This window comes from Mycobacterium genavense ATCC 51234, from assembly GCF_000526915.1.
In the GTDB taxonomy this organism is placed as follows: Bacteria; Actinomycetota; Actinomycetes; order Mycobacteriales; family Mycobacteriaceae; genus Mycobacterium; species Mycobacterium genavense.
Window position 1 is genome coordinate 114,797 of sequence record NZ_JAGZ01000001.1, and the last position, 461,373, is coordinate 576,169.

344 protein-coding genes, 7 tRNA genes, 3 rRNA genes, 1 other RNA gene and 111 pseudogenes (1 of these 466 running past the window's edge) are annotated in these 461,373 nt (G+C 66.8%); 273 read left to right on the top strand and 193 right to left on the bottom strand.

Features of this window, described 5'->3' with window-relative positions; translation table 11 throughout:
• The 3 genes from T428_RS0100505 to T428_RS0100515 form a co-directional block, all read left to right on the top strand.
• Positions 1–231: the 3' portion of a glycosyltransferase gene (locus tag T428_RS0100505; RefSeq protein ID WP_025734949.1), read on the top strand. The gene continues 435 nt to the left of window position 1, outside the view; 231 of the gene's 666 nt are visible here — the last part of the coding sequence; its start codon lies off the left edge, out of view; it ends in the stop codon at positions 229–231.
• Between the two features lie 170 nt (positions 232–401).
• Positions 402–1,127, top strand: coding sequence for a DUF2510 domain-containing protein (locus T428_RS0100510; RefSeq protein WP_025734950.1), 726 nt, complete (start codon positions 402–404; stop codon positions 1,125–1,127).
• Positions 1,128–1,266: 139 nt separating this feature from the next.
• Positions 1,267–2,343, top strand: a complete 1,077-nt coding sequence (locus T428_RS0100515; RefSeq protein ID WP_025734951.1) for a cytochrome P450 — start codon at positions 1,267–1,269, stop codon at positions 2,341–2,343.
• A gap of 25 nt (positions 2,344–2,368) precedes the next feature.
• On the opposite strand, the gene T428_RS0100520 is transcribed toward T428_RS0100515, so the two are convergent.
• Entirely contained in the window at positions 2,369–2,728 is a 360-nt protein-coding gene (locus T428_RS0100520) for a DUF732 domain-containing protein (RefSeq protein ID WP_025734952.1), read from the bottom strand.
• 211 nt (positions 2,729–2,939) lie between these two features.
• The gene (locus T428_RS0100525; protein ID WP_025734953.1) at positions 2,940–3,143 is read right to left on the bottom strand and encodes a hypothetical protein; all 204 of its coding nucleotides are present in this window, start codon (positions 3,141–3,143) and stop codon (positions 2,940–2,942) included.
• Positions 3,144–3,449: 306 nt separating this feature from the next.
• Between T428_RS0100525 and T428_RS0100530 the strand changes: the two genes are divergently transcribed.
• Complete coding sequence (locus tag T428_RS0100530; protein WP_025734954.1) at positions 3,450–4,910, top strand: biotin carboxylase; 1,461 nt, start codon at positions 3,450–3,452, stop codon at positions 4,908–4,910.
• The gene (locus T428_RS0100535) at positions 4,907–6,085 is read left to right on the top strand and encodes a serine hydrolase domain-containing protein (RefSeq protein ID WP_025734955.1); all 1,179 of its coding nucleotides are present in this window, start codon (positions 4,907–4,909) and stop codon (positions 6,083–6,085) included. The genes T428_RS0100530 and T428_RS0100535 overlap by 4 nt, the downstream gene beginning before the upstream one ends.
• Positions 6,086–6,107: 22 nt before the next feature.
• Here the strand turns inward: T428_RS0100535 and T428_RS0100540 are convergent, their stop codons facing one another.
• A complete protein-coding gene (locus tag T428_RS0100540; RefSeq protein WP_025734956.1) occupies positions 6,108–6,659 on the bottom strand; it encodes a hypothetical protein in 552 nt (183 codons plus the stop codon).
• A 223-nt stretch (positions 6,660–6,882) separates the two neighbouring features.
• Between T428_RS0100540 and T428_RS0100545 the strand changes: the two genes are divergently transcribed.
• The 3 genes and pseudogenes from T428_RS0100545 (at position 6,883) to T428_RS35590 (ending at position 10,874) form a co-directional block, all read left to right on the top strand.
• Entirely contained in the window at positions 6,883–7,182 is a 300-nt protein-coding gene (locus T428_RS0100545) for a hypothetical protein (RefSeq protein WP_025734957.1), read from the top strand.
• Between the two features lie 74 nt (positions 7,183–7,256).
• Positions 7,257–8,017 (top strand): annotated as a pseudogene (locus tag T428_RS24640) (SDR family NAD(P)-dependent oxidoreductase).
• 581 nt (positions 8,018–8,598) lie between these two features.
• Positions 8,599–10,874, top strand: a pseudogene (locus T428_RS35590) (SpoIIE family protein phosphatase).
• 14 nt (positions 10,875–10,888) lie between these two features.
• On the opposite strand, the pseudogene T428_RS24650 reads toward T428_RS35590, so the two are convergent.
• Positions 10,889–11,550, bottom strand: a pseudogene (locus tag T428_RS24650) (biliverdin-producing heme oxygenase).
• A 173-nt stretch (positions 11,551–11,723) separates the two neighbouring features.
• Here T428_RS24650 and T428_RS24655 point away from each other — a divergent pair.
• From T428_RS24655 to T428_RS32485, 10 genes and pseudogenes are all read left to right on the top strand, one after another.
• A pseudogene (locus tag T428_RS24655) lies at positions 11,724–13,363 on the top strand (GMC family oxidoreductase).
• 160 nt (positions 13,364–13,523) lie between these two features.
• Positions 13,524–16,130, top strand: a pseudogene (locus T428_RS36275) (SpoIIE family protein phosphatase).
• A pseudogene (locus tag T428_RS24665) lies at positions 16,073–16,398 on the top strand (STAS domain-containing protein). Before T428_RS36275 ends, T428_RS24665 begins: the two co-directional pseudogenes overlap by 58 nt.
• A 229-nt stretch (positions 16,399–16,627) precedes the next feature.
• On the top strand, positions 16,628–17,338 hold the full coding sequence (locus T428_RS24670; protein WP_156942811.1) for an SDR family NAD(P)-dependent oxidoreductase: 711 nt from the start codon (positions 16,628–16,630) through the stop codon (positions 17,336–17,338).
• Positions 17,339–17,442: 104 nt separating this feature from the next.
• Positions 17,443–17,664, top strand: coding sequence for a hypothetical protein (locus T428_RS0100595; protein ID WP_025734958.1), 222 nt, complete (start codon positions 17,443–17,445; stop codon positions 17,662–17,664).
• A 156-nt stretch (positions 17,665–17,820) separates the two neighbouring features.
• On the top strand, positions 17,821–19,281 hold the full coding sequence (locus T428_RS24675; protein WP_036466764.1) for an MFS transporter: 1,461 nt from the start codon (positions 17,821–17,823) through the stop codon (positions 19,279–19,281).
• A 120-nt stretch (positions 19,282–19,401) separates the two neighbouring features.
• A pseudogene (locus T428_RS24680) lies at positions 19,402–21,001 on the top strand (tetratricopeptide repeat protein).
• A 21-nt stretch (positions 21,002–21,022) separates the two neighbouring features.
• The gene (locus tag T428_RS0100610) at positions 21,023–22,048 is read left to right on the top strand and encodes a (4Fe-4S)-binding protein (RefSeq protein ID WP_025734959.1); all 1,026 of its coding nucleotides are present in this window, start codon (positions 21,023–21,025) and stop codon (positions 22,046–22,048) included.
• Between the two features lie 420 nt (positions 22,049–22,468).
• Positions 22,469–23,233, top strand: coding sequence for a class I SAM-dependent methyltransferase (locus T428_RS0100615; protein ID WP_025734960.1), 765 nt, complete (start codon positions 22,469–22,471; stop codon positions 23,231–23,233).
• Positions 23,234–23,330: 97 nt separating this feature from the next.
• Positions 23,331–23,597: a hypothetical protein gene (locus T428_RS32485; RefSeq protein WP_156942812.1), complete on the top strand. Its 267-nt coding sequence runs from the start codon at positions 23,331–23,333 to the stop codon at positions 23,595–23,597.
• On the opposite strand, the gene T428_RS0100620 is transcribed toward T428_RS32485, so the two are convergent.
• The gene (locus T428_RS0100620) at positions 23,581–24,264 is read right to left on the bottom strand and encodes a cysteine peptidase family C39 domain-containing protein (protein ID WP_025734961.1); all 684 of its coding nucleotides are present in this window, start codon (positions 24,262–24,264) and stop codon (positions 23,581–23,583) included. The genes T428_RS32485 and T428_RS0100620 overlap by 17 nt on opposite strands.
• 207 nt (positions 24,265–24,471) lie before the next feature.
• On the bottom strand, positions 24,472–24,654 hold the full coding sequence (locus T428_RS32490) for a hypothetical protein (protein ID WP_156942813.1): 183 nt from the start codon (positions 24,652–24,654) through the stop codon (positions 24,472–24,474).
• Between the two features lie 37 nt (positions 24,655–24,691).
• Between T428_RS32490 and T428_RS24685 the strand changes: the two are divergent.
• The 3 genes and pseudogenes from T428_RS24685 (at position 24,692) to T428_RS0100635 (ending at position 27,869) form a co-directional block, all read left to right on the top strand.
• Positions 24,692–26,866: pseudogene (locus T428_RS24685) on the top strand (glutamine synthetase III family protein).
• Between the two features lie 142 nt (positions 26,867–27,008).
• Positions 27,009–27,461 carry a hypothetical protein gene (locus T428_RS24690; RefSeq protein WP_036466767.1) on the top strand — a complete coding sequence of 151 codons (453 nt, stop codon included), beginning with the start codon at positions 27,009–27,011 and terminating at the stop codon, positions 27,459–27,461.
• Positions 27,462–27,473: 12 nt separating this feature from the next.
• The gene (locus T428_RS0100635) at positions 27,474–27,869 is read left to right on the top strand and encodes a hypothetical protein (protein ID WP_025734963.1); all 396 of its coding nucleotides are present in this window, start codon (positions 27,474–27,476) and stop codon (positions 27,867–27,869) included.
• Between the two features lie 283 nt (positions 27,870–28,152).
• Here T428_RS0100635 and T428_RS24695 read toward each other — a convergent pair.
• The 3 genes and pseudogenes from T428_RS24695 to T428_RS24705 all read right to left on the bottom strand — a co-directional run.
• Positions 28,153–29,786: pseudogene (locus T428_RS24695) on the bottom strand (serine/threonine-protein kinase); the annotation flags it as partial.
• Positions 29,787–30,017: 231 nt separating this feature from the next.
• Positions 30,018–33,043 (bottom strand): annotated as a pseudogene (locus T428_RS24700) (MFS transporter).
• 173 nt (positions 33,044–33,216) lie between these two features.
• A complete protein-coding gene (locus tag T428_RS24705) occupies positions 33,217–34,275 on the bottom strand; it encodes an adenylate/guanylate cyclase domain-containing protein (RefSeq protein ID WP_245604678.1) in 1,059 nt (352 codons plus the stop codon).
• A gap of 658 nt (positions 34,276–34,933) precedes the next feature.
• On the opposite strand from T428_RS24705, the gene T428_RS0100660 reads away from it, so the two are divergent.
• A complete protein-coding gene (locus T428_RS0100660; protein ID WP_025734965.1) occupies positions 34,934–36,706 on the top strand; it encodes a patatin-like phospholipase family protein in 1,773 nt (590 codons plus the stop codon).
• Between the two features lie 16 nt (positions 36,707–36,722).
• Here T428_RS0100660 and T428_RS24710 read toward each other — a convergent pair.
• The 5 genes and pseudogenes from T428_RS24710 to T428_RS24715 form a co-directional block, all read right to left on the bottom strand.
• A pseudogene (locus T428_RS24710) lies at positions 36,723–38,487 on the bottom strand (serine/threonine protein kinase PknE).
• 130 nt (positions 38,488–38,617) lie between these two features.
• Positions 38,618–38,962 (bottom strand): hypothetical protein, encoded by a 345-nt coding sequence (locus T428_RS0100670; RefSeq protein ID WP_025734966.1) that lies wholly within the window; start codon positions 38,960–38,962, stop codon positions 38,618–38,620.
• 217 nt (positions 38,963–39,179) lie between these two features.
• A complete protein-coding gene (locus T428_RS0100680; protein WP_025734967.1) occupies positions 39,180–39,899 on the bottom strand; it encodes a pyrimidine reductase family protein in 720 nt (239 codons plus the stop codon).
• A gap of 35 nt (positions 39,900–39,934) precedes the next feature.
• The gene (locus tag T428_RS0100685; RefSeq protein WP_425411983.1) at positions 39,935–40,375 is read right to left on the bottom strand and encodes a flavin reductase family protein; all 441 of its coding nucleotides are present in this window, start codon (positions 40,373–40,375) and stop codon (positions 39,935–39,937) included.
• Positions 40,376–40,624: 249 nt separating this feature from the next.
• Positions 40,625–41,751: pseudogene (locus tag T428_RS24715) on the bottom strand (FAD-dependent oxidoreductase).
• A gap of 553 nt (positions 41,752–42,304) precedes the next feature.
• On the opposite strand from T428_RS24715, the gene T428_RS0100695 reads away from it, so the two are divergent.
• Entirely contained in the window at positions 42,305–43,156 is an 852-nt protein-coding gene (locus tag T428_RS0100695; protein WP_211243870.1) for a hypothetical protein, read from the top strand.
• An 8-nt stretch (positions 43,157–43,164) separates the two neighbouring features.
• Here T428_RS0100695 and car read toward each other — a convergent pair whose 3' ends face one another.
• From car to T428_RS24720, 3 genes and pseudogenes are all read right to left on the bottom strand, one after another.
• A complete protein-coding gene (gene car, locus T428_RS0100700; protein ID WP_025734970.1) occupies positions 43,165–46,713 on the bottom strand; it encodes a carboxylic acid reductase in 3,549 nt (1,182 codons plus the stop codon).
• Positions 46,714–46,808: 95 nt separating this feature from the next.
• Positions 46,809–47,876, bottom strand: a complete 1,068-nt coding sequence (locus tag T428_RS0100705) for an oxidoreductase (protein WP_342666140.1) — start codon at positions 47,874–47,876, stop codon at positions 46,809–46,811.
• 245 nt (positions 47,877–48,121) lie between these two features.
• A pseudogene (locus T428_RS24720) lies at positions 48,122–49,041 on the bottom strand (TIGR03619 family F420-dependent LLM class oxidoreductase).
• A gap of 209 nt (positions 49,042–49,250) precedes the next feature.
• Here T428_RS24720 and T428_RS0100715 point away from each other — a divergent pair.
• Positions 49,251–49,862 (top strand): PadR family transcriptional regulator, encoded by a 612-nt coding sequence (locus T428_RS0100715; RefSeq protein ID WP_084298611.1) that lies wholly within the window; start codon positions 49,251–49,253, stop codon positions 49,860–49,862.
• Here the strand turns inward: T428_RS0100715 and T428_RS24725 are convergent.
• The 4 genes and pseudogenes from T428_RS24725 to T428_RS0100735 all read right to left on the bottom strand — a co-directional run bounded on the left by T428_RS24725 (position 49,859) and on the right by T428_RS0100735 (position 55,136).
• The gene (locus T428_RS24725; RefSeq protein WP_025734973.1) at positions 49,859–51,754 is read right to left on the bottom strand and encodes a 3-ketosteroid-delta-1-dehydrogenase; all 1,896 of its coding nucleotides are present in this window, start codon (positions 51,752–51,754) and stop codon (positions 49,859–49,861) included. The two genes, T428_RS0100715 and T428_RS24725, sit on opposite strands and share 4 nt — an antisense overlap.
• Before the next feature lie 21 nt (positions 51,755–51,775).
• A pseudogene (locus T428_RS24730) lies at positions 51,776–53,033 on the bottom strand (FAD-dependent oxidoreductase); the annotation flags it as partial.
• Complete coding sequence (bphC, locus tag T428_RS0100730) at positions 53,033–53,941, bottom strand: biphenyl-2,3-diol 1,2-dioxygenase (RefSeq protein ID WP_025734974.1); 909 nt, start codon at positions 53,939–53,941, stop codon at positions 53,033–53,035. The gene bphC and the pseudogene T428_RS24730, both read right to left, overlap by 1 nt.
• A gap of 10 nt (positions 53,942–53,951) precedes the next feature.
• The gene (locus T428_RS0100735) at positions 53,952–55,136 is read right to left on the bottom strand and encodes an acyl-CoA dehydrogenase family protein (protein WP_025734975.1); all 1,185 of its coding nucleotides are present in this window, start codon (positions 55,134–55,136) and stop codon (positions 53,952–53,954) included.
• Between the two features lie 232 nt (positions 55,137–55,368).
• Between T428_RS0100735 and T428_RS0100740 the strand changes: the two genes are divergently transcribed.
• The 3 genes and pseudogenes from T428_RS0100740 (at position 55,369) to T428_RS0100750 (ending at position 58,747) form a co-directional block, all read left to right on the top strand.
• A complete protein-coding gene (locus T428_RS0100740) occupies positions 55,369–55,794 on the top strand; it encodes a TIGR03618 family F420-dependent PPOX class oxidoreductase (RefSeq protein WP_025734976.1) in 426 nt (141 codons plus the stop codon).
• Between the two features lie 51 nt (positions 55,795–55,845).
• Positions 55,846–58,080, top strand: a pseudogene (locus T428_RS24735) (molybdopterin-dependent oxidoreductase).
• 163 nt (positions 58,081–58,243) lie between these two features.
• Positions 58,244–58,747 (top strand): isoprenylcysteine carboxyl methyltransferase family protein, encoded by a 504-nt coding sequence (locus T428_RS0100750; RefSeq protein WP_025734977.1) that lies wholly within the window; start codon positions 58,244–58,246, stop codon positions 58,745–58,747.
• Positions 58,748–58,750: 3 nt separating this feature from the next.
• On the opposite strand, the pseudogene T428_RS24740 reads toward T428_RS0100750, so the two are convergent.
• Positions 58,751–59,595: pseudogene (locus T428_RS24740) on the bottom strand (SDR family NAD(P)-dependent oxidoreductase).
• Between the two features lie 177 nt (positions 59,596–59,772).
• Here T428_RS24740 and T428_RS0100760 point away from each other — a divergent pair.
• On the top strand, positions 59,773–60,783 hold the full coding sequence (locus T428_RS0100760) for an alpha/beta hydrolase (protein WP_025734978.1): 1,011 nt from the start codon (positions 59,773–59,775) through the stop codon (positions 60,781–60,783).
• 30 nt (positions 60,784–60,813) lie between these two features.
• On the opposite strand, the gene T428_RS0100765 is transcribed toward T428_RS0100760, so the two are convergent.
• On the bottom strand, positions 60,814–61,020 hold the full coding sequence (locus T428_RS0100765; protein ID WP_025734979.1) for a hypothetical protein: 207 nt from the start codon (positions 61,018–61,020) through the stop codon (positions 60,814–60,816).
• A 130-nt stretch (positions 61,021–61,150) separates the two neighbouring features.
• On the opposite strand from T428_RS0100765, the gene T428_RS0100770 reads away from it, so the two are divergent.
• Positions 61,151–63,841: an FHA domain-containing protein gene (locus T428_RS0100770; protein WP_245604681.1), complete on the top strand. Its 2,691-nt coding sequence runs from the start codon at positions 61,151–61,153 to the stop codon at positions 63,839–63,841.
• Positions 63,842–63,860: 19 nt separating this feature from the next.
• Here the strand turns inward: T428_RS0100770 and T428_RS33095 are convergent, their stop codons facing one another.
• The 3 genes from T428_RS33095 to T428_RS0100785 all read right to left on the bottom strand — a co-directional run bounded on the left by T428_RS33095 (position 63,861) and on the right by T428_RS0100785 (position 65,599).
• Positions 63,861–64,025, bottom strand: coding sequence for a hypothetical protein (locus tag T428_RS33095; protein WP_169733603.1), 165 nt, complete (start codon positions 64,023–64,025; stop codon positions 63,861–63,863).
• Between the two features lie 132 nt (positions 64,026–64,157).
• Positions 64,158–64,979, bottom strand: coding sequence for a hypothetical protein (locus tag T428_RS0100780; protein WP_025734981.1), 822 nt, complete (start codon positions 64,977–64,979; stop codon positions 64,158–64,160).
• Positions 64,976–65,599, bottom strand: coding sequence for a TetR/AcrR family transcriptional regulator (locus tag T428_RS0100785; RefSeq protein ID WP_025734982.1), 624 nt, complete (start codon positions 65,597–65,599; stop codon positions 64,976–64,978). The genes T428_RS0100780 and T428_RS0100785 overlap by 4 nt, the downstream gene beginning before the upstream one ends.
• Before the next feature lie 186 nt (positions 65,600–65,785).
• On the opposite strand from T428_RS0100785, the pseudogene T428_RS24745 reads away from it, so the two are divergent.
• The 9 genes and pseudogenes from T428_RS24745 (at position 65,786) to fadD1 (ending at position 73,872) form a co-directional block, all read left to right on the top strand.
• Positions 65,786–66,831, top strand: a pseudogene (locus tag T428_RS24745) (acyl-CoA dehydrogenase family protein).
• Positions 66,832–66,834: 3 nt separating this feature from the next.
• Entirely contained in the window at positions 66,835–67,965 is a 1,131-nt protein-coding gene (locus T428_RS0100795) for an acyl-CoA dehydrogenase family protein (protein ID WP_025734983.1), read from the top strand.
• Positions 67,958–68,458 (top strand): annotated as a pseudogene (locus T428_RS24750) (MaoC family dehydratase). The gene T428_RS0100795 and the pseudogene T428_RS24750 overlap by 8 nt, the downstream one beginning before the upstream one ends.
• 7 nt (positions 68,459–68,465) lie before the next feature.
• The gene (locus tag T428_RS0100805; protein ID WP_025734984.1) at positions 68,466–68,918 is read left to right on the top strand and encodes a hotdog family protein; all 453 of its coding nucleotides are present in this window, start codon (positions 68,466–68,468) and stop codon (positions 68,916–68,918) included.
• Positions 68,915–70,117 carry a thiolase family protein gene (locus T428_RS0100810; RefSeq protein WP_025734985.1) on the top strand — a complete coding sequence of 401 codons (1,203 nt, stop codon included), beginning with the start codon at positions 68,915–68,917 and terminating at the stop codon, positions 70,115–70,117. Before T428_RS0100805 ends, T428_RS0100810 begins: the two co-directional genes overlap by 4 nt.
• Before the next feature lie 4 nt (positions 70,118–70,121).
• A complete protein-coding gene (locus tag T428_RS0100815) occupies positions 70,122–70,526 on the top strand; it encodes a Zn-ribbon domain-containing OB-fold protein (RefSeq protein WP_025734986.1) in 405 nt (134 codons plus the stop codon).
• Positions 70,523–70,669 carry a hypothetical protein gene (locus tag T428_RS33395; protein ID WP_211243871.1) on the top strand — a complete coding sequence of 49 codons (147 nt, stop codon included), beginning with the start codon at positions 70,523–70,525 and terminating at the stop codon, positions 70,667–70,669. The genes T428_RS0100815 and T428_RS33395 overlap by 4 nt, the downstream gene beginning before the upstream one ends.
• Positions 70,666–72,260 (top strand): annotated as a pseudogene (locus T428_RS24755) (flavin-containing monooxygenase). Before T428_RS33395 ends, T428_RS24755 begins: the two are co-directional and overlap by 4 nt.
• A gap of 21 nt (positions 72,261–72,281) precedes the next feature.
• Positions 72,282–73,872: pseudogene (gene fadD1 / locus T428_RS24760) on the top strand (fatty-acid--CoA ligase FadD1).
• A gap of 2 nt (positions 73,873–73,874) precedes the next feature.
• Here fadD1 and T428_RS0100835 read toward each other — a convergent pair.
• From T428_RS0100835 to T428_RS24770, 3 genes are all read right to left on the bottom strand, one after another.
• Positions 73,875–74,726: a DMT family transporter gene (locus tag T428_RS0100835; protein ID WP_025734987.1), complete on the bottom strand. Its 852-nt coding sequence runs from the start codon at positions 74,724–74,726 to the stop codon at positions 73,875–73,877.
• Between the two features lie 47 nt (positions 74,727–74,773).
• Entirely contained in the window at positions 74,774–75,532 is a 759-nt protein-coding gene (locus tag T428_RS24765; protein ID WP_245604686.1) for an alpha/beta fold hydrolase, read from the bottom strand.
• A 281-nt stretch (positions 75,533–75,813) separates the two neighbouring features.
• Entirely contained in the window at positions 75,814–76,206 is a 393-nt protein-coding gene (locus T428_RS24770; protein ID WP_245604687.1) for a hypothetical protein, read from the bottom strand.
• 414 nt (positions 76,207–76,620) lie between these two features.
• Between T428_RS24770 and T428_RS32495 the strand changes: the two genes are divergently transcribed.
• The 4 genes and pseudogenes from T428_RS32495 (at position 76,621) to T428_RS24775 (ending at position 80,604) form a co-directional block, all read left to right on the top strand.
• Complete coding sequence (locus T428_RS32495) at positions 76,621–76,767, top strand: hypothetical protein (RefSeq protein WP_156942814.1); 147 nt, start codon at positions 76,621–76,623, stop codon at positions 76,765–76,767.
• Between the two features lie 191 nt (positions 76,768–76,958).
• Positions 76,959–78,581 (top strand): class I adenylate-forming enzyme family protein, encoded by a 1,623-nt coding sequence (locus T428_RS0100860; protein WP_025734988.1) that lies wholly within the window; start codon positions 76,959–76,961, stop codon positions 78,579–78,581.
• Entirely contained in the window at positions 78,568–79,341 is a 774-nt protein-coding gene (locus tag T428_RS0100865; RefSeq protein ID WP_025734989.1) for a class II aldolase/adducin family protein, read from the top strand. The genes T428_RS0100860 and T428_RS0100865 overlap by 14 nt, the downstream gene beginning before the upstream one ends.
• Before the next feature lie 51 nt (positions 79,342–79,392).
• Positions 79,393–80,604: pseudogene (locus tag T428_RS24775) on the top strand (amidohydrolase family protein).
• Positions 80,605–80,665: 61 nt separating this feature from the next.
• Here T428_RS24775 and T428_RS0100875 read toward each other — a convergent pair.
• Positions 80,666–81,028, bottom strand: coding sequence for a hypothetical protein (locus T428_RS0100875; RefSeq protein WP_025734990.1), 363 nt, complete (start codon positions 81,026–81,028; stop codon positions 80,666–80,668).
• A 213-nt stretch (positions 81,029–81,241) separates the two neighbouring features.
• Between T428_RS0100875 and T428_RS0100880 the strand changes: the two genes are divergently transcribed.
• Positions 81,242–82,066, top strand: a complete 825-nt coding sequence (locus tag T428_RS0100880; RefSeq protein WP_025734991.1) for a class I SAM-dependent methyltransferase — start codon at positions 81,242–81,244, stop codon at positions 82,064–82,066.
• A gap of 61 nt (positions 82,067–82,127) precedes the next feature.
• On the opposite strand, the pseudogene T428_RS24780 reads toward T428_RS0100880, so the two are convergent.
• Positions 82,128–83,146: pseudogene (locus T428_RS24780) on the bottom strand (nitronate monooxygenase).
• 94 nt (positions 83,147–83,240) lie between these two features.
• Here T428_RS24780 and T428_RS24785 point away from each other — a divergent pair.
• Positions 83,241–84,638, top strand: coding sequence for a sulfatase-like hydrolase/transferase (locus T428_RS24785; protein ID WP_425411970.1), 1,398 nt, complete (start codon positions 83,241–83,243; stop codon positions 84,636–84,638).
• A gap of 140 nt (positions 84,639–84,778) precedes the next feature.
• On the opposite strand, the gene T428_RS33400 is transcribed toward T428_RS24785, so the two are convergent.
• On the bottom strand, positions 84,779–84,970 hold the full coding sequence (locus tag T428_RS33400) for a hypothetical protein (protein WP_211243891.1): 192 nt from the start codon (positions 84,968–84,970) through the stop codon (positions 84,779–84,781).
• On the opposite strand from T428_RS33400, the pseudogene T428_RS24790 reads away from it, so the two are divergent.
• Positions 84,879–86,088, top strand: a pseudogene (locus T428_RS24790) (FAD-dependent oxidoreductase). The gene T428_RS33400 and the pseudogene T428_RS24790 overlap by 92 nt on opposite strands.
• 71 nt (positions 86,089–86,159) lie before the next feature.
• A pseudogene (locus tag T428_RS24795) lies at positions 86,160–87,096 on the top strand (Gfo/Idh/MocA family protein).
• A 9-nt stretch (positions 87,097–87,105) separates the two neighbouring features.
• Here the strand turns inward: T428_RS24795 and T428_RS24800 are convergent.
• A pseudogene (locus T428_RS24800) lies at positions 87,106–87,923 on the bottom strand (sugar phosphate isomerase/epimerase family protein).
• A complete protein-coding gene (locus tag T428_RS31515; protein ID WP_169733604.1) occupies positions 87,920–88,291 on the bottom strand; it encodes a hypothetical protein in 372 nt (123 codons plus the stop codon). The pseudogene T428_RS24800 and the gene T428_RS31515 overlap by 4 nt, the downstream one beginning before the upstream one ends.
• A 180-nt stretch (positions 88,292–88,471) precedes the next feature.
• Between T428_RS31515 and T428_RS0100915 the strand changes: the two genes are divergently transcribed.
• The 5 genes and pseudogenes from T428_RS0100915 to T428_RS35595 form a co-directional block, all read left to right on the top strand.
• Positions 88,472–89,179: a TetR/AcrR family transcriptional regulator gene (locus tag T428_RS0100915; RefSeq protein ID WP_036466993.1), complete on the top strand. Its 708-nt coding sequence runs from the start codon at positions 88,472–88,474 to the stop codon at positions 89,177–89,179.
• A gap of 286 nt (positions 89,180–89,465) precedes the next feature.
• Positions 89,466–90,596, top strand: a pseudogene (locus T428_RS24805) (cytochrome P450).
• A pseudogene (locus tag T428_RS24810) lies at positions 90,596–91,432 on the top strand (mycofactocin-coupled SDR family oxidoreductase). Before T428_RS24805 ends, T428_RS24810 begins: the two co-directional pseudogenes overlap by 1 nt.
• A 33-nt stretch (positions 91,433–91,465) precedes the next feature.
• Complete coding sequence (locus tag T428_RS0100930) at positions 91,466–92,434, top strand: enoyl-CoA hydratase/isomerase family protein (protein WP_025734994.1); 969 nt, start codon at positions 91,466–91,468, stop codon at positions 92,432–92,434.
• A 14-nt stretch (positions 92,435–92,448) separates the two neighbouring features.
• Positions 92,449–94,253 (top strand): annotated as a pseudogene (locus T428_RS35595) (CoA transferase); the annotation flags it as partial.
• A gap of 184 nt (positions 94,254–94,437) precedes the next feature.
• Here T428_RS35595 and T428_RS24825 read toward each other — a convergent pair.
• The 9 genes and pseudogenes from T428_RS24825 to T428_RS24840 form a co-directional block, all read right to left on the bottom strand.
• Positions 94,438–95,554: pseudogene (locus T428_RS24825) on the bottom strand (M24 family metallopeptidase).
• A pseudogene (locus T428_RS24830) lies at positions 95,544–96,777 on the bottom strand (M24 family metallopeptidase). The pseudogenes T428_RS24825 and T428_RS24830 overlap by 11 nt, the downstream one beginning before the upstream one ends.
• Positions 96,774–97,946 (bottom strand): annotated as a pseudogene (locus tag T428_RS24835) (amidohydrolase family protein). Before T428_RS24835 ends, T428_RS24830 begins: the two co-directional pseudogenes overlap by 4 nt.
• A 140-nt stretch (positions 97,947–98,086) precedes the next feature.
• A pseudogene (locus T428_RS33865) lies at positions 98,087–98,293 on the bottom strand (SDR family oxidoreductase); the annotation flags it as partial.
• A gap of 135 nt (positions 98,294–98,428) precedes the next feature.
• The gene (locus T428_RS0100960) at positions 98,429–99,376 is read right to left on the bottom strand and encodes an SDR family oxidoreductase (RefSeq protein ID WP_025734996.1); all 948 of its coding nucleotides are present in this window, start codon (positions 99,374–99,376) and stop codon (positions 98,429–98,431) included.
• The gene (locus T428_RS0100965) at positions 99,370–100,587 is read right to left on the bottom strand and encodes a cytochrome P450 (RefSeq protein WP_025734997.1); all 1,218 of its coding nucleotides are present in this window, start codon (positions 100,585–100,587) and stop codon (positions 99,370–99,372) included. The genes T428_RS0100960 and T428_RS0100965 overlap by 7 nt, the downstream gene beginning before the upstream one ends.
• Positions 100,584–101,291 carry a TetR/AcrR family transcriptional regulator gene (locus T428_RS0100970; RefSeq protein ID WP_025734998.1) on the bottom strand — a complete coding sequence of 236 codons (708 nt, stop codon included), beginning with the start codon at positions 101,289–101,291 and terminating at the stop codon, positions 100,584–100,586. The genes T428_RS0100965 and T428_RS0100970 overlap by 4 nt, the downstream gene beginning before the upstream one ends.
• A gap of 121 nt (positions 101,292–101,412) precedes the next feature.
• On the bottom strand, positions 101,413–102,027 hold the full coding sequence (locus tag T428_RS0100975; protein ID WP_036466776.1) for a hypothetical protein: 615 nt from the start codon (positions 102,025–102,027) through the stop codon (positions 101,413–101,415).
• Between the two features lie 107 nt (positions 102,028–102,134).
• A pseudogene (locus tag T428_RS24840) lies at positions 102,135–102,945 on the bottom strand (SigB/SigF/SigG family RNA polymerase sigma factor).
• A 475-nt stretch (positions 102,946–103,420) separates the two neighbouring features.
• Between T428_RS24840 and T428_RS24845 the strand changes: the two are divergent.
• From T428_RS24845 to T428_RS0101030, 10 genes and pseudogenes are all read left to right on the top strand, one after another.
• Positions 103,421–104,310: pseudogene (locus T428_RS24845) on the top strand (SDR family NAD(P)-dependent oxidoreductase).
• Between the two features lie 200 nt (positions 104,311–104,510).
• Positions 104,511–105,608, top strand: a pseudogene (locus T428_RS31520) (FAD-dependent oxidoreductase); the annotation flags it as partial.
• A 506-nt stretch (positions 105,609–106,114) separates the two neighbouring features.
• Positions 106,115–107,170 (top strand): M4 family metallopeptidase, encoded by a 1,056-nt coding sequence (locus T428_RS0100995; protein ID WP_025735001.1) that lies wholly within the window; start codon positions 106,115–106,117, stop codon positions 107,168–107,170.
• A gap of 50 nt (positions 107,171–107,220) precedes the next feature.
• A complete protein-coding gene (locus T428_RS0101000; protein ID WP_025735002.1) occupies positions 107,221–107,487 on the top strand; it encodes a protealysin inhibitor emfourin in 267 nt (88 codons plus the stop codon).
• Between the two features lie 239 nt (positions 107,488–107,726).
• Positions 107,727–108,656, top strand: coding sequence for a TPM domain-containing protein (locus tag T428_RS0101005; RefSeq protein ID WP_025735003.1), 930 nt, complete (start codon positions 107,727–107,729; stop codon positions 108,654–108,656).
• Between the two features lie 327 nt (positions 108,657–108,983).
• Positions 108,984–109,984, top strand: a pseudogene (locus tag T428_RS24855) (AAA family ATPase).
• A 17-nt stretch (positions 109,985–110,001) separates the two neighbouring features.
• Positions 110,002–110,868 (top strand): DUF58 domain-containing protein, encoded by an 867-nt coding sequence (locus tag T428_RS0101015; RefSeq protein WP_025735004.1) that lies wholly within the window; start codon positions 110,002–110,004, stop codon positions 110,866–110,868.
• A complete protein-coding gene (locus T428_RS0101020) occupies positions 110,858–111,331 on the top strand; it encodes a hypothetical protein (RefSeq protein WP_025735005.1) in 474 nt (157 codons plus the stop codon). The genes T428_RS0101015 and T428_RS0101020 overlap by 11 nt, the downstream gene beginning before the upstream one ends.
• Entirely contained in the window at positions 111,322–112,299 is a 978-nt protein-coding gene (locus T428_RS0101025; RefSeq protein WP_025735006.1) for a hypothetical protein, read from the top strand. Before T428_RS0101020 ends, T428_RS0101025 begins: the two co-directional genes overlap by 10 nt.
• Positions 112,296–113,174, top strand: a complete 879-nt coding sequence (locus T428_RS0101030) for a vWA domain-containing protein (protein WP_025735007.1) — start codon at positions 112,296–112,298, stop codon at positions 113,172–113,174. Before T428_RS0101025 ends, T428_RS0101030 begins: the two co-directional genes overlap by 4 nt.
• 400 nt (positions 113,175–113,574) lie before the next feature.
• Here T428_RS0101030 and T428_RS24860 read toward each other — a convergent pair whose 3' ends face one another.
• The gene (locus T428_RS24860) at positions 113,575–114,573 is read right to left on the bottom strand and encodes a LacI family DNA-binding transcriptional regulator (protein WP_051465085.1); all 999 of its coding nucleotides are present in this window, start codon (positions 114,571–114,573) and stop codon (positions 113,575–113,577) included.
• Between the two features lie 191 nt (positions 114,574–114,764).
• On the opposite strand from T428_RS24860, the gene T428_RS0101045 reads away from it, so the two are divergent.
• The 3 genes and pseudogenes from T428_RS0101045 (at position 114,765) to T428_RS24870 (ending at position 120,285) form a co-directional block, all read left to right on the top strand.
• Positions 114,765–115,658: a lytic transglycosylase domain-containing protein gene (locus T428_RS0101045; RefSeq protein WP_025735010.1), complete on the top strand. Its 894-nt coding sequence runs from the start codon at positions 114,765–114,767 to the stop codon at positions 115,656–115,658.
• 101 nt (positions 115,659–115,759) lie between these two features.
• Positions 115,760–119,957 (top strand): annotated as a pseudogene (locus tag T428_RS33870) (SpoIIE family protein phosphatase).
• Between the two features lie 52 nt (positions 119,958–120,009).
• A complete protein-coding gene (locus tag T428_RS24870) occupies positions 120,010–120,285 on the top strand; it encodes an STAS domain-containing protein (protein ID WP_051465086.1) in 276 nt (91 codons plus the stop codon).
• A gap of 14 nt (positions 120,286–120,299) precedes the next feature.
• Here the strand turns inward: T428_RS24870 and T428_RS0101075 are convergent, their stop codons facing one another.
• Positions 120,300–121,004 carry a Type 1 glutamine amidotransferase-like domain-containing protein gene (locus T428_RS0101075; RefSeq protein ID WP_025735015.1) on the bottom strand — a complete coding sequence of 235 codons (705 nt, stop codon included), beginning with the start codon at positions 121,002–121,004 and terminating at the stop codon, positions 120,300–120,302.
• A gap of 202 nt (positions 121,005–121,206) precedes the next feature.
• Here T428_RS0101075 and T428_RS0101080 point away from each other — a divergent pair, with 202 nt between their 5' ends.
• Positions 121,207–122,808 carry an MFS transporter gene (locus T428_RS0101080; protein ID WP_025735016.1) on the top strand — a complete coding sequence of 534 codons (1,602 nt, stop codon included), beginning with the start codon at positions 121,207–121,209 and terminating at the stop codon, positions 122,806–122,808.
• Positions 122,809–122,850: 42 nt separating this feature from the next.
• Here the strand turns inward: T428_RS0101080 and T428_RS0101085 are convergent, their stop codons facing one another.
• Positions 122,851–123,465, bottom strand: a complete 615-nt coding sequence (locus tag T428_RS0101085; protein ID WP_245604689.1) for a GNAT family N-acetyltransferase — start codon at positions 123,463–123,465, stop codon at positions 122,851–122,853.
• 175 nt (positions 123,466–123,640) lie between these two features.
• Here T428_RS0101085 and T428_RS33100 point away from each other — a divergent pair, with 175 nt between their 5' ends.
• Positions 123,641–123,898: a hypothetical protein gene (locus T428_RS33100; protein WP_025735018.1), complete on the top strand. Its 258-nt coding sequence runs from the start codon at positions 123,641–123,643 to the stop codon at positions 123,896–123,898.
• 322 nt (positions 123,899–124,220) lie between these two features.
• On the opposite strand, the pseudogene T428_RS24875 reads toward T428_RS33100, so the two are convergent.
• Both T428_RS24875 and T428_RS0101100 read right to left on the bottom strand, forming a co-directional pair.
• Positions 124,221–131,689: pseudogene (locus tag T428_RS24875) on the bottom strand (ATP-binding protein).
• Positions 131,690–131,827: 138 nt separating this feature from the next.
• Positions 131,828–132,520, bottom strand: coding sequence for a VldE C-terminal domain-containing protein (locus T428_RS0101100; protein WP_025735019.1), 693 nt, complete (start codon positions 132,518–132,520; stop codon positions 131,828–131,830).
• A gap of 107 nt (positions 132,521–132,627) precedes the next feature.
• Here T428_RS0101100 and T428_RS0101105 point away from each other — a divergent pair, with 107 nt between their 5' ends.
• Complete coding sequence (locus T428_RS0101105; RefSeq protein ID WP_025735020.1) at positions 132,628–133,551, top strand: class I SAM-dependent methyltransferase; 924 nt, start codon at positions 132,628–132,630, stop codon at positions 133,549–133,551.
• Here the strand turns inward: T428_RS0101105 and T428_RS24880 are convergent.
• The 4 genes and pseudogenes from T428_RS24880 to T428_RS33105 form a co-directional block, all read right to left on the bottom strand.
• Positions 133,527–134,811: pseudogene (locus tag T428_RS24880) on the bottom strand (glycosyltransferase). The gene T428_RS0101105 and the pseudogene T428_RS24880 overlap by 25 nt on opposite strands.
• A gap of 246 nt (positions 134,812–135,057) precedes the next feature.
• Positions 135,058–135,825: a class I SAM-dependent methyltransferase gene (locus T428_RS0101115; RefSeq protein ID WP_025735021.1), complete on the bottom strand. Its 768-nt coding sequence runs from the start codon at positions 135,823–135,825 to the stop codon at positions 135,058–135,060.
• Positions 135,826–135,859: 34 nt separating this feature from the next.
• Positions 135,860–136,282, bottom strand: a complete 423-nt coding sequence (locus T428_RS0101120; protein ID WP_025735022.1) for a hypothetical protein — start codon at positions 136,280–136,282, stop codon at positions 135,860–135,862.
• A gap of 77 nt (positions 136,283–136,359) precedes the next feature.
• The gene (locus tag T428_RS33105; RefSeq protein ID WP_169733599.1) at positions 136,360–136,608 is read right to left on the bottom strand and encodes a hypothetical protein; all 249 of its coding nucleotides are present in this window, start codon (positions 136,606–136,608) and stop codon (positions 136,360–136,362) included.
• A 305-nt stretch (positions 136,609–136,913) separates the two neighbouring features.
• Here T428_RS33105 and T428_RS24885 point away from each other — a divergent pair.
• Positions 136,914–137,547, top strand: a pseudogene (locus T428_RS24885) (class I SAM-dependent methyltransferase).
• 12 nt (positions 137,548–137,559) lie between these two features.
• Here the strand turns inward: T428_RS24885 and T428_RS24890 are convergent.
• Both T428_RS24890 and T428_RS24895 read right to left on the bottom strand, forming a co-directional pair.
• Positions 137,560–138,300: a histidine phosphatase family protein gene (locus T428_RS24890; RefSeq protein ID WP_245604691.1), complete on the bottom strand. Its 741-nt coding sequence runs from the start codon at positions 138,298–138,300 to the stop codon at positions 137,560–137,562.
• A 114-nt stretch (positions 138,301–138,414) separates the two neighbouring features.
• A pseudogene (locus tag T428_RS24895) lies at positions 138,415–139,021 on the bottom strand (chitin-binding protein).
• Positions 139,022–139,388: 367 nt separating this feature from the next.
• Here T428_RS24895 and T428_RS24900 point away from each other — a divergent pair.
• Both T428_RS24900 and T428_RS24905 read left to right on the top strand, forming a co-directional pair.
• Positions 139,389–140,174 (top strand): annotated as a pseudogene (locus tag T428_RS24900) (acyl-CoA thioesterase domain-containing protein).
• Positions 140,171–141,732: pseudogene (locus T428_RS24905) on the top strand (class I adenylate-forming enzyme family protein). Before T428_RS24900 ends, T428_RS24905 begins: the two co-directional pseudogenes overlap by 4 nt.
• 114 nt (positions 141,733–141,846) lie before the next feature.
• Here T428_RS24905 and T428_RS0101165 read toward each other — a convergent pair.
• Positions 141,847–142,467: a TIGR03085 family metal-binding protein gene (locus T428_RS0101165; protein ID WP_025735026.1), complete on the bottom strand. Its 621-nt coding sequence runs from the start codon at positions 142,465–142,467 to the stop codon at positions 141,847–141,849.
• Positions 142,468–142,538: 71 nt separating this feature from the next.
• Here T428_RS0101165 and htpG point away from each other — a divergent pair, with 71 nt between their 5' ends.
• Both htpG and T428_RS0101175 read left to right on the top strand, forming a co-directional pair.
• Positions 142,539–144,464, top strand: coding sequence for a molecular chaperone HtpG (htpG, locus tag T428_RS0101170; protein ID WP_025735027.1), 1,926 nt, complete (start codon positions 142,539–142,541; stop codon positions 144,462–144,464).
• A gap of 73 nt (positions 144,465–144,537) precedes the next feature.
• A complete protein-coding gene (locus T428_RS0101175) occupies positions 144,538–144,777 on the top strand; it encodes a hypothetical protein (protein ID WP_025735028.1) in 240 nt (79 codons plus the stop codon).
• Here the strand turns inward: T428_RS0101175 and T428_RS0101180 are convergent.
• A complete protein-coding gene (locus T428_RS0101180; RefSeq protein WP_025735029.1) occupies positions 144,774–146,543 on the bottom strand; it encodes a DUF3556 domain-containing protein in 1,770 nt (589 codons plus the stop codon). The genes T428_RS0101175 and T428_RS0101180 overlap by 4 nt on opposite strands.
• 354 nt (positions 146,544–146,897) lie before the next feature.
• Positions 146,898–147,520, bottom strand: a pseudogene (locus T428_RS24910) (GntR family transcriptional regulator).
• Positions 147,521–147,827: 307 nt separating this feature from the next.
• Between T428_RS24910 and T428_RS33420 the strand changes: the two are divergent.
• The 3 genes from T428_RS33420 (at position 147,828) to T428_RS33430 (ending at position 148,990) form a co-directional block, all read left to right on the top strand.
• Complete coding sequence (locus tag T428_RS33420) at positions 147,828–148,424, top strand: MFS transporter (RefSeq protein WP_211243875.1); 597 nt, start codon at positions 147,828–147,830, stop codon at positions 148,422–148,424.
• Positions 148,421–148,768 (top strand): hypothetical protein, encoded by a 348-nt coding sequence (locus T428_RS33425; RefSeq protein WP_211243876.1) that lies wholly within the window; start codon positions 148,421–148,423, stop codon positions 148,766–148,768. Before T428_RS33420 ends, T428_RS33425 begins: the two co-directional genes overlap by 4 nt.
• Before the next feature lie 81 nt (positions 148,769–148,849).
• Positions 148,850–148,990 (top strand): hypothetical protein, encoded by a 141-nt coding sequence (locus T428_RS33430; protein WP_211243877.1) that lies wholly within the window; start codon positions 148,850–148,852, stop codon positions 148,988–148,990.
• Between the two features lie 11 nt (positions 148,991–149,001).
• On the opposite strand, the gene T428_RS33875 is transcribed toward T428_RS33430, so the two are convergent.
• The 3 genes and pseudogenes from T428_RS33875 to T428_RS35600 all read right to left on the bottom strand — a co-directional run bounded on the left by T428_RS33875 (position 149,002) and on the right by T428_RS35600 (position 150,621).
• Positions 149,002–149,718, bottom strand: coding sequence for a GMC family oxidoreductase (locus T428_RS33875; protein WP_342666141.1), 717 nt, complete (start codon positions 149,716–149,718; stop codon positions 149,002–149,004).
• Between the two features lie 12 nt (positions 149,719–149,730).
• Positions 149,731–150,354, bottom strand: a pseudogene (locus tag T428_RS33880) (GMC family oxidoreductase); the annotation flags it as partial.
• Positions 150,355–150,366: 12 nt separating this feature from the next.
• Entirely contained in the window at positions 150,367–150,621 is a 255-nt protein-coding gene (locus T428_RS35600) for a lycopene cyclase family protein (RefSeq protein WP_211243879.1), read from the bottom strand.
• A 128-nt stretch (positions 150,622–150,749) separates the two neighbouring features.
• On the opposite strand from T428_RS35600, the gene T428_RS30850 reads away from it, so the two are divergent.
• On the top strand, positions 150,750–151,361 hold the full coding sequence (locus T428_RS30850) for a TetR/AcrR family transcriptional regulator (protein ID WP_025735032.1): 612 nt from the start codon (positions 150,750–150,752) through the stop codon (positions 151,359–151,361).
• 9 nt (positions 151,362–151,370) lie between these two features.
• Here the strand turns inward: T428_RS30850 and T428_RS0101215 are convergent, their stop codons facing one another.
• The 6 genes and pseudogenes from T428_RS0101215 to T428_RS35225 form a co-directional block, all read right to left on the bottom strand.
• The gene (locus T428_RS0101215; protein ID WP_025735033.1) at positions 151,371–152,225 is read right to left on the bottom strand and encodes a GNAT family N-acetyltransferase; all 855 of its coding nucleotides are present in this window, start codon (positions 152,223–152,225) and stop codon (positions 151,371–151,373) included.
• Positions 152,226–152,373: 148 nt separating this feature from the next.
• Entirely contained in the window at positions 152,374–152,694 is a 321-nt protein-coding gene (locus tag T428_RS33885; protein WP_245604692.1) for a hypothetical protein, read from the bottom strand.
• A 226-nt stretch (positions 152,695–152,920) separates the two neighbouring features.
• Positions 152,921–153,428, bottom strand: a pseudogene (locus T428_RS24935) (DUF2505 domain-containing protein).
• Positions 153,429–153,512: 84 nt separating this feature from the next.
• On the bottom strand, positions 153,513–154,271 hold the full coding sequence (locus tag T428_RS0101230; RefSeq protein ID WP_025735034.1) for a sensor domain-containing protein: 759 nt from the start codon (positions 154,269–154,271) through the stop codon (positions 153,513–153,515).
• 166 nt (positions 154,272–154,437) lie between these two features.
• Complete coding sequence (locus tag T428_RS35220; RefSeq protein ID WP_051465087.1) at positions 154,438–154,647, bottom strand: sensor domain-containing protein; 210 nt, start codon at positions 154,645–154,647, stop codon at positions 154,438–154,440.
• A gap of 1 nt (position 154,648) precedes the next feature.
• Positions 154,649–155,146 carry a sensor domain-containing protein gene (locus tag T428_RS35225; protein WP_051465088.1) on the bottom strand — a complete coding sequence of 166 codons (498 nt, stop codon included), beginning with the start codon at positions 155,144–155,146 and terminating at the stop codon, positions 154,649–154,651.
• A gap of 140 nt (positions 155,147–155,286) precedes the next feature.
• Here T428_RS35225 and T428_RS0101240 point away from each other — a divergent pair, with 140 nt between their 5' ends.
• Positions 155,287–155,658 carry a bleomycin resistance protein gene (locus T428_RS0101240; protein WP_025735035.1) on the top strand — a complete coding sequence of 124 codons (372 nt, stop codon included), beginning with the start codon at positions 155,287–155,289 and terminating at the stop codon, positions 155,656–155,658.
• A 9-nt stretch (positions 155,659–155,667) separates the two neighbouring features.
• Here T428_RS0101240 and T428_RS0101245 read toward each other — a convergent pair whose 3' ends face one another.
• Together T428_RS0101245 and T428_RS24945 are read right to left on the bottom strand one after the other, a co-directional pair.
• The gene (locus tag T428_RS0101245) at positions 155,668–156,057 is read right to left on the bottom strand and encodes a DoxX family protein (RefSeq protein ID WP_025735036.1); all 390 of its coding nucleotides are present in this window, start codon (positions 156,055–156,057) and stop codon (positions 155,668–155,670) included.
• Between the two features lie 41 nt (positions 156,058–156,098).
• Positions 156,099–157,230 (bottom strand): annotated as a pseudogene (locus tag T428_RS24945) (NDMA-dependent alcohol dehydrogenase).
• 146 nt (positions 157,231–157,376) lie between these two features.
• On the opposite strand from T428_RS24945, the pseudogene T428_RS24950 reads away from it, so the two are divergent.
• Positions 157,377–158,552, top strand: a pseudogene (locus T428_RS24950) (thiolase family protein).
• A 101-nt stretch (positions 158,553–158,653) separates the two neighbouring features.
• Here the strand turns inward: T428_RS24950 and T428_RS0101260 are convergent.
• Complete coding sequence (locus T428_RS0101260) at positions 158,654–159,211, bottom strand: hypothetical protein (RefSeq protein WP_025735037.1); 558 nt, start codon at positions 159,209–159,211, stop codon at positions 158,654–158,656.
• 188 nt (positions 159,212–159,399) lie between these two features.
• On the opposite strand from T428_RS0101260, the gene T428_RS0101265 reads away from it, so the two are divergent.
• Both T428_RS0101265 and T428_RS24955 read left to right on the top strand, forming a co-directional pair.
• Positions 159,400–160,128: a 3'(2'),5'-bisphosphate nucleotidase CysQ gene (locus T428_RS0101265; RefSeq protein ID WP_025735038.1), complete on the top strand. Its 729-nt coding sequence runs from the start codon at positions 159,400–159,402 to the stop codon at positions 160,126–160,128.
• 62 nt (positions 160,129–160,190) lie between these two features.
• Entirely contained in the window at positions 160,191–160,826 is a 636-nt protein-coding gene (locus tag T428_RS24955) for a DUF6226 family protein (protein ID WP_156942815.1), read from the top strand.
• A gap of 97 nt (positions 160,827–160,923) precedes the next feature.
• On the opposite strand, the pseudogene T428_RS33895 reads toward T428_RS24955, so the two are convergent.
• Both T428_RS33895 and T428_RS24960 read right to left on the bottom strand, forming a co-directional pair.
• Positions 160,924–161,277, bottom strand: a pseudogene (locus T428_RS33895) (hypothetical protein); the annotation flags it as partial.
• A pseudogene (locus T428_RS24960) lies at positions 161,253–162,195 on the bottom strand (SDR family oxidoreductase); the annotation flags it as partial. The pseudogenes T428_RS24960 and T428_RS33895, both read right to left, overlap by 25 nt.
• Positions 162,196–162,252: 57 nt before the next feature.
• Here T428_RS24960 and T428_RS0101285 point away from each other — a divergent pair.
• Complete coding sequence (locus T428_RS0101285; protein ID WP_025735040.1) at positions 162,253–162,981, top strand: SHOCT domain-containing protein; 729 nt, start codon at positions 162,253–162,255, stop codon at positions 162,979–162,981.
• Between the two features lie 100 nt (positions 162,982–163,081).
• Here T428_RS0101285 and T428_RS0101290 read toward each other — a convergent pair whose 3' ends face one another.
• Both T428_RS0101290 and T428_RS0101295 read right to left on the bottom strand, forming a co-directional pair.
• On the bottom strand, positions 163,082–163,705 hold the full coding sequence (locus T428_RS0101290) for an MBL fold metallo-hydrolase (protein WP_025735041.1): 624 nt from the start codon (positions 163,703–163,705) through the stop codon (positions 163,082–163,084).
• Positions 163,706–164,791 carry an S-(hydroxymethyl)mycothiol dehydrogenase gene (locus tag T428_RS0101295; protein WP_025735042.1) on the bottom strand — a complete coding sequence of 362 codons (1,086 nt, stop codon included), beginning with the start codon at positions 164,789–164,791 and terminating at the stop codon, positions 163,706–163,708. It abuts the gene before it with no gap.
• Positions 164,792–164,869: 78 nt separating this feature from the next.
• Here T428_RS0101295 and T428_RS0101300 point away from each other — a divergent pair, with 78 nt between their 5' ends.
• The 3 genes from T428_RS0101300 (at position 164,870) to T428_RS0101310 (ending at position 167,386) form a co-directional block, all read left to right on the top strand.
• Positions 164,870–165,928 (top strand): class I SAM-dependent methyltransferase, encoded by a 1,059-nt coding sequence (locus tag T428_RS0101300; RefSeq protein WP_025735043.1) that lies wholly within the window; start codon positions 164,870–164,872, stop codon positions 165,926–165,928.
• Positions 165,925–166,746, top strand: coding sequence for a serine hydrolase domain-containing protein (locus tag T428_RS0101305; protein WP_025735044.1), 822 nt, complete (start codon positions 165,925–165,927; stop codon positions 166,744–166,746). Before T428_RS0101300 ends, T428_RS0101305 begins: the two co-directional genes overlap by 4 nt.
• 127 nt (positions 166,747–166,873) lie before the next feature.
• Entirely contained in the window at positions 166,874–167,386 is a 513-nt protein-coding gene (locus tag T428_RS0101310) for a DUF3145 domain-containing protein (RefSeq protein WP_025735045.1), read from the top strand.
• Positions 167,387–167,390: 4 nt separating this feature from the next.
• Here T428_RS0101310 and T428_RS0101315 read toward each other — a convergent pair whose 3' ends face one another.
• From T428_RS0101315 to T428_RS0101325, 3 genes are read right to left on the bottom strand one after another with little or no spacing between them, the layout of a single operon-like run.
• On the bottom strand, positions 167,391–167,912 hold the full coding sequence (locus T428_RS0101315) for an Rv2253 family sensor-like surface protein (protein WP_025735046.1): 522 nt from the start codon (positions 167,910–167,912) through the stop codon (positions 167,391–167,393).
• 56 nt (positions 167,913–167,968) lie between these two features.
• The gene (locus tag T428_RS0101320; protein WP_025735047.1) at positions 167,969–168,877 is read right to left on the bottom strand and encodes a diacylglycerol kinase; all 909 of its coding nucleotides are present in this window, start codon (positions 168,875–168,877) and stop codon (positions 167,969–167,971) included.
• A complete protein-coding gene (locus tag T428_RS0101325) occupies positions 168,874–170,448 on the bottom strand; it encodes an FAD-binding oxidoreductase (RefSeq protein ID WP_025735048.1) in 1,575 nt (524 codons plus the stop codon). Before T428_RS0101325 ends, T428_RS0101320 begins: the two co-directional genes overlap by 4 nt.
• 56 nt (positions 170,449–170,504) lie before the next feature.
• Between T428_RS0101325 and T428_RS0101330 the strand changes: the two genes are divergently transcribed.
• Positions 170,505–171,074: a TetR/AcrR family transcriptional regulator gene (locus T428_RS0101330; RefSeq protein WP_025735049.1), complete on the top strand. Its 570-nt coding sequence runs from the start codon at positions 170,505–170,507 to the stop codon at positions 171,072–171,074.
• Complete coding sequence (locus tag T428_RS0101335; RefSeq protein ID WP_425411971.1) at positions 171,071–172,618, top strand: glycerol-3-phosphate dehydrogenase/oxidase; 1,548 nt, start codon at positions 171,071–171,073, stop codon at positions 172,616–172,618. Before T428_RS0101330 ends, T428_RS0101335 begins: the two co-directional genes overlap by 4 nt.
• 73 nt (positions 172,619–172,691) lie before the next feature.
• Here the strand turns inward: T428_RS0101335 and T428_RS0101340 are convergent, their stop codons facing one another.
• From T428_RS0101340 to aceE, 7 genes are all read right to left on the bottom strand, one after another.
• Positions 172,692–174,113, bottom strand: coding sequence for an acyl-CoA carboxylase subunit beta (locus T428_RS0101340; protein ID WP_025735051.1), 1,422 nt, complete (start codon positions 174,111–174,113; stop codon positions 172,692–172,694).
• Positions 174,114–174,161: 48 nt separating this feature from the next.
• A complete protein-coding gene (gene kasB, locus T428_RS0101345) occupies positions 174,162–175,415 on the bottom strand; it encodes a 3-oxoacyl-ACP synthase KasB (RefSeq protein WP_025735052.1) in 1,254 nt (417 codons plus the stop codon).
• Between the two features lie 27 nt (positions 175,416–175,442).
• Positions 175,443–176,693: a 3-oxoacyl-ACP synthase KasA gene (kasA, locus tag T428_RS0101350; RefSeq protein ID WP_025735053.1), complete on the bottom strand. Its 1,251-nt coding sequence runs from the start codon at positions 176,691–176,693 to the stop codon at positions 175,443–175,445.
• Entirely contained in the window at positions 176,690–177,034 is a 345-nt protein-coding gene (acpM, locus tag T428_RS0101355; protein ID WP_025735054.1) for a meromycolate extension acyl carrier protein AcpM, read from the bottom strand. Before acpM ends, kasA begins: the two co-directional genes overlap by 4 nt.
• A gap of 78 nt (positions 177,035–177,112) precedes the next feature.
• Positions 177,113–178,021: an ACP S-malonyltransferase gene (locus tag T428_RS0101360; protein WP_025735055.1), complete on the bottom strand. Its 909-nt coding sequence runs from the start codon at positions 178,019–178,021 to the stop codon at positions 177,113–177,115.
• Positions 178,022–178,161: 140 nt separating this feature from the next.
• Complete coding sequence (locus T428_RS0101365; RefSeq protein ID WP_025735056.1) at positions 178,162–179,487, bottom strand: PucR family transcriptional regulator; 1,326 nt, start codon at positions 179,485–179,487, stop codon at positions 178,162–178,164.
• 140 nt (positions 179,488–179,627) lie between these two features.
• Positions 179,628–182,417 carry a pyruvate dehydrogenase (acetyl-transferring), homodimeric type gene (gene aceE / locus T428_RS0101370; protein WP_025735057.1) on the bottom strand — a complete coding sequence of 930 codons (2,790 nt, stop codon included), beginning with the start codon at positions 182,415–182,417 and terminating at the stop codon, positions 179,628–179,630.
• A 162-nt stretch (positions 182,418–182,579) separates the two neighbouring features.
• Between aceE and T428_RS0101375 the strand changes: the two genes are divergently transcribed.
• The 7 genes from T428_RS0101375 (at position 182,580) to T428_RS24965 (ending at position 188,108) form a co-directional block, all read left to right on the top strand.
• Positions 182,580–183,170: a hypothetical protein gene (locus T428_RS0101375; protein WP_025735058.1), complete on the top strand. Its 591-nt coding sequence runs from the start codon at positions 182,580–182,582 to the stop codon at positions 183,168–183,170.
• Between the two features lie 84 nt (positions 183,171–183,254).
• Complete coding sequence (locus tag T428_RS0101380) at positions 183,255–183,677, top strand: DUF3052 domain-containing protein (protein WP_025735059.1); 423 nt, start codon at positions 183,255–183,257, stop codon at positions 183,675–183,677.
• The gene (locus T428_RS0101385) at positions 183,677–184,138 is read left to right on the top strand and encodes a peroxiredoxin (protein ID WP_025735060.1); all 462 of its coding nucleotides are present in this window, start codon (positions 183,677–183,679) and stop codon (positions 184,136–184,138) included. Before T428_RS0101380 ends, T428_RS0101385 begins: the two co-directional genes overlap by 1 nt.
• Before the next feature lie 48 nt (positions 184,139–184,186).
• Positions 184,187–184,261 (top strand) — tRNA-Val (locus T428_RS0101390).
• A gap of 383 nt (positions 184,262–184,644) precedes the next feature.
• Entirely contained in the window at positions 184,645–186,591 is a 1,947-nt protein-coding gene (locus T428_RS0101400; RefSeq protein ID WP_169733605.1) for an HAD-IIIC family phosphatase, read from the top strand.
• A 96-nt stretch (positions 186,592–186,687) separates the two neighbouring features.
• Complete coding sequence (locus T428_RS0101405) at positions 186,688–187,803, top strand: glycosyltransferase (RefSeq protein ID WP_025735062.1); 1,116 nt, start codon at positions 186,688–186,690, stop codon at positions 187,801–187,803.
• A gap of 68 nt (positions 187,804–187,871) precedes the next feature.
• On the top strand, positions 187,872–188,108 hold the full coding sequence (locus T428_RS24965) for a hypothetical protein (protein WP_025735063.1): 237 nt from the start codon (positions 187,872–187,874) through the stop codon (positions 188,106–188,108).
• 7 nt (positions 188,109–188,115) lie between these two features.
• On the opposite strand, the gene T428_RS0101415 is transcribed toward T428_RS24965, so the two are convergent.
• Positions 188,116–188,856: a maleylpyruvate isomerase N-terminal domain-containing protein gene (locus T428_RS0101415; protein WP_025735064.1), complete on the bottom strand. Its 741-nt coding sequence runs from the start codon at positions 188,854–188,856 to the stop codon at positions 188,116–188,118.
• Positions 188,857–188,941: 85 nt separating this feature from the next.
• On the opposite strand from T428_RS0101415, the pseudogene T428_RS24970 reads away from it, so the two are divergent.
• Positions 188,942–190,053, top strand: a pseudogene (locus T428_RS24970) (epoxide hydrolase family protein).
• Here T428_RS24970 and T428_RS0101425 read toward each other — a convergent pair.
• From T428_RS0101425 to T428_RS24975, 3 genes and pseudogenes are all read right to left on the bottom strand, one after another.
• Complete coding sequence (locus T428_RS0101425; RefSeq protein ID WP_025735065.1) at positions 190,050–190,451, bottom strand: VOC family protein; 402 nt, start codon at positions 190,449–190,451, stop codon at positions 190,050–190,052. The pseudogene T428_RS24970 and the gene T428_RS0101425 overlap by 4 nt on opposite strands.
• Positions 190,448–190,645: an SDR family oxidoreductase gene (locus tag T428_RS32505; RefSeq protein ID WP_156942840.1), complete on the bottom strand. Its 198-nt coding sequence runs from the start codon at positions 190,643–190,645 to the stop codon at positions 190,448–190,450. Before T428_RS32505 ends, T428_RS0101425 begins: the two co-directional genes overlap by 4 nt.
• A 175-nt stretch (positions 190,646–190,820) precedes the next feature.
• Positions 190,821–191,631 (bottom strand): annotated as a pseudogene (locus T428_RS24975) (oxygenase MpaB family protein).
• Between the two features lie 195 nt (positions 191,632–191,826).
• On the opposite strand from T428_RS24975, the gene T428_RS0101445 reads away from it, so the two are divergent.
• Positions 191,827–192,774: a cobalamin biosynthesis protein gene (locus tag T428_RS0101445; protein WP_025735067.1), complete on the top strand. Its 948-nt coding sequence runs from the start codon at positions 191,827–191,829 to the stop codon at positions 192,772–192,774.
• A 39-nt stretch (positions 192,775–192,813) separates the two neighbouring features.
• On the opposite strand, the gene T428_RS0101450 is transcribed toward T428_RS0101445, so the two are convergent.
• From T428_RS0101450 to T428_RS0101460, 3 genes are read right to left on the bottom strand one after another with little or no spacing between them, the layout of a single operon-like run.
• A complete protein-coding gene (locus tag T428_RS0101450; RefSeq protein WP_025735068.1) occupies positions 192,814–193,626 on the bottom strand; it encodes an SURF1 family cytochrome oxidase biogenesis protein in 813 nt (270 codons plus the stop codon).
• Entirely contained in the window at positions 193,626–194,114 is a 489-nt protein-coding gene (locus tag T428_RS0101455) for a low molecular weight protein-tyrosine-phosphatase (RefSeq protein WP_025735069.1), read from the bottom strand. The genes T428_RS0101450 and T428_RS0101455 overlap by 1 nt, the downstream gene beginning before the upstream one ends.
• Positions 194,107–194,778 (bottom strand): HAD-IA family hydrolase, encoded by a 672-nt coding sequence (locus T428_RS0101460; protein WP_025735070.1) that lies wholly within the window; start codon positions 194,776–194,778, stop codon positions 194,107–194,109. Before T428_RS0101460 ends, T428_RS0101455 begins: the two co-directional genes overlap by 8 nt.
• Positions 194,779–194,861: 83 nt before the next feature.
• Between T428_RS0101460 and cobC the strand changes: the two genes are divergently transcribed.
• Genes cobC through T428_RS0101485 form a run of 5 tightly spaced genes read left to right on the top strand, consistent with a single transcriptional unit; the run spans position 194,862 to position 199,468 of the window.
• Positions 194,862–195,887, top strand: coding sequence for an Rv2231c family histidinol phosphate aminotransferase CobC (cobC, locus tag T428_RS0101465; protein WP_025735071.1), 1,026 nt, complete (start codon positions 194,862–194,864; stop codon positions 195,885–195,887).
• Positions 195,884–197,023, top strand: a complete 1,140-nt coding sequence (locus tag T428_RS0101470; protein WP_025735072.1) for a Nif3-like dinuclear metal center hexameric protein — start codon at positions 195,884–195,886, stop codon at positions 197,021–197,023. Before cobC ends, T428_RS0101470 begins: the two co-directional genes overlap by 4 nt.
• The gene (locus T428_RS0101475; protein WP_025735073.1) at positions 197,020–197,757 is read left to right on the top strand and encodes a zinc ribbon domain-containing protein; all 738 of its coding nucleotides are present in this window, start codon (positions 197,020–197,022) and stop codon (positions 197,755–197,757) included. Before T428_RS0101470 ends, T428_RS0101475 begins: the two co-directional genes overlap by 4 nt.
• Positions 197,754–198,863 carry a bifunctional RNase H/acid phosphatase gene (locus T428_RS0101480; RefSeq protein ID WP_025735074.1) on the top strand — a complete coding sequence of 370 codons (1,110 nt, stop codon included), beginning with the start codon at positions 197,754–197,756 and terminating at the stop codon, positions 198,861–198,863. The genes T428_RS0101475 and T428_RS0101480 overlap by 4 nt, the downstream gene beginning before the upstream one ends.
• A 14-nt stretch (positions 198,864–198,877) precedes the next feature.
• Complete coding sequence (locus T428_RS0101485) at positions 198,878–199,468, top strand: TetR-like C-terminal domain-containing protein (RefSeq protein ID WP_051465089.1); 591 nt, start codon at positions 198,878–198,880, stop codon at positions 199,466–199,468.
• A gap of 134 nt (positions 199,469–199,602) precedes the next feature.
• Here the strand turns inward: T428_RS0101485 and T428_RS0101490 are convergent, their stop codons facing one another.
• Both T428_RS0101490 and T428_RS24980 read right to left on the bottom strand, forming a co-directional pair.
• Positions 199,603–199,797, bottom strand: coding sequence for a ferredoxin (locus tag T428_RS0101490; RefSeq protein ID WP_025735076.1), 195 nt, complete (start codon positions 199,795–199,797; stop codon positions 199,603–199,605).
• Positions 199,794–200,959 (bottom strand): annotated as a pseudogene (locus T428_RS24980) (cytochrome P450). The gene T428_RS0101490 and the pseudogene T428_RS24980 overlap by 4 nt, the downstream one beginning before the upstream one ends.
• Before the next feature lie 121 nt (positions 200,960–201,080).
• On the opposite strand from T428_RS24980, the gene rnpB reads away from it, so the two are divergent.
• An RNA gene (rnpB, locus tag T428_RS30900) (RNase P RNA component class A) lies at positions 201,081–201,490 on the top strand.
• Between the two features lie 75 nt (positions 201,491–201,565).
• Here the strand turns inward: rnpB and T428_RS0101500 are convergent.
• Together T428_RS0101500 and T428_RS0101505 are read right to left on the bottom strand one after the other, a co-directional pair.
• A complete protein-coding gene (locus tag T428_RS0101500) occupies positions 201,566–203,152 on the bottom strand; it encodes a CYTH and CHAD domain-containing protein (protein ID WP_036466788.1) in 1,587 nt (528 codons plus the stop codon).
• A 166-nt stretch (positions 203,153–203,318) separates the two neighbouring features.
• A complete protein-coding gene (locus T428_RS0101505) occupies positions 203,319–203,561 on the bottom strand; it encodes a hypothetical protein (protein WP_025735078.1) in 243 nt (80 codons plus the stop codon).
• A gap of 125 nt (positions 203,562–203,686) precedes the next feature.
• Here T428_RS0101505 and T428_RS0101510 point away from each other — a divergent pair, with 125 nt between their 5' ends.
• On the top strand, positions 203,687–204,037 hold the full coding sequence (locus T428_RS0101510) for a heme-binding protein (RefSeq protein ID WP_025735079.1): 351 nt from the start codon (positions 203,687–203,689) through the stop codon (positions 204,035–204,037).
• A 1-nt stretch (position 204,038) separates the two neighbouring features.
• On the opposite strand, the gene panB is transcribed toward T428_RS0101510, so the two are convergent.
• Entirely contained in the window at positions 204,039–204,878 is an 840-nt protein-coding gene (panB, locus tag T428_RS0101515; RefSeq protein ID WP_025735080.1) for a 3-methyl-2-oxobutanoate hydroxymethyltransferase, read from the bottom strand.
• 257 nt (positions 204,879–205,135) lie between these two features.
• Here panB and T428_RS0101520 point away from each other — a divergent pair, with 257 nt between their 5' ends.
• Positions 205,136–206,692 carry an alpha/beta hydrolase gene (locus T428_RS0101520; protein ID WP_025735081.1) on the top strand — a complete coding sequence of 519 codons (1,557 nt, stop codon included), beginning with the start codon at positions 205,136–205,138 and terminating at the stop codon, positions 206,690–206,692.
• 84 nt (positions 206,693–206,776) lie between these two features.
• Entirely contained in the window at positions 206,777–208,342 is a 1,566-nt protein-coding gene (locus tag T428_RS0101525; protein WP_025735082.1) for an alpha/beta hydrolase, read from the top strand.
• A 12-nt stretch (positions 208,343–208,354) separates the two neighbouring features.
• Here T428_RS0101525 and T428_RS0101530 read toward each other — a convergent pair whose 3' ends face one another.
• The gene (locus T428_RS0101530) at positions 208,355–208,552 is read right to left on the bottom strand and encodes a hypothetical protein (RefSeq protein WP_025735083.1); all 198 of its coding nucleotides are present in this window, start codon (positions 208,550–208,552) and stop codon (positions 208,355–208,357) included.
• Positions 208,553–208,800: 248 nt separating this feature from the next.
• Here T428_RS0101530 and glnA (T428_RS0101535) point away from each other — a divergent pair, with 248 nt between their 5' ends.
• From glnA (T428_RS0101535) to T428_RS24985, 4 genes and pseudogenes are all read left to right on the top strand, one after another.
• Positions 208,801–210,141 carry a type I glutamate--ammonia ligase gene (glnA, locus tag T428_RS0101535; RefSeq protein ID WP_025735084.1) on the top strand — a complete coding sequence of 447 codons (1,341 nt, stop codon included), beginning with the start codon at positions 208,801–208,803 and terminating at the stop codon, positions 210,139–210,141.
• 50 nt (positions 210,142–210,191) lie between these two features.
• Entirely contained in the window at positions 210,192–213,176 is a 2,985-nt protein-coding gene (locus T428_RS0101540) for a bifunctional [glutamine synthetase] adenylyltransferase/[glutamine synthetase]-adenylyl-L-tyrosine phosphorylase (RefSeq protein WP_025735085.1), read from the top strand.
• Complete coding sequence (locus T428_RS0101545; protein WP_025735086.1) at positions 213,173–213,844, top strand: PaaI family thioesterase; 672 nt, start codon at positions 213,173–213,175, stop codon at positions 213,842–213,844. The genes T428_RS0101540 and T428_RS0101545 overlap by 4 nt, the downstream gene beginning before the upstream one ends.
• Positions 213,814–214,674, top strand: a pseudogene (locus T428_RS24985) (TIGR03619 family F420-dependent LLM class oxidoreductase). Before T428_RS0101545 ends, T428_RS24985 begins: the two are co-directional and overlap by 31 nt.
• A 120-nt stretch (positions 214,675–214,794) precedes the next feature.
• Here the strand turns inward: T428_RS24985 and T428_RS30860 are convergent.
• The 4 genes from T428_RS30860 to T428_RS30870 all read right to left on the bottom strand — a co-directional run bounded on the left by T428_RS30860 (position 214,795) and on the right by T428_RS30870 (position 217,041).
• Positions 214,795–215,655 carry a class I SAM-dependent methyltransferase gene (locus T428_RS30860; RefSeq protein WP_025735087.1) on the bottom strand — a complete coding sequence of 287 codons (861 nt, stop codon included), beginning with the start codon at positions 215,653–215,655 and terminating at the stop codon, positions 214,795–214,797.
• A gap of 186 nt (positions 215,656–215,841) precedes the next feature.
• Positions 215,842–216,177, bottom strand: a complete 336-nt coding sequence (locus T428_RS35230; protein ID WP_084298580.1) for a hypothetical protein — start codon at positions 216,175–216,177, stop codon at positions 215,842–215,844.
• Positions 216,174–216,701, bottom strand: a complete 528-nt coding sequence (locus T428_RS30865) for an acyl-CoA dehydrogenase family protein (protein WP_051465091.1) — start codon at positions 216,699–216,701, stop codon at positions 216,174–216,176. Before T428_RS30865 ends, T428_RS35230 begins: the two co-directional genes overlap by 4 nt.
• 28 nt (positions 216,702–216,729) lie before the next feature.
• Positions 216,730–217,041: an acyl-CoA dehydrogenase family protein gene (locus T428_RS30870; RefSeq protein ID WP_051465092.1), complete on the bottom strand. Its 312-nt coding sequence runs from the start codon at positions 217,039–217,041 to the stop codon at positions 216,730–216,732.
• Positions 217,042–217,206: 165 nt separating this feature from the next.
• Between T428_RS30870 and T428_RS0101565 the strand changes: the two genes are divergently transcribed.
• The 3 genes from T428_RS0101565 to T428_RS33440 all read left to right on the top strand — a co-directional run bounded on the left by T428_RS0101565 (position 217,207) and on the right by T428_RS33440 (position 219,192).
• Positions 217,207–218,088 carry an AraC-like ligand-binding domain-containing protein gene (locus T428_RS0101565; RefSeq protein WP_025735088.1) on the top strand — a complete coding sequence of 294 codons (882 nt, stop codon included), beginning with the start codon at positions 217,207–217,209 and terminating at the stop codon, positions 218,086–218,088.
• 134 nt (positions 218,089–218,222) lie between these two features.
• Complete coding sequence (locus T428_RS35235; RefSeq protein ID WP_281173614.1) at positions 218,223–218,348, top strand: hypothetical protein; 126 nt, start codon at positions 218,223–218,225, stop codon at positions 218,346–218,348.
• 247 nt (positions 218,349–218,595) lie between these two features.
• On the top strand, positions 218,596–219,192 hold the full coding sequence (locus T428_RS33440) for a hypothetical protein (RefSeq protein WP_156942817.1): 597 nt from the start codon (positions 218,596–218,598) through the stop codon (positions 219,190–219,192).
• Between the two features lie 54 nt (positions 219,193–219,246).
• On the opposite strand, the gene glnA (T428_RS0101585) is transcribed toward T428_RS33440, so the two are convergent.
• Positions 219,247–220,683, bottom strand: coding sequence for a type I glutamate--ammonia ligase (glnA, locus tag T428_RS0101585; RefSeq protein ID WP_025735091.1), 1,437 nt, complete (start codon positions 220,681–220,683; stop codon positions 219,247–219,249).
• A gap of 217 nt (positions 220,684–220,900) precedes the next feature.
• Between glnA (T428_RS0101585) and T428_RS0101590 the strand changes: the two genes are divergently transcribed.
• Positions 220,901–221,317 carry an RDD family protein gene (locus tag T428_RS0101590; protein ID WP_025735092.1) on the top strand — a complete coding sequence of 139 codons (417 nt, stop codon included), beginning with the start codon at positions 220,901–220,903 and terminating at the stop codon, positions 221,315–221,317.
• Here T428_RS0101590 and T428_RS0101595 read toward each other — a convergent pair whose 3' ends face one another.
• From T428_RS0101595 to lipB, 3 genes are read right to left on the bottom strand one after another with little or no spacing between them, the layout of a single operon-like run.
• Complete coding sequence (locus tag T428_RS0101595; protein WP_025735093.1) at positions 221,318–222,070, bottom strand: DUF4191 domain-containing protein; 753 nt, start codon at positions 222,068–222,070, stop codon at positions 221,318–221,320. It lies immediately after the preceding gene.
• 32 nt (positions 222,071–222,102) lie between these two features.
• A complete protein-coding gene (lipA, locus tag T428_RS0101600; RefSeq protein ID WP_036467036.1) occupies positions 222,103–223,047 on the bottom strand; it encodes a lipoyl synthase in 945 nt (314 codons plus the stop codon).
• Between the two features lie 2 nt (positions 223,048–223,049).
• A complete protein-coding gene (gene lipB / locus T428_RS0101605; RefSeq protein ID WP_025735095.1) occupies positions 223,050–223,736 on the bottom strand; it encodes a lipoyl(octanoyl) transferase LipB in 687 nt (228 codons plus the stop codon).
• A 253-nt stretch (positions 223,737–223,989) separates the two neighbouring features.
• On the opposite strand from lipB, the pseudogene T428_RS25000 reads away from it, so the two are divergent.
• Positions 223,990–225,284, top strand: a pseudogene (locus T428_RS25000) (HNH endonuclease signature motif containing protein).
• A gap of 4 nt (positions 225,285–225,288) precedes the next feature.
• Here T428_RS25000 and T428_RS0101615 read toward each other — a convergent pair.
• Complete coding sequence (locus T428_RS0101615) at positions 225,289–226,200, bottom strand: TIGR01777 family oxidoreductase (protein WP_025735096.1); 912 nt, start codon at positions 226,198–226,200, stop codon at positions 225,289–225,291.
• A 15-nt stretch (positions 226,201–226,215) separates the two neighbouring features.
• Entirely contained in the window at positions 226,216–227,943 is a 1,728-nt protein-coding gene (gene sucB / locus T428_RS0101620; RefSeq protein WP_025735097.1) for a 2-oxoglutarate dehydrogenase, E2 component, dihydrolipoamide succinyltransferase, read from the bottom strand.
• A 199-nt stretch (positions 227,944–228,142) separates the two neighbouring features.
• Here sucB and T428_RS0101625 point away from each other — a divergent pair, with 199 nt between their 5' ends.
• Positions 228,143–229,900 carry an SDR family oxidoreductase gene (locus tag T428_RS0101625; protein WP_025735098.1) on the top strand — a complete coding sequence of 586 codons (1,758 nt, stop codon included), beginning with the start codon at positions 228,143–228,145 and terminating at the stop codon, positions 229,898–229,900.
• A gap of 5 nt (positions 229,901–229,905) precedes the next feature.
• Here the strand turns inward: T428_RS0101625 and T428_RS0101630 are convergent, their stop codons facing one another.
• On the bottom strand, positions 229,906–230,244 hold the full coding sequence (locus T428_RS0101630) for a hypothetical protein (protein WP_025735099.1): 339 nt from the start codon (positions 230,242–230,244) through the stop codon (positions 229,906–229,908).
• A 210-nt stretch (positions 230,245–230,454) separates the two neighbouring features.
• Between T428_RS0101630 and T428_RS0101635 the strand changes: the two genes are divergently transcribed.
• Both T428_RS0101635 and T428_RS25005 read left to right on the top strand, forming a co-directional pair.
• Positions 230,455–230,850, top strand: coding sequence for an SRPBCC family protein (locus T428_RS0101635; RefSeq protein WP_051465111.1), 396 nt, complete (start codon positions 230,455–230,457; stop codon positions 230,848–230,850).
• 69 nt (positions 230,851–230,919) lie between these two features.
• Positions 230,920–232,451, top strand: a pseudogene (locus T428_RS25005) (phytoene desaturase family protein).
• Here the strand turns inward: T428_RS25005 and T428_RS0101645 are convergent.
• Together T428_RS0101645 and T428_RS0101650 are read right to left on the bottom strand one after the other, a co-directional pair.
• Positions 232,448–233,995, bottom strand: a complete 1,548-nt coding sequence (locus T428_RS0101645) for a leucyl aminopeptidase (protein WP_025735101.1) — start codon at positions 233,993–233,995, stop codon at positions 232,448–232,450. The pseudogene T428_RS25005 and the gene T428_RS0101645 sit on opposite strands and share 4 nt — an antisense overlap.
• A 39-nt stretch (positions 233,996–234,034) precedes the next feature.
• Complete coding sequence (locus tag T428_RS0101650) at positions 234,035–235,129, bottom strand: adenylate/guanylate cyclase domain-containing protein (RefSeq protein ID WP_025735102.1); 1,095 nt, start codon at positions 235,127–235,129, stop codon at positions 234,035–234,037.
• Between the two features lie 31 nt (positions 235,130–235,160).
• Here T428_RS0101650 and gcvT point away from each other — a divergent pair, with 31 nt between their 5' ends.
• Both gcvT and T428_RS0101660 read left to right on the top strand, forming a co-directional pair.
• The gene (gene gcvT, locus T428_RS0101655) at positions 235,161–236,264 is read left to right on the top strand and encodes a glycine cleavage system aminomethyltransferase GcvT (RefSeq protein ID WP_025735103.1); all 1,104 of its coding nucleotides are present in this window, start codon (positions 235,161–235,163) and stop codon (positions 236,262–236,264) included.
• 55 nt (positions 236,265–236,319) lie between these two features.
• Positions 236,320–237,426 carry a branched-chain amino acid aminotransferase gene (locus T428_RS0101660; protein WP_025735104.1) on the top strand — a complete coding sequence of 369 codons (1,107 nt, stop codon included), beginning with the start codon at positions 236,320–236,322 and terminating at the stop codon, positions 237,424–237,426.
• Between the two features lie 59 nt (positions 237,427–237,485).
• Here the strand turns inward: T428_RS0101660 and T428_RS0101665 are convergent, their stop codons facing one another.
• From T428_RS0101665 to T428_RS0101680, 4 genes are read right to left on the bottom strand one after another with little or no spacing between them, the layout of a single operon-like run.
• On the bottom strand, positions 237,486–238,238 hold the full coding sequence (locus T428_RS0101665; RefSeq protein ID WP_025735105.1) for an adenosylcobinamide-GDP ribazoletransferase: 753 nt from the start codon (positions 238,236–238,238) through the stop codon (positions 237,486–237,488).
• Positions 238,235–239,299 (bottom strand): nicotinate-nucleotide--dimethylbenzimidazole phosphoribosyltransferase, encoded by a 1,065-nt coding sequence (gene cobT / locus T428_RS0101670; protein ID WP_025735106.1) that lies wholly within the window; start codon positions 239,297–239,299, stop codon positions 238,235–238,237. The genes T428_RS0101665 and cobT overlap by 4 nt, the downstream gene beginning before the upstream one ends.
• Positions 239,296–239,832 carry a bifunctional adenosylcobinamide kinase/adenosylcobinamide-phosphate guanylyltransferase gene (locus tag T428_RS0101675; RefSeq protein WP_025735107.1) on the bottom strand — a complete coding sequence of 179 codons (537 nt, stop codon included), beginning with the start codon at positions 239,830–239,832 and terminating at the stop codon, positions 239,296–239,298. The genes cobT and T428_RS0101675 overlap by 4 nt, the downstream gene beginning before the upstream one ends.
• A 27-nt stretch (positions 239,833–239,859) precedes the next feature.
• Positions 239,860–240,495, bottom strand: coding sequence for a DUF3043 domain-containing protein (locus T428_RS0101680; RefSeq protein WP_342666143.1), 636 nt, complete (start codon positions 240,493–240,495; stop codon positions 239,860–239,862).
• 243 nt (positions 240,496–240,738) lie between these two features.
• Between T428_RS0101680 and T428_RS0101685 the strand changes: the two genes are divergently transcribed.
• A complete protein-coding gene (locus tag T428_RS0101685; RefSeq protein WP_025735109.1) occupies positions 240,739–241,815 on the top strand; it encodes a glycerate kinase family protein in 1,077 nt (358 codons plus the stop codon).
• 70 nt (positions 241,816–241,885) lie between these two features.
• A complete protein-coding gene (locus tag T428_RS0101690) occupies positions 241,886–242,242 on the top strand; it encodes a HesB/IscA family protein (RefSeq protein ID WP_025735110.1) in 357 nt (118 codons plus the stop codon).
• Between the two features lie 10 nt (positions 242,243–242,252).
• Here the strand turns inward: T428_RS0101690 and T428_RS0101695 are convergent, their stop codons facing one another.
• A complete protein-coding gene (locus tag T428_RS0101695; RefSeq protein WP_025735111.1) occupies positions 242,253–242,918 on the bottom strand; it encodes an Rv0361 family membrane protein in 666 nt (221 codons plus the stop codon).
• Positions 242,919–243,099: 181 nt separating this feature from the next.
• Here T428_RS0101695 and T428_RS0101700 point away from each other — a divergent pair, with 181 nt between their 5' ends.
• On the top strand, positions 243,100–244,074 hold the full coding sequence (locus tag T428_RS0101700; RefSeq protein ID WP_025735112.1) for a carbohydrate kinase family protein: 975 nt from the start codon (positions 243,100–243,102) through the stop codon (positions 244,072–244,074).
• Between the two features lie 98 nt (positions 244,075–244,172).
• On the opposite strand, the gene asnB is transcribed toward T428_RS0101700, so the two are convergent.
• Positions 244,173–246,143, bottom strand: coding sequence for an asparagine synthase (glutamine-hydrolyzing) (gene asnB / locus T428_RS0101705; protein ID WP_025735113.1), 1,971 nt, complete (start codon positions 246,141–246,143; stop codon positions 244,173–244,175).
• A 155-nt stretch (positions 246,144–246,298) separates the two neighbouring features.
• Here asnB and ctaC point away from each other — a divergent pair, with 155 nt between their 5' ends.
• From ctaC to T428_RS0101725, 4 genes are all read left to right on the top strand, one after another.
• Positions 246,299–247,399 carry an aa3-type cytochrome oxidase subunit II gene (ctaC, locus tag T428_RS0101710; RefSeq protein ID WP_025735114.1) on the top strand — a complete coding sequence of 367 codons (1,101 nt, stop codon included), beginning with the start codon at positions 246,299–246,301 and terminating at the stop codon, positions 247,397–247,399.
• Between the two features lie 8 nt (positions 247,400–247,407).
• Positions 247,408–247,827, top strand: a complete 420-nt coding sequence (locus T428_RS0101715) for a cytochrome c oxidase subunit 4 (protein ID WP_025735115.1) — start codon at positions 247,408–247,410, stop codon at positions 247,825–247,827.
• 182 nt (positions 247,828–248,009) lie between these two features.
• Positions 248,010–248,990 carry an MmpS family transport accessory protein gene (locus tag T428_RS0101720; protein ID WP_025735116.1) on the top strand — a complete coding sequence of 327 codons (981 nt, stop codon included), beginning with the start codon at positions 248,010–248,012 and terminating at the stop codon, positions 248,988–248,990.
• Entirely contained in the window at positions 248,990–249,622 is a 633-nt protein-coding gene (locus T428_RS0101725; protein WP_025735117.1) for a DUF2561 family protein, read from the top strand. Before T428_RS0101720 ends, T428_RS0101725 begins: the two co-directional genes overlap by 1 nt.
• Positions 249,623–249,632: 10 nt before the next feature.
• Here the strand turns inward: T428_RS0101725 and T428_RS0101730 are convergent, their stop codons facing one another.
• Entirely contained in the window at positions 249,633–249,866 is a 234-nt protein-coding gene (locus T428_RS0101730; RefSeq protein WP_025735118.1) for a hypothetical protein, read from the bottom strand.
• A gap of 217 nt (positions 249,867–250,083) precedes the next feature.
• On the opposite strand from T428_RS0101730, the gene T428_RS0101735 reads away from it, so the two are divergent.
• A complete protein-coding gene (locus T428_RS0101735) occupies positions 250,084–250,527 on the top strand; it encodes a DUF5994 family protein (protein ID WP_025735119.1) in 444 nt (147 codons plus the stop codon).
• Here T428_RS0101735 and qcrB read toward each other — a convergent pair.
• The 4 genes from qcrB to ctaE are packed head-to-tail and all read right to left on the bottom strand — an operon-like array spanning position 250,524 to position 254,866.
• Complete coding sequence (gene qcrB, locus T428_RS0101740; RefSeq protein WP_025735120.1) at positions 250,524–252,170, bottom strand: cytochrome bc1 complex cytochrome b subunit; 1,647 nt, start codon at positions 252,168–252,170, stop codon at positions 250,524–250,526. The two genes, T428_RS0101735 and qcrB, sit on opposite strands and share 4 nt — an antisense overlap.
• Positions 252,167–253,345, bottom strand: coding sequence for a cytochrome bc1 complex Rieske iron-sulfur subunit (gene qcrA / locus T428_RS0101745; protein ID WP_025735121.1), 1,179 nt, complete (start codon positions 253,343–253,345; stop codon positions 252,167–252,169). The genes qcrB and qcrA overlap by 4 nt, the downstream gene beginning before the upstream one ends.
• Positions 253,342–254,214: a cytochrome bc1 complex diheme cytochrome c subunit gene (qcrC, locus tag T428_RS0101750; protein WP_025735122.1), complete on the bottom strand. Its 873-nt coding sequence runs from the start codon at positions 254,212–254,214 to the stop codon at positions 253,342–253,344. Before qcrC ends, qcrA begins: the two co-directional genes overlap by 4 nt.
• A 40-nt stretch (positions 254,215–254,254) precedes the next feature.
• Positions 254,255–254,866, bottom strand: coding sequence for an aa3-type cytochrome oxidase subunit III (gene ctaE, locus T428_RS0101755; protein ID WP_025735123.1), 612 nt, complete (start codon positions 254,864–254,866; stop codon positions 254,255–254,257).
• Positions 254,867–255,063: 197 nt separating this feature from the next.
• Here ctaE and trpD point away from each other — a divergent pair, with 197 nt between their 5' ends.
• Entirely contained in the window at positions 255,064–256,143 is a 1,080-nt protein-coding gene (gene trpD, locus T428_RS0101765) for an anthranilate phosphoribosyltransferase (protein WP_036466801.1), read from the top strand.
• Here the strand turns inward: trpD and T428_RS31545 are convergent.
• A pseudogene (locus T428_RS31545) lies at positions 256,081–257,925 on the bottom strand (DEDD exonuclease domain-containing protein); the annotation flags it as partial. The gene trpD and the pseudogene T428_RS31545 overlap by 63 nt on opposite strands.
• A 128-nt stretch (positions 257,926–258,053) precedes the next feature.
• On the opposite strand from T428_RS31545, the gene T428_RS0101775 reads away from it, so the two are divergent.
• The 4 genes and pseudogenes from T428_RS0101775 (at position 258,054) to pimB (ending at position 261,748) form a co-directional block, all read left to right on the top strand.
• Positions 258,054–258,308, top strand: a complete 255-nt coding sequence (locus tag T428_RS0101775) for a hypothetical protein (protein WP_025735126.1) — start codon at positions 258,054–258,056, stop codon at positions 258,306–258,308.
• A gap of 187 nt (positions 258,309–258,495) precedes the next feature.
• On the top strand, positions 258,496–259,650 hold the full coding sequence (gene ripC, locus T428_RS0101780; RefSeq protein WP_036466803.1) for a peptidoglycan hydrolase RipC: 1,155 nt from the start codon (positions 258,496–258,498) through the stop codon (positions 259,648–259,650).
• A gap of 84 nt (positions 259,651–259,734) precedes the next feature.
• Positions 259,735–260,546, top strand: a pseudogene (locus T428_RS25015) (hypothetical protein).
• 62 nt (positions 260,547–260,608) lie between these two features.
• The gene (pimB, locus tag T428_RS0101800) at positions 260,609–261,748 is read left to right on the top strand and encodes a GDP-mannose-dependent alpha-(1-6)-phosphatidylinositol monomannoside mannosyltransferase (RefSeq protein WP_025735130.1); all 1,140 of its coding nucleotides are present in this window, start codon (positions 260,609–260,611) and stop codon (positions 261,746–261,748) included.
• A gap of 13 nt (positions 261,749–261,761) precedes the next feature.
• Here pimB and T428_RS25020 read toward each other — a convergent pair.
• Positions 261,762–263,564 (bottom strand): annotated as a pseudogene (locus tag T428_RS25020) (AMP-dependent synthetase/ligase).
• Between the two features lie 149 nt (positions 263,565–263,713).
• On the opposite strand from T428_RS25020, the gene T428_RS0101810 reads away from it, so the two are divergent.
• The 5 genes from T428_RS0101810 to T428_RS0101830 all read left to right on the top strand — a co-directional run bounded on the left by T428_RS0101810 (position 263,714) and on the right by T428_RS0101830 (position 267,122).
• Positions 263,714–264,103 carry a hypothetical protein gene (locus tag T428_RS0101810; protein WP_025735131.1) on the top strand — a complete coding sequence of 130 codons (390 nt, stop codon included), beginning with the start codon at positions 263,714–263,716 and terminating at the stop codon, positions 264,101–264,103.
• Between the two features lie 103 nt (positions 264,104–264,206).
• A complete protein-coding gene (locus T428_RS0101815) occupies positions 264,207–264,644 on the top strand; it encodes an SRPBCC family protein (RefSeq protein ID WP_025735132.1) in 438 nt (145 codons plus the stop codon).
• Between the two features lie 4 nt (positions 264,645–264,648).
• On the top strand, positions 264,649–265,914 hold the full coding sequence (locus T428_RS0101820) for an ArsA family ATPase (RefSeq protein ID WP_084298583.1): 1,266 nt from the start codon (positions 264,649–264,651) through the stop codon (positions 265,912–265,914).
• A complete protein-coding gene (locus T428_RS0101825; RefSeq protein WP_025735134.1) occupies positions 265,911–266,297 on the top strand; it encodes a hypothetical protein in 387 nt (128 codons plus the stop codon). The genes T428_RS0101820 and T428_RS0101825 overlap by 4 nt, the downstream gene beginning before the upstream one ends.
• Positions 266,298–266,384: 87 nt before the next feature.
• Positions 266,385–267,122: a lysophospholipid acyltransferase family protein gene (locus T428_RS0101830; RefSeq protein ID WP_025735135.1), complete on the top strand. Its 738-nt coding sequence runs from the start codon at positions 266,385–266,387 to the stop codon at positions 267,120–267,122.
• An 18-nt stretch (positions 267,123–267,140) separates the two neighbouring features.
• Here the strand turns inward: T428_RS0101830 and T428_RS0101835 are convergent.
• Positions 267,141–268,434: pseudogene (locus T428_RS0101835) on the bottom strand (glycosyltransferase 87 family protein).
• Positions 268,435–268,548: 114 nt separating this feature from the next.
• Between T428_RS0101835 and T428_RS25025 the strand changes: the two are divergent.
• From T428_RS25025 to T428_RS0101855, 4 genes and pseudogenes are all read left to right on the top strand, one after another.
• Positions 268,549–269,393, top strand: a pseudogene (locus tag T428_RS25025) (hypothetical protein); the annotation flags it as partial.
• Positions 269,284–269,984 (top strand): annotated as a pseudogene (locus T428_RS25030) (proton-conducting transporter transmembrane domain-containing protein); the annotation flags it as partial. The pseudogenes T428_RS25025 and T428_RS25030, both read left to right, overlap by 110 nt.
• A gap of 47 nt (positions 269,985–270,031) precedes the next feature.
• Entirely contained in the window at positions 270,032–271,456 is a 1,425-nt protein-coding gene (locus T428_RS0101850) for a hydrogenase large subunit (RefSeq protein ID WP_051465093.1), read from the top strand.
• 139 nt (positions 271,457–271,595) lie between these two features.
• Positions 271,596–272,087, top strand: coding sequence for a beta-class carbonic anhydrase (locus T428_RS0101855; RefSeq protein WP_025735139.1), 492 nt, complete (start codon positions 271,596–271,598; stop codon positions 272,085–272,087).
• 132 nt (positions 272,088–272,219) lie between these two features.
• On the opposite strand, the gene T428_RS0101860 is transcribed toward T428_RS0101855, so the two are convergent.
• Positions 272,220–272,609, bottom strand: a complete 390-nt coding sequence (locus tag T428_RS0101860; protein WP_025735140.1) for a PaaI family thioesterase — start codon at positions 272,607–272,609, stop codon at positions 272,220–272,222.
• Between the two features lie 171 nt (positions 272,610–272,780).
• Here T428_RS0101860 and cysD point away from each other — a divergent pair.
• From cysD to T428_RS0101875, 3 genes and pseudogenes are all read left to right on the top strand, one after another.
• Positions 272,781–273,754 (top strand): annotated as a pseudogene (gene cysD / locus T428_RS0101865) (sulfate adenylyltransferase subunit CysD).
• Positions 273,754–275,607, top strand: a complete 1,854-nt coding sequence (gene cysC, locus T428_RS0101870) for an adenylyl-sulfate kinase (RefSeq protein WP_025735142.1) — start codon at positions 273,754–273,756, stop codon at positions 275,605–275,607. The pseudogene cysD and the gene cysC overlap by 1 nt, the downstream one beginning before the upstream one ends.
• A 44-nt stretch (positions 275,608–275,651) precedes the next feature.
• Positions 275,652–276,134 (top strand): Rrf2 family transcriptional regulator, encoded by a 483-nt coding sequence (locus T428_RS0101875; protein ID WP_025735143.1) that lies wholly within the window; start codon positions 275,652–275,654, stop codon positions 276,132–276,134.
• Positions 276,135–276,159: 25 nt separating this feature from the next.
• Here T428_RS0101875 and T428_RS25035 read toward each other — a convergent pair.
• Both T428_RS25035 and T428_RS25040 read right to left on the bottom strand, forming a co-directional pair.
• Positions 276,160–276,552, bottom strand: a pseudogene (locus T428_RS25035) (VOC family protein).
• 13 nt (positions 276,553–276,565) lie between these two features.
• A pseudogene (locus tag T428_RS25040) lies at positions 276,566–276,980 on the bottom strand (VOC family protein).
• A 69-nt stretch (positions 276,981–277,049) separates the two neighbouring features.
• Between T428_RS25040 and T428_RS0101890 the strand changes: the two are divergent.
• Positions 277,050–277,928 carry an LLM class flavin-dependent oxidoreductase gene (locus tag T428_RS0101890; protein WP_025735144.1) on the top strand — a complete coding sequence of 293 codons (879 nt, stop codon included), beginning with the start codon at positions 277,050–277,052 and terminating at the stop codon, positions 277,926–277,928.
• Here the strand turns inward: T428_RS0101890 and T428_RS25045 are convergent.
• Both T428_RS25045 and T428_RS25050 read right to left on the bottom strand, forming a co-directional pair.
• Positions 277,925–279,677 (bottom strand): annotated as a pseudogene (locus tag T428_RS25045) (NAD-binding protein). The gene T428_RS0101890 and the pseudogene T428_RS25045 overlap by 4 nt on opposite strands.
• A gap of 136 nt (positions 279,678–279,813) precedes the next feature.
• A pseudogene (locus T428_RS25050) lies at positions 279,814–280,185 on the bottom strand (nuclear transport factor 2 family protein).
• A 65-nt stretch (positions 280,186–280,250) separates the two neighbouring features.
• Here T428_RS25050 and T428_RS25055 point away from each other — a divergent pair.
• Positions 280,251–280,786: pseudogene (locus T428_RS25055) on the top strand (NUDIX domain-containing protein).
• Between the two features lie 30 nt (positions 280,787–280,816).
• Positions 280,817–281,161: a hypothetical protein gene (locus T428_RS0101910; RefSeq protein ID WP_025735145.1), complete on the top strand. Its 345-nt coding sequence runs from the start codon at positions 280,817–280,819 to the stop codon at positions 281,159–281,161.
• A gap of 15 nt (positions 281,162–281,176) precedes the next feature.
• Here the strand turns inward: T428_RS0101910 and T428_RS35240 are convergent, their stop codons facing one another.
• Positions 281,177–281,308 (bottom strand): DUF732 domain-containing protein, encoded by a 132-nt coding sequence (locus tag T428_RS35240; protein ID WP_281173628.1) that lies wholly within the window; start codon positions 281,306–281,308, stop codon positions 281,177–281,179.
• A gap of 559 nt (positions 281,309–281,867) precedes the next feature.
• On the opposite strand from T428_RS35240, the gene T428_RS0101920 reads away from it, so the two are divergent.
• Entirely contained in the window at positions 281,868–282,473 is a 606-nt protein-coding gene (locus tag T428_RS0101920; RefSeq protein ID WP_051465114.1) for a DUF1345 domain-containing protein, read from the top strand.
• Between the two features lie 51 nt (positions 282,474–282,524).
• Here the strand turns inward: T428_RS0101920 and T428_RS0101925 are convergent, their stop codons facing one another.
• Positions 282,525–282,959: a hypothetical protein gene (locus T428_RS0101925; protein WP_025735148.1), complete on the bottom strand. Its 435-nt coding sequence runs from the start codon at positions 282,957–282,959 to the stop codon at positions 282,525–282,527.
• 431 nt (positions 282,960–283,390) lie between these two features.
• On the opposite strand from T428_RS0101925, the gene T428_RS0101935 reads away from it, so the two are divergent.
• Positions 283,391–284,200: an SDR family NAD(P)-dependent oxidoreductase gene (locus tag T428_RS0101935; protein ID WP_025735149.1), complete on the top strand. Its 810-nt coding sequence runs from the start codon at positions 283,391–283,393 to the stop codon at positions 284,198–284,200.
• On the opposite strand, the gene T428_RS0101940 is transcribed toward T428_RS0101935, so the two are convergent.
• Positions 284,197–285,369, bottom strand: a complete 1,173-nt coding sequence (locus T428_RS0101940) for a Fic family protein (RefSeq protein ID WP_025735150.1) — start codon at positions 285,367–285,369, stop codon at positions 284,197–284,199. The genes T428_RS0101935 and T428_RS0101940 overlap by 4 nt on opposite strands.
• Positions 285,370–285,588: 219 nt before the next feature.
• Positions 285,589–285,661: transfer RNA gene (locus T428_RS0101945), tRNA-Arg, on the bottom strand.
• Positions 285,662–285,786: 125 nt separating this feature from the next.
• On the opposite strand from T428_RS0101945, the gene argS reads away from it, so the two are divergent.
• The 21 genes and pseudogenes from argS (at position 285,787) to T428_RS0102050 (ending at position 307,307) form a co-directional block, all read left to right on the top strand.
• Positions 285,787–287,439 (top strand): arginine--tRNA ligase, encoded by a 1,653-nt coding sequence (gene argS / locus T428_RS0101950; protein WP_025735151.1) that lies wholly within the window; start codon positions 285,787–285,789, stop codon positions 287,437–287,439.
• The gene (lysA, locus tag T428_RS0101955) at positions 287,436–288,854 is read left to right on the top strand and encodes a diaminopimelate decarboxylase (RefSeq protein ID WP_025735152.1); all 1,419 of its coding nucleotides are present in this window, start codon (positions 287,436–287,438) and stop codon (positions 288,852–288,854) included. Before argS ends, lysA begins: the two co-directional genes overlap by 4 nt.
• Positions 288,855–288,857: 3 nt before the next feature.
• Positions 288,858–290,183: a homoserine dehydrogenase gene (locus tag T428_RS0101960; protein WP_025735153.1), complete on the top strand. Its 1,326-nt coding sequence runs from the start codon at positions 288,858–288,860 to the stop codon at positions 290,181–290,183.
• Positions 290,180–291,262, top strand: coding sequence for a threonine synthase (gene thrC / locus T428_RS0101965; protein ID WP_025735154.1), 1,083 nt, complete (start codon positions 290,180–290,182; stop codon positions 291,260–291,262). Before T428_RS0101960 ends, thrC begins: the two co-directional genes overlap by 4 nt.
• Positions 291,259–292,203, top strand: coding sequence for a homoserine kinase (thrB, locus tag T428_RS0101970; RefSeq protein WP_025735155.1), 945 nt, complete (start codon positions 291,259–291,261; stop codon positions 292,201–292,203). Before thrC ends, thrB begins: the two co-directional genes overlap by 4 nt.
• A 267-nt stretch (positions 292,204–292,470) precedes the next feature.
• On the top strand, positions 292,471–294,324 hold the full coding sequence (rho, locus tag T428_RS0101975) for a transcription termination factor Rho (RefSeq protein ID WP_025735156.1): 1,854 nt from the start codon (positions 292,471–292,473) through the stop codon (positions 294,322–294,324).
• Between the two features lie 240 nt (positions 294,325–294,564).
• The gene (gene rpmE, locus T428_RS0101980; protein ID WP_025735157.1) at positions 294,565–294,804 is read left to right on the top strand and encodes a 50S ribosomal protein L31; all 240 of its coding nucleotides are present in this window, start codon (positions 294,565–294,567) and stop codon (positions 294,802–294,804) included.
• A gap of 78 nt (positions 294,805–294,882) precedes the next feature.
• Complete coding sequence (prfA, locus tag T428_RS0101985) at positions 294,883–295,956, top strand: peptide chain release factor 1 (protein WP_025735158.1); 1,074 nt, start codon at positions 294,883–294,885, stop codon at positions 295,954–295,956.
• Entirely contained in the window at positions 295,953–296,795 is an 843-nt protein-coding gene (gene prmC / locus T428_RS0101990) for a peptide chain release factor N(5)-glutamine methyltransferase (protein WP_025735159.1), read from the top strand. The genes prfA and prmC overlap by 4 nt, the downstream gene beginning before the upstream one ends.
• A complete protein-coding gene (locus tag T428_RS0101995; protein WP_025735160.1) occupies positions 296,792–297,445 on the top strand; it encodes an L-threonylcarbamoyladenylate synthase in 654 nt (217 codons plus the stop codon). The genes prmC and T428_RS0101995 overlap by 4 nt, the downstream gene beginning before the upstream one ends.
• Before the next feature lie 29 nt (positions 297,446–297,474).
• Positions 297,475–298,696 (top strand): annotated as a pseudogene (locus T428_RS25060) (glycosyltransferase family 4 protein).
• A 224-nt stretch (positions 298,697–298,920) separates the two neighbouring features.
• Positions 298,921–299,406 (top strand): ATP synthase subunit I, encoded by a 486-nt coding sequence (locus T428_RS0102005; RefSeq protein ID WP_025735161.1) that lies wholly within the window; start codon positions 298,921–298,923, stop codon positions 299,404–299,406.
• Entirely contained in the window at positions 299,399–300,169 is a 771-nt protein-coding gene (gene atpB / locus T428_RS0102010) for a F0F1 ATP synthase subunit A (protein ID WP_025735162.1), read from the top strand. Before T428_RS0102005 ends, atpB begins: the two co-directional genes overlap by 8 nt.
• Positions 300,170–300,242: 73 nt before the next feature.
• Positions 300,243–300,488: a F0F1 ATP synthase subunit C gene (locus T428_RS0102015; protein WP_156942843.1), complete on the top strand. Its 246-nt coding sequence runs from the start codon at positions 300,243–300,245 to the stop codon at positions 300,486–300,488.
• 9 nt (positions 300,489–300,497) lie between these two features.
• Positions 300,498–301,007, top strand: a complete 510-nt coding sequence (locus tag T428_RS0102020) for a F0F1 ATP synthase subunit B (RefSeq protein WP_025735164.1) — start codon at positions 300,498–300,500, stop codon at positions 301,005–301,007.
• 6 nt (positions 301,008–301,013) lie between these two features.
• Positions 301,014–302,354, top strand: coding sequence for a F0F1 ATP synthase subunit B/delta (locus tag T428_RS0102025; RefSeq protein ID WP_025735165.1), 1,341 nt, complete (start codon positions 301,014–301,016; stop codon positions 302,352–302,354).
• 52 nt (positions 302,355–302,406) lie between these two features.
• A complete protein-coding gene (gene atpA / locus T428_RS0102030; protein WP_025735166.1) occupies positions 302,407–304,062 on the top strand; it encodes a F0F1 ATP synthase subunit alpha in 1,656 nt (551 codons plus the stop codon).
• 6 nt (positions 304,063–304,068) lie between these two features.
• Positions 304,069–304,986 (top strand): F0F1 ATP synthase subunit gamma, encoded by a 918-nt coding sequence (locus tag T428_RS0102035; RefSeq protein ID WP_025735167.1) that lies wholly within the window; start codon positions 304,069–304,071, stop codon positions 304,984–304,986.
• A gap of 23 nt (positions 304,987–305,009) precedes the next feature.
• Positions 305,010–306,461 (top strand): F0F1 ATP synthase subunit beta, encoded by a 1,452-nt coding sequence (gene atpD, locus T428_RS0102040; RefSeq protein WP_025735168.1) that lies wholly within the window; start codon positions 305,010–305,012, stop codon positions 306,459–306,461.
• A gap of 30 nt (positions 306,462–306,491) precedes the next feature.
• Positions 306,492–306,857 carry a F0F1 ATP synthase subunit epsilon gene (locus tag T428_RS0102045; RefSeq protein WP_025735169.1) on the top strand — a complete coding sequence of 122 codons (366 nt, stop codon included), beginning with the start codon at positions 306,492–306,494 and terminating at the stop codon, positions 306,855–306,857.
• 6 nt (positions 306,858–306,863) lie between these two features.
• Positions 306,864–307,307, top strand: coding sequence for a DUF2550 domain-containing protein (locus T428_RS0102050; protein ID WP_084298584.1), 444 nt, complete (start codon positions 306,864–306,866; stop codon positions 307,305–307,307).
• A gap of 25 nt (positions 307,308–307,332) precedes the next feature.
• Here the strand turns inward: T428_RS0102050 and T428_RS0102055 are convergent, their stop codons facing one another.
• Complete coding sequence (locus T428_RS0102055) at positions 307,333–307,905, bottom strand: cob(I)yrinic acid a,c-diamide adenosyltransferase (RefSeq protein WP_025735171.1); 573 nt, start codon at positions 307,903–307,905, stop codon at positions 307,333–307,335.
• Between the two features lie 68 nt (positions 307,906–307,973).
• Here T428_RS0102055 and murA point away from each other — a divergent pair, with 68 nt between their 5' ends.
• From murA to rrf, 4 genes are all read left to right on the top strand, one after another.
• A complete protein-coding gene (gene murA, locus T428_RS0102060; protein WP_025735172.1) occupies positions 307,974–309,227 on the top strand; it encodes a UDP-N-acetylglucosamine 1-carboxyvinyltransferase in 1,254 nt (417 codons plus the stop codon).
• Positions 309,228–309,605: 378 nt separating this feature from the next.
• A 16S ribosomal RNA gene (locus T428_RS0102065) occupies positions 309,606–311,124 on the top strand.
• A gap of 284 nt (positions 311,125–311,408) precedes the next feature.
• Positions 311,409–314,494, top strand: a 23S ribosomal RNA gene (locus T428_RS0102070).
• A 91-nt stretch (positions 314,495–314,585) separates the two neighbouring features.
• Positions 314,586–314,698: ribosomal RNA gene (gene rrf / locus T428_RS0102075) — 5S ribosomal RNA — on the top strand.
• Together the 16S, 23S and 5S rRNA genes form the textbook arrangement of a ribosomal RNA operon.
• Before the next feature lie 116 nt (positions 314,699–314,814).
• Here rrf and T428_RS0102080 read toward each other — a convergent pair.
• Together T428_RS0102080 and T428_RS25065 are read right to left on the bottom strand one after the other, a co-directional pair.
• A complete protein-coding gene (locus T428_RS0102080) occupies positions 314,815–315,306 on the bottom strand; it encodes a methylated-DNA--[protein]-cysteine S-methyltransferase (RefSeq protein ID WP_025735173.1) in 492 nt (163 codons plus the stop codon).
• Positions 315,303–316,783 (bottom strand): annotated as a pseudogene (locus T428_RS25065) (AlkA N-terminal domain-containing protein). The gene T428_RS0102080 and the pseudogene T428_RS25065 overlap by 4 nt, the downstream one beginning before the upstream one ends.
• A gap of 103 nt (positions 316,784–316,886) precedes the next feature.
• On the opposite strand from T428_RS25065, the gene T428_RS0102090 reads away from it, so the two are divergent.
• Positions 316,887–317,363 (top strand): VOC family protein, encoded by a 477-nt coding sequence (locus T428_RS0102090; RefSeq protein ID WP_025735174.1) that lies wholly within the window; start codon positions 316,887–316,889, stop codon positions 317,361–317,363.
• A 318-nt stretch (positions 317,364–317,681) separates the two neighbouring features.
• Here the strand turns inward: T428_RS0102090 and T428_RS0102100 are convergent, their stop codons facing one another.
• The gene (locus T428_RS0102100; RefSeq protein ID WP_025735175.1) at positions 317,682–318,554 is read right to left on the bottom strand and encodes a LysR family transcriptional regulator; all 873 of its coding nucleotides are present in this window, start codon (positions 318,552–318,554) and stop codon (positions 317,682–317,684) included.
• A 90-nt stretch (positions 318,555–318,644) separates the two neighbouring features.
• Between T428_RS0102100 and T428_RS0102105 the strand changes: the two genes are divergently transcribed.
• The 3 genes from T428_RS0102105 (at position 318,645) to T428_RS35245 (ending at position 321,077) form a co-directional block, all read left to right on the top strand.
• Entirely contained in the window at positions 318,645–319,871 is a 1,227-nt protein-coding gene (locus T428_RS0102105; protein WP_025735176.1) for an MFS transporter, read from the top strand.
• Between the two features lie 137 nt (positions 319,872–320,008).
• On the top strand, positions 320,009–320,890 hold the full coding sequence (locus T428_RS25070; RefSeq protein ID WP_211243881.1) for an alpha/beta hydrolase: 882 nt from the start codon (positions 320,009–320,011) through the stop codon (positions 320,888–320,890).
• A complete protein-coding gene (locus T428_RS35245) occupies positions 320,793–321,077 on the top strand; it encodes an alpha/beta hydrolase fold domain-containing protein (protein ID WP_211243882.1) in 285 nt (94 codons plus the stop codon). Before T428_RS25070 ends, T428_RS35245 begins: the two co-directional genes overlap by 98 nt.
• Before the next feature lie 3 nt (positions 321,078–321,080).
• On the opposite strand, the gene T428_RS0102115 is transcribed toward T428_RS35245, so the two are convergent.
• Complete coding sequence (locus tag T428_RS0102115; protein WP_025735177.1) at positions 321,081–321,857, bottom strand: PIG-L deacetylase family protein; 777 nt, start codon at positions 321,855–321,857, stop codon at positions 321,081–321,083.
• 3 nt (positions 321,858–321,860) lie between these two features.
• Positions 321,861–323,475, bottom strand: a pseudogene (locus tag T428_RS25075) (adenylate/guanylate cyclase domain-containing protein).
• A gap of 45 nt (positions 323,476–323,520) precedes the next feature.
• Here T428_RS25075 and nucS point away from each other — a divergent pair.
• Together nucS and T428_RS0102130 are read left to right on the top strand one after the other, a co-directional pair.
• Positions 323,521–324,192: an endonuclease NucS gene (gene nucS / locus T428_RS0102125; RefSeq protein ID WP_036466813.1), complete on the top strand. Its 672-nt coding sequence runs from the start codon at positions 323,521–323,523 to the stop codon at positions 324,190–324,192.
• 23 nt (positions 324,193–324,215) lie between these two features.
• On the top strand, positions 324,216–324,524 hold the full coding sequence (locus tag T428_RS0102130) for a hypothetical protein (protein ID WP_025735179.1): 309 nt from the start codon (positions 324,216–324,218) through the stop codon (positions 324,522–324,524).
• A gap of 9 nt (positions 324,525–324,533) precedes the next feature.
• On the opposite strand, the gene mce is transcribed toward T428_RS0102130, so the two are convergent.
• The gene (gene mce, locus T428_RS0102135) at positions 324,534–325,001 is read right to left on the bottom strand and encodes a methylmalonyl-CoA epimerase (protein ID WP_084298585.1); all 468 of its coding nucleotides are present in this window, start codon (positions 324,999–325,001) and stop codon (positions 324,534–324,536) included.
• Between the two features lie 78 nt (positions 325,002–325,079).
• Here mce and T428_RS0102140 point away from each other — a divergent pair, with 78 nt between their 5' ends.
• Positions 325,080–326,261, top strand: coding sequence for an acetyl-CoA C-acetyltransferase (locus tag T428_RS0102140; protein WP_036466816.1), 1,182 nt, complete (start codon positions 325,080–325,082; stop codon positions 326,259–326,261).
• A 168-nt stretch (positions 326,262–326,429) separates the two neighbouring features.
• Positions 326,430–327,338: a thioredoxin family protein gene (locus T428_RS0102145; RefSeq protein WP_025735182.1), complete on the top strand. Its 909-nt coding sequence runs from the start codon at positions 326,430–326,432 to the stop codon at positions 327,336–327,338.
• A gap of 81 nt (positions 327,339–327,419) precedes the next feature.
• Here T428_RS0102145 and glgB read toward each other — a convergent pair whose 3' ends face one another.
• Positions 327,420–329,615 (bottom strand): 1,4-alpha-glucan branching protein GlgB, encoded by a 2,196-nt coding sequence (glgB, locus tag T428_RS0102150; RefSeq protein ID WP_025735183.1) that lies wholly within the window; start codon positions 329,613–329,615, stop codon positions 327,420–327,422.
• Positions 329,616–329,639: 24 nt separating this feature from the next.
• Positions 329,640–331,733, bottom strand: a complete 2,094-nt coding sequence (locus tag T428_RS0102155) for an alpha-1,4-glucan--maltose-1-phosphate maltosyltransferase (RefSeq protein ID WP_211243883.1) — start codon at positions 331,731–331,733, stop codon at positions 329,640–329,642.
• A gap of 232 nt (positions 331,734–331,965) precedes the next feature.
• On the opposite strand from T428_RS0102155, the gene glgP reads away from it, so the two are divergent.
• A complete protein-coding gene (gene glgP, locus T428_RS0102160; protein ID WP_025735185.1) occupies positions 331,966–334,593 on the top strand; it encodes an alpha-glucan family phosphorylase in 2,628 nt (875 codons plus the stop codon).
• Positions 334,594–334,600: 7 nt separating this feature from the next.
• Here glgP and T428_RS25080 read toward each other — a convergent pair.
• Positions 334,601–336,606 (bottom strand): annotated as a pseudogene (locus T428_RS25080) (ATP-dependent DNA helicase).
• Positions 336,607–336,633: 27 nt separating this feature from the next.
• Positions 336,634–338,016, bottom strand: coding sequence for a nicotinate phosphoribosyltransferase (locus tag T428_RS0102190; protein ID WP_425411972.1), 1,383 nt, complete (start codon positions 338,014–338,016; stop codon positions 336,634–336,636).
• On the opposite strand from T428_RS0102190, the gene clpS reads away from it, so the two are divergent.
• The 10 genes and pseudogenes from clpS to rph all read left to right on the top strand — a co-directional run bounded on the left by clpS (position 338,015) and on the right by rph (position 344,757).
• Entirely contained in the window at positions 338,015–338,320 is a 306-nt protein-coding gene (gene clpS / locus T428_RS0102195) for an ATP-dependent Clp protease adapter ClpS (protein ID WP_025735191.1), read from the top strand. The genes T428_RS0102190 and clpS overlap by 2 nt on opposite strands.
• Before the next feature lie 25 nt (positions 338,321–338,345).
• A complete protein-coding gene (aosR, locus tag T428_RS0102200) occupies positions 338,346–338,921 on the top strand; it encodes an oxidative stress transcriptional regulator AosR (RefSeq protein ID WP_025735192.1) in 576 nt (191 codons plus the stop codon).
• Entirely contained in the window at positions 338,918–339,946 is a 1,029-nt protein-coding gene (locus T428_RS0102205) for a P1 family peptidase (protein ID WP_025735193.1), read from the top strand. The genes aosR and T428_RS0102205 overlap by 4 nt, the downstream gene beginning before the upstream one ends.
• 7 nt (positions 339,947–339,953) lie before the next feature.
• Positions 339,954–340,373, top strand: a complete 420-nt coding sequence (locus T428_RS0102210; protein WP_156942844.1) for a M67 family metallopeptidase — start codon at positions 339,954–339,956, stop codon at positions 340,371–340,373.
• Positions 340,370–340,642, top strand: coding sequence for a MoaD/ThiS family protein (locus T428_RS0102215; protein WP_025735195.1), 273 nt, complete (start codon positions 340,370–340,372; stop codon positions 340,640–340,642). The genes T428_RS0102210 and T428_RS0102215 overlap by 4 nt, the downstream gene beginning before the upstream one ends.
• A gap of 9 nt (positions 340,643–340,651) precedes the next feature.
• Positions 340,652–341,612 (top strand): annotated as a pseudogene (locus T428_RS25085) (PLP-dependent cysteine synthase family protein).
• Positions 341,603–342,262: a rhomboid family intramembrane serine protease gene (locus T428_RS0102225; RefSeq protein WP_051465094.1), complete on the top strand. Its 660-nt coding sequence runs from the start codon at positions 341,603–341,605 to the stop codon at positions 342,260–342,262. The pseudogene T428_RS25085 and the gene T428_RS0102225 overlap by 10 nt, the downstream one beginning before the upstream one ends.
• A complete protein-coding gene (gene murI, locus T428_RS0102230; protein WP_025735197.1) occupies positions 342,259–343,074 on the top strand; it encodes a glutamate racemase in 816 nt (271 codons plus the stop codon). Before T428_RS0102225 ends, murI begins: the two co-directional genes overlap by 4 nt.
• 71 nt (positions 343,075–343,145) lie before the next feature.
• The gene (locus T428_RS0102235) at positions 343,146–343,931 is read left to right on the top strand and encodes a cyclic nucleotide-degrading phosphodiesterase (RefSeq protein WP_036466821.1); all 786 of its coding nucleotides are present in this window, start codon (positions 343,146–343,148) and stop codon (positions 343,929–343,931) included.
• A 46-nt stretch (positions 343,932–343,977) separates the two neighbouring features.
• A complete protein-coding gene (gene rph / locus T428_RS0102240; protein ID WP_025735199.1) occupies positions 343,978–344,757 on the top strand; it encodes a ribonuclease PH in 780 nt (259 codons plus the stop codon).
• Positions 344,758–344,809: 52 nt separating this feature from the next.
• Here the strand turns inward: rph and T428_RS0102245 are convergent, their stop codons facing one another.
• Positions 344,810–345,244, bottom strand: a complete 435-nt coding sequence (locus T428_RS0102245; RefSeq protein WP_025735200.1) for a nitroreductase family deazaflavin-dependent oxidoreductase — start codon at positions 345,242–345,244, stop codon at positions 344,810–344,812.
• A gap of 83 nt (positions 345,245–345,327) precedes the next feature.
• On the opposite strand from T428_RS0102245, the gene T428_RS0102250 reads away from it, so the two are divergent.
• Positions 345,328–345,948: a non-canonical purine NTP pyrophosphatase gene (locus T428_RS0102250; protein ID WP_036466824.1), complete on the top strand. Its 621-nt coding sequence runs from the start codon at positions 345,328–345,330 to the stop codon at positions 345,946–345,948.
• Positions 345,949–345,950: 2 nt separating this feature from the next.
• Here the strand turns inward: T428_RS0102250 and T428_RS0102255 are convergent, their stop codons facing one another.
• Positions 345,951–346,301 (bottom strand): DUF3817 domain-containing protein, encoded by a 351-nt coding sequence (locus tag T428_RS0102255; RefSeq protein WP_025735202.1) that lies wholly within the window; start codon positions 346,299–346,301, stop codon positions 345,951–345,953.
• Complete coding sequence (locus T428_RS0102260) at positions 346,298–346,690, bottom strand: hypothetical protein (protein ID WP_025735203.1); 393 nt, start codon at positions 346,688–346,690, stop codon at positions 346,298–346,300. Before T428_RS0102260 ends, T428_RS0102255 begins: the two co-directional genes overlap by 4 nt.
• A gap of 124 nt (positions 346,691–346,814) precedes the next feature.
• Between T428_RS0102260 and T428_RS0102265 the strand changes: the two are divergent.
• The 3 genes and pseudogenes from T428_RS0102265 to mbtN all read left to right on the top strand — a co-directional run.
• Positions 346,815–347,078 (top strand): annotated as a pseudogene (locus T428_RS0102265) (acyl carrier protein); the annotation flags it as partial.
• Positions 347,075–348,658, top strand: a pseudogene (gene mbtM / locus T428_RS0102275) (long-chain-fatty acid--ACP ligase MbtM). The pseudogenes T428_RS0102265 and mbtM, both read left to right, overlap by 4 nt.
• A 1-nt stretch (position 348,659) precedes the next feature.
• Positions 348,660–349,829 (top strand): mycobactin biosynthesis acyl-ACP dehydrogenase MbtN, encoded by a 1,170-nt coding sequence (mbtN, locus tag T428_RS0102280; RefSeq protein WP_025735206.1) that lies wholly within the window; start codon positions 348,660–348,662, stop codon positions 349,827–349,829.
• Here mbtN and T428_RS25090 read toward each other — a convergent pair.
• Positions 349,796–350,422 (bottom strand): annotated as a pseudogene (locus tag T428_RS25090) (GNAT family N-acetyltransferase). The gene mbtN and the pseudogene T428_RS25090 overlap by 34 nt on opposite strands.
• Before the next feature lie 166 nt (positions 350,423–350,588).
• Between T428_RS25090 and T428_RS0102290 the strand changes: the two are divergent.
• The 4 genes and pseudogenes from T428_RS0102290 (at position 350,589) to T428_RS25105 (ending at position 356,298) form a co-directional block, all read left to right on the top strand.
• Positions 350,589–350,672: transfer RNA gene (locus T428_RS0102290), tRNA-Leu, on the top strand.
• A 138-nt stretch (positions 350,673–350,810) separates the two neighbouring features.
• A pseudogene (locus T428_RS25095) lies at positions 350,811–353,406 on the top strand (ABC transporter ATP-binding protein/permease).
• Positions 353,403–355,141, top strand: a pseudogene (locus T428_RS25100) (ABC transporter ATP-binding protein). Before T428_RS25095 ends, T428_RS25100 begins: the two co-directional pseudogenes overlap by 4 nt.
• A gap of 80 nt (positions 355,142–355,221) precedes the next feature.
• Positions 355,222–356,298 (top strand): annotated as a pseudogene (locus T428_RS25105) (phosphotransferase).
• A 7-nt stretch (positions 356,299–356,305) separates the two neighbouring features.
• Here the strand turns inward: T428_RS25105 and T428_RS0102310 are convergent.
• The 3 genes and pseudogenes from T428_RS0102310 to T428_RS25110 all read right to left on the bottom strand — a co-directional run bounded on the left by T428_RS0102310 (position 356,306) and on the right by T428_RS25110 (position 360,397).
• Positions 356,306–358,156 carry a fatty acyl-AMP ligase gene (locus tag T428_RS0102310; protein ID WP_025735207.1) on the bottom strand — a complete coding sequence of 617 codons (1,851 nt, stop codon included), beginning with the start codon at positions 358,154–358,156 and terminating at the stop codon, positions 356,306–356,308.
• Positions 358,157–358,385: 229 nt separating this feature from the next.
• Positions 358,386–359,207 carry a mycofactocin-coupled SDR family oxidoreductase gene (locus T428_RS0102315; protein ID WP_025735208.1) on the bottom strand — a complete coding sequence of 274 codons (822 nt, stop codon included), beginning with the start codon at positions 359,205–359,207 and terminating at the stop codon, positions 358,386–358,388.
• Positions 359,207–360,397, bottom strand: a pseudogene (locus T428_RS25110) (acyl-CoA dehydrogenase family protein). Before T428_RS25110 ends, T428_RS0102315 begins: the two are co-directional and overlap by 1 nt.
• Positions 360,398–360,543: 146 nt before the next feature.
• Between T428_RS25110 and fabG the strand changes: the two are divergent.
• From fabG to T428_RS0102350, 6 genes and pseudogenes are all read left to right on the top strand, one after another.
• Entirely contained in the window at positions 360,544–361,284 is a 741-nt protein-coding gene (gene fabG, locus T428_RS0102325; protein ID WP_036467049.1) for a 3-oxoacyl-ACP reductase FabG, read from the top strand.
• Entirely contained in the window at positions 361,281–362,492 is a 1,212-nt protein-coding gene (locus tag T428_RS0102330; protein ID WP_025735210.1) for an acetyl-CoA C-acetyltransferase, read from the top strand. The genes fabG and T428_RS0102330 overlap by 4 nt, the downstream gene beginning before the upstream one ends.
• A gap of 1 nt (position 362,493) precedes the next feature.
• Positions 362,494–363,693, top strand: coding sequence for a CoA transferase (locus tag T428_RS0102335; RefSeq protein ID WP_036466827.1), 1,200 nt, complete (start codon positions 362,494–362,496; stop codon positions 363,691–363,693).
• Complete coding sequence (locus T428_RS0102340; protein ID WP_025735212.1) at positions 363,690–364,883, top strand: acyl-CoA dehydrogenase family protein; 1,194 nt, start codon at positions 363,690–363,692, stop codon at positions 364,881–364,883. The genes T428_RS0102335 and T428_RS0102340 overlap by 4 nt, the downstream gene beginning before the upstream one ends.
• Before the next feature lie 4 nt (positions 364,884–364,887).
• Positions 364,888–365,573: pseudogene (locus T428_RS25115) on the top strand (GntR family transcriptional regulator).
• 192 nt (positions 365,574–365,765) lie between these two features.
• Positions 365,766–366,128 (top strand): Rv1352/Rv1906c domain-containing protein, encoded by a 363-nt coding sequence (locus T428_RS0102350; protein WP_025735213.1) that lies wholly within the window; start codon positions 365,766–365,768, stop codon positions 366,126–366,128.
• Here T428_RS0102350 and T428_RS25120 read toward each other — a convergent pair.
• The 7 genes and pseudogenes from T428_RS25120 to T428_RS0102390 form a co-directional block, all read right to left on the bottom strand.
• Positions 366,125–367,639, bottom strand: a pseudogene (locus T428_RS25120) (class I adenylate-forming enzyme family protein). The gene T428_RS0102350 and the pseudogene T428_RS25120 overlap by 4 nt on opposite strands.
• Positions 367,632–367,997: an AMP-binding enzyme gene (locus T428_RS35900; protein WP_425411973.1), complete on the bottom strand. Its 366-nt coding sequence runs from the start codon at positions 367,995–367,997 to the stop codon at positions 367,632–367,634. The pseudogene T428_RS25120 and the gene T428_RS35900 overlap by 8 nt, the downstream one beginning before the upstream one ends.
• Before the next feature lie 112 nt (positions 367,998–368,109).
• Positions 368,110–369,191, bottom strand: a pseudogene (locus T428_RS35610) (class I adenylate-forming enzyme family protein); the annotation flags it as partial.
• Positions 369,181–370,655, bottom strand: a pseudogene (locus T428_RS25130) (AMP-binding protein). The pseudogenes T428_RS25130 and T428_RS35610, both read right to left, overlap by 11 nt.
• The gene (locus T428_RS0102380) at positions 370,655–371,458 is read right to left on the bottom strand and encodes an enoyl-CoA hydratase/isomerase family protein (protein WP_025735217.1); all 804 of its coding nucleotides are present in this window, start codon (positions 371,456–371,458) and stop codon (positions 370,655–370,657) included. The pseudogene T428_RS25130 and the gene T428_RS0102380 overlap by 1 nt, the downstream one beginning before the upstream one ends.
• Positions 371,449–372,262: pseudogene (locus tag T428_RS25135) on the bottom strand (enoyl-CoA hydratase/isomerase family protein). Before T428_RS25135 ends, T428_RS0102380 begins: the two are co-directional and overlap by 10 nt.
• Positions 372,263–372,300: 38 nt before the next feature.
• Entirely contained in the window at positions 372,301–373,122 is an 822-nt protein-coding gene (locus tag T428_RS0102390) for an enoyl-CoA hydratase/isomerase family protein (protein WP_025735218.1), read from the bottom strand.
• Positions 373,123–373,252: 130 nt separating this feature from the next.
• Here T428_RS0102390 and T428_RS0102395 point away from each other — a divergent pair, with 130 nt between their 5' ends.
• Complete coding sequence (locus T428_RS0102395; RefSeq protein WP_025735219.1) at positions 373,253–373,930, top strand: hotdog family protein; 678 nt, start codon at positions 373,253–373,255, stop codon at positions 373,928–373,930.
• A pseudogene (locus T428_RS25140) lies at positions 373,927–374,810 on the top strand (enoyl-CoA hydratase/isomerase family protein). Before T428_RS0102395 ends, T428_RS25140 begins: the two are co-directional and overlap by 4 nt.
• A gap of 15 nt (positions 374,811–374,825) precedes the next feature.
• On the opposite strand, the gene T428_RS0102405 reads toward T428_RS25140, so the two are convergent.
• On the bottom strand, positions 374,826–375,623 hold the full coding sequence (locus tag T428_RS0102405; protein ID WP_036466829.1) for a TetR/AcrR family transcriptional regulator: 798 nt from the start codon (positions 375,621–375,623) through the stop codon (positions 374,826–374,828).
• A 254-nt stretch (positions 375,624–375,877) separates the two neighbouring features.
• On the opposite strand from T428_RS0102405, the pseudogene T428_RS25145 reads away from it, so the two are divergent.
• Positions 375,878–376,543 (top strand): annotated as a pseudogene (locus tag T428_RS25145) (SDR family NAD(P)-dependent oxidoreductase); the annotation flags it as partial.
• 95 nt (positions 376,544–376,638) lie between these two features.
• On the opposite strand, the gene mbp1 reads toward T428_RS25145, so the two are convergent.
• Positions 376,639–376,857 carry a microaggregate-binding protein 1 gene (mbp1, locus tag T428_RS0102415; RefSeq protein ID WP_025735221.1) on the bottom strand — a complete coding sequence of 73 codons (219 nt, stop codon included), beginning with the start codon at positions 376,855–376,857 and terminating at the stop codon, positions 376,639–376,641.
• 295 nt (positions 376,858–377,152) lie between these two features.
• Positions 377,153–377,368, bottom strand: coding sequence for a hypothetical protein (locus T428_RS32515; protein WP_156942820.1), 216 nt, complete (start codon positions 377,366–377,368; stop codon positions 377,153–377,155).
• Between the two features lie 143 nt (positions 377,369–377,511).
• On the opposite strand from T428_RS32515, the gene T428_RS0102420 reads away from it, so the two are divergent.
• The 10 genes and pseudogenes from T428_RS0102420 to T428_RS0102465 all read left to right on the top strand — a co-directional run bounded on the left by T428_RS0102420 (position 377,512) and on the right by T428_RS0102465 (position 388,719).
• On the top strand, positions 377,512–378,381 hold the full coding sequence (locus tag T428_RS0102420) for an enoyl-CoA hydratase (protein WP_025735222.1): 870 nt from the start codon (positions 377,512–377,514) through the stop codon (positions 378,379–378,381).
• Positions 378,378–379,574 carry an amidohydrolase family protein gene (locus T428_RS0102425; protein ID WP_025735223.1) on the top strand — a complete coding sequence of 399 codons (1,197 nt, stop codon included), beginning with the start codon at positions 378,378–378,380 and terminating at the stop codon, positions 379,572–379,574. Before T428_RS0102420 ends, T428_RS0102425 begins: the two co-directional genes overlap by 4 nt.
• Positions 379,575–379,586: 12 nt before the next feature.
• Positions 379,587–381,234: pseudogene (locus tag T428_RS25150) on the top strand (acyl-CoA synthetase).
• Positions 381,231–382,062, top strand: a pseudogene (locus T428_RS25155) (amidohydrolase family protein). Before T428_RS25150 ends, T428_RS25155 begins: the two co-directional pseudogenes overlap by 4 nt.
• A gap of 2 nt (positions 382,063–382,064) precedes the next feature.
• On the top strand, positions 382,065–383,123 hold the full coding sequence (locus tag T428_RS0102440) for an acyl-CoA dehydrogenase family protein (RefSeq protein WP_025735224.1): 1,059 nt from the start codon (positions 382,065–382,067) through the stop codon (positions 383,121–383,123).
• 13 nt (positions 383,124–383,136) lie between these two features.
• A complete protein-coding gene (locus T428_RS0102445; protein ID WP_025735225.1) occupies positions 383,137–384,330 on the top strand; it encodes an acyl-CoA dehydrogenase family protein in 1,194 nt (397 codons plus the stop codon).
• 97 nt (positions 384,331–384,427) lie between these two features.
• Complete coding sequence (locus T428_RS0102450; RefSeq protein ID WP_025735226.1) at positions 384,428–384,697, top strand: metal-sensitive transcriptional regulator; 270 nt, start codon at positions 384,428–384,430, stop codon at positions 384,695–384,697.
• Between the two features lie 130 nt (positions 384,698–384,827).
• Positions 384,828–385,136, top strand: coding sequence for a cation transporting ATPase C-terminal domain-containing protein (locus tag T428_RS0102455; RefSeq protein WP_025735227.1), 309 nt, complete (start codon positions 384,828–384,830; stop codon positions 385,134–385,136).
• A gap of 380 nt (positions 385,137–385,516) precedes the next feature.
• Positions 385,517–385,948, top strand: coding sequence for an MmpS family transport accessory protein (locus T428_RS0102460; protein WP_025735228.1), 432 nt, complete (start codon positions 385,517–385,519; stop codon positions 385,946–385,948).
• Positions 385,945–388,719 carry an MMPL/RND family transporter gene (locus T428_RS0102465; RefSeq protein WP_025735229.1) on the top strand — a complete coding sequence of 925 codons (2,775 nt, stop codon included), beginning with the start codon at positions 385,945–385,947 and terminating at the stop codon, positions 388,717–388,719. Before T428_RS0102460 ends, T428_RS0102465 begins: the two co-directional genes overlap by 4 nt.
• Positions 388,720–389,291: 572 nt before the next feature.
• On the opposite strand, the gene T428_RS0102475 is transcribed toward T428_RS0102465, so the two are convergent.
• Positions 389,292–389,705 (bottom strand): DUF302 domain-containing protein, encoded by a 414-nt coding sequence (locus tag T428_RS0102475; RefSeq protein ID WP_025735231.1) that lies wholly within the window; start codon positions 389,703–389,705, stop codon positions 389,292–389,294.
• Positions 389,706–389,743: 38 nt separating this feature from the next.
• Here T428_RS0102475 and T428_RS31565 point away from each other — a divergent pair.
• Positions 389,744–389,968: pseudogene (locus T428_RS31565) on the top strand (TIGR03857 family LLM class F420-dependent oxidoreductase); the annotation flags it as partial.
• Between the two features lie 7 nt (positions 389,969–389,975).
• On the opposite strand, the gene T428_RS0102485 reads toward T428_RS31565, so the two are convergent.
• Together T428_RS0102485 and T428_RS0102490 are read right to left on the bottom strand one after the other, a co-directional pair.
• Positions 389,976–390,848 (bottom strand): isocitrate lyase/PEP mutase family protein, encoded by an 873-nt coding sequence (locus T428_RS0102485; protein WP_025735232.1) that lies wholly within the window; start codon positions 390,846–390,848, stop codon positions 389,976–389,978.
• A 197-nt stretch (positions 390,849–391,045) separates the two neighbouring features.
• Positions 391,046–392,542: an acyl-CoA carboxylase subunit beta gene (locus tag T428_RS0102490; protein WP_025735233.1), complete on the bottom strand. Its 1,497-nt coding sequence runs from the start codon at positions 392,540–392,542 to the stop codon at positions 391,046–391,048.
• Between the two features lie 86 nt (positions 392,543–392,628).
• Here T428_RS0102490 and T428_RS25160 point away from each other — a divergent pair.
• The 9 genes and pseudogenes from T428_RS25160 to T428_RS31570 all read left to right on the top strand — a co-directional run.
• Positions 392,629–393,664 (top strand): annotated as a pseudogene (locus T428_RS25160) (LLM class F420-dependent oxidoreductase).
• 11 nt (positions 393,665–393,675) lie between these two features.
• Entirely contained in the window at positions 393,676–394,896 is a 1,221-nt protein-coding gene (locus tag T428_RS0102500; protein ID WP_025735234.1) for a cytochrome P450, read from the top strand.
• A 246-nt stretch (positions 394,897–395,142) separates the two neighbouring features.
• A pseudogene (locus T428_RS25165) lies at positions 395,143–395,769 on the top strand (TetR/AcrR family transcriptional regulator).
• A gap of 12 nt (positions 395,770–395,781) precedes the next feature.
• Positions 395,782–396,456, top strand: a complete 675-nt coding sequence (locus tag T428_RS0102510) for a hypothetical protein (protein ID WP_025735235.1) — start codon at positions 395,782–395,784, stop codon at positions 396,454–396,456.
• 2 nt (positions 396,457–396,458) lie between these two features.
• Entirely contained in the window at positions 396,459–398,363 is a 1,905-nt protein-coding gene (locus T428_RS0102515; protein WP_025735236.1) for a YhgE/Pip domain-containing protein, read from the top strand.
• A 188-nt stretch (positions 398,364–398,551) separates the two neighbouring features.
• Positions 398,552–401,416, top strand: coding sequence for an SDR family NAD(P)-dependent oxidoreductase (locus tag T428_RS35905; protein WP_425411974.1), 2,865 nt, complete (start codon positions 398,552–398,554; stop codon positions 401,414–401,416).
• Between the two features lie 63 nt (positions 401,417–401,479).
• On the top strand, positions 401,480–402,382 hold the full coding sequence (locus tag T428_RS35910; protein WP_425411975.1) for an AMP-binding protein: 903 nt from the start codon (positions 401,480–401,482) through the stop codon (positions 402,380–402,382).
• Between the two features lie 176 nt (positions 402,383–402,558).
• Entirely contained in the window at positions 402,559–403,239 is a 681-nt protein-coding gene (locus T428_RS35915; RefSeq protein ID WP_036466835.1) for a phosphopantetheine-binding protein, read from the top strand.
• Positions 403,236–404,187 (top strand): annotated as a pseudogene (locus tag T428_RS31570) (condensation domain-containing protein); the annotation flags it as partial. The gene T428_RS35915 and the pseudogene T428_RS31570, both read left to right, overlap by 4 nt.
• Here T428_RS31570 and T428_RS0102545 read toward each other — a convergent pair.
• The gene (locus T428_RS0102545) at positions 404,147–405,334 is read right to left on the bottom strand and encodes a glycosyltransferase (protein ID WP_025735239.1); all 1,188 of its coding nucleotides are present in this window, start codon (positions 405,332–405,334) and stop codon (positions 404,147–404,149) included. The pseudogene T428_RS31570 and the gene T428_RS0102545 sit on opposite strands and share 41 nt — an antisense overlap.
• A 183-nt stretch (positions 405,335–405,517) precedes the next feature.
• Here T428_RS0102545 and T428_RS0102550 point away from each other — a divergent pair, with 183 nt between their 5' ends.
• Genes T428_RS0102550 through T428_RS30885 form a run of 3 tightly spaced genes read left to right on the top strand, consistent with a single transcriptional unit; the run spans position 405,518 to position 407,324 of the window.
• A complete protein-coding gene (locus T428_RS0102550; protein ID WP_025735240.1) occupies positions 405,518–406,201 on the top strand; it encodes a GAP family protein in 684 nt (227 codons plus the stop codon).
• Positions 406,202–406,235: 34 nt separating this feature from the next.
• Entirely contained in the window at positions 406,236–406,715 is a 480-nt protein-coding gene (locus tag T428_RS30880; protein ID WP_156942821.1) for a hypothetical protein, read from the top strand.
• Between the two features lie 12 nt (positions 406,716–406,727).
• A complete protein-coding gene (locus tag T428_RS30885; protein WP_051465096.1) occupies positions 406,728–407,324 on the top strand; it encodes a glycosyltransferase in 597 nt (198 codons plus the stop codon).
• Here T428_RS30885 and T428_RS25190 read toward each other — a convergent pair.
• Positions 407,321–408,355 (bottom strand): annotated as a pseudogene (locus T428_RS25190) (polysaccharide deacetylase family protein). The gene T428_RS30885 and the pseudogene T428_RS25190 overlap by 4 nt on opposite strands.
• Before the next feature lie 136 nt (positions 408,356–408,491).
• On the opposite strand from T428_RS25190, the gene T428_RS33120 reads away from it, so the two are divergent.
• The 4 genes from T428_RS33120 (at position 408,492) to T428_RS0102575 (ending at position 411,935) form a co-directional block, all read left to right on the top strand.
• Positions 408,492–408,824, top strand: a complete 333-nt coding sequence (locus tag T428_RS33120) for a DUF732 domain-containing protein (RefSeq protein ID WP_169733607.1) — start codon at positions 408,492–408,494, stop codon at positions 408,822–408,824.
• Between the two features lie 204 nt (positions 408,825–409,028).
• Positions 409,029–410,972 carry a serine/threonine-protein kinase PknD gene (locus tag T428_RS0102565; RefSeq protein WP_025735242.1) on the top strand — a complete coding sequence of 648 codons (1,944 nt, stop codon included), beginning with the start codon at positions 409,029–409,031 and terminating at the stop codon, positions 410,970–410,972.
• 69 nt (positions 410,973–411,041) lie between these two features.
• Positions 411,042–411,515 (top strand): GtrA family protein, encoded by a 474-nt coding sequence (locus T428_RS0102570; RefSeq protein WP_025735243.1) that lies wholly within the window; start codon positions 411,042–411,044, stop codon positions 411,513–411,515.
• A gap of 66 nt (positions 411,516–411,581) precedes the next feature.
• Positions 411,582–411,935 carry a VOC family protein gene (locus tag T428_RS0102575; protein WP_025735244.1) on the top strand — a complete coding sequence of 118 codons (354 nt, stop codon included), beginning with the start codon at positions 411,582–411,584 and terminating at the stop codon, positions 411,933–411,935.
• A 13-nt stretch (positions 411,936–411,948) separates the two neighbouring features.
• Here the strand turns inward: T428_RS0102575 and T428_RS0102580 are convergent, their stop codons facing one another.
• The 3 genes from T428_RS0102580 to T428_RS35250 form a co-directional block, all read right to left on the bottom strand.
• Positions 411,949–412,590, bottom strand: coding sequence for a phosphate signaling complex PhoU family protein (locus T428_RS0102580; protein ID WP_025735245.1), 642 nt, complete (start codon positions 412,588–412,590; stop codon positions 411,949–411,951).
• A gap of 5 nt (positions 412,591–412,595) precedes the next feature.
• Positions 412,596–412,904, bottom strand: a complete 309-nt coding sequence (locus T428_RS0102585; protein WP_025735246.1) for a DUF3349 domain-containing protein — start codon at positions 412,902–412,904, stop codon at positions 412,596–412,598.
• 722 nt (positions 412,905–413,626) lie between these two features.
• On the bottom strand, positions 413,627–413,761 hold the full coding sequence (locus T428_RS35250; RefSeq protein ID WP_281173617.1) for a hypothetical protein: 135 nt from the start codon (positions 413,759–413,761) through the stop codon (positions 413,627–413,629).
• A gap of 474 nt (positions 413,762–414,235) precedes the next feature.
• On the opposite strand from T428_RS35250, the gene T428_RS0102600 reads away from it, so the two are divergent.
• The 6 genes and pseudogenes from T428_RS0102600 to T428_RS31575 all read left to right on the top strand — a co-directional run bounded on the left by T428_RS0102600 (position 414,236) and on the right by T428_RS31575 (position 419,219).
• Complete coding sequence (locus tag T428_RS0102600; protein WP_245604703.1) at positions 414,236–414,562, top strand: WXG100 family type VII secretion target; 327 nt, start codon at positions 414,236–414,238, stop codon at positions 414,560–414,562.
• 12 nt (positions 414,563–414,574) lie between these two features.
• A pseudogene (locus T428_RS35615) lies at positions 414,575–415,082 on the top strand (hypothetical protein); the annotation flags it as partial.
• 383 nt (positions 415,083–415,465) lie between these two features.
• Entirely contained in the window at positions 415,466–416,254 is a 789-nt protein-coding gene (locus T428_RS0102610) for an alpha/beta hydrolase (protein ID WP_025735249.1), read from the top strand.
• A 116-nt stretch (positions 416,255–416,370) separates the two neighbouring features.
• The gene (locus T428_RS25195; RefSeq protein ID WP_245604708.1) at positions 416,371–416,859 is read left to right on the top strand and encodes a hypothetical protein; all 489 of its coding nucleotides are present in this window, start codon (positions 416,371–416,373) and stop codon (positions 416,857–416,859) included.
• Positions 416,860–417,919: 1,060 nt separating this feature from the next.
• The gene (locus T428_RS0102620) at positions 417,920–418,495 is read left to right on the top strand and encodes a hypothetical protein (protein WP_245604710.1); all 576 of its coding nucleotides are present in this window, start codon (positions 417,920–417,922) and stop codon (positions 418,493–418,495) included.
• A 1-nt stretch (position 418,496) separates the two neighbouring features.
• Positions 418,497–419,219: a nucleotidyl transferase AbiEii/AbiGii toxin family protein gene (locus tag T428_RS31575; RefSeq protein ID WP_245604712.1), complete on the top strand. Its 723-nt coding sequence runs from the start codon at positions 418,497–418,499 to the stop codon at positions 419,217–419,219.
• On the opposite strand, the gene T428_RS33925 is transcribed toward T428_RS31575, so the two are convergent.
• From T428_RS33925 to T428_RS0102645, 4 genes are all read right to left on the bottom strand, one after another.
• Positions 419,182–419,439: a hypothetical protein gene (locus tag T428_RS33925; protein ID WP_025735252.1), complete on the bottom strand. Its 258-nt coding sequence runs from the start codon at positions 419,437–419,439 to the stop codon at positions 419,182–419,184. The genes T428_RS31575 and T428_RS33925 overlap by 38 nt on opposite strands.
• A 444-nt stretch (positions 419,440–419,883) precedes the next feature.
• A tRNA-Val gene (locus T428_RS0102635) sits at positions 419,884–419,958 on the bottom strand.
• Between the two features lie 13 nt (positions 419,959–419,971).
• A tRNA-Cys gene (locus T428_RS0102640) sits at positions 419,972–420,045 on the bottom strand.
• A 28-nt stretch (positions 420,046–420,073) separates the two neighbouring features.
• Positions 420,074–420,146 (bottom strand) — tRNA-Gly (locus T428_RS0102645).
• Positions 420,147–420,326: 180 nt separating this feature from the next.
• Here T428_RS0102645 and T428_RS0102650 point away from each other — a divergent pair.
• The 8 genes and pseudogenes from T428_RS0102650 (at position 420,327) to T428_RS25210 (ending at position 427,604) form a co-directional block, all read left to right on the top strand.
• Positions 420,327–420,398 (top strand) — tRNA-Val (locus T428_RS0102650).
• A gap of 367 nt (positions 420,399–420,765) precedes the next feature.
• Positions 420,766–421,578 (top strand): MFS transporter, encoded by an 813-nt coding sequence (locus T428_RS0102655; protein ID WP_025735253.1) that lies wholly within the window; start codon positions 420,766–420,768, stop codon positions 421,576–421,578.
• Entirely contained in the window at positions 421,575–422,189 is a 615-nt protein-coding gene (locus T428_RS0102660) for a cyclic nucleotide-binding domain-containing protein (protein WP_025735254.1), read from the top strand. Before T428_RS0102655 ends, T428_RS0102660 begins: the two co-directional genes overlap by 4 nt.
• Positions 422,186–423,127, top strand: coding sequence for an ATP-grasp domain-containing protein (locus T428_RS0102665; RefSeq protein WP_025735255.1), 942 nt, complete (start codon positions 422,186–422,188; stop codon positions 423,125–423,127). The genes T428_RS0102660 and T428_RS0102665 overlap by 4 nt, the downstream gene beginning before the upstream one ends.
• The gene (locus T428_RS0102670; protein WP_025735256.1) at positions 423,097–423,450 is read left to right on the top strand and encodes a hypothetical protein; all 354 of its coding nucleotides are present in this window, start codon (positions 423,097–423,099) and stop codon (positions 423,448–423,450) included. Before T428_RS0102665 ends, T428_RS0102670 begins: the two co-directional genes overlap by 31 nt.
• A gap of 249 nt (positions 423,451–423,699) precedes the next feature.
• Positions 423,700–424,137: pseudogene (locus tag T428_RS25200) on the top strand (MmpS family transport accessory protein).
• Positions 424,134–426,986, top strand: a pseudogene (locus T428_RS25205) (MMPL/RND family transporter). The pseudogenes T428_RS25200 and T428_RS25205 overlap by 4 nt, the downstream one beginning before the upstream one ends.
• 5 nt (positions 426,987–426,991) lie before the next feature.
• Positions 426,992–427,604, top strand: a pseudogene (locus T428_RS25210) (TetR/AcrR family transcriptional regulator).
• 2 nt (positions 427,605–427,606) lie between these two features.
• Here the strand turns inward: T428_RS25210 and T428_RS33930 are convergent.
• Together T428_RS33930 and T428_RS32535 are read right to left on the bottom strand one after the other, a co-directional pair.
• Positions 427,607–427,738, bottom strand: coding sequence for a hypothetical protein (locus T428_RS33930; protein WP_281173618.1), 132 nt, complete (start codon positions 427,736–427,738; stop codon positions 427,607–427,609).
• A 600-nt stretch (positions 427,739–428,338) separates the two neighbouring features.
• Positions 428,339–428,515, bottom strand: a complete 177-nt coding sequence (locus T428_RS32535) for a hypothetical protein (protein ID WP_156942824.1) — start codon at positions 428,513–428,515, stop codon at positions 428,339–428,341.
• A 354-nt stretch (positions 428,516–428,869) separates the two neighbouring features.
• On the opposite strand from T428_RS32535, the gene T428_RS0102700 reads away from it, so the two are divergent.
• The 3 genes and pseudogenes from T428_RS0102700 to T428_RS31580 form a co-directional block, all read left to right on the top strand.
• On the top strand, positions 428,870–430,021 hold the full coding sequence (locus T428_RS0102700) for a PPE family protein (RefSeq protein ID WP_025735258.1): 1,152 nt from the start codon (positions 428,870–428,872) through the stop codon (positions 430,019–430,021).
• Between the two features lie 68 nt (positions 430,022–430,089).
• Positions 430,090–430,380: a hypothetical protein gene (locus tag T428_RS0102705; RefSeq protein ID WP_025735259.1), complete on the top strand. Its 291-nt coding sequence runs from the start codon at positions 430,090–430,092 to the stop codon at positions 430,378–430,380.
• Between the two features lie 105 nt (positions 430,381–430,485).
• Positions 430,486–431,286 (top strand): annotated as a pseudogene (locus T428_RS31580) (enoyl-CoA hydratase/isomerase family protein); the annotation flags it as partial.
• 9 nt (positions 431,287–431,295) lie between these two features.
• Here T428_RS31580 and T428_RS0102715 read toward each other — a convergent pair.
• From T428_RS0102715 to T428_RS35255, 3 genes and pseudogenes are all read right to left on the bottom strand, one after another.
• Entirely contained in the window at positions 431,296–432,096 is an 801-nt protein-coding gene (locus T428_RS0102715; RefSeq protein ID WP_025735261.1) for an MBL fold metallo-hydrolase, read from the bottom strand.
• Positions 432,097–432,220: 124 nt separating this feature from the next.
• Positions 432,221–433,761 (bottom strand): annotated as a pseudogene (locus T428_RS25215) (AMP-binding protein).
• Between the two features lie 345 nt (positions 433,762–434,106).
• The gene (locus tag T428_RS35255; RefSeq protein ID WP_342666139.1) at positions 434,107–434,919 is read right to left on the bottom strand and encodes a LysR family transcriptional regulator; all 813 of its coding nucleotides are present in this window, start codon (positions 434,917–434,919) and stop codon (positions 434,107–434,109) included.
• Positions 434,920–434,989: 70 nt separating this feature from the next.
• Here T428_RS35255 and T428_RS25225 point away from each other — a divergent pair.
• From T428_RS25225 to T428_RS25230, 3 genes and pseudogenes are all read left to right on the top strand, one after another.
• A pseudogene (locus T428_RS25225) lies at positions 434,990–435,779 on the top strand (SDR family NAD(P)-dependent oxidoreductase).
• 17 nt (positions 435,780–435,796) lie between these two features.
• The gene (locus T428_RS0102735) at positions 435,797–436,729 is read left to right on the top strand and encodes a catalase family peroxidase (RefSeq protein ID WP_025735262.1); all 933 of its coding nucleotides are present in this window, start codon (positions 435,797–435,799) and stop codon (positions 436,727–436,729) included.
• Positions 436,730–436,779: 50 nt separating this feature from the next.
• Positions 436,780–437,573 (top strand): annotated as a pseudogene (locus tag T428_RS25230) (sulfite exporter TauE/SafE family protein).
• Positions 437,574–437,576: 3 nt separating this feature from the next.
• Here the strand turns inward: T428_RS25230 and T428_RS25235 are convergent.
• Both T428_RS25235 and T428_RS0102750 read right to left on the bottom strand, forming a co-directional pair.
• Positions 437,577–438,670: pseudogene (locus tag T428_RS25235) on the bottom strand (glutamate--cysteine ligase 2).
• Positions 438,671–438,686: 16 nt separating this feature from the next.
• Positions 438,687–439,118 carry an anti-sigma factor antagonist gene (locus T428_RS0102750; RefSeq protein WP_025735263.1) on the bottom strand — a complete coding sequence of 144 codons (432 nt, stop codon included), beginning with the start codon at positions 439,116–439,118 and terminating at the stop codon, positions 438,687–438,689.
• Positions 439,119–439,268: 150 nt separating this feature from the next.
• Here T428_RS0102750 and T428_RS0102755 point away from each other — a divergent pair, with 150 nt between their 5' ends.
• On the top strand, positions 439,269–439,889 hold the full coding sequence (locus T428_RS0102755; RefSeq protein WP_025735264.1) for a TetR/AcrR family transcriptional regulator: 621 nt from the start codon (positions 439,269–439,271) through the stop codon (positions 439,887–439,889).
• Positions 439,890–439,902: 13 nt separating this feature from the next.
• Here the strand turns inward: T428_RS0102755 and T428_RS0102760 are convergent, their stop codons facing one another.
• The gene (locus T428_RS0102760) at positions 439,903–440,559 is read right to left on the bottom strand and encodes a DedA family protein (protein WP_025735265.1); all 657 of its coding nucleotides are present in this window, start codon (positions 440,557–440,559) and stop codon (positions 439,903–439,905) included.
• Complete coding sequence (locus tag T428_RS0102765; RefSeq protein WP_025735266.1) at positions 440,556–441,410, bottom strand: SGNH/GDSL hydrolase family protein; 855 nt, start codon at positions 441,408–441,410, stop codon at positions 440,556–440,558. The genes T428_RS0102760 and T428_RS0102765 overlap by 4 nt, the downstream gene beginning before the upstream one ends.
• 101 nt (positions 441,411–441,511) lie before the next feature.
• Between T428_RS0102765 and T428_RS25240 the strand changes: the two are divergent.
• From T428_RS25240 to T428_RS0102785, 4 genes and pseudogenes are all read left to right on the top strand, one after another.
• A pseudogene (locus T428_RS25240) lies at positions 441,512–443,144 on the top strand (acyl-CoA synthetase).
• Entirely contained in the window at positions 443,137–443,340 is a 204-nt protein-coding gene (locus tag T428_RS33940; RefSeq protein WP_245604713.1) for a hypothetical protein, read from the top strand. Before T428_RS25240 ends, T428_RS33940 begins: the two are co-directional and overlap by 8 nt.
• A gap of 451 nt (positions 443,341–443,791) precedes the next feature.
• Positions 443,792–444,169 carry a permease gene (locus T428_RS33945; RefSeq protein WP_245604714.1) on the top strand — a complete coding sequence of 126 codons (378 nt, stop codon included), beginning with the start codon at positions 443,792–443,794 and terminating at the stop codon, positions 444,167–444,169.
• Positions 444,170–444,224: 55 nt separating this feature from the next.
• Positions 444,225–445,028, top strand: coding sequence for an IclR family transcriptional regulator (locus tag T428_RS0102785; protein ID WP_036467067.1), 804 nt, complete (start codon positions 444,225–444,227; stop codon positions 445,026–445,028).
• Positions 445,029–445,037: 9 nt separating this feature from the next.
• Here T428_RS0102785 and T428_RS0102790 read toward each other — a convergent pair whose 3' ends face one another.
• From T428_RS0102790 to T428_RS25255, 6 genes and pseudogenes are all read right to left on the bottom strand, one after another.
• Positions 445,038–445,877 carry a polysaccharide deacetylase family protein gene (locus T428_RS0102790; protein ID WP_025735270.1) on the bottom strand — a complete coding sequence of 280 codons (840 nt, stop codon included), beginning with the start codon at positions 445,875–445,877 and terminating at the stop codon, positions 445,038–445,040.
• Between the two features lie 92 nt (positions 445,878–445,969).
• Positions 445,970–446,696: pseudogene (gene phtC, locus T428_RS25250) on the bottom strand (3,4-dihydroxyphthalate decarboxylase).
• Positions 446,693–447,487, bottom strand: a complete 795-nt coding sequence (hcaB, locus tag T428_RS0102800) for a 3-(cis-5,6-dihydroxycyclohexa-1,3-dien-1-yl)propanoate dehydrogenase (protein ID WP_036466842.1) — start codon at positions 447,485–447,487, stop codon at positions 446,693–446,695. Before hcaB ends, phtC begins: the two are co-directional and overlap by 4 nt.
• A 5-nt stretch (positions 447,488–447,492) precedes the next feature.
• A pseudogene (locus T428_RS32540) lies at positions 447,493–447,726 on the bottom strand (dihydrodiol dehydrogenase); the annotation flags it as partial.
• A gap of 20 nt (positions 447,727–447,746) precedes the next feature.
• Positions 447,747–448,274 carry a 3-phenylpropionate/cinnamic acid dioxygenase subunit beta gene (locus T428_RS0102805; protein WP_025735272.1) on the bottom strand — a complete coding sequence of 176 codons (528 nt, stop codon included), beginning with the start codon at positions 448,272–448,274 and terminating at the stop codon, positions 447,747–447,749.
• Positions 448,271–449,578 (bottom strand): annotated as a pseudogene (locus tag T428_RS25255) (Rieske 2Fe-2S domain-containing protein). The gene T428_RS0102805 and the pseudogene T428_RS25255 overlap by 4 nt, the downstream one beginning before the upstream one ends.
• Before the next feature lie 12 nt (positions 449,579–449,590).
• Between T428_RS25255 and T428_RS0102815 the strand changes: the two are divergent.
• Positions 449,591–450,508 (top strand): annotated as a pseudogene (locus T428_RS0102815) (MMPL family transporter); the annotation flags it as partial.
• Between the two features lie 85 nt (positions 450,509–450,593).
• Entirely contained in the window at positions 450,594–451,235 is a 642-nt protein-coding gene (locus T428_RS0102820; protein ID WP_025735274.1) for a methyltransferase domain-containing protein, read from the top strand.
• A 2-nt stretch (positions 451,236–451,237) separates the two neighbouring features.
• On the opposite strand, the gene T428_RS0102825 is transcribed toward T428_RS0102820, so the two are convergent.
• Positions 451,238–451,954, bottom strand: a complete 717-nt coding sequence (locus tag T428_RS0102825; protein WP_025735275.1) for an SIR2 family NAD-dependent protein deacylase — start codon at positions 451,952–451,954, stop codon at positions 451,238–451,240.
• Positions 451,955–451,992: 38 nt separating this feature from the next.
• Here T428_RS0102825 and T428_RS0102830 point away from each other — a divergent pair, with 38 nt between their 5' ends.
• On the top strand, positions 451,993–452,367 hold the full coding sequence (locus T428_RS0102830; RefSeq protein ID WP_025735276.1) for an Rv1152 family transcriptional regulator: 375 nt from the start codon (positions 451,993–451,995) through the stop codon (positions 452,365–452,367).
• A gap of 20 nt (positions 452,368–452,387) precedes the next feature.
• Here T428_RS0102830 and T428_RS0102835 read toward each other — a convergent pair whose 3' ends face one another.
• Positions 452,388–452,948 carry a DUF1697 domain-containing protein gene (locus tag T428_RS0102835; RefSeq protein WP_025735277.1) on the bottom strand — a complete coding sequence of 187 codons (561 nt, stop codon included), beginning with the start codon at positions 452,946–452,948 and terminating at the stop codon, positions 452,388–452,390.
• A 35-nt stretch (positions 452,949–452,983) separates the two neighbouring features.
• Here T428_RS0102835 and T428_RS25260 point away from each other — a divergent pair.
• Together T428_RS25260 and T428_RS0102845 are read left to right on the top strand one after the other, a co-directional pair.
• Positions 452,984–453,425: pseudogene (locus T428_RS25260) on the top strand (PPOX class F420-dependent oxidoreductase).
• A gap of 18 nt (positions 453,426–453,443) precedes the next feature.
• On the top strand, positions 453,444–453,641 hold the full coding sequence (locus tag T428_RS0102845) for a DUF5302 domain-containing protein (RefSeq protein WP_025735278.1): 198 nt from the start codon (positions 453,444–453,446) through the stop codon (positions 453,639–453,641).
• 35 nt (positions 453,642–453,676) lie between these two features.
• On the opposite strand, the pseudogene T428_RS25265 reads toward T428_RS0102845, so the two are convergent.
• Positions 453,677–454,261 (bottom strand): annotated as a pseudogene (locus T428_RS25265) (nuclear transport factor 2 family protein).
• Between the two features lie 25 nt (positions 454,262–454,286).
• Between T428_RS25265 and T428_RS25270 the strand changes: the two are divergent.
• Positions 454,287–454,865, top strand: a pseudogene (locus tag T428_RS25270) (HhH-GPD-type base excision DNA repair protein).
• 28 nt (positions 454,866–454,893) lie between these two features.
• Positions 454,894–455,040, top strand: coding sequence for a DUF1059 domain-containing protein (locus tag T428_RS31585; protein WP_084298592.1), 147 nt, complete (start codon positions 454,894–454,896; stop codon positions 455,038–455,040).
• Between the two features lie 111 nt (positions 455,041–455,151).
• Here the strand turns inward: T428_RS31585 and T428_RS0102865 are convergent, their stop codons facing one another.
• Together T428_RS0102865 and T428_RS0102870 are read right to left on the bottom strand one after the other, a co-directional pair.
• On the bottom strand, positions 455,152–456,141 hold the full coding sequence (locus T428_RS0102865; RefSeq protein ID WP_025735279.1) for an Rv1157c family protein: 990 nt from the start codon (positions 456,139–456,141) through the stop codon (positions 455,152–455,154).
• A gap of 32 nt (positions 456,142–456,173) precedes the next feature.
• Positions 456,174–456,857 carry a hypothetical protein gene (locus T428_RS0102870; protein WP_025735280.1) on the bottom strand — a complete coding sequence of 228 codons (684 nt, stop codon included), beginning with the start codon at positions 456,855–456,857 and terminating at the stop codon, positions 456,174–456,176.
• 88 nt (positions 456,858–456,945) lie between these two features.
• On the opposite strand from T428_RS0102870, the gene T428_RS0102875 reads away from it, so the two are divergent.
• Positions 456,946–458,295 carry a mannosyltransferase gene (locus tag T428_RS0102875; RefSeq protein WP_051465115.1) on the top strand — a complete coding sequence of 450 codons (1,350 nt, stop codon included), beginning with the start codon at positions 456,946–456,948 and terminating at the stop codon, positions 458,293–458,295.
• Here T428_RS0102875 and T428_RS0102880 read toward each other — a convergent pair.
• Positions 458,292–458,576: a 4a-hydroxytetrahydrobiopterin dehydratase gene (locus tag T428_RS0102880; protein ID WP_025735282.1), complete on the bottom strand. Its 285-nt coding sequence runs from the start codon at positions 458,574–458,576 to the stop codon at positions 458,292–458,294. The two genes, T428_RS0102875 and T428_RS0102880, sit on opposite strands and share 4 nt — an antisense overlap.
• Before the next feature lie 162 nt (positions 458,577–458,738).
• Between T428_RS0102880 and T428_RS0102885 the strand changes: the two genes are divergently transcribed.
• The 4 genes from T428_RS0102885 to T428_RS0102900 all read left to right on the top strand — a co-directional run bounded on the left by T428_RS0102885 (position 458,739) and on the right by T428_RS0102900 (position 461,371).
• On the top strand, positions 458,739–459,605 hold the full coding sequence (locus T428_RS0102885) for a cyclopropane mycolic acid synthase family methyltransferase (protein ID WP_025735283.1): 867 nt from the start codon (positions 458,739–458,741) through the stop codon (positions 459,603–459,605).
• A 123-nt stretch (positions 459,606–459,728) separates the two neighbouring features.
• Positions 459,729–459,926 carry a hypothetical protein gene (locus tag T428_RS32545; protein WP_156942826.1) on the top strand — a complete coding sequence of 66 codons (198 nt, stop codon included), beginning with the start codon at positions 459,729–459,731 and terminating at the stop codon, positions 459,924–459,926.
• Positions 459,927–460,038: 112 nt separating this feature from the next.
• Positions 460,039–460,971, top strand: a complete 933-nt coding sequence (locus T428_RS0102895; protein ID WP_025735285.1) for a TIGR03619 family F420-dependent LLM class oxidoreductase — start codon at positions 460,039–460,041, stop codon at positions 460,969–460,971.
• 7 nt (positions 460,972–460,978) lie between these two features.
• A complete protein-coding gene (locus T428_RS0102900; RefSeq protein ID WP_025735286.1) occupies positions 460,979–461,371 on the top strand; it encodes a (deoxy)nucleoside triphosphate pyrophosphohydrolase in 393 nt (130 codons plus the stop codon).
• Positions 461,372–461,373 lie beyond the last annotated feature (2 nt).

Sequence of the window (461,373 nt, forward strand, 5' to 3'; positions counted from 1 at the left end):
CGGCTGGTCGAAGTGGACGTGGTGGCGATGGGGTTCACCGCGATCCGGCGACGGGTGATCGAGCGGTGGGACCGGGAAGTGCCGATGTGGTCTCCGACGGCGCAGGTGCCGGGTCAGGACATCTATTCCTGTCATGAGGCGACGCGGCAGGGATTCACGGTTTGGCTGGATACGGGGATGCGGTGTGGGCATTTGACGGAGATGACGGTCAGCCGCGGCGCGGGTTGCTGAGTGCCGCTCGGAACCAAATTCGCTGTCGACGGAATCTTGACTCGGCTCAGACGTTGAACCTCAGGTGCCGTTCACCGCGAGGTTGCCAGCGTCGTTCGACGTCATGCATCGTAGTGAGGGGCTACCGTGGCGCGTAGCCCGAAAGGCACCGGCTCGACGAAGGTGCAGGGATGCTATCTGAACATCCGCCCCCGCCGCCGAAATCGGCGCCGGGATGGTACCCGGACCCCGCGGGGGTCGGTCACGGCTTGCAGCGGTACTTCGACGGCAGCAGTTGGACCAGCGAGTGGGCGTTTTCTGCCGAGCGGGCGGACTCCACCGACCGGCCGAAGCCGGGGCGGCCGCAGCTAGAGCGGCCGAAGAACGATGTTCGCGGAAACGCGACCGCCCTGGCCCTGGCGGCACTCACCGCGCTCGTCCTCGTCATCGTCGTGGGCAGAAGCTGGATTGTCGACAAGACAGAAGACAAGCAATCCGCACCGAGCAGTGCGATCGCGACCGGACCGTCGGCACCGATTGCGCCGCCCACGACGACCGGCCCCAAGAAGCCCGACGGAGTGAGCTTCGCGTCGGTTCCGGGACCGAACGGTGAAGTAATCAACGCCCGATTTGCCATCCGAGACAACTACACCGAGACGATGATCAAAGACGGTGCGCGGCACGACACCATCGACATTCTCAGGTACGCACGAGCGACCTACCCCGACGCCGCCGCGGTCAACGTTCAGGGCACGTTCCCGATGACCGACCCGTACGGTAACACCTCGACGCAAGTCGCCATCGACCTCACGTATTCGCGAGAAACGTTGAACAAGATCAATTTCGACGGCGTGAGCAAGAAAAGCATCTGGGAGATTCGCGATTCGGGATCCATTCTTCCGGCCTTCGAACCCTAGCCGAGCATTACCCAGTGCAGTAGAGCTTGACGGCGTACCGGGCGGCCGATCCTGCGGATAGAGTGGCGGGGAAGTTGCAGGTGGTGCGGTTGGTGCGAGCTTCGCGTCGGCCGCCGATCGGGAAAGTCGGTGGTGCGCGGTGACCGGGTCCGGCGGCGTGACCGTGCGGGAAGTCATGCGGTCCGACGAGGATGCGGCGGCGGCTTTTCGGGAGTGGCACGCAGCCGCCGAGCGAGCCGGTCAACGAGCGCTGCTCGGGCCCAACGGCGTGTACACGCTGTGGCACCGCGACGATGTGCTCGCCGGGCTCCGTGACGGCGAACTTTTCGCCAGCCGTCAGGGCGAAATGATGCCCGGCAACCCGCATTTCGGTCCGTACCACTCTGTCTTGGTCGAGCTGTTCAACCCGGGCAGCTCGCGGGAGATGTTGCAGTCCATCCGCGGACTCATCCAAGAAGGTATCGGCGCCGTAGCGAAACTGGATCGCTGCGACGGTGCGCGTGTGGCCGACATTCTCTGTTTCACCGCATCCGGGCCGGTGTGCGGCCTGCCGCCCTACGTGCCGATCGACGCGGTCACCCCGGAGTTGGTCGGGATGATCCGTCGGGCCCCGGTCGGCGGACCGGACGTGATCAGCCGCCTCGCCGACGAACCGCTCAGCAACGAAGAGGTCATGGGACTGATGGGGTCCGTGGTCCGCGGCTTCGTGTTCGCGTCATACCCCATCAAGGCCGGACTGGCGCTGTTGGCACGCAGGCCGATGCTGCAGCAGGAGCTACGCGAAAACCCAGGCTGGCTAGGGGATTTCATCGAAGAGCTGCTGCGCTTGGATGGCGGCGCAAAGACCGCTTCACGGCGCACCACCCGCGACGTGACGGTCGGCGGAACCACCCTCCCGGCCGGGTCCCCGGTCGAGTTGTGTGTCGGCATGGTGCACCGCGACGAGGCCGACGCCATGTCGGGCCACGACATGAAACTGAATGGTCCGCATCGGCATTGGAGCTTTGGGGGAGGACCACATCGGTGCCCGGCGTCGCATTTGGCCCGCGAGCTGCTGTTCGCCTTCTTCGAGGTGTGGCTAGCCGAGGTCTCGTTCTTCTGGTTCGACTTCAAAGGCGGCGATGTCCCCAAGGCGTGGCAACCCAAGCCCTTCGGCCCCTTGACGGGCTCGGTTTTCGACGGGTGGGTTCCGACCTGCGTGCCGCTGCGGTGGTGAATTCTGTTGGTGCGCAACACAAAAGCTACGGAATCAGGCCTTGATGGCTTGGGCAGTAGACGGTCACCGAGGCGGTGACGAACTTGACCGCCGTGCGGGTAACCCGATCGGGAACCAGACGCAAGTGCGGACTGCCCGAATACGTCGTGTTCGTCTCTTCGTCGACCGCCGACTGGAACGAGGCACCGTGGTCGAGTTCGCCGCAGATCTCGTGGGCGCGGTAGACGAGTCCGGGCACATTGTCGATGACGGGGATCTGTAACTGGGCCAGCAACGCCACAAACTGGTCCTCCTGCGCGTCGGCGCCGGCGGTGCCGGCGCACATGACGGCGAGCAGCGCCGAGGCGCCAACCAGAGCGCCGGCAAGCGTGAGGTGGGTGCGCACGGTAATTCTCGCTTCGTCGGTGTTACGGCTCGGCGTCTAATTTGATCGACACGAAGCGGTAACAATGGAGGCAACCAGCGCCTGCAATGATGAAAATAGTAACTGGCCGGAATCGTGACTCACCACTCGACTTTCGCGCGAACCCGCAGACTGGGGCGCGACGGTCGCGGAGCAGTATGACCGCATCCAACCGGAGCGAGATTGCGCGGTCTCACCCGGTGGCAGCCCGCACCCGGCGAATACCTGCGTGGTGCGCGGCGATCGTCGCTGTGCTTGGCGGCGCGAGCGTCGTCGGTGCCGCACCGGTGACGTCGGCCAGCGCGGGCGGCCCGATGCTGGCCGCAATGATCGGCCCGGCCCCGTTGGGCGACCTCACCCCCGATCCGCCGCCGGACATCCCGGCGCCGACGGTCAAGCCGCTCGAGCCCCCTGTTGCGTCACCGCCACCCCGCGCGCAGCGGCCGGCGACCCCGCCGCCGCAACAGCAGGGGCCCGCACCGCAACCACAGGGGCCCGCACCGCAACCACAGGGGCCCGCACCGCAACCACAGGGGCCCGCACCGCAACCGCAGGAACCTGCGGCGCCACCGCCGGCGCCCCCACCGGCGCCGTCGCCCCCGCCGCCGCGGCCACCGGGCGGCCATGTTCAGCTTTCGCCCTGAGTTCGACGACGAAGCAGGAAATCCTGCGCACATCCGTGGGTCGGGGCACACTTGTGGGCATGCCGCCAGAGCCACGTCGCAAGCTGAACGGAATCTCGGACGTGCGCGCGTTCTTCCACACGAACAAGGTGCCGCTGTTCTTTATCTCGCCGACCCCGTTCAACCTGCTGGGTGTTGACCGCTGGATACGAAACTTCTTCTACCTGACCTACTTTGACTCTTTCGAGGGCACCCACTCGCGCGTGTTCGTGCCCAGGCGACGCGACCGCCGTGATTTCGACTCGATGGACGAGGTGTGCAGCCACCTGCTGTCCGACCCCGAGACGCTCGAGTTCATCGCGGGCAAAGGCCCCGGTGGCAAGTGCTGCTTTGTGATGATGAACGAGGAAATCCAGGCCCTCGCCCGTTCGGCGGGCCTGGAGGTCATGCATCCGCCGATCGAGCTGCGCAATCGGCTGGGCTCCAAGATCGTCATGACGCGCCTGGCCGACGAGGCCGGCGTCCCGAGCGTGCCCAACAGGATCGGGCGGGCGGGCTCCTATGACGAACTGTTGGCGCTCGCCCAAGACGCCGGCTTGGGAGACGATCTCGTCATCTCGATCGCCTACGGCAATGCCGGCAGCGGGACGTTCTTCGTGCATGGTCAGCGCGACTGGGACCAGCACGCTGGCGACCTGGTGGGGCAGGACCTCAAAGTCATGAAGCGTATCCGCAACGTCGAGGTATGCCTCGAGGGCGCCGTCACCCGCCACGGCACCGTCGTCGGCCCCGCGATGACGAGCCTCGTCGGTTATTCGGAGCTGACGCCGAGCCGGGGTAGCTGGTGTGGCAACGACATTTGGCACGAGGTGCTGCCGCCCGCGCAGACGCATGCCGCGCGGGAAATGGTGACGAAGCTGGGCGACGTCATGCGACGCGAGGGTTACCTCGGCTACTTCGAGGTGGACCTGTTGCACGACCTCGACTCCGACGAGCTCTACCTCGGCGAGGTGAATCCGCGCCTGTCCGGTGCCAGCCCGATGACGAACTTGACCACCGAGGCCTACGCCGACATGCCGCTGTTTCTCTTTCACCTGCTCGAGTACATGGACGTGGACTACGAGCTGGACATCGACGAGATCAACGCGTGCTGGGAGCGGGGCTACGGCGAAGACGAGGTCTGGGGCCAGGTGATACTCACCGAAACCTCGCCGGACATCGAGATCTTCACCGCTACGCCGCGCACCGGGATATGGCGCATCGACGACGACGGCCGGGTCTCCTTTTCCCGGACCGCCAACGACTGGGCGACGCTGCTCGACGGCTCCGAGGCCTTCTACATGCGTGTCGCGGCGCCCGGCGACCTACGTTCCGAGGGCGCCCAACTCGGCGTGCTCGTCACCCGTTCGCACCTGCAGACGGACGACTATAAGCTCAGCGAGCGCTGCCAACGTTGGGTCAAGGGGATGAAGGCGAAGTTCACCTCGACGCCGCTGACGCCCGCCGCGCCCATCGTGTCGCGCCTCGTCGCACGAGCGTGAGCCCCCCGGCCGGTATCTCGCTGGACAACTGGCTGTCGCCGCCGTATGCGCATTGGTCGTTCCAGCACATCGAAGACTTCGTGCCGACCGCGGTGATCTCGCGCGGGGCCGGACCGGTCGCGGCGCTGCCCGCGGCCCGCGCCCCGATCGCCGAGATCCGGCTGACCAGCACCGAGGGGGCCGCCACCACCGTCGGTGCGGTGATGGCCGGCACCGCCACCGACGGGTGGGCCGTCGCCCAGCGCGGCTCGCTGGTGGCCGAGCAGTACCTCGACGGCATGGGCGCAGCGACCCGGCACCTGCTGTTCTCGGTGAGCAAGTCGCTGGTGGGCGCCGTGGTGGGCGCGCTGCACGCCGGAGGTGCGATCGAGCTTGACGCGCCGGTGACGAAATATGTTCCGGCCCTGGCCAATTGCGGCTACGCCGGTGCGACGGTGCGCCACCTGCTGGACATGCGCTCGGGTATTGCGTTCTCGGACAACTACCTTCACCCGACCGCGGAGATCCACGTCCTCGACCAGGCGATGGGATGGGCACCCACCAGCAGCCCGGACGTCCCGGCCACTCTGCGTGACTTCCTGCTGACCCTGCAGCAGAAGTCGCCGCACGGCGGCCCCTTCGAATACCGCTCGTGTGAAATCGACGTGCTCGGCTGGATCTGCGAGGCGGCCGGTGGCCGGCGGATGCCCGAGCTGATGTCGGAACTGTTGTGGAGCCGCATCGGTGCCCAATGCGATGCCACCATCGCCGTCGACGCGGCCGGCACCGGATTCTTCGACGGCGGCATCAACGCCTGCCTGACCGATATGATCCGGTTCGGATCGCTGTACCTGCATGACGGTGTTTCGCTGACCGGACAGCACGTGGTCCCGGCCGCCTGGATCGCCGACACGCTCGACGGCGGTCCGGACTCCCGTCAGGCGTTTGCCGCCAGTCCCGACGACACCCAGATGCCCGGCGGCATGTACCGTAACCAGGTGTGGTTTCCCTACCCGGGCAACAACGTCGTGCTATGTCAAGGCATGTGCGGCCAGATGATCTACGTTAACCGGGCAGCCGAGCTGGTCGCGGCCAAGCTATCCACCCAGCCGGACGCCGGGGACCCGCAGATGTTGTGGGACACGCTGCACGCGTTTGACGCGGTGGTACACGAACTGGGCGGAATCCATAGCTAGCGCAACCGAATAGCACGTCCGTTCATTGATTCGGCTGGTAGACCGTCGGCGGCCCGAAACCAGGACCGGTAAGGCAGCTGGGGCCGTTTTGCCTCGTGCAATCCAATACCTGACCCGGCGGTGGCGGTGACGTCGTCGTCGTTCCGGTCTTTGTGAAAGTGAAATCGAGGCCGGCCGCCCCGCCGGCACTGGGACATGAACCGTAAGCCGGGACGGTGGTCAGCGGATAGTTTGGCCACGACTCATCCGTGAGGACCACAGCCTGCCACCGGCCGTGGGCGACGTTCCCGCAACCGGTGTCGTACTCGCCCAACGGCTTTGGTCCTATCGCCACATACACGCCGCGGACGTCTTTTTGGGCGGAGCCCGACACGATGAGTTTCCCGTTCTTGAGCGGGCTGAACGTGAGCCCGCTATCCGGCAGTTTCGCCAAACTGGTGGTCGTCGGCGCCGGCAGCGGGGGCGTCACTGGTGGCGGCGTGTGGCGGCTGAGCAGATTGGGGACCGCGGCGATGATCGCCGCACCGACCCCGAAGACCCCCGTTATCTTGGCCACCAACACCGCGTCGCTCACGCGGTGCGGTTGTGATTACCGATACCTAGCATCGCCCTACCTCCAGCTGCAGAGCTTGTCGTGATTGCCAAAGGATTGTCACGCCAGCTCCCGCGGGCCGGCACGAGTAATCCACTACTCCATGTCCTCGACGATGAACGTCAAGTGACCCGGGCGTGACGGTTCGGCGTGACCTCTGGCGATTCGACGCGCTCGCGTGTGCGGTGCAGGCTATGAATCTACGGTGAGCAACCACCAGGTGAACCTGACCCAGCAGGAAAGCTCGTTGATCGGTGAGAGTCATCCCGAGGCCCTCACCCGCATGGACGAGAAGTCGCTGAAGGAATTGCAGAGCCGGCTTCGGCAAGCACGCGAAAAGAATTTCAGCCTGTTGCGTCGTCAGGGTGCGGCGCGGGTGGAGGCCGCAGCTGCCCGCGGCTCCGCCCAGCCGGCCAACGAAAAGCGCGGCGAAAAGGTGGAGATCTTCGACGAGGCGCTGGCCCGGGTGAGCGCGCGCCTTGCTGCCATCGGTGACGCGGAGTAGCCGCGGGCGGGGAAGACCGGCAGCGGCGTCGGCGTTGAACAGCGAGCACGCGATGCCGCCTTAGGAGATCCTCGATGGGACTGCTGGACCACAAGACCGCCGTCGTTACCGGTGCCAACTCGGGTATCGGCTTGGCCACCGCCGAGCGGTTCATCGCCGAAGGCGTCGACACGGTCTTCATCACTGGCCGGCGCCAAGCCGAACTCGACGCCGCGGCACAGCAATTGGGTTCTCGCGCCATCGCCGTGGCCGGCGACGTCGGAAAGCCCGATGATCTCGACCGGCTCTACGCTAGGGTCGCCGAGGCGGGCAAGGGCCTGGACATCGTCATGGCCAACGCCGGAGCCACCCGGGTTTCGCGGCTGGGTGAGATCACCAGCGACGACCTCGATGCCCTGTTGACCACCAACGTCAAGGGTGTGGTCTACACGGTTCAAAAAGCGCTGCCGCTGCTGAACGACAACGCCTCGATCATCCTACCGGATCCACCACCGCCGACCGCGGCCGTCCGGGGCTCAGTGTCTACGCCGCCAGCAAAGCGGCGGTCCGTTCGTTCGCCCGCACCTGGGCCAGCGAACTCGCCGACCGTAACATCCGGGTCAACGTCCTCGTCGCCGGATCCACCGCCACCCCGGGAAGCGACACACTGGCCGCCCAAACCAATCCCGACGCGTCGATCGCAGAGTTCCGCGCCGGCCGCGTCGCCACCATCCCGCTGGGCCGGTTCGCCGAGCCCGTCGAAATCGCCAATGCCGCAGTATTTTTGGCCAGCGACCTGTCCAGCTTCACCACCGGGTCGACGCTGACCGCCGACGGCGGATTCAACCAAGTCTGATCGCGCGGAAGGCGACGCCAGGAGCAACGTTCGAGGCTATTGATCGCGTTCAGTGTGCTTACGACCGCGGTCGGATTCGGTGAGTTCGGGCGCATTTTCACGGGTCGCCATTCCGCCCTCTCGGCCATGATCCGTCGGGCCAGGTCGTCCACCTTTGGGTTCGTTGTCGGGTGTGTCTGAATGCTTGGTCATCGCAACCTCCTCTGACGACCGGATTACCCCCTTCGCGCGATCCCCAAGACTGCTGATCGGCGTTCGTCGGCGCGTACCCTCGACATGTTCGAGAGTCAGAGGTGCGCGCTGCGACCCGGTGGTGCAGCCGACGATCTGGGCGGGGCCAATCGTGATCCGGCGGTGTTCGAAAGCCCGCGCGAATTCGATAGCAGTCGGGACAACGCCCGCGAACACGTCAGTTTCGACAGTGGCATTCCCCAGACATTCGGTATGCGGTAGCTGACCTTGGCGTCAATGGCGCTAACCTGGTCGAAGACGGTCGGACCGTCGCCCCCTTTTCCGGACTACGCGAAGGATGCTTTTCCGGGAGATTGCGTGCTCGGCCAGACCGTGAGCATCTCGCCCTCGTGACCGACGAGTCGCGGATTCCGCGGCTGGCAGCCGAAGGCCAGCAGATCGACGATCTCGTCCCGGTGGGCACACCCATCGACCTCGACAACTGCGCCCGCGATCCGATCCACATCCCGGGCAGCATTCAGCCGCGCGGCGTGCTCGCGGTGGTGCGTGAGCCCGCATTCGAGGTGCGCCAGGTCAGCGCCAATGTCGCCGATCTGCTCGGCTGCCCCGTCGACGCGGTCCTGGGTCAGCACCTGTCGGCCCTGATCGGCGACCAGCAGGCGGCCCGCATCGAACAGGTGGCTTCGAGTCTCGGCACGCTGCGTCAGCACAATTCGCTCGAGTTCATGATCGACGTGGCCGGCGAGCCGCGGGCGTTCGACGCGATCCTGCACCGTGAGCAGGACGGTGTGCTGTTGGTGGAGCTCGAGATCGCCTACGGCGAGCGGCCGTTCTCGTTCCCGAACACTTACCAGGCGGTGCGCGGGGCGGTCGAGGACTTGAACCGCGCCGCCACGCTGACCGAGTTGTACGCCACCGCCGCGCGTGCCGTGCGCGATCTGACCGGCTTCGACCGGGTGATGGTGTACCGCTACGACGAGGAGTACAACGGCGAGGTTGTCGCCGAATCCAAGCGCGACGACCTCAATTCCTTTCTGGGCCTTCACTATCCGTCCACCGACATCCCGGCGCAGGCGCGGGCCCTGTACGAGAAGAACTGGATTCGGCTCATTTCCGATGTCGACTATGCGCCGACACCGCTGGTGCCCAGCGTCGACCCGGAGACCGGCGCGCCGCTAAACCTCACCTACGCCACGCTGCGCAGCGTCTCGCCCATCCATGTCGAGTACCTGCAGAACATGGGCGTGCACGCATCGATGTCGATCTCGTTGCTGCGGGAGGGACGGCTGTGGGGGCTCATCGCCTGCCATCACTACGCCGGTCCGCATCTGCCGCCGTTCGGCACCAGGGCGGCCGCCGAATTCCTCGGCTCGACCCTGTCGCTGCGGCTCGTCGACCGGTTCGAGGACGAACGGCTGCACAAGCGCCTGGCGCGCAGGCGGTCCTGGGCAAGCTGACCGCCGCGACGCTCGACGACGCCGAGTCCCTCACCGCGGTACTGCTCGGGGCGCCCGACTTGCTCGACCTGGTGCCGGCCGAGGGCGTCGTCGTGAATATCCAGGGCGATCGCCGCACCCGTGGGTCGGTTCCGTCGCTGCAGGTGGTGGCCGCGGTCATCGACTGGGCGCGCGGCGCCGACGACGCGATCGCCAGCAGCGAATGCCTGTCCAGCGAGTTGCCCGCGCTCGAGCTGGACCCGCAGCAGGCCGCCGGCGCGCTGGTGATCAACCTGCCCGACGGGCAGTACGCCGTGTGGTTCCGGCGCGAGGTGCTGCGGTCGGTGGACTGGGGTGGCGACCCGTACAACAAGGCGATCGCTGTCGGTGAGGGCGACGACGTGCGGCTCAGCCCCCGCAAGTCGTTCGACCGGTGGCGCGAAATCGTCCACCAACGCAGCGAGCCGTGGACACAGAGCGAACGGGAGTCCGCCGCGGCGCTGCGACGCCACCTGGTGGAGTCGCTGTACCGCCGCACCCGGGGTGCACTGCGGATGGCCGAGATGGTGCAGCGCAGCCTGTTTCCCGAGTCGATCCCGGTGCTCGAAAACTGGCGGCTGTCAGCGTATTACGAGCCGGCCGCGGGCGGTAACGTCGGCGGCGACTGGTACGACGCATTCGAGCTGCGCGACGGACGGTTGATCCTGCTGATCGGCGACGTCGCCGGGCACGGCATCACGGCGGCCGGGACGATGGCGCAATTGCGAAACGCACTGCGCGCCCAGCTGTTCGCCGGGGCCACCCCGGCCGAGGCGCTACACCAGCTCAACGACTTCTGTGTGCACATGCTGCCCGGTGCGTTCGCCACGGTCATCGCCGTGCGGGTCGACCTCGTCGCGGGGCTGGTGGAGGCGGCGTGTGCCGGCCATCTGATCCCGTACCTGACGAACCCGACGGCCGTTTCCGCGCCGGTGGAGCTTTCGCCGCCGATCGGCATCCGTGGCGTGTCGTACACCCCGAGCGGGTTCACCGTCGAGCCCGGCCAGGGGCTGGTCATGTACTCCGACGGCCTGGTGGAGCGCCGCGGCGAGGTGATCGACGACGGGCTCGCCCGGCTGGCCGAAACCCTGGACCGCGCGGGTGATGCACCGGCGTCGAGGATCTGGACTGCGATGGACTCGGGGAATGTCGACGACGACGTCACGATCATCGCGCTCTGGCGGCCCTGACCCTGTCGCGTCGGCTACTGCCGATATGCCGGAAGGTTGTCCGATAGCTCGTCGAACACGGCCTGGTTGAGGCCGAACGCGACCTTGACCTCCTCGACTGCCCGGCGAACCGCGTCGGGGCCCAGCCCCAACGCATCGAGGCGAGCTCGATAGCGGTCTTTGAAAGGTTTGGCGCGTAGGGGGAATCGGACATCGCCAGCCCGGCGCCCCCGGGCGCAAACGTGCGGTTGAGGACCTTGCCGATGGCCTGCCCGCCGGAGAGGTCGCCGAGATAGCGGGTGTAGTGGTGGGCGACCAGCGCGCCGCCCCACGAGGCCGCAGCGATGCGTGCACGGTAAGCCTCCGCGGCGGGCGACTGTATCTCGTTGCTGCCGTGCGTGTTCCAATGCTTGAGGTCGGCTTCGATGGCCGGTAGCCGCTCCAGCAGCGGGTCGTACACCGCGGCCACCATGGGATCGTCGCGACGAGACCGGACGGCGTTCTCCAGGGCGGCATAGATGACACGCAGCCGAAGTAGGTAGTCGGCATACCCGCGATTGTTGACCCGTCCTGCGAGCAACTCCGTCACGAACGGCGACTGCTCTGCGCGGGCGTGTTCTTCGGCCGAGCCTTCCTTCATGGCGACGGAGAGCGGCCGGCTGGTCTGAGCCGGCTTCTCAACGTCTTGGGAAGTCATCGCCTCGGATGCTATCGAGGCCGCTGCCCGGGTGGGAGGCTGATCCTCCTAGCACGGCGTGATTTGATCGTGGCGACGGGCAGCTATCCGCTTAGCGAAACTTTCTGTCCAGCTAACGCGTTATGCCGGTCCGATTGTCGCGAGCCACGGCACCGGAGCGGTAGCCATGACTTATGAGTTCACCGTGCTTCCAGACAGGTTTTTCCGCAGCGGAATTCGCCCAGCGAGTCCGGCGCAACCAGCAAGCCCTAGGGGCTAAGATCAAGGCGCAATACGACTTCATCGTGTGCGGGTCCGGCTCTTTGGGATCAGTGGTGGCACGTCGGCTGGCCGAAAATCCCGAGGTGACCGTGCTGGTGCTCGAAGCCGGCGGCTCCGACGAGGCGCCCGAAACGACCAGGCCGGAGATGTGGCTGGCCAACCTGGGCAGCGAGCGCGACTGGAATTTCACCGCAGAACCCAGTTGCCACCTCAACGGGCGCGCGATCCCGTACTCCATGGGCAAGGTCCTGGGCGGGGGATCGAGCATCAGCGTCATGGTGTGGGCGCGCGGACACAAGAACGACTGGGACTATTTCGCCGCCGAAGCCAAGGACCAGCGGTGGAACTACGAATCGGTGCTCGCGATCTACCGGGCCATCGAGGACTGGCATGGCGTCCCAGATCCCGAACATCGCGGCACCGGAGGGCCCGTGCATGTCGAATCCGCCAGGGACCCAAGCCCACTCGCGAAGGCCGGCCTTGCGGCCGCCGATCTGCTCGGTATCCCGACCTTCGACAACCAAAACGGCAGTTTGATGGAAGGCGACGGCGGCGCCTCGATCGTGGATCTGCGCATCCGCGGTGGAGCCCGTCAATCGGTCTTTCGCTCTTACCTTTTCCCGTTGATGGATCGGCCCAATGTGACCGTCCTTAGCGGCGCGCTGGTGACGCGGGTGACCTTCGACACCCACGCCGGCGAGCGGGCCGCCAGCGGCGTGGAATTCGTCCACAACGGCAGCCTGCACCGCGTCGGGGCGGGATCCGAAGTGGTGCTGTCGTTGGGGGCTATCCACACCCCCAAGATGTTGATGCAATCCGGCATCGGCGACGGCACCGAGCTGCGGCGACATCGGATCAACGTCGTGCAGCATCTGCAGGGAGTCGGGCGAAACCTGCAGGACCACCCCGGGTTTGCGTGCGTCTGGGAATCCCGAGAACGGTCGCCGTGGCGCAACAGCGGCTGTGAGCTGACGGTATTTGCCAAGAGCGATCCGGACTTGGACACCCTCGACCTTCAGGCCTACCAACTCGAGTTTCCCTACTCGAGTCGAGGACACGCCGCGAAATACGGTCTGCCGGAGGCAGGTTGGGCGATGCTCGGTGCCGTGGTGCGCCCCAAGAACCGTGGACGTATCTGCCTGACGTGACCCGATCCGCTCGATCCGCTACAGATCCAGGCCAACCTGATGTCCCACCCCGACGACATGAAATCCGCGATGGCCTGCATGCGGCTGTGTCGCGAGATCGGAAATTAGCCCCGCTGCGCCGTTTCAGCAGGCGAGAAGTGATGCCGGGTGACATCAATGCCGTTGCATTCGAGTCGTTTATCCGCAACGAGGTCACCACGTACCACCACCAAACGGGCACCGCCAAGATGGGGACCGACAGTATGTCGGTGGTCGACAGTTCGTTGAAAGTCTATGGCGTACATAACCTTCGGGTCGCCGACGGATCCATCATGCCGCGTGTCACCACCGGCAACACGATGGCCCCGTGCGTCATCATCGGCGAGCGTGCCGGCCAGACCCTGCGCGACCACCACAGCCTCTGACACGGATCGCGCGCACTCGGGCGACCGCACGCACGATGAAATGCCGTTCGCCGAATCGGCCGGGCCGCCGCGCCCCTAGGTGACGCTTGCGCTACCCAAACGGCAAGGTGGCCGACCATGACCCACTAGCTTGGTGTCTATACCCACTAGCTTGGTGTCTATGGGTGAACCCGATGCCGCCGGGCGCGAGCCGATGAGCCGGGTGCGCGAGCAACTTGACGAGCTGCTGGCTGCTCGCGATCAGATGGCACAGCTGGTCCGGGTCATCGTCGAAATCGGTTCTGACCTGGACCTGGATGTGACGTTGCGTCGCATTGTCAGCGCGGCGATGGAATTGACCGGCGCCCGGTACGGGGCGCTGGGTATTCGCGGCTCCGATGGCGCCTTGGCATCGTTCGTGACCGGGGAACTCGACGACGCCACCGCGCGGCGGCTCGGCGATCTGCCGGTGGGTGACGGAATCCGAGTCGACGATTTGGCCGCCCACCCGCAGGCCGTCGCGGTCGCCGCCGGTGGCCCACCCATTCGGGCGTTACTCGCGATACCGATTACGGTTCGGGCGGCCGACTTCGGCACCCTTTACCTCGCCGACGATCGGCCGGAACGAGTGTTCACCGACAGCCACGAGAGCGAGGTGCGCGCCTTGGCCACGGCGGCGGCGGCCGCCATCGACAACGCGCGGCTCTTCGAGCGGGAACGCGAGTCGGCGCGGTGGACGAAGGCCAGTCGCGAGATCACCACCGCGCTGTTGTCCGGTGACCCACAGACGGGACCGCTGCAGCTCATCGTGAATCGGGCACTGGAGTTGGCCGACGCGGAGCAGGCCATTCTGCTGGTGCCCCGCGAGCCCGACCGGCCGCACGGCAAGGCCGACACGCTGGTCGTGGCGGCGACCGCGGGCCGATACGCCTCGCAGGTGATCGGTCGACAAGTACCGATGGACGGTTCCACCACGGGCGGCGTGGCGCGACGCGGCCTGCCGCTGATCACCGACTCCTTCCAATATCCGATCGAGGGCTTCACCGACGTCGGCGAACGCACCGCCATCGTGATCCCGCTGATCGCCGACGAGGCGGTGCTGGGCGTGATCGCCGTGGCACGCGACCCGCAGCTGCCGGCCTTCGACGTCGGTTACCTGGACCTGGTCAGCGATTTCGCGGGTCAAGCCGCAATCGCCTTGGCGCTGACGGCAGGGCGCGAACACGCGCTCAACCAGCAACTCGCCCAGGCCGACAGCGTGGATGAGGCGGTGCTGGCCGCCGCCGAGGAACTGCGTCGACTCTGGCGGGCCCGCCGCGTCCTGGCCGTCACGTTACCCACTCAGCGTTCCGCCGTCGAAACCACTTCCGACACACCGGAACTGGTCTCGGTCGGCGAGTCCGCGCAGTGGGCCGACCTTTCACCCGCGACCCGAGAACTGCTCGAGTCGTTACGCGAAGGCGGCCTGCTTACCCCCAACACGACCAGGCCGGGAACGGCGGCCATCGCCCTGCAGCATCCCGAGGGCGTGCTCGTCGTGTGGATCGATCTGTCCGAACGACGGCCCTTCACCCTCGAGGACCAAACCTTGCTCACCGTGTTGGCGGCCCGGCTCGGCCAGGGCCTGCAACGGGTTTATCAGGTCGACCAGCAGCGTGAGACCGCCCTGGCCCTGCAACATGCCATCCTGGGCCCGTCTGATCTGCCGCACGGTTTTGCGGTGCGCTACCAAGCGGCCGCCCGTCCGCTGCAAGTTGGGGGTGACTGGTACGACGTCGCCGACCTGGACGACGGGCGCATCGCGTTGCTGGTCGGCGACTGTGTCGGTCACGGCCTGGCCGCCGCCACCGTCATGGGGCAGGTGCGCAGCGCCTGCCGGGCATTGTTGTTCGACAATCCAGCCCGGCGGCCGCCCTCAAGGGCCTGGACCGCTTCGCCGCGAAGTTGCCCGGGGCGCTGTGCACCACCCCGCGGTCTACGCCGTGCTCAATCCCGACACGGGCGAGCTGGTGTATTCCAGCGTCGGAAACCCGCCGCCGATCGTCGTCCACGCCGACGGAACGACCCAGATGCTCGAGGACGGCCACACCATTGCGTTGGGAGTGCGCCTCCATCGCGACCGCCCCGAAGCCCGCGTCGTCATCCCGGCGCACTCGACACTGCTGCTCTACACCGATGGTTTGGTCGAACGCCGACGCAGGTCACTGGATGAGGGCATCGCCCGGGCCGTGAGCCTCGTCGCGGACGGGGTCGGTTCATCGCTGGAGGACCTGGCGGACCGGGTGATGTCCCGCGTCGCGCCAACCGGCGGCTATCAGGACGACGTCGCGCTGTTACTCTACCGCCATCCCGCTCCGCTGGAGCTGGAGTTTCCCGCGGACGCCAGCCACCTCGGCCCGGCCCGCACGGCCCTGCGTAACTGGTTGACCAGAGCGCGCGTGGGCCCCGAGCAGAGCATGAACGTGTTCATTGCCGCCGGCGAAGCTGTCGCCAACGCCATCGAGCACGGTCACCGCCACCGGCGTGCGGGCACCATTGCGCTGGACGCGACCGCGCTCGTCGACGAGGTGCAGTTGACCATCACCGACACCGGCTCCTGGCAACCGCCGCAGCCGGAGGCCAACCACATCGTGGTCGCGGCATCGCCCTGATGCGAGGACTCATGCACGACGTCACGATCAACCCCGACGTCGGCGGAACAACGGTGCAGCTATCGGTAAGGATCACCTGGTGGCCACCTCGCTCACCCTCGAGACCGTGCGCCGCGGCGACGGCAAACTCGCGCTGACCGCAACGGGTGAAATCGACCCGAGCAACATCGAGGCATTCGACCAGGCGCTCGCCACGGCCACGGCCGAGGCTGCGGGCAGCGCAACGGCGCTCATCGTCGACCTCAGCCAGGTGGAATATCGCGACAGCGCCGCCATCAATGCCCTCTTCGCGCGTGCCGACCAGATACACGTCATTGCCCACCCGCTGCTGATGCGCAGCTTCACCGCCAGCGTCTGACCGAATTGGCCACCGTCGAAGCCGCGCCGCCCGCAGCGCAAGATTGACGCGGTGCGATTTGCATTTAGGGTGTGAGATCCGTTGAGGTGCTTGAATTCTCGCCTTCAGCGTAACGGTCGTGTCGAGGCGCACCAGCCTGGTGTGACGTCGGCCGGGCCCCTGGTGGATGTGGCGGTGGGGGGAGTTGATTTACTAGTCGCATGCCGCGGCGCGGCGTGGGTGCGATCGCGGCTCGAGAGGACTGGTATGACAGCACTGCTAAACTAGGTCGCGTTGATGACCGGTGCGTCGTCGGGCCTGGGCGCCGAAACCGCCAAGCTGTTTTCCCGCCAGGGCGCAACGGTTTTCGGCATCGCCCGGGATACCGCACGCCTGGCCGAGGTGTTCGGCGACGTGCAGCATGGTTCCTACGCATCGGTGGACGTCGGCTCGGCGCAGGCCTGCAAAGACGCGGTCGAGCAGTGCGTCCGGCAGTTCGGCGGTCTCGACGTGCTGGTCAATATCGCCGGGAAGCACCAGATGCGCCGAACCGAGTTGATGACCGACGACGACTGGACACAAGATCTGGCCGTGAACCTGAACGGCCCGTTCTACCTGTGCCGCGCCGCCCTGTCGCAGCTGCTGCAGCGCGGCGGAAACATCGTCAACGTCGCCTCGATCGCCGGGGTCGAGGGCCAGGCCTACTCGGCCGGCTACTGCGCTGCCAGGCATGGGCTTGTCGGGCTGACCCGGGCGTTGGCGGTGGAGTACACCGCGGATCGGCTGCGCGTCAACGCGGTGTGTCCCGGCGGCATGCTCACCCCGCAGATCGAACAGTTCACCGCGCCAGAGGATCCCAACTACGACCTGATCCTGCGGTCGGCCTCACCGCGCGGCATGATGCAGCCGCTGGACGTCGCGAATGTGGTCGCGTTCCTGGCCAGCGACGCCGCATCGGCCATCCACGGCGCCGTATACCGGGTCGACAACGGAAAGGGTGCGGGCTAACAGCATCCCAACCACGCCCGCGGCCACTGCGGGAGGAAATAAGAGGAAATAAATTGTCGGCCTTTATACAGACGCTGGATAGGTCTGCCGGGTAGCGTGCCCGCATGTCTTTCACAGTGACCTGGGCAGACGGCACCGAAATCACGTACGGGGACGAACTTCATTTCGACACCGATGGCGCGGTGCTCAAGATCGGTCCTTCCACGGGCAAGTGGACGTGGTACTTCTCGTCCCACCAGTGGGCACGCATCGAGCATGACGATCCGAACACCTCGCTGCGGCCCGAGTTTCCCCCGGTGGTCGCCCACGCCCACCCGTCGACCTGAGAGCCGGACCGCCCCGCGCCATGGGCGCATACGCCGGGCTGGAGCGATCGGTGTGAACTGACCAGGCTGGTAGGGTCCGCCAGGACGCCAGGCTTTCCGCGGCATGCGACGCGCTGGCGGGGGGTAGTTTTCCTATCCACCCAGAACGGAGACGGCATGAGCTCAGGCGCGCAGACGAAAACGATCACGACGCATGTTCCGGCGCGGTTGGACCGCCTGCCGTGGTCGCGGTTTCACTGGCGCGTCGTGGTGGGGCTCGGCGGCGTGTGGATCCTCGACGGACTCGAGGTCACGATGGTCGGCAACGTCTCGGCCCGGCTCACCGAGAAGGGCAGCGGGATCGAGCTCAACCCCGCACAGATCGGGTACGCGGCGGCGATCTACATCACCGGGGCATGCCTGGGCGCGTTGTTCTTCGGTCACCTGACCGACCGGTTCGGACGCCGCAACCTGTTCATCCTGACCCTGGCGGTCTACCTCGTCTCCACCGTCGCGACCGCATTTGCCTTCGCGCCTTGGTATTTCTTCGTCACTCGTTTTTTCACCGGCGCCGGCATAGGTGGTGAATACGCGGCCGTCAATTCGGCGATCGACGAGTTGATTCCGGCGCGAGTGCGCGGCCGGGTGGATTTGATCATCAACGGCACCTACTGGCTAGGTTCGGCCGTCGGCGCCGCCGGGGCACTGGTCTTGCTGGACACCTCGAACTTCCCGGCGAACATCGGTTGGCGACTCGCCTTCGGCATCGGGGCCATTTTCGGCAACTTCGTCCTGGTGGTCCGGCGCAACGTTCCGGAAAGCCCGCGCTGGCTGTTCATTCACGGGCGTGACGAGGAAGCCGAGCAGGTCGTCGGCGAGATCGAGCAAGACGTGCAGCGAGAAACCGGACAACCGCTGCCCGAGCCGGAGGGCGAGCCGCTGAGAATTCGTCAGCGCCACGCGATTTCATTCGTGGAGATTGCCCGGGTGGCGTTTCGGCTGTACCCCAAACGCGCGGTCCTGGGGCTCGCGTTGTTCATCGGTCAGGCATTCCTGTACAACGGCGTGACGTTCAACCTGGGCACGCTGCTGAGCGGCTTTTACGGCGTCCCTTCCGGAAAAGTGCCAATCTTCTTCATCTTGTGGGCGCTGAGTAATTTCCTGGGCCCGCTCATTCTCGGGCGGCTGTTCGACACCATCGGCCGCAAACCGATGATCACCGCGACCTATCTCGGGTCGGCCGTGATCGCGGTCGTGCTCGGTGTGCTGTTCCTGGATCGGACCGGCGGTGTCTGGGCCTTCATCGTCGTGCTCGCGGTGGCGTTCTTCTTGGCCTCGGCCGGGGCGAGCGCGGCCTATTTGACGGTCAGCGAGATCTTCCCGATGGAGACCCGGGCGCTGGCGATAGCGTTCTTCTACGCGGTGGGTACCGCGATCGGCGGCATCACCGGTCCCGTGTTGTTCGGCGAGCTGATCAATTCGGGCGATAGCGGTCAGGTGCTGTGGTCGTTTTTGATCGGGGCGATCGTGATGGCCGTCGCGGGCCTGGTCGAGCTGTGGCTGGGCATCGCGGCGGAGCAACGCGCCCTCGAGGACCTGGCGCTGCCGCTGACGGTGGCCGCCGCGGTGAACGAATAGCAGCGGACCGGCCGCACCGGGGCTATCGTCGGCGGCGTGACGGTCCCGTGCGACGTCGAACCCTACTACAACCTGGACTCCTACCATCGGTCCGTCGACACGACCTCGGCTAAGGCCCAAATGTGGTTCGACCGCGGCATGGTGTGGGCCTATGCGTTCAACCATGAAGAGGCGGTGCGGTGCTTCGAGCGCGCGCTCGAAGCGGATCCGGGCCTGGCGATCGCGCGGTGGGGCATCGCGTACTCGGTCGGGCCGAACTACAACGAACTACAACAAGGCCTGGGACGCATTCGATCCCGTCGATCTGGCGGCGTCACTGGCCCGGGCTCGCGAGGAGCTCCACCTGGCCGTTGGCGGCCGTGCCACGGCCACCGAACGCGACCTGATCGACGCCCTGGCCGTCCGCTTTCCCGCCGTCGACATCGCCGACATGGCGGCGCTGGCCGACGGGAACGCGGCGTACGCGGACGCGATGTCGAGGTTGGCGTCGGCCTACCCGCACGACATGGACGTCGCGGCCTTGGCGGCGGATGCGCTGGTCAATGCGACGGCCTGGGCATTGTGGGACACCTGCACCGGCGAGCCGGCGCCGGAGCCGCGGGTGTTGGAGGCCAACCAGATTCTGCAGACCGCGCTGACGACCTCCGTTGGCCGTGCCCATCCGGGCATCCTGCACCTGTATCTGCACACGATGGAGCTGTCCGCCCACCCCGAGGAGGCACTGCCCGCGGCCGACCTGCTGCGCGGGCTGGCACCCGACGCCGGCCATTTCGAACACATGCCCACCCACATCGACGTGCTGTGGGGCGACTACCGCAACGCGGTGGTGTCGAACTTGGCGGCCGTGCGTGCGGATCGCAAGTTCCTCGAACGCCAAGGCGCACTGAACTTTTACTCGGCCTACCGCGCGCACGACCTCCACTTCGTCGTGTACGCGGCGATGTTCTCCGGGCAGTCGGCCGTCGCGCTGCGGTCCGCCGACGAGCTCGCCCAGCAGCTCACCCCGGAGGTGCTGTCGATCCAATCACCGCCGATGGCCGACTGGCTGGAGGCTTTCGTGCCGCTTCGGGTGCACGTGCTGATCCGCTTCGGCCGCTGGGACGAGCTCATCGCCGAGCCGCTGCCCGCCGACCAGGACTTGTACTGCACCACGGCGGCGACGGTGCATTACGGTCGCGGCATTGCCCATGCGGCGACCGGGCAGCTGCCGCAAGCAGAAGCCGCGCGGGAAGCGTTCGCCGCGGCCTACGCCCGCATTCCCGCGTCACGGTATCTGTTCAACAACACCAGCCGTGACATCCTAGCGGTTGCCGCCGCCATGCTCGACGGTGAAAGCGCTTACCGCCAAGGGCAATTCGACTCGGCATTCACGCACCTTCGCCGCGCGGTAGAACTCGACGACGCCCTCCCCTACGACGAACCGTAGGGCTGGATGCAGCCGACCCGCCACGCCTATGGCGCGTTGCTGCTCGAGCAGGGGCACGTGGAAGAAGCGGCGAAGGTGTACGCGGCCGATCTCGGTTTGGACCCGTCGGCGCGCCGGTGCTGCCAACACCCGGGCAACGTGTGGAGCCTGCACGGCTACCACGAGTGTTTGCGGCGGCTGGGCCGCACCGCGGAGGCAACGATCATCTCCCAGCAGCTGACCCTGGCGCGCGCCCACGCCGACGTTCCGATCACCGCGTCCTGTGCGTGCCGGCTCGACACCACCACCGGCTAGGTATTGTGTACTATATCTAGCATGGCCGAGAAACTTCCGGTTCGACTGGCGGAACACCCCACCGTGCGACGGGTGCGGTCACGCCGGACAAAGAAAGCCGAAGTGCTTGACGCGGATTGGCTGCGCGAGCTGTGCGTGGGCGCCGGCGTCGACGACGTGGCGTTCGCCAGCGTCGACAATCCCGATCGGGCCTCGGAGGTCGAGCACGTCCAGGCGGCGCTGCCGGGCACCAGGAGCTACATCTCACTGGTGGTCAAGATGAACCGCGACAACAGCCGCTCGACCGCGCGCAGCGTCGCCAAACAGGAGTTTCACCGCGGCGGCGAGCTGCTCAACGAGGCGGCCCACCGCATCGTACGCCGACTGCAGGACGCCGGCCACCGGGTGCTCAACCCGTCGGCGACCTTTCCGATGGAGATGGACAACTGCCCCGGCCAGATCTGGGTGGTGGCGCACAAACCCGTCGCCGTCGTGGCGGGCCTCGGCTTCATGGGCATCCACCGCAACGTGATTCACCCCAAATTCGGCAACTTCATCCTGCTGGGCACGATCCTGGTGGACACCCCGATCAGCAGCTACGGGGAGCCGCTGGACTACAGCCCGTGCCTGGAATGCAAGCTGTGCGTGGCGGCCTGCCTGGTCGGCGCGATCGGCAAGGACGGCAGCTTCGACTGGCTGGCGTGTTCGACGCACAACTACCGAGAGTTAATGGGCGGCTTCACCGATTGGGTGCAGACCGTCGCCGACAGTACCGACGCGGCCGATTTCCGTTCGCGGGTAACCGATTCGGAGAACGCTTCGATGTGGCAGAGCCTGTCGTTAAAGCCCAACTACAAGGCAGCCTATTGCCTGGCGGTGTGCCCGGCCGGCGAGGACGTGATCGAGCCCTACCTGGACAACCGCAAGAGCTTCATGGATCTGGTGCTAAAACCGTTGCAGGACAAGAAGGAAACCCTGTACGTGTTGCCGAACTCCACGGCCAAGGAGTGCGCGGAACGCCGCTTTCCGCACAAGCAGGTGAAGGTCGTCGACGGCGGACGGCGTTAGTCGCGATTTCTCGCGAAACTGCAACCAGCGACCGGTTTCCCGAGTAGCCGCGTCGGCAGTTACGGTCTCGCGGTCGGCCCGCGCTTCCGTAAGCGCGGGCGATCGGGGGAGTCCAGCCAACCGGGTGGCGGCCCTTTCGCGCTGGCGTAGTCCGTCGAGCTCGGCGCGCCGGGTTCGGGCGTCGACGACGGGCGGCAGGGCGTGACATGGGATCCATACCTTTGCTCTGGAAGTTGTGCACTCAACGGTCCGACCGGTGGCCCGGCAGAAATTCATCGGCAAGCGCAAGGATTGGTAAAAGCGCTGCTCACAGCTGAGAACTAGCTATGAATGTGGTTTTGCGACGCGCGTGCCCGGGTACCTATGTGCAAACTTTAGATGTCACGCGGGGGACCCTGGGTCCGGAAAGGCAACGCAAGCATGACTCAGGGATTGATCCCGAACGTCGACGACGCACACGTACGTTACGACTTGTCCGACGATTTTTGCCGTCTGTTCCTTGACCGGACCCAGACCTACAGCTGCGCGTACTTCGAGCGCGACGACATGACGCTGGAAGAGGCCCAAATCGCCAAGATCGATCTGGCGCTGGCGGCGCTGGATCTGCGGCCCGGCATGACACTGCTCGACATCGCCTGCGGCTGGGGCACCACGATGCGCCGCGCGATCGAGAAGTACGACGTCAACGTCGTCGGCCTGACGACGTCCTGCGATCAAGCCGCCCACGTGCAGAAGATGTTCGACGAGATGGACACCGAGCGCAGCAAGTGGGTGTTGCTGGGCGGCTGGGACGAGTTCACCGAGCCGGTCGACCGGATCGTGTCCATCGGGGCGTTCGAGCAGAGCCGGTTCGACCGCTACAACGACCTCTTCGAAATGGCCTACGCCGTCCTGCCCGACGACGGCGTCATGTTCTTGCACACCATCACCGGCCCGCCGTCGATCGATCCGGTGGAGCAGCACGCGACGGGTGCCGGTTTCACCCTGACGCTGCGCGAGCCGCTGCAACCGCACTACCTCAAGACCCTCGACCTGTGGGCCGCGGCGCTCGAGGCGCGCCGGGACGAGGCCATCCGGCTGCAGTCCGAAGAGGTCTACGAGCGGTACCTGCATTACCTGACCGGCCGGGCCAACGCCCTGCGCACCGGCCAAATCGATGTCAACCAGATCACTCTCGAGAAGTGATCGGCGCGGATTCGCGAGCAACGACACGGTCAACGAGACGATAACGATTCACTCACCACCCTGGCTTGGCGCCGGTGCCGATGGGAGGGTGGTGGCCGTGAGTGTTCGTGTCAATGAGCTGGTGCACGGTGCGCGCACGCAATGGATGGACAGACCACCACAACGGTGTGCACGTGGTCACTGGCTGTTGCCGGGACACATGATCGTGGCCACCATTCCGTGTTCCTGCGGCCGGCACGTCTGCTGGGAATGCGAGTGCGGTGCGGCCACCTATGGGCCCGAATTGGGCGAGTCGTGCAGCCTCGCCAACCGTCGGCGCGGATCTGCGGTCGTCGCGTCGGATGCGATCAAAACCCTGTCCTGAAACGGGTTTGGCTTCCCCTGGTCACCACCGCGGAGTTGTGGTTGGGCGCCCACGCCCGCTCGAAAACGGCGACGGGTATCTGCTCATCGCGGCCGGTGTCGATACCGCTGTCGTTGAGATGTACCACACCGGCCTTGGTGTCGACGCCGGTGACGACCACAAAGTGGTTGCCGACGCTCCGGTTGCCGGGGCGGTTCCAGATGGTCTCGGCGTTGACGAGGGCGATCACCTTGCGCTGGTCGGCCAGATTCTGTTGTAGGGCACCGAGATCGGTCTGGATGTTGTCGGCCCTGACCCAGTAGTGCCAGAGCAGCAGTGGCAGATCTCTGATGTCGGTGTTGCCGGGTGGCGTCCAGATCGGTTTGGAACCCGTTGCTCCCGGCATGTTTTCGGCGACGGCGGTGATCTGTCGTTCGGTGGGCTGGCGGCCGGTGAGCTCGCCGACGACGTCGGCGACCGCGATCTCGCCGCAGTCCGACGAGTGCTGGCGGCGCCAATAGGGGGCGGCGGCAGCCGGGTCGCCGTACATGCCCACCTCGTGGTCGGCGTCCGGCGCCGGCGGGCCCGGGGTGGCATGGGCCGCGGCTGCGCCGGCGAACGCCGATGTTGCGGCGGTGGCCCATAACAGGGCGGCCGCGGCGACCTTCGTCGTCAGGGTGCGGGCCATCGTCGTCCTTTTCTCGAGCCGCGGTGGCGGCGCGCAACGGTATTGTGAAAAGGGTTACTGGTCGCCCTCTCGGGAGCATTAAACGGTACGTCGGTCAGATTCGTGGACGAACACGCCGAAAAGTTGCGGCGCTGACACCGCGCTGCTGCGCTGGTGTCATCGAAGCCGCCGGGGTGTGTCGCCGGCCGGCATGGCGGACCGAGTGCTCTAATTGTCTTCAGGCGCACCGGAAATCATGCCGTGGTCGGCCGTTATGGCTGTTCGTGCTGCCGATCGCACCGAGTTCGCGGCGGCCGTCTCCTGTTTGAAACCGAGGAAGCGCACCGTTGACGCATGCGTAACAAGTTTGGCATCGAAGGTTTCTAGGGTGGGGCGGTCCACCTTCCGCACGCGAAGAACGTGGACCCCCTCAGCGATAGGAACTCCATTGAGCGGAAACGCGGTGCGCCTGCAGGCGATCAACAACGTAGAGGCATACGCCCCCCGGCCGTCAGTTTTGCGCCCGGTGAAACCCCCGGCGAGGTCTTCGGCTCCAACGTCTTCACCAAGGCCGAGATGCAGGCGCGGCTGCCCAAGTCGGTCTACAAGTCGGTGGTGGCCACAATCGAGAGGGGCGCAAAACTCGACCCGGCGGTAGCCGACACGGTCGCGGTGGCCGTGAAGGTTTGGGCGCTGGAAAAGGGCGCCACCCACTACGCGCACGTCTTCTACCCGATGACCGGACTGACCGCCGAGAAGCACGACAGCTTCCTCGAACCGATCTCCGACGGGCAGACACTCGCCGAGTTCGCGGGTAAGACGCTGATCCAGGGCGAGCCCGATGCCTCGAGCTTTCCCTCCGGCGGGTTGCGCAGCACCTTCGAGGCGCGCGGCTACACCGGCTGGGACGTGACCAGCCCGGCCTACGTCCTGGAGAACCCGAACGGCAACACGCTGTGCATCCCAACGGTTTTCGTTTCGATGACCGGCGAGGCACTGGACTACATGACGCCGCTGCTGCGCAGCCAGCAGGCCATGGGTATCCATGCCGAGCGGATCCTGACCCTGTTCGGGCACAAGGACCTGAACAAGGTGGTGTCCTTCTGCGGCCCGGAGCAGGAGTACTTCCTGGTCGACCGCCACTTCTTCTTGGCCCGCCCGGACCTGATCAACGCCGGTCGCACGGTGTTCGGCGCCAAGCCGCCGAAGGGCCAAGAGTTCGACGACCACTACTTCGGCGCGGTGCCCGAGCGCGTGCTGGGCTTCATGATGAACACCGAGCGAGAGCTGTTCAAGCTCGGTATCCCGGCCAAGACCCGGCACACGAGGTCGCGCCCGGACAATTCGAGGTGGCCCCGATGTTCGAGCGGGCCAACATCGCCTCCGACCATCAGCAGCTGCTGATGACGGTTTTCAAGACGATCGCCAAGAAGCACGGCATGGAGTGCTTGTTCCACGAGAAGCCGTTCGCCGGCGTCAACGGGTCGGGCAAGCACGTGAACTTCTCGGTCGGCAATTCCGAGCTGGGGTCGCTGCTGGTTCTGGGCGACACCCCGCACGAAAACGCCCAGTTCCTGGTGTTCTGCGCGGCGGCGATCCGCGCCGTGCACAAGTTCGCCGGGCTGTTGCGGGTCTCGGTCGCGTCGGCCACCAACGACCACCGGCTGGGTGCCAACGAGGCGCCGCCCGCGATCATCTCGATCTTCCTGGGCGAGCAGCTCGCCGACGTGTTCGAGCAGATCGCCAAGGGCGCGGCAACGTCGTCAAAGGGCAAGGGCACCATGATCATTGGTGTGGACACCCTGCCACCGCGGCCGACCGACGCCGGTGACCGCAACCGGACCAGCCCGTTCGCCTTCACCGGCAACCGATTCGAGTTCCGCGCACCCGGTTCCGGTCAGACGGTGGCGGTTCCGATGATCGTGCTCAACACGATCATGGCCGGCTCCTTCGACTACATCGCCACGATCCTCGAGCAGGCTGTCGCGGACGGGAAGACTTCGATCAGGCGGTGCAGAAGCTGCTCACCGAGATCATCACCGAGCACGGGGCGGTGGTGTTCAACGGGGACGGATACTCGGAGAACTGGCAGATCGAGGCGGCCGAGCGGGGCCTGCCGAACCTGAAGACCACCCTGGACGCCATCCCGGAGCTGATCAAACCGGACGCGGTCGAGTTGTTCGCGAAATACGGGGTGTTCAACGAACGCGAGCTGCGCAGCCGTTACGAGGTCCGCCTGGAGCAGTACGCGTTGACGATCGGGGTCGAGGCGAAGTTGGCGCTGGAGATCGGGACGACCGTCATCCTGCCCGCCGCAATTCGGTACCAGACCGAACTCGCGCAGAACGTCGAGACGATGAAGAAAGCCGGGATACAGCCCGACACGGCGGCGTTGGAAGCGGTCTCGGCCCCGCTGGCCGATCTGTCCGCGGCGCTGGCGACGTTGCAGGCGGCCCTGTCGGACCGCTCGGCGCAATCAGCCCTCGAGGAGGCGACGCACGCCCAGGAAGCGCTGTTGCCGGCGATGGAAGCGGTGCGCACCGCCACCGACACACTGGAAGGCGTTGTGGCCGACGACTTGTGGCCCCTGCCCACCTATCAGGAGATGCTTTACATCCTGTGAATCCGTCGTCGGGCGTGGGGGCCGTCCGCGCGAGCTTGATAATCCGCGGCTCCCACGCCCGGCGACTTCGGCTGCCCGCTGCACAGGCCGCACCTGACACGTTAAGTTCTGAAAGGAGAAAGTCACCCGGTCAGGGGAGAGTATGGGGCCATTTGACGACGGCCGGCGTCGTGCCGCCGAACTGGAGGCATACCAGGCGCTCTGGAACCTATGGCGCTCCTCGCGGCGAGCGAGCATCGAGAACTGGGAGTCGGCGTGCGAGATGCTGGAGAACTACTACACCGTCAGCAAAGCCCGCGAGAACGCCGAAACCTGCGCGATGCGGATCCACTACCTCGAGATCGCCGAACCGGTGCCGCGGCTGGCGGACTTTGTCCAGCCGCCGGGCTATGATCGGCCGTTCGATGCCGAGCGGCAGCTGGGGCATGCCCGCTACCAGTACCAGCTGGCCCGCCGCCGGCACCCGGTGCGCGAGCAACAACGTTTGAGAGAACTCGAGACCACCAAGGCGCTCTATGCGGCGGTGCAGGCCGCCGAAGCCCGTGCCAAGGCCGCCGAGCTGGCCCGCCGGCGCGAAAGGCAGCTCAGTTGCTAGCCCAAAGGTGTCGTGCTGGAAAGCGATATCTACAACATCGACGGAGTGGCCGCCCAGGTCGAGGCACAGAACGCGAAAATCGAGTTCGAAATTGCCGCGCTGACCGGTCTGCTGCGAGCGGGCTTGCGGCAGCTGCCCGACGCGTCGACGGCGGCGCCGGACCAGTTGGCCGCCCAGGTCGAATCCGTCCTGACGGCAATGCCGTTGCCGTGTGGCATCACCCCGAAGGCCACCGTCGAGTACGCGCCGGCGGCGCGCCAATTGGCGGTCGAATACCAACTGCCCACGGTGGCCGTCGTCCCGGCTGCCAAGGCGTACCGGTATATCAAGAGCCGCGAGACGGTGGTCGAGACGGCGCGACCGGCGGGGCAGGTAAAGCGTTGTACGCCACCACCATTGCCCAGCTGACTCTGCTATCGCTGGCGACCGTCTTCGCGCTCGACGACGAGGACCATGTCGAGGTGGTGACCTTCCACGGCGTCGTCGAAACACCGTATCCGAGCACCGGTCAACCGACCCGACCGTGTTTGATCAGGGTGCGGGTCGACGCGAAAACCTTCGCCGGGATCGACCTCGGCGGCGCCGATCCGTCCGTGTCCCTGAACCGTCTCTCGGCGCTGGTGTCGCCGAATCCGGCAGCGTATGTCCCGGTGCAGTCGGCCGGGTGATCAGCCGTAGGCGTCCCACCAGGTCCGTAGGCGTCCCACCAGGTGTGTAGGTCCTCGACGGTGGCGGGGTCGCCCGCGACGTCGCTGAGCATGAGCTTTTCGTCGTTGGTCCAGATCACGTCGGGGCGCCCATTGTAGGTGCCGCACGCGATCAAACCCGCCGTCTCGTTGGGGGTTTGGTCGTAGTGCCAGCTCACCGGCGAGGCGCCCTCCCCGGGGCAGTTCACCAGGCTGACGTTGGCGATGGCGTCGGTGAAGGACTTCTTGAGCCGGTCCGGGGTGGGAAACAGGCCGTAGGTGGCCTTGCTGGGGCCGCCGGGTTGAGTGTTCTGCCCGCACGATACCATCGCCACCGCGTTGGTCCAGATGCTGCCCGATTCGGGTGTGGCCGGCGTGCAGGTGCCGGCCAGGTAGCCCGGCGGTAGCAGGCTGATCAGCCGCGCCTGGTCCGGGTTGGGACCCGGGCTGGACGGCGCCGTGGTCTTCACGCCGCCCGCCCTGGGCGGTTGCTGCGGGGAGGCGGACGGTTTGAGCGACAGCCAGATGCCCACCGCTGCGATGGCGACGACGACAGCCGCGCCGGCCGCGACCAGGAGCGGCCAGCGACCGCGGTTGCCCGGTGTTGCCGGCCGATCCGATCCGGCGGGACTCCGCTGTTCGGCGGTTGGCGGCGCGCCGCTGTCCACGAGTGTCGGCGGCGGCGGTGGCGGGCTGTCCGGTTCGGTGGCGGGCCCGGCCGAGTCCAGCGGGTTGTATCGCGTGTGTGGTGCGGCAGCCGCCGCGTTCGGCGCGGCGTCCGGTGGCCTCACGGAGGTTTCGCTGCGGCGCAGGATGGTTGCGGCACGGTCGCGCTCCGGCCGGGACAGCGCATCGTGTGCGGCCTCCACCAGATCGCCGGCGGTGGCGTAGCGCTCGATCGGATTCTTGGCCATGCCGCCGGCGATCACGGCGTCGAAGCCTTGTCCACGCCCGAGCCGTGCGCGCTGGGGAGCGGGATCGGTTCCATCATGTGCGAAGTGACCAGCACGCCCGTGCTGTCTGCGGGATACGGCGGCGCCCCGGTCAGGCATTCGTACAGCACACACGCCAGCGCGTACACGTCGGCGCGGGGAGTCACCTCGTCACTCGAAAACCGTTCGGGTGCCATGTTTTTCCGGGTCCCCACCGCAGTGCCCAGCTGGGTGAGCTTCTCGTCGGTTTTCGCGCTGGCGATGCCGAAGTCGACGAGATAGGCGAAGTCGTTGCGGGTGATAAGAATGTTCTGCGGCTTGACGTCGCGGTGCGTCACCCCGGCGGTGTGCGCGGCATCCAGTGCGGCAGCGACCTGGAGGATGATGGCCACCGCGCGCGGCGGGGCCAACGGCCCCTCCTGCTCGAGCAGGGTGCCCAGGTCGATGCCCTCGATCAGGCGCATCTCCAGATAGAGTTGCCCGTCGATTTCGCCGTAGTCGTGGATGGGAACCACGTGGGGCTCCAGCAGCCGGTCGGTGATGCGGGCCTCGCGCTCCATCCGCTTGCGAAACACCGGGTCTTGGCTGTACGCGTGCGACATCAGCTTGAGCGCCACCGTCCACTGTTTGACCGTGTGTTCGGCTGCGTAGACCTCGCCCATGCCGCCGCGGCCCAGCAGCCGTTTGAGGTGGTAGGGGCCGAACATCGTCCCCAACCGCGAGCCCTGCGGCCCCGGTCATCGCTGACTCCTATTCACGGTCTGGCAACCACGACGGTCGAGCCCGACCACTGTCATCGCTCGAAAACTACAACATCGTGGGGACGCATGCGTGCTCGTGCTACCGGTCGCCGGCGCCGGTCGATGACTTTCAGCCAGCACCGGCGTGGGCGCTCCGCGAGACGTGTTCCGGCGCAGCATCTTCCGGTAAAGCCACGCTCAGCGGTGTGCGAGCGCGAGGATCTGGGGCAACGCCTCCCGGGCCGCGGCGCGGCCGGCCTCGCGGGCCTGGTCGATCTGATGGAACTCCAGCAGCCCGACGCCGCGGGTGCTGGGCCGGATCACGACGTCGGCTTGGGCCAGTGTCGCGGCGGCGGCCAGCCCGCTGCCCATCATCATCGTGCGTATCAGGGTTTCGCCGATCCCGGGAACTTTTGGGGGACCGTTGAATTCGGTGGTGGACACCGTCGCGTCGCCGCCGAATCCGACCGCGACCGCGATCAGCGGGCCCTCGGTACTCGACAGCGTCGAGACGGGAAGGTTGTCGAGCACCCCGCCGTCGACGTGCAGTGTGCCGCCATAGACGTAGGGCGGGAAGATACCCGGTAGCCGCAGCGAACACCCGACGGCGTCGGCAATCGGGTCCCGGCGATGCACGACGGTGCGCCGCCCCAGCAGATCGACGCTGACACAGCGGAACTCTTTGGGCAGTTCCTCGATCAACCGCTCGCCGTAGGCGCGACGCAACAGCGCGGGAATGCGCCGCCCACGGGTCAGCCCCTTCACCGGTACGGTGTAGTCCCGGATCGGGTTGGTGCGAATGAAGTATTCGTACACGTAAGCGTCGACGCCCGCCGCGTCCAGCCCGCTGGCCGCCAGCGCCGCGACGATCGCACCCATGCTGGTGCCGGCGAACCGGTCGACGACGACCCCGGCGGCTTCCAGCTCTTCGAGCACCCCGACAAGGCGCGCGGCCAGCGGCCGCAAATCGTCGGCCGAACCATCGGAGTGCAGCGTCAAAACCGAGCGCGGCGTGATCAGCTGTTCCCAGGCGCGTCGGTGCTCTCGGTCGGCGGGTGGCCCGGCCAGCACCAGGTCGGCGCCGGTGGCGCGCTCGGGCAGTGGATCGACGGGCGGCGCCGGTGTACCCGACACGAGCACGATCCGGTCCGCCACGCGCAGGCAGAAGTCCCGCCATTCGGCGTCGTCGACCGCCGCCTGCAACACCACCTTGTCCGCGGCCCGCTCGGCGCGCTCCAGCCCACCGCGGTCGACGCGGCCGGGCCGCACCGCGCGGACGTAACCCGACAGCAGGTGCACCAATTCGTGGGCCACCATCGTCACCGGCGCGTCGGTGTCGACGCCGACCACCGCGATGACCACGTCGCAGGAGGTCAGACTCGACGTCGCCGGCGGCGGTGACTGATGCAGGCGGGTGGCCAGCTCACGCACCAACGCACCGAGCACCCGGACATCGGCGATGCTGTCGAACTGGGACTTGGTCAGCCGGATCAGGGTGGAGTCGCGCACCGCGCGGATGGCCGCGGACCGGGGTGCGCCGGTGAGCAGTCCCAGCTCGCCGATCACCTCGCCGCGGCCCAGGTCGCGGATCGCGACGCCCTGTTGCACCGCCTGCAGGCGGCCGTGACACACCACGTACAGGGAGTCGGCGGCGTCGCCCTCGTGAAAGAGATACGAGCCGGCCGTGAGGTCTACCTCCTCGGCGCTGGCTGGCAGGTCGGCCAGAGCGTCGGCGTCCAGGCCGGGGAACAGCGGCAGGCTCTCCAGCAGATCTTCATCGCGGTGGTCGACCGCCAGCACCTGCTCGTGCCGCGCGACCGCCGTTGCGTGCGAACGCGGTTCGACTTTCGGTGGCGGCTTGGCAACAACGGGGGCAGTGGCGACCTGACCGGTGCGGCCCAGGAACAGCGCTCCGACGGCCACGGCCACAAAGCAGACCGCGGCCATCGCCCAGCCGCGGCGCAGCGCCTCGGCGGCCCCACCGCGCGCCGGTGTGCCGATCAGGACGACCAGCAGCACGATTCCGATGACGGCGCCGAGTTGGCGGCAGCTGCTGACCACCGCCGACGCGGTCGCGTAGCTGCCGCCCTTGGGCACCCGGGCCAGGGCGGCACTGCCCAGCAGCGGCAGGGTGGCGCCCACCCCGAGTCCCTGCAGCAGCTGCCCGGGCAGCCACTCGCGCACGAAGTTGGGATGCGTCCCGACGCGCTGCATGTACCAGAGGAGGCTGCCCAGATCAGGGCGCCGACGAAGACGATCGTGCGATGGCCGCGCCGGTCGGCGATCTTGCCCAGCACCGCCGCCACGACGGCGGCGACCAGTGCCGCGGGGGCGACCGCGAGGCCGGTCTCGAGCAGGTTGTATCCCCACGTAGTTCAGGAACAGCACGTGCGTGAGCAGGTAGCCGTAGAAGCCGGCACCCGCGGTGATCGTCAGGACGTTTCCCGCGACGAAGGACTGCACCCGCAGTAGGCGGGCTCGATCAGCGGTGCCGGATGGAATCGGGAGCTCAGCACGAAGCCGGCCAGGGCGACGGCCGCGGTCACGAACGACCCGATCGTGCCGGCACTGGACCAGCCCCAGTCCGGCCCCTTGATCAAACCGAGGGTCAACAGGCCGAGCGCGGCGGCGAGCAGCAGCGCCCCACGCAGGTCGGGCACGCGCCGCTGTCCGGGCGAGCGGCTCTCGACCAACTCGCGGCGAGCCACCACCACCGCGACGACGCCGAGCGGCACGTTCACCAAAAACGCCCAGCGCCAATCGGACACCTGCACGATCGCCCCGCCGATCGGCGGGCCCAGACCCGACGCAATCGCGGCCGCGGCGCCCCACAATCCCACCCCGTGCGCACGGTGCGCGACCTCGAAGCCTTCGACGACCAGAGCCAGGGAGGCCGGCACCAGCAGCGCCGCGCCGATGCCCTGCAGGACCCGGAACGCGACCAGTTGCTCGACGGTGGTGGCCAGCGCACAGAGCCACGACGCCGCCGTGAAAAGCACCACGCCCCAGATGAACATCCGTTTGCGACCGAGCAGATCGGCGAGCTTGCCCGCCGCGACCAGGAACGCCGCGAACACGATGTTGTACGCGTTGAGGACCCAGGACAGGCTGCCGATGGGATAGGTGGGGAAGGACTGCTGAATATTCGGGAATGCGACGTTGACGATCGTCGAGTCGAGGAAGGCGAGAAAGGCGCCGAACGCCGCCACCAGGAGCACGGCCATCGACGAGGGCTGGCGGCGCACGGTGAGCGGGCCCAGCGATTGACGCGTGGTCTTCGTATTACCGTTCGTGGCAGCCTTTTCCGTTGCCCTCTTGTCGGTGGCGCCGGATAGGCCCTGCGCACGGGATGTTCCGAGATCCATGATTGACCCCTGGGGTAAAGCCGGCGGGCGGCTCAGTCGACTTGTCGGATGGGCATTTCCGCGGTGGACTCGGCACTGCCACCCGAATCAGACCCGGTTCTCCCCGGTAACGTCGTCGAGTCGCCGGTCGGGTCGCGGCCGAGGACCGGAAATACGGTCTCTTTCCCGCTGCGCCCCTTGAGCTCGACTTCCTCGCCCTCACCCCACGCGAATTGTGACTCGACGGTGCGGCGTACCCCGCTGGTCACCATCACCGACGCGCGCCCTTGGCACCCGGCCAGGCCGGCCAGTCGGAACGCCACGTTGGTGGAGTCGCCGATCACCGCCTCGACCGATCTGGTCATCGCCGCCAGCGCGACCCGGCCGACGACCACGCCCCAGCCCATCCGGATGGGCGCGCCGTCCGGGCTGCGCAACGGCAGTCGTGGTCCGAGCTCGCCGACCAGCCGGTTGGCGGCGAGCGAGAAATCGATCGCCCGTTCGGCGGCATCCGGGAACCTGTTGGCCTCCCAGATCGCGAATATCGCATCGCCGGCGTAATGGTGCAGCGTGCCGTGATGGGCGTGCAACACGTCGCCCACCTCATGCCACAACGTGTGCAGGCTTTGCGCGATGACCTCTTCTTCGGTCACCTCGGAGATCGTCGAGTAATTGATGATGTCGCCGACCACCATCACCATGGCGGCCTGGCTGATTCGGGTCAGCCCCGGCGCCATCGCGGCGTTGACGGCGGTGAAGCGCTCCGAGCGGAAGGTGAATGCCGCATCGGCGATCCGGATCTCGTCACCGGGCTGGATCCGACGCGGAACCGCTCGCTCCAACCGCATGCCGTTGAGCAGGGTCCCGTTGGTGCTGGTGTGGATCACGAAAGCCTGATCCGCGACGGCATCCAACCGGATTTCGAGATGGGTCCGGGAGATTTCGGGATCGCGGATCACCAGTCTGCGTGACTCGCTGATCCGCGCGCATTCACGGCCGATGAACAACTGATCAACGATCGGCACCCGGTACTCGACGCCGCTGTCCTGCAAGACGAGATACGCCAGCGGCCTGCCAGGCTGCTGCCCTGGCAGCTCCATGAAGGAAGTCATGCTTGCCTCGCTGCTCGCCGTGTCAGACCGCCCAACTGAAAGTCGGTTAATGCCAATGCTCCTCCGCAGTGACGACGTCGCCGCGGTCTCATGGCACGCTGTCATGGGCCGGAGTATGGCGCCAGTCCGCCAATCGTCACCCATACGCTGCCTTTCCCGGTGAATAAGCTCGCCGCGATCCCGCTGACTCGCTGGTCCTTCGAGCTCAACGGCTGTCCTTCGTGCCGGCGATTGGTGACGCTGCGGACATTACCGGAAACCGCCCCGGCGGGTTCGGAAATCTTGAAATGGCCTACATGTGCGAAATCGGGGGTAAATGGCTGGTTAATCAACGATGCTTTCGTCCTCGCGCCATTCGTGATTTGCTCGGGGATCGCTTCGTGGCTGGGTTGGATTCTGTCCCAAGAGAATTCGGCTGCACAACGGGCACTGTAATATTGGCTGCCGAAAGCTTCGTTGAGTCCGTGGCGTTGACAGCGGCAAACGGGGGATTGGTTTCGCGTCTGAGAGCCGGCGGAATTTTCGAAAGGCACTTGGCCGGAAGATAAGCTCCTAACCGGCACCTCAACCCTTTTGGAGTGCCGGGGAGGAAGATCATGCGTTCACCCAACCCGTTTGCCGTCCCGCGCGCCATCCATCCGTCCGATCTCGTCGTTCCATGAGTACTCGGCGGGAGTGGCGAGTCGCCGATGCGCGAAAGGCGCTGCGGAATGTCCCGATCCTGGCCGACATCGACGCCAAGCAACTCAACGACTTGGCCAGCGCGGTGGATCGCCTGCATATCCCGGCCCATGAATGGCTGTTTCGACTGGGCGAGCCGTCGGACGCCATTTACGTAATCGACTCGGGACGATTCGCCGCCGTCGGCGCCGATGGACAGGTGATCCGCGAGATGGCGGCCGGCGACTCCGTCGGCGACCTCGGGGTGATTTCCGGCACCGAACGCTCGGCCGGTGTTCAAGCGCTGCGTGACGGCGTGGTCTGGCGGATTGCCGGCGAGATCTTCAGCGAGGTGCTCGCCAGCACCCCGCAGCTGCAGTTGGCGATGGTCAAGGCGATGGCGAGGATGCTGCGCGACTCGCGGTCGGCGAACATCTCTTCGGCGCCGCGGGTCATCGGTGTCGTCTCGACCGGCTACGCGCTCGCGGCACCGGTCGTCGACGCGATCGCGACCCGGCTGGGCGCGTTCGGTTCGATCGCCGTGGTCGCGCCGCCCGCCGAAAGAACCGCCGCGGTCACGGCGCACGCCGAACTCGTCGAGGCGTTCGCGGAAACCCTCGACCGGGCCGAGCGCAGCCACGATTGGGTGCTGGTGGTGGCCGACCGGGGATCGGGCGAGCTGTGGCGGCGATACGTTGTCGCGCAAAGCGATCGACTCGTGGTTCTGGTGGACCAAGCCCAGCCGCCGGCCGAGCTCGATCGGCTGGACACCGAAGGCCACGTGCACCTGATCACGCTGACCGAAGCCGATACCAGTTGGTGGGATCTGCTGGAGCCGGTCTCGCATCATCCCGGCGACACCGACGGAATCGCCGCCGTGGCCCGCAGAATCGCCGGCCGGTCCTTCGGGCTGGTGCTCGCGGGTGGCGGCGCGCGGGGGCTGGCACATTTCGGCGTTTACGAGGAGCTCACGCGGGCCGGCATCGTCATCGACCGCTTTGGCGGCACGAGTGCCGGCGCCATCGCCGCGGCGGCCTTCGCGCAGGGGATGACGGCCGACGAGGCGACGGACGCGGCGTACCGATTCGTCGGAAGCACCAGTCCACTCGGCGATTACACGGTCCCCGCGATCGCGCTGACCCGGGGAACGCGCATCGAGCGCTTGCTCGACGAGGTCTTCGGCAGCACGGTGATCGAGCATCTGCCGAAGGGTTTCTTCTCGGTCTCCGCGGACATGATCACCGGCGAGCAGATCGTGCATCGTCGGGGATCGCTGGCGCTCGCGGTCCGCGCGTCGATCTCGATCCCGGGCCTCATTCCGCCGGTGCAGCATGACCAGCGCCTGCTCATCGACGGCGGATTGTTGAACAACCTGCCGGCCGACGTGATGTGCGCCGACGGCGACGGCGAAGTCATCTGCGTCGATCTGCGACGAAAGTTCCTGCCGTCCAAGAATTTTGGATTGCTGCCTGCCATCGTTCAGCCGCCGGGGTTCGTCCGGCGGCTACTCACCGGAACCGATGTCGCGCTGCCGCCGCTGCAAGAGACCCTGCTGCGCACCGTCGACCTTGCGGCCTCCACCGGCAACCTGCACGAGCTGCCCCGGATCGCGGCCATCGTCGAGCCGGATATCTCGACGATCGGTCCGCTGGATTTCAAGAAGATCGATGCCGCGGTGGAAGCCGGACGGATCGCGACGCGGACTGTGCTGGAAGCGCATCCGCACCTGGTCGGGACGACTGCCGATCCTCAAGTCGCGAACATGATCTGACGGTCTGACGCGCGGACTATCCGAGCAGCTTGGTCAACCAGGTCGCGTCTTGGTAGTTGATGGACTTGTTGCCGTCCCAGACGAACGGTGTGCCAGAGGCATTCAACCCGGCCAGCGTCGTGTCGCCGGCATCGGCCTTGGCCTTGGCCGTCGCCAGGTCGTCACCCGCTTTGATGCAGTTGATCGCGTCGGCGTCGACGCCGACCGTCTTGGCCAGTTGCGCGAGCTCGCCGTCGGTTCGATCCTCGGGGGCGCCTTCGGCCGGCTGGAAGTTGTTGGCGAATATCCCCGAATAGAAGCTCATGTAGAGCTTCGGGTCGTTCTGGGCCGCGACACAGTACGTCGCCGCCACCGCGCGGGTCGAGTAGTTCTTGCTGTGCGATTTGTCGTCGAGGAAATTCAGCAGGTGGTAGCGCACGGCGAGTTTCTTGTTGTTGACCGCGGTTTCGATGTCGCCGGCATTCGACCGGATGAAGCTGCCGCAGGGTGGGCACATGGGTTCGTTGAAGATGTCGATGGTGGTCGGTGCCGCGGAGCTGCCCACCAAGACACCGTCGTCGAGGACGCGCAGCTCGACCGCGTCGGGCGCCGCGGACGGTTTCGGCGAGGACGAGCGCCAGGGCTGGGCGACCAGCAGCACCGCACTCACCAGCGCCACCACGACGAAAGCCGCGAGGCCGACCCACAGCCACGCGTTGCGTCCGCGCCGCGGTGCCGGCTGTGCCCAACCCGTCCCGACGCCGGACCCCTCGCCCCAGCCGGTGACGCCGGGCCAGCCCGCGCTCGGCGGAGCGGGCATCCCGGTTCCCGACGGAGGCCAGCCCGTGGGCTGGTTCGCCGTCGCAGGGGGAGTGGCCGCGAAACCGATGGGCGCCTGGCCCGCGAACACGGCCGGCAGTTCGGCAGCCTGGCTGCGTTGCAAGATGTCGGTCGCCCGGTCCCTGATCGGGCGTGGCCAGGGCGGCGTACGCGGCCGCCGACAGATCGCCGCAGGTGGCGTACCGGTCCAGCGGGTCCTTGGCCATGCCGCGCGCGATCACCTGGTCGAAGGCCGCCGGAATACCGGGCCGGGTGACGCTGGGCCGTGGGATCGGCTGGTGCAGGTGCGCGCTCATCACGCTGACCTGATCGCCCTTGTACGGCGGAGATCCGGTCAGGCACTCGTACAGGACGCAGGCCAGGGCATAGATGTCGGCGCGGTAAGTGACCTCGGTGTCGCTGAACCGTTCCGGAGCCATGTACTTGAAGGTGCCGACCGTGGTGCCGAACTGCGTGAGCTTCTCGTCGGAGGTGGCGCTGGCGATCCCGAAGTCGACCAGGTACGCGAAGTCGTCCTTACTGACCAGGATGTTCTCCGGTTTGACGTCGCGATGTGTGATACCGGCCGCGTGCGCGGCGTCGAGCGCAGCGCCAATCTGGCGCACGATTGCCACCGCGCGCGGCGGCGTCAGCGGTCCGTACCGGCTCAGGATCATGGCCGCGTCCAGGCCGTCGATCAAACGCATGTCCACGAAGAGCTGGCCGTCGATCTCGCCGTAGTCGTGAATCGGGACGACGTGGGGTTCCTGCAGCCGGCCCGCGGTGCGGGCCTCGCGTTGCATGCGGGTGCGGAACACCGGATCGCTGGACAGCGTCTGCGACATCAGCTTCAGGGCGACGACGCGCTCCCGGATCGTGTCCTCGGCCTCGTAGGCGTCGCCCATCCCGCCGCGACCCACCAGCCGTCGCAGCAGATAGGGCCCGAATTGCGAGCCCTCCCGCGAACCCGCGGTGTCACCCATCGCCTACTCCTCTGTGCTAGGCATAAGGCTAATAGTTTGGGGCAACCGGGGGCCCGGTGAACAGAAAGAATGCCAGCTAATTCCGCAATGCGCCCGACCGGGACGGAAAACGCGCGCGGCCGGCCGTCGGTCAGTGACATTCCTCGTCGCCGGCGTGGCGTTCGCCAAGGCCTTCTCGCGACAGCGCCCGGAGGAATCCATAGGCGTGCATCCCGGCGGTACCGGGATTGTTAACGATCCATTCGTTGATGTTTCCCAGCGCGGTGGCCAACTGGTCGCGTTTGATCCGCACCAAGTAGGTCTTTCGCTCGTCGTCGGGATCGTCGCTGGAGTTGGCCACCGCGACAGGGTTTTTGAACGCGTACGCGATGCCGTGCACCGCATCGTGGTTAAGGGCCCAGCGAAGTTCGTTGGGCCGCAGTCCGTTCACCGCGATGTTGCGGTAGCCGCCGTCGTCGTCGTCTGAATTGCTCACTTGGCCGATGGTCCTCTTCCGGAAGTGCGAGAAGATAGCCGGAGGTGGCCGCAACGTGATGTCGCACAGGCAATTCGACGACCGTTTGAACGTGTGTCACCGCACCGAAACCTGACGCCTACTCGGGATTTGCGTCGCCACATCAACCCACCGTGACACAGCACCGCGGACGGCGCCATCGCAGCAGATCCGCGCCGGAACCGCCAGGCAACCGTGATCAGCGGCGATACTTCAAGAACAGATAGTCGTCGCAGACCAGCGCGTGGTCGAGTCGCAACGCGGCCGGCAGCGCCAATCGCGATGGCTGTCGGCGATGACCCACCGGCTGGCAGGCGGCGAGCTTGGGGGCCAGCGTTACGCAGACCTCCACGACGACATCGGCGTCCACGAGTTCGTCGAACAGTGTCGGTCCACCCTCGCAGAGCACCCGGGACAGCCCGTGCGCGTGCAGCAGCGCAATCGCCTGGGTGACGTCGACGGTGTCCTCGCCGGCCACCAGCACCCCGCAGCGTTGATCGCCGCTGCGATCGTGAAGCGCCGCGGACTGCGCGCAGGTCACCAACAGCGGCGGCTGGCTCGGGTCGCTGACCAGCCGGGTCGGCAGTCGGCCGGTTTGGCTGACCACCGCGATCGGGGGCGGTTTGCTCTTCCCGGCGCGCTGCCGCTCGGCTTGCTGCGTCTCGCTAAGCTGCACCGGGCCGTAATTCTCCGCGCGTGCGGTGGCGGCGCCGACCAGTACGACGTCGGCGAATGTACGCAGGGTTTTCAGCAATTCCTGGTCGGTCCGACTCGACAGCGGCCCGGCGCGACCGCCGAATACGGCCGCACCGTCGGCGCTGTAGATCATGTTGGCGCGCACCCCGTCCGGGGGCTCGGCGTAGAACGACGCGAGCTCGGCGATGTCGCGGACCGTGCCGACGCGAGGGGAATCCCGCACCGGGTCCGACTGCTTGCGGTGTTGCTCGGACGCCGTCATGCCTCGTGGCCCGGGTCCAGCGAGCGGACATCGTCAAAGGACACCCATTGCTCCTCTTCGCTCGGCGGGTCGCCACTTAACGGTTCGAGCAGGTGCCCGACATGATCACCCAGGGAAACGCGATCGAGGATCCGGCCGACGAACCAGGCGGCCGCATCGTCGAGGATGGGTAACTGCGCCGGGCCGCGATGCCACCGGCAACGGTCGAATTTGTTGGTCTCGTCGCCGGTCTGGCTGCCGAACAGTTCGACGAGGTCGATGTGCTCGATATCGAACACATGTATTGCCAGATGCGTTGCGTCGGCGGCGATGCGGAAGGTGTGGTTTTGCGGGGACAGGCCCACCAAGAAACGCGGGGGACGGATGCTGGCCTGGCAGGCGAAGCCGACCAAGCAGCCCGCGGTGATGCCGTTGGATTGCGTGGTGACGACGAACATCGGGTAGTTGAGCAGCGCCACCAACTTTTCGAACGCACTGACTCCCGGCTCGCTCACCCGCTTTCTATTCCCATTCGGTGCGATTTGGAATCACATCTCCCATTCGGTGCGATTTGGAATCACATCGCGCCCAACGGCGGCCGACTGCGCGGTTCCGGCTGCTCAGCAGGGCCGAGACTCCCGGTTCTTGCGGCATTGCCGGTGAATCACCAGACTTTCACGCGCACAGACTTTCACGCGCACAGGCGATTAGCGCAGCGGGTCGTTTGCCCGCACCCCGCGATACATGCCCCAGCGGACCAGCCCCGGCATCACGATTCGTCGCACCGATCAGGCGGGCAGCCGGAATGCCTGGCCGGTGGGCAGGAAGACCTCCAGCCCATCGGCCTGGATCCCCACCAGTGAGCCCCAGCGTCGTCCCGGTGTGCGATAGGTGCGCAGCCGCCGGCCGTTGAATTCGGCACGGATGTTGTGCGCCACCAAGGAATCCCCGCGATTGCGCGCCGAACTGCGCAGCGGATCGCTGGCCGCGACGTCCCCGACGGCGAAAACCCCGCGATGGCCGGCACTTCCAGCTCGGGCGACACGCGGACGAAGCCGTGTTCGTCGAGCAGTTCGGGCGGTAACCAGCCGGTGTTGGGTCGGACCTGGCCGATCGCCCAGAGCACGGCGTCCGCGGTGGCCGGTGGTTGCCCGGTGCTCCAGCTGACGGGCTCACTGGTGATCTCCCGCCCGGCGCAGCCGTTGGCGAGCACCGCGCGGTGCCCGGGGTGCACGCCCACACCCAGCTCGACGAGCCGCGCCTGGATCCGCTTCCAGGCCCGGGGGTGGTAGCCGCGCAACGCGGCTTCGCCGGGGAAGTACAGGTCAATCCGTTTGTCCGGCCAGGTGGTTGCCATGTTCACCGCGCTGCTGACCGCCGCCGCGCCGCCACCGACGACGATCACCGAGTTGGCGCCGGCCAGTCGGTTGTGCGCGGCGTGCAGGTCGGCGCCGATCTCGGCGGCCGACTGCATGGTCGGTTGACGCCAGAACCCGTTCGTCACCCCGGTGCAGATCACCAGCGCGTCGAATTCCTCGGCGATCGTCGTGCCATCGCCGCGGTGGCCGAACACGGTGCGAGACGCCAGGTCCACGCCGGTCAAGGTGGCCTGGACCGTGCGCACGCGATCCAAACCGCGGAACCGGTCGAACGGAATCCAGTAGTCGCGCGCCCAATCGCCGGGGCGTGCGATCCGCACCCCGAGTTCCTGACCACTGACCAGCGCGGGCTTGGCCGAGATGCCGACGACGTCGGCGTGCCTGGCCAGCCGGATGGCGGTCAGCAACCCGACGTCTCCCAGCCCCGCAACCACGACGCGTTTGCGCGGCGCCACTACACCGAGCTCGTTTTCTGCTGCAAGGGTTTTCCGTGACCTGAGACGGACGCGGCCGGCGTTGGAATCCATGCGGGCCTCCTCGCCTGAACCGCCCGGCGGCCAGGGGATCGCCGCCCGGAATCGGCAAACTGTAACACGTTCTATTGGGCCCTTCGTGCGGAGCGGGCCGTGCGGGCGGTTGGGCGGTTGGGCGGTTGGGCGGTTGGGCGGTTGGGCGGAACCCCGGCGCCGCACGCGAATTGGCGGTCCACCGAGCCGATCGGCACCGCGTTCGACTCCCGGATCGCGGCGCCGGGCCGGCGTCGCGACCTTAACGTCTGCCACACCGGCGCCTGCCGGCATGGCCACTAGCATTAGCCAGCGGCCCGCCCGCCAGCCGGAGCGCGCAATGGTCACCGAACGCGTATCACCGCGGCAGAAAGGAACGGCTCACGATGACGACCCAAGCCGACGGCCATCGGCACAGCCCGCAACCGATCCCGCGCCGGCTGCTGCACCGGCGGTTGATCGGGACAACGCCTGAGTGACCCGAGAGCGGCTGGGGACTGAGATGGTACAGCTGCAGCAGACGACGCACCCCCGGCTGCGGGCCGTCGTGCGAATGATGGTGCGGGACTCGGCACCTCGGCCGGCGGCGGCCAGACGCGCGGCCAACGATTTGCGGCGAAGCCTGTGGCCGGCGGTCGCCGCGGAAATCCGCTGGGCATTCACTCCGCCGCGCACCTGGTTGATGGGTGTGGTGGCCAACCTGATCTTTGCCGTGGGGTGGTTGGTGGTGCAGCCGCTGACGCTAGGCCGCCACCAGGACTGGGTGGTGCTGGTCGGCACCTACTTCTCGTCGTGGATCCTCGCCGACGTCACCACCACGAACCTGCTCGGCGCGGATCACTATCGCGTGCTTGCGGCCGTCTCCGACTGCGTGCCGTTCTGGCGAGTGCTGGTGATCAAGAACTTGGCATTGCTCGTCATCGTCGGGTTGCCGACGTTGGTGACGGCGGTGGTGTTGACGTTGTGGCTGGAAACCCCGGCGCGCCTGGCCATCACGATCCCGACGGTCGCGGTGCCGATCGTGTCCTGGCTCGGGGTGGGCAACTTCTTCTCGGTGTTACACCCGGTCGGAGTCGCGCCGCTGACGCGGCGGTGGCGGCAACGTGGCGACCGCCGCCGCACCCGCGGCTGGATCATTGCGCTGACGCTGCCCTACGCGCTGTACTACTTCGCCGACCCGATGAACGGCGTAGAGCATCAGCTGCTGTGGACGCGGGTACCCGCGCTGATTTGGCCCGTGTTCGGCCGGGACACGAAAAGCTTTGTGCACCTGGGCATCGCGTTGACGGTGTGGGCCGCGGGGACACTCGCAGCGGTGTTCTGGGTGCGCAGACACGGATTGCGGATCCGGTGAGTGCGGCCTCAGCCGAGCAAGGCCAGCTGCCGCAAGTCGTCGGCGTACTTGTCGATCAACTCCGCCGAGATGTGCGGGATGTCCTTGTCCGGGCCGATCTCGTCCGCGCGTACCGCGGCACGGAACACCTCGGTGGGTGCACACGCGCCCCGGGTCGCCTTCTCCGGCCGGTGGAACGCGTGCAGCAGCGGCAGCACCGATTGTTGACGTTGCCGCTCGGGTAGACCCGTGAGTGCGGTCTGGAACCGGGCCAGCCACTCGTCGTAGTCGGGGATGCGCTGGATCTTGTTGCCGGCCCGAATCAGCCAGTCCACGAACACATCCAGCGAGACTCCGTCGTCGTACGGGTTCATCACGTCGAACGAGGTGTACCCCTTGCGGATTCGGGAGCCGATCGTGGTGATCGCCTCGGCGATGAAGTCGACCGGCAGGCCGTCGTAATGCGCACGGGCCCGGCTACCGACGCCGTCGTGTTCGTAAAACGAGTGTGGCGCGATGCCCGTCACCAGCAGGCTGAAGATCAACCGGGTGAACATGTCGGGCACGTTGAGCTGGCCGCGGTAGCGGGTGTGGGCGAGGATCATGTCGGATCGGAACACCGCGACTGGCAGGCCGCACAGATCGTTGGCTTCGCGCAGCAGCACCTCGCCGGCCCACTTGCTGTTCGCGTAGCCGTTCGCGTAGTCGCCGTTGAGCGGCCGGTCGGGGCTCACCCGCCGGATGTCGCCGTCTTCCTGGAACTGGCCGGGCGGCACCGTGCTCGCCACCGCGATCGTGGACAAGTAGGTCACCGGCTTGATCTGAGAGGTGATCGCCAGCCGGATGATCTCGGCGGTTCCCACGACATTGGGACCGAACAGCTGATCGTAGGGCAGCACATGGTTGACCAGTGCGGCCGGATGCACGATCAGGTCGACGGTCTCGGCCAGCCGGTGCCAGGTCGCGGGGCTCAGGCCCAGATTTTCCTCGCCGATATCGCCCGCCAGCACCTCGAGATGTGTGGCGGCAAGCTCGCGGAACCGGCTCAACAGCTCGGGATCGCCACTGTCGAACGCCTTCTCGAGGCGTGCCCGGGCCTCGTCAACGTCGCGGCCGCGCACGATCGTGACCAGTTTGCCGCCCCGCTCGGCGAGTCGGTCCAGCCATTCCAGCGTGAGGAAACGTCCCAGCCAGCCGTTCGCACCCGTCAGCAGCACGGTATGCGCCGCGCCGCCGGCGTGCGGCAAAGACGGTGCGGTGCACAATGTTTGGGCGTCGATGAACTTGTCCAGCGTCAGGTCGGCGGCGGCGATACAGGTTGCGCCGTGCCCGTGAACGGTGCTGAAACCGGGCCGGCGGATACCGGCACCGCGCTGGACATCGATGTACTCGGCGATCTTAGCGATGTTGTTGGCCGGGCTGGTGATCACGGCGACCGGGACCTCGACACCGAAGATGTCCTCCAGCAGCCGGGATAAGGTCAACGCGGACAACGAATCTCCGCCGAGGTCGGTGAAGTGCGACTCCGAGTCGGCGCCCGACGTGCCCAGCAGCGCGCGGCACGCCCCGGCCAGCGTCTCGACCGCCGGCCGGTCGGCCGCGGCTTCGCGCAGCACCCGAATCTCGTCGACCTGTGCGGCCGCGATTTCGCTGTACAGCCGCTCGAGCTGTTCGCCATAGCGTTCCTTGAGCCGGGGACGCAACTGCTTACCCAAACCGGAGAGCAACCCGTTCTCGTCGGTGAACGGCTTGGTTTCCAAGATGAAGTCGACGGGCAGCTCATAAGACTGCAACTGGGCTGCGGCCGCGGTCTGTCGAAGCGATTGGTGGATGGCCGTTTTCAGCGCCGGGCTGTTCCCGTATTCGGCCAGCGCTTCGGGGGTGGGCACGATGACGGCCAGCAGGTTGGACCGTTCGCTGTTTCCGTACACGAAGATCTGGCGCACCAGGGGTGCCCCGGCGTAGATGGACTCCAGGTTGGCCACGGCGACGAATTCGCCCTGCGCGAGCTTGAGGACGTTGTTGCGGCGGTCGACGTAGACCAGGTGGTCGGGTTCGATCTCGGCCATCACGTCGCCGGTCTTGTAGAAACCGTCTTCGTCGAAAACCTGTGCGGTGACTTCGGGACGCTTGTAATAGCCCGGCGTCATCGTGTCGGTCTTGACGAGCAATTCCCCACGCGGATAAGGCCGGTCGGTGAGGAAATAGCCGAGCTCGGGAACGTCGATCAGCTTGTAGTCGATAACCCGGTTCCGATTGACCACGTTGTCCCGGGTGAGCATGCCGGTCTCGGTCAAGCCGTAGCCATCCGTGATGTGCGCGTCCAGCATCGAGTCCAGGAACGCCTTCATCTCCGTGGCCAGTGGCGCGCTGCCCACGAAACCGCCGAGCACCCGACCACCGAGCACCTGCTCGCGCATCTCGGTGGCCGCATCGTGCTCGGCGGTCGCGGGATCTGCCCCCTCGGCGATCCCGCGGTCGACCGCGCCGCGGTAGTGCTGGTACAGCATCTCCACCACCCGCGGCACCATGGCGGCTTCAGTGGGCCGCACCAGCGCCCAGTCTTCGAACAGGGTGGACAGATCGGATTCGGGGACGAAGTAGCTGGTGCCTCCGCTGAGAAATGCCGATGCCAGCGGCAGCCGGCCGCCGAGATGATTCAGCGGCATGAAGTTCGCATTGATCACCGGCAGGCCGGGTGCCAGGAAACGCATCGTCGTCCAGACGGTGGTAACCGTGCGCTCGGTGTACATGGCGCCCTTGGGCGTTCCGGTGCTGCCGGAGGTGTACATGATCATCGCCAGGCGCTGGTCGTCGCCGTCTGCGCAGGCCGCAACGGCGGGCAATCGGCGGCCGCGCGCGACGACCTCGTCCACCGTGGTGACGGCCACCCGAGTGCCCGAGCCCTGCAAGCGCACCCGGGTCTGTTCGAAGTTCTCCCGCTGCTCGTCGACCTCGGCCCGGTAGTCGAACACCATCAGCTGACGCAGCGAGGTGCTGGTCAGCGCGGACTCCGCCGCCAGATCGAGGTATTCGGCGCTGACCGCGACGATCTTGGGTTCGCATTCCTCGATGATCGGGCGCAGCCGGGCCGGCGGAGCGTTGTGCTGCAGCGGCACCGTCACCAGGCCGAGATAGGCGCAGACCAGGTCAACGACCAGATAGTCGGCGCTGGAGAACCCGACGGTTGCCACGACATCGCCTGCGGTGACCGGGTTTTCGGGGTCGCTGCTCCAGGCGGTGGCGATGGCGCGCACCCGGTCCCACACGTCGCGGTAGCTGATGGTCTCGAACCGCGGCCGAAGTCGTAGCACGGTGCGGCCGTCGGCGTCAGTGACCAGTTCGCGAACGCGCTCGCCCAGCGCGGGACGATCGGCGTAGCCCTCGACCAGTCGCGCGAGAACCTCGGTCAGCCGCAGGCCGGGCGCGCAGGCCGCCTCGATGACCTCGGGAAGCGGCGCCGCCGCGCGGAATTGCGGGTCATTGTTGAACAATTCGGCCACCCGCCGGGCCGTCCGCTCGTCTCGGTTGTCGCCTGGCTCGGCCAAGTCGAGTTCGCGCAGCGATCCGCTCGTCATGGTGTGTGTCCTTTCGCCTTTACCTGTTCTTCGAAGCCGAACACCAGCCGGACGATGAGGGGGTCGTGCCCAGTGAGTGTGACCTTCGTTACCCGTCACATCGGTGGGTAGTCGGTATAGCCCAGCGCGCCACCGGTGTAGAGGAACTCGATGCGGGCCTTGTTGAGTTGTGCGCCGTAGGTCCACCGCCGCACCAGATCCGGATTGGCCAGATATGCGCCGTCGATGGTGACGGCGTCGGCCGTTCCGGACGTGACGACGTCGACGGCTCGCTCTCGGGTGGACGTCGTCTGGAACCTGCGGTTGAGCAGCAGGCGGTCCGGCCAGCGGCGGCGCAGCCAGGAGTAGATCGGCCGCTCGGGCGGGACCCGAGCGTGCAGATACGCCAACCCCAGATCGCGGGCGTTCTTGGCGAGAATCAGGTGCGCCTCAAAATCGGGTTCGTGAATGTCGTTCTCCGGATTGCCCGGAGAGATGCACAACCCCAGGCGGTCGGGGCCGATCGCGTCAGCGACCGCGTGGATCACCTCGGTGGGCAACCGCGCCCGGTCGTGTGCGGACCTGCCGTAGGAGTCACGCCGATAATTGGCGTCGTACGTCAGGAATTGACTCAACAAGTATCCGTCGGCGGCGTCGATCTCGACGCTGTCTTCCTCGGCCGCTCGTGCCCGACCCGCAGCATTCACGAATGCTGCCGTCACACAGCGTATTTCGTCTGCGGAGAGTTCGTGTGGAACTACGAAGGCTTTCTTGCCGGCGGCGGTGTGCACCGTGCCGGACGGCCGGATCTCCGACGGCGCCACGGGCCGTCGACCGTCCAGCAGGTCCGGATGTGAGATACGGCCAGAGTGCATGATTTGCACCACAATTCGGCCGCCGGTGGCGTGCACCGCCTCGGCGACCCGTGCCCATCCGGCTTGCTGTTCGTCGGTGTGCAGACCGGGTTGGTTGGGGTAGGCCCGGCCGCGCGCCGACGGGAAGGTGGGTTCGGTGATGATCAGACCCGAACTCGCCCGCTGCGCGTAGTACTCGGCCATCAACTGGGTGGGCACCCCGTCGTCGGCTGCGCGGGTGCGCGTCATCGGTGCCATCAGGATCCGGTTCGGTGCGTATAACGCGCCCAGCTGAATCGGGGCCAGCAAAGGATGATCGGGACACAACAACCGCGGCGGCAGCGCGCTTCCGGCGGGATGCGACGGATAGTGACGTCGCGGCCGACCAGCAACGGCGAATCTTCGAGCCACGGTTGTCCGCACCTTTCGTCCGGGAAATCGACCGTCACGACCCGAACCTGCGAACTTGCCGGTGAACGCGCGGACACCTCCATGGTGTCGATGCGCTACCGTCACCGCTAGGACACGTGTCCTCCCGCGTCGGAGGATTTGCCTCGCACGGGGCCCGGACCCAGCTAACGGACGTTCGGCTTGATCTCCTCGATCACCCACTGCGCGTAGTCGAGATATTCGTCGACGCCGCGCACCGCGGGAATGGGAACGGCGCTAACGGTCACGCCTTGCTCGGCGAACCAGTTCAGCCTGTCGATGATCTGCTCGGCGCTCATGCCCGGCCGGTCGCTGCTGCCGTCGCGGACGACATGTCCCTCGCCGACGCGATTGGTTCCCATGCCGTACATCACGTCGAACGGACGCCCGTCATAGGACGGCTGGGATTTGATGTAGTCCACCTTTTCGGCGATCTGCTCAGGCGGCGTCAGAAACGCCCACCACCCGCAGGCGTGCTTGGCCGCCCGGCGCAGCGCCGCGTCGGCATCACCGCCGATCCAGATTGGAAGGTGGAATTTCTGAACGGGTTCGGCTCGAATGCGATGTCGTCGAAGGAGACGTAGCGGCCCTCGAATTGCGGGGTGTCGCTGGTCCACAATTCGATGATCGCGGCGAGGTATTCGTCGGCGATACGGCCCCGCTCGTGAAGCGGCACCCGCAGAAGTTCGAATTCCCTTGCCAGCCAACCGACTCCGAAGGTCACCATCATCCGGCCCCCACTCATCCAGTCGGCCGTGGCCAACGCCTTGGCCAGGACGATCGGATGCTGCAGCGGCAAGACGGTGACACAGGAATTGACGGCGATGCGTTCGGTGGCGCCGGCGACATGGGCCTGGGCGACCGTCGAGTGCAGATAGTGCGGTCCGGACAAATCGACGTGGTCGGCGGGGATGACAAAGTGTTCGGGGAAGGCGATCATGTCGTAGCCCCAACGGTCCGCACACTTGGCCATCCGGGTCTGGTCGGGGCCGGTAACCTCCGGTGCCCACGGCTGCATCGTGGGCTTGAGCCGCAACATGTGCGGAAGGGGGAAGACGAATTTCACGTGCGAACTCCTTCTGCGATACCGCCGACAAGGCAATCAAAGCCCACCCGGCCGCCGTCGTCACTCAAAACCGCGACATCGCCGCGTCCCAGCCAGCGGTCAGTGTCACCCGCGGCGATGCAGCGGGTTGTTAACCTGGCGACGTGGCGCAGACCAGCGAAGAGCCGGTAAAGGGGTCGCTTGCGGCGACCAGCTGGGCGCTGCTGGGCATGCTGTCCTACGAAGAGGAAGTCTCCGGCTACGACCTGAAGAAGTGGATCGACTGGAGCGTCGACCTGTACTACTGGAGCCCGTCGTACAGCCAGATCTACACCGAGCTGAAGAAGCTGGAGGCTCTGGGCCTGGCGACGTCTCGCGTCGAGCACGACGAGAGCACCCGCAGCCGTCGGCTCTACGAGATCACCGAGGCCGGCATGGCCGCGGTCACCGAATGGGCCACCGACGCACCGGTCGACCCGCCGGTGCTCAAACACAGCGTGCTGATGCGGATGACGTTGGGGCATCTGAGCAACCCGGCCCGGCTCAAGGAGCTGCTGCAGGATTATGTGGCCTACACCGAGACGTGCCATCGCAAGGCGGTCGAGGACGCCGATGGAGCCGAAGCCGAACCCGCATGGGCGTACTCGGTGATCGCGTTGCGCTGGGCGGCCAAGTACTACGCCGCCGAGCGCGAGTTCGCCCTCGAGATGATGAAGGACATCGACGAGGCCGACCGCATCATGCAGACGGCGCCCAAGGGTAGTTCGGGCAAACCGCGAACCACGCCCGGCTACTGGCGCGAGGTGGAAAAGCAGGTCTCGGCCAAGCGCCAAGCCGACTAGTGGGCGCCGGCCGCGTCCCGCGCGGCGATGTAGCCGTACACCAGCCCCTGCGCGATCGTCGCACCCGCACCCGGATACGTCGTGCCGAACGCGTTGGCGGCGGTGTTGCCGATCGCGTAGAGGCCGTCGATCACCGCACCGTTCTCGCGCAGTACCCGGGCCCGGTGGTCGGCCCTCAGCCCGCCGCAGGTGCCCAGGTCGCTGAGCACCATCTTGACGGCGTAGAACGGCCCCTTGGTCAACGCGCGCAGGTTGGGATTGGGCGCGATCGTCGGGTCGCCGTAATACCGGTCGTACGCGCTGCGGCCCCGGCCGAAGTCGGGATCGACGCCGGCAGCGGCGTTTTGGTTGAAGCCGGTGATCGTCGCGGTGAAGTCCGCAACCGGAACCCCGATCCGCGCGCCGAGTTCGGCGAAGTCGTCGGCACGCACCACGATACCCGCGTCGTACCAGGCCCGTGGGATGCGCATACGCGGAAAGAGTTGGGCGCCAAAGACATAGCTGTTGCGGTATTGCTGGTCGAAGATGATCCACATCGATTCGACCGGGGTGCCGGAGCGCTCCAGCTCGAGCAGTCGCTGGCCGAAGGACATCAGTCGCTGGCCGAAGGACATGTAGTCCGACGACTCGTTGGCGAAGCGGCGGCCGTGCTGGTCGACGATGAGGCTGCCCGGCAGCGATCGTTCGGCCAGCATCACGGCTGGCGCCTCGTCGGGCAACGGCGCGACCGCGGGGAACCACCACGCCTGATCCATCAGATCGATGCCGCCGCCGAGTTCCTGTCCGGCGCGAATCCCGTCGCCGGTGTTGGCCGCCGCACCCAGACTAAGGTTGGCGCCCAACGACTCCGACTGGAATTTCCACCGCATGTCCATGCTGTGGTCGAAACCACCGGTGGCCAACACCACGCCGCGCCGCGCGGTGATCACCACCTTGCGTACGCCGTGCCGGACCACCGCGCCGCGGACCCGGTCACCGTCGTGGCGGAGGCGCAGCAGGGCCGTGTCGGTCCACACCGGGATACCGGCCCGCAACACACCCGCGAACAGGCCGGCCGTCAGGCCCTGACCGCCCGCGGCGTAACGCCGGCCCAGCAGCCGGCCACCCACTCCTTGCCCGATTCGCTTGGCGAATACCGGAATTCCCTTGCGCGGGACCCGCGCCACCAGATTCATCCAGCGGTAGTCGGCACCCGTGGTCGGCACCGGGACGCTGGCCTCCATCAAGCCCGGCTCCAGCCGGGTGCGGTAGGCGCCGAGCAGCGAGGTGTCGAACGGGTGGCACTCGCAGGTGCGTTTCGCCGCGCTGCCACCGGGTTCCTCCGGGTGGTAGTCGGAATAATCGCGCGCCCAGAAGAATCGCAGCGCAGTGGTCCGTCGCAGCATGTCGACCGTGCCGGGCACGTGCGTCAAGAATTCCGTCGAGCGCTGCCGGGGTGCCGAACCCGCCACCACCGAATCCAGATACGTCGGGATCATCACCTCCGGCGGCGGCGGATTGTGCTCCGGGTCGTTCCAGACGAACAACATGCCGTCCTGCTCCAGCGTCGTCCAGGTCGCCGTGCGGGCCAGCTTGGGTGGGCGCCGGGCGTAGGGCACCTGCTTGCATCGCCCGTCGTCGCCCCAGCGCCAGTCGTGGAACGGGCAGGCGATCTCGTCGCCCTTCACCTGGCCCTGGGAGAGGTCGCCGCCCATGTGCCGGCAATAACTGTCCAGGACGTTGATCTTGCCGTCCCCGCTTCGGAAGACGACGAGCTTCTGGCCGAACGCGTTGATCGCGTGCGGTTTGCCGTCCTCGAAGTCGCGGATCAGCCCCAGGCAATGCCAGCCGCGGGCGAATCGCGTCGGTGCGGCCTGGGCCTCGATGAGTCGGATTTCGTCGGTGTCCTGCATGGGCACGATTCAACGCCGCAAAACACCCGATCGGGGGTTGCCGATCGGCCTGATCCATTCCGGCTTCTTGTGCAGCAGCGGGTCCTCACCGCGCGCGGCGCCCTCGTTGTATGCGGCCACGGTCGCCTGCAGCGAGCCGGGCGCCAGGCCGATATCGCGTTCCAGGTCCGCAACGTCATCGGCCACCCAGGTCGACTGCCGCAGCATGAATTTGGGTGACCACGACGCCATCGCCTCCTCCTGGGCATCGTTGTCGATGATCAGGTAGGCGGTGTTGTCCTGGTGGTACAGCGTGAGGTGCCCGACGCGGCCCGGGTAGGTGTCCTCGGCGACGTACCGCTGGCCGCGGCCGTTGACCAGGATGCCGCGCACCAGCTGCTGGGGATCGATGAAGATCGCCACCTCGGTGGCGTCCATGCGGGCCAGGTCGGCGCCGAGCGCCTGCGCCATCCGGATCGCCTGCCCGTCGTGCTGCTCGATCGACGCGGCCGGACGGCCCGCGATCCGCGGCGCGAAGCGCGCCACCATCGAATCGTTGTAAGCGAAGCTTCCCGTCGCCAGCACCACGCCGGTGCGCGCCCGGATCGTCATCTCGGTGCCGTACTGGCGAGCGCGGATGCCCACCACTCGGCCGTCGGACTCGGTGATCAGACACCCCACCCGCACGTCGTAGAGCGCGCGAGCCCCTGCCGCGGTAGCGGTTTCGACGAGCGGCTTCATCAGCATGTAGCCGGCGCTGGCTTCGCCCTGCTTCTTGTTCTGCATCTGCGGGACGTGGCCGCGCGGGGCGGGGGTGGCGATCGTGTTGAACGGGTAGGAGTTTTCGCCGCCGCTGTACATCAGGCCCTGATCGCCCATCGGCTCCCAGCCGGGCTCGGAGAAGAACTCCGCCTTGAACGGGACGCCGCACCCGACCAGCCACTCGAAATGAGCGACGCTGCCGGCGCAGTAGTCGGCAATGCGCTCGGTATCGGCACCCGGTCCCATCGCGACGTTGAGGAACGCGGTCATGTTGTCGACGGAATCGTCGACACCGCAGGCCTTTTGCAGCGGCGTGCCGCCGCCGAGGTAGATGAATCCGCCGGCCATCGCCGCGGCCGCCGCCCCAGGACCCGGTGCGCTCCAGCACCAGGACGTCAACCCCGGACCGAGCCGCCTCGACCGCGGCCGCCGCACCCGCGACGCCGTAACCGGCGATCACGACGTCGGCCTCGTGATCCCACGCGGTGATCGACGACGCCGCGATCGGCGTCACGTCGGTGTCGGGTGTCTGGGACATCACAGCCGCATCGCCGCGGGCATCTCGCCGACCCACTGGTGGCCCCAGTAGCTGTCGGCGGTGATTTCCTCTGCCGTGTAATAGGTTTCGTCGACCCGCATGCCGTCGGTGCCGAATTCGATGTCCCAATCTCCCGGCGCCCGGACGTAGAAGGAGATCATCTTGTCGTTGGTGTGCCGGCCAAGCGTCGACGACAACTGGAAGCCCTCGGCGTTGACCCGGTCCAGCGCCTGGCCCACCGCGTCGAGGGTGTCGACCTCGACCATGATGTGCACCAGGCGTGGGTCGCGCATGTGCGCGGCCGGCACGATCGCCATGCTGTGATGGCGCTGGTTGATGCCGAGGAACCGAACCCGCACCGGGCCAAACTCTTTCGGCAACGGCACCCGGAACGCGCCGCGGGAGCGGAACCCCAGAATGTCGGTGTAGAAGTCGAACATGGCGTTGGGATCCATCGCGGGCACCACGACGTGGCCCATGCCTTGATCGCCGGTGACGAATCGGGCGCCGAACGGGGTGACGACCGGGCTGTGATCGAGCACGGCCCCGTGGAACACCTCGAGGGTGATACCGGCCGTGTCATCGAAGGTGATCACCTCTTCCACCCGGCGGGCCTCGGCCTCGTCGATCGATAGCTGCTTGAACGGCACCCCGGCCCCGTCAAGCGTCGCCTTGACCCGCTGCAGCGCCGGGTGGTCGCGTACCTCCCAGCCGACCGTGAGCACGCGATCGGTTTCACCCGGCACCACGATCAGCCGGGCCGCCCGCTCGTCCATCCTCAGGTACAGCGCCGACTCGTCCGGCCCGCTACCCTCGGCGAAACCCAGGACGCCGAACGCGAAGCGGCGCCAGCGGTCGATGTCTTTGGTCGAAATAGTAATGTAGCCAAGGCTTTTCAGATCGGTCACCAAACGCTCCTCAGATCAACGCCCGCAGCGGTCCTTCGGGCGGCTCTATGCCGAGTGAACTCAGCGCCGCCGCGTGGTAGGTCGTCCCGGGGACGTGGATGGCATGCATCTGGCCGACGTGCACGTCACGCCAATACCGCTGCAGCGGCTTGTCCATCCGCGCCGCATTGCCGCCCGACCGGGCGAAGATCTCGTCGACGGCCGACACCGCGCGCCACACCGCGCGCACTTGCGTGCGGCGTCCGGCCGCGCGATCGGCGAACGACACCTCCTTGCCGGCCGCGACCATGTCGTAGATGCGGTCGGCGTTGGCCAGCAGTTCCTGGCGGGCGGCGTTGATGTCGGCGGCCGCCTCGCCGATGGCGTGCATGACGTACGGGTCGGCCTTGATCGGGGTTCCGGTGGCGCCGACGCGTTCGCGTTGGTAGTCCAGGTACGTGGCGAGCGCGCCCTCGGCGATGCCGATGGTGGCCGCGGAGATGCCCAGCGGGAACATCGTCGACCACGGCATCAGATACAGCGGTTCGGTCATGCCGGCCTCGCGTTGGGCGGTGCCGTCCATCACCTTGGTCGCGTCCATCGTCCGGTAGCTCGGCACGAACGCGTCTTTGACGATGACGTCCTTGGAGCCGGTTCCGCGCAGCCCCACCACATTCCACGAGTCCTCGACGATCTCGTAGTCCTTGCGCGGCAGGATCATGTGCAGCATCTGCGGCGGCATGATCGGAACGCCTTTTTCGTCAGCACGCATGGCGCCCAGGATGATCCAGTCGCAATGGTCGGTGCCCGAACTGAACTGCCAGCGGCCGTTGAAGATGTACCCACCGTCGACCGGTTTCGCGATACCCTGCGGCGCGTACGGGGAGGCCATCCAGGTGTCGACGTCGTCGGCCCAGATTTCGGCGGCGACCTTCGGGTCCGCGTACGCCAATTGGTAGGGGTGCACGCCCACCACGCCGACGATCCAGCCGGCGGCCGGATCCAGCGCCGCGGTGGCCATCGTCGTCTCGGCGAACTCGCGGGGGTGGACCTCGAAGCCTTGGTACTGATTGGTCTGCAACAACCGGATCAGGCCGGCGTCCTTTATCAACTTGACGGTGTCGTCGGTAAGCCGGCCGATTTGCTCGGCTTCGGCGGCCTGGTCGCGCAATTGGTCGGCCATGGCCACCACCCGGTCGAGTACCCGGTCGCTCATATCGCTGTCCTTACGTGTGGGGGCTAAGTAATGGTCTACCGCAGTGCTCGCCCGTCCCAAAGGAAATCCCGATGAGCGAATTGACGCGAGGGCCGATACGGCGACGACGCATAGCCAACTTGTCAGATTCACGCATAGCCAACTTGTCAGATTCAAATGTCTCTCAAGGAATAGCGCCGGCGGTTACGCATTCGGCGGGAATGAAAATCGTCGCCAAGCGGTAGCACAACGCATGGAACTCAACGACGCCGCACGTATCCTGATCGGCACGGGGGCGGATGCCACCCTGGTCACCATCAATCCCGACGGAAGCTCGCAGGTCAGCCTGGTGTGGGTGGCCTTGCGGTCAACGCCGGACGGTGACGAGCTGGTCACCGCCCACCTCGCCGAACACAAGAAGGTTCGCAACGTGCGTCGGGATCCGCGGGTAGCGGTGACGATCGTGTCGCTCGACGGAGCGGGCCAGGGGATGCGACCCTACCTCGCGATCACCGGGACCGCCCGGATCGTGGAAGGCGGTGTCCCGGAGCTGCTGAAGCAACTGAACCCGGTCCTGGGCGATCCGAACATGGCGTTCCCGCCGGATGACGCGCCGCCTGGATATCTGACCCGCATCCGCATCGACAAGGTCGGCGGCATCGGGCCCTGGGTCGGCTGAGCCGCGTTTTTGCCACTTCCGCTACTCGGAGTATCGCAATACAGTGGGTGGATGAAACCCGGAGCTGACGGCAGACATATCCGGGCCTGTCCGCTGTGTGAAGCCATGTGCGGCTTGGAAATTCACGTCGAAGCGGGCAAGGTCACCGGCATTCGCGGCAACCGTGACGACGTGTGGAGCCGTGGCCATCTCTGCCCGAAGGGCGTGTCGCTGGGCGCGGTCCACCACGACCCGGACCGCGTCCGCAACCCGCTGATCAAGGTCGACGGCGAATGGCAGGAGGTCAGCTGGGACGCCGCCTTTCGGCGCTGCACCGAGTTGTTGACGCCGGTGATCGACAAGTACGGGATCGGCGCGGTCACCGCCTACACCGGCAACCCACTGGCGCACTCGTTTTCGCTGGCCCGCTATGCCGGCGTGTTGATGGGCATGTCGGGGTGCCGGTCACCTATTCGCCCGGCACGGTCGATCAATGGCCGAAGAACCTGTCGTCGCACCTGATGTACGGACTGTGGTGGAACTTTCCGGTGCCCGACATCGAGCGCACCGACCTGCTCGTCATCATGGGTGCCAATCCCGCGGCGTCGCAGGGATCACTGTTGGCCGCGCCCGACGTGATGGGCCTGATCGACGGAATTCGCGAACGCGGCAAGGTGATCGTGATCGACCCGGTGCGCACCCCGACGGCGGCCCGGGCCGACGAGTGGCTGCCGATCGTCCCGGGCACCGACGCGGCGTTGTTGCTGGCGGCCGCCCACACGCTGTTCGCCGAGGGCCTGGTGAACCCCGGCCCGCACGTCGACGGTGTCGACACCATGCGTGCAGTCACCGCGGACTGGCCGCCCGAGCGGGTCAGTGACGTCACCGGCATCGACGTCGACACCATCCGGCGGTTGGCGCGCGAATTGGCGGCAGTCGACAAATCGGTGGTATACGGCCGAATTGGCTTGTGCAATCAGGAGTTTGGCAGCCTGGCCAGCTGGATGGTCGACGTCATCAATATTTTGACCGGCCATTTCGACACGCCCGGCGGCGCGATGTTCCCCAGGCCGGCGGCCTGGTCGATCACCACGCAGCCGCTGCCCGGCCTGGAGGGCGGCGTCGCCGAATTCGGCAGCTGGCACACGCGGGTGCGCGGCGCCAAAGAGGTGCTGGGGCAGGCCCCGGTGTCGTGCATGACCGAAGAAATCGCGACACCGGGCGACGGGCAACTCAAGGCCCTGATCACGGTCGCCGGCAACCCGGTGCTGTCGACGCCCGGCGGTGACAAGCTCGACGAGGTGCTGCCGATGCTGGAGGCGATGATCTCGATCGACCTCTGGATCAACGAGACGACGCGGCATGCCGACGTGATCCTGCCCGGGCTGTCGCCGCTGGAACAGCCGCACCACGACGACCTCATCCTGCTGTTCGCGATCCACAGCATCGCGAACTACTCCGCGCCGGTATTCGACCCGGGTGATCGGCCGCACGAGTGGGAGATCCTGATCCGGCTGACCGGCCTGTGCACGGGTACACCGGCCGAAGATGTCGACGTCGTCGCGATCGACGACGGCTTCTTCGATTACCTGGCCTTCACGCGGGGCGTCGACGGCGCCGAGATCCGCAAGCTCTACGAGCACGGCGGCCCCGAGCGGATGCTGGACCTCACGTTGCGCACCGGACTGTTCGGGGATCAATACGGCAAGAATCCCGGCGGGCTCACATTGGACCTGCTCAAGCAGAATCCGAACGGCATCGACTTCGGACCCATGGTGCCGCAGCTCCCGGACATTCTGGGCACCCCGGACCGCAAGATCCGGCTGGCTCCGCAGTACCTGCTCGACGACCTGCCCCGGCTGGCCGCGCGCATGGAGCGGCCCGCGGAGCCGTTGGTCCTGGTCAGCCGGCGGCACCTGCGCTCGAACAACACCTGGCTGCACAACGTGCCGGCATTGATGAAGCGTAAGGACCGGTGCACGCTGCTGATCCATCCCGACGACGCGGCGCACTGCGGTGTGTCCGACAACGACGTCGTCACCGTCAAGTCCGAGGCCGGCGCAATCAAGGTGTCGGTAGAAATCACCGACGCGATCAAACCCGGTGTGGTGTCGATGCCGCATGGCTGGGGACATGGCAAGCCGGGCACGCGCATGTCGGTCGCCAACGGGTCACCGGGGGGTCAACACCAACGCGCTGTCCGTGCCGACGTTCATCGACGAACCGTCCGGTAACGGTGCACTTAACGGGATACCGGTGACGGTCCTGGAGGATCAAGCCCGGTTCGAACCCGCTGCGAGCCGCTGACGGACTCCAAAGCGTAATCGCGCCAACAGTTCTGCCGGGACTGAGATGTGGGCGTTTCGGCGTGTCCGCTGTGCGTTGGTTCACGCTCGCGGGGTTGCTGAACCGGAGAGGCCGGATCCTCGTGGCAACAGCAAGAACGCAACCGGAAGGGGGAGAAGCCATGGTGTACTACCTGGCGTTCATCGCGCTGATCGGCGTCGAGCGCCTGATCGGGCTCGTCGTCTCGCACCGAAACGCCCAATGGTCAATCGCCCACGGCGGCAAGGAATTCGGCCTCGACCACTATCCGGCGATGGTCAGCCTGCATGCGTTACTGCTGATTTCGTGTCCGGTGGAAGTTTGGGCCCTGGGACGACCGTTCGTGCCGTGGCTGGGATGGCCGATGCTCGCCGTCGTAGTGCTCAGCTGCATCGTCCGCTGGAGATGCGCGGCGGCGTTGGGCCGGCACTGGAATCCGCGGCTGATCGTGATCCCCGGTGCGCCGCCGGTGCGGCGCGGTCCGTATCGATGGGTACGTCACCCCGACTACATCCCGGTCGTCGCGGAGGTGGCGGCGCTGCCGCTGATCCATTCGGCCTGGCTGACGGCGATCGTGTTCACCATTGCCAACGCCTTGGTGCTCAACGTGCGAATTCGCCTGGAAAACGCGGCTTTGACCTACGTCTGAGCGTCACGGCGCGATCGGCCGGTTGGTCCACTCCCGGCCGGGCCGCCGCGACGAACGAAACCAGCCGCCCGCCGCAGCGGTGCCGCCGTCGGTCGGGATGGTGTGGCCCGTGACGAACGCCGACAGTCCGAGGCCAAAAACAGGATCACGCAGGCCTGGTCCTCGGGCAGTCCCATCCGTCCGGCCGGCACCCACTGCGGCCACTGTGCCTGCTCCTCGGGGGACAGCCACTGCGAGTAGGGCACCTGCAGCGATTCGGTGACGTCGGGTCCAATGCCGTTGACCCGCACCCCGTCTCGGCCCACCTGAACCGCGAGGCTGCGGGTGAAATGAATGATGGCCGCCTTGAACGCGGCGTAGACCGGATCTTCGGGGTAGCCCCGCAGCCCTTCCACGGAGGAGACGTTGACGATCGAGCCGCGACGTCGACCGACCATCGCCGGCAGGAACGCGTGGGTGACTAAGAAGACGTGGTGCAAGTTGATCCGGTAGAGCTCGTCCCACGACTGCGGGTGGGTGTCGACGAATCTGCCCGGGTGGCGCAACCAATGGCCGACGTTGTTGACCAGCACATCGATCCGGCCGAACCGGTCCAGCACGCTTTGCGCCAGCGCCGCAACCTGATCGGCGTCTCGCACGTCGGTGACGATCGGCAGCGCCTGTGCGCCCGACGCCGAGATCTGCTCGGCGGTCCGGTCCGCGAGGTCGGCTTCGATATCGGCGATCACGACCCGGGCGCCGTGTGCGGCGAACAGCTGCGCGGTCGCCGCGCCGATACCGCCGCCACCGCCGGTTACCACCGCGACCCGGTCGGCCAGCAGCCCGCCGGCCTGAGGTGCCTGTTCCATCCCCACATCTTCGGGCACTCGTCCAGACCGATCGGCATCCAGGCCACAACCCGAACGGCACGGGTACCCGCATTTTGGCCTCGGCAAACGGTGACGAACGCTGCATTTCACCCGGATTAGCTGGGGTTATTGCCATTTCCGGGAGGGTACCCCCGGAAAATTAGGAGTGGTCGATAAATGATTACCAGCCCGACTACGCGGCGTATTCACCATCGTCGCAGTGCGCAATCGATTGCCGTCTCGTTGGTAAACCGATTGATCGTGAAAAACGTGGTGCGAGCATGGGCGTTGCAGCCCGATCTGCACTGGCCGCTGGGGTATGTCGACGGCTTGGTGGGTTTGCTGCCCCATTTCCGGTCCGCCGTCAAGGTCGAACCGGTGCGCCTTGAGCACTGCAAAGCCGAATGGGTTCGCGCTCCCGGCGTGTCCGGCACCCGGGCCATTCTGTACCTGCACGGGGGAGCATTTCTCACGTGCGGTATCAATACGCACCGCGCGCTGGTGAGCCGCCTGTCGGAGGCGGCCGATGCCGGCGTGCTGATCGTCGACTACCGGAAACTGCCCTCGCACCAGATCGCGGACGCGATCGACGACGGCCTGTGCGGCCTGAGCTGGCTGCAGGACCGCGGATACGACCCCGATCGAATCGTAGTTGCCGGCGACTCGGCCGGCGGATATCTGGCGTTCATGACGACGCTGGCGGCGATCCGGACGCAGGTCGCGGCACCGGCCGGGATCGCGACCGTCTCGCCGTTCACGGATGCGAACCCGGTCCGAAAACTCAAGCACCGCAACGCACGCAAATGCTCGATGTTCACCGCCGGGGCGCTGTCGATCTTTTCGCGCTATCTCGGCGAAGTGCAGCTCCCCGACGGCCCGGGACGTTCGACGGGTCACGTTGTTTCACCCGTCGACGCCGATTTGTCGGCACTGCCGCCCGTGGCCATCCACGCCGGCGCCGACGAGTTGTTGCTTCCCGATGCCGAGCTGATGGCAGAACGGTTGGAAGCCAACGGAGTTCGCTGCGACTTGCACGTGTGGGACGGCCAGATTCACGACTTCCCGTTGGCGGCCGACGTTCTGCCTGAGGGCAGGCGGGCGATCCGGTACCTCGGCGATTTCATCAAGGAAGTCACCGCCGAGTCGCCGTGCCGCGGCCGCCGGCCGGCCACCGCCGTCGCCGGCTAGTGCGCGCACCATATCGATTGCGCGGCAGGGTTATTCGGGTTCGTCGAATTCCGGGTCGGTGACGACCGACTGTTGCTGCTCCTGCCAATCGGAATCCGTTGCCTCCAGGGGCACGTCGGCATCATCCAGCCAGTCCGGCGCGTCGTCGTCCGGCGCGGCCGGACCGGTTGCGCGTTGTTGTTCGACGGCGTCCGCGATGGGCACGTCGTCGGGGATTTCACCGGTGCTCTCGTGCATGCGCGGCCGACTACCCGCAATGGCGCGATCGAAAACCGATGGGGTGCTCGGGGAAATAAGGGCTGAAGAACGACACGGGCGTCGACCGGTATCGACGACAGGTGCCCGCTTTTGCCCCGACGCCGATACAGTGGGGCTCGTGAGCCGAGCAGCCCCACCTGTGCTGACTGTGCGGTACGAGGGATCCGAACGGACCTTTGCACCCGGCAACGATGTGGTCATCGGGCGTGACTTGCGGGCCGACGTCCGCGTCGCGCATCCGCTGATTTCCCGGATACACCTGGTGGTGCGCTTCGATCAGGGCCGGTGGATCGCCATCGACAACGGCAGCCTCAACGGTTTGTACGTCAACAATCGTCGAGTACCGGCCGTCGACATCCAGGATGGGCAGCGGGTCAACATCGGCAACCCGGACGGGCCGATGGTGACCTTCGAAGTCGGGCGTCACCAGGGTGTGGCAGGCACGCCGCCGCTGACCACGTCGATCCCGATCTCTACCGGGACGCACGATCCGCGGCTGGCACACGGACGCCCACCGACCGGCTCGATGTCGCAAGGCCTGCCCGGGCCCCCGCCGGCGAGCCCGTCGCGGCCGATGCCAACCTATCCTCCGCCCGCGCCGCATGCCGGTGCGCCATCCGGGCCGCTGCCGACAGCTCCGCCCGGCTCGTCCGGCCCGGTGCAGCAGCATCACCCGACCGGCACCCATCCGGCCGGCCCGTCCAGCGGGCCGATGTCGTCGCCGCACATCTACCGGCCACACCCCGGCCAGGCTCCCCCGGCCGCGCCGGTCGACCCACCCACCGCGCTGACGGGCCGCGTCGGCGGCGACGGCTCGAACCTCGCGACGTCGATGATGAAGATCCTGCGCCCGGGCAAGGCGGGCGCGGACGCCCCGGGCGCGATCAAGATCGGGCGGGCCAACGACAACGACATCGTCATTCCCGAGGTGCTGGCGTCGCGGCACCACGCGACCCTGATCCCGACGCCCAGCGGCACCGAGATTCACGACAACCGCAGCATCAACGGCACGTTCGTCAATGGTCAGCGTGTCGACTCCGCGTTGCTGAAGGACGGGGACGTCGTCACGATCGGAAACATCGACCTGGTGTTCGCCGGCGGTGCGCTGGCCCGCCGGGACGCCGACACCGCCGCACAGACCCGCCTCGGCGGTCTGGACGTGCGCGGGGTGACCTGGACGATCGAAAACAACAAGACGCTGCTCGACGACATCTCGTTGGGCGCCAGTCCCGGAACCCTCACCGCGGTGATCGGCCCGTCAGGCGCCGGCAAATCGACGTTCGCCCGCCTGGTGGCCGGCTACACCCACCCCAGCAACGGCACGGTCGCATTCGAGGGCCACAACGTCCACGCCGAATACGCCTCGCTGCGCAGCAGGATCGGGATGGTGCCGCAGGACGACGTGGTGCACAGTCAGCTCACCGTGGAGCAGGCGCTGGGCTACGCCGCCGAGCTGCGGCTGCCGCCCGACACCACGAAGGCCGACCGCGAACAGGTCGTCGCCCGGGTGCTCGAGGAGCTGGAGATGACCCAGCATCTGCACACCCGGGTTGACAAGCTGTCCGGCGGTCAGCGCAAGCGGGCCTCGATGGCACTGGAGCTGCTGACCGGGCCGTCGCTGCTGATTCTCGACGAGCCGACCTCGGGGCTGGACCCGGCGCTGGACCGGCAGGTCATGACGATGCTGCGGCAGTTGGCCGACGCCGGTCGCGTGGTACTGGTGGTCACCCACTCGCTGACCTACCTGGACGTGTGCGACCAGGTGCTGCTGCTGGCTCCCGGCGGCAAGACCGCGTTCTGCGGTCCACCCGCTCAAATCGGCCCGGCCATGGGAACCACCAACTGGGCCGACATCTTCAGTTCGGTCGCCGGCGATCCCGACGCGGCCAAGGCGAAATACCTGGCGCGGACCGGCCCACCGCCACCACCGCCGCCGGCGGAGAAACCGGCCGAGATCGGCGACCCGTCGCACACGAGTCTGCTGCGGCAGTTCTCCACGATCGCGCGGCGGCAGATCCGGCTGATCGTCTCCGACCGGGGCTATTTCGTCTTCCTCGCGCTGCTGCCGTTCATCATGGGTTTGCTGTCGATGTCGGTGCCGGGCACCGTCGGCTTCGGCATCCCGAACCCAATGGGCGACGCGCCCACCGAGCCGGGGCAGATCCTGGTGCTGCTCAATGTCGGAGCGGTGTTCATGGGGACCGCGTTGACGATCCGAGATCTGATCGGCGAGCGCGCCATCTTCCTGCGAGAGCAGGCCGTCGGCCTATCCACTTCGGCATACCTGTTGGCCAAGGTCTGTGTCTACACGGTGTTCGCGATCGTGCAGTCGGGCATCGGCACCGTTATCACGTTGCTGGGCAAGGGCGGACCGACGCAGGGCGCCGCGGCGCTTGGCAAGGCTCCGCTGGAGCTATTCGTCGATGTCGCGGTTACCACCGTGGCCTCGGCGATGCTCGGGCTGTTGCTGTCGTCGGTCGCGAAGTCCAACGACCAGATCATGCCCCTGCTGGTGGTTGCGGTGATGTCGCAGTTGGTGTTCTCCGGCGGCATGATCCCCGTGACCGGCCGCATCGGCCTCGACCAGATGTCCTGGGCCACACCGGCGCGATGGGGTTTCGCGGCGTCGGCGTCGACCATCGACCTGACCAAGCTGGAACCCGGCCCGCAGGTCCCCAAGGACGCACTCTGGTATCACAATGCCGGCACGTGGTGGTTCGACTTCGGCATGCTGATCGCAATCAGCGTTTTCTACCTGTGCTTCGTGCGCTGGAAGATTCGCCTCAAGGGTGGGCGCTGACCACCCGACGACAGGGGAGCTACGCCCCCTTGCGGACCGTCTGCTCGGACGCGGCGTGCATCCGATCGGACAGTCGAAGGAGATCGTGCTCCCCGATCCCGTGGGGCAGGGTGTACGCCAGCTGACGCAATTCAACGGCATAGTTGCGCAGCTCCTGCCGGAGGCGCGCCTCAACAGTCGGCATGAGTACTCCCGATCTTCGATCCGCCAATTTCAAGATCATCCCAGCCCGGCGCCGATTCCGCGATGGGGCAGACGGGAATTAACGGGAGTGTGACAGCCTATTTACAACAACTGGCATCTGGAGGACGGGCGATCAAGGGTGTGCGGCAACGAAGGTTTCGTTGCCGACGCCGGCGGCGAGTCCGTCGGCGTCGAAAAGTGCGGCCAGCCGGGCGTGCAATCTTTCCCGATCGGCGTGACGGCTGATCTCGGCGGTTTGGCGAGCGAATAGACGCCCGAAAGTCGGGTAAAGCCAACGCATTACGGCCCGCTCGGCGATGCTGCAGCGCGCCGCACAGTAGCCGACGTGGCCCAGCTCGTCGGTCAGGATTTCGGTGTAGAGGCGGTCGATCCGTGCCGCGACATCTGGTTCGTCGGCGAACAATTCGACGCCGACGCGGCGCAACTCGTCGAACATGATGCAGCTCGCCATTTCTGCCGCGCCCACGAACGGGAATCCGAATCGCTCGGGCAGAAACACTTCCATCTTCACGAATTGCCGCATCACGAACGGCGGCACCACTACCTGGAACGGCAGGCCGAAGATCTCGAGCACGTAAGCCAACAGCCGGGTATGATAGTGCTCCTCGAGCGCGAGGTAGATACGCTCGGGCGGCTCGTCGGCGCCGCCGATGCGCCCGAGGCGAAGGTCATCCACGCCGAACCGCTCCGCCTGGTTGAGTTTCGCGCTGGCCAGCAGGAACAGCATCTCGCGGGACAACCCCGCCTCGGGTCGGCGGCGACGCAGGTTCCGCAGGAACACATCTCGATCGATCTGCCGAGCGGAGCGCACCGGGTCGGCCTGTAACGACGTGAAGAACTCTTCACGGTTGGTCAGTCGACGGTGCAGCAGATCGGCGTCACCGTCCCGGTGCGCCAGGTAGGCCCGGTAGCCGTCGATACCTGTGGCGGTCATGTTGCCTCCATTCCTGCGACGATCGTCTTGACGTAGCGGTCCAGCAGCGCGGCACGCGTTTTCGGCGTTTCGCTGGTGGCCAGCAGGGCGAACAGGCCGGTCATGAAGATCACGCCGAGCTCGCCCGGGTCGGCGTCCCGCGCCACCCGTCCCGCGGCCTGTGCGTCTCGGATTGCGGCGATGACGAATTCGGCCAGCGGATGCTCGGCCGTCTCGTCTTCGATGGGGCGCGTCGCGGAGAAATGCAAGCCGAGCATGTCCCGGAAGACCACGGGGCCGAGGCGCTCTTCGGCGGCCAGCACTTGCCGCACCAGAAGGCTGAGCATCGCCAACAGGTCGCCGGCCCCGCTCATCTTGGGCGCCAGTTTGGCCACGATCTTGACTTCCTCGGCCCGTTCCAATTCGACGAGGATGTGCTCTTTGGTGGGGAAGTGGAAATAGAAGGTGCCTCGCGCGACACCCGTGGCCGTGGCAATGGCCGCGACGTCCGCCCCGGCTAGTCCGGCACGCCCGATCTCGGCCACCGCGGCGTCGAAAAGACGTGCGCGCGTTTGGAGTCGCTGCGCCTCCCGAGCGTTCACCGGCGGGGCAGTTTCGGAGGCCGACGTCGTCGACGGCATGCCGGGAAACGTATCCGCTTTCACTGGCATCTGTCAATGACAGGTGTCAGCCAAATGTGGGCAACGCCGTGCGCGGGGCGCGCCGGACGCCAGTGCGGCCGGCCTTGACGTCCGTGCGAAATCGCGGGCAACACTTCGCCGCGGCGTTAGGCTGACGCGGCGGACAGAAGGGTGAGGTGGGCCGGAATGGATTTCGAACTCGACGCCGGGCAACGCGCGTGGCTGGCCGAGGTTCGCGAATTCCTCTCCGAAAACGTCACCCTGGAGTTACGAGCGGAGCTCGCCGAGCGCGACCTCGAATTTCCCGACGGCGAGGTGACCCGGTTCCGCCGCAAGGTCGGCGAAAAGGGCTGGTTCGGGCTGAACTGGCCGCGTGAATACGGGGGGCTCGGCCTCGGCGCGGTGTATCAACACCTGCTGATGAGCGAGTTCGAATACTGGGGCGTGCCCAGACCCGACCTCACGGTCACCTCGGTGGCGCCGATGATCATGCGCCACGGCACCGAGCAGAACAAAACCGAGTGGCTCCCGCTGATCGCCCGGGGCGAAATGATCTGTGCCGTAGGCTATTCCGAGGCTGATGCCGGAACGGACCTGGCCAGCCTGCGCACCCGCGCGACGCGCGACGGCGATCATTGGGTGATCAACGGCAGCAAGATCTGGAACAGCGGGGCGCAGCGCGCCACCCACGAATGGTTGTGCGTGCGCACCGACCCGAACGGCGTGCGCCATCGCGGGATTTCGGTCATCATCGTGCCGATCGACACCCCGGGGATCCAGATACGGCCGCTGTACGCGTGGTCGGGCTACCGCACCAACGAGGTGCATTTCGAGGACGTACGCGTCCCGGTCACGAATCTGATCGGTGAGGTCAACCGCGGCTGGACCTACATCACCGGCGCGCTCGACCTGGAGCGCGGTGCGCTGACCAACGCCGGCGATCTGCGCCGCGCCGTGGACGAGTTGCGCGAACTCGCCCGCCGCCCCCGACGCGACGGCTCGGTGCCGTCCGGCGATCCGGCCCTTCGGCGTCGGCTGGCGCAGGCCGAAGCCGACGTCGAGGCGGCCCCGACGGGCTGCTGGCGCACCGCAGCGAAAGTGCGCCCTTGGCAGGCAAATTCGAGCGGCTGTACCGGTCCGCCCCGTTGATGCGCTTCGGTGGCGGCACTAACGAGGTGCTGCGCGACGTCATCGCCCAGCGCGGGCACGGAATGCCCTCCTATGGACGGTGACGCGTGAAGGCGATCCCCACCACGCAGCAGCGCGAGTTCGGTGCGTCGGTGCGTGCGTTGCTGGCCGCGGAGTGCCCGCCGAGTCTGGTCCGCGGGCTGGGTGAACCCGGCGCCGATCGCAGCACCCCGGCGCTGTGGACGGCATTGGCCGGCGCCGGCGTGTTCGGTCTCGCCGTTGCCGAGGAATACGGCGGCTCGGGCGGCTCGCTGGACGATCTGGCCGTCTTCTACACCTTCTACACCGAAGCCGGCCGCGCGCTGTGTCCGACGGCCGTGCACGGCACCATCGCCGCGGTGCTGGCGATCGACCAGCTCGGCTCCGCGGAGGTCAAGTCCGCGTGGCTGCCGCGGCTGGCGGCGGGGACCGTGCGCGGCACCACGGCGCTGTGGAATGCCCGTGACGCCGCGGATGTTTCGGATGTGCTGTACGCCCGTTCCGACGCGACCGGGTGGCGCCTGGACGGTGTCGCGGACTATGTCGCCGACGCCGACGTCGCCGACCTCATCGTGGTGTCGGCCGCTGCCGGCGAATACACGCTGGTCTTCGCCGTCGACACCCGCTCGTCCGGTCTGAGCCTGGAGCCACTTGCCATGGCGGGCGGGTACCGGGCGTTCGCGGTGCGGTTCGACGATGTGTCCGTCAGTGCCGATGCGCTGGTCGGCAGCGTCCCACCGGATCGGATCGCGTTGTTCCGCTTGGCGAATGCGGCCGTCGCCCTGGGGTCACTCGACCTGGTCGGGGTCGGTCAGGCGGTGCTGGACCGCACCGTCGGGTACACCGAGCTGCGCCACCAGTTCGGCCGCCCGATCGCCTCTTTTCAGGCGGCGCAGCATCTGGTCGCCAACATGCACATCGCCTTGTTCGCGGCCCGATTGACCGCGCATTCCGCCGTCTTCTGGATCGCCCGGGGACAGACGGCGAGGAGACAAACGGCCATCGCGCGCATGCATGCCGGCAGGGCGGCGCGGCTGGTCACGTTGGATGCCCATCAGTTGCATGGCGGGATGGGCTACGTGACCGATACAGATCTGCACCTGGGGACCGAACGGGCAAGGCTCGGTTCAACTCTCGGCGGTGACGCAGGCGTCGCCGCGGCCTGGCTGGAGGAAACCTTGGAGGAGATTCGTGACTGAGGACACCCTGATCGACGCCGAGTCGGCGTCGCGAGTGGGTACCGTTGCCGCGACCGCGACCGGCGAGCTGAACCGGCGCGACTGGCAGCGCTGGGCGGCGGCGGTCGGTGACCACAATCCGCTCTACTTCGATCCGGATTACGCCCGCGCCAACGGCTATCGCGACATCATCTGCCCGCCGCTGTATCTGCAGTACGCGGTGCTCGGCGTCGTGCATCTCGACTCGTTGCGGCCCGACGGTTCCTCGGGTGCGGTTTCGGGAAGCCTCGCGTTTCCGCGCGCGCCGACGCGGATGGCCGGCGGCGAGAGCTTCACCTTTCACCTGCCCACCTATCATCGCGACGAGATCGAAATGGTTCGCACCATCGAATAGATCGTCGAAAAACGGGGCCGCTCGGGAAGATTCGTTCTGGTCACCTGGCACACGGTGTACCGCAACCAGCATCGCGAGCTGGTCGCCGAGGCCGCGACGTCGACGATCGCCCGACCCTAGGAATGCCATGACCGATCAGATGTGCTACGACGACGTCGAGGTGGGCGAGCACATTCCCGCGCTGACCGTGACCACCGACGAGACCCAGCTGTTCTTTTTCAGTGCCGCCACCTACAACGGCCACCGCATTCATTACGACAAGGACTGGGCGCGGGACGTCGAAGGCTACGACAACGTGCTGGTGCACGGCCCGCTGCAGGCGGCGCTGCTGGCCCGTGCCCTGGGCGACTGGATCGGCGGCCGCGGTCGGCTGGTGTCGTTTTCGGTGCAGAACCGGGCGGCCGCGTTGCCCGGCGAGCCGCTGACCTTCGACGGAGTGGTCACCGCCAAGCGCCTGGCCGACGGCGCCGCACTGGTGGATCTCGACATCGCCGGGCGCCGCGGCGACACCGTGCTGATGCCCGGAACCGCGACGGTCGAGCTGCCCCGTCGAGAAACCATCTGCGGAACGTCGTCGTGACGGGATTGCGTGGCGAAGCGGCCATCGTCGGCTTCGCGGAGTTACCCGCCGAGCGCCGTTCGACCGGGCTGCCCTTGTTCACCCTCGACCAGTACGCGCTACTGGCCAAGCTGGCCGTGCAGGACGCCGGGGTCGATCCGGCGCGCATCAACGGCCTGATCACCCACGGTGTGGCCGAATCGGCGATGTTCGCCCCGGCCACCCTGTGCGAATACCTCGGCCTGGCACTGGATTTCGGTGAGCGCGTCGATCTGGGCGGGGCCACCTCGGCCGGAATGATCTGGCGGGCCGCCGCCGCGATCGAGCTCGGCATCTGCGACGCGGTGCTGGCCGTGGTGCCCGGTTCGCTCAACGTGCCGCAATCGGGACGGCGCCCCGCGCCAGAGCCGAATTGGTTTGGGCTGTCGTCGAATAACTATGGGTCACCGCAGGCCGAGTTCGAAATCCCGTACGGCAATCTCGGCCAGAACGCGTCGTACGCGCAGATCGCGCAGCGCTACGCCGCGGAATACGGTTACGACCCCGCCGCGGTCGCCAAGATCGCGGTCGACCAACGCACCAACGCGTGCGCGCATCCCGGCGCCGTTTTCCACGGCACCCCGATCACCATCGACGACGTTCTCGCCAGTTCCATGATCGCTGACCCGATCCACCTGCTCGAAACGGTGATGCGGGTGCACGGGGGAGTGGGCGTCCTGCTCGCCAACGCCGATATCGCCCGTCACGGCCGCCATCGCCCGGTGTGGATCAAGGGTTTCGGCGAGCGCATCGCGTTCAAGACCCCGACCTATGCCGAGGACCTGCTGCCCACTCCGATCGCGCGCGCCGCGGACAAGGCGTTCGCGATGTCCGGCCTGGACCGGTCCGATGTCGATATCGCCTCGATCTACGACTGCTACACGATCACGGTGCTGATGAGCCTGGAGGACGCCGGCTTTTGCGCCAAAGGCGAAGGCATGGCCTGGGTTACCGAACACGATCTGACCCACCGTGGTGACTTCCCGCTCAATACCGCCGGCGGTCAGTTGTCGTTCGGTCAAGCCGGAATGGCCGGCGGCATGCATCACGTCGTCGACGGTGCGGGACAGGTGATGGGTCGCGCCGACGCCGCCCAGGTACCGGACTGCCATACGGCGTTCGTCACCGGCAACGGCGGGATCATGAGCGAGCAGGTCGCGCTGATCATGCGGGGGGACTGACGCCGTGAGCACCGAAACCCGTCCGATTCCCGAACCCACCCCGGTCTCGCAGCCCTTCTGGGACGGCCTGGCCCAGCGCCGCATCATGGTGCAGTATTCGCCGTCGCTGCAGCGTTACGTGTTCTATCCACGCACCCTCGCACTCGACACGGACGACCTGCAGTGGCGCGAAATCGACGGCGCGGGAACGCTGTACACCTTCACCGTTACCCGCAGGCCGACCGCCCCGCCCTGGGCCGACGCGGTACCGCAGCTGCTCGCCGTGGTGCAGTGGGATGCCGGGCCGCGGATCAGCACCGAATTGGTCGACATCGACCCGAGCGACATCCGCGTCGGCATGCGGGTGGCGCCGGTGTTCTACGCTCTGCCCGAGGGCGGCATCACCTTACTGAGATACCGGCCCGCGTGACCTCAACGGTGAGGTCGGAGGTGCAGATGGACGATGTCGTGCAGGCGATGCTCGACCAGGTGAACGCCGGATTTCCGCGCGTCGCGACGATGACCGGTGCGCAGGCGCGCCCGGCCATGGACCCCGTGCGGGCCTCGGTATGACCGAGGTAAGCGACGGCGTCGTGATCGGCGCCGGATTCGCCGGGCTGTACGCCGTGCACCGAATCGCGACGTCGGGCCTGTCGGTGATCGCCATCGAGGTGCCGCCCCCGAGGTGGGCGGCACCTCGTACTGGAACCGCTATCCGGGAGCGCGCTGCGACGTCGAAAGTGTGGACTACTCCTACTCTTTCGACGAGGACCTGCAGAAGAGCTGGCAGTGGAGCGAACGCTTTGCCGCCCAGCCCGAGATCCTGGCCTACCTGAATCACGTCGCCGACCGCTTCGAGCTGCGCCGCCATTACCGCTTCGGTGTCGACGTAGTCGGTGCTGCCTTCGATCAAGGTCGCTGGCACGTCGACACCGCGACCGGACAGACGTATGCGGCACAGTTTCTGCTGTGCGCGACGGGCTGCTTGTCGGCGGTGGATCGGCCCAATATCGCAGGCGTGGACAGCTTTTCGGGCGAAGTGTATTTCACGGCGGCGTGGCCCCGGGAAGATCCCGATCTGCGCGACAAGCTGGTCGGCTTGATCGGGACGGGGTCATCCGGCATCCAGGTCGCGCCGATCGTCGCCGCCCAGGCCCGGCACCTCGTCGTGTTCCAGCGCTCCGCGAACTACACCATCCCAATGCTCAACCGGCCGTGGTCATCCGAGGAACAACACGAGATCCAGGAGCAGTATCCCGAGCGTCGCCGGGCATCGGCCTACGCGCCCGCCGGTACGCCGCACGGCACCTACCACAAGAACGCCGTGGACACCGAGCCCCGGGAGCGCGCCGACGCGCTGTGGAAGCGCTGGCGCGAAGGCGGCGTCCTGTTCGCCAAGACCTTCCCCGACCAGACCAGTGACCTGGCTGCCAACGACGTCGCCCGGCTGTTCGCCGAGGAGCGGATCCGGGAGATCGTCAGCGACCCGATCGTGGCAACCGATCTCATCCCCGTCGATCATCCGATCGGAACCAAACGCATCTGCACGGACAACGGGTACTACGCCACCTTCAACCGCGACAACGTGCAGCTGGTCAACTTGCGCCGCGAGCCCATCACAGAGATCACCGAGCACGGCATACGAACCACCGAGGCGCCCTACTCCTTGGACGTGCTGATCTTCGCCACCGGCTTCGACGCGATAACCGGAGTATTGACCCGCATCAATCCGATCGGGCCCGGGGAGCGCGATTGCGCGACATCTGGAGCGACGGCCCGGTGACGTTCCGGTCTGATGGTGCCGGGTCTGCCGAACCTGTTCATGATCAGCGGGCCGGGCAGTCCCTCGGTGCTGGCGAACATGGTGCTGCACGCCGAGGTGCAGGTCGACTGGGTCGTCGATCTGGTGCGAGCCGCGCGGCAACGGGGCGTCAGCGAGGTCGAGCCACGCCTGGACGCGGCGCGTGCCTGGACCGACGAGGTGGCCCGGGCCGCCGAGCGGACGCTGTTCCCCAGGGCGGCATCGTCGTGGTATCTGGGCGCCAACATCGACGGCAAGAAGCGCGTCTTCATGCCCTACATCGGCGGGTTCGGCACCTACCGACGCCACTGCGACGAGGTCGCCCAGCGCAATTACGCTGGGTTGGTGTTGACGACCCGATGACGTCGACGAGGAAGTGAGACGGTGCCGGAGACGGTTCAGCAGCTGCTGCGGCAGCGCAGGCACGACGACACCCCGGCGATCGCGCGCGGCGAGGCGACCTGGACCTGGCGCGAGCACGTCGCCGAAGCCGAGACCGAAGCTGCGGCGCTGATCGCGCTTGCCGACCCGGCCCGCCCGTTGCATTTGGGTGCCGCACTGGGTAATTCGCCGGAGATGCTGCGCGCCATGGCCGCCGCGGCGCTCGGCGGCTACGTGCTGTGCGGCCTGAACACGACCCGCCGCGGGCCGGCGTTGCTTGCCGACATCCGGCGGTCGGACTGCAAGATCTTGCTCGTCGGCGACGAGCACCTGTCCTTGTTGGAAGGCCTGGACCTCAACGGAATTCAGGTCCTCGAGGTGGGCACGACGTGCTACGCCGAAGCGCTCGCCGCTGCACCGCCGTTGACACTGCACCGCGAAGTCGTCGCCGCGGATACGTTCATGATGATCTTCACCTCCGGAACCAGCGGCAATCCCAAGGCCGTGCGGTTCGCGCACGGGATGGCGATCATGTGCGGTGCCAGTCTGATCTACCAATACGACGTCACAGCGGACGATGTCTGCTATCTGGCGATGCCGCTGTCTCATTCCAACGGCGTCGCCGCGGCTGGGCCGTCGCCGTCGGGAGCGGCGCGTTGATGGTACCCGCCAAGTTCTCGCCGTCGCGCTTCATCGACGACGTCCGGCGGTACGGCGTGACCTACCTGAACTATGTCGGGAAGCCACTGGCTCTGATCCTGTCCACCCCCGAACGTGCCGACGATGCCGACACCACGCTGCGCATCGCGTTCGGCAACGAGGCCACCGATCGCGATATCGTGGAATTCGCACGGCGTTTCGGGTGCCGGGTCGTCGACAGCTTCGGGTCCAGCGAGTTCGCGGTGATCGTGGTGCGCGAAGACGGCACACCGCCCGGCTCGATCGGTAAGCCCTATCCCGGAGTCAGCATCTACAACCCGGTGACGCTGCAGGAGTGCGCCGTCGCCCAGTTCGACGAACACGGCAAGCTGACCAACTTCGAAGATGCCGTCGGTGAACTCGTCAACACCACGGTGCCGGACCGTTCGTCGGCTACTACAACGACCCGGAGGCCACGGCCCACCGGATGCGTCACGGCATGTACTGGGCCGGCGATTTGGCCTGTCGCGACGCCGACGGCTTTATCTACCTCGCCGGCCGCACCGCCGACTGGATGCGGGTGGACGGCGAGAATCTCGCGGCGGCGCCGATCGAACGAATCCTGGAACGGCTGCCACAGGTCAGCCAGGTCGCGGTGTACGACGTGCCGGACGAGCGGGTGGGGGACCAAGTCATGGCCGCGCTGGTGCTTCGTCGCGGGATGGATTTGGCGCCAACCGATCTCGAGGAGTTTCTGGCCGCACAGCACGACCTGTCCCCGAAGGTGTGGCCGCGCTACGTGCGCATCAACGACGAGCTGTCGGCGACGGCCACCAACAAGATCCTCAAGCGTGAGTTGATCGCCGCCGGCATCAGCGCCCAGGGCGGCGTGCTGCTGACCCGAGAAGCTCGCGGCACGACGTATACCGTTGCCGCACAATTTGTTCCGGAATAGTCTCAGTCGGACTTCGCAGTAGTGGGTGCCTCGCCGAAGCGGGCCAGCACCAATGTGCCGGCCACCGACACGGCAAATCCCACGATCACCAGCCAGCCCCACCCGGGTCGCGCGGTGTCGCCGAGCCACAGCACGCCGACCAGTGCCGGCGCGATGGTTTCGCCGACGACCATGGCGGCCACGGTGGTGGTGACCGAGCCGCGTTGCAGTGCGGACGTGAACAACAGAAATCCCGCGGCGCCGCCCCCGGCCGCGGCGTACAGCGCCGGGTCGGTGTAGAACGCGGCTTTGGTCGGATCGATCTCGTCGAGCAGGCGCACCCCGATCTCGACGACACCGAATCCGCTTCCGGCGCCGAGACCCAGGGCGAGCGCGCGCTCCCGATCCGGCAGCCGACCGGCGACGGCTCCGAGGAGGAAGATGACGGCCACGGCCACGAGCAGCGGCCAGCCCAGTCCCGGTGGGCCATGGCGAAAGTGTCCGGGTCCGGCGGCACCGGCGAGTGCGGCCAGGCTCACGCAGACCACACCGACGGCGGCCCACTCGACCTTGGACAGCCGGGCCGAGAGCACCCACACCGACACGATGGCGGTGACCGCGATCGAGGCGGCCAGCGCCGCCGCAACGACGTAGATCGGCACCAGTCGCAGCGCCGCGACCTGCAGCAGGAAACCGAGGCCGTCGAGGCCGATGCCCGCCAGGTAGCGCCACTGGCGCAGCGCCCGTAGCAGCAGCATCGCGTCGACACCGGACTTGCCGCCGGATTCCACCGACCGCGTCGCGACGGCCTGCAGCACCGAGGCGGTGCCGTAGCACAGCGAACAGCCCAAAGCGAGCAGCAATCCGATCAGCACACGGTGACACTAGCCGAGCTGGCCCCCCCGACGGGGCTAGCCGCGCATCATGGCGAAACGATAGACCGCCTCGGCGACCTCTTGGGGCAGTCCTCTTGCAGAAAGTGTTTGGCGGGCAATTTGATTGGCTCTCGCAGACCGGCGGCGTTTTGGGCCGCGACGCCCCAACGCCGCCACGGCAGCATCTTGTCCCGCGCTCCCCACACGACCTGCACGGGGAACGGGCCGTTACGGACGACGTCGAGGTAGCGGCGCTCTTTCGCGGCGGTCAACTCGAAGCCGCGCATGATCTTCAAAAACGCCCGCCCGCGGTCGTCCCCGAACAGCAGCGGGAGCCAACACGCGATTTCCGCGGTCGGCACCCGGCGGCTCACCCCGACAAGTCGCATGATCGACAGGAATGCGCCCGGCACGCGCAACGCCGCCAGCCACGCTTCTCCGATGCCGCGGTGCGCAAACGGCTCCATCGGCCACGGCCGGTGAAACGACTCGACTTCGATGATGGTGTTCAGCAGCGTCATCGACAGCACCCGCTCGGGTACGGCGCCGGCCACCTCGAAGCCGATCGGCCCGCCGATGTCGTGCAGCACGAGGTGAAAGCGGTCGAGCCGCAATTCGTCGATCGCCGCCAGCAACCAGCGGCCCAGACCGGTCCAGGTGTAGTCGGCATCGGCGGGTCGTTCGGCCAGCCCCAGCCCGGGCAGGTCGATCGCAATGCCACGTAACCTGGTTCCGGCCAGCGCGGGTACGACTTTGCGATACAGGGGGTACGACTTTGCGATACAGGTACGCCGACGACGGAACACCGTGCACACACACCACGGCAGGCGCGTCGCCGGGACCGTCCGTCGAGGACGAATGACTTGATCCCGCCGGCGCTGAAGAAACGGCCCGACGACCGATACCGTTCCAGCAGTCGATTCGGCGTTGCGGTCCGCATGCCGAGTTGAACGTCACGCCGCGAGAAAAGCTTCCACCGCTATCCCGACGGAATTGCCTCGCCCGAAGGGCGGCACAGTGGCGCGAGGTAGTGCAGCACCAGGGCGGTGACGACGCCGTAGCCCAGATGCGGAATCAGGTCGCTGATCTAGTCGGCGAGACTCCAGGTGAGCGGATCGGTCACCCCGAGAACGGTCATCGGTCCGTTGGTGCCGATCAGGGCGATGGCCGACGCGACCAGTAGCCCAGGCCGCCAGCCCAGCGCGTATGCCACCCCGAGAATGACGCCCATCCCGATGCCGGCCGCATACCCGGTGAGCGCACCGAGGCCGGAGATTCGGTTGGCCAGCACGTCGCCGCTGCCGGGAACGGTGAGGCCGAACAACCTCGCCATCGCTTCGACGGTGCGTTCGGGTGTGCTGCTCGTCGCGCGGCCGCGCACCGCGATGTCGAGGTAGGTGATCACGTTCAGGGTGGTGGTGCCGGCGGCACCGCACAACACTCCCGGCCAAAGGCGTATTGCATGCGGTCCCGACCACACCCCGGCAATGATAGGCGAGCCATCCCGGCGTGGGCCGCGTCGCCGCCCTACCTATTCCGCGACCGGGAACCTAGAATTCGGTGCGTGCTTCATCGCACCGGCAAGACGATCGCCGCAGCGTACGGCGGCGTTGCCGTGCTCGCCTCGGCGATCGGCGGTGTCTGCGTCGCGCCGCAGACGTCCGCGGATCCGCCCCCGTCACCGGGACCCTGCTGCTGGGAGCGACTCATCGCAGCCGATGGGCCTGACCATCCAACCCGAAGGCGGCGGTAGCTGCATCATCGGTCTGAACTGCGGGCGTATCAACCCGACCCGGCCGCCACCGGCGACCAACCCGCCGCGTCTTCCAGCCGGCTGAGCGGGTCGTAGTTTGCCCGCACAATCGGGCGCGGTCTTCGGGTACACTGGGATGTCATGGGGATTGGTACGACGGTCGCCGCACTGGGCGGCGGTGTCACCGTGCTTGCCGTGGCGCTCGGCGGCATCGGCACGGCCGACGAGCCGCCGGGCGGCTCCACCGGTTCCGGCATCGAGCGTGGTTCCGGCCCCGCCGGGCAATAACGGCGGTGCCTTACGGGTCAAACCCGCCGGCGGTGGCGGCGTTGCATCCTCGGCCTGAACTGTGGGCCCATCAACCCACAGCGGCGGGCACCGAGGCTTGCGCACGGCCCGCATCAGGACGCGCCGACACCTCAGCACCCATAGCGTCAACCCGCCGACCGAATCCCGCGCGGTTTTCCTATCATTTGGTAATGAGCGCCGGTGAACTCGACACCGTGGGCTCGCCGGCTTTCACCGACGAGGACCCGGCCCGGTTTCGCGCGGCCGGATGGTGGTCCGACTCGACGTTGTCAGACGCGGTGCGGCGCAACGCCGAACGGTCACCGGACCGGCCCGCTTACACCGACCAGCCCGGTATCTCGCTGACCTGGCGCGAATTCGATGCTGTGGCAACCGCTTTGACGAGTCAGCTGGCGGGCCTCGGCATTGTGCGCGGTGATCGAGTCGCGGTGTGGCACGGCGATTCCGCCGCGATCCACGCGGCGTTCGTCGCGATCGAACGTTGTGGCGCCGTCGTCGTCGGCATCGGCGCCCGCGCCGATAACCGCGAGGTGAGCGCGCTGCTGCGCAACACCCGGCCGAAGCTCCTGATCACCGACCCCAAGCACGCCGATGACGCGGGGCGGGTCACGGCCGAATCGCCGGTGTCCCTGGCCGTCCTGGGTCAGCAGGCGGGCCTACCGCGCCTGGACAGCGACGTGCGGCCCGAGCCCGTCGCGGGTGAATCTCAACTCGGCCCGGACGACGTTTTCCTGATCAACTCCACGTCGGGGACCACGGGCCTGCCCAAGTGCGTCGTGCACACCCAGAACCGGTGGCATTACTTTCACCAGAAGGCGGTTGCCAATGGGCAGCTGGGCGCCGACGACGTGTTCTTGCCGGTCATCCCCACGCCCTTCGGCTTCCGAATATGGACCAGCCACACCACCCCGATCTATCTCGGCGCCGCTGCGGTGATCCTGGAGCGCTTCACCGCGCAGGCGGCGTGCGAAGCGATAGCCCGACACAAAGTCACCGTACTCTGTTGTGTCAGTTCACAATTGACGATGATCGTGGCCGACCGGGCAGCCCGCGACTACAACTTGAGTTCGCTGCGCGTCGTTTTCACCGGCGGCGAGGCGATACCGTACCGCCCCGCGGCCGAATTCGAACGGCTGACCGGCGCGAAGATCCTGCAATTCTACGGCTCGAATGAGACCGGCCTGCTGAGCGCGACGACGGTGTACGACCCGCTGGAGCGCCGGCTGCGCACCGGCGGCCGGATCGTTCCCGAAATGGCGGTCCGGCTCTTCGACGGGGATCGGGACGTCACCGCGACGGGGCGGGGCCAGCCGGCCTGCTGGGGCCCGGCGACCAGCCTCGGCTATCTCGGCGGTACCGACCACGACAAGCTGTTCACCCGCGATGGCTGGATGTTGATGGGCGACATCTGCGAGCTCGACGCCGACGGTTATCTGACCATCACCGGCCGGACATCCGACTTCATCCTGCGCGCCGGCAAGAATATCAGCGCAGCGCAGGTCGAGGATGCCGTGATGACGCATCCGGCGATCGCCCTGGCCGCGGCGGTGGCGATACCCGATCCGGTGTTCGGCGAAAAGGTCTGCCTCTACGCCGAACTCGCCGACTCCGCGACCCTGGACCTGCCCGCTCTGGTCGAGCACCTGCTGGCGCTGGGGGTTTCCAAGGAGCTGCTGCCCGAACGCCTGATCGTCGTCGACGAATTACCACGGTCGTCCGGTGGCAAGATCGCCAAAGGCGATCTCCGCCAAGACATTCGAGCAAGGTTGGAGGCCGACTATGAACCCGTCTAAGCCACGACCAGGTGGTCTGCAGGTATGGGCGCCGTCGGTGGTGCCCCCGATCGGGGTCGAGCTGTCCCACGAGCAGGCGCTGGCGGTGGCGTTCCGCCACCTGGCCGGCATCGGATTCGCCGAAAACATGGCCGGACACATCACCTGGCAGCGCGACGGACAAACCGACATGCTGGTCAATCCGTGGGGCCTGTGGTGGCAGGAGCTCACCGCATCGGATATCTGCTTGGTGGACAGCGAAGCTCGGGTTGTCCGCGGCCGGTGGGACGTCACCCCGGCGATCCACATTCACACCGAGCTGCACCGCGTCCGTGACGACGCCCGGGTGGTGATCCACAATCATCCGTATTACGTCTGCGTGCTCGCCGCGCTGGGCAGATTGCCGGCACTGGTGCATCAGACCGGCTCGCTGTTCCTCGACGACCTGTGCCTCGTCGCGGAATACGACGGTGAGATCGACAGCGCCGATCGCGGAGCCGATCTCGCGGCGCGCATCGGCGCTGCCAACCTCACGATTCTGGCCAACCACGGCGTGATCGCGACGGGTCGCAATCTGGCCGAGGCGGTGTACCGGGCGGCGTCGATCGAACGGGTCTGCAAGCTGGCCTACGACGTGATGCTCACCGGCACCGAGCCGGTCGCGATGAACTGGTCCGACATGGCCGGCATGCAGCGGTCGCTGATCGAGCGGGCCGCCGACGTGTACTGGGCGGGAGCGGCGCGCATGACGATCAAGGCGGATCCTGATGTGCTCACCTGAGCGCGCGGGAACCCGTCACCGCACAGTCGACGCAGAAGGGCATCGCCGCAGATGAAGTCGATCGACGAGCTGGCCTCCGATTTGAGTTTCACCACGGCCAAGACCGGCGCCGAACGATCGGTGACGTTTCTGCCGGACCCGCCGCGGGCGCCGCGCCGCTACACGGTGATCTCGGTCGACGATCACATCGTCTAACCCCCGGACACCTTCACCGGCCGGCTGCCACGAAAGTTCGCCGACCGCGCGCCGCGGGTCGTCGACACCGACAGCGGCGGGCAGACCTGGGTCTACGACAATCAGGAGCTGCCGAACGTCGGGTTCAACGCGGTGGTCGGTCGACCGGTGGCGGAATACGGCTTCGAACCCGTCCGATTCGACGAAATGCGCAGGGGCGCATGGGATATCCATGAACGCATCCGGGACATGGATCTCAACGGCATCTACGCGTCGCTGAACTTTCCCTCGTTCCTGCCGGGATTCGCCGGCCAGCGGCTGCAACAGGTGACGAAGGATCGCGATCTAGCGCTGGCCTCGGTCCGCGCCTGGAACGACTGGCATCTCGAGGTGTGGGCCGGGTCGTATCTCGACCGGATCATTCCCTGCCAGCTGCCCTGGCTGCTGGACCCCGAACTGGGTGCGGCGATGATCCGTGAGAACGCCGAGCGCGGTTTCCACGCCGTCACGTTCAGCGAGAACCCGGCGCTGCTCGGGTTGCCGAGCATCCACTCGGGACATTGGGATCCGCTCATGGCCGCGTGTGCCGAGACCGAAACGGTGGTGAACCTGCATATCGGGTCGTCGGGTTCGTCGCCGTCGACCACCGAGGACGCACCGCCGGATGTACAAGGCGTGCTGTTCTTCGCCTACGCGATTTCGGCGGCCGTCGACTGGTTGTACTCCGGATTGCCGAGCAGATTCCCCGATCTCAAGATCTGTTTATCGGAAGGCGGAATCGGTTGGGTGGCAGGCCTGCTCGACCGTCTCGACCACATGCTCAGCTATCACGCGATGTATGGCACGTGGCAGGCGCTGGGCGAGAAGCTCACCCCCGCAGAGATTTTCACCCGCAACTTCTGGTTCTCCGCGGTGGAGGACAAGTCTTCGTTCGTCCAGCGCGATCGAATCGGAATCGACAACATCATGCTCGAGGACGACTATCCACATTGCGACTCGACCTGGCCGCACACCCAAGAAACGATTTACGAGGAAATCGGCGATCTACCGCCGGACGCGATCCGCAAGTTCACCTGGGAGAACGCGTAGCGGTTGTACCAGCATCCGGTGCCCGCCGCGATACAGCGGGATCCCGAGGCGTTCTGAAGACTCACTTGCCGCTATGCGGGCAGGGGCAGTCACCGGAGTCGGCCTGGAGACGGGACTTGAACCGCCCCTCGGCCTCGGTCGGTGCCGTGTCGCGGTAGGACACCAACTCGCCGGTGTGGGCGGGCCGTGCCGTCGGCGGCGAGGGGGTCCACGCAGCCACCGCGACCGCCGACGACGGCACCGAACTGGCTTCCAGGCAAGACGGCGTCACCACCCAGTCCATGAACTGCCACACCGCGGCGACCAGGGTGATCAGGAGCAAGACCGTCGCGACCGCGTGGGCCACCAGGTAGTAGCAATATCCGGTGGAGGTCGGTGGTGACCCGTCGCCGGCAGCAACCATTTTGAACGTCACCTGTCGCATCGAGAGGCCCCTTTCTAAACCTAGCGGTGTCGGCCGCCACAACCGTTGCTCGATAATTCTTCGGAGCACAGCGTCCGTCGGATGGGTGCCCGAGTAGCTGAGCCGCCAGCGCCGACGTGACCTGCCCGTTTGGACGGCGGACAACTTCGGGGTGGCCATCGCGACCCTGGATGCGCTTCGCTGTCGGTAGTAGTTACCGCCGAACCAGGAGGGATAGTGACGGGCAAGGTTGATTTCAGTTCGGTCCGCTGGGGCTCAGTGGAGTGGACGAACCTCGTGACGCTGTACCTGCGTGCCCACGAAAGCCGCTCGGCGCATCCGATTCTGGGCGACCGCACCGCCACCGAGGCGGTCGACCGGATCGACTACGACTTCAAACGCATTCACCGGAGCTCATTTCCGGCGTCGAACCGGTATCTGGTCGCGTTGCGCGCAAAACAGTTCGACGGGTGGTGCGCCGACTTCCTTGCCCGCCACCCCGACGCTGTCGTCTTGCACCTGGGTTGTGGGCTCGACGGCCGTGCTTTCCGCCTCGACGTGCCGCCCGCGGTGTTGTGGTTCGACCTCGACCAGCCAAGCATTATCGAGCTTCGCCGCCGACTGTACGACGAGACCGAGCACTACCGGATGGTCGGCTCGTCGGTGACCGACCTGGATTGGATCGATCAGATACCCACCGGCCACCCGACCCTCGTCGTCGCCGAGGGCCTGCTGATGTATGTCGACGAGAGCGGGGTGCGCGAACTGTTCGCCCGCCTGCTGGACCGATTCGATTGCGGGGAGCTGCAATTCGACACCCTCGCGGCGTTGGCGCCGTTGCTGTCGAAGGTGCTCACCCGGGGCATCATCAAGTGGGGCATCGGCGACGCGCGCGAGATCGAAACCTGGAATCCGAGGCTGAGATTCGTCGAACAGACACCGGCGCTGGCCGGTTACGAAAAGATCGACAGCACCGTCGTCCGGTGGATATACCGATTCTTGCGGGCCTCGCCGTTCGGCCCCTACGACGTACTCAACCGCTTTACGTTCTCCCGCTAGGGCTTAGACACCGGTGTTTGATCTCGCGTATTGCCGATTTCCGGTCCGCATCGGCAACTGATCACAGAGCGGAGGCAAGCCGCCGCAGAATGTCCGCGGTGGGTTCGGCGGTGGCGTGCCGGTACCCGGTCCCCGCCCACAGGTGGACGTAGTCGGGCTTGCCCGCGGCCGCAGCGGCTTTGCGCAGCGGGCTGGTCAGGTGGTGAATCGCCGGATAGCCGAACGGTGCGTGGTCCTCGTGGTCGTCGATGAACGTGTTGCGCAATCCGCGGGCGGGGCGGCCGGTGAAGGCGTGCGTGAGCACCGTCTCGGTGCGCGCGGGATCGGTCAGCGCGGCCTGATGCGTCGCCGACGCGCCGCTTTCGGTGGCGCGCAGCAGCACGGTGCCGACGGCGGCCGCGGCCGCGCCCGCCCGGACGACGTCGGCCACCGCGTCGGGTGTGGCCAGCCCACCGGCGGCCAGCACCGGCAGCGGCACCGCCGCGGTGACCTGTTTGACCAGGTCCACGAGCGGAACCGGCTGCAATGGCCGCCGCGGCGAGAGGGTGCCGGAATGGCCGCCGGCGACGACGGCCTGCAGGGTCAGCATGTCGACGCCCGCCTGATGGGCCTGTGCCGCCTCGTCGGGCGTCGTCACCGATTGGACCACGACGGTACCGGCCCGTTGCAGGGCGGCGATCACGCTGCGCGGCGGGATGCCGAACGTGAACGACACCATCGGCACCGGGTCGTCGAGCAACAGCGCGATCTTCTCGTCGAACCGTCGGTGTCCTCGACGGGATCGGCAGGCAGGACGAGGCCGAACCGCTCGGCCTCCTGCTGGATGATTGCGGCGTACGCCCGGTAGCTGTCCGGATCGACCGGCAGCGGGTTGGGTGCAAACAGGTTGATGCCGAACGGGATTCCTGCGGCACGAACGACCTCGAGCTCGGCTTCGCCGGCCTCGACCGTCTTGTAGCCCGCGGCGAGCATGCCCAAGCCCCCGGCCGCGGCTGCGGCCGACACCATCGCCGGCGTGGTCGGGCCGCCCGACATCGGCGCGGCGACCAGCGGAATCGACATCTCGAACTGTGCCAACATCGGGCGCCCCCGGGGATCGGTGTATTCGGTGAATCGAGCCTAGCGAGTTCCCGAACGTTCCATTCGGGTGCCGGACCTGACAGGATGCTTGACCGTGAAGCGGCCTAACTTCTTGGTGATCCTGGCGGACGATCTCGGGTTCTCCGACATCGGCGCGTTCGGCAGCGAAATCGAGACACCCAACCTCGACCGGCTCGCGCACGCCGGTATCCGGCTCACCGATTTTCATTCCGCACCGGCCTGCTCGCCCACCCGGGCGATGCTGCTGACCGGACCCGACCACCACGTCGCCGGCATCGGCACGATGCTGGAGGTAGCGGCCCCCGGATTCCAAGGTGCGCCCGGTTACGAGGGTTACCTCAACGACCGGGTGGTGGCGCTGCCCGAGCTGTTGCGCGACGCGGGTTATCTCACGCTGATGTCGGGCAAATGGCATCTGGACCATACAATCGAAAGATCGCCGTGGGCAAGGGGATTCGAGCGCTCGTTCGCGCTACTGCCGGCCAGAGCCAGCCATTACGATGGCGCCGCGGGCCGCGGATTCTCGCCGGTCCCAACGCTTTACACCGAGGACGACCAGTTCGTCACGGTGGGCGAGGACTTCTACTCGTCGGACTTCTACACCGACACCTTGCTTCGCTACTTCCGCGACCGCGCCGCCGCCGACGACCGGCCGTTCTTCGCCTACCTGCCGTTCCAGGCGCCGCACTGGCCGCTGCAGGCGCCCGACGAATCCGTGGCCAAATACCGGGGCCGCTACGACGCGGGCCCGGATGCGTTGCGCGAGGAACGCTTGGCGGCGCTCAAGCGGCTCGGCCTGTGTGCGCCCGACGTCGAGCCGCATCCGGTCGTGGCCGACGGCGCTGTCGAATGGGCCGACATGACGGACGAGGAGCGCGCGATCTCGGCCCGCGCCATGGAGGTGTACGCCGGGATGGTGGACCGCATGGATTGGAACGTCGGTCGGGTCATCGACTACTTGGCCGAGACCGGCGAGCTGGACAACACCGTGGTGATGTTCATGTCCGACAACGGCGCTGAGGGGGCGATCGTCGAGGCGATGCCGCTGCGCGGTCCCCAGATCGTCGCGCGGATCGAAAAGAACTGCGACAACAGCCTGGAAAACCTCGGGCGGCCAACGTCGTCATCTGGTACGGGCCCCGCTGGGCACAAGCGGCCACGGCGCCATCGCGGTTGCACAAGGCGTTCACCACCGAAGGCGGGATCCGGGTGGTCGGCTTCGTCACCTGGCCGGGTTTTTGCGCCAGAACGCGATCGGTACGGCGTTCGCGACCGTCATGGACGTCACCCCCACGGTGCTGGAGCTGGCCGGCGTCGAACATCCCGGCACCCGCTACCGCGACCGGGATGTCGAACCGATGCTCGGCCGATCGCTGGTGCCGTACCTGTCCTGCGCCGCCGAGGCGGTGCACCCGGGCGAGACCGGCACCGGGTGGGAACTGTTCGGCCGCCGCGCGATTCGCCAGGGTGACTGGAAGGCGCTCTACCTGCCCCGCCCTATGGCCCCGGCGCCTGGCAGCTCTACGACCTGTCCCGCGACCGGGGCGAGATCCACGACCTCGCCGCCACCCACCCCGACAAGCTCGCCGAGCTGCTCGGGCTGTGGGATCGCTACGTCGAGGAGAACGGGGTACTCAGCGAACCGGTTTCGGTGTACGACGTGGACCCGGAACTGTTGGGCTGAGGCCGTCCTGCGGCGATCGGGGGAGTGATGACGGAGACGACGACCTGCGCGGTGATCGGCGGCGGACCGGCCGGAATGGTACTGGGGCTGCTGCTGGCCCGGGCGGGGGTCGAGGTCACGCTGCTGGAAAAGCACGGCGACTTTCTCCGCGACTTTCGCGGCGACACCGTGCATCCGACCACGTTGCGCTTGCTCGACGAGCTGGGTCTGTGGGAACGCTTCGCGGCTATACCACACAGCGAGGTGCGCAGCGCGCGGTTTGAATCCGACCCGGTCGGTGACGTATGTCGACTTCGGTCGGCTGCGTCAACCCCATCCCTTCGTCGCGATGGTGCCGCAGTGGGACCTGCTCAACCTGCTCGCCGATGCCGCGCAAGAGGAACCGACGTTCACGTTGCGGATGAACACGGAGGCGACCGACCTGATGCGCGAGGGCGGCAAGGTCACCGGGGTGCGCTATCGGGGCCCCGACGGGCCGGGCGAGCTGAGGGCGGAGTTGACCGTCGCATGCGATGGCCGCTGGTTGATGGCGCGCCGTGCGGCTGGTTTGCCGAGCCGTGAGTACCCGGTGAACTTCGACGTGTGGTGGTTCAGGCTGCCGCGCGACGGCGACCAGGAGTTCTCGTTCCTGCCGCGCGTCGGCCCGGGCAAGGCACTCGGGGTGATTCCGCGGGAGGGCTACAACCAGATCGCCTACCTCGGCGCCAAGGGCAGCGACGCGCAGCTGCGGGCGACGGGTATCGAAGCGTTTCGTCGCGACATCGGTGCGCTGCTGCCGGAGTCGGCCGGCGCGGTCGGGACGCTGCGGTCCATGGACGAGGTCAAACACCTCGATGTCCGGGTCGACCGGCTGCTGCGCTGGCACACCGACGGACTGCTGTGCATCGGCGACGCCGCGCACGCGATGTCCCCGCTGGGCGGTGTCGGCATCAACCTGGCGGTGCAGGACGCCGTGGCGGCCGCGACGATCCTGGCTGAGCCGCTGCGAGCGCACCGCGTCACCGATCGGGACCTGGCGGCCGTGCGGCGCCGCCGGCTGGTTCCGACCGCGGTCACCCAAGGCGTGCAACGGTGCTTGCAGCGTGGACTCGGGCCGCTGCTGCGCGGCGCCGACCCCACCCCGCCGGCGGCGTTGCTGGCAGTGCTGCGGCGACTGCCGTGGCTGTCCTTCGTGCCCGCCTACTTCATCGGTGTCGGGGTGCGACCCGAGCGCGCCCCGGCATTCGCCCGCCGCTAGCGTCGAGGTTTGTGTCTGGAAACGAAGCCCCACTGCGGATCGGCATCGTGGGTGCCGCGGCGATCGCGCCCATGGCGCTCGTCAAACCCGCCGAGGACAATCCCGAGGTCGTGGTCGCCGCGGTGGCCGCGCGAGGGGGCGCGGGCCCGCGCCTTCGCCGCCAAACACGGCATCGCCCGGGCGTACGACGACTACGCCACGCTGATTGCCGATCCGGACCTTGACGCGATCTACAACCCGCTGCCAAATGGGTTGCACGGCAAGTGGACCCGGGCCGCGCTCGCCGCCGGGAAACATGTGCTGTGCGAGAAGCCGTTCACTGCCAACGCCGCCGAAGCCCGCGAGATCGCCGACTTGGCCGCGAAGTCGGATCGAGTGGTGATGGAAGCCTTCCACTATCGCTACCATCCCCAGACCCTGCGGGTCGAGGAGATCATCGCCTCCGGAGAGCTGGGCAAGCTCCGGCACGTGGAAGCCGCGCTGTGCTTCCCGCTGCCGAAGTTCTCCGACATCCGGTACAACTACGCGCTGGCCGGTGGCGCGACGATGGATGCGGGCTGCTACACGGTTCACATGGTCCGACTGTTCGGCGGTGGCAAACCGGAAGTCGTTTCGGCACGGGCGAAGCTGCGTGATCCGCGGATCGATCGGGCGATGACGGCCGAGTTGCGGTTTGCCGGCGGACACACCGGCCGGGTGCGGTGCTCGATGTGGTCGCGGCGGCTGTTCGCTATCAGTGCCAGGGTGGTCGGTGAGCGCGGCCGGCTGCAGGTGCTCAACCCGGCGATGCCGCAGATGTTCCATCGGCTCTCGGTGCGGACCGCGGACGACAATCGAGTGGAAAGCTTTCCGCGCCGGGCCTCCTACGCCTACCAACTCGACGCGTTCGCCGCAGCGGTGCTGCGCGGGGAGCCGGTGAAGACCACTGCGCAGGACGCGATCGAGAACATGACCGTCATCGACGACATCTATCGCGCCGCGGGCCTGCCGCTTCGCGAACCCAGCTGAAAGTCGAGGCTACCGGTCGATTTCGGCCAACAGGCCGCGCGCCGTCTCGACGCACGGACGCACCCGATCGATCGGGCTGACCCCGGCCAGCGCCAACGACCGCCTGGGCACTTCAATTTCGAGCACGATGTCGTCGGGCAGCACGGACAGGATGTCGAGGAGCGGCAGTTCACCCTCGTTGGGAACCATGCGTTCGAACATGGCCTCCTCCAGGTAGTTTTCCAGCCGCGGGCGCAGCGTCGTGTCGTTGAGTTGGGCGTAGCCGATGTATGCGGGGTCGACGGCCGCGAGATCGGCCGCGCCGGACCCGGAACGGACCAGATGCATGGTGTGGATCAGCAATCGAAAGTCAGTCCGGCGCATGTATCTCGTGCGGCCAATGCGGTCGGCAGATCGCCCACCGTCAGCCCGGGCACCGGCTCGACGACGGTCTGCATGCCGCGCTCGGCGGCGAGCTCGGTCAGCGCGGCGAACCGGTCGAAGGTGCGGCCGAGATCGGGGTCGAGGCTGACGACGTTGATTCGGGGGACGCCGAGCGCGGCCAACACGTCGAGATCCGCACCGAATGACCCGGTTTCGGTGTCCAGCAGCACCAGAAACCCGTCGCCCAGCGAGGCGGCCACGCCACGGCGCCGCGTCGCGGCGAGCACGTCGGATCGCAGCGCCGGGTCGTCCTTGAGTGAAAACGGCGCATAGCCCAGCGGCACCAACGGCGCGCCCTGCACCACGGCGGAGATGTAGCGGCAGCCAAGGTCGGCGGCCAGGTCGACGAATTCGACTGGCGGAAGACCGAATCCGTTGAGAAAGCCGATCGCGAGCTCCGTCATGCCGGGCGTCCCGCCAATTGCGCCAGCTGGGCGGCGGCCGGCGCCGTTTGGGTCGTCAGCGCGATCTGCCCCGACGTGACCTGGTTTTCGATCATCGGCGCCTCCAGCACCAGATCGTCTCGCACGAACGCGATGTGGGCGTGCGGGAGATTCACCGCCGGGCATTTGTCGGGTGCGCTCGGCTGCGATTTCTGGACAGGCCGAACCGGCAGCGGCGCGATCCGTGGCGCCGGTGCCACGGATGGGGTCGTCGACGTCGCACTGCTCGACGGGGCGGGTGCGGTCGGGCGCTGGGTGGTATGGCAGCCGCAGCACAGCGCAACGAGCAGAACGGCACTGGTCAGCCGGGCGATCGTGGTAGCGGACATCAAACCCAAGCAAAGTAGGTCCACTGCCCGTTGTCGCCGATTCGGGCGGAATTCGCGTGAATCGTGATGACACCGTTGCCGCGGCGACGCGTGCTTTACGGACACTACGAACATAGAGTAAGGTCGTGCTGCACGTCAGCGGAAGTTCACTGTAGATCCTTGCCAGGAAAGCCTGTGTTCATGGCTCGACACCCGTCCTCGTCGGTGCAGCGGCGAAAGCCCAATCCGGCGGAGCGCCGGCGCGACCTGTGTGATGCGGCGATCGAGCTGCTGGCCGCCGACGGGGCCAAGGGATTGAGTCATCTCAAGGTGGACCGCAAGGCCGCCGTTCCCGACGGCACCACCTCGTTCTATTTCCGGACCCGCTCCGCGCTGTTGCGCGCGGTCGCCGAGCGACTGGCCGAGCTGGATCTGCAGCGGCTGCAATCCATCGCCGACAGCGCCGGCAGCACGGGCGACAACCCCACGCCGTCGCTGCTGTCGCAAGTGGTGATTCAGGCCGGCACCGAGCCGCAGTTGTCGTGGACCAAGGCCCACTACGAGCTGACGATGCAGGCCGCCCGAGACCCCGCGATGGCCGCGATTCTGCAGCAGGCCACGGACGCCTTCACGAAGCTGCACCGCGAGATCCTCGTGCAGCTGATGCCGCACAGGGCCGAATTGGAATCGGCGGTGGTCGAGGATCTGAGCAACGTCACGCTGACATTTATCAACGGGCTGCTGATGCGCGCGGCCCACGGCGACCGGATCGTCGATACGCCCGAACAACTCGACGCGATCCTGGCGGCCATCGCCACCGGCATCCTGAAGAGTCCGCACAAGGGCGGGCTCACCGAGACCGGCGACGGGCACCGGGCGCGCGGCCGCCGTGCCGCCGCTTCGGGCTGACCGTGGGCACGACCGGATCCGACGACGACGCGCCGGGCTTCGCGCTTTGGGTCTTGCCACAACACCCGCTATATAATTCTCTACGAGAATAGAGTAAGCCGACGTTCACGGGCGGTCGGTGAGCCCGCATCAGCCTTGCCCGTGCGTATGTCGAAGCAAACGCAATTAAGCGGAGTGTACAAATTGCCCGAATTGGATCCGGCCGCCGACCACTGTCGCGTCGGCATCCGGAAAGTGCAGCGGTAGGAGAGATTTCGACGTCGAGCTGATCGCCGACCCTTATCCGATGTTTGCGCGACTGCGTGAAGAGGCGCCGCTGTACTACAACTCGGAATACGACTTTACGCGTTGAGCCGATTCGCGGACGTGAACAAGGGAATTCTCGACCACGTCACCTTCAGTTCCGCGCGGGGCGTGATCATGGAACTGATCAAGGCCAACCTCGAGATCCCATCGGGCATGTTGATTTTCGAGGATCCGCCGATCCACGACGTGTACCGCAAGCTGTTGTCCCGCATGTTCACTCCCCGCAAGATCGCCGCGCTGGAGCCGATGATCCGTGACTTCTGTGCGCAATCGCTCGATCCGCTGGTGGGCTCGGGGCGGTTCGACTTCGTCACGGACCTGGGCGCGATCATGCCGATGAAGGTCATCAGCGCACTGCTCGGGATTCCCGAAGAAGATCATGGAGTACATCCGCGACCGCGGCAACGCCCAATTACGCACCGAACCCGGCAAGCCGATGAGCGCCGCCGAGCACGGCTTGTCGGTGGGCGAGCAGTTCGAGGCCTACATCGACTGGCGCGCCGAGAACCCGTCGGACGACATCATGACCGAGTTGCTCAACGTGGAGTTCGTCGACGAGACCGGGACGACCCGCCGGCTGAGGCGCGAGGAGATCCTGGTGTACCTCAACGTGGTCGCTGGAGCGGGCAACGAAACCACCACCCGACTGATCGGGTGGGCGGGCAAAGTTCTCGCGGAGCATCCCGACCAGCGCCGCGAACTCGTCGAGAACCCCGGTCTCATCCCGCAGGCCATCGAGGAGTTGCTGCGCTTCGAGCCGCCGGCGCCGCACATGGCCCGCTATGTGACGCGCGACGTCAGCTTCTACGACCAGACGGTACCGGAAGGCAGCGTGATGCTCATGCTGATCGGGTCCGCCTGCCGCGACGAGCGGCAGTTCGGTCCCGACGCCGGCGAATTCAACATTCATCGTCCGCCCCGGCCGCACCTCACGTTCAGCGTTGGCGCACACTTCTGCCTGGGGTCGGCGCTGGCCCGGCTGGAAGGCCGTGTCGCCCTTGAAGAAATCCTCAAGCGCTTCCCGGAGTGGGAGCTCGATCTGGCCAACGCCACCCTGAGCCCGACGTCGTCGGTGCGTGGTTGGGAAACCCTGCCCACAGTGGTGCCTTGATGACCAGCCGGGTCGAAGGCAAGGTCGCCTTCGTCACTGGTGCCGCTCGCGGCCAGGGCCGCAGCCACGCCGTGCGCCTGGCCGAAGAGGGTGCGGACATCATCGCGATCGACGTTTGTGGGCCGATCGACAACTTGGCCTATCCGCATTCGACACCCGAGGATCTCGCGGAGACCGCCGAGCTGGTCCAGAACTTCGACCGCCGCATCGTCACAGCGCACGTCGACGTCCGCGACTACGCGGGACTCAAAGCCGCCGTGGACGGCGCGGTGGCGCAACTCGGCCGACTCGACGTCATCGTCGCCAACGCCGGAATCGGCACCTTCGGCAACTAGCTGCACAAGATTCGCGAAGACGTCTGGCAGGACATGATCGACGTCAACCTGTCCGGCGTCTGGCACACCGTGAAAGCCGGTGTGCCGCATATGCTCGCCGGCGAACGCGGTGGTTCCGTCGTGCTGACCGGTTCCGTCGGCTCACACAAGGCGATGTCCTACACCGGCCACTACATCGCCGCCAAACACGGCGTGATCGGCCTGATGCGCGCCTTCGCCGTCGAGCTGGGTCAGTACCACATCCGCGTCAACTCGGTGCACCCCAGCCAGGTCAACACGCCGATGACGATGAACGAGTTGACTTTCAAGCTGTTTCGGCCGGATCTGGAAAACCCCGGGCCGGACGACTTCGCGCCGTTCTCGCAGATGACGCACACGCTGCCGGTGCCGTGGGTGGAAGCCCGCGACATCAGCAACGCCGTCCTGTTCCTCGCTTCTGACGAATCTCGTTATGTCACAGGTGTTTCGCTGCCCGTCGACGCGGGCGCGTTGCTCAAATAACCTCAATTAGGCACGAAGAAGTGGAGAAAGCTCATGCCTGAATTCGACTACGAAAAGCTCAAGAAAGAAGCCGAGCAGTACATCAAGTTCGAGAAGGACAAGAAGAACCGGATCGCCTACATCACCTTCGACCGTCTCGACGCGCAGAACGCCACCAGCCTGGGCATGCGGCAGAACTACGCCGACCTGATCCACAAGTGCAATGTTGACGACGAAGTCAAGGTCGTCGTGATCCGCGGTGAGGGACAGGATTTCGGTAGCGGCGGGGACCTGCCCGAGCAGCGCCCGATGCTGGAGAACCCCGGTTTGCCGCTGCACCACGAGCTCGCGATCAACGACGACGACGTCAAGTACCCCCCGGGCGGGTCGTACCGTTACCTGTCCACCGTCACCGACTTCTACGCCAAGGCCCGTGCCGGTAACCGTCCGCTGCAGGAGCTGCGCAAGATCAGCATCATCGAGGCCAAGGGCTACTGCTACGGCTGGCACTTCTACCAGGCCGGCGACGCCGACCTGGTGATCTCCAGTGACGACGCCCTGTTCGGGCACCCGGCGTTCCGGTACGTGGGCTGGGGGCCACGGCTGTGGTGGTGGGCCGAGACGATGGGCCTGCGCAAGTTCTCCGAAATGCTGTTCACCGGACGGCCTTTCAGCGCCAAGGAGATGTACGACTGCGGCTTCGTCAACAGTGTGGTGCCGCGCGAGAAGCTGGAAGAGGAGACCCTCAAGTACGCGCTGGCCTGCTCGCGGTCCCGTCCGACCGACACGGTCGCCGTGCAGAAGACCTTCCTCGAGCTGTACAAGCAGCACAAGGGCGAATACTTCGGCAGCCTGCTCACCGGCATGGTCGAGGGCATGCTGCCGATGATCAAAAACGACGCGGAAGAGGTCGACCTTACCGAGGGCACCTTCAGCAAGGGCCTGAACAACGTCGTGAAGGACAACGACATGAACTTCCCGCCCGAATGGCGTCTGAGCCGCTCCGGGCGCGCGAAGCCCTGACCGGCCGAGTTCGCATGTCGGCGCTGACGGGTTTGCGAATCGTCGAGCCGGCGGAGTCGGTCGCAGGGGAGTACTGCGGAAAACTGTTGGCCGACTTCGGCGCCGAGGTAATCAAGATCGAGGCGCCCGGGTGTGGCAGTTCCACCCGGGCGTTTTCTCCCGTCGTGGGTGATGCCGCGGGAGCCGACGGCAGCGTCGTGTTCGCCTACCTCAACACCAACAAGTACTCCGTCGTGCTAGATGCGAGCGACCCGCGGCTGCGCCGGCTGATCGGCACCGCCGACGCGGTGATCGACGACGGCGCCACCGGCTGGGCGGACGAGCACCCGGACGTGGTGTTCTGCTCGATCACCCCGTTCGGTCAGGATGCCGCCGCTGAGTACGCAAACGCGAAGAGCATCAACGTCTTCCATGCCAGCGGGTGGGGATACCACACTCCCAATCATCCGGACGCGACCAAGCCGCCGCTGCAGGGGCCGGGCCGGTTCATGGCGGACTACGAAGCCGGACTGGACGCCACACTGTGCGTGGCGGCCAGCCTGTTCGGGCGGCTGCACACCGGTCGGGGCGAGGTCATCGATATTTCTGAGCACGCCGTGCTGGTCTCTCGCGCCGATTGCATTCTGGGGCGGCTGATCACCGGGGAAGTGCCCGCCCTGGGCACTCGCGACGACTACGACCAGCAGGGCCCGGCGTTGTTATTCGCCTGCGCCGACGGTTTCGTCTACCTGTACATGACCAGCCGCGCGCACTGGCTCGGCGTCAAAGAGCTGATGGGCCCCCGGCTTGGCTCGACGACTTCGACGACGACTGGCTCGAGTTCTCGGTGACGGCGCAGAAGGTCACCGCGTTCCAGCAGGGCTTTGCGACGTGGGTCCGCGATCTGGGCAAGGAGCAGGCGGCCGACCAAGCGCAGAGCCTGGGCGTGCCGCTGGTTCCGGTCAACGACGCCGCAGACCTGCACGATTCGCCGCAGTACCGGCACCGCGGCTTCTTCCAAACCGTCCGACACCCGGTGCTGGGCGACGCCGCATACCCCACGGTGCCGTATCTGCTCGGGGAATTTCCGGCCGAAATCACCTCCGCTGCAACGACTTTCGTCCAGCACACCGCCGCCATCCTCGACGGGCTCGATTCGCCTCACACACCGCCCGTGGTGCGAGCGCCACAGCTCAAGGCGCCGAAGAACCCGCGCGGTGGGCCGCTGGAAGGGGTGCGAGTCGTCGAGCTCACCAAGGTCTGGGCAGGCCCGTACGCCGGCAAGCTGCTGGCCATGCTGGGCGCCGAGGTGATCAAGGTCGAGACGGCGGCGCTGCCCGAGGAGATGCGTGCCTACGGCGGTACCGACATCAACCATGCGCCGTTCTTCCTGAGCATCAATCCCGAGATCCTCAGCGTGGACCTCGATATCAAGTCCGCACCAGGCATGGCGCGGCTGCGCGAGCTGATCGTGCGCAGCGACATCGTCATCAACAACCTGCGCCCGGGCGCGATGGAACGGCAGGGCTTGGACTATCGCCAGCTCACCGAGATCAGGCCGGACATCATCTCGGTGTCGATCAAGATGTGGGGCAACGACGGGCCGCTGGGTCACCAGACCGGCTACGCGCCCTGCTTCGCCGCGCTGGCCGGACTCGCGCCGTTGGTCGGCTATCCTGGTGGGCCCCCGCTGGGAACCAGCATGCGGTACGGCGATTCCACGGTCGGTGCCGCGGCCGCCTATGCCGCCGTCGCCCCGCTGCACCGCGAGCTCACTGGCACAGGGCAATTCGTCGACGTCTCGGCCGTGGAAACTCTGTCCTCGATGATCGGGGACTGCCAGCGTCGATGGTATAGAAAGCCGCTGACAATGCCTCGCGATCCGTACTCACACTCCGAACTTATCGGCGACCACCGACAAAAACGGCCCACTTGTGACAGGTGAGACCAAAGTGCCGCAAGGGATTACGAGGTCGATTCTACCGGCGGATTGGCAGCATCTGCGCCGAGGAAGGCCGGGTCGCCTAGCGATCGCTCCACGACGGGCTGGTGGTCAGCACGTCGACGCCGTCCTCGGTGATGTGGACGGTGGCCCGGCGGAACACGGCGCCGAGACCCTGCTCCCACACGTAGCCCGTGCTCGCCAGCACCATGCCGGCGTCGAGCCGGTCGTCCTCGCCCGCGGCCACCAGCGTTTCGGACACCACCGGCGGGTCGAAGCCCAGCCCCAGACCGTGCCGCTATCGGCATCGGCGGTATCGGTTCACCGGCGGCCTGGTAGGCGGCAAGCAGGTCGCGGATCGACGCGCCCGGACGACAGGCGCTAACCATCTTGTCGTACAACGTATTCGAGCGTCCGAACAGCCCCCGCGCCTCGGCACCGTCGCCAACCGGCCAGGTTCGGCCCACCTCCGCGACATAGCCATTGGCCAGCGCCCCGGAGGCGAACGCGACGAGGTCACCCGGCCCGGCCTCGGCCGCGCCGCGATGCCACGGCCGTTGCCGCGAGGTCACCCACGCGGCGTCCTGGGTGGCCGGCGTGCTCACCCCGCCCGCCGCCATCGCCTCCATCATGGCCCCGGCCAGCGTCTGCTCCGAGACGCCCGGCGCCAATTCGGTTAGGGCCGTGGCGAGTCCGTGCTCGGCGATGCGCAGTGCGCTGCCCATCGCCGCGATCTCGTCGGGCGTCTTGATCCGCCGCGCGGCGCGCATCGCCGGTTCGGCGTCGACGAGTTCGGCATTCGGGAACGCGTCGGGCAGCAATGCGGCGAAAGTCGGTGTGATCGCATCGGTTCCGACGCGGCGCGCGGCCTCGGCGCCGTCGACCTTCTTGAGCAGGTCGATCAGCGTCATCGGGTTCCAGGCCAGCCCGTAGAGGTGGTCGTGGTCGATCTCCTCCGGGACCCCCTCATCGTCGGTGCTGTTGAGGTAGATGTCTCCGGTGGCGCGCACCAGCACGCACATCGGACCGAACGGCCGCGTCCTGGCGATCCAGAGCTGCGGCGCGCCAGTCACATAGCGAATGTTGGCTTGCCGGCCCAGCACCAGGATGTCCAGGCCGTGTTCGTCCATCTGGGCCAGCGCGCGTTCCCGCCGCCCGGATCGCAGTGCCCGGGCGTCGGGCAGAACCTCAGTCGCCATAAGGCGTATAGGGGTAGTCGGTAATCGGCGCGTAGCCGTCCTCGGTGATCACCACGATCTCCTCACTGCGATAACCTCCGGTTCCGTCCTCCCACATCACGGGTTCCAGCACCAGAACCATGCCGGGCGGAAAGACGAAGTTGTCGTCGAACTCCTCGCCGAGATCGGTTCCGATCATCGGCGCTTCGGCAGGGTAGGTGCCGATACCGTGGCCCAGATAGAAATGCGGCAGCCATGGTTTGCGCCCGCCGTTGGCGGCGATCGCCGCCCGCGCCAAATCTCCTGACGTAGCACCGGCATTCGTCACCGCGAGGACGGCGTCCAGGACCGTTCGCCATTGCCGGAACTGATCCTGCTGTTTAGCGGTGGGCTGCTGGCCGACGACCCAGGTTCGGCCGAAGTCGGAGCAGTATCCGTGGTAGGTGATGCTGATATCGGTCCACAGCACGTCGCCGGCGGCCAGTTGGCGCTCGGTCGGCAGCAGCGGCAGCGCCAGATCCCCGTGCGTCGTCCACACGCCCTCTGCCCGTGAGCTCGGCATCACCTGCCAGATGGCCTCCAGCATGTTGGTGGTGGCGCCCAGCTCGAACGCGCGACGCACGAACGTGGCCGACAAGTCGATCTGCCGCACACCGGGTTTCAGGGCCTGCTGCACGTCGACGATGGCCTCTTCGGTGATGCGGGCCGCCCTGCGCAGACAGGACAGCTCGTCGCGGGTCTTGACCAGTTGCGCGGCGCCGAGCACGATCGCGGCGTCCGTCGGCGGGCCCGCGGGGAACAGCTTGGGTGCCGCCCGGCGCATCGCCCCGGTGAGTTCGTCGACGGCGATACTCGCTCCAGGCGGGACCAGGCCGGCCAGCTGCCGCGCGAAATCCTCGACGCCGTGGTCGAATTCGAGGTAGGCGGGGCCCGTGCAGATGATCGTCGGGCACCGGTGCATCCGCCGAGGCTCCGCTGCGCAACGGCATGAACAGGTGCGGGTGCACATCATCGGCGAGCACCACCGCGACCGGGCGTTCCACGTGCGACAGGCCCGCGTCCAGCAGCGGCCAACTGGCCCCCGTCGCGTACCCGACGTAGCCGTTCATCAGCAGGATCAGCGCGTCGACGCCGTGTTCGGCCATCGCCGAACGCAACCGCGCCCCGACCTCGGTGCGCATCCGGGCCCGGTCCGGCTGGTCGGGGATTTCGAGGGCCGTGCCGCGGCCAGCAATAGCAGTCATTCCGAGATCCCGAGGAAATTCTTGATGTTGCCGCCGACCACCCGCACGGCATTCTCGGGGCCGACGGCGTCGACCACCGCGGCCAGTGACCGTTCCGAATAGCCGAAAGTGCTTTCGTTGTGCGGGTAGTCGGACGACCACATCACCTTGTCCATGCCGATCTCGTCGATCTGTTTCAGGCCCAGGTCGTCAACCATGAACGAGGCGCACATGTGCGTGTCCCAGTAGTACCGGATGTCGTGCTCGGGCTGGTGTGCCAGCATGTGCCGGTACGACGCCAGCACGTGCTCGGCGTCCTGTAGCGCCGTTGGCACCCAGGCTATTCCGCCCTCGAACCAGCCGATCCGAAGCCGCCGGTGCCGGTCCAGGATGCCGCCGAAGATGTACTTGGAGAACATCTCTCGAAACGAGTCGATGTTGACCATCATCGCCACCGCGACGCTGTTGACCTCGCTGGGGAATTTCGGCTGGCTCTCCCCGATGTGGTGGGTGACGGGCAGACCGGCCTCTTCGATCTCGTCCCAGACCGCGTTCATCGCGGTGCTGGAATAATCGTATGGGCTGACCGTCAGCGTCGTTGCCGGGGCTGATCGGCATCAGAAGCGTCTTGAGCCCCAGCGACTTTAGTTCGGCCAGCGTGCGGCGGGCGCCGCGCGGATCCCACCAGTTGATCAGACCCACGCCGTAACAATGGCCATCCGAGCGCTCCTGAACGCCGGCGATGTGCTCGTTGTAGACGCGAAAGATGCGCTCGCGAATGTCGTGGTCGGGGTGGTGGAACAGCGCCAGTACCGCGTTGGGGAAAGCCAGTTCCTTGTCGACGCCGTTTTCGGCGAGCTCACGAATCCTCGCCTCGACGTTGTTGGTGGCCGCACCGGCCAGATCGTCGTATTGCATCAGCACCGCGCTGAAATCGCTGACCACCATGGACTGGCCGGGCCGGCCCAGCAGGTACGCGCCGTCCTCGTACCAGATCCGCGGCGCCTGCTCCTTGAGGTCGTCCGGGAATTGCTCGTAGAAGATGTCTCGGCCACCGAGATGTGGTTGTCGGCGGAGAACACCTCGGTGTCGGGCGACAGGCCGGTGTCGAAGTCCGCGGCGCGACCGTGACGGTGCTTGGGCGCGCCGATCATTCCGTCGGGGTACAGGGTGTGGGCTGGGCTGGACATCATCGTCCCTTCGTTGCGTTCACCTGCTGAGCATGCCGATGTGTTCGAGGTCGGCGAGGTACTTTTCGATCAGTTGCTGCGAGACGTGCGGGGTTGCGCGACCGGAGTGTTCCACCGCGGACTGGAACTGCGCTGCCGTGCCGGGGGCCGATCGCGGCGATCGACTCGGCCAGGAAGTCGACCGGCAGGCCCTCGTAGTGCGGCTGGGCGTCGCCGCGCTGGTAGAACGACCGCGGGGCGACACCGGTGGCCACCAGGCTGAACAGCCGCCGGGTGAAGATGTCCGGCGCGTTGAGCTGTCCCGCGTAGCGGCTGTCGGCCAGGATAATGCCCGGCCGGAAGACCGCCGCGGCACCGAGGTGAGTGCAGGCGTAGCGCCGCTCGCGCCGGCGGGCCAAGCGTTCCCACTGGTCTTGCTGGGCGCCGGGATCCTTCACGTCAGAGCGGCCGACGAACGCCATGTTGCGCTGCCTTTCCTCAAGTCAGTCCGGATAGGTGACGCCGGTGAGCTCTTCGGAGAGCTGCCACACTCGCTTCATCTCGATCTCGCTGCGCGCGAGCCGGGGCACGCCGGCGAATGTGACGCCGCCGCCGACGGTTTCGTAGAAGCCACGCGGTCCGTAGTAGCGGCCGCCCTCGGCGTCCGGCGAAACCGAGGCGTAGAGCGTCGGTTTGATGCCCTCGTCGACGTCCAGCCACATGAACGGCAGCAGCCGCCAGGTCAGTCGGGTGAGCCGCGCCTGCAGGGTCGGTTTGTCCCGGCCGTACGAGGCGCCGCTGAGCAGGTTGGTCTTGCTCAGCCCCGGGTGCGCGGCGCTGGACATGACGCCCCAGCCATTTCGGATGCTGCGCCGGTTCAGCTCGATCGCGAACATTAGCTGCGCCAGCTTGGCGACGCCGTAGCTGACCATCGGCCGGTAGCCGTGCCGGGCGTTGGGGTCGTCGAAGGTCAGTTTCGGTTGGGTGGCGGCAATGCTGCTGACGGTCACGACACGGGCCTCAGGCGCCGCGCGCAGCAGCGGCAGCAGGTGCGCGGTGAGGGCGAAGTGGCCCAGGTGGTTGGCACCGAACTGCAACTCGAAGCCGTCGCTGGTTTCCTGGCGCTGCGGCGGCGTCATGACGCCGGCGTTGTTGATCAGGAGGTCGATCGGCCGGCCTTCGGCTCTCAATTCCTCGCCCAGTGCCGCAACGCTGTCCAGCGACGACAGGTTCAGCCGCTTGATGCTGAGTTTCGCGGCGGGCACCTCGCGGCGGATCTCGGCGACAGCGGCCTCGCCCTTGGCGTGGTTGCGGATCGCCATCACGACGTCGGCGTCGGCGGCCGCCAGGCGCTTGGCCAGACCGAATCCCAGACCGCTGTTGGCCCCGGTGACGACGGCGAGCTTGCCGGCCAGACCCGGCACGGACAGCGTCAGTTCCGGCTTCACCATGTCACGGGAAGCTCGTAGACACCGTAGGCCAACGTGTCGTGCTTGAACGGAAGCTCCTCGACCGGAACGGCCAGCCGCAGGGTCGGGACCCGGCGCAGCAGTGTGCGCAGCGTGATCTGCAGCTCCATGCGGGCCAGTTGCTGGCCCACGCACTGATGGCGGCCGTAGCCGAATCCGACGTGCGGGCCCTGGTCGCGGGTCAGGTCCAGCCGGTCGGGATTGGGGGATTGCCGCTCGTCCCAGTTCGCCGGCGCGACATCGAGAATGATGCCTTCGCCCGCGCGGATCGTCTCACCACCGACTTCGATGTCCTCGACGGCGACGCGGCGTTGACCGGTCTGGATGATGCTCAGATATTGCATCAGCTCCTCGACCGCGGTGGCGATCGCCTTCGGATCTTCGGTTTCGACCAGGAACTGCCGCTGATCGGGATGTTCCAGCAGGGCCGCGATGCTCAGACTGATCATGTTCGCGGTGGTCTCGTGGCCCGCGATCAACACGCCGACGGCCAGCTGGGTGGCTTCGCGGACGCTGATTTCTTCGGCGTTCACCCGCTCCGCCAGATCGGACACCAGGTCCTCCGACGGGCTTTCCATCTTGGCCCGGATCAGCTTGGCGAGGTATTTCGCCAACGACGCGGCGCCCTGGGCGGTGTCCTCTTCGGTCGCGTAGCGCCCGGTGCCGCGGTGGGCCTGCTCCTGGAAGAAATCCGCGTCTTCGTAAGGCACGCCCAGCATTTCGCTAATGACCAGCGTCGGGACCGGCAGCGCCAGCGTGCTCACGATGTCGCCGGGCTGCGGCCCGGCCAGCAGCGCGTCGATGCGCTCGTCGACGATTTTTTGTACCGCCGGGCGCAGCCCCTCGACACGCTTGAAGGTAAACGGCTTTGAAAGTATCCACCGGTAACGCGTATGCTCCTCGGCATCCGAGGTGAACACCGAACGGGGCCGCTTGTGCACCGTGGCGAGCATTCCCTCGTTCCAATGCGGATAGCCCGGCAACCGGTCGTCGACACTGGTGCGCGAATCGGTGAACAGCGACCGAATCGCGTCGTAACCGTGGATCAACCACGGCGTGCTGCCGTCCCAGATCCGCACCCGGCTCAGCTGCTTGGTTGCGTTGAGCGCCAACGACTCCGGAGGAGGGGCGAGCGGGCAGCCGGCGGCCCGCGTCAGAATGTCGGTGGCTGCATCGGCGGCGATGTCGGTCATCGTGCTCCTTCCTGGTCTCCGGGGGTCGGCTCGCCCGCCGCATTCACGTGAACCGGCGCGTGCCACAACCCGACGATCGCGTCGATCAATCCCTCGCCGGCGACTGGCCAAGCCGAACGCGTCCGCTGTCCGTGCTCGGCCAGTGCGCCTTCGTGCTCGGCGCAGGTGTGCATCAACAGGTTTCGGACCATGACGATGCGCTCGGATCGCACGCGCTTGGGCAGGTCGGGCAGGCATCGGTTGATGCCGTCGATGGTTTGCACCAGCCGCGGCGACATCAGGGCGTCCTTGGTGACGACGTGGTGATACGTCGGGTCCGCCATCGCCTGGGCGGCGAAGCGCGCGTACCAGCTCGGCGTGCCCAGGGCGGCCAGATGATCGGTGAGTGGGCGCACCAGGGCGCTCACCCAATCCCGCAGTTCGGTCGAATCGCCGATGTCGGCCAGCATCTGGGCACGGAGTTCCTCGATCGGTTCGCGATGCTTGCTTTCGATCGCGCGCAGCAACTCGGTCCGGGTGCCGAAGTGATAGCAAGCCGCGGCGTTGTTGCCCTGGCCGGCCGCTTCGCTGATCTGGCGGTTGGACACGGCATACATTCCGCGTTCGGCGAACAACCATTCGGCGGCCGACAGGATCGCTTCGCGCGTACCCACCGACCTGTCGGTACGTGCTGTCCGCTCGGCCTTCACCGCCTCAGTGAACACCGCCCCACGGATTAAATCAAGCCATTTATTTAATCCGTGGGGCGGTCGTCGCCGTTGCCGTCGACCATGCCCGACGGCAACGGAGGTGGCTTATCTCGAGGTAATGGGCGGCGACGCCGACTCAGCCGCCGAGCCCCTTCTTCACCGCAGCATCTTGCTTCTGGCCGATGTCGTTGATGAAGTCCGGCGGCGGCAGCGTGTCGGGCGGTCCGTCGAATTCCACCGCGACAAAGGCCTTGCCCTCGGTGAACAGCAGTACCGCGATGCCCTTGGAGCTGTCGGGCGAGTTACCGGATACCACCGCTCCGTCGGTGCCGATCTTGACGGCCTCGGTGTTCGGATGCTTGATCGCGCCGGCCTGCGCCGACTTCGCGGCGTTGAGCGCGTTTGTCGCGGCGCCGGGGTCTGGCAGCACCTGGATGGTGTCTTTGATGGTGTGGCTGTTGTCTTGGGTGTTGAACGTGATCGTGGCGCCGGGCTGTCCGTTCGGGTTGTTCGTCGGAGGCGTGCCCGTAAACGGCACCGGCGCGTCGATATCGGTCACCGGGATCAGCCAGCCGGTGTAGTCGACACCGGATGTCGAGGAGGTGGGCGCCACGGTGCTCGTACCGGTTGACGAGGTAGGCGAGCCCGATGTCGAAGGCGATGGCTTCTGGTTGCCGCCACAGCCTGCCACGGTCAACGTCAGCGCCGTTGCCGCAGCGACCCCGGCGACCACCCGTTGTGCAAGCCTCATCGCGTCGTGCTCCTTCCAGGCTGAATCCGGCGACGGGTGCGACTCCACCCCAAAACGCACAGTACAAGTGCGCGTGTCGCCGGAAGCGCCCGGCACCGATTTGCGGGCTATCCCAGCTGGTCACGCAGGGATGTCAAGGTATTCGCCAGGATGCGCGACACCTGCATCTGGGACACCCCGATTCGGTCCGCGATCTGGCTCTGGGTCATGGATTCAAAGAACCGCATGTGCAGGAGCTCGCGCTCACGCTCCGGGAGTTCGGCGATCAAGGAGCGCACCGCCTCGCGGTTTGGTGATGTGGTCGATCTGGGGATCGACGGCACCCACCGCATCCGCGACGAGGCGAGCGTAACCGGATCCGTCGGGGCCCACCGGTGCATCGAGCGACTCGAGTTGATAGGCGTCGCCGGCGACCTGGCATTCGACGATCTCGTCGTGCGAGACCCCCAGCTCCTCCGACAGTTCACGCGCGGTCGGGGCGCGCCCCAGTCGCTGGACCAAATCCGCTGTCGCCCGGCTGATTTGGACGTGGAGCTCACGCAGTCGCCGTGGCACCCGCATGCCCCAGCTGTAGTCGCGGAAACGGCGGCGAACCTCGCCCATCATGGTGGGAATCGCGAAGCCGATGAAACTGGGTCCTTTGTCGGGATCGAACCGGTTGATGGCGTTCATCAGTCCCAGGCGCGCGACTTGGGTGGAGTCGTCGAGACTCTCGCCGCGTCGTGCGAAGTGGCGAGCCACGTGGTCAGCCAGCGGTAGACACCGTCTCACGATGCATTCGCGCTGGCGGCGGTACTCACGCGATTCGGCCGGCAGCATGCTCAGAATCCGAAACATGTCGACGACGTCGTCGTAGGAATCATCGTTGTGCGTACTGGTCGATCGGGTGGGCCGGGGCGGAGCGAGGACGTCGGTCATCTACTCAACCGCCCGCTCACCATCGGCGGTTTGAAATCATCTGTGCACGAATGAGTTTGCATTCCGGCACTTCCTTTGAAGTTGTGTGCAGTGAGGTTTCGCAGGTGAATGCCCGCCGCCTCGCTACAACCGTCCGGTCGGACACGTATCGGTTGTTTGCACCGCACGCGGCGCCGAAGAGGAACCGGAAGATGTTGATAGCCGGAGCCTTAGCCCAGCAGCCGAGTGACTTGCTGACCGCTTTTAGCTAAACGGCGACGTGCCCAGAACGGACTCAATGGCTGATACTACGCCCTCTGGCCGGGAATCGCGCGCTGTATCTTCTTGCCTGCGGCTGAGCAACCTCCGCACGACCCGGACGAGCACCGTCAACCCGGAGATCACTGTCAACGCGTACTGTTCGGCAAATGTCGGTGAGCTGCGTCGCGGGGCGCATCTGGGAGCCTTGTCGGGAAGATGCCGCCGGGAGTTGGTGGTGAGCGGCCAGGGCTTATTGGCCGGGCGCGGTGCGGTGGTGTCGGGAGGAAGCCGCGGCATCGGCCGCGCGGTCGTCGAACTGCTGAGCGAACTCGGTGCCGCCGTTGTGCTCAACGGCCGGGACGGCGATGCCGTGGCGGACACCGTCGCGGCCATCACCGCATCCGGAGGGCGGGCCGTCGCGGTGGTCGGTCCCGCCGACGACGAGGCCGTCGCGGCCGCGCTCGTGGACGGCTGCCGCGACGCGTTCGGGCGATTGGACATCCTGATCAACTGCGCCGGAATAGCCGAACCGCCCGGCTCGTCGATCCTGGACATCACGCCCGCCGAGTTCGATGGGCTGATCAGCGCCCACGTCGGCACGGTGTTCCACACCTGCCGGGCCGCCGCGCGGGCAATGGTCGCGCAGGGCCACGGGACGATCGTCAATACCGGCTCGGTGGCGTTTCTGGGCGACTACGGCGGCACCGGCTACCCCGCGGGCAAGGGTGCCGTCAACGCCTTGACGATGGCCATCGCCGCGGAGCTCAAAGCCACGGGCGGGCGGGCCAACGTCGTGTGCCCCGGCGCGCGGACACGATTGTCGACCGGGCCGAGTACGAACGGCACATCGCGGATTTGCACTGCCGCGGATTGCTGGACGACGTGACCATGCACACCTCGCTGGATAGTGCCCCGCCTCGTTTTGTGGCCCCGCTCTACGCGTATCTCGCGAGTGACCAAGCGCGTGACGTCACCGGCCAGATCCTGGTTGCCGCAGGCGGATTCGTCGGGCGTCTCGATCGGCCGGTGCCGTCGGTGTTGGGTTATCGCGACCACCACGACTCCGAGCCGTGGTCGATCGAGGACCTGCACACGATGATTGGCGCGACGAAACCCCAACACTGATTTCCAGCCCCGTCGCCGTGAACCGATTCGCGCGTACTTACGTGTCCAGGGGAGTGACGAGCCGAAGCAAGATCGCCGACCACCCACTGGCAACACCACGCCGGATCAGCGGGCGAATGGAACGGCGTGATCGCGGCGGTGCCGGCAGTCATATCAGCCGTTTGCCGGCACAGCGGGCGCGGTCGGGCCGACCACTTCGGATCCTGGTGATCGGCGCGGGAGGGAGCGGCATTTCGGTTGCCCGCGGATTGCTGCGGGACGGACACGACGTCACGGTCTTCGACCAGCGGGCCGATACGCGGGCAGGCGGCGGCGCCATCACCATCTGGTCCAACGGCGAGACGGTCCTGCGCCAGCTGGGCGTCGACACGGACGGCGCAGGTCAACCGCTGTCCAGTGTCCGGTTGCTGACGTCGCAAGGTCACCGGGTCGCCACGGTGGACGTGGACGCGATGGTGCGGCGCCTCGGTGCGGCCGTTCGGATGATTCCACGCCGGGTGCTGCTGGAACGGCTGCTGGTGGACTTTCCGGCCGATCACATCCGCTGCAACGCGCGCGCGATCCGGGTCGTCACGATGCCCGATGGCGTGGCGGTTGGGTTCGAGGACGACAGCGTGGCCGAAGGCGACCTGCTGATCGGCGCCGATGCTCTGCATTCGGTGATCCGGGATGTGGTCGGCGCGCCGGCCGCCCAAGTGACCGGCTGGTGCAGCTGGCAGGGGCTGGTCAGCCTGCCCGAGATCGCGGACCGGAAAACCGCCTTCCTCGTCATCGGCTCCGCCGGAAACACGGGCCTGTGGCCGACCGGTGGCGCGAATGCCCAGTGGTGGTTCGACCTGCCGTGGTCCCACGATGTCATTCGGCCACAGCGCCCGATCGAAGCGATCCGGTCGACGTTCGCCGGCTGGTCCGATGCGGTCGATTTGGTGCTCGCGAAATTGACCGACGACGATCTGGCCCAGTCGCCCTACCCGCATTTCCGGCATCCGGTGCCCGCACCGCTCGACGCCGGACCGGTGACCCTGCTCGGCGATGCGGCGCACACGATGCCGCCCAGGTTCGCGCAGGGCACGAATCAGGCCCTGCTGGACACCATGGTGTTGTGCAAGGCGATTTCGGGTTTGGATGGCGGTAGCAGCCGGGCCGAGCTGTCGCGGGCGCTGCGCGCATACGAGAAGACCCGGCGACGTCAGGTGAGCGTGGTCTCCCGGGTGGCGTCGCTGCAAGTCTCCCACCGCGAGTCCGTGTTGCGACCGGCCGCGTACAACAGCGAGGCCCGCAAGGCGGGCGGCATGACGAGATGCTGCGGTTCTTGCTCGACACCCCAGGTGTGTAAGGCACGCAACGGCGGCCACGGGCTGTCAGTAGCGACGGGTATTCCGAGGGCCTCCGGCAGACTCAACACGAGCGCGTTGACGATGCCGTACAAAGGCCGGGAGCAAAAGGTAGTCGAGCCGGGCCGGACAAGGGTGCGGGAGTTCACGATGAAACCTTGCGCTGCATCAGCTTATCTTGCATCACGCTCACCCGGCTCGTTAGCCGAATCGAGTAGCCGACTACTCGTGACCAATCACGGTGGTGAATCCAATACTTGGCTCGCCTTGACTCGGCTGGGTCGGGCGTTGCACCCAACAGAAGGAGGTGGCTGCGAGCCAACTAGTCGATCCAGTCGTGCGGTAAGCACCGCTCGACCACTAGAACAACCACGTCACTCGTCGGTTGCGTATTCCGCTGCGCACCAGCGTGGTAACGCCCCTTGGTCCGCGCGAAGGACAGAATCAATTGGAGTGTAAGGAGTTTCATCATGTGTGTTCGTCATAAGTGCCACATCGTTCCGCCGAGCGTGCTGTCGAAGCTTGCTGACGATGAGTCGGTACCGGCAGACACCCGCCAGGCGATGCGGGAAAGCGTTGTGCTAGAGGATGCTTGGCGAAGGCTGCGCAGTGCGCAGACCGACGCCGTGCAAATGGGTTTGCATGCAAGGGGAATGACCAGTAATCGGTTTGCCGGTGTCCTCGCGCCCACACCGTCAGTGCTGGTCAACGATTGCAAGAACACCACATCGCTACCCGGTGCGCCGATCCTGACGCCGGAGACCAGCCAGGATGCCACCGCCGTACGCACATTCGAGGAAACAACCGCCGTCGCGAAGTTCTACAAGCAATGCTTCGGGCGCAACTCCGTCGACGATGCGGGCATGACGCTGATTTCGTCGATCCACTACGGCGTGCGCTACATGAACGCCTTCTGGAATGGCTCCCAGATGGCGTATGGAGACGGCGACGGGAAGATTTTTCTCGACTTCACCAAATCCAATGACGTGATCGGTCATGAGCTGACGCACGGCGTCACGCAATACACCGCCGGTTTTGACTACACCGACGAACCCGGGGCGCTCAACGAAAGTATCTCCGACGTGTTCGGCTCGATGTTCCGCCAGTGGGAAAAGAAGCAATCGGTCGACAAGGCCGACTGGCTGATCGGCGCCGACATCATCGGTCCCGCGGCGAAGGCCAAAGGGTATACGTGCCTGCGCAATATGGCCGACCCCGGCGATGCGCACTGCCTCTCGCCGCAACCGGACAACTATCGCAACTACATCCCCGGCGGAGACCCGCACGACAACAGCGGTATCCCCAATCACGCGTTCTACCTCGCCGCGACCGCTATCGGCGGCCGGTCCTGGCAGAAGGCGGGGAAGGTCTGGTTCAAGGCTTTGACCAGCCCGAGCGCCAATCACGCGACGAACATGAAAGAGTTCGCCGACCTGACCCGCGTCGCGGCCAAATCGTTGTTCCCCGCCGACACCGCCGTATACAGTGCAGTGGATGACGCGTGGACCCAAGTCGGCATCGCGTAAAGCGGATTCCATCGGTGGGCCCCCATTGGATCCGAACGATTGAGGCAGTTATGCAGGACCGCTACATCATTGAACGACGTGGCGGCTGCGCCGGCCTGAAGGCTCATGCCATCGTCGACGCTGACGCTCTCGATCCGCATGATCGCGCCGCCCTGGAGGAAATCGTCAGTAGCGATGAGCCACTGGCGAGGGACCCCGGTGCCGACCGCTTTACCTATGTCGTCACCCGCGAAACCGAGGACGGGCGCACGACGCGTGAGATTCCGGAAAGCGTGATGCCTCCCGCGGTCACCAGTTTGGTTACCACAACCATCTGACTGCGGGCCGCGACCTTGCGGCGAAGTGTCTGTGCCACCACTACTATCGCGGCAGCCTCGGGCAGCCGGGCACCGACGGCGGCATTCCAGACGGGGCGCACATTCTGGATGCGGATCCTGCCCGGGTGAACACCTGCAGCGGGGCGCTCATCCGCTTGTGGAACGGCAGGATCGGCTGTCGGGAGTGAAGAGACGGGCATGATCTCGGCTATCGGTCGGCGGCGGGCTAGATTACCCGTATGCGGATCGTTCGCCCGGTCGGTGCATTGCTGACGATTCTGGTAGCGGGCCTGCTGCTGGCAACGCCCGCCGGCGCACAACCGCCGACCAAGCTCACCGACCACATCACCGACAACACGCGGGTGTTGTCCGATTCCGATCGGGCGACGATCAGCTCGGCGATGGACCGGCTCTATCGGGATCAGCACGTCCAACTGTGGGTGGTCTACGTCGACAACTTCTCCAGGTACAAACCGGAGAATTGGGCCGACAAGACCCGCACGGCCAGCGGGATGGACGACCACGACGCGCTGCTGGCCGTGGCCACCAACACCAAGGCGTACGCGTTCTCGGTGCCGGGAAAGGTGCCGGGCCTCACCGCTGCCGACTTGAACAGCCTGCGCAGCAACAAGATTGCACCGGCCGTGGGCGCCAAAGACTGGAGCGGTGCGGCGCTCGCGGCGGCCACCGGGTTGGACCAATCGGCGCCGGTGCAAGCGCCCAATGCGCCGCCGGCCTCGGCAAACCGGACCTGGCTGTGGATCGCGATCGGCGTCATCGTCGTCGTGGTCGTCGTCGTGGTGGTGCTGCTCGTCTATCGCGCCCGCCGGCGCCGGCCCGGCACTCAGCCGATTGACCATCGCGACGGGCAGCGCGTGGAATCGCTGGGGCAGGCATTGCCCATCGCGGATGCCCGGATTCGCCAAATCTCCGGCTACATCGCCAAGCACCGCCAGAGCATCGGCGCCGAGGCCCAAACGCGATTCGAGGAGGCGAAACGGCAGTTGGCGGCCGCGCGCGACAAGGCCGCCGACAACGAGGCCGAAGCGCTTGCCCATGCCAACGGGGCGTCGACGCTAGCCGCCGAGGCGCAATCGCTGGCCAATGCCGACGTGCTGGCCGCACACCGCGCGCCGCGGCGCCGAGGCAGCACATCCAGCGCTAAGTGAGCTCGGCACTTACAACGGAGCGGCGATCCCCGGGCCCCAACCCGCAGATCGAGATTCGTCAGCCCCGACCGGTTCGCCACGCCTGCAACGGATCTCGACCGCACCTATCCGCCGGCCGGTGCGCCACACCGTCAAAGCCGTTGCCCGCCAAGCCGACAGCGCGCAACGACAGCTGACGGCTCATCATCCTGATGGCCAGCTGATTCAAGCCCGCTGGAACCGGTGACGTATCGGATCACTGCGGCATCGCAGCACTCGTCCCGGCCTGATGCACGTGCGAAATCGCGGACGTGTGGAAGCTCGGTGTCGGGGTATCCCAGCGTGCGTATGAGTACAGCACGGACACAGCCGGATCAGCGAGAACTCGATGACGTGCGGGGGATCGTCGACGCCATCTCGGCGGCATTCACAACCAAGATCGTCGGGCAGCGCGACCTGCGGGAGTCGCTGCTGATCGGCCTGCTGACCGGTGGGCACATCCTGTTGGAAAGCGTGCCAGGTCTGGCCAAGACCACCGCCGCCAAGGTGCTCGCCGAGTCGATCCACGGCCGCTTCCACCGCATTCAATGCACGCCTGACCTGCTGCCCAGCGACATCATCGGTACGCAGATAGACGACTCGGCCACCAACTCGTTTGTCACGCGACTCGGACCGGTGCACGCCAATATCCTGCTGCTCGACGAGATCAATCGGTCCAGTGCGAAGACCCAGAGCGCGATGCTCGAGGCGATGGAGGAGCGACAGACCACGATCGGCGGAGAGGAACATCTGATCGCGGATCCGTTTCTTGTCATCGCCACCCAGAATCCCGTGGACCAGGAAGGCACCTATCCGCTGTCGGAAGCCCAGACCGACCGCTTCCTGCTCAAGGAGATCGTGCGCTACCCCTCCCCTGAGGAGGAGGTGGAGGTGATGTCGCGATCGATCCCGGCATCTACGACAAGGAGCACCGCAGCCCGCCGGTGGTCAGCCTCGAAGACGTGTTGCGCCTGCAGCAGGTGGTGCGCCACGTCCATATGGATCGTGCGCTGATGCTTTATGCCAGCCAACTCGTCGGCGCGACCCGCCACCCCGCGCGGGCGTTGCCCAAGCAGATCGCGAGGCTGGTCGAGTACGGTGCCAGCCCACGTGCGACGATCGCGTTCTGCAAGGCGGCCCGGGCCCAGGCGGTGTTGTCCGGGCGCTCGCATGTGCTGCCCGAGGACATCGCGAAGCTCGCCCACCGAGTGCTGCGGCACCGGCTCATCCTCGGATTCGAAGCGGCGAGTGCCGACATCACTGCCGAGGTCGTGATCGACGCCGTGCTGCGGGCCGTCCGGGTCCCCTGAGGTGCCGGACGGTCGTCGTGGGTAAGCACCTGAACCGGGCGAAGGCCCATTTCGGCACCGACACCCGCGGACTACTCGAAGGTCGCCGCTACGCGCTTTTGCACACGCGCAGTATGGAATTCGACGACTTACGCCCGTATATTCCGGGTGACGACGTGCGCGATATCGACTGGAAGGCGTCCGCGCGGTCCGGCAGCGTGCTGATCAAACGGTTCGTCTCCGAAAAGCACCACAAGATCCTGCTCGTCGCGGACACCGGTCGCAACATGTCGGCGTTAGCCCCGAGCGGGGAGTGCAAACGCGACGTCGCCGCGCACATCATGGGTGCGGTGGGGTTGATCGGCCTGCGGTGCTCCGATCAGATCGGCATCGTTTACGGTGACCGACGCGGCTCGGTGAACGTTCCTGTGCAGCGGGGCGAGACGCACGTCGAGGGACTGCTGCACCGGTGGTATCAGCACACCATGACCGATCCGGGGGCCAGCTATGTCACCGCCCAACTTGATTACGTCGCAACCCATTACCGACACACCATGCTGGTCATCGTGGTCTCCGACGAGCCCGAGATCGACGAGCGGCTCGGCGAGGTCCTCGCCAAAATGAGCGGGCCGCACGACATCATGTGGGCGATGGTGTCGGACATGCCCCCGGTCGGCTACGACAACACCGACGGGTACGATGTCGCCACCGGTCGCTTCGTCCTGAACGGCGCCGACCTCGGCCCTCCAGTCGTCGCCGCATATCGTCGAGCCGAGCAGGCTCGCGGCGCCCGCCTCGATGCGTTTTTGACCAGGCACGCGATACCCCACGCAACTATCGCCGCCAGCAACGACATCCGGCGCGAACTTGTCCGGCTGACCGAGGTGGCCGCTCGTGCCGGATGACCTGCTACACCATGTGTTTGGCCCGCAGCCGTACTCGGCTTGGTGGCTGGTGTGGGCCAATCTGCTGGTTGTCGCCGTCCTCGCTTGGTATGCAGGCATTTTCGTGTGGACGCTGCCTTCGCGCCGGTTGCGGCGTATCCCTGTGGCGCGGCACGCGCACGCCCGGCTCATCCGCAACCGATTCGCCCGCAGCGTGCAGCGCATCGCCGACGAGCACACCGCGGGACGGACTTCGGCTACGGCCGCATGTGCTGCGATCAGCCGGACGGTACGCAGCTTCCTGCATCAGGTGACCGGCGAACCTGCCCAGTACCTGCATGTCGGCGCGATGGCCGAAGGGGATCTGGCCGCAGCCGCGCCCCTGCTGACTCGACTCGGTGACGCGCAGTTCAACGCCGAGACCAGGGTCGACGTCGGCGACCTGAGCACCTCGGCGCAGGAGTTGATCCGCTCATGGCCCTGAACTGGTGGCCGGTAGCGGTCATCGGATGGGGTTGCCTCCTAGCGGCTTTCGCGTTGGCAGCGTTGCTGCCCATGACCGCGGCCCGCAGGCGGCTACGGCCGTTGGCCAACACCGCCCGGCTGACCCGGTTGCCCGAATACGCAAAAGTGGCTCGGCTCCGTTCCCTGTCGACGATCGTGACACTCGTGGTACTGACGCTCATGTTCGGCGCTGCCAGCTGGGCCGGGGCCCGTTCGATCAAGGCCGACAACGATTTCGACGTCGCTCACCCCGAGGACATCATGCTGTGTGTCGGGCAGCCGGCGACGGATGCGGCGACGGCCGAACTGCTCGACCATTTCGCGCGACAAGCCATGACCTCAGCCAAAACCCAAGAGATCGGCCTGACATCGGTCAACCGCCGCCTACTGCCGTTGACACGCGACCATCAATACGCGGCGGGACTGCTCAGCGGATACGTCGGCCGCCACGAGACGCAGTTGACGTCGTTCGCCCCTGCGGTGACCTACACGGATTACGCCACCAACGTGAACGATGTTCTTGCGCTGTGTCTCTCAGGGCTCCCCGTTGACCGGCAATACAGCTCGCACCGGCGCTCGGTGATTTATCTCGGCCCGTCGGACCTGCGCGCGCCCCGGGAGTCGCCTGTCTCACTGTTCACCGACAACTCTGTGCGTGAGCTGGCCGAGCACACCGGGGTTCAAGTCAACGTAGTCGACACGGCCCCGTCACCCGCGAGCCCCGCGCTGGTAGCGCTGACCGAACAGACCGGAGGCCGATACCTCGCCCCGGGCCCGGGGTCGATTACCGATGCGCTCACCGAGATCCGGGCGCACCCGCCACCGGCGCGACTGCCCGACAGCACCGTCGAGACCGCATCCTTCCAGGATGCGCCGGCGGTACCGTTGCTGATCGGCTTGCTGTCGGCGGCCGTGCTGTCGGTCACGTTATTGGTATTGCGCCGATGACGTTTCAGCCCGTGCTGCCCTGGGCGATCCTGGCCGTCATCGCAGGAGCGCTTGCTTTGGCGCGTGCGGTGGTGCTGTGGCGGGTGGTGTCGTCGGCGGGGAGTCGCCGTGCCGTGTCGCGATGGAGTGGCGTGACCCTGGCGGTGCTGTTGCCGATTACGGCGACCAGTCTGCCGGCACTTCGCGCCGACGAAAACCAGCGGGGCACAACGGCTGCCTCGGGTGAGAACCTCAACGTGTTCCTGGTCGTGGACCGGTCGACGGATGAGCCTCAGCTCGTGCGGATGCGCGACGACATCGCCAAATTGACGAAGCGGTACTCGTCGGCTCGGTACGCACTCGTCGGGTTCGGCTCCAAGGCCTCGCTGGATTGGCCGCTGTCCGAAGACGTCTGGAGTCTGCGTCCGACCATTGCGGCGCTCGGATCCGTCCAGGACCATGCGGACGTCAACACCGCCGCGGCGAATAACGTGTTGCGATACCAGCTGATGCAGGCGGCGCAGGAGTATCCGGGCTCCCGAAACGTAGTGCTGTACTTCGGCTCCGGTGCGCCCGGCTCGCACATCCCGCAGGGTGACTTCGATCTGGCCCGGGAATCCGTGGCCGCAGGAGCCGTGGTGGGCTATGGCGGCGCGATCAACGAGCCCGAATCGCGGCAGATCGCCGGCCAACTCGGTCTGCCGTACGTACGCCGCGAACCCTCACAGCCATTCCAGCCCGATCTGCCCGACACACCGCACAATGCCGAGGCCAAGCGGATCGAGCTGTACTGGTTGCCCGCATTGTTCGCGGCGGGACTGTTGTTGGCCGAAATCTATTTCTCCGCACGCGAGTTCCGACGCAGCCGTATCGCGCGACGGGACTTGACATGGTGACACGCACACCGGTCCGGTGCCGGCTGCGACGGCGGCTTCTGCTCTACTCGGCGCCGTTGGCCGTCGTCGCACTGTTGGTCGCTGTCAAGGCGATATCGCTTGTTGTGGCGGGCGATTCGGCGGCATCCGCGTTCGCGCGCGAAGACGCGGACGCGGTGCGGGCCGACGCGGCAATCCTGGGCGTGGCAAACGTGGTGGAACCGGCAGAGGCCTCGTTCGCCGCGGGCGCCGCCGCCGTGCTCGACGGTCGGCTCGACGACGCCGACATCCATTTTTCGGCTGCCCTTGCCCGCACCGATGCCGCCGGTTCTTGCTCGGTACGGGTCAACCTCGAACTGGTCCGCGAAACCCAAGGTGATCGGGCCGCGGCGGCGGGGGATAGGGCACGCGCGCATGAACGTTACGCGGATGCTCTGGCCGTCGTCGACGCCGCACTGCGCGACTGCTTTTCGGGCAACAACGATTCGGACCCGCAGCGGCGGACCATCCGGCAGGACACGGCGCGCCGGTTGGCGACCAAGCTCAACGCCCCTGTGCCCGAGGCGCCGCCCACACCGCCACCACCCCCGGCGGCGCCACCCCCACCGCCGCCACCGGTCGCGATCGACACACCCATGACCGCGAGATCGTCGGGACAATGCAGGCCGGCGCGCCGGATCCCGTCGAGCACCACGAAGGCCATCTCGTCGCTCTGGGCGCAGACCGCGGTGACGCCGGCGGCGTGCAGTTCGCGGACGGCCGCGGCGCTGTCGTCCGGCGTGAATGCCCGCACGACGACGTCGGGCAGGCCGTGCCGGTGCGCGGCGCGGCGGACGCCGTCGATCCAGTAGTCGCCAAGCGCCCGCCACCGCCGATCGCCGGAGTACGCAAACCCCAGATTGCGATGCCCCCGCGCGACGAGATGGTCGACGCGCAGCTGCCCGACCGAATACTGCGGGTCGCCGAGCCCCGGCAGGGTGTGGACGCAGATGTGGGGGATGGCCGCATCCTTGACGGCACCGGAAGCCTTGCGGCCCAAGGGAAACAGGCTGGTCACCGCGATCGGCTGGAGGTGGTTGATGGCGTCGGCGACGGCGTCGTCATGCTCGGTCTCGAAGAGCTGAACCTGCACGATGCCGTGGCGGGTCAACTCGGTGGTCATGTGCGTGCCGACCTGCATCGGCATCTCACCATCGGCGAGCTGCGGCACGATGTACAAGACCACGCCGCTTTTCCCGCGGGCGAGATTGCGGGCGGCAAGGTTGGGCCGATACCCCAATTCCGCGGCGGCGGTGTGCACTGCGGCACGTGTTTGTGCCGAGATGGTGCGCCCGACAGAGTTGTTCAGCACGTAGCTGACCGTCGCCGTCGAGACGTTCGCCAGGCGCGCGACGTCGGCCTTGGTGGGCCTGCCCTTCACGCTCAGATCGACCTCCCGGCACCGCCGTCACTATTTGACGACTCAGATTACGTCGCTCGGGCACGAGCAACCGGGCGAACACCTGCGACGGAGCGCCCATCTGCTTGCCCGGCCTGAACAATGATTGAAGTCCAGTCGTCCGATCCGAAAGACTCGCTGCGGGGCAAACAGCCGCAGGAGTCAAGGACGCGATGAAGCGTAAACATGGGCCACTCGCCGTCGCGATGGTCGTGCTCACGGTCGTCGGCTGCCCCCAGTCCACGGCCTCGCCCGTCCCGACGACCTTCGCCGAAGCGCCCGGTGTGCCTCGCGGTGTGCAGCCTCAGCTGGCCTCCGACCCCGCCCAGCTGGCCAACGATCTGGTCGCCGACGAACTCGCGCTGCGCGACCCATCGACGCCGGATGCAGCGCTGGCGGCCGCGGCGCGCCGCGAACAAGCGGCCTACCGGGCCGTCGGTCGGCATCCGGAGTGGGATACGACCATCCGACCGCTGATCCCGGCCTCCCTGGTCGATGTCCACGACCGCAATGTCGACGCCCGTCGACAGCTTCAGGCGATGGCGCACGTGCGGGACACGGTGCCGGCCTGGCGCATCGACCCGCCGGCCCCGGCCGACGAGCTGATCGGCTACTACCACGCGGCGGAGGCGGAGTCCGGCGTCGGCTGGAACTACCTGGCCGCGATCAAACTGGTCGAGACCCGCTTCGGCAGCATCAACGGGGTGAGCACCGCCGGCGCGCTGGGCCCCATGCAGTTCCTGCCGTCGACGTTCGCGTCCTACGGCCAAGGCGGCGACATCGCTTCGCCCCACGACAGCATCATGGCGGCCGGGCGCATGCTGGCCGCCGACGGCTTTGCCACCGACCGCGACCGGGCTATCTACAGCTACAACCACGCACACCAATACGTCCAGGCGGTCGACGATTACGCCGAGTTGATCGGCGCCGATCCCGCCGCGTTTGCCACGTTCTACCGCTGGGACGTCTACTACGTCACGACCGCCGGCGACGTGTTGCTGCCCATCGGCTATGCCGCATCGGCACCGATCCCCGTCGCCGATTACCTGGCGGGCCACCCGCAATAGCGGGTGCAAACCGGATAGTCGATTTATCGAATCCGCCCGCCCGAGCAAACGTCACAATTGTGGGCTATCCAGCGAAAAGCCTGGCGACGAAGCCCAGGGTGATGGTTCTCTTGAGGGACCCGCTAGGGGCAGCGACAGAGGGTCTGAGCACATTTCGGAAGGGATGGGCAGTGGTTTTCCGGGCAGACCAGGAGATCGCTCTTGACCTGGCAGCCGTCGACTGGGCGGCCACCCCGCTCGGGCCGGTGGAGGACTGGCCACAAAGCCTCCGTACGGCTGTCGACATCCTGCTGTCGTCGCGGTTTTCGATGTGGATGGCATGGGGCCCCGAGCTGACGTTCTTCTGCAATGCCGCCTACCGCCGAGACACCCTGGGCCGCAAGTACCCCTGGGCGCTGGGCCGCCCGGCCAGCGAGGTGTGGGCCGAGATCTGGGCTGACATCGGTCCGCGGATCGCGAGCGTGTTGGAGACCGGGGAGCCCACCTGGGACGAGGGTTTGCTGCTGATCATCGAGCGGTCGGGATACCCCGAGGAGTCGTATCACACCTTCTCCTACAGTGCGCTGCGCGACGACGACGCCAGCATCGTCGGGATGCTGTGCGTGGTCCGCGAAGACACCGATCGAGTGATCGCCCCGCGCCGCATGGCAACGCTGCGCGACCTGGGTTCGGACCTCAGCGTCGTACGCACCGAGCGCCAGATGCTCGACCACGCCGCCCGGCAACTCGCGAACAATCCGTACGACCTGCCCTTTACGGCGACCTATCTGTTCGGCCAGCGCGGTGACGCGTTGCTGGCCGGGGTCAGCGGAATCGAGCCCGGGCATCCCGCGGCGCCCCAGATATTGCCTGCCGGGGGCCGTTCCGACTGGCCCACCGAGATATTGGCGCAGGGCGTGACCCAGCTGATCGACCTGGACAGCGAAGCGCACGATCTGCCGACCGGCGCCTGGCCGGCGCCGCCCACGCAGGCCCTCGTGGTGCCGCTGCTGCAGCAGGGCGGGGAACCGGTGGGATTCCTGGTGGCGGGGCTGAACCGGTACCGCCAGCTCGACGACGGCTACCGCGGCTTCGTCGAGCTGGTCGCGGGCTACATCGTCGCGGGCGTGGGCAGCGCGCGCAGCTATCGAGCTCAGCAGCAGCGGGCCGAGGAGCTGGCTGATCTGGACCGGACGAAGACGGCGTTCTTCTCGAACGTCGCCCCACGAATTCCGCACTCCGCTCACCTTGATCCTCGGACCCGTCGACGAGTTGCGCGGCCGGGCCGGGCTGGACGAGCAGGCCCGCCGAGAGCTGGAACTCGTCCGTCGCAACGGCTTGCGGTTGGCGAAGCTGGTCAATACGTTGCTGGACTTTTCGCGTATCGAGGAGGGACGCATGCGCGCCCGATTCGAGCCCGTCGAATTGTCTCCCGTCACAGCCGATTTGGCCAGCGTGTTCCGCTCGGCGATCGAGCGGGCCGGCGTCGCGTTCACGGTGGACTGCCCGCCGCTCGACGAACCTGTCTATCTGGATCATGAGATGTGGGAGAAGGTGATCCTCAACCTGCTCTCCAACGCGTTGAAGTTCACCTTCGACGGCACCATCCGGATCGCGGTGAGCCGCGACGACACCGATGCCGTCGTCACGGTGTCCGACACCGGCGTCGGCGTACCCGCCGCCGAAATCTCGCGCCTGTTCGAGCGTTTCCACCGCATCGAAAACGCACGCGCGCGTTCCACCGGGGGCAGCGGAATCGGGCTGGCTCTGGTCAAAGAGCTCGTCGGGCTGCACGGCGGCACCATCGTGGTCGACAGCCAGGAGGGCGTCGGGACCTGCTTCACCATCCGTCTGCCGTTTGGCTCGGCCCATCTGCCGGCCGATGAAGTCTCGGCGCCGCCGGCGGCACGCGCGACGACCGGCGTGATCGCCGCACCCTACGTCCAGGAGGCGTTGCGCTGGCTGCCCGGCGATCCCGGCCTCACGCCATCCGACGCGAGCAGCACGGCGATGATGACCGCCGCCGCCCCGGCCGGCACGGACGGCGAACGGACACGCGTGCTGGTCGCCGACGACAACGCCGACATGCGCGAATACCTGACCAGCCTGCTGCAGACGTCTGGCTACCAGGTCACGGCCGTCACCGACGGGCAGCAGGCGCTCGAGGCCATCCACGCGCAGAGCTCCGACCTGGTGATCAGCGACGTCATGATGCCCGGCCTGGATGGTCTGCAACTGCTCGCCGCGCTGCGCGGAGATCCCTGCACCGCGGCGTTGCCGGTGCTGTTGCTGTCGGCCCGTGCGGGGCAGGAAGCCTCCATCGAAGGTTTGCTGGCCGGTGCCGACGACTACCTCGTCAAGCCGTTCGCCGCCGCCGAACTGCTGGCCCGGATACGCGCCAACGTCGAACTGTGACGGCTGCGCAGCCACCACACCCGGTGGCGCACCGCGCTGGTGGATTCGCTGCAGGAAGGTTTTTCGTCTGCGACGAATACGGTGCGGTGATCGAGATCAACTCCGCATTCACCGAGATCCTGGGCTACGGTCCCGAACAGCTGCCCTATGTGCCGCCCCATCCGTGGTGGCCCGCCGCCGAAACCGCTCCCGAAGCCCGCCGGCAAGTCGAGGGTGTCTTCGAGCAACTGCTGAACGAAACCCAGGGCGCCATTTCCACTCCGGCGGTCCACCGGGACGGGCACCAGCTGTGGGTCGCGGCCAACTTCAACCATGTGGACGACCCGGACACCGGACGAAAAATCATGGTTGGCACTCTGCGCGACATCACCACCGAGCACTACATCGTGCAGAGCCAGCTTACCCTGTCTGCGCTGAATCAGCAATTGGCACAAGCAGATACACTTGACGACACCCTGCGGGGTGCGGTCGGAGAACTTCGGCAGACGTGGAATGCGCGTCGTGTTCTGGCCGCGACGTTCGTCCGCGACGCTTCGCCGGACCGCGCACCGGCACTGTTATGTGCCGGCGAGCCCTGTGCTTGGGACGAAGTGCCGCAACGTCATCGGCTGCTGATCGAGTCGCTGCGCGATTCCGACGTACTCACCACCGCGGCCGGAGAGGCTGGCACGGCAGGCATCTCGCTGCAGCATCCCCGCGGAGTGTTGGTCGTATGGATCGACTTGGCGGAGCATCGCCCGTTTACCGCGGAGGACCACAATCTGCTGAAGGTGCTGGGCGGGCGACTCAGTCAAGGCCTGCACCGCGTCTACCAATTGGACGAGCAACGCGAAACTGCCCTGGCGTTACAGCACGCGATGCTCGGCCCGGCGTCTCTGCCGGAAGGCTTTGCGGTCCGGTACCACCCGGCCAGCCAACCGCTGCAGGTTGGCGGCGACTGGTACGACGTGGTCGATCTCGAAGACGGGCGCGTCGCGTTGATAGTCGGCGACTGCGTCGGCCACGGCTTGGCCGCCGCGACGGTGATGGGTCAACTCCGCAGCGCGTGCCGCGCGCTGCTGCTCGAGAGACTCGGTCCCGGCGCCGTCCTGACCGGGTTGGACCGCTTCGCCGCGCGGCTGGCCCGGTGCCCGCTGCACCACCGCGTTCTGCGCGGTGCTCACCCTCGACACGGGGGAGCTGGTGTACTCGAATGCGGGCCAACCGCCGCCGATCATGGTGCACGCCAACGGAAATGCCGAGCAACTCGATGGTGAACACGGACTACCGCTGGCGCTGCGGTCGGACTGGACTCGACCCGAAGTGTGCGTCACGATGCCGCCGCGGTCGACGCTGTTGCTGTACACCGATGGCCTGGTAGAACGCCGCGGGCACTCGATCGACGAAGGCATCGCCACCGCGACCGCTTTGATTCAGGACGGCCGATCCCAGTCGCTCGACGAGGTGGCCGACCATCTCATGGTCCGGCTCGAGCCGGCGGGCGGCTATCTGGATGACGTGGCCATGCTGCTCTACCGGCAGCCCGCTTCGCTGTCGATGAACTTCGCCGCCGATCTCGATCACCTGGCCCCGAGCCGTAATGCGTTGCGCGGCTGGCTGGCCCGGGCAGGCGTCGAACCGGATCAAATCGCCTACCTGCTCACCGCCGTCGGAGAAGCCGTCGCCAACGCAATCGAACACGGCTACCGCGATGAACCCGGGGGCACGGTATCGGTACACGCGACCGCACTCGTCGACGCCCTGCATGTGACCGTCGTCGACGGCGGCACCTGGAAGCCCCCGCGCAACGACCCCGCGGCCAACCGGGGCCGCGGCATCAACCTGATGCGAGGTCTGTTGGAGGACATGACAATTCGCTCCACGGAAACTGGTACCACAGTTCACTTGTACGCGAGGATCGCCTGATGCGCGCCGCGCTCACGCTGAGCACCGACCACGGCCCGGACGGGAACCCCGGGTGACCACGACGGGGGAGATCGATCTCAGTAACGTCGACCAGCTCGTCAAGGCACTCAACGCGGCAAGTGCGGGAACCCGCCAGCCGATCACCATCGATCTCAGCACGGTCAAGTACCTGGATAGCGCCGGAATCAACGCGCTTTTCGACCATGCCGACATCCCCGACGGGCTGCATATCATCGTCCACCGCTTGCTGATTCGGGTCCTCGGAATAAGCGGCCTGGATAAGGTCGCGATTCTCGAAGCTGCGCCTGCGAACGGGAGCAGCTCCTAAAACTTTTGTCGGACTTAGCTTTCCACGCGCAACAGCGAGTGCGTGACATGTGAGCCCTGGAACCGGAATTGGTACGCCGCGCGCCGCAGCGCCTCGATGCCCCCATCCGGGTGGACGATGACTCCGCTCCCGGACGGGATCCCGAGCCCGGTGGCCGCTCCTTGCAGCGATCGAACCGTGCGCGATAGCCGCGCCCAGTTGGCACGCTCGTCGTGCGTGTCGACGATCGCGGGGACGAGCTTGAACACCTCGAGCAACCCGGTCGCGCCGGATGGGGGTGTCTCGTCGATGCCGTATTGCCCGAGCTGGACCGCGCCGGCCGAAATGCCCACCAGGATCGCCCCGTCGGTGTAGCGGCTGAGGATCGCGTCCTTCATCCCGGTGTTCTCGAACGTGGTCCAGCCCAACCGCACATCGCCGCCGGCGAGGACGATCAACTGGCTGCCTTGAAGGAACGCGCGTTCCTCAGGGCCGAACGACGAATCGATCATGCGACGGCTGGTGATGCCGATGGTGTCCATCGCCGCCTCGAAGATCTCGTAGAACTCCGGGCGGTCCCCGTTGGAGGCGCCGATGTAGGCCGCGCTGAGACGCGCGTCGCGCGGCAGGCCGTCGAGCGCCGCCGCCAGCAACGGCCGGTTCCGGTGCTTCCAGAACAGCAGCTGGCTGTCGGCCAGCAAATACAGCGGCCGGCGTGGTTTCCGGTCCGCGTCGGACATGCGAATCACCCTATCGGCGAGGTGCACGGCCGCCGTATCGACGATGGTTGGAGTAGGTATCCGCGTCGAGAAGCCGGAGCGTGGGTGTCATAAACTTCTAATCCGTGAACAACGCGAAACCCGTTGCCCGCCACGTCAGAGAGCGCCAGTCAGCTTCGTCGGGGGGCACTGCCGAGTAGAGGGGCTGCCGATTATCGACTGCGTGGTGATTCAGAGCCAGGAGCGTAAACCGTCGACGTGGGCGCCGTTGCGCAATCGCGTATACCGCGGCCTGTTTATCGCTCAGTTCATCTCCAACATCGGAACGTGGATGCAGGCGGTGGCGGCGCAGTGGTTCTTGGTGGAAAAGCACAGCCCGGACGTCATCGTGGCGTTGGTGCAGACGGCAAGCCTAGGGCCGACGCTGCTGTTGGGGTTGTTCGCCGGTGTACTCGCCGACCTGTTCGACCGGCGTCGCCTTTTGATATTCCTGCAGACATATGCCGTGCTCGTGGCGCTGGCCCTGGCTTTGCTGACCAACCTCGGTCGCCTCACGCCGACCGGACTGTTGATGTTCACGTTGGCCATCGGGTTCGCGTCGGCGTTGACCGGACCGGCCTGGCAGGCGATTCAACCCGAGGTCGTCCCGCGTGAGCAGATTCCGGCGGTTTCGGTCTTGGGCAGCGTCTCGGCGAACTCCACCCGAGCGATTGGGCCGGCGATCGGCGGCATCGTGGTGGCCTGGCTTGGCCCCGCGGCAGTCTTCGCGATCAACGCGGTGTCGTTCTCGGCGATCATCATTGCTTTGCGGCTATGGAATCGGCCGAAGCAGATCGTGCCGATCGAGCGCGAACGCATCGGCCAAGCCATCCTCACCGGACTGCAATACATCGAGAACAGTCCGATTTTTCGCAGGATTCTGTTGCGCACAGCGCTTTTCCTCTTCCCCGCCTCGGCCATCCTGGCCCTGTTGCCGGTGGCCGCCGCGCATACCTGGCATCTGGGAGCCGGCGGCTACGGTGTGGCGCTGGGCGGCATCGGATTTGGCGCCATCCTCGGGGTGGTCGCTGCAGAGCCGTTGCACGCACGAGCGTCGGACAACATGCTGCTGGCGATCTCTGCCGCGGCCTACGGTCTGGTACCGGTGGCGGTCGTCTGGTTCCCGTTCGCGGCCGCGCTCCCGTTCTTGGTGTTGTCGGGGATGGCCTGGCTCATCACGTTGACGACCTTGAACGCCGCAGCGCAGTTGTCGCTGCCGCGATGGGTGCGGGCCCGCGGACTGTCCGTGTATCTGTTGGTCTCTACCGGATCTCAGGCGCTCGGCGCCTATCTCTGGGGCACCCTTGCCACCCGGTGGAACCTTGACGTCGCGATGTTGTGGTCGGCGGCGGTGCTCGGCGTTGTTGCCCTCAGCGTCGCCGTGCTTCCGCTGTTACCGAGCACCGGGACGGAGAGTGTCGAGGTTTCCAGTGCCTGGCCGACGCCGACGCTCGTGTTCGAACCGTGCCCTCAAGACGGACCGGTGCTGGTGGCCGTGCGCTACCAGGTGCCGCCGGAGAATCTCGATGATTTCGTCGAGGCGATGCGCGATGTCAGGCAGTCACGGCTGCGAACCGGTGGCCACAGCTGGCGGCTTTATCACAGCGTCGAGGAGCCCAACTCGTTCCTCGAGCGGTTCACCGTCGCGTCGTGGAGCGAATTCGAGCGTCAGCGCACCGAGCGCTGGGTGGACGTCGATCATGACGGCGTCACGAAAGCAGTCAGCTACACCGTCGACAACACCCGGCGGCACGAGTACTACGTCGCGTTGCGTACGCGCAAGTGACAGCCGCGCGATGCCGCTGCGACACAACGTAATCGGTGTGCGCTAGCCGAGCGGACTCGGTGGTGCCTCGCGGTCGGCGGTGCCCAGGTCGAGTTGCATCCACGCGACGTCGTGCCAGCGGTCGTTCTTGAAATACACACGCGGCCAGGCGCCGACGTCCTCGAACCCGAACGAGCGGTGGAACGCGTTGCTGGCGTCGTTGGGTTGGGTGATGCCAGCGAAGATGCGTCGGTAGCCGCGCTCGGCCAGCCGGTGCAGCACTTCCGCATAAAGTCGGCGCCCCCAACCGGCGCGGCGACGGTCGTTGCTGATGTAGATGCCCGTCTCGGCGGACCACTTGAAGGAGGGCAGGCTGATCAATGCGTGCCCGTAGGCGAACCCGATGACCTGATCCTCATGTTCGAGAACCAGCCATTCATGGGCCTTTTGGGCGTTGGCGATGCGCGCGGCCATTTCGTCAGGGCTCGGTACCTCGAGTTCCCAACTGATTTCCGTGTTCTCGACATACGGACGGTAGATCGCAACGCAGGCCGCCGCGTCCTGAGGCGAGGCCAAGCGCACGGTGTCACTGATCGCTTGCATGTCAGCAGTCTTCCAGTCACCCGGTTTGCCTGCGCATCGCGGGTCCGGATTTCCCGGCCCGCCGTCGCCGCACACGACTTGCCGTCAGGGAACAGCCACCGGGTTACAGGTACGGCCTAATGACATGTACGTGCGACAGCCAGGCTCATCGAGACTCAAAACCTTGACAGGCCAAGCGCAGTACAATACTGCACGCCCCACGATTAGCAACGATAATCGAAGGGACGCACAGGAAAACGCTTGGGATTTAGTGGCCGCCGCCGGCACCGCCGCCACGGCCACCACCGGCACCGCCACCGCGGCCGCCGCCAGCGCCACCACCGCGGCCGCCGCCAGCGCCACCACCGCGGCCGCCGCCAGCGCCACCACCGCGGCCGCCGCCAGCGCCACCACCGTGGCCGATGAACATTGTCCCGATGCTGTTCTTGATCATGTCCCATACCCTATCGCGAATCCGGCATGGTGCCAATACGATTCACCGCACGCATCGGCCCCCGCCGCCAGGTGAACGGACACCAGAATTTCGTTTAACAACGGAGGACGCGGGTCGTTGACCCCTCCCACCGGTTCGCGTTGCTCAAGCCCGATGAACGAGCGTTCGCGGGACGGCAGTTCGCGAGGCTGCGAGCCGCATCGGAAGAGTTGAGGCCGACATCGGGCGATCGGGCGTGGTTTGCTGTCATGCTCTGGGGCATGGCGGCTACCCCTCGAACGTCTACGCGCGAGATGGCGACGTCAACCTTGCGTACCGGGTTGTCGACGGCTCGGGGCCCGATTTGCTGTTCGTGCCCACGCCCCGATCTGCTGGGTGTGGGCGGACGGTGCCGGACCTAACGTTGCAGTTCGTCAAACCGTGCGACGCCGCGTCGAGATCTGCTTCGTCAAAGAACTCGTAGCGATCAATCAGGTCGCCGTCGACCATAAAGACGTCGGTCATGCGCCATTCGGCGTAGAAGCCATCTTGTGAGGCCGACTAGGCGACGTGCGTGACGACCGCTCCGCGGTTGCTCAACCGATGAACCGCCTCGATGTAGAGATAGACGCTGCCCGCCGATGCGCCCAGCGAGGCGCGCAGGTATTCCATCAGATCGCCCGGCGCCAGCATTGCCCCGAGGCGGTGATCGACGTCTTCGAAGGTTGGTGTCGTCGTGGGCAATTCGCCTCGATTCAGCACATCGAAGACCCGCACGATGGCTGACCATGTACGCGACTCGGCGGCCGCCTCGCCTACGAGGTAACGGGAATCAAGCTCGGCGAAGGCAGCATCGATGTCCTCGAGGTCGAAGACCACAACTGCCGCGGTTCGACCTGCTGCGTCGACCCGAAGGACACGAAATACGTCGACCCGGAATGCTTCAGGTCGCTGAGCCCCATCGGACATGCGGACGCGCGTCAGCGCCAGATACTCGCCGCGGGTAGCTACGACGGTGGCGGTCGAGTCCTTGAAACCGGCTTCCGCGCTGGTTCGCAAATCGTCGATAGCGGCAGCTCGACCGTGCTGTACTCCGGCGTTGACACCACGGCGACGATCGTCGACGCAAATGTCCTCGGCGGGGATCTCACCCATCGAGCTCCAGTCGCGTGCCGCGTAGTGAGTCTGAAAGTGCTCGACCAATGAGCTGGCCCGGCTTGCCGAATCCTGCGGTCGACGTGTCGTTGGGTGCAGTTCTTCGAAGCGTGCGAGCGCGGCGTTGAGATCGCCTTCCTCGAACATCTCGGCCCGGTTGAGCAGGTGCCCCTCGACCGTGAAGATGTCGATCAACCGCCACTCGGCATCGAAACCCTCACGCGATGTAGCTTTCGCCACGTGATTGACGACCGCCCCGACGTCGGTCAACCGATGAACGGTCTCGATGTAGAGGTGGGTCCGCTCTGCCTCGTCTAGCGCTGTGCGCAGGTATGCCTTGAGGTCGCCGGGCGACACCCGCGCAGCGCGGCGACGGTCGATGTCCTCAAAATTCGCTGTTGTCGCGGGGAGCTCATTGCGGTTGAGGGCGTCATATGCCTGCGTGATGACCGACCAGGTGTCGGCGTGGTTCGCTGCTTCGCCTGCGAGGTAACGCTTTTCGAGCTCCTAAAAGGCTGCGTCGATGTCCTCGACGTCGAATGCTACGCTCGCGGCACACTGGCCGTCCGCGTTGGATTCCACAACGATCAAAATTTCGACAACGAAGGCCTCGAGCGCGTGATCGCGCGCCAAATAGCGGAGATGGCTGAGGGCGAGGCGTTCACCCCGGACTGCAAGTACGGTCGGCGATATGTGTGTGATGCCAGCGTTGACTTGCGCTTGCGCGCTGACGATCTCGGCATCACGGCCGTAGATGCCGCCGCCTACCAGATGACGACGATCGTCCGTGTAGTAGTCGTCGGCCAGAACTTCGGTCACTCCTGGCCAATCGCGGCCGACGACTCGCTCCAGGTAGCGCGTACACGCTTGGCTGGCCGCATTTTCCAGCCGCCGCCCCTGTCGGTGCAGTTCGTCGAACCGCGCGAGCGCGGCGTCCAGGTCGGCCTCGTCGAAAACCTCGCAGCGGTTGACCTTGTCACCGGCGACCATCAAAAGGGCAAGCCCGCGCCACTCGGCATCGAAGCCCTGTCGCGAAGTCTCCCACGCCGAGTAGGTGACCAATGCTGCCTGGCGGTTTAGCCGATGCACTTCCTCGACGTGGATGTTGATGTCTTGATTGACATCCCATCCGCCGCCGATGTAAGCGGTCAGGTCTCCTGGCCCGAACGCTGTCTCCCGTCGATGGTCGATGTACGGCGGCAGCTCATGCCGATTCAGTGCGGCGTAGCTAGCCGCAACGACCGACCAGATGTTCGCGTAAGCGCTGGCTTCGCCCGCGAGGTAACGCTTATCCAGGTCTGCGATGGCGGCGTCAGTATCGGCGGGATCGAAAGAGATGATTCCGACGATGCGGCCGTCGGCGTTTATTTCGCCGATGCCGAGGACCTCGGTGGCGAACGCCGCGGCTCCGTGGTCGCGGTACGCGAAGCGCATATGCATGAGGCCAAGCGTTTCTCCGCGGGTCGCGATGAGGGTCGGCATCATCTCGGTGAGCCCCAGGTCGGCGATCGCCCGCATGTCTGCGATCTGGGCTTCGGGACCGAGTCGGATTCCCGAGCCCACCACCGCACGGCGATCTTCACTGGAAACGTCGTGGGCCAGTATCTCGGTCATCGTATCCCAGTCGCGTGCGGCCCACTGGGCCAGGAAACGCCCGGTCACTTGACTCGCCTTGTTTTCCAGCCGCCTTAACGGTCTGGTGAGCTCGTCGAACCGCGCGAGCGCGGCGTCCAGGTCGGCCTCGTCAAAGAGCTCGAAATGGTTGATCAAGTCGCCCGTTAGCGTGGACACGATGACGTCTTGGAACTCGGCGTCGAAGCCGTCGCGCGAGGTCACATACACCGTATGGGTGATGACCGTGCCGAACTCATTCAGCCGGTGCACGACCATCGGGTGGATGTTGGTCCGCTGGCTTTGATCGATTGCGGCACGGAGGTATTGGAGGAATTCACCGGGCGCGAACGCGGCTGCTCGGCGGTGATCGATCGTCACGGCGTCGGGTGCCATCGGGGGGAGTTCGTGCCGGCTCAGCGCGGCGTAGTTGTCAATTGTTGTCGACCATGTCTGTGCATAAGGCGCCGCCTCTCCGGCGAGATAGCGGGATTCGAGTTCGGCGAAGGCGGCGTCGAAGTCTTCGACGTCGTAGGTGACGACGGTCGCGATTCGGTCGTCGGCGTCGATCTCGACCACGTTGAGGGCATTGTTTTGCGCCGAGCCGGGGTCGTTGCCGGACGCGCGAGTTCGGGCCAGGACAAGCCGGTCCCCGCGAACCGCGATGGCGTACACCATCGAGATCGTGAAGCCGACGTCGGCGGCCGCCCGCAGGTCTCTGACCACGACAGCACGGCTATGTTGAGTCTCGGCGCTTACGACTCGCCGATGATCGATGCCCACGTAATCGTTGGCCACGGTTTCGGCCATCGCGTCCCAGTCGCGAGCTGCCATGTGTGACCAAACGTGCCGGAATACACGCGCTGCGGAGTTGTCCAGTCTCGGTGCTTGTGGTCGCTTTTGCTCGAAACGGGTATGTGCCGCTTCGAGTTCCGTCATCGCGGCGTCGATGTCTTCGAGGTCGAACCATACCTGCAGCGCGACTCGACCCTCTTCATCGATGGCGAATAGCTGGAGAAATTCGTCGTGGGGCGCTCCAGGAGTCGCGTCGGCAGTGCCCACAATCAATCGAACGAGCGCCACCCGTTCTCCTCGTACGGCGATTAGCACATGGTCGATCCGCATGGCGCCCGTCTCGAAATCGCGCCTCGCCGAACGTCGCACCACGTCCGATGGGAGCGTAAGGCCCACGATCTTCCGGTGACTCTCGACCGAGGCCCCGGGTGCGAACAGCAGCTCGAGCTCGTCCCAGGCCTCGTTGCGAAAAGCAGCCATCACGCGTTCGCCCACCCGTACGCATTCAGTATCGAACTCGACACTCGGAGTTTCGGGTGCGGACGTGGCCGTCGGAAGTTCACGTGCGCCAAGAATTTCGCGCGCCCGTTCCGCCAGTGCCGCGGCGCCTTTCCGCTCGTACAAACTAACCGCCTGCTCGGCGGCGGATCGCGCCCCGGAAGCATCGCCGGCAGCATCCAAAACCGTTGCGAGCGTCAGGCATGCGTCACCGTGGTCAACCAGGGCGTCAGTGCGTTCGGCCAAAGCCACGGCCGCCTCCGCAACCTGCCGAGCCGCGGCGTGGTCACCGCCGCGGGCCAGCAGGTGTGCCCGCAGCGTGCGCCATCCCATCGACGCCTTCAAGGCGTGCCCCGCCAGACGCTCGCTCTCGGAGCACAATTCGTCTGCCTCGGCATCTCGGCCGAGCGCAAGGCAGGCGCGGCCCAGCAGTGCCGCGGTCTCGGCGGTGTCGGCATCGAGACCCATCCGACGAAAGCCGTTGTAGGCCTTGCGCAGATGCTCTTCGGCCGCCGTAGGGTCGTCGACGATGAGTTCGACGATGCCGGCGAACTGTTCGACCTCCAGCCGTGCGTGCCGCAAGCCGAGCTCGGTGACGGTGCGACGGGCCGAGTCGATCATCCGTCGCGCCGCGGTGGCGCGTCCACGATAGGCCTCCAGCACGGCCTGGCAACGCGTCGACGTGGCTTCGACCGCGGGGGAGTCCGTCGTGATGCGCAGCAGCCGCACCACGTCAAGACACCGACCGCCCGCCCGCGGAACCGGGTTGGGCCCCCACAACGCCGCAAGTGGCGCGCCCGCCAAAACCGCGTTCACGCGGCGATGTTCACGCGCCCGTCGCGCCGCGGTCAGCGCGTCGTCCAACGCGATTTCGCAGTCGGCTATCCGCCCAAGGCGGGCCAGACACCCGGCCCGCACGGTGTGCGCCTTGGCTTCTCCAGCGGCATCGTCCAGTTGGACCAGCTTCGCGGCGGCCGCGCTCAACGCTACCTCCGCCTCATCCAACCGTTCGGGGTGAATCAACATCGCGAGTTGACCGTCGAAGCACGTCGACCATGCGGCCAGACGCGCCGAAGCGACTGTCGTAGCTTGCAATTGGGAGACCGCACCCGCCGCCGAAGTCACGTCGCCCGCGGCCAGCAGCGCCTCGCAGCGCGCGATCAGCAGTTCGGCCGTTTGCTCGTCGCGGTCCGGCAGCTCGTCGTCGAGCTCCTCGAGCGAGTGCAGGGCGTGGCGGTATAGGTCGGCCGCTACTTCGTAAGCGAGTCGCGCCATCGCCTGGTCCGCGGCGCGGCGGCAATAGAACACTGCCTTGGCGGCATTTCCCACCCAAGCGCATTCGTAGTAGTGGTGCGCCAGCTCGGCCAGCAGTTCGTCGTCGGCACCGGGCAGCGTCTCCAGTGCCGCGGCGATGCGCTGGTGCAGTCGCATGCGCCGCACCGACGCCAACTCCGCCAGCAGCGATTGGCGGACGATCGCGTGGTTGGACCGGTAGTTGCCGCCGGGCTCTTCGATGACGATGCCGGCCTGGCAAGCCTCGTCGAACGCGTCGACCAGGTCGCTGCCGACCACGCTCTCGAGCAGTTCCAATGCGAACCGGCTCCCAACCACCGCGGCCGCGGCGAGCGCCTTGTTCGTCTCGGCACGGAGCCGAGAAATCCTGCAACTCAACGCTTCTCGAACGCCCTGCGGTAGTGTGCTCTGATCCCACACGCCGCTACTCTCGTCGACGTGGCGCAGAGACTCGATAAGGAAGAACGGGTTGCCGCCGGTGACCGAGGCCAGCGCGTGAGCGAGCTCCTCGTCGTCGTAGCCGGCCTCGGCGACATAGGCGGTCACGTCGTCCTCGTCAAGCCCGCTGAGGTTCAAGCGATTTGCCGTGCCGTCGCGGTGCAGGTCGGCGAGCATCGCGGCCAGCGAATGGGAACGGTCGAGGTCGGTGCTGCGATAGGTTCCGACGATCTGCACACGAGCGTGGTCGCCGAAACGCAGCAGGTGCCGCAACAGCAGCAGCGTCGGCTTGGCCGCCCAGTGCAGGTCGTCGAGTATCAGCAGCACCGGCGCACTCCTGGAGGCGATCTCCAACAGCGCGACCACGGCATCGAAAAGTGCGTAGCGCTCGGTCTCGGGGTCGGGGTGAGCGCGGGGAGCGAGATCGGGTAGGACATCGGTCAGCCCGGGCACGAGCGGCAACAATGCTTCGACGCCGCGCAGCCCCCGCACCCGGTCGGCGCCCATGCACGGCACCAGCAAGCGCAGCGCTTCCGCGAACGGCTGATAGGGCGCGCCGAGGTCCTCGTCGCAGCGGCCGTACAACACGACGGCTCCTTGTGCATGGGCCTGCTGCTTCCATTCACCGGCCAGCCGTGTCTTGCCGACGCCCGGTTCGCCGGCGATCAGTACCGTGGGGGCACCACCGGCAAGCGCGGTCTGCCACACCGCCAGCAGCCGTTCGAGTTCATGGCCGCGCCCGACGAACGGGCCCGGTCCGACCAGCACCGCGGGCAGGGCGGGACGCTGCATCGGCTGCTCGGCGGTCTGCGGTTGGGGCGGAACCGGGGCGGTGTCCAATCGCAGCTCGAAAACATGCTCGGGCCGGGCGAGGTTCTTCAGCTGACGCATCCTCAGGTCGTCGAGCATGACATCGTCGGCCAGCGAGTCGATGACGAGCTCGGCGGTCGCGCCGGAGCACAGGATCCGGCCACCCTCGGCGAGCGACCGCAGCCGCGCGACCCGGTTGACCGCCCGGCCGAAGTAGTCGCCGTCGCGCAGCTCGACCTCGCCGGTGTGCAGTGCCATCCGGACTCGGATGGGCTCCCGCAACGCCCACGGCTCGTGAGTGATCGCGTCCTGCAACTCAATTGCCGAGGCCGCGGCCGCAGATGGCCGCTCGAAGACCGAGAAGGTCGCATCGCCCTCGCCGCGGGTTTTGACCAGCCGCCCGGCGCGGGAGGTGACAACCTGCTCGACCAGTTCGTCGTGACGTGCGAGGGCGATCGCCATGGCATCGGCGTCGGCCTCCCAGGCGGCGGTCGACCTCTCGATGTCGGTGAGCAAGAAGGTTACCGCACGGGTGACCGACGGAAGGCTCTGTGCCGCAGCAACATCCAACGACGCATCCTGAGCGACGATCGCGGCCTCGAGCCGCCGCAGCTCCGGCCCGAGATCGACCCCCAGCTCGTCGGCGAGTAGCGAACGCACCCGTCGATACGCCCCGAGTGCCTCGCCCTGCCGGCCGGCCCGGTACAGGGCGAGCATCAGCTGGCCCCATCGCCGTTCCCGCAGCGGCCCCTCGGCGACCGCCGCCTCCAGGTCGCCGATGACTTCCGCGGCGCGGCCGCTGGCCAGCAGCACGTCCGCCCGATCCTCCAGCGCGGCGTGGCTTTCGATCCAGCGTGTCTTCTCGGACAGCCCCCGTGGGCCGTCGGGCAGTTCGGGTGCGCCGCGCAACAGGACGAGCGCCTCCTCCAAATACGCCACCGCTTGGCCGGTGTCGCCGACGACCGCCGCGTCACGCCCGGCCTTGGCCGCTGACTTGTAGCGCGGCGCGTCCACGTCGGCGCCGTCGAGCCGCCAGCCCGCTGCCTCGGTGAGCACGACGCCGTCGCCCAGCACGCGGCGCAGCGCGGAGATGTGGGTCTGCAGCGCCTTGGCGGCGGTGCGCGGCGGGTCGTCACCCCACAGCAACTTGACCAGCGCGTCGGCGGGGACGACCGAACCGTCGTGCAACCCGAGCATGGTGAGGATGGCGCGCGGCTTGGCGCCCGGAATGGCGACGGGCGTACCGTCCTGTCGGACCTGGAGAGGTCCCAAAACCCCCAGTTCCACCGGCAAAAGCGTACTCACGTCTGCCATCGTCGGTGGCCGAATTCAATACCGGGTCAAGATCGAGTATTGAATTCCGGGTCAAGATCGAGTAAAGGTGCCGCCCGCAAACTCGCGGGCATTCGGTGACCGGCTGAGGTCCTACTCCGGCGGCGCAGGGGTCATCGAGGCGATGTAGTAGACCTCGTTGCCCTTGGGATAGCCGCCGCCGGTGGTGATGTGGACGTGGTCGTAGTGGTTGGCGGTTTCGTTCCCGAGGTCGGCCGTCCAGGCTCCCGAGTTTGGACCGGGGTAGATCTTCTGCCGCCAGATCACATGGTTGATGCCCCAGCGCTTCGCATTCGCCAGCGCATACCCGGCGATCTGGTTGCCGAGCTCGATGCCTTCCGTGCTGCCGTGGTTCGGAATCATCACGTCGATCGCCAACCCGTTGGGATGCCACGGCAGGGGGTCTTGCCGATACCCGTAGATGGTCTTGATCTGTGGAAACAGCACGCTGATGACACGAGCCGCCCAGATGGTCTTGACCTGCAACCGGTCCTCCGACGCGATGCCGGCGGGCAGCGGGAACTGGAAGCCCTGCGCCCCGGTGGGTGCGGTCGCGGCCAGCGCCGCCAACGATTCGGCTTCCGCGGGAGTGGCGACGTGTGGTCCCAGTCCGGTCGCCGGGTCCTTCGGGGGCGCGGCCGCGGCCACCGTCGGGCTTGCGGTGGGGGGCTCGACGTAGCTCGTGGTCTTGGTGCCCTGGGCGTAGATCATGCCGGCAGAAACGATGAGCGAGGCCGCGATCGCCATCCAGCGGCTTCTGCCGATGGCCAACACGTTCCTGCTCATCCAGAGCACTTTAGTGTCGCCTGCGACGCGTGTGGCGAACTTCGTCGTTTATGGTGGAGGCTATCGAAGTTCTGCTCTCGCGGACCGGTTTCAGGACGGGGGTAACGGTGTCATCGGATGGCGCAGCGCGTACCAAAGGAGACAGCTGGGACTTGGCCTCCAGCGTGGGGGCGACGGCGACCATGGTGGCGACATCTCGGGCGCTGGCGTCACGCGAACCCGATCCGCTGCTCGACGATCGGTTCGCCGAGCCGTTGGTCCGTGCGGTGGGCCACCCTTTCTTCACCCGGATGCTCGACGGTGATATTCCCCTCGACGACGCCGATGCGCCCCTGACAGCGCGACAGCGCTGCGAGCAGATGACCGTGCGCACAAGGTTTTTCGACAACTTCTTCCTCGCGGCGACCGCGAGTGGGATCCGTCAGGCGGTCATCTTGGCGGCCGGGCTCGACGCCCGCGCCTACCGGTTGCCGTGGCCGGCGGGCACGGTGGTTTTCGAGGTGGACCAGCCCGAGGTAATCGTGTTCAAGGGCACTACGTTGGCTCAGATCGGCGCCGAACCGACCGCCGAACGTCGAGCCGTCGGCGTCGACTTACGCGATGACTGGCCTACCGCCCTGCGCGACAACTTCTTTGACAGCGCGGCGCCGACGGCGTGGATCGCCGAGGGTCTGCTGCCGTATCTGCCGCCGGATGCCCAGGATCGGCTGCTGGACAACATCACCGCGCTGAGCGCCCCGGGCAGCCGACTGGCCACCGAAAACATCACCGACATGCGGGTATTCACCGACGAACGCGTGCGAGCCCTGCGTAGCGGTTGGCAAAAGCACGGGCTCGATTTCGACGTAGCCGATCTGGTGTGGGTCGGTGAGCGGCGTCAAGCCGGCGAGCATCTGGCGGCTACCGGTTGGACGGTGACGCAGTACGCCACCGAAGACCTGTACGACGAACACGGGTTCACGCCGCCGGATCACGAACTGCTGGCCGAGTTTCGGCGCACCATCAGCTACCTGAGCGCAGAACTGGGCTGATCGCCGAGCGTTTCGGGCAGGCCCTCGAGGAGATCGGCGGCGCCGGCCACGCTCGCGTCGGGTTTGCTCATCCGAGTGGCGAATTCGCGGGCGCGAGCCACGCATTCCGGCGTGAGGATCCGACGCAGATGGGCGACCAGTGACGCGCGGGTGGTGTTCGCAAACCGCCGGGCGGCACCGACCTTCAGTCGGGTGATCTGCGCTCCCCAGATGGTCTGGACGAGGTCCACCGAGAGGACCAGCGTGGGCACTCCGGCCCGCAGGCCCGCGGCCGTGGTGCCGGTGCCGCCGTGATGCACCACCGCGCGGCAGGCGGGAAAGATTGCGGCGTAGTTGACTTCGCCGACCACCTTGACGTTGTCGAAATGTGGCACCTCGCCGAAGTCGCTCCAGCCGGAGCACACCAACGCCCGCTCACCGAGTTGCGCGCATGCGGCGCTGATCATTTCGACCGTGCCCGCGGGAGACTCGACGCGCATGCTGCCGAAGCCGAAGCAGATCGGCGGCGTTCCCGCCGCAATCCACGACGCGACTTCCTCGTCGGCGCCCGTCGTCTTTTCCAGTGTCAGCGCGCCGACGAACGGGCGCTGTCTCTTCCATTTCGCCCATTCGGCAGTCAAGCCGGGGAAGCACGCCTCGTCGTAGGCCTGAATTTCCAGCGAGCCGCGGTCGGCGATGCGTCGCGAGGCGGGCCGAGTTGCTTTGGGCAAGCCCAGTTCCCGGCGCTGCGCATCCTCAAGATGTTTGGTCATCCGCCATGTCAACCAGTTGGACACCCTCATGGCCGAGCGGGCCAATGGCGCAGGCACGACCGGGACGAGTTGGCCGTTGGCGCGGATCGGGACGTAGTGCAGGGTGGCCAGCGGCATGTCGTAATACTCGGCAACGTTGGCCGCGGTCTCCATGAAGCTTTCGCCGGTGAAAAGGACGTCGGCCCCGTCCGCCAGCGGCGTCAGCGTCTCGCTCATCTGCACCCAGCTCCGGATTACCGAGTCGCGAAGGTCGCGCCACATCCCGATCAGCGACGGGATTTCCACGCGTTGTGGAAGGCAGAGGACCAGAAGTCGCGATAGGTATCCGGCCATTCGCGCGTGTCGAGCCCATATGCGACCGCACTGACGCCGGAAGCTTCGGCAAAGCCCACCAGATCGGGCGAGACGGCCATCTGCACGTAATGGCCGCGGCGCAGCAGTTCACGGCCGCAGCGACTGACGGCTCGATGTCCCCCCGAGTTCCATAAATTGCGAGTACAAATCTCATTGCGGATCCCGGATCTTCAGTTGTCGCGCGCCTGGTCCGGCCTCAGGGGGCATCGGCGAAGTGGTGCGGGCCCAGCCTAGCGTGCCGAGGCGCCGATGCGAGCAAAGTCTGGATGCATACAGTTGCGTACGTTTCGAGACCAGCAGTCTGCTCATTGGCCACTTCAACACCATGCGGAAGGGAAGACGTGTTTCTCTACAGCGCTAGTGCATGCGCTATGACGTGGCCGAACAGTCACGTCCCGCATCACTGGTCACCGCGGGAAACCCGGTCGGCGCGCCAGCACCAGGCGCGCATCGGGATATCGATCAGGTCGGCGCCGGGAAAGCGTGCCTGCATGGCCGCGCGCGCTTGGTCGAGCGTGCGGGCGCGGTCTTCCGGCGAGGCGATGATGGCCCGGCTGTAGGTTGCCAGCATCGCCACGGCGTTTTCGAGCGTCATCGTCCGCACGAACCGGAAGATCTGCCGCTCGATGTTGTGGAAGATCTGCGGTTCGGGCAAGTCGAAGTGCAACCGTTGCCGGAATCGGTCGACCGACTGGACCTCCTCGAGGTCTTGGCCGGGCAGCCGGCCGAGGTCACGCACCCAGTCCACCTCTCGGTCGCGGCTGGTCCAGATCAGGCCGAAGCGGCCGCCGTCGCGCAGCACCCGACCGATCTCCGGAACGGCCCGTTCGTGATCCATCCAGTGCCACGCCGACGAAACGAAGACCCCGTCCGCGGTGGCGTCCGCGAGCGGTATCGACTCACCGCGCCCCTCGAGCGCCCGCACTCCCGGGGATCGCTCGGTCAGCACCTTGCGCATTCGCTCATCGGGCTCTACCGCGATGACCTGAGCTGCTCGGTCCACCAGGGTGCGGCTGATCAGTCCGGTTCCCGCGCCGACGTCGACGGCCACCCGACCACCGGGCGGCACCAGCCAATCCACCGCCTGCTGCGGGGCCTGCGGTCGCAGGCCGTCGTAGTCCTCGGCGATCGATCCGAAGGACATTGCGCGTTCTTGGCGATGGGTCACTCTGCCACGCTAGAGCGCTTACCTGTGTCTGAACTTAGGGATTCCCATGCGCTGCAAGCGTTTCGTGCAATCGGCTGACGGATCCCCACAGGTAGAACTCGGGCAGGCCCCGTTGTAGGCCCGAGCGGCAGATTCCTACTCCCGTCACCGGCGACTCATCGCCGAGGTGCGCGGCCTGGACGGCCCGAGCCGCGCCGAACAGTTCCTCGGCTGAGAAGCAGGAGCCGTTGACGGCCTCGACTCGCCGTCCCGGCTTGGTGTCGCCAGCAGGCCCGAAGGGTGACAGATAAATAGCGGGAGCGCTGAGCGTCGATCCGCCCTTCGTCAGTCGCCCGGCCGGACCAGATGACCATGCGATTGCCGCGTCTTGCAGCGGCGCGAACGGCAAGTCCGGTCGGTGAATGGTCTGCTCGTCGGCCGACAGCGGTTCGGCACGAAGCCGCGTCGCCTTTTCCACCAGCGTGGCGACGGTGGTGACGTAGTAGGCGATGCGCTTGCGCCGGACGGTTGCGAGGTCCGCCAGGCCCCAGCTGTTCAGATGCGGCCCCAGACGTCGTACATGACGACATCGCCGTCGTACAGCAGAACTCGGTGGGGCCGGTCGTCGTGGGGGAACCGGAACACGGTCCCGAGCTCGATCTTGGACGCGTCCATGCGCCGCAGCGTAGCCGTCGCCGTGCGACGTGACTCGACGCCGACCAATCCGGACCGCGAACGGTTCGGCTGGTCCACAATGATGTTGCCGGTCGGTGGCCGGATGCTTTCGGGGAGGAGAACCGACACGAGCAAGACGACTACAGCGCTGACCCGCCCGCCATTGCTACGGCGTTGCGCGGTCGGCGTGTTCGCTCTCGTGTTGGCGGGGTTGCCGACGACGTGGATCGCCGCGCCCGCCGTCAGCCGGGCCGAGCCGTATTGTGCCCCCGGCTGGGCCTGGAGCGTCGAGCTGAACCAATGCGTGTTCGTGCTTCCGGCCGCCAATGGACCGGGCGGCCCCGGTGGACCGGGAGGTCCAGGCGGGCCGGGTGGGCCAGGTGGGCCCGGGGCCCCGGTGGACCCGGATTGCCGGGCCACCACTAACAAGTCGTATGACCACGCCGCAACGCCGGGGGTTCAACAACGCCATCACCGGGTTGTGGAGTTTCCTTGCCCCCGTCTACGACCAGCCCGCGTTGCAGCGGTGGGTCTACCGCCCGCCGCACGACGAGGTCATCGCGCGGCTGCGTGCCCATCAATCGCGCAAGATCGCTGACATTGCTTGTGGGACAGGCCTTCTCAGTGACCGCATCGAGCGCGAACTACACCCCGAGGCGATCTACGGGGTCGACATGTCCGCCGGCATGCTCGCCCAGGCGCGGGCCAGATCCGAGCGGGTGCAATGGATACGCGGCCAGGCCGAACAGCTGCCCTTTGACGACGGGTGCCTCGACGGTCGTGACGACTTCGGCATTCCATTTCTTCGACCAGCCGGCCGCGCTGCGGGAGTTCCATCGGGTACTGGCGCCGGGTGGGCTGGCGGCGGTCTCCGCGTTGAGTACGCGACAAACGCTGCTGCATCTGCCGTCGACGAACAGATGGAAACCTCAGCACAACGCCTCGCCCGCCGAGGTGCGGTCGATCTTCGAGGGTGCCGGGTTCACCGTCACCGATCAGCACCGGATCCCGCGGGCGTTCTGGACCCGATTCGTATCCGACGTGATAACCGTCGGCGTCAAGAGCTAAGCGCCGGATCGATCAGCACGGCGGGGGATCGGCATCCCATTCGGTCATCGTCCAGCCGTCGGACGGATTCCCGGTCACCACCACATGGCCCACATTGGTCAGCGACTTGGTCTTCAGCAACGACGGGTCCGCGTTGCGCGCGTTCATCAGCACCCAGAACATGATCGCGGCGCTGTGCGAGAACGCGACCGGGTACTGCTCGCCGCTGTCGTAGATGCGTTGGACGGCTTCGGTGAATCGCGCGTTGAACTCGTTGCCGTCCACCGAGCCGGGGATGCGTGCGGTGCGGTCGCCCTGTATCCAGCGCGCCGGTGCGGCGAAGTAGGTCTGGGGGATGTCGGCCTCGGGGTGTCCTCGAACTTGCCGGCCTCGATCTCCCGCAGCCCGGGCAGCACCGTGACGGGTTCGCCGAGCACCTGCGACGTCGGCGCCGCCGTCTCCTGGGTGCGGATCATGGTTCGACGCGTAGACGCCGTCGTAGTGGTTCGGCGCCAGCTGCGGGGCCACGACGGCCGCCTGGCAGAAGCCGCGGGGTGAAAGTTCGGGACCGGGAACCGAGGTGTCGATCAATCCCGAGGCGTTGGCCGCCGACTGTGCATGTCGCACCAGCGTCAGCGTGATGGTGCGGTTTCCGGCGGCCCGGGCCGGCGCCCAGTTCGACGCCAACGCCGCGACGAGGACGACGACGAAACTTCGTATGGCCACCGTGATTTCACGCGTCCGTCGACGTCGACGGTCATCCGCAGTTTTCACGCGAGCAGTGTAAGACGTTCCGTACGGCTGCGCCGGGCGAACCCTGAGTGCCACGCACGACGCCCGCCTCGCCGAGTGGCGAAACGGGCGTCGCGGTGGGGCTGTGGTCAGCTGTTACAGCGGGATCCAGACTCCGAAGAACCAGAAGCCCCACTGGTTGAAACCGGGATCCCACACGGGGGTCTCCTGGTAGCCCCAGTAGTTGATCGGGCCGTAGTTCCACGGGCCCCCCGGCGGCGGAAGCGGTCGATCCCACGCCGGCTGGGGCGGTTCGCCCGGTCCCCAAGGGGCAGGGCCGTTGCCCCACGGTGTGTTGTTGAAGTAGCCGCGGTGCGGATCGCCGTGCCAAGGACCGCCGGGTCCGCCCGGGCCACCCGGCCCGCCGGGGCCGCCAGGTCCGCCCGGCCCGTTGAACCCGGGACCACCCGGGTGTCCGGGTCCGCCCGGCCCACCCGGGTCCGCCAGGACCGTGTTCGCCGGGGCCACTGGGACCACCGGGACCATCGGGACCACCCGGTCCACCCGGTCCACCCGGGCCGGGGCCACCGGGGCCGCCGGGATCGTTTGGCCCCGTCGGCGCGTGGACACCGCCAGGTCCCGGAGCGCCATGGCCGCCCGGGCCTGCGGGAGCGGCGTTGGCCAAACCGGCACCCACGCCCAGCGCTGCCGCGCTGAAGGTGCCGGCCAGCGTGCCCGCCGCATTCAATTGCTTGAGTCTCATATTATTTCCCCCACTCGTTCATTAGTGGATTTGTCGAATGCTGACCCCCAACTCATCCAACACTAGATAGCCTAGCTATGAGTCGGCTGTGCCTTCTCCCTGCAAAGCCTTTGGCCGCTCTCTCGTGATTCGGTCGGCAAGCGGGCCGAACCATGGATGAGAAAGTCAATGCTGCTGTGCGAGTGTGGTTTTAACACAAACACTGACCGCATAACGGATGACCTGGAAGTCGAACTGTAATATCTACTGTTGCTTACCTCAGAGGAGGAATTTCGATGAAAGCCCTGTTCGCGCGGAGCTTCATGTGGTGACCGAGCCCGATATCGTGCCCGACAACGTCGACTTCAGGACGCCGAGACCCTACTTCATGCGCGACGGAAGTCATTACGTGCCAACGGCAATAGCGCGCGGTGGGTGGGGCCCGTCCATGAGCGGACACGTCGGCGGCGGCATCCTGGCCGCGGCCCTCGAAGGCGAGGTCGACGACCCAGAGCTGCAACCCGCGCGGCTGACGGTCGACCTGCCCGCACCGGCCGCGCTGGAGCCGTTCGAGGTGCACACCACGGTGCAGCACAAACGCCGGCGATTGCGGCTGGTCGAGGCCCTTCTGGTGCAGCGTGGCGAACCGGTCGCGCGGGCCAGCGCGCTATTTTTGCGGCGCGGCTCGCAGCCCGACGGCAAGGTGTGGTCGCAACCCCTTCAGATGCCGCGGCTGCCCACCGAGCACGACGGTGACAAGCCGACGCTGTTCCTGCGGACCTACGGCTGAGGCGGTGAGCTGCAGAACCCCGATCCCGACTGGGACACGACCGGACCGAAGTACACGTGGCTGCACGAGACGCGTTCCTTGATCGACGACGAGCCTCTCTCGCCGTTCACCCGCGCCGCGCTGTGTGCCGACGTCACCGCGGCGATCGCGAACTGGGGCACTAAGGCGCTGGAGTTCATCAACGTCGACTACACGCTCACCTTGAGCCGGCTGCCCGAAGGACCCCATATCGGGCTGGCCGCACTGACTCACTACAGCGACGACGGGGTGGCCAACGGGTCGGCCGTCGTCGTGGACCACCGTGGTCCAGTCGGCAGCGCGGTGGCGGTATCCATCGCGCACTCCGGATTTCGACCACCCTCGGACTTGCCGCCCGCCGGATGACGACCGGAAACGACGTCACCTCTTGGACGTTGATCGCCGAGGCGGCCCACCGCCAGCCGAATCGGCGGCTGTTCGCCGACGACCATGGCCGCAGCCTGAGCGCGCGAGAGCTTCGCGATGCCGCATGCGCGACGGCGGCCGCGTTCGCCGAACGCGGGATCGGTGCGGGAACCGTGGTGTCCTGGCAGCTGCCGACCACACTCGAGACCGTGGTCGTCATGGCGGCGCTGGCCCGACTCGGCGCGGTGCATAACCCGATCATCCCAATCCTGCGGGAGCGGGAGCTCGCCTTCATCACCGGGCAGCTGTCGACCGAATTCCTTGTGGTGCCCGACGTTTGGCGAGGATTCGATCACGGCGCGCTGGCCCGGTCGTTGGCCTCGGCGAGGGGCTTGCAGGTCATCACCGTCGACCTGGCGACACCGCCGCGGGCCGGTGAGCTACGGCTGCCGCGCGCGGATGCCCGATGCGCTGGCGGCGGCGGCCGGCGGCGACAACCAGTGGATCTACTACTCGTCGGGAACTACCGCTGCCCCCAAGGGGATTCGTCACACCGACAGCACGGTGATCGCCGGCTCGCGTGGAATGGTCGCGGCGATGGGTATCACCGCCGACGACGTGGACCCGATCGCCTTTCCCATCGCCCATATCGGCGGAGCCGCGATGATCGCCGCCGCGCTGATGACCGGCATGCGCCTGGCGCTGTTCGAGGTATTCGACCCGGTCGCGACCCCGCGGGCCATCGCGGCACACAATCCGACCTTTCTGGGCACGGCCACACCGTTCTTCGCCGCTTTCCTGGAAGCGCAACGGGCCACGGTGATCGGCCCCTCTTCGGTGCACTGCGGGGTTGCATCGCCGGCGGTGCGCCGATCACCGCCGAACTGGGACGACAGGTTCGCGAAACCTTCGGGGTGCCCGGCATCGCGAACGCGTGGGGGATGACCGAGTTTCCGGTCGCGACCTCACCGTCGCTCGACGCCGCGCCCGAGGTGCTCGACTACACCGTCGGCACACCGGTTCCGGGGGTCAGCGTCCGCGTGGTCGACGGCCGCGAGAACGAGTTTCCCGTCGGTCGGGAAGGAGAGCTACGGCTGAAGGGACCGCAATGCTTCCTCGGCTACGCGGACGCGAGTCTCGACGCCGCTGCGTTCGACGAGGACGGCTGGCTCCGCACCGGGGATCTGGGGCTGATCGACGCCGACGGCAACGTCCGGGTCACCGGCAGGATCAAGGACGCGATCATTCGCAACGCGGAGAACATCTCGGCCCTCGAGATCGAAACGTGCTCGCCACCCATCCCGCCGTCGCCGATGTTGCCGTCATCGGAGTGCCCGACCACAGCGCGGGGGAGCGGGTGTGCGCCGTCGTGGTACCCGCCTCGGCCGACGGCGTGTCATTGGAATCCCTGGTGCGGCACTGTCATTCGCTGGGCCTGAGCCGCTACAAACATCCCGAACACCTCGTCATCGTCGACACCTTGCCGCGCAACCAATTCGGCAAAGTCATCAAAAAGGAGCTGCGCGAGGCCGTCGGCACCAAAAATGCTGGCCGGTAACGGTTTACCAACGCGATACCGCATGCGCTATCGCGTTTGAAAACCGTGTGACCCGAAGCTTCGCGGTGCTGATGTGGCCCGTGTGACAGCCGAGCCGGATGGTGCGACGGTGGCCTACAAACCCTTGGGCGCGTCGCGGACGGCCTGCACGGCCGACGGGTCGCCGTCGAACTCCACGCGGGCCGCTCGCCCGACCGAGAACAGTAGCAGCTCTTCGAGTGTACCCGTCACCGTGACCGCCGGGCCGCTGCTCGCGATCAGCACCGTCTTGCCCTCCGGCAGTCGGAGTGCGACCCGGCCGGGAACCTTCCCAAGCGTCATCCGGGCCATCAGCGGAAGCGTGCGGCGCAGGCTCTTCGCCAGGGCCGGCTCCAGCACGCGCGGCGCCCAGTCCGGCTGCGCGCGACGCACGTCCTCGTGATGGATGAACATCTCGCCGACGTTGGCCACCGGGTCGAGCAGCTTGAGCGGTGAGTACAGGGGCGGACCGGACGCGACCTTGTCCAGCAGCGTCTCCCACTCCGTCTGCTCAGCCACCGCGTTTTGCACCTTGGCGGTGTGGCCGGCGAAGAACGGGATGAGAATGCCGGGCGCGGCATCCGCGCGATATTCGCGAATCACGAGGTGGGCGGCCAGATCTCGGGTGGTCCAGCCGTCGCACAGGGTGGGCGCGTCCGGCCCGACGGTGCGCATGGTGTCGACGAGGGCGGCACGTTCGCGTTGAGCAACAGACACCAGATGTCCCTTCATCGGTGGGGCTGACCTGTTCAGGGTAGAGCCCGAGCGCAACGGTAGATTTGAATGCCATGAATGCCGGTGTTGAACAATTGGAATTCCAGGCCGAGGCCCGCCAACTCCTCGACCTGATGGTCCATTCGGTCTACTCCAACAAGGACTCGTTTCTGCGGGAGTTGATCTCGAATGCCTCCGACGCGCTGGACAAGCTTCGGCTGGAAGCGTTCCGGAACAAGGACCTGAATGTCGACACATCCGACCTCCACATCGAGATCGACGTCGACAAGGGCGCGCGCGCCCTGACCATCCGCGACAACGGCATCGGCATGACCCGCGACGAGGTCATCGGCCTGATCGGCACGCTCGCCAAATCGGGTACCGCCGAACTGCGCCAGCAGCTTCGGGAGGCCAAGAACGAGGCCGCGTCGGAGGAACTGATCGGCCAGTTCGGTATCGGCTTCTACTCGTCGTTCATGGTGGCCGACAAGGTCGAGTTGCTGACGCGCAAGGCCGGCGAGAGCCAAGCCACCCGGTGGGAGTCGACGGGCGAGGGCACCTACACGATCGAATCGGTCGAAGACGCCCCGCAGGGAACCGCCGTCACCCTGCACCTCAAACCGGAGGACGCCGAGGACGAGCTGCACGATTACACCTCGGAGTGGAAGCTCCGCAGCCTGGTCAAGCAGTACTCCGACTTCATCGCGTGGCCCATCCGGATGCAGGTCGAGAAACGGACGCCCGCCACCGAAGAGGGCGGCGAGGAAACCGTCACGCTCGAAACCGAGACATTGAACTCGATGAAGGCGCTGTGGACCCGGCCCAAGGACGAAGTCTCCGACGAGGAGTACAAGGAGTTCTACAAGCACATCGCCCACGCCTGGGACGACCCGCTCGAGGTCATCGTGATGAAGGCCGAGGGCACTTTCGAATACCAGGCGCTGCTTTTCATCCCGTCGCACGCCCCGTTCGACCTGTTCACCCGCGACGCCCACGTCGGGGTCCAGCTGTACGTCAAGCGGGTGTTCATCATGGGCGACTGCGACCAGCTCATGCCGGAGTACCTGCGGTTCGTCAAGGGCGTGGTCGACGCACAAGACCTGTCGCTCAACGTTTCTCGCGAAATCCTGCAGCAGGACCGGCAGATCAACGCGATCCGTCGGCGGCTGACCAAGAAGGTGCTGTCCACGATCAAGGACCTGCAGTCCGAGCGGCCCGAGGACTACCGCACCTTCTGGACCCAGTTCGGTCGGGTTCTCAAAGAGGGCCTGCTGTCCGATGTCGACAACCAGGACACCCTGCTGCAAATCTCCTCGTTCGCGTCGACGCACAGCGAGGAGGACGCCACCACTCTCGCCGAATACGTCGAGCGCATGAAAGAGGGGCAAGAGCAGATCTTCCACGCCACCGGCGAAACTCGGCAGCAAATCCTGAAGTCGCCGCATCTGGAGGCCTTCAAGGCCAAAGGCTACGAGGTTCTGATCCTCACCGACCCGGTCGACGAGGTCTGGGTCGGCACCGTGACGGAGTTCGACGGGAAACCGCTGCAATCGGTGGCCAAGGGCGAAGTGGACCTCGACTCCGACGAGGAATCCAGCGACGCCGAGCGCGAGGAGCGGGAGAAAGAATTTGCCGACCTACTGGCTTGGTTGAAGGAGACGTTGACCGACCACGTCAAGGAGGTCCGGCTGTCGACTCGCCTGACCGAATCGCCGGCCTGCCTGATCACCGACGCTTTTGGGATCAGTCCGGCGCTGGCACGCATCTATCAGGCCTCCGGGCAGAACATCCCCATCGGGAAGCGGATTCTGGAACTCAACCCGGAGCATCCGCTGATCACCGGGTTGCGCCAAGCCCACCAGGAGCGGCCCGACGATCCCACCGTCGCCGAGACCGCGGCATTGTTGTACGGAACGGCGCTGCTGGCCGAGGGCGGTGCGCTTGAGGACCCGGCCAGATTCGCCGAATTGCTGGCGAAGCAGTTGACTCGCACGCTGTAATCAGGCAAAACGGGCCCCTTCGGTCGAAAATAGCGGGCGATTGAAACTTGACCGAAGGGGATAATTACTTCGCATGACCGCCTTTCGAGTTATCGACCCGCATGGCGAGATAGTCGGGGCGAAGAATTTCGACAGCGCAGAAGCCGCATACGCGTGGTTCATGGACACCGTCGCGGACAGTTCCGAGCTGGGCTGGCGCATGGAAGTTGACGACGGCGGCGCCTGGGCGCATTTCGACGACATCGGTGGGTTCACCGCACCGGCCAGCCGTCGCCGCCGCAACGGTCGGATGCAGACACCCAGGTGCAGCTAGTCGGCCGTGGATAGCCGCTTGGCGTCGTCTCCGCGGGTCAGATGGATGGGAAACTCGTCGCCGGGCTCGGGCCACGGCTGACGCGTCAGCATGTCCGCCACGGTGACGTAACCCTCCTCGATCACGCCGGCCTTGGCGTCGGCGATGCGATACCACTGCCGTTGGGTCTGAATGGGTTGGCCCTCCAGGATGACCACCCGGACATCGCCCTCGTCGAACCGACAGCGCCGCTGCAAGGCCTCCAGCAGTTGCTCGTTGTGCAGGTGGCCCTCGCCGAAGTTCCAGCCGACCAGGGGGCCGGCCACGATCTCGCCCTCGCGCATGCGGTAGTCGGCTTCGTCGTCGATGGCGCGAGGCAGCAGCCCATTGAGCGCGCGGCCGTGCGTGTGCATCGACCGAAACGCGCCGGCCTTGTCGATGGTGATCTCGGCGGTCGCGGCGTCGTAGAGCTTGGTCAGTTGTTTGGCAGTCAGCGCAGAGTTTTTGGTGACGTTGGCTTCGATCTTCTCCTCGCCACCCGCACGGAAGCACCACACGCTGGTCGCCCAGTTACCGGCGTAGTAGCGCATCGCGGGTAGGAACGAAAACTGCTGAGGGAACAGGTTTCCCAGGATCGGCACGATGGCCAACGCGACGACGAGGATCGCCAGCAGCAGCGGTGACTGCAGGTCGGTCACGTGAATCGAGCCGTAGTGGCCGAACAAATAGAACAGCGAGAAGATCAAGAAGACGTTCCACTCCAACGGAACTCCCATCGGGAGGTTGGAAATGATGTTGAGGTGGAAGATCACCATGAAGCCGATCAGGAACCAGGCCCAGCGGTGGCCGTCCGCGAAGAAGACCAGCACCAAGGGCACCAGGAACTCCGCCGTGGTGCCGCCGACGTGCGCCATGATCTTCGGCACCCACGACGGACGTAGGTCGTTGACCGGGTCGCGGTAGAGCCGGTGTTTGACCCAGTTGAACAGTTTGCTCCGCAACAGCGGATGGTTGCTGGTCATCACCGCCACGACGTACGGGAAATGATGGTTGGGCTTGGAGGTCGCCGCGCCCCACCACAGCGCGAGCATGACGATTTTGAAGCCGGCTATTTGATCGGTGAAGCCAAAGAAGAACACGAACAGGGTCAGCCAGTAATGCTCGCCGCGCGCCGCCAGGAACACCGTCTTGTCGCGCAGGCCCAGCAGCGCCAGGGCGACGATCATCGGCACCACCACCCTCGGATCGAGCAGGCCGACGTCGCCGGCCGCGGTGACCGGGCCGCCGCGACCGGGCGACAGCAGCGCCCAGATGCCCGAGGCCAGCACGATCGCGTAGAGGGCGACGTCGACGAGCGAGCGGCTATCGCCACGGGTGAACGGAACCACCCGCGGCCACGGGGGTAGACGAATCGTGTTGGGCCGCAACCAAAACAGACAACCGCCTATCGGCGGCCAGAACCTGGCCGTGAGCGGGCCGAACCCGCAGCCCAGGCCAAGGACCTCGAACAGCAGCGTGAAGACGACGAGCTTCTGGTACACGATCGGTTGCGTCCACCACTGTTGGATGTGGCCCAGGCCGCCCAGACCCGGGGTCGACGCGATGACGGCGGCGGCCCCACCGGCGTAGGCCGCCATCTTCAGCACATACAGCAGGTAGATCGCCGACGGGGTGCCGAAGCCGTGCTCCACCCAATGCCGGGTCACCACTTGCATGCGTGTGGACCGGGGCAGCGTGGGCCAGGTGTCGTGGTCGACATCTGGAAGGTCCGGCGTGATGAATCCCACGATGGCCTCGTTCCGCGTTGAACCTGGTAGGCGATGACTCAATGTAGCGCAACAGATCTGCGGCCGGAATTACCTACGGGCCGACGATACGGACGCGCCCGGCCACTGCACGCGGGCTTGTGGCCGGCTGCGTGCGGGATATCGCCTCGGCGTTCTCGCCGCGGCATAGTTGAGGGCGTGCTCGGCGACGGTACTCGCGCGAAAATGCATGCAAATATCCCCAATTGGGATGCGCGCGCGCCATCCACGTCAACAGCGACTTCTGGTTCGCGCCGTCCGTTTCGGCGCGGGAGACCAGCGGTCCGTCAAAAGCTCTGTCTCCTACGCGATTCGGCATAGCTGCCGGCGTTGCGATCAATCCGGGTTCGCGGACTCGGAGAGGAAGCGGTAGAGCAGCTCTCCGGTGTCGAGGAGATGCTGGGTGACCAGCGACTGGGCGGTGTCGACATCGCCCTGGCGGACGGCCTTGAGCAGCACGGCGTGTTCGCGGTTGGAGGCGCGCTTGTACGCGGGCAAGCCGAACTTGAGCCGAAGATAACGCTCACCCCGGACATGCAGCATGTCGATCATCTCGAATAGCTGCGCTCGCCGGCAGGCACATACAGGCTCAAATGGAACGCCTGGTTGCGCGCGACGTAGAGCGACGGATCCTTCTCGGCCGATGCCGCCTTGCAGAGTGCGGCCGCATTCCGCAACGAAGCCGGCGTGTGAGCGGGTATGGCCAGTCCGATCGCCAGGCTTTCCAGCGCGGCGCGGATCTCGTATATCTCCCGCGCTTCCTGTGCCGACAGCGGCGCAACGGTGGCGCCCTTGTTGATCTCGGCCTTCACCCAGCCTTCGCTTTCGAGTTGGCGCAAGGCTTCCCGGACGGGGATCGCGCTGACCGAGAAGTGCCGCGCGATCGCGTCCTGGCGCAACGGCGTGCCCGGGGCCAGGCTGCCGTCGACGATCGCGGCACGCAACGCGTTGGCGATCATCCGCGACGTACTGCCCCGCTCCGCTCACGCGAGCGAAGCCGGCAACGCTGCCGCCGGTCTGGCTAGGAGGGAATGAGTCATAGCGTCGGACATCACATATTATATATAAGTCGGACATCACATATTATATATAATTCGGTACTCGCGTTAACGCACAATCTCGCGAGCCAATTCCATTTCAGCCCGGGGGCACGCTATGAGTTCAACGACAGAACAGCGCACGGTGCCGACACGCCATCGGACGCCACTGGATCGCTCCCAAATTCTCGGCTTTTGGGGGGCATGGACCGGTTGGACGCTCGATGGCATGGATTCGTTCATCTATGCTGCTGGTGCTCACGCCGGCGCTGCCCGAACTGTTGCCGCGGTCGGGCATGTCCGCGACGCCGGCCAACGTCGGTGTCGTGGGATCGATCCTGTTCGCCCTGTTCCTGGTGGGCTGGGGGCTTTCCTTTATCTGGGGCCCGATCGCCGACCAGTTCGGGCGGACGAAGGTGCTGGCCGCGACGATCTTCACATTCGCGACGTCTGGGAGCTCGCCACCTTCCGCTTCATCGCGGGGGTCGGCATCGGCGGCGAGTGGGCCCTGGCTGGAACCTACGTGGCCGAGGCATGGCCCGAGGATCGACGCAAGATGGGTGCGGGTTATCTGCAGACCGGCTACTACGCCGGCTTCTTCTTGGCCGCGGCGCTCAACTACGCCATCGGCGTCCATTTCGGTTGGCGCGCAATGTTTCTGACCGGGGCCGTGCCCATCGTGGTCGCGATACTGTTCTTGACGCGGGTGAAGGAGACCGACAGGTGGCAGCGGGCCGACTCGGGCGGCTCCGTTCGCGTGAACCCGTTGCGCGAATCCTGGGCGTGCGGTACCGGCGCCGAACCTGGGTGGCCTGCGCGTTGTTGACGATCGCGATCGTGGGCTTGTGGGCGGGCGCGGTGTACGAGCCGACGGCCGTGATTCAGCTGGCGCAGCACGCGGGGATGGGCAAAGGCGACGCCACCAGAACCGCATCGTGGGCAACGGGCTTGTTGTCGATCGAAACGATCCTGGGTTGTATTGCGCTGCCGGCGATCGCCGAGCGCATCGGACGCAGGAAGACGGCCGCGATCTATTTCGCGGGAATGGCGGTCGCGATCACCGGCAGCTTCGGCTGGGCGTTCTATCTGCCTGACGGCCTTGCACCGTTTATCGCGTGGCTGTTCGTGCTGGGCTTCTTCGGCGCCAACTTCGCGCTATTCAGTCTGTGACTGCCCGAACAGTTCGAGACACGGGTCCGCGCAACGGCGTTCGCGTTCTGCACATCGTTCGGCCGCTTCGTTGGCGCGGGCGTGAACTTCATGCTCGGCGCGGCGGTGCTGCACACCCATACCCTCGACTTACCCGTTGCCCTGACGGCGATCGTTTTCGTGATCGGGCTGTTCATCATTCCATTGGCGCCCGAGACACACGGCGAGATGCTGCCGCAGTAGGGAAGTCGTCGTCAGCAACGAGTATCGGATTTGGGGTGCCGGGAATTCTTGATCAGGTCGGCGCCTTTTTCAGCGATCATGACCGTTGCCGCATTGGTGTTGCCGCTGATGATTGCGGGCATCACCGACGCGTCAACGACCCGAAGCCCGTCGATACCACGAACTTTGAGGTCGGGATCGACGACGGCTCGTTCGTCGACACCCATCGCGCAGGTGCCGACCGGGTGGTATTCGGTCTGCGACCACTTTCTCGCGTGAACGGCCAAACCGGCCTGGTCCGGGTTCGCCTCGGTGGGCAGGTTCAGTTCTTTGAGGAACTTGCGCAACGAGGGCTGCTGTGCGATCTCGATCGCTGCGCTGAGGCCGGCGATGACGTCGTGCACGTCGGCCGGGTCGGAGAAGTAGGCCGGGTGGATGCGAGGAGGCGCCAGTGGATCGGCAGAGCCCAGCCAGAGCCGGCCCCGGCTCCGGGGGCGGGGCACCGCGGCGTTCATGGTGAAGTTGGGCAGTGGCGGGGCGAAGTGCCCATGGTCGACGAATGACGTTGGCCCACCGATGAATTGAACATTCGGGATGCCGTCACCGATGGTGGAGAGAAACCCGCCCACCTCGGCGCCGTTGGATGCGAACGGACCACCGTGCCGGCTTTGCCAGAGCGCAAAATTTTCCGGGCTGGCCAGCTCCAGCAGGTCGGTCGAGCCCTGAGTCGCCCAGACGATCGGGGTCATCGTGTGATCGTGCAGATTTCCCCCGACGCCCGGCAGGTCCGAAACGACATCGATGCCCAGTGCGCGCAGCGGCCCGGACGGACCGATGCCCGACAGCAGCAACAGTTGCGGGGAGTTGATTGTCCCGCCGGCCAGAATCACCTCGGATCCGGCATGCGCGGCGACTTCCGTGCCATCGTGCACGTAGGCCACCCCGGTGGCGCGGGTGCCGTCCAGCAGGATCCGGGTCGCCTGGGCGTTGACTCGCACGGTGAGGTTGGGTCGATCCAGCGCCGGTCTCAGATAGCCGTCGGCGCCCGACCATCGCCGGCCCTCGTGGCAGCTGACTTGGTAAGCGCCAGAACCGATCTGGGCGGCGCCGCTGAAGTCGTCGGTGTTCGCCAAGCCCCATTCACCGGCCGCGCTGACCCAGTTGTGCGACAGCTCGTGGGTGAACATCCGGTCCTCGACGTGCAGGGGGCCGCTCTGCCCATGCAGCGATTCGCCAAGGCGGCTGTTGTTCTCGGCTTTGACGAAGTAGGGCAGCACGCTGTCGTAATCCCAACCAAGGCAGCCGCGTTCGCTCCACCCGTCGAAGTCGGAGCGGTCGCCGCGGATGTAGACCATCAGGTTGATCGACGACGAACCACCCAGCGTCTTGCCGCGCGGCTAGGTCATCGATCCCTGGTAATTCGTCTGCGGTTCGAGGCGATAATCCCAGTCGACCTCGGTTCCGAACAGGGAACTGAAGATCGCCGGGACCCGAATGGCGTCCGCGGTGTCCTCGGGGCCCGCCTCGAGCAAGAGCACTTGAACCGACGGGTCTTCGGACAGCCGATTGGCCAGCACGCAACCCGCGCTGCCGGCACCGACGATGACGTAGTCAAACGAATTATCGGGCGGAGCTTGCCGTGAAGAGGTCATGCGCCGAACGTACCGTTATCTGGAGGCAAGTGCAATCAGATGGTGACTGCCCTCACGTTGCATGGAGGAAAGAGCGCGGGTTGACCTACGCTTTGCATCATGGGACGCGTGCCATCAGAAGGCTTTGAATGAGGGATTACGACGGCAAGACCGCGGCGGAACGGGTCGCCGAGCGCCGCGCTCGATTGGTCGATGCGGGCATCGAGCTGTTTGGCGAGCATGGTTATGCCAGCACCTCAATCCGCGCGGTGCTGCGACAGGCCGAACTGCGCGATCGTTACTTCGGCGAGAGCTTTGCCGATCTGGACGCGCTGCTGGCGGCCGCCTACGACCAACTCATCGACGAGGAAGTCAGGGCTGCCCGCGTCGCGATCGCCGCCACCGCCGGAGGCTCCGAAGGTGCGCGCGCGATGATCGATGCAATCAGCCGCGGGCTGGACGGCAACCCCGGCCACGCGCGCATCAAGCTTCGCGAAGTGTTCTCCGGGGGGCCGACGGTTGCGGGGCAACGCCAAGAAGGACTGCGCAAGCTGGCCCAGCTCGTCGCCGACTTGTTGCCGGCGGTGGACGGCGTCGATGACCGAACGCGACTGTTGCTCGGCGTCGGGGTGGTAGCCGCCGCCGACGCCTACCTGCTCGCTTGGCTGGATGGGGAATTGGACGTCACGCGCGAAGAGGTGGTCGACCTGGTGACCCAGGTGTTCGACTCGGTGGCGGCCGGAATGACGGTCAGCACTTAGGGTTAGCCGTCAATAGCCAATCGACGCCAAGAAGGATCCGCGGGGCTCCTGGTAGTACCCCAGCGACATCATGTTCAGCATGTAGACGATGCGCAAGCCGCGGTCGAAACACCACCGCAGCAGGTCGGCGTTGCGCAACGGAACAAGGAATCCATTCCAGGAGAACTCGTCCGCGGCGGCGATCAACGCCATCAGGTCTTCGTTGCTCACGGCAACCGAGTGGCCGGTGAACCCGACATCGGTGGTATATCCGGTGATCTGGCCGTCGCGTTCGACGACCTTGGCGGACCCGTGTGCGATCGCATCGCGCAGCTCGCCGCTCCGGTCGTGGCCGTGCACCTGCAAACAGAGCTTGTCGCAGTCGGCCAAGTCCGCTTCGTGGGCCGCGCGCACGTCAAATCCGCTGATCTGCATCGACAATGGCTTGCCCTGAATCACCGCCAGCGGTTCGCGGGTCTGAAACCCGAGCTTGGTGTAGAGGCTCATCGAACGGTTGTGATACGTGACCTGCACGAGTCGTACACCCAGCGCCTGCCGCTCGGCGCTTCGGTCCAGCGCGGCCTGCATCAAGGCGCGACCGACGCGGCTGTCCTGAACGTCGGTGGCCACGCTGACCGGGCCCACCGCGAAGATCGCCGACCGTTCGTCGAGAAAATTGCTGCCCACGACCCGGCCATCGGAGTCGGCGACGACGCTGAAGTATCCGAGGTGCGCCTGCAACGTGTTGACGAGATCGTGAGCATGTTGCACCGAGGGGAAATCGGACGGAAAGTTGTGCCGGGCGGCGATCGCGTTGAAGGCTTTGTAGCAGATCCGCGCGCACTCGTCGGTGTCCGCCTGCGTCATGGTGCGTATGCGGGTCATCTGGTGTTCCTTCGTCCGTCGCCTGCACTAACGACGAAGCCTACCTAGTTGACCGGCGGCTAAACACCCTGCGGCTGAAAGGCTTACGCTTCCACGAAGGAGCCGCTGTCTTTCACTGGATGCGAAACCGAAAGGGGGAGCATCATGTTCAACCGCCGATCACGAAGCAGCGACCACCGCTGGTGACGAGCAGGACCTCTTGCACCGCGGACTTGTCGATCGTCGGGAACTCGAAACGGTGCGCTTGTTGGCCTGCCTCGATCGCGGCATCTTGGAACTCGGTGGTGCCGTCCTTCTTGCGGACCACCGCCGTGACCTTGTCGGGCTTCGACAGATTCTGCGGCTCATGGAAGTACCAGACTTCGATCCCGGCCCCGGCCGAATTGGCTTGCCAGCCATCGGAGAGTAGCACGCCGGGTTGCCCTCGGCGTCCGGCGGCGGCGGTGTGCAGATCGACAATCCGATGCATTCCAGCGGTGCGCTAGTCGTCCCCGCCGGTACGACGCTCGTGGTCGGAGAAGCGGCCGTGCTGTAATTCGCCGGCGGTTTCGCCGAACCCGATGTGGTCGGGCCCGCTGCCTGGTGCGAGCCGCACGCCGCGACGGCGATGCCCAGCGCCATTATTGGTGCGGCGTACCGGCTACGAAGCATCGTTTTGGGCTTCCGGTTTGGGAATCGGCGCTGGTTGCCAAGCGCTAAGGGTGTTCGGCGATCCAGCTGGTGGTGAAGCGCTGCACCGCCGGGATGCTCTCGGACAAACCCGCGCCGAGAGTCTTCTCCAGCTTGCCGCCCACCAACGGGATTTTGACGTGCACCTTGATCGCGAATCGCAACTGCGTGCCGTCGCCGGAGGGCTCCATCCGCGCCTCCGCCCGGGCGCCGCCGACCCCGGGTGAGGTCGAGACGTTGACCTGTCCAAGGACGTGGCCGTCTCCGTTCGGTTTCCATGTCTCCTCATGCACGAGTTTCAGCTCGCCGGGCGCGAATTTGGCAACCGGGCCGGGTAACAGCTGGCGACCCACGTGCTGAGTTACCCGCACCGTCAGCCTGCCGTCGGGGTCGACATTCAGCGAACCCAGCGTGGTGGTCGCCGGCGTCCCCCAGCGCGATGCGCGCCAGCCAATATTCCTCCCGACTGAACGCCGAATAAATCTGTTCGACGCTGGCAGTCGATTCGGTCGAGACGTCGAAATTACGCGGCATAGCAACCCATTCTTACCAAAGTCGCGGGCGTCGTCTCGGGCTTGCCCGATTCGCCTGAACGCCAAGGGAGCCGGCATGAGAGTGCTACTGCTTGTCGACCTTGCCGGCGATCTGTTTGGCGACGCTGATGCCCGCGTCCGCCGGATCCTTGCGGCAGGCCTCGGTGTCGATCACAACGTTGTTGCGTACCGTCAGAGCCCGTTGGCAGGTCTGGGAAATGGTGTCGCTGCCCTTGCCCAGGGTCACGCTCACGACGGTGCTCAGTATCCCGTTCGCGTTGGAAACCGGTCCCGTCTTCCACTGAATGTCCGGGCCGTCCGGCTCGCCGCTGGGAACGGTCTCCTGGTGGTTCACGCAGGCCGGCCATCGCTGGGCCGACGTGTTGAAGAAAGCGTTGGTCTGGTCGGCGGAGGGAAATAACACCACAAACTGGGTCACGTCGGGGTTGGGATCATTCGAACTCGGGGGAATGGGCGCAAGGTCGCGCTCACCGTGCATTGCGGTGTTGCCGCTGCCGGTGTAAATGGGTGTCAGCGCCTCGCCGGTGATGTAGACACAATCGCCGGGGAACTTGTAATTTTTGGGAAACACCTCGGCGCTTATGTCCTCTTGCAGCGCGTCGAACGTCTTGTCGACCTTCGAACCCGTGACACCCAGCACGCTGTCGACATCGCCCGGCGTGAGCAGCAGGCTCGGCAGTGCCGCCTGCGCCAGCGGTGGCTTGGACGATGTCGTGGTGGTCGTGGTCGACGACGAAGCGGTGCCGCTCCCGTTGCTGCCGCCGCAGGCAGCGACCAGTATTCCGGTAGTGGCGACGGCTACGGCGACTGCAAATTGGCGCATCGTTTCGTGCCTTCCTGCTCGAGGCGGCTCGACAGCGTTTCGCGCATCCTGCGCGTGGGCTATTGAGAGGTTGTTTGCGGATGGAGCATACGACAGCGGCGAGGGTCCCGGGGCGTTTGCGAGAAGCCCAGCGAGAGCTGCCGAATTCGTGCGGACGGCGCGACGCCTACTGTTTGCCGACTTTGCCGGCGATCCGATTGGTGACGTCGACGCCCACGTCACCGGGGTTCGGCCGGCAGCCGACGACATCGATCGCGACGTTGTTGCGTACGGTCAGCACCCGCTGACAGGTCTTGACGATGTTCTCGCCGTTCCTGGTGAGGCTGACGGAAACGGGAGCGCTCAGAATTCCGTTGGCATTCGAAACCGGTTTCACCTTACCATTGGAAGCCCGGAGACTTCGGGCCGTCGGGAACCGTGCCTTCGCGGTTGGCGCAGGCAGGCCAGCGCTGGGCGGAGGTGTCGAAGAAGGAACTCGCCTGCTGGGCGGACGAAAACATCACCACATATTGGTTGACGTCAGGCCTGGAATCACTTGACTTCGACCCTCCGCGCGCCGGCGGTGCGGAAATCCGCTCGCCGTATGCCGAGGTGCTCCCGCTGTTCGCGTATACCGGCGCGAGGGCAGGACCGGTGGCGTACAGCCATTCTTCCGGGAATCTGAAGCCGCTGGGGCCGGCTCCGGCGGTTTGGTCTTCTTGCATCGAGTCGGACAGTTTGTCGATCCTCGAGCCGGTGATTCCCAGGATGGTGTCGACTTCGGCCGGGCCGAGCATGAGATCCTGCAGCGCGCCGGCGCGAGCGCCTGTTTTGTGGAAGTCGAGGACGGTGGCCTTGACAATGTGGTGCCGGTGCCGCCGCCGTTGCTGTCGCATGCCGCCATCACCAGCGCGGGAGCCGCGACCGCGACGAAGGCTGGTAGCTGACTCATCGTTGAGCGCCTTCCTGCTGGAGTCGCCTCGGGTGGAGCATACGACAGCATTCGTCCGGTACCGGGCAACTGACAGACTGTGGTGTGCCCGAAAGCGATTTCGCCTGGGTCGCCCCGATCATCCCCGTCAGAGATCTCGACGTCGCGTTGGATCGCTATCGCCGACTGGGGTTCGATGCCCGTGGCTACGAAGGACCCGAGCGGTACGGCTTTGTCGACCGCGGCTCGGTGTCGATGCATATCAGCGAGTGGGCCGAACACGATCCGCTGCGCACCGCGGCCAGCGTGTACCTCTATATCAGCGACGCCGACGCCCTCTACGCGGAATGGGCGGCGCTGCAAGATCTCGATGGCCGCTTGCTGCAACCAATCGATACACCTTACGGCTTAAGGGAATTCGCCTACGTCGATCCCGACGGCACCGTGCATCGCGTGGGTTCGCCGCTGCAGCGTTGACGTCGCGGGCTAGCTGTTGCGCATGATCTTCAACGCCGTGGTGATCATCGGAAGCTGCAGCGGCAGCCGGGCGAAGGCGGCGAGGCGCATCGGCCACGGCTTGTTCCACCACAACCGGCACATGTTGACGTTGGCGGGGAAGACCCCGATGAACAACAGGATGGCCGCCAGCGCGGCGAACCGCCGGGTGTGCCGCGGTACCAGCAAGGCGCCGGTGGCTATCTCCGCGACGCCCGACGCGTAGGTGTAGAAGCGCGGGTCGCCCGGCAGTTCGACCGGGACGATCGTGTTGAACGGCTTGGGAGCGAGGAAGTGCACGGTGCCGATACCCATCAGCATTGCCGCGATTCGGTATGCGGCGGTCTGGGCGTCACGCTGGGCTGCGGGGGTGGTGGTCATGGAGTCATTGTGTCGTGTGCGCCGATGCGAGCTTGACCGGGTTAGGCGCGGTCGGCGTCGGTGAACCGGATCACGCCCGCGGATGTTGCGGTCCTCGAGCATGTCGCGATAGCCGTCGTTGATCTCTTCGAGGCGGTATTCGCGGGTCACCATGTCGTCGAAGTTGATCTGACCGAGCTGGTAGAGCTCGAGGATCGCCGGGATGTCGTGTTGCGGGTTGCCTCCGCCGAAAATGCTGCCCTGCAAGCTTTTCTGCAGCAGCGATAGTCCCGCGAGGTTGAGGGTCACGTCGGTGTCCAGCACGCCGCTCATCGCGGTCAGGCAGCAGACTCCGCCCTTGGCGGTCAGGCCCATCCAGGATTCGACCTCGCTGCCCTCGGTGCGGCCGACGGTGACGATGACCTTGTGGCACATGAAGCCGCGGGTGACCTCGGCGATGCGGCCGAAGGCGTCGGCGACATCGGTGAAAGTCGCGGTGGCGCCGCACTTCAACGCCTGCTCGCGCTTCCACTCGAACGGATCGACGGCGAATATCCTTCGGGCCCCGGCGATTCGGGCGCCCTGCACGGCGGCAACGCCCACGCCGCCGATCCCGATCACCGCGACGTCTTCGCCGGGTTTGACCGCCGCGCTGCGCACCGCGGCGCCAAAGCCGGTGGTCACCCCACAGCCCACCAGGCAAGCGACTTCGAACGGGATCGACGGGTCGACCTTGACCACCGAGGTGTGATGCACGACGACATAGGGCGCGAAGGTGCCCAGCAGCGACATCGGCAGCACGTTGTGTCCCTTCGCTGTGACGCGAAGGGATTCGTCGGACACCGACTGGCCCGACAGTAGGCCCATCCCGAGGTCGCACAGGTTGCGCAGCCCGGTCTGGCACGGCTTGCATGTCCCGCAGGACGGAATGAACGACATCACCACGTGATCGCCGACGGCCAGATTCTCGACGCCCTCGCCGATCTCGGTGATGATCCCGGCGCCCTCGTGTCCGCCCAGCACCGGGAAGCTCGGGATGGGGAAGTCACCGGTCAACAAGTGTTGGTCGGAATGGCACAGGCCGGCCGTCTCCAGCTGGACGGTCACCTCACCGCGGCGCGGTTCGCCGATCTCGATCTCGTCGATCGACCACGGCTCGTTCAATTTCCAGAGCAGCGCACCTTTGGTCTTCAACGGTTGGCCTCCGTGTTTACCCGAAACGCTTAATTGTTAGCGCCGTCACAGACCCCGGCGTACCGAATTTAGACCATTACTATTGCCTATACAGTATTTGATACGATTCGCGTCGTCTGACCGCCCACCCCAGCGAGGTTGAGAATATGGGTACACCCGTCATCGTCGGAGCTGTCCGGACGGCCATCGGCCGCTCGTTCAAGGGGACGCTGGTCAACACGCCGCCGGAGACCCTGATCACCGCGGTGCTCCCGGAGGCGGTCCGCCGGTCCGGCGTCGACCCCTCGGACATCGATGACATCATCTTTGCCGAATCACATTACGGCGGTGGCGATTTGGCCCGTTACGCCGCCACCGCCACCGGTCTCGAGCACATCCCCAGCCAGTCGGTCAACCGGCACTGCGCGGGCAGCCTGACCGCCATCGGCAACGCGTCGGCCCAGATCGGCTCGGGTATGGAGCGGGTGCTGATCGCCGGCGGTGTGCAGTCGCTGTCGATGACGCCGCTGACGAACTGGCGCATCCCCGGGCCCGAGCTGCAGTTCGAGGAGCGGTGGATGCCGCCGACGCACGTCGAGACGCCGGATGCCCCCGCCAAGGACATGTCGATCACGGTGGGCTGAAACACCGCGCAGACCGTCGGCATCACCCGCGAGGAGATGGACGCCTGGGCGGCCCGCTCGCATCAGCGTGCCGTCGCGGCCCAGGACGCCGGCAAGTTCGCCGACGAGATCCTGCCGCTGAAGATCACCCAATTCGACGGCTCGGTCACCGAGTTCGCCGTCGACGAGCACCCGCGGCGCGACACCACCGTCGAGAAGCTCGCCGGCCTGAAGGTGTTGCACCCGGTGATCGAGGGCTTCTCGATCACCGCCGGCAACAGCAGCGGCACCAACGACGCCGCGGCGGCCGTCGCGCTGGTCGACAGCGACTACGCCAGGGCCAACAAGCTCAACGTGATGGGCACCGTCAAGGCCTGGGCCGCCGTGGGCGTGCCAGCCCGGGATTGCGGCCTGGGCGCGGTCAAGGTGATCGGAAAGGTGTTGCAGCGGGCCGGTTTGTCGCCGTCGGACGTGGCGCTGTGGGAGATCAACGAGGCGTTTGCGTCGGTGCCGATCGCGGCCTGCCGCGAGTACGGTCTGGGCGAGGAGAAGGTGAACTTCTCCGGTAGCGGCTGCAGCCTCGGCCACCCCATCGCCGCCTCGGGTGCGCGCATGGTCACCACGCTCGTCTACGAGCTGGCCCGCCGCGGTGGCGGCATCGGTGTCGCCGCGATGTGCGCCGGCGGTGGCCAGGGCGGCGCCGTCGTCGTCGAGGTCTAAGCGAGTTTCACTGCGCCGAACGTGTTCTGGTGGCTCGCCGAACGTGTTCTGGTGGCGGGATTTTGCCGAATTCTCCTCCATGAGAGCACGTTCGGCGGGTTCTAATTGCAGAACGTGTAGCCGATGAATTCGGTCTCGCGGGTGTCGCTGGGCGAGTAGTTGACGTAGTGCACCGCGGGCATCCCCTTGTACTGGGTGTCGATGCGCTGCGCGTTGGGCGGCGGGACACCTTGGGGGAAGGCCAGGATCATGTCGCTGAAGATCTTGAGGCCGACCACGCAGATGGCGTCCGCGCGCGGCTTCTGCGCATTCCACGCATGCACCACGACCGGTACCGTGACTTGGGTGCCTGTCGCGCAATTCGGATCGCACAGCTTGAAAACGGCGGTGCCGGTCCCGTCTGCGCCCTGCGGCCCCCACTCACTCCACGACATGTCTTGCAGCGCAACGGCAACGCTCGCGCAACCGAGGATATTGAGAGTCTTCGGGCGTGCGGTGGGCTGGACCGAAAGGTTGTAGCAACCCGGAATGGCGTAGCTGTCCGGGGGCGGTGGTTGGCTGGTGGACTGCGCCGCCGTGCTGTTATGGCCATGGCCCAGCTTCATTACGGCGGTGATCAGCACACCTACCAGCAGAAGGGCCACGGCGATGCCGATCACCGCTAGCCGCCCCCGTGGAATGTGCCGCAACCCGCCCGAGGGGGGGACGTTGGCGCTCACGTTCTCCAGGTTATGTCAGATGTCCGTGTCGGGGTGCCGGCCGCGTGAAGGATCTGGGCGTGGTAAATTTGGTCAACGCTACCAACATAGCGAAGTATTGAGTCTTCCGTGACGCGTTAGGAGTAACGATGAACGACCACGCCCTGGCGGCACGCCTGGCCACCGAAGCGGGGCAGCTGCTGCTCGGGGTGCGGCAGGAATTCGCCGACGCGGACGCGAGCGAGCGGAAAGCCGCGGGGGACAAGCGATCCCACGACTTTCTGATGCAAGCGCTCGGTGCCGAGCGCCCCCGGGACGCGGTGCTGTCCGAGGAGGGCGCCGACGACCCGGTGCGGTTGCGCTCGGAGCGGGTGTGGATCGTCGACCCGCTGGACGGCACGCGGGAATTCTCCGAGCTCGGGCGCGATGACTGGGCGGTGCATGTCGCGCTGTGGCAGGCCGGCGAGCTGGTCGCGGGTGCCGTGACGTTGCCGGCCCAGGGTGTCACGCTGGCGACTCCGGAGGTTGCCGCTCCTGCCGCCGCGCCGGCCACCCCGCGCATCGTGGTCTCGCGCACCCGGCCGCCGGCCATCGCGTTGGCGGTTCGCGACGCGCTGGACGGCACACTGGTGGAAATGGGTTCCGCCGGAGCCAAAGTCGCGTCCATCGTGCAGGGTTTGTCGGACGTCTACGTCCACGCCGGCGGACAGTTCGAGTGGGACTCGGCGGCTCCCGTGGCGGTGGCCCGCGCGGCTGGATTGCACACCTCCCGCATCGACGGGTCGGCGCTGCTCTACAACCAGGCCGATCCGAAGTTGCCGGACGTGGTGGTGTGCCGCCCCGAGCTTGCGCACGCGGTGCTCGCCGCCACCGGCTGACGCCGGATCGATCGGTGGCGCACGAGGAATTCGCTTGCGGCCCGCGTCGGCACCGTGCGACCGTGACAGCCAGCCATGGTCGAGTACATCCGCCCGCCCTGCAGATCCCGGACTTTCGCGACGAGTCCGGCACGGTCATTCGGTACGGCTCACGTTGGACGGGGTCGCCGCCCGACGATGCGTACTCGCGGGTGAGCAACCCGGCGCGGTTCGCGCCGCTGTGGAATATCGCCGAAGCCTTGATCGAGCACCTCCAAACGGCGTACCGGGTTGATATTGCGTCGCTCACCGAGTCGACACCGGGCACCACGAAGCTGATCGCCGTGACGTCACAACGGGCTGATGCGGCGCGACTGCTGTTCCGGTTCACCGACTTTCCCGGCGTCGAGATAGCTGCCGGCGTCGGCTACCGGGCCGCGTTCCCGTCCTGCGGGTGCGACGCCTGCGACGAGACCTGCGAGGGCGTGGCCGAGGCCATGGAGGTGCTGGTGTTTGCCGTGGCCGGTGGGCGGTTCACTGAGCACATCACGGCCGGTCCGACCGGCAAAGCCTCGATGCGATTCCGGGTCGAAAGTACCTCTGGGGCAGTCCAATCCGGTGCGATCCCTGATTGGGAGCCGGCACCCGCCGTGCGTGCCGACGCGGCGCGCTTGGCCCGGCTGCCGGGTGGTGTCTGGCAGCCCTGGGCGACCCGCTGACTATTGCGCGTCCGACCCAATACAGCACGGCACGCAATTGCGCTGTGGGCCCGGCATCGACGAAGTTCGTTGGTGTCAATGGATCTGGCCAATAGGGCTATTGCTGCCGGTTTCGCCTGCGGCGCCGACGGCCTTTCGCTTCTTCGATCCACTCCTTTTCGATCCGACCGATCTGCAGCGAAAGCTGCATCAGCGTCGGATTGTCGCAGTGGACTTCGTGAGCGGTGCGGAATTCGGCCGCTTCGCCGGTAGTAGGCAAATGCGGCCGCAATCCTTCGAACCACTCGTCGCCGACGACGTTGGGCGGCTCGTCGACGCGTGGTCCGCAGGACCACTGCCGGTAGGCATCGCGCGCGCCGGCCAACCCGCTGCGCCACTGTTGGATGGCTTCGCAGCGCTGCGAATGTATTTGGGTGCGTTGGTTGCCGGGTAGCTGACGCCGGTGAGCTGCTCGGAAATCTCCCACAGCCGCCGGCAGTCGTCGTCGTTGCGGGCCCGCGCGGGGGTGCGGGCCACTTTCACGCCGCCGCCGGCGAGTTCCATGAAGCCACGCGGACCGTAGAACTCGCCGCCCTCGGCCTGCGGCGTGGCCGCCGCGTACAGGGCGGGCAGGATGCCCTCGTCGATCTCCTGCCACAGGAACGGCGTGAAACGCCACGACGCCTTATACACGCGCTCCATCAGCGCCGGCTTTTCCCGACCGTGCGACGGCCCGCTGATTTGCAGATTCGTCTTGGTCAGGCCGGGGTGGGCGGCGTTAGAGACGATGCCCCAGCCGGCGGCGCGGCTGCGCCTGTCCAGCTCGCGAACGAACATCAGCACGGCGAGCTTCGACTGCCCGTAGGCCGACATCGGCGCGTAGGACTTTTCGAACTGTAGGTCGTCGAAGTGGATCTTGCCGCTTTGGCTGGCCCAGGCTGCTCAGCGACACGACGCGGGCCCGCTGCGCGGCGCGCAACAGCGGCAGCACATGCCCGGTCAGTGCGAAGTGCCCGAGATGGTTACTGCCGAACTGCAATTCGAAGCCGTCGGCGGTGGTGTCGCGTTCCGGTGGCGTCATCACCCCCGCGTTGTTGATCAGAATGTCGATCGGGCGGCCCTCGGCGTTGAGCTGCTCACCCAGCGCGGCGACCGAGGCCAGCGACGACAGGTCGAGGGATTTGATGGTCAGCTTCGCGTCGGGCACGCTGCGGCGGATCTCCCCGATCGCCGCCTCGCCCTTGGCCTGATTGCGGATCGCCATGACCACATCGGCGCCGGCCGCGGCGAGCCGTCGGGCCAGCCCGAAGCCCAGCTTGCTGTTGGCTCCGGTGATGACGACCAGCTTCCCGGACAGGTCTGGCGCGGCTGCGACGAGATCGTTGGACATGGCTATCAGTGGGCTCTTTCGGTGGCCCCGGGTCACTAGCGGTGACACACTCCGGGGATGTGGAGCAGACTGCCCGCCAGGATGTCCTTTGCCTCAGCCGTCGTCGTGACGATCATGTCGCTGGTAGGCATCGTCGTCGCCATCGTGCTCAACGTGTTTTTCTTGGACGACTACGACGCGTACGGCGAAATTCCGATCCCGGGATCGGCCAGCCTGCGGCTGCCCAAGGGCGAAGTCACCGTCAGTTTGCACACCGTCGTGATCGGCAGCCCCAACGGCGGCTTGCCGGTGCCGCCGCTTGGCATCACGATCAACCCGCCGGATGGCGTGGCGCAGCCGTCGATGACCGAAAGTATCGGCAGCACAACCATCGTCGACAATGACGCACACGTGCGGGTGTGGGTGGCGCAGATCCCCGCCGACGGTATCTACAACATCACCACCGACGGCCAGGTCAACGGATACATTCAGCCCCGGCTGGCCTTCGGCCACTCCAGCTCGTACGGATTCCTGATCTGGCTGTTCGTCGGCACATTCGTCACGGGCCTGGCCGCCTCGATCGTGGCCTGGCGGTGGTTGCGGGGCACGCGGCGCAAGGCGGCCGCGGCCTACTTGCAGGGCGCCACACCGGTTATCAGTGTCGCGACACCTCAGCAGCCCTCCGAGCCCACCGACGAGGTCGTGCGCCTGGAGAGGCTGAAAACGCTGGCGGCGCTGCGGGATTCGGGGGCCTTGAGCGAGGAGGAGTTCCAGGCCGAAAAGCGGCGGATCCTCGACGGGCACTAGCTTTGGTTGTCGCGAGCGTAAGCGGCTGCGAATTTCGTGGCCGGGTTTCGCAGTGTGTATACGCTCGCGGTGTTTGCGCTCGCCGTATTGCGCTCGCGGCTCAGTGGCCGCGGGCCACCCACTCCTCGTAGTGCACGATCTCGTCGCCGATGGTGGTGCTGTCGCCGTGGCCGGTGTGTACCACGGTCTCGCCGGGCAGCGTGCCGAGTCGCTCCGAGATCGACTGCAGAATCGTCGGGAAGTCGGAGTAGGAACGCCCGGTCGCGCCGGGACCGCCGGAAAACAGGGTGTCGCCACTGAATACGACGCCCAGGTCGTGCACGTACCAACACACCGAGCCGGGGGAGTGACCGGGGGTGTGCAGGGCGGTGATCTCTGTACCGGCGATCGTCAACTTATGTCCGTTTGATATCGTGCGAAAGTCCTTGTCCGGGTGCGTCATTCGCCACAACATCTCGTCGGCGGGATGCAGCAGGATGGGCGCGTCGAGGGTCTCGCCGAGTTCGGGTGCCACCGTGACGTGGTCGTTGTGGCCGTGCGTGCAGATCACCGCCACCACGTGGCGGCCCTCCACCGCCTCGACGATCGGCGCCGCCTCGTGAGCGGCGTCGAAAACCACGACATTGGAGTTGTCGCCGAGCAGCCAGATGTTGTTGTCGACTTCCCAACTGCCGCCGTCGAGTTCGAACGTTCCGTGGGTGACGACCCGATCGATGTCGACCATCTACAACATCACCACCGAACGCAGTACCTTGCCGGCGTGCATCTTGTCGAACGCCTCCTCGATATCGGTCAGCCTGATGCGTTCGGAGACGAACTTCTCCAGCGGGAGCCGGCCCTGCAGATACAGGTCGATCAAGGTGGGGAAGTCGCGTTCGGGCAGGCAGTCGCCGTACCACGACGACTTCAACGATCCACCGCGGGAAAAGAAGTCGACCAGCGGCATCTCCAGCGTCATGTCCGGTGTCGGCACGCCCACCAACACTACGGTGCCGGCCAGGTCGCGGGCGTAGAAGGCCTGCTTCCAGGTCTCGGGCCGGCCGACCGCGTCGATGATCACGTCGACGCCGAACCCGCCGGTGAGGTCCTGGATCGTTTTGGTGACGTCGAATTCGCGGGCGTTGACGGTGTGGGTGGCGCCGAACTTGCGCGCCCAGTCCAGCTTGGTGTTGTCGGTGTCCACGGCGATGATGGTCTTCGCGCCGACCAGCGCGGCCCCGGCGATCGCGGCGTCGCCCACCCCGCCGCAGCCGATCACCGCCACGGTGTCGTCCCGGGTGACCGCGCCGGTGTTGATCGCGGCGCCGATCCCGGCCATCACACCGCAACCCAGCAGACCCGCGACCGCGGGGTCGGCCTCGGGATTGACCTTGGTGCACTGCCCGGCGGCCACCAACGTCTTGTCGGCGAACGCCCCGATGCCCAGCGCGGGCGTCAACTCGGTGCCGTCGGTCAACGTCATCTTCTGGGTGGCGTTGAACGTGTCGAAGCACAGCTGAGGCTTGCCCCGCTTACAGGCCCGGCACTGCCCGCACACCGCGCGCCAGTTCAGGATCACGAAGTCGCCCGGCGCCACCGACGTCACACCCGGCCCGACGGCCTCGACCGTGCCCGCGGCCTCGTGGCCGAGCAGGAACGGATACTCGTCGTTGATGCCGCCCTCCCGGTAAGTCAGGTCGGTGTGGCACACCCCGCAAGCGATGACATCGACGAGGGCCTCGCCGGGCCCGGGGCCCGGGACGACGACGTCCACCAACTCCACGGGCTGCCCCTTCTTGCGTGAAATCACTCCTCGCACTGTCTGACTCATGGGCTACAACCTACTGTTCGCCGCCATACATCTCCCGTCGGGCTGTCCAGCCGTGAACCGGGTGTAGCGTCCGTGAGCGTGACGGCTGTGGAGAATGTCGAAGAATTCGCCGGACGCGTGGTCTCGGCGATCGACGATGCGAGCCTGGTGATCCTGCTGAGTATCGGACACCAGACGGGACTGCTGGACACGATGGCCAACGTCGGGCCGGTCACCAGCGCGCAGCTCGCCGACGCGGCGGGTCTCAACGAGCGCTACGTCCGGGAGTGGTTGGGCGGTATGACAACCGGGCGCGTCGTCGACTACGACGCCGACACCGGAACGTACTCGCTACCCGCCCACCGTGCCGCGGTACTCACCCGTGCCGCCGGCCCGGACAACCTGGCCGTGGTGGCGATGTTCCTGCCGCACCTGGGCGAGGTGGAGCAGAAAATCGTCGGCTGCTTCCGCGAGGGAGGCGGGCTGCCGTACAGCGAGTTCCCGCGCTTCCACGCGCTGATGGCCGAGCAAAGCGCGATGGTGTTCGACGTCGCGCTCGTCGACGTAGTGCTGCCGTTGGTCGACGGCCTACCGGATCGCTTGCGCTCGGGTGCCGACGTCGCCGATTTCGGGTGCGGCAGCGGCCACGCGATCAACGTGATGGCCCAAGCGTTTCCGGCGAGCCGGTTCACCGGTATCGACTTCTCGGACGAGGCGATCGCGACCGGCGTCGCCGAGGCGGCTCGCCTGGGGCTGACCAATGCGACTTTCGAGAGCCACGACCTGACCGAGCTGGACAAGACGGACACCTACGACGTGATCACGGTGTTCGACGCGATCCACGATCAGGCGCAGCCGGCGCGGGTGCTGGAGAACATCTATCGCGCGCTGCGACCCGGTGGCGTGTTCTTGATGGCCGACATCAAGGCCTCCAGCCGGCTCGAGGAGAACGTCGACGTCCCGTTGAGCACCTACCTCTACACCGTGTCGCTGATGCACTGCATGACGGTGTCGCTGGCCCTCGGCGGTGCCGGGCTGGGCACGGCCTGGGGCACGCAGTTGGCCGTGTCGATGCTCGGCGACGCCGGTTTCGCCGACGTGCGGGTGGCCGAGATCGAGTCGGACCCGATCAACAACTACTACATCGCGACGAAGTGACGGCCCTCGATGCCCTCGACGATTGGCCGGTGTCGGCCGCTGCCGCCGCGGTGATTGGGCCCGCCGGGGTGCTGGCCACCCACGGCGACACCGAGCGGGTGTTCACGCTGGCGTCGGTCACCAAGCCGCTGGTGGCGCGCGCCGTGCAGGTCGCGATCGAGGAGGGCGTCGTCGAACTGGACACCCTGGCCGGTCCGCCGGGCTCGACGGTTCGCCATCTGCTGGCGCACGCGTCGGGTTTGGCGATGCTGGACGGACGGGTGCTGGCCAAGCCGGTCACCCGGCGGGTGTATTCCAACTACGGCTTCGCGGTGCTGGCCGAGACCGTCGAGCGCGCGTCGGGCATCGACTTCAGCCGCTACCTCGCCGAGGCGGTGTGCGAGCCGCTGCACATGGTCGCTACCCGGCTGGCCGGCGGCGCGGCGGAGGCTGGATACGGGGCGACCTCGACGGTCGCCGACCTGGCGGCGTTCGCCGGTGACCTGCTGCGTCCGTCGACCGTGTCGGCGGCGATGCATGCCGAGGCGACGACCGTGCAGTTTCCCGGCCTGAACGGCGTGTTGCCCGGCTACGGCGTGCAGCGGCCCAACGATTGGGGCCTGGGTTTCGAGATCAGGGACTCCAAGACGCCGCATTGGACGGGCGCCCGCAACTCGCCGCGCACCTACGGCCATTTCGGCCAGGCAGGCGGTTTCATCTGGGCAGATCCCGACGCGGAGCTGGTGCTGGTGGCCCTGACCGACCGCGCTTTCGGCGACTGGGCGGTGGACTTGTGGCCGGCCGTCGCTGACGCGGTGCTAGCCCAATACATCAAATAAGCATCGAGCACTAGCGCAACACGGGTATCACAGGGCACAATAGACACGCACGAGACAAAAATATCTGCTTGTCGGTCCGCCAGGTCGTTGGGGAAGACGTCCCTCGTCGAACCGAAGGAGCAGGTAGATGCGTGCGTCGAACCAATTTGCCGACGTGACGGCTGGTGTGGTGTACGTCCACGCCTCGCCCGCGGCGGTATGCCCGCATGTCGAGTGGGCGCTGTCGTCGACCCTGCAGTCCAAGGCCAACTTGGTGTGGACACCGCAGCCGGCGATGCCCGGACAGCTGCGCGCTGTCACAAACTGGGTCGGCCCGGTGGGTACCGGCGCCCGGTTGGCCAACGCGCTGCGGTCCTGGACGGTGCTGCGGTTCGAGGTCACCGAGGACCCCAGCCCCGGGGTCGACGGCCACCGCTTCTGCCACACCCCGCAGCTGGGGTTGTGGAGCGGGGCGATGAGCGCCAACGGCGACGTCATGGTCGGGGAGATGCGGCTGCGCGCGATGATGGCGCAGGGCGCCGACACCCTGGCCGCCGAGCTGGACTCGGTGCTGGGAACCGCGTGGGACGAGGCGCTCGAGGTCTACCGCGATGGCGGCGACGCCGGCGAGGTGACCTGGCTCAGCCGGGGCGTCGGCTAAACCATCAAACGGTAGGCGGGACGGTCGGCGGGTTTGCCGGCGCGGCCGACACCTGCATGTCGACGTTGCCCTGACACGCACCGCTTTTGATGTCGGTGTGATAGACCCCGGTCAGCACGCCATTCGGCCCGGGCGTGTAGGCCGTGATCGATTTCGCCGGATCGGATTCGATGGTGCCGTCGGGCAACAGGCAGTCCCATTGCCAGGTCATCTCGCGCACCCACTGCGACCCGTTCCAGGTGAATTCGATGGTGCGGGGCATCGAGTCGTTCTTGGGCGGCGGCGGGTCGTTCACCGTGGCGGTGCAGACGCCCGCCGCGCACTTCGAAGTGATCGAGACGCTGGCCCGGTGGGCGAATTCGGGTTGGCGGGCTGCCATGTTGGTGCCCACCTTCGCGTTGGCCGACAACGTCAGGATGTATTGCCCGTTCCACAGTGGATCGGCCGCCTGAGCGGAGGCCGTCAATAGCGAACCACCGACCGCGGCGGTCGCGGCGACCAGCGCCGTTGTGCGACGTCCCGACATCGTTCCTCCCAGGGCAGCCCATATCTGCCCAGATATCGCGTTTGTCGCACCGTTTGTTACACGTCCGGGCGCAGGATCTGCAGCGCGCCAGGCACCGCGGAGAGTTCCGCGGGCAGCGGGCACGCGAAGTCGCCGTCGGCGTAGACGTTGATGCCGCGGCATTCGATGTGAATCGTCTTGGCGCGCGCGGTGCTCACCTCGTCGAGGTCGACGTGCGTGCCCTTGAGCACGGTCGGGAACAGCCGGACGAATTTCGTCCGGGAAGCGGTGTGCACCATTGTGATGTCCAGCAGACCGTCGGTGTAATCGGCGTTCGGACAGATCAACAGCCCGCCGCCGTAGCTGCGGGTGTTACCGACGGCCACCATGGTGTAATCGGCGTCGATCTCCTTGCTGCCGTTGAGCACCAAGCGGAACGGCAGCATCCGCAGTTGCGTGAGTTCGGCGAGCATGGCGAGGTAGTACCGCAGCCGCCCGTGCGGCCAGCTCATCCGATTGGCACGATCGGTCACCAGGGAGTCGAATCCGGCGGCGGCCACCGTGCCGAACCACTTGTCGCGGCCGTTGGCATCGCGGATGCGGCCCAGGTCGATCGTCTGCGTCCAGCCGTCGACGACGATGTCCGCGGCCGCCTCGGGATCCCTGGTGGGGATACCGAATTCGCGCGCATGGTCGTTGCCGGTGCCCGCCGGGATGATGCCCAGCGGAATGTCGGTGCCCGCCAACACTTGTAGCGCGTTGGAGATGACGCCGTCCCCGCCGGTGGCCACCAGCGTGTCGGTGCCGCGTTCGACGGCCGCTTTCGCGAGATGCTGGGCGTCTTCGGCGTTGTCGCCGATGATCTCGTTGACTTCGACACCGCGGGCGTGCAACCGGGCGATGGCGGCCTGTGCCGCCTGCACCGCGGTGCCGTGACCCGACAGCGGATTGGTCAGCGCGGTGACCTTGCCGATCTCGCGTCTCACGGAATCAGCTTGCCGGGATTGAGGATTCCCGCGGGATCCAGGGTGGCCTTGACCGCCCGCAACACCTGCACCCCTAGGTCGCCCACCTCGTCGCGCATCCAGGGCCGGTGATCGGCGCCGACCGCGTGGTGATGGGTGATGGTGCCGCCGGTGGCGATGATCGCATCCGACGCGGCCTTCTTGGCGGCCTGCCACTGCTCGATCGGATTGCCCCGCTGCCCGGCGACGACGGTGAAGTACAACGATGCGCCGGTGGGGTACACGTGCGAAATGTGGCACATCACCAGCGCCGGCGTGCCGGTTTCGGCCAACGCTGTCGTCAACGCCTCGGTGACGGCGGCCTTGAGCGCCGCGATGTTAAACCAGTCGGTGGCGGTCTCCAGCGTCTCGCACAGCGCGCCCGCGGCCAGCAGCGAGTCGCGCAGATACGGCGCGCCGAACCGGCCGCGCTCCCAGGCCTGCGCCGGTTCCTCACCCAGAGACGTGCCGCCTTTTGCGCTGAGCAACTCACGGGTTTCGGCGTGCCGGCTCTCCACGTGCTCCTTGGTGCCCTCGAAGACGGTGATACCGAGGCAGCCGCCGGTGATCTGGTTCTCCCCGATCGCCTCGGTGGCCAGGTTGACTCCGGTTTCGGCCTCGTCGGACAGCCGAATCACGGTGGGGCCGGTGGCATTCTGGGTGACCGCCCTTAGCGCCGCCGCCCCGGTCGCGAAGTCGGGGAACGACCAGGCTTCGTAACGAACGGCCTCCGGTGTCGGGTGCACTCGCAGCCGCACCCGCGTGATCACCCCGAAGGTGCCCTCCGACCCGATCAGCAGCTGACGCAGGTCGGGGCCGGCGGCCGACTCCGGTCCGCGGCCCAGGTCCAGCGTTCCGGCCGGGGTGATCATCCGCAGCCCGCGCACCATGTCGTCGAACCGGCCGTAGCCGGCCGAATCCTGGCCCGACGAGCGGGTCGCGGCAAAGCCACCGATCGTGGCGTATTGGAAGCTCTGCGGGAAGTGCCCGAGCGAAAAGCCTTGCGCGCCAAGCAAGCGTTCGGCCTCCGGACCCGTCAGACCCGCCCCCAGGACGGCCTGCCCGGACACCTCGTCGAGTTCGAGGAGTTGGTCCAAGCGACGCAGATCCAGCGAGACGACGGCGTTGAAGTCGCCGCGAATGGGGTCCAGGCCGCCGACCACGCTGGTGCCGCCGCCGAACGGGACCACCGCGATGCCGTGATCGGAGCAGTAGCGCAGTATTTTCGCGACGGCGTCTTCGTCGCCGGGCAGCAGGATGGCGTCGGGTGCGTCTTGGGCTTTGAGTTTTCGCTTCAGCAGGTCGAGGGTGGACTTGCCGCCGGCGTGCAGCAGCCGATCGCGGTCGTCGGTGCGGCAATATTGTGCGCCGACGATCCCGGCGAGCGCGTCTTTGTCCTGTGGTGTCAGCACCGACGGGCGCAGCTGCACCTGCTCGGGGGTGAGTTCGACGTGATCCGAATCTTGCAGTCCTACAGCCTGTTTCAGCAGCGACCGGATGCCGTCTGAGAGCGGCTTGGCGCTGGCGGGATCTCCCCAGGCGTTCCATTTCATCGGCGGCAGGAGTTGCTCGGTCCCAGGATCAGGCGTCATGCGTTACAGTATTACACATGCTGTCAATTAGTAATGCAGGTTTGGATGTGGCCGACCGGATTCTGGCGGCGGCGGCCAGCTGTGTCGTCGATTTCGGGGTGGACCGGGTAACCCTCGCCGAGATCGCCCGGCGCGCGGGCGTGAGCCGGCCGACGGTGTACCGCCGCTGGCCCGACACGCCGTCGATCGTCTCGGCGCTGCTGACTCAACGGATCACCGGCGTGATGCACGAGGCGCCGCTGCTGGGTGAAGATCGCGAATCGCTTGTCCGTCAAATCGTTTCGGTGGCCAACCTATTGCGTCGCGATGAGCTGATCATGTCGGTGATGCACTCGCACCTGGCGGTGATCTACATCACCGAACGCCTCGGCGAAAGCCAGCAGATGCTGATCGACGCGCTGGCCGACCGGTTGCGGGCCGCCCAACGCCACGGCAGCGTGCGGGCGGACGATCCGCTGCAGATGGCCACGATGGTGTTGCTGATCGCGCAGTCGACCATCCAGTCCGAGCGGATCGTGCGCCCGATTCTCGATGCCGATGCGCTGGCCACCGAACTCGCCCACTCGCTGAACGGATACCTGTCGTGACGGCTTTGAACGCCGCTTTGAACGCTGTGCGGCGCACCGCCGACCTCAACGCGCTGGCCGACGGCGTACCGCTGGACGTGTTGGTGATCGGCGGCGGTATCACCGGGGCCGGGATCGCGTTGGACGCCGCGTCGCGCGGGCTGCGGGTGGCCTTGGTGGACAAGCACGATCTGGTGTTCGGCACCAGCCGCTGGAGCTCCAAACTGGTCCATGGCGGGCTGCGCTACCTGGCGACCGGCAACGTGGGAATCGCGCGCCGCAGCGCCATCGAACGCGGAATCTTGATGTCGCGCAACGCCCCTCATCTCGTGCACGCGATGCCGCAATTGGTTCCGCTGCTGCCGTCGATGAGTTCTGGCAAGCGCGCGCTGGTGCGTGCCGGATTCCTCGCCGGGGACGCGCTGCGGGTGCTGGCCGGAACGCCGTCGTCGACGCTGCCGCGGTCGCGTCGGGTGGGGGTCGATCGGGTGGTCGAGATGGCGCCCACGGTGCGCCGCGACGGCCTCGACGGCGGACTGCTGGCCTACGACGGGCAATTGATCGACGACGCCCGCCTGGTCACCGCGGTCGCCCGCACCGCGGCCCAGCACGGCGCCCGGATCCTGACCTACGTCGCGGCCTCCGAGGCCACCGGCACCTCGGCGCGGTTGACCGATCAGCGCACGGGGCAGTCGTTCGACGTGTCGGCTGCCGCGGTGATCAACGCGACCGGGGTGTGGGCGGGGGAGATCGACGGCTCACTGCGGTTGCGGCCCAGCCGCGGCACGCACCTGGTCTTCGACGCCAGCACGTTCGGGAATCCGACTGCGGCGCTGACGATTCCGATTCCCGGCGAGCTCAATCGTTTCGTGTTCGCCATGCCCGAACAGTTGGGCCGGGTCTACCTCGGGCTCACCGACGAAGCAGCGCCCGGTCCGATTCCCGATGTGCCGGAGCCGTCGTCGGGCGAGGTGGAGTTCCTGCTCGACACCGTGAACACCGCGCTGGGGACCGCGCTGCTGGCCACCGATGTGATCGGCGCCTACGCCGGACTACGGCCGTTGATCGACACCGGGGAGGGCCGTACCGCCGACGTGTCGCGCGAGCACGCCGTCGTCGAATCGCCGTCCGGGGTCATCAGCGTGATCGGCGGCAAGCTGACCGAATACCGTTTCATGGCTCAAGACGTCCTGGACCGCGCCGTGCGCCTGCGGCGGCTACCGGCCGCGGGTTGCCGGACTCGCAACCTGCCGCTGATCGGGGCGCCGTCCAACCCCGGCCCGGTCGCGGGCTCGCCGTCCCGGCTGCAGCCCTCCCTGGTAGCACGCTACGGCGCGGAGGCGGCCAACGTGATCGCGGTTGCCACTTGCGAGCGCCCGACCGAGCCGGTTGCCGAGAGGATCGACGTGACCCGCGCGGAGTTCGAATACGCGGTCACCCATGAATGCGCCCTGGACGTCGACGACATCCTCGATCGCCGGACCCGGATCGGCCTGGTGCCGCGCGATCGCGAGCGGGTGGAGGCCGTGGCGGCTGAGTTCGTGGTCGGTCATTCGCGAGCGTAAGTGTATTGCGAACTCCGGCTGCGATTTTCGCAGCCTGCTTACGCTCGTGGCGAAGGAATTAGCGGCGAAGGAATTACAGCGGGATGTTCTTGTGGCGACCGCGACGGGCGGGCGCCTCGGCCAGCGCCTCGCAGAGCTTGCTGCGGGTGTGCGCCGGGTCGATCTTCTCGTCGACCACGCCGATCTCGATGGCGCTGTCCACGCCGCCGGCGATCCGCTCGTGCTCGGCCGCCAACTCGTCGTGCAACGCTTCGCGCTCGTGGTCGGGCGCGGCGGCCAGCTTGCGCTTGTGCAGAATGCCGACCGCGGCCTTGGCGCCCATCACGGCGACCTCGGCGTCCGGCCAGGCGTACACCTTGGTCGCGTTCAGCGACCGGGAGTTCATCGCAATGTAGGCCCCGCCGTAGGTCTTTCGGGTGACCAGCGTGACCCGCGGAACGGTGGCCTCACCGAACGCGTGCAGCAGTTTGGCGCCGCGGCGCACCACGCCGCCCCACTCCTGGTCCACACCGGGCAGGTAACCCGGCACGTCGACGATGACAATCAGCGGAATCCCGAACGCGTCGCACAGCCGCACGAAACGCGCTGCCTTCTCGGCGCTTTCGGAGTTCAGGCAGCCACCCAGCCGCAGCGGGTTGTTGGCCAGCACGCCGACGGTGCGGCCGGACAGCCGGCCCAGCCCGACCACCATCGACGGCGCCCAGTTCGCCTGGAACTCGTCGAACGGGGTGTCGGTGTCCAGGATCGCGGTCACGATCGGGTGCACGTCGTAGGCCCGCCGCGCCGATTCCGGCAGCAGCGCGTGGATGTCGGTGTCACCGGCCTCGGCCTTGGTGCGGTCGAAATGCCCTTGCTGGCAGAACAATCCGACCAGGCGGCGACCACGCTCGTAAGCGTCGAGCTCGTCCTCGGCGACGATGTGGCACACGCCGGACTTCTTGTGGTGAGTTTCCGGACCGCCCAGCGAGCACATGTCCACGTCCTCACCGGTGACACTGCGCACCACGTCCGGCCCGGTGACGAACACCCGGCTTTCCGGCGCCATCACGATGACGTCGGTCAGCGCCGGCCCGTAGGCCGCGCCGCCGGCGGCGAAGCCGACGACCACCGAGACCTGCGGGATGTAGCCCGACGCCCGAATCATCGCCTCGAACACCAGGCCCACCGCGTGCAGCGCCTTGACACCCTCGGCCAACCGGGCACCGCCGGAGTGCCAGATGCCCACGATCGGGCTCTGCTCTTCGATCGCGGTGTCGTAGGCGTTGACGATGTGCTGGCACCCTTCGATGCCCATCGCGCCGCCCATGACGGTTCCGTCCGTGCAGAACGCGATGGTGCGCACACCGTTGACGGTGCCCGCCGCGGCCAGCACACCAGAGCGGTCACGCTCGTGCAGCAACTCGACGCTGCCGTCGTCGAAGAAGTTGCTCAGACGCAGCAACGGATCGCGGGGGTCGAGTGACTCGCCGACCGCCTCGGGGGCCATGAGTGTCATCGCAGATCTCCTGTTTCCGGTGAGCTCGGGGTTCGATACCGTTGGGTGCTAATACCGTCCAAAGGTGATCGCCACGTTGTGACCGCCGAATCCGAACGAGTTGTTGATCGCGAACCGGTAGTTGCCCGGCCGCGGTTTACCCGCCACCACGTCCAAATCGATTTCTGGATCGAGGTTTTCCAAATTCAGTGTCGGCGGGATGACCTGCTCTCGCAACGCGAGGACCGTCAAGATCGATTCCAGTGCGCCGACCGCGCCGACCGAGTGGCCGAGAGCGGATTTGGGCGCGTAGACCGCCGGCTTGTTGCTACCGAGGGCCTTGTTGATGGCCTTGCTCTCGGCCAGGTCGCCGACCTGGGTGCCGGTGGCGTGGGCGTTGACGTGGTCGATTTCGTTGGGGGTGATGCCCGCGAGCTGGATCGCCCGCGTCATCGCGTGGCCGGCACGTTCCCCGTTGGGGTCCGGCGCCACCATGTGGAAGCCGTCGGAGGTGACGCTGGCGCCCATGATCCGGGCCAGGATGTTCGCGCCGCGAGCCTTGGCGTGCTCCTCGGTCTCGATGACCATCAACGCGCCGGCCTCGCCGAACACGAACCCGTCGCGGTCCCTGTCGAAGGGACGGCAGGCGCCGGTGGGGTCGTCGTTGTTGGTCGACATCACGATGCGCATTGCGGCGAACGCCGCGATCGGCACCGCCTCGATCTGGGTCTCGACGCCTCCGCAGATCGCAATGTCGGCCTCACCGAGCACGATCTGCTGCCAGGCCCGGGCGATCGCCTCGCAGCCGGACGCGCACGCCGAAACCGGTGTCATCACACCGGCCTTGGCGTGCCGCTCCAAACCGATCGCCGCGGCCGCACCGTTGGGCATGTACTTCTGCACACCCAACGGGGAGACGGCCTTCATGCCACGAGCGCGCATGTCGTCGTAGCTGAAGACCATCTCTTCCGACGAACCCATTCCGGTGCCGACAGACACCGCCAGGCGGTTGGTGTCGACTTCGGGTGAACCGGTGTTCTCCCACACCCGGCGGCCCAAGATGGTGGACATCCGCTGCAGGTAGCCGGTGCGGCGCAGCTCAACACGAGTGAGTTGGTCGTCGAACGACTCCACGAGATGCCCGCCGATGCGGACCGGAAGGTCGAACTCCTCAACGAACGGGTCGGTGAGGGTGCGGATTCCACTCTGGCCGTCTAGCAACAACTTCCAAGTGTCTTCCACATCGGATGCGAGGGCGGTCGTCGCGGCGATGCCGGTGACGACCACATTGGGGAAGGCTTTCCCCGTAACCAGCTCTGTCATGGGTGTGGCGAATATTCCTCTCGTGCTTCAGTAACGCCCGAAGGTGAGGGCCACGTTGTGGCCGCCGAACCCGAACGAGTTGTTGATCGCGTGACGGAAATCGCCGGTGCGCGGTTCGCCCGCGACGATGTCCAACGAGATTTCGGGATCGGGTGTTTCGTAGTTGAGGGTCGGCGGGATGATGCCATCCCGCAGGGTCAGTACCGTGAGCACCGATTCGAGCGCCCCGACCGCGCCGATCGAGTGGCCCAGCGCCGACTTCGGCGCGTACACGGCGGCCCGTTCGCATCCGGCGACCCGGATGGCATTGGCCTCGGCGGTGTCGCCGATCGGCGTCGCCGTCCCGTGTGCGTTCACGTGGTCGATGTCCTTGGCGGACACGCCCGCCAGCTCCAGCGACCGGGTCATCGCGCGACCGGCGCGCACGCCGTCCGCCGCGGGCGCCACCATGTGGAACGCGTCCGAGGTGATACCGGCACCCATCAACCGGGCCAACGGCTTGGCGCCGCGGGCCTTGGCGTGCTCTTCGGTCTCGATCAGCATCAGGGCGCCGGCCTCGCCGAACACGAAGCCGTCGCGGTCCTTGTCGAACGGCCGCGACGCACGCTCGGGCTCGTCGTTGCGAGTCGACATGGCCCGCATCATCGAGAACGCCGCGATGGGCAGCGCCTCGATCGGGCCCTCGACACCGCCGCAGACGGCGACCTCGGCGTCCCCCATGACGATCTGGCGCCACGCGTGAGCGATTGCCTCGGAGCCCGACGAACACGCCGACACGGGGGTGATGACCCCGGCACGGGCCCCGAGCTCCAGACCGACTACGGCGGCGGCGCCGTTGGGCATGATCATCTGAACGGCGAGCGGCGACACCTTGCGGGGGCCGCCCTCGTTCATCAGGTCATAGCTCTCGACGATCCGCTCGGCGCCACCCAGGCCGGTGCCGACGACGACGCTGAACCGGTCCGGATCGAGCTCCGGGTTGCCGGCCGACTCCCACAGCTGGCCGCTCAGATATTTGGCCAGGCGCTGGACGTACGACATGCGCCGCAGGTCCAACCGCCCCATGTGGTTGTCGATCGGCTCCTTGAGGTGCCCCCCGATTTTGACGGGCAGATCCCATTTGTCGACGAATTCGTCTTCGAGGACACGGATGCCGCTCTCGCCGGCCAGCAAGCCCTTCCACGTGCTCTCGATGTCCGGCGCGATCGACGTCGTCGCCGCGACAGCGGTTACCACAACACTGGGGTAACCGCCGTTAGCAGTGGAAGGCCTGGTCACTTGTCCGCTTCCGCCCTTGCCTGGACGTTGGCGACGGTCTCGGGGTGCTCCGACTCCAGCTTGGCCCGCAGCGCCTCGGCGGCCTCGGGGTTCTCTTCCTCGAGCTTCTGGATGTAGGAGACGACGTCACCGACGGTGCGCAGACCGGCCAGGTCCTCGTCCGGGATCTTCACGCCGTACTTGTCCTCGGTCTGAACGGCGATCTCGACCATCGACAGCGAGTCGATGTCCAGGTCGTCGACGAACGACTTCTCCGGGGTGACCTCTGAGGGCTCAATGCCGGTGACCTCTTCGATGATCTCGGCGATACCGGCGATGATTTCTTCCTGCGAAACGGCCACAGTCTTTTCCCTTCGTAATGTGTTGTGTTGCAATCGGTTTGATGTGCTCTTATGCGGTTGTACCTGGCCGCGCCGGCATCAGATGTCGGCTAGCGCGTCCAGGTCTGCGGGCGTCTTGACGGCACGTACCGTCACCCCCCGAAGCTCACGCTTGGCGATGCCGGCGAGGGTGCCCGCGGGCGGGAATTCCACAATCGCTTCGACATCGTGCTCGGCCAGCGTCGCCGTGCACAGGTCCCACCGCACCGGCTGGATCAACTGAGCGACCAGCGTTTCCATCGCCACCGCCGCCGAAGCGACCGGCTTTCCGTCACGGTTGGACAGCAGCGTCGCAGTCGGCTCGGCGGTCGCGATGGCGGCCGCCGCGGCGGCGTAGCCCTCCGTAGCGGACGCCATGTACTTGGTGTGGAACGCTCCGGCGACACCCAGAGCCCGCACCCGGGCCTTGGCCGGCGGGTCTTCGGCGAGCTTCTCCAGCGCGGTCAGCGGGCCGGCCGCGACGATCTGCCCGGCGGCGTTGCGGTTCGCGGGGAACAGGTCCAGCTGCTCGAGGCGGGCCAGGACTTCGGCCTCGTCCCCGCCCAGCACGGCGGACATGCCGGTCGGCTCGGCGGCACACGCCTTGGCCATCTCGGCGCCACGGGTGGCGGCCAGGGCGACGGCGTCATCGGCGGCCATCACACCGGCGATTGCGTAGGCCGCGATCTCGCCGACCGAGTGACCGGCCACGATGAAGTCCTTGCCGCTGAGCAGCCCGCGCCTGGTCAGCTCCTGGTGGGCGAGCAGGGTGGCCGCGACGACCAGGGGCTGAGTGACCGACGTATCGGTGATCTCTTCGGTGGATGCGGTGGTGCCCAGTCGCACCAGGTCCAGGCCGCTGGCCTTCGACCACAGAGTCAGCTGCTCTGTCGCCCCCGGCAATTCCAGCCACGGCGAGAGCATTCCCTCTGTCTGCGAGCCCTGTCCGGGCGCGAGTAATGCAATCACGTGTCTAAGAGAACACTGTGGAAACGGTTTTGGCGGGTGTAACAGATTATGAACCTGGTCTTAGGTTTTTGTAGAGACCAAACAAAACCGCTCCACAAGCAACGTATTCGATATCGTGCCGCGATCTGTTGCCTGGATCACTATCGCACCGATGACGCCGCAGAACTCCCTCTGACCGGCAGCGGAACCGCCGTTACCGCGCTGTTACCAACACTAGAGGGGTTGGTGGGGTAGTTGAGTTGGCCGACCGTCGCCGCCACTCGCAACACGTACGCGTCGCGCGGTTGGGTGGGATCGCGCCCGGTGAAGTCGGTGATGCGCTTGAGCCGGTAGCGCACGGTGTTTGGATGAACGAACAACTTGCGCGCGCAGGCCTCGATCGCGCCGCCGCAATATAAGTAAGTGTCAAGAGTTTCTATAAGAGTCGGTCCGGCGTCGGCCAGGGGTCCCATCACGTCGGTGTGCAGCGCCACGATGGCCGAGGCGTCGCCCATCAGGGCCCGCTCCGGCAACAGCTCCCGGGCGTGCACGGGCCGGGGGGCGCCGGCCCAGCCGCGGACGGCGTTCATGCCGGAGATGGCCTCGCTGGCGCTGTGGTAGGCCGCGGTCAGCATCGCGGCGGTGGGCCCGATGACCACGGGGCCGTCGGCGAATGCACTCAACAGATCGCCCAAAAACTTGTCGGTCGGCGACAAGTGACCCGACACGATGGCCACCAGCCAGGTGCCGTGCACGTCGGTGAGGGCCGCGCGCCCGTGCCGAGCGGCCGTGTCGCGGACGATCTGGCTGGCTCGCCCAGTGACGACCTCGCCGTTGGTGCTGTCGCGGCTGGGCGCCGGGGTGCCGACGACGACCGTCGCCGGAGCGGTGGTGTCCCAGTTCAGCGCCGCCGCCCGGGACAACAGCTCGGGGCCGGTGTCGCCGCGCACCACCGCGTCGACGACGCTGGCCTCCATCCGGCTGTCCCAACTGCCCCGCGCCTCGGCGGCGTCGGCGTAGGCCGAGGCGAAGCTGAACGCCAGGCCGCGGCTGTATTTCAGGATGCCGACCGTCAGCGCGGTCAGCTGCTCTTCGGAGCGGGCCAGCAGCGGCACGACCTCCTCGAAGAACTCCATGGTCACCCGGACCATGTCCACGCTGTGGCGCAACGCGATGCGGCGGGTGAGCTCCTGGGGGACCAGCTCGAAGGCCTGCGCGGTGTAGCTGACGTTACTGTGCGGGTCCTGCATCCACTCAACGAAGTTGACGACGGCCGTCTGCACCACCAGCGCCACGCTGGCCCGCTGGGAGGCTTCCAGCTCGGCGAAGAACGGCAATCGCTCGCCCATGGCGGTCACGGCCTCGGTCGCCAGCCGCCCGGAGTACTGCTTGAGCCGTCGCAGCACGGAGTCCGGGACCGTGTTCAGGGTCTCCAGCGGCGACCTCGGGTGCTTGGCGAACGGGCCGGCGAACGGGTTGTCGGTCATCCCTAAAAGCTACGCCCGATTTCTGGAAGTTTCCGCCAAAGGCCCGGCGGGTTGTGGCGGTTTCGACGGCGAGCGCGGCTGGTTGCGCGCTCGGCGTCCACCGCGCGGCTGGCCGCGCGCTCGGCGGGTTGTCGGGGCCGTTATGCGACGTCGGAATAGGACGTCTGCTTCGGAGCGGCCTGCACGTCGTCGATGCGGTACTGCCGGGCGGCCGCGACCGGCACCGAGGGGTCGATCTCGCCATCGCGGGCCAGCGCCTCGAGCACCGCCACCACCTGAGACTCCGCGTCGGTGTTGAAGTACCGCCGCGCGGCGGGCCGGGTGTCGGAGAAGCCGAACCCGTCGGTGCCCAGCGTGACGAAGGTGTTCGGCACCCACGGCCGGATCTGCTCGGGCACGGCGCGCGTCCAGTCCGACACGGCGATCACCGGACCGGCGGCCCCTTCGAGCGCCTTCGTGATGTACGGAACGCCGGTCGGCTTGTCGGGATGGCGCAGCTGAGCCTGCTGGATCGCGAGCCCGTCGCGGTTGAGCTCACCCCAGCTGGTCACCGACCACACGTCGGCGTCCACATCCCATTCGGCGGCCAGCATCTCGGCGGCCTTCACCGCCGACGGCATCGCGACCCCGGAGGCCAGGATCTGTGCGGTGTTGGTGCGCCGCTCGCTGGCCGCCTGGTAGCGGTAGATCCCGCGCAGCACGCCCTCGGGATCCAGGTTGTGCGGCTCCGGCGGCTGCGCATACGGCTCGTTGTAGATGGTGATGTAGAAGTAGATGTTTTCCGGGTTCGGGCCGAACATCCGCGCCAGCCCGCTCTCGACAATGTAGGCGATCTCGTAGGCGAACGCCGGGTCGTAGGAGACCACCGCCGGGTTGGTGGCGGCCAACAGCAGCGAATGACCGTCGGCGTGCTGCAAGCCCTCACCGGTCAAGGCGGTGCGCCCCGCGGTGGCCCCCAGCACAAACCCGCGCGCCATCTGGTCGGCCGCGGCCCACAGGCCGTCGCCGGTGCGCTGGAAGCCGAACATCGAATAGAAGATGTACAGCGGGATCATCGGCTCGTTGTGCGTCGCGTACGACGTGCCGGCCGCGGTGAACGACGCCGCCGAGCCGGCCTCGTTGATGCCCTCGTGCAGGATCTGGCCGACTTCACTTTCCTTGTACGCCAACATCAATTCGGCGTCTACGGCCGTGTACAGCTGGCCGAGCCGGTTGTAGATCTTCAGCGACGGGAACCACGAGTCCATGCCGAACGTGCGGGCCTCGTCGGGAATGATCGGCACGATGCGTGGGCCAATTTCCTTGTCCCGCAACACTTCTTTGAAGGTACGCACCAACGCCATCGTGGTGGCGACTTCCTGGGTGCCCGAACCTTTCTTCAGCGCCTTGTAGGTGTCGCTGTCGGGGAGCTTGAGCGCCTTGGTTTTCGTCCGGCGTTCGGGCAGGAAGCCGCCCAGCTGGCGACGCCGGTCCAGCATGTAGCGGATCTCGGGGGCGTCGGGTCCGGGGTGGTAATACGGCGGCAGGTACGGGTCTTCCTCGAGCTGGGCGTCGCTGATCGGAATTCGGATGGCGTCGCGGAAGTACTTAAGGTCTTCTATCGCAAGCTTTTTCATCTGGTGCGTGGCGTTGCGGCCCTGGAAGTGCGCGCCCAGCGAGTAACCCTTGATGGTCTTGGCCAGGATCACCGTCGGCTGTCCCTTGTGGTCTACGGCCGCGCGGTAGGCGGCGTAGACCTTGCGGTAGTCGTGGCCGCCGCGCTTGAGGTTCCAGATCTCCGAATCGGTCATGTGCTCCACAAGCGCCTTAGTGCGCGGGTCGCGGCCGAAGAAGTGGTCGCGCACGTAGGCGCCGTCGTTGGCCTTGTAGGTCTGGTAGTCGCCGTCGGGTGTGGTGTTCATCAGGTTCACCAGCGCGCCGTCGCGGTCGGCGTGCAGCAGCGCGTCCCACTCGCGGCCCCAGACCACCTTGATGACGTTCCAGCCGGCGCCGCGGAAGAACGACTCCAGCTCCTGGATGATCTTGCCGTTACCGCGCACCGGGCCGTCGAGACGTTGCAGGTTGCAGTTGATGACGAAGGTCAGGTTGTCCAGCGCCTCGTTGGCGGCCACCTGGATCAGGCCGCGGCTCTCCGGCTCGTCCATCTCGCCGTCGCCCAAAAACGCCCACACGTGCTGATCCGAGGTGTCCTTGATGCCGCGGTCGTGCAGGTAGTGGTTGAAGCGGGCCTGGTAGATGGCGTTCATCGGGCCGAGGCCCATCGACACCGTCGGGAACTCCCAGAAGTCGGGCATCAACCGCGGGTGCGGGTAGGACGGCAGGCCGCCGCCGGGGTGGCTGTGCTCCTGCCGGAAGCCGTCGAGCCGGTCGGCGCTCAGCCGCCCCTCCAGGAAAGCCCGCGCGTAGATCCCCGGGGACGCGTGGCCCTGGATGAACACCTGGTCGCCCCCGCCGGGGTGCGCCTTGCCGCGGAAGAAGTGGTTGAAGCCGACCTCGTAGAGCGCCGCCGACGAGGCGTACGTCGAAATGTGGCCCCCCACGCCGATTCCCGGACGCTGGGCGCGGTGCACCATGATCGCGGCGTTCCAGCGGATCCAGGCCCGGAAGCGACGCTCGACGTCCTCGTCGCCAGGAAACCACGGCTCCAGCTCGGTCGGGATCGTGTTGACGTAGTCGGTCGACGTCAGCGCCGGCAGCGACACCCGCTGGTCGCCCGCGCGTTCCAGCAACCGCAACATCAGGTAGCGGGCCCGCGCCGGACCCGAGCGCTCCAGCAGCTCGTCGAAGGACTCCAGCCACTCCGAGGTTTCCTCGGGGTCGATGTCGGGCAGATAGGACGCGACACCGTCCCGGATCACCCGGACGCGATCGGGTTCGCTTCCGTTGCTTGGGGTTTTGGCCAAATCGTGGCGCGCGAACTCGGTCGTCAACGCACTACTCCTGTTGTCGGCGGTACCTGCATGCGTGTTCGACTTCCTATCGTGCCGTACCGACGCCTCGGGCGGGTAGCCGCAATCGGATCGCCGGCGAACGACACGAAACATCAGTGCGTTGACGGCGTCGGCAATCGGCACCCGGTAACGTCACAAACTGTGCTCACCGGATGGAAAGTCGTCCCGCGCCCGCGTGGGGGAGAGTTCCCCAAGCGCGGCGCGCTGGCGCTCGGCTGCGTGGCCACCGTGCTGATGGGCATCGTGGGCTGTACCACCGTGACCAACGGCACCGCAACCCCCGACACGAAGGTGGCGCCGGCCTACCGGCAGTCGGTGTCGTCGTCGGTGTCCGCCTCGATCGCAACGTCCAGCATCCGGGAGTCGCAGCGGCAGCAATCGTTGACCACCAAGGCGGTGCGCGGCTCGTGCGACACGCTGGCCACCACCAGCAAGGAAGCCATCGACAAGGTCAATGCCTATGTCGGGGCGTTCAACGGCGGCCGTGGCACCGGCCCGTTCGAGGGCCCGGCCATCGACGCGCTCAACAACAGCGCCTCGACGGTGAGCAACAACTTCAGCGATGCGTTGTCGCCGCAGCTGAAGGACGCGTTCAACGCGTATATCGACGCGGCGCGCGGCGTGGCGAACGCGATCGGCACCCATGCGGGGACCGGCGAATTCAACCGTCGGGTCGACCAGCTCAACGACACCAAGACCAAGGCGCTGAAATTGTGCCTGGCGTCCTTCTGAGGCGGAGTGTGAACCAGGTTCTGGCTGTGCGACGATAATCTCCAATCGCATGGCGCGCAGGGTGTGTTGTTAGGAGGTCCCACGGTGGTCGCGGTGGATGACGCCTCGAACTACGCTCGCAAGCTGGGCGTCCAACGAGATCAGGTTGTCCAGGAGTTCGGCTGGGACGAGGACACCGATGACGACATCCGCGCGGCAGTCGAGGAAGCCTGCGGCTCCGAGCTGCTCGACGAGGACACCGACGAGGTGGTCGACGTCGTACTGCTCTGGTGGCGAGACGGCGACGGCGACCTGGTGGACACCCTGATGGACGCGATCAGCCCGCTGGCCGAGGACGGCGTGATCTGGGTGCTGACGCCCAAGACCGGCAAGCCCGGCCATGTGCTGCCCGCCGAGATCGCCGAGGCGGCGCCGACCGCCGGCCTGATGCCGACCTCGTCAGTCAACCTGGGCGACTGGAGCGCCAGCCGGCTGGTGCAACCGAAGTCGCGCGCCGGGAAGCGGTAATGCTGCCGGTCGGGACGACCGCCCCCGATTTCACCCTGCGCGACCAGAACCAACAGCGCGTCACCCTGAGCGGCTATCGCGGCGATAAGAACGTGCTGCTGGTGTTCTTCCCGTTGGCGTTCACCAAGATCTGCCAGGGCGAGCTGAATGAGCTGCGGGATCACCTGCCCGACTTCGACAACGACCACAGTGTGGCACTGACGATCTCGGTGGGGCCCCCGCCGACGCACAAGGTCTGGGCCGCCGAGAGCGGGTTCACGTTTCCGGTGCTGTCGGACTTCTGGCCGCACGGCGAGGTCAGTCAGGCATACGGCGTGTTCAACGACCACGCCGGCTATCCCAACCGCGGCACCTTCGTCGTCGACCGGACCGGGATCATCCGGTTTGCCGAGATGAAAGAGCCCGGCGAGGCCCGCGATCAGCGACTGTGGACCGAGGCGCTGGAGGCTTTGCGGGGCTGAGAGTTTGAGCTCCCGGTGCGCGGGCGTGTAGCCTGCGGCGGGCATAGAGGGCGCGTAGCTCAGTGGTAGAGCTCTGGTTTTACACACCAGCGGTCGGCGGTTCGATACCGTCCGCGCCCACCAATGTCGTTGCAGGTCAACGGCATGGTTCCGCATGGTAACTTCATCCGGATCCCGGATTCCGCCACGCAACTGAACCGTCGCACGATGTTCTTTCAGTCGCGGTACGGCGAGAGTTCCACATCGAATTCCATACTTGTCTAGACTTCGGCACTCATCGGCTCGGCGGTCCCTATGCTTTAAATGTGCCGAACGCGCACTGCGGAGGAGGGTGTGCTCCGAGCCAAAACGACAGCGGAGGCTGTATGCAGGAAGACCGGTTTTACACGGACCCCGTCATCGATACCGATCGAGGCGCCGATCCGGGTCGAGCGGGTGGACGCTTCTCTCGGTCCGGCAGGGACCAGGGGCTCCCCGGTCTGAGTGCACTCCGCCGACGTTGGATCTTGCATCTCTTTCATCAGAGACACCGAATCCCGGACACGCCGCGCGGACGCCGCTTCCACGAATTCATCGCCCGCCAGGCTGACGCCCTCCTCGCCGCCGATATGCCAGATGCGGGACCGGCAGTCGAACGAATCGGGATTTCGAGCTACCTGTTCCCAACCGAGTTGCAAGTCACCGATGCGCCGCTTAAGAAAATGCTGCTGGTCGGCTCCTGCCTGAGCGAGGAATACTGGAACCGTTTCCGCGAGATCGATCCCGATCTCAAGGTGCACTACATTCCGTTGAACAATTTCCAGGAGTTGGCGCCGCTGGAGGCCGCACAACTCGATGGTTGCCAGCTGCAGTACATCCAAATCTCGTTGCGCGAGGTGCTGACCGACCGCATCGTGCGCATCTTCGATATCGATCAGGCGCAAGGTTTCGACGAGATCCTCGGCGACTCACGTGCCATCTTGGCCGCGATGCTCGATGCCGCAATGGCTTACAACGTGCAGCACGGGCTACTGACGTTGGTCGCCAATTTCTTTGTGCCCCAAGGCCATGCAGCGCCCAGTCTTGCCGGCCTCGGCGGCGAAGCCGACCTAACGACGCTGATCACCGAATTGAACCGTGAGCTCGCACACCTGGTGCGCAGCAAGTACAAGAACGCTTATGTGGCGGACGTGAACAGCCTTGCTAACTCGTACGGCAAACGCAACTTTCTCGATGACATTGTCTATTTCTACAGCCACGGCTCCGTACTCGGCAGCCACACGGCGCTCAACGAGGAGTGGGCGCAGCACGATAACTGGCCTGTCTGGTCGGCACCGGACCGTGCGCGGGCCGAGCCGGTGCCCGACCCCACAGAGCTGTATCAGGTGCAATCGAAGCCCTTTTTTCAATTGGTACTCGACCAAATCCGCTATCTGCATCGCGTCGCGCAGCAAGTCGACCAGGTGAAGATCGTCATCTTCGACCTCGATAACACCTTGTGGCGCGGGCAGATCGCCGAGCACTACGAAACCGGGCGCCAGTGGCCCGACCTACACAACTGGCCGGTCGGCATGTGGGAGACCGTGCATTACCTGCGGCGGCGGGGCATCGTCGTATCGGTGTGTTCGAAAAACGACGAGTACGTGGTGCGCGATCGATGGTCACGCGCGGTCAGCCTGCCGTGGCTCACCCTAGACGACTTTGTAGCGCCGAAGATCAACTGGGAGTCCAAATCCGACAACGTGCGGGCTATCCTGTCCGAGTTGCACCTGACCGCGAAAAGCGCGCTTTTCGTCGACGACAATCCGGTTGAGCGCAGCGAAGTGCTGAATCGTGTGCCGGGCATCCGCGTGATCGGCGGCAACCCGTTCGTTACGCGCCGAATTCTGTTGTGGGCCGCCGAAACCCAACGCAGCCTCATGACTGAAGAAGCGATGAACCGTGAGACCTCCTATCGTGGCATCGTGGCGAGCAATGCGGAGATGGCTTCGATGGATCGCGAGTCGTTCCTGAAAGGTCTGCAAATCCGCAGCCAACTCGATCACATCACTGAAATTGATTCGCCCCTGCTTCCACGTGTGCTGGAGCTGGCGAATAAAACCACCCAATTCAACACGACCGGCCTAAAGTGGACGTTGGCGGAAATCACCACATTCATCGAGAAGAAGGGCGCGGTGTTCGCCCTGAGCGTGCAGGACAAGTTTGCTGATTACGGCCTCGTCGGCGCGGTCTTCGTCAGCGACAGTGTGGTACGCCAGTTCGTGATGAGCTGCCGCGTGCTCGGCAAGGATGTCGAAGTTAACGCACTTAGGCAGATCCTGCAACTCGTGCGTGAGCAAGATGGAGGGACATCCATCTTGGGCATCGTGACGCCGACCGAGGTCAATGGGCCGTGCCAGGATATATTCCTACGCTCGGGTTTCGAGCCTACGGAACGGGCTGACACCTTCGCAATCATGAAAGACACGCTCTAGGGAGCAAGTGTCGCTTATCGAGTGGTACAAGACGGGAAGCCCGGCGAAGTCAACGCGGTTATGACCTCCGAACACTGGCCGTTCTAGGCTCCGTTGGTGAAATTCGTCCTGGCCGGTTATGGCACTCGCGGCGATGTCGAGCCGTTCGCCGCGATCGCCCGCGAGCTGCGGGGCCGGGGGCACGACGTGTGCCTGGCGGTGCCGCCCTGGATGCTCGGCTTCGTCGCATTGGCGGGACTGGCCGCGGTTCCGTTCGGCACGAATCCGACGCCGCTGAACGGACCGGACGACGTCGCGCGCCGCGTCACCCAGATCCTGACCGACTGGAGCACGGGCTTCAAAACGCTGGCGGACGGGGCCGACCTGCTGGTGACGGGCAAGGGCGAGCAACGGGTGGCCGCCAATGTCGCGGAGTACTACGGAATCCCGCATGCCGCATTGCACTTCTTCCCGGGCGACCCCGCGGTCCCGGGTGGCGTGATCGGGGCGCTGACGCGGCAGGCCGAGCAGGCTCAACGTCACGATCTGGGCTTGCCGGATGTCGCCGCTCCCGCACGAGAACCGTTGGAGATCCAGGCATATGAGGAGTTCTGCTTTCCCGGCCTGGCCGCCCAATGGGCGGGTCAGGGGAAGCGACGGCCGTTCGTCGGGGCGCTGACGCTGGAGTTGCCGACCGACGCCGACGCCGAGGTCTTGTCGTGGATTGCCGCGGGAACACCACCGATCTATTTCGGTTTCGGCGGCGCGATGACACTGCCCGATCCCGCCGAGACGCTCGCCATGATCACCGCGGCCTGCGCGCGATTGGGGGAGCGGGCGTTGGTCAGTGGCTTAGCCGGCGCCACGTCCGACCGGGTGAAGCTGGTGAGCGCGGTCAGTCACGCGGCGGTCTTCCCGGCCTGTCGCGCGGTCGTGCACCACGGCGGCGCCGGAACCACGGCCGCCGGCCTGCGCGCCGGGATCCCGGCATTGATCCTGTGGCACGCGGCCGACGACCAACCGGTGTGGGCGGCGGCGATCACCCGGCTAGGAGTCGGCTTCGGCCGCGAATTCCGTTCCACCACAACGGATTCGCTGGCCGCGAGGCTGCGCGCGATTCTGCAGCCGGACCGCGTCGCGCGGGCTTGCGAGCTGGCCACCAAGATGACCCGACCCGCCGAAAGCGTCGCCAGGGCAGCCGATCTCCTCGAAGGGGCCGGTCGCGGCGGATAGTTGGCATTCGGCTGAACGCGAGGCGAACCATTGTCGCCAATGACCGGGGTGTGGCATTGTCTGGGGGCGTGAGCGAGCAACCCGGTGTCGAGAGCGCCAGTGCGGGCCAGGCGGCACCGGCCGTCGGGCCGTTATCGGCGGCGAATCAACCGGCAACCAAGGCCGATTTGTATGCCGCGGTTGATGCCCTGCGCGCCGACATGCGTGAGCTGATGAACGAGGTCCGCAAGCTGATCCAGGAAGCGGATCGTCGGGTGACGGACGCCGAGCGTGGCGAGGGCGCCGACCTCGACGACGCCTGGTGACGCCCGTTCACTCGTGAAGGTCAGCGGCCGGCGGCCGCACCGCGCCCCTGTGGAAGATCGGCAGCAGCGCGTCGGCGTCCCCGTCCCAGGGCAGGGCTGCCAGCTGACGGTGGCTGCGCCGTCCGCCGAAGGCACGTAGCGCCTCGAAATCGGTGAGTTCAACCGCGATTCGGCTGGGCGCTTTGGCGGGGTCGCCGAGCTGGGTGGTTCCCGTCGTCGGGGTGGTCAATTGCAGGTAGGGATGCGCATTGCGCCGGATGGTCCGGTCGACCATCGTCGTCACGAATCCGGCGGCCACGGCGAACGCCGGATCCGCTGTCCGATAACCGGGTTCGCCGAGCGCGCCGCGGATGTCGTGTTCATGCGTCAGGGCGTCGAAAACCGACTGGGCGTCAACAAGTTTCGGGCTGTCCGCCAAGTATGCGGCAACCGCCTCGGTGGCCGTCGCCCACAGATCGAGGACCTCGTCGACGCTGTGATCGGCCAGACGGTTGAGCTGGGCCTGCGTCCATTCGTCGGTGCCCGTGTTGTCGAGATTGACCGCGACGATGTCCTGGGCGGCGCCGGCCAGGTGACACACCGTCTGGCGAATCGACCAGTCGGGGCAGGCCGGCACGCCGTGCTCACACACGCCGGCGCGGCCCCGGAGCAGGGCATCGACGCGGCGCTGCACCGTGCGGTATGCCGCCGCGGCCTCGGCGAGAGAGCGCAGATGGCGCCGCGCGCCGGTGGCGATCGCTTCCGTCATGGCGGACAAGCTACCAAATATTAAGAGAACAGTAAGAGCGACGGGCGGCTGTCGGGCGGTTCTCCCACGGCGGCAGTATGAATGCGTGAAGCCGTTTCGAATCGACGTGTCCGACGACGTACTCGACGATCTGCGGTCGCGCCTGGCGCGCACCCGATGGCCGGAAGCCGAATGTGTGGACGACTGGAGTCAGGCATTCCGCTGGCCTACACCCGCGAACTGGCCGAGTACTGGGCCAGCGACTACGACTGGCGGTCTCGCGAGGCCGCGCTCAACCGCTTCGACCAATTCGTCACCGACATCGACGGACTGGACATTCATTTCATTCACCAGCGCTCCCCGCACGCCGACGCGTTCCCGCTGGTGATTACGCACGGCTGGCCGGGCTCAATTGTGGAATTCCACAAGGTGATTGAGCCGCTGACCAATCCGGCATCCGGGCGTGCCGAGGACGCCTTCCACGTCGTGTGTCCGTCGCTGCCCGGATACGGCTTCTCCGGCAAGCCCACCCGCACCGGGTGGGGCGTGGAGAAAACCGCGGCGGCCTGGGAGGACCTGATGCTGCGCCTCGGCTACCACCGCTACGGCGCGCAGGGAGGGGACTGGGGTGCGGCGGTCACCACGCAGATCGGCCGAAACGGCGGCCACTGCGCGGGGATTCACCTGAACATGCCGATCGGTCGTCCGGGCAACCTCGACAACCCGACCGAGGAGGAGAAGGCGGCCCTGGCCGCGCTGGCCAACCACCGCAAGTGGGGCACCGGCTACTCCAAGCAGCAGTCCACTCGGCCGCAGACTCTCGGCTACGGCCTGGCCGACTCGCCTGTCGGACAACTGGCGTGGATCGTCGAAAAGTTCTGGGACTGGGCCGATTGCGACGGTCACCCGGAGAACGCGGTCAGCCGAGACGAGCTACTCGACAACGTGATGGTGTACTGGGTGACCAACACCGCCGCGTCGTCGGCTCGCCTGTACTGGGAGAGCTTCAGCGTCTGGGGCGGGGGAGGTCGCGTCGAATTGCCCACCGGCGTAGCCGCTTTCCCGGGTGAACTGCTGAAGTCACCGCGGACGTGGTGCGAGCCGAACTACAACATCACGCACTGGACCGATATGCCGCGCGGCGGTCACTTCGCCGCGTTCGAACAACCCAAGTTGTTCGTCGACGACGTCCGCGCGTTCTTCGCGACGGTGCGCTAGGACGCCGACAGGGCGAAGAACTCCAGCGCAATGCCGTCGGGGTCGCGGAAGCTCAGGCCTGACCCGTAGTCGGCATCGACGATGCCGCCGTGCGCGATGCCCAGCTCGTTCAGCCGGGTGACCCAAGTCTGCAGTTCGGCGCGGTTGGGGCAGCCGAAGGCGACATGGTCCAGGCCGACGCGGTGCTCGCTGAAGTCCTCGTCGGGGACGCCGCGATCGTGCTGGTGGATGCCGAATAAGGTACCGTCGTTCAGCAGCCACACCTGATGCCGGTAGCCGGCCTCGGCGTCGTGGTCGTCGGCGAGCGGGTCGCTGCCGAAAAGGCGGCTGTACCACGGCCCGCTGACTGCGACATCGCGCACCGTGACCGCAACGTGGTTGATTGCTGGAAAGGTCATGACTCGACTCTACGGCCGAGCATCGGGCCACTGGCCGAGTAGTCGCCGTCGACGGCCAATGCGGCGCCGGTGACGAACGACGCCGCGTCGCTGGCGAGAAACAGTAAGGCGGCGGCTAATTCGGTGGGCTCGCCCCAGCGAGCCATCGGCGTCGGCAGATAACTGCCGCGGCACTTCGGCGCGGTGGCGACCATGTGGTGGACGTCGGCGCCGTTCGTGACGTCCACATGCACCGGCACCGAGGCGCTCGGAGATGTCGTTCTCGCACCCGCTGATGTCGGCGCACACGACGCGGGCTCCTTCGTCGGCGAATCGGTTGGCCGCCGCCCACCCGATACCGATGGCGACCTTGCCTGCAAGACGGCCCATCTAGACGATCCGCCAGCCGCGACGCGCTCGGAAACGCATGTCCCACAAGTACATTCGGTACCAGATGATCCAGGTGCGGTGCGGAATGAACAGATCGGCCAGCCGCAGCGCGGACAGCAACCGCTCGAACCGCGCTGCTGACGCTGCGACCAGTCCAGCTGCATCATCGCCCGAAACTCCGGGGCCAGGAACCCCGTCGTCGCGAACAAATTGAGCGGACCGGCCAGCGCGTTGAGCGGCCAGGGCAGAAACGCCAGCGCGGCCACGCCGTGCATATGCTCGCGCACCGGCGGATCGATGCGGAGCTCGTCGAGCGAACGCTTCCAGTACTCGTCGAACGCGACGAGGTCCGGCGGCCACATGCGCTCGGGCACCTGCAGCATCGTACCGAGCCGCTTGGCGTCGCGATAGACGGCTTCGGCGCTGACCTCGTCGAGTGGGCCATGCAGGAACTCGTGCTGGTCGACGAAGTAGCGGTACAGGCAGGCGGCCACCCACAGCTGCAATTTGGGGTCGAAGGCGTTGTAGGACACCGGGCTCGATAACGTGGACCGCACCTGGCGGTGTGCGACGTCGACGGCATTGTGGATCAGCTCCCGGTCGGGCTCGGTCCTGATGGTGGCCGCCGCGAGATACGTGCCGGTGGTGCGGGCTCGCTTGAACGCATGCTGGTAGACGTTGCCGCTGTCCACCGGGCTCTCCAGCACGCCGTAGCCGACGCCCGCAACGCCAGCTGCATGATCACGTTCGCGGCGGGCAGCAGCGGCGCTGCCGCGTTGAGCAGGTCGGCGACCCGGGTCACGGGCTTCATACAGGCGAGTAGACCACGTCGGCGCCCCGGGCGTTAGTACCCGCCGAAAGTGGGCACGTTGGCACTCATGGACCTGGATACGTCGTCGCTGCTGTGGTGGGTGCTGGCCGCGATTGCCGTCGTGGCCGCGCTGCTGATCGTCGTGTCGATCGCCTAGCAAGCAGGCCCGAGCCGGGCATGTGAGACGCTGCCGAGGTGGTTGCGACGCGGATCCAGATCGCCGGTGTGCTGCTCGGCTGCCTGGCCGACCTCGCGCTGAGCGACCCGAAGCGAGGCCATCCCGTCGCGGCGTTCGGCCGAGCCGCCGCCAAGCTCGAGCAGGTCACCTACCGCGACGCGAAAATCGCCGGCGGGCTGCACGTGAGCCTTGCGGTCGGCACGGTGGGGCTGCTCGGCACGGCCGTGCAGCAGGCCGCCGCACGTCGCAACCCGCTGCTGACGATCGCCGCCACCGCCACGGCCACCTGGGTCGCGCTGGGCGGAACGTCGTTGGCGCGCACCGGCCTGGAGATGGCGCGGCTGCTCGACCGCGACGACATCGAGGCCGCGCGCCGGCTGCTGCCGTCGCTGTGTGGACGCGATCCGGCCCGGCTGGACGGCTCCGAGCTGACCCGCGCCGCCCTGGAATCCGTCGCGGAGAACACCTCTGACGCGCAGGTGGCACCGCTGCTGTGGGCGGCCGCGGGTGGAGTGCCGGGCGTGCTGGTGTACCGCGCAATCAACACGCTGGACGCGATGATCGGCCACCGGTCGCCCCGCTACATCCGATTCGGTTGGGCCGCAGCGCGATTGGACGACGTGGCGAACTACGTCGCGGCCCGGGTGACCGCGGCGTTGATGGTGGTGTGCGCACCGCTGGTCGGCGGATCGCTGTCGGGCGCGGCCGGGGCCTGGCACCGCGACGCAACCCGTCATCCCAGTCCCAACGCCGGGGTGGTCGAGGCGGCGTTCGCCGGGGCGCTGGGGGTGCGGCTGGGCGGACCCACGCAGTATCGGCACGAGCTGCAGATCCGCCCCACCCTCGGCGACGGGCGAGCGCCCGCTGTGGCCGATCTGCGTCGCGCGGTGGCGCTGTCGCGGATCGTGCAGCTGGGCGCCGCCGTATTGCTGGCCGCACTGTCGGGTGTGTCGTGGTGGCTTTGAGTTTGCGGGTGGGGCGGCGTGCGCGCACACCCAATGGCCTTAGCGGCGGCGCCCGTAGCGGTCGGCGAGTTTCTCCTCGACTGTCATCGGAGTCTGGGGGGCCTTCGCCTGCTTTTCCTGGCGCCGGACCCGGATCTCCGAGTACGCGAAATAGCCCAGCCCGATCGGGGCCAGGACGCCGAACGAAATCCACTGGATGCCGTAGGACAGGAACGGCCCGGCGTCCAGATGCGGCACGCCGATCACGCCGAGCCCGCCGGGCTGGTTTTCGACCAGTTGCAGGTAGGACTTGGCCAGCGGCACCTTGGTCAGCACCGAGACCTGGTCGGTGTTGATCGAATACACCTGCTGCACACCGTCTCTGGAGAACGGCTCCTTGTTCTGGACCGCCGGCTCGGAGTCTCGCAGCCACGCCGTGATGGTCACGGTTTCTTGCGGCGGGCGGGGGATCGGCGGGACGTGCGAGCCGGGCAGCGGGCGCACGTAGCCGCGGTCTACGAGCACCGTCGGTCCGTCGTCGACGACGAACGGGATCAGCACCTCGAAGGCCTGATCCGCGTCGACCACCCGCAACCGGGCCAGCACCTGGACGTCGGGCAGGTAGTGCCCGGTTGCGATCACCCTGCGCCACTGCGCATTCGGTGCCGACGAATCCTGCTGCGGCAACAAGGTTTTCAACGACACCGGTGGGGTGTTCAGCGAGTTCTCGATCTGATGGTTCTCCCGTGACGTGCGGGAGTTCTTGCCCAGCTGCCACGGTGCGAGCACCATGAAACACAGGTAGGTGAAGGCGATGACCACCAGGATCAGCGCTATCCAGCCTGGCCGCAGCAAAAATCCCAGCCGACGCATCAACCGTGCCCGTTTTTCGCCAGTTGCTCGTCGACCCAGTCGTGCAGGCCGGGCAGCGCCGCCTCGATGCCGGCCAACACCTCTTCGAAGTCGGCGTGGTCGCCGTAGTAGAGATCCTCGACGTCGAGGGCATGAGCTCCCGAGCGTGGGTCGAACGAGCGCAGCATCCTGATCCGGTCGGCGTCCACACCGAGTTGCTGCAGCATCCGAAAATGGTTGCGGCCCAACGTTACCAACAGATCGGCGCCCAGGTGGTCGTCGTCGAGCTGCGCGGCGGTGTGGTCGGTGGAATAGCCGTGGGCGCGCAGCACCTTGGCCGCGCGCTCGTCGGCGCCGCTGCCGACGTGCCAGTTGCCGGTGCCCGCACTGGTCACCCGCACCGCGTCGCCCAGACCGCGCCGCCGCAGCTGGTCGGCGAACATTTTCTCGGCCATCGGTGAGCGGCAGATGTTGCCGCTGCAGACGAAGGTCACATGCAACTCAGACACCCAGGGCCCTCCGCAGTTCGGAGATCGTCGCGGCATGCGTCACGCCGGTGACGGCGTAACCGTCGGCGAAGTCGGCCTTGCCGTAGCCCCAGCCGACGACAACGGTGTCGATGCCGTGCGCGGCGGCCCCGTCGACGTCGTGGCTGCGGTCGCCGACCATCAACACCCGCTCGGGCAGCGGTTGTAGCTGGGCCAGCGCGTGCGCCAGCACTTCCTCCTTGCTGCGGCGAGTGCCGTCGGGGCAGGCGCCGGCGATGACCTCGAAGTGGTGGTCGAGCGCGAAGTGGGCCAGGACGCGGCGCGCCGTCGGCTCCAGCTTGGACGTGGCCACGGCCAGCCGCACGCCGGCGGCCCGCAGGTCGGCCAACAGCGGCTCGATCCCGTCGAACAGGCTGTTGTTGGACCAGCCGCGCTCGCCGTATTCGGCCCGGAACGCCGCGAACGCCGCGTCGGCGCGCTCGCCGAGCATCAGCTGGAACGTTTCGTCCATCGGCGGGCCGACGATCCGCGCCGCCAGATCGCCCTCGGGCACCGGTTCGCCGACGTGTTCGAGGGCGTGGGTGAAGCTGGCGAGGATCCCCGCCGCGGAATCGGTCAGCGTGCCGTCGAGATCGAAGATCACCAGCTGGGGGGCCAGCCCGTCGGCCGAAACTGCTCCTGTCACCTCACCATTGTCGTCGATGGCAGGTAGTGCGGTGTGACGGTGTTCCTGCCGGGCTCCCAGGACGGCGCACTAGTGTTTCACGGATGGCGAGTCCGGAATCGATGGCGCGTTACCACGGTGACCAGGCCGCCGCGCCGGGAATGCTCGACTTCGCGGTCAACGTCCGGCATGCGCAGCCACCGCAATGGCTGATCGAGCGGCTGGCCGCGCGGCTGCCGGACCTGGCGCGCTATCCCGGCGTCGAGGACCTGCGCCGCGCTCAAGACGCGGTCGCGCGGCGGCACGGCCGGGCGCGCGAGGAGGTGCTGCCGCTGGCCGGGGCCGCCGAAGGGTTCGCGCTGCTGCCCAGCCTGCGCTCGGCGCGGGCGGCGCTGCTGGCGCCGTCGTTCACCGAGCCGGCCATCGCGCTGAGCGCGGCCGGAGTGCCGGTGCACCACGTCGTCGTCGGTCCGCCGTTCGGTTTGGATCACGTGGACGTGCCCGCGGACGCCGACCTCGTCGTGGTGGGCAATCCGACCAACCCCACCTCGGTGCTGCACCGGCGCGAGCAGCTGCTCGCACTGCGTCGGCCCGGACGGATCCTGGTGATCGACGAGGCGTTCGCGGATTCGGTTCCCGGCGAACCGGAGTCGCTGGCCGCCGACTCGCTGCCCGACGTGCTGGTTCTGCGCAGCCTGACCAAGACGTGGGCGCTGGCCGGGCTGCGAGTGGGCTATGCACTGGGCGCGCCAGAGGTGCTGGTGCGGTTGACCGCTCACCGTGCGCACTGGCCGGTGGGCGCGCTGCAACTCGAGGCCATCACCGCCTGCAGCGGCGCCGACGCGGTTGCCGACGCGGTGCGGCTGGCACAGTTGCGGGCCGAGATGGTGGCCGGTCTGAGCTCGATAGGTGCCGAGGTGGTCGACGGCGTGGCCCCGTTCGTGCTGTTTCGCCTTCCACATGCCGACGAGACACGAAACAGGCTGCACGACAAGGGGATTGCTGTGCGCCGCGGTGACACGTTCGTCGGCCTGGACGGCAGTTATCTGCGGGCCGCGGTGCGCCCCGAGTGGCCGCTGCTGGTCCAGGCGATCTCGGAAACCATGCCCGTCAGCGGGAGGCAGCGGTGAGCGCACGGCTATCCGACGTGATCGAGGTCCTGGACCAGGCCTACCCGCCGCGGCTGGCCCAACCCTGGGATTCGGTGGGCCTGGTGTGCGGTGACCCCAACGACCTGCTCGATTCGGTCACGATCGCCGTCGACGCCACCCCGGCGGTGGTCGACGACGTGCCCGAGGCCGGGCTGCTGCTGGCTCACCACCCGCTGCTGTTGCGCGGCGTCGACACCGTCGCCGCCAGCACGCCGAAGGGCGCCTTGGTGCATCGGCTGATCCGAAGTGGGCGTTCGCTGTTCACCGCGCACACCAATGCCGACTCGGCGTCGCCCGGCGTCTCCGACGCGCTGGCGGATGCTCTTGGCCTTACCGTCGAAGCGGCACTCGAACCGCAGTCGGAGCCAGCCGATCTCGACAAGTGGGTGATCTATGTGCCGCGAGCGAACGCGGAAGCGGTGCAGGAAGCGGTGTTCGAGGCCGGCGCCGGCCATATCGGGGACTACTCGCACTGCAGCTGGAGCGTCAGCGGCATCGGCCAGTTCCTGCCCCACGACGGCGCCACGCCCGCGGTCGGCACCGTCGGCACCGTCGAACGGGTGGACGAAGACCGGTTCGAGGTCGTCGCACCCGCGCGGGCCCGGCCGGCGGTGCTGGCGGCGATGCGCGCCGCCCACCCGTACGAAGAGCCGGCCTTCGACATCTTCGCCCTGGTGCCCGCGCCCGGCGATGCCGGATTGGGCCGCGTCGGTACGCTGGCGCAACCGGAATCGTTGCGCGCCTTCGTCTCCCGCGTCGGCGCCGCGCTGCCGCAGACGTCCTGGGGGGTGCGGGCGTCCGGCGACCCCGACAAAGTCGTCTCCCGGGTCGCGGTGTGCGGCGGCGCCGGCGACTCGCTGCTGAGCATCGTCGCGCGCGCCGACGTGCAGGCCTACGTGACCGCCGACCTGCGCCACCACCCGGCCGACGAGCATCGCCGGGCCTCGGACGTGGCGCTGATCGACGTCGCGCACTGGGCCAGCGAATTCCCTTGGTGCACACAAGCTGCCGAGGTGCTGCGATCCCGGTTCGGTGCGGACCTGCCGGTGCACGTGTCCACCACCCGCACCGACCCTTGGAACATCGGCCACGAATCATGTGGAGACCAATCATGAAAGCCGAAGTAGCACAGCAGCGTTCGCTCTTGGAGTTGTCCGAGCTGGACGCGGAGCTGGCCCGCATCGCGCACCGGGCCACTCGACTGCCACAGCGCGAGGCCATCGAGCGGATGCGAGCCGAGCACGACGCGGCCAATGACCGGCTGGGCGCACTGCGAATCGAGTTGGAGGATCTCGACACTCAGGTATCGCGGTACGAGTCGGAGATCGCGGCGGTGCGCCAGCGTGAGGATCGCGACCGGTCGTTGCTCGAGTCGGGGGCCACCGATGCCAAGCAGCTGGCGGATCTGCAGCACGAACTGGAAACCCTGATCCGCCGGCAGACCAGCCTGGAAGATTCGCTGCTGGAAGTCATGGAACGCCGCGAGGAGCTAGCCGCCCAGCTGACCGCCGAGCAGGACGCGATAGCCACGCTGCGGTCCGAGCTGGCGGGCGCCCAGCAAGACCTCGATGCCGCCCTGGCCGAAATCGACGAGACCCGGCAGGCGCATGCGGCGCAGCGCGACCGGCTGGCCGCGTCCCTGGACCCCGATCTGTCCGCCCTCTACGAGCGGCGGCGCGCCGGGGGAGGACCGGGCGCCGGGCCCCTGCTGGGACATCGGTGCGGCGCGTGCCGGATCGAGATCGACCGGGGAGAGCTGGCCCGCATCTCGGCGGCGGCCGACGACGACGTGGTGTGCTGCCCCGAATGCGGAGCGATCCTGTTGCGCGTCAAGGGGACCGGGCAGTGAAGGTCGTTATCGAAGCCGACGGGGGATCGCGCGGCAATCCCGGACCGGCCAGCTACGGCGCGGTGGTGCACACCGAGGACCGCGCGACTGTGCTGGCCGAAAACAAGCAGGTTATCGGCCGGGCCACCAACAACGTCGCCGAATACTGCGGCCTGATAGCCGGTTTGGAAGACGCCGTGAAACTCGGCGCCAGCGAGGCCGACGTGTTCATGGATTCCAAGTTGGTGGTGGAGCAGATGTCGGGGCGGTGGAAAGTCAAGCACCCCGACCTGATCGAGTTGCACGCCCGGGCTCGAGAATTGGCGGTGCGCTTCGACCGGATCAGCTACACGTGGGTACCGCGCGAACGCAACAAACATGCCGATCGGCTGGCCAACGAGGCGATGGACGCCGCGGCCGCAGTCGACGCCTCGACGGTCGACGAGCCTGCGAAGGATCCCGTCAAATCCGCTGCGCCGCAACCCTCGTCGCCACCCGGCTGGACCGGTGCGCGCGGCGCCCCGACCAGGCTGCTGTTGCTGCGCCACGGGCAGACCGCATTGTCGGTGCAGCGCCGCTATCCCGGCCGGGGCAATCCGGAACTGACCGAGTTAGGGCGTCGGCAGGCCCAGGCGGCGGCGCGGTACCTGGCCGAACGTGGCGGCATCGCCGCGGTGATCTCCTCGCCGTTGCAACGGGCCTACGACACCGCGGCGGTGGCGGCCAAGGCACTGGGCCTGGACGTGACCGTCGACGACGACCTGATCGAGACCGACTTCGGCGGCTGGGAGGGGCTAACGTTCGCAGAGGCCGCCGAACGCGATCCGGAACTACATAGCCGCTGGCTGCGCGACACCAGCACGGAACCGCCGGGCGGGGAGAGTTTCGATGCCGCACTCGAGCGGGTGTGCCAGGCGCGGGAACGCATCGTCGCCGCCCATCAAGGCGCAACGGTGTTGGTCGTTTCGCACGTCACGCCGATCAAGATGTTGTTGCGCCTCGCGCTGGATGCCGGGCCCGGCATCCTGTACAGATTGCACCTTGACCTGGCATCCTTGAGCATCGCGGAGTTCTATTCGGATGGGGCATCTTCGGTGCGACTCGTGAATCAGACCGGCTATCTCTAGCCGCTAGGAGCAGCATGTCGCTGGATCAACGACCCGGGGCAGCACCGGGCGAAGTTCCCGCAGCTATTCGGGCGCAGGTGATGCCGGCGGTGCTCGACGAGTTGGCCTGCTGGGGTGTGGAACGTTTCAGCGTCGAGGCCCTGGCCGAGCGTCATCGCATCGACACCGAGATGATTTACCGCCACTGGGGCAACCGTCAGCGGCTGATCGTCGATGCGGCGCTGGCCGACCTCGAGACCTGGGGCGACGTGCCGAACACCGGCTCGTTGCACGGGGATTTGGAAGCGTTGGCCCTGGGCGTCGCCAAGCGCATCAACGACGAGGTGGGCCGTGCGTTCTTGCGGGCGCTGGTGATGGGGCCTCGTGGACGCCACGACGAAGAGACCCGAATGATGTTCTGGCGGGCCCGTTTCGCGATTGTGCGCCAGATCGTCGACCGGACCAAGGACCGCGGTGAACTACGCGACGGCATCACCACGGTGGCTGCCACTCAGATTCTGTTGGCGCCGATCAATATTCGCGCGCTGTATTCGGATGCGCCGATCGACGACGAGTACTGCCTGGCCATTGCCGACATGGCCTACCACGCAATTGCCTGCGAATAGGCGCTGCTCCATGACGGCCTGCCCTGCGCCGAACGTGCTCTGGTGGAGGGATTTTGGCGATTTTCTCGCCACCAGAGCACGTTCGGCGAAAAGGGGGGCCTCGGCGAAAATGGGAGCGTCGGCGCAGGGGGGCGTCAGCGCAACAACGTGATCGCGTGCTCGGGGCAGTTCTTCTCCCCGATCGCGGCCTGCTCTTCGAGCTCACCGGAGACGTCCTCGACGAGCACCACACAGTGGCCGACGTCGTCGGCGTCGAAGACCTCGGGCGCCAGGCTGTAGCAGCGCCCGTGGCCGGTGCACAGGTCGGCGTCGACCGCCACGCGAGTCATGAGACTGCGAAGATCAGCGGCAGCGATTCCACTGATCTGAGCGCCGCCGTATAGGTCAGTTGGGTGCCGGGCTTGATCTCGTAATCCGGTATGCGCCGATGGAATTCGCGCAACGCCACCCGCAGCTCCATCCGCGCCAGATGCGATCCCAGGAAACGATGCGGGCCGCCACCGAACGCGCGGTGCCGGTTGGGGTTGCGGGTGAAATCCACCACTTCGGGGTCAGGAAACTCGGCGGGGTCGGTGTTGGCCGCGCCGAGCAACGGGCTGACCCGCTCGCCTTTGCTGATCGGGCATCCGCCCACCTCGACGTCTTGCATCGCGACCCGGGCGACACCGGGAACCGGTGTCTCTTAACGCAACAACTCTTCGACCGCGTGCGGCAGCACAGCGGGCTGCTCGACGAGTTGACGACGGTGCTCGGGGTGACGCGCCAGATAGACGAAGAAGCAATCCAGCGAGTCGGTGACGGTGTCCAGGCCGGCGATCAGGAACAGGAAGCAGATGTCGAGCAGCTCCTCGCGCGACAACGTTCGGCCCTCGGCGGTCAGGTTGGCCGCGATCATCGCGGACAGCACGTCGTCGCGTGGGTTGGCGATGTGGTCGTCGATGGCCCGCTCGAAGTAGTCGTAGATCTGTTGTGCCACCGGGGCCGAACTTTCGTGCCGGTGGTTGAAACCGGCGTCGCCTTCGGGGCGGATCACGGCGTCTTTCCATGGTCGAGGTCTGCCAGTGGCAGGCCGAGCAGTTGCAGGAAGACGGTGCACGGCAGCGGAACCGCGAACTCGGCGTGGAAGTCGCATTCGCCCCGCCCGGCGAAGCGATCGATCATCTCGTTCACCAGCTCGGTGACGCGCGGTTCGCGGCGGGCCATCTCCCGCGGGGTGAACAGCGGGTCGAGGACGCGCCGATATTTCGCATGCTCGGGAGGATCGATTTGCAGCGGAATCAGCGGCCGGATGTTGCCGAGGTTGACCGCATCCATGTTCGACGAGAACAGCTCAGTGTGCTTGAGCGCCATCTCGATGTCGGCGAGACGGCTGAGCACCACCGCCTGGTCCGACCGGAACACCGGGCTCGATTCGCGCAGCGCCTTGTACATGGGCTGCGGCTCCGCGATTCCCATCATCGTCTGATCGAAGAACCCTTGGGCTTCTGTCATGCGGTCAGCGTGCACCAACTTCTTATTTAAGCAATGATGCTAACAATTGGGCAATAGCGTGCGGGCGCGTGCTCGGGGCGCTGGCCAGGAGGTTGACCAGCGAGTACCGTGTTCGTGCGGACGAGTTGGCCGGGCGGCCGCGGCTCGCGCTCGTAGAGCGACGGGTCGAGGAAAGTCCGGACTTCACAGAGCAGGGTGATTGCCAACAGCAATCCGAGGCGACTCGCGGGAAAGTGCCACAGAAAACAGACCGCCACCCTCGCGGTGGTAAGGGTGAAACGGTGCGGTAAGAGCGCACCAGCATCCCGGGTGACCGGGGTGGCTCGGCAAACCCCACCCGAAGCAAGGTCAAGAAGGCCGCACCGAAAGGTGCGGCCGCGCAGGCGATTGAGGGTTGCTCGCCCGAGTCTGCGGGTAGGCCGCTTGAGGCCCCCGGCGACGGTGTGTCCAGATGGATGGTCGCCGCCCCACCGCCGTTGCTTACGCGGCGGCGGTGGGGAACAGAATCCGGCTTACAGGCCAACTCGCCCGCCCTCAGCGCGAAACTGTAACTGGCAACCCATCGCCCGAGAGGCGGCGTCGCCAGTTACAGCCTCGCGCCGTAGGTCAGCGTGCCTTTTTCACCGACTTGTCGAGCTTGCGCAGCGCCTCGTCGAGTTGCTGACGGCAGCTCTCGGCCAGGTCGGCCTCCTGCTGGTAAAGCAGGCCGTAGGTGAAGGTGTCTTCGCCCGCCGCGTACGCGGCGTCGGCCTGCTGAATCAGATGCTCGCGGCTGACGACGCTGTCCTGGTGATCGCCGAGCAGCGACTGGATGGCCTTGGCCTGCTTGGAGACGTCCTCCGCGCCGGTGGCCGCCGCGGTGTAGCGAAGTCGCTTGGCGCGCTTACGAATTACGTGCAGCGCCTCGTCGCGATCGTGCTCCTCGTCGCGATCGTGCTCCTCGTCGTCATGATCCTCGGCGTCGGCCGACGGCTCGGGGTGCTCCTCCTGGGCGGCATGGGCGGCTTCGTCGACTTGGGCCGCGGCCTTGGCGGCCTTGCGTACCTTCTTGTAGGCGGCGTCGATGGTGACCGGCGGCGGCTGCTCGCCGGTTGCGGTGACCGGGCTTTCGGCCACGATCGAATCGAGCGCGTCGAGCAGCCGGAAGTAGCGCAGCGAGCGCATCGCGATCAACGACCGTCGCAACCCGGACTGGTAGCGGCGTTTGGCGCCCTCAACCAGGCGTTCGCGCACCGGTCCACGGACCAGCTCGGGCGACAGCCGGTCCAGCTCTTGCTCGTAGCGCTGCGCGAGCACCTCGGCGTCGCGCGCCACGCCCAAGATGCCGGCGAGCTCGCGCAGTTCGTCGAGCACCCAGGCGTGGGTGTCGTCGGACATTCCCGCTTGGGCATCTTTGAGCAGGCTGCGGATTTTGCGGGTGGTGACCCGCATCTGGTGCACCGAGTCGTAGACGTCGGCGCGCACCGCGCGGTCCCACACCAGCAGCTCGTCGATCTGCTCGGCGATCGCCCGCTGGACCGGATCTTCGGGTGGCTGGGCGCCGTTGGTCGGTTCCGTCGTCCCGAGCACCCGCGCCAGCTTGGAGGCGTGGTTCGCGGGTTGCCCGCCGGCGTCCAGCAACCGGTTGCTCAACCGACTCAGCAGCTCGGTGTCGGCCTCCCCGCGGGATTCGTCGAGCTCGAGTTCCCATTCGCGCCACTCCTGCACGACGGGTTTCGAGTCGGGGTGGTCGGTTGCATTCTCCGCCCACGCGCGGACGTGGTCGTTGCTGAACTCGGCGAAGGGCGCGCCCTCGATGCTGAACAGCACCTGGCCTTCCCGCTGGGTCGTGATCCGGGCAACGGGTTTGAGCGGCCGGTCGCGCACGATCGCCAGCACCACGTCCAGCAATTCACTGGGCATGGTGTCGTCGTTCGTGGAGCCCAGGGGCGTTCGAATCTCGGTACGGGTATCGGGCCCGGCCGGCAGCTTCAGGTGCCAGCCGGCGTCGTGGCCGCCGGTGCGGCGGCGCAGCGTGATATTGTTGCGGGCGAGGTCCTGCGACGGTGTGTCGAAGTACGTCGCGTCCAGCGATTGCGTCGGCAATTTCTCCACCCGACCCACCGTCGCGATGCCTTCGAACGACGGTGTGACCGTGGAATCGGGGACGTCGAACTTGCGCTCCACCTCCAGATGGCGCGAGGGCTCAGGCATTTCTCTTCGGCTCCGTAGGGGGCGCGCCGACGCGGCATGGCATGGTCGTCGACGCTCGTGACTGGCTACCCCTAGCGTGCCACACCACGCTTGCAGCGCCGGCAGCGATCTTTGCTGCGGCGTGTCCGCCACCGCTGGCCTGGGAGAACAAATTTCGCGGGATCGGCTACGGGGGTGGGGGAGGCGGCGGGGTGTCCTCCGGCATCGGCGCGTAATCCGCCGGCGGCGGCACGTAGCGCTGAATGGCGTCGGCGACGTTGGCGCAACCGCTGACCGACACCCGTCGCCCGGTGCCGACGCAGACGGTGGCCTCGGCTTGCCCGGCAGAGTTCGTCGTGACCACGATTCCGGGAATTGAGATGATCGCCAGCACTGCCAGCAGTGCCCCGATCCAGCGGCGTCGATTCATTGCGCAAGCATATCGACCCCCGCGGTCGTCGCGGCGGGATTTTGCTTGTTTTCCACATGAATGGATTTGGTCCACTTATGGTTTGCCTGCGGGTAAGTATCGGATAGCTGATGGAGGAGCTACCAATGGTGTTTTTCGCTCTCGCCACTTCGCGCGCCGTCGCTGCCGGCGCCATCGGCGGCGCAATGCTTTTCGCGTCCGCCGGCGCGGCTCAGGCGGACCCCGAGCCGGCGCCACCGAACTGCACGGCCGCCGATCTCGCCCAGGTTTCGTCGGGTGTCGCCGCCGCGACGTCGGTGTACCTGTTCAGCCATCCGGACGTCAACGCCTACTTCACCGGCCTAAAAGGCCAGCCGCGCAGCGAAATTGGCGATCAGATCAAGCAGTACATGGACGCCAACCCGCAGGCGCACGCTGATCTCGAGGCAATTCGGCAGCCGTTGGCCGATTTCAGGGCCCGCTGCGGAATGCAGTAGCTCAGAAACAGTGTTCGTCGGCGGGGAAAACTCCGCCGGCCACTTCTTCGGCGTATTGGGTAGCGGCCCGGCGCAATTCGTCGCCGACGTTGGCGAATCGCTTGACGAATCGCGCCGACTTGCCGCTGCTCATTCCGGCCATGTCCTGCCAGACCAACACCTGCGCGTCGCAGTTGGGCCCGGCGCCGATCCCGACGGTCGGGATGGTCAGCTTGCCGGTGATCTGGGTGGCCAGTTCGGCGGGCACCATTTCCATGACGACGGCGAACGCGCCGGCTTCGGCGACGGCGATCGCGTCGTGCACGGTCTGTTCCGCGGCGTCGCCGCGGCCCTGAACCTTGAAGCCGCCCAGGCTGTTCACGCTCTGCGGGGTAAAGCCGATGTGGCCCATCACCGGGGTGCCGGCCGCGGTCAGGCAGGCGATCTGGTCGGCGACCCGCTCGCCGCCCTCCAGCTTGACGGCGTGCGCGCCGCCTTCCTTCATGAACCGGGTGGCCGCGGCCAGCGCCGCGGTGGGCCCGGCCTCGTAGCTGCCGAACGGCAGGTCGGCGACGACGAGCGCGTGCGGTGCCCCCCGTACCACCCCGCGAACCAGCGGGATCAGCTCGTCGACGGAGACCGGCACCGTGGTGTCGTAGCCGTACACGACGTTGGCGGCCGAGTCGCCGACCAGCAACACCGGGATGCCGGCGTCGTCGAACACGCGGGCGGTCGAATAGTCGTAGGCCGTGAGCATGGCCCACTTGTGGCCTTCGGCCTTCATCTTCTGCAGGTGATGGGTGCGGACTTTGGTTCGGGGCGCTTTCGACGCGTCTGCACCGTAAACGTTCTGATCAGACATCATTGTCCCTAAATGGTGGTCGGGTCGATCCTCGTGGCCGCATGCGGTCCCCGGGTTCGTCTGACTTGCGCCATTCTGCCATCTCTGCTGCACAGTTGGAACGTCGTGCCGGTGTGAGACGCGCCATGGTCGGCTTCGTCGGGTGTGCGCCGATGGCGGCACTGACGCACACCGAAGCCGCGACCGCACAGGCAACGGCTTCGACTGGCGGTGGCGCTCACGAAAGTCTCAGGTTGTCTCTGGCAGCATGTGTTGACATGAGTCTGACTCGCCGCGACAGGTTCGCGCGCATGCTTGTGGCGTCGACAGCGATCGCTGCCGCGGCGATGGTGTTGGGCGGCTGCGTGCGCGTCGTCGCCGGAAAACCGTTGCTGGCGGGCCCCAAATTGGGCCAGCCGGTGGAATGGACACCGTGCCGGGTCGCCAATGGATCGGTCAAACTTCCCGCCGGCGCCATGTGCGGCAAGCTGGCCGTGCCCGTCGACTACGACCACCCCGGCGGTGACGTCGCCACGCTGGCGATGATTCGCTTCCCCGCGACGGGTGACAAGCTCGGCTCGCTGGTGATCAACCCGGGTGGGCCCGGCGAATCCGGCATCGAAGCCGCACTCGGCGTCGTGCAGACCCTGCCCAAGCGGGTCCGCGAGCGGTTCGACCTGGTCGGGTTCGACCCGCGCGGGGTGGGGTCGTCGCGGCCGGCGATCTGGTGTAACTCCGATGCCGACAACGACCGGCTGCGCACCGAGCCGAACGTCGACTATACCCCGGCCGGCGTCGCGCACATGGAAGACGAGACCAAACAGTTCATCGGCCGCTGCGTGGACAAGATGGGCAAGGACTTTCTGGCCAACGTCGGGACCGTCAACGTTGCCAAGGATCTGGACGCGATCCGTGCGGCCCTCGGCGACGACAAGCTGACCTACCTGGGCTACTCGTACGGCACCCGGATCGGCGCGGCCTACGCCGAAGCCTTCCCGCACAACGTGCGGGCGATGATCCTCGACGGCGCGGTCGACCCCAACGCCGACCCGATCGAGGCGGACCTGCGCCAGGCCAAGGGATTTCAGGACGCGTTCAACAATTACGCCGCCGACTGCGCCAAGCAGCCCAACTGCCCGCTGGGCACCGACCCGACCAAGGCCGTCGAGGTCTACCACAGCCTGATCGATCCGATGGTCGACCCGAACAATCCAATGGTCGGCAGGCCGGTCCCCACCAAGGACCCGCGCGGGCTGAGCTACAGCGACGCCGTCGTGGGCACCATCATGGCGCTCTATTCGCCGACGCTGTGGCACCACCTCACCGACGGCCTGCGGGAGCTGACCGACAACCACGGCGACACGCTGCTGGCCCTGGCCGATATGTACATGCGCCGTGACCAGAAGGGGCACTACTCCAACGCCACCGACGCGCGGGTCGCGATCAACTGTGTCGACCAGCCGCCAGTTACCGACCGCGCCAAGGTAATTGACGAAGATCGCCGCTCCCGCGAGATCGCCCCGTTCATGAGCTACGGCAAGTTCACCGGCGACGCGCCGCTGGGCACCTGCGCGTTCTGGCCGGTGCCGCCCACCAGCAAGCCGCATTCGGTCTCGGCGCCCGGTCTGGCCCCGACCGTCGTGGTGTCGACGACGCACGATCCCGCGACGCCGTACAAGGCCGGCGTCGATCTGGCCAACCAGCTGCGCGGCTCGCTGCTCACCTTCGACGGCACCCAGCACACCGTCGTCTTCCAGGGCGACAGCTGCGTCGACGACTACGTGACGGCGTATCTGATCGGCGGCACCACGCCGCCTAACGGCGCCGAGTGCTAGTGGCCGCCGATCGCTGATCGGCCGCGGCGACGAGACCAAGGCGTGACCGATTCGCGCCGTCACAGGTACCCGAGGCTGCGACGATTGACAGCCATGTCGCGCCTGAGATCGCTGAGCTCGGCGCTGCTGTCGTTAGGCCTCTTGGTTGCCGCGCAACCGGCACTGCCCACCGCCGGAGCAACTCCGACTCCGGAACCGGGTGCCGGTCAGACCCCGAAGCCGGCGCCGCCGGCCATGGCGACGCCGCCGAGCTGGGGCACCTGCAGCCAAATGCTCCCCGACAGCAGCGACCTCCCCACCGCCCAGTGCACCACCGTGTCGGTCCCGGTTGACTACCACAATCCCGCTGGGGCCCAAGCGAAGTTGGCGGTGATCAGGGTGCCGGCAACCGGCCAGCGGATCGGGTCGCTGTTGATCAATCCGGGCGGACCCGGCGGCTCGGCCGTCGACATGGTCGCCGGGTTGGCGCCTGATCTGCAGAACACCGACATCAGCCGCCACTTCGATCTGGTCGGATTCGATCCGCGCGGGGTAGGCCACTCCACGCCGTCACTACGCTGCCGCACCGACGCCGAGTTCGACGCCTATCGGACCGAACCGATGGTCGATTACAGCCCGGCGGGGGTGGCGCACATCGAGCAGATCTATCGGCAGCTGGCGTCCGAATGCGTGAGCCGGATGGGCAAAGACTTCTTGGCCAACATCGGCACCGCGTCGGTCGCGCGCGACATGGACATGGTGCGTCAGGCACTCGGTGAGCAGCAGATCAACTACCTCGGCTTCAGCTACGGCACCGAGTTGGGCACCACCTACCTGGAGCATTTCGCCGACCACGTGCGCACGATGGTGCTCGACGGCGCGATCGACCCGACCGTCGACCCGATTCAGGAAAACATCAGTCAGACCGCCGGATTCCAAACGGCTTTCAACGACTACGCCGCGGACTGTGCGCGCTCGCCGGCCTGCCCGCTGGGCACCGACCCCACCCAGTTCGTCAACCGCTACCACGCGCTGATTGACCCGCTGGTCACCAAGCCGGGCCGCACCTCGGACCCGCGCGGCCTGAGCTACGCCGACGCGACCACCGGCACGATCAACGCCCTATACACCCCGCAGCATTGGAAATACCTGACCAGCGGTCTGCTCGGGCTGCAGCGCGGCACCGATGCGGGCGACCTGCTGCTGCTCGCCGACGACTATCAGGGCCGCGACAAGCAAGGGCATTACGACAACGACCAGGATGCGTTCAACGCCGTCCGCTGTGTCGACGCGCCGGCGCCCACGGATCCGACCACCTGGATATCCGCCGATCGACAGATCCGCCAGGCCGCGCCGTTTTTGAGCTACGGGCAATTCACCGGCGACGCGCCCCGCGATCTGTGCGCGCTGTGGCCGGTGCCGGCGACGTCGGCGCCGCACACCGCCCCGGCGATGCCGGCCGACAAGGTCGTCGTCGTCTCCACCACGCACGACCCGGCAACGCCGTATCAGGCGGGCGTGAGCCTGGCCCGGCAGCTAGGCGCCCCGTTGGTCACCTACGACGGCACCCAGCACACCGCGGTGTTCGGCGGCAACCAGTGCGTGGACGGCACGATCATGCGCTATTTCATGACGGGCACACCGCCGCCGGCGTTGGTCTGCCGGCCCTGAGCCACCCGCGTCTTACCGGGTCAACGCGTCCTGCAGGCCCTGATTGATCCGGTCCTCGGTCGTCTGACCGGGGTCCGGCGGCGGGGCCTGGCAGGTACAGCTGAGGTCGTTGAACACCGGATCGGCCAGCACGGGTGCGGCTTGGCTCACGGCCTGTCCCCGCGCGACGCCCGCACCGATAGTTCCGACGGCCAGAAGTTTGGTGAACACGATCGATACCTCCTGCTAAAACACTCGCAATAGGTAACCAGTTTAGCGGGTTGCATATTTCGGGCCGGGAACGGCGGTGGTGCGAGTCCGTTGCGATTGGGCGCGGGGCGACACGCCAGGCGTCTCGCAACGGTGAGGGTTGCCGGGGCGCCGTGCGGAGCCGTTTGTGCTGGTGGCTGTAACAGCGGTGCCGAGCACTAAGCACCCGTGTAACACAGAATTAACAGCAATTGCCTACTGTTCGTTGTATGGATCGACAGAAGGAATTCGTTCTCCGCACGCTGGAGGAACGCGACATTCGCTTCGTCCGGCTGTGGTTCACGGACGTGCTCGGTTACCTGAAGTCGGTCGCCATCGCCCCGGCCGAACTCGAGGGCGCTTTCGAAGAAGGCATCGGGTTCGACGGATCTTCGATCGAGGGCTTTTCGCGCGTCTCGGAATCCGACACCGTGGCCAACCCCGACCCGTCGACCTTCCAGGTGCTGCCCTGGGCCTCGCCCAGCGGCCACCACCATTCCGCGCGGATGTTCTGCGACATCACCATGCCGGACGGGTCGCCGTCGTGGGCCGATCCGCGGCATGTGCTGCGCCGCCAGCTGCAGAAGGCCAACGACCTCGGCTTCTCCTGCTACGTGCACCCCGAGATCGAATTCTTCTTGCTGAAGCCCGGCCCCAACGACGGCACGCCGCCGGTGCCCGTCGACAACGCCGGCTACTTCGACCAGGCGATCCACGACTCGGCGTCCAACTTCCGCCGGCACGCCATCGAGGCCCTCGAATTCATGGGCATCTCAGTGGAGTTCAGCCACCACGAGGGCGCACCCGGCCAGCAGGAGATCGACCTGCGTTTCGCCGACGCGCTGTCCATGGCCGACAACGTGATGACGTTCCGTTACGTCATCAAAGAAGTCGCGATCGAAAACGGGGCGCGGGCGTCGTTCATGCCCAAGCCATTCGGCGAACACCCCGGCTCGGCGATGCACACCCACATGAGCCTGTTCGAGGGCGACGTCAACGCCTTCCACAGCCCGGACGACCCGCTGCAGCTTTCCGACGTGGGCAAGTCGTTCATCGCCGGGATCCTCGAGCACGCCTCGGAGATCAGCGCGGTCACCAACCAATGGGTCAACTCCTACAAGCGCCTGGTGCACGGCGGCGAGGCGCCGACCGCGGCGTCGTGGGGTGCGGCCAACCGGTCCGCCCTGGTGCGGGTGCCGATGTACACCCCGCACAAGACGTCGTCGCGGCGCATCGAAGTTCGCAGCCCCGACTCCGCGTGCAACCCGTATCTGGCGTTCGCCGTGCTGCTGGCCGCCGGGCTGCGCGGGGTCGAGAAGGGCTACGTGCTGGGCCCGCAGGCCGAGGACAACGTCTGGGATCTCACTCCCGAAGAGCGCCGCACGATGGGTTACCGCGAGCTGCCCACCAGCCTCGACAGCGCGCTGCACGCCATGGAGGCCTCCGAGCTCGTCGCGGAAACGTTGGGGGAGCACGTCTTTGACTTCTTCCTGCGCAACAAGCGCACGGAGTGGGCGAATTACCGCAGCCATGTCACGCCCTACGAGCTGAGCACCTACCTGTCGCTGTAGCTCACAGCGGCTGCCGGCTGGTCTGAGAGATCGGCGGCTTGCGCTACCGTTTGGTCGTGACCAAACCCACTACCGAGCGTCCCCGGCTGCCCAGCGTCGGCCGGCTCGGTTTGGTCGATCCGCGCGCGGTTGACCTTCTGGCGCAACTGGGCTGGACGGCCCACGACGACAAGGCGCACGTCGACCTGCTGTGGGCGTTGTCGCGGGCACCCGACCCCGACGCCGCGCTGCGGGCGCTCGTGCGGCTCGCGGAGAACCCGGACACCGGGTGGACTGAGCTGAACGCCGCGCTGCTGCGCGAACGCCCGCTGCGGGGGCGACTGTTCTCGGTGCTGGGTTCGTCGCTGGCCCTGGGCGACCACCTGGTCGCCAACCCGCGGTCGTGGAAGCTGCTGCGGAGCAAGGTGAAACTGCCGACTCGCGACGAGCTGCACGACGCGTTCATCGGCTGCGTCGAAGACGCGTTGGCCGTGCCGAATTCGGTGGTGCCCCGGCTGTCCGCCTTGTATCGCGACCACCTGCTGGTGCTGGCGGCGCTGGACCTGGCCGCGACGGTCGAGGACGAACCGGTGCTGCCGATTCCGTTGGTGGGCGCGCAGCTGGCCGACACCGCCGACGCGGTGCTGGCGGCCTCGCTGCGGGCTGCGGAGGCGACCGTGTGCGGCGACCGGACGCAGCCCCGGCTGGCGGTCATCGCGATGGGCAAATGCGGTGCCCGCGAGTTGAACTACGTCAGCGACGTCGACATCATCTTCGTCGCCGAGCAGGCCGACTCGCTGTCCACTCGGGTGGCCACCGAGATGATGCGGGTGGCGTCGACGGCATGCTTTCAGGTCGATGCCGGGCTGCGTCCGGAAGGCCGCAGCGGTGAGCTGGTCCGCACGGTCGAATCCCACGTCGCCTATTACAAGCGCTGGGCGAAAACCTGGGAGTTCCAGGCGCTGCTGAAGGCCCGCGCCGCCGTCGGCGATGGGGAACTCGGCAAGCGCTATCTCGACGAGCTGATGCCGATGGTCTGGATCGCCTGTGAGCGTGAGGACTTCGTGGTCGAAGTGCAGGCGATGCGCCGGCGGGTGGAGCAGCTGGTGCCGTCGGAGGTGCGCGCCCGCGAGCTCAAGCTGGGCAGCGGCGGGCTGCGCGATGTCGAGTTCGCCGTGCAGCTGCTGCAGTTGGTGCACGGTCGCAGCGACGAGTCCCTGCACGTGGCGTCGACGGTCGATGCGCTGGCGGCGTTGGGCGAGGGCGGTTATGTCGGCCGCGAGGACGCCGCGAACCTGACCGCCTCGTACGAGTTTCTGCGGTTGCTCGAGCACCGGCTGCAGCTGCAGCGGCTCAAGCGCACACATCTGCTGCCGGAGGCCGACGACGAGGAGGCGGTGCGCTGGCTGGCCCGCGCGGCCCACATTCGTCCGGATGGCCGACACGATGCGGCCGGGGTACTGCGTGAGGAGCTCAAGCACCAGAACGTGCGGGTATCCCAGCTGCACGCCAAGCTCTTCTACCAGCCGCTGCTGGAATCGATCGGGCCGCGGGGCCTAGAGATCTCGCACGGCATGACGTCGGAGGCCGCCGAGCGCCAGCTGGCCGCGCTGGGCTACGAGGGGCCGCAGACCGCGCTGAAACACATGTCCGCGTTGGTCAATCAGAGCGGTCGTCGCGGGCGAGTGCAGTCGGTGCTGCTGCCCAGGCTGCTGAACTGGATGTCGTACACGCCGGATCCCGACGCCGGGCTGCTGGCTTACCGGCGGCTGTCGGAGGCGCTGGCGTCGGAGACGTGGTACCTGTCCACACTGCGCGACAAGCCCGCGGTGGCCAGGCGGCTGATGAACGTGCTGGGGACTTCCGCCTATGTGCCCGACCTATTGATGCGCGCGCCCAGGGTGATTCAGGACTACGCCGACGGGCCGGGCGGACCCAAGTTGCTGGAGACCGAGCCCGCCGCGGTGGCCCGCGCCCTGATCGCCTCGATGGCCCGCCACCAGGACCCGGTGCGGGCCATCGCCGCCGCCCGCACGCTGCGCCGCCGGGAGCTGGCCCGCATCGGCTCGGCCGACCTGCTCGGCATGCTCGAGGTCCGCGAGGTGTGCGAGGCGCTCACGTCGGTGTGGGTGGCTGTGCTGCAGGCGGCGCTGGACGCGCTGATCCGGGTCAACCTGCCCGAGGACGGCCACCCGCCCGCGACCATTTCCGTGATCGGGATGGGCCGGTTGGGCGGAGCCGAACTCGGCTACGGCTCCGACGCCGACGTGATGTTCGTCTGCGAACCGGCCAGCGGCGTCGAGGATTCCGTGGCGGTCAAATGGGCGACGTCGATCGCCGAGCAGCTGCGCACCCTGCTCGGAACGCCCAGCGTCGACCCGCCCCTGGAGGTCGACGCCAACCTGCGACCCGAGGGCCGCAGCGGCGCGCTGGTCCGCACCCTGGACTCCTACACCGCCTACTACGATCAGTGGGCTCAGCCGTGGGAGATTCAGGCGCTGTTGCGGGCACACGCGGTGGCCGGCGACGAGGATTTGGGCCAGCGCTTCCTGCTGATGGCCGACAAGACGCGCTATCCACCCGACGGTGTGTCCGCCGAGGCGGTGCACGAGATCCGCCGGATCAAGGCCCGCATCGAATCCGAGCGTTTGCCGTGCGGCGCCGACCCCAAGACGCACACCAAGCTGGGCCGCGGGGGACTGGCCGACATCGAGTGGACGGTCCAGTTGCTGCAACTGCAGCACGCGCACGAGATCCCGGCGCTGCACAACACCTCGACGCTGGAATCGCTCGACGTGATCGCCGAGACCGGGCTGGTGCCCGCCGACGAGGTGGAGCTGCTGCGCCAGGCCTGGTTGACCGCCACCCGGGCGCGCAACGCGCTGGTGTTGGTGCGGGGCAAGCCGACCGACCAGTTACCGGGGCCCGGACGTCAACTCAATGCCGTCGCGGTCGCGGCCGGCTGGCACAACGATGATGGAAGTGAGTTCTTGGACAACTATTTGCGGGTGACGAGACGGGCGAAAGCGGTGGTGCGCAAGGTGTTCGGGAGTTGAGCATGGAGGCCGGCGCATTCGACGCGATGTTCGAGGTGCTCAGCACCGCGGAGGCAGATCGGGTGACGAACCGCTACGCGCCGTTGGCCGACGCGGTTCGCGAACTCATCGACGCCACCATCCGGACCGAGGCCGACGACGACGTCGTCGACAACGCGTGCAACGAGATTCGTGCCGTCACCCAGCAGCTGCGCCGGCGGACCAGGCCGGTCGGGGTGAGCTTTCGCGTCGACGGCCGTTCACTGCCGTTGGGCAACGCCGTGGTCGGTCTGTGCAACCCGATCGCCCCACCGCTCGTGGTCCAACACGACGGCGAAGTGCGCTGCCACAGCGAGTTCGTGTTGGGATGCGCCTGCGAGGGGCCGCCCGGACTGGTGCACGGCGGCGTCAGCGCACTGGTGCACGACCACCTGCTCGGCGAGGCGGCCAGCGACGGATTGTCCAAGGCGCGCTTCACCGGAACCATCAGCGTCAAGTGCCTGAGCGGCACCCCGCTGGGCCCACTCCGTTGCGACGCGTGGATCGACTGCGCCAAGGGCGTGAAAGTTTTTGCCAAGGGCACTATTTCGGATGCTGAAGGCGTGACCGTGGAGGCCGATGGCGTCTTCATCGAACCGGCATGGGCGCGCGACGGGCAATTAAGTTCTACATCAGCAGCGCATTCCTGAACACCCGGGAGATCATCGAGATCGCCAAGGCTGCCGACGAACTCGGCTACGACGGCATCGGCATCCCCGATCATGTGGTGAACCTGGAGACCCTGGAAACGCCGTACCCGTACACCAGAGACGGCCAGCGCCGCTGGCAGCCGTTCAGCGACTGGCTCGACCCGTGGGTGCTTTCCGGCGCGCTGGCTCAGGTCACCAGCCGGCTGCGATTCGTTACCACGGTCTACATTCCGGCGATGCGCAATCCGTATTCGGCGGCCAAAGCCATTGGCACCGCAGCGGTTTTGGCGTCGGGACGCATCGAACTCGGTATCGGAGTCGGCTGGTGCCGCGAGGAATTCGCGTTGATGGGCGAACAATTCGATGCCCGGGGCAAGCGCACCGACGAAATGATTCGGTTGATGCGGGAGCTGTGGTCGCCTGGCTGGAGCGAGTTCGACGGCGAGTTCTATAAGACGCCTCGATTAGAGATGCGGCCGACTCCGCCGCCGATCCCGGTCTACGTCGGCGGGCTCAGCGACGCCGCCTTGCGCCGCGCCGCGCGCAACGACGGCTGGATCGGTGATCTGATCAAGACCGACCGTGCCATCGAAGCGGTGGGCAAGATCCGCGAGCTGCGCGCTTAAAATGGTTTGACCATGGACGATTTCACAATTCTGACGCCGTTGACCGACGCCTTCACCACCGCCGACTATCAACGCGTCGCCGACGCCGGTATCACCGGCATCATCACGATGCCGTGGATGTTCTACTCGGGACCCGACGCGTCGCTCGACGACAAGATCGACGGCATGCAGCGCTTCCGCAAGGATCTCACGCTCGGCAGCTAGCTAGGTGAGTCACGTGGGCCATAACAGTCTGTCCTGCCCTGTAGGCGATTTGCTTCTGGGTCCCGGCTGCCGAGCCGAATTCGGTTGTCGACTGCGGGGCGATCGGCGGGGCGAGTCCATTCATCTTGTGGCAGAAGCGGATTCAACGGCCGCGCTCAGCGGATGCGCGGGTCGACGACCCCAGCCGCCGACCACCGTCGGCAACGTGAACACCGCGTTGGTGGATCGCAGGGCGGGGTCGAGGCGCTGCTCGAGGGTGTCGACGTCGAGTTCGTCGGCGGTGACAACACCCGAAGCCAGTATGGTGCCCTCGATTGTGCGCACCAGCTCAATGAGGCGCCCAAGTGCATGTCGATCCTCGGGTGGGAAATAGGCTTGAATTCCCATCGATCCGACAGCTTCGAGGTCCAGCTGCCGAAATAACAGTGGGAAGCGCATTCCGATGAATGGATCTACCTCGGCGTAGCGGAAACCGGCCTCCAGCCAATGAATTACCTGCGAGAACAGGGGGACTTCGGGAAGAGAGCGACAGTTGCCGGCATCGAAGTCGACGGCCACGAGCACGCCTCCCGGCCTCAGGTTGCACACCTGATGTGCCAGCACATCGCCAGCATCAGGAAGATGCGTCAGCAATAGTCGGCAGACCACGGCGTCGAATGGCTCCTCGGTGGTGAAGGTTCGTGCGTCGCCCCGGCGGAAGACCACATTGGTGGGGCCCATCTTGGCGCGCCGCCCTTCGGCGACGGCGATCTGCGCGGGGTCTTGCTCAAGGCCGACGACGAATCCGTCGGGTCCAACCATCTCGGCCAGTTGAAACGACACATCGCCGGGACCCGAGCCGAGATCGAGCGCTCGCATGCCCCGTCGGATTCCTCCACGCTGCAGTACGAGAGCGGTCGATTCGGCTAGGTTTGCAGCTTGAGCCTTTAGCCGGTTGATCTCGTTATCATCTTTTCCCAGAACGTATTTGAACTGATTCACATTGCTTCCTAGAACGTATTTGATTGACCCACACTGCTCGGCGCCCGCAGAGCGTCAGTCGCGAGGCAGAGTCTCTCCTTGTGGTGGCGTTCTCTTCGATGGTGCGCGTCGCATCACCGCCCTTGTCGGTCATCTGAACCGAAGCGGCTGAGGCGCGCGTTTGAAACAGAAACTCGGCTAAGCGATTTAAAGGGGGATCACCATCGGTTCATCGCTGCCCAGGAGCACCCGGCCGTATACCTCGGCGCTGATCGAATGATTGGCAACGGCATGGCTGCTCGCCATTTCACTGTCGCGCCATATCCGTAGCAGCGGACTGGACTCGGCAAGCGCGGAACTGCCTGCGACCGCGATCAATTCACGAATTGCTTCACGCGCCTCGACGATCCCGCATGTCAGCTCATCCGCGTGCGCGCGCGCTCCAGCAACGAAGGGCGGACAAGCGCGCGGCCCGCACGGTCCATCTCCTGGGCAACGGTCAGCACCAGCGCTTCGGCCGTGTCGATGGATGACGCCGCTCACGCAACAGCGAGATGCACGGTCGGCACTTTCGACTGCCGGGTGTACGTGGTTGCGCTGACCCCACGGCGGGCTGCGTTGTCGATCACCAGTTCCAGTGCAGCCCGGGCCAACCCGAGTTGCGGTCCGGCGAGATCACTCAACGCTCCCAGCATCATCGGCACATGGAACGGGGCCTCATCCGAAAATGGGGTATCGATCTCCCCGTCCTGAACCGCGTCAAGGGAGATCGTCCGGTGGGCCGGCACGGTGACTCCACCGGTCACCACCGTGTTCGACGCGGTACCCCGCATGCCCATTACGTGCCAAGTGTCTTCGATCTCGACTTGGCCGCGCGGGACCAGCGCCACGACCGCCGACGGTTGCCCGTCGGGACCGTCGAGACGGGCACCTAGGAGCACCCAGTCGGCGTGCTCGACGCCTGAGCAGTACGGCCAGCGGCCGCTGATGCGGTACCCGTCGTCGACGATCTCCGCGGTGCCCGATGGTGGAACGGCGACCGCGACTGTGGTGTCAGCGCCGTGCACCCAAACATCGCGCTGGCCTGCTCATTCATCATCCCAACGAACCCGGGGCCCCCGTGAGCAGGGCGACGATCCAGCTTGTGGATCCGCAGCCGCGAGCCAGTTCGCTGACTACTCGGATTTTGGTCGCGAATCCGGCTTCGTGCCCACCCCAGCGGCGCGGCGCGGTCAGGCGAAACAGACCGGCGTTCCTAACCGCGGCGACGTTCTCCTCCGGGATTCGGCGCTCCCGGTCGGTTCGGGCGGCGTTTTCGCGCAGCAGTGAAACCAGGTTCCTGGCGCGGGCTACGAGGTCCGCATCGACGTCGATAGTCGGATCGGTCGTTTCTTTGAGCGTGGTCATTGGCACTCCTTCGTCAATTTCGGCCGCTGAAATCCAGATTGATCAACGCCGATTGCCGGATGTGATGCCCTGAGTGCCAACGCCCGGTCACTTCGTGCCAATTACCTGCCTGCGCCGATGCAGTGGTGGGGAATCGCCCCGGCCTTACGCGTTGTTAAACAGCTTATGCAGGTCAAGCCGCCAACCTTCGCCAGCTACCGCGAAGTGATCAGCCGCACACTCGTTCCCCTCGCCGCCACTCAGCTAGGTGATGGCACGTTCTGGGCGGAGCTCGATGGGGTGGGTTGCGGTGAACTGCGGATTACGACTGTCAGGTCGACTGCACAGCGCGTCCGCCGGACCTCGGCGCTGATCGACGACGCCACCGCCGGGTACGCGATGGCGACGATCCACGTCGCCGGTGAGTGCCGCGTTGAGCAAGACGGGCGATCGGCACGGCTCACGCCCGGCGCGATCGTTTTCTGTGACAGCACGCGTCCGTTCGACTTCTCCTTCGCTGGCCCGTTCGAGCAGGTGGTCGTTCAGGTGCCGCTCGACGCGGTACCGGAACGAGCACTGAGGCGAGCCAGTGGCCTGCCGTTGGGAGGAGAGGATGGGCGTGCGGCGGCGGTGGGTGCGTTCTCCCGTGCGCTCCCTGGAGCGGACAATTCTGCCTTGGCGACGCACGCGCGCGGCCTAATCAGTTCGACCGTCTCCATCGCGGCGGGCGCCGAGACCGCGCCCGCCGAACTCGATCGCGAGCGCGTTTTGCACCATCTACGCGGAGCCTTTCGCGACTCCTCCCTGGACGCGGACGCGGTGGCGCGCGGCTGCCACCTGTCCCGGCGCACGCTGTTTCGTCTGTTTCGTGACACTCCTCAGTCGCTGGCCGACGAACTGCGGGAGATCCGGGTGGCCGAAGCGCAACGTCTGCTGCGCGCCCATCCCGGTCGTCCCGTCGCCGACATCGCCGCGGCATCGGGATTTCGCGGAGAGACGCAGCTGCGCCGAGCGTTCCGCGCCGTGGCCGGTACCACGCCCGGGCGTTACCGACACGAGATGAACTGAGTCAAAGTCTTTGTGCGGAGCCTTATTTCGGATACAGAAAGGGCGCCCGCGTGGGATCTTCCGTGCAGCGCTTCCGCAAGGATCTCGCGCTCGAAAGCTAGACGGCGAGTGCGGCCGCGGCCATACTCGAACGCATGCCCTTCACGGTGGTGTTCAGCAACGGCGAACCGCGCGACTACGGCGCATTCGACAAATACGAAGTCACCGACGCGGGCGTGCTGGTGGTCGACATGCATCGCGAGGACGTCAAGCGGCACTAGATCGCTCCGGGCAGTTGGCTGGAACTCGTCGACATGGCCGACGGACAGCAGCCCGGGGCGTCGCGCGGCATCCTGGGTGTCAGACCCACGCGTTGAGCGTGCCCGGGGAGGTGCTACCTGGCGCCCGCGGACACGAAATCCGGGCTAACGAAGGATTACCAGCGGCGGAAGATTCGGCGATGTCGCTGTCCGGTTTTGTTGTGCGAGCTACGTTTTCGCGCAACAACCCGACGGCGGAGGACGGTAGATGAGTCACGTGTCGCGCGGCCGCCCGGCCGGGCTCGGGCTGGCGGTCGGCTCCATCGTCGCCGCGGCGATCATGGTGGCGGCAGATCCCGTCGCCACGGCCGACCCGACGAAGAACCCGACCCCCGCCCCGGCGCCGGCGTCGACGGGAAAGCAGCCGCCGCCCGCGGCCGGGGCCACGCCGGCACCGGTGCCCGCCGAACCGGCTCCGACGCAAAAGAGCGGCGACATCAGCCAGCAGGCGACCCAGCAGCAGGCGACGACGCAGCCATCACAACCGGCGGGACAACCGCAACAGCAGCAGGTGACCCAGCAGCAGGCGCCGCCGGCGACCCAGACTCCGAAAGGCGCGCCGCCGGCCGAGGCGGTCGAGGCCTCACCCCAACCCGCGGCACCGGCGCGCCAGGCCCCCGATGGTTCCGGTCCGTTTCAGGGCCAAGGTCCCGGTCAGGGCAACGGTCCGTTTCAGGGCAATGGCCCGATTCAAGGCAATGCCCCCGGCGACGGTCCCGGCCCCGGCGTTGGCCCGGGCGGCGCTGGACGCGGCCCCGGTGGTGGCGGTATCGGCCCGGGCCGTCGAGGAGGACCCGGCCGCTGAAAACGAAACCACCCGCGCGGGGATCCGCACGGGTGGTGTTCGTCTCGCGCGTGGTTACACGTCGTAGTACAGCGCGAACTCGTAGGGGTGCGGCCGGACCTGGACCGGCAGGATCTCGTTCTCGCGCTTGAAGCTGATCCACGTCTCGATCAGGTCGGGCGTGAAAACGCCTCCCTCAGTGAGGTATTCGTGGTCGGCTTCCAGCCGGTCGATCACCGCGGACAGCTGGGTGGGTGCCTGCGGAATGTTGGCGGCCTCTTCCGGCGGCAGCTCGTAGAGGTCCTTGTCGACCGGCGCCTGCGGCTCGATCTTGTTCTTGATGCCGTCCAGGCCGGCCATCAGCATGGCCGAGAACGCCAGGTACGGGTTGCCCGACGAGTCGGGGCAACGGAACTCCAGCCGCTTGGCGTTCGGGTTGCTGCCGGTGATCGGGATACGCACACACGCCGACCGGTTGCGCTGGCTGTAGACCAGGTTGATCGGCGCCTCGAAGCCGGGCACCAGCCGCTTGTAGGAGTTCACCGTCGGGTTGGTGAACGCCAGCAGCGACGGCGCGTGGTGCAGCAGGCCGCCAATGTAGTGCCGCGCGGTGTCCGACAGGCCGGCGTAGCCGGTCTCGTCGTACATCAACGGGCTGCCGTCCTTCCACAGCGACTGGTGGGTGTGCATGCCGGAGCCGTTGTCCCCGAACAGCGGCTTGGGCATGAACGTGACCGTCTTGCCGGCCTGCCAGGCGGTGTTCTTGACGATGTACTTGTACAGCTGCATGTCGTCGGCCGCGTGCAGCAGCGTGTTGAACTTGTAGTTGATCTCGGCCTGACCACCGGTGCCCACCTCGTGGTGGCCCTTCTCCAGGCTGAAGCCCGCTTTGATCAGGTTGCTCAGCATCTTGTCGCGCAGGTCGACGTAGTGGTCGACCGGGGCGACCGGGAAGTACCCACCCTTCGGGCGGACCTTGTAGCCGCGGTTGGGGGTGCCGTCGTTCTCGGTCGGCTCGCCGGTGTTCCACCAACCCGAGATCGCGTCGACTTCGTAGAACGAGCCGTTGGTGCGCGAGTCGAAGCTGACCGAGTCGAAGATGTAGAATTCGGCCTCGGCGCCGAAGTACGCGGTGTCGGCGACGCCGGTGCTGATCAGATAGTTCTCGGCCTTGCGGGCGATGTTTCGCGGGTCGCGCGAGTACGGCTCCAGGGTGAACGGGTCGTGCACGAAGAAGTTCAGGTTCAGCGTCTTGGCCTCGCGGAACAGGTCGATCTGCGCGGTGGCCGGGTCGGGCAGGAGCAACATGTCCGATTCGTGGATCGACTGGAATCCGCGAATTGACGAGCCGTCGAAGGCCAAACCGTCTTCGAAAACGCTCTCGTCGAAAAACGAAACCGGAATCGTGAAGTGCTGCATGATGCCGGGCAGGTCACAAAACCGGACGTCGACAAACTCGACGTTCTCGTCCTTGGCGAGCTTGAAGACGTCGTCGGGCGTCTTTTCCGTCACTGATTGCTCCTTTGCTTGATAATCCGCGGCCTGAAGCTATGAAGATGATGTTGCCCGCCCGTCAACCCAATGTTGCGCGGAGGTTACGTGACCACGCGTCCCACAAATCTCAAGGGGTGCAAACGGCGGGTTCTATTGTGAGGCCCATGGACCGCAAAAGCGTATCTGGTCGGCCGCGCCGATGCAGCAGCCTGTCCCGGGCCTGCACCGGGGCAAGTTGATGGCGGAGTCGCGCCCGGCCTACCCGGGCGAGACGCTCGGCCTGCCGAAAAGCGGGTCGGGGTCCCTGGCGTCGATGGGGCGGCGCCTGGCGGCGTTGATGGTCGACTGGCTGATTGCCTACGGTCTGGCGGCGCTGGCCATGGCGTTCGGCATGTTCTCCGAGCGGATGCTCTCGACGGCGGTGCTGCTGATCTGGTTTCTGCTCGGCGTGGTCGCAGTGCGGCTGTACGGATTCACCCCCGGACAGCTGGCGCTAGGTCTGCAGGTGGTCGCGCTGGACGGACGGCTGGGGCTGGGCCGCGTGGTGGTCCACGGGCTGCTGGTTGCCCTGGTGGTTCCGGCGCTGTTCACCGACTGGGACGGACGCGGCATTCAAGACCGGGTGACCAACACGGCCGTCGTCCGGCGTTGATCACTTGCGGCGCACGGTGCGCTGCACGCCACGCATCTTGCCGGCGCCCGGCAGCGGCCCCTTCGGCATCACGGCCGCACCGGCGCGCGATCCCAGCGCGGCCAACCGGGACTCCAGGGCGTCCATCTGCTTGACGCTGACGTTGGCCGGCAGCTTCGTCAGGTAGCGCTCCAGCTTGGACAGCGGAACCTCGCCCTCGCCGTTGCCGACGACGATGTCGTAGATCGGTATCTCGCCGACCAATCGTGCGGTGCGCTTCTTCTCTTGGGCGAGAAGCGGTTTGACGCGGCCCGTCGCCCCCTCGCCGACGAAGATGACACCCGGCCGGCCGATAACCCGGTGCACCGCGTCGAAGTGGCCGGTTGCCGCCACACCCGGGGTGACCCGCCACTTGCCGCGCAGGTTGTCCAGCACCCAGGCCGCCGCACCGGTCTGCCCCTCGGCCTGGCGGTAGATCGATTTCTGTGCCCGGCGACCGAAAATGATTAACGCCACCAGCGCGCCCAGCATCACGCCGAGCGGGATCAGCGTGATCATGGCGAACCCGCCGACCAGCACGCCCACCGTCACCGAGACGGCCACGATCGCGACGAAGGCGCCGATCATGTAGGGAAGCAGGCGCTTGTCCTGCTTGCGCTGAACGTTGAACGCCTGCCACAGCTGGCTGCGGCGCTCCTTGGCCGCGGCCTTGCGCTCGGCGGCCGCCGCCGCCCGGGCAGCCTTGTTCTCGGCGGTGGTACGGGGTTTAGCCATAATCACCAAGGATACGAGGCGGCGGCCGCGAGTTACCCCAGGGCGTCCGAGGCGCGGCTGCGTATGGCCTGCTGGTAGAGGCGGCCGGCGCGGTAGGACGAGCGCACCAGCGGCCCGGCCAGCACGCCGGCGAAGCCCAGCCCCTCGGCGTAGTGCGCGAACTCGTCGAACTCCTCGGGTGTGACCCAGCGCTGTACCGGGTGATGCCGGGGTGATGGGCGCAGGTACTGGGTGATGGTGACGATGTCGCAGCCGGCGTCGTGCAGGTCGGCCAGCGCGACGCGCACCTCGTCGGGGGTCTCGCCCAGGCCCAGGATCAGGTTGCTCTTGGTGACCAGCCCGGCCTGCCGCGCGGCGGCGAGCACGTCCAGGCTGCGCTGGTAGGTGAAGGCGGGACGGATCCGCTTGAAGATGCGGGGGACCGTTTCGACGTTGTGCGCCAACACTTCTGGGCGCGACGCGAAGACTTCGGCCAGGCGCTCGGGCGCGCCGTTGAAGTCGGGGACCAGCAACTCGACGCCGGTCGATGCGTTGAGTTCCTTGATGGCGCGCACGGTTTGGGCGTACAGCCACCCCCCGCCGTCGGGCAGGTCATCGCGGGCCACACCGGTGACGGTGGCATAGCGCAGCCCCATCGCCTGCACGCTTTGGGCGACACGGCGGGGCTCGTCGCGGTCCAGCTCGGCGGGCTTGCCGGTGTCGATCTGGCAGAAGTCACACCGGCGGGTGCACTGATCGCCGCCGATCAAAAAGGTGGCTTCGCGGTCCTCCCAACATTCGAAGATGTTGGGGCAGCCGGATTCTTCGCACACGGTGTGCAAACCCTCGCGCTTGACCAGGCTTTTGAGTTCGGTGTACTCCGGTCCCATCCGGGCCCGGGTCTTGATCCACGGTGGCTTGCGCTCGATCGGGGTCTGCGCATTGCGCACTTCCAGCCGCAGCAGCTTGCGGCCTTCCGGAACTGCGAACTCTTGCAAAGTCACTTGGCCGATGCTACGCCGGCGACGTCGTGCGCCCCCACCGGCAAGACCCCGTCGAGCGCGTCGCACACGGCCGCTGCGACCGCTTCGCGGACGTCGTCGACGGTGACGGTGCGCCCGAGTTCGGCCGACAATGACGTCACCCCAGCGTCGGCGATGCCACAGGGCACGATGGCCCCGAACGCGCCCAGGTCGCAGTCGCAGTTGAGCGCGAACCCGTGCAGGGCGGTCGCCCGCGAGATCCGCACACCGATCGCCGCGATCTTGCGCGCCGACCGGCCGGGCAGCCACACCCCGGAGCGGCCGTCCACCCGACCCGCGTCCAGGCCCAGATCGCGACACACCTTGATCAGCGATTCCTCAAGGCGCCGAACATAATTCACCACGTCGAGGGGTTCGGCCAGGCCGATGACCGGGTAGCCGACCAACTGCCCCGGCCCGTGCCAGGTGATCTTGCCGCCGCGGTCGGTGTCGACGACGGGCGTGCCGTCCACCGGTCGCTCATGCGGCTCGGTGCGCCGGCCGGCGGTGTAGACCGCGGGGTGCTCGAGCAGCAGCAGGGTGTCGGGGCCGCCGGCGACCCGGGTGTCGGCCAGGTCACGCTGCAGCTGCCAGGCGGTGCGGTATTCGACCGTCCCCAGTTGGCGGACGTCGATCGCGGTGGCCTGCGACCGGATGGAGATCATGGTCGCGAGGTTACTCGGGTGCTGTCTGGCGGCCCAATTGACCGGATGGGGAAGCTGCTGGCATGCGCCGTCGGGCGAGAACTCGCCACCAGCGCACACCGTAAAATCCCTTGTGTCACTTTGGTTTCAGTGGTTTCTCGGCGGGGTTTTTGTCGGTGGGTCGGTCTAGCGTCGCGAGTATGAGTTCGGGGTGCTTGCGGATGGCGAAACCGCGACGAAAACCTTCGACGCGTTGGACGCCGACATCGACGCCATGCTCGGGCTGGATACGCAGATGCTGTGCAATCGCGAGCGTTTGGCGCTGCTGGCACGCTACGAGCGCGCGCGACGGCGCCTATCCGCCGGCGAACATTGCCTGATCAACCAACTGCAACAGGAAGCGACCCCGCAAGAGCTGGGCGGCAAACTCTCCCATGCGATTGCCGACTGGGCTCAGATCAGTCGCGCCGAGGCCGGGCGCCGGGTCCGCGAGGCTGCCGATCTGGGTGAGCGGCGTGCGCTGACCGGCGAGCCGGTGGCACCGGTGTTGGCCGCGACCGCCGCGGCGCAGCGCGACGGGCAGTTGGGCCGCGAGCATGTCGCGGTGATCCGCCACTTCTACCACCAATTGCCCGGCTGGATCGACCAACCCACCCGCGACCGGGCCGAAGCCGATTTGGCGCGGCTGGCCACCCGGTACCGCCCGGACCAACTCGGCGGATTCGCCGACCGCCTGGCCGACTGCCTGAACCCCGACGGCAACTACACCGACGACGACCGCGCCCGCCGCCGCGGGGTGACCCTGGGCAAGCAGCAGGCCGACGGCATGTCCGCCATCAACGGCTGGGTGACGCCCGAGCTGCGGGCGTCCTTGGAGGCCGTGCTGGCCAAACTGGCCGCCCCCGGCATGTGCAACCCGAACGACGAGACCCCGTGCGTGGACGGTACGCCCAGCCAACGCGCCATCGACCACGATCCCCGCAGCGCCGCCCAACGCAACCACGACGCGCTCAACGCCGCCATGCGTGGCTTGTTGGCCTCCGGCAAGTTGGGCCAGCACAATGGGCTGCCGGCGACGATCATCGCGTCCACCACGTTGGCGGAGTTGGAAGCCGCCGCCGGCAGCGGTATTACCGGCGGCGGCAGTCGGCTACCGATCAGCGACGTATCCGTCTGGCGCGTCATGCCCATCACTACCTGGCAGTGTTCGACAACGCCAAACCGGTGGCGCTGTATCACACCAAACGGCTCGCGTCGCCCGGTCAGTGGATTGTGTTGTACGCGTTGGGCCGTGGCTGCAGCGCACCCGGCTGCGACGTCGGCGGCTACTACTGCGAGGTGCACCACATCACCGACTACGCCATCTGCCACGTAACCGACATCAACGACCTGACCTTCGGCTGCGGCCCGCATCACCGGCTGCTGCAACCCCGCGGCTGGAGCACCCGAAAACGCAAAGATGGTGCCACCGAATGGATCCCCCCGCCCCATCTCGACCGCGGCCAACCCCGCACCAACACGTTCCACCATCCGGAGAGGCTGCTACACGACGAAGACGACGACGCGTGAGGTGCTAGTCGTGCTCGCGCCGGGCGGTGGCGTAGGCGAGCGCTTCGCCAATTGTGTTGTGGTGGAACTGAAATCCCGCACGCTCTAGCGCGGACGGGATGGCGCGCTGACCGGTCAGCAGCCCCTCGTCGGCAAATTCGCCGAGCGCGGCCCGCACCGCAAAGGCTGGCAGCATCATCGGGGTAGGGCGGTTGACCGCGCTGCCGAAGGCGGTGGTGAACTCGGCGTTGGTGACGGGCGCGGGCCCGGTCAGGTTCACCGGGCCGGACAGCGACGGGTGCGCGATCGCGAACAGCAGGGCCCGCACCTCGTCTTCGAGGCTGATCCACGACATGTACTGACGGCCGCTGCCCAGCCGGGCGCCCAGCCCCAGCGAGAACAGTGGGCGCATCCGGCGCAACGCACCACCGGCCGCGGCCAGCACCAGGCCGGTGCGGGCCAGCACCACCCGGGCGCCGCCGTATTGAGCCGGCAGCGTCGCGGCCTCCCAGTCCTGGCACAGCCGGGCCAGGAAACCTGTTCCCGCGCGGTCATTTTCGTCGACGACGCGGTCCTTGGTGTTGCCGTAGTAGCCGACGGCGCTGGCGTTGATCAGGGTTTCGACGCCGGCGTCGGCGACCGCGGTGGCCAGCACCTCGGTCGGCGTGATGCGGCTGTCGCGCAGGCTCTGCTTGAACGCGCCCGACCACCGGCGCCGACCGACGTTGACCCCGCACAGGTTGACGACCGCGTCGACCTCGGCGAGCGTGTCGGGATCGAAGTCACCGCTCTCCGGATTCCAGTGCAGCTCATCGGGATTCGCCGGTGTGCGGCGCACGATCCGCAGTACCCGATGGTCGGCTGCGCGCAGGGCCGCGGCCAAGGCGGAGCCGATCAGGCCCGAAGAACCCGCAATCGCCACGACGGGCTTGGCCAATGCGCTACAGCCTCCCTACAGCCCCAGGTCGGCCTCGAACGCTCCCTCTTCAAGCCGGTGCTTGATCGTGGTGAGGAATCGTCCGGCGTCGGCCCCGTCGATCAGCCGGTGGTCGTAGGTCAGCGGCAGGTAGCAGATCGAGCGCACCCCGATCGATTCGTTATCGCTGTCGTCGACCACCACCCGCGGGCGCTTGACGATCGCCCCGGTGCCCAGCATGGCCGCCTGCGGCGGGACCAGGATCGGCGTGTCGAACAACGCGCCCTGGCTGCCGATGTTGGTGATGGTGAAGGTGCCGCCGGACAACTCGTCCGGTTTCAGGTTGCCGGTCCGGGCGCGCTCGGCGATGTCGGCGATCGCGCGGGCCAGTCCGGCTAGCGACAGGTCGCCGGCGTTGTGCACCACGGGGGAGAGCAGGCCCTGCTCGGTGTCGACGGCGAAACCGAGGTGCTCGGCGTCGTAGTAGGTGATCTCCTTGGAGTTCTCGTTGTAGCTGGCGTTGATGTTGGGGTGAATCTTCAGCGCGTCGATCACCGCCTGGGCGATGAACGGCAGATAGGTCAGATTCACGCCCTCACGCTCGGCGAACGACGTCTTGGCCCTGGCACGCAGCCCCACGATCTTGGTCATGTCGACCTCGTGGGTCTGGGTGAGCTGCGCGGTGGCCTGCAACGATTCGCGGGTCTTCTTGGCGGTGATCTGGCGGATCCGGTTGGCCTTCTGCGTGGTGCCGCGCAGATGGGCCAGCGCGGGTGCCGGCATCGGCGCTTTGGCCGCCGGGGCTTCCGCGGCGGGGGCCTGCTGTGCTTTCTTCTTCTCCTCGGCGGCGGCCAGTACGTCCTGCTTGCGGATGCGGCCACCGACACCGGTGCCCTTGACCGTTGCCAGGTCGATGTTGTTTTCGCTGGCCAGCTTCCGCACCAGCGGGGTCACGTACGGGCTGCCGTCACCCTGGGCCTCGGCGACCGGCTGGGCGGCCTTCGGAGCCGGCGCCGGGGCGGGCGGGGCCTCCGGTGCGGGCGGGGCCTCCGGTGCGGGCTTGGGGGCCGGTGGGGCCTCGGCCTTGGGCTCCGGCTTGGGGGCCGGCGGTGGCGGGGCGGCCGCGGCGGCGCCGGTGCCGATCCGGGCCAACTCGCCGCCGACCGGAACCGTGGCGTCCTCGTCGGCGGTGATGCTGACCAACACTCCGGCCACCGGTGACGGGATCTCGGTGTCCACCTTGTCGGTGGACACCTCCACCAGCGCTTCGTCCACCTGGACCGAATCGCCGACCTTCTTCAGCCAGCGCGTCACGGTGCCCTCGGTGACCGACTCGCCCAGCTCGGGCATCAGCACCGGGGTTGCGCTGCCGTCGTTGGAACTCGGGGCGGCGGGTTCGGGTTGACGCTCGGGCTCCGATTGCGGCGCGGGCTCGGGTTCCGGCTCGGCTTGCGGCGCGGGTGCGGCCGCCGGTTGGCTGGGCGCTTCGGCGGGTGCTGCCGAGGCGCCGTTCCTCGAGTCTTCTGAGGCGTCGCCGATCACGGCCAGCTCGCCGCCGACCTCGACGGTGTCGTCCTCCTGGGCGACGATCTTGGTGAGCACGCCCGCGGCGGGCGACGGGATTTCGGTGTCGACCTTGTCGGTGGACACCTCGACGAGCGGTTCGTCGAGCTCGACCGTGTCGCCTTCCTGCTTGAGCCAGCGGGTGACCGTCCCCTCGGTGACGCTCTCACCGAGTGCCGGCATCTGGACGGAGAAGGCCATCTCTATTGACTCCTCGATTGCTCGTGGGTCGGTGCAGGTCAACATCTGACTTACCACACCGCGGTGTACTGCAAGTTGACGTCGAAACTATCCTGTCATTGCCCCGGCGTCGGCACACAACCAGGGCTGACCCGTTCGCTACGGTGGACCGAATCGCCAGGGGGCGGCCATCGTCAGATCGCGGGGAGGCGGAATTTCGATGCCGGCAAGACAGCAGTTCGTCGACAGCGCGGACGGCGTCCGCATCGCGGTCTACGAAGAAGGCAATCCCGACGGACCCACGGTCGTCCTGGTGCACGGCTGGCCCGATTCGCACGTGCTGTGGGACGGCGTCGTGCCGCTGCTGGCCAAGCGGTTCCGGATCGTCCGCTACGACAACCGCGGTGTCGGGCTGACGGGGACGCCCAAGAAGGTCTCGTCGTACACGATGGCCCACTTCGCCGACGACTTCGCGGCGGTGACGAGTGAACTGAGCCCCGGCCGGCCGGTGCACGTGCTGGCCCACGACTGGGGTTCGGTGGGTGTCTGGGAGTACCTGAAACGGCCCGGTGCCGGTGACCGGGTCGCCTCGTTCACGTCGGTGTCCGGCCCGAGCCACGAGCAACTGGTCGAATACATCTTCAGCGGTCTGCGCCAACCGTGGCGGCCGCGCCGGTTTGCCCGCTCGATCAGTCAGGCGTTGCGGCTGACCTACATGTTGCTGTTCTCGATCCCGCTGCTGGCGCCGCTGTCGATCCGGGCGGCCTTCTCGGTACGCGCGCTGCGGCGCATGGTCGTCGACAACATTCCCGATGAGCAGATCCATCACTCCGCCACCTTCGCCGCGGACGCGGCCAGCTCGGTTAAAACCTATCCCGCCAACTACTTTCGTTCGTTCTCGGTACGCGGCCAGCCCATCCATGTAGTCGACTTGCCGGTGCAGCTGATCGTCAACACCCGCGACAAATACGTCCGGCCATACGGCTACGACGAGACCGCGCGGTGGGTGCCGCGGCTGTGGCGGCGCGACATCAGGGCCGGGCATTTCTCGCCGATGTCGCACCCGCAGGTGATGGCGGCCGCGGTCGCTGAGTTCGTCGACCTGACCGAGGGCAAGGCGTGGAGTCGCGCGCTGCTGCGCGCGCAGGTGGGCCGGCCCCGCGGCAGCTTCGGCGACACGCTGGTATCGGTGACCGGCGCCGGCAGTGGGATCGGGCGCGCGACGGCCTACGCCTTCGCGCGAGAGGGCGCCGAGCTGGTCGTCAGCGACATCGACGAAGCCGCCGCGAAGGAGACCGCGGCCGCGATCGCCGCAGGCGGCGGCGTCGCGCACGCCTACGTGCTCGACGTGTCGGACGCCGACGCGGTCGAGGCGTTCGCCGAGCGGGTCTGCTCCGAACACGGCGTGCCCGACGTCGTGGTCAACAACGCCGGTATCGGGCAGGCCGGCCGGTTCTTGGACACCCCCGCCGAACAGTTCGACCGGGTGCTCGACGTCAACCTCGGCGGTGTGGTGAACGGCAGTCGGGCGTTCGGCCGGCGGCTGGTGCAGCGCGGCACCGGCGGGCACATCGTCAACGTGTCGTCGATGGCCGCCTACGCGCCGCTACAGTCGCTGAACGCCTACTGCACCTCCAAGGCGGCGACCTACATGTTCTCCGACTGCCTGCGCGCCGAGCTCGACGCCGCCGACGTCGGGCTGACCACCATCTGCCCCGGTCTCATCGACACCAACATCGTCAACACCACCCGATTCGACGCCCCCGCGGGCAAGCACGTCGACGGCCGGCGGGGTCAGCTGCGCAAGATGTTCGCGCTGCGCCGGTACGGGCCCGACAAGGTTGCCGACGCGATCTTGTCGTCCGTGCGGAAGAACCAGGCGATCCGCCCGGTGACGCCGGAAGCCTATGCGCTGTACGGAGTTTCGCGGCTGATGCCGCAGGCGCTGCGCAGTACGGCGCGGTTGCGGGTGATCTGAGCCGATCAGGCCGCGGGTGCGCGCTGGCGGCCTACCAACAACGCGCCGGCGACCCCGAGCAGCCCGATGACCGCCAATGGGATGGTCCAGGCGCGACGGCTGTCCAGCTCCGATTCGCAGCGCGCCACATAGTCGGTGTGCGGCACGACTTGGTTGAGCACCGGGATGCCGGCCACGCCCTTGTCGTTGGCGTTGCGCGCCGCGGTGAGATCCGCGACGACCGCGTTGCCGCATCCGAGAGAACCACCGTTGCCGTCGGCCACCGACACCGGTACCAACAGCCCGATCACGCCGGCCAGTAAAAGCACGGCGGCCACAGCCAGGATCAACCGACGCACCGTCATCATTTGCCTCCCGTTCGAGTACTGATCGGTGGGGAGGTTATCCATTGGAAGGGGTGGTTAAACGGCACCGTTACGGTTGCTGCGCTTGGACTGTCGCCGCCGGGGTATCCGCAGCCAAGACCGATGCGAAGGGACCTGCACATGACGTCAAAGGAACAAATGGCCACCAGCCGGGAGATACGCGCGTCCCGCTAGCGGGTGTGGGACGCGATGGCCAACGGATGGACCTACACCCAATGGGTGGTAGGCAACAGCCGCACCCGCACCGTCGATTCCCACTGGCCGCAGCCTGGCTCCGCGATCCGGCACTCGGTCGGCGTGTGGCCGTTGGTGATCAACGACAAAACCGTCGTCGAAAGCTGCACTCCGGGCGAGGAACTCGTGCTGCGGGCACACGTGGGCCCGCTCGGTGCCGCCCGGATTACGTTGCGGCTCACCGATACCGACGAGGGATGCCGGGTCGACATGATCGAGGTGCCCGCGGCGGGTCCGATGAAGATCATCCCCGATCGGCTGGTGCTGGCCGCCGTCTACCCACGCAACCGCGAGTGCCTGTTGCGGCTGGCGGCTTTGGCCGAACGCCTCGAGTCGAGCCAGGTCGACTAGCCGGTGGCAGCGGAGACGGCGGACGCGGTCGTCATCGGAGCCGGGCACCATGGCCTGGTCGCCGCGTCGATGCTGGCCGACGCCGGCTGGGACGTGCTGGTGCTGGAGGCTCAACCCGAGCCGGGCGGCGCGGTTCGCAGCGCCGAGCTGACGCCGGGCTACATCACCGATCTGTTCAGCTCCTTCTACCCGATGACGGTGGCCTCTCCGGCCATGCGGTCGCTGCGGCTCGAGGACCACGGCCTGCGCTGGTCGCGTGCCCCGGCGGTGGTCGGCCACCCACGCGACGGCGCCGACGACGACCCGCCCGTCGTCTACCCCGATCCCGCCCGGATGGCAGCCGAACTCGCGCGGCGACACCCCGCCGACGGCGAGAACTGGTGGCGCGTCGTGGAATTGTGGGACAAGGTCAAGACGCCGCTGCTGGACGCGATGCTGGCGCCGCTCCCACCGGTACGTCCGCTGCTGGGACTGCTGCGCAAGCTCGGTACGCCGGAGGCCGTCCGGGTGGCGCGGCTGCTGGTGGCGCCGGCCAACGCCCTAGCGAGCGAGCTGTTCGACGGCGATGCGGCGCGAACGTTGTTGTTGGGCAACGCAATGCACGCCGATGTTCCACCCGACGCGCCGATCAGCGGCGCGATGGGTTTTCTGATGACGATGCTGGCCCAGGATCACGGCTGGCCGGTTCCGGTGGGCGGTTCCGGTCAATTGACGGCGGCGCTGGTCGCCCGGGCACGCGCGGCCGGAGCGCGATCGAGTGCAATCAGAACGTTTCTCGCGTCCACGTGTGGGCCGGGCGGGCCGTCGGCGTGAGCACCGCGGCCGGGCGGACCGTGCACGCGCGTCGCGCGGTGGTGGCCGACGTGACCGCACCGCGACTGTTCTGCGACATGCTGCCCGCCGACGCGGTTCCGGCCGCGCTGCGTCGCGATCTTGCGCACTACAGCTGGGACCCGCCGGTGGTGAAGGTCAACTATGCGCTGGCAGCCCCGATCCCGTGGCGGGCCAACATTCTGGGTTCGGTCGGCACTGTCCACCTGGGTGCCGACGGGGACGGCCTGATCCGCTGGATGGCCGACCTGAATACCCGCGTGGTGCCTGAACATCCATTCATACTGTTGGGCCAGACCACCACGGCGGATCCCAGCAGATCACCGGCGGGCACCGAAAGTGCTTGGGCCTATACGCATTTGCCGCGGAATGTGGCTGACGACGCTTCGGCGGAGCGGTTGGCGGCAACCGTGGACCGGGTCATCGAAGAGCATGCGCCGGGCTTCGGCTCGGCAGTGATCGACCGGTTCGTGCAACGTCCGTCCGACTTGGAAGCCAGCGATGCCAACTTGCACCTCGGGGCGCTCAACGGCGGAACAGCGCAGTTGCACCAGATGCTGATCTTTCGGCCCGCCGCCGGAATGGGCCGGGCCGAAACACCGATCGAGGGGCTTTATCTGGGCAGCGCGTCGGCGACACCGGGCGGGTCGGTGCACGGCGCCTGCGGACGCAACGCGGCCCGCGCCGCGCTTGCGGGCCACGGGGTGACCGGTTGGCCGCGCCGGCAGCTGCGCCGCGGCGTGTTCTCGCTGATGACGGGTAAGCGCTAACCGTTCTCGCAGATGTCTTCCAGCACCGCGAACATCGTCCGGGTCGGCACACCGGTGGAGCCCTTCGGCGAGTACCCCCACGGGCTGCCGGTGTTGAACGCCGGCCCGGCCACGTCGATGTGTGCCCAGCTCACGCCGTCGGCGACGAACTCGCGCAGAAACACCCCCGCCACCAACATGCCGGCGAAGCGTTGCCCGCTGATGTTGGACAGGTCGGCGACCGTGGATTTCAGGTCCTCCTTGAGCTCGTCGGGCAACGGCATCGGCCAGCCGTTTTCGCCCACCTGCTGGGAGATCGCCGCGACCCGGTCGCGGAACTCGTCGCTGCCCATCACCCCGGGGATGCGCGCGCCCAGCGCGACCGTCTGCGCACCCGTCAGGGTGGATGTCTCGATCAGATAGTCCGGCTTGTCCTCGCATGCCCGCACGATGGCGTCGGCGAGGATGAGCCGGCCCTCGGCGTCGGTGTTTTGCACCTCGACCGTGATGCCGCCGTACTGGGTGAGCACGTCGCCCGGGCGTTGTGCGGTCGCTGACGGCATGTTCTCGGCCATCGGCACGGTCGCGATCACGTCGATCGGTAGCTCGAGCCGTGCCGCCAGCGTGACGGTCGCGATCACCGCGGCGGCTCCACCCATGTCCGAGGTCATGTGATGCATTGCGGCGGCGGGCTTGATCGAGATGCCGCCGGTGTCGAACGTGACGCCCTTGCCGACCAAGGCCACCCGTTTTGCCTGCTTCGGCTTCTTGGCCAGCTTCGAACCGCGGTGGATCAGCCGCACCAGCCGCGGCGGACGCGACGAGCCCTGGCCGACACCGACGATGCCGCCGTAGCCTTCCTTTTGCAGCGCCTTGTCGTCGAGGACCTCTACTTCGAGGCCCACCGACTCGCCCAAAGCCTTTGCGCGCTTGGCGAATTCGGCGGGGAACAGATGATTCGGCGGGGTGTTGACGAAGTCGCGCGCGGTGGCTACCGCGGTCGCGACGGCCGCACCGTGCGCGACTTGCTTCTTGGGGTCTTTGGCGGTAGCGAGCATCGTGATCTTGCGCAGCCCTTGGTCTTTGGGCGCGGTCTTGTCGCTGCGGAATTCGGTGAACCGGTAGCTGCCCAGGATCAGTCCCTCGACGGCGGCAGCGGCAATGCCCTCGCCGGGGAGCTCGGCCAGCGTGGTGATCACCGATTCGGCCTTGCCCAGCGAGCGTGCGGCCACCCCGGCGGCGCGCCGGACGGTCTCGGCCGGCCATTCGGACTGCGGCTTGCCCAGGCCGACGGTGAGCACGCTGGCCACCGGAAGCGACGACACCACCAGCCGGTGGACCTGCTCGCTGCCCCCGGTGGCGTCCAGCGCCTGCAGGCCGGCGAGGATCTCGGCGACGGCTTCCTCGGACAGGAAGGGTTCGACGGCCACGACGGTGGCGCCCGGCCGGTCCTCGTCGCCGGTCGAGACGACCGGCACGATCAAAACCGACGAACCCGCGCCGCGTTTCGACAGCGACGAGGCGACAGTGACAGCAGGAGCCTGGTATCCCGGTTCAATACTCACGCGCAATAACCCTAGTCACCGGGGTGGGGCGTGGGTCGGCTACGTCCCGGTGTGCAGGTCGAACGCGGTGACCGGGGCGTCAAAACCCTTGAGCGTCAACGGGGGTTGCGCGACGGCGGGGCAATCGGGCAACGCCTCATGCAGCTCGGCTGAGGCCAGGATCTGTTCTGGCGCCGCGGCGGCGACGAGCCGGGCGGCCAGGTTGACCGGGTTGCCGAAGTAGTCGCCGTTGATAGCCACGACCGTGCCGAAGGCGAGGCCGGCGCGGACCTGCAGACCCTCCTCGCGCGCCTTGGGGTGTTCGACGAGATGAACCGCCGCGGCCAGCAGGCGCTCGGGCGCCGAACTGACCCACATCACCTCGTCGCGGATGAACTTCACCACCCGGCCGCCGTCGGCGTGCACGACGTCGGACACGGTGCCGGCGAACTCGTTGAGCAGATGCGACAACTCCGCGGGCGTCAGCGCCTGCGTCAAGGCGGTGAAGCCGGACAGGTCCGCGAATCCCACGCCGCACACCACCGACGCCGAGGTGTCGCGCGACACGCCCTCGAAATGGGTCCGGGCGCTGATCAGGTGATGGCGGTGCACGACGTCGATCAACGCCCCGAGCCGGGGGACGAACTCGGCGACCGAGCGGTAGGCCTGCGCGGTGGCGAGCTCGTCATGGGTGTGGGTCATCTGGATGTCGGGCGTCCCGGCACGGATCATCGTCGACTCGGCCTCCGCGAGCCGGGCCATCGCCGCGCCCAGCACTCGCAGCAGGCCGAAGGCGCCGTCCTGGCCGACCACCGCCCGGACCGCGAGCCAGGTCGCCAGGGCGTCGACGTCGGCCTGGCTCAGCACCGGGACATCGGGACTGGCGGCGGTCAGGCCGAGCAGGGCCCCCGTGCGGGCGACCTCTTCGGCGGCGATGCCGAGCTGCTCGGCCGCCGTCGCAAACGTGTAGACCGGGCGTCCCGACCACGACAGGACGTCACCGGCCAGGTCGAACAGCCGGCCGTGCCGCTCGGCTTCCACCATCTCGTCGACCGTGAACCCGAGCTCGTGCAGGTACTTGATCAGGTCGGCCCGGTCGCGCGGGTTGGCGATTCCGGCGGCCTGAAGCTCATCGAAATCGAGCGAATCGACCACCCATCGAAGTCTGCCACTAGGGTGGGTCGTCGTGAGCGACGCGCCGGAGCCGATCAAGGGACCACTGGAAGATCGTCATCGTCAGCTGGGGGCTAGTTTTGCCGAATTCGGCGGCTGGCTGATGCCGGTGTCGTATGCGGGCACCGTCAGCGAGCACAACGCGACGCGAAACGCCGTGGGCCTGTTCGACGTCAGCCACCTGGGCAAGGCGTTGGTTCGGGGCCCGGGGGCCGCGCGGTTCGTCAACTCCGCGCTGACCAACGACCTCGGCCGGATCCAACCGGGCAAGGCGCAATACACGTTGTGCTGCACCGAATCCGGTGGCGTCATCGACGACCTGATCGCCTACTACGTCGACGACGACGAGATCTTCCTGATGCCCAATGCCGCCAACACCGCCGCGGTGGTCGAGGTGCTGCAGGCCGCCGCCGGAGCCGGCCTGACGATCACCAACGAGCATCGCTCGTATGCGGTGCTGGCGGTGCAGGGACCGCGATCGTCCGACGTGCTTGCCGAGCTGGGGCTGCCGACCGACATGGATTACATGGCCTACGCCGACGCCTCGTTCTCGGGAGTGCCGGTGCGGGTCTACCGGACCGGGTACACCGGCGAGCACGGCTACGAACTGCTGCCGCCCTGGGACAGCGCCGGTGTGGTGTTCGACGCGCTGGTGACGGCGGTGTCCAACGCGGGCGGCGAGCCGGCCGGCCTGGGCGCCCGCGACACCCTGCGCACCGAGATGGGCTACCCGTTGCACGGGCACGAGCTGTCGCTGGACATCTCGCCGCTGCAGGCCCGCTGCGGCTGGGCGATCGGCTGGAAGAAGGACGCGTTCTTCGGCCGCGACGCGCTGCTGGCCGAGAAGGCGGCGGGACCGCGGCGGCTGCTGCGGGGCCTGCGGATGCTGGGCCGGGGGGTGCTGCGGCCCGGGCTGACGGTGCTCGCCGGGGAAAAGCCGGTGGGCGCCACCACATCCGGCACGTTCTCGCCGACGCTGCAGGCCGGGATCGCGCTGGCCCTGATCGACACCGCCGCCGGGATCGAAGACGGCCAGCGAGTCACCGTCGACGTGCGCGGCCGCGCCGCCGAGTGCGAAGTGGTGCGCCCGCCGTTCGTCGAGCTGAAAACGCGCTAGCCACCGCCGCTTCACGCGGGAAAAACCCATTGGTACGCGCATATACAATCGGCGCATGACGAGCGGCCTTCTCGAGTTCACCGTTGCACGCGCGTCCAATCCCGCCAGCGCCGCCCAACGTGACTCCATACTGGCCGACCCCGGATTCGGGAAGTTCTTCACCGACCACATGGTGTCCGTCGACTACGACGAGGGCCAGGGCTGGCACAACGCCCGGGTCATCCCGTACGGCCCGATCCAGCTGGACCCGTCGGCGATCGTGCTGCACTACGCCCAGGAGGTGTTCGAGGGCCTCAAGGCATACCGCTGGGCCGATGGTTCGGTCGTGTCATTTCGCCCGGACGCCAACGCCGCCCGGATGCGCGCGTCGGCCCGGCGGATCGCGATCCCCGAGCTGCCCGACGAGCTTTTCGTCGAATCCCTGCGCCAGCTTGTCGCGGTCGACAACGCATGGGTGCCCAGGGCCGGCGGCGAAGAGGCGCTGTATCTGCGGCCGTTCATCTTCGCGACCGAGCCCGGGCTGGGCGTCCGGCCGGCCAAGCACTACCGCTACCTGCTGATCGGTTCGCCGGCCGGCGCGTATTTCCGCAACGGCATCAACCCCGTCGACGTCTGGGTGTCGACGGATTACGTGCGGGCGTGCCCGGGCGGTACCGGCGCGGCCAAGTTCGGCGGCAACTACGCCGCGTCGCTGGTGGCGCAGGCCGAAGCTGCGGATAACGGTTGCGACCAAGTGGTTTGGCTCGATGCCGTCGAGCGCCGGTTCATCGAAGAGATGGGCGGCATGAACCTGTTCTTCGTGCTGGGCAGCGGCGGCACCTCCCGGCTGGTCACCCCGGAGCTGTCCGGCTCGCTGCTGCCGGGCATCACGCGGGACTCCTTGCTGCAGTTGGCGCTTGACGCCGGATTCTCGGTCGAAGAGCGCAAAATCGATATCGACGAGTGGCAGAAGAAGGCGGCCGCGGGGGAGATCACCGAGGTATTCGCTTGCGGCACAGCGGCCGTCATCACGCCGGTCGGGCGGGTGAAGTACGCCGATACCCAGTTCACCATCGCCGACGGTCAGCCGGGTGAAGTGACGATGGCCCTGCGCGACACGCTGACCCGCATTCAGCGGGGGACTTTCGCCGACACCCACGGCTGGATGACGCGCCTCGGCTAGCTGGCCCGAGCGTGCAGCTGGCCGCGCGCTCGGCCGTCGCTGTCGGCCATTGCGGTCGGCTAGCAGCGGGCCAGCGCCGCGAGCGTGACGGCGCTAACCGTCGTGGTCAGTTCGATTGCGGCGCCCAGCACGTCGCCGTTGACGCCGCCGAAGCGGCGCACGCAATGGCGCACCAGCACCGCGCCGCCGCACAACGCCAACATCACCGCCGACGGCCCCTGCCACGGTCGCGGGCCCGCCATCAGCGAAACCCCAAGCAGCACCACGACCCAACCGGCGACGACCAGCAGCGGCTGGGTGCCCGCGACGTGCACGCCCAGGGCGCTGCCGTCGGCCGCGGGCACTGAGCGACGGCAGGCCAGCACAACGCTTACCCGGCCTGCGACCACCGCCACGAGGATCGCGAGAAACCCGTGCGGCCCCGTCGACCCGAGTGCGGAAAATGCCGAGCCCTGCAACACGATTACCAGCACGACGGCAGCGACACCGAACGGCCCCGTCGACCCGTCGCGCATCACCGCCAGGGCGCGCTCCGGCGGCCCGTAGCAGCCCAGGCCGTCAGCCATATCGGCGACGCCGTCGATGTGCAGCCCGCGGGTCGCCAGCAAAAGTGCTGCCACCGCAAGCATTCCCGGTAGTGGGCTGGCCGCCCCGAAAGCCACGCAGCCGCCCCAGGTGATGCCCGCGGCCAGCACTCCCAAGGCGGCCCCGACCACCGGCAGCGCGGTCATGGCGCCGCGGCCCATCGGGCCGGAAGCCGGTGCGGGCAAGACCGTTCCGAACGCGAAAGCCGTTGCCAGCGAACGAATCACGTGGACGATACTGTTTCGCCGGGCCGGTCGGAGATGCCGGCCTCGGTGAACGTCGCCATCGACGTCAGCGTGGCCACCGCGGCGCGCAGCACCGGCAGCGCCAGCGCCGCGCCGCTGCCTTCGCCCAGCCGCATCCCCAGGTCCAGGATCGGGTCCAGGTCGAGCGCGGTCAGGGCCAGCGCATGCCCCGGTTCGGTGGACCGATGGCCGGCCTGCCACCACTGTCGCGCGTCCGGCGCCAACCGTTCGGCGACCAGGGCGGCGGCCGTCACCGCCATGCCGTCGAGCAGCAGCGGGGTGCGTCGCACCGCGGCTTGTGCGCAAAAGCCGGCCATCGCGGCCAGATCCGCTCCGCCGCAGGAGCGCAGCAGCGCGACGGGGTCCGGCAGCACCGGCTTCGACCGGAACAACGCGTCGCGGACCGCGGCCGTCTTGCGGGCCCAGCCGGCATCGTCGACGCCGGACCCGAAGCCGACCACCGCGACCGGTTCGGCGTTGGTCAGCGCCGCAACCAGCACCGCCGCCGCGGTGGTGTTCCCGATGCCCATGTCGCCGGCGATCAGCAGGTCGGCACCGGCGTCGACCTCTTCGTCGGCGATGCGCTGGCCCGCCGCGATCGCGGCGGCGGTCTCCTCGTCGGTCAACGCGTCCCGCACGGCGATATCGCCGCTGGACCGTCGCACCTTGTGGGCGCCGATCTGCTCCGAGAGCGGCTCGGCGTCCACGGCGAGGTCGGCGACGCGCACGGTCGCGTCGGCGATCGCGGCCAGCGTGTTGATCGCCGCGCCGCCGGCGTCGATGTTGGCGACCATCTGGGCGGTCACCTCCGGTGGGTACGCCGACACCCCGGAGCGGGTGACGCCGTGGTCGCCGGCGAACACCACCACCCGGGCACGCTCGAATTGTCTTGGCGGGCAATGGCCTTGGCAGGACGCGATCCAGACGGACAGGTCCTCGAGGCGGCCCAGGGCGCCGCGCGGCTTGGTCAGGGTGTCCTGGCGCTTGCGGGCAGCGGCCGCGGCGTCGGCGTCGGGCGGAGAGATCGGCGCGAATGCCATCATGCCTCGGACGGTTTGATCGAAAGCGGTTGACCGGCGACCACCAGCACCACGCGCTCGCACAGGGCCGCGACGCGCTGGTTGAGGGCGCCGAGTTCGTCGGCGAACCGGCGCCCCGATGCGGTGGCCGGCACCACGGTCAACCCGACCTCGGGACTGACCAGCACCAGCGTGGCCTCGAACGCACCGACCGCGCCGAGCATTTCCTCGACGGGGGCGGCCACCGACCCGGTCTCCCAGGCCCGGTGGCGATCCAGGGTGCCGGTCAGCCAGCCGCCGAGGTCGTCGACGAGGGTCGGGGTGTCCGGTGACCGCAACAATTCGGTTGTGACGCAACGGGTTTCGACCATCGCCCAGTGCGCGGGCCGACGAGCGCGGTGTTTGGCGATCCGCTGTGCCCAGTCCTCGTCGGCCTGGTCGCAGCACCCGGAAGCCAGGTAGCGGACCTGCTGCCCGGGTGGCACCGACGCGGCGATGGCCTGCTCGGCCCACTCGGACTTGCCCGACCTGATCCCGCCGAGCACGAGGGTGCGCACTGGGGTCAGCAGGCTTTCCGGCAACGGCTATGCGACATTGCTGCCGCGCTCGACTTGGGGCCGGGGCGCCCGCATCCGACGCATCTGCGAAGCCCGGCCGGCGGCGTAAAGGCCTAACTTCCACCGGCTTTCGGTGTTGCTCGGGAACTTCGCGTCGACCAGCCTGCTGACCTTGCGACCCAGGATCAGGCCGTCGATGCCCATGATCAAGGTGATCACCAGCATCGCCGGCGAGATGTAGACCTGCAGCTGCGGAGCGCCGAACATGATGAACAGCAGCGCCAGTGTCGCGGGCATGAACAGGCCGAGCACGTTGCGTCGGGCATCCACCACGTCGCGCACATACCGGCGGATCGGACCCTGGTCGCGCGGCAGCAGGTACGCCTCTTCGCCCGCCATCATGCGTTCGCGGCGATCTGTCATCCGGGCCCGGCTGGCGGTGCGCTCGGCCTTGCGCTCCTCGCGGCTGAGCTTGGGTCCGGCCAGCGATTTGCGGCGAGCCCGCGCCTCGGCGGCGGTCTTGGGAGCCGGGGCGACAGGGCCCTTCTTGGCATTTCGCCGGGCGGCTTCGCGCTTGGGAGTGGGCCTGCCCTTGGGGCCGGTCCTGGCCGACCCGCGAGACGCAGTGTCAACGACGGTGTCGGGCTCGGCGGGCGCCACCAGATCGCCTTCGCCGACCTCCGCTTGGGTTTTCCTACGGCCCAACAACTTCACAACCGCCAGGTTACTTCGCGGCCGGCCCCGTTTGATGAATGGGCCCGTCAGGCATCGCGATAGCTCTGCGGCCACGCGACAATTGGACCTACCCTTAACGGTGATGAACGGCTACGGGTGATGAATGACGGCTCGATGGCCTCGGATGATGTTGCCAATGGCGTTTCTCCGGGTCGTTTGCAATTGCCGGCTATGCGGGTGTTGGTGGCCCCGGATTGCTACGGCGACAGTCTTTCGGCGCTGGAGGCTGCCGCCGCCATCGCGACCGGCTGGACCCGGTCGCGCCCGGGCGACCAGTTCATCGTCGCCCCGCAGTCCGACGGCGGTCCGGGTTTCATCGAGGTGCTGGCCAATCGGATAGGGCAGAAGCGGCACATCGAGGTGATCGGGCCGCTGGACGCCACGGTGGATGCCGAGTGGGTGTGGGATCCGGAGACGGCGACCGCCTACCTGGAGATCGCCCAGGCGTGCGGTCTGGCCCTGCTAGGGCGGCCGGTCGACCCGGAGACCGCGCTGACGGCACACAGCAGGGGAGTCGGACAGCTGATCGCCGAGGCGCTTCGGGTCGGAGCCAAGCGGATCGTGGTGGGCCTGGGCGGCAGCGCGTGCACCGACGGCGGCCAAGGCATGATCGCCGAGCTGGGCGGCCTGGGAGTCGCTCGGCACCAACTGGCCGACGTCGAGCTGATCGCCGCCTCGGACACCGAGTATCCGCTGGTGGGGCCCTGGGGCGCGGCCCGCGTGTTCGGCCCGCAGAAAGGCGCCGAAACCGCCACGGTCGCGGCGCTGGAAGTCCGCCTCGAGGCGTGGGCGCTGCACCTGGAGGCCGTGGCCGGGCGCGACGTCAGCTCCGAGCCGGGGGCCGGGGCAGCCGGCGGTATCGGCGCGGGCCTGCTGGCGCTCGGCGGCCGCTGCGAGTCCGGTGCCGCGATCATCGCCGAGCACACCCATCTGGCCGACGACCTCGATATCGCCGAACTGATCGTCACCGGCGAAGGCAAGTTCGACGAACAGTCGCTGCACGGGAAGGTGGTCGGCTCGCTGGCGGCGGCCGCCGGCCCGCTGGGAATTCCGGTGATCGTGCTGGCCGGACAGGTCGGACTGGACAAATCCGCGGTGCGAACGGCGGGCATCATGTCCGCGCTGTCGATCGCCGAATACGCGGGCTCGGTCGGCTTGGCGCTGGCCGACGCGGCAAACCAGCTGATGGGATTAGCGTCACAGGTGGCGGCGCGACTCGGGAATAGCGGTCCTGCGAGGTACCGTTGAGGCATTGGGTTTTACCCGAGTGGTTCGGGTGCCCGGGCACCTACCCAACAACAGGCATGTAGGAGACACAATGACAGTGCAGAACGAGTCGACCGCCAAGACCCATGGCGTAATCCTGACCGAGGCCGCCGCCACCAAGGCGAAGTCCCTGCTGGACCAGGAGGGACGCGACGACCTGGCGCTGCGTATCGCAGTCCAGCCGGGCGGATGCGCCGGCCTGCGCTACAACCTGTTCTTCGACGACCGTTCGCTGGACGGCGACCTGACCGCCGACTTCGGCGGTGTGACGCTGACGGTGGACCGGATGAGCGCCCCGTACGTGGAAGGCGCGTCGATCGACTTCGTCGACACCATCGAGAAGCAGGGCTTCACCATCGACAATCCGAACGCCACGGGTTCTTGCGCCTGCGGGGACTCCTTCAACTGAGCCGGACGGGCTAGTACGAGCCCCCGGTACGCAGCACATACGAGCACACCAGCACGTCGCCGCGCTGGAACAACAGCTGCGCGACACCCTGAACCTGACCGCGCATCGGGCCGCCGGCGGCAGGCGACACCTGCATCGTGAACAGCGCCTGAGCCTGGTACTGCGACAGGTACACGATCTTGTCGACCGAGGTCACTTGCACCCGCGAGAACTGCTTGCGGAACGCGTCGCTGCTCAGCTTGGCCAGCGCCTGGTCCGAGCGGCGGTCATGGACGCCGTCGTACAGGCCGCATAGCGCGTTGCGGGCGATCTCGTCGGTGTTGCGGTCCTGCAGTGCGTCCAGGTAGCCCTGAATCGCCGTCTTGGCCGATGCCTCGGAGAAGGCGGCCCCGGTGTTGGCGCCGTTGGTGCGGACGCCGTAGACGATCGCCGCCGTCATCGCCGCGACCAGCGCAACCGCCGCCAGCACCCCGATGACCAGCCGTCGCGTGGAGCGCCGCTTCGGATAGCCCGGTGGCGGCGGGCCGGGGTAGGGGCCCAGCGGCGGCTCGTTGGGCGGGCCGGCCGGAAACGGGGTCTCGCCGACCGGACGGTCGCGCGGAAAGTCGACCGGCTCGGTGTAGGGCACGGGTCCGTCGCCGCCGACAGCGTGATTCGGCGATTGCGGACCGCCCATTGTCGTTCTCCTAGCTGGTAGACACCGACCACGAGCGGGTACCGCCCGAGTATTCGGTCCCGGCGACTTGAGTGAGTTCCCTAGGGAGGCTAGCGCACACCCGTTCCCCGACTGCGGACACAACGGCGGTCGAAACGCGTGGGTAGGCTGGACGCGCTTACCGATGAAGGGTGGAATTTTCGTGACGATCGCGGTGACCGGTTCGATAGCGACCGACAATCTGATGCGTTTCCCCGGCCGGTTCTCCGAGCATCTGCTGGCCGAGCATCTGCAGAAGGTATCGCTCAGCTTCCTGGTCGACGACTTGGTGATCCATCGTGGCGGCGTGGCGGGCAACATCGCCTTCGCCATCGGGGTGCTCGGCGGTGACGTTGCTCTGGTCGGCGCGGCGGGCGACGACTTCGGCGAGTACCGCGAATGGCTGGAGCGCCACGGTGTCAACTGCGAGAACGTGCTGATCTCCAAGACCGCCCACACCGCGCGGTTCACCTGCACCACCGACGAGGACATGGCCCAGATCGCGTCGTTCTACCCGGGTGCGATGTCGGAGGCCCGCAACATCAAGCTCGCCGACGTCGTCGCGTCGGTGGGCAAGCCGGATCTGGTGATCATCGGGGCCAACGACCCCGACGCGATGGTGGTGCACACCGAGGAGTGCCGCAAGCTCGGACTGGACTTCGCGGCCGATCCGTCCCAGCAGCTGCCGCGGCTGTCCGGGGAAGAGATCGACAGGTTGATCGACGGCGCCGCCTACCTGTTCACCAACGACTACGAATGGGAGCTATTGCTCAACAAGACCGGCTGGTCGGAGAACGACGTGCTGGGCAAGGTCGGTCTGCGGGTGACCACGCTGGGCGCCAAGGGCGTCGACATCGTCGACAAGGACGGCACCACCACACACGTCGGCGTGGTGCCGGAGAACAGCCAGACCGACCCCACCGGCGTCGGCGACGCGTTCCGGGCCGGCTTCCTGACCGGGCGCACCGCGGGGCTGAGCCTCGAGCGCTCGGCGCAGCTGGGCTCGCTGGTGGCCGTGCTGGTGCTCGAGTCGACCGGCACCCAGGAGTGGACGTGGGATCACGAGGTCGCCAAGACGCGGCTGGCGGGCGCTTACGGCGACGGCGCGGCCGCCGAGATCGCCGCGGTGCTGGCCTAAGCCGCTCGGGCCGGGCGTTCAGGGTGAACGCACGGCTTTGGTCGTGCGTTGAGGGCGGCCAGGATTCACACTGAACGCGCGGCCCGCCGGCCCGCGGGCTAGAGCTGCACCGGGTAGACCGGCTCGCTGATCCGGGGCACCACACTGTGCTCGACGAAGATCGCGTGCCAGAGCATGAAGATCAGCACCGTCCAAAGCCGGCGGCTGTGATCGCTGACGCCGTTGCGGTGTTCGTCGAGCATGCGGCGCACGGCGGCGGTGTCGACCAAATGACCGGCCTGCGAAGCGTCCACCGTCGCGTAGGCCCACTCCAGCAGTTCGCCGGCGCGCAGCCAATGCCGGATCGGCACCGGGAACCCCAGCTTGGGCCGGTGCAGCACGTGGGCGGGGACGATGGGTTCCAGCGCCCGGCGCAGCGCGTACTTCGTCGTCGTGCGGGTGATCTTCGCCTCGACGGGTAACCGGGACGCGACGGCGAACACCTCGGGGTCCAGAAACGGCACCCGAAGCTCCAGCGAGTTGGCCATCGTCATCTTGTCGGCCTTGACCAGAATGTCGCCGCGCAGCCAGGTGAACAGGTCGACATGCTGCATGCGCGCCACCGGATCCCAGCCCGCCGATTCGGTGTACACCGGGGCCGTCACGTCGGTGTGCGTCCACTCCGCGCGGAACCCGGGCAACACGTCGCGCAGCTGCGCGTCGGAGAAGTTGCGGGCATTGCCGTAGTAGCGCTCCTCGAGCGTCAGCGAACCGCGATGCAGCAGGCTCTTGCCGCGCATGCCGTCGGGCAGCGACTTGGAGACCCGGCCCATAAAACGCCGCAGTGGCCGCGGCAGATAGTCAAAAGGCTTCAGCGCCAACGGTTCTCGATAGATCGTGTAGCCGCCGAACAGCTCGTCGGCACCCTCGCCGGAGAGCACCACCTTGACGTGCTTGCGGGCCTCGCGGGCGACGAAGAACAGCGGGACCAGTGCCGGGTCGGCGACCGGTTCGTCGAGGTACCAGACGATCTCAGGCAGGGCGGCGACGAACTCGCCCGCGCTGACCACCTTGGCGATGTGGCGCGCCCCGATCACCTCGGCCGAGGCCACCGCGACGTCGATCTCGGAGAATCCCTCGCGCTCGAAGCCGGTGGTGAACGTGATCAGCCGGGGGTTGTGCCGGATGGCCAGCGCCGCGATCGCGGTGGAGTCGATGCCGCCGGACAGGAACGCCCCAACCGTGACGTCGGCGCGCATGTGCTTGGCCACCGAATCCTCGAGCACCGCGGTGATCTCGTCGTAGCGGGCCTGCGCGGTGTCGCGGGTCAACGGCACCGCGGCGAAGCGCGGCGCGAAGTAGCGGGTGACCCGCGGCGCTGACCCGGGCCGGATCCGGGCGTAGCAGCCCGATTCGAGTCGGCGCACGCCGCGGTGCAGCGTCTCGGGCTCCGGCACGTACTGCAGCCCGGTGTAGTGCTGGACGGCTCGGCTGTCGATCGCGGTGTCGAATCCCACCAGCTCGACCAGATCCAGCAGACATTTCTTCTCGCTGGCCACCGCGGTGCCGCCGGCGCCGGTCGCCATGAACAGCGGCTTGATGCCGAAAGGGTCACGGGCGCAGAACAATTCGCGCGTGACGGTGTCCCAGAGGGCGAACGCGAACATGCCGCGCAGCCGGGTCAACACCTCGGTACCCCAGTGGTGGTAGCCGGCGACGATCGCCTCGCCGTCCCCGTCGGTGGTGAACGCGGCCCCGTGCCGGGCGGTGAGCTCGTCGCGCAGCTCGAGGTAGTTGTAGATCTCGCCGTTGAACACCAGCACGTAGCGGTCGGGCGCGTCGGGCGGCCCCCAGCGCAGCGGCTGATGTGAATGCTCGATATCGATGATCGACAGCCGGTTGAAGCTGAACACGACCGACCCGTCGGCGCCCAGATCCGTCCAGGTGCCCGGCTCGTCGGGGCCGCGGTGGCGCATCAGATGCGACGAGCGGGCCACGGCGCTGTCGGTCCGTGCCGCGGCGGCCGCGTGATCGGAGCCGCTCGCAGCCGGGCCGGCCGGGTCCGCGACGAACGCCAGCAGTCCACACACGGCCACCAAGTATGCCATACTTCGGCGATCGTTGGGGGCGCCGCACCGGGCCGGTCGCGCCGACGCGGCGGCCGACGGGCCGGGGTTTTGGTCGCCGCGCCGAGCGGCGTGGTCTACGCTACGTAGTATTCGACGTTCGAGCAGGAGGCGCCAACGTGACACCCGGCGGGCAATTCCGTTCGCAGCGTTTGTCGCAGGGCATATTTCAGCGCCGTTCGCCAGACGCACCCAGGGGTCTTTCCTGTCGACTTCGACCACTGGCGCTGGCCGCGACGCTGGGTGTGCTGGCACTGACCCTCAGCGGATGCAGCTGGCAGACGGTGTTCGGGCTGGGCTGGCCCGAGGGCATCACCCCGCAGGCCCACCTCAACCGGGAGCTGTGGATCGGCGCGGTGATCGCTTCGCTGGTCGTCGGTGCCACCGTGTGGGGCCTGATCTTCTGGTCGTCGGCGTTCCACCGCAAGAGGGTGTCGGACACCGAGCTGCCCCGCCAGTTCGGCTACAACATGCCGCTCGAGCTGGTGCTGACGGTGACGCCGTTCCTGATCATCTCGGTGCTGTTCTACTTCACCGTCGTGGTGCAGGAGAAGATGCTGCATCTGGACAAGAACCCCGAAGTTGTGATCGACGTCACGGCGTTCCAGTGGAACTGGAAGTTCGGCTATCAGAGCGTCAACTTCAAGGACGGCACGCTCAGCTACGACGGTGCCGACGAGGCCCGCAAAAAGGCGATGGTCTCCAAGCCGGAGGGCAAGGACGAGCACGGCGAGGAGCGCGTCGGGCCGGTGCACGGGATCAACCTCGAAGACCGGACCTATCTGGGCTTCGACAAGGTCGAAACCCTGGGAACGCCTTCCGAGATTCCGGTGCTGGTGCTTCCGGCCGGCAAGCGCATCGAATTCGTTTTGAATTCGGCCGACGTGATCCATACCTTCTGGGTGCCGGAGTTCCTGTTCAAGCGCGACGTGATACCGCATCCCAAGGAAAACAACTCCGTCAACGTCTTCCAGGTCGAAGAGATCCAGAAGACCGGCGCTTTCGTGGGTCACTGCGCCGAGTTCTGCGGCACCTATCACTCGATGATGAACTTCGAGGTCCGGGTCGTCGAGCCCAATGACTTCAAGGCCTATCTGCAGCAACGGATCGACGGAAAGACGAATGCCCAAGCGTTGCAGGCGATCGCCCAGTCACCGGTAGCGGTGACCACCCACCCGTTCGACACCCGCCGCGGTGAACTGACCCAACCAATAGGTTAGGACACGCAATGCATATCGAAGCGAGGCTGTTCGAGTTCATCGCCGCGTTCTTCGTCGTCACCGCGGTGCTCTACGGGGTGCTGACCGCGATGTTCGCCACCGGTGGTGAAGAGTGGGCGGGCACCACCGCGCTGGCGCTGACCGGCGGCCTGGCATTGATCACGGCCACCTTCTTCCGGTTCGTGGCTCGCCGCCTCGACACCCGGCCCGAGGACTACGAGGGCGCCGAAATCAGCGACGGTGCAGGAGAATTGGGATTCTTCGCCCCGCGTAGCTGGTGGCCGCTGTTGCTTGCGCTGTCCGGCTCGGTCGCCGCGGTGGGCATCGCGCTGTGGCTGCCGTGGCTGATCGTTGCCGGCGTCGCGTTCATCCTTGCCTCGGCGGCCGGATTGGTCTTCGAGTACTACGTAGGCCCAGAGAAGCACTGATTTGCATCTCAAAGGTAACAATCCGGGCATCAGTTGAGCTGTCGCCCGTTCGCCAAGACTTCTTTGCGCTACTCGGTTCGGTAGGGTTTTCGCAGGCACATGAGAATCTCCCGATCGCGCGCGACACGAGGTACCCCTGAAGCCCCGTGCGCAGGTGAGGCAGTTGGATAGGGCAGGCAGACATGAGCGGGCCGAAACACCCGGGATGGGAACCCGACGAATCCGATTCCGCCAGGGTGGTCGACGACGAACCGCATTCCGGTAGCGAGCCCGGCGATGAATTCGACGACCACGACCAGGCCTTACACGCCGAACCGTTCGGCGACAGCGACGCAATACCGGCGGCAGAGACCGGTCAGACGGACGCGTATTCGCGCGCGTACTCCGCTCCCGAGTCCGAGCATTTCATCAGCGGCTCCTATCTGCCGGCCGACCTGAGGCTTTACGACTACGAGAACTACGACGACGCATCCGACGACGACGACCACGGCACGCCCCGCTGGCCGTGGGTGGTCGGGGTGGCGGCCATCGTGGCCGCGATCGCGCTGGTGGTCTCGGTGTCGCTGCTGTTCGCCCGCACCGACACCAGCCAACTCGCCAACCCGGGCACCAGCACCTCGACGACGCAGCCGATGCAGGACGAAATCACCACGACCAAACCGCCGCCCCCACCTCCGCCGCCGCCACCTCCGCCGCCACCGCCCCCGACAGCTACGGAGACCCAGACTGTGACGGTGACGCCGCCGCCACCTCCGCCGCCGCCACCTCCCGCGCCGTCCACCACACCCGCGCCGGCCACCACACCCGCGCCGGCCACCACACCCTCGCCGGCCACCACGTCGGCCACCGCCGCCCTGCCTCCAGCGCCCCCGCCGCCGACGACGCCGGCCGGTCCGCGACAGGTCACCTATTCGGTGACGGGGACCAAGGCGCCGGGCGACATCATCTCGGTGACCTACGTCGACGCCTCCGGCCGCTCCCGCACCCAGCACAACGTGTACATCCCGTGGTCCATGACGGTCACGCCGATCTCGCAATCCGACGTCGGCTCGGTGCAGGCGTCCAGCCTGTTCCGGGTCAGCCGGCTCAACTGCTCGATCACCACCAGCGACGGCACGGTGCTGTCGGCGAACAACGCCGACCAGCCCCAGACGAGTTGCTGATGGTCAGCAGATACTCCGCGTATCGACGCGGGTCCGACACCGTTCCGCCGGATGTCATCGATCGACTTCTGCTGGGCACCTGCGCCGCGATCTGGCTGCTGTTGCTGGGCGTCAGCGTGGCCGCTGCCGTCGCGCTGGCCGAGCTGGGCGGCGGTCTGCACAGCGCGGCCCGGAACACCCACGGCACGCCGTGGGTGTTGTACACGGTGATCGTCGTGTCCGCCCTGATCATCGCCGGGGCCATCCCGGTGCTGTTGCGGGCGCGGCGGCTGACCAAGACCGAACCGCCGATCGTCCGGTCGACCGCCCTACAGGGCCGCCCGCCGCTCCGGCAGTCCACCACCCGCACCGTCGTCGAGCGAGTGCGCCCGCAGCATGCCCAGAAAACCGGCGATACCGGGGAGTGGTCCGGCGAGGCCGTGGACCGAATCTTCTTGCGCGGCATCGTCGTTTTGACCGGCACGATGGGTATCGCGCTGATTGCCGTCGCCGCCGCGACCTATTCGATGGCCATCACGCAGGACGGTCTGTCGTGGACCGGTTACGGGCTGGCCGCGGCCGTCACCGCGGCGATGCCGGTGATCGAGTGGCTCTATGTCCGGCAGCTACTCCGCGAAACCGCCGCAACCTAGCCGGTCGGTGTCACGACGCCTTGGTGTACCTGCGGACCAACTCGTCCTCCCGGAACGTGCTGGTGTGCTGCTGACCTCCGTCGTCGCGGCAGAAGAACGTCCACTGCCGTGGACCCGTGTGCGGTGAGCCGATCATCTTGACCGTATAGCGAAGAGTGGTGGGACGAATCGTGCCGATGACGTCACCCACTCGAATCTGCGACGGGTGAATCTCGGGTGCGTCGTTCCAGTCTTGAATCGCCATCAGATAGCCATCCCCATTTCTGGGCCGCTTCACACTAGTCACGTTCGGTCTCCGCCTACCTGTGGCGTAGCGTCAAGCGTGAGTTGGCCTCGTTGTCAGCGGTGGTATACCGCGTCGCGCCCCGCTCCGCCGCCCCCAACCGAGGGGGGCGATGTCGATGCGAAGGGATTGCCCGTGAATTGTATAACCCCGGCGGCGCGAGCCGGCGACATCGGTGATGAGCCGTCCGTTCGGCGGTCGGGGTCGGGCCAAACCCGTCCGGTTATCGGTGGCTCGTCAGCTTGGCCGCGTCATCGACGGCGCGTGGTGGCCCCGCGCCGACCGCATCAGCAACGAACTGCCCGACCTGGTCGCCATTCTGACTCCCATGCTGGGCGACATCACGTCGATCAACGTCAATTGGCAACCTCTGCAACGGCCACCCGACTTCAACTGGCCGGGATGGGACCAGAAGCGCCACCACGTGATGACCATCGGAGGCGGAGACCGTCGGGTCAACCTGCTGATCATTCCGTACGCGACCTACAGCGCGCTGGCGCTGATGGTGCTGGGCCGCGCCGCCGAGCTGCCAGTCAGTGCCGCCGACCGGGACAAGCCCGCCTACGTTACCGCGGAGTCGATTTTGCGCGCCGCCCAACAGCAACGCGCCAGCTGTAGCTAGTGCTCGCCGTTCGGGAACCCGTTGGTCTCCTGGCGTTCCCGCAGCGCGGTCAGCGCACGCTGCTCGGAGGCATGGGCCGCCTCGCGCAGCGCCGCATCCTCGGCCGGCGGGTCGGCGAACAAGAAGCTGCCGCTGCCCGGCGTACCGGCCGAACCCAGCTTGTTCATCTTGTTGGGTATCGGCGCCCCCTGGTACTCCAGCGGGATCGGGTGGCCGTGCTCGTCGACCGGGCCGAGCGGCTGGTGCAGCTCGATGTAAGCACCGTGCGGCAGCCGCTTGATGATGCCGGTCTCGACGCCGTGCTCGAGCAGCGCGCGGTCGCTGCGCTGCAGCCCGATGCACCAGCGGTAGCTGATGAAGAACACCAGCGGCGGCAGGACCACCATGCCGATGCGCCCGATCCAGGTCGTCGCGTTTAACGAGATGTGGAACGTGAACGCGATGATGTCGTTCATCGCGCACAGCGTCAGCAGCATGTAGAAGGCGATCGCCATCGCGCCGATCGAGGTGCGCACCGGCACATCGCGCGGCCGCTGCAGCAGGTTGTGATGCGCCTTGTCGCCGCTGAATCGCTTCTCCAGGAACGGATAGACGATCAGCAGGATGAACACCGCACCCATGATCAGCGCGACCCAGACCACCGCGGGGATGGTGTAGTGCCCGATGTAGAACTCCCACGGCGGCCAGATACGCGCCAGGCCTTCCGTCCACATCATGTAGAAGTCGGGCTGCGAGCCGGCCGACACCTGAGATGGCTTGTAGGGCCCCAAGTTCCAGATCGGGTTGATCTGTAGCAGGCCGCCCATCAGGCCGAGCACACCGACGATGGCGGCGAAGAACGCGCCGGACTTGACCGCGAACACCGGCATGACGCGCACACCGACGACGTTGTGCTCGGTGCGTCCCGGGCCGGGGAACTGGGTGTGCTTCTGGAACCACACCATGGCCAGGTGCAGCCCGATCAGCGCCAGGATGATGCCCGGGATCAACAGGATGTGCAGCGCGTACATCCGGGGGATCAGGATGGTGCCCGGGAAGTCCCCGCCGAAAAGTGCCCAGTGCAACCAGGTTCCGATCACCGGCATGCCCAGCGTGATCGACGACAGCGCGGCCCGCAGACCGATACCGGAGAGCAGGTCGTCGGGCAGCGAGTAGCCGAAGTAGCCCTCGAACATGGACAGGATCAGCAGCAGCGAGCCGATCACCCAGTTCGCCTCGCGGGGCCGGCGGAACGCGCCGGTGAAGAAGATACGCGCCAGGTGCACCATGATCGACGCGGAGAACATCAGCGCGGCCCAGTGGTGGATCTGGCGGACGAACAGGCCGCCGCGCACCTCGAAGGAGATGTCGAGCGCGGACTGGTAGGCCCGCGACATCTCGACGCCGCGCAGCGGCTGGTACACGCCGTTGTAGGTGACGTCGACCATCGACGGGTCGAAGAACAATGTCAGGTACACGCCGGTGATCAGCAGCACGAAGAAGCTGTACATCGCGATCTCGCCGAGCAGGAACGACCAGTGCGTTGGGAAGACCTTGTTGAGCTGCCGGCGCACCGCGGCCGACGGGTGATAACGGGTGTCGATGTCCTCGCCCTGGCGGGCCAGCACATCACCGATCTTCGGGGGACTCAGTCTCGGCCTCATGTTGTCGTCCTCTCCCAGAACGCGGGACCGACGGGCTCGATGAAGTCACCGTTGGCAACCAGATACCCGTTTGAGTCGATGGTGATCGGCAGTTGCGCCAGCGCGCGGGCCGCCGGTCCGAAGATCGGCTTGGCGAAATGCAGGGCGTCGAACTGCGATTGGTGGCAGGGGCACAGGATTCGGTAGGACTGCTGCTCGTACAGCGATGACGGGCAGCCCAGGTGCGAGCAGACCTTGGTGAAGGCGAAGAACTCGCCGAAGTTGAAGCTCTCCTGCTTCTGGCGCTTGACCACCCGCGGCATGTCGGAGGGCCGAATGCGGATGAGCATCACGGGATTACGCACGCCCAGCTTGATGGCAACCAGCTTCTCGTGCGATTCCACCGTGGTGCCGTCGCCGTCGGACTCCCGCCACGGGAACACGGTCTCCATGCCGCCGGCGTCGATGTCTTCGGGCCGCATCTTGACGAACGGCGCGCCGTCGGTGGCGCCGGTGGCGCGCGCCAAATAGATCGTCTCGCCGTGGTAGCGCGGGGTCCAGCCCGACGTCCACAGCACGGCCTTCATGCCGTCGGCGGTGGGCACGACCGGCTTCCACGGGTTCTTGATCAGCCCGCCGGCAAACGCCACCAGGGTGCCGAGGCCGAACGCGCCCAGGCCCAGGCCGAACGACGCCCCGATCAGCTTGCGGCGCCCGATCGTCGACGTCTGATACGCGTCGGTCAGGTTCGCGACGACCGTCTTGCGGTCCAGCTCGCGGGAGGCGCCGTCGTGACGCTCCTGGATCGAAATTTCTTCCGGGATAAAGCGTTTCTGGAACAAGATCGCGCCGACGGCGATCGACAGGATGGACATCCCGAAGGTGAAGCCGTACAGCGGCGTGGTCAGCGAGTAGACGAAGCTGCCGGCCTGTCCGTTGCCCTTGTACTGCCACGGCCAGAACAAGAAGATCAGCAGCAGCGCCAGCCCGAAGCCGCCGCCCAGCAAAAGCCACAGGGCCACGCCGCGCTCGGCGCGCTTTTCGGCCCTGGTGCCCTCGACCGGCCAGCGCGGCTCCTTGAAGACGGTCTCGACGCCGTCGATCTTGCCGCCCAGCTCCAGCAGTTCCTGGTTGGACATCGCGGCCAATGCGGCCTGGTCCGGTTCTTTACCGACTCCTGTGCTTTCCGAGCTCATGCTCGCGCCCCAATCCACAGTGCCAACGCGATAGCGGCGACCATCCCGATGATCCACGCCGCCATGCCCTCCGGCGCGGGTCCGAAGCCGCCCAGGCCGTAGCCGCCCGGCGACCGCTCCTCGGTGACGCTCTTGACGTAGCCGATGATGTCCTTCTTGGCCTCGAAGGACAGTTGACGGTCGGCGAACTTCGGCATGTTCTGCGGGCCGGTCAGCATCGCGGTCAGGATCTGCTGCTCGTTGGCCTCACCGAGGTCGGGCGCGAACTTGCCCGACGACAGCGCGCCGCCCTTACCCGTGAAGTTGTGGCAGGAGGCGCAGTTGAGGCGGAACAGGTCCCCGCCGCGGCCCAGGTCGTCGCCGCGCAGCGAGTGCATGGCAATGCTGCCGTCGGGGTTGCGCACCACGGTCGGGCCGCCACCGTTGGCCTGGACGTACGCCCCGAGCGCGTCGATCTGCGCCTCGTCGAAAATCGGTTCCTTGCGCGGGGCCTGCGCCTCGCCGCGCATGGCCGGCATGCGGCCGCTGGACACCTGAAAGTAGACGGCGGCCTCGCCGACGCCGATCAGGCTGGGCCCGTGATCCGGCACGCCCTGCAGGTTGGCGCCGTGGCAGGACACGCACGAGGTGTCGAACAGCTGCTTGCCGTTGCGCAGCAGCGCCGAGCTCGACTCGTCGGCGACGGCGACCTGCGGAGTCGGGGTGAGCACGGCGGCCAGCCCACCGGAGACGGTCAGCGCGATCATCAGCAGCAGGCCGCCGGACAGCTGACGGCGCAGCCGCCGCCTGCTCTGCTCTTTTCCGGCCTTTTTCCCAAGCTGGCTCTGCGGCTTGCGGCCGCGGGATCGGGTGAATCCCAGTTTCCTCAACCGAGCACTCCTGTTCATTCCTCTTTGAAAGCGCCGGCCTTCAGCGGATGAAATAGATCACGGTGAACAGCGCGATCCACACGATGTCGACGAAATGCCAGTAGTAGGAGACGACGATGCTGGCCGTCGCCTGGGCGGGCGTGAACTTGCTCATCCCGGTGCGCACCAACAGGAATATGAAGGCGATCAGCCCGCCGGTGACGTGCAGGCCGTGGAAACCAGTGGCCAGATAGAACACGCTGCCGTAGGCGCTGCCGTGGATGGTCGTCCCGTGGGTGCCCAGGTGGAAGTACTCGTAGGCCTGCCCGAGGACGAAGAACAGTCCCATCAGGAAGGTGACCACGTACCAGCGGCGCAGGCCGAAGACGTCGCCGCGCTCGGCGGCGAACACCCCCATCTGGCAGGTGAACGACGACGCGATCAACACCAAAGTCACCGGTACGGCTTGGTACAGATTCAGCTCGGTCGGCGGCGGTGGCCAGCTCCCGCCGGCCTGCGCCCGCGCCGTGAAATAGAACGCGAACAGGCCAGCAAAGAACATAAGCTCGCTCGACAGCCACACTATGGTGCCGACACTGACCATGTTGGGCCGATTCAGCGAATGAACTCGCGACGTGATCGCGGTCCCCGAGGTCCCTACAGCACTCGTCACATCCGCAAGTATGACGCTTTGTAGTTGTTGAACTCTACCCGGGGCGGAAATTCGCCCCGCGCGTCATTTTTGCGGAACTTTTCCGGGTTCGGAAACGACGCCGGGAACGACGGCCGCAGCGACGGTTGGGTGTCGGTTGCGCGGCGTGGGACCATCGGCGCGTGGCTCTGTCATCTGAGGCTCCAGGCGGTCCAGGGATGCCCCGGGCGTTTTCCGCAACCGCTCCCGGGGCCGCGCCGAGCTGGCCGCAGTTGCTGGGCCGGCTGACCGACGGGCAGAACCTGGCCCGCGGCCAGGCCGCCTGGGCGATGGACCAGATCATGACGGGCAACGCGCGCCCGGCCCAGATCGCCGCCTTCGCGGTCGCGATGAAGATGAAGGTTCCCACCGCGGCCGAGGTCAGTGAGCTGGCCGACGTGATGCTCAGCCACGCGCACCGCATCCCCGCCGAGGCGGTCCGCGGCGACGCCGTCGACATCGTCGGCACCGGCGGCGACGGCGTCAACACCGTCAACCTGTCCACGATGGCCGCGATCGTGGTCGCGGCCGCGGGGGTGCCGGTGGTCAAACACGGCAACCGGGCGGCGTCCTCGCTGTCCGGCGGTGCCGACACGCTCGAGGCCCTCGGGGTGCGCATCGACCTGGGGCCCGACCAGGTCGCGCGCAGCCTGGCCGAAGTGGGGATCGGGTTCTGCTTTGCCCCGGCGTTCCATCCGTCCTACCGGCACGCCTCGGCGGTGCGCCGCGAGATCGGTATCCCGACGGTCTTCAATCTGCTTGGGCCGCTTACCAATCCGGCGTTGCCACGGGCCGGTCTGATCGGGTGCGCGTTCGCCAACCTCGCCGAGGTGATGGCCGGGGTGTTCGCCGCGCGGCAGGCCAGCGTGCTGGTGGTGCACGGCGACGACGGCCTGGACGAACTGACCACGACGACCACCAGCACCATTTGGCGCGTGCAGGCCGGCACGGTGGACAAGCTGACGTTCGATCCCGCGGGGTTCGGATTCGCCCGCGCCGAGCTGGACCAACTGCTGGGCGGCGACGCCTACGCCAACGCCGAGGAGGTGCGCGCCGTGCTGGGCGGGGTCAAGGGGGCGGTCCGTGACGCCGTCGTGCTCAACGCTGCCGGCGCGATCGTCGCGCACGCGGGCCTATCCAGCCGCGCTGAATGGCTGCCGGCGTGGGAGGACGGGCTGGAGCGGGCCAGTGCGGCCATCGACTCCGGGGCCGCCGAACAGCTGCTCGCGCGTTGGGTGCGGTTCAGCCAGCAGGCCTGAGTCCGGCCCGCGCACCGGATCCTGTTGCCACGCCAGCCGCGCCGAGCACGCCGTTGCCGCCCACCCCGCCCAGGGGCCGGCCGAGCGCAGCGGTGAGGCCCAGCCGATGTCATCGGCGACTCGCACGATGCGCACCCCCGGGGCGGCCAGCCACCGCGCGATCAGTGCGGTCTCCTCGACCAGCGCACCGCCCAGCGGCGCATCGGCCGTCAAAATCGTTTGTGCGCCAGCGTGAATCGCGTCGATGACCGGCATCGGCGGCACCCCGCGCTGGGCCGTTCCGGCCGCGGCGAGCTGGCCGTAGCGGATGACGGCGAGGTGATAGCCCCCGTCGCCATCCGAGGCCGCGGCGATCAGCTCGGGCAGCGCGGCCAGTGCCCGCAGCCGCTGGCCCCGCCACAGCACCTCGACGGCGGTGGCGGTGCGGTCGCGCAATCGCGCCGCGCTCTCGAAGTGGCGATGCTCGGCCAGTGCCGTGACCTGACCGACGGCGGCGGCCAGGGTGCTGTTGTCCGCGCCGTCGATCAGTGCCGCGGCGCGCCGCGTCGCCTCGGCGTATTGCGCGGCGGTCAGGTCGCGGGTGGCGGGGCAGGGGGACACCACGACCTCGGGGCAGGCCGGCCCGTGCCGGGCGCAACGGCCGAGTCGCGTTGTGCAGGTGCGGATTCCGGTGAACCGCGCCAGCAGCCGCGCGGTGTCGGCTGCGTCGGCGCGGGACCGAAACGGCTCGATGGCGCGGTCGCGTCGCGGGGCCCGCACCACCGACAAACGCGGGAATGCCTCGTCGCTCAGCACCACACCACCACCGGTGCGGGAACTTCGAGCGGCGGTTGTACGGCGGCGCGTGCGCGGCCAGCATCCGCAACTCGCGCACGCCGGCTCCAGCGCGTGCGCGCACTCGACGTGGTCGACCGCGGCGGCCAGCGCGACCATCTTCTTCATCCGGCCGCGCGGGTCCGCGCCGGTGAAGTACTGGCTGACCCGGCGGCGCAGGTCGACGGCGGTGCCGACGTAGAGCACCTCGCCCGCCGGCCCGCGGAACAGGTACACCCCGGGTCGGCGCGGCAGCTGCGCGGCGAGCACCCGCTTGCGGCGCTGGGTCGGGCTCACGCCCGGCAGATACGAGCGCAGGTCGGAGTAGGTGTGCACGCCCTGGTTGCCCACCCGCTCGATCAGCGCGTGCAGCACGTCGACGGTCGCGCGGGCGTCGTCCAGCGCCCGGTGGCTGGGCTGGGCGGCGACCGCGATCAGCCGCGCCAACGCGGACAACGCCACGCTGGGCGCCTCCTCCCGGCTCAGCACCCGGCGCGCCAGCCGCACCGTGCACAGCACTTGCGTTCTGGGCCAACGGATTTCGCAGCGTTCGGCGGCCGCGCGCAGAAACCCGGCGTCGAACCCCGCGTTGTGGGCGACCAGCACCGCCCCGCTGTCCAAGCCGGCGAACTCCAAAAACATCGGCAGCACCGCGTCGATGGTCGGGGCGTCGCACACCATCGCCGTCGTGATCCCGGTCAGCCGCACGACCTGCGGCGGGATGCTGCGCTGCGGGTCCACCAGGGTGCCGAATTCGCCGAGCACGACGCCGCCGCGGACCTTGACCGCCCCGATCTCGGTGATGGCGTCGGCGGTCGCACCGTCTTTTCCGCGTCCGCCGGTCGTCTCCAGGTCCACCACCACGAAGGTGGTCTCTCGCAGCGAGAGGTCGTCGGCGGGCGCCCAGGGGGAGTCCCCACCGGCTGCCAGGTCGGCGAAACTCAGCTGAGTCCCACCCGTCACACGCATGGGCGTGACGTTAAGCGTCGGGGCCGACACCGGTGGGGCAAGCGCGCCGAAAGGTGTCGGTGCCCGCGGTTAGCGTTCGGGTCAGGACGAGTTGAGTTTTGACAGGCCGGATGAGAGGACCGATTCCGATGGCCCACAGCAGCGGAACCCACAGCAAAGGCGGCACCGCGTCAGGACCGGGTGAACCGGTGGTGATCGACTGCGACGACTGCGCGGCGCGCGGCCCGGGATGCCGGGATTGCGTGGTCAGCGTGCTACTCGGGGTACCGGAAACTTTGTTGCAGGACGAGCGGGCCGCGCTCGAAGTGCTGGCGGAGGTCGGGTTGGCGCCGCGGCTGCGGCTGGTGCCGATTCATCGAAACCGCGGGTCGGGCGTCGCCTAATGGCCCCGAGTGCCAAAACCCCTGGATGCCCCGCGCGGCCCGTCTCGTTACACAATACTTATGACAGAAATCTTTCCATTTTCTTAACGATCTGGTTTGGACAAACGCAGATATCGTTTCGTAACCTGTTTGAGACCTAAACCCAGCTCGACCTCGACCGTCGATGGCAGTTTAAGGAAGCAATACTTTGAGTTTCGGCTCCGCGCATTCGATCTCGCGTGTCATCACGCGGTCAGTCATCGGGACGCTGGCAGGGCTTACGGTCTTATCGGGTGTGGGTGCGGCGCAGGTGGCGGCCGATCCAGCCGACGACGCCCTGGCAAAGCTCACCGAGCTGTCCCGGCAGGCCGAGCGGACCACCGAGGCCATGCACAGTGCGCAGCTCGACCTCAACCAGAAGCTCGCCGCCCAGCGGGCCGCCGGCAAGAAGCACTCGGACGACCAGGCCGCGGTGGACGCGGCGCGGGCCCGGCTGGCCACCTTCCAGAACGCCGTTAACAAACTCGCCGCCGCCACCTACATGGGTGGCCGCGTCGACGGCATGGAGGCGATGCTGACCGCGCAATCGCCGCAGGGGCTGATCGACAAGATGGCCGTGCAGCGCGTGATGGCGACCCAAATGTCAGCGCAGATGGCAAGTTTCCGCGCCGCGGGTGAGCAGGCCGCCAAGGCCGAGCAGGCTTCGGCCCGCTCCGCCGCCGAAGCCAAGAGCGCGGCCGAGCAGGCCGCCGCGGTCCGGGCCAGCCTGCAGTCCAAGCAGAGCCAACTGCAGGTTCAGATCGCCGTCGTGAAATCTCAGTACGTGTCCCTGTCGCCGCGGCAGCGCACCGCGCTGGCCGACCCCGGGCCGATACCCGCGGCGGCTCCGGCCCCCGGTGCGCCGGCGCCCGACGCGTTGCCGCCCGGCGCGTTGCCGCCGGGTGAGGCTCCGCAGCCGGCCGGAATGTTCCCCGGAATGCCCGGCATGGCTCCCGGTGGTCCCGGCGGCATCGGTGGCGACCGCGCCAACGTGGTGCAGGCGGCGCTGACCCAGGTCGGAACGCCGTACTCGTGGGGCGGTGCGGCCCCTGGCGGATTCGACTGCTCCGGTCTGGTGATGTGGGCCTTCCAGCAGGCTGGCATCTCGTTGCCGCACTCCAGCCAGGCGCAGGCCAACGGCGGTCAACCGGTCGCGCTGTCGGACCTGCAGCCCGGTGACGTGGTGACCTTCTACTCCGATGCGTCGCACAGTGGCATCTACGTCGGCGACGGCATGGTGGTCCACTCCTCGACCTATGGCGTGCCGGTGCGGGTGGTGCCGATGAATGCCGCCGGCCCGATTCACGACGCTCGCCGTTACTGACCCCTCTCGCGGCACCGGCGTTACCGTCGGCATCGCCGGTGGCTTCCGGTCCTGCTGGCCTGGGTCTTCGTCGTCGAGATCGCGGTGGCGGCGGCCGTGCCGTCGGACGCGCGCGACGGCCGGACAAGACCCGCACAACTCGTCGCCCGCTCACAGTCGCCCGGTCGCCGCGCGGGCACCCCTGATCGTCGGCGACCGCCAGGTCCGCCTGATCGGCCCGGGCGGACCGGCCGCCGACCGCCTGCTGGCCCATATCGCGTCGGAGATGCGCACCGCGATCGAAAAGGTGGAGGCGTTCTGGGGCGTCGACTGGTCGCGCGACATCTCGGTGGTGATCGCCGGCTCCGACGCCGAGTTTCGGGCCGCCGCTGGCGGCGGCCCGCCGTCGCAGTGGGCGGACATCGCCGCGATCACCGTCGCCGATCGCATCGATCCCGCGCACCGGGTGGTCGTCGGCCAGCGGATGGTGTTCGCGCCGGGCGCGGCGAACATGAGCGACAACGCTTTGCGAATTGTGTTGGCACACCAGCTTTTTCACTATGCGGCGCGCCGACACCGCGCTCGACGCGCCGCAGTGGCTGACCGAGGGCACCGCCGATTTCATAGCCCGGCCCGCCACCGGGGTCCCGGTCGAGGCGAGCTCGCAACCTGTCTCGCTGCCCTCGGACATCGACCTCGACACGCCCGGGCCGCAGCGCTCGGTGGCCTACGACCGCGCCTGGTGATTCGCCCGCTTCGTCGCCGCTACCTTCGGGGCGCCGAAATTGCGCGCCTACTATCTGGCGGTGTGCGGCGTCGCGCGCGTCGAGCCGTTCACTGCCGCGCACGACGTCCTCGACATCGACCCGGTCGGTCTGCTCGGGCGCCGGCAGCAATGGATGGGCGGCGGGGGTTGATCGCCTGACCCCTTTTCACACCGCTTGCCGGCCTGCATCGCCGTCAGGCTAGCCTGACGCAAGTGAGCCGGGTCCTGCTGGTAACCAACGACTTTCCGCCACGGCGTGGCGGCATCCAGTCCTACCTGCGCGAGTTCGTCGACCGGCTGGTGAACACCGGGTCGCACGCGGTGCTGGTGTACGCACCGCAATGGAAGGGCGCCGACGTCTTCGACGCGGAGGCGGCCGGTTATCGAGTGGTGCGCCATCCGGGCACCCTGATGCTGCCGGGGCCGGCCGTCGATGCCCGGATGCGCCGGCTGATCGGCGACCACGGCATCGACACCGTGTGGTTCGGCGCGGCCGCACCCCTGGCGCTGCTGGCGGGGCGGGCGCGGCGGGCCGGCGCGAAACGGGTGCTGGCCAGCACGCACGGCCACGAGGTGGGCTGGTCGATGCTTCCGGTGGCGCGGTCGGTGCTGCGGCGCATCGGCAACGACACCGACGTGGTGACGTTCGTCAGCCGCTACACGCGGTCGCGGTTCGCGACGGCCTTCGGGCCCGCGGCATCGCTGGAATACCTGCCGTCGGGGGTCGACACCGACCGATTCCGGCCCGACCCGGCCGGCCGCGCGGAGCTGCGCGGGCGCTACCGGCTGGGGCAGCGGCCCACCGTCGTGTGCCTGTCAAGGCTGGTGCCGCGCAAGGGCCAGGACATGCTGATCAAGGCGTTGCCGTCGATCCGGAGCCGTGTCGACGGCGCCGCGCTGGTGATCGTCGGCAGCGGCCCGTACCTCGACCCGCTGCGCAAGCTGGCCGCCGACTGCGGCGTGGCCGACCACGTGACGTTCACCGGCGCGGTGCCGTCGGCGGAATTGCCCGCCCACTACGCGCTGGCCGACGTGTTCGCGATGCCGTGCCACACCCGCGGCGCGGGCATGGACATCGAGGGCCTGGGCATCGTGTTTTTGGAGGCTTCGGCGACCGGAGTGCCGGTGATCGCCGGGGATTCGGGCGGAGCCCCGGAAGCCGTGCAGCACAACAAGACTGGACTCGTCGTCGACGGAAACTCGGTGCAACAGATCGGCGACGCCGTCACCGAGTTGCTGGCCGACCCGGCCCGGGCCGCCGCGCTGGGCGCGGCGGGACGCGCGTGGGTGACCTCGCAATGGCGCTGGGACACACTGGCCGCCCGGCTGGCCGAGCTGCTGACACCGGCGTGAGCCGCCCGGGACGTCATTCCTTCTGGTAGAGCGCTTCGATATCGGAGGCGAACTTCTCGGCCACCACGTTGCGCTTGAGCTTCATCGTCGGGGTCAGCTCGCCGGTGTCCTCGGTGAAGTCGACCGGAAGAATGCGGAACTTGCGGATCGACTCGGCATGCGACACCGACAGGTTAGCCTGCTTGACCGCGGCGTCGATCTCGGCGACCAGATCGGGATCGGTGGCCAGATCGCCCACCGACGGGCCCTCGGCCTTGCTGTTGCGTTCCTTCCAGCCGGCGAAGGCCTCGGGGTCGATCGTAATCAGTGCGCCGACAAAGGGTTTGGCGTCGCCGACCACCATCGCCTGGCTGATCAACGGGTGCGCGCGCAGCTGGTCCTCCAGCACGGCGGGGGGCGACGTTCTTGCCGCCCGCGGTGACGATGATCTCCTTCTTACGTCCGGTGATCTTGAGGAAGCCGTCCTCGTCGAGCGCGCCGAGATCGCCGGTCTTGAACCAGCCGTCGGCGAACGCCTCGGCGGTGGCCTGTTCGTTGCGCCAGTAGCCGCTGAACACCACGCCGCCGCGCACCAACAGCTCCCCGTCGTCGGCGATGCGCATGCTGTTGCCCGGCAACAACGTTCCGACGGTCCCGATCTTGACCGGCCGACCTGGTTGACCGTGATGGCCGAGGTGGTCTCGGTCAGGCCGTAACCCTCGTGGATGGTCAGGCCGACCCCGCGGTAGAAGTGGCCGAGCCGCGCGCCCAGCGGTGCGCCGCCGGACACCGACGAGTGGCAGTCGCCGCCCAGCGCCGCGCGCAGCTTGTGGTAGACCAGCCGGTCGAACAGCGCGTGCTTGGCGCGCAGCAGCAGCCCGGGCCCGCCCTCGTCGTGGGCCTCGCTCCAGTCGACGGCGGTTTGCACGGCCCGCGCGAAGATCGCTCCCTTGCCGTCGTTGGCGGCGTTTTGCTCGGCCGTGTTGTAGACCTTCTCGAACACCCGCGGCACCGACACCACGACCGTCGGCTTGAACACCGCGAACATCGGCAGCAGGTTCTTGATGTCGCTGGTGATGCCGACGGTCACCTTGTTGGCGAACGCCGACAGCGTCAGCGCGCGGGCCAACACGTGGGCCAGCGGCAAAAAGATCAGCAGCCGCTGCCCCTTGTTCAGCTGGGTCGGCAGGCACTCCTTGGCACCCCGCGTCTCGTAGAGCAGGTTGGAGTGCGTCAGCTGACACCCTTTGGGACGTCCGGTGGTTCCCGACGTGTAGATCAGCGTCGCGGGGTCGTCCGACCGCAGCGCGGCCAGCCGGGCGGTCAGCTGCTCGGGATCGACCGACGCGCCCTCCTCGACGAGCTGGTCGAGCGCCTTGGGGCCCGCACCGTCGATGTGCAGCACCCGGCGCAGCGCCGGGAGTTCGCCGGTGAGCTCGGTGACCGTCGCGGCGTGTGCGTCGGTTTCGGCGAACGCCACGACGGCTTCGGAATCCTGCAGCACCCAGCGCACCTGCTCGGCCGACGAGGTCTCGTAGACTGGGACGGTGACGGCGCCGATGGACAGGATGGCCAGGTCTAGGATCGCCCACTCGTAGCGGGTGGCCGAGAAGATCGACACCCGGTCGCCGGCCTGCACGCCCAGCGAGATCAGGCCCAGCGCGGCCGCGCGAATCTGCTGGGCCGCCTCGGCGCACGTGACGTCGGTCCACACCCCGTCGACCTGCCGTCGGTAGATGACAAAACTCGGGTCGTCGCGCTCGTGCTCGAAGACCATGGTCGCGATGTTTTCGTGCTCCCCGACAGAGAAGCGGGCGGGAACGCTGTACTCACGCACGGTTTTGACCTCGATTGTCTGGTGACCGGTGGCCGGGTTGCTGTTGCCCAGCCTAATCGCGGCATTCGCGCAGCAACCAAGCGGTCGGTTGGGCGGATTGGCGTCGACTCGGCGCCAATCCGCCCATATAGATGTGTGAAGCTGACACGATGCACAGCATCCAGATCGCCGACCAGACGTATGTTGCCGCCGATGGCGCACTGGTCGGCGCCGCGATCGGCGATCGGTCGAACTGGCAACGGTGGTGGCCGGATCTGCGGCTGAAGGTCGTCGAGGACCGGGCCGAAAAGGGCATCCGCTGGGCGGTCACCGGGGCGCTGACCGGCACCATGGAGGTGTGGCTGGAGCCCTCGCTGGACGGAGTGGTGCTGCACTACTTCCTGCACGCCGAGCCCACCGGGGTGGCCGCCTACCAGCTGGCCAAACTGAACCTGGCCAAAATGACACACCGCCGCCGGGCGGCGGGCAAGAAAATGGCTTTCGAGGTCAAGACGACCTTGGAACGATCACGACCCGTCGGTGCTTCTCCGGTAGTTTGATTCCGGTCAACGTTCGCCCGGGGAGTACCGTTTTGGTCCGAAGGCGGGTACTACCGGAGATGATCGGGGTGAACCCCCATGCGGGAGAGAAGGTAGCGGCCACGTGGCGGAAAAGACGACCCACACGATTCACATCGAGGCAGATCCCGGCACGGTGCTGCAGGTGATCGCCGACATCGACTCCTACCCGGACTGGATCTCGGAGTACAAGGAAGCCGAAGTGCAGGAGCGCGGCGCCGACGGCTACCCGAAGACCGTGCGATTCGTGATGGACGCCGGGGTCATCAAGGACACCATGGTGATGTCCTACCAGTGGCCGGCCGACCACAAGTCGCTGAGCTGGACCCTGGTATCCAGCTCGCTGCTGCGGTCACTCGAGGGCTCATATCGGTTGGCGCCCAAGGGTTCTGGGACCGATGTCACCTACGAACTCTCGGTCGATCTAGCTATCCCGATGATCGGGTTGCTCAAGCGCAAGGCCGAGCGCCGGCTGACCGACACCGCATTGAAGGATCTCAAGAAACGAGTCGAGGCTGAGTGAGTCCGTGTCACCCACCCCTCCTTTCTTCAGGGCCAAGATCAGCCTCTTCGTCGGGAAGGGCGGGGTAGGAAAATCCACCCTCGCCGCTGCCACCGCGGTCTGTGACGCGATCGAGGGGCAGCGCGTGCTGGTGGTGTCCACCGACCAGGCGCACTCGCTGGGCGACGTGCTCGGCATTCCCGTGCCGCCCAGCGGTCGCGGCGAGCCGGTTCGGGTGCTGGCCGACGAGACCGCCGAGACGGGCGGTGGCTGGCTCGACGCGATGGCACTGGACACCCTGGCACTGCTCGAGGCCCGCTGGCACGAGGTGGTCACCGCGCTGGATCGGCGGTTCCCCGATTTGGAGCTGAGCAGCATTGCGCCCGAAGAACTTTCGGCGTTGCCGGGCGTTCAGGAAGTGCTCGGACTGCACGCCGTCGGCGAGCTCGCGGCGTCGCGACAATGGGATCGCGTCGTCGTCGACTGCGCCTCGACCGCCGACGCGTTGCGCATGCTCACCCTGCCCGCCACGTTCGGGCTCTATGTCGAGCGCGCCTGGCCACGCCACCGCCGGCTGTCCATCACCGCCGACGACGCCCGCTCCGCTGCGGTGGTCGAGCTGATCGAACGCATCAGCTCCAGCGTCGAGCGGCTCAGCGCGCTGCTCACCGACGGGGATCGCGTCAGCGCGCACCTGGTGCTGACGCCCGAGCGGGTGGTGGCCGCCGAGGCGGTCCGCACGCTGGGCTCGCTGTCGCTGATGGGGGTCCGCGTCGAGGAGCTGATCGTCAATCAGGTTCTGGTCGAAGACGAGTCCTACGAGTACCGCAACCTGCCCGAGCACCCGGCCTTCTACTGGTATGGCGAACGCATCAGTGAGCAGCGCGCGGTGCTCGAGGAGCTCGACGCCACGATCGGCGACGTCGCGCTGGTCATGACGCCGCACTTGGCCGGGGAACCGATTGGCCCCAAAGCGCTGGGCGGATTGCTCGACAGCGCCCGACTTCGACGTGGAGCGGCCCCACCAGGTCCATTGCGTCCTATTGTGGATCTCGAATCGGGGTCGGGACTTGGGTCGATCTACCGGATGCGGCTAACGTTGCCCCAGCTCGACCCCGGAACGCTGTCGCTGGGCCGGGTGGACGACGACCTGATCATCAGCGCCGGCGGGTTGCGGCGCCGGGTTCGGTTGGCGTCCGTACTACGACGGTGCACGGTGCAAGACGCGCATCTGCGGGGCGGTGAGCTGACCGTACGTTTTCGACCAGATCCGGAGGTGTGGCCTAAGTGAGTCAGGCACACCCCGACATCGGTCCGGAACTGCGCAAGCTCGCCGAGGCGATCCTCGACGGGATCGACCCCGCCGTGCGTCTGCCCGCCGCGATGACGGCGGGCAACGGGGTCGGGACCGGCAAGTGTCAGCAGGTCTGGTGCCCGGTGTGCGCGCTGGCCGCGCTGGCGACCGGCGACCAGCACCCGCTGCTGACCGTGATCGCGGACCACAGCATCGCGCTGCTGGAGGTGATCCGCGCGATCGTCGACGACATCGACCGGTCCGCGCCATCGCCTCCCGACAGGCCGCCCGGCGGCGGCGCACCGGCCGAGGACGCCCCCGCGGGCGGGGCCGAGGTGCGGACGCGATACCAGCCCATCCCGGTCACGATCGAAGAGTGATCCACAGGGTTTGGAAGTGGTCCGCTGGATCGCGGATGGGTACAGTTGGCGCAGAACATCAACGGGTTTCGGGCGAGAGGGAGGGCCATGTGGTACTGGCTATTCAAGTACATCCTCCTGGGCCCGCTGTTGCAGTTGCTTGGCCGCCCGAAAGTTGAAGGCCTGCAACATGTTCCGACTCACGGCCCGGCGATCCTGGCCAGTAACCACCTCGCGGTGATGGACAGCTTCTATCTGCCGCTGGTGGTGCGGCGGCGCATCACCTTCCTGGCGAAGTCCGAATATTTCACCGGCACCGGGATCAAGGGCTGGTTCAGCCGGTGGTTCTTCACCGCGGTCGGGCAGGTGCCGATCGACCGCAGCAATGCCGATACCGCTCAGGCCGCCCTGGACACCGCGCAGCGGGTGCTGGGCGCGGGCAAGTTGCTGGGCATGTACCCGGAGGGCACCCGCTCGCCCGACGGCAGGCTGTACAAGGGCAAGACGGGCCTGGCCCGGCTGGCGCTGCAGACCGGCGTGCCGGTGATTCCGGTCGCGATGATCGGCACCGACGTCGTCAACCCGCCGGGCACCACGATGCTGCGCTTCGGCAAGGTGACGGTCCGATTCGGCAAGCCGATGGACTTCTCCCGATTCGACGGCCTGGCCGGCAACCGGTTCATCGAGCGGGCCGTCGCCGACGAGGTCATCTACGAGCTGATGGGGCTGTCCGGTCAGGAGTACGTCGACGTCTACGCTGCGACGATCAAGAACCGCGGCAAGGGCTCGAACGGTCAGGGGGCGGACGACGACGCCGCGCGGATCCCCGAGACCGCGGCCGGCTGACCGACTAAGTCGCGACGTTCACGTCCGTGACGAGCTGACGTCCGGCCTCGGAGTCGCTGCGCACCTGCGCATCCCGAGCGCTGACCCGGGCGGTGACGGTGGGTCCGGCCGCGATGATCACCGCCAGCGCCCACCACACGTAGGACATCCCGAGCAGCTGACGCCACCAGTTGGCAGTCTCCTCGTGGTGCTTGGGCATCAGCTCGAGCGGCTCCCACACCATCAGTCCCACGCCGGCGGCGGTCAGCACGCCCAGCGCGATGTTCCGGCGTCGCCAACCCAGGACCGCGGTCACCAGCAGCGCCGGAAGCGCCCACACCCAGTGGTGTGACCACGACACCGGCGACACCATCAACCCGAACAGGGCCACGCAGATGACCGCCAGCGTCGTCTCGCCGGCCGCCAACACCCGTCGCATCGCCCAGACGGTCAGCGCGAGCACCGCCAGGCACAGGCCCGCCCACAGCAGGAAACGCAGCTGCTCGGGAAGCCCGATCCGGGCCAGCGCGCCCGCGATGTTCTGGTCGGTGTTCAGCGCCGCGGAGCCGATCCGATCGGTGTGGTGCACGGTGTGCGTCCAGTACTCCCACGAGTCGCTCCAGGCCAGGACGAACCCGACCAGCGTTGCCGCGGCGAACGACGTCACGGCCGTGAGCGCGGTGCGGAAGTCGCGACGCACCAGGAAATACAGCAGGAACACCGCGGGGGTGAGCTTGAGCGCCATACCCAACCCCAGCAGCAGCCCGCGGGGCCACGGCGTGCGGCGCGGCACGCAGTCGGCGATCACCAGCGTCATCAGCACGACGTTGATCTGGCCGAAGGCGAAGTTCGAGGCGATGGGCTCCAGCCAAATCGAGGCCTGCGCCACCACGACCACCGCCAGCCACCACCGGCGCAGCCAGGCCGGTCCGGGGACCAGCGACGAGGTGCTCCACACGTCGAGTCGGGTCAGCACGATCACCGTCGAGACGATCAGCAGCACCAGGGTCAGCGCGGTGATCGCGACGCTGGCCGCCGGCATGTGCAGCCAGGCAAACGGGCTGAACACGATCGCGGCCAGCGGGGGATAGGTGAACGGCAGATTCAGGCCGATGGGTGTGTGGAACAACACGTCGCCGCGATACAGCGGACGGCCGTCCAGCCACGTCTGGCCGCCCATCTGATAGATGTCGATATCGATTCGGTACGGGATGTGCGCAAAAAGGCCCCAGGCTGTGTAGCCCAGCGCCGCGGCGGCCAGCAGCCACAACAGACACCACAACAACGCCCGCCCCGGTCGGCTGCCCACGATGGGTGCCTGCGAATTACTCATGTTGCACAACAGCGTAATCGGTGCCGCACGCCGTCAGGTCGCGCAGCGCGGCTCCCGCGTCGCGGGGACGGCCGGGCGTAGGTTGCAAAGGTGTTCGACTGGTTCCTACACAGAGTGGCCCACTGGTTCTCCCACGACATCGTCCACGGCGGCCGGCTGCCGTTGCTGTGCTGCCTGGTCGCCTTCATCCTGACCTTCTTCGTCACCCGAACTTTCGTCCGCTTCATCCGGCACCGCGTCGAGCGCGGCCTGCCCGCCCGGTGGTGGCAGCCGCGCAACGTCCACATCGGGGGAGTGCACATCCACCACGTGACGTTCGGCGTGGTGCTGGTGATGATCTCCGGGCTGACGTTGGTGACGCTGTCGGACAACGGCCAAGAAGCCGAAAACACGGTGTCGGCAATCGTTTCGGCATCGGTGCGGCACTGGTGCTCGACGAGTACGCACTGATCCTGCATCTGTCGGACGTGTACTGGGAAGAGGACGGCCGCAGTTCGGTGGAAGCCGTCTTCGCCGCGGTGGCGGTGGCCGGATTGCTGATCATGGGCCTGCACCCGCTGATGTTTCTGTTCCCGGTCGCCCGTGACACGGCGTCGTCGGCCTGGCACGTCGCGGTGGTCGGCGCGCTGGTGATGACGCTGCCGCTGGCGATGGGCGTTGTGCTCAAGGGCAAGGTGTGGACCGGCCTGCTCGGCATGTTCATCGTGGTGCTGCTGGTCATCGGGGCGATTCGGCTGTCCCGACCGCATGCCCCGTGGGCCCGCTGGCGATACACCACCGCGCCGGACAAGATGCGGCGCGCATTGCAGCGGGAACGCAGATGGCGTCGGCCCGTCGTGCAGGCCAAACTTCTCGGTGCTGATCCGACTGCGGCCGATCATCGACGCCGCCACCGGCCCCACCTTCCTGCGCGGCGGGCTGCTGGTGGTCGGGTTGATGACGCTGCTGATCGCCGCCCTGATGCTGACCATCACCGGTGACATCAAGCGGATGCTGGCGTACTCCTCGATGGAGAACATGGGCCTGATTGCGATTGCCGCGGCCGCCGGCACCACATTGGCGATCTCCGCGCTACTGCTGCATGTGCTTGCCCACGGGATCGCGAAGACGGTGTTGTTCCTTGCGGGTGCCACCTGCAGGCCGCGGACGACTCCACCGCGATCGCGGATATCACCGGCGTGCTGCGCCGGTCGCGGCTGGTCGGCCTGTCATTCGCCACCGGCTCGATCGTCCTGCTCGGCTTGCCTCCTTTCGCGATGTTCGCCAGTGAGCTGGCGATCGCGCGGTCGCTGGCCCGTGCGCGGTTGGTCTGGGTGTTGGGCGTCGCGATGCTGCTGATCGCGATCGCCTTCACCGCGCTGGTCTGCAACTCCGGGCGAGTACTGCTCAGCGCACCCGCAGCGGGCGCGCCGTCGCTTGTCGTGCCCGCCACGGCTGCAATGGTTTTGATCATCGGCATCGCCGTCTGCGCAGCCCTAGGCGTCACGGCCGGCCCGCTCGCTCACCTGTTCGCCGTCGCCGCCAGCAGCAACGTGGGAGCCCCGCGGTGAGACGAACTTGGTTGCGACACAGGGTATCCCAGCTTGAGCTGACCGAGATGGCCGAACAGCTCCTGGGCGATTCGTTTCGACCGGCGCTGGTCGCCGCGCACGACGACACCGACAGCCTGCGGGTGGTTTACCTTTTTCTGGCCGGCTGTCCGGACCGCCGTGTAGAGCTCGAATACGTTGTGCCCGTGGATAACCCGAGCATCCAATCCTTGGCCTACATATCGTTTCCGGCAAGCCGATTCGAGCGCGAGATGGCCGACTTGTACGGAATCCACCCGGTCGGCCACCCCAAACCGCGCCGCCTGGTGCGGCACGCGCACTGGCCCGACTGGCATCCGATGCGTGTCGACGCGGGGCCCGCGCCCGAATTCGCGGACACCGGCGCATTCCCCTTCCTCAACGTCGAAGGCCCCGGGGTCTACGAGATCCCGGTCGGCCCCATCCACGCGGGCCTGATCGAACCCGGCCACTTTCGCTTCTCCGTGGCCGGCGAAACCGTCGTGCGGCTGAAGGCCCGGCTGTGGTTCGTGCACCGCGGCATCGAGAGACTGTTTCACGGCCAGTCCGCCGCGGGGGCAATCGATCTCGCCGAACGGATCAGCGGCGACACGTCGGCCGCCCACGCCCTGGCCCATAGCCTTGCCATCGAAGACGCGCTCGGCATCGAGCTGCCCGACGAGGTGCATCGGCTACGGGCGCTGATCGTCGAGCTCGAGCGACTGTACAACCACGCGGCCGATCTGGGCGCCCCGGCCAACGACATCGGCTACGGCATCGCCAACGCGCATGCCCTGCGCATCCGGGAACGACTGTTGCGGCTCAACGCCACGGTCACCGGCCACCGGCTGCTGCGCGGAGCCATCCACCCGGGCGCAGTGGTGCTGCAAAAACTTCCCGACACCGAGGAGATTCGACGGCTCGGCGCCGAGGTGGCTGAGCTCGCCGCGCTGACGCTGAGCAACACGGTCGCCTACGACCGCTTCGCCGGCACCGCGACGCTGCGCTGCGAGGACGCCGCCGCCCTGGGCTGCTTGGGTTACGTCGCCCGCGCCAGTGGCCTGCGTACCGATGCCCGGGTCGAGCACCCCACCGTCGAACTGCCCGTTGCCCAGATCTGCGTGCCGGACGGCGACGTCCTCGCCCGTTACACCGTGCGGCGCGACGAGTTCGCGGCCTCGGTTGCCCTCGCCTGTCACATCGTCGAATCACACAGCGGCCCAATCGAATACAGGGTCAGCGCCGACTCGGTGGGTACGGTGGGCAGCGGTGTCGGCATCGTCGAAGGTTGGCGCGGCACCATCGTGCACCGCGTCGAAGTCGACGCGGACGATCGCATCACCCGCGCCAAAATCGTCGACCCCTCCTGGTTCAACTGGCCCGCGCTGCCGGTGGCGATGGCCGACACGGTCGTCCCGGACTTCCCGCTGGCCCACAAGAGCTTCAACCAGTCGTACGCGGGCAACGACCTGTAGCCCGGCCACACCCGGGGCCGTCGCTTGCCGGATTTAAGACCCCGCAGAGCAAAATTAGAGGGGGCGGGAACCGAAAGCGATACACTGCGGCACCGACTGTGTAGCAATTCCATGCCGCGCTGCCGCGAGGAGGCCTGCCGTGACGGTTACCGATGACTACCTGGCCCACAACGCCGGATACGCCAGCACGTTCAACGGGCCACTGCCCATGCCGCCGAGCAAACACGTCGCGGTCGTCGCGTGTATGGATGCCCGGCTCGACGTCTACCGCATCCTGGGCCTGAACGAGGGCGAGGCCCACGTCATCCGCAACGCCGGCGGCGTCGTCACCGACGACGTGATTCGCTCGTTGGCCATCAGCCAGCGGCTGCTGGGGACTCGGGAGATCATCCTGATCCACCACACCGACTGCGGGATGCTCACCTTCACCGACGACGACTTCAAGCGCGCCATCCAGGAAGAGACGGGCGTCAAGCCGCCGTGGGCGGCCGAGGCCTTCCCGGATCCCGCCGAAGACGTCCGGCAGTCGTTGCGCCGCATCGAAAACAACCCGTTTGTCACCAAACAGGTGTCGCTGCGGGGCTTCGTCTTCGACGTCGCCACCGGCAAGCTCGACGAGGTAACCCTCTAGCGCCTCCGTTGGCCCGGACGGGCCGCGGGTCACCCGGCGTGTGCCCGCCTCACAGCGACAACGAAATTCCGCGCTCCGCGCCAGCGGCCTGGTTGTCGCTCGGAGGCGGGCACATCGTGACATCCTCCGGCGTCAGCCGACCTTGTAGGTCGCGAGGGCCTTGGCGATCAGCTGGCCCTCCGGGTCGACGATCTCGGCCTCGCAGTTGGTCAGTGACCGGCCGCGCCGCAGCACCCGGCCCACCCCGATCACGTCGGTGGCCCGGGCCGGCGCCATGAAGTCCAGGGCCATCGACACGGTCACGCCGCGGAATTGCGGCGGGGCTTCCCTGCCGCACCATGCCGCGGCCATCACGGTCAGATCGGCCAGGGTGGCGATGGCGTCGCCGTGCACCATGTCGCCGAGCGTGACGTTGGACGGATCCCACGGCAGCCGCAGCCGCACCTCGTCGTCGGTGAGCTGGTCTGCGACGATGCCCAGCTTGGTGACGAACGGTGATTGAGGCAGAAACTGCGCGATCACGTCGCGCCCGCTGGGGGGGCGGAGGAGGTGGTCATTCGTCCATGCTGCCGCACCGATCGGTCGTGGTGGAAGGTCTGGTGCGAGGTGCCCGGTACTCGGCCCGCCCCCACGTCGCCCGTTTGTTGACACGGCCGGGGCCGGCTGGTTCTATAAACCTCAATGACCGTAAACATGGTCCGTTCGACCAAGTTTATCCGGATAAGTGGTTCGGACAGGAAGCGATGACCGTGACGGCGGGCCCCGCGGCGGGCCAGTACGAATTGAGCCATCTGCGCTCGTTGGAGGCGGAGGCCATCCACATCATCCGCGAGGTCGCCGCGGAGTTCGAGCGCCCGGTGCTGCTGTTCTCCGGCGGCAAGGACTCGATCGTGATGCTCTACCTGGCGCTCAAGGCGTTTCGCCCCGGGCGGCTGCCGTTCCCGGTCATGCATGTCGACACCGGTCACAACTTCGACGAGGTGATCTCGACTCGCGACGAACTCGTCGAGGAGTTCGGGGTGCGCCTGGTGGTGGCGTCGGTGCAAGAAGACATCGACGCCGGCCGGGTCGTCGAGACCATCCCGTCGCGCAATCCGATTCAGACGGTGACGCTGCTGCGCGCCATCCGGGAGAACAAGTTCGACGCCGCGTTCGGCGGGGCGCGGCGCGACGAGGAGAAGGCGCGCGCCAAGGAGCGGGTGTTCAGCTTTCGCGACGAATTCGGCCAGTGGGACCCCAAGGCCCAGCGGCCCGAGCTGTGGAACCTCTACAACGGGCGGCACCACAAGGGTGAGCACATCCGGGTCTTCCCGCTGTCGAACTGGACCGAGTTCGACATCTGGTCCTACATCGGTGCCGAGAAGGTCAAGTTGCCCCCGATCTATTACGCCCACCGGCGCAAGGTTTTCGAGCGCGACGGGATGCTGCTGGCCGTACACCGCCACATGCAGCCGCGCCCCGACGAGCAGGTGGTGGAGAAGACGGTGCGGTTCCGCACGGTCGGCGATGTCACCTGCACCGGGTGCGTCGAATCGGAGGCCGCCACGGTGTCGGAGGTCATCGCCGAGACCGCGGTCTCCCGGCTGACCGAGCGCGGGGCCACCCGGGCCGACGATCGCATCTCGGAGGCTGGAATGGAAGACCGGAAGAGGCAGGGTTACTTCTGATGGCTGCCCCAACCACGTTGCTGCGCATCGCAACTGCCGGTTCGGTCGACGACGGCAAGTCCACCCTGATCGGCCGGCTGCTGTACGACTCCAAGGCCGTGATGGAAGACCAGTGGGCCGCGGTCGAGAAGACGTCGAAGGAACGCGGTCACGACTACACCGATCTGGCACTGGTCACCGACGGCCTGCGGGCCGAGCGGGAGCAAGGCATCACGATCGACGTCGCGTACCGCTACTTCGCCACGCCCAGGCGGAAATTCATCATCGCCGACACCCCGGGCCACATTCAGTACACCCGCAACATGGTGACCGGGGCGTCCACCGCGCAGCTGGTGATCGTGCTCGTCGACGTCCGCCAGGGGCTGCTCGAGCAATCCCGCCGGCACGCCTTTTTGGCGTCGCTGCTGGGCATCCAGCACATCGTGCTCGCCGTCAACAAGATGGACCTGATCGACTGGGACCGCGCCAAGTTCGACGCGATCAAAGACGAATTCCACGCCTTCGCAGCACGTTTGGACGTGCAGGATGTGGCCACCATCCCGATTTCGGCTCTGCACGGCGACAACGTCGTCACCAAATCGAATCAGACGCCCTGGTACGAGGGTCCGGCGCTGCTCTCACACCTCGAGGAGGTGTACATCGCCGGTGACCGCATTCTGGTCGACGTGCGGTTCCCGGTGCAGTACGTGATCCGACCGCAGACCCACGAACACCATGACCACCGCGGCTACGCCGGAACGGTGGCCAGCGGCGTGATGCGCCCGGGCGACGAGGTGGTGGTCTTGCCGATCGGCAAGACCAGCCGGATCACCGCCATCGAAGGCCCGAATGGCCCGATAGAAGAAGCGTTTCCGCCGATGGCCGTCTCGGTGAACCTGGCCGACGATATCGACATCTCGCGGGGCGACATGCTCGCCCGCGCCAACAACCAGCCCCGGGTCACCCAGGAATTCGACGCGACCGTGTGCTGGATGGCCGACGGCGCTTCCCTCGAGCCGGGCCGCGACTACGTCATCAAACACACCACTCGCACCACCCGGGCCCGGGTCACCGCGCTGGACTACCGGCTCGACGTCAACACCCTGCATCGGGACAAGAGCGCTACGGCCTTGAAGCTCAACGAACTTGGCCGTATCTCGCTGCGCGCGCAGGTGCCGTTGCTGCTCGACGAGTACACCCGCAACGCCAGCACGGGATCGTTCATCCTAATCGACCCGCACACCAACGGCACGGTCGCGGCGGGTATGGTGTTGCGCGACGTCACGGCGCAGAAGGCAAGCCCGAACACCGTGCGGCACGAATCGCTGGTCACCGCCAAAGACCGGGCGGCTCGCGGCCGGACCGTCTGGCTCACCGGCCTGTCGGGTGCGGGCAAGTCATCGGTGGCGATGCTGGTCGAGCAGAAGCTGCTCGAAAAGGGAACGCCCGCTTATGTTCTCGACGGCGACAACCTGCGCCACGGCCTGAATGCCGACCTGGGCTTTTCGATGGCCGACCGGGCGGAGAACCTGCGCCGGCTGGCCCACGTCGCGACATTGCTGGCCAATTCGGGCCAGACCGTGCTGGTGCCCGCGATCAGCCCGCTGGCCGAGCACCGCGAGATGGCTCGGAAAGTGCACGCCGACGCCGGGTTTGAGTTCTTCGAGGTGTTCTGCGATACCCCGCTCGCGCAGTGTGAGGCCCGTGATCCCAAGGGGCTGTACGCCAAAGCCCGGGCCGGTGAAATCACGCATTTCACCGGTATCGACAGTCCGTACCAGCGGCCGAAGAATCCCGATCTGCGGCTGGTCCCGAACTGTTCGCTCGAGGAGATGGCGCAGCGTGTCATCGACATGCTGGAGTTGGGCGCCTAGGCGCACAGGTTCGACCTGCCGCACGGGATGGCACAATCCTCAAGGTGCGGATGTCAGCCAAGGCGGAGTACGCGGTGCGGGCGATGATCCAGCTCGCCACCGTGGAAAGCGGCACGCTGGTCAAGACCGACGACTTGGCCCAGGCGCAGGGCATACCGCCGCAGTTTCTCGTCGACATCCTGACCAACCTGCGCACCGACCGCTTGGTGCGCAGCCACCGCGGCCGCGACGGGGGCTACGAGCTGGCCCGCCCGGGTAGCGAGATCAGCATCGCCGACGTGCTGCGTTGCATCGACGGGCCGCTGGCCAGCGTCCGTGACATCGGCCTTGGTGACCTGCCGTACTCCGGGCCGACGGCACCGTTGGCCGACGTCTGGCGTGCGTTGCGCGCCAGCATGCGATCGGTGCTGGAGGAGACCAGCCTGGCCGACGTGGCGTCCGGCACCCTGCCCAAGCACGTCGCCAAGCTCGCCGACGACTATCGGGGCCAGGAGAGCCGGCGGCACGGCGCCGGGCGTAGCGATTAGACCGGGCCCGACCCGTACGGCGCGATTAGACCGGGCCCGACCCGTACGGCCGAGTCAGGATCTCCATGGCGTGTCCGGACGGATCCAGGAAGTAGACCCCGCGCCGGCCGTCGCGGCGGTTGATCTCGCCCGGCCGCTGGCGGCCGGGATCGGCCCAGTGCTGCAGGTCGCGCGAGGTGATCTTGCCGTAGATGGTGTCGAGCTCCGGCTCGGAGACCAGGAACGCTTAGTGCTGGCGGTAGATCTCCTCGCCCTGCGGCGCGTCGGCGTAATCGAGGGTGGCGACGTGCTCGAGCGCGACGGCCATGAAGTGGCCGAACGGTTTCGGGGCGGGCAGGTCGAAGAGCTCGGCGAGAAATTCCGCGGACTCGCGCTTGTCGCGGGCGGCGACGATGGTGTGGTTGAAACTGATGGACATGATTCTTTCCTGCTTACTTGGACGTTGTCAGCTCCAAGGCGATATTGTCGGGGTCGCGGAATTCCAGAATATAGTACGGCCCGATGTCTTTGATCCGCTCGTGCTCGATCCCGATGTCATCGAGATGTGCTGCGGCAGCGTCTAATTCGTCCAAGCTGGCGAGCCGGAACTCGATGTGGTCCAGGCCGCAGCGGTCTTCGTGAAAGCGGTCCGAGGCGACCGGGCGCAGCCCGAGCAGGGTACCGCCGAGGTCGTAGACGACCCCGCCGAACAAAAAGGAGAACTGGTCGCGGGTCGCCTCGTCGGCATTCTCGGGCACTTCCAGCAACACCGGCCAGTCGAACACGCTCTCGTAGAACTGGCCGCGATCGCTCGATATCGGTGACGGTCAGGCGGACATGTGCGATGGACGTACTGGCTAAGGGCACTCACCCCATGCTGCCACTTCGGGGACCACATGTAGAGGGCATGCCACAATCGCCGTCGTGCGGATAGCAATGACGATGCCGGTGATGGAGCCGGATCTGGATGCGACGGTCCTCGAGACCTGGGCGCGCGCGATCGACGAGGGCCCGTTCTCGTCGCTGTGCTGGGGCGAGCGCATCGCATTCGAAAACCCGGACAACCTGACCCTGCTCGGCGCGCTCGCGGCGTGGACGAAACGGGTGCGGCTGATGACGACGGTGATCGTGCCGCAGCTGCACGATCCGACGATGCTGGCGAAAGGTCTCGCGACCGGCGAAATGCTGTCCGGTGGGCGGTTGACCGTGGGCATCGGTGTGGGCGGCAGGCAGGAGGACTACCACGCGGTCGGCGCCGACCCGGCGACGCAGACCAGGCGCGACATGGCCGCGCGGGTCGCGGTGATGAAGCGGGTGTGGGTCGGCGAAAAGCTCACCGAGTCGGTGCTGCCGGTCGGGCCCGCGCCGGTGCAGCCCGGCGGTCCGCCGCTGCTCGTCGGCAGCATCGGGCCGAAGACCATCCGCAGCGCCGCGGCCTGGGCCGACGGGTTGGCCGGCACCACCCTGGACCTCGACGTCGACAAGCAAAACGAGCTTTTCGACGTCGCACGGGAGGCATGGGCAGGGGCCGGCAAGCCCAAACCCCATCTGGCGACCTCGTTCTGGTTCGCCTTCGGCACACCGGAGCAGTCGCGCGCCCAGGTGCATCGGCACCTGCGCCGCTACATGAACTGGATCCCGGCGGAGTACGTCGACGCGATGGCGCCGACGACCGGCTGGGCCGGCAGCGAGGACGAGTTGGCCGCGGTGCTGCGCAAGTTCGCCGACATCGGCACCGACGAGGTGCAGCTGATTCCGACCAGTTCGGACGTCGACCAGGTGCGCCGCGCCGCCGACGTGGCCGGGCGGCTTTAGGCCGGGCGGCGCTCGCGGCCGACGTCCGGCTGCTGTGGCGGCCGCCCCTTGCGCAGCGTGGCCAGCAACTCGCGATACGGGCCGACGAGCTAGACGGTGTCGCCGCCGCGCAGCCGCGCGTCGCGGCGGGGGCGGCGCTGCACGGGCGCGTCCTCCCGGGTGATCACGATGACCCGGGTTTGGGTGGACAGCTCGAACATCCGCAGCACGTCGAGCTCGCTGCCCGGCGCCACGTGCATGCCGCCGACCATGAAGTAGCGCTGCCCGACCGAAAACGTCCCCAGCACATGTAGGCCCATCGCGGCGCCGATGAACCACGGGGCGGCCAGTTCGACCGTCGAACGAACGGTGTCGAACCCGAACCGGTCGGTGACCGCGCTGCCCAGCACATGGTCGTAGATGCGCAGCACGATCGGAACGTCGGGCCTGACGACCTGCGGCATCACCCGCGGGCCCAGCATCTCGCGCAGCACGATCCCGGTCTCGATGTTGACCATGTCGTCGTGCCTGAGCACCGTCACGGCACGCGCGTGTTCGACGTGGGCCGCCTCCAGCGTCTGCGGCAGCGTCGCGTCCCCGAAGATCACCGGAATGCCCAGCTCGGCTGCGGTCGACAAATAGCGGTTGTTTTCGTCGATCTCGATGACCACGACCTCGTATCCGGCTGCGGTCAGATCGGCGGCGACTCGGCTGCCGAACGAGCCCAGCCCAACGATGACGTGATTGCGCAGCTGGCGTGCCCGGCGGCGTCCGGCGCTGAAGGCGAAGCGTCGCGAGATCAACAGGTCGGCGATGAATGCGACCAGGACGGCGGTGGTGATCAGTCCGCCGAACATCAGCCCGATGCCGAACAGTCGCAGCCAGGTGGGTTGGGACAGGAAGCTGAAGTCGCCATAGCCGACGGTCGCGATCGTCTCGGTGCTGAAGTACAACGCGTCGACCCAGGTCATTTTCGCGTGCGGCTGGTAGCTGTAGCGCAACAGCACCGTCGAGCCGATCAGCACGGTCAACACCGCGGCTATCGCGCGCAAGAACATCGGGTTGGCGTCGCTGCCCACAGCCCGCGTACGGCTTCGATGGCCCGCGTACGGCTTCGATGGCGCGCCGCACCCAGCGGGTACGTACTCGTGCCGCGCTGGGTGCCCGGACCCTGATGCCCTGCGCCGCCAACTCTTCGGACGTGCCGATCATGGCCGTCCAGTCACCGGTACGCACCTGCACGTCGCGGGCCGGGCAGATTTCGACAAAGCCGGGCGTGGGGGAGTTCTTGCCGTGGATCACCGCCACCGGCGCCAGATCCCCGTAGATCTCACGCAACGTCCCGTCGTAGGGCGCCTCCGCGCCGGACACCAGCAATTTGATGCCGGCGACCTCGAACGGGTGCGCGGTGTGCGCCAGGGCCGCTTCGACGACCGAGGGCGCCGCCAATTCAGCGACGTCGAGGATCGCGCCGGGGCCGTTGTCGGCGGCAACCGCTTCGCGCAGCACATCGTTGGCCAGCCGGGCCACCACGCGCACGTTCGGGTCGGCTTTCCTTGCCAGCAAAGCGATTTCGAGATTTATCGCGTCGTCGTTTCCCGCGCAGACAACGGCCGCTGCATGATCGATCCCGGCCTGGGCGAGGTCCTCCTTGGTGTCGGCGACAGTGTCGTCGACGAGCTTGACGATCCGCGCGCCCGCGTTCTGAAGCTCCTCGGCGATCGTCATCGCCAGCGCGTTGTCACCGCTGACGATGATGTGGCCCCGCATACTCACCCCGCCTCCCGGAACGTCACATTGCTATGACTATCGGCCACTGTGCCGATTTCTGCCAGCGCAACATCGGGAAGGTCAAGGGCCGCCGGCGCGCCAGGCCCGTATCTGCCTCGGCCATAACGGCTTTGCGCTACAGGACGCGAACGTCCGACGGACCCCAAAACGCCCGCATCGACGTGATCTTGCCGTCGTCGTCGAACGTCATCAACGAGATCGGCGAGATCTAGGTGCGAGTGTCGCCGGCGTTGAGCGTCAGGTGCCAGAAGAACGCCGCCTCGTTACCGCCGATGCGTCTCTCGGCGAGTTCGGTGTCCTTCTTGGCATCTTGGAATGCCGCGTAGAACTCGCGGACCGCATCCCGGCCGCGCCGCACCTCGGATCCGACCGGATCCTCGATGGTGGCGTCGGCGGAGTACAGGTTGACGATCTCGTCGGTGGCGCCGCTGGCGACGTGGGTCAGATAGCTGTTGACGATCTCGGTGATGACGTCTTGGGAAGGCATGGCTTCGAACGCTACCTGCTCGCCATCACGGTCGTGGCGGGTTGGTCCCATTCATACTGGGCTGCGTGCCATTCATCGAACGTCTCGCGTCGCGCGAGATCTACCGGAATCCGTGGCTGATCTTCCGGGAGGACGACATTCGCCGCCCGGACGGCAGCCCCGGCATCTATGCCGTGGTGGACAAGCCGACCTATGCGCTGGTGCTGCCCTACGACGGCGAGCGATTCCGGCTCGTCGAACAGTTCCGCTACCCGGTGGGCGCGCGGCGCTGGGAGTTTCCGCAAGGCACCGCGCCCGATCTGGCAGACACCCCGCCCGCGGAGCTGGCTGCCCGCGAGTTGCGCGAGGAAACCGGGTTGAGCGCGACCTCGTTCGAGGCGCTCGGCCTGCTCGATGTCGCACCCGGCTGACCAGTCAGCGCGGCTGGGTGTTCTTGGCCACCGGCATCTCCGAGGGCGAATCAAACCGCGAGCACGAGGAGCAGGACATGCACAGTGCGTGGTTCTCCCGCGAGGACGTCGAGGAGATGATGCGCTCGGGAGTGATCGCGGACTCGCAGTCCGTCGCGGCCTACGGGCTGTTCCTGCTACGCGGGCGATGAGTTTGCGGGCCGGCCCCGGTCACCATCGTCATGACGATCAATCTCGACGGGTACGAAGCGCCGACGATCGAGTGGGCCCGGGTAAAAACGGTGCTGGACGGTCAGCTGATACAGGCGCCGGGCGCCGGTGGTCCGCAGCGCCACACGGCGTGGCTCACGACGATCAATCCCGACGGCAGCGAATTAGCCTCCGTCGCAGAGGCTTTCGTTCAGTCCGGATGGCCCGCCCGGGTCATCGGCGACGCGCTCACCACCGAGTACAGTGCGCCGTCGGCGGGGCCGCCGCCCCGGCCGGTCGATCGTGCCCGGCCGTCGGCGGTGTTCGCGCTGGGCACATCGGAACCGTTCGGCGCCACGAAGTTTCGCCTGGACTAGGCCAATGACGGCGCCTTATGGGCAGTAGTTGGATTCGGCGGCGCTGACGACGCCCGTCGCGTCACTGAGGCTGATCCCCGGGTTCTTGCTCTGCACCACCTGGGCCAGCTGGTCGGGGGTCTCGCCGGCGCTGCGGTCCGCGCAGATGAGGTGCCCGCTGGATCAGTCCGTCCTTGTCCCCGGTGAGGCCGATCTTGTGGATCTGGGCGAGGTAAGCGTCATCGTCGGCGCGGCGACCCCGGTGCTCACAGTCAATGCGGCGGCAACGGCAATAGCGGGGACGCTCAGTGCGCAGAGTGTGCGAGCAGAAAACATGTCGGCTCCTTTTGAGGTCGGTCAAGTGCGACGCCCTATTATGCTGTTCGCGACGCGTGAGTGCATAGCGATTGAATGAAGCGGGCAAAGACCTGAGCGTGCGCCGTCGCCGGGCCGAAGCGCCCGAGATCCCGCTGTACCTACCGCAACCCCGCTCCAGCGGGGTCGGCTCGGCGAGCGCTGGGCAAAATAGTTTCCCAAAATAAGCGCGCAGGCGGAAAATGGCCAGGCCCGGGCACGAAATGGTGTGCTTTTCCCACACGCACGAAATAGTGACCCGCTGCAATCATGTCTTTTTCGGAGTTTCTCCCGAGTGTTGTTATCCGATGATGGTTAGGGTCGGAATGTGACGTCCCTGGTGAAGTTGTTCCGCGACACCGTCGCGGTTCGGATGGCAGTTGTCGTGGTGCTCGGAGTTGTCGTCGACATCATGGTGGGGCACGCCGCCGGTTCGCGGTACGCGCTGGTCGGTTGGATCACCGCGGCAGGAGTGTATGTGGTGTGGACGCAGCCGATCCTGCGCGGAATGGATGCCGACCAAACCCGGATCTGGGCAACGCGCGAGGACCCGACTCGGTGGGCCGCCGACGCGATCATCCTGACCGCGAGCGTCGCGAGCCTGGGCGGGGTCGGATATGTGGTGGCCGCCGGATCGCGCTCCGGCGCCGAGGTTCTGCAAGCCGCCATCGTCGGCGTCCTCAGCGTCGCGGCGTCCTGGTTCGCCGTGCACACGTTGTACACCGTGCACTACGCGCGGCTCTACTATTCCGGCGAACCCGGCGGCATCGACTTCCACGACCCGGAGCCACCGCGGTTTCAGGACTTCGTGTACGTCGCCTTCACCGTGGGGATGACGTACCAGGTGTCGGACACCGAGATCAACCTGACGTCGATCAGGGCCACGGTGTTGCGACAAGCGTTGGTGTCCTACCTGCTGGGCGCGGTGGTTCTCGCGGTCACGATCAACCTGATCGCGGGGCTGGGCGCCAAGGTCTGACCTGCGTCTTAGTGCCAAAAGTGTTGGGCTAGAACAATTGTGGAGCAGGCCCTAGCCGATCTTGGTGAGGGTGAAGGCGTCGTGCGGGTCGGTGAGGCCGCACGGCGCCGCGCTGTCCAAGAAGACCGCAACACCGGTGAGGGTCAGCGGGTCCCAGGACTGGTGGACATGGACCGGGTGCAGGCTGGAGTCGTTGGCGCAGATCGCGGCTTCCGGGATCGTGCGCGTCACGGTGTACTGGCCGTCGATCAGCGGGGCGTTGAAGCCTTGACCGGGACCGGTGCTCACGTGGGCGACGCAGACCTGCTTGCACGTGGTGTTGATCGTCCACGTTCCGATGTCGCCGTCTTCGTCCGCGTAGTGGTAAACGCCGTTCATCTTCGTGTCGTCGGCGGCCGCCGGTGGTTCGGCAGAAGCGAGGGGTGCCGGCGATGCAGCCAGGCCAGCAAAGAATGTGGTAGCCGCGATCAGTGTGTGGGCCTTCATGTTTTCCGCCCTCAAATCTTGGTTTTACCCGCCGCGCGAGACATCTGACGCGAACGTATCAGCAAACTAATCGAGAGATTCCAGTCACTCTTGAACGCATATCGAATTGAAAGACAAATGGGTCGGCGGGACCGAACAGTTCTTGAAATCGACATGCATCCGGGTCCGCTCACCCGCCGACCTCAGGCGGTCAACCCGGCCGCGGCCTCGGGAAAGATGCAGTGGCTCAACGCGGTTCCCGCGATGGCACCCTCCGTGCATCGTTAAGGCCGCGGCCATCCGGCGTGCGCTTCGAAGCCCGGCTCCACATCGGGCGGCCGCCCGGATGGCTGAGTCTCGAGCAGGCTCGCGATGGCGCCCACCGCGGCGCCACATTACAAAACTAGTACGGACTGTAAATGCCGACGTGGGATTGTCCTATATTCGGGTCCATGGCACTCGATCCCTCCAGCGTCCTGCTCACCGACCGCGTCGCGGTCGTCACCGGTGGGGGTGCGGGTATCGGCCGCGGCATCGCGGCGGGCCTGACGGCATTCGGTGCACGGGTCGCGATCTGGGAACGCAACCCCGACACCTGCGCGGCCGCCGCCGACGAAATCGGCGCTCTCGGAATTCCGGTCGATGTCCGCGACAGCGCCGCCGTGGACGCCGCGCTGGCGCAGACCGCAGAAGAGCTCGGGCCGGTGTCGATCCTGGTCAACAATGCCGGCGGCGTCTTCTGGTCGGGGATCCTCGATACCACTGAGAACGGCTGGGACGCGCTGTACAGGTCGAACCTGCGCCACGTGTACCTGTGCACGCAGCGAGTGGCCCGCCACCTCGTCGAGCAGAAGCTGCCCGGCAGCATCATCAGCGTCACCTCGATCGAGGGGGTCCGTGCCGCTCCCGGCTACGCGACCTACGCGGCGGCCAAGGCGGGCGTCATCAACTACACCAAGACCGCCGCGCTCGAACTTGCCCCGCACGGCATCCGGGTCAATGCGCTGGCCTCCGACATCACGTGGACCGAAGGCCTCGAGCAGATGGCGCCGCCGGGGTCACGGGATCGGACGGGCTTCACGGTGCCGATGGGACGCGCGGGTGACGTCGACGAAATGGCCGGCGCGGCAGTGTTTCTCGCCTCCGACATGTCCAGCTACATCACCGGCCAGACGATTCACGTGGACGGTGGCACGCATGCGGCCAGCGGCTGGTATCACCATCCGGAGACCGGGGCCTACGCGCTGGGGCCAACGAATTAGCCTCGCCGTCCGGCCCGGTCGGCGAACGTGTCGAGCGCGGCGAGCACTTCGGGAGAACGCCATATGCGATTGCGGGGTCCGCTGGTCGTCTCGACGAGGATTCCCGCCTGGGTGAGCGGTCTCAAGTAGCGGTGCGCGTTGCTGGACTCGATGCCCAGTACCCGCACCAGCAGTGCGGCGTTGACGACCGGGCGACGGGTCAGCAAATCGGCGACCTTCCACACCGCCGAGTCGGATCGGGCCTTGATTATGTCGTTCCAGCTTTCCCTGATACCGCGAATGTCGGCGACCAGCTGGCGCCCGTTAGTGATAGCTAAGACGCTGGCATGCGAGAACTGCTCAACGATCGGTGCGGCGTCACCGTTGCGATAGGCGGTCAGCGCGGCGAAGTATGCGTTCGTGTCGGCCAGTAGCCCGGCCGAGAGCGGCGCCGTCACCCGCTGGCTGAGGCCCTTGTTGCGCAGCATGGCTTGCACCAACGCGCGGCCCGTGCGTCCGTTCCCTTCGGTGAAGGGGTGAATTGTCTCGAATTGTGCATGGGCCACCGCGATCTGGGGCAACACGGGAACGTCGTCGCGGTGCGCGAAGGTGATGAGGTCGTTGATCGCGTCGGGGACCAGTTCGTGGCGCGGGCCGACGAATGCCGCGCCGATGGGGGAGGAGCCGCCGCCGATCCACACCGGCTCGGTACGGAATTCGCCTGGCGTATGGCGTGTTTCGTTGGCCATCAACGCGCGGTGCATCGCCAAGATGGCGTCGGCGTCAACGCTGTCGGCCAAGCTGACCGCTGCTCGCATGGCGGCGGTGTTGGCGACGATCATCTCGGCGTTGCGCTTGGACTTGCCGGTGGACAACTCCGCCTCGGCGATACTGCGGGCCGACGCGGTCAGGTTCTCGATCTGTGAGCTGGCGGCGGACTCTGACCGCACCAGCACGGAGGCAAACGGTGCGATCTCGCCGCCGAGTTCGGCGTCGAAGCGGGTGATCTCGTTGCCGGCGGATTCGGCTGCTGCGAACACCGACGGCGGAAGGTCGAGGGTCAGGTCGGCAATGCTGGCCGGCACAGCGGGGTGGTAGGTGCCGTGCTTCGGCAACGCCGAGCCGGCGTACCGCGCCCCCTGCGGTTCCCAACGAACGTCCTCGTAGGTCACGGGCCTAAGTGAAGTCATGACTCTAGAGTAGCTTCACTTAACTACAAAACTGAAGTCAACTGGGCTGACGTTATTTCAGCTAGCCCGCCACACTGCCCCAGCATGGCCTCATTTAGCTCACTAAGTGAAGTTAAAGGGGATGGTTGGCTTCGCTACGGGGTGGACACGACACGGCGCGGGGCCAGGCGCAAGCGGGGGTTAGATGGCAAGACTGCGTTTTACCCGGTGAGACTTGGGTGCCCCCGGCAGGATTCGAACCTGCGGCCTTCTGCTCCGGAGGCAGACGCTCTATCCCCTGAGCTACGGGGGCGCACGATATCGATAGTGCGCCAATGGGCTTGAAACTATCCGGGACAGACTAACGCATCCGGGTGGCCGGTCTGACAAAGCAATGGATTCGGGGCGTAGGCGCGCCAACCAATAGGATGGACGCTCGTGACCCCCGCTGACCTGGCTGAGCTGCTCAAAGTCACCGCATCCGCAGTGCTGGCCGAGCATGGCCTCGACGTGTCGGTGCTGCCTGCGGCGGTCACCGTGGAGCGGCCGCGCAATCCCGAGCACGGCGATTACGCGAGCAACCTGGCGATGCAGCTGGGCAAGAAGGTCGGCACCAACCCGCGTGAGCTGGCCGGATGGCTCGCCGACGCGTTGGCCGCGGCCGACGGCATCTCCTCGGCGGAGGTTGCCGGTCCCGGCTTCATCAACCTGCGCCTCGAGCCGTCGGCGCAAGCCAAGGTCGTCACCAACGTCATCGACGCCGGCGACCGCTACGGCTACTCCGACACGCTGTCCGGCACCAAGATCAACCTGGAATTCGTCTCGGCCAACCCCACCGGCCCGATCCACATCGGCGGCACGCGCTGGGCCGCCGTCGGCGACGCGCTGGGCCGGCTGCTCACGACGCAGGGCGCCGACGTGGTCCGCGAGTACTACTTCAACGACCACGGCGCGCAGATCGACCGGTTCGCCAACTCCTTAATCGCCGCGGCCAAGGGCGAACCCACCCCGCAGGACGGCTACGCCGGCACCTACATCAACGACATCGCCGCGCAGGTCTTGGCGAAGGTGCCCGACGCGCTGAGCCTGCCGGACACCGAGATGCACGAGACGTTTCGCGAGATCGGCGTCGACCTGATGTTCGCCCACATCAAGGAGACGCTGCACGAGTTCGGCACCGACTTCGACGTGTACAGCCACGAAGACTCGATGCACACCAGCGGGCGGGTCGAGGAGGCCCTCACCCGCCTGCGCGCGTCCGGCAACATCTACGAAAAGGATGGCGCAACCTGGTTGCGCAGCAGTGCTTTTGGTGACGACAAGGACCGCGTCGTGATCAAAAGCGATGGCAAACCCGCCTACATCGCCGGAGACATCGCGTACTACCTGGACAAGCGGCAACGCGGCTTCGACTTGTGCATCTACATGCTCGGCGCCGACCACCACGGCTACATCGCGAGGCTCAAGGCCGCGGCGGCCGCCTTCGGCGACGACCCCGCGACCGTCGAGGTGTTGATCGGGCAGATGGTCAACCTGGTCCGCGACGGCCAGCCGGTGCGGATGAGCAAGCGCGCCGGCACCGTGATCACGCTCGACGACCTCGTCGACACGCTCGGCGTCGACGCCGCGCGCTACAGCCTGATCCGCTCGTCGGTGGACACCGCGATCGACATCGATCTGGCGTTGTGGTCCTCGGCGTCGAATGAAAACCCGGTCTATTACGTGCAATACGCGCATGCCCGGCTCTGTGCGCTGGCCCGCAACGCCGCCGAGCTCGGCCTGATCCCCGATACCGGGCACCTCGAATTGCTCAGCCACAACAAGGAGGGCGCGCTGCTGCCCACCATCGGCGAGTTCCCGCGGGTGCTCGACACCGCCGCGTCGCTGCGCGAACCACACCGGATCTGCCGTTATCTGGAAGACCTTGCCGGTGACTACCACCGGTTCTACGACTCGTGCCGGGTATTACCCCAGGGCGACGAACAACCCACGGACCTGCACATCGCCCGACTGGCGCTGTGTCAGGCCACCCGCCAGGTCATCGCCAACGGACTGGCCATACTCGGCGTCAGCGCCCCGGAGAGAATGTGAACGTCCATCCCGCCGGTCCTCGGCACGCCGAAGAAATCCGTCACACCGACAGCCCGCCGCGGCCGCAGTCCCCGGAGGAGCTGCTGGGCCTGGCGCCGAATGTGTGGCCGCTCAACATGGTTCGCAACGAGGCCGGCGTGGCCGCCATCGCCGGGATCCCGGTGACCGACCTGGCCCACGAGTACGGAACTCCGCTGTTCGTCGTCGACGAGGACGACTTCCGGTCCCGGTGTCGTGAGATCGCGGCGGCGTTCGGCGGTGGCGCCAATGTGCACTACGCCGCAAAAGCGTTCCTGTGCACCGAAATAGCGCGCTGGATCGACGAAGAGGGCCTCTGCCTCGACGTGTGCACCGGCGGCGAACTCGCCGTGGCGCTGCACGCCAACTTCCCGCCGGGGCGGATCACCCTGCACGGCAACAACAAATTGATTGCGGAGTTGACGACCGCGGTCAAGTCCGGGGTCGGCCATATCGTCGTGGACTCGATGACCGAGATCGAGCGCCTGGAAACGATCGCGGGCGAGGCCGGCGTCGTCCAGGACGTCTTCGTGCGGCTCACCGTCGGCGTCGAGGCGCACACCCACGAGTTCATCTCCACCGCGCATGAAGACCAGAAGTTCGGCCTGTCGGTCGCCGGCGGCGCGGCGATGGCGGCGGTGGAACGGGTATTCGCGACCGACCACCTGCGCCTGGTCGGGTTGCACAGCCACATCGGCTCGCAGATCTTCGACGTCGCCGGCTTCGAACTGGCCGCCCGCCGCGTCCTCGGCCTGCTGCAGGAGATCGTCGTCAAGTTCGGGGTGGAGAAGACCGCGCAGATCTCCACCGTGGATCTCGGTGGCGGCCTTGGTATCTCGTACCTGGCATCCGACGACCCGCCGCCGATGGCCGAACTGGCGGCCAAGCTGAGCACGATCATCGGCAATGAGTCCGCGGCGGTGGGTCTGCCCGCGCCCCGGCTGGTGGTGGAGCCGGGACGGGCCATCGCCGGACCGGGCACCATCACGCTCTACGAGGTCGGCACCGTCAAGGACGTCGAGGTCAGCACCAAGGCGATCCGGCGCTACGTCAGCGTCGACGGCGGCATGAGCGACAACATCCGCACCGCGCTCTACGACGCGCAATACGACGCCCGACTGGTGTCGAGGGTCAGCGACGCGGCGGCAGCGCTGGCGCGCATCGTCGGAAAGCACTGCGAGAGCGGCGATATCGTCGTCCGCGACACCTGGGTGCCCGGCGACCTGCGACCGGGTGACCTGCTGGGGGTCGCCGCGACCGGTGCCTACTGCTATTCGCTGTCGAGTCGTTACAACATGATTTGCCGACCCGCGGTCGTGGCGGTGCGCGACGGACGGGCCCGCCCGATCCTGCGCCGGGAGACGGTCGACGATCTGCTGAGTTTGGAAGTGAGGTGAACTGTGTCCGGTAATGGAAAGCCAGTCGGCGTGGCGGTGCTCGGGTACGGCAATGTCGGCAGCGAGGTCGTCCGCATCATCGAACAGAGCGCGGACGATCTGGCGGCCCGGGTCGGCGCGCCTCTTGCATTGCGCGGCATCGGTGTTCGTCGCGTCGCAGCCGATCGCGGTGTCCCGGTCGAGTTGCTCACCGACAACATCGAAGAGCTGGTGTCGCGGGAAGACGTCGACATCGTCGTCGAATTGATGGGGCCGGTCGAGCCGGCGCGCAAGGCGATCCTGGCCGCGCTCGAGAACGGTAAGTCCGTCGTCACGGCCAACAAGGCGTTGTTGGCCACGTCGACCGGCGAATTGGCGCAGGCAGCCGAAAACGCGCATGTCGACTTGTATTTCGAGGCGGCGGTCGCGGGTGCGATTCCGGTCATCCGCCCGCTCACCCAGTCGCTGGCCGGCGACACGGTTATCCGGGTGGCCGGCATCGTCAACGGCACCACCAACTACATCCTTTCCGCGATGGACAGCACCGGCACGGACTACGACAGCGCCCTGGCCGACGCGAGCGCGCTGGGTTACGCCGAGGCCGACCCCACCGCCGACGTGGAGGGCTACGACGCCGCGGCCAAGGCCGCGATCCTGGCATCCATCGCCTTCCACACCCGGGTAACCGCCGACGACGTCTATCGCGAGGGCATCACCAAGATCACCCCGGCCGACTTCGCGTCCGCGCACGCGTTGGGCTGCACCATCAAGCTGCTGTCCATCTGCGAACGCCTCACGACCGACGATGGCCAGCAACGGGTCTCGGCCCGCGTCTACCCGGCGCTGGTGCCCCTGGAGCATCCGCTGGCCACCGTCAACGGAGCGTTCAACGCCGTGGTGGTGGAGGCCGAGGCGGCGGGCCGGCTGATGTTCTACGGCCAGGGCGCCGGCGGCGCGCCCACCGCGTCGGCGGTCACCGGCGACCTGGTGATGGCCGCCCGCAACCGGGTACTGGGCAGCCGTGGGCCGAAAGAATCCAAATACGCCCAATTGCCGGTCGCGCCAATGGGTTTCATTTCTACCCGCTACTACGTCAGCATGAATGTTGCGGACAAGCCCGGTGTGTTGTCGTCGGTGGCGGCCGAATTCGCCAAGCGCGAGGTCAGCATCGCCGAGGTGCGGCAGGAAGGCGTCGCGGACGAGGGCGGACGACGGGTCGGCGCCCGCGTCGTGGTGGTCACGCACCGCGCCACCGATGCGGCACTGTCCGAAACCGTGGATGCGCTGGCCGATTTGGACGTCGTGCAGAGTGTGGCAAGCGTGCTGAGATTGGAAGGAACCAGCATATGAGCGCGCCGCGTACCGCGGTCCACCAACCCTGGCCGGGGTTGATCGCCGCCTACCGCGACCGGTTACCGGTCGGCGCCGACTGGACGCCGATCACCCTGCTCGAAGGCGGCACGCCGCTGATCTCGGCGACCCGGCTCTCGGAGAAGACCGGCTGCACGGTCCACCTGAAGGTCGAGGGCCTCAACCCCACCGGCTCCTTCAAGGACCGGGGCATGACGATGGCGGTCACCGACGCGGTGGCCCGCGGGCAGCAGGCCGTGTTGTGCGCGTCCACCGGAAACACCTCGGCGTCGGCGGCGGCCTACGCGGCGCGCGCCGGCATCACCTGCGCGGTGCTGATCCCGCAGGGCAAGATCGCGATGGGCAAACTCGCGCAAGCGGTCATGCACGGCGTCAAGATCATCCAGATCGACGGTAACTTCGACGACTGTCTGGAGTTGGCCCGCAAGATGACGGCCGATTTCCCGACGATCTCGTTGGTCAACTCGGTCAACCCGGTGCGTATCGAGGGCCAAAAGACGGCGGCGTTCGAAATCGTGGACGCGCTGGGCACCGCCCCGGACGTCCACTCGCTGCCCGTCGGCAACGCCGGCAACATCACCGCGTACTGGAAGGGCTACACCGAGTACCACCAGGACGGCGTGTTCGAGAAGTTGCCCCGCATGCTGGGCACCCAGGCGGCCGGCGCCGCGCCCCTGGTGCACGGCAAACCCGTCAAAGACCCCGAGACGATCGCCACCGCGATCCGCATCGGTTCGCCGGCGTCGTGGACGGCGGCCGTTGCGGCCCAAGAGCAATCCAATGGGCGCTTCCTGGCCGCGACCGACGAGGAGATCCTGGCGGCCTACCATCTGGTGGCCGAATCCGAAGGCGTGTTCGTCGAGCCGGCGTCGGCGGCCAGCATCGCGGGTCTGCTCAAGTCCGTCGAAGACGGCTGGGTCCCCCGCGGATCGACGGTGGTGTGCACGGTGACCGGCAACGGACTCAAGGATCCGGACACGGCGCTGAGGGATATGCCGAGCGTGTCGCCGCTGCCGGTGGATCCTGTACTCGTGTTAGAGAAGCTCGGGCTGGCGTGACCCAGAAGCTGCCCGCCGGGCTGGTGGCCAGCGCCGCGGTGTCGGCGTCCAGCGCCAACCTCGGCCCGGGTTTCGACAGCCTCGGTCTCGCGCTGAGTCTCTACGACGAGATCATCCTGGAGACAACCGATTCCGGCTTGGTTGTGCAGGTCGAAGGGGAGGGCGCGGGCCAGGTGCCGCTGGGCCCCGAGCATCTGGTGGTGCGCGCCATCGAGCGCGGGTTGCAGGCCGCCGGTGTCCGGGCCCCCGGCATGGTGGTGCGCTGCCGCAACGCCATCCCGCATTCCCGCGGCCTGGGCTCGTCCGCGGCAGCCGTGGTCAGCGGACTGGCTGCCGTCAATGGTCTTGTCGCACAGATGGATTCGACCCCATTTAGCGATGCCCAGTTGATCCAGCTGGCCGCGGAGTTCGAGGGCCACCCGGACAACGCCGCGGCGGCGGTGCTGGGCGGTGCCGTGGTTTCGTGGACCGAGCAAGGCGGCGAAGCGCCCGTGTACTCCGCCATCCCGCTGGCACTGCACCCCGATATCCGGCTGTTCTGTGCGATCCCGGAGCAGCGCTCGTCGACCGCCGAGACGCGGGTGCTGCTGCCCGCCCAGGTCAGCCACGAGGACGCCCGCTTCAACGTCAGCCGCGCCGCATTGCTGGTGGTCGCGCTGACCGAACGCCCGGATCTGCTGATGGCGGCCACCGAGGACCTGCTTCATCAACCGCAACGGGCCCCCGCGATGCCCGCGTCGGCGGAATATCTGCGGCTGCTGCGGCGTCTTAATGTGTCGGCGACGCTGTCGGGGGCGGGTCCGTCGGTTATCGCATTGACCACCGAGTCGGAGTTGCCGTCCGAGGCGCTGGACTGCGGCGTTGCGAACGGATTTACCATCTCAGAGATGACGGCCGGCGAACGGGTTCGGTGGAGCCCGGGCGTCACCGTCGCCGGTTAATCCACAAGCTCACCGGAGGGTTTGCTTGCTTCGAGCACAGATGCGGGCTATCCTCGGCATCGTCCAGCAATCGCAGTCATCTGCATCTGCATACACACTGCCTTGCCGCTGGTACAACACCAATTCTTCTCGTGAACGAGGTTCGCCGTTTTCTCCGCCATCCCAGGCGATCACCGTTGCAGAGTCGATGATTGGGCGCACTCGGCAATTTGGCTGAATGCAACGAACCCTCGTATGACGTGATCAGCGAGGGAAGAAAGGAAATCCGTGACTGATACGGACCTGTTCACGGCTGACGAAAGCACCGACAGCAATCAGTTGTCGAACGCCGTGACCACAGACACTCCGGACGTCAAAACCAACGTCTCGGCCGGCTCCCTGTCCACCATGGTGCTGCCCGAGTTGCGTGCGCTGGCCAGTCAGGCCGGCGTCAAGGGGACGTCGGGGATGCGTAAGAACGAACTCATTGCCGCGATCAAGGAAATCAGGGGACAGGCCAACGGCACCTCCGCCGTCGCCACCCCGTCCGAGGACACCGGCAAGTCCGAACAGGACAAGAACCAAGAGAAAACGGCCGCCGAAGAGCCGACTACCCAAGGGGAACAGCCGGATTCGGCGAACGAGAGCCCACGCCGGGAACGGCGCGGCGCCTCCCGCGAAGCGGGGTCGGTCACCCGCACCGCCGACGAGACCGACGGTGAGGGCTCGGAGAGCCGCAACGGCACCGGCCCACGCGACGGCGACAAGCGCGACCGGCGCGACGGGGGACAGAAGGAGTCCAAGACCGAGGACCGCGGATCGGATGCGGGCGACCAGAACGCCGATCAAGGCTCGGGTGGCCAGCAAGGCCGCGGCGGCTCGAACCAGCAGGACAACGACGGCGAGGGCCGCGGCGGCCGCCGGTTCCGCGACCGCCGGCGTCGCGGTGAGCGCTCCGGTGACGGCGGGGGCGAGGCCGAGCTGCGCGAAGACGACGTCGTCCAGCCGGTAGCCGGCATCCTTGACGTCCTCGACAATTACGCCTTCGTGCGCACGTCCGGCTACCTGGCCGGCCCGCACGACGTCTACGTCTCCATGAATATGGTGCGCAAGAACGGCCTGCGCCGCGGTGACGCGGTCACCGGCGCGGTGCGGGTGCCCAAGGAGGGCGAGCAGCCCAACCAGCGACAGAAGTTCAACCCGCTGGTCCGCCTGGACAGCGTCAACGGCGGACCCGTCGAAGACGCCAAGAAGCGGCCCGACTTCACCAAGCTCACGCCGCTGTACCCCAACCGGCGGCTGCGGCTGGAAACCACCCCCGACCGGCTGACCACGCGGGTCATCGACCTGATCATGCCGATCGGCAAGGGCCAGCGTGCCCTGATCGTGTCGCCGCCCAAGGCCGGTAAGACCACGATCCTGCAGGACATCGCCAACGCGATCACCAAGAACAACCCGGAATGCCACCTGATGGTGGTGCTCGTCGACGAGCGCCCGGAAGAGGTCACCGACATGCAGCGCTCGGTCAAGGGTGAGGTCATCGCCTCGACCTTCGACCGGCCGCCGTCAGACCACACGTCCGTCGCCGAGCTGGCGATCGAACGCGCCAAGCGGCTCGTCGAGCAGGGCCAAGACGTCGTGGTGCTGCTCGACTCGATCACCCGCCTGGGCCGCGCGTACAACAACGCGTCGCCCGCGTCGGGCCGGATCCTGTCCGGTGGTGTCGACTCCACCGCGCTGTACCCGCCGAAACGCTTCCTCGGCGCGGCGCGCAACATCGAGGAAGGCGGATCGCTGACCATCATCGCCACGGCGATGGTCGAGACCGGGTCCACCGGTGACACGGTCATCTTCGAGGAGTTCAAGGGCACCGGTAACGCCGAGCTCAAGTTGGATCGCAAGATCTCCGAGCGGCGGGTCTTCCCGGCGGTCGATGTCAACCCGTCCGGTACTCGCAAGGACGAGCTGCTGCTCTCACCCGACGAGTTCGCCATCGTGCACAAGCTGCGCCGGGTGCTGTCGGGTCTGGATTCCCACCAGGCCATCGACCTGCTGATGAGCCAGCTGCGCAAGACCAAGACCAACTACGAATTCCTGGTCCAGGTGTCCAAGACGACGCCGGGCAGCATGGACAACGACTAGCGCTGTGCGCCGCCGCTGAACCGCGACATTTGAACCACGCACCCGACACGCCGCCGTGGCTTGAGACGGCGAGGCCGGCCGCCGGGAATGTGCGGGAGCATCTCGGTGTTTGGGCAGAAGGGAGTTGACCTGGCATAATCGAGCGTCGACTGCCCGGAGCCCCCGGTGAGGCTCCGAGTTCACGCCCGACGGCCGGATCCCTGCGGGGGACCAGGGCGACAACGACCGAAGAGGGACATCATGAAAGCTGACATTCATCCCGCCTACGCGGAGACCACCGTGCTCTGCGGTTGCGGCAACACGTTCACCACGCGCAGCACCAAAGAAGGCGGTCACATCACCGTCGAGGTTTGCTCGCAGTGCCACCCGTTCTACACGGGTAAGCAGAAGATCCTGGACAGCGGTGGCCGCGTGGCGCGCTTCGAGAAGCGCTACGGAAAGCGCAAGGCCGGAGCCGACAAGGAATCGGCCGACAAATAGCTGCCTTACCGACGCCCGAACTGTGCACGCAACCGCGCAGGCCGGGCGTCGGTTCGCGTTTGCGGGAGGAGGTGTGTGATGACGCAGCCGGTACAGACGATTGACGTGCTGCTCGCCGAGCACGCCGAACTGGAGCGGCGACTGGCCGACCCCGAGCTGCACGGCAATCCCGACGAGGCGCGCAAGGCCGGCCGCCGATTCGCCCGCCTGGCCCCGATCGTGGCCACGCATCGCAAGTTGGAGTCGGCGCGCGACGATTTGGAGACCGCCCGCGAACTGGCCGCCGACGACGATTCATTCGCCGACGAGGTCGTCGAACTCGAAGCACGGGTGGCCGAACTGGACACCCAGCTCACCGACATGCTGGCGCCGCGCGATCCGCACGACGCCGACGACGTCGTGCTCGAGGTCAAATCCGGTGAAGGCGGCGAGGAATCGGCATTGTTCGCCGCCGATCTGGCCAGGATGTACATCCGCTACGCCGAGCGGCACGGCTGGACGGTCACGGTGCTGGACGAAACCACCTCCGACCTCGGCGGGTACAAGGATGCGTCGCTGACGATCGCGAGCAAGGGCGACTCGGCCGACGGGGTGTGGTCACGCCTGAAGTTCGAGGGCGGGGTACACCGCGTGCAACGCGTGCCGGTGACGGAATCCCAAGGCCGCGTGCATACTTCGGCGGCCGGCGTGCTGGTCTATCCCGAACCCGAGGAAGTCGGCGAGGTGCAGATCGACGAGTCGGATCTGCGCATCGACGTCTACCGCTCGTCCGGCAAGGGCGGCCAGGGCGTCAACACCACCGACTCGGCGGTGCGCATCACCCACCTGCCCACCGGAATCGTCGTCACCTGCCAAAACGAGCGATCGCAGTTGCAGAACAAGATCCGGGCGATGCAGGTGCTGGCCGCCCGACTGCAGGCGCTCGCCGAGGAGCAGGCGCAGGCCGACGCGTCGGCGGACCGGGCCAGCCAGATCCGCACCGTGGATCGCAGTGAGCGCATTCGCACCTACAACTTCCCGGAGAACCGGATCACCGATCATCGGATCGGTTTCAAGTCACACAATCTCGACCAGGTTCTCGACGGTGACTTGGATGCGCTGTTCGACGCATTGAGCGCCGCCGAAAAACAGGCCCGGCTGCAACAGGCATGACCGTCCTGCGGCGCGCAATCGACTCTGCTGCGGCGATGCTGGCCGAAGCCGGAATCGATTCTGCGCGTTGGGATGCCGAGGAGTTGGCCGCGCACGTCGCGGGTGCCGAGCGCGGGCGGCTAACCCTGATCGAGTCGATCGACGACGAATTCCTGACGCGCTACCACGATGTCGTCGCCGCCCGCTCGCGACGCGTGCCGTTGCAGCATCTCACCGGGACCGCGGCATTCGGCCCGGTTGTGCTGCAGGTCGGCCCCGGCGTCTTCATCCCGCGGCCGGAGACCGAGGCCATCCTCGAGTGGGCCACCGCACAACGCCTCGCTTCAAAGCCGGTGATCGTCGATTTGTGCACCGGCTCCGGCGCTTTGGCGGTCGCGCTGTCCCGGCATCGACCCGCCGCGCGGGTGATCGCCATCGACGACACGGAGGTGGCCCTGGACTACGCGCGCCGCAACGTCGAGGGCACCGCGGTGGAGCTGGTTCGCGCCGACGTCACCGCGGCAGGCCTGCTTCCCGAGCTGGACGGACGAGTCGACCTGCTGGTCGCCAATCCGCCCTACGTGCCCGACGGTGTCAAGCTGGATCCCGAAGTCGCCCAGCATGATCCGCCGCACGCGGTGTTCGGCGGCCTGGACGGGATGGCGGTGATCGACGCGGTGGTGGACGTCGCCGGACGCTGGCTGCGCCCCGGCGGCCTGATTGCCGTCGAGCACGACGACACCACGTCGTCGCTCACCGTCGAATTGATCGATCGCACCGGGCTTTTCGACGACATCCGGGTGCGGCGAGATCTCACCGGCCGGCCGAGGTTCGTGACCGCCATGAGGAGCGCCGAGTGACTGAGGTGTTCAATTGCGCTGAACCCGAACAGCGTTCGGTCGGCATCAGCTCGGCCATAGGGGCGCTCAAGGGTGGCCGGCTGGTGGTGATGCCGACCGACACCGTGTACGGCATCGGCGCCGACGCCTTCGACAACTCCGCGGTGACCGCACTGCTGGCGGCCAAGGGGCGCGGACGCGATACGCCGGTCGGCGTGCTGGTCGGGTCCTGGCACACCATCGAGGGCCTGGTCTACACGATGCCCGACGGGGCCCGCGAACTGATTCGGGCGTTCTGGCCCGGCGCACTGAGTTTGGTTGTGGCGCAAGCGCCGTCGTTGCAGTGGGATCTGGGCGATGCCCGCGGCACCGTGATGCTGCGGATGCCACTGCACCCGGTCGCGATCGAGCTGTTACGCGAGGTCGGGCCGATGGCGGTGTCCAGCGCCAACGTCTCCGGGCGCCCACCGGCGGTCACCGCCGCCGAGGCCCGCGACCAGCTCGGCGATCTCGTCGACGTCTATCTCGACGCGGGACCCGCCGAACAGCAGGCCGCCTCGACCATCGTCGACCTCACCGGAGATACACCGCGGCTGCTGCGGTCCGGACCGGTCAGTGTCGAGCGAATCGCGGAAGTGCTTGGAATGGAACCGGAACGGTTGATCGCCTAGCGGCGCATCGGTGACGAAGTCTCAGGAAGGTGGCGTACGGTCTCGTGGTGTCCAGCGATCTCGTCAACCTCGCCGCTGGTTTGCACGCCCTGGCCGATCGCGGTGCCGGGGTTCCGCTGCGTGAGCTGGCATTGGTCGGACTGACCGCCGCGATCATCACCTACTTCGTGACCGGACCGGTGCGGGTGCTGGCCACCCGGTTGGGGGCCGTCGCCTATCCGCGGGAACGCGATGTGCACGTCACGCCGACCCCGCGCATGGGCGGGCTGGCGATGTTCGTCGGTGTGGCATCCGCGGTGTTCCTGGCTTCCCAGCTGCCCGCGCTGACCCGCGGGTTCGTCTATTCCACCGGCATGCCCGCGGTCATGGTGGCCGGCGCGGTGATCATGGGCATCGGGCTCATCGACGACCGCTGGGGTCTGGATGCCCTGACGAAATTCGCCGGCCAGATCACCGCGGCCAGCGTGCTGGTCACGATGGGCGTTGCCTGGAGCGTGCTGTACATCCCGTTCGGGGGCGTCGGCACCATCGTGCTGGACCAGGCCTCGTCGATCCTGCTGACGCTGGCGCTGACCGTGTCGATTGTCAACGCGATGAACTTCGTCGACGGGCTCGACGGTCTGGCGGCCGGGCTCGGACTCATCACCGCGCTGGCGATCTGCATCTTCTCGGTCGGCCTGCTCCGCGACCACGGCGGCGACGTGCTGTTCTACCCGCCCGCCGTCATCTCCGTCGTGCTGGCCGGCGCCTGCCTGGGCTTCCTGCCACACAACTTCCACAAGGCCAAGATCTTCATGGGCGACTCCGGCTCGATGCTGATCGGCCTCATGCTCGCGGCCGCGTCCACCACCGCGGCGGGCCCGATCTCGCAAAACGCTTACGGCGCCCGCGATGTGTTTGCCCTGCTGTCGCCGTTCCTGCTGGTGGTAGCGGTGATGTTCGTGCCGATGCTCGACCTGCTGCTGGCCATCGTGCGGCGCACCCGGGCCGGTCGCAGCGCCTTCAGCCCCGACAAAATGCATCTACACCACCGGTTGCTGCAGATCGGCCATTCGCATCGTCGGGTGGTGCTGCTCATCTATCTATGGGTCGGCATTGTCGCGTTCGGCGCCGCCAGCACCATCTTTTTCAACCCGCGCGACACCGGCGCGGTGATGCTCGGTGCCATCGTGGTTGCCGGCGTAGCGACGGCGATCCCGCGTGTTGCGCCGCCGCGAGGACTACGACGACGAGCACTACGACGGGCAGTAGTAGCAGCACCGGCCTTATGGTACGGTGCTGGTAGAACCCCAAAAAGAATCTTGAGGGTTGCCGGCCAGTCGGCCCGCCGGATCGTTTTCCGCTGGCGCCGATCGACGACCGACTAAGGGAGCTACCCCTTGAGAGAATCCACTGTGACGTGCGATACGCTCGGCGGGCTACCGATCAGTCGGTCGGAAGTTTTCCGCTCCACCAGTCCGGATTGAGGTGCTGCAGTGACGACACCAGCGCAGGACGCGCCGTTGGTGTTTCCCTCTGTTGCATTCAATCCATTCCGGCTGCTGGTGGTCTGCGGCGCGATCACCTTGGTGGCGGTAGCTGCCGCCTATTTCTGCGGTCACCTGATGGTCGGGGTGTTCTTCGGCGTCGGATTGCTGCTGGGTTTGCTCAACGCGCTTCTGGTGCGCCGCTCGGTGGCATCGATAACCGCGAAAGAACATCCGATAACCGCGAAAGAACATCCGATGAAAAGCACGATGGCGCTGAACTCGGCGACACGGCTGGCGATCATCACCGTCATCAGCTTGGTCATTGCTTACATTTTCCGGCCCGCCGGTCTGGGCGTGGTGTTCGGCTTGGCCCTGTTCCAGGTGGTGTTGGTGCTCTCGACCGCGCTGCCGGTGTGGAAGAAGCTGCGCGCCGGCGACTGGGCCGAGTCGGCCTCCGAAGGTACCGAAAGAGGGAACACCAGCGATGAGTGAGACGAGGTTGTTGGCCGAGAGCGCAATCGAGGTCGGCGAGCACAGCCACGCCACCTGGCTCGGGATGACCGTCAACACCGACACCATCCTGTCGACCGCCATTGCGGCGCTGATCATGATCGCGCTGGCCTTCTTCCTGCGCGCGAAGATCACCTCGACCGGCGTTCCCAGCGGCGTGCAGCTGTTCTGGGAGGTCATCACCGTCCAGATGCGCGATCAGATCGAGAGCGCGGTGGGGATGCGCATCGCGCCGTTCGTCTTGCCGCTGGCGGTCACCATCTTCATCTTCATCCTGATCTCCAACTGGCTGTCGGTGCTGCCGTTGCAGTACACCGACAAGTCCGGGCACACCACCGAATTGCTCAGCTCGGCGGCCGCGGACATCAATTACGTTCTGGCCCTGGCCCTTTTCGTCTTCGTCTGCTACCACGTCGCCGGTATCTGGCGCCGCGGCATCGTCGGCCACCCGCTGGCGGTGCTCAAGGGTCACGTGGCGTTCCTCGCGCCGATCAACCTCGTCGAGGAACTCGCCAAGCCGATCTCGTTGTCGCTGCGACTTTTCGGCAACATCTTCGCCGGCGGCATCCTGGTCGCGCTGATCGCGCTCTTCCCGCCCTACATCATGTGGGCGCCGAACGCGATCTGGAAATCCTTCGACCTGTTCGTCGGTGCGATCCAGGCGTTCATCTTCTCGATCCTGACCATCCTGTACTTCAGCCAAGCCATGGAGATCGAGGATCACCATGACCGAGAACACCCTTGATCTGCCCTGAGCCACAAACCATTACAGAAAGCCTGGTAGACCCCTACCAGTTACAAGGAGGATAAGAATGGCCCTGGACCCCCAAGTCGCTGCCGCTGCTCTCATCGGCGGTGGAATCATCATGGGCGGCGGCGCAATCGGTGCCGGTATCGGTGACGGTATCGCCGGTAACGCGCTGGTTACCGGAATCGCCCGTCAACCGGAGGCGCAAGGCCGGTTGTTCACGCCGTTCTTCATCACCGTCGGTCTGGTTGAGGCGGCGTACTTCATCAACCTGGCCTTCATGGCGCTGTTCGTGTTCGCCACTCCCGTCGGCTAGTTCGCAGTGATGGGTGACGCGAGCCGTAACGTTCTGGCGTCCAGCCAGTTAGCAGCCGAGGAGGGCAATAACTTCCTCGTCCCCAACGGCACTTTCTTCTTCGTGCTGGCGATCTTCTTGATCGTGCTGGCCGTCATCGGCACGTTCGTCGTGCCGCCGGTCATGAAGGTGTTGCGCGAACGCGACGCAATGGTCGCCAAGACCGCCACCGACAACAAGAAGGCGAACGAGCAGTTCGAAGCAGCCCAAGCGGATTACGACGAGGCCATGCGGGAAGCCCGCGTTCAAGCGTCGTCCTACCGGGACCACGCCCGGGCCGAGGGTCGTAAGGTCATCGAGGACGCGCGCGCCCGCGCCGAGCAGCAGGTCGCATCGACCGTGCAGACGGCCGCCGAGCAATTGAAGCGGGAAAGAGACGCCGTGGAACTGGATTTGCGTGCCAACGTGGCTGCCATGTCGGCGACGTTGGCCAGCCGCATCCTCGGTGTCGACGTCACAACCACTGCCGCGACAAGGTAATCATCAATGTCGACGTTTATTGGGCAGCTGATCGGCTTCGCCGCCATCGTGTTCCTGGTGGTGTGTTATGTCGTGCCGCCGGCGCGCAAATTGATGACCGCTCGCCAGAACACGGTGCGCCAGCAGCTGGAGGAATCGGCGAAGGCCGCCGACCGCCTGGCCGATTCGACTACCGCGCATAGCAAGGCCGTCGAATCCGCGAAGGCCGAAGCCGAACGCGTCGTCGAAGAGGCCAAGTCCGACGCGGAGCGCATCACCGAGCAGTTGCGCGCTCAGGCCGAAGTCGAAGCGGCGCGCATCACCGGGCAGGGATCGCGGCAGGTCGAATTGCTGCGGACCCAGCTGAGTCGCCAGCTCCGCCTGGAACTTGGTCACGAATCCGTGCGTCAGGCACGGGAATTGGTGCGCAACTACGTCGCCGACGCCGACCAGCAAGCGTCAACCGTGGACCGATTCCTGGACGAGCTGGACGAAATAGCGCCGTCATCGGCCGACGTTCAGTATCCGCTGCTGGCCAAGCTGCGCTCGTCGAGCCGGGAAGCGCTGGCCAACCTGTCGGACCGATTCACGGCGATCGCCAAGGATTTGGACAACAACGCGCTGTCCAAGCTGTCGGGCGAACTGGTATCGGTGGGTCAACTGCTGAGCCGGGAAGCCGTCGTCACGCGCTATCTCACCGTGCCTGCAGAAGACGCGTCGCCGCGCGTTCGGCTGATGGAGCGGCTGGTGTCCGGCAAGGTCGGCGACGCCACGCTCGAGGTGCTGCGTGCGGCGGTCTCGGAGCGTTGGTCGGCCAACGCCGATCTGGGCGATGCGATCGAGCACGTGTCACGACAGGCGCTGCTGGAGATCGCCGAGCGCGAGGGACAGGTCGACGAGGTCGAAGACCAGCTCTTCCGCTTTTCGCGGGTCCTGGATGCCCAGCCGCGATTGGCGATCTTGCTGGGCGACTACGTCGTTCCGGCCGAGCAGCGAGTCACGTTGCTGCGCAACGTACTTGACAGTTCGAGCGCTCGGGTCAACCCGATCGTGCTGGCACTGTTGACCCAGACGATCGAGCTGCTGAGCGGTCAGTCGGCCGAAGAGGCCATCGGCTTCCTGGCGGAAGTGGCGGCGGCTCGCCGCGGCGAAGTCATCGCCCAAGTCAGTGCGGCGGCCGAGCTCAGCGACGCCCAGCGGGCCCGCCTCACCGAGGTGCTCGGTCGCATCTACGGTCACCCGGTGACGGTGCACCTGCAGATCGAGCCGGAACTGCTCGGTGGATTGCTGATCTCTGTGGCCGACGAGGTGATCGACGGGACGCTCTCGTCTCGCCTGGCCGCGGCCGAGGCACAAGTGCTCGACTGAACCCCAACCAAAACCTCGCGAACGACAGAACCAAGTAGGAAGACGAAAAGCCATGGCCGAGTTGACAATCTCCGCTGATGACATCCAGAGCGCAATCGAGGAGTACGTAGGCTCCTTTACTTCCGACACCTCTCGCGAAGAGGTCGGCACCGTCGTCGACGCCGGAGACGGGATCGCGCACGTCGACGGTCTGCCGTCGGTCATGACCCAGGAACTGCTCGAGTTCTCCGGCGGGGTGCTTGGCGTCGCGCTCAACCTCGACGAGCACAGCGTCGGTGCGGTCATCCTGGGTGACTTCGAGAAGATCGAAGAAGGCCAACAGGTCAAGCGGACCGGCGAGGTCCTCTCGGTGCCCGTCGGCGACGCGTTCTTGGGCCGCGTGGTCAACCCGCTGGGCGAGCCGATCGACGGCCAAGGCGACATCGAGACCGACGTCCGCCGGGCGCTGGAAATCCAGGCGCCGTCGGTGGTTCAGCGCCAAAGCGTCAGCGAGCCGCTGCAGACCGGCATCAAGGCCATCGACGCGATGACCCCGATCGGTCGGGGCCAGCGCCAGTTGATCATCGGTGACCGCAAGACCGGCAAGACCGCCGTCTGCGTCGACACGATCCTCAACCAGCGGCAGAACTGGGAGAGCGGCGACGAGAAGAAGCAGGTGCGCTGCGTCTACGTGGCCATCGGCCAGAAGGGCACCACCATTGCCTCGGTGCGCCGCGCCTTGGAGGAGGGCGGCGCGATGGACTACACCACCATCGTCGCGGCGCCGGCGTCCGACGCCGCCGGGTTCAAATGGCTTGCGCCGTACACCGGTTCGGCGATCGCCCAGCACTGGATGTACGACGGCAAGCACGTGCTGATCGTCTTCGACGACCTGAGCAAGCAGGCCGAGGCGTACCGCGCCATCTCGCTGCTGCTCCGTCGCCCGCCCGGCCGCGAGGCCTACCCGGGTGACGTGTTCTACCTGCACTCGCGGCTGCTGGAGCGCTGTGCCAAGCTCTCCGATGAGCTCGGTGGCGGTTCGATGACCGGCCTGCCGATCATCGAGACCAAGGCCAACGACATCTCGGCTTACATCCCCACCAACGTCATCTCGATCACCGACGGACAGTGCTTCCTGGAGTCCGACCTGTTCAACCAGGGCGTGCGGCCGGCCATCAACGTCGGTGTCTCGGTGTCCCGAGTCGGTGGTGCCGCGCAGATCAAGGCTATGAAAGAGGTAGCAGGAAGTCTCCGCTTGGACCTCTCGCAGTACCGCGAGTTGGAAGCGTTCGCCGCGTTCGCCTCGGACCTGGACGCCACCTCCAAGGCGCAGCTGGATCGCGGCGCCCGGCTGGTCGAGCTGCTCAAGCAGCCGCAGTACCAGCCGATGCCCGTTGAGGAGCAAGTGGTTTCGATCTTCCTGGGCACCGGCGGTCACCTGGACTCGGTACCCGTCGAGGACGTCAGCCGGTTCGAGACCGAGTTGCTCGACCACATGCGGGCGTCGGAGGACAGCACCCTGGCCGCAATCCGGGACAGCGGAAAGCTTTCCGAAGAGGTCGAGAAGCAGCTCGAGGAAATCATCAAGAAGTTCAAGAAGGGCTTCTTCGCCGCCACCGGTGGCGGCTCGGTGGTGCCGGACGAACACGTCGCGGCCCTCGACGAGGAGGACCTGGCCAAGGAATCGGTGAAGGTCAACAAGCCCGCGCCGGAAGAGAAGAAGAAGTAATACTCGATGGCTGCCACACTTCGCGAGTTGCGCGGACGGATTCGGTCCGCCGGTGCGATCAAGAAGATCACCAAGGCCCAGGAGCTGATCGCGACGTCGCGTATCGGCAAGGCCCAGAGCCGGCTTCAGGCTGCCCGCCCGTATACGGAAGAGATCACCAACATGCTGACCACGCTGTCCAGCGAGGCGGCGCTGGATCACCCGTTGCTAGTCGAGCGGCCCGAACCGAAACGGGCCGGCGTGCTGGTGGTCTCCTCGGACCGAGGTCTGTGTGGCGCCTACAACTCCAGCGTGTTCCGCCGCGCCGAGGAGCTGTTCTCGCTGCTGCGGGAAGAAGGCAAAACGCCGGTGCTCTACGTGGTCGGTCGTAAGGCGTTGGGCTACTACACTTTCCGAAACTGGAACATCACTGAATCCTGGACCGGCTTCTCCGAGCAACCCGCGGTCGAGAAGGCCGCCGAGATCGCCTCCACGCTGGTGGACGCTTTCATCCCGGGCAGCGACGGCGCCGACGAGGAATCGGACAACGGGGCCGTCGACGAATTGCACATCGTCTACACTGAATTCAAGTCGATGTTGTCGCAGGCCACGGTGGCTCACCGGATGGCTCCGATGGTGGTCGAGTACGCCGACGAGCCGGAGCCACTGCATACCCTGTACTCGTTCGAGCCGGACGCGACGACATTGTTCGACGCCCTGTTGCCGCGCTATGTGACCACTCGCGTTTACACCGCGTTGCTGGAATCGGCGGCGTCGGAGCTGGCGTCGCGCCAGCGGGCCATGAAGTCGGCGACCGACAACGCCGACGACCTCATCAAGGCGCTGACGCTCATGGCGAACCGCGAGCGGCAGGCCCAGATCACCCAGGAGATCAGCGAAATCGTCGGCGGCGCAAACGCGCTCGCCGACGCCCGAGCCCGATAGCACCACGAGGAAGCGAAGAAGAAATGACTGCGACTGCCGAAAAGAGCAAGAAGTCGACAAGCGCCGACACCAGCGGACGCGTGGTACGGATCACGGGACCGGTCGTCGACGTCGAATTCCCGCGTGGCTCCGTGCCGGAGCTGTTCAACGCGCTGCACGCCGATATCACTTTCGAAGAGCTGAAGAAGACGCTCACCCTCGAGGTCGCCCAGCACCTGGGCGACAACCTGGTCCGCACCATCTCGCTGCAGCCCACCGACGGTCTGGTGCGCGGCGTCGAGGTCATCGACACCGGCGCGTCGATCTCGGTGCCGGTCGGCCAGGAAGTCAAGGGCCACGTCTTCGACGCGCTGGGTCGCTGCATGGACGAGCCCGGATACGGAGAAGACTTCGAGCACTGGTCGATTCACCGCAAGTCGCCGCCGTTCGAAGAACTCGAGCCGCGGACCGAGATGCTCGAGACCGGCCTCAAGGTCGTCGACCTGCTGACCCCGTATGTGCGTGGTGGCAAGATCGCGCTGTTCGGCGGTGCCGGCGTGGGCAAGACGGTGCTCATCCAGGAGATGATCAACCGGATTGCCCGCAACTTCGGTGGTACGTCGGTGTTCGCCGGTGTGGGGGAGCGCACCCGCGAGGGCAACGACCTCTGGGTCGAGCTACAGGAAGCCAACGTGCTCAAGGACACCGCGCTGGTTTACGGTCAGATGGACGAGCCGCCCGGGACCCGTATGCGAGTGGCGTTGTCCGCGTTGACGATGGCGGAGTGGTTCCGCGACGAGGCGGGCCAGGACGTGCTGCTGTTCATCGACAACATCTTCCGATTCACCCAGGCGGGTTCGGAGGTGTCGACGCTGCTCGGCCGGATGCCGTCCGCGGTGGGCTACCAGCCCACGCTGGCCGACGAAATGGGTGAACTGCAGGAGCGCATCACTTCGACGCGTGGTAAGTCGATTACGTCCATGCAGGCGGTGTACGTGCCCGCCGACGACTACACAGACCCCGCGCCGGCGACGACGTTCGCCCACCTCGACGCCACCACCGAGCTGTCGCGGTCGGTGTTCTCCAAGGGCATCTTCCCGGCGGTGGACCCGCTGGCGTCGAGCTCGACGATCCTCGACCCCGGTGTCGTCGGTGACGAGCACTACCGGGTGGCGCAGGAAGTCATCCGAATCCTGCAGCGGTACAAGGATCTTCAGGACATCATCGCCATTCTCGGTATCGACGAGCTGTCGGAAGAGGACAAGCAGTTGGTCAACCGGGCCCGGCGTATCGAGCGGTTCCTGTCGCAGAACATGATGGCGGCCGAGCAGTTCACCGGTCAGCCGGGCTCGACGGTGCCGCTGAAGGAGACCATCGAGTCGTTCGACCGGCTGACCAAGGGTGAGTTCGACCACGTGCCCGAGCAGGCGTTCTTCCTGATCGGCGGTCTCGACGACCTGGCCAAGAAGGCCGAGAGTTTTGGCGCCAAGCTCTAGTCTCGTCGATGAGTCGAAAGGTGGTGTGGCATGGCTGAACTGAACGTCGAGATCGTCGCCGTCGACCGGAAGATCTGGTCGGGTGAGGCGACGTTCCTGTTCACCCGCACCACCGTCGGCGAGATCGGCATCCTGCCCCGTCACATCCCGTTGGTGGCTCAGCTGGTCGACGACGCCATGGTGCGCGTCGAGCGGGAAGGCCAAGACGACCTGCGGGTGGCGGTGGACGGTGGCTTCTTGTCGGTGACCGAGGAGAGCGTCACCATTCTCGCCGAGTCCGCCGAGTTCGAGTCGGAGATCGACGAGGCTGCGGCCAAACAGGATGCGGAATCCGACGATCCTCGTACTGCCGCCAGGGGGCGCGCCAGATTGCGCGCCGTCGGCGCGATCGACTAGCCGGCCGTGAGCGCGCCCATGATCGGCATGGTCGTGCTCGTCGTCGTGTTAGGCGCGGCCGTGCTGGCGCTGAGCTACCGGCTGTGGAAGCTGCGGCAGGGCGGCACCGCGGGCATCATGCGCGATATCCCGGCGATCGGAGGGCACGGCTGGCGGCACGGCGTGATCCGCTACCGCGGTGGCGAGGCCGCCTTTTATCGGCTGTCCAGCCTGCGTCTGTGGCCGGATCGACGGCTGTCCCGGCGGGGTGTCGAGATCGTCGGCCGGCGCGCGCCGCGCGGCGACGAGTTCGACATCATGACCGACGCGATCGTGGTGGTGGAGCTGCGCGATACCACGCAGGAACGCAGATTCGGCTACGAAATCGCGCTCGATCAGGGCGCGTTGACCGCGTTCTTGTCGTGGCTGGAGTCTCGTCCGTCACCGCGCTCGCGGCGTCGCAGCGTCTGACTAAATGCGTAGTGGTGCAACGGGTTTAGCCACCGCCGCCCGGATTCCATAAGACGTCGCCGTCGGGGTTGGCTGCCCGCGACAAAATGAACAGCAGGTCGGACAACCGATTCAGGTATTTCGCCGGCAGTGCGTTGACGTCGTCCGGCGCGGAATCGACTGCGGCCCAGGCTGATCGCTCGGCGCGACGCACCACGGTGCGGGCGACGTGCAACAGCGCCGACAGCGGCGAACCACCAGGTAGCACAAAGGAGTTCAGCGTCGGCAGCGCCTCGTTGTATTTGTCGCACCATCCCTCGAGCCGGTCGACGTAGGACTGGGCGACACGCAACGGAGGAACCTTCGGGTTGTCCACGACCGGTGTCGACAGATCCGCGCCGGCGTCGAACAAGTCGTTCTGGATCTGGCTCAGCACACCGGTGATTTCGTCGTCAGGCCGGCCGAGGGCGATCGCCACGCCGATCGCGGCGTTGGCCTCGTCGCAGTCCGCATAGGCGATCAGGCGGGGGTCGTTCTTGGAGACCCGTGAAAAATCGCTCAATCCCGTCGTCCCGTCGTCGCCGGTTCGCGTATATATGCGGGTCAGATGTATGGCCATGAGCGAAACGGTACTCGGCAGGACTCGCCTCACTGACAAGCCGATACCGCTTCACTAGACTGACGCGGGTGGCTGAGCGATTCGTGGTGACCGGCGGCAACCGGTTGTCCGGCGAAGTCGCGGTGGGGGGCGCCAAGAACAGCGTGCTCAAGCTGATGGCCGCGACCCTGCTGGCCGAGGGCACCAGCACGATCACCAACTGCCCCGACATTCTCGATGCGCCGCTGATGGCCGAGGTGCTGCGCGGGCTGGGTGCCAACGTCGAACTCGACGGCGACGTCGCCCGCATCACCTCACCCGACGAACCGAAGTACGACGCGGACTTCGCGGCCGTGCGGCAGTTCCGGGCTTCGGTGTGTGTGCTGGGTCCGCTGGTCGGACGATGCAAGCGGGCCAAGGTCGCGCTGCCCGGTGGTGACGCGATCGGATCGCGTCCCCTGGACATGCACCAGGCGGGCCTGCGCCAACTGGGCGCCACGTGCAACATCGAGCACGGCTGCGTCGTCGCCCACGCAGATACCTTGCGCGGTGCGGAGATTCAACTCGAATTCCCCTCGGTTGGCGCCACCGAAAACATCCTGATGGCCGCCGTCGTCGCCGAAGGCGTCACCATGATCCACAACGCGGCGCGGGAACCCGACGTCGTCGATCTCTGCACGATGCTCAACCAGATGGGCGCACAGATCGAAGGTGCGGGCTCACCGACGATGACGATCACTGGGGTGCCACGGCTGTACCCCACCGAGCACCGGGTAATCGGCGACCGCATCGTGGCCGCCACCTGGGGGATCGCCGCTGCCATCACCCGCGGTGACATCTCGGTGAGCGGCATCGACCCGGCGCACCTTCAGGTGGTGTTGCACAAGCTGCACGACGCCGGTGCCACCGTCACCCAGACGGACAACAGCTTTCGCGTGACCCAGTACGAACGCCCTAAGGCCATGAACGTTGCGACGTTGCCGTTTCCGGGTTTTCCGACCGACCTGCAACCGATGGCGATTGCGTTGGCGTCGATCGCCGACGGCACCTCGATGATCACGGAGAACGTGTTCGAGGCGCGCTTCCGGTTTGTCGAAGAAATGATCCGGCTCGGCGCCGATGCCCGCACCGACGGCCATCACGCCGTGGTGCGCGGACTGCCGCAGCTTTCCAGCGCCCCGGTCTGGTGTTCGGACATCCGGGCCGGCGCCGGCCTGGTGCTCGCCGGCCTCGTCGCCGACGGTGACACCGAAGTGCACGACGTCTTCCACATCGATCGCGGCTACCCGTTGTTCGTCGAAAACCTGGCGATTTTGGGAGCGGAGATCGAGCGGGTACAGTAGCCAAAGTCAGTGCCCCACAGGCGCGGTCACCACTCGACGGGGACCGAGACCGGGGCTTGACTCCCTCGCCGGATTGGTACTAGCCTGGTACGGCTGCCCTCGCAGCGATCACCACGATCGCAAGAAAATTGGGGGTTGACGCCTCTGCCGGATCCGTATTAGGCTGGCAGGGTTGCCCCGAAGCGGGCGAAACAAGCAAGAGTGTTGTTTGAGAACTCAATAGTGTGTTTGGTGTTTTTGTTTGTTGTTGTTTTTTTGACCATACTTTTTACACTCCCCGTGTGTGGGTATGGTCGTTTTTGATGCCAGTAAGATGGTGTCTTTTTGTTAGGTCAGATTTTCTCTGATTCGAATACACCTCGCTTGGCGAGGAGTTTTTGTTTGGAGAGTTTGATCCTGGCTCAGGACGAACGCTGGCGGCGTGCTTAACACATGCAAGTCGAACGGAAAGGCCTCTTCGGAGGTACTCGAGTGGCGAACGGGTGAGTAACACGTGGGTAATCTGCCCTGCACTTCGGGATAAGCCTGGGAAACTGGGTCTAATACCGGATATGACCACGGAACGCATGTTTTGTGGTGGAAAGCTTTTGCGGTGTGGGATGGGCCCGCGGCCTATCAGCTTGTTGGTGGGGTGACGGCCTACCAAGGCGACGACGGGTAGCCGGCCTGAGAGGGTGTCCGGCCACACTGGGACTGAGATACGGCCCAGACTCCTACGGGAGGCAGCAGTGGGGAATATTGCACAATGGGCGCAAGCCTGATGCAGCGACGCCGCGTGGGGGATGACGGCCTTCGGGTTGTAAACCTCTTTCAGCAGGGACGAAGCGCAAGTGACGGTACCTGCAGAAGAAGCACCGGCCAACTACGTGCCAGCAGCCGCGGTAATACGTAGGGTGCGAGCGTTGTCCGGAATTACTGGGCGTAAAGAGCTCGTAGGTGGTTTGTCGCGTTGTTCGTGAAAACCGGGGGCTTAACCCTCGGCGTGCGGGCGATACGGGCAGACTGGAGTACTGCAGGGGAGACTGGAATTCCTGGTGTAGCGGTGGAATGCGCAGATATCAGGAGGAACACCGGTGGCGAAGGCGGGTCTCTGGGCAGTAACTGACGCTGAGGAGCGAAAGCGTGGGGAGCGAACAGGATTAGATACCCTGGTAGTCCACGCCGTAAACGGTGGGTACTAGGTGTGGGTTTCCTTCCTTGGAATCCGTGCCGTAGCTAACGCATTAAGTACCCCGCCTGGGGAGTACGGCCGCAAGGCTAAAACTCAAAGGAATTGACGGGGGCCCGCACAAGCGGCGGAGCATGTGGATTAATTCGATGCGACGCGAAGAACCTTACCTGGGTTTGACATGCACAGGACGCCGGCAGAGATGTCGGTTCCCTTGTGGCCTGTGTGCAGGTGGTGCATGGCTGTCGTCAGCTCGTGTCGTGAGATGTTGGGTTAAGTCCCGCAACGAGCGCAACCCTTGTCTCATGTTGCCAGCGGGTAATGCCGGGGACTCGTGAGAGACTGCCGGGGTCAACTCGGAGGAAGGTGAGGATGACGTCAAGTCATCATGCCCCTTATGTCCAGGGCTTCACACATGCTACAATGGCCAGTACAAAGGGCTGCGATGCCGTAAGGTTAAGCGAATCCTTTTAAAGCCGGTCTCAGTTCGGATCGGGGTCTGCAACTCGACCCCGTGAAGTCGGAGTCGCTAGTAATCGCAGATCAGCAACGCTGCGGTGAATACGTTCCCGGGCCTTGTACACACCGCCCGTCACGTCATGAAAGTCGGTAACACCCGAAGCCAGTGGCCTAACCTTTTGGAGGGAGCTGTCGAAGGTGGGATCGGCGATTGGGACGAAGTCGTAACAAGGTAGCCGTACCGGAAGGTGCGGCTGGATCACCTCCTTTCTAAGGAGCACCACGAGAAACACCCCAATTGGTGGGGTGTGAGCCGTGAGGGGTTCTCGTCTGTAGTGGACGAGGGCCGGGTGCACAACAACAGGCAATCGCCGGACACACTATTGGGCCCTGAGACAACACTCGGCCGACTGAGGTCGACGTGGTGTCCCTCCATCTTGGTGGTGGGGTGTGGTGTTTGAGCATTGAATAGTGGTTGCGAGCATCTAGACGGATGCGTTCCCCAGTGGTGCGCGTTCGTCAAAAATGTGTAATTTTTCTTTTGGTTTTTGTGTTCGTAAGTATTTAAGGGCACATGGTGGATGCCTTGGCATCGAGAGCCGATGAAGGACGTGGGAGGCTGCGATATGCCTCGGGGAGCTGTCAACCGAGCGTTGATCCGAGGATTTCCGAATGGGGAAACCCAGCACGAGTTATGTCGTGTTACCCGTATCTGAATATATAGGGTGCGGGAGGGAACGCGGGGAAGTGAAACATCTCAGTACCCGTAGGAGAAGAAAACAAAAGTGATTCCGTATAGTAGTGGCGAGCGAACGCGGAACAGGCTAAACCGCATGCATGTGTAACCGGGTAGGGGTTGTGCGTGCGGGGTTGTGGGATTGATTTTCTCAGCACTACCCGGCTGAGGGGCAGTCAGAAAGTGTCGTGGTTAGCGGAAGTGGCCTGGGATGGTCTGCCGCAGACGGTGAGAGCCCGGTACGCGAAAACCCGGCACCTGCCTTTATCAACTCCCGAGTAGCAGCGGGCCCGTGAAATCTGCTGTGAATCTGCCGAGACCACTCGGTAAGCCTAAATACTTCTCGATGACCGATAGCGGATTAGTACCGTGAGGGAATGGTGAAAAGTACCCCGGGAGGGGAGTGAAATAGTACCTGAAACCGTGTGCCTACAATCCGTCAGAGCCTCCTTGTGGGGTGATGGCGTGCCTTTTGAAGAATGAGCCTGCGAGTCAGGGACATGTCGCAAGGTTAACCCGTGTGGGGTAGCCGCAGCGAAAGCGAGTCTGAATAGGGCGCTTGAGTGGCATGTTCTGGACCCGAAGCGGAGTGATCTACCCATGGCCAGGGTGAAGCGCGGGTAAGACCGCGTGGAGGCCCGAACCCACTTAGGTTGAAGACTGAGGGGATGAGCTGTGGGTAGGGGTGAAAGGCCAATCAAACTCCGTGATAGCTGGTTCTCCCCGAAATGCATTTAGGTGCAGCGTTACGCGTTTCACCACGGAGGTAGAGCTACTGGATGGCCGATGGGCCCTACTAGGTTACTGACGTCAGCCAAACTCCGAATGCCGTGGTGTATAGCGTGGCAGTGAGACGGCGGGGGATAAGCTCCGTACGTCGAAAGGGAAACAGCCCAGATCGCCGGCTAAGGCCCCTAAGCGTGTGCTAAGTGGAAAAGGATGTGCAGTCGCAGAGACAACCAGGAGGTTGGCTTAGAAGCAGCCACCCTTGAAAGAGTGCGTAATAGCTCACTGGTCAAGTGATTGTGCGCCGATAATGTAGCGGGGCTCAAGCACACCGCCGAAGCCGCGGCAACCGCAAGGTTGGGTAGGGGAGCGTCCCCCATGCAGCGAAGCTGTCGGGTAACCGATGGTGGAGTTTGGGGGAGTGAGAATGCAGGCATGAGTAGCGATTAGGCAAGTGAGAACCTTGCCCGCCGAAAGACCAAGGGTTCCTGGGCCAGGCCAGTCCGCCCAGGGTGAGTCGGGACCTAAGGCGAGGCCGACAGGCGTAGTCGATGGACAACGGGTTGATATTCCCGTACCCGTGTATGAGCGTCCCTGACGAATCCATTCTGCTAACCACCCAAATGGTGGTCTATCAATCCCTTCGGGGTGCGAAGACCGCCTGCTGCGTGGGAACCCGGGTGGGTAGTAGTCAAGCAATGGGGTGACGCAGGAAGGTAGCCGTACCAGTCAGTGGTAATACTGGGGCAAGCCTGTAGGGAGAGCGATAGGCAAATCCGTCGCTCATGTTCCTGAGAGGTGATGCATAGCCGATTGAGGCGAATTCGGTGATCCTCAGCTGCCAAGAAAAGCCTCTAGCGAGCGCATACATGGCCCGTACCCCAAACCAACACAGGTGGTCAGGTAGAGAATACCAAGGCGTACGAGATAACTATGGTTAAGGAACTCGGCAAAATGCCCCCGTAACTTCGGGAGAAGGGGGGCCGGCTTACCGTGAACAGCCTTGCGCTGGGAGCGGGAACCGGCCGCAGAAACCAGTGGGAAGCGACTGTTTACTAAAAACACAGGTCCGTGCGAAGTCGCAAGACGATGTATACGGACTGACGCCTGCCCGGTGCTGGAAGGTTAAGAGGACCCGTTAACTCGTAAGGGTGAAGCGGAGAATTTAAGCCCCAGTAAACGGCGGTGGTAACTATAACCATCCTAAGGTAGCGAAATTCCTTGTCGGGTAAGTTCCGACCTGCACGAATGGCGTAACGACTTCCCAACTGTCTCAACCATAGACTCGGCGAAATTGCACTACGAGTAAAGATGCTCGTTACGCGCGGCAGGACGAAAAGACCCCGGGACCTTCACTACAACTTGGTATTGGTGTTCGGTACTGTTTGTGTAGGATAGGTGGGAGACTGTGAAACTCTGACGCCAGTTAGAGCGGAGTCGTTGTTGAAATACCACTCTGACCGTATTGGACACCTAACTTCGAACCCTTATCGGGTTCAGGGACAGTGCCTGGCGGGTAGTTTAACTGGGGCGGTTGCCTCCTAAAATGTAACGGAGGCGCCCAAAGGTTCCCTCAACCTGGACGGCAATCAGGTGTTGAGTGTAAATGCACAAGGGAGCTTGACTGCGAGACCTACACGTCAAGCAGGGACGAAAGTCGGGATTAGTGATCCGGCACCCCCGAGTGGAAGGGGTGTCGCTCAACGGATAAAAGGTACCCCGGGGATAACAGGCTGATCTTCCCCAAGAGTCCATATCGACGGGATGGTTTGGCACCTCGATGTCGGCTCGTCGCATCCTGGGGCTGGAGCAGGTCCCAAGGGTTGGGCTGTTCGCCCATTAAAGCGGCACGCGAGCTGGGTTTAGAACGTCGTGAGACAGTTCGGTCTCTATCCGCCGCGCGCGTCAGAAACTTGAGGAAACCTGTCCCTAGTACGAGAGGACCGGGACGGACGAACCTCTAGTGCACCAGTTGTCTCGCCAGAGGCACTGCTGGATAGCTACGTTCGGACAGGATAACCGCTGAAAGCATCTAAGCGGGAAACCTTCTCCAAGATCAGGTTTCTCACCCTTTTAGAGGGATAAGGCCCCCCGCAGACCACGGGATTGATAGGCCAGACCTAGAAGCTCAGCAATGAGTGCAGGGAACTGGCACTAACCGGCCGAAAACTTACCAACACAATCGCAACTACTATTCATTTGCGGATAATTTGTCGCGCCGAATACCACATCCCCATCAATACACTTGAATGGTAAAAGTAAATAGAGTTACGGCGGCCACAGCGACAGGGAAACGCCCGGTCCCATTCCGAACCCGGAAGCTAAGCCTGTCAGCGCCAATGATACTGCCCGATCGGGTGGAAAAGTAGGACACCGCCGAACACACACAAAAATGCCCCCTGGCTTCAGGGGGCATTTTTGCATTTTCGGTTGCCGTCCAACGTCGAGTTGTTGCAGAGGTATGCGGCAAATCGCGGCAACAACTCGACGTTCGGCAGTCAATCGAATAGCGTCAAATTCGAGCGCTGAGTTTCCAATTCGAGCAGCGTGCGCTTGCGGCCGAGTCCGCCGCCGAAGCCGGTGAGGCTGCCATTGGCGCCGATGACTCGATGGCAGGGCACCACGATCGCGATCGGGTTGTGGCCGTTGGCCAATCCGACGGCACGCGCGGCGCCGGGCGCCCCGATCTGTGCGGCGATCTCCCCATACGAGCGGGTTTCGCCGTACGGAATCGTCAGCAGCGCTTGCCAGACCCGCCGCTGGAATTCGGTGCCCCGCAGGTCAAGTTCGATGTCGAAAGTCGTGAGCTCGCCGGCGAAGTACGCGCCGAGTTGGTCGACGGCCGCGGCGAATGCGTTCGGATCGGGCGACCAGCCGGCGCGGCTGGGTTCATACGTCTGGTCGACCATCCGCAGATTGGTCAACACCGAATTGTGTCCCGCCAGGGTCAGCAACCCGATCGGGCTGTCGATGGTGCGGTAGCTGATCATGCGACCTCCTGGGGCGGCCATTGGTTTACCGGATGCTCGAGGGTGGTCCACAAATGCTGAGTGGCGTACGAGCGCCAGGGGCGCCAATGTGCGGTGTGCTCAACGCGTTGATTAGTCGGCAGGCCCAGCGCTTTGGCGGCGAGCTGCAGCCCGAGGTCGCTGGCCGGAAAGGCGTCCGGGTCGCCGAGCCCGCGCATGGCGATCACCTCGGCGGTCCATGGGCCGATACCCGGCAGGGCCAACAATTGGGTGCGGGCGCTGTCCCAGTCGCTGCCGGCGTCGAGAACCACGCTGCCGTCGAGCAGCCCGGTGACCAGCGCGGTCATCGTCCGCTGCCGAGACTTGGGCACCCCCAGATGGACGGGATCGATCTCGGCCAGCTGCTCGATCGACGGGAAGGCATGTGTCAGTGCGCCATCGGGGTCGTGCATCGGTTGGCCGTAGGCGGCGACCAATCGGCCGACGTGAGTGCGTGCGGCCTTGGTCGATACCTGCTGGCCCAGCACCGCGCGCACCGCGAGTTCGGCCTCGTCGACCGTGCGCGGAATGCGTTGCCCCGGCGCCTTGGCCACGACGGGAGCCAGCACCGGGTCGCGGCTCAGCGTGTCCACGATCGCCTCCGGGTCGGCATCGAGGTCGAGCAGTCCCCGGCAGCGGGCGATCGCGGTCGTGAGGTCGCGGAAGTCGTCGAGCACGAGCAGGCAGCGGACGTGGTCCACGGCCGGGGTCAGCGCCACTATGGCGTTGCCGGCCGGAAGCCGCAGGGTGCGCCGATATGTGCCGTCACGCACTTCCTCGCAGCCCGGGACGGCGCCCGCGGCCAGATGACCGAAGACGCCTTCGTGAGCGAACGGGGTCCGTACCGGCAGCCGAACACACACTGTCCCAGTCGAAGTCGCACCGGACCCGGACCGAGCCGCCGCGCGCCGGCGCAAGTCGGTGGGTGTGCTTTCGAACACCAGGCGCACGGTCTCGTTGAATTGTCGGATGCTGGAGAAGCCGGCCGCGAACGCGACATCGCCCAACGGCAGGTCGCTCGTCTCGATCAGCAGCCGGGCGGTCTGGCTTCGCTGCGCGCGGGCCAGCGCAAGCGGACCGGCGCCGACCTCGGCCTGCAACAGCCGCTCCAGCTGCCGGGTGGTGTACCCGAGGTGGGCGGCCAGACCGCTCACCCCGGCGCGGTCCACGGTGCCGTCGGCGATCAGCCGCATCGCCCACGCCACGACATCGCCACGCACGTTCCATTCCGGCGAACCCGGTGAGGCGTCGGGACGGCATCGCTTGCACGCTCGGAAACCCGCCCGCTGCGCGGCTGGCGCGGTCGGATAAAACCGCACGTTACGCGCGAACGGCGGGCGCACCGGACAGCTTGGCCGGCAGTAGATGCCGGTGGTCAGCACCGCGGTGACGAACCAGCCGTCGACCGGGCGTCCTTGGACTGGACCGCCCGGTAGCAGCGTTCGAAATCGTCGTGCACGCCTCCACAGTTACACCTGAGGACCGACAAGACTGGCGGAAAAGCGACATCACTGCGTGCGGTAGGCGATGCTGGAACGATTGATCACCCGACAGGAGTCCGCATGACCGCGCCGAGACCCATTGCCGTCGAGAATTTCTCCCATGTGTGCATCGGTGTCTCCGACATGGACAGGTCGCTGGCGTTCTACATCGCGGTGCTGGGCATCGACGTGGTCTTCGATGTCGAACTCGAAGGTGGCGGGCTCGATGCGGTGACCGGCGGCGCGGCCCGAAACGGTCGCATGGTCGGCGGGCTGATCGGGGGAGCGATGGTCGAACTGCTGTTTCTAGGCGACGTTCCCGCCGGCCCCGCCGGTCCGCATCGCGGCTACACCAACATCTCGTTTCGCGTCGCCGACCTCGACGACACCTTCCACGCCGTGCGGCGCCAGCATCCCCAGGTGCGCCCCGAGCCGATCGTCGATATCGGTGGCGTGCGAATGTTCTTCGTCTACGACCCCGACGACACGCCCATCGAAATACTCGAGCTGCCCGGCGGGGCGCGCACCACGGTGGAGCTGTGGCGGCCCGGCGGTTAAGGTGTCGCGGCCGCCCGATCTTGACGCTGCACCGCGCGCGCCCGCCTCACGTGTCAGCTGATTTACCAGATAGTAGATTGTGTAAAGCACGAAGTAGGGCAGGATCAGGTAGGGAACTTTTCCCCAATGAACTTGAACCAGAAGCCAAATGCGCCCTGCCCGATGCCGTGGAGCCCTGCGCGCACCTCGGCGACGTAGTAGGCCGTCGTGCCGGTGATCGACACGGCGATGCCGAGAAGCTCAACCGCAGACAGCGAATGCGTGACTTGTCGGGCCAGTGCCGGCTTGGCCGCCGTTGCGCAAGGGTCGGCGCCGGACTCAGACCGGCCGCGTCGCCGAGGCGATGAAGTCGCGGGCGGAGCGGGACAACGGCCGCGCCGAATCCCAGATCATCCCGATGTCGCGGTAGGCGTCGGCATCGGCCAGCGGCAGCACCCTGACGCCGGGCGCATGCTCGCCGCCGTCAATTGGGGTCAGGCTGATGCCCAGGCCGGCGGCCACCAGCCCGGCGTTAGTGGTCAGGTTCGCCGATTCCAGGACGATGCGTGGCTGGAATTGTGCTGCGGCGCAGAGCTCGTCGAGGAGTTGCCGCATACCGAAGCCCGGATGCATCGTGATGAACGGCTCGTCGGCGAGGTCCGTCATCGACACCGCCGCCGCGTCCGTCAGTCGGTGCTCGCGGGGCACGGCGACACCGAGTCGCTGACGAAACAGGCTGCGCCAGGCCAGATTTGGTTTCTGCGGCCGCGGCGATACCACCGCGACGTCGACGGCCCCCTCCAGCACGCGCTCGCTGATCGACTCGGCGGCGCCCTCTTCGAGGGTGAACGTGACGCGCGGGGACACCGCGGTGAATTCGGCGATCAGGCGCGGCACCACCACAGATCCAAACGAACTCAGGAAACCCAGCCGGATCTCACCGGCGGCCGGATTGTTCAGGTCCTCGATTTCGCGCCGGGCCGAATCGAGCTCCATTTGGGCCCGGCGCGCGTGTTCGTAGAAGATCCGGCCGTAGCTGCTCAGCGTGAGCCGGCGGCCGTGCCGATCGAACAGCGGCACCCCGAGGCGGCGTTCCAGGCGCGCCAGCATCCGAGTCAGGGTCGGCTGCGCGAGGTGAAGTTGTTGAGCCGCCGCCATGACGTGTTGGAGCTCGGCGAGTGTGAGGAACCACTCGTAGTCGCCATCGGCCATGCCCGTTACCTCTGCTTATGTTGGAATTGCATTATAAAGCCGCTAATAATTCATTTCCTATTGAGTCGCCTGGCGCCGAACATCGTCGGTATGCCCCAGCTCGCCGCGCCTGCGACCGCCCATCTTGCCGGCAGCAGCGGATACCGGCGGGTAACCGCGGCGCTGTGCGGCGCCGGCCTGGCCAGTTTCGCCGCGATGTACTGCACGCAGGCGCTGCTTCCGGCGTTGTCGGCGTACTACCGCATCGCCCCAGCCACCTCGGCGCTGACAGTCTCACTCACCACCGGAATGCTGGCGCTGTCTATCGTTCCGGCCAGCGCGCTGTCCGAGCGCTACGGGCGCATCCGGGTGATGCTGATCTCCGGGATCACCTCCAGCATCATCGGGTTGCTGCTGCCGTTCAGCCCCTCGCTCGGCGTGCTGTTGGTCGGGCGGGCCGCCCAGGGTGTCGCGCTCGCCGGGATCCCGGCCGTGGCGATGGCGTTTCTGGCCGAGGAGGTGCACGCGTCGTCGCTGGGATCGGCGATGGGGCGCTACATCGCGGGGACGACGATCGGTGGCTGCGCGGGCCGGATCGTCCCGGCGCTGGTCCTCGACGTCAGCGACTGGCGGGTCGCGCTGCTGGTGTGTTCGCTGACGACGCTGGCCGCGACGGTGGTGTTCGCCCTGCTGGTGCCCCGTTCCCAGTTCTTCACCCCGAAGCCGGTAAGCCCGTGCGTGACGACGCAGAGCATCCTGGCGCATCTGCGAAACCCGCTGTTGTTCAGGCTTTTTGCCTTAGCTTTCACGCTGATGGGCGGGTTTGTCACCGTGTACAACTACCTCGGCTACCGGCTCGCCGGCGCGCCGTTCGGGTTGCAGCCCTCGGTGGTGGGCCTGCTGTTCCTGCTGTATCTGGTGGGCACCTGGACATCGGCCGTGGCGGGACGGCTCGCCGATCGCCGGGGACGCGTGCTGGTGCTGGCCTGCGCCCTGCCGATCACCGTGGTGGGCTTGCTGATGACACTGTTGGACGCACTGCCCGCGGTCGTCGCCGGGACCGCGGTCTTCACCGGCGGGTTCTTCGCCGCCCATGCGGTGGCCAGCGGCTGGGTGGGTGCGGTGGCACACCGAGATCGTGCCGAGGCTTCCGCGCTGTACCTGTTCAGCTACTACCTGGGCGGCTCGGTCGCCGGCGCGCTGGGCGGGCTGATCTACGGCGTGGGCGGTTGGCCGGCCACCGTCTGGTGTGTGGGTACGCTGCTGATCTTCGCCCTGCTACTGGTGGCGTCGTTGGTGAGAGCGACTGTGACCGTGCGGGTTCGCAGTCTGTCTTAACCGTCGGGCCGGTGCGCGATGTGGCCGAAATGATGCGCGCTCCGGCCGATAGGTTGCTGGCCCGTGTCACACCATTGCAGGGTGTTGGCAGCGAAGGGGGGAGCGTGCGTCAGATGCTAGCAACGAATTCGAGATTGATGACATCCGTCAACACCGCGGGAAACAGCTTGGGTGCCCGGGCATTACCACTGGTGCCGGACCGCGCGAAGCGAATACTGATCGGCCGGCGGGCTGTCACGATCGACGGGCAGGTGCTCGACCCCACCCTGCAGATCATGCTCGCCGCGCGGAAAGCGATGGGACTGCAGAATCTCACCGACGGCGATCGGCCGGTCGTCGTACGCGACAACATCCGCCAGACGGTCGCGCCGTTCAACCGCAATCCGATCACCGGGCCGGTGGTGGCCGAGCTGACCATCTCGGGAGCCGAAAGTCCCATCGCCGCAAGGCATTACCGGTCCCAGCGGGTCGGACGTGCCCCGCTGTTGGTGTACTACCACGGTGGCGGCTTCGTGTTCTGCGACCTGGATACCCATGACCGGCTCTGCCGGTTGATATGTCGCGATGCCGGGGTTCAGGTGTTATCGGTCGCCTACCGACTCGCACCCGAACACCCCGCTCCGGCTGGGCTGCAGGATGGTTATGCGGCCTACCGATGGGCCTTTTCGCACGCCGACGAACTGGACGCCGACCCCGGCAAAGTCTGCGTCGGTGGCGACAGTGCCGGCGGCAACATGGCCGCCGTCGTTGCGCATCAGGCGCGCGACGACGGCATCGCGCCGGCGCTGCAACTGTTGCTCTACCTGGCGACCGATTTCGGCGGCGAAACCGCCTCGCGAAAGCTGTTCGCCCAGGGCTTTCTGTTGACCGCGAAAGACATCGGCTTGCTATGGGCTTACTACCTGGACGGCAGCGGAATCGATGTCGCCGATCCGCGTCGCCGATCCGCGCATTTCCCCGCTGCGCAGCGGGAACTTCGCCGGGTTGCCGCCGGCCATCGTGGCTACCGCCGGATTTGACCCACTGCGCGATGAGGGCGAGTCGTATGCCGCCGCGCTCGAAGCGGCGGGCAATGTCGTCGATCTACGGCGATTCGGCTCGCTGATTCACGGTTTCGGTCAATTCGACGCCCTTGGGGGCGCCTGCTCCTCGGCGCTGGCCGACATCGCCTCGGCTCTCCGAGCCCACCTTCGGCACGCTTCCTAGGTGTCAGCCGTCAAAGATGTTGCGGCGCAGGGGCCCCGGCTGGGCAGCCGGATCGACGAACCATTCGTGACTGAACACCAGTCCAAACACCCGCGGCGGCAATAACATCACCAACCCGAACAGACGCGCGCCGAGGCCGCCGCCGATCTGCGAGCGATGCGCGGCGAACGCATCGCGCTTCTGCCGGGCGAATGCCCGCACGTCGATCCGGTGCGTGATCGTGGCCCGCGGGGCGTACGCGGTGCGTACCGTTTCGGCATCGTAGGGCGCCGGAAGCCGAAGCAGGCGACAGACGTTGGAGACGCGGACCAGTAACTCGCGCGGCATCGTCACCTCGAGCACCCGCGGAGTCGCGGCCAACTCGGCGGCACGCTTGCCGACGTGATGGACGCGCACATGATCCCGGTGCTCGTATCCGCCGTTGGCCTGATAACTCAGCAGCAGTCGGGCGTCCTCGTCGCGCAGGATGGCGGCCAGTCGCTGTGCCGCCGCTTCGACCTCGGCTCGCGCGAACCGGACCCGGCCCGATGGATCCCGGTAGAAGATCGGCCCGTAGCCACTGTCGGCGTAGCCCAGGCACTCGACTCGGTGCACGCCGAGAATGCTTGCGCTCGACAGCAATTCATCCATTCGGGTGTCGTCGTCCTCGGTGCCCATGCGTCCGTCGGTCGCGGTCACCAGGACCACCCGGTGCCCCGCGGCCGCCGCCGCGGCGAGCGTGCCACCGGTGAGGATCACCTCGTCGTCGGGATGCGCGTGGAAGGCGACGAGAGTTGCCACGGTTTACTCGCCGCGGTCGGGCAAGGCCAGCCGGGTCGGGTGGTCGTGGCCGCGTAACGTCACCGTCTCGCCCAACGACCAACGGGCGCTTTCGCTTTCGCTGGCACCCGCGACGGTGTCCGCCGGTCGTCAGCAATCTGCCCGGGTACGACTTGGCCAGCTCACACAGCCGGGCCGCCTCGTTGACCGGTTCGCCGATCACGGTGTATTCGAACCGTTCCTTGGCGCCGACATTACCGGCGACCACCTGCCCGGCCGCCACGCCGATACCGGCCTGTAGTTCCGACATTTCGTGCGCCAGCCGGCTGCAGATCGCGCGTGCGGCGGCCAGCGCCTCGTATTCGGGACGGTCGAGGTGATTCGGAGCACCGAAGATGGCCAGCGATGCGTCGCCCTCGAACTTGTTGACCAGTCCGTGGTACCGGTCGACTTCCTCGACGACGATCGCGAAGAACCGGTTGAGCACGCCGACGACCTCGGTCGGTCGTTGGCTGGTCACCAATTGCGTGGAGCCCACGATGTCGATGAATACCACCGCGACATGGCGCTCTTCGCCGCCCAATTTCGGCTTCTCGCGCTCGGCGGCCAGGGCGACCTCGCCCCCGACGTGCCGACCGAAGAGATCGCGCACCCGTTCACGCTCACGCAGCCCGTCGACCATGGCGTTGAAACCGCGCTGCAGTTCGCCGAGTTCGGTGCCGTCGAACACCACCAGCTGCCCCCGCAGATCACCCTGCTCGACCCGCTTGAGCGCGGTACGCACCACGCGCACGGGTGTCGCCGTCAGCCAGGACAGGATCCACATCAGGATGAAGCCGAAGATCAGCGTCACGGTCGCGACGATCAGCACCGCGACGCTGAGTTGCGTCTCGCTCAGATTGCCCAGCACCAGCGCGAAGAACGCGATTAGCGCGATGCCCAGCACCGGCACACCGGAACCGAGCAGCCAGACCGTCAGGGTCCGGCCCATGATGCCCGGCGCCAGCCGCTGCGGGGCGCGCCCGGCCTCGAGGGCCTGCGCGGCGACCGGTCGCAGGGCGAACTCGGTGAACAGGTAGCACGCGGTGGCCACCAGGATGCCGCAGAAGCTCACCGAGAAACCGACAATCGGAATGAACAGCTTGTTGATCAGCCCGTAAAGCGTGGTCAGCAACGCGGTCCCGGCGCCCCACAGCACCAGCACCCCGATCGCGAGCCAGAACGGGACCAGGAAGGTGTTGCGCTCGTCGTCGAGGGTGGGCGTGCGCTCCTCGATCGCCCACCGCAGCGCGGTCATCGTCCGGCGGGTGATCCAGAAGGTGCCCAGCGCCAGCGCGACGGCGACGTATCCGGGCGCGACCGCCCAGGTGATCCAGCCCGGCGCGTCGGTGAAGATACTGGGGGACGGCAATGCGACCGCCAACAGCAGCACCGCCACGCCGATCCCGATCAGATTCGTCGCGAGGATGAAGATGGTCAGGATGAGCTGGATGCGGCCCCGGCGGCGGGCCTGACGCTCGGTCACCCGGCCCAGCAGCAGGGAACCGTAGGCCGGCGTCTCCTGCAATCGGCCGCTCTGACGGGTGACCCTTTCGAGCACCCGTCCCAAGCGCTGCGCCAGAGTCTTGTTGGCCGACATGGTGGCGTCAGCCTAATTCGTTGACGACGCTCTAAGGTGAGTCGGGTGCGTCTAGTGATCGCCCAGTGCACCGTCGACTACGTTGGCCGGCTCACGGCGCATCTGCCGTCGGCGCGCAGGTTGTTGCTCTTCAAGGCGGATGGGTCGGTCAGCGTGCACGCCGACGATCGCGCCTACAAGCCGTTGAACTGGATGAGCCCGCCGTGCTGGCTGACCGAAGAGGTGGTCGGCGCGACGTCGGTATGGGTGGTGGAGAACAAGGCGGGCGAACAGCTGCGCATCACCGTCGAGGAGATCGAGCACGACTCCAGCCACGACTTGGGTGTGGATCCCGGGCTGGTCAAGGACGGTGTGGAGGCACACCTGCAGGCATTGCTCGCCGAACACGTCCAGCTGCTGGGCGAGGGGTACACCCTGGTGCGCCGCGAGTACATGACCGCGATCGGCCCCGTCGATCTGTTGTGTCGAGACGCCGACGGCGGCTCGGTTGCGGTGGAGATCAAGCGTCGCGGCGAGATCGACGGCGTGGAGCAGCTGACCCGCTACCTCGAACTGCTGAATCGCGACAGCGTGCTCGCGCCCGTCAAGGGTGTGTTCGCCGCGCAGCAGATTAAACCTCAGGCGCGAACTTTAGCCACCGACCGCGGGATACGTTGTCTCACATTGGATTACGACAAGATGCGGGGAATGGACAACGACGAGTACCGGCTGTTCTGAGCTGCCCGATTAGACTCGTCGGCATGGCTCGGCGCCGCACCCCGCCCCGCCGGCAACAACTGCCTGCGCTGTCGCCGGTGCTGCGGCGGGTGGAAACGGGGCCCGACGGCTACGACTACGAGGTGCGCCCGGTCGCGGCCTCGCGGGCGCTCAAGACCTATCGATGCCCCGGTTGCGATCACGAAATCCGTTCGGGGGTAGCGCATTTGGTGGTGTGGCCGGCGGACTCGGTCGGCGGTGCCCAACAAACGCGCGAAGATGACCGTCGGCACTGGCACACGCCGTGCTGGACCAATCGGGCGAATCGCGGCCCGACGCGAAAGTGGTCGTGAGATAAGCGGTTAGGAAGCCGGCTCCACCAACTCCATCAGCACCCCGCCGGCGTCCTTAGGGTGGATGAAGTTGATCCGCGAGTTCGCGGTGCCGCGCCGCGGCGCGTCGTAGACCAGCCGGACGCCCTGCGACCGCAGCTGCTCGCAGAGCGCGTCCAGGTCGCTGACGCGCACGGCCATCTGCTGGATGCCGGGTCCCCGCTTGTCCAGGAATTTGGCGATCGTCGAAGTCTCGTCGATCGGGGCCATCAACTGGATCTGGGCCGTGCCGGGTTCGCCGTCTCGCACGGCGATCATGGCTTCGCGGATTCCCTGGTCCTCGTTAACTTCCTCGTGCACCAGCACCATGCCGAGGGTGTCGTGGTACCACTCGATGGCTGCGTCGAGGTCGGCGACTGCGATGCCGACGTGATCGACCGCCGTTACCAGTGAGGTGGCCAGGATCTGACGGGCATCGACTTGATCGATCGTCATCACATAACGGTAACCTGGCGGCAAAGATTGCGCTTCTCCGGGAGGCCGAACGGGCCGTCCATGCGTCGCTAGGAGGTTGTTATGACGACATCGGTGATCGTTGCTGGAGTAAGGACCCCGATCGGCAAGTTGATGGGTTCGCTGAAGGATTTCTCCGCCAGTGATCTGGGCGCGATCGCGATCGCCGGGGCGCTGGAGAAGGCCAACGTGCCGGCCTCCGCGGTGCAGTACGTGATCATGGGCCAGGTGCTGACCGCGGGCGCCGGGCAGATGCCCGCCCGCCAGGCCGCGGTGGCCGCCGGCGTCGGCTGGGACGTCCCGGCGCTGAGCATCAACAAGATGTGTCTGTCCGGCATCGACGCCATTGCGCTTGCTGACCAGCTGATTCGGGCCGGGGAGTTCGACGTCGTGGTGGCCGGTGGCCAGGAGTCGATGACGAAGGCGCCGCACCTGTTTATGGACAGTCGGGCGGGCTATAAGTACGGCGACGTGACCGTGCTCGACCACATGGCCTACGACGGCCTGCACGACGTGTTCACCGACCAGCCGATGGGCGCCCTGACCGAGCAGCGCAACGACGTCGACAAGTTCACCCGCGCCGAGCAGGACGAGTTCGCTGCTCGGTCGCATCAAAAGGCGGTTGCGGCGTGGAAGGACGGGGTTTTCGCCGACGAGGTCGTGCCCGTGAACATCCCGCAGCGCAAAGGTGATCCGCTGCAATTCACCGAGGACGAGGGCATCCGGGCAAACACCACCGCCGAGTCGTTGGCCGGTCTGAAACCGGCCTTCCGGAAGGACGGCACCATCACTGCGGGCTCGGCGTCGCAGATCTCCGACGGTGCCGCCGCCGTCGTGGTGATGAACAAGGACAAGGCGCAGGAAATGGGTCTGTCCTGGCTGGCCGAGATTGGCGCGCACGGTGTGGTGGCGGGGCCCGATTCGACGCTGCAGTCCCAGCCGGCCAACGCGATCAAGAAGGCACTCGGGCGAGAGGGCATCACGGTCGACCAGCTCGACGTGGTGGAGATCAACGAGGCGTTCTCGGCGGTCGCCCTGGCCTCCACCCGCGAGCTCGGCGTCAACCCCGACATCGTGAACGTCAACGGCGGCGCGATCGCGGTGGGGCACCCGATCGGCATGTCGGGTGCCCGGATCACCCTGCATGTTGCACTGGAACTGGCGCGGCGCGGTTCGGGCTACGGCGTCGCGGCGCTGTGCGGCGCGGGCGGCCAGGGCGACGCCCTGATCCTGCGGGCCGGCTGACCACGGGTCAGCGTTGCTGGGAGGCGACACGCGGGGATCGTTGTGACGTTGCTCATATGAGCCGACCAGCGTCCTTCGCGGGCCCGATCGTGGGCCGGATTTGCCGGTCCGGTGGCCCGCGCGCCACCGGGTGGATGGGTAGTCGGCGCGCATGACAGACTTGACGGCGTGACGCGTCCGAGATCCTCGATCGGGCCCGCGCTGGCTGGTGCGGTCGACCTGTCCGGTCTGAAGCAACGTGCTCAGCAGAGCCCGTCGGCCGCCGGCGCGGCGGGCCGGCCGACTCCGGGGGGCACCACCGAGGTCACCGAGGCCAATTTCGAAGCCGAGGTGCTGATCCGCTCCGACGAAGTGCCCGTCGTGGTCGCCCTGTTGTCGCCGCGCAGCCAGGCGTGCGTCGAACTGGTCGACACGCTGTCCGGGCTGTCCGCGCAGGACGGCGGCAAATGGGCGCTGGCGACGGTCAATGTCGACGTGGCACCCCGGGTGGCTCAGATCTTCGGCGTCGAGGCCGTTCCCACCGTCGTCGCGCTGGCCGCCGGCCAGCCGCTGTCCAGCTTCCAGGGTTCGCAGCCGGCCGATCAATTACGCCGCTGGCTGGACCAACTGTTGTCGGCGACGGCCGGAAAGCTCAAGGGCGCAACAGGTTCCGCGGAAGACGCGGAGGTCGACCCGGCGCTGGAGCAGGCCCGCCAACAATTGGAGGCCGGTGACTTCGAGGCGGCCAAGCAGTCCTACCAGGCGCTGCTGAACACCAACCCGGACAGCGTCGAGGCCAAGGGGGCGATCCGTCAGATCGACTTCCTCACCCGCGCAACCGCGCAGCGTCCCGATGCGGTGGCCGTCGCCGACGCCTCGCCGACCGACATCGAAGCCGCCTTCGCGGCAGCCGATCTGCAGATCCTCAATCAGGACGTGACAGCCGCATTCGAGCGCTTGATCGCGTTGGTACGCAGCACTTCCGGAGACGAACGCAGCCGAGTGCGTACCCGGCTGATCGAGTTGTTCGAACTCTTCGATCCCGCCGACCCCGAGGTCGTGGCCGGTCGACGCAACCTCGCCAACGCGCTGTACTGATCCGGCCGCGAACGTCGAGTTGTCGTGCCGTGCGGGGCCTTAACCCCACAACAAGTCGACGCTCGGCGAGCGTAATGCGGTCTACTCGGGTTCCAGCCACAGCGCCGACGTCGGCGGCAACACCAGCTGCGCCGAGGCCGGGCGGCCATGCCAGGGGTCCTCGGTGGCGTCGACGCCACCGAGATTGCCGATTCCGGAACCGTTGTAGTCCGTCGCGTCGGTGTTGAGCACCTCGCGCCAACGGCCGGCGCTGGGCAGGCCGAGCCGATAGCCGCTGTGCTCGGCACCCGCGAAGTTGAACACGCAGGCCATCACCGAGCCGTCGTTGCCGTACCGCAGGAAACTCAACACGTTGTTGCCGGAATCGTTGGCGTCGATCCAGGAATACCCCTCCGGCGTGGTGTCGCGGCTCCACAGGGCCGGACGGTCGCGGTAGATGGCGTTGATGTCGCGTACGAAACGCAGCACGCCGTTGGAGAACCGCTGCTCGTCGAGCTGCCACCAGTCCAAGCCGTTCTGCTCGGACCACTCGGCGCGCTGGCCGAATTCTTGTCCCATAAACAACAATTGCTTGCCGGGGTGGGCCCATTGATAGGCGAGCAGGCTGCGCAGCCCGGCGGCCTTGACGTGGTTGTTGCCCGGCATCCGGCCCCACAGCGTGCCCTTGCCGTGCACCACCTCGTCGTGGCTGAGCGGCAGCACGTAATTCTCGCTGAACGCATACAGCATCGAGAAGGTCATCTCGTGGTGGTGGTAACTGCGGTAGATCGGGTCGCGGCTGATGTAGTCGAGCGTGTCGTGCATCCAGCCCATGTTCCACTTCATCGAAAAGCCAAGGCCGCCAAGGTTGGTCGGCCGTGTCACGCCGGGCCACGACGTCGACTCCTCGGCGATCGTGACGATGCCCGGCGCGGCCTTGTGCGCCGTCGCGTTCATCTCCTGCAGGAACTGCACCGCTTCGAGGTTTTCGCGCCCGCCGTAGATGTTGGGTGTCCAGCCGCCCTCGGGCCGCGAGTAGTCCAGGTAGAGCATGGACGCCACCGCGTCCACCCGGAGGCCGTCGATGTGGTATTCCTCCAGCCAGTACAGCGCATTGGCGACCAGGAAGTTGCGGACCTCCCGGCGGCCGAAGTCGAAAACGTAGGTGCCCCAGTCGAGCTGCTCACCACGCTTGGGGTCGGAATGCTCGTACAGCGGGGTGCCGTCGAAGCGGCCCAGCGCCCAGGCGTCCTTGGGGAAGTGCGCCGGAACCCAGTCCACGATCACGCCGATGCCCGCCTGGTGCAGCGCGTCGACCAGTGCCCGGAAATCGTCGGGTGTGCCGAATCGTGAGGTCGGGGCGTAGTACGAGGTGACCTGGTATCCCCAGGATCCGGCGAATGGGTGCTCGGCCACCGGCAGCAGCTCGACGTGGGTAAACCCTTGCTGGACAACGTAATCGGTAAGTTCGGTGGCGAGCTGGCGGTAGGACAGGCCGGGGCGCCACGAGCCCAGATGTACCTCGTAGGTGCTCATCGGCTCGAACACCGGATTGCTCTGCGCGCGCTGAGTCATCCAGTCTTCGTCGGCCCAGGTGTAGTTGCTGGTCGTCACCCGCGACGCGGTGTGCGGAGGCACCTCGGTGGCGAACGCGAACGGGTCCGCTCGCTCGGTGACGACGTCGTCGGCGCCGTGCACGCGGAACTTGTACAGGCCGTCCGTCGGGAACCCCGGCCAGAACAACTCCCATACCCCGGTGGAACCCAGCACCCGCATCGGGGCCTCCGTGCCTGTCCAGCCGTTGAATTCGCCAATCAAGTTGATGCCCTTGGCGTTCGGTGCCCATACCGCGAACGACACGCCGTCGACGACGCCGTCGGCCGTGGTGAAGGAGCGGGCGTGGGCCCCGAGTACTTCCCAGAGTCGTTCGTGGCGGCCCTCGGAGAACAGGTGCAGGTCGACCTCGCCCAGGGTGGGCAGGAAGCGGTAGGCGTCGGCCGTCATGTGCGCGCCGGAGCCGTAGTCCACCTTCAGCCGGTAGTCGATGAGTTGCGTGAACGGCAACGCGACGGCGAACAACCCGGACTCGAGGTGCTCCATCACGAACTCGTCATCCCCGACCAGCGCGACGACTTGCCGCGCATGTGGGCGGAAGGCCCGGATGACGGTGTGGTCGCCGTACTCGTGCGCCCCCAGGATGCCGTGCGGGTTGTGATGCGTGCCCGCCACCAGCCGGGCCAAGTCACCCGGGTCAGGCGCCAGGTGCGTCTGATCGGTTCGGCTCTCGGTTCGACTCATGCTGGTATCCCCTTTCGGGCGCTCTTACCTCCTGCGCAGCAACGTGTTTCGAGACTCCTGCGGGATGATTGGCATATTGATGATGTGGGCGACCGCCTGTCCGGGGTCGATGCGAACGTAATTTGACTGCCCCCACTGGAATTCCTGACCGGTGATTTCGTCGCGCACGCAAAAACGCTCATAGGGCTCCATACCCAATGCCGCCATGTCTAACCACAGCGTGCCCTCCTCGGGTCCGAACGCGTTGAGCGTCACCACCACCAGCACGCAGTCCCCGGTGGCCGGGTCGAACTTGCTGTAGGCCATCAGTGCGTCGTTGTCCACGCTGTGGAAGTAAATCGTGCGGAGCTGCTGCAAAGCGGGATGGACCCGGCGAATCGCGTTGAGACGAGCCAGGAATGGCTCCAGCGACCGACCTTCGGCGCGTGCCGCGGCGTAGTCGCGGGGGCGCAATTCGTACTTCTCCGAGTTCAGGTATTCCTCGCTGCCCTCGCGTACCGCGCGGTGCTCGAACAGCTCGTAGCCCGAATAGACGCCCCAGGCCGGACTCATCGTCGCCGCCAGCACCGCGCGGATGGCGAACATACCGGGACCGTTGTGCTGCAGGATCGCGTGCAGGATGTCGGGGGTGTTCACGAACAGGTTCGGCCGCCGAAAGTCGGCCAGCGCGGAGATCTCGTTGCCGAATTCGGTGAGCTCCCATTTGGCGGTCCGCCAGGTGAAGTAGCTGTAGGACTGGGTGAAGCCAAGTTTGGCCAGCCCGTATTGGCGGGCCGGCGGGGTGAACGCCTCGGACAAAAACAGCACGTCGGGATCGCTGTCTTTGACCTGACCGATCAGCCAGGCCCAGAAGTTCGGCGGCTTGGTGTGCGGGTTGTCGACCCGAAAGAACTTGATGCCGTGGTCAACCCAGCGCCGGACCACGCGCAGCACTTCGTCGTAGAGGCCGGCGGGATCGTTGTCGAAGTTGAGTGGGTAGATGTCCTGGTATTTCTTCGGCGGGTTCTCCGCGTAAGCGATGGTCCCGTCCGGCAACTCGGTGAACCACTGCCGGTGGTCGCGGGCCCAGGGGTGATCCGGGGCGCACTGCAGGGCGAGGTCCAGGGCGACTTCCATGCCCAGATCTCGTGCCGCGGCGACGAATTTGTCGAAGTCCTCGATGGTGCCCAAGTCGGGGTGAATGGCGTCGTGGCCGCCCTCGTCGCTGCCGATCGCCCAGGGCGAACCCACGTCCCCGGGCGCCGCGGTGGGGGAGTTGTTGCGCCCCTTGCGATGAATTTTGCCGATCGGATGGATCGGCGGCAGGTAGACGACGTCGAATCCCATCTCGGCGATGCGCGGCAGGTCCGCGGCCGCCGTGGCGAAGGTGCCGTGCACCGGGTTTCCGTCGGCGTCCCAGCCGCCGGTCGACCGCGGGAACATCTCGTACCAGGAGCCGAAGCGGGCCAACGGCCGATCCACCCACACCCCGTACTGCTCGCCGCGGGTGACGATCTCGCGCAGCGGGTAGGTGGCCAGGATCTCCTCGATCTCGGGCGCCAGCGCCAGCGCGCTGCGCGTCACCGGATCTCCCGGGACCCGCAGGGCAGCGGCCGCAGCCAGCAACGGATCACGACGGGCGCGGGGCACCCCGGTCGCGGCGCGCTCGAGCATTCCGGCGCCGACCAACAGATCGTTGGACAGTTCCTTCTCGCCCTGGCCGGCATCCAGCTTGGCCACCAGGCCGTGTCGCCAGGTGTGGATGGGGTCACCCCACCCGTCCACCCGAAAGGTCCACAGTCCGACCCGGTCGGGCGTGAACTGGCCGTGGAAAACGTAGGGCTCCAGACCCATCGTCATCGGCAGCCGCAGCGGCTTGACCCGTTCGGCCGGCTTGCCGTCGACCGGGGACGACGCCAGCTGTTCCGGCGCCTGCACCGCGGTGACGCGGCGGGTCTCGGTGACTTGTGGGTAGCGCGGCCCGAGGTAGCGCACCACCAGGGTCGCCGCGACCGCGTCGTGGCCTTCTCGCCACACCGCGGCGCTGACTGGGACCGTCTCGCCGACCACCGCTTTGGCGGGGTAAGCACCGCAGGAAACGACGGGTGCGACGTTATCGATCTCGACACGACCGGGCACCACCACTCCGTTCCGTCCGATCGTTCGCCGGCAAACCGCGGATGTGCTGCGGCGCGGAATGCCCGTCGCATCCGAAACTTCGTCTCGTGGGGAAAGTTCCTGTGCTGGGGAAGCGTCTTTGCGGCCCCAAGTACTACCCGTACCCACCCTAGTGTCCGGTCACACCCGCCTGCCGGCGAACGTCGAAGACTGATCCTGCGAGCCCGTCCATCGTTAGTTAAGGTTGTCTTGCGTGAAAGCTCTACGTCGCTTTACCGTCCGCGCCCACCTGCCCGAGCGGCTCGCCGCACTCGAACAACTGTCCATCAATCTGCGATGGTCCTGGGACAAGGCGACGCAAGACTTGTTCGCCAGCATCGATCCGACGTTGTGGGCGAATTGCGGCAGCGATCCCGTCGCGCTGCTGGGCGCGGTCAACCCGGCGCGTCTCGACGAGTTGGCGCTCGACGAGGGCTTTTTGCGCCGGCTCGACGAGCTGTCCGCCGACTTGAACGACTACCTGACCCGTCCGCGGTGGTACCAGCAGCAGCAGGAAGCCGGTGTGGAAAATGGCCGAGCGATGCCCACCGGGATCGCCTACTTCTCGATGGAGTTCGGCATCGCCGAGGTGCTGCCCAACTACTCGGGTGGACTGGGCATCCTGGCCGGCGATCACCTCAAGTCCGCGTCGGACCTGGGTGTGCCGCTGATCGCGGTCGGCCTGTACTACCGCTCGGGATACTTCCGCCAGTCGGTGACCGCCGAGGGCTGGCAGAACGAGACCTATCCGTCGCTGGATCCGCAGGGTCTGCCGCTGCGGCTGCTCACAAATGCCGCCGGGGATCCCGCGCTGGTGGAATTGGCGCTGCCGGATTCGGCGCGGCTGTCCGCGCGGATCTGGGTGGCGCAGGTGGGCCGGGTTCCGCTGCTGCTGCTGGATTCCGACGTTCCGGAGAACGAGCACGATCTGCGCAGTGTCACCGACCGGCTCTACGGCGGCGACCAGGAGCACCGGATGCGCCAGGAGATCCTGGCCGGCATCGGCGGGGTGCGCGCGATTCGTGCGTTCACCGCCATCGAGGGCCTGGCCGCCCCCGAGGTGTTCCACATGAACGAGGGCCACGCCGGGTTCCTCGGCGTGGAGCGCATCCGGGAACTGATCGCCGATCAGGGGCTGGACTTCGATACGGCGCTGACGGTGGTGCGAGCGGCCACCGTGTTCACCACCCACACGCCGGTGCCCGCCGGGATCGACCGCTTCCCGGTCGAGATGGTGCGGCGGTACTTCGACGACCACTCCGACGTGGCTCCCGACGACCGACCGCCCGCGTTGCTCCCCGGCGTGCCCATCGATCGGGTGATCGCGCTCGGCGCGGAAAACGACGAGACCAAATTCAACATGGCGCACATGGGTCTGCGCCTGGCGCAACGCGCCAACGGTGTGTCGCTGCTGCACGGGCGGGTGAGCCGGGCCATGTTCAACGAGTTGTGGCCGGGATTCGACCGCCGCGAGGTTCCGATCGGGTCGATCACCAACGGGGTGCACGCCCGCACCTGGGCCGCCCCGCAGTGGCTGCAGCTGGGCCGAGAGCTGGCCGGGCCGGACGACGCGGCGTTCAGCGATCCGGGCGTGTGGCTGCGACTGCGGGAGGTTGACGCCGGGCATCTGTGGTGGATCCGCTCCCAGCTGCGCGCGCTGCTGGTCGATGACGTCCGACGCCGGCTGCGCCGCTCATGGCAGGAGCGCGGCGCCTCGGATGCTGAATTAAGTTGGATTTCAACGGCTTTCGATCCAGATGTGCTGACCGTCGGCTTCGCCCGTCGGGTGCCGACATACAAGCGGCTGACGCTGATGCTCAGCGATCCCGACCGGTTGGAACGGCTGCTGCTGAACGAGGAACGGCCGATCCAACTGATCGTCGCCGGGAAGTCGCACCCGGCCGACGACGGCGGCAAGACCCTGATCCAGCAAGTCGTGCGGTTCTCCGACCGGCCCGAGGTGCGCCACCGCATCGCGTTCTTGCCCGACTACGACATGTCCATGGCCCGGCTGCTGTATTGGGGCTGCGATGTTTGGCTCAACAACCCGCTGCGGCCGCTGGAGGCCTGCGGCACGTCGGGAATGAAGAGCGCGCTCAACGGCGGGTTGAACCTGTCCATCCGCGACGGCTGGTGGGACGAGTGGTACGACGGCGAAAACGGTTGGGAGATACCGTCGGCCGACGGGGTGCACGACGAGGAGCGCCGCGACGAGCTGGAGTCCAGTGCCCTTTACGGCTTGCTGGAACAAGCGGTGGCGCCGAAGTTCTACGAGCGCAACGAACACGGGGTGCCGCCGCGCTGGATCGAGATGGTCCGGCACACCCTGCAAACCCTCGGCCCCAAGGTGCTGGCCTCCCGGATGGTGCGCGACTACGTCGAGCAGTACTACGCGCCGGCCGCCGAGTCGCTGCGCAACACCATCGCCGACGCCGGTGCGGGCCCGTTCGGCGCCGCGCGTGAACTGGCCGAGTACCGGCGGCGCGCCGTGGCGGCGTGGCCGAAGGTCGCGATCACCGACGTCGATTCCACCGGCCTGCCCGACACCCCGGTGCTCGGCTCGAAGCTCACCCTGACCGCGACCGTGCAGCTGGCCGGTCTGGCGCCCGACGAGGTCACCGTGGAGGCGGTGGTGGGCCGCGTCGATTCCGGCGATGCGCTGCTGGACCCCGTCACCGTCGAAATGTCTTACACCGGAACGGCCGAGGGCGGCAACCAGGTGTTCTCGACGACGACCTCGCTGCCGGTGGCGGGAGCGGTCGGCTACACGGTCCGGGTGCTGCCGCGGCACCCGATGCTCGCGGCCGCCAACGAGCTCGGCCTGGTCGCCCTCGCCGGGTAACGCGGCGTCAGGTCGGCGGGTCGTCGGCGCGCAGCCGCCGCAGGGCGGCGCGGACCTGCTCGGCGTTCGTGGTCTGCCAAAACGGCGGCAGTGACGCGCGCAGGTAGTCGCCGTAGCCGGCGGTGACCATCCGCGAGTCGAGCACCGCGACCACCCCGCGGTCGGTGACGCGACGCAGCAGCCGTCCGGAACCCTGCGCCAGCAGCAGCGCCGCGTGGCTGGCGGCGACGGCCATGAAACCGTTGCCGCCGCGGGCGGCCACCGCGCGCTGCCGGGCACCCAGCAGCGGGTCGTCCGGCCGTGGAAACGGAATGCGGTCGATCAGCACCAGCTACAGCGACGGCCCGGGCACGTCGACGCCCTGACACAGCGACAGCGTGCCGAACAGCGAGGTTTCCGCGTCGGCGCTGAACTGCTCGACCAACGCCGAGGTGCTGTCGTCGCCCTGACACAGCACCGGCGTGGACAGCCGATCGCGCATGGCATCGGCGGCGGCCCGGGCCGCGCGCATCGACGAGAACAGGCCCAGGGTTGCGTCCGCCGGCGGCGGTGATCAGTTCGGAGATCTCGCTCAGCTGCTCGGCCGAGCCCGTGCCGTCGTGTCCCGGTGGCGGCAGATGCTTTGCCACATACAGGATTCCGGCCTTGGCATGGTGAAACGGCGATCCGACGTCGAGCCCGCGCCAGTTCGGCCGATCCGGGGCGTCGTCTCCTCCGGTCAGACCCCACGACGAGGCCATCGCGTCGAAGGATCCGCCGACGGTCAGCGTGGCCGAGGTCAGCACGGTCGTCGACCGGGAGAACACGTGGGTGCGCAGCAGGCCGGCCACCGACAGCGGCGCCACCCGCAACACCGGACGCGGCGAGCCCCGGTTGTCCTCGTGCTCCAGCCACACCACGTCGCTGCGATCGGGGATCGCGGGCCCGAACGACGTCAGGATCCGCGAGGCCGTGTCGGAGATCTCGCTCAGTGCCGCAACGGCTTCCGCGCGTGCCGCGGCCGCCTTGGCGTCGCTGGTGGTGTCGATGTCGGCGCGCGCGGCGCCGGCCACGTCGCGTAGTGCCCGCAGGTATGTCGCCAGCTCGTCGTCGAGGTGATCGATGCGGCCCGGGGTGGCGTCGTGGATCGCCGCGGCGAAGGCGGCGGCCGTCGCCTCCAGACGTCCGACCAGTTCCGGGTTCACCAGTCGGGTGATCCGCCGCGCGGCGACCCCCAGGGCCGCCGACGTCAACTCCGCGGTGGCCACCGACGTCACCCGGTCGACCAACTCGTGCGCCTCGTCGACGACCAACAGCGAATGTTCGGGCAAAACGGTCGATTTCGAGACCGCGTCGATGGCCAGCAGCGCGTGATTGGTGACGACGACATCGGCCACACCGGCCCGGGCGCGGGCGCGTTCGGAAAAGCACTCCGAGCCGAACGGGCAGCGGGCCACCCCGAGGCATTCCCGCGCCGAGACGCTGACCTGTGACCAGGATCGTTCCGGCACACCGGGTTTGAGGTCGTCGCGGTCACCTGAATCCGTGGTCGAGGCCCAGGCGGTGAGCCGTTGCACATCACGGCCCAGCTCGCTGGCCGCCATCGGGTTGAACAGCTCCTCCTGTGGCCGTCCCTCCTCGCGGTCCGGCTCCGCGGTCGATCCGTTGTGAATCTTGTTCAGGCACAGATAGTTTCGCCGACCCTTCAGCAGCGCGAACCGCGGCGGATGGGGCAGCGCGTCGGCCAGGGACTCGGCCAGCCGGGGCAGGTCACGCTCGACGAGCTGGCGCTGCAGGGTGATCGTCGCCGTGGACACCACGACCGGTTCTTCGTCGGCGATCGCGTGCACGATCGCGGGAACCAGGTACGCCAGCGACTTGCCGGTCCCGGTAGCCGCCTGCACCGCCAGGTGCTCACCGGTTCCGAATGCGCGCGACCGCGGTGGCCATCTCCACCTGGCCGCTGCGTTCGCTGCCGCCGAGCGCGACCACGGCGATGGCCAGCAGCTCGGGCACGGACACCTCTGGCGTGATAACTCCCTTGATTGCGACCGGATTCGGCTAGTTCGACGGTAGCGCCGCGACCGGGATGCGCACCATCGGAATCGCCGGTTCGCCGTGCGCCAGTTTCAGGCCCTCCCACGGCAGGCTGTGCAGGCCGGATGCCACCAGGTCCCGGGCGGCGGCCAGGGCTGCGCGGTCGGTGCTCGCCACCACCTCGCCGCCGCGGACCAGCGGGACGGTCAGCACCCGGAACGGCTCGGTGGTCGCGGGGGGCCGGCCCGCCGGGTACACGACCTCCTCGGTGATTGTGCCGGTCGGGCGGGACAGCCGCAGCGCTTCCTTGCGCCCGCCCTGGGATTCCTTGTGGCTACTGCGTTTCTGCACCGGCATCCCGTCGACCTCGACCAGCTTGTAGACCATGCCTGCGGTCGGCGCGCCCGAACCGGTCACCAGCGAGGTGCCGACGCCGTAACTGTCCACCGGCTCGGCGCGTAGCGCGGCGATGGAGAACTCGTCGAGATCGCCGGACACCACGATGCGGGTGCGGGTGGCGCCCAGCCGGTCGAGCTGCTCGCGCACCTGCCGGGCCAGCACGCCGAGTTCGCCGGAGTCCAGCCGCACCGCCCCCAGCGTCGGCCCCGCGGCGGCCACGGCGTTGGTCACGCCGGTCGTCACGTCGTAGGTGTCCACCAGCAGCGTGGTGTTCACGCCCAGCGCGTCGACCTGGGCACGAAAGGCCGCGAGCTCGTCGGGCCCCTCCTCGTCGGTGTGCAGCATCGTGAATGCGTGCGCGGCGGTGCCTTCCGTCGGTATGCCGTACCGGCGCTCGGCCTCGAGGTTCGACGACGCGGCGAACCCGGCGAGGTAGGCCGCCCGCGCGGCGGCCACCGCGGCGCGTTCGTGGGTGCGCCGCGAACCCATCTCGATCAGCGGGCGGCCGGCGGCCGCGGTGACCATGCGGGCCGCCGCGGAGGCGATCGCCGTGTCGTGGTTGAAGATCGACAGCGCCAGCGTCTCGAGCACCACGCATTCGGCGAAGCTGCCGCGCACCGACAGCACCGGAGAGCCCGGGAAGTATAGCTCGCCTTCGGCGTAGCCGTCGATATCGCCGGTGAAGCGGAAATCGCGGAGATAGCGCAAGGTATCGGCGTCGAGGAATCGCGCCAGTAGCCGGCATGCGTCGTCGTCGAACCTGAACCGTGGCAAGAGCTCCAGCAAACGACCGGTTCCCGCGACCACGCCGTAGCGCCTGCCCTCGGGCAGGCGGCGGGCGAACAGTTCGAACGTGGTCCGGCGCTCGGCCGTGCCGTCCCGCAAGGCCGCTGCCAGCATGGTCAACTCGTACTTGTCGGTCAACAGCCCAGCTAAGGCCGGCTCATTCATGTCGCAACGGTAACGGCTGGCTGCGGACGGCGGCTCGCTCGGTATCCTGGAGGCCATGGTTGCTGTGTCAGCGCCCACCAAGCCCGGCACCACCGGGCAACGCGAGTCCGCTCCAGTCGAGGTCACCGCCAGTCCGTGGGTCACCATCGTGTGGGACGACCCCGTCAATTTGATGACCTACGTGACGTATGTGTTCCAGAAGTTGTTCGGCTACAGCGAGCCGCACGCCATCAAACTGATGCTGCAGGTGCACAACGAAGGCAAGGCCGTGGTGTCGGCGGGTAGCCGTGAGGCAATGGAAGTCGACGTGTCCAAGCTGCACGCCGCCGGTCTGTGGGCGACGCTGCAGCAGGACCGCTGAGATTCGAGGGCATCCGGGATTTCTTGTGCGCAAATGGAAGCGGGTGGAGACCGCCGATGGTCCCCGTTTCCGGTCCTCCTTGGCTCCGCACGAGGCGGAGTTGCTGAAGAATCTGGTCGGTGCGTTGATCGAGTTGTTCGACGAACGCGAATCCTCCTCGCCGGCAGACGAACTCGAGGACATCACCGGCATCAAGACCGGAAATTCGGAACCTCCTTCGGACCCGACGCTGCGGCGGCTGCTGCCGGACTTCTACCGACCCGACGACGAGGACCCCACGAACGCGGGTCTCAACGCCGCGCTGCGCAGTTTGCACGAGCCGGAGATCATCGACGCCAAACGTGTTGCGGCACAACAGTTGTTGGGCACCATTCCGGACAGCGGCGGTCGGTTCGAGCTGAGCGAGGACCAGGCCAACGCCTGGATCTCGGCGGTCAACGACATTCGGCTGGCGCTGGGCGTCATGCTCGACATCGGGCCGGACGGGCCGGAACGGTTGCCCGCCGACCATCCGATGGCCACGCACTTCGACGTCTATCAGTGGCTCACCGTGCTGCAGGAGTATCTGGTCCTGGTACTGATGGGCAAGCCGGCCGGATGAGCGCGCTCACCGACGTCGGCGGCATCCGCGTCGGCCACTATCAGCGGCTGGACCCCGACGCCTCGCTGGGGGCGGGGTGGGCCAGCGGCGTGACCGTCGTGCTGACACCCCCGGGGACGGTCGGCGTTGTCGACTGCCGCGGTGGTGCGCCCGGCACCCGGGAGACCGACCTGCTGGATCCGGCCAACACGGTGCGGTTCGTCGACGCGGTGCTGCTGGCCGGCGGCAGTGCCTACGGTTTGGCCGCCGCCGACGGCGTGATGCGCTGGCTGGAGGAACACGAGCGCGGCCTGGTCATGACGGGCGGGCTGGTGCCCATTGTGCCGGGCGCGGTGATCTTCGACCTGCCGGTGGGCGGCTGGGATCGCCGGCCGACGGCGGAGTTCGGCTACTTGGCGTGTGAAGCCGCGGGTGCGGCGGTGGCCGTCGGCACGGTCGGCGCCGGTGTCGGGGCGCGGGCCGGCGTGCTCAAGGGCGGCATCGGAACGGCGTCGACGACGCTGCCGTCGGGCGTCACCGTCGGCGCGATCGTCGCGGTGAACTCCGCGGGAGAGGTCGTCGACCGGACCACCGGCCTGCCGTGGATGGCAGATGCGATCGAAGAGTTCGCGCTGACGCGACCGCCGGCTGGGCAGATCGACGCGCTCGCGCGGCTGCCCTCCCCGCTGGAGCCGCTCAACACGACGATCGCGGTGGTCGCGTCCGACGCCGCGCTGAGCCCGGCGGCGTGCCGGCGCGTCGCGATCGCCGCCCAGGACGGGCTGGCCCGCACGATCCGGCCGGCGCACACTCCGCTGGACGGCGACACGGTGTTCGCGTTGGCGACGGGTGCGGTCGAGGTGCCGCCGCCGGGCGATGCGCCCGCCGGAATGTCGCCGGAGACCCGACTGGTCACCGAGGTGGGTGCGGCGGCGGCCGATTGCCTGGCCCGTGCGGTGTTGGTCGGGGTGCTGGCGGCCGAGTCGATCGCCGGAATACCGACCTACCGCGACACGTTGCCCGGTGCATTCGGGACAGGGAGCTGACGTGGTGATGATTCGCGCCGACCTGGTGGAGGCTATGGTCGCGCACGCGCGCCGCGATCACCCCGACGAGGCGTGCGGGGTGCTGGCCGGGCCCGAAGGCTCCGACCCCGAGCGGCATATCCCGATGGTCAATGCCGAGCGCTCGCCGACGTTCTACCAGTTCGACTCCGGCGAACAGCTGCGGGTGTGGCGGGCGCTCGACGAAGCCGACGAGGTGCCCGTCGTCATCTACCACTCGCACACCGCGACCGAGGCCTACCCGAGCCGCACCGACGTGAAGCTGGCCGCCGAACCGGACGCGCACTACGTGTTGGTGTCCACCCGCGACCCGGAAACCCACGAGCTGCGCAGCTACCGGATCGTCGACGGCGAGGTCACCGAGGAGCCCGTCGATATCGTTGAGCAGTACCCAGAAAGGTCCACATGAACGTCACCGTGTCGATCCCGACCATCCTGCGGCCGCACACCGGCGGCGAGAAGCGCGTCTCGGCCAGCGGTGGCACGTTGGCCGCCGTGATCGGCGACTTCGAAGCCCACTACGCGGGCATCTCCGAGCGGTTGATCGACTCCGGCAAGCTGCACCGCTTCGTGAACATCTACGTCAACGATGAGGACGTGCGGTTCTCCGGCGGCCTGGACACCGTGATCGCCGACGGCGACTCGGTCACCATCCTGCCCGCCGTGGCCGGTGGGTGAGCCGAGCGCATGACGCGCTACGACTCGCTGCTGGCGGCGCTGGGCAACACCCCGCTGGTCGGTCTGCAACGCCTGTCGCCCCGCTGGGCCGACGAGCCGCACGTGCGGCTGTGGGCCAAGCTCGAGGACCGCAACCCGACCGGGTCGATCAAGGACCGGCCGGCGCTGCGGATGATCGAGCAGGCCGAGGTCGACGGACGGCTGGCGCCCGGCGCCACGATCCTGGAACCCACCAGCGGCAACACCGGGATCTCGCTGGCGATGGCCGCGCGGCTCAAGGGCTATCGGCTGATCTGCGTGATGCCCGAGAACACCTCGGTGGAACGCCGTCAGCTGCTCGAGCTGTACGGCGCGCGGATCGTCTACTCGCCGGCCCGGCAGCTCCAACACCGCCGTGGCCACCGCCAAGGAGCTGGCCGCGGCCAACCCGTCGTGGGTGATGCTCTACCAGTACGGCAACCCCGCCAACACCGACGCGCACTACCACGGCACCGGCCCGGAGCTGCTCGCCGACCTGCCCGACATCACCCACTTCGTCGCGGGATTGGGAACCACCGGCACGCTGATGGGCACCGGGTGCTTTCTGCGCGAGCGGGTGCCCGGCGTCAAGATCGTCGCGGCCGAGCCGCGTTACGGCGAGGGCGTGTACACGCTGCGCAACATCGACGAGGGGTTCGTGCCGGAGCTGTACGACCCGGACGTGCTGACGGCGCGCTACTCGGTCGGCTCGCTGGACGCCGTCCGTCGCACCCGCGAGTTGGTGGAGTCCGAAGGCGTCTTCGCGGGCATCTCCACCGGTGCCGTGCTGCACGCCGCCCTGGGCGTCGCGGCCAAGGCGGTGGCCGCGGACGAACGCGCCGACATCGCGTTCGTGGTCGCCGACGCCGGCTGGAAGTACCTATCCACCGGTGCCTATGCCGGTAGCCTGGACGAAGCCGAGGACGCTCTAGAAGGGCAGTTATGGGCATGAGCCCGGGACAGCAGCGCGTACCCGCTACGCAGAAAAAGCGGCCCCAGTGGATGGTGGGTGGGGCCACGATCCTCACTTTCGTCGCGCTGCTCTATTTGATCGAGCTGTTCGACCAACTGTCACGGCATTCCCTCGACGCCAACGGCATCAGGCCGCTGGAAACCGACGGTTTGTGGGGCATCGTCTTCGCGCCCGTGCTGCACGCCAACTGGCAGCATCTGATGGCCAACACGGTCCCGCTGCTGGTGCTCGGATTTCTGATGACCCTGGCCGGATTGTCCCGGTTCGTGTGGGCCACCGCGATCGTATGGATCCTGGGCGGTTTCGGCACCTGGCTGATCGGCAACTGGGGCAGCGACTGCGGGCCGACCGATCACATCGGCGCCTCCGGGCTGATCTTCGGCTGGCTGGCGTTCTTGTTGATCTTCGGCATCTTCGTCCGAAAGTTCAGCGACATCCTGATCGGCCTGGTGGTGCTGTTCATCTACGGCGGCGTGCTGTGGGGCGCGATGCCGGTGCTCGGCCAATGCGGCGGGGTGTCCTGGGAGGGTCACCTGTGCGGTGCCATCGCCGGGGTCGTCGCCGCCTACCTGCTGTCGGCCCCCGAACGTAACGCCCGGGCGCGCATAAAAACCGGCACGCACTCATGAGCTCACCGCTGGCGCCCGTCGGGGTTTTCGACTCCGGCGTGGGGGGACTGACGGTGGCCCGCGCGATCATCGACCAACTGCCGGACGAGGACATCGTGTACGTCGGCGACACCGGCAACGGCCCCTACGGACCGCTGTCGATTCCCGAGGTGCGCGCCCACACGCTGGCCATCGGCGACGATCTGGTCGGCCGCGGCGTGAAGGCGTTGGTGATCGCCTGCAACACCGCCTCGGCGGCCTGCCTGCGCGACGCCCGCGAGCGCTACGACGTGCCCGTGGTCGAGGTGATCCTGCCGGCGGTACGGCGCGCCGTCGCCACCACCCGCACCGGCCGCATCGGCGTCATCGGCACCCAGGCGACCATCACCTCGCACGCCTATCAGGACGCCTTCGCCGCCGCCCGCGACACCGAGATCACCGCGGTGGCGTGCCCGCGTTTCGTCGACTTCGTCGAGCGCGGCGTGACCAGCGGGCGTCAGGTGCTGGGGCTGGCCGAGGGCTACCTGGAGCCGCTGCAGCGCGCTCAGGTCGACACGCTGGTGCTGGGTTGCACGCACTACCCGTTGCTGTCCGGGTTGATTCAGTTGGCGATGGGCGAAAACGTGACGCTCGTTTCCAGCGCCGAGGAAACCGCGAAGGAAGTGCTGCGGGTGCTCACCGAACAGGATCTGCTGCGCCCGCATGACGCGCCGCCGGCCACCCGCGTCTTCGAAGCCACCGGCGACCCCGAAGCCTTCACCAAACTTGCGGCGCGATTCCTGGGGCCCGCCGTCAGCGGGGTGCGGCCCGTGCATCATTCGCCGATCGGATAGCCGGCTGCGAGATTCTCATCACATCAATCACGCGATGTTTTTCTCATGGTGCTTCCGGGCATGGCACAGTAGTGCCTGTGCGAATAACCGTGCTCGGCTGCTCGGGCAGCGTGGTCGGTCCGGACTCACCGGCGTCGGGATATTTGCTTCGGGCTCCGGACACTCCGCCGCTGGTGCTGGACTTCGGAGGGGGCGTGCTAGGCGCCCTGCAGCGCTTTGCCGACCCGGCGTCCGTCCACGTGCTCTTGTCCCACCTGCATGCCGACCACTGTCTGGACATGCCGGGCCTGTTCGTGTGGCGGCGCTACCACCCGTCGTCGCGTCCGCTCGGCAAGGCGATTCTGTACGGCCCCAGCGACACCTGGTCGCGACTGGGCGCCGCGTCGTCGCCCTACGGCGGCGAAATCGACGACTGCTCGGACATATTCGACGTGCATCACTGGGTCGACGGCCAGCCCGTCGAAGTCGGTGCACTCACCGTGACACCACGCGTTGTCGCACACCCCACCGAGTCCTACGGCTTGCGGATCACCGACCCCAGCGGAGCGTCGTTCGTCTACAGCGGCGACACCGGAGTTTGCGATGCGCTCGTCGAGCTGGCCCGCGGCGCCGATGTGTTCCTGTGCGAGGCGTCCTGGACGCACGAGCCCGACCGTCCGCCGGCCCTGCATTTGTCGGGCACCGAAGCGGGCCAGGTCGCGGCGCAGGCCGGCGTTCGCGAGCTGCTGCTGACCCATATCCCACCGTGGACCTCGCGCGAGGACGTCATCAGCGAGGCCAAGGCCGAATTCGACGGTCCGGTGCATGCCGTGGTGTGCAACGAGACGTTCGACGTCCGGCACTCCGAACGAGTCTGATTCGGCCGACCGGTTGTCGGACGCACCGGCGGGCTAGGGTTGCGTCGTGTCCAAACGAGAAGACGGTCGCAACGACGACGAGCTTCGCCCGGTGGTCATCATCCGGGGCTTCACCGAAAACCCCGCGGGTTCGGTGCTGATCGGGTTCGGGGGAACCAAGGTCTTGTGCACCGCGAGCGTCACCGAAGGAGTACCGCGCTGGCGCAAGGGGTCCGGCCTGGGCTGGCTGACCGCGGAATACGCCATGCTGCCCTCGGCCACGCACACGCGGTCCGACCGGGAATCGGTGAAGGGCCGGTTGTCCGGGCGCACCCAGGAGATCAGCCGGCTCATCGGGCGCTCGTTGCGCGCGTGCATCGACCTGGCGGCGTTGGGGGAGAACACAATCGCCGTGGACTGCGACGTGCTGCAGGCCGACGGCGGCACCCGCACCGCGGCGATCACGGGCGCCTACGTGGCGCTGGCCGACGCGGTGACCTACCTGTCGGCGGCGGGCAAGCTGTCGGATCCGCGGCCGCTGTCGTGCGCGATCGCGGCGGTGAGCGTCGGGGTGGTCGACGGCAGGATCCGCGTCGACCTGCCCTACGAGGAGGACTCGCGCGCCGAGGTCGACATGAACGTCGTCGCCACCGACACCAGAACCCTGGTGGAGATCCAGGGCACCGGCGAGGGCGCGACGTTCCCGCGCTCGACGCTGGACAAGCTACTCGACATGGCGCTCGGCGCGTGTGACACGCTGTTCGCCGCCCAGCGTGAGGCGCTGGAGTTGCCCTACCCGGGTGTGTTGCCCGCCGGCCCGGCCGCGCCGAAGGCGTTCGGCAGCTGAGCCGACCCAGGGGTCGCTAAGACCACTGGGCCGCAACGGATTCCGGATTTGGTCACTCGACGACGAAAACCGGGATCTTTCGGTCGGTGAGCGATTGCAGCGTCGTGTAGTGGGGGTAGGCCTCAACTCCCCTCTGCCACCACGTCTCTCGCTCGGCCCCGACAACCTCACGGGCCGTGCCCTCGAACACCCGATCGCCGTCCTGGACCGAGACTTTGGGGTTGGACCGAAGATCGGCGACCCACGCCGGGTCCTTGGGTGCTCCGCCGGTAGAGCCGATCATCGCGTAGTGCTCGTCGTGCTCCACCCGCATCAGCGGGACATACCGCCTCAGGCCCGTTTTTGCTCCGGTCACGGTGAACAGGACGATCGGTCGGTTCTTGGTTCTCTCGTCGCTTTCGCCAATGCCTGCCGTGGTGCCCTGTGCCAGAATGCGTTCGGTGTGTTCGCGCACCCAATCAGTGGTGCTGAAAGCTGCTTGTGTCATGTGGGGCAAAACATCTGGGCATTGTGCGGCATTCCCGACGCCGGGCGGGGCCCGATATCGAACGAATGGGGACATATGAGTCGATGGGGCAACCGGTGACCCGGCTGCTGGTCGCCAGCCGCAACCCCAAGAAGCTGGCCGAGCTGCGCCGGGTGCTCGACGGCGCTGGGCTCTCGTCACTCACGCTGGTGTCGCTCAACGACGTGTCGCCCTTCGATGAGGCACCCGAAACCGGAGCGAGCTTTGAGGACAACGCCTTGGCCAAGGCGCGCGATGCGTTCGCGGCCACCGGGTTGGCCACCGTGGCCGACGACTCCGGTTTGGAGGTGGCGGCGCTCAACGGTATGCCGGGTGTACTGTCGGCGCGCTGGGCGGGCGCCCACGGCGACGATGCCGCCAACACCGCGCTGCTGCTGGCCCAGCTCCGCGATGTCCCCGACGAGCGCCGCACCGCGGCGTTCGTGTCGGCCTGCGCGTTGGTGTCGGACCGCGGCGAAGTGGTCGTCCGTGGCGAGTGGCCGGGCGCGATCGCCCGGGAGCCGCGCGGCGACGGCGGGTTCGGCTATGACCCGGTGTTCGTTCCCGACGGCCCGGAATTCGGGGCCCGCACCGCGGCGCAGTTGAGTCCTGCGGATAAGGACGCGGCCTCGCACCGTGGCCGCGCGCTGGCGCTGCTGCTGCCCGCGCTGCGCGAGCTGGCCTGAATCTATAGCCCGAAGCGGGCCTTGATGTCCTTGGTCTGGAAGTGCTCGACGATGATGCCCAGCAGCGGAATCGTTCCGGCCAGCAGCACGCCGATCGTTTTGCCGATCGGCCACCGAACCTTGATCGCCAGATTGAAAGCCGTTAGCACGTAAGCGAAATAGACCCAGCCGTGCACCACTTCGATCCACCGGATCTCGTGGTGGAACACCAAGTGCGAGACGATCTCGTAGCACAGTGCGATCAGCCACAGACCCGTCGTCCACGCCATGATCCGGTAGCCGAGCAGGGCGGGGCGAATGCGGTCGGCGGAGACGGCTGCGCTGGTTTCGGAGGGCGTCTCGGGTGTGGTCATGCGGTCGTCCTGTTCTGCTTTTCGGCATCTTGGGCTGCGAGCTGGGCCAGGTAAGCGTTGTACTCGCGCAGGGCGGGATCGTCGGGTGGTGACTGAGCGGGCGCGGGTCGCTCGGGAAGCAGCCCGGCCGGGATCTCGGTGACCGCACCGTGGCTGCGCGGCTCCGGCGGGGCCTGTTTGTAGCGGACGAAATTGTGGTACGCGTACACGCAGAACCAGGCGAACAGCGGCCACTGCAACGCGTAGCCGAGGTTTTGGAAGGTGCCCGACGGTGACTGAAAGCGTGTCCACTGCCACCAGCCCAGGGCCAGGCAGCCGCAGGCCGCAGCGATCGCCAGGACGATCAATGCGGGCCGGTGATGACGCCTCCGACGGGCCGGGCTGGACACCCCTCGACGGTACCGCGCATGCACAACGAGCCGTGCGACCAGAGCGGGGGGTTCGCCGGTGGCTGGTGTGGTGAAACTCTCAGTGCGTGTGGATGGGCTAGCCTAGCCTTACCCGAACGTAGTAAGGTCCGTCGCCATGGCCTCCTCATCCTCTACGGTGACCGCTGCGCTGCAAAGCATTCTGCGTGACGACTTCAACGTCGACATGACCCGGGTCACGCCCGAAGCCAGACTGATCGACGACGTCGGACTCGACTCGGTGGCCTTTGCTGTGGGGATGGTCGCCATCGAGGAGCGACTCGGTGTCGCGTTGTCCGAAGAAGAACTGCTGACGTGCGATACGGTCGGCGACCTGGACGCGGCAATCGCGGCGAAAACAGCGCAATGAGCGAACTTGCCGCAGCAATGACGCGGTCGATGCAGACCGCGACGACCGAGCTGGCGGTCTTCGACAAGGAGACCGCGGCATGGCAGCGGCGCCCGTGGCCGGACGTACACGGGTTAGCCGAGTGAGTTGCGGCCTGGCTTCTCGACCACGACCGGCCCGCCGCGGTGGGTCTAGTCGGCGAGCCGACGATCGAGTTCGTCGCCGCGATCCAGGGTGCCTGGCTAACCGGCGCCGCCGTCTCGATCCTGCCGGGGCCGGTAAGAGGCGCGGACTTGCAGCATTGGGCGGAGTCGACGCTGACCCGGTTTGCCGGCATCAGGGTAGCGGCGGTATTAAGCCACGGCTCCCACTTGGAGAGTCTGCGAGCGGTCGGGCGCGCGGGCATCGTCACCGAAGACCTCGCCGCCGCGGCGAGCACCAACCGGTCGACGTCGGGTCTGCCGCAGGCCGATTCCACCGGCATCGCCGTCCTGCAGGGAACCGCGGGGTCGACCGGATCGCCCAAGACCGCGATGCTTTCCCCGCGAGCGGTGCTCAGCAACATGCGCGGGCTCGAGCAGCGGCTTGACCTCGACCCCACCCACGATGTGGTGTGCTCGTGGTTGCCGATCTTTCACGACATGGGGCTGACGTGCGTGCTCGCCCCGGCGCTGCTCGGTCTGCCGCTGTGGCTGACGTCCCCGACAGCGTTCTCCGCGTCGCCGTTCAACTGGCTCAACTGGCTCAACTGGCTCTCGGAGAGCCGTGCCACCATCACCGCCGCGCCCAACCTCGCCTACAACATCCTGGGCAAGTACGCGGCGCTGGTATCCGACGTCGACCTCGGTGCATTGCGGTTCGCCATCAACGGCGGCGAGCCGGTGGACTGCGACGGTTTTGCCCGGTTCACCGAAGCCATGGCGCCGTTCGGCTTTGACGCCGGTGCGCCCGCACCGTCGTACGGCCTGGCCGAATCCACCTGCGCGGTGGCCCTGCCCACGCCGGGCACCGGACTGCACTTCGACACCGTCTCCGACGACAACGGATCACGCAAATACGCTGTCCTGGGCAAGGCGCTGGCCGGTATGGAGATCCGGGTGGTGGCCAGTGAACGCTACGTTGGCACGGCCGACCGCGAGATCGGTGAGATCGAGATTCGCGGCACGTCGATGATGGACGGCTACCTAGGCCACCCCGCCATCGATCGCGAAGAATGGTTCCCCACCGGTAATTTGGGTTTCTTCGGGGAAAGCGGCCTGGTCGTGTGTGGCCGCGCCAAGGAAATCATCTCGATCGCGGGGCGCAACATCTTCCCGACGGAGATCGAGCTGATCGCGGCCCAAGTCAACGGGGTGCGGGAAGGCTGCGTGGTCGCGCTGGGCACCGGCGAGCGATCCGCGCGTCCCGGCCTGGTCGTCGCGGCCGAGTTCAAAGGCGACGACCAGGGACAAGCCCGCACCGAAGTGATTCAACGCATCGCGTCGGTGTGCGGAATCGTGTCGGCCGACGTGATTTTCATGTCACCGGGTTCTCTGCCGCGCACCTCCTCGGGCAAACTGCGGCGCCTGGAAGTGCGGCGGACACTGGAGCTGGTGGACTGATATGACCGCGACAGGCCAGATCGTTTTCGACGCCGACTACCGCGCGCTACTTGCTGACGCGTTCGACGACCGCGTCACCGAGTGGACCGCCGAAGCCGAGGCGCAGCAACGGTTTCCGCGCAAGCTGATCGAGCACCTGGGCGCCAGCGGTGTCTTCTCCGCGAAGTGGACCGACCAGACCCAGCCCGATGTCGGCAAGCTCGTCGAGCTTGCCCTGGCGTTGGGTCAGCTGGCCTCCGCCGGTATCGGCGTCGGTGTCAGCCTGCACGACTCGGCCATCGCGCTGCTGCGCCGCTTCGGCAAATCGGACTACCTGAAGGACATCTGCGAGCAGGCGATTCGCGGCGAGGCGGTGCTGTGCATCGGTGCCTCGGAACAATCCGGTGGATCGGATCTGCAGATCGTCGAGACCGAAGTTCGTTCGCACGACGGCGGTTTCGCCGTCCGCGGCGTCAAGAAGTTCGTCTCGCTTTCTCCCATCGCCGACCACATCATGGTTGCGGCGCGCAGCGTCGACCACGACTCGTCCAGCCGGCACGGCAACGTCGTCGTGGTGGCGGTGCCGACGACGCACGTCGACGTGCAGCAGCCCTACGACAAGGTGGGTGCCGGGCCGTTGGATACCGCGGCGGTCCACATCGATACCTGGGTCCCGGTCGACGCGATGGTCGCGCGGGCCGGCACCGGGCTGGCGGCCATCAGTTGGGGATTGGCGCACGAGCGTATGTCGATCGCCGGCCAGATCGCGGCGTCGTGCCAGCGGGTGATCGGAATTACCTTGGCCCGCATGATGAATCGGCGCCAATTCGGCCACACGCTGTTCGAGCACCAGGCGTTGCGGCTAAGAATGGCCGACCTGCAGGCGCGCGTCGACCAGCTGCGCTTCGCGCTGCACGGCATCGCCGCTCAGGGGAGGCTGGATCTGCGGGCAGCCGCGGGGATCAAGGTCACCGCGGCCCGCCTCGGCGAAGAAGTCATCGGCGAGTGCATGCACATCTTCGGTGGGTCGGGCTATCTCGTCGACGAGACACCGCTTGGCCGGGTGTGGCGGGACATGAAACTGGCCCGGGTCGGCGGCGGCACCGACGAGGTCCTCTGGGAATTGGTCGCGGCCGGCCTGAAACCCGACCACGCCGGTTACGAGGACTGGGTCGCACGGTCCAACGCGTAGAGCACCATGCGCCGGTTCGGCGCGTCGTGCTCACCGAGCGAACGGCATCCGACGTAATCGCACAGCCGGCGCACGGTGGTGTTGCGGTGATCGGGGTCGAACATGATCTTCGCGCACCGCGGTTCCTGGTCGAACACGCTGGCCACGATCCGCGGTAACAGCCGCGGGCCGAAGCCGCGGTTGACCAGCCTCAGATCCGCGATGGCCGCATGTAGCCCAATGTCGTAGGGATGAGCGTCGTAATGGCGCGAGATCATGTCCTTTGCCGGCCAGTAGATCTCGAGGTAGGCGCACTCTTCGCCGCGCAGGGTTGCGATCAGCGGCAGCGAGTAGGTTCCCTCGAGCTGAGCATCGAGGTGCTGGCGCCAGCGCGCCGGGGGCCAGGCGTACTCTCAGGTCTCGGCGAGATGAGGGCGATTCATCCACTCCCACACCAGCTCTGCGTCGCCGCTCGCCGTGGCACGGATCTCGTATGGCGGCTCCAGCGCGGGGACCGGCGGCCGGCCGACGCGCTGTACTGCTTCGGACAGGTCCTTGCGCTCGCGCTTGAGTACCTGGGTGTCGTCGGTCTGGGTGCTTGCGGCTCCGTTCATCGTTTGCTGACCTTACCCGAGCCCCGATTTGGAATTAGGGTAGGCATGCCAAACGGCTAGATCCCAACTCACGACTTTGGCCCGACAACAGTCTTCTCACCTGTCGTCGACTACAAGTTAGGCCAGACCGCCGTGCCCGTAGGTGAAGCGATAAAATCGCGGGTCTGCGGGCGTGGCGAAATTGGCTTACGCGCCGGCTTTAGGTGCCGGTGCTCGAAAGAGCATGAGGGTTCGAGTCCCTCCGCCCGCACCCGTAGCGCACTGCGCGCTTCAGCCGTAAATCCGTGCACCGGCTACCGCGCCTCGACCCTTTCCAGGGCTTCAGCTATGGTAAGGCAAACCTTAGTTGGTGCGCGGCGGAACTTCCCGCCGCGGGAGAGGACCGCCGATGGCACGCGGGTTCCAGGGTGCGATCTTGCGTGGCTTCGGCGCGCGCGATCACATCGCAACCGTACTCGAAACCGTACCGATCGCACCACATTTCGTGCGGATCCGGATGCAGTCGGCGACGCTGTTCGAAGACGTCGAGGCCGAGCCCGCGGCGTGGCTGCGGTTCTGGTTCCCTGATCCGGCCGGCTCGGATACCGAATTCCAGCGCGGCTACACCATCTCGGAGGCCGATGCCGCCAAAGGGCGTTTCGCCGTCGACGTGGTGTTGCACGAACCCGCCGGCCCGGCGTCGACCTGGGCGCGCACCGTCACGCCCGGCACGACGATCGCGGTGATGTCGCTGATGGGCTCGTCACGGTTCGACCCGCCCGAGGAGCAGCCGGCCGGCTATCTGCTGATCGGCGACTCGGCGTCGATCCCCGGCATGAACGGCATCATCGGCACGATTCCCGACGAGGTGCCGATCGAGATGTACCGCGAGCAGCACGACGACAACGACCCGGCCATCCCGATCACGTGCCATCCCCGGCTCCGCGTGCACTGGGTCCGCCGCGACGACGAGAAATCGCTGGCGGCCGCGATCGAGACGCGCGACTGGTCGAATTGGTATGCCTGGGCGACCCCCGAGGCCACCGCGCTGAAGCACGTGCGCAAGCGGCTCAAGGATGCGTTCGGCTTCCCCAAGTCCGAGGTGCACGCGCAGGCCTACTGGAGCGCCGGGCGCGAGATGGGCACCACCCGCGGCGGTGAGGCGGACACCGCCGTCGAGGGAAAGCATTGCGGCCCAGCCCGAGACACCGCCGGCCGCCGCCGACCAGCCGGCCCCGGTCAACGTCGGCAACTGGCGCGCCCAGGCCGCCGGCCGGTTGCTCGCGCCGCTGCGATCGGCGCTGATCGTCTCCGGCGTGCTGTAAGCCGTGATCACACTCGTGCAGCTCGCGCCGTTCGTGCTGCTGGTCGAGCTGGCCCGGCTCCTGGTGTCGGGCGCGGACGCGTCGCGATTGTGGGACGTCGGCATCGCCGCGGTTGCGCTGCTGGGTCTGGGCACCCTGCTCGGCGCCGCCCTCACCCCGTGGCTGCACGTGGTCGACGCCCGCTTCGCGCGCGATCTGCGCTCGCGGTTGTTGACCAAGATGGCGCGGCTGCCGCTGGGCTGGTTCACCGCCCGCGGGTCGGGCTCGATCAAACAACTGGTGACCGACGACACCCTGTCGCTGCACTACCTGGTCACCCACGCGATCCCGGACGCGGTCAACGCGATCGTCGCGCCGGTGGCGGTGCTGGTCTACCTGTTCGCCGTCGACTGGCGGGTGGCACTGGTGCTGTTCGGGCCGGTGCTGGTCTATCTGGTGATGGCCTCGGCCCTGTCGATCCAATCCGGTCCGAAGATCGCGCAATCGCAGCGCTGGGCCGAACGAATGACGACCGAGGCCGGCGCCTACCTGGAGGGCCAGCCGGTGATCCGCATCTTCGGGGGCGCGGCGGCGTCGAGCTTCCGGCGTCGGCTGGACGAGTACGTCGCCTTCCTGGTGGCCTGGCAGCGCCCGCTGGCCGGCAAGAAAACCGGAATGGATCTGGCCACCCGGCCGTCCACCTTCCTGTGGTTGATCTCGGTCATCGGGACCTTGCTGGTCGTCACGCATCGGATGGACCCGGTCAACCTGCTGCCGTTTTTGTTGCTGGGCACCACCTTCGGTGTCCGGCTGCTCGGCATCGCCTACGGCCTGGGCGGCATCCGCACCGGAATGCTCGCCGCCCGGCGTCTGCAGGTCGCACTCGACGAACCGGACCTCGAGGTGGTCGAGCAGCCGGACGTGCCGGCCACCGACACCGCGGCCACCGTCGTGTTCGACCACGTCGGCTTCAGCTATCGCCCCGGGGTGCCGGTGATCGACGACGTGTCACTGGAACTGCGCCCCGGCACGGTGACCGCGCTGGTCGGCCCGTCCGGATCCGGGAAGTCGACGCTGGCGGCCTTGCTGGCCCAGTTCCACGACGTCGAACTCGGCGCGATACGTGTTGGGGGACAAGACATCCGGTCATTGACCGCCGACGAGCTCTACACCCGAATCGGTTTCGTGCTGCAGGAAACCCAACTTGTGCACGGCACTGTCGCGCAGAACATCGCGTTGGCCGTCCCGGATGCCACCCCCGACCAGATCCAGGCCGCGGCCCGTGCGGCACAGATCCACGACCGGGTGCTACGGCTGCCGAACGGGTATGACACCGTGCTGGGCGCCGATGCCGCGCTCTCCGGTGGCGAGCGGCAGCGCCTCACCATCGCCCGTGCGATCCTGGCCGACACGCCGGTCCTGATCCTCGACGAGGCCACCGCGTTCGCCGATCCGGAGTCGGAATACCTTGTGCAGCAAGCACTTAACCGGCTGACTCATGATCGTACGGTGTTGGTGATCGCCCACCGGCTGCACACCATCACCCGGGCCGATCAGATCGTCGTGCTCGATCACGGACGGATCGCCGAGCGCGGCACCCACGAAGAGTTGCTCGCCGCCGACGGGCGCTATCGGCGACTGTGGGACACCGGCCAGGGCAACCAGGTTGTCGTGAGCGGGGCGCAGGAGGGCGGGCAATGATTCGCACCTGGATCAGCCTCGTGCCGGCGCACCACCGCGCCAAGCTGACCGTCTACGCGGTACTGGCGCTGGTTTCGGTCGTCGTACGCGCGGTCGGCGCCGTCCTGCTCATCCCGCTGGTGGGGGCGCTGTTCAGCGCCGCTCCGCACCACGCGTTGGCCTGGCTGGGCTGGCTGTCCGTGGCGACGGTGGCCGGATGGATCGTCGACACCATCACCGCGCGCACCAGCTTCGACTTGGGCTTCGCGGTGCTCGACCATTTGCGCACGACGTGGCGGACCCGCTACCCGGGGTTCGGCTGGACTGGTTCACCGCCGACAACACCGCGACGGCCCGTCAGGCGATCGCGGCCACCGGCCCCGAGCTCGTCGGCCTGGTGGTCAATCTGCTGACGCCGCTGACGACGTCGATCTTGCTGCCCGCCGTCATCGGCCTGGCGCTGTTGGGAATCTCGTGGCAGCTCGGCGTGGCGGCGCTGGCCGGTGTGCCGTTGTTGCTCGGGGCGCTGTGGGCCACGGTCGTCTTGACGTGTCGGGCCGACGCGGCGGCCGGCGACGCCAATACCGCCCTGACCGAACGGATCATCGAGTTCGCCCGCACCCAGCAGGCGCTGCGCGCCGCGCGGCGGGTCGAGCCGGCCCACAGCCTGGTGGGCTCCGCGCTGGCCGAGCAGCACGGCGCGACGATGCGGCTGCTCGGCATGCAGATCCCGGGCCAGCTGTTGTTCAGCGTTGCCAGCCAGCTGGCCCTGATCGCGCTGGCCGGGGCCACCACGGCGCTGACCATGGACGGCACGCTGACGGTGGCCGAGGCGGTCGCCCTGATCGCGGTGATCGCCCGGTATCTGGAACCGTTCACCACCGTCAGCGAGTTGGCGCCGGCGCTGGAGAGCACCCGCGCCACGCTCGACCGCATCCGCGCCGTGCTCACCGCACCGGCGGTGACGGCCGGCGCCGCCGACCTGCCCGACACCACCACCGCCCCGTGCATCCAATTCGACGACGTCGCCTTCGGTTACGACGGCGCCAGCACGCCGGTGCTGGACGGGGTCAGCTTCGTCCTGGAGCCGGGGACCACGACCGCGATCGTCGGGCCGTCGGGCTCCGGAAAGAGCACGATACTGGCGTTGATCGCCGGGCTGCACCAACCGACCAGCGGCCGCGTCGTCATCGACGGCACCGATGCCGCCACGCTGACCGCCGACGCGCGCCGCGCGGTCAGCAGCGTCGTCTTCCAGCACCCCTACCTGTTCGGTGGGACGATCCGCGACAACGTATACGCCGCAAACCCCACGGCTGGCGACGACCAGTTCGGCCGGGCCATCGCGCTGGCGCACATCGACGAGCTGATCGCCCGGTTGCCCGACGGCGCGGACACCGTCGTCGGCGAGGCCGGCTCGGCGCTGTCCGGCGGCGAACGGCAGCGGGTCAGCATCGCGCGGGCGCTGCTGAAGCCCGCGCCCGTGCTGCTGGTCGACGAGGCGACCAGCGCCCTGGACACCGAGAACGAGGTTGTGGTGGTCGACGCGCTCACCGCCGATCCGCAGGCGCGGACCCGCGTCATCGTGGCGCATCGGCTGGCCAGCATCCGCCATGCCGATCGTGTCCTGTTCGTCGACGACGGGCGGGTGACCGAGGACGGGTCGATCGACGAATTACTAGCCGCGGGTGGCCGGTTCAGCGAATTCTGGCGTCAGCAACACGAGGCCGCCGACTGGCACATAGTCGCGGAGTAGGCGATGGCGGGCGGCGCTTGCCGTATGCCTTACAGTTGAGCAGTCAGTCGGCCGGTTGAAGCCTGGAGGCGTGGTTGCTTATGAGTGCTGTGGTGTCGATTCCGCGGTACCCCGGTGATGTGACACCCGCGTGGCTGTCGGCCGCACTGAGCGAACGTCGCCCGCCGGTCGAGGTGTAGCACGTCGACGTGGTGCCCATCGGCACCGGCCAGACCGGGGCGACCTATCGCGTGACGGCGCGATACGCCGCCGATCGCGGCGATCTGCCGGAGACCTTCGTGATCAAGCTGCCGGTCCAGGACGACACGGTGCGCGACCGCGTCGTGATCGGCTACCGCAGCGAATGCGCGTTCTACACGACGGTGGCCGACCGGGTGCGGGTGCCGACGCCGAGCTGCTTCTACTGCCAAATCACCGACGACGCAATGGAATACGCGTTGCTGCTGGCCGACCAGTCGCCCGCGGTGCAAGGAGACCAGATCGCGGGCTGCGGCGAGCAGGAGGCGCGCCTGTCGGTGCTGGCGCTGGCGGGTCTGCACGGGCCCAGCTGGTGTGACCCCTTCTGGCTGGATCTGCCCGGGCTGGCGTTTCCGCGCCCCGACGAGGCCGGGGCGCAGGGCCTCGGCGACGTCGCGAAGATGAGTGCGGATATCACCCTGGAAAAGCTGGGCGACCGAATGAGTGCCGAAGACCGCGAAACCTTCACTGCGACAATGGGTAAGGTGGCGCCATGGCTGTCGGTCGAGCGGGATCGTTTCGCGCTGCTGCACGGTGACTACCGACTCGACAACCTGCTGTTCGACCCGGCGCACACCTGGGTGAGCGTGGTCGACTGGCAGACACTCGGCGTCGGCCTTCCGGCTCGTGATCTCCCGTATTTCACTGCGACGAGTCTGAATTCGGAGCTGCGGTCGGCAATCGAGGAAGACCTCGTCGACGAGTATCATCGCGCGCTGCTAGGGCATGGCGTGACCGGCTACGACCGCGAAACATGTTGGCGCGATTACCGACTCGGGATGCCGCAGGCGCTGCTGATCTCCGCCCTCGGGTTCGCCTTCGCGACCTCCACCGAACGTGGTGACGACATGGTCCTTGCCATGCTCAGCCGTGGCTGCCAGGCCGTGCGTGATCTGGGGACGCTGGAACTGCTCGGCTGAGCCGGCCTCACCGGTTGAACCGGCCGTCGAGGTACTCGGCCCGGCACGCGTTGCGGGCCAGCTTGCCGCTGGTGGTGCGGGGAATCGTGCCGGCGGCGACGAGTCGCAGGTCGGCCACCCGCACCTGATGCTCGCGTGCCACCGCCGCCCGGACGACCGCGGCGATGGCGTCGGGATCGGCGCGACCGACACCCGCGGCGCGTTCGGCGACGATGACAAGCTGCTCGGCCGAACCGCCGTCGGATTCGTCGGCCGGCACCGAGAACGCGGCCACGTAGCCGGTGCGGATGGCCGGTGACGAATCGCTGACCGTGGTCTCGATGTCGTGCGGGTAGTGGTTACGACCATCGATGATGATGAGGTCTTTGATTCGGCCCGTCAGGTAGATCTCGCCGTCGATGTAGACACCGAGATCGCCGGTGGCCAGCCAGTAGCAGTTGTCCGGCGCGCCTTCGGCGTGGCTGCCCCGCTCGAGCCGGGATTGCAGCTTGTTGCCGAATGTGCGGTGCGATTCTTCCTCGCGTCCGAAGTAGCCGCGGGCGATGTTGTTCCCGTGCAGCCAGATTTCCCCGACCGTGTTGTCGGGCACCTCGCCGCCATCCGGGCCGACGATCACCGCCCAGAGATCACGGAACGGGTGGCCGCAGGACACGTAGGCGACCGCACCCTCGGTGTCCGGCTCGACGCGCACCGCGCGTCCCGCGGCCAGTTCCGCGCGATCGAGATAGGCCGCTTTGTATCCGGCATGCGGAGGGGTGCTGGCAACTCCCAGCGTCGCCTCCGCCATGCCGTAGGACGGTTTGACCGCCGTAGCGGGCAGGTCGTAGGGCGCGAACGCGTTGGTGAACTTCTCGATGGCGGCAATGGTGACCGGCTCGGAACCGTTGAGCAGGCCGACCACATTGTGCAGGTCGATGTCGACGCCCTCGGGCGGTAGCCCGCGCTCGGCCGCCAACTCGTAGGCGAAGTTGGGTGCGGCGGCGAACGTCGGGCCGTTGGCGGCTTCGGCACTTAGCCCCTTGATCCACCGGAACGGCCGGCGCACGAAGGCCATGGGATCCAGCAGCGTGAGGTACTCGCCACCGCACAATGCCGGGAACATGATCATGATCAGGCCCATGTCGTGATACAGTGGCAGCCAGCTCACGCTGTGGGTGTTGCGGTGCAGGTCGCCGGCCAGGATCATCTGCAGCACATTCGTGCAGACCGCGCGATGGGTGACCTCCACGCCGGCCGGGCTGCGCGTCGACCCCGACGTGTACTGCAGGTACGCGATGTCGTCCGTGCCGATGGTCGGCTCGACAAACATCGAGGCCAGCGACGACGGGATCGCGTCGACCGCGATCAGCCGGGGCCGCCCCGCCACCGGGTGGGCCCGCAGCGATTCCCGCACGGACTCGGCCGCCGCGGTGGTCGTCAGCACGACGGCGGGTCGCGCGTCGGCCAATACCGCCGTCAACCGTTCGGTATGGCCGGCCAGGGTGGGGGCGAACAGCGGGACCGCGATGTTGCCCGCGTGGACGGCGGCGAAGAACGATGCCACGTACTCGAGGCCCTGGGGTGCCAAGATCGCGACGCGGTCCCCGGGCTTGGCGACTTGCTGCAGGCGGGCGCCGATCGAACGGACCTGGGTCCACAGCTCATTCCAGCTCAGTTCGAGGACGCGACCGTCCTGCTCCTTCGCGTAGTCGATGAACCGGTATGACGGGCGGTCGCCAAATGCCGCACAGTTCTGATCGAAGAACGAGGTCAGCGTCAAGCCGTCGGGCAAGACGATCGAGCCGTCGTCGAGAATGTAGTCGTTTAAGTCAGCCGCTAGTGGCTTAACAGCATCAACCGACAAATGGGGCCGTCCCATGTTGAGAGAATAAGTAACGCGCTCTTAGTCTTTTGCTTTACCGGGTGGGTGTGTCGCCCACGACGTTGCAGGGACGTGATGTGTATCACATGACGTCCCTGCAACGACCTGCGAATTCGAACGACAATACGCGGTTGCATCCGCCGTTGTCAGCGTGTAATATTTTGGCGCGGCCAGTGATTCGGGACCGCAGCCGCGGGCATGTCTTTCCGTCATGGTGCGCGCTGGCTTAGTATTGGCTGGAACCCCGATCCATCCGGATCTGGGCCGTGGTGACTTTGCGCGACTCGTCGCTGGCCAGCCAGCAGACGGCGTCGACGATCTCTTCCGGCTCCGCAACCCAGTCGGGCAGAAACGGTGTCAGGGCGTGCGCCAGCTGCGGATTGGTCTCCATCGCCTTGGCCACCGCCTCGACCATGTCACCGGAGCCCATCGGGGTGTTCACCGGGCCGGGGTGCACGCTGTTGACCCGGATCGAGTGCTTGCCCAGTTCGGCGGCGAAAGCGCGGGCCAGCCTGGTGACGGCGTGCTTGCTGGCGGTGTAGTGCACCATGAACGGCTGCTGTTTGGCCCCGGCCGCCGAGCTGATCAGAATGATCGAGCCGCCGCGGCCGCCCTCGATGATCTTGTCCGCGCCGGCCATCACGGTGTTCCAGGTGCCCGTCACGTTGATGTCCAGCACGTCGGCGAAGTCCGCCGGCGTGATCTCGTTCCACGGCTGCGGAGCCGCCACACCGGCGTTGGCCACGATGATGTCCAGACGTCCGAAGGCGGCGACACCGTCGTCGACCGCCTTGCGCAGCGCTGCCAGGTTGCGGATATCGACAACCGAGGCGGCGATGCGGCGGCTGGTCTGCTCGACCAGGCGGACCGTTTCGGCGAGGTCTTCCTCCGTCGCCGGATCGTAGGGAACGCAGTCGGGCAGCTTGCCGGCGATGTCGACGGCGATGATGTCGGCGCCCTCGGCGGCCAGGCGCACGGCGTGGGCGCGGCCCTGGCCGCGCGCCGCTCCGGTGATGAAAGCGACTCGTCCCTCGAGCTTGCCCGCCATTAGCGCTCCTTCTTCGTAGCTCGTTGCGCCGCCTTGACCAGGTTCGAACCGATGATTAGACGCTGAATCTCGCTGGTGCCCTCGTACAACCGCAGCAGCCGCACGTCGCGGTAGATGCGTTCGACGGCGACGCCGCGCATGTATCCGCTGCCGCCGTGAATCTAGACCGCGAGATCCGCGACGTTGCCGGCCATTTCGGTGCAGAAGACTTTCGCGGCCGACGGGGCGATTCTGCGATCCTCGTTCGCGACCCACAGGCGCGCGGCCTCGCGCACCAGTGCGCGGCCGGCCATCACCCCGGTCTGCTGGTCGGCCAGCATCGCCTGGACCAATTGGAAGTCTCCGATCGGCGTGCCGCCCTGAGTCGCGGTGGCCGCATACCCGACGGACTCGTCGAGGGCGCGCGCCGCGATGCCCACTGCCAGCGCCGCGATGTGGACCCGACCCTGCGGCAGCGAGGTCATCGCGGCCCGATAGCCGACGTCTTCGCTGCCGCCGACGAGCGCATCCGATCCGACGCGCACGTCGGTGAAGCTGACGTCGGCCGTCCACGCGCCTTCCTGGCCCATCTTCGCGTCCTTGACATCGACCTCGACGCCCGCGGTGTCCGCGGGAACCAGGAAGACGGCGATCCCCGGGTTGTCGTCGTCGGCGAGGCGGGTGCGCGCGACCACCACGAACAGGTCGGCGACGGGCGCGTTGGTGATGAAGCGCTTCTGGCCCGAGATCACCCAATCGTCGTCGTCGCGAACCGCTTTGGTGCGCAGGCCGGCCGGGTTGGATCCGGCGCCCGGTTCGGTCAGCGCGAAGGAGGCGACGACGTCGCCGGACGCGATCGACTCCAGCCAGCGGGATTTCTGTTCGTCGGTGCCGAACCCGACCAGGACCTGCCCGGCGATGCCGTTGTTGGTGCCGAACATCGAACGCAGCGCCAGTGAGGTGTAGCCCAGTTCCATCGCCAGCTCGACGTCCTGCATCAGGTTGAGGCCGAGACCGCCCCACTTCTTGGGGATCGCGTAGCCGAACAGCCCCATCTTCTTGGCCTCGTCGCGCAGGTCGTCGGGAACGCGATCGGTCTCGAGGATCTCCTGCTCGCGGGGGACGACGGTGGTGCGCACGAATTGCCTTGTCTGAGTGAGTATTTCACGGAAATCATCGTCGCTGACTGCGGTGTATCCGGCGGTGGCCATGAGCTCCACACGCCTCTCCTGGGCCGGGATACCCCGGCCCAGGGCAGGATCATATCAAATATGATATTTGCCGAGACGTGCCCGGTGGTGGCGAAAACAGTGGACGTGCCCGGTGGTGGCGAAAACAGTGAAGGATGGGAATCCAGATGGCGTTGTTGGCAGGTCAGACCGCGGTGATCACCGGCGGAGCGCAGGGACTGGGGCTGGCCATCGCGGAGCGCTTTGTCGCCGAGGGCGCGCGCGTGGTGCTCGGCGATGTCAACCTCGAGGAAACCCAAGTCGCGGCCAAGCGGCTCGGCGGTGACGACGTCGCGGTCGCAATGCGGTGCGATGTCACGCAGTCGTCGGAGGTCGAGGCTCTGATCCAGACCGCGGTCGAGCATTTCGGTGGCCTGGACATCATCGTCAACAACGGCGGCATCACCCGCGACGCGACCATGCGCAAGATGACCGAGGAGCAATTCGACCAGGTCATCAACGTGCATCTGAAGGGAACCTGGAACGGGACCCGCCTGGCGGCGGCGATCATGCGGGAGAACAAGCGGGGCGCGATCATCAACATGTCCTCGGTTTCGGGCAAGGTGGGCATGGTCGGTCAGACCAATTACTCGGCGGCCAAGGCCGGCATCGCCGGCATGACCAAGGCGGCGGCCAAGGAGTTGGCCTACCTGGGGGTGCGGGTGAATGCGATCGCTCCCGGTTTGATCCGCTCCGCGATGACAGAGGCTATGCCGCAACGCATTTGGGACTCTAAGGTGGCCGAGGTGCCGATGGGCCGGGCCGGCGAGCCCAGCGAGGTCGCCAGCGTGGCGCTCTTCCTGGCCTCGGACCTGTCGTCGTACATGACCGGCACGGTCATGGAAATCACCGGTGGTCGCCACCTATGAGTGCTGACGTCGTCATCTGCGAGCCGGTCCGGACACCGATCGGCCGCTATGGCGGAACGTTATCGTCGTTGTCCGCCGTCGACCTCGGGGTCGCCGCGCTGAAAGGGCTGCGGGAGCGAACCGGGTTGGCGCCCGATGCCGTGCAAGACGTGATCCTCGGCCACTGCTATCCCAACAGCGACGCGCCCGCGATCGGACGGGTGGTGGCCTTGGATGCCGGCCTGCCGGTGACGGTGCCCGGCATGCAGGTGGACCGGCGCTGCGGGTCGGGCCTGCAGGCCGTCATGCAGGCGTGCTTGCAGGTGGGCGCCGGCGACAACGACCTCGTCGTGGCCGGGGGATGCGAGAGCATGAGCAATGTCGCGTTCTACTCCACCGACATGCGTTGGGGCGCAAGAAACGGCGTTCAGGTGCACGACGGGCTGGCGCGGGGGCGCACCACCGCCGGCGGCCGTCACTGCCCGGTTGCGGGCGGGATGCTGGAGACCGCCGAGAACTTGCGCCGGCAGTACGGGATCTCCCGCCAGGAGCAAGACGAGCTCGCGGTGCGGTCGCACCAGCGGGCGGTGGCCGCGCAACAGGACGGCATCCTGGCCGAGGAGATCGTTGCGGTGACCGTCCGGAACCGCAAGGGCGAGGAACTGATCGACACCGACGAGCATCCCCGCGCCGACACCTCGGTCGAGTCGTTGAGCAAGTTGAAACCGGTTCTGGGCAAGGATGATCCGGAAGCGACGGTGACCGCCGGCAACGCCAGCGGTCAAAACGACACCGCGTCCATGTGTGTGGTGACCACGCTGGACAAGGCGGCCGAGTACGGCCTGACGCCGCTGGTTCGGATGGTGTCGTGGGGGCTGGCGGGGGTGGCGCCCAAGATCATGGGCATCGGCCCGGTGCCGGCGACGGAGGCCGCGCTGGCCAAGGCCGGTCTGCAGTTGTCCGACATCGACCTGATCGAGCTCAACGAGGCCTTTGCCGCCCAAGCGCTTGCGGTGACCCGCGAATGGAAGTTCGGCACAAGCGATTTCGATAGGACTAACGTGCACGGCTCGGGAATCTCGCTGGGCCACCCGGTCGGCGCGACGGGCGGCCGGATGCTGGCCACCCTGGCCCGCGAGCTCACCCGCCGCCAGGCGTGCTACGAGCTGGAGACGATGTGCATCGGCGGCGGCCAGGGGCTGGCCGCGATCTTCGAACGGGTCGGCTGACGTGCGGCCGCTCGACGGGGTGACCGTCATCGAGCTATCCAGCTTCGTGGCGGCACCTCTGTGCGGTGTGACGCTGAATCAGCTGGGTGCACAGGTGATTCGCGTCGACCCCATCGGCGGCGCCTCGGACGTGAAGCGGTGGCCCCTGGCCGCCGACGGCACCTCGATCTACTGGACCGGACTGAACAGAGGGAAGCGCTCGGTCACCATTGATGTGCGCTCGGGCGAGGGCCAGGAATTGGTGCAGCGGCTGATCACCGAGGGCGACGGGATCGTCGTGACCAACGCGGTGCTGCCCTGGCTCAGTCATGATCTGTTGGCGGCCAAGCGTTCCGACGTCATCCACGTGCAGCTGCTCGGCCGCGGTGACGGGTCCACCGGGGTGGACTACACCGTCAATGCGGCCATTGGATATCCATTGGTGACCGGTCCTGCCGACCACGCCGGCCCGATCAACCACGTGCTGCCGGCCTGGGATGTGTGCTGCGGGCTGTATGCGGCACTGGCCGTCGTCTCCGCGTTGCACCGACGCGAGCGGTTCGGGGTGGGTGCACGGATCACCCTGGCGCTCGAGGATGTCGCGCTGGCCACGGCCGGAAATCTGGGATTGTTGACCGAGCCGCAAGTGAGCGGGACCCAGCGGGAGCGTCTGGGCAACGCGATTTACGGCCAGTACGGCCAGGACTTCACCAGTTCCGACGGAGTCGCGTTCATGGTGGTCTTGTTGACTGCCAGGCACTTTCGCGACATGGTCGAGGTGACCGGCACGGAGTCCGCGGTGGCCGCGCTGGCCGAGGCGCTGGGCGTGGACTTCAACGTCGAAGGTGATCGCTACCGCTATCGTGATGTGTTGTCCGGCTTGTTCGCGGCATGGTTCGCCGAGCACACGGCCGAGCAGGTGACCGCGGCGCTGTCGGACACCACGGTGTTGTTCGAGCGCTACCGTACCTTCGCGGAGGTGGTTGCGGGTCCGAAAGTGACTGCCAATCCCTTGTTTTCGCGCCTGCACCAGCCGGGAGTCGGCGAATATCTGGCCACCGGGCTACCGGCCGCGTTCGACGGGGTCCACGCGTACAGCCAGCCCGCGCCCGCGCTGAGCCAGCACACCGCCGATGTCTTGCAGCAGCGACTGGGCTTGACCGCCGCCGACATCGAGCGCCTCACCAGCACCAACACGATCGACCGAACGGAGCCCAGATGACCAAGCTCGCCCAAACCCTCGGGCTCACCGAATTCCAGACCGAGATCGTCGCCACGGTGCGGCAATTCGTCGAAAAGGAAGTCATCCCCAACGCGGCCGAGCTCGAACGCGGCGACACCTACCCCCAGCACATCGTCGACCAGATGCGTGAGATGGGCCTGTTCGGGTTGATGATCCCGCCGGAGTACGGCGGGCTGGGGGAGTCGCTGCTGACCTACGCGCTCTGCGTCGAGGAGCTGGCCCGGGGCTGGATGAGCGTATCCGGGTTGCTCAACACGCATTTCATCGTGGCCTACATGCTGCGCCAGCACGGCACCGACGAGCAGAAGCAGCGCTTTTTGCCCCGGATGGCCGGGGGCGAGACCCGTGGCGCCTTTTCGATGTCGGAGCCGGAGCTGGGTTCTGACGTGGCGGCGATCCGCACCCGGGCCCGCCGCAATTCCGACGGCACCTACACCATCGACGGTCAGAAGATGTGGCTGACCAACGGTGCCACCTCCACGCTGGTGGCGGTGCTGGTGCGTACCGACGAGGGCTCGGACAAGCCGCACCGCAACCTGACCGCGTTTCTGGTCGAGAAGCCGGTCGGGTTCGGCGAAGTCGCTCCCGGGCTGCATATCCCGGGCAAGATCGACAAGCTGGGCTACAAGGGCATCGAGACCACCGAGATGATTTTCGACGGCTATCAGGCCGGCGCCGACGACGTACTCGGCGGCGCCACCGGGCAGGGCTTCTTCCAGATGATGGACGGTATCGAGGTCGGCCGGGTCAACGTGTCGGCGCGAGCGTGCGGAGTCGGGCTGCGCGCGTTCGAGCTCGCGGTGCGCTACGCGCAACAGCGCCAGACGTTCGGCAAGCCCATCGCCGAGCACCAGGTGATCGCGTTCCAGCTGGCCGAGATGGCCACGAAAGTCGAAGCGGCACATCTGATGATGGTCAACGCCGCGCGCCTGAAGGATTCCGGCGAGCGCAACGACGTCGCCGCCGGTATGGCCAAGTATCTGTGCAGCGAGTACTGCACCGAGGTCACCCAACAAAGCTTCCGGATTCATGGCGGCTACGGCTATTCCAAGGAATACGAGATCGAGCGATTGATGCGTGATGCGCCGTTCTTGCTGATCGGCGAGGGAACCAGCGAAATCCAGAAGAACATCATCAGCAAGCGACTGCTCGCCGAGTACCAGGTGTGAACTGATGAGCGTTCCGGATTTCGCTGCGCGGCCTCAACTTTCCGAGGACGTCGCGCGCATCATCCGTGGGCGGATATTCGACGGCGTCTATGCCGCGGGGTCGTATGTTCGGCTGGACCAACTCGCGGCCGAGTTGGGGATCAGTGTCACACCGGTCCGCGAGGCGCTGTTCGCGCTGCGCGCCGAGGGGTTGATCGCCCAGCAGCCCCGCCGTGGCTTCGTGGTGCTGCCGGTGACCGGGCGAGACGTCACCGACGTCGCCAACGTGCAGGCACACGTCGGTGGGGAGCTGGCCGCGCGGGCCGCGGTCAACATCACCCCCGAGCAGCTGCACGAGCTCAAGGAGCTGCAGGCCCAGCTGGAGCAGGCCTATGCCGGCGACGACCACGAGCGCACGGTGCGGCTGAACCACGAGTTTCACCGGGCCATCAATGTGGCCGCGGAGTCGCCGAAGCTGGCTCAGCTGATGTCGCAGATCACCCGGTACGCCCCGGAGTCGGTGTTTCCCTCGATCGAGGGCTGGCCAGCCAGTCGATCAAGGACCATCGGGAGATCCTGGCCGCGCTCGAGATTCACGACGACAAACTTGCCCGCGCGGCGATGTCGGAACACCTGGCCGCCGGGGCGATTCCGCTGATCGATCACCTCGTCGCGCGGGGCGTGGTGACCGAAGACACCGGCACGGCCTAGGCTGCGTTGATCCGCGTGGCGACGACCATCGCTGATGCGAAACCCGCTCGGCGCGAAACGCTTTCGATGCATGCTGCCCGGGAGCGGCACGGCCCCGGCAACGGCGCGGCGCAATGTGGCAATCCGGCTTGTAGCACACTTGGATTGGGCATACGCTGCCAGCAGGGTGGGCAAACGATTGGAGAGAACAAGATGACTCCAACGCTTCGCACATCGGCCCTCTTGGTGGCGGACGCGACAGCCATCGCGTTCGCGGCACCCGCGCATGCCGACCTGCTCGACCCGATCCCCGGCAATGGCGTCTTCGTCGTCGGGCCCGACATCGCACCGGGCCTGTATCACACGGGCGGGTCGGGTTCGGCGTTCGGCGTTTGGATCAACAACGTGCCGACCCAAGACTCGATGTGCTCGTGGTTTACCTACAGCACGCCCGACGCGAACAAGGACCACGTCCTGCAGACCAACACCTCCATCGCTCCGATGTTCGCGAACATCAACACTTCGGTGAAGGCCTTCGAGTCGCTGAACTGTCAACCCTGGACGCGGGTTCCCTAGAGCCCCTCGATCAACATCTCCCGCAGCCGGCGGATGTCGACCTTGGCGGTGCCGCCGCGCGGAAGGGCGTCGTCGGAGTCCAGCAGCAGCCACACCGTCGGCACCTTGAAGGCGCTCAGCACGGTTTTCGCGGAGTCGCGCAATTGCTCGGCGGTCAGCGCGCACCACGGCCGCGCCCACCCGGTCACCCGCGGCGCCGGGCACATTGGTGACGACGGCGTTGTCGATGCCGTCGAGCGTGCGCAGCGCTCGCTCGACCTCGCTGGGGTAGACCGTGGCGCCGCTGACCTTGAACATGTCATCGGATCGCCCGTGGTAGAACAGGAACCCGTCCTCGTCGAGGTGGCCAAGGTCGCCGGTCGGGTAGAAGCCGTCGACGGTGAACAACTCTTCGCGGCTGCGACCGCAGATGCCGCGCATCGTGTGCGGCCCACGAAGCTGGATCTCACCCGCGGTTCCCGCCGCGACGGGCTGCCCGGTGTCGATGTCGACGATGCGGACCTCGATGCCGTCGAACGGTTTTCCGCAGCTGCCCCACGCCGTCTCGGGCATGTCGGTGTCGGCGGGGTAGCCGCAGTACGGTCCGAATGCCTCCGTCATGCCGAACAACGTGGCCCGGGCGCCCGGCCGGGCCCGCCGCTCGGGCGGCAACAGGGCCTCCAGGCTGCCGGGCCGCAGCGCCGAGAGGTCGACACCGGCCGAGCTCGCGTGCCGGGCCAATGCCTCGGCCTGGTCGGGCCAGCCGCGGAACAGGTTGACGCGCTCACGCTCCAGCAGTCGCAGCGTGGTTTCGGGCCGGGGGATCTCCTCGGTCACCAGGGTGGCGCCGGCCAGCAGCGCGGACAGTATTCCGCTGCCGAAACCGCCGACCCAGAAAAACGGCATCGGCAGATACAGCCGGGTGTCGGAGGTGATGCACCGCGCCGCCAGCCCGGACCGGACGGCGCCCAACGCGTTACCGTGCGAGTGCACGACCCCCTTCGGTGTGCCGCTGCTACCGGAGGTGAACATGATGACCAGCGGGTCGGCGGCGGTGACCGTCGCGGTCATGGCGTCGATGATCCGACGCGCGCCCTCGCCGGCCGTCGCGTCGTCGAGCTGGGAGATCGACCAAACCTGGCGTAGCGCAGGAAGTTCGGAACGCGGCACCGCCCGAAGGTCATCGAGATACCGATGGCCCCGAATTCGTCGACGCTCACCAGGAATTGCACGGCTGCGACGCGCAGCTGCGCGACGAGTTCGCGCGCGGCCAGCAAGGTGCTCAACGGAACTAACACCGCGCCGATGCGGGTCAGTGCGATGGCGACCTGGACCCAGCGGGCGCTGTTGGGCATGATCAAACCCACGCGGGTGCCCTTGCCCACACCGGCTTCGACGAACGCCGCGGCCAGTTCGCGTGTGGCCGAATCGAGGTCGCGATAGCTGACCCGGCAGGTGGGATCGATCACCATCGGTGTGTCCCCGTCGTGGTCGGCGCGAAACCGCACCAGGTCGTTGATGGTGTCAGGCATCGAAGAACTTCCGGAGCTGCCGCATGTCGACCTTGCCGCTGGACAGCAGCGGCACGTCCGCGCGTACCAGCGTGACCAACCTCTTGGGGATCTTGTACGCGGACAGTTCGGATCTGAGACGCTCGGTCAGCGTGGCGTCGTCGAGGTCCGCCGCGCCGTCAGGCCGGACCACCACCGCGGCGACGAGTTGCCCGCGCCGGTCGTCGGGCAGGGCGATGACGTACGCCGGCGCGCCGCCGGTGACCTTGGTGATGGCCTTCTCCACCTCGGCCGCCGAGACGTTCGCGCCGGCCGTCTTGATCATCGCGCCCCGGCGGCCGACGAAATAGACGAATCCGTCGGCGTCCGTGCGGACCAAATCGCCGGTGTGCAGCCAACCGTCGGCGTCGAAGCACTCTTCCCGCGCGCTTGTAGTAGCCCTGCATCACATACGGCCCGCGGATGCACAATTCACCGACCTCGCCGAGCGCAACGCTATTCGTCGTGTCGGGCTCGACCACCATCGTCTCGAATCCCGGTGCGGGCTTGCCGAACGAGCCGCGACGCGTTTCGGGTTGGTCGGATTCATCCCCGGAGATCAGCACGACGCTGCCAGCCTCGGTCATGCCATATTGTGCCGCAGCTCCGGGTCGGCCGGTCGCGCGTCGGGGGCCATGATCGGGTACAGGTTGCCCCGCCGCAGCGACGACAGATCCCGGCCGGCGTAGCTGGGGTGGTCGGCCAGGTGTGCGATCCCGGCGGCGAATCCGTTGGTAATGGTCGGCTTTTCGGCTTCCAGCAGGTCGAGTGTGGCCCCGGCGTCAACCGCGTTGGAACACACCAGGGTCGAACCCGCCACCAAGGTGGCCAGCAGGCCGAACGCCAAGCCGCCGATCCAGAAGAACGGCGAATTGCAGAACAGCTTGTCCGCCGCCGTCAAACCGCGAATCGTGTTGAGGTTGCGCTGATGTTCGAGCAACCCGGCATGGGTGTGCACCACGCCTTTGGGAGCGCTGGTGGATCCCGACGTGTAGACGATGGCCAGCGGGTCGCAGCCGCAGACATTGGCCTCCAGCGCCGCCAGCAGTTGCGGGTCGACGGCGCCGGCCCGCCCGTACACCGTCTCGCGGGTGATCGCGACGTGGCGCAGTTGTGGGGTGGCGGGCGAGAACAGCCGAGAATCGAGATCGGTGTCCGCCAGGACTTCGCCCAATCGCTGCACGTAGTCGTGGGAGCGATAAGACGCTGCGGACAACAGGATCTCGACGTCGCTGTCGACCAGCTGCTCGCGCAGCTCACGCGCGGTGACGAACGTCGAGAACGGCACCACCACCGCTCCGATGCGCGCGGCGGCCAGCATCGCGACGACGAAGTCGGTGCCGTTGGGGTAGAGCACGCCGACGTGGGTCCCCTTGCCGGCGCCCAGCGCGATCAGCCCGCGGGCGAGCCGCGCCGATCGGGAGTCGGCTTCGGCGTAGGCGATGCGGTCGGCGTCGCAGACGAGCAGGGGATGGCGATCACGCGATCGGGCTTGATGTCGCAGGACGTCGGCGACGGTGGAATCACCGGCCATGGTCGCGCTGCGCCGCGTCGAAGAAGCGCCGGATCTGGCCCAGGTCGGCCTTGCCGGACGGGGTGCGCGGAATCGTGTCGACGATCGCGATCTCGGTCGGAATCTCGTAGCGGTCCAATCGCGTTCGCAGATACTCCACCAAAGTGTCGGCATCGGTGCCGGGGGAACCGCGCAGCTCCACCATCGCGACCGGCGTCTCGCCCAGGCGGGCGTCGGGTCGGCCGATCACGGCGGCGCCCGCCACCGCGGGGTGGCTCTCCAGGGCAACGCGGACGTCGTCGAGCATCACCTTGAACCCGCCACGGATGATCGCCTGGTCGGCGCGCCCGACGATCCAGAGGAAGCCGTCGGCGTCGATACGCGCCAGGTCCGTGGTCCGCATCCACTGCGTCGACGGGCCGAGTTGACCCGGCTTGACCTCCAGCAGACCGACCTGGTCGGCGCCCAGCGGCGTGCCGGCGTCGTCGACCACCCGCAGCTGGGCGCCGGGGTTGGCCCGCCCCACGCTACCGCGTTTGGTGCTCCAGTGGGCCTGGTAGTCGGCCAGTGTCCAACCCGCCACGCCGCCGCCAAATTCCGTTGCCGCATAAGACGTTAGAACGGATATACCATACTTTTCGGTGAACGCGTCGGCATCGTCGGCCGACAGTGGTGCGGTGCTGCAGGTGACGGCGCGGATGCTGTCCAGGTCGGCCCGCGACAGGTCCGAGTGCAACACCGTCCGTAACGCGGCCGGCACCAGCGATACCGCCCGGGGGCGGTGCGTTCGCACCGCCTGTGCCCACGCGTTGAGCTCGAAGCGTTCCAACAACACGAACGGTCTCGCCTCGGTGAAGCATTGCAGCACCCGGAAGACGCCGCCGATGTGCACCAGCGGCGAGTTCACGATCGCCACACCGCGTCGCAGCTGCTGCGGCGGTGGCGCGTTTTCGGGGTCGGGGCCCAGCACACTGCGCGCCAGCATGTCGTAGCTGAGGTCGATTCGCTTGGGCGGTCCCGTCGTTCCGCTGGTCAGCATTCGCACCGCGATTTCTGTTGCGGCGGTGGGTCCGTCGTGACTGCGTGCCGACTCGCCGGGGTCGTCGAGGCTCCCGGAGATCGGCAGGGTCGGTGTGCCGGGAGCGACCAGCGTGGCCAGGTCGTCGGCCTCGCCGACCACCAGGGACAGTTGCAGCGCGGCGATGTCGGACCGGGTGCGCGCGTCGCCGCGGAACGGATTGATGGTGACCACGGTCCCGCCGCCCAGCAGCACGCCCAGGAACGCCGCCACCTGGCCGGGCCGGTTGCGCAGCAACATTCCGATCGCGGGGTTGCCGCCGTGTTCGGCCGTCACCGAGGCCATGTCCAAGTGGCGTCGGCGATCCGGCCCTACGACAGCCAGCGGCCACGGTACTCGATCGCGCCTGCGCCCGGCTGCAGCTCCAGCACCGCGGCGATGCGTCGACTCAGCGGATGATGGCCCATCAGCGGATCTTTGGTTCGGCGCCCTTGCGGTCGGCGTCCCGCTGTGCCGCCAGTTCGGCGGTGCCCAGCGGGTTGCCCAGCCGGGTGTAGATCAGGCCCTGCTCCAGAGCGGCGCGGTAGGGCTTGTCAAGCGACTCCCAGATCGCCTTCACGGTGCCCTGCGTCGCCGACGGCGGCTTGGCCGCGATCGCCGCCGCGATCTCGTGAGCACGCCCGGCCAGCTGGTCGGTTGCCACCACTTCGGAGACCAACCCGATCCGCAACGCGGTGTCGGCACTGACGCGTTCGTCGTTGCCCATCAACGCGATACGCAACGTTTCGCCCAGTCCGATGCGGCGCATCAGGCCGATCGGCTCCAGGGCGCAGACCAGGCCGGCCGACACGTGCGAGTCGAAAAACGTCGTGTCTTGCGAGCAGATGACCACGTCGGACTCGTTGAGGAAGTAGAACGCACCCGCGGTGCACATACCCTGAACGGCGCACACCACCGGCTTGAACATCTTCTGCCACTTGGGGCTAAGCAATTCGCCGGGATTTTCGTGATTCCATACGTTTTCGGGTTGCCCGTACGGCGTCTTGATGTCCAACCCGGCGCTGAAGGCCCGGCTGCCGGCCGCCCGCAACACCACCGCATGTACCGACTCGTCGAGCTTGACGATGCGCCAGGCTTCGGCCATCTCCTCACACATCGTGCGGTTGAACGCATTGAGTTGATCGGGCCGATTCAGCGTGATGGTGGCGACATGGTCGCCCCCGTCGATGTCGAGGAGGATGGTTTCGAAGCGCGGAGTACTCACCGGCACTGCCAATTCGGTTTGCGCTTCTCCACAAAGGCTTTGGGCCCTTCGGCGGCGTCCTCGGTGCGCAGCACCCGCTCGCGGAAGGTTTCGGCCATGATCTCGGCTTCGTGCAGCGGAACGTTCAAACCCTTCAGGATCGCCAACCGGGTACCTCGAACCGCCAGCGGCGCATTGGAGTCGACGATGTCGGCGATCTCACGGGCACGGTCCAACAGGCTGTCGTGCTCGACGACCTCACTGATCAACCCGAGTTCGTAGGCCCGCTGTGCGCTCATCCGTTCGTGTTTGCCCATCAACGCCATTCGCAGGGGGGATCGAACGGGGCAGCACCCGGGAGATCCGCACCAATTCGCGGCCGGCCACCAGCCCGATGCTGACGTGCGGGTCGAAAAACGTCGCCTGCTCGGATGCGATGACGATGTCAGTCGTGGTGACCCAATCCATGCCTGCGCCACAACATATTCCGTTGACGGCGGTGATCACCGGCTTGGCCATCGTGCGAAACGGGGGAGTGCCTTCCTGGGGAGCTTCCCACTGGTCGTAGGTCAACAGATACGGCCGCTCGTAGATCACCTTGCCGTCTTTGGGAATTTCCCTGACGTCGGCACCGGCACAGAACGCGCGGCCGGTGCCGGTGACGATCGTCAGCCAGACGTTGTCGTCGTTTTCGGCTTCGTCGTAGGCCGCGCGCAGCTCGGTGATCATGTGTGGGCTCAGCGCGTTGAGCGCCTCGGGCCGGTTCAGGGTGATGGTGGCGGTATGCCCGTCGACCTCGTAGTTGATCGTGTCGAACGAGTCAGCAGGCATCCGTGTTCCCTTCATACTGGTGTGACCGAGAGCTTAGCTCAGCGGCCGTCGAATGTCGGCTCGCGTCGTTGCCGAAAGGCTTCCAGGCCTTCTTTGAAATCGTTTGTCCGACAAGACAGTTCCAAGTTGAACAGCTCCTGTGTCATCGATTGGCTCAGCGACGCGTGCTGGCCGTAGTGCAGGGCTTCCTTGGCCAGTCCGAGCGCCACGGTTGGCCCGCCGGCCAGCCTCGCCAGCAGCCGCTCCACGCTGTCGTCGAGTTCGGCAGCGCCGGCGGCCTGGTGGATCAGACCCCAGTCGCCCGCGTCGGACCCACTCACTTTCTCGCTGAGCAGCAGCATGCGCCGGGCCCGCGCCACTCCGACCAATCGCGGGAGCAGCCAGCTAGGACCCGAGTCCGGGCTGAATCCGCGCTCGATGAACGGCTGCCAGAACACGGCGTCGTCGGCAGCCATGGTGAAGTCGGCGGCCAGCGCGAGATTGCAGTCCATCCCCACCGCCCAGCCCCGCACGGTGCAGACCACCGGCAGCTGGATGGTTTGCACGAGCTCGATCAGCCGGTGGGCGGCGTGTGGAATCCGGCGCACCAGATCGCCGGTACGCGGGCGCGCTGCGGTGGCGCTGTTGGTGGCGACCCAGTCGGCACCCGCGCAGAAGTCGTCGCCGGCACCGCGCAGGTGGATCGCGCGCAACGCGTCGTCGGTGGCGGCCTCGGTGAGCGCGCGGACCAATGTCTCGATCATCAAGTGGGTCAACGAATTACGCCGCTGTGGGCGATCGAGGGTGAGCCGTAGGACCGCACCATCTCGGCGTGCTGTCACCGACCCCTCGGCGTCGGCCGCATCGGCGTCGTGACTCACCGTCGGATTCGGCTTTCCTCAGCGATACGGTTACCCATACAGTAGGCAATACAATTGATACGCTGTATAAGCTATCAAGGAAACGCTGCCGACGGAACAACCGGGTCAATGCCCGGTGAAAGAGGGTCGCATGCCTGAGGGGACACCGGTGCGCGCGGACGACGCGAAGTTCGGCGAGATGTCCCTTGCGCAAACCGTGGCGGCCGCCGGTGCGATGAGGCGGCTGAGTTCGCTGCTGCTGTCCCTGGAACATCCGCATCCGACCGTGGATGCGATGCTGGTGAAGTTCGGCGAATGGGAACGCGAGCTTGCGTGCGCGGCGCCGCGGGACAGCGCGCCCCGGATCGGCGAAGCGGACGACGATCCGCGCCGGGTTTATCTCAACCACGCCACCGACATCGGTGCCTACAACCCGTGCTTCCCCGAGTACTCCTTCGACTACCTCGACGCCGACAAGGCCGAAGGCCGGGTCGTGTTCCCACTCGTCTACGAAGGACCGCCGGGTTTGGTGCACGGCGGCTTTCTGTCGGTGTTCTTCGACTGCGTCATCCAGCATCACAGTTGCGTCATGGGGCTGTCCGGCAAGACGCGCTCACTGAACGTCGCTTTCCGGCGGCCCACACCGTTGCTGACCGAGCTGAGCTTCGACATCGTCCGCTCGCAAGTCGAGCACGGCATCGCGTCGACGGCGCGGCTGCTGCTCGGCGGCGAAGTGCTGTGCGTCGGCGAGGTGAACACCCTGGCGTCGCAGCCGGACAAGCTGACCGGATACCGATTCGGCAGACGGCGAAAGGAATCGGCGACATGACCGGCTCGAACGACGATCGGGTGCTCTTCGAGGTCGACCCCGGCAAGAGAATCGCGACGATCACGCTGAACAATCCCAAGCAGCGCAACTCCTATGACGCCGCCATGCGCGAGGCCGTCGGCCGCTGCCTGGACCGGGTGGCCGAAGACGACGATCTGACGGTGGTGCTGCTGCGCGGGGCCGAGGGAGTGTTCTCCACCGGGGCCGACATGAACAATGCATACGGCTGGTATGGCGACAAGAACCAGTCGTCCGATGCGGCCAAGCGGCGGCCCAGTCAGCGTCGGCGACTTACGTTGGACCGCAAGCCATTTGGCTTCTACCACAATTTCATGGGCTTTCCGAAGGTGACGGTCGGGGAGATCTCCGGCTACGTTTTGAGCGGTGGCTTCGAAATGGCACTGATGACCGACATCTCGGTGATCGCACGCGACACGAAGATCGGCATGCCGGCGACGCGGTTTTTGGGGCCCGCGCTGGGCAGCCTGCACATGTTCTTTCACCGGCTCGGGCCGGTGCTGGCCCGGCGCCTGCTGTTGACGGGCGATGTCATTCAAGCCGGCGAGGTCGAGCATCTCGGAATCTTCACCGACACATGCGATCCCGGCGCGGTGACCGCCTGCGCTCGGTACTGGGCCGAGAAGGCGGCGAAGATGCCCGCCGACGGCGTCGTCATCGCCAAGGAGGCGTTCCGCCTCGTCGAGCAGAGCCAGGCGTACAACGGCGAGGAGGTAGCGAGCTATCTGTTCCACGCCTACGGCACCAACCTGCAGTTCGGGCCGGACGAGCTCAACTTCGTCAAAACCCGCGCCAGCACGGCACCAAGGAAGCGTTCCGGTTACGCGACGAGCACTTCCATGTGCCGGAACCCGAAGCGTAGCAACCGGATTCGCTACTAACGGTGCGCGGTCGTCTTGGGCCGCGAAAAGGACTTGGCCGCCTTGCGCGGCCGAGACGGCGTCGACTTGGCGGATTTCGAGCCCTCGTCGATCAATCGGCTGGCGTGGTCGAGGATGCAGGTGAGACCGTACTCGAAATTGGTTTCGTCCGGCGCCCCGATCCGGTGACCGATCCGGCTCACCCGGGCCAGCAGCGGAGTCTTGTCGGGGTCGATGGCAACGGCATCCTCGATGGTGCGCGGACCGACGTCGGAGGACTGGTTCTTTTCGTAGAGTCGCTGCAGCACCACCGAGCCGCGGACGTGCACCGAAACCGCCGAGTAGGTGTCGAAGGCGTCTTCGGGCGTGAGGCCGGCCTCGACCAGATTGGAGATCGCCTTCTCCATCTCCAGGGCGCCCAGTCGGGCTGCCTTCGGGCTCAGTGCCGCCCGAATCAGAATCAGGTCGCACAGAATTGGGTTGCCCATGAACGTCTTACGCATCGACCGCGCGTGGTTGCGCAGGGTTTCCCGCCAATCGCTGGCCTCCACGTAGGGCGTGGCGAACACATACTTGCTCAAGGCGCGGTCGGTCATCGCGTTGAGCAAGTCGTCCCTCTTGCGGAAATACCAGTAGATGCTGGTAACACCGACACCGAGGTGTTTGCCGAGCAGCGGCATGCTCAGATTGTCGATCGACACCTGCTCCGCGAGTTCGAATGCGCCGCTGATGATGTCGTCGGGGTTGATGGACCCACGTTCGCGTCGTTGACGCTTATCGGCGGTTGCCTGCTTTGCCACTACGGGCACCTCCATCAAAAATGTATCCTGCGCGTACGGTCTGCAACGGTGCCACCGATTGAACCAAATCTACTCGCAGGTCCGCTCCCACCTGCGTATATGTTCCCGTGTCGCCATTGGGGTATGACCGTCAATCGGGCTCTCGTACGCTTTTCCATCTGCTACTATAATACCTATCGTAGGCTTTTTGGTATATGAGGCTGGACGGGCAAAGATGACTGGACGCACGCCATTGGCTGACCCACCGTGTGAGGCGCGGATATCGCCATATGGATCTAGGCCTTCGGAATGCGACAGCGGTGGTTGTCGGCGGTAGCCGCGGCATGGGTTTGGCAGCGTCGCGCTGCCTCGCCGAGGTCGGTGCCCGGGTGGCGCTGGTCGGCCGAACTCAAGCCGCCCTCGACAGCGCGGTGGCCGACCTCACCGATCGCGGCAGCCCGGATGCCGTGGGATTCGCGGTCGACATCGGTGACGTGGCGGCGGTCGACAACCTGGTCGCCGAAATTTCGGGCCGATGGAACGGCGAACTCAACGTGCTCGTCAACACTGTCGGGCCGGGAGCGCCGGGCAGCTTTGAAAACCTGACCGACGAACAGTGGCGTGAGGCCGTCGAAGACGGTGTGCTGGGGATGGTGCGCTGCGTGCGGTCGGCGCTGCCGCTGCTGCGCAAGGCCGAGTGAGCGCGCCTCGTCAACTTCTCGGCGCATTCGACGCAGCGCCAGAGCATCATGCTGCCGGCCTACACCGCCGCCAAGTCGATGCTGACCAGCGTCTCGAAGAACCTGTCCTTGTTGCTGGCCAAAGACGAGATCCTGGTCAACGTGGTGTCACCGGGCAGCATCGCGTCTGAGTCGCTCGTCGGCTGGGCCAACTCGGTCGGTGTCGACGGCAGCGACCCCTACCGGCTGATGGAGGCCGCATACCGCAAGCTCGGCCTCATCAACTAGGTGCTAGATCCCTTGTGTCACAAGCCTATGCGACGGCCCGGCCACCGAAATGGTGACCGGGCCTAGCGCACGTGACGCGTCGACTAGTTCTGTTCGGTGCGCTGGCGTGCCTGGTGAACTTCCGCTTCGGCGCGAGCCTTGTCGGCTTGGGCTTCTTTCTTGGCGGCGTTGCGCAGCGCTTCTGCCTTGTCCTGCTGCGCCTGACCCTCGGTGATCCAGTCGTTGCGACCCGCGACCGTACCGACTACTTCCTTGGCCTTGCCGACCACGTCTTCCATGACGCCCCTGATGACGTCAACCATTGGCGATTCCCTCCTCCTGCCTAGTGGGTGCCACCCTTTCCTCTTCCCGGCCGCCCGAGGCCGGAAAACACGATGGCAACGTGGCGCTCGCCACAGCTGTCAGTGGGCCAGCCCCTCAACAGTGGCCGCTGAATTCGCGGTCACTGGCACGTTTTCTGCGGTCGCGGGCGCCGTCGCGGAGTCCGTCTGCGCAGGCTCATCGCTGTTGCGTCGCCGTCGCGCCCACCAGACCAGCACGATCAGTACACCCAACGGTCCCAGCGCGACCAGGAATTGCGTTCCCGCCCACGCCGCCTCAATCTAGAGCATCGCCGACCGCGCCTGTTTGAGGCGATGCACCACCGCTTTCACCTGCGATTTCACGACTGATCCCCTTAGCTGCCAGAAATTGAAGTCCTGGGTGTCGGTAACCCGGCGAGTCGCCATCCCAAACAATGTTCGCCTTCGTTGCCGAAGATTTCGCTTCGCCGTTGCCGACACGGGCCGGGCCTTTCACGGTCACCGGCAGCACGGTTGCGCATCGTGAAATTCGCTGTTCGATGCCCGTTCGCAGGGCCGCGAGCGCGGTTGTGGAATGCAGTACCGATAGGTATACAGTATGGGTACAAAGCCCACCGAAATCCGTAGTCGACGCAGCAGGAGGTGCCACGCAAAATGTCCGGCAGCGACGGTGCCGCCAACACCGACGATGCGGTGCTCTACGAGGCTACCGACAGCGGCGTCGCGATCCTGACGTTCAACCGGGCGGACCGCCTCAATGCGTGGGGTCCCGACATCGCGGCGGGGTTCTACGCCGGCATCGACCGTGCCGAAGCCGACCCCGCCATCCGGGTGATCGTGCTGACCGGCCGGGGCAGGGGCTTCTGCGCCGGCGCCTACCTGGGCGCGCCGGGCGCGGCGGCCCAGGTCGGTGAGTCGATGGAGAAGGCGAGCCAGACGAACCTGGCCGACCTGGTTGGCGAGCGGCCACCGCACTTCGTGACCACGCTGCGCAAGCCGGTCATCGCCGCGGTCAACGGCGCGTGCGTTGGGATCGGTCTGACCCAGGCGCTGATGTGCGACGTCCGGTTCGCCGCGGCCGGCGCCAAATTCGGCGCGGTGTTCTCGCGTCGCGGCCTGATCGCCGAATTCGGGATCTCCTGGATCCTGCCACGGCTGACCAGCATGGGAGTCACCCTGGATCTGCTGCTAAGCGGCCGCACGTTTCTCGCCGAGGAGGCCGCCGAGCTGGGTCTGGTCAAAGAGGTTGTGGCGGCCGACGACCTGATGAAGCGTGTCCTGGAATACGCCGAGGACATGGCTGCCAACTGCTCGCCCGCCTCGATGGCAGTGATCAAGCGTCAGGTCTACGGCGACATCACCCGCGGTGTCGTGGACGCCAACGACCGCTCGGAAGTCCTGGTGCGCGAGGCGATGTCACGGCCGGACGTCATCGAAGGGATCACCAGCTTCCTCGAGAAGCGGCCCCCGCAGTTCCTTCACTCAGCTCAACCGACGCGTAGCGCCCGGAAAGGAAGATCATGAACAGTTTGAGATACAAGGCGATTGACGTCGACAACCACTACTACGAACCGCTGGACGCGTTCACCCGGTACCTGGACAAGCCGTTCAAGACCCGCGGCGTGCAGATGGTCACCCAGGGCAAGCGAACCTTGGCCGTGATCGGGGGACGGGTGAACCACTTCGTGCCCAACCCCACCTTGGGCCCGATCATCGTGCCGGGCTGCTTAGACCTGTTGTTCCGCGGTGAGATCCCCGAGGGCGTCGACCCGGCGTCGCTGATGAAGGTCGAGCGGCTGGCCGAACACCCCGAGTACCAGAACCGCGACGCCCGCATCGCCGTGATGGACACCCAGGACATCGACACCGTCTTCATGCTGCCGACGTTCGGCTGCGGGGTCGAGGAGGCCCTCAAGCACGACATCGAGGCGACGATGGCCTCGGTGCACGCCTTCAACCTCTGGCTCGACGAGGACTGGGGATTCGACCGTCCGGATCACCGCATCATCTCCGCGCCGATCATCTCGCTGGCCGACCCGGCCAAGGCACTCGAAGAGGTCGACTTCGTGTTGGCGCGCGGCGCCAAGCTGGTGCTGGTGCGGCCGGCGCCCGGCTTGGTCAAGCCGCGGTCGCTGGGGCATCCCAGCCACGACCCGGTGTGGGCACGGCTGGCCGAGGCGGGGGTGCCGGTGGGATTCCACCTGTCCGACAGCGGTTATCTGCACATCGCGGCGGCGTGGGGCGGTAAGGCGACGTTCGAAGGGTTCGGCGCCAAGGACCCGTTGGACAACGTGCTGCTCGATGACCGGGCGATCCACGACACGATGGCCTCGATGATCGTGCACGGCGTGTTCACCCGCCACCTCAAACTCAAGGCAGTCAGCATCGAAAACGGTTCGTATTTCGTGCATCGGCTGATCAAGCGCCTGAAGAAGGCGGCCAACACCCAACCGCGCGACTTCCCCGAGGATCCGGTGGAGCAGCTGCGCAACAACGTCTGGATCGCCCCGTACTACGAGGACGACCTGCCGGAGCTGGCCGAGGTGATCGGCGTGGACAACATCTTGTTCGGCTCCGACTGGCCGCACGGCGAAGGTCTCGGGTCACCGGTTTCGTTCGCCGAGGAACTCACCGCCTTCAGCGAATCGGACGTCCGAAAGATTATGCGCGACAATGCGTTAGATCTTCTCGGCGTCAAAGCCACGGTGGCGGCCTAGGCGGCCTGGGCAGTGAGTGAATGGACCGTCGGGGCGGTGCTCGACGCGATCGCCGACGTCATCCCCGACCGTTTGATGACGGTCTGTGGAACCCGTCGCAGCACCTTCGCCGAGTCGGCAGACCGAACGAGTCGATTGGCGAACTTCTTGATCGCCACCGGCTTCGGGGCGCATCGCGAACGGCACACGCTGAACCGCTGGGAGTGCGGTCAGGACCGGGTCGCGTTGCTGATGTACAACGACCTGTACCCGGACGCGGTGATCGCGTGCCTGAAAGCCCGCGTGGTCCCGGTCAACGTGAACTATAGCTACTCGCCGCTCGAGATCGCCGACCTGCTCCGCTATGTCCGGCCGCGCGGCATCATCTACCATCGATCGCTCGGCGCGCGGTGCGCCGAGGTGCTGCCGTCGGACGGTGCCGAGCTGCTGATCTCGATCGACGACGGCAGCGACGTCGCCGAACTGCCGGGCGCGGTGACGCTGGATAACGCACTGGCGCAGGGGGGTTCGGGCAATCCGGTTCCCGGATCGCCCGACGATCTGATCATGATGTGCACCGGCGGGACCACCGGCCGTCCCAAGGGGGTGCTGTGGCGCCAATCCGACATGTATGTGGCGTCGATGGTCGGGGCCGACCACGCCGGCGTCGACGAGATCCATGCCAAGGTGCGCAACGGGGGCCAGCCGTGGTTCGCGGTCTCTCCGCTGATGCACGCGGCCGGCATGTGGACCGCCTTCGCGGCGATCATGAGCGGGTTCACCGCGGTGCTCTATGACGGCCGGGGCAAACTCGACGCGCGCGCGGTATGGCAGACCGCCGAGCGCGAAGGAGTCGGCATGATGACGATGGTCGGCGACGCGTACGCCGGACCGCTGGTCGCCGAGTTGCTCCTACGACCTGTCGCGCTGAACGGAATCGGCACCGGCGGGGCCGCGACGAATCCGAAGTTCAAGCAGGCGCTGATGGAAAAGCTGCCACAGGTCACCATCATCGACGGCTACGGTTCGTCGGAATCCGGAAACATGGGATTCGGGCACAGCCAACGCGGCACGCAGAGCGAGACCTTCGTGCTCCGCGAGGGCGGAGCGGTGGTGTCCGAGGACCGCACCCGTTTCCTGGCGCCCGGCGATCCCGAAATCGGTTGGGTGGCAAGAAGTGGCCGGATTCCGCTGGGCTACTTCGACGACGCCGAGGCCACCCAGCGCACCTTCCCGGAAATCGACGGCACGCGGGTGGTGATCCCCGGGGACCGGGCGAGCATCGAAGCGGACGGCACGCTGCGCCTGTACGGACGCGACTCGCTGGTGGTCAACACCGGTGGGGAATAAGGTCTTCGTCGAAGAGGTCGAGGAAGTGCTGCGCACCCATCCCAGCGTCGCCGACGCGTTGGTCGTCGGGCGGGCCAGCGAGCGGTGGGGCCAGGAAGTCGTCGCGCTGGTCGCGGTGGCGCCCGGCGCCGGCGTCGTCGAAGAGTCCGAGCTCGCCGCGCTGTGCAAGTCGCGGCTGGCCCACTTCAAGGCACCCAAGGCCGTCTTGTTCGTCGAGCAGGTGCAGCGCCTGGGCAACGGCAAGCCGAACTACCGATGGGCCAAACAGGTTGCTGCAGAACAACTGCCGGCTACCGCATTGGCAGGTGTCGATGCAGAAGGACCCGCATGAACGACAAAGCGATCGACTGCCTGATCAACGTGCACTTCGGCGAGGCCGACTCCCAGCCCACCTGGATGCTCAAGGTCCGTGACGACTACTTCAAGGGCCCGCAGTCGATGTTCGCGCCGGTCGACCTGTCCGAGCTGCTCGACGAGATGGACACTCACGGGGTGCAGAAGGCGGTCTTGATGGACAACCTCGCCAGCCCGTCGACCACCGCACGAAAGTTCGTCGAGGCCAAGCCGGAGCGCTTCGCGCTGGCCATGGGTGGGGTCAACCTACTGCGGCCGGTGGGGCCGCTGCGCGAGCTGACCGCGGTCGTGCGCGATCTGCCGGTCGCCTATGCCGTGGTGGGACCCAGTTTTTGGGGTGACGGCCAGTATCCGCCCAGCGATGCCGTCTACTACCCGCTCTACGCCAAGTGCGCGGAACCGGGGCGTGCCGCTGTGCGTCAACACCGGCATTCCGGGCCCGCCGATCCCCGGAGAGGTGCAGAACCCCATCCACCTCGACCGGGTGTGCGTGCGCTTCCTAGAGCTCAAGCTGTGCATAATCCACGGCGCCGACCCGTGGTGGGACGTCGCGATCCGGCTGCTGCTCAAGTATGAAAACCTGCGTCTGATGACGTCGGCCTGGTCGCCCAAGCGGCTGCCGGAAAGCCTGCTGCACTACATGCGCACCCGCGGACCGAACAAGGTCATCTACGCGTCCGACTGGCCGGTCCTGCGGATGCACTGGGTGATCCCGGAAGCCCGCGCGCTGGACCTGCCCGCCGAGGTGCTGGACAACTACCTGTACAACAACGCACAGGCGTTTTTCTTCGGACAGGAGCGATGACCATGGACCGCTACGAACTACGCAGGTTGGACTACAGCCTGTCCGACCATCACGTGGATCTGCAGAGCGCGTACAAGCAATTCTTCAAGACGCACTGCTCCATCGAAACTGTGCGTGCGGCGGAGCCCTCCGGGTTCGACAAGAACCTCTGGGAGCGGTTGTGCGCGACGGGCGCGACCACGATGGCGCTGCCCGAGTCCAGCGGTGGCGACGGCGCGACGCTGGTCGACCTCACGCTGGTCGCCGAGGAGATCGGGCGGTCGCTGGCGCCGGTGCCGTGGATCGACCATGTGTGCGCGGCGCGGCTGCTGGGCCGGCTGGAGGCGCGGGGCGCCGACACCGCCGGGGTCGCCGACGGCGAACAGCTGGCCGGCATCGACGCGCGGATCGACGCCGCACCGGGCCCGCGGCTGATCCCGACCGGGTCGATCGCCGACCACATCATCGTCCGCGACGGCGACGAGGTCGTGCGCCTGAGGTTTCCAACCCGGCCCGCCAAGGTCGACAACCTGGGCCGGTTGCCGATGGCCTGGGTCGATCCGGCCAACGCCGACACCCGCACGGTCATCGCGCGGGGACCCGAAGCGCTGGCGAATTACCTACTCGCGCTGGACGAGTGGCGGCTGTTGACTGCGGCGGCCCTGGTGGGCCTGGTCGAAGAGACCATGACCATCGCCGCCGAGTTCGCCAAGACCCGTTACACATTGGGCGTTCCAATCTCGACGCTGCAGGCCATTTCGCATCCGCTGGCCAACATGGCGATCACCGTGCAGGGCGGACGCAACCTGGCCCGGCGGGCGGCCTGGTTCCTGGACAACGAACCGGGCGAACGCGACGAACTCGCGCCGTCGGCGTTCGTGTTCATGACCGAGGAGGCGGCCAAGGCGGCCACCATGGCCGTGCACATCCAAGGCGGACTTGGTGTTTCGTCCGAAGCCGCGGCGACGGCGTACCTGGTGCGGGCCCGGGGCTGGCCGCTGGCGGCCGGGGATCCGGGTGCCACGGCCAAGCGGGTCGCCGAGATCGTGACCGCCCGCGAGAGCGCCGCAGCGGCCGTCTAGGACAGGAGCAAACATGGACTTCTCCCGGATGGAGCTCTCGGACGAGGACGAGGCGTTTCGCGAGGAATTGCGAAGTTTCCTGAAAACCCATGTGACCGAGGAAGTTCTGCGGTGCGACCGCGAGACCGGTGACAACTTCGACGAGGGCGTGCATCTGCCCCTCGGCGCCGCGGGCTATCTGGCAAAGGAATGGAAGCCGGAATCCGAGGGTGGATTCAGTCGCGTGCGCCGGCGCATCTACGAGCTGGAGAAGCGCCGTGCTCACGTGCCGTGGGTGACCTGGGGGACGACCGCCATGGTGGCCCGGTCGGTCGCGAAATTCGGCTCGCCCGAGCTCTGCGACGAGGTCATGCCGCGGGTCTTCACCGGCGAGGTGAGGCTCTGCCTCGGTTACACCGAGCCCGAGGGTGGTTCCGACATCGCCACCTGCAAAACCCGCGCGGTGCGCGACGGTGAGGGCTGGGTGATCAACGGCTCGAAGATGTTCACCACCGGCGCGCACAACTGCCAGTACGTATTCCTGATCACCAACACCGCCCCGGATGCGCCAAAGCACAAGAGCCTGACCATGTTTCTGGTGCCGCTGGACTCCCCGGGAATCGAGATCCAGGGCATCCGCACCGTGGACGGCGACCGGACCAACATCGTCTACTGCAGCGATGTCCGCGTCGAAGACAAGTACGGGCTGGGTGATGTGAACGCGGGCTGGACGGTGTTGCGCGAGCCGCTCAACACCGAGCACGGCGCGGTCGCGGCCGCGCCCGACGGCTTGCAGGACACCTCGATCATGATGCACCAGGCCGGTTCGATGGCCACCGCCGTCGACCACGCGGTGACGGCCGTAACGCGCCCCGATTCCCACGGGCGCAAGCTCGTCGACGACGAGTCGGTCGCCTATCGGTTGGGCCGCTGCGTGGCCCGGCTGGAGGCGGTGTTGTCCTCTCTCAACATCTACGGGCGGGTCGCCATCGGCCAGACGATGCGCGACATCTCCCCGGACCTGATGGACATCCACGGCGCGGCGTCGGCGCTGCTGTTCGGGACCGACGGGGCCGCCGATGACGGCAGCGCCGAATACGTCTACCGGTTCGCGCCTTTGGTCGGCATCTACGGCGGCACCCTGGAGGTGTTCCGCAGCATGATCGGGCAGTACACGCTCGGCCTGGGCAAGCCCAACTACTCACCGCCGGTCAAGAAGGTCTCCTGACCCCTCGCAGAGCGAGAACTCGCAGTTACGCCACTTTCGAAATACCCCCCCGGGGGATGATGGCATATATTGGCGGGTGACAGGTAAGGGGACTGTGATGGTTGGTGACGAAGACAGCATTGCTGCCGTACTGAACCGGTTGCGCCGTGCGCAGGGCCAGCTGGCCGGTGTCATTTCGATGATCGAGCAGGGCCGTGATTGCAAGGACGTGGTCACGCAGCTCGCCGCGGTGTCGCGCGCGCTGGATCGCGCCGGATTCAAGATCGTCGCCACCGGCATGCGCGAATGCACGACCGGGAAAGGGGCGAAGGGAAAAAAGCCGTTGACCGAAGACGAGCTTGAGAAGCTCTTCCTGGCGCTGGCCTGACCCTGCCCACTGGTGCCAGTCGATGATCCGAGGCCGCTGGTGCGGTGGCTGATTACATTGCGGCACAAAGAAGCCGGCCTGTGACTCGGCAATTAGCAGCAGCCCCGGCAGCGTTGCCGTAAGGGTTCGGGTGGTCGGCGCTGGGCCGCTTCTCACCATCGCGCTGGCCCAGCTGTGGCATGTCTTCAACATGCGTGGCCGTCGCAGCTCATTGGTGCGCAACGCTGTGACACGCGACCGGTTCGTCTGGTACTCGCTAGCGCTGTGTCTGGTGTTGATCGTCGCGGCAGTCAGTATTCCGGTGCTGGCTTCGGTGCTGCAGGTGGTACCGATCGGCGTCGAAGGGTGGACGCTGGCCATCGGGTGCAGCCTGTTGCCCCTCTTGGCGGGACAGGCGTGGCTTGGGGCCGACTGCCGCCGAGAGTCACACGGGTCGTAGCGGGCGATCTATTCCGCAGAATCTTTGCAACACTTGAGAACCGAGCGCAGGACGGCAACGATCAGCAGCCCGTCGGGCGATTAGTCGGGTGACGGACGCTTCGCCGCAACTCGGCATAACCTATACCAGGTACGGTATAGGCCGAGGTCGATTGGCGCGACGAGGGGGCCCGCATGTCACCGGTCTGGTGGCGTTATCACCTCGGAGAAGGGACCGAACGGAGCGCGCAGCACGCAGTCGTGGCCGCCGGGCGTCGATCGGCACCGCGCACGATGTGCGAGATGTTGCCGAAAGCCATTTGGGCGCGGGCCAAACGGCCCTGTTCAGTTTGCAGGCCGGGCGCGAAACTGACGACATGAGTGGCTAAAGGAAGTACACCGATGTTGACCGTTCTCAAACGAACCTGGGTGCTGATCGTGGTGGCGGTGGCAGTTGCTTTTGGTGGTGTCGCCGTGGATCGACTGCGCGGCGTTTTCGGCTCAGATGCGATATTCGCGGCAACCGGCAGCAGTGCCGACCCGCTCGAGCCGTTACACATCAAGCGGGTGACATACGAGGTCTATGGGCCCGGCGACACAGCAGGCAGGGTGAGCTACTTGAACACGGACACGAGGTCGGAACAGGCGAACTTCACCGGCTTGCCCTGGACTTTCACGATGATCACGACGGTGCCGACCGTGATCGCCAACGTGGTGGCACAGGGCGATAGCGACCGCATCGGGTGCCGCATCATCGTCAACGACGAGGTCAAGGACGAAAGAACTACGGAGGGTCACCACGCCCAAATTGCTTGCCTGGTGAAGGCCGCATGAGCAACGACGCCCGCCCGAAATTCATGCGGTTTGTCCGCACGTTCGCGGTGCCGATCCTGGTGGCATGGCTGCTGGTGACCGTCGCTTTGAACGTGCTTGTGCCGCTGGTAGAGTCGGTGGTGCGTAACCATGCAGTGACGATGTCGCCCCAAGATGCGCCCGCGATGATTGCCGCGAAGCGGATCGGCGCCCTGTTCCACGAGTCGGACTCCGACAGCACCGCGATGATCGTTCTTGAGAGCGATAAGCCGCTAGGCGAAGAATCCCACCGTTATTACGACGGCTTGGTGAAAAAGTTGAAGGACGACCCGACGCACGTGCAGCATGTCCAGAACGTCTGGGGAGATCCGCTCACCGCCGCTGGCGTGCAGAGCCGAGACGGCAAAGCCGCCTACGCGCAACTCAATCTGGCTGGTGACCAGGGCAGCACCGTGGGCAACGAGTCCGTCGCAGCGGTGCGCGAGATCGTTGGCAAATCAGCACCGCCGATCGGGCTCAAGGTTCACGTGACCGGACCGGCACCGCTGACGACAGACATGAATGAGGCTGCTGACAAGAGCATGCTCAAAATGATGGGCGTGACGGGCGTGGTCATTATGATCATGCTCTTTATCGCCTATCGTTCCGTCAGCACCGTGCTTCTGGTTCTTGACATGGTCGGTTTCGAGATGGGTACGGCCAGAGGCCTCATCGCGCTGCTCGGCAACTACGCCTTTCATATCATTTTGGGCTCGGGATTGACGATCGCCGGGGCGACCTTCTGCCTGCACTTGGCAAGGCTGTCCTATTTCAAGGCGCTGGGCATTCCATCGGCCCTGGGATTGCTTGTCGTGGTCGCGGGAGCGCTGACCGCAGCGCCGGCCGTGGTGGCGGTGGCCACTCGATTCGGCTTACTAGACCCGAGGCAGATGATCAAGACCCGTGGGTGGCGGCGCATCGGCACCGCAAGCGTGCGCTGGCCCGGCGCGGTCTTTGCGGCCTCGCTGGTGATCGCGATCGTCGGCATCCTGATCATGCCGAGCATGAAGGTCAGCTACAACGATCGCTTCTACATACCCCGCAACCTGCCGTTGAACGTCGGATACACCGCTGCAGAGGGCCATTTCAGCGCCGCCACCATGAATCCCGACATTCTCCTGATCGAGAGCGACCACGACATGCGCAATTCCGGCGACATGATCATCCTGGACAGGCTGGCCAAGGATGTCTTCCGAGCCCCGGGAATCAAGATGGTGCAAAGCATTACCCGCCCGTTGGGCGGGCCGATCGAGCATACGTCTATACCGTTCCAGATCAGTGCGCAGTCGATCCCGATCCAGCAGAACCTGCAATTCATGCAGGACCGTACGGCCGACATGCTCAAGATGAGCGACGACCTCGGTGCCATGATCGGCGCGATGCAGCGGATGCAGGGCCTGTTGGGCCAGATGAGCAGCACCACACATCACATGGTCGGTGACATGCGTGATATGAAAGCGACTCTGGACGAGATGCGGGACCACCTGGCGGACTTCGACGATTTCGCGAGGCCGTTCCGCAGCTATTTGTATTGGGAACAACACTGTTTCAACATTCCGGTGTGTTGGGCTTCGAGGTCGGTGTTTGAGGCGATCGACGGTGTGGACAAATTCAGCGACAACATGAGCACGTTGATCAAGGACATCGACAACGCCGATGCGCTCATGCCGCAAATGCTGGCGCAGTTCCCGCCGATCATTGCCGTCGCCAAATCGATGCAGGCGACGTTGCTCACCATGCACAGCAGCTTCTCGAATCTGGTCACCCAGATGGCCCAGATGACGGACACGGCGAGCGCGATGGGCCAGGCGTTTGACGCCTCGCGCAGTAGCGACTACTTCTACCTGCCGCCGGAAGCGTTCCAAAATCCGGACTTTCAGCGCGGCCTGAAACTTTTCCTGTCGCCGGACGGCAAGGCGGCCCGGTTCATAATCACCCATGACACGGACCCGGCCACTCCGGCAGGCATATCCGCGGTCAAACCCGAACTGGCCGCCGCGCATCAAGCGGTGAAGGGCACCGCCCTGACCGACGCGAAGTTCTACCTAGCCGGCACGGCGGCAATCTACCGCGACATCCAGTCGGGCTCGCAGTACGACCTGTTGATAGTCGGGATTGCCGCTCTGACACTAATTTTCGTGGTGATGGTGATTATCACCAGGGCCCTGGTGGCGTCCCTGGTGATCGTCGGTACGGTGCTGCTGTCCCTGGGGGCCGCCTTCGGGCTTTCGGTGTTGGTGTGGCAGCATCTGTTCGGACTGGATTTGAACTGGATCGCACCCGTGTTCGGGTTGATCATCCTGCTCGCCGTCGGCTCGGACTACAACCTGCTGTTGGTGTCGCGCTTCCAGGAGGAGATCGGAGCGGGGCTGAAGACCGGTATCGTTCGCTCGATGGGCGAAACCGGTGGCGTCGTCACCGCGGCCGGCCTGGTCTTTGCCTTCACCATGATGTCGATGGCCGCCAGCGATCTACGCTCAATTGGCCAGGGCGGCACCACGATTGGCCTCGGCCTGCTGTTCGACACCTTGGTCGTGCGCTCGTTGATGACGCCGTCGATCGCCGCGCTGCTCGGCCGCTGGTTCTGGTGGCCGCTTAGAGTGCGACCACGCCCGGCCAGCCAAATGTTGCGGCCTTTCGGACCGCGGCGAATGGTTCGTTCTCTTCTACTGGGCGAGGATGCCGATGCGGCGACGCTCTATCGGTCAACACCCAACGGGCAAGGGTCCAGTCACGCTCACGCGACATATTAAGCGGCGGCTGCCACCGCGTCGGCCACTGGCAAGGGGAAGGTGGCGATCTCGGCGCCCGAGGTAGCGCTGGCGGTGAATACTTCTGGGTTGGCCGGCAGTGTAACGATCCCCATGCGTTCGTAGGGCCGATGGACTCTACCGCCAGGGGTGTAGCTGCTGCATCGTTCTAACCATGGCTGAATCATCCGAACCGGGATCCGAAACGAGCACCGGTGTCGAACAACCGCGCCGCGTAGAAAAATATGACCGGCCGACTCGGCTCGGTCAAACTGCGGCGTGGGTGGGCATCGTAGCCGGCATAGTATTCGTGGTAGCCGTGATCTTCTTTTCTGGGGTCCTGATCGGCCGGTCCGCTGAGGGCGTTGGCTGGCGACACGGTGATGACTGGCCCGACGGAGCCGCCGGCAAGGCAGGAACATGCCCAATGATGAGCACGGGCGGCATGATGCGACCCGGTGAAATGGGACCGATGGGTCCACGACCGTGACGACTTGCTTCGCGGGACACGAAACCTAGCTGATTTCCGAATTCGCCTGCCCAGCAGTATGTTTAGGCGTGCTATGGGCTAAGGGTCACGAACCTTGATTACGGCCCAAGGATTCGATCGCGGCGGTCAGCTTGGTGGTGGCTTCATCGGCGATTGGCTGAAGCGCTGGCTGGGCGGCGACCTTGATCATGATCTGTGGATCCATCGCCTCGACCAGCACCGCCCCACTCTGGCTGCTTGAATCCGCTCGCACCACCACATTGCAGGGCAACAGCTGACCGATCTGACGGTCCACCTCTAGCGCCCGGTGTGCCAGTGCCGGGTTGCAGGCACCCAGGATCAGGTAGTCCTCCATGTCCTGGCCGAGCTTTTGCTTCAAGGTGGTCGTGACATCGATCCTGGTGAGCACTCCGAATCCCTGGTCCGCCAGAGCTCGAGTGACGCGTTCGACCGCGTCCTCGAATGTGGTGTTCAGCTTGGTGTTCAGACCGGTGGTCATAACTGCTCCTTCTCTGTTGCGCTGCACCACGTGTATACGCCGGCGGGATCGATCACAAGGCCACCGCCGAGCAGATCGAGCACATCGCCACGCTGATCCCCGACGAGTGGCTGGAGCCCTTGGCCACCGGGTCGGCTCAGCAATGTGCGGATCCGATACGCAAGGAATTCGAGTACGGCGCCGACGCGGTGATCATGCACGGTGCGACGCCCGACGAGCTCGAGCCGGTGGTCGCGGCCTACCGGGCGGGTTCTGCGGGCTAGCCGGACGTCAACCGGCGGCGGTGACACCGAGGCTGCTCGGTTCACCGTGATGCCGTGAGATGTTTCGTTCGAACAACTCGATCGAGTGCGCGACGCCGACTGCGCCCGTGTCGGCCTCGGGCAACCGTCCGTCGTCGGCCCGCAACTTCAGCAGCGCTTCCTCGATGGCGGCATGCGCGGCGAACAGGCACGGCGTCGAGTACATCGCCACATTCACGCCGAGGTCTTCCAGCTCGGTCAGGGAGAGCCGCGGCGACTTCCCGCCGGCGATCTGGTTGAACAGCAACGGTTTATCGCCGATGACTCCGCGGACCCTGCGGATCCAGTCCGTGCTGCGCACCCCGTCGACCAGTAATACGTCGGCGTCTGTGGCCGCCAAAGCCTCTGCCCGACGCAGGATCTCGTCATCCTCGGTCGCGTCGGTGCGGGCCACCACGACCAGGTCGGTGCGGGTCTGGAGCACCAGCCGCAGCTTCTCCAGGTATTCGTCGAGCGGCAAGATCTGCTTGCCTTCGACGTGTCCGCAACGCCGGGGTCGCTTTTGGTCCTCGAGGATCACCCCGGATGCGCCGATTTGTTCCAGGTTCTCCACCGCGTGACAGGCAACCTCGGGGTCGACGTAGCCGTCGTCGATGTCGACGAGAAGATGCTGTCGTGGAAAGGCCAGCCGGAGTCGCAGCACGAAGTTGACCATGTCTGGCCATGCGATAAAACCGATGTCGGGCAGGCCGTAATACGAGGCGGCGAAGCCGAAGCCGGAGATGAACATGCCGCCGTAGTGTTGGGCCATCAGCGAGGCGGAGAACATGTCGAACACACCGATGAGCGGCGTGACATGCTCGCCTTGGATGTCGTCGCGAAGCGCAGTGCCGTAAGTCATTTGGCGACCGTCGGCCGTCAATGACCCGGCGGGACGCACGCCCCATCCGCGTCGGCCGCCGGACGCCGCGGATGGGGCGTTGGTCATGCGGTCAATCCCCTTAAGTCGCGGCCGGATTGGAGGCTAGCAACGACCACACCAACGGCATAGTGGTGTCAAGGTGAAAACTTGCCGAACATCGACATCCGGCGAACCGGCTACGGCATGATGACGGTCCGGCTCACCGGCTCGGCGGCGGCCTGTCGGGCCGACAGCGCCCGGAGCAGGGCCGCCAGCAAGGCGTCGCGAGTCTCGCGGGGGTCGATGAGCTCGTCGAATCCCATGCTTTCGGCCGAGCGATAGGACGCTTGCAACTCGGCGTCACGCAGCTTCGCCGTGACGTCCTCGCCGGCGTGCGTCGCCCGGCCCAGCGCGGCCGCGCTCATGGCGCCCATCGTGGCGCCGGGGTAGGCGAAGGTCGCGCTCTGGTGGTCGAAACCCAGCAGCGACATGTCCATCGACCCGAATCCGTATGCTTTGCGCAGCGTCACGTGCAGCTTGATGGTGCTGGCCGCCGTCTGGGCGGCGAACATCCGCGCGCCGGCACGCAGCACCCCGCTGCGCTCGGACCGGCTACCGGGCAGCATGCCGGGGTTGTCCGCGAAGAAGATGAGCGGCAGGTGGAACGAGTCGGCCACCATGATGAAATGCGCGGCCTTGTCCGCGGCCTCGGCGTCGATGGAGCCGGCGAGCACGTTGGGCTGGTTCGCGACGACCGCGACCGGGTGACCACCGAGATGGGCCAGCGCGCAGATGATCGCCTTGCCGTACTGGGGCTGGACTTCGAACCAGTCCGGCCGGTCGAAGACCACGTCGAGCACCGCGCGCATGTCGTACACGCGGCGGTTGTCGCGCGACACGATGTCGAGCAGTTCCGGCGTCGGCCGAGGCTCGCTGTCTTCGTCAGGGGGCAGCGGGCGGGGATACGACCACGCGCTGGGCGGGAAGTAGGACAGGTAACGCCGGATGTCGGCGATCACCGCTTCGTCGTCGTCGGCGACGTTGTGGATCACCCCGCTGGGCAAGGCGGTGACCGGCCCGCCGAGGTCCTCCTTCGAAATGTCTTCTCCGGTCGACTCTTTGACGACCGGTGGCCCCGCGGTGAAGATCGCGCCCTGCGTGCTCATGATCCGGAAGTCGCACACCGGGGCCACCAGGGCGCCATGCCCGGCCGAGGGGCCCAGCACCGCGGCGACGGTCGGCACCTTGCCCGAGCACTGCGTCTGGGCGAGCAGGTCGGTGGGGGCGCGCTCGTAGTGCCCACCGCCGGGGCGAAAGCCGGCGCCTTCGAGCAGCATCACCAGCGGCGTCTTGTCGCGCAGCGCCAGCTCCCCGATGCGGTAGCGCTTGGAGTTGCCCCCGGGCCCGATGCTGCCGGCCAGGGTGGTGAAGTCTTCGGCGCCGAGCATCACCGGCGAGCCGTTGATCGAGCCCGAGCCAACCACCAGCCCGTCGGCCGCGATCTCGCCGCCGACGAGCGTGCCGATTTCGCGGAAGGTGCCCGGATCCAGGAGCAGCTCGATGCGGGCGCGGGCGTCGAGCTTACCCTTGCCGCGATGCTTCTCGAGCCGCTCGGGCCCGCCCATGCCCCACGCGTGGCGGCGCCGACGGTCGAGGTCGGTGAGCGTCTCCTCCCAATCCGGGGGTTTTGTCATGCTTCTTTCCTACCTCTGAGGGGAAGCGGTCGCGCGTCCAGATCAGCAGGGTCATATACTGGATTGCTTACTGTAAAGTTAACCGCATGCCTGATGGCCCCCAACTCAAGATCGACGGCGGCATCCCCAATCGTCTCGAACGCGTGGTTGAGGTGGTCGGCAACCTGGAACAACAGGGATACGACGGGGGCTGGACGGCCGAAACCAGTCACGACCCGTTTCTGCCGCTGCTGCTGGCTGCCGAGCACACATCGCATCTCGAGCTCGGCACCAACATCGCGGTGGCGTTCGCGCGCAATCCGCTGATCGTCGCCAACGTCGCCTGGGACCTGCAGGCGTACTCGGGGGGGGGGGGGGGGGGGCCGCTTCATTCTCGGCTTGGGCACCCAGATCCAGCCCCACATCGAGAAACGATTCAGCATGCCGTGGAGCCATCCCGCCCACCGGATGCGGGAATTCGTCTCCGCGCTGCACGCCATCTGGTCCGCCTGGAACGGCGAGGCCAAGCTGAATTTCGAGGGCGACTTCTACACCCACAAGATCATGACGCCGATGTTCACCCCGGAGCAGCACCCGTACCCGGTGCCGAAGGTGTTCATCGCCGCGGTCGGTGAGGTGATGACCGAGATGTGCGGGGAAGTCGCCGACGGACACCTCGGCCACCCGATGGTCTCGAAGCGTTACCTCAACGAGGTGACCGTGCCGGCGCTGCTGCGTGGGATGGCGCGCAGCGGGCGCGACCGCGGCGACTTCGAAGTGTCGTGCGAGGTGATGGTGGCGACCGGAGAAAGCGACGCCGAGCTGGCGGCGGCCATGACCGCCGCGCGCAAGCAGATCGCCTTCTACGGTTCCACGCCCGCCTACCGCAAAGTGCTTGAGCTGCATGGCTGGGGCGACCTGCACGCCGAGCTGAATCGCCTGTCCAAGCAAGGCGAATGGGACGCGATGGGCTCGCTGATCGACGACGACATGCTGGGAACGTTCGCTGTCGTCGGCCGCGTGGACGAAGTCGGCGCCGCGCTGAAAAGCCGGTGTGAGGGCGTGGTCGACCGCGTGCTGCCGATCTTCTACGCCGCTTCGGCGTCCTGTATTACCGCTGCAATGAAGGAGTTTCGCCAGTGAGCACAACGACGATGGACGATGCCGGAAGGCTATTGGCAGATCCGTTGGCGTACACCGACGAGACGCGGCTGCACGCGGCGCTGGCTCACCTGCGTGCCACCGCTCCGGTGTCGTGGGTGGAGGTGCCGGACTACAAGCCGTTCTGGGCGATCACCAAACACGCCGCCATCATGGACATCGAGCGGCAGAACATGCTGTTCACCAACTGGCCCCGCCCGGTGCTGACCACCACGGTCGGCGACGAGTTGCAGGCCAGCGCCGGGGTGCGCACGCTGATTCACATGGACGACCCGCAACACCGGGTGGTCCGCGCGATCGGCTCGGACTGGTTTCGGCCAAAAGCCATGCGCGCGATGAAGGTACGCGTCGACGAACTCGCCAAGATCTACGTCGACAAGATGCTGGCCGTCGGGCCGGAATGCGACTTCGTCCAGCAGGTCGCGGTGAACTATCCGCTCTACGTGATCATGTCGCTGCTGGGCATCCCGGAGTCCGACTTCGCCCGGATGCTCAAGCTCACCCAGGAGCTGTTCGGCAGCGAGGACAGCGAATTCAAGCGCGGCACCTCGAATGCGGACCAGATTCCGGCGCTGCTCGATATGTTCGGCTACTTCAACGACGTCACGGCGTCACGGCGGGCGAACCCGACCGAGGACCTGGCGTCGGCCATCGCCAATGCCCGCGTCGACGGAGAACCGCTGTCCGACATCGACACCGTGTCCTACTACCTGATAGTGGCCACCGCGGGTCACGACACCACCAGCGCGACCATTTCCGGCGGGATGCAGGCACTCATCGAGAACCCGGACCAGCTGGACCGCCTGCGCAACAACCTGGATCTGATGCCGCTGGCCACCGAGGAGATGATCCGCTGGGTCACTCCGGTCAAGGAATTCATGCGGACCGCCAACGAGGACACCACCGTGCGCGGAGTACCGATCGCCGCGGGGGATTCCGTGCTGCTGTCCTACGTGTCGGCCAACCGCGACGAGGAAGTCTTCGACGACCCGTTCCGCATCGACGTATCGCGTGACCCCAACAAGCATCTGGCCTTCGGCTACGGTGTGCACTTCTGCATGGGGGCCGCGCTGGCCCGGATGGAAGTCAACAGCTTCTTCTCCGAGCTGCTGCCCAGACTCAAATCGATTGAGCTGACCGGGGATCCGGAATTGGTCGCCACGACATTCGTCGGCGGCCTCAAGCACCTGCCGGTGCGCTACTCGCTGATCTGAGTCGGTCTCGACTCCAACTTCGGCCGCGCATCGGGCTCGCCGACCAGTTGGTGTGGCTGGCGTCCGGCGCGTTCGACTGGACGTCCGGCGAGTACTAGGCGAAACACCAGATCGCCAAGGCGGGTCGCCTGGCGGCCGATCCGCGGCGGCCCGTGAGCTGTGGGAACGCGCCGCGGCCAGGCCCGGCTGAGCCGACAGCAGCGCGCACTTTCGATATTGATTAGTATCTAATCAATACCAGCGAGTATGCTACCGGGCATGTCGCCGGTCAAACCGCCCCGCACTCGGCCCACTCGTGACGAGGTGCGCGACCGGATCCTGGATGCGGCCGCGAAAGTGTTCGCCGCCGAAGGGTTCGCCGGTGCCACCATCGACGCGGTCGGCCAGGCCGCAGGCTTCACGAAGGGCGCGGTCTACTCGAACTTCGAGTCCAAGGACGAGCTGTTCCTGGCTTTGCTCGATCGCGAGTTCGAGCTGCGCGGCGCGCAGATCGCGACGGTGCTCGACGGCAGCGGCGGTGACACCGGTTTTGCCGCAAGCGACTTGAGTCGTTCGGTGCTCGACTCGGTTCGTGACCATTCCGACTATTACGTCCTGTTGGTTTAGTATTGGCTGCGTGCGCAGCGTGATCCGCAGCTGCGCGAACGTCTGATCGAACGTCGTCGCGCCGCCGCTGACCAGGCGTTTCACCTCGTCAGATCAACCGATACCGTGCCCTCGGATCGCCGGCTCACCGACCTCGCTCAGCTCGTCGTCACCCTGAATCTGGGCGTCGCGATGAAAGAGGTCTTGCGCCCCGGAACCATCAACCCCGACCTGCTGACCCAACTGTTCACCGCACTGCTGGAATCGGTTCCGGATTCCGGCCAATAGAAAGAGCCACGCATGGATACAGACGAGTCGGACGCCGCCGCGCCGGTGATCGTCGCCACCGGATTGGGGGCGAGCGGCGAGCACGAACCATTGTTCTCCGGCGTCGATCTCGAGCTGACGCCGGGTTTCCACGCAATTCAGATGCCGGGCGGCCCGGGTCAGACCACCTTGCTGCTGACCCTCGCGGGGCGTTTCAAGGCCACCCACGGCTCGCTGACCGTGCTCGGCGAAACGGCGCCGCACGCGATTCGGCGGCATTGCGCAATTGCCGCCTTCGACGACATCGACGACCTGGAGGAGTCGGTGACGGTCCAGACCGTGCTCGCCGAACAACGCCGATGGTTGGCGCCGTGGTACTCACTGGTGCCGCCGCAGAGCGGCCAGGCCGAGCTGGCCGAAGTTTTCGGTGAAACGCCGGCACCGCCGTCGGGGGCCTACATCGTCGAATTGTCGGACCTGGAGCTGTTTTTGCTGCGCATTACCCTGGCGCTGCTGTCGGATCGCCCGATCCTGGTGGTCGGCGACCTCGAGCAGGTTCGTGACAATTCCCGGCGCGCGATCGCGGTGGAGCGACTCGGCGCGATCGCCAAGCAACGCACCGTCGTCGTCGGAGTCACCAACCCACTCGGCGCCGACGCGCCCGACCATCAACTTCACGATCACCGCATCCTGACCGGAGGGGACTGACGATGCTGGCTGGACTCGCATTCGGCTCGGAAATAAAGCGTTTCGGCCGCAATCGATTGACGCGCGTGGCCATCGTGGTGCTGATGCTGCTGCCGTTGGTGTACGGGGCGCTCTACCTGTGGGCGTTCTGGGATCCCTTCGGCCACACCAGCAAAATGCCGGTGGCCCTGGTCAACTCGGACCGTGGCGCCATGGTGTCCGGGGAGCAGTTCAACGCCGGTGCGGAGATCGCCAAGAGCCTGACCGCCGACGGCGGGTTGGACTGGCACGTGGTGGACTTAGCGCAAGCGCGCAGCGGAGTCGATCACGGCAAGTACTACTTCATGGTCGAACTGCCGCCCGACTTCAGTGAGGCAATCGCGTCGCCGGTGACCGGGCAGCCCAAGAAGGCCAACCTGATCGCCGTCTACAACGATGCCAACAACTACATTTCGACGCGCATCGGTCGCACCGCCATCAGCCAGGTGCTCAGTGCGGTGTCCGACCGGATCTCTGGGCAGGCGGTCAATCACATGCTGTCGGTGGTGGTTTCGTCCGGAGCGGGAATAAAGCAGGCGGCCGACGGGGCCGCCCGACTCGATGACGGGGCCGGTCAGCTGGTGGCCGGCCTTGACTCCGCCCGATCCGGTTCGGCCCAGCTTGCCACCGGCGCCCGGCAACTCTCGGACGGGATCAACCAGGCCACCGAGCCACTGCTGGCGATTTCCCAGGCGGTGTCGCAGATCGGCGGCAATACGCAGCAATTGCAACAGGGTGCCAGCGCACTACAGCAGGCCAGTGACCAAATCGGTGCCATCAGCACGGCGCAAGACGCCGCCGCGAACGCGTTGTCATCGGTGATCGATCAGCTCTCGGCACGGCAGGATCCGTTGGCGAACAACCTGCGCGGCGTTCAGGATCAGCTCCGCGGCCACCAGTTCACACCGCAGATTCGCCAGCAGCTGATCGACGCGCAAAACGCCGCGATCGCGATGACCACTTCGCTGCGCGCACCCGGCAGCCCGTTGGGCTCCGCCCTCGACCAAGTCGGCAACAAGGGACAGCAGCTGACGAGCAAGCTCACCCAACTTCGTGACGGAGCCCAGCAGGTCGCCTCCGGCAACGCCGGATTAGCCAGCGGCATTGCAAAACTCGACGATGGCGCCCACCAGCTCAAGGCGGGATCGGCCGGGCTGTCGACCAAACTCGCCGACGGCGCCAAGCAGTTGCCCAACTGGACGGCCCAGCAGAAGGACGCGGTCGCCGACACCATCGGCGGCCCGGTCCAACTCGACGCCTCACACGAGAACGCCGCGCCGAACTTCGGCACCGGTATGGCTCCGTTCTTCCTGACGCTGGCCTTGTTCTTCGGCGCACTGGTGCTGTGGATGGTGTTGCGGCCCTTGCAGAGCCGCGCGATCGCCGCGGAGGTGTTGGCAGTCCGCGTGGTGTTGGCCAGTTACCTGCCCGCGACCGCGATCGCGCTTTTCCAGGCGGTCATTCTCTACTGCGTGGTCCGATTCGCCCTCGGGATGCACGCGGTACACCCGGTGGCGATGCTGGCGTTCATGGTCCTCATCTCCGGCGCATTCGTGGCCGCGACACAGGCGCTCAACGCGCTCGTCGGGCCGGCGGTGGGCCGGGTGTTGATCATGGCCCTGCTGATGCTGCAACTCGTCAGCGCCGGCGGCATGTATCCCGTGGAGACCACGTCGCGACCCTTCCAGATTTTGCATCGCTTCGACCCGATGACTTACGGAGTCAATGGCCTTCGACAGCTCATATTGGGCGGCATCGATGCCCGGCTCTGGCAGGCGATCGTCGTCCTGGTTGTCATAACGGTTGTCTCACTGGCGATTTCATCGCTGTCCGCACGAAGAAATCGAACCTGGAACGTCAGTCGGTTGATTCCGGCGATCAAAATGTAGGCAGAGAGGAACCACATGTCAGGTGTCCATCACTGTGCGAGTTGTACCTCCGATGTTGAACGCTCCCTTCGATTCTGGCGTTACGGCCTCGGCCTGACCCAGATGACCGACTACGAGTTCATCGGTGACTGGCCGGAGCTGTTCAGCGCGACCGACGGCGTGCTCGTCGGACTGATTGGAAAGGCGAAATGAGCACCGCACTGGTCACCGGGGGCGCATCCGGCATCGGCCGCGAAGTTGCCGGACGGCTGCGCGACGCGGGTCACGACGTCGTGGTCTGGGACCTGTCGGATGCGGACATCGAGTGCGCCATCAGGGATTCCGAGGCGGTGTCGGCGGCGATGCAACGAACGGTGCGGGAGCGCGGGGTGCCCACCCGGGTGGTGACGTGCGGTGCGGTGGGAGCGGTCGGGCTGCTGCTCGACCAGGCGCCCACGGATTGGGAACGAGTGCTGGCGGTGAACCTCACCGGCACCTGGCTGACGATCCGCGCCGCGGCGCAGGCCATGATCGAGGCCCGGGTGGGCGGTTCGATCGGCGCGGTGTCCAGCATCAGCGGCTCGATCGCCGACCGCGACATGGGGGCCTACTGCGTGTCGAAGGCCGGCGTGAACATGCTGGTCAGGGTCGCCGCCGTCGAGTGGGGGACACACGGCATCGGTGAAGAGTTTATCACCCCGGCCGCCACGCTGCCCGAGCTGGTGAGTCGGCGCGCGGCGTCCTCGCCCGATGCCGTGCAGCCGGTGCCGGTCGACGTGATCGGCGAGATCTACATCGCCGGAACACATGTCGCGCAGGGCTACCACCGGCGGCCGGGGCTGACGGCCGAACGCTTCGTCGCCGACCCGTTCACCCCCGGCGGGCGGATGTACCGCTCGGGCGACCTGGCCCGGCGCAACGCCGACGGAGACATCGAGTTCGTCGGCCGCGCCGACGAGCAGGTGAAGATCTGCGGCTTTCGCATCGAGCTCGGCGAGATCGCCGCCGCCATCTCGGTCGACCCCAGCGTCGGACAGGCCGTCGACCTGCCCCGGCTGGGCAAGAGCCTGGTCGGCTACGTGACCCCGGCCCCCGACTGCGACATCGAATCCGTTGACGTCGAACGGATCCGGGCCCGGGTCGCCGCGGCACTGCCGGACTACATGACCCCGGCCGGCTATGTGGTGCTCGACGAGATCCCGATGACCGCGCACCAAAAGATCGACCGTGCCGCCCTGCCGCAACCGGAGATCGTGGCCGGCGCAGAGTACCGCGATCCGGCGACCGCGACCGAACGTCGCATCGCCGCAATGTTTTCCACGCTGCTCGGCCACGACCGGGTGGGTGTCGACGACTCCTTCTTCGACCTGGGCGGCCACTCGCTGGTCGCCACCAAGCTGGTCACCGCGATCCGTTCGGAATGCGGTGTGGAGATCGGCATCCGCGACGTGTTCGAGTTGGGGACGGTGGGCCGGCTCGCCGAGCGGGTCGACCAGCTGGGTTCCGGGGCGCCGGCCGAGTCACGCCCCAAGCTGATCGCGACCGCGCACGACGAACCACTACCACTGTCGGCCTCCCAGCTGCGCAGCTGGTTCACCTACCGCATCGACGGGCCCAGCTGGGTCAACAACATTCCGTTCGCCGCGAAACTGAGCGGCCCGTGGGACGTCGAGGCATTGATCGCCGCCATCGGCGACATCGTCCCCCGCCACGAGATCCTGTGCACCAGCTACGTCGAAATCGACGGGGTGCCCTATCAAGTGGTGAATCCGGCCGGTGAGCTGCCGATCCGGCGTGCCTCTTTCGACGGTGCCGTCAATGACGGCGAAGCCTGGCTGACCGAACAACTGGACATCGAACGTCAGCACTGCTTCGAACTGGACGCGGAGCGCCCGATCCGAATCGCGCTGCTGCGCACCGGCATTGACACCGACGACCATGTGATGTCATTCGTCGTCCACCACATCGCTTCCGACCACTGGTCGGCGGGCGTGCTGTTCTCCGACGTGCTCACCGCGTACCGGGCCCGGCGAGCCGGCGAGGCCCCGTCCTGGGCGCCCCTTCGCGTCCAGTACGCCGTTTACGCGGCATGGCAGCGCGCGTTCCTGAGCGATCCCAATGGCCAGGAGTCCGCTGTTGCCATCGAGCAACGCCGGTACTGGACCCGGCAGCTGGCCGGGATGCCGGAGGACACCGGACTGCGGCCGGATTTTGCCCGCCAGCCGGTGCCCAGCGGCGGGGGTGAATCCGTCGACTTTCGCATCGGCGCGGCCACCCGCGGCAAGCTCGCCGAGTTGTGCCGCGAGTTGGGCATCACCGAATTCATGCTGCTGCAAACGGCCGTCGCCGTGGTGCTGCACAAGGTCGGTGGCGGCGTGGACATTCCGTTGGGCACCTCGGTTGCCGGACGTACCGAAGCCGAATTGGACCAGCTGATCGGCTTTTTCGTCAACATCCTGGTGCTGCGCAACAATTTCGACGGCAACCCGACGTTGCGCGAACTGCTGGCTTGGGCGCGGGAGACGGCGCTGGCGGCCTACGCCCATCAGGATCCGCCGTTCGACCGGGTGGTCGACAGCGTGAGCCCGGTGCGTTCGCTGTCGCGCAACCCGCTGTTCGGTGTCGTGGTGCACGTGCGTGATCACCTGCCGGCCACCCGGATCATCGAGGCGGGGCCCGACGGCCGGGACGGCGCGGACACGGTGTGCACCTCGCTGGATCCGATCTTCGACATGGCGCATGCCGACCTCAGCATCAACTTCCTGGGCGTCGACGGCACTGACGGCGCGGGATACAGCTGCAACGTCATCTTGCGGACCGAGCTGTACCGCCGCTCGACGATCGAGCGGGTGGCCGGCTGGTTGGCCCGCACCATCGCCGAGTTCGCCGACAATGTCGACCAGACGCTGAGCGATGTCACGGTGATCGACGACGGCGAACAGCGCCGCATCCTGACCGAGTGGAGCCGCGGTCCTCGCTCGCCACAGGATCGGCCGCGCACGATTCCGGAATTGCTTGCTCCCAGCCGGAATTGGGGTGCCGACCGGGTCGCGGTGGTTTGCGGTGACGACTAGATCGACTACCCGGCGCTGCATCGCCGTTCGGACAACCTGGCCGCACTGCTGGGCGAACACGGGGTGACCCCGGGGTTACTGGTCGGGCTCTCGACACGACGCGGCATCGACATGGTGGTGGCGCTGGTGGCCATCATGAAGGCCGGCGCCGGTTACTTCCCGATCGACCCCGATTATCCGCTGGCACGCAAGCAATTCATGCTCGACGACGTCGTACCACCGGTGGTGTTGGCCACGGCCGAAGCCGCCGACAGCACGCCGGAAGTGCCCGGGGTCACGGTGATTTCGCTAGACGACCCGCGGGTGCGGGCGGCCGTGGAGAGCAGTGACGTGGTGCACCCGCCGGCGCCCGCACCCCATCCCGACGACCCGATGTATCTGGTGTTCACGTCCGGGTCCACCGGCAAGCCGAAGGGCGCGGTGGGTACGCATCGGTCGATGGCGGCCCGCCTGGATTGGCAGCTGCGGCATTACCCGCCGTGCGCCAACGACATTCGCTTGGCGCAGACCTCGATCACCTTCCTCGAGGGCGGCATGGAGATGCTGGCCGGGTTGGCGGCCGGGGCCACGATGATCCTCGCCGACGACGCCGAGCACCGGGACGCCGAAGCACTGGCGGCGCTGATGGACCGGCATTCGGTGGCGCAGGTGACCGCGGTGCCCAGCCTGGTCTCCGCGCTCGTCGACACCCGGCCCGATGTGGTGCGCTCGCTGTCCCGGCTGGTCTGCGGTGGCGAGCCGGTGAGCAGGTCGCTGCTGGAGCGGTTGGTGGCCGCGTGCGCCGACAACGCCGACATTCAGCTGCTGAACAACATCGGCTCCACCGAGACCTCCGGTGCGGTCTCCCGCGGGCCGCTCGGTCTGCCGAATCCGTTGGTGGGGAAGCCGGTAGCCGGTGCGGAGGCCTACCTGCTCGACGACCGCCTGCGCCCCGTGCCGGTCGGGGTGGTCGGCGAACTGTATTAAGCCGGCGGCCAGTTGGCCCGGGGTTACTGGAAACGGTCGGGCCTGACCGCGGCGCGGTTTGTCGCCAATCCCTATGCCACCAACCCGGGTCGCGGCTGTACCGCAGCGGCTACCTGGCCCGGTGGACGCCGGACGGCCAGCTCGAATTCGCCGGCCGCATCGACCATCAGATCAACGTGCGGGGCTTCCGGGTCGAGTTGGGCGAGCTGGAGGCCGCGCTGGCTGCGGCCGACGGGGTGGCCGCCGCGGTTACCCGGACCTGGGAGGTGCGCGGCGGTCTGTCGCTGGCCGGATACGTTGTGCCGCATCGGCCGATCGTCGACGACGCGGAGAAGGCGGCGTTCGCGAACGCGGTGCGCGCCGCGGTTGCCGCGACGCTGCCGGGATACATGATGCCGTCGTCGTTGACCGTACTCGACGCCCTGCCCAAGACGGAGTCGGGCAAGCTGAACCGCCCCGGCCTGCCGCAGCCGTCGGTCAGCACCACCGCCCGGGCCGAACCGGCGCGCACCGATACCGAACGCGCCCTGGCGACGGTGTTCGCCGAACTGCTGTCCACCCCGGAAGTCGGGCGCTTCGACGACTTCTTCGCCCTCGGCGGAGACAGCATCCTGTCGGTGCAGCTGTCGGCGCGGGCCCGCGCCGCCGGCCTGCCGGTCAGCCCGCGCATGGTCTTCGAGCATCCGACGCCCGCGCAATTGGCCGCCGCCCTGGACGCGTTGGGCGACGGCCAGACCGACGCCGATGCGGCCGCGGCCGACACCCGTTTCGAGCCGATGGCCGCGTCCGGATTGTCGGCCGACGATCTGGCTGCCGTGTCGCAGCTGTGGGCGTCGTCGCGCGACGGCACGTCATGACGGCCACGAAGGCCGATGTCGCACCCGACATCGAGGACGTGATGGCGCTGAGCCCTCTGCAGGAGGGCCTGTATTCGCTGAGCGCGCTGACCGAATTCGTCGAGGGCGAAGCGGCTGACGATCCGTACATGATCGGGATGGCCGCCGACATCTCCGGCGTGCTGGACGTCGAGCTGTTGCGCGATTGCGCCACAAAGATGTTGGTGCGACACCCCAACCTGCGGGCCAGCTTCTTCAGCCGCGGGTTCCGCGCCCGGTGCAGATAGTGCCGGCGCGCGTCGAGTTGCCTTGGCAACTCGTCAAAGCCTCGCCCGACCAGGTGCAGGCGCTGGAGGTGGGCGAACGTCGTCGACCGTTCGATCTGGAGCGCGGACCCGCCATGCGTTTCATGCTGATCGAATTGCCGGGCCACGATGGCGTTTGGTGATCACCGCCCACCACATCGTGATCGACGGCTGGTCGCGGCCGGTGTTCGTCAACGAGCTGATGATCTTGTACGCCGCCGGGGGAGACCCGGCCGCGCTGCCCGTGGCGCCGCGCCCGTACCGTGACTACATCGGGTGGCTGGCCGGCCGCGATCCGGAAGCTAGCCAACGGGTTTGGCGCCAGCACCTGGCCGGTCGGCCCGGTCCCACCCTGCTGGCCGCCGCGCTCGGTTCGGCCGAGGCGGCCGAGGGCCGGACGGCCGGCCTGCCGCGCACCACCGAACTGCGGCTGCCGCCCGAGGTCACCGAACGGCTCGTCGAAGGCACCCGCTCGCGTGGGATCACCGTCAACACCCTGATGCAAATGGCTTGGGCGCTGGTGTTGTCGTGGCTCACCGACACCCGCGATGTGGTCTTCGGCGTCACCGTGTCCGGTCGGCCACCCGAACTTTCCGGGGTCGAGACGATGATCGGCCTGTTCATCAACACCGTGCCGATGCGGGTGCGGCTCGACCCGGCCGCCGGGCCTGCTCCTCCAGGACATCGGCGGCCGAGGACACACTTTCGCCGGGGGTGGCCAGCAGGGCCGCGATCGCGCGGGCGCGAGTGGTGTATTCCGGAGCGAGAATGCGGCGCAACTCCGCGACCAGCGAATCCATCGTGGTTGCCCGAAACTCCTGGCTCGAGCCGACTTTCAGGCGTTGCACGGTCTCCGCCCAGACCTGTTGATCGTCGACCCCGAGCGTCAGGATCAACGCCGGAACTCCGGCCCGCAGCCCCGCGGCCGTGGTGCCGGCGCCGCCGTGGTGGACGACCGCGCGGCACGCCGGAAAGACAGCCGCATGGTTCACCTCACCGACCACCTTGACGTGGTCGAAATGGCCGACGGCGGTGAAGTCGTTGGGGCCGCTGCAGATCAGGGCTCGCTCGCCCAATTGCGCACAGGCCTCGGCGATCATCGCGACGGTCTCGGCCGACGTGACCCGCACGCCGCTGCCGAAGCCGAAGTAGATCGGCGGGGTGTCGGCGCGGATCCAGGACAAGGCCTCGGCATCGCCGTCCGTCGGCAACTCCAGCGTCAGCGATCCGACGAAGGGCCGCCGCAGACCCTGCTGCGCCCAGTGCGCGGCCAGCCCGGGAAAGCAGAGCTTGTCGTAGGCCTGGATCTCGCACGCGGCACCTCCGCCGGCCTCCGCCAGGCCCAGTTCGGCGCGCTGGGCCGCTTCGGCCTCGGCCGCCAGCCGCGCCAGCAGGTCATTGGGGTTCACCGCGTCGACCGGGAAGAAGTGCAGCGCCGCCTGGGCGATGCCGTAGTGGCGTGCGACATTGGTGGCCAGTCCCTGCTCGCTTTTGCCGGTCAGCACCAGGTCGGCGCCGTCCGCAAGAGCCAGCAGCGACGTGCCCCACTGGACCCATGCCTGTCGGATCTGATCGGTGAATGCGGACATCAGCAGGATCGGGTTCTGCCGCGTCGTGTGCGAAAAGTCCATGTGCTGAGGAGGATTCGGGCCGAAGGGGCCGGCGGCCAGCCCCGCCGACTTTACAAAACCGATCATGTTGGGCGTGACCGCCATGGCCACGTCGTGACCGCGACGTAGCAACTCCCTGCCGACGGCGGCGAAGGGCTCGATGTCGCCGCGGCTGCCGTAACCGGCCAGCGCAAATTTCACGGGAGATCCTTACTCGCGGAACTGCCTACACGTCGACCGTTCGACCCTGGTGGTCGAGCCGTTCGGGCGCAACCGCGCCAGGCAACGGCCGTTCTTAACATTTCCATATTTCCCCGGGCCGGCGCCCGGTTGTGCCCGCGCGTGCGGGCGGCCCGGACCCGATGCAGTAACTTCGGTTCGATCATGGAAGCTCTTCTGCTGGCGCTTGCCGGTCTGGCCTTCCTCGACTCGCTGAATGTCCTCAACGTGGGCGTCGTGTCAGCCGTCGTGTACGCCAGCCGACTCGATCGCCGATCGCCGGTCCCGGGCCGCATGAGCTTTATCGCAGGACTGTTCGCGGTCAACATCACGTTCGGTGTCTGCACCGTACTCGGACTCGGGCTGCTGAAGCACTCGGTCGACTTTAAAATCACTCCGGCGCTTCACTTTTGGGGCCAACTCGCATTGGGTGTGGTGCTGATGTGCCTGGCCTACTTTCCGTTGACCGCGCAGACGTCGGCTCCGGGCTGGGCGCTGGCGGCCATGCGGCAGCGCCCCTGGCTGCTCGGAATTCTCGGCTCCGCAGTCGGCAGCGGCCAAGCGCCGACCTCGATTCCCTACCTCATCGGGTTGGCCATGCTGGCCGCGCTGCATCCACGACCGCCCGGGTGGCCGCTGCTGATTTGCGGCTATTGGATGCTGGCGCTGACGCCGTCGCTGGTGATTCTGTTTCTGGCCACCCGCAAGACCAAACGAGCCGTCCGGGTGCAACGCGGCATCGTGCGCGGCCTCAGTCGCTACGGTCCGATCTCGGTACGAATACTATTTCTGGTCGTCGGCGTCGGACTGGTGGCCGATGCTCTGCTGTTCCGCAGCGTGCTGTGGTGAGGCCAGCGATGGGAGTACGGCGGGTGGCACGCACGTGACGACGACAGCGCGCCGTCCGATCCGGGTGCTGACGATCGGCAACGCCCCGGCCGGGCCCAACAGTCGCGGCGGCATGGCGACGATGATGCGCCTGCTGATCGAGGACAACGACGCGCGGTTCCGGATCCGCCTGGTGCCCACCTATATCGGCGCCCCGCGGCCAATGCAGCTGTGGACCGGGATTGTGGGCATGTTCAAGGCATCCGCGCTGTTGGTGTTCGGCTTCGTCGACGTTTTGCACGTGCACTATTCGTGGCGCGGCAGCATCGTGCGCAAGGCGGTGCCGTTGTTCGTGGCCCGGCTGTGCGGCGTCCCGACCATCGTCCACAGCCACACCACGCACTTCTTCTCGTGGCTCGGTGAACTGCCGCGGCCGGTGGGGCGCGCCGTACGCCGCGCGCTGCGTGCCGATTATTCGATCGTGCTCGGCCAATTCCACGTGCAGCACGCGTGCGACAGCCTGGGATTCGACTAATCGCGCATCCGAGTGCTCTACAACCCGGTGGTGGTGCCCGCCGTCGCACCGTCATCGCGCACCGGGCAGCCGATGCGCGCGGTAGCGCTGGGCCGGCTCGGTGAAAACAAGGGAAGTTACGACCTGGTCCGCGCGATCGGCATGTTGCCCAGCGACATTCGCGCCAAGCTGCGACTGACACTGGCCGGCGACGGGGACGTCGAGCAGGTCCGCGGCATCGTTCGGGCCGACGCACTCGACGAGACCATCGACGTCGTCGGCTGGGTCGGGCCCGAGGAGCGAGACCGGCTGTTGGCGGAGTCGGCGATCTTCGTGTTGCCCAGCTACAGCGAGGGCCTCCCCATGGCGGTGCTGGAAGCGATGGCCAATGGCGTGGTCCCGGTGACCACCGCGGTGGGCGCGATACCGGAGGTGATCACCGACGGGGTCGACGGTGTGCTGGTTCGGCCCGGCGACGCTGACCAGCTGGCGGAGGCGCTGCAGTCCCTGATCGTCGACACCGAGCTGCGCAATCGGCTCGCCGCGGCCGCCTATGAGCGGGCCGTGAATTCGACGTCGCTCGCTGGCGGGCCGGGCTGCACGAGGTGTGGCTGGCGGCCGTCGCGCTAGCGGCGGGGCCGCCAGCCGGAGACCATCAGGCGGAAGTAGTCGAACGACGTATCGCTGCCCACCGCCAGTCGCGGCAGCGCCATCGGATCGCAGCGGCGGTCGGCGAAGCCCGGCATGGTCGACAGCGCCCACCGCACGCCGCGGCCGCGCAGCGCGTCCTGGGCGCGGGCGTCGAAATCCTGCGCGCGGCCATTGTGATACGCGAAAACCGTTGGCGCGCTGCGGGTCTAACGTTCCAGCGCCGCACAGGACTCCGCTATTTCGCGCTCGACCTTGTCGTCGCTGCAGCGGGACAGGATCGGATGCGTCACCGAGTGCGGATACAACGTCACCAGCCCGTCGGCGGCCATTTCGCGCGCGTCGGCCCAAGAAAGCATCCGGAACGGACCCGGGTCGATGTCGTCGCGCCAGCCCAGTGCGCCGACGACGTCGTCCAGCACCGCGATCCGTCGCGCGTCGTTCAGGTCTTTCAACCGCTGCACGACGGCGGCGTAGACCTTGCCGCGCTCGGCGGTGCCGGTAAGCGAACACGTGCCCAGTCCCAGTGCGGTGAGATCGGCCTCGGTCGCGGTGGTGTGTGCGATCGCGAGCCAAAGCCGGTCGGGCCAAAGGGTTTCGCCGCTGACCATCGGGCCCGTCGCCAGGAACACCGCCGCGGGCAGACCCAGCTCGCGCAGCACCGGCACGGCGTGTGTGGCGAGATTGCGGGTGCCGGCGTCGAAGGTGATCGCCATCGTACGCGGCGGCAAACTCCGGGACTCGAGCCGATCCAGGGCCTCCTCGAGCGGAAGGACGTTGAAGTGCTCACGGATGTATTCGAGTTGACGGCGGTACATCGCCGAGTCCATGACATGCCAGCACGCCGGCGACAGCGGTTCGTCTTCGACTCCGTGGAACATCACGATGCCGAGCACATCGCGGTATCGCCGCCGGGCAAGCGCGGGTACTCCGGCGGCGCAAAGCATCCCGGCCGCGGCGTTCTTGATGGTCGTCCGGGTCGCGGGCGAGACGAGGTCGGTCAGGTGTGCCATTGAATCGCGAACTGTAGCGAGCCCGGTCGATCCGGCGTGGCAACTCCCGCCGCCGACTTTGCCACAGCAGGTCGTAAGGCCCGCCGTTTGCTTCCAGTTCACCTACAAGTTGGAGGGTAAATATATGCTCACACCCATGAAAGCAGCACTAGCGGCGTCCTCCATCGCCCTGCCCGCACTGCTGTGTTCAGTGCCAGCAGTCGCCAACGCCGACCCGGAGCATACGCCCGAGTACATCTCCTACCTCGACCAGAACAACATCCACTACTCCAGCCACGAGACGATCGTCCACGTGGGGACGAACTTGTGCAACGAGCTGCGTAACAACCTGATCCCACCGGATCAGGCCCTGCAGCGTATCCAGAACATGGGTTACACCCAGCAGCAGACGAAGATGATCGCCTTCGCCGCGGTCGAGGCGTTCTGCCCGGACATGGATATCGACGCCCAGAAGGCGCCCAAGTCCTAGACCGGCCCCACCGGGTCCGAGACGGTTCGGCGACATCGCGGTCGCCGAACGCCGCTTTTGGTGACGGTGATGTTATTTGCGTGAAAGTTTGCTGAGTGCGCGCGCCCAATACCCGTGTGGCGGAACCGAATACCCGAGCAGCCCGCCGACCGGCGGGCCGAAACTTGGCCTCCAAAGAGGTGCCGGCCTGGGTATGGTGAGCCGGTGGAGGGAAAGGAGTTTGGCCGCTACCGGCTCGTCGAGTTGTTGGGCCGGGGCGACCTGGGGGAGGTGTGGCGCGCGTACGATACCGAGACCGCCAATCGCACCGCCGCACTCAAGCTGCTGCCGCCACAGTTGGCCGCCGACCCCGCGATCGCGGAGCAGTTCCGTCGGGAAGCGGCCGCGGCGGCACGGCTGAACCATCCGCACATCGTGCCCATCCACGGCTACGGCGAGATCGACGATCAGCTCTATCTCGACATGGAGCTCATCGATGGGCCCAATCTGCTAGAAGTATTGGCGGGCGGGCCGCTCGAGCCCGCTCGCGCGGTGCGGATCATCGGACAAGTCGCGCAGGCGTTGGACGCCGCGCACGGGGCCGGGCTGGTGCACGGCGATGTGAAACCCTCCGACATCCTGTTTGATCGCGACGACTTCGCCTACCTGATCGATCTCGGGCTGGCTCGGTTGGCGCCGTGGTACGAAACGCGATTGGCGAACTCCGACAAGGAGATTGCCAGTTGGCACTACATGGCTCCAGAGAGATCCGGGGCCCGCGAAGCCGACGCTCGCGCCGACATCTACTCGCTGGCTTGCGTGTTCTACGAATGCCTGACCGGACAGCCGCCCTTCGCCGGGGACACGTGGCTGTTCGCCGCGCACCTGAGCACCCCGCCACCCCGGCCGTCGGCCAACCGGCCCGGCGTGCCCCCGGGCCTCGACGCCGGCGTCGCCACCGGCATGGCCAAAGACCCCGCCAACCGTTATGCCACGGCCATCGCGATGGCCGACGCCGCCCAGCACGCGATCGCCCCGCCCCCACCACGACGCAAGCAGGTGCCCAACATGGCCAAACACGCTGTGCCCGATGGCCAACCACCGCAACCGGAGCCGCTTCCGGCCGCGAACCGGCACGTCGCGCCCCCGCCACCACCCGTCACTTCGTACCTGGCGGTCGAAGCATCGCCGGCCGAAGAGCCGTCCGGCCTGGACCCGTTCAGGCAGCCGTGGCCAGACGAGGCCGACACCTCGCCACGGCGCCCGTGGTGGCGACGGCCGGTCATCGTGGTTCCTGCCGCGCCGTTGACGGCGGCGGTCGCGGTCGCAGCGGTCGTCGTGATCGTCGTGAGGTTCGACAGCGGCCGGACCAAGCAGGCCGCCGTCTACCACGACCCCGTATTCGGCCCGCAAATAACGTTGCCGTTCAACGGACTTGGCCACCCGGCCGATGTTGAGGTGGATCCCGCCGGCAACGTCTATGTCGCCGACGACATGAACAATCGAGTGCTGAAACTGGCGGTGGGGTCGAGCACCGTGGTGCAGCTTCCGCTCACCGGCCTCAATTCGCCCGAGGGCGTGGCGGGGGACAGCGCCGGGAACCTGTATGTCGCCGACACCAACAACAATCGGGTGCTCACGGTGCCGGCCGGGACGAACACCCCGATTGTCCTGCCGTTCACCGGCTTGCACCGGCCCCAGGGGGTGGTGACGGACGATGCGGGCGCGCTGTATCTGGCCGACACCGACGCCAACCGGGTGCTACAGCTGACCCCCGGCTCGAACAGCCCGATCGAGCTGCCGTTCACCGGCCTCAACGGGCCCGAGGGAGTCGGGCTGGACAACGCTCGCAACGTCTACATCGCCGACTCGGGCAACAGCTGGGTGGTGGAGCTGGCGGCGGAGTCGGGCCGCCAGAGCGTGGTGCCGTTCAGCGGCCTGTTCAGACCTGGGGACCCCAGCGGTGTCGCGGTGGACAGCGGCGGTGACATCTTCGTCACCGACTACACCAACAATCGGGTGCTGAAGATGGAGGCCGGGACGGGCAAACAGAGCGTGCTCCCGTTCGTCGGCCTCAACCACCCCAGCGGCATCGCCGTGGACAAGGCGGTCAACATCTTCGTCACCGACTACACCGGTGACCGGGTCGTGAAGCTGCCCGCCAAGTGACGTGCCCGGCAAGCGAAGAGTTGGCCAACTGCTCACGTGGCGGATACCCGGTCATGGCACGGTAGCCGCGTGACAGCCGAATCCCAGGTTAGCCGGATACGCGCGGTCGACCGATTCCACAAGTGCTGCGAGGCGGTCGTCAGCCGGCTTCCGTTTGGGCTCGGCTCGGTCATCGCCTCGACATTCCTCGGCTTCTGCTTGATCAACGGCTTCACCTTCGGCGTCGATCTCGCGCTGCTCACCACGTTGCGCGACGGGCTCGACCTTCCGGTGCCGGTTGCCGTCACCGTTTCCTACGCGTGCGCCTTCGCGCTGAGCTACGTGCTCAACCGCACCTTCAACTTTCAGTCCCACGGCGCGGTGGGTTCCCAGGTCGCCGTCTACGTCGTCGTGGTCGTAGTCAACTACCTGGCGTTCATTCTCGGGGTGACCACGCTGCTGTCGGTCCTCGGCGTGCAATACCAGCTGTCGCGCATTGTCGCGGGCATGTGCGAAGCGGCGTACATGTACAGCGCGATGCGGTGGGTGGTCTTTCGCCGCTGACCCGCGGTGCCCGCTGCGCGATCGGTGCTTAGGGTTGAAGCCGACTCAGTGCAGAGGAGGCACCCGTTGAGCGATCACGAAGTGAAGATGATCATCCTGTCCACCGACAACCTGGACGAATCGATCCGGTTCTACAGCGAGACCCTGGGCATGCCGCTGAAATTCCGCGACGGCGCCCACTTCGCCGCCCTCGACGGCGGGCCGATCACCCTCGCGTTGGCGACCGACGTGGACCATCCCATCCCCGGGCAGGTCGTCGTCGGCATCAAGACCGCCGATGTGGACGGTGCGGCCAAGGCGGTCGAGGCCAGCGGTGGCGGCATCGTGAAAGGACCGTACGACGACGCCCACGAGCGTCGGGCCGTGGTCTACGACATCAAGGGCAACGGCGTGGTCTTCTACAAGCCGCTGTCTCGCTGACAAACGCGCGGCCTCACGAAGTGCGGTGGGATCCGTTGGCTTGGAAGATAACCCGTCGACCGACCATCACGGCGTGATCGGCGAACCGTTCGTAGTAGCGGCTGAGCAACGTGACGTCGACAGCGGCGGCGACGGTGTGCGACCACTGCCGGTCCATCAGGATCGTGAACACGAGGCGGTGTAGCTCGTCCATCGCGTCGTCGTCGGCGAGCTCGGCGGCTTGCTCTGGATTTCCGGACAGCACAACCTTCGTCGCACTGCGGCTGAGATCCACAGCGATGCGGCCCATTTCGACGAAGTAGGGCTTGACGTCGTCAGGGAGCGCGCTTGCGGGATGCCGCAACCGGGCGGTGTCGGCGGCATGCAGGGCCAGGGCGGCCATGCGGTAGATGTCGGCGACGTTTTGCAGGCTGCCCAGGATCGCCCGCAGGTCGGTGGCGACCGGCGCCTGCAGCAGCAGGTTGTAGGCGCCGGTCTCGGTCTGGGAGACGCGCGCGACGAAGTCCGGGTGGGCACTGATCACGGTTTCGGCCCGGACCAGGTCCGCACCCAACAGGGCTTCGGTGGCCCGGGCCATCGCGGTGCCGCTGAGATCGCACATGTCGGCGATGTGCTGGCTGAGCGCATCGAGCTGGTGATGAAATGCGGTCCGCATGCGGACTAGCGGGTCGCGTCGGGAGGCCAGCCGATGGCCTCCAAGCGACGCTGTACGCGATCGATCTCGTCGTCCGACGGCGGCTCGTCGGTGATTCGTGTGATGGCCGAACCGATTTCGGCCGCATCGATTTGCAGATCGCCGCGCTCTGCCAGCGTGGCGGCCACCGCGGACACCTCTTCGTCGGTCAACCGGCGGCGCAGCACCGCCAACAGCGCGAAGCAATCGGTCGGTGGAACGCCTTCCAGGTAGCCCGCCCGCACGAACTCCACCATCTTCATCACCACGTCGGCGAGATTGATCCTGAGACTCATGAGACGCGGGTGCCACCGATCCGGCGGTCTAAACGTGAACGCTTTCCCACCAGACGGTTGCCGGCGGTGCACAGCATCCGCGGTGACTTGCACTGTTGCGTTGGGGGCCGTGGGATCTCGGCAAGAAGTCGCGAAAACGGCACGGGAATCGAGGCCGAAAGCTAGCATCGTTTAATGGCCGACGAGGCGCCCACCGGGAGGATCCTCGGTGGCCGCTTCACCGAATTTTTCGGCCCGCCTCTCTTGCCTGTGCACGGCGCTGCCGCCGAGTCTGGCTGTGTCCCAAGGCTATTGCGGTTGTGCGGTGCCGCATATTGCGGTTGGGCGCATTACCACACATTCGGCGTCGACGCACCGGGAAATCGGCAGACGGCGTGAAATTCATTTGTCCTTGACGCGCGCTCGGTGATCGATCTTGATCCGTTGGGTCGAGTGACTCCCGATTCCGCAGTTATCTGATCTTGATGACAGATTAATCCGATATTGATTGCGTGCGATCGATCTTGATGGTGGCCGAATTGGCAGAACTCTATTGCCGGACCGCCACTGGTTGCCGGGGTATTGAGCCGATCGTGGGCCGGCCGGTGTCATGCTCAGCCGGCCGATGCGATCGACCGGCTGAAGCCGTTGAAGTCAGCCGACGGTTCGCCGATCGGATGGGCCTGGTGGGCCGGGTAACCGGGCAGGGGAGTTTGGCTCGTCGGTGCTGGTAGAGGCGCTAATTAGTGGGCGGAGTAGTGATAGCCCAGCTTGGTCTGGCCGTCGGACGGAGAGTCGCAGGTGGAGCACTTGATTCCGCTGGCGTTGCCGGCGCACTCGCTGAAGCAACCGATGTTGCCGAGGCCGAAAACGAGCATGAATGCACCAATCATCGCCGCAACTATTAGCGCTATTGTCTGCATTTCACCCTCCCGCTGCAAACCTAATGATTTCCGCCCGGAGTACCCACAAACCGAAGACAACGAATCCGCCAAAATCAAGAAACTCTACCGACTTTGGCGTCGATCAATGGCAACCAAATAACGTCTTGATAAATCCGCAAGTCTGTCCACATTCAAAAATCCATACCTCCGGGTTTGACGCTCTGCCAAATTCCGCAATATGTAATTCTCGAGGTCTGCGTCCAGTCGCGAACGCATACCTGCAGGCTCTTTTTGGCCAGAGAGTTACAACTGTCGGCATGTAGAGCGTGCTGGGAGGCCGGTGGGTGAGCGTGCGGCGCAATTTCCCAATGCGCCGTGTTGGTGAAGTGCGTACGGCGCGTCGGGTGCATACGCTCCGGCTAAAGGTGCAGGCTTAGGCCTGTCACCAGCCGGGAGGGGGAGCCGACGGTGTCCGACATCAACATCGATGTGGAGCAGTTGACGAGTTCGGGACGGCAGGTGAGCGGTCAAGCCGAGGACCTGGCGGCGGGGTTCCTGGCGGCCGATAACCGGATCGAGGCGGCGCAATACGGTTGGGCCGGCATGTCGTCGATGGCGCTGAGCGCCCGGGTGGCTCGCTGGCTGCCGGTGTCGCAGGCGTTGGTGGGTCGGGTCGGGGAGCACGGGTTCGCGCTGCAAGACGCCGCGGTCGCGCATGCAGCGGCCGAGGCGCAACGGGCACAGGCCCTTGCCGAGGTCGCTGCCCGGGCCGGCGCGGTCAGCGGGCGCGGCTGAGACCCGTGGGGCATGACCTTGTCGGTCGCAGACATTGACCGGTGGAACGCCGAAGCGGTCCGCGAGGTGTTTCACGCGGCCTCCGCCCGCTCGCAGAGCGCCGAGCGCGCCTCCCGCGAATTGGCGACGCTTTCGGTGTTCGCCATGTGGGAGGGGGCATCCCGCGACGCCGCCGCACACCAGAACGCCGGGATTCGGCAAGACCTCGACGCGCACGGGAACGAGGCGCTCGCGGTCGCCCGGGCCGCCGAGCAGGCCGCCGGCGGGATCGACAAGGTCAAGGCCGGAACTCGCGACGCTGCGTGCGGACGCGGCCGCCGCTCGGCTACAGGTCGATGCGGCGACCAGTCAGGTGGTGGCGATTCCCCAATTGCGATACACCGCACTCGAATGGGCGTCGATGCAGACGCGGCGCGCCGACCTGCAGACTCGTTTGAACGCGATCGTGGCCGAGGCCAACGGCGTGGACCAGCAGTTGGCGACCGCGATCGACATGGCCGACAGCGACGCGCCCATTCCGCCCAGGCCCCACGACAACCGGCCGGAGGTGCAGCGAGCCCTGGAACGGCGGTTGCCGCAGGACCCCCGGCAGTTCGCCGACCTGTGGAACAAGCTGACACCGGAGGAGAAGGACTGGCTCTATGGCCAGGACCACAACATCGGCAATCACCCCGGGATGCCGTGGGACCCCCCGGACCATCGCGGTAAGGACTACTACAACCGGCTTCACCTGCCCGAGTTGGCGCAGCAGGCGCAGGCCGATATCGACCGGCTGCAGCACCGGGTCGACGAACTGGCGGCGCGGATCTACATGGGCGATCACAGCGAGGAGACGACCGGCGCATACAACGCGCTGCGCCGCAGTTGCTGGCGGCCCGGCATAGCCGCGACAGCTACCACGCGGTGCAGACCGCGCTGGATCGCAACGACGGCGTGCGCCGCTACCTGGGCCTGATCGACAACCGGGGCCACGGGGCGGTGGCCATCGGTAATCCCGACTACGCCAAGCGCAATGCGATCCTGGTGCCCGGCACCGGCCAGGACCTTGCGGCCTTCGAAGGCAGCGATCTGAAATCGCTGGCGATGTACAACTCCGCGATCGTGGCCGATCCGGGGTTGCGGGCGGGTGATGTCGCGGTGACGACCTGGATGGGCTACGACCGTCCGGTAGATCTCTTCGAGGCGGCGTGGCCCGATCGGGCCCGGGCGGGTGCCGGCGCGATAAACGCGTTCGAGAGCGGGCAGCGGGCGTCGCACGTCGGGTCGCCGTCGGTCGACACGGTGATCGGGCACAGTTACGGTTCCACGTTGGTCGGTGCGGCCGCCTCGGGCGGGCATCATCTCGACGCCGACAACGTCATCGCGGTCGGCAGCCCCGGAATGCTCGTCGAGCATGCCGGCGACCTGAGCCTGGATCCCGGCGCGAATGTCTATGCCATGCGGGCCCGCAATGACATCATCGAGTTGGTGACCGACATGACGCTGGGACACGATCCCACGGCCGACGATTTCGGTGCGACGCGGCTGTTCGCGGCTGCCGGGCCGAGCAGCGACCCGTTGGGGCTGACGCCCAGCGTTGCCGCGCACAGCAGCTATTGGAGCGAGGGAAATCCGGCGCTGCTCAACCTGGGTGCCGTGATCGCCGGCGTTCCGCCGCCGCGGGCCGGCACCGGGGGAGGCTTAGCATCATGAGCCGCTTGAGGGTTGTTGGCGCCGCGTCGGTCGTCATGCTCGTAATCGCCTGCAGCCACGACCGCGCCCTGGGGCCGCAAACGCCAACCGGCGCCACTCCGCTGGGAGGACCATCCATGGAAGCAACACCACCGCCCCCGCCCGGATACAAGCTCGAGCCCGTTGTGCCGAAAACCCAACAGCAGGACCAGGATACGGTGATCGGCTACCTGAAGAAGACGTTGCAGGCGTTGGGGCCCGGGACGACGCTGGACGCCAGCCGCTACAGCGGCGGTGGTACTGTGCATCCGTGCAAGGATGTCGAAACCTGGACGCCGCCAATGGAATTCGCCACCAACGGTGACCGTATCATGCCGCCGGGCACCGACACCAACACCATCGTCGCCAAGGCCGGTGACATCTGGAAGAGCTGGGGCTGGCAAGTGTACGAGCGCGACGGCTTCTACAAGCCCCACCGGTTCGGCTACGCCCCCGACGGTTACATCCTGCAGATCATCGCCCGATATCAACCTGGCGATGCCCCTACGCTGCAAGGGATTTCGCCGTGCTTTCCCGCCGACCTGCCCGCCGAGCGCAGCCCGTTCCCGACGATCCTGACCGGTTAGCGTGGTGCCAGTGTCGCTGTCTTACGGCAGACCGAGTTTGGTTGCCTTCATGTCGAGATAGGGGTTGGGCCATGCCTGGGTCGACGCCGGTGGCTTTGGACGCCGCCTGCGTGCCCTCGTCGCGGCGATGCGCAATGACATGGTGGCGCTCGGTGGGTGCTAGCGCATCGAACCACGTATCGAGCCTTCGACGGTCCTCCTCGAGCTTTGCCACCACCGATCCATCGAGCTTCCAAGTCGAGGAACCGCTCCACTGTGTTTCCTCTACGACCTCTTGCTGCTGCATCCCGTGCTGTTTGACTTGGGCGAGAATGCGTTCAACGAACGCAGATATCAGCGATTGACGCGGGTTGTTCAGCAGGTTGACCCGGTCGTGCAGGTTGAGCGAATAAAACCACGACAGGTCTACGGGGTTGGGCATGGTTGAACGGTAGCCGACGGTTTCGTCTCGGGTCGCGATCACGCTTTCGTTAGCTCGCTGAGGGCGAAATGGTTTGCATGCCACGGGGACTCGCAACTCCCTTACGACCAGCGAGAAATTCACGGCAACCATTCACTCTTCCGGTGGTAGCGGGCATGATCGTCGTATCCTGGGCGCTTCGCGGTGCCGGTATTGGGATTAAGCAGGGAGCGCGGAGATGTCCGCCCAGTGGTCGATGTGTTCCGCGTCCGTGGAGAGGTCGTTCGACCGCCTCGGATGTGGCGCAATGCGTCGAAGGTGTCCGCGTTTCGACGCATCGACAGACCACGACAGCGTGATTAGCAATTTGCTTCGTCCAGACGCAGATTGTTTGGCACACGGTGGCCGTAAAGGCTGAGAGCCAGCTGAGATGCGATTTTACGCTCTTGAGCGAACAAACGTGCGATGGGCCCACGCGTCGTGGTGGCACTAATTGAGAGATTCTCGTATCTTGTTGCGGAAAGCGAGTTGCCGATGTTGACCACACGGGGTCACTACGACCGCGGCGGCGTGGATGCCGCCCGGCGGTCCATCCTTGCTTCTCGTAACCGGTTTTGGCGTACGTCCGACATGGACACAGTGCCATCGACTACACAGCGGTTGCTGGCCGAACTGGTGGCACAGGGCGAATTGCGCCACATCCGTAAGGGCCTGTACTGGCGCGGCATCAAGACTCCGCTGGGTATGGCACTCCCCACGCCTCAAACATTGGCTACCGAACTTGCCGGGCAAAACGGCATCGGCCCAGCGGGACTGTCCGCCGCCAATGCACTAAGACTGTCCACCCAGATTCCCCGCCGCGCGGAGTTCGCCGTAGTGGGCCGCCCACCGACGGACGGCCCAACAGTGCATTTCGTGGACCGTTCGGCTCGGCGCGGTCGCGCAGAGCGGGCACTGAGCCCCACCGAGGTGGCGACTTTGGAAGTGCTCGACGGGTGGGACAGGGTGATCGAGATCGGTCCTGACGAGGCGATGGAGCGGCTAACCGAACTGATAACTTCCGGCGCCATCGACCCCGACCGCCTTGCCGGAGCCAGTGGCACAGAATTCGGTTCCGCACGTGCACGGCTGCGCCACCTGCTGCACCGTGCGGGGCGCGCGGATCTCGCAGACACGATGTCGGCGGCCGACCCGCGGGTTGAGGCCAAGGCTCTAGCCGGTCTGGTCCCCGTCTAGCGTGGCACTTTGGCGCGCCGACGATCCAGAGGTTTTCGCGGCCACCGTCGTTGCTGCAGCTGAACAGCTCGGCGTGCAACCCCTCGCAGTCGAGAAGGATGACTGGGTCTGTGAGGTGCTGCGCGCGATCGTCGCCACCCACCGTGACGTGATCATATTCAAGGGCGGCACCAGCCTAGAGAAGCTACGCATTATTCAACGCTTCTCCGAGGATCTCGATCTCCTAGTGCTGGGCGATTACGCCAACTTTCGTGCTGTCAAGCGAGCGATGAAGGGCATGTTGGACACGGCGGCATTAGCGATCGGACAACAGCACCGCGATCGGAAGTCGGCCGGCGAACTGGGAACTGCCAGGCAAGCGGCTTGGCTGGACCTACCCCTCACCCAGAGCGACCAATCAGGCGGACTGGCCGATCCCAAATCTGTTCTAGTCGAACTGGGTCAAACCGGCGGACCAAAACCGGCGCTCGTAACGCAAGTCGAGTCACTGTTGTACCGCGAACTGGCCGCGACGGACCTTGCCGGCCAGTGGGATGACCTGCGGCCGTTCGAAGTGACCGTCCTGCACCCGGGCCGCACACTCATCGAAAAACTTTTGCGGGTCAGACAATTTCGTCGACCCGGCAAAACGCGGCACCGCGTACGGGCTAGCCCGTATCGGTCGCCAGTTTTACGACATCTGGGCGCTACTCGGGGATGCTTCTGTCACGGCCCTGCTCGCTGACAGCGAAACCGTCGGCGACATCCTCGCCAGTGTCTTCGAGGTATCGGAGGCTTTCGGCGGCGATCATCCAATACCCGATGGAGGTTTCGCGGCCTCGGAGGCGTTTAACCCAAGCGGTGAATTTGCGAAAGACCTTCGCCGAGAGCACGAGATCGCAATGAATTCGTTCCACTACGGCACCGAACGGCCAACGTTCGATGACGTGCTCAGTCGTGTCCATTCGCTGTCGGATCTACTTAACCCCTAAGCGGTGCCGAACAGTGTGTGCTGCGCAAGTGTCACGGTGCGTTTCTTCGCCGCGATGTACGGCCCGAAGGTCGCGTACCTGAGGGCGTCTCTTGGCGAGTAAGCCTGCATCGGTGAGGTGCAGAAGGGGGTAATTCTGTCCGGCCGCAGGATGAGTGAATACGTCTCCGTGACTTCTTTGTTGGTGGGTAGCGCGGCGCGACACGCGCGTCTCCGGGAACAGTGCGTCGGCGAGGCTGACGCTGATGTGACGCTCGGCGCAGTCGTGGGCGAACTGCTCACCGCTGGCCGACACTCGACATTGAACCGGGCCGGGATTCGACGCGGCGCGCTACACGTTCGAGGCGGCCGATCTGTCAGCTCATCGAGGTCAAGAGCCCGAATTTTTTGACTGAAACCACCTCTACCTGCATCAACGTGGTGCGCGATACTGGGATTGAACCAGTGACCTCTTCCGTGTCAGGGAAGCGCTCTCCCGCTGAGCTAATCGCGCTGGGAGAAAAAATTGGAGGTGGAGACGGGAATCGAACCCGTGTGCACGGCTTTGCAGGCCGTTGCCTCACCACTCGGCCACTCCACCGCTGGGGTTGATGCCGCTTGCACCTTCGAGCGGATGACGGGATTCGAACCCGCGACCCTCACCTTGGCAAGGTGATGCGCTACCAACTGCGCTACATCCGCGTGCAACGAGCGAGATCGTCGCCCGGTGCGAAGGACGACGATAGTCCACCCACGCGGGCACACACAAATCCCTTGGCGCGTTGTCGCTCTAGGTTATAGCGCAGCCGCCGGGGGCGCATGAGGCGGGATCTGCGACGCTGGTTTCGTGCTAGTCTTCTCCCTCGTTCGCCTCTCGGCGCCGGTCCCGTGGCTCAGTGGAAGAGCGTCCGCTTCACACGCGGAAGGTCGCTGGTTCGATCCCAGCCGGGACCACTCACTATTTGCATGACGGCTGGCCCGGCCTGGGCTCGCGGTCGCGATGCCCACAACTCGTCAGCGGACCCGTTTCGACCAGCTGATTCGCCCCGCGCCCCCGACCGCGAATCATTTGCTGGGGCGTCGGCTCGGAGGTATAAAAAGCGTCGTGATGACGTCCGCAGCGCCGCGTCGCATCGGGTAACGCGATGGCCGGGGTGTATCGAGACGTCATTGCCGTCCCCGGCGCCCGGGCACTGATCGGGGCTAGTGCCGCCTCGGAAATCGGCAACTGGTTGTACAACGCCGCGCTGCTCGGCTACGTGTACAGCGCGACCCACTCGGCCGCCTGGGTCGGCGCCGCAACCGTCTGCCGTCTTTCCCGTTGGTCTTGCTCGGCCCGTTCGGCGGGATCATCGCCGACCGCTACCGGCGGCGCACCGTACTGCTGGCCGGCGACTCCCTGCGCATGCTGCTCATGGCTGCCCTTGCGGTGACGGTGGCCAGTACCGGCCCGGTGACACTGGTTATCGCGTTGACCACCCTGGCGTCGGCCGCCGCCTGCGCCGAGAGGCCGGCCGCGCTGGCGATCCTGCCCCGCTTGGTCGGGGAGACGCGGCTCGGCCCGGCGATCGGAGCGATCTTGCTCACCGTGGCTCCCGCCTGGATCGCGTTCCTGGCGAACGGCGTCACGTTCGCGGTCTCTGCGTTGTTGATCGCGACCATTCATCCCGATCCGGCTCCGGTCGGCGAGCATGCGTCGGGACGTCGGCTGGCCGGCGGGCTGCGGACGGTGCACGCGACTCCGTTCGCGTGGTTGCTGATCATGACTGTGGCGATGGTGGAATTCACCTACGGAGCCCAGACCGTGCAGCTCGTCGTCTACGCCACGCAGTCGCTCGGGCTCGGAAGCGGCGGCTACGGTGTCCTGCTGACGGCGGCGGGCGCCGGCGGGCTGGTGAGCGCGCTCGTCAACGGCCGCTTGTCCGTCAGCAGACAGGTATCGGTGATCGTCGTCGTCACCGGTTTGCTGGCGTGCGCCTCCCAGCTGGCGTACGCCGGCACGCAGGTGCTGACGCTTGCGCTGGCGGTGACGGTAATCGCCAACGCCGCGCTGGTCTCGTGCGAGGTCGTCGGCGAGACGACGTTGGCGCGCATCGCCCCCCCCCCCCCCCCCGCGACGCGCTCGGACGCGTGATCGGGATCTTCGACGCTGTCGGCATTGCCGGGATGATCGCCGGCGCAGTCCTGGCGTCGGTTCTGCTGACGTTGACCTCACTGCGGGCCAGCCTGCTGATCCTCGGCGCCGCCGCCGTGCTGATCACCCTGCTGTGCGGCCTTGGCCTGCGCGGACTCGACGCGCTCACCTCCAGGATCAACGTCCTGCAAGGTCTTCCCGTCACGGCCGGAGCGCCGCGGATCGTCTTGGAGCAGCTGGCCGCGGCCGCACAGTTCTGCCCGCTGCCACCGGGGGTCGACGTCGTGGTTCAGGGAGCCCCGGCGCACGCGTTCTACGCCGTCGTAGCGGGACGCGTCGTGGTGCACCGGGACGGCAGGGCCGTCGTGCATCTAGGTCCGGGTGACAGCTTCGGTGAACGCGGCCTGCTCGACCAGGTGCCTCGAAACGCCACCGTTACCACCGAGATGGACACGACGTTGCTCCGGGTGGAAGGCGATGTGCTGCTCTACGCTCTCGAGGCCGCGCCGAGCCTGCGACCCGCGCTGGATCTCAGCAGCACCGCGCCTGGAGTGCAGGTCCCGCCCGGCGAAACCGCCTTGGTGGACGACCCGCGCTGGAGCGAGGCGTGAGCCTCGACGGGCCCACCGTGGTCGTCGTCGGTGCCGGCTACGAGGGCAAGCGCCGCTGCTATGAGCGGCTCGTCGAACTCGGCGCACGCCTGGTGATCGTCGACGAGCCGGGACACTGGTCCGAGTCGCTCGCCGACCAAAGCGCCGAAATACATTGGGTGGCAGCGTCATTCAGCGGGGACCCCAATGTCGACGCCGCCGCGACGCTTGCCGTCTTGGAGCGTTCGGGCGTTCGCGCCGATGGTGTCCTGACGTTCTGGGAGGACCGGGTGTGCGACGCGGCGCGCGTGGCGGCGGCGCTGGGGTTGCCGGGCAACCCACCCGAGGCGGTCGACGCGGCGCGCAGCAAGGTCCGCACCCGGGAGCTGTCCGCGCGGCTCGGGCTGCCCACACCGGCAGCTCAGCGGGTCCGATCCTTGGATGAGCTGTTTGCCGCCGCCGCGGCGGTGGGGTTTCCCGCCGTCGTGAAACCGGAGTTCGGCGCGAGCGCATTGGGCTGCATCAGAGTCGACGACTTCGATTCGCTGCCAGGGGTGTACCACCGCGTTCGTGCCATCGTCACCCCCGAGCACGATGCGATATTCCGCGCCGGCAACGACCTGGTCCTGGAGCAGTACCTGGACGGCGTGGAGTTCGACGTCGACCTCGTCTTGCAGGACGGCACCTGCGTGTTCGCCAGCGTGTCGCAGAACTGGCCGACGGCCGAGCCCTCGTTCCAGGAGACCGGCCTGCACATCCCGCCGGACCACAACAAAGCGGCCGTGCGCAAACTCGTCGACCTGAGCGTGCGAACGGTTAAATCGTTCGGGTTCCGCCGCGGGGTGCTGCACGTGGAGGGCAAGTGCACCGGTAGCGGCCCCCGCGTGATCGAGGTGAACGCTTGGATGGGGGCACGAGGATCCACCAGATGGTCGAGGCGGTGTGGGGCGTCGACCTGATCGAAGCCCAGCTTCGTAGCTGCCTGGACCTGCCCCAGGCGATCAAGCCGAGCCGTAAGCCCCGGTGTGCGGTTGTCAACGCGATCGTCTATGCCCCCGCCACCGGCCGCCTGGCGCAGCTGCCGTTCGCCGACGTTGCTCCCGATGCCGGCATGGGAGTCGAGCTGGACGTCTTTGGCCAGATCGGGCAGGACGTCGCCGGTCCCGACAACATCTTCGCGACGGCGCTGGCCGAGCTGACGATCAGCGGCAAGAACCTGCGGCACGCACGGTCGCGGGCCGCCCGGGTCTTACGCGACCCACCGCGAGTGCTCCCCACCTGAACCGCGGCCCGGATCGCACGGCATTTCCCCAAATCTCGGAGCGGCTAAGGAAATTCACGCGCTGCACAGCCGCGACCGCCGTTGCCCAAGCATCGATGCCGGGCAACCTGGGTCTTCACAGCGCTCCGCAATGCTGTACAGTTCTGAACTACCCAACTATGGAACTCAAGTTCCGTCAGCGGGTGCGATCCGGTACGTCGACCTCGAGGCGCGCCGCTCGGCGGTGGCCGTCAGAGGAGGTGGTGCGGGTTGTATCAACTGTTCAAGAAGGCGTGGATACCGCTGCTGCTGGTCGTCGTTGTCGCGCTCGGCGGATATGTGGTGTTGCGGGTCCGTGCCAGCTTCGGAGCCAACGCTCACGCGGCAAGCGCCGACGCAAACGCCCAAGACACCAAGCCGTTCAACCCCAAACACATCACCTACGAGGTGACGGCCCCGTCGGGCGGCACTGTCAGCGTCAACTACCTCGATGAAAACGGGCAACCCCACCTTGTCGAAAACGCGCCGCTGCCATGATCGTACACCATCGTGACCACCCTGCCGTCGATGTCGGCCAACATCGTCGCCCAGGGTGACACCGGCATCCGCCAGCTTCGATGCCGGGTCATCGTCGACGGCCAAGTCCGCGACGACCGCAGCCTCGACGAATACCAACCCTTCATCTACTGCTTGGTGAAATCCGTATGAGCAACGAGCCCGGCTCTCGTTCCCGCATCGCCCGCCTGATCCGCGTCCTGGCGGTGCCGATCATCCTGTTCTGGCTTCTCGTCGCGCTCGGCACCACCCTGCTCACCCCGGGGCTCGGCGAGGTGGCGGGCAAGCACTCGGTGCCCATGACTCCGCGGGACGCGACCGCGTTCAAAGACATGATGAACATCGGCCACAAGTTCCAGGAGTTCGACACCGACTCCTTGGCGATGGTCGTGCTGGAAGGCGACGACAAGCTGGGCGACAGCGCGCACGTCTTCTACAACAAGATCGTCGATAAGCTCAAGGCCAGCAAGCATGTTCAGTTCCTCCAGGATTTCTGGAGTGACCCGCTGACCGCCGCCGGCTCCCAGAGCCCGGACGGCAAGGCCGCCTACGTCCAGGTCTTCCTCGACGGCGCGCAGGGCGCCACCCCCTCCCACGCGTCGGTCGCCGCGCTGCGCAAGATCGTCGCCGAGGTCCCGCCGCCGCCGGGCGTCAAGGTCTACGTAGCCGGCAACACCGCGCTCAATACCGACACACTGGTCGCCGCGCACAACAGCATGGACCTGATGACGCTGATCACGATCGGCGTGATCTTCGTGATGCTGCTGATCATCTATCGCTCGCTGAAGAACGCGATCCTGGCGTTGATACTGGTCCGCTTCGAGCTCTATGCCGCCGAAGGCATCGTGGCGACCGCGGGCAATCTGGACATCATCGGGCTGACCCCGTACGCCGTCAGCATGGTCACGATGCTGACCATCGCCACGGGCACCGACTATTTCATCTTCCTGTTGGGCCGCTATCACGAGGCCCGATCCCGTGGCGAAGACAAAGAGCAGGCGTACTACAGCGCCTACAACGGCGTCGTGCACGTCATCCTGGGATCGGGTCTCACGATCGTGGGCGCCTGCCTGTGCCTGACCGCGACCAAGCTGCCCTACTTCCAGACCATAGGCATCGCGTGCGCCATCGCCTTGGTGGTGACGATGCTGGCGGGCGTGACGCTGGCTCCCGCGTTGCTCGCGGTCGCGTCCAGGTTCGGTTTCTTCGATCCGAAACGTCAAGTGTCGGAACGGGGTTGGCGCCGAGTCGGCACCATGGTGACGAGGTGGCCGGTGCCGATCATCGTCGTGGCGTCCTTCGTCGCGGTGATCGGCTTCGTCAGCCTTACGACCTATGTCCCGACGTACAACGACAAGAAATTCACCCCGCCGGACATCGCGGCCAACGTCGCGCAGACGGCGGCCGAGCGGCATTTCACCCCGGCGCACATGAATCCCGAATTGTTGATGGTCGAAGCCGACCATGATCTGCGCGACCCGGCGGACATGCTGATCATCGACCGAATCGCCAAGACGGTCTTCCATTAACGCGGCATCGGCCGGGTGCAAACCAGCACCCGCCGCTGGGCGCGCCGATCGAGCACAGCTCGATCCCGTTCGTGATCGCCATGAACAGCACCAGCACGCTCCAGACGGCCAAATTCATGAACGACAGCATGGCGTCGATGCTCGAGCACGCCGACGAGATGGGCAGAACGATCAGCGTCATGCAGCACATGTACGGCGTCATGCAGCAGATGACCGACACCACTCACGAGATGACCCGTGACATGCACGTCTTGCAGTCGGACATCGAGGGAGTGCGGCAGCACATCGCGGATTTCGAAGACACCTGGCGGCCGATTCGCTCATATTTTTATTGGGAGAAACACTGTTTCGACATCCCGGTCTGCTGGTCGTTGCGGTCGATCTTCGACACGCTCGACGACATCGACGTGATGGCCGACGACATCGGAAAGACAACCAAGGACATCGACACCCTGGACCGGTTGATGCCGCAACTGCTCGCCGACTTTCCCAAGACCATCGAGTCGATGCAACGAATGCGCGACTACATGCTGTCCACCCACAGCTCCATGGCCGGCATTCAGTGTCACATGCAAGAGAACGCCGAAGGCTCGACGATGATGGGCAACTACTTCGACCAGGCCAAGAACGACGACAGCTTCTATCCGCCGCCGGAGGTCTTCAAAAACCCCGACTTCAAGCGCGGACTGAAGATGTTCGTCTCGCCCGACGGTAAGGCGGTCCGGTTCATCATCACCCACCAGGGCGACCGCCTCGGTGGACGGCATCCGGCACGTCCAGGGCATCAAGCAGGCCGTCGCCGACGCGGTCAAGGGCACTCCGCTGGAGTCCGCGAAGGTCTCGCTGGCCGGCACCGCCTCGATGTACAGCGACATGCAGGACGGCGTGAAGATCGACCTGACGATCGCCGGCATCGCCGCGCTGATCCTGATCTTTTCGATCATGCTGCTGATCACCCGCAGCTTGGTGGCATCCCTGGTGATCGTCGGTACGGTGCTGGCGTCGCTGGGCACCGCGTGCGGTCTGTCCGTGCTGCTCTGGCAGGACATTCTCGGGGTGGGCCCGCAATGGATCGTGCTACCGCTGACGTTGATCATCCTGCTGGCCGTCGGGTCCGATTACAACCTGCTGCTGGTTTCCCGTCTGAAGGAAGAGATTCCAGCCGGCCTCAACACCGGCATCATCCGGGGCATGGGCGCTTCCGGCCGGGTGGTGACCGCGGCCGGCCTGATATTTGCGGCGACAATGGCGTCGATGATCGTCAGCAACCTGGTGGTGATCGGGCAGTTCGGCACCGCGATCGGGATGGGCCTGCTCGTCGACACGTTCATCGTGCGGGCCTTCATGACCCCGGCGATCGCGGCCGCGCTGGGCCGCTGGTTCTGGTGGCCGTTGGACACCTTCAAGATGAGGAAGAACGACCAACAGCCGGAGAGCGCTACCGCTCCCATCCCGCGCCTGACCACGGTGTAGCGCAGATGAGTGAGATGGAGTTGAAGCTTCGTCAACGCACCGTTGGCAAGCTGGATCGTTCCCGCGATCCCGCGATCCTCAACGCCGCTATTGCCGCACTGACCGAGAACGGCTACGACGCCACCAATATGGACGACATCGCCGCGCGCGCCGACGTCGGCAAGGCCGCGATCTACCGACGCTGGTCGTCGAAGGCGGCGTTGATCACCGACGTTCTTCTCTACTGACGCCCCGATCTGCGCAACCATGACGTCCCCGACTCCGGCAGTTTGGCCGGCGACATGGAAGCGTTGATCGAGCGCGCCGCACGCAACGACAGCGAGTCGATCACCAACGACCTGGTGCTCCGCGTCGCCCTGGAGGGCGCCCGTGACCCCCAGATCGCCGAGGCTCTCGGCGATCTGATGCTGGTCAAGGGCACCCCGCATCATGTCGACGATCCTGGCGCGCGCCGCCGCCCGCGGGGAGATCGCCGCCGACCGCGACTGGTCCCTAGTCGCCGACGTGCTCAACGCCATGTGCCTGCAGCGAGTGCTCAACGGGCAAAGCGTCGACGCGGAGTTCATCCGCCAGGTCATCGACACAATCGTGTTGCCCGCCCTGGGTATCGAGCGCTGAGTTCATGAGGCCCGGCGTGGACCGATGACCCCCTCGGTCCACGCCCGGTCCTCGGTGTAGAGCGCCTCACCGTCGTGCGGCACGCGCTTGCTCTTGGTGCCCTCTTGACCGTGGCCGGCGGGCGCGGCGCCCATCGGAATGCCTATGCCGCCGCCTTTGTTCAGCGCCGAGTACGCGGCCGGGATCGGGATACCCTCGCCCGTGACGGCCGGGCCGGGGCGGGACGTCGTCGCGGAATCCGCCGGACCCGCGAGGGCAGTTTGGGCATCGACGGCAGACCGGCCCCGCCCGATGCCGGCTTGAGTCCCGGCCCCTTGGGCCGGTCGGGCACCACCTTGAGGTTTTTCTTCGAGGCGCTGGCCGACTGCGGATCGGTTGGCATCCCAGGCGTCGCGCCCATCGGCAGCCAAAATCCCTACCGCACAATGTGTTTGCGAAAGGCGACCAATTAATTCGAAATGTCCTTGGTGGCAACCGTTTTCACAGCTAGGCCTCATGAAAGTCGCACTAATCGCTGCTAAGGTTGTCGGTATTGTGCGAACTCGGTCTAGGACTGCAACTCGGCGACGGTCCATCGTCGCGCTTGTTGCCGTGCTTTCCTTGTTCGCAGCTGCCCACGGTTATTGGGTTTTGCGTGCCGAGATCTCGACTGACGTATCCCCGCCGTCGGCGACGGCGTTGCTCAACCCAACCTCCAGCCCGGCGCAGCTGACGGACCACTCCGCGACGCCGGGTCAGGTCCATTCCGTCTCGAACTTCCACCACGGCAAGACAATCAAGAACGCGGGATTAAGGCGCAACCGACCGCCGACCTTCACGTCGTGGGCGTCCCCGCCGAGCTCTTCGACGCCCGTGGGCTTATCGCCGGCATGGCCGGTGCCGGCAGTGCGCGCGCACCCGCGAATGTTCATGCCTGCCCAAATCTTTTGACCCAGCTCTGCGTATCCCGGCGCTGATCGATACCCGCCAGCACCGTGATTAGGGCTGGTGCGCCGATACCCGGTAATCCGCGTTAGGCAGCCCGACCCTGCGCGGTCGTTCGAGTGCCCTCGCCTCGGCTGCACGGCGCCGGTCGGCAGCCTGGGCGCTAGCTCGCATACCTCATTGAATGACGCCATGTCCGTCCTTGGCTCATGTACTAGCGGCCTCGGCGAACTCTGAGGGTCTCGCCACGGCTCGGTAGCCAACACGCGCGCCAATGTGCGTGTCGCCGTTGCCATTCCAGTGGCCCCCGCGACATGGCGCAGTACCGAAAGGATTTCAAAGTGGATTTCGGGGCATTACCTCCGGAGATCAACTCGGCCCGAATGTACACGGGCCCGGGGCCTTCGACGCTTCTCGCCGCCTCCGGCGCCTGGGAGGCACTGGCGGCCGAATTGGACGCTGCGGCAACCGGCTATCAGTCGGTGATCACCAACCTGATCGACGGATCGTGGCTGGGGCCCTCGTCGATGTCCATGGCGAGCGCCGTCGCGCCCTACCTGCTGTGGATGCGGCAGACCGCCGCCCAGTGCGAAAACGCGGCAAGGCAGGCGACTTTGGCCGTGGCCGCCTACGGGGAGGCGTTTGCGCTGACGGTGCCGCCACCGACGGTAGCGGCCGACCGGATACAGCTGGCGACGTTGGTCAGCACCAACCTGCTAGGCCAGAACACGCCGGCGATCATGGCCACCGAGGCGGCCTACAGCGAAATGTGGGTGCAGGACGCGACGGCGATGTATGGATACGCGGCCAATTCCGCGGCCGCCTCCACCCTGGCGCCGTTCACACCGGCCCCGCATACGACAAACCCGGCGACGACCGCCGGCCAGGCCATCGAGTTGGCCCAGGCACCACTCGGCGAGCTGGCGAGCCTGACCAGCGAAGGTGTCAGTCACACCGCCGGCGCCGGAATGAGAGCCCTCTCCGGCTTGGCCGCAGGCACCGCAAAGGAGGCCAGCGGGGACACGGCCGGCTTGACCTCCGACGTGGCCGACCTGGGTTCCGACGCCGCGGGGCTGGGCGCCGAGGGCGGCGGAATCGGGATGGATCTCTACGGCATGTCGCTAGATCTGCAAGGCGCGGATTCGATGCTGGGCATCGGCGGTGCGGGTGTAGATGGTCTCGGAAATCTCGGCGGTCTCACGGCCGTACCCGCACTGGGCACCCGGGTAACGGCAATGATGGGTCGGGCGGCGCCGCTTGGTGCCTTGTCGGCGCCGCCCAGTTGGGTCCATGCCGTGTCTTCGGGCGTGCCGCTGTCCGCCGGTAACGCAGCCCCACCGGCCCGATGGGGCGCGACGCGGTCGCCGTCGTCGCCGGACATCGCCGTGTCCAACCTGCCGATGGGTGCCATGGTCGAACGGGAGTCGGCCACCTCGGCGCGTCGGATGGGCCACCGACCTCGGGTGGTTCCCCGCTCACCGGTGGCCGGGTGATGCGCGTGCTCCGTGACGACACAATGAGAGAACACCAGTGCCAGACCCAACACCCACAGGAGCAGACGATGAGTAACCAGGAAGGGATCGGCATCCTGAAACTCGAGTGCCCGCAAAGCCATCCCGTCGGCGGAATTCTCAAGGAAGCCCCGCACCAGCAGGTCGTCTACGATCCGGGGTTCCAGGTCGGGCCGCGCCGATTCTGGCCGGACGAACAGGATCAGCCGCGGTTCACCATCCGCTGCCCCCAATGCGACCGCGCCGTGGGAGACGACTCGACGACCCTGCAGGACAAGCATCGCAACCTGGTCATGAGCATGTCGGAGACCAGCCAGGTCGCCACCCTGCCGTTCGTCTGACGCCCCTCGCGCATACTGTAAGAGTTTCAGTAGCGAGCCCGCGGCGCCCGTCTGGACGGCGCCGACTCGGAAGGAGCCCCGTGACGCTAGACCCCGACGACACCGCTGCCACCGGACGGGGATTGGCTGGGCACCCCGTATCTGCGGTTCGAGCGCCAGGGGCCGATCGCGGTGTGCACCATCAACCGTCCCGAGGCGCGCAACGCCTTTACACCCGCGAAGTACTTCGGAATCCGTTACGACGTCGGCCTTGTCAACGGGGACCCCGGGCTGGCCGGGCTGTTGATCACCGGCACCAGGGGCGTCTTCGCGCCGGGCGGTGACATGACCGGCGGGGGAGGCGCCGACGACTGGATCACCTTCGGCGCCGCACTCGGGATGGACGTCACCCCGTTCGACGCCGTGCGGACCTCGGCCAAGCCGATCGTCGCCGCGGTCAACGGGCTATGCCAGGGCGGCGGCATGCAGATCGCGCTGTGCAGCGACGTGTCGGTGGTGAGCGAGCGTGCGACGTTCCGCGTTCCCGAGCTGTTCCGCGGCTACGCCGACATCTACTACAGCCAGATGCTGCTGCGTCTGGTCGGACCGGTACGCACCCGCGACCTAACGTTCACCGGCCGGGTGCTCACCGCGGCCGAAGCGCTGGACTGGGGCCTGGTGACCAGGGTGGTGCCGCACGACGACCTGCTGGCCACCGCCCGCGACCTGCTCGCGCAAAGCTGCCGGATCGCGCCCCGCGCCCGCAATGTCATCAAGTCCAGCATCGACAACTACCTGGGCCTCTACGACCGCATCGGGATGACCAGCAGCCTGATGGACGCCGAGGCGCGTGAGGGCGTGCGGGCCTTCAAGGAGCGACGCTCGCCGGACTGGGTGCATCCGGAGTTGCGAACCGACGGCCGCCTGAAAGACGGTCTAGGTCAGGTCGATCCACTCGCCGTGCGGGGCGGAGCGCAGCAGCCGTTTGATTCCGGCCTGGTCGAATGCCGCGGCCAGTTCACCCGGGCCCTCGGTGAAGTGGCCCCAGCCGTCGACGTGGGCCGCGATCACCACCTTGGCGCCGAGGACTTCGGCGGCCGCGGCGGCACGCGCCGAGGTGAGCGTCAGCGGACGTCCGCGCTCTTTGGTCGGCACGCTCGCGGCCCCCGCGAACAGCACCGCGACGTCGATCTCGCCGATCCGGTCGGCCACCTCGCCGACCGCACCCATCGATGCGTTGTCCCCGCTGAGATAGACGGTGGGCAGGCCGGGCCCGTACAACACGAATCCCGTGACCTCGCAGTTGACGTGCCCCTCCATGTCGCGCACGCCGTCGGCCGGACCATGCACGGCCGGAACAGCTTGCGCCGCAACACGTCCCAAGCCGCCCGGAAGGTAGAAGGACTGCCACGGTTTCAGCCCCACCGCCGTCGCGCCGAAGCGGCCGGCGGCGCCCGGGTTGGTGACGATCAACGGCGCCACCTCGGCGAATCGGCGGCCGGCGGTGTCCAGATTGTCGGGATGCTGGTCGTGGCTGATCAGCACCACGTCGACCTGCCCCAAGTCCTCGGCGCTGACTGCCGGGCCGGTGAGCTTCGTCAGGTAGTCATGCGGGCCCGGGGGGTCGAACGTCGGATCCATCACGATCCTGCGGCCCGCGATATCGATGACCGTCGTCGGCCCACCCAGCACGGCGATCGAGTTATCCCGTCGCTTCGCCTCTACTGCCTCGCCCATGTCGCCCCTGATGCACTAGCGGAGAAATCGATCGGGTCCAAAGCAGGCTATAACATCGCCGGTCGGCGGGTCGCGCTGACTTCGCCTTCCCTCGGGGTATCGGGCCGGATGCGCCGCCTGCTCATCACACCTTGCGGGCGCGATCCTTCCAATACGGTTCGCGGAGCTGGTTTTTCAGGATCTTGCCGCTGGCATTGCGGGGCAGCTCGTCGACGAAGTCGACCGTCCGCGGGCACTTGTAACCGGCCAGCTGGGTGCGGCAGAAGGCGATGATCTCGGCGGGGTCCAGCTCGGTGCCGGCCACGACGATCGCCTTGACCGATTCGCCCCACTGATCGTCGGGCACGCCGATGATCGCCGCGTCCGCGATTCCGGGATGTTCGAAAAGCACGCTTTCCACCTCGGGCCCGTACACGTTCTCACCGCCGGTGATGATCATGTCCTTCAGCCGGTCCTCGATGTAGAGGTAGCCGTCGGCGTCGAGGCGGCCGACGTCGCCGGTGCGCAGCCAGTCGTCGGCGGTGATGGTGTCGGCGGTGGCTTCCGGCCGATTCAGGTAGCCGATCATGCGCTGATTGCTGCGAACCCAGATCTCACCGGACTCGCCGTGCGGCAGCTGCTCACCCGTCTCGGGGTCGACGATGCGAATCTCGTTGCCCTGAGCGGCTTTTCCGGCCGACACGAGTAGTTCGGGCCGGCTGGAGTCGCGATGGTCGTCGGCGTCCAGCGCGCAGATCGCGCCGCACAGCTCCGTCTGTCCGTACACCTGCACGAAGTTCATCTCCGGCTAGGCGGCGAGCGCGCGCTGCAGCAGCGGCACCGGCATGGGTGCGGCCCCGTAGACCAGGTAGCGCAGGCCCGACAGCGCGGCGGTCGCCGCCGCACCGGCGTCCAGGAACCGGTCGATCACCGGCGGGACGAAAAAGGCATGTGTGGCACCGGCTTTCACGGCACCGATGACTGTCGCGGCCTCGGGCTCGCGGGTCAGGAACGTCGGGACACCCGCCCGGATGCCGAAGAACGCATACGCGATACCGCCCACGTGGAACAAGGGCATGGCCACCAAGTTGGCGTCTCCCTGCGAAAACGGAAACGGCGCAGACAGATTCACAGCTGAACACCCTTTGGGCGGCCGGTGGTGCCCGAGCTGTAGATCGTGATGGCCGCATCGGTGTCGGCGACGTCGGGATCGACCTCGGCGGGAGACGCCGCGGCGACCAGGGTTTCGTACTCGTCGTCGGAGCCGCCCACCACGATGACGCGCTGCACGCCGGGGACTTTCGCGCGGATCGCGTCGACCGCGGGCGCCAGCTCGGCGCCGACGACGAGAACCCGCGTGCCGCTGTCGGCGAGGACGTGGACGAGTTCGTCGCCGATCACCCGCCAGTTGACGATCGTGGTTACCGCGCCGATCGAGGTGGCTGCCAGCAGTGTTTCCAAACAGGCGGGGTGGTTCTTGTCCAGGAACGCCACCACCTCGCCGCGCCGCAGGCCGGTGTCCCGCAGCACTGTGGCCGCCTGACGAATCCGCGCCGCCCACTGCGCCCACGACCACTGCCGCTCCCCGAAACGGATCGCGACGTCGTCGGGTCGCCGCGCCGCGTGCTGGTCGACCATCCCGACCAGCGTCTCCGTCGTACCGATGCTGACGTCGGCTGGTGGCATTGCTTTTCTCCGCTCATCGATGCTCGTGGATTTCCCGGGTCACTGCAGCCAAGGCTAGTCACCCTGTCCACGACGGTGTGCTGAGAGTGCGGGCCTCCATCCTGGTAGTAACGCGGTCGTGACCGAAAGCCGCCCTACGGACAGTCGATCCTCGGGGCTTCGGAGCGCATCAACTTCGCGGTGTGAACGGCGTAATCACGCGGTGGCCAACGTGATTCGTGACCGGTAGGGATCGGTGAAAGGCAGCCAGTCCTCGTCCAGATCGAGCACTTCCGCGTCGGCCGTCAACGCGTCGATCACCCCACGCACGGTTTCGCGGTTTTCGACGCGGCGCCACAGCAGCGATTACGTCCAAAAGGGTGCGGGCGGGGTGATCGGACGCTGCACGAGATCTGCCGGCAGCGTCGCGGTTTGGGCCTTGGGCGAGGCGAGCATCGGCCGGCCCAGCCGGCGAACATGTTCGAAAAACATTGGGGCCGCCAGGCCACCGTCGCTGATCCGCACCGTGCGGGCACCTGTCTCCCTGGCGAACTGCTCGCCGTATCGGTTCCAGGAGAACCAGCTGCCGGAGTCGGCGTCGAGCAACATCACCGCGTCACAGGCGTCGACCGGCGAGGGGTCCGAGCCGACGCTGACGGCGTAGAGCTGTTCGGCGCCAATGAGATGCGCGCTGAGACCATGCCGGTCCAGGTCGGCGGTCCGCACCCCGCAGATCGCCAGATCGACGCCGCCCTCGGCGACCCGGGCGACCTGGGCGTGCGACGGCAGCACCCACGTGTCGATGTGCACCTTGGCGACCGCGGAGGTCCGGTCGGTCAGGTCGGGCGGCAGCCACTGCGCATAGCCGATCCGCACGGGTTCGGCCAGCGACAGCCCGATTGCCGATCGGCGCAACTGATCTGCCTGATCCAGTAGCGTGCGGGCCGACGGAAGCAACGCCGCGCCCGTTGCTGTCAGGGTGACCGAGCGCCGGTCGCGATCGAACAACCGCACCCGCAGATCCCGCTCGAGGACCTTGATCTGCTGGGACAGCGACGGTCCGGCAATGCATAGACGCTTCACGGCGCGACCGAAATTCAGCTCTTCGGCGACCGCTGCGAAATAACGAAGATGACGCAACTCCACGTTTGAAAATGTTAGTGCGGCACTGGGAGTCACGGCCTAGCAGAATCGCGATGACAACATGTGTAACCATTGCTGGGCAAACCCCGCACGAAGGAATCAACTCATGGTCAATGTTGATCGCGCCCGTCATCGCACATTCGTCGTAACGGGGGCGGCGTCCGGCATCGGCCTGGCTACCGCGCGCCGCCTGGTAGCCGAAGGCGGCACCGTGATCGGCGCCGATCTGGAATCACCGCCCGACGTGGGGCCCGACTTCCATTTCGTGGCGGCCGACGTCACCGACGAGGCGGCCATCGACCAGGTGCTGGCCGCCGTGCCCGGCCGTCTCGACGGCGTCTTCCACGCCGCCGGTGTCGCGGGCGGTGGACCGGTCCATCTGCTCGACCGCGCGGAGTGGGATCGGGTGATCGGGATCAACCTCACCGGCACCTTACCTGGTCGCCAAGGCGGCCCTGGCCAAGATGATCCAGCAGGACAGGGTCGACGGCGAACGCGGCTCCATCGTGACCGTCGCCAGCATCGAGGGATTGGAAGGCACCGCGGGCGGCAGCTCCTACAACGCGGCCAAGGGCGGAGTTGTGCTGCTCACCAAGAACATTGCGCTCGACTACGGTCCGAGCGGCATCCGGGCGAACGTCATCTGTCCCGGCTTCATCGATACACCGATGGCCCAAAGCGTTTTCGGCTTGCCGGGAATGGAAGGCCCGCTGGCCTCGATCACCTCCGAGCATGCGCTGCAACGGCTCGGCCGGCCGGACGAGGTCGCGGCGATGGCGGCGTTCCTGTTGTCGCTCGACGGGTCGTTCGTCACCGGCCAGGCGATCGCCGTCGACGGCGGCTACACCGCCGGTCGCGATCACGGTGTCGTCAAACTATTCGGCTTTCCCGAGTAGCGCCTTAAGATTCGCGCATGGTCACTCCCGACGATGCGATCGAGGCGATTCGAGGTACCGGGGGAGCCCAACCCGGCGCCCGGGCGCTGCACGCGAAAGGCACGCTGTACCGCGGCACCTTCACCGCCACCCCTGACGCGGCAGCCCTGTCCCGGGCAAAGCATCTCGACGGCAGCGAAGTTCGGGCGCTGGTGCGGTTCTCCAACGGATCGGGCAACCCGAAACAATCCGACGGCTCGCCCGCAGTGCGGGGCCTGGCGGTGAAGTTCACCCTGCCCGACGGATCCACCACCGACGTGTCGACGCAGACCGCCCGGCTGTTCGTCTCCAGCAAGCCGGAGGGCTTCGTCGATCTGCTCAAGGCGATGCGGCCTGGGCTGACGACGCCGCTGCGCATGGCGAAGTACTTCGTCACGCATCCGCGACTGCTCGGTGCGTCGCCGGTGCTGCGCGACGCCAACAAGGTCTCGACCAGCTACGCCACCATCGAATACCATGGCCTGCACGCATTCCGGTGGGTCAGCGCCGACGGTAACGCCAGATTTGTTCGCTATCACCTGATTCCCGCCGCCGGCGTCAGCTACCTCGCGGGATCCGATGCGCGGGGCGCGGGCCCCGATTTCCTCACCGACGAGCTGAATACTCGTCTGGCACAAGGGCCGGTCCGATTCGACTACCGCGTGCAGATCGCCGGGCCGCAGGACTCGACGACCGACCCGTCGGCGCCGTGGCGAAGCGCCGAGACGGTCACTGTCGGCACTCTGCAGATCACCGGCCTGGACACCGAGCGCGAACACGACGGCGACATCGTCGTTTTCGACCCGATGCGGGTGACCGACGGCATCGAACCGTCCGACGACCCCGTGCTGCATTTCCGTAGCCTCGCGTATTCGGCCTCGGTCAAGCTGCGCACCGGTGTCGCGCGCGGTTCCGAAGCGCCTCCGGCCTGACGGCAAGGCGCAGAGCTGCACGAATGCCGGCCCGATGCCGCGGCCGACTAATGTCGTTGGAAGTGTTGGCTTCTCATGTCATTCTGATCGGCCTGGCTGGGTTCGCCGCCGGCGCAATCAATGCGCTCGTCGGATCGGACACCTTGATCACGTTCCCCACACTCGTCGCGCTCGGCTACCCGCCGGTCACCGCGACCATGTCGAACGCGGTCGGCCTGGTGGCCGGCAGCGTCTCGGGCACCTGGGGTTATAGCGCCGAGCTGAGCGGCCAATGGGACCGGCTGCGTTGGCAGATCCCGGCCTCGTTGGCCGGTGGTGTGTTGGGATCGTTCCTGCTGCTGCACCTGCCCGAGCGGGTGTTCACCGCGGTGGTGCCGGTGCTGCTGGTGCTCGCCCTGATGCTGGTGGTGGCCGGGCCGCGGAATCAATCCTGGGCGCGCAGTAGGGCCGAGGCCCAGGGACGTTCCGCCGAACACGTCTCGCCGGTGCGAATGGCGCTGCTGGTGTTTGGCACCTTTGCCATCGGCGTCTACGGCGGCTACTTCACCGCGGCGCAAGGCATCCTGCTGGTCGGTGTCATGGGCGCGCTGTTGCCGGAGTCGATGCAGCGCATGAACGGGGCGAAAACCTGTTGGCTCTCGTCGTGAATATTGTTGCGGCCGTTGGCTATACGTTGGCCGCGTCGGATCGGATCAGTTGGCCGGTGGCCGCAACCATCGCGGCGAGCTCGCTGGCCGGTGGTGTGGTCGGCGCGCGATACGGCCGCCGGCTGTCGGCGAACGCGTTGCGTTCCACGATCGTGGTGGTGGGGTTGATCGGGCTGTATCGCCTGTTGGCCGTCTAGCGCTCAGCCGTGCGTGGCGGCCGCGGCGTGGTTGATGACGTCCAGCATGTCGCCGCTCCGCTGCCAGATCTTGCGCTGTCGCATCGCCCCGTTGCCCTGCGCGGTGATGCGATCGAGTGCGGCGGTGACGCGGTCGTATTCGCCGAGTTCGTCGAGCGCCGTGCGGACCCGCCGGATCAGCGAATCCAGCTGCTGTCGTGCCGGCACCGCGCTGTGATCGCCGTCGGAGTCGAGCAGCTGCCCGGACAGTCCGTCGTGCGCGGCCTTCCAATACGCCGCCCTCAGTGCCGCCGGCGGCAGCCGCCTGGCGTCCTCGCCGCGACGATCCGCCTCGAGCGCCGTCATCACCGCGGCCCGGATCAGGGTGGCCAGCAGCACCGTCTCTTCGACCGTCGCCGGCACTTCGGCGACGCGCACCTCGACCGTTGGGAAGTTCGCCGACGGGCGCACATCCCAATACACCATCTTGCGATCCAGGATCACCCCGCTGTCGACCAGCATTTGCACGGTGCTGTCGTACTGCTCTGGCGAACTGAAGAAGGGTGGCGCGCCGGCGGCCGGCCAGCGCCGCCACAGGATGCTGCGCCAGCTCGCATAGCCCGTGTCGGTGTTGCGGTACAGCGCCGAATTCGCCGACAGCGCAAGCAAAGACGGCAGCCACGGTCGCAGCAAGTTGCTGACCTTGATCGCGGCCGCCCGGTCGGGCACCTCGACGTGCACGTGGCATCCGCAGATGCCTTGCTCGTGCGCGATCATCCCGTACTTCTCCCCGATGCGCCGATAGCGCTCGGTGTCGGTGACGGGGAATTCGCGCGGGGTGACCGGCGGCAGACCCAACGCCAGCAGGCGTACCCACTGGCCTCGGCGGCCTGCGCGGCGGTGCGCCGCAACTGCGCGAGTTCGGCACCGAGTTCGGCGCTGCCGGTGGCCACACCGGAAGTGGTTTCGACTTGGCAGCTGCTCAATTCCAGCTGCAGCTGCACACCCCGGCGCTTGGCGTCGGCAGCCACCTCGTCATTGCGCGGCGCCGGTTCGCCCGTCTCGGGATCGACCAGGAGGAACTCCTCCTCCACGCCGAAGCTGGGTAGGTGATGCATCCAGCCGCCGGGGGCACTACCGGGCCAACGCCGCGTCCACGGTCGGGTAGATCGGCAGCACCCCGCCGAGGCCGCACGCGTCGACGATGCGGGCGACGATCCGCTGCGGGCTGACCAACCGCAGTTCGACGCCGCGGCGGCGCAGCGCTGCTGCCTCCTCGGCCAGCACCTCGACCGCGCAGCAGGCGATGAAATCCACTCCGGTGACGTCGACGATCAGTGAGCCGGGCGATGCGGCGACGCCGGCCGCCTCGCTGACCAGGCCACGCCAGGTCTGCTCGTTGCAGGCGTCGATCTCGCCGCCCGCGTAGATGAGCACGGCCGCGCCGCGGCGATCCGTGGTCGCGCGCAGCGTGCTGTGCGGATCGCTGAGCTGGTGGACGAGTCGGGTGTGGAGCGTCTGGCGCGGGCCCGCCATGGGGGGAGCGTGATCGGCGATTGTCTTCATTGGGGACTCCTAGTCAACCGGCGCCGGGGCGCCGCGATGGATATCCGTCCTGGTTCTGAAGACAGACTGTCCGCGATGCGCGGATCTCCTTTGTATAACGAGACAGGGCGGTCTGTCTATAGGTTGGAGTTAAGAGTATCGTGAGCCGGCGTGGAAAGCTCCGACATCGCGCCGGCCGCGCTGTCTGCCCGGGAACGGATATTGAAAGCGGCATATGAACTGTTCAGCCGGCGTGGGATCCGTGCGGTCGGCACCAATGAGGTGATCGAGCGTGCCGGCGTGGCCAAGGCGACGTTGTACCGCCATTTCACGACGAAGAACGACCTGGTGCTGGCCGTCCTGCAGCGCCGCGAACAGATCTGGACGCACGGGTTGATCGAGGCGCAGTCGGAGCAGCGGGGCGCGACGCCCGAGCAGCAGTTGCTGGCGATCTTCGACGTCATGCACGAGTGGTTCCAGCTCCGCGACGGCTTCGAAGGGTGCTCTTTCATCAACGTGCTGCTTGAGTTGGGCGCCGAGCACCTCGCCGGGAAAGCCAGCATCGCGCACATCGACCACGTCCGAGACATCGTGCGCCGCCGCGCGCTGGCGGCCGGGCTCACCGACGTCGAGGAGTTCGCCTCGTCGTGGCACATCCTGATGAAGGGTGCCATCGTTCTCGCGGCCGTCGGCGACCTGGATGCTGCTCGGCGCGCCCAGAAGATGGCCATATCGCTGATCGAGCAACACCGGCCGCCCGCTGAGCTGGAGGTGGGGGAGGCGACGGGCTAACTCGTCCCCGCCGTCACGCGGCGGTCGTTCCGGTCGTGCGGGCGTGCTCGTCCTCGAATTCGGCGATCGCCCGGGAGGTGCGCTCGCGCAGCAGGATTGCCGCGACGACGCCGATGACGATCGCGATGACCAGCGCGATCCAGGAGAACCGTTTCAGCCATCGTTCGGCGGCCATCCCGGCAAAATAGACCAGCGCGGTCGTGCCGCCCGCCCAGCAGATCGCGCCGGACACGTTGGCCGCCAAGAAGCGCCTGTAGTGCATTTTCAGCGCGCCGGCCAGCGGCCCGGCGAAGATCCGCAACAGGGCGATGAAGCGCCCGAAGAACACCGCCCGGATGCCCCAGCGGTCGAACAAGCGCTCGGCCAGCATGACGTGCCCGGGGCCGAAATGCTTCGGGAAGCGCCGGCCCAGCCTGTCGAAGAGCCCCATGCCGAAGCGCCGCCCGATCGAGTAGCCGATCGAATCGCCGACCACCGCGCCCATCACCGCGGCGACGCCGACGCCGATCGGGTTGACGGCGATGTCGTGATGCAACGACAGCAGCGCCGCGCTGACCAGGACGATCTCGCCCGGCAGCGGGATGCCCAGGCTTTCCACCCCGACCACACCGCCGAGCACCAGGTAGACCGCGAGCGGCGGGATGGACTGCAGCAAAGCCTCGACATTCATGGGTCCAGGATGCCTGACTGATGTCCACCCGGCGTCGCAATGCCGTCGGCGCGGGCGCCGACGTGCCATCCGCGGACCGGCTGCAGCTCGGGGCGCTTCGGGAATCGCCCGTCGGCCGCGGACAGGCCGCGCATCCGCCGCCACAGCCAGGGAAAGAAGTTCTCCTGCGTCCAGCGCAGCCTTCCGTACGCGCCGTCGGCGATCGACAGCTGCGTGGGATTGGGATGCGCTGCGGCCCAATCATGGCTGCTGTCAGGCAAATTGAGGGCTTCGGCGGCCGCGGCGGCAAACAGGATATGGCCTTTGAGGGACGCGTGCACGCGATCGAAACTCCAGGTGTCCCAATCGCGCATCGAGGCCGCGTTGTAGAGGTCGACGAGTTTGAATCCGTAACGGCCGGCGGCGACGGTGATCGCGTTGTTCATCCGGGCCAGCCGTTTGGACACGATGCGGCCGAACGGCAAAAACTGCGCGACGTTCGGGAACGTCGTCGTCACCACCGTCGCGCCCGATCTGGCCAGCGCCGCATAGACGTAATCGAGTTCGGCCAGCGCCCGCGGGAATTGTCGTCCCGGCTGGATGACGTCGTTCATCCCGGCGCAAATGGTGATCAGATCCGGCTTCATCGCCAGCGCGGGCGGAATTTGCTCGGTGAGCACGTCGCCCAGCTTTTTGCCGCGCACCGCGAGATTGGCGTACTGCAGCCCGGGGTAGAGCGTGTCGAGCATGACCGCGAGCCGATCGGCAAATCCCACGAGACCGGTGGTTTCGTCACCGTCCCAAAGGCCTTCGGTTTGGCTGTCACCGAGGGCGACGAACCTGGAGTATCCGGCCTGCGTAGCGCCGCACACGATGCCGAGACTAAACCCGATCCGATTCGCCATGCGTGACATCCGACCCGAAACGCTGTTGTAGCGTGGCGCTGGCCGGACCGCTCGGCGTCAGGAGAGTCGTGGAATTCAATCTCGCCCAAGTGTTCTTGGCTGTGGCGGCCGCCAATCCCGATCGGGACTGCATCGTATCCGGACACCGACGGTTCACTTTCTCGCAAACTGCCGAACGCGCCCGACGGTTCGCCCGGGCGCTGCACTCGTGGGGACTGGGCGTGCGTCGGGAACGCAGCGAGCTGGCCGTGCACGAATCGGGCCAAAGCCATCTCGGTTTGTACCTGGCCAACGGCAACGAGTACCTCGAGGCCATGCTGGGCGCGTACCAGGCTCGGGTTGCGCCGTTCAACGTGAACTATCGCTACGTCGCCGACGAATTGGTCTATCTGCTGGGCAATGCCGGCGCCGAAGCCGTGATGTACCAGGGGCGCTTCGCCCCGACGCTGGCCGAGGCGCTGAAACGGTTGCCCGCTGCGGCTGATCCACGTCGACGACGAGTCCGGAAACGATCCGTTGCCCGGGGCGGTGCGCTACGAGGAGCTGCTGGACCGCAACGATGGGGAGCCGCTGGACGTCGTGCCCTCGCCCGACGATCTCTACATCCTCTACACCGGCGGCACCACCGGGATGCCCAAGGCGGTGCTGTGGCGCCAGAACGACATCTACCTCAACGCGATGGGCGGCCGGGTGTTCGGCACCGGGGAGATGACGACCAGTCTGGAGGAGATCGTCGAACGATCACGGGCCGAGGGCCCCGGTTTGATGACGTGCGCGCCGCTGATGCACGGCGCCGCACAATGGGCGGCATTCATCAACCTGTACAGCGGCCGGCCGTTCGTGATGGCGCCGACGACGACGCACTTCGATCCGGCCGAGGCGTGGGCGCTGGCCAGCCGGGAACGCGTGGCGTCGCTGTCTTTCGTCGGCGACGCGTTCGGGCGGCCCCTGGCCGACGCCCTGGAAGCGGGGGACTACGACCTGTCCGGGCTGTTCGTGCTGATCACCGGTGGAGCGGCACTCAGCGCTCCGCTCAAGCAGCGGTTCCTCGACCTGTTGCCGCAGCTGACGATCCTGGACGCGGGCGGGTCGTCGGAATCCGGCTCGCAGATGGGGCAGGTCTCCAGCCGGGCGCAGGGTGCCAGCGGCCGGTTCGCCCCGAATCCGGGCGCGGTGGTGGTCAGCGCCGACCTGACCCGGACGCTGTCGCCGGGCGACGACGAGATCGGCTGGCTGGCCCAGCGGGGCCTGATACCGCTGGGCTACCTCGGCGACCCGGAGAAGACCGCCCGGACGTTTCCGGTGATCGACGGGATCCGGCATTCGGTGCCCGGCGACCGGGCCCGCTGGTTCGCCGACGGCCAGATCGAGCTGCTGGGCCGCGATTCGGTGACGATCAACTCCGGCGGCGAGAAGATCTTCGCCGAAGAGGTCGAGGCCGCGATCACCGGGTATCCCGCCGTGTACGACGTCGTGGTGACCAGTCGGCCCAGCGCGCGCTGGACCAACGAGGTCGTCGCGATCGTGGCGCTGGCCGACGGCGCGACGGCCGACGCGGACGGCATCATCGCCGAGGCCGCTCGCCATATCGCGCGTTACAAGCTGCCGAAGGCGGTGGTCTTCCGCGACCGCCTGCAGCGGTCACCGTCCGGCAAGGCCGACTACCGGTGGGCGAAAGCCCAGACGGCGCAAGATGTCTGACCGTAGCCGCGCCGGTGTGCTGGTCGCGCTGAGCGTGTTCGTGGGCGGGCTGCTGTGGGCGAAGTGGACGCCATATGTCGGCAAGGCCCTGAAAGCACAGCGGACCCATCACTGGTCGGGATCGAACATCCTCGCCGTCGGTGGAGTGCGGGCCGGCGACGCTCCGACGTGGCATGCGGCCACCACCTTCTTTTAGGCGTACGTTGCCTCGATTTGTCCGCCGCTGGTGGTGGCGCTGCTGATCAGTGCCGCGATTCAGGCGCTGGTGCCGCGGGCGTGGTTACCCCGCGTATTGAACCGGCGGGGCTCGATGTCCAGCGGGTTCGCGGGCGGAGTTGCGAGCATGCCTCGATGATGTGCACCTGCTGTGCCGCTCCGGTTGCGGTCACATTGCGGCGCAATGGCGTCACCCGCGCCGCCGCCATCGCCTACTGGCTCGGCAACCCGTTACTGAATCCCGCGGTACTCGTTTTCCTGTTCTTCGTCGCTCCCTGGCAGTGGACGCTGACCCGAGCGGTCGTCAATATCGCGACCGTGATCGGCGTCGCGGTGGCGGTGGCGTTGGTCACCGGCGCGGGTCGGGACCGTCCGTGCCCGCGGCGGTCGTTCCCGACGATAGCGAGTCCGGCTGGGCTGCAACAAAATTCGTGCGCTCTCTGCTCTGCTTGTGCTTGGTTCTGTTGCCGGAGTACGCGATCATGGTGCTGCTCGTCGGGGCGCTGCGCGGCTGGCTGGTGACCCTCACCCAGCCGTCTCACCACGGGCTGCTCGTCGTGCTCGTCGCGGCGGTCGTCGGCACCCTCATCGTCATTCCGACGGCAGGGGAGATACCCATCCTGCAAAGCCTGGCGCTGCTGGGCGTTTCGTCGGGGCCGATCGGTGCACTACTGATCACGCTGCCGGCCATCAGCATCCCCGGTGTCGCGATGGTCCTGCGGAGTTTCGGATGGAAGGCGATCGCAACGGCGACGGGCGTGGTCGTCGCCGCGGGATTGGTCGGCGCGTCAGTTCTCAGCGTGCTGTAGTCGCGTCGGCCGCAGACGGGTGTGGCGAGTACGGCAACTGAGTACCGTGAAACACGTGCAGAAGAAGCAGCAGCACGCCGCGACCGAGCCGGCCGCCGATTCGCTTGAGCCGCAGTACCCGATCGAGTCGGTGGACAATGCGCTCAAGCTGCTGCTCCTGCTGGGCGAGCAACCGCAGATCCGGTTGAGCGAGGCGACCCGCTATCTGGGGGTCGCGTCGTCGACCGCGCACCGGCTGCTGGCGATGCTGACCTATCGCGGCTTCGTCCGGCAGGACCCGGTGTCCAAGGCCTACCTACCCGGTCCGTCGTTGACCGGTGTGGCGTTTGCGATCTTCAGCCGCATCGACATCCAGGGCTGCGCCACGCCCGTCATGCGCGCGCTCTCCGACCAGCTGCGGGAAACGACTCATGTCGGGATGCTCGACGGCGCCAACGTCCGGTTCGTCGCCGCGGTCGAGGGCCCGACCGCGGTCCGAGTGGCGTCGCGCCTCGGGCGCACGATGCCGGCGCATTGCACCTCGACCGGCAAGGTCATGTTGGCCCAGCTGTCGCAGCGGCAATTGCATGCGCTGCTGCCCGACGAACGACTGGAGCGCATCACCGCGCGTTCGATCGGCAGCCGCGCCGAGTTGGAGGACGAGCTTTTCCGTATCCGCGAGCGCGGCTACGCGACCAACCGCGAGGAGAGCGAGGAAGGCGTCGCCTCGGTCGCGGTGCCCATCCCCACCCGTGCTCCCGGTTTGCGGCTCGCGCTCAACGCGGCCGCGCCGCAGCATCGCCTCGACAGTACGCGGCATGCTTCGGTGGCGGCCGCACTTGTGAAGGCGGCCAAGGAGATTGGCGACCAGCTGGGCTGAGGCGGCCGCTCAGTTAGCTAAACCCGGTGTCCGGTAAGGGATTTCCGGGCGCAGGAAAACGTCATTGAGGGTGACGGTGCGCAGCTTGCGGGTCCGGATGAGCTCCACCAGCTGCCCGTACACCCGGGTGATCGGCGCATGGTTGAGATGGCCGATCACGATGTTCTGTGGCACGAAGTACTGGCCGGCCAGCTTGACGATCTGGTCCTCGGGGAGCACCGCGGAGTCCCGCAAGTCGCCGTTCCACAACGTCGGAACGTGGTAACCCAGATCGGCGGCCACCGAATCGACCACGGCGTTGTGGTGGCCGTACGGCGGCCGGAAGTAGGGTGCGCCGTCCACGCCATAGGTGTTGCGCAGGAACGCATCCGTGCTCTTCAGCTCCTCGGCGATCTGGCGCGGCGACAGCTTGGTCAAATCGCGATGCGTCCAGGTGTGGTTGGCCAGCTGGATCTGCCCGGATTCCACCAGCGGTCGCGGCAGGCCGGCGTTCTCCGTCCAGGACTTGAAGACGCCGGTGACGAAATAGGTGAGCCGTACGCCGCTGTCCTTGGCGAACTGGGTGTAGGCCCGCACCACCTCGGTGTCGACGCCGTCATCGACGGTCCACGCCAATAGGTCTGCGTTGCCGGGGAGCTTGCTCAGCGCCGCGCTGCCGGGCAGCGCGACGCGCGACGCCGGGCCGGGCGGCGGCAACAACTTCGGTGGCGGGGGAGCGACCGGGCTGGGTGCGGATCCGACGACGTCGGCGCGGGCGAGTGTCGCCTTGGGGCCGTTGGCAGAAGACCACGACAGGCCGGTGACCGCAATCGTGGCGGCCACCACGACCAGGAAGCGCCGGCGATCCAGTTCGGTCACCCGCAAAGGCTAAGCCGGTCGCCGCGACCATCCGGCGCATCACCGGCGAGTGTCGCCGGCAGATACGAAAGTTGTGACCTTGGTCAGCCGGTTCGTAGCCGGGCGACCTCATGGCGCCACGCCGCGTCGGCGGTGAAGGCCGACCCCAGAATCGGGTAGGGCGTCCCAGTCGGCGTCGTCGATATCGCGCAGGGTGCCGCCGGCCGAGAGCACCCGCAACGACATGCGGGCCAGCCTGTCGAGACTGATCGCCTGCAACACCGCCTGCGGCACAGTGGTTGCGGCGCTGGTGATTCCGTGCCCGCGCAGGATAACCATCGGCCGCTCGCCCATCGCGGCCACCATCTCCTTGCCCAGCGCGCTGCTGCGGATCAGCACGGCGCGCGGATAGACCGGCACGCCCTCGCGTGCCAGCCAGGCACCCGGAATGTCGTAGGCGCCGTAGATGGGCCGGATCGTGACGCCGGCCAGGTCCGCGGCGACGACCGCCGGTGGGTGCAGATGTGCGACCGCGAGGCGCTGTGCGTCGGCCAGCATGGTCTCGACGTGGATGGGCAGTTCGTTGGGGACGCGGTATCCGTCGAGTTCGCCGTCGGCGCCTGGGCTGCCGTCGAATCGGATCAGGCGGGTACCGCTGGGCCGGGTGTCGGCCACGCCGGTGTCGGAGTCGCTGCGGCAGCGCACGAGGAGACGATCGTCGTCGACGTGCAGACTCAGGTGCCCCAGCATCCCGTCGACCAGGCCGCGGGCCGCGGCGACTCGGCAGCCCAGGGCCACCAGTGCGCGTTGGCCGTCCAGCCCGCCGGTCATCGCGGGCGCGCTTTCGGGGCGCCGAGGCCGAATCCGCCGTCCGGGTGGATGGTTTCGCCGGTGATGCCACGGGATCGCCCGGAGGCCAGGAACACGAACGACCAGGCGTGGTCTGCCCCGGACAGTGCGACGTTCAATGGGGTGCGCGCGGCGACGTCGCGTGCCCGGTCGGGGTAGTCGTCGAGGCGGGTGTCCTTGAGCCCCAGGCTGTCCAGGCCGCGCAGGTCGGTGTTGAGGCTGCCGCCGGGCGCCACGCCGTTGACCCGGATGTGCGGTGCGAGCTCGTGCGTCAACGAGGCCACCAGCCCGCGCACGGCGAACTTCGACGACACGTACAGCACGCCGCCGCGGCCGGGGTGGTACGACGACGCGGACTCGGTGAGGATGATCGACGGCTCGGCACCGTTTTGCAGCGCGGGCAGCGCCGCCTTGACCGACTGCAAATGGCTCAGCACGTTGGTGCGAAACATTTCGTCGAAGGCGTCCGTGAGGTGGTCGGCGTCGAGATCGGCCACGCCCCGGTAGAAGTCGAAGACTCCCACGCAGTTGACCAGGGTGTCGACCCCGCCGAAGGATTCGACGGCTGCGGTGACCGCTCGGTTGTTGGCCTCGCCGGTGATCGCGTCGCCCTCGACCACGCGAACCTCGGGGCGCTGCGTGCGCAGCATCTCGCACTTGCCCGGATCGCGTTCCAGTACCGCGACTCTGGCGTCTTCGGCCAGGAAGGCATCGACGACCGCGCGGCCGATCCCGGATCCGCCGCCCACCACCAGGGCACGTTTGCCGGGCAACCAGGCCCTCGCTCCGGGTCGGGCAGCAGCGGCGCGGGTGAGTTTCCCACCATCGCCGCCATCGTTCGGGGGTTCTGCCACGTCAGTGCCTCCACCTCTAGTGCTTCCAGGCTGATCCAGCGCCCCGTCCGGGGTGCGCGGATCAGCAGCCGCGATCCGTTGCGGGTGTCGACTCGCCGCACCACGACCTCGGTGAATTCGTTTGCGACCGTGAGTGGTTCGCCGACCGCACCCGTCATCAACCGCTCGAGGTCGTCGTTCACAGGAACACCGCCAGGTTCTGCATCCGCAACACCGACTCGTCGGCACTGATCGTGCGCCGCGCGAGCTTCCATCGATCATCGCACCAACGCAGCAGGTCTTGGCGACCGCACGACGACAGCGCGCTCTCGTTGACGTCGCCGCGGCTGCGGAACAGCAGTTCGGCGAACTCGACCACCAGGTGTGCGTCGTCGGATTCGAAGGTGCGCACGTTGGTGACGAAGTGACGCGGCCGCGACGGTGGATCCTCGGCCCACGCGTGCTCGGTACGCATCCGCGCGACCCGCTGGCTCAACGAGTACTTGTCCTCGTCGAAGTGGGCCATGCCGGGATTCGGAAAAGCAGAGGTGTCGCAACCGGCGCCGCGGGCGGTCGTGACGCGGACCGGCATCACGTAACGCACATCGTCGGTCAGCGTGTCCAGCCAGTCTTCGTAGTGCTGGGCGTCCAGCAGGTAGGCCTCGTCCACCAGGAACTGGTGTGCCTGTAAATGTCGAAAGTCATTGAACGGCAATGGTTTCCTCATGCGAGGTACTCCGCCCACAACTTGAGCAGCTCGCGCTGGTTGTACTCGTTGTAGCCGACCTGGGTGCGACCGGGGCCGTGGAAGGACTCGGCGGGCAACGCGTCGACCACCGGGCGATCGTCGGACAGCAGGCCCATCCGGCTGTTCAGCAGCAACCGACGTGCCATCGAGCCGCCCGCGGTGGTGGTCAGCGACACTCAGTTCTCCACGTCGTCTTGCTCGAACATGCCGGTCGACCCGAAGCACATCAGATACGCCTTGTAGGAGTCGAGTTTGTACTGCGGTGGCGCGGCGGAGTCCACCGCGAACCACGAGCAGACGTCGGTCTCGTTCTCACTGATGGGCTGCCACAACCGGATTGAGATGAAGGGCAGCACCACGTCGTCACGGTCGCGCACCCGGGGCCAGTTGTGCACGAAGCTCAGATTGGGAAAGCAGGTGGCCGCCGAGATCATGAACCCGTCCTCGCCGACCACCCGCTGCTGTTGCGGCGTCCACACGCCCTTGATCCGTTGGATCATCTCGTCGGGATAGCCGACATAGCGCATCCGTTCCTCGAAGTTGCCGGGCGGCAGCTTGTAGGTGGTGCCGCCGCCGCGCTGCGCCCAATAGGTGGCGCCGTCTTTGCGCTTCTGCGCCTTGGGTTCTCGGAACAGGCCGATCTCTACGATCGACGCGTGCGTGTGCGGGGTGTGGTACATGTCGCCGGCGAAGTTCTCGGCGCCGATCTTCCAGTTCGCCTTGATCCGCCAGCGCTGCGGCCCCCGCACCTGTACACCGCCGGCGCTCTGCTTGGTGTAGAAGTCCAGATAGACCGTGAAGTCGCCGAGGTATTCCGCCAACGGCTCGGCGTGCGGATCCAAGCTGATGAACAGCAGACCGTTGTAGCTGGCGAAGTTCGGCGCCGGCAGCAGGCCGTGGGCGCTTCTGCGGAAGCCCTCGTCGCCGCCGTAGGCGTCGCGGTGAAACGGCAGGCCGGTGAGCCGGCCGTCGTTGCGATACGTCCAGCCGTGATACGGGCACCGGAAGTTGGAGGCGTTGCCCATCTCCGCGCGGCATACCTGCATGCCGCGGTGCAGGCACATATTGAACAAGGCGTGGATGTCCCTATCAGCGTCGCGGGTGAGGATGAACGAGTCGTCGAGCACCCGACGCACCACGTAGTCGCCGTCGTGCGGAATTTCCGATTCGTGGCCGACGAACGTCCACGCCCGGCTGAACATCCGTTCCTTCTCCAGCGCAAACAGCTGTTTGTCGTTGTAGATGTGTGCGGGGATCACGCCGCGACGCACGTTCTCGAACAGGCCGTCCCGGGATTCGTCGGCGGAAACCCGGTGGGGCCGCCGGCGGGTGCCACCGGGGTCGCCGACGGCAGCGTGTTCTTGACCGTCAGCAGCACGGCGCCGCTGTTCTCGCCCGCGTCCGACAGCCAACTCGGGCAGTTGCGTCAGGTGCCCGGGCCCGCCGGGCGCTCCATCGAGTTGGCCGGGGTCACACAGGTCAACCGCGACAGCGTCGACGCGGTGACCGACCGGCTTCCGATGGTGCTCGGTGTGATGGCCGTGATCACCTTCATCTTGCTGTTCCTGCTGACCGGCAGCGTGGTGTTGCCGGTGAAGGCGCTGATGTGCAACGTGCTGTCGCTCACCGCGGCGTTCGGCGCGCTGGTGTGGATTTTCCAGGAAGGCTATCTGGGCGCGCTGGGAACGACGCCGAGCGGCACGCTGGTGGCCAACATGCCGGTGCTGTTGTTCTGCATCGCGTTCGGCTTGTCCATGGACTACGAGGTGTTCCTGATCTCCCGCATTCGGGAGTACTGGCTGCGGTACCGGCCGATGGCGTCGACGGCCAAAGAGGCGCACGCCGCCAACGACGAGGCGGTGGCCCACGGCGTCGCGCGCACCGGCCGGGTGATCACCGCGGCCGCGTTGGTGATGTCGATGTCGTTTGCCGCGCTGATCGCCGCGCACGTGTCGTTCATGCGGATGTTCGGTCTGGGCCTGACGCTGGCCGTGTTCGTGGACGCGACGTTGGTGCGGATGGTTCTGGTGCCGGCATTCATGCACGTGATGGGCCGCTGGAACTGGTGGGCGCCGCGGCCGTTGCTGTGGCTGCACGAGCGGTTCGGCATCAGCGAGGGACCGGCCGAGCCGGCCGCGCCGACCGAGCCGGCCGACATCCCCGTGCAGCACAACGGGCGTCCCGTCGGCGAGACGGCGACGAAGATCGGCTGAGTGCCCGGTTAAGCTATGAATCCACAAATCCCAAGTGCCATCGGGCTTTATGCTGGGGGCCTGTTCCGAATCGATTAGGTGGGGGATGACAGCAGCAGTAACAGCACCGTGCGACAACCCCTTTTTCGCATGGGTGTGGCCGCTTGCCGCGGCTCACGAGACGGAGGCGGTCCGGGCCCTGCGCCGGGAGAATCTGGCCGGCCTGTCGGGCCGGGTGCTCGAGGTCGGTGTGGGCATCGGGACGAACTTCCCCAACTACCCCGCCTCCGTGCAGCAGGTGGTGGCGATGGAGCCCGAGCCGCGACTGGCGGCCCGGGCACAGGCTGCCGCCGCGGCCGCGCCGGTTCCGATCGTCCTGACCAACGAGACCGTGGAGCAGTTCCACGACGACGAGCCGTTCGATGCCGTGGTGTGCTCGCTGGTGCTGTGCTCCGTGCGCGACCCCGAGCTGGTGCTGCAGCGCCTGTACAAGTTTCTGCATCCGGGCGGGGAGTTGCGCTATCTCGAGCACGTCGCCAGCGCCGGCATGCGCGGCCGGCTGCAGCGGTTCGCCGACGCGACGGTGTGGCCCCGGCTGCTGGGCAACTGTCATACCCATCGCGATACCGAACGCGCGATCATCGCCGCGGGGTTCGAGGTGAACAGTTCTCGTCGCGAGTGGACGCTGCCCGCGTGGTCGCCCATGCCGGTGTCGGAGTTGTTGCTGGGACGCGCGCGCCGGCCCTAGCGCTATTTGAGCAGGGCGGGCAGCTGCTGCAGCAGACCCGGCAGCGCTCGGCTCGCCGATTCGCGGATGCTGAGCGTGACGCTGTCCGACAACGGGGTCGGCTCGGGATTGACCTCGATCACGGTGGTGCTGCGCGAGAGCGCGAGCTCGGCGAGGCCGGCGGCCGGATAGACGATTGCCGAGGTCCCGACGACCACCATCGCATCGGCCGCCTGGGTCGCCTCGACGGCGAGGCGCCAGGGTTCTTCGGGCAGCTGCTCGCCGAACCAGACGATGTCGGGCCGGATCAGCCCGCCGCAGCGCGCGCACAGCGGCGGCGGCACCTCGAGCGCCGGTTCGGGCATTTCGGGCAGGGCGTCGTTGTAAGGCATATCGCAACTCGCACAACGGAATTCGAAGAGGCTGCCGTGCAGGTGATGCACCGGGGAGCTGCCGGCGCGCTCGTGTAGGTCGTCGACGTTCTGGGTGACGACGCTGACCTCGGCGTAGTCCTGCCACGCGGCGATGGCCCGGTGTCCGTCATTGGGTTCGACGGTGCCCACCAGGTAGTGCCGCCACAAATACCAACCCCACACCCGCTCGGGGTTGTTGAGCCAGCCCTGGGTGCTGGACAGCTCGTAGGGGTCGAAACGGGCCCACAGTCTGTTTTTGTCGTCGCGAAATGTCGGCACGCCGCTCTCCGCGGAGATCCCCGCGCCGCTGAGCACCGTCACACGCATGCACCCAACATAGCGGTGGTTGGGGTAATACTGGATACGTGGAGCTGGGCGAATGGCTACGGGTCGACCTCAAGGGTGGCCGTCCGCTGTTCGACCAGCTCCGGACGCAGGTCATCGATGGGGTCCGGGAAGGCGCCCTGCCGCCGCGCAGCCGATTGCCGACGGTGCGAGAGCTGGCCGGCCAACTCGGTGTGGCCGTCAATACGGTTGCGCGCGCCTACCGTGAGCTGGAAACGGCGGCCATCGTCGAAACCCGTGGGCGCTTCGGCACTTTCATCGCCCGCTACGATCCGACCGACGCGGCGATGGCGGCCGCGGCCCGCGAGTACGTCCAGGTCGCCCGCGGACTGGGCCTGAACAAGGCCGACGCGCTGCGCTACATCGAAGCGGTGCCCGACGAGGATCCGCGCTAGCCGAGTTCCGGCATCGTCGGTCAAAGCGATTGCCGGCCAACGGAATCGGGCGTCTCGCTGCACCGCATCAGTTTGGCCAGCGTCCGCATGTTGCGGGTGGTGGTCGACGACTTGTACCGGGGCTTGCCCATCGTCTTGCCGATCGTGCTGTCCAGGGTACTGCCCTTGGGTACCTGCCAGTACATGACGCCGTCACCGCGGCTGATCTTCTCGTCGGGGCCGGCGTCGTCGGCCAGCCCGGCGAGCTCGTCGAGCACCGCGGGGTCGGCGACGAAGGTGACGTAGGAGTGATAGCCGTCCACCTCGGGCTGGTACGGGTAGGCCTCGATTACGACTCGCACCGCGTCGAGGTCGTAGGCCAGCACCCACGCGTCGTAACCGAACTTTTCGCGCAGGGTGGCTTCGGCCGTCGTGCGCACCGCCGCCGCGGTGGCGGACGACTCCAGCAGCACGTTGCCGGTGGCCAGGACGGTGCGCACGGCCCCGAAGCCCGCGTCGGTGAGCGCCGCCGCGACGTCGGCCATCTTCAAATTGACGCCCCCGACGTTGACGCCGCGCAGGAACACCGCATACCTGGTCATGATCCGATTGCACCAGAGCGACGTAGTCTTTGGGGATAGGCCGCCAAGTCTTCGACGACAAACTGCTGGCACTGATCGCGGGAAACTTCCTCGGGGTGCTGGCCACCATCAAGGCCGACGGGCGCCCGCAACTGTCGAACGTGAGTTATCACTTCGACCCGCGTGAGTTGGTGATTCGGGTATCGATCACCGAGCCACGGGCCAAGACCCGCAACCTGCGCCGCGACCCGCGGGCGTCGATCCTGGTCGATTCCGATGACGGCTGGTCGTACGCGGTTGCCGAGGGCACCGCGGAACTGACGCCACCGGCCGCCGCGCCCGACGACGACACCGTCGAGGCGCTGATTGCGTTGTATCGCAATATCGCCGGTGAGCATCCGGATTGGGACGAGTACCGGCAGGCGATGGTCACCGACCGCCGGGCTGCTGACGCTGCCGATCTCTCACCTGTACGGCCTGCCTCCAGGCAAGCGGTAGTCGGGTTAGGCTGCCGCTATGGCTGAATCGAAGTCCGAGCCGGACGCTTCGGGCGCAGAGGACGACACCAAGCGCAAGTTTCGCGAAGCCCTGGAGCGCAAGATGGCCAAGTCGACGGGCGGATCCGACCACAAAGACGCCGGCGGCAAGCAGGCCCGGGCGCACGGCGCCGTGGCCGGGGGCCGTCGGGAATTTCGCCGCACGAGCGGCGGCTAGTCTACCCGGAGTTGGTGGCGGGCAAGGACTTTGGGTCAGCCCTGAGTCAGGTTGAACAATCCGATGGACGGGTCGGCTTTGCCCGGTTTGCCGCGCAAGCTGCCGCGGGTGCTGGGATGCGAGAAGTCCACTCGCGACGGGTCGTTTTGGTATGCTCAATCCGCCACGATGGTGCGTTGGAAAAACTTCCAACGGCCGTCGTGCTTGATGTAGGTGTCCAGGTAGCGGCCGCCGATGATGACGTCGATGTCGTGTTCAGGACCGGCGAAGGTGTGAAACACCAGGCAGCAGATCGCGCCGCGGGCCCCGTCACCGTCGACCACGAAGTTCGTCGTGGTGATGTTGTGTTGGGAGACACGCACATACGGCTCCGCCGCCTGTAGTTGTGCGATGAACGCGTCCACGCCGCCGGTCGAGAACGAGCCGTGCGAATCGGTCGCGTCGGGGTGGTACAGCTCCCGCAGCGTTTCGTAGTCGGCGCGGTCGACGGCCCGGCAATAGGCGGTGACCAGTTGATGCAGTTCGTCGCGGGCCAGCATCAGTGCCAGCTTGGTTTCGTCCACCACCTCGCCACGATAACGCGGTGTTTGCGGTGAGTAGTCTGTCGACAAGTACGTCATCGGTCGTTCGGCGAAAGGTTGGTCGTTGACTGTCAAACTTTGCCTCGCCCAGGATCCCGAGGCCGACCAGCTGCTGGCCGACGATCCGCTGGCTTTGCTGATCGGAATGGTGCTGGATCACCAGGTCACGTTCGAAACCGCGTTCGCGGAACCGAAGAAGATCGCCGACCGGATGGGCAGCTTTGACGCCGCCGCGATCGCCGCCTACGACCCGGACAAGTTCGCCGCACTGTGCTCGGAATAGCCTGCGATCCATCGTTTTCCGGGAGCGATGGCCAAACGCATCAGACGCTTGCGCAGATCATCGTGGACCGCTACGACGGCGACGCGGCGGGATTGTGGACCGCCGGCGACCCGGACGGCAACGAGCTGCTGCGGCGGATCATAGGGACTATCCGGATTCGGCGACGTCAAGGCGCAGATCTTCTTGGCCCTGCTGGGCAAGCAGTACGGCGTGACGCCGAAGGGTTGGCGTGCCGCCGCCGGTGCCTTCGGCAAGGCCGGATCGCACCTCTCCGTCGCCGATATCGTCGATGACCAATCGATGGGCAAGGTGCGGGCGTACAAGAAGCAGATGAAGGCGGCAGCCAAGGCGGCTAAGTAGTAGGTCACCAGAAGGGAAGGGCGCCAACGTGAAGACACACCTGACGTGTCCGTGCGGAGAAGCCATCGTCGGCAAGGATGAGGAAGAGCTGGTCGAGCTGACGCAGGCTCACCTTGCCAGCGTTCATCCGGGCCTGGAGTACGACCGCGGCGCGATCCTGTTCATGGCGTACTGACGCGGCCGGGCGCCGGCCTACATTTCGCAACCGGTACACGCTCGGCGTCGAAGGGCCACAGGGCAAACGCGCGTGTCGTGCGGGACACACGCGCTCGCGCCAGTGGAGGGTTCAGGGCACCACCGTCGAGCCGATGGTGGGCAGGAACTGGCACTGCTTCTCTTTGGTCGTGACCTGACCGAAGATCGTCGACATGATGCTGCCCGAGCCGGTGTCGGCGATCGCGGTCAACGTCGTCGGGCCGTCGGGGTTGATGTCGGTGCGCGGCTTGAGCGTCACGGTGCCCGACTTGCCGGTGGTCAGGTTCACCCAGGTGACGTTCAGCGGCAGCTTCTGCACCTCGGCGGGTCCCGGCGTACCGACAGCGGTGAACACGTAGGCGGTCTGGCCGGCTTGCGGACCGGGCAACGGAATCGACGCCGGCCCGGCCACCGATAGCGCCGTCGCGATCGAGCTGCTCCCGTCGGCCAGGCAATTGCTGCCGATCGAGGGGTACATGAAATCCTGCGTGGTCGGCGCGTCCGGGCCGAAACCGGGGGCCGCCGCGGCCGGAGCGGGCGCGGGCGCCGGGGCAGGTGCCGCCGCGGGGGGTGCGGGAGCCGGGGCGGGCGCCGCTGCCGCGGGTGCGGGAGTCGGGGCGGGTGCGGCCGCCGGCGCCGGACCGGCGGCGTGGGCCGGGTCGACGCCCGTGGGCAGGTGCGCCTGGGCGCCCGGCACAATGCCGGCCCCGGGAACGTGTTCGGCCGGGGCGGCGATCGGCGCCGGCGCACCGGGAACCGGGGCCCCCGGCTCCTGAACGAATTGATTCACCGACGCGGCCACGTTCTTCGATTCGCCGGGCGCGGACGGGTTGTGGGTGAACGCTTGTGCGGCGGCCATCAACAGCTGTGTCGCCTGGCCGGGATCGGCTGCCGCCTGCTGAATGATCGGGCTCAGCTGCGACAGCGCGGGCAGGCCGGGGAGCCCTTGCGCGGCGTTGGGTTGGGGTATCGGCAGCGGTGCCGCCGGATCCGCTGCCGCGCTCGGGCACAACCCGAACGCGGCAGCCGATGCCGTCACGACCGCGGCCAAACCTTTGGAAAGATTCCAAGTGCTTGCCACGATGTCCTCCGGTCCTTCGGTTGGGTGATTACTCAGGGCAGGGCCGAGAGCAGCGACGGCGGCGTTGCCGGCGCGGAAGCTGGGGCGGCCGGCGTCCCCGGGACGGTGCCCGTGGCGAGCGAAGCCAGGTCGCCCGGAAGCGACAGCTTCGGCGGCACGTTCAGCGGCAGGCCGGGCAGCGCCGGCATGTTCACGTTCGCCACGTTCGACAGCGGAGCCGACGCCGGTGCGGCGGCGGGAGCAGCCGGCGTCGGCGACGTCAGGCCCGGGATCGAGCTCAGCCCGGGGATACCGGAACTCGCCGGCGCGGCGGGGGCCGCCGGGGTGGTCTGTGCCAATCCGGGTATCGAGCCGAGACCGGGAACCGTCGGGCTGGCCGCCGTCGAGGCGGTCGGCGTGGCGGGGTTGAGACCCGGGATGGACGGGATTCCGGCCGGGGCGGACGCCGTGGGCGCCTGTGCGGCCGAGGTCATTCCCGGAAACGTGATGCCGGGAGCGGCCGGTGCCTGCGGCGGTTGAGCGCCCAGGGCGGTCGCGAGGTTCTGCAGAATCTGCGGGGCGTTGGCCGCCGAGGCGATCAACTGCTGCGGGATGTTCTGCACGGGGTCGGGAACGGCCGACACCGGGTCGGCGTGGGCGATACCGCCCGTGAGTAGGGCGGCAGACGAGCCGACGACGACGGCGGCGGCTTTCGCGAAAGTCCAGATGCTTGGCATTGCTCCCCCAAGGGATCGACAACAGGTGACGGAGCCGAAGCTACTTTGATGCTGGTGGGACTCAAGTGACACGTGTGGCATTTATTTGATCGTTACCGATACGAGTGATCGCGGTGACCAGCCGGTCGCCGGGGCGCCGCCGTGCGCCGTCGTCGCTAAAGTCAGGTGGGTAGCCACCAATCCGGCCGCCCCGGCGACACCCGTCTCCCGGTGCCTGGCGAGTCTGAGGAACTCCGCCGCGCCGCTGCTGTTGGTCGTGAGCGTCGCCGCACGACTCGGCTTGACGTACCTGACGCCCAACGGCGCGAACTTCGTCGACCTGCACGTATATCTGGGCGGCGCGGCCGCGATCGACCACCCCGGCACGCTGTACGACTTCGTCTACAGCGAGCACACGCCGGACTTCCCGCTGCCGTTCACCTATCCGCCGTTCGCGGCGATCGTGTTCTACCCGCTGCAGCTGCTGTCGTTCGGGCTGGCGGGCTTTTTGTGGCTGGTCGCCATGACGGTCGCGCTGTACGGCTCGGTTCGGATCAGCCAGCGCTTGCTCGGCGTGCCGCCCGGCAGCGGCCGGCGCGTCGCGATGGCGTGGACGGCGATCACGATCTGGATCGAGCCGCTGCGCAACAACTTCGACTACGGGCAGATCAACGTCTTCTTGATGCTGGCGGTGCTGGGGGCGGTCTACACCACGCGCTGGTGGCTCTCGGGGCTGCTGGTCGGCGTGGCCGTGGGGATCAAGTTGACCCCGGCCATCGCCGGTGTCTATCTCGTCGGCGCCCGACGGTTCGCCGCGGCCGCGTTCGCGGCGGTCGTCTTCTTCGGCACCGTCGCGCTGTCGGTGGTGGTCGTCGGCGACCAGACTCGCTACTACTTCACCCAGCTGCTCGGCGACGCGCGCCGGGTGGGCCCGATTGCGACGTCGATCAATCAGTCGTGGCGCGGCGGCATTTCCCGGATCCTGGGCCACGACGCCGGGTTTTCTGCGCCGGTGTTGATCGCCATCGCCGTGACGGCGGTGCTCGCCGTCCTGGCGTGGCGCGCGGTGGACTCCTCGGATCGGCTCGGCAAGTTGTTGGTGGTCGAGATGTTCGGGCTGCTGATGTCGCCGATTTCGTGGACGCATCACTGGGTGTGGGTGGTGCCGCTGATGATGTGGCTGATTCACGGACCGTCGCGCACGCGGCCCGGCATGCGGTTCGCGGGCTGGGGCTGGCTGGCGCTGACCATCGTGGGCGTGCCGTGGTTACTGCTGTTCGCCCAGCCCGACATCTGGCAGATCAGCCGACCCTGGTACTTCGCCTGGGCCGGGCTGGCCTACATCGCGGCGGCGGTGGCAACGCTGATTGTCATCGCCGCGTCTGGCAAACGAAGGGCCGGCCCGGATTCCGTGCCTGCCCAGCAATCGCAACCGCGGGCCGCGTCGTCGCTGGGCTAGCCCGCGACGATCCCGTTGATATCGCGCGCCATCTCGACGTCGTTTTTGGTGATGCCGCCCTCGGAGTGTGTGACGAGCGCGAAAGTCACTGTCCGCCAACGAATATCGATGTCGGGGTGGTGGTCTTTGCGTTCGGCGTGCTCGCCCACCCGGCGCACCGCGTCGATGCCGGCCAGGAAGCTGTCAAACTTGATCGAACGGCGTAATGCTCCGTCGGCACGTTCCCAGCCGTCGAGGTCGGGCAGTGCGGCGTCTACTTCTTGATCCGTCAACACGGCCATGACTAGCAAACCTTTCTAAGCGAAAACCTTGCCGGGTGCCACGTTACGCCATGGCGCTAGCCGTTTGACCCGGGCAGCTTGGGGAAGTCGGCGTGAACCGGGTCGGCGCGCGCCTCGTCAAGTAGGTATTGGCCCCGGAGTTCAGGGAGGCAGTGGGCTGCCATGACAGAGAATCTGACCCCGCACTTCGAAGACGTCCAGGCGCACTACGACCTGTCCGACGACTTCTTCCGGCTGTTCCTCGACCCCACCATGACCTACAGCTGCGCATACTTCGACCGGCTGCGGCCGATCAGCCTCGAACACGCGCAGCTGCGCAAGATGGATCTGTCGCTGGGCAAGCTGGGTCTGCGCCCCGGCATGACGTTGCTGGACGTCGGTTGCGGCTGGGGCGCGACGTCGCGCCGCGCGATCGAGAAGTACGACGTCAACGTCGTCGGCCTGACGTTGTCCGAACACCAGGCCGCCCACGTGCAGAAGACGTTCGACGCGATGGACACCACCCGCAGCCGACGAGTGTTGTTGTGCGGCTGGGAACAGTTCGACGAACCCGCCGACCGGATCGTCTCCATCGGCGCGTTCGAGCACTTCGGCTACGACCGCTACGACGATTTCTTTGCGATGGCCTATCGCGCCCTGCCCGCCGACGGCGTGATGCTGCTGCACACGATCACCATGCTGACACCGCAGCAGATCGTCGAACACGGCCTGCCGATGACCGAGGAGCAGACCAGCTTCAACGACTTCATCGCCCGCGAGATCTTCCCGGGCGGCCAGTTGCCCGCGATCGAGATGGTGGAGTTCCACGCCTCGAAGATGGGATTCAACCTGGCCCGCCGCCAGTCGTTGCGGCTGCACTACGCCAGGACGCTGGACCTCTGGGCCGAGGCGTTGCTGCGGCGCCACGAAGACGCCGTCCGGATCCAATCCGAACAGGTCTACCAGCGCTACATGAGGTACCTGACCGGCTGCGCCGAGGCGTTCCGGGACGGCTACATCGACGTCAACCAGTTCACGTTGCGCAAATGAATGCGATTGCAGCCCACCTCAGTTCGGCTGGTTGACGAGCTTCAGCTAGCCATCACGCGAACTTTGCTGTACGCGAGTATGAATGGCGCGCCGGCGTCGGCCCAGCTGCCCTACCCTGGCCGCATGAAGCCCGAGGATTTCATCGCTCTGCACCGCGAGTACCTTGCACGACCCGACGCCGTCAAAGTCATCGCCGGTGCCGACGGGGAATGGAGCGTCTTCAGCGAGATCGGCGGCCCGTACGAAACCCTCGAGAGGGCCGACGAGGTAGCCAAACTGATTGCCGCTGACCTCAACGACTTGTACCCGAACCGGGTGTGATACCGGATGTGGCCCAAAAGATTTCGGTAGCTATCCCGGATGAGGGCCACTCCATCCGCTCGATGGCCGATGCGGCCGGTCCTCGGCCGGTGGCGACCGGTTAACTTGTCGAATGGCCTCGATACAGCTCTCGATGAGAATCCCCTCCTTCTCCGCCGAGGCGCTGGCGAATTGGGAGCACCTCACCGACTGGGCGCACGTGCTGGAAGCCGCGGGATTCGACCGCGTGCTGGTCTCCGAGCACATCGCGTTCGGCATGAACATGGACGCCTACTCCGACCCGGGTGTGGGGGGAACGACCGGCGGTCGCCAGCCCACCGGGCCGGACGGATCCTGGCTGGAACCGCTCACCGTGCTGACCTATCTCGCGGCGCGGACCAAACGCATCCGGCTGGGCACCAACATCCTGCTCGCCGCGCTGCGTCCCGCCGCTGTTCTCGCGAAAACCGTTGCGACACTGGATGTTCTGTCCGGTGGGCGGGTCGATCTCGGGGTGGGGGTCGGCTGGCAGCGCGAGGAATACGAGGTGGCCGGTGTCGATTTCGACCGGCGCGGGGCGATCCTGGACCAGACGCTGGAGGTGTGCACGCGGCTGTGGCTGGAGAACGAGGTCAGCTACGCATCCCCGGAGCTGACCTTCGATCGGATCCACCAGATGCCCAAGCCCGTGCAGCCCGGCGGCGTGCCGATCTGGGTGAGCGGGACGGTCAATCGTGCCGTCGCCCGCCGGCTGGCGCGATTCGGAAAGTACTGGATCCCGTGGGGTGAGGACGCCCGTGAGGTCGGCCAGGGAATCGGGCGGATGCGTGCGGCGGTCGGAGGTGCCGGCGGTGACCCGCACGGGTTCGGCGTCACCGGCTCGCTTCGGGTCACCGCCGACGCCGACGATCGGCCGGACCTGGCCGCCGTCGCCGCGGATGCGGCCGCGCTGGTGAAAGCCGGCGTCACCGACTTGCGGCTGACGCACTGGCCGGTGCGCTTCGGGAATCGCGAACGCGATTTGCGTGCATTCGTCGAAGCGGTGCGGGGCGCGGTGGCGGGCTGACCCGTGCATGGAAACCCGGATCGTCGTCGCCGGAGCCGTGGTCCGCGGTTCCGCCGTCCTGGTTGCGCAACGTGTCTGGCCGCCGGAACTGGCCGGACGCTGGGAACTTCCCGGTGGCAAGGTCACGCCCGGCGAAACCGAGCCGCAAGCCCTGGCCCGCGAGCTGGCCGAGGAGTTGGGCCTGCACATCACCGACATCGCCGTCGGGGATCGGCTCGGCGACGACATTTCGCTAGACGACGAGACGACACTGCGGGCCTACCTGGTGCGCTTGCGCGGCGGCGAACCCCACCCGCATGACCACCGGGCGCTGTGCTGGGTGACGGCGGCCCAATTGCCCGATCTCGACTGGGTACCAGCCGACCGCTTGTGGTTAAAAGACCTGGTCAGGATACTATGAGG

Coding starts and splice junctions, on each gene's coding strand:
- T428_RS0100510 (WP_025734950.1), top strand. CDS start 402: ATGCTATCTGAACATCCGCCCCCGCCGCCGAAATCGGCGCCGGGATGG.
- T428_RS0100530 (WP_025734954.1), top strand. CDS start 3,450: ATGCCGCCAGAGCCACGTCGCAAGCTGAACGGAATCTCGGACGTGCGC.
- T428_RS24670 (WP_156942811.1), top strand. CDS start 16,628: ATGACCGGTGCGTCGTCGGGCCTGGGCGCCGAAACCGCCAAGCTGTTT.
- T428_RS0100595 (WP_025734958.1), top strand. CDS start 17,443: ATGTCTTTCACAGTGACCTGGGCAGACGGCACCGAAATCACGTACGGG.
- T428_RS24675 (WP_036466764.1), top strand. CDS start 17,821: ATGAGCTCAGGCGCGCAGACGAAAACGATCACGACGCATGTTCCGGCG.
- T428_RS0100610 (WP_025734959.1), top strand. CDS start 21,023: ATGGCCGAGAAACTTCCGGTTCGACTGGCGGAACACCCCACCGTGCGA.
- T428_RS0100615 (WP_025734960.1), top strand. CDS start 22,469: ATGACTCAGGGATTGATCCCGAACGTCGACGACGCACACGTACGTTAC.
- T428_RS0100620 (WP_025734961.1), bottom strand. CDS start 24,264: ATGGCCCGCACCCTGACGACGAAGGTCGCCGCGGCCGCCCTGTTATGG.
- T428_RS24690 (WP_036466767.1), top strand. CDS start 27,009: ATGGGGCCATTTGACGACGGCCGGCGTCGTGCCGCCGAACTGGAGGCA.
- T428_RS24705 (WP_245604678.1), bottom strand. CDS start 34,275: ATGACTTCCTTCATGGAGCTGCCAGGGCAGCAGCCTGGCAGGCCGCTG.
- T428_RS0100660 (WP_025734965.1), top strand. CDS start 34,934: ATGAGTACTCGGCGGGAGTGGCGAGTCGCCGATGCGCGAAAGGCGCTG.
- T428_RS0100685 (WP_425411983.1), bottom strand. CDS start 40,375: ATGTTCGTCGTCACCACGCAATCCAACGGCATCACCGCGGGCTGCTTG.
- T428_RS0100695 (WP_211243870.1), top strand. CDS start 42,305: ATGGTACAGCTGCAGCAGACGACGCACCCCCGGCTGCGGGCCGTCGTG.
- car (WP_025734970.1), bottom strand. CDS start 46,713: ATGACGAGCGGATCGCTGCGCGAACTCGACTTGGCCGAGCCAGGCGAC.
- T428_RS0100715 (WP_084298611.1), top strand. CDS start 49,251: ATGCTGTCCTACGAAGAGGAAGTCTCCGGCTACGACCTGAAGAAGTGG.
- T428_RS24725 (WP_025734973.1), bottom strand. CDS start 51,754: ATGCAGGACACCGACGAAATCCGACTCATCGAGGCCCAGGCCGCACCG.
- T428_RS0100735 (WP_025734975.1), bottom strand. CDS start 55,136: ATGAGCGACCGGGTACTCGACCGGGTGGTGGCCATGGCCGACCAATTG.
- T428_RS0100740 (WP_025734976.1), top strand. CDS start 55,369: ATGGAACTCAACGACGCCGCACGTATCCTGATCGGCACGGGGGCGGAT.
- T428_RS0100760 (WP_025734978.1), top strand. CDS start 59,773: ATGATTACCAGCCCGACTACGCGGCGTATTCACCATCGTCGCAGTGCG.
- T428_RS0100765 (WP_025734979.1), bottom strand. CDS start 61,020: ATGCACGAGAGCACCGGTGAAATCCCCGACGACGTGCCCATCGCGGAC.
- T428_RS33095 (WP_169733603.1), bottom strand. CDS start 64,025: ATGCCGACTGTTGAGGCGCGCCTCCGGCAGGAGCTGCGCAACTATGCC.
- T428_RS0100780 (WP_025734981.1), bottom strand. CDS start 64,979: ATGACCGCCACAGGTATCGACGGCTACCGGGCCTACCTGGCGCACCGG.
- T428_RS0100785 (WP_025734982.1), bottom strand. CDS start 65,599: ATGCCGTCGACGACGTCGGCCTCCGAAACTGCCCCGCCGGTGAACGCT.
- T428_RS0100805 (WP_025734984.1), top strand. CDS start 68,466: ATGACCGATCAGATGTGCTACGACGACGTCGAGGTGGGCGAGCACATT.
- T428_RS32495 (WP_156942814.1), top strand. CDS start 76,621: ATGGGGATTGGTACGACGGTCGCCGCACTGGGCGGCGGTGTCACCGTG.
- T428_RS0100860 (WP_025734988.1), top strand. CDS start 76,959: ATGAGCGCCGGTGAACTCGACACCGTGGGCTCGCCGGCTTTCACCGAC.
- T428_RS0100865 (WP_025734989.1), top strand. CDS start 78,568: ATGAACCCGTCTAAGCCACGACCAGGTGGTCTGCAGGTATGGGCGCCG.
- T428_RS0100875 (WP_025734990.1), bottom strand. CDS start 81,028: ATGCGACAGGTGACGTTCAAAATGGTTGCTGCCGGCGACGGGTCACCA.
- T428_RS31515 (WP_169733604.1), bottom strand. CDS start 88,291: ATGTCCGCTACCACGATCGCCCGGCTGACCAGTGCCGTTCTGCTCGTT.
- T428_RS0100915 (WP_036466993.1), top strand. CDS start 88,472: ATGGCTCGACACCCGTCCTCGTCGGTGCAGCGGCGAAAGCCCAATCCG.
- T428_RS0100930 (WP_025734994.1), top strand. CDS start 91,466: ATGCCTGAATTCGACTACGAAAAGCTCAAGAAAGAAGCCGAGCAGTAC.
- T428_RS0100960 (WP_025734996.1), bottom strand. CDS start 99,376: ATGGTGAAGCCGGAACTGACGCTGTCCGTGCCGGGTCTGGCCGGCAAG.
- T428_RS0100965 (WP_025734997.1), bottom strand. CDS start 100,587: ATGACCGACATCGCCGCCGATGCAGCCACCGACATTCTGACGCGGGCC.
- T428_RS0100975 (WP_036466776.1), bottom strand. CDS start 102,027: ATGAGGCTTGCACAACGGGTGGTCGCCGGGGTCGCTGCGGCAACGGCG.
- T428_RS0100995 (WP_025735001.1), top strand. CDS start 106,115: ATGTGTGTTCGTCATAAGTGCCACATCGTTCCGCCGAGCGTGCTGTCG.
- T428_RS0101000 (WP_025735002.1), top strand. CDS start 107,221: ATGCAGGACCGCTACATCATTGAACGACGTGGCGGCTGCGCCGGCCTG.
- T428_RS0101005 (WP_025735003.1), top strand. CDS start 107,727: ATGCGGATCGTTCGCCCGGTCGGTGCATTGCTGACGATTCTGGTAGCG.
- T428_RS0101025 (WP_025735006.1), top strand. CDS start 111,322: ATGGCCCTGAACTGGTGGCCGGTAGCGGTCATCGGATGGGGTTGCCTC.
- T428_RS0101030 (WP_025735007.1), top strand. CDS start 112,296: ATGACGTTTCAGCCCGTGCTGCCCTGGGCGATCCTGGCCGTCATCGCA.
- T428_RS0101045 (WP_025735010.1), top strand. CDS start 114,765: ATGAAGCGTAAACATGGGCCACTCGCCGTCGCGATGGTCGTGCTCACG.
- T428_RS0101075 (WP_025735015.1), bottom strand. CDS start 121,004: ATGTCCGACGCGGACCGGAAACCACGCCGGCCGCTGTATTTGCTGGCC.
- T428_RS0101100 (WP_025735019.1), bottom strand. CDS start 132,520: ATGAGCAGGAACGTGTTGGCCATCGGCAGAAGCCGCTGGATGGCGATC.
- htpG (WP_025735027.1), top strand. CDS start 142,539: ATGAATGCCGGTGTTGAACAATTGGAATTCCAGGCCGAGGCCCGCCAA.
- T428_RS0101175 (WP_025735028.1), top strand. CDS start 144,538: ATGACCGCCTTTCGAGTTATCGACCCGCATGGCGAGATAGTCGGGGCG.
- T428_RS33420 (WP_211243875.1), top strand. CDS start 147,828: ATGGATTCGTTCATCTATGCTGCTGGTGCTCACGCCGGCGCTGCCCGA.
- T428_RS33875 (WP_342666141.1), bottom strand. CDS start 149,718: ATGACCCCGATCGTCTGGGCGACTCAGGGCTCGACCGACCTGCTGGAG.
- T428_RS35600 (WP_211243879.1), bottom strand. CDS start 150,621: ATGACCTCTTCACGGCAAGCTCCGCCCGATAATTCGTTTGACTACGTC.
- T428_RS30850 (WP_025735032.1), top strand. CDS start 150,750: ATGAGGGATTACGACGGCAAGACCGCGGCGGAACGGGTCGCCGAGCGC.
- T428_RS0101215 (WP_025735033.1), bottom strand. CDS start 152,225: ATGACCCGCATACGCACCATGACGCAGGCGGACACCGACGAGTGCGCG.
- T428_RS33885 (WP_245604692.1), bottom strand. CDS start 152,694: ATGCATCGGATTGTCGATCTGCACACCGCCGCCGCCGGACGCCGAGGG.
- T428_RS0101230 (WP_025735034.1), bottom strand. CDS start 154,271: ATGCGCCAATTTGCAGTCGCCGTAGCCGTCGCCACTACCGGAATACTG.
- T428_RS35225 (WP_051465088.1), bottom strand. CDS start 155,146: ATGCGACAGCAACGGCGGCGGCACCGGCACCACATTGTCAAGGCCACC.
- T428_RS0101245 (WP_025735036.1), bottom strand. CDS start 156,057: ATGACCACCACCCCCGCAGCCCAGCGTGACGCCCAGACCGCCGCATAC.
- T428_RS0101265 (WP_025735038.1), top strand. CDS start 159,400: ATGAACGACCACGCCCTGGCGGCACGCCTGGCCACCGAAGCGGGGCAG.
- T428_RS0101285 (WP_025735040.1), top strand. CDS start 162,253: ATGTGGAGCAGACTGCCCGCCAGGATGTCCTTTGCCTCAGCCGTCGTC.
- T428_RS0101290 (WP_025735041.1), bottom strand. CDS start 163,705: ATGGTCGACATCGATCGGGTCGTCACCCACGGAACGTTCGAACTCGAC.
- T428_RS0101295 (WP_025735042.1), bottom strand. CDS start 164,791: ATGAGTCAGACAGTGCGAGGAGTGATTTCACGCAAGAAGGGGCAGCCC.
- T428_RS0101310 (WP_025735045.1), top strand. CDS start 166,874: ATGCGTGCGTCGAACCAATTTGCCGACGTGACGGCTGGTGTGGTGTAC.
- T428_RS0101315 (WP_025735046.1), bottom strand. CDS start 167,912: ATGTCGGGACGTCGCACAACGGCGCTGGTCGCCGCGACCGCCGCGGTC.
- T428_RS0101325 (WP_025735048.1), bottom strand. CDS start 170,448: ATGAAATGGAACGCCTGGGGAGATCCCGCCAGCGCCAAGCCGCTCTCA.
- T428_RS0101330 (WP_025735049.1), top strand. CDS start 170,505: ATGCTGTCAATTAGTAATGCAGGTTTGGATGTGGCCGACCGGATTCTG.
- T428_RS0101340 (WP_025735051.1), bottom strand. CDS start 174,113: ATGACACTCATGGCCCCCGAGGCGGTCGGCGAGTCACTCGACCCCCGC.
- kasB (WP_025735052.1), bottom strand. CDS start 175,415: ATGACAGAGCTGGTTACGGGGAAAGCCTTCCCCAATGTGGTCGTCACC.
- T428_RS0101365 (WP_025735056.1), bottom strand. CDS start 179,487: ATGACCGACAACCCGTTCGCCGGCCCGTTCGCCAAGCACCCGAGGTCG.
- T428_RS0101385 (WP_025735060.1), top strand. CDS start 183,677: ATGCTGCCGGTCGGGACGACCGCCCCCGATTTCACCCTGCGCGACCAG.
- T428_RS0101415 (WP_025735064.1), bottom strand. CDS start 188,856: ATGACGGAAGCGATCGCCACCGGCGCGCGGCGCCATCTGCGCTCTCTC.
- T428_RS0101425 (WP_025735065.1), bottom strand. CDS start 190,451: ATGACCTTTCCAGCAATCAACCACGTTGCGGTCACGGTGCGCGATGTC.
- T428_RS32505 (WP_156942840.1), bottom strand. CDS start 190,645: ATGGTCGCCACCGCGCCGAAGTGCCGCGGCAGTTATCTGCCGACGCCG.
- T428_RS0101450 (WP_025735068.1), bottom strand. CDS start 193,626: ATGCGTCGGCTGGGATTTTTGCTGCGGCCAGGCTGGATAGCGCTGATC.
- cobC (WP_025735071.1), top strand. CDS start 194,862: ATGGCGAGTCCGGAATCGATGGCGCGTTACCACGGTGACCAGGCCGCC.
- T428_RS0101475 (WP_025735073.1), top strand. CDS start 197,020: ATGAAAGCCGAAGTAGCACAGCAGCGTTCGCTCTTGGAGTTGTCCGAG.
- T428_RS0101485 (WP_051465089.1), top strand. CDS start 198,878: ATGTCGCTGGATCAACGACCCGGGGCAGCACCGGGCGAAGTTCCCGCA.
- T428_RS0101490 (WP_025735076.1), bottom strand. CDS start 199,797: ATGACTCGCGTGGCGGTCGACGCCGACCTGTGCACCGGCCACGGGCGC.
- T428_RS0101500 (WP_036466788.1), bottom strand. CDS start 203,152: ATGCCTGAGCCCTCGCGCCATCTGGAGGTGGAGCGCAAGTTCGACGTC.
- T428_RS0101505 (WP_025735078.1), bottom strand. CDS start 203,561: ATGAATCGACGCCGCTGGATCGGGGCACTGCTGGCAGTGCTGGCGATC.
- T428_RS0101510 (WP_025735079.1), top strand. CDS start 203,687: ATGGTGTTTTTCGCTCTCGCCACTTCGCGCGCCGTCGCTGCCGGCGCC.
- panB (WP_025735080.1), bottom strand. CDS start 204,878: ATGTCTGATCAGAACGTTTACGGTGCAGACGCGTCGAAAGCGCCCCGA.
- T428_RS0101520 (WP_025735081.1), top strand. CDS start 205,136: ATGAGTCTGACTCGCCGCGACAGGTTCGCGCGCATGCTTGTGGCGTCG.
- glnA (WP_025735084.1), top strand. CDS start 208,801: ATGGATCGACAGAAGGAATTCGTTCTCCGCACGCTGGAGGAACGCGAC.
- T428_RS30870 (WP_051465092.1), bottom strand. CDS start 217,041: ATGACCACGCTCAAAGAAACGACCGATCCGACTATCGACGTCGATGCG.
- T428_RS0101565 (WP_025735088.1), top strand. CDS start 217,207: ATGCAGGTCAAGCCGCCAACCTTCGCCAGCTACCGCGAAGTGATCAGC.
- T428_RS35235 (WP_281173614.1), top strand. CDS start 218,223: ATGCCCTTCACGGTGGTGTTCAGCAACGGCGAACCGCGCGACTACGGC.
- T428_RS33440 (WP_156942817.1), top strand. CDS start 218,596: ATGAGTCACGTGTCGCGCGGCCGCCCGGCCGGGCTCGGGCTGGCGGTC.
- T428_RS0101595 (WP_025735093.1), bottom strand. CDS start 222,070: ATGGCTAAACCCCGTACCACCGCCGAGAACAAGGCTGCCCGGGCGGCG.
- lipB (WP_025735095.1), bottom strand. CDS start 223,736: ATGATCTCCATCCGGTCGCAGGCCACCGCGATCGACGTCCGCCAACTG.
- sucB (WP_025735097.1), bottom strand. CDS start 227,943: ATGGCCTTCTCCGTCCAGATGCCGGCACTCGGTGAGAGCGTCACCGAG.
- T428_RS0101625 (WP_025735098.1), top strand. CDS start 228,143: ATGCCGGCAAGACAGCAGTTCGTCGACAGCGCGGACGGCGTCCGCATC.
- T428_RS0101630 (WP_025735099.1), bottom strand. CDS start 230,244: ATGACGGTGCGTCGGTTGATCCTGGCTGTGGCCGCCGTGCTTTTACTG.
- T428_RS0101635 (WP_051465111.1), top strand. CDS start 230,455: ATGGCCAACGGATGGACCTACACCCAATGGGTGGTAGGCAACAGCCGC.
- T428_RS0101660 (WP_025735104.1), top strand. CDS start 236,320: ATGACGAGCGGCCTTCTCGAGTTCACCGTTGCACGCGCGTCCAATCCC.
- cobT (WP_025735106.1), bottom strand. CDS start 239,299: ATGATGGCATTCGCGCCGATCTCTCCGCCCGACGCCGACGCCGCGGCC.
- T428_RS0101685 (WP_025735109.1), top strand. CDS start 240,739: ATGCGGGTGTTGGTGGCCCCGGATTGCTACGGCGACAGTCTTTCGGCG.
- T428_RS0101690 (WP_025735110.1), top strand. CDS start 241,886: ATGACAGTGCAGAACGAGTCGACCGCCAAGACCCATGGCGTAATCCTG.
- T428_RS0101695 (WP_025735111.1), bottom strand. CDS start 242,918: ATGGGCGGTCCGCAATCGCCGAATCACGCTGTCGGCGGCGACGGACCC.
- T428_RS0101715 (WP_025735115.1), top strand. CDS start 247,408: ATGCATATCGAAGCGAGGCTGTTCGAGTTCATCGCCGCGTTCTTCGTC.
- T428_RS0101720 (WP_025735116.1), top strand. CDS start 248,010: ATGAGCGGGCCGAAACACCCGGGATGGGAACCCGACGAATCCGATTCC.
- T428_RS0101725 (WP_025735117.1), top strand. CDS start 248,990: ATGGTCAGCAGATACTCCGCGTATCGACGCGGGTCCGACACCGTTCCG.
- T428_RS0101730 (WP_025735118.1), bottom strand. CDS start 249,866: ATGGCGATTCAAGACTGGAACGACGCACCCGAGATTCACCCGTCGCAG.
- T428_RS0101735 (WP_025735119.1), top strand. CDS start 250,084: ATGAGCCGTCCGTTCGGCGGTCGGGGTCGGGCCAAACCCGTCCGGTTA.
- qcrB (WP_025735120.1), bottom strand. CDS start 252,170: ATGAGGCCGAGACTGAGTCCCCCGAAGATCGGTGATGTGCTGGCCCGC.
- qcrA (WP_025735121.1), bottom strand. CDS start 253,345: ATGAGCTCGGAAAGCACAGGAGTCGGTAAAGAACCGGACCAGGCCGCA.
- trpD (WP_036466801.1), top strand. CDS start 255,064: ATGCCCCGGGCGTTTTCCGCAACCGCTCCCGGGGCCGCGCCGAGCTGG.
- T428_RS0101775 (WP_025735126.1), top strand. CDS start 258,054: ATGGCCCACAGCAGCGGAACCCACAGCAAAGGCGGCACCGCGTCAGGA.
- T428_RS0101810 (WP_025735131.1), top strand. CDS start 263,714: ATGCACAGCATCCAGATCGCCGACCAGACGTATGTTGCCGCCGATGGC.
- T428_RS0101830 (WP_025735135.1), top strand. CDS start 266,385: ATGTGGTACTGGCTATTCAAGTACATCCTCCTGGGCCCGCTGTTGCAG.
- T428_RS0101850 (WP_051465093.1), top strand. CDS start 270,032: ATGGCCGAACAGCTCCTGGGCGATTCGTTTCGACCGGCGCTGGTCGCC.
- cysC (WP_025735142.1), top strand. CDS start 273,754: ATGGCTGCCCCAACCACGTTGCTGCGCATCGCAACTGCCGGTTCGGTC.
- T428_RS0101890 (WP_025735144.1), top strand. CDS start 277,050: ATGACGATGCCGGTGATGGAGCCGGATCTGGATGCGACGGTCCTCGAG.
- T428_RS0101910 (WP_025735145.1), top strand. CDS start 280,817: ATGACGATCAATCTCGACGGGTACGAAGCGCCGACGATCGAGTGGGCC.
- T428_RS0101920 (WP_051465114.1), top strand. CDS start 281,868: ATGGCAGTTGTCGTGGTGCTCGGAGTTGTCGTCGACATCATGGTGGGG.
- T428_RS0101925 (WP_025735148.1), bottom strand. CDS start 282,959: ATGAAGGCCCACACACTGATCGCGGCTACCACATTCTTTGCTGGCCTG.
- T428_RS0101935 (WP_025735149.1), top strand. CDS start 283,391: ATGGCACTCGATCCCTCCAGCGTCCTGCTCACCGACCGCGTCGCGGTC.
- T428_RS0101940 (WP_025735150.1), bottom strand. CDS start 285,369: ATGACTTCACTTAGGCCCGTGACCTACGAGGACGTTCGTTGGGAACCG.
- thrC (WP_025735154.1), top strand. CDS start 290,180: ATGAGCGCGCCGCGTACCGCGGTCCACCAACCCTGGCCGGGGTTGATC.
- rpmE (WP_025735157.1), top strand. CDS start 294,565: ATGAAAGCTGACATTCATCCCGCCTACGCGGAGACCACCGTGCTCTGC.
- prfA (WP_025735158.1), top strand. CDS start 294,883: ATGACGCAGCCGGTACAGACGATTGACGTGCTGCTCGCCGAGCACGCC.
- prmC (WP_025735159.1), top strand. CDS start 295,953: ATGACCGTCCTGCGGCGCGCAATCGACTCTGCTGCGGCGATGCTGGCC.
- atpB (WP_025735162.1), top strand. CDS start 299,399: ATGAGTGAGACGAGGTTGTTGGCCGAGAGCGCAATCGAGGTCGGCGAG.
- T428_RS0102020 (WP_025735164.1), top strand. CDS start 300,498: ATGGGTGACGCGAGCCGTAACGTTCTGGCGTCCAGCCAGTTAGCAGCC.
- T428_RS0102025 (WP_025735165.1), top strand. CDS start 301,014: ATGTCGACGTTTATTGGGCAGCTGATCGGCTTCGCCGCCATCGTGTTC.
- atpA (WP_025735166.1), top strand. CDS start 302,407: ATGGCCGAGTTGACAATCTCCGCTGATGACATCCAGAGCGCAATCGAG.
- T428_RS0102035 (WP_025735167.1), top strand. CDS start 304,069: ATGGCTGCCACACTTCGCGAGTTGCGCGGACGGATTCGGTCCGCCGGT.
- atpD (WP_025735168.1), top strand. CDS start 305,010: ATGACTGCGACTGCCGAAAAGAGCAAGAAGTCGACAAGCGCCGACACC.
- T428_RS0102045 (WP_025735169.1), top strand. CDS start 306,492: ATGGCTGAACTGAACGTCGAGATCGTCGCCGTCGACCGGAAGATCTGG.
- T428_RS0102055 (WP_025735171.1), bottom strand. CDS start 307,905: ATGGCCATACATCTGACCCGCATATATACGCGAACCGGCGACGACGGG.
- T428_RS0102080 (WP_025735173.1), bottom strand. CDS start 315,306: ATGATCAGCTACCGCACCATCGACAGCCCGATCGGGTTGCTGACCCTG.
- T428_RS0102090 (WP_025735174.1), top strand. CDS start 316,887: ATGACCGCGCCGAGACCCATTGCCGTCGAGAATTTCTCCCATGTGTGC.
- T428_RS0102100 (WP_025735175.1), bottom strand. CDS start 318,554: ATGGCCGATGGCGACTACGAGTGGTTCCTCACACTCGCCGAGCTCCAA.
- T428_RS0102105 (WP_025735176.1), top strand. CDS start 318,645: ATGCCCCAGCTCGCCGCGCCTGCGACCGCCCATCTTGCCGGCAGCAGC.
- T428_RS25070 (WP_211243881.1), top strand. CDS start 320,009: ATGACATCCGTCAACACCGCGGGAAACAGCTTGGGTGCCCGGGCATTA.
- T428_RS35245 (WP_211243882.1), top strand. CDS start 320,793: ATGTCGCCGATCCGCGTCGCCGATCCGCGCATTTCCCCGCTGCGCAGC.
- T428_RS0102130 (WP_025735179.1), top strand. CDS start 324,216: ATGGCTCGGCGCCGCACCCCGCCCCGCCGGCAACAACTGCCTGCGCTG.
- T428_RS0102140 (WP_036466816.1), top strand. CDS start 325,080: ATGACGACATCGGTGATCGTTGCTGGAGTAAGGACCCCGATCGGCAAG.
- glgB (WP_025735183.1), bottom strand. CDS start 329,615: ATGAGTCGAACCGAGAGCCGAACCGATCAGACGCACCTGGCGCCTGAC.
- clpS (WP_025735191.1), top strand. CDS start 338,015: ATGGTTGCTGTGTCAGCGCCCACCAAGCCCGGCACCACCGGGCAACGC.
- T428_RS0102190 (WP_425411972.1), bottom strand. CDS start 338,016: ATGGCCTCCAGGATACCGAGCGAGCCGCCGTCCGCAGCCAGCCGTTAC.
- T428_RS0102205 (WP_025735193.1), top strand. CDS start 338,918: ATGAGCGCGCTCACCGACGTCGGCGGCATCCGCGTCGGCCACTATCAG.
- T428_RS0102210 (WP_156942844.1), top strand. CDS start 339,954: ATGATTCGCGCCGACCTGGTGGAGGCTATGGTCGCGCACGCGCGCCGC.
- T428_RS0102215 (WP_025735195.1), top strand. CDS start 340,370: ATGAACGTCACCGTGTCGATCCCGACCATCCTGCGGCCGCACACCGGC.
- T428_RS0102225 (WP_051465094.1), top strand. CDS start 341,603: ATGGGCATGAGCCCGGGACAGCAGCGCGTACCCGCTACGCAGAAAAAG.
- murI (WP_025735197.1), top strand. CDS start 342,259: ATGAGCTCACCGCTGGCGCCCGTCGGGGTTTTCGACTCCGGCGTGGGG.
- T428_RS0102245 (WP_025735200.1), bottom strand. CDS start 345,244: ATGACACAAGCAGCTTTCAGCACCACTGATTGGGTGCGCGAACACACC.
- T428_RS0102250 (WP_036466824.1), top strand. CDS start 345,328: ATGGGGCAACCGGTGACCCGGCTGCTGGTCGCCAGCCGCAACCCCAAG.
- T428_RS0102255 (WP_025735202.1), bottom strand. CDS start 346,301: ATGACCACACCCGAGACGCCCTCCGAAACCAGCGCAGCCGTCTCCGCC.
- mbtN (WP_025735206.1), top strand. CDS start 348,660: ATGACCGCGACAGGCCAGATCGTTTTCGACGCCGACTACCGCGCGCTA.
- T428_RS0102310 (WP_025735207.1), bottom strand. CDS start 358,156: ATGGGACGGCCCCATTTGTCGGTTGATGCTGTTAAGCCACTAGCGGCT.
- T428_RS0102315 (WP_025735208.1), bottom strand. CDS start 359,207: ATGGCGGGCAAGCTCGAGGGACGAGTCGCTTTCATCACCGGAGCGGCG.
- fabG (WP_036467049.1), top strand. CDS start 360,544: ATGGCGTTGTTGGCAGGTCAGACCGCGGTGATCACCGGCGGAGCGCAG.
- T428_RS0102330 (WP_025735210.1), top strand. CDS start 361,281: ATGAGTGCTGACGTCGTCATCTGCGAGCCGGTCCGGACACCGATCGGC.
- T428_RS0102340 (WP_025735212.1), top strand. CDS start 363,690: ATGACCAAGCTCGCCCAAACCCTCGGGCTCACCGAATTCCAGACCGAG.
- T428_RS0102350 (WP_025735213.1), top strand. CDS start 365,766: ATGACTCCAACGCTTCGCACATCGGCCCTCTTGGTGGCGGACGCGACA.
- T428_RS0102395 (WP_025735219.1), top strand. CDS start 373,253: ATGCCTGAGGGGACACCGGTGCGCGCGGACGACGCGAAGTTCGGCGAG.
- T428_RS0102405 (WP_036466829.1), bottom strand. CDS start 375,623: ATGGAGGTGCCCGTAGTGGCAAAGCAGGCAACCGCCGATAAGCGTCAA.
- mbp1 (WP_025735221.1), bottom strand. CDS start 376,857: ATGGTTGACGTCATCAGGGGCGTCATGGAAGACGTGGTCGGCAAGGCC.
- T428_RS0102420 (WP_025735222.1), top strand. CDS start 377,512: ATGTCCGGCAGCGACGGTGCCGCCAACACCGACGATGCGGTGCTCTAC.
- T428_RS0102425 (WP_025735223.1), top strand. CDS start 378,378: ATGAACAGTTTGAGATACAAGGCGATTGACGTCGACAACCACTACTAC.
- T428_RS0102440 (WP_025735224.1), top strand. CDS start 382,065: ATGGACCGCTACGAACTACGCAGGTTGGACTACAGCCTGTCCGACCAT.
- T428_RS0102445 (WP_025735225.1), top strand. CDS start 383,137: ATGGACTTCTCCCGGATGGAGCTCTCGGACGAGGACGAGGCGTTTCGC.
- T428_RS0102450 (WP_025735226.1), top strand. CDS start 384,428: ATGGTTGGTGACGAAGACAGCATTGCTGCCGTACTGAACCGGTTGCGC.
- T428_RS0102460 (WP_025735228.1), top strand. CDS start 385,517: ATGTTGACCGTTCTCAAACGAACCTGGGTGCTGATCGTGGTGGCGGTG.
- T428_RS0102465 (WP_025735229.1), top strand. CDS start 385,945: ATGAGCAACGACGCCCGCCCGAAATTCATGCGGTTTGTCCGCACGTTC.
- T428_RS0102475 (WP_025735231.1), bottom strand. CDS start 389,705: ATGACCACCGGTCTGAACACCAAGCTGAACACCACATTCGAGGACGCG.
- T428_RS0102485 (WP_025735232.1), bottom strand. CDS start 390,848: ATGACTTACGGCACTGCGCTTCGCGACGACATCCAAGGCGAGCATGTC.
- T428_RS0102490 (WP_025735233.1), bottom strand. CDS start 392,542: ATGACAAAACCCCCGGATTGGGAGGAGACGCTCACCGACCTCGACCGT.
- T428_RS0102500 (WP_025735234.1), top strand. CDS start 393,676: ATGGACGATGCCGGAAGGCTATTGGCAGATCCGTTGGCGTACACCGAC.
- T428_RS0102510 (WP_025735235.1), top strand. CDS start 395,782: ATGGATACAGACGAGTCGGACGCCGCCGCGCCGGTGATCGTCGCCACC.
- T428_RS0102515 (WP_025735236.1), top strand. CDS start 396,459: ATGCTGGCTGGACTCGCATTCGGCTCGGAAATAAAGCGTTTCGGCCGC.
- T428_RS35905 (WP_425411974.1), top strand. CDS start 398,552: ATGAGCACCGCACTGGTCACCGGGGGCGCATCCGGCATCGGCCGCGAA.
- T428_RS0102550 (WP_025735240.1), top strand. CDS start 405,518: ATGGAAGCTCTTCTGCTGGCGCTTGCCGGTCTGGCCTTCCTCGACTCG.
- T428_RS33120 (WP_169733607.1), top strand. CDS start 408,492: ATGAAAGCAGCACTAGCGGCGTCCTCCATCGCCCTGCCCGCACTGCTG.
- T428_RS0102580 (WP_025735245.1), bottom strand. CDS start 412,590: ATGCGGACCGCATTTCATCACCAGCTCGATGCGCTCAGCCAGCACATC.
- T428_RS0102585 (WP_025735246.1), bottom strand. CDS start 412,904: ATGAGTCTCAGGATCAATCTCGCCGACGTGGTGATGAAGATGGTGGAG.
- T428_RS35250 (WP_281173617.1), bottom strand. CDS start 413,761: ATGCTCGTTTTCGGCCTCGGCAACATCGGTTGCTTCAGCGAGTGCGCC.
- T428_RS25195 (WP_245604708.1), top strand. CDS start 416,371: ATGGAAGCAACACCACCGCCCCCGCCCGGATACAAGCTCGAGCCCGTT.
- T428_RS33925 (WP_025735252.1), bottom strand. CDS start 419,439: ATGGACACGACTGAGCACGTCATCGAACGTTGGCCGTTCGGTGCCGTA.
- T428_RS0102670 (WP_025735256.1), top strand. CDS start 423,097: ATGGTCGAGGCGGTGTGGGGCGTCGACCTGATCGAAGCCCAGCTTCGT.
- T428_RS33930 (WP_281173618.1), bottom strand. CDS start 427,738: ATGGGCGCCGCGCCCGCCGGCCACGGTCAAGAGGGCACCAAGAGCAAG.
- T428_RS32535 (WP_156942824.1), bottom strand. CDS start 428,515: ATGAACATTCGCGGGTGCGCGCGCACTGCCGGCACCGGCCATGCCGGC.
- T428_RS0102705 (WP_025735259.1), top strand. CDS start 430,090: ATGAGTAACCAGGAAGGGATCGGCATCCTGAAACTCGAGTGCCCGCAA.
- T428_RS0102715 (WP_025735261.1), bottom strand. CDS start 432,096: ATGGGCGAGGCAGTAGAGGCGAAGCGACGGGATAACTCGATCGCCGTG.
- T428_RS0102735 (WP_025735262.1), top strand. CDS start 435,797: ATGGTCACTCCCGACGATGCGATCGAGGCGATTCGAGGTACCGGGGGA.
- T428_RS0102750 (WP_025735263.1), bottom strand. CDS start 439,118: ATGAAGACAATCGCCGATCACGCTCCCCCCATGGCGGGCCCGCGCCAG.
- T428_RS0102760 (WP_025735265.1), bottom strand. CDS start 440,559: ATGAATGTCGAGGCTTTGCTGCAGTCCATCCCGCCGCTCGCGGTCTAC.
- T428_RS33940 (WP_245604713.1), top strand. CDS start 443,137: ATGTCTGACCGTAGCCGCGCCGGTGTGCTGGTCGCGCTGAGCGTGTTC.
- T428_RS0102805 (WP_025735272.1), bottom strand. CDS start 448,274: ATGAGGAAACCATTGCCGTTCAATGACTTTCGACATTTACAGGCACAC.
- T428_RS0102820 (WP_025735274.1), top strand. CDS start 450,594: ATGACAGCAGCAGTAACAGCACCGTGCGACAACCCCTTTTTCGCATGG.
- T428_RS0102825 (WP_025735275.1), bottom strand. CDS start 451,954: ATGCGTGTGACGGTGCTCAGCGGCGCGGGGATCTCCGCGGAGAGCGGC.
- T428_RS0102835 (WP_025735277.1), bottom strand. CDS start 452,948: ATGACCAGGTATGCGGTGTTCCTGCGCGGCGTCAACGTCGGGGGCGTC.
- T428_RS0102845 (WP_025735278.1), top strand. CDS start 453,444: ATGGCTGAATCGAAGTCCGAGCCGGACGCTTCGGGCGCAGAGGACGAC.
- T428_RS0102870 (WP_025735280.1), bottom strand. CDS start 456,857: ATGCCAAGCATCTGGACTTTCGCGAAAGCCGCCGCCGTCGTCGTCGGC.
- T428_RS0102880 (WP_025735282.1), bottom strand. CDS start 458,576: ATGGCCGTGTTGACGGATCAAGAAGTAGACGCCGCACTGCCCGACCTC.
- T428_RS0102885 (WP_025735283.1), top strand. CDS start 458,739: ATGACAGAGAATCTGACCCCGCACTTCGAAGACGTCCAGGCGCACTAC.
- T428_RS32545 (WP_156942826.1), top strand. CDS start 459,729: ATGAAGCCCGAGGATTTCATCGCTCTGCACCGCGAGTACCTTGCACGA.
- T428_RS0102895 (WP_025735285.1), top strand. CDS start 460,039: ATGGCCTCGATACAGCTCTCGATGAGAATCCCCTCCTTCTCCGCCGAG.
- T428_RS0102900 (WP_025735286.1), top strand. CDS start 460,979: ATGGAAACCCGGATCGTCGTCGCCGGAGCCGTGGTCCGCGGTTCCGCC.